Origin of the sequence: Rheinheimera hassiensis, assembly GCF_022436675.1 — a bacterium.
Lineage (GTDB): Bacteria > Pseudomonadota > Gammaproteobacteria > Enterobacterales > Alteromonadaceae > Alishewanella > Alishewanella hassiensis.
Genome location: NZ_JAKUJZ010000004.1, coordinates 115,343 through 524,885, shown reverse-complemented (window position 1 = coordinate 524,885; position 409,543 = coordinate 115,343). Strand labels below are relative to the sequence as shown.

375 protein-coding genes, 1 other RNA gene, 2 pseudogenes and 2 riboswitches (1 of these 380 only partly in view) are annotated in these 409,543 nt (G+C 50.2%); of the genes and pseudogenes, 171 read left to right on the top strand and 207 right to left on the bottom strand.

All coding sequences use genetic code 11. The annotated features are described in order from the left end of the window. From MJX74_RS11190 to MJX74_RS11155, 8 genes are all read right to left on the bottom strand, one after another. A partial coding sequence (locus MJX74_RS11190) for a transposase (RefSeq protein WP_240222923.1) occupies positions 1-623 on the bottom strand: 623 nt, incomplete at its 3' end. Positions 624-775: 152 nt separating this feature from the next. Further along, positions 776-1,324, bottom strand: coding sequence for a hypothetical protein (locus MJX74_RS11185; RefSeq protein WP_240222922.1), 549 nt, complete (start codon positions 1,322-1,324; stop codon positions 776-778). 546 nt (positions 1,325-1,870) lie between these two features. Next, on the bottom strand, positions 1,871-2,101 hold the full coding sequence (locus MJX74_RS11180; RefSeq protein WP_240221581.1) for a hypothetical protein: 231 nt from the start codon (positions 2,099-2,101) through the stop codon (positions 1,871-1,873). Positions 2,102-2,238: 137 nt separating this feature from the next. Then, entirely contained in the window at positions 2,239-2,565 is a 327-nt protein-coding gene (locus MJX74_RS11175; RefSeq protein ID WP_240222921.1) for a hypothetical protein, read from the bottom strand. A gap of 460 nt (positions 2,566-3,025) precedes the next feature. After that, positions 3,026-3,643, bottom strand: a complete 618-nt coding sequence (locus MJX74_RS11170) for a hypothetical protein (protein WP_240222920.1) — start codon at positions 3,641-3,643, stop codon at positions 3,026-3,028. 480 nt (positions 3,644-4,123) lie between these two features. Continuing rightward, positions 4,124-4,444 carry a HEAT repeat domain-containing protein gene (locus MJX74_RS11165; RefSeq protein WP_240222919.1) on the bottom strand — a complete coding sequence of 107 codons (321 nt, stop codon included), beginning with the start codon at positions 4,442-4,444 and terminating at the stop codon, positions 4,124-4,126. 122 nt (positions 4,445-4,566) lie between these two features. Beyond that, positions 4,567-4,809, bottom strand: a complete 243-nt coding sequence (locus MJX74_RS11160; protein WP_240222918.1) for a hypothetical protein — start codon at positions 4,807-4,809, stop codon at positions 4,567-4,569. A 72-nt stretch (positions 4,810-4,881) separates the two neighbouring features. Beyond that, positions 4,882-5,106 (bottom strand): hypothetical protein, encoded by a 225-nt coding sequence (locus MJX74_RS11155; protein ID WP_240222917.1) that lies wholly within the window; start codon positions 5,104-5,106, stop codon positions 4,882-4,884. Positions 5,107-5,412: 306 nt separating this feature from the next. Here MJX74_RS11155 and MJX74_RS11150 point away from each other — a divergent pair, with 306 nt between their 5' ends. From MJX74_RS11150 to MJX74_RS11135, 4 genes are all read left to right on the top strand, one after another. Continuing rightward, complete coding sequence (locus tag MJX74_RS11150) at positions 5,413-5,997, top strand: gamma-glutamylcyclotransferase (protein WP_240222916.1); 585 nt, start codon at positions 5,413-5,415, stop codon at positions 5,995-5,997. 272 nt (positions 5,998-6,269) lie between these two features. Then, positions 6,270-6,515: a type II toxin-antitoxin system CcdA family antitoxin gene (locus tag MJX74_RS11145; RefSeq protein ID WP_240222915.1), complete on the top strand. Its 246-nt coding sequence runs from the start codon at positions 6,270-6,272 to the stop codon at positions 6,513-6,515. After that, positions 6,515-6,832, top strand: a complete 318-nt coding sequence (locus tag MJX74_RS11140) for a CcdB family protein (protein WP_068228388.1) — start codon at positions 6,515-6,517, stop codon at positions 6,830-6,832. Before MJX74_RS11145 ends, MJX74_RS11140 begins: the two co-directional genes overlap by 1 nt. 130 nt (positions 6,833-6,962) lie before the next feature. Further along, positions 6,963-7,751 carry a ferredoxin--NADP reductase gene (locus MJX74_RS11135; protein ID WP_240222914.1) on the top strand — a complete coding sequence of 263 codons (789 nt, stop codon included), beginning with the start codon at positions 6,963-6,965 and terminating at the stop codon, positions 7,749-7,751. Between the two features lie 112 nt (positions 7,752-7,863). On the opposite strand, the gene MJX74_RS11130 is transcribed toward MJX74_RS11135, so the two are convergent. The 21 genes from MJX74_RS11130 to trmJ all read right to left on the bottom strand — a co-directional run bounded on the left by MJX74_RS11130 (position 7,864) and on the right by trmJ (position 29,076). Continuing rightward, positions 7,864-10,119 carry an arginine/lysine/ornithine decarboxylase gene (locus tag MJX74_RS11130; RefSeq protein ID WP_240222913.1) on the bottom strand — a complete coding sequence of 752 codons (2,256 nt, stop codon included), beginning with the start codon at positions 10,117-10,119 and terminating at the stop codon, positions 7,864-7,866. An 11-nt stretch (positions 10,120-10,130) separates the two neighbouring features. After that, the gene (gene der, locus MJX74_RS11125) at positions 10,131-11,609 is read right to left on the bottom strand and encodes a ribosome biogenesis GTPase Der (RefSeq protein WP_068228371.1); all 1,479 of its coding nucleotides are present in this window, start codon (positions 11,607-11,609) and stop codon (positions 10,131-10,133) included. A gap of 72 nt (positions 11,610-11,681) precedes the next feature. Then, a complete protein-coding gene (bamB, locus tag MJX74_RS11120) occupies positions 11,682-12,863 on the bottom strand; it encodes an outer membrane protein assembly factor BamB (RefSeq protein WP_240222912.1) in 1,182 nt (393 codons plus the stop codon). Positions 12,864-12,873: 10 nt separating this feature from the next. Further along, positions 12,874-13,506, bottom strand: coding sequence for a YfgM family protein (locus MJX74_RS11115; protein ID WP_068228368.1), 633 nt, complete (start codon positions 13,504-13,506; stop codon positions 12,874-12,876). 30 nt (positions 13,507-13,536) lie between these two features. After that, on the bottom strand, positions 13,537-14,811 hold the full coding sequence (gene hisS / locus MJX74_RS11110; RefSeq protein ID WP_240222911.1) for a histidine--tRNA ligase: 1,275 nt from the start codon (positions 14,809-14,811) through the stop codon (positions 13,537-13,539). A gap of 82 nt (positions 14,812-14,893) precedes the next feature. Then, on the bottom strand, positions 14,894-15,997 hold the full coding sequence (gene ispG / locus MJX74_RS11105; RefSeq protein WP_068228357.1) for a flavodoxin-dependent (E)-4-hydroxy-3-methylbut-2-enyl-diphosphate synthase: 1,104 nt from the start codon (positions 15,995-15,997) through the stop codon (positions 14,894-14,896). A 2-nt stretch (positions 15,998-15,999) separates the two neighbouring features. Next, positions 16,000-16,896, bottom strand: a complete 897-nt coding sequence (locus MJX74_RS11100) for a RodZ domain-containing protein (RefSeq protein WP_240222910.1) — start codon at positions 16,894-16,896, stop codon at positions 16,000-16,002. Next, positions 16,893-18,614 carry a type IV pilus biogenesis/stability protein PilW gene (gene pilW, locus MJX74_RS11095; protein ID WP_240222909.1) on the bottom strand — a complete coding sequence of 574 codons (1,722 nt, stop codon included), beginning with the start codon at positions 18,612-18,614 and terminating at the stop codon, positions 16,893-16,895. Before pilW ends, MJX74_RS11100 begins: the two co-directional genes overlap by 4 nt. A 15-nt stretch (positions 18,615-18,629) precedes the next feature. Beyond that, positions 18,630-19,757 carry a dual-specificity RNA methyltransferase RlmN gene (rlmN, locus tag MJX74_RS11090; RefSeq protein WP_240222908.1) on the bottom strand — a complete coding sequence of 376 codons (1,128 nt, stop codon included), beginning with the start codon at positions 19,755-19,757 and terminating at the stop codon, positions 18,630-18,632. 106 nt (positions 19,758-19,863) lie between these two features. After that, positions 19,864-20,295 carry a nucleoside-diphosphate kinase gene (gene ndk, locus MJX74_RS11085; RefSeq protein ID WP_240222907.1) on the bottom strand — a complete coding sequence of 144 codons (432 nt, stop codon included), beginning with the start codon at positions 20,293-20,295 and terminating at the stop codon, positions 19,864-19,866. A gap of 160 nt (positions 20,296-20,455) precedes the next feature. Continuing rightward, complete coding sequence (locus MJX74_RS11080) at positions 20,456-20,869, bottom strand: phosphate ABC transporter substrate-binding protein (RefSeq protein WP_240222906.1); 414 nt, start codon at positions 20,867-20,869, stop codon at positions 20,456-20,458. 9 nt (positions 20,870-20,878) lie between these two features. After that, on the bottom strand, positions 20,879-22,033 hold the full coding sequence (locus MJX74_RS11075) for a porin (protein WP_240222905.1): 1,155 nt from the start codon (positions 22,031-22,033) through the stop codon (positions 20,879-20,881). A gap of 146 nt (positions 22,034-22,179) precedes the next feature. Further along, a complete protein-coding gene (gene fdx / locus MJX74_RS11070) occupies positions 22,180-22,518 on the bottom strand; it encodes an ISC system 2Fe-2S type ferredoxin (RefSeq protein ID WP_240222904.1) in 339 nt (112 codons plus the stop codon). 3 nt (positions 22,519-22,521) lie between these two features. Continuing rightward, positions 22,522-24,375: a Fe-S protein assembly chaperone HscA gene (gene hscA, locus MJX74_RS11065; protein ID WP_240222903.1), complete on the bottom strand. Its 1,854-nt coding sequence runs from the start codon at positions 24,373-24,375 to the stop codon at positions 22,522-22,524. Positions 24,376-24,383: 8 nt separating this feature from the next. Continuing rightward, positions 24,384-24,908, bottom strand: coding sequence for a co-chaperone HscB (hscB, locus tag MJX74_RS11060; protein WP_068228337.1), 525 nt, complete (start codon positions 24,906-24,908; stop codon positions 24,384-24,386). Between the two features lie 41 nt (positions 24,909-24,949). Beyond that, positions 24,950-25,273: an iron-sulfur cluster assembly protein IscA gene (gene iscA / locus MJX74_RS11055; RefSeq protein ID WP_240222902.1), complete on the bottom strand. Its 324-nt coding sequence runs from the start codon at positions 25,271-25,273 to the stop codon at positions 24,950-24,952. Positions 25,274-25,278: 5 nt separating this feature from the next. After that, a complete protein-coding gene (gene iscU, locus MJX74_RS11050; protein ID WP_068228332.1) occupies positions 25,279-25,662 on the bottom strand; it encodes a Fe-S cluster assembly scaffold IscU in 384 nt (127 codons plus the stop codon). 30 nt (positions 25,663-25,692) lie between these two features. Then, a complete protein-coding gene (locus MJX74_RS11045; RefSeq protein WP_240222901.1) occupies positions 25,693-26,907 on the bottom strand; it encodes an IscS subfamily cysteine desulfurase in 1,215 nt (404 codons plus the stop codon). Between the two features lie 17 nt (positions 26,908-26,924). Beyond that, complete coding sequence (iscR, locus tag MJX74_RS11040; protein ID WP_240222900.1) at positions 26,925-27,407, bottom strand: Fe-S cluster assembly transcriptional regulator IscR; 483 nt, start codon at positions 27,405-27,407, stop codon at positions 26,925-26,927. Positions 27,408-27,510: 103 nt separating this feature from the next. Beyond that, a complete protein-coding gene (gene cysE, locus MJX74_RS11035) occupies positions 27,511-28,320 on the bottom strand; it encodes a serine O-acetyltransferase (RefSeq protein ID WP_240222899.1) in 810 nt (269 codons plus the stop codon). 3 nt (positions 28,321-28,323) lie between these two features. Beyond that, positions 28,324-29,076: a tRNA (cytosine(32)/uridine(32)-2'-O)-methyltransferase TrmJ gene (gene trmJ, locus MJX74_RS11030; RefSeq protein WP_240222898.1), complete on the bottom strand. Its 753-nt coding sequence runs from the start codon at positions 29,074-29,076 to the stop codon at positions 28,324-28,326. A 170-nt stretch (positions 29,077-29,246) separates the two neighbouring features. Here trmJ and MJX74_RS11025 point away from each other — a divergent pair, with 170 nt between their 5' ends. The 7 genes from MJX74_RS11025 (at position 29,247) to purH (ending at position 37,594) form a co-directional block, all read left to right on the top strand. Next, positions 29,247-30,083 carry a class I SAM-dependent methyltransferase gene (locus MJX74_RS11025; protein ID WP_240222897.1) on the top strand — a complete coding sequence of 279 codons (837 nt, stop codon included), beginning with the start codon at positions 29,247-29,249 and terminating at the stop codon, positions 30,081-30,083. Between the two features lie 57 nt (positions 30,084-30,140). Further along, a complete protein-coding gene (gene purD / locus MJX74_RS11020; RefSeq protein ID WP_240222896.1) occupies positions 30,141-31,427 on the top strand; it encodes a phosphoribosylamine--glycine ligase in 1,287 nt (428 codons plus the stop codon). Between the two features lie 2 nt (positions 31,428-31,429). Beyond that, complete coding sequence (locus MJX74_RS11015) at positions 31,430-33,229, top strand: ExeM/NucH family extracellular endonuclease (protein ID WP_240222933.1); 1,800 nt, start codon at positions 31,430-31,432, stop codon at positions 33,227-33,229. Between the two features lie 134 nt (positions 33,230-33,363). Then, positions 33,364-34,260: a phosphoribulokinase gene (locus MJX74_RS11010; protein ID WP_240222895.1), complete on the top strand. Its 897-nt coding sequence runs from the start codon at positions 33,364-33,366 to the stop codon at positions 34,258-34,260. Between the two features lie 364 nt (positions 34,261-34,624). Further along, a complete protein-coding gene (gene dusB / locus MJX74_RS11005) occupies positions 34,625-35,599 on the top strand; it encodes a tRNA dihydrouridine synthase DusB (protein ID WP_442965985.1) in 975 nt (324 codons plus the stop codon). Between the two features lie 17 nt (positions 35,600-35,616). After that, the gene (gene fis, locus MJX74_RS11000) at positions 35,617-35,907 is read left to right on the top strand and encodes a DNA-binding transcriptional regulator Fis (RefSeq protein ID WP_068228306.1); all 291 of its coding nucleotides are present in this window, start codon (positions 35,617-35,619) and stop codon (positions 35,905-35,907) included. A 100-nt stretch (positions 35,908-36,007) separates the two neighbouring features. Further along, complete coding sequence (purH, locus tag MJX74_RS10995; RefSeq protein ID WP_240222894.1) at positions 36,008-37,594, top strand: bifunctional phosphoribosylaminoimidazolecarboxamide formyltransferase/IMP cyclohydrolase; 1,587 nt, start codon at positions 36,008-36,010, stop codon at positions 37,592-37,594. A gap of 58 nt (positions 37,595-37,652) precedes the next feature. Here purH and MJX74_RS10990 read toward each other — a convergent pair whose 3' ends face one another. From MJX74_RS10990 to MJX74_RS10960, 7 genes are all read right to left on the bottom strand, one after another. Continuing rightward, positions 37,653-38,003, bottom strand: a complete 351-nt coding sequence (locus MJX74_RS10990) for a 2OG-Fe(II) oxygenase family protein (protein ID WP_240222893.1) — start codon at positions 38,001-38,003, stop codon at positions 37,653-37,655. A 22-nt stretch (positions 38,004-38,025) separates the two neighbouring features. After that, the gene (locus MJX74_RS10985; protein WP_068228293.1) at positions 38,026-38,325 is read right to left on the bottom strand and encodes a HigA family addiction module antitoxin; all 300 of its coding nucleotides are present in this window, start codon (positions 38,323-38,325) and stop codon (positions 38,026-38,028) included. 34 nt (positions 38,326-38,359) lie between these two features. Beyond that, positions 38,360-38,668 (bottom strand): type II toxin-antitoxin system RelE/ParE family toxin, encoded by a 309-nt coding sequence (locus MJX74_RS10980; RefSeq protein ID WP_240222892.1) that lies wholly within the window; start codon positions 38,666-38,668, stop codon positions 38,360-38,362. Between the two features lie 66 nt (positions 38,669-38,734). Beyond that, complete coding sequence (locus MJX74_RS10975; RefSeq protein ID WP_240222891.1) at positions 38,735-39,142, bottom strand: gamma-glutamylcyclotransferase family protein; 408 nt, start codon at positions 39,140-39,142, stop codon at positions 38,735-38,737. Between the two features lie 82 nt (positions 39,143-39,224). Continuing rightward, positions 39,225-39,707 (bottom strand): SixA phosphatase family protein, encoded by a 483-nt coding sequence (locus MJX74_RS10970; protein ID WP_240222890.1) that lies wholly within the window; start codon positions 39,705-39,707, stop codon positions 39,225-39,227. A 152-nt stretch (positions 39,708-39,859) separates the two neighbouring features. Next, positions 39,860-41,482 carry a methyl-accepting chemotaxis protein gene (locus MJX74_RS10965; protein WP_240222889.1) on the bottom strand — a complete coding sequence of 541 codons (1,623 nt, stop codon included), beginning with the start codon at positions 41,480-41,482 and terminating at the stop codon, positions 39,860-39,862. Between the two features lie 306 nt (positions 41,483-41,788). Continuing rightward, the gene (locus MJX74_RS10960) at positions 41,789-42,562 is read right to left on the bottom strand and encodes a S24 family peptidase (protein ID WP_240222888.1); all 774 of its coding nucleotides are present in this window, start codon (positions 42,560-42,562) and stop codon (positions 41,789-41,791) included. 130 nt (positions 42,563-42,692) lie between these two features. Between MJX74_RS10960 and MJX74_RS10955 the strand changes: the two genes are divergently transcribed. The 45 genes from MJX74_RS10955 to MJX74_RS10735 all read left to right on the top strand — a co-directional run bounded on the left by MJX74_RS10955 (position 42,693) and on the right by MJX74_RS10735 (position 72,880). Then, positions 42,693-42,950 (top strand): helix-turn-helix domain-containing protein, encoded by a 258-nt coding sequence (locus tag MJX74_RS10955; protein ID WP_092791095.1) that lies wholly within the window; start codon positions 42,693-42,695, stop codon positions 42,948-42,950. 12 nt (positions 42,951-42,962) lie between these two features. After that, complete coding sequence (locus MJX74_RS10950) at positions 42,963-44,978, top strand: transposase domain-containing protein (RefSeq protein WP_240222887.1); 2,016 nt, start codon at positions 42,963-42,965, stop codon at positions 44,976-44,978. Positions 44,979-45,012: 34 nt separating this feature from the next. Then, positions 45,013-45,957, top strand: coding sequence for an AAA family ATPase (locus MJX74_RS10945; protein ID WP_240222886.1), 945 nt, complete (start codon positions 45,013-45,015; stop codon positions 45,955-45,957). A gap of 11 nt (positions 45,958-45,968) precedes the next feature. After that, positions 45,969-46,205: a hypothetical protein gene (locus MJX74_RS10940; protein ID WP_240222885.1), complete on the top strand. Its 237-nt coding sequence runs from the start codon at positions 45,969-45,971 to the stop codon at positions 46,203-46,205. Between the two features lie 10 nt (positions 46,206-46,215). Then, positions 46,216-46,842, top strand: coding sequence for a DUF3164 family protein (locus MJX74_RS10935; protein ID WP_240222884.1), 627 nt, complete (start codon positions 46,216-46,218; stop codon positions 46,840-46,842). Continuing rightward, positions 46,839-47,333: a hypothetical protein gene (locus MJX74_RS10930; RefSeq protein WP_240222883.1), complete on the top strand. Its 495-nt coding sequence runs from the start codon at positions 46,839-46,841 to the stop codon at positions 47,331-47,333. The genes MJX74_RS10935 and MJX74_RS10930 overlap by 4 nt, the downstream gene beginning before the upstream one ends. A gap of 3 nt (positions 47,334-47,336) precedes the next feature. Next, entirely contained in the window at positions 47,337-47,813 is a 477-nt protein-coding gene (locus MJX74_RS10925) for a hypothetical protein (protein WP_240222882.1), read from the top strand. A 2-nt stretch (positions 47,814-47,815) separates the two neighbouring features. After that, positions 47,816-47,883: hammerhead ribozyme type II (locus MJX74_RS10920), an RNA gene on the top strand. Next, positions 47,883-48,041 (top strand): hypothetical protein, encoded by a 159-nt coding sequence (locus tag MJX74_RS10915; RefSeq protein WP_240222881.1) that lies wholly within the window; start codon positions 47,883-47,885, stop codon positions 48,039-48,041. The genes MJX74_RS10920 and MJX74_RS10915 overlap by 1 nt, the downstream gene beginning before the upstream one ends. An 11-nt stretch (positions 48,042-48,052) precedes the next feature. Next, entirely contained in the window at positions 48,053-48,217 is a 165-nt protein-coding gene (locus MJX74_RS10910) for a hypothetical protein (protein WP_240222880.1), read from the top strand. Beyond that, entirely contained in the window at positions 48,214-48,477 is a 264-nt protein-coding gene (locus tag MJX74_RS10905; protein ID WP_240222879.1) for a hypothetical protein, read from the top strand. The genes MJX74_RS10910 and MJX74_RS10905 overlap by 4 nt, the downstream gene beginning before the upstream one ends. Then, positions 48,477-48,674 (top strand): hypothetical protein, encoded by a 198-nt coding sequence (locus MJX74_RS10900; protein WP_240222878.1) that lies wholly within the window; start codon positions 48,477-48,479, stop codon positions 48,672-48,674. Before MJX74_RS10905 ends, MJX74_RS10900 begins: the two co-directional genes overlap by 1 nt. Continuing rightward, the gene (locus MJX74_RS10895) at positions 48,671-49,255 is read left to right on the top strand and encodes a gp16 family protein (RefSeq protein ID WP_240222877.1); all 585 of its coding nucleotides are present in this window, start codon (positions 48,671-48,673) and stop codon (positions 49,253-49,255) included. The genes MJX74_RS10900 and MJX74_RS10895 overlap by 4 nt, the downstream gene beginning before the upstream one ends. Continuing rightward, positions 49,252-49,740, top strand: coding sequence for a hypothetical protein (locus MJX74_RS10890; RefSeq protein WP_240222876.1), 489 nt, complete (start codon positions 49,252-49,254; stop codon positions 49,738-49,740). The genes MJX74_RS10895 and MJX74_RS10890 overlap by 4 nt, the downstream gene beginning before the upstream one ends. Beyond that, on the top strand, positions 49,733-50,146 hold the full coding sequence (locus MJX74_RS10885) for a Mor transcription activator family protein (RefSeq protein ID WP_240222875.1): 414 nt from the start codon (positions 49,733-49,735) through the stop codon (positions 50,144-50,146). The genes MJX74_RS10890 and MJX74_RS10885 overlap by 8 nt, the downstream gene beginning before the upstream one ends. 10 nt (positions 50,147-50,156) lie before the next feature. After that, positions 50,157-50,597: a hypothetical protein gene (locus tag MJX74_RS10880; protein WP_240222874.1), complete on the top strand. Its 441-nt coding sequence runs from the start codon at positions 50,157-50,159 to the stop codon at positions 50,595-50,597. Positions 50,598-50,669: 72 nt separating this feature from the next. Beyond that, the gene (locus tag MJX74_RS10875) at positions 50,670-51,263 is read left to right on the top strand and encodes a glycoside hydrolase family 108 protein (protein WP_240222873.1); all 594 of its coding nucleotides are present in this window, start codon (positions 50,670-50,672) and stop codon (positions 51,261-51,263) included. Next, positions 51,263-51,532, top strand: a complete 270-nt coding sequence (locus MJX74_RS10870; protein ID WP_240222872.1) for a hypothetical protein — start codon at positions 51,263-51,265, stop codon at positions 51,530-51,532. Before MJX74_RS10875 ends, MJX74_RS10870 begins: the two co-directional genes overlap by 1 nt. Next, positions 51,517-52,116, top strand: coding sequence for a hypothetical protein (locus tag MJX74_RS10865; protein WP_240222871.1), 600 nt, complete (start codon positions 51,517-51,519; stop codon positions 52,114-52,116). Before MJX74_RS10870 ends, MJX74_RS10865 begins: the two co-directional genes overlap by 16 nt. Continuing rightward, positions 52,113-52,331, top strand: coding sequence for a TraR/DksA family transcriptional regulator (locus tag MJX74_RS10860; protein ID WP_240222870.1), 219 nt, complete (start codon positions 52,113-52,115; stop codon positions 52,329-52,331). The genes MJX74_RS10865 and MJX74_RS10860 overlap by 4 nt, the downstream gene beginning before the upstream one ends. Next, positions 52,331-52,630, top strand: coding sequence for a DUF2730 family protein (locus MJX74_RS10855; RefSeq protein ID WP_092791058.1), 300 nt, complete (start codon positions 52,331-52,333; stop codon positions 52,628-52,630). Before MJX74_RS10860 ends, MJX74_RS10855 begins: the two co-directional genes overlap by 1 nt. An 8-nt stretch (positions 52,631-52,638) precedes the next feature. Beyond that, positions 52,639-52,929 (top strand): VpaChn25_0724 family phage protein, encoded by a 291-nt coding sequence (locus MJX74_RS10850; protein WP_092791056.1) that lies wholly within the window; start codon positions 52,639-52,641, stop codon positions 52,927-52,929. 11 nt (positions 52,930-52,940) lie between these two features. After that, positions 52,941-53,522, top strand: coding sequence for a DUF3486 family protein (locus tag MJX74_RS10845; protein WP_240222869.1), 582 nt, complete (start codon positions 52,941-52,943; stop codon positions 53,520-53,522). After that, a complete protein-coding gene (locus MJX74_RS10840; protein WP_240222868.1) occupies positions 53,522-55,201 on the top strand; it encodes a terminase large subunit domain-containing protein in 1,680 nt (559 codons plus the stop codon). The genes MJX74_RS10845 and MJX74_RS10840 overlap by 1 nt, the downstream gene beginning before the upstream one ends. Then, positions 55,198-56,754, top strand: a complete 1,557-nt coding sequence (locus MJX74_RS10835) for a DUF935 domain-containing protein (protein WP_240222867.1) — start codon at positions 55,198-55,200, stop codon at positions 56,752-56,754. The genes MJX74_RS10840 and MJX74_RS10835 overlap by 4 nt, the downstream gene beginning before the upstream one ends. Then, the gene (locus MJX74_RS10830) at positions 56,747-57,526 is read left to right on the top strand and encodes a phage head morphogenesis protein (protein ID WP_240222866.1); all 780 of its coding nucleotides are present in this window, start codon (positions 56,747-56,749) and stop codon (positions 57,524-57,526) included. The genes MJX74_RS10835 and MJX74_RS10830 overlap by 8 nt, the downstream gene beginning before the upstream one ends. Before the next feature lie 356 nt (positions 57,527-57,882). Further along, a complete protein-coding gene (locus MJX74_RS10825) occupies positions 57,883-58,857 on the top strand; it encodes a phage protease (protein ID WP_240222865.1) in 975 nt (324 codons plus the stop codon). Then, positions 58,857-59,756 carry a Mu-like prophage major head subunit gpT family protein gene (locus tag MJX74_RS10820; protein ID WP_240222864.1) on the top strand — a complete coding sequence of 300 codons (900 nt, stop codon included), beginning with the start codon at positions 58,857-58,859 and terminating at the stop codon, positions 59,754-59,756. The genes MJX74_RS10825 and MJX74_RS10820 overlap by 1 nt, the downstream gene beginning before the upstream one ends. A 68-nt stretch (positions 59,757-59,824) precedes the next feature. Further along, complete coding sequence (locus MJX74_RS10815) at positions 59,825-60,328, top strand: hypothetical protein (RefSeq protein ID WP_240222863.1); 504 nt, start codon at positions 59,825-59,827, stop codon at positions 60,326-60,328. Positions 60,329-60,341: 13 nt separating this feature from the next. Next, positions 60,342-60,773, top strand: a complete 432-nt coding sequence (locus MJX74_RS10810) for a gp436 family protein (protein WP_240222862.1) — start codon at positions 60,342-60,344, stop codon at positions 60,771-60,773. Then, on the top strand, positions 60,773-61,315 hold the full coding sequence (locus tag MJX74_RS10805; RefSeq protein WP_240222861.1) for a phage virion morphogenesis protein: 543 nt from the start codon (positions 60,773-60,775) through the stop codon (positions 61,313-61,315). The genes MJX74_RS10810 and MJX74_RS10805 overlap by 1 nt, the downstream gene beginning before the upstream one ends. Continuing rightward, the gene (locus MJX74_RS10800) at positions 61,312-61,902 is read left to right on the top strand and encodes a hypothetical protein (RefSeq protein ID WP_240222860.1); all 591 of its coding nucleotides are present in this window, start codon (positions 61,312-61,314) and stop codon (positions 61,900-61,902) included. Before MJX74_RS10805 ends, MJX74_RS10800 begins: the two co-directional genes overlap by 4 nt. A gap of 47 nt (positions 61,903-61,949) precedes the next feature. Beyond that, positions 61,950-62,135, top strand: a complete 186-nt coding sequence (locus MJX74_RS10795; RefSeq protein ID WP_240222859.1) for a DUF2635 domain-containing protein — start codon at positions 61,950-61,952, stop codon at positions 62,133-62,135. Positions 62,136-62,137: 2 nt separating this feature from the next. Then, positions 62,138-63,619: a phage tail sheath subtilisin-like domain-containing protein gene (locus MJX74_RS10790; protein ID WP_240222858.1), complete on the top strand. Its 1,482-nt coding sequence runs from the start codon at positions 62,138-62,140 to the stop codon at positions 63,617-63,619. A 16-nt stretch (positions 63,620-63,635) separates the two neighbouring features. Further along, the gene (locus tag MJX74_RS10785; RefSeq protein WP_092791029.1) at positions 63,636-63,989 is read left to right on the top strand and encodes a phage tail tube protein; all 354 of its coding nucleotides are present in this window, start codon (positions 63,636-63,638) and stop codon (positions 63,987-63,989) included. Then, on the top strand, positions 63,989-64,333 hold the full coding sequence (locus MJX74_RS10780) for a phage tail assembly protein (protein WP_240222857.1): 345 nt from the start codon (positions 63,989-63,991) through the stop codon (positions 64,331-64,333). The genes MJX74_RS10785 and MJX74_RS10780 overlap by 1 nt, the downstream gene beginning before the upstream one ends. Positions 64,334-64,458: 125 nt before the next feature. Then, positions 64,459-66,441 (top strand): hypothetical protein, encoded by a 1,983-nt coding sequence (locus MJX74_RS10775; protein WP_240222856.1) that lies wholly within the window; start codon positions 64,459-64,461, stop codon positions 66,439-66,441. A 23-nt stretch (positions 66,442-66,464) separates the two neighbouring features. Further along, positions 66,465-67,781: a DNA circularization protein gene (locus MJX74_RS10770; RefSeq protein WP_240222855.1), complete on the top strand. Its 1,317-nt coding sequence runs from the start codon at positions 66,465-66,467 to the stop codon at positions 67,779-67,781. Beyond that, the gene (locus tag MJX74_RS10765; RefSeq protein WP_240222854.1) at positions 67,781-68,860 is read left to right on the top strand and encodes a phage baseplate assembly protein; all 1,080 of its coding nucleotides are present in this window, start codon (positions 67,781-67,783) and stop codon (positions 68,858-68,860) included. Before MJX74_RS10770 ends, MJX74_RS10765 begins: the two co-directional genes overlap by 1 nt. Then, the gene (locus MJX74_RS10760) at positions 68,854-69,501 is read left to right on the top strand and encodes a phage baseplate assembly protein V (protein WP_240222853.1); all 648 of its coding nucleotides are present in this window, start codon (positions 68,854-68,856) and stop codon (positions 69,499-69,501) included. The genes MJX74_RS10765 and MJX74_RS10760 overlap by 7 nt, the downstream gene beginning before the upstream one ends. A 7-nt stretch (positions 69,502-69,508) precedes the next feature. After that, the gene (locus tag MJX74_RS10755; RefSeq protein ID WP_240222852.1) at positions 69,509-69,955 is read left to right on the top strand and encodes a phage GP46 family protein; all 447 of its coding nucleotides are present in this window, start codon (positions 69,509-69,511) and stop codon (positions 69,953-69,955) included. Continuing rightward, positions 69,945-71,012, top strand: coding sequence for a baseplate J/gp47 family protein (locus MJX74_RS10750; protein ID WP_240222851.1), 1,068 nt, complete (start codon positions 69,945-69,947; stop codon positions 71,010-71,012). The genes MJX74_RS10755 and MJX74_RS10750 overlap by 11 nt, the downstream gene beginning before the upstream one ends. Beyond that, positions 70,997-71,581, top strand: coding sequence for a YmfQ family protein (locus MJX74_RS10745; RefSeq protein ID WP_240222850.1), 585 nt, complete (start codon positions 70,997-70,999; stop codon positions 71,579-71,581). The genes MJX74_RS10750 and MJX74_RS10745 overlap by 16 nt, the downstream gene beginning before the upstream one ends. Before the next feature lie 61 nt (positions 71,582-71,642). Next, on the top strand, positions 71,643-72,659 hold the full coding sequence (locus MJX74_RS10740; protein ID WP_240222849.1) for a hypothetical protein: 1,017 nt from the start codon (positions 71,643-71,645) through the stop codon (positions 72,657-72,659). Between the two features lie 11 nt (positions 72,660-72,670). Continuing rightward, a complete protein-coding gene (locus MJX74_RS10735; protein ID WP_240222848.1) occupies positions 72,671-72,880 on the top strand; it encodes a hypothetical protein in 210 nt (69 codons plus the stop codon). A gap of 159 nt (positions 72,881-73,039) precedes the next feature. Here MJX74_RS10735 and MJX74_RS21960 read toward each other — a convergent pair. Continuing rightward, positions 73,040-73,207, bottom strand: a pseudogene (locus MJX74_RS21960) (EAL domain-containing protein); the annotation flags it as partial. Positions 73,208-73,285: 78 nt separating this feature from the next. After that, positions 73,286-73,432, bottom strand: a complete 147-nt coding sequence (locus tag MJX74_RS10730) for a hypothetical protein (protein WP_240222847.1) — start codon at positions 73,430-73,432, stop codon at positions 73,286-73,288. 241 nt (positions 73,433-73,673) lie between these two features. On the opposite strand from MJX74_RS10730, the gene MJX74_RS10725 reads away from it, so the two are divergent. Then, positions 73,674-74,477 carry a sulfite exporter TauE/SafE family protein gene (locus tag MJX74_RS10725; protein ID WP_240222846.1) on the top strand — a complete coding sequence of 268 codons (804 nt, stop codon included), beginning with the start codon at positions 73,674-73,676 and terminating at the stop codon, positions 74,475-74,477. A 36-nt stretch (positions 74,478-74,513) separates the two neighbouring features. After that, complete coding sequence (locus tag MJX74_RS10720; protein WP_240222845.1) at positions 74,514-75,308, top strand: acyl-CoA thioesterase; 795 nt, start codon at positions 74,514-74,516, stop codon at positions 75,306-75,308. Here MJX74_RS10720 and MJX74_RS10715 read toward each other — a convergent pair. From MJX74_RS10715 to MJX74_RS10670, 10 genes are all read right to left on the bottom strand, one after another. After that, a complete protein-coding gene (locus MJX74_RS10715; RefSeq protein ID WP_240222844.1) occupies positions 75,305-76,279 on the bottom strand; it encodes a sensor domain-containing diguanylate cyclase in 975 nt (324 codons plus the stop codon). The two genes, MJX74_RS10720 and MJX74_RS10715, sit on opposite strands and share 4 nt — an antisense overlap. 169 nt (positions 76,280-76,448) lie before the next feature. After that, positions 76,449-76,823, bottom strand: coding sequence for a DP-EP family protein (locus MJX74_RS10710; RefSeq protein ID WP_240222843.1), 375 nt, complete (start codon positions 76,821-76,823; stop codon positions 76,449-76,451). Between the two features lie 23 nt (positions 76,824-76,846). Further along, positions 76,847-80,095: an nSTAND1 domain-containing NTPase gene (locus tag MJX74_RS10705; protein ID WP_240222842.1), complete on the bottom strand. Its 3,249-nt coding sequence runs from the start codon at positions 80,093-80,095 to the stop codon at positions 76,847-76,849. A gap of 77 nt (positions 80,096-80,172) precedes the next feature. Next, entirely contained in the window at positions 80,173-81,447 is a 1,275-nt protein-coding gene (locus MJX74_RS10700; RefSeq protein ID WP_240222841.1) for a glycosyltransferase, read from the bottom strand. Further along, the gene (locus MJX74_RS10695) at positions 81,437-82,006 is read right to left on the bottom strand and encodes a hypothetical protein (RefSeq protein WP_240222840.1); all 570 of its coding nucleotides are present in this window, start codon (positions 82,004-82,006) and stop codon (positions 81,437-81,439) included. Before MJX74_RS10695 ends, MJX74_RS10700 begins: the two co-directional genes overlap by 11 nt. Continuing rightward, on the bottom strand, positions 82,003-83,148 hold the full coding sequence (locus MJX74_RS10690) for a glycosyltransferase family 2 protein (protein ID WP_240222839.1): 1,146 nt from the start codon (positions 83,146-83,148) through the stop codon (positions 82,003-82,005). Before MJX74_RS10690 ends, MJX74_RS10695 begins: the two co-directional genes overlap by 4 nt. Next, on the bottom strand, positions 83,141-84,094 hold the full coding sequence (locus tag MJX74_RS10685; RefSeq protein WP_240222838.1) for an NAD-dependent epimerase/dehydratase family protein: 954 nt from the start codon (positions 84,092-84,094) through the stop codon (positions 83,141-83,143). The genes MJX74_RS10690 and MJX74_RS10685 overlap by 8 nt, the downstream gene beginning before the upstream one ends. Beyond that, positions 84,087-85,424 carry a F390 synthetase-related protein gene (locus MJX74_RS10680; RefSeq protein ID WP_240222837.1) on the bottom strand — a complete coding sequence of 446 codons (1,338 nt, stop codon included), beginning with the start codon at positions 85,422-85,424 and terminating at the stop codon, positions 84,087-84,089. Before MJX74_RS10680 ends, MJX74_RS10685 begins: the two co-directional genes overlap by 8 nt. Next, entirely contained in the window at positions 85,396-86,229 is an 834-nt protein-coding gene (locus MJX74_RS10675) for an MBL fold metallo-hydrolase (protein ID WP_240222836.1), read from the bottom strand. The genes MJX74_RS10680 and MJX74_RS10675 overlap by 29 nt, the downstream gene beginning before the upstream one ends. Continuing rightward, positions 86,226-87,212, bottom strand: coding sequence for a 3-oxoacyl-[acyl-carrier-protein] synthase III C-terminal domain-containing protein (locus tag MJX74_RS10670; protein ID WP_240222835.1), 987 nt, complete (start codon positions 87,210-87,212; stop codon positions 86,226-86,228). The genes MJX74_RS10675 and MJX74_RS10670 overlap by 4 nt, the downstream gene beginning before the upstream one ends. A 278-nt stretch (positions 87,213-87,490) precedes the next feature. Between MJX74_RS10670 and MJX74_RS10665 the strand changes: the two genes are divergently transcribed. Then, on the top strand, positions 87,491-88,231 hold the full coding sequence (locus MJX74_RS10665) for a ferredoxin--NADP reductase (protein ID WP_240222834.1): 741 nt from the start codon (positions 87,491-87,493) through the stop codon (positions 88,229-88,231). On the opposite strand, the gene MJX74_RS10660 is transcribed toward MJX74_RS10665, so the two are convergent. Further along, a complete protein-coding gene (locus MJX74_RS10660; RefSeq protein ID WP_240222833.1) occupies positions 88,209-89,963 on the bottom strand; it encodes a potassium/proton antiporter in 1,755 nt (584 codons plus the stop codon). The two genes, MJX74_RS10665 and MJX74_RS10660, sit on opposite strands and share 23 nt — an antisense overlap. 55 nt (positions 89,964-90,018) lie before the next feature. After that, positions 90,019-91,086, bottom strand: coding sequence for an AI-2E family transporter (locus tag MJX74_RS10655; RefSeq protein ID WP_240222832.1), 1,068 nt, complete (start codon positions 91,084-91,086; stop codon positions 90,019-90,021). 260 nt (positions 91,087-91,346) lie between these two features. Between MJX74_RS10655 and MJX74_RS10650 the strand changes: the two genes are divergently transcribed. The 8 genes from MJX74_RS10650 (at position 91,347) to suhB (ending at position 99,615) form a co-directional block, all read left to right on the top strand. Continuing rightward, entirely contained in the window at positions 91,347-94,253 is a 2,907-nt protein-coding gene (locus MJX74_RS10650) for a monovalent cation/H+ antiporter subunit A (RefSeq protein ID WP_240222831.1), read from the top strand. Beyond that, positions 94,253-94,603 (top strand): Na+/H+ antiporter subunit C, encoded by a 351-nt coding sequence (locus MJX74_RS10645; protein WP_240222830.1) that lies wholly within the window; start codon positions 94,253-94,255, stop codon positions 94,601-94,603. The genes MJX74_RS10650 and MJX74_RS10645 overlap by 1 nt, the downstream gene beginning before the upstream one ends. Continuing rightward, positions 94,600-96,210, top strand: coding sequence for a monovalent cation/H+ antiporter subunit D (locus tag MJX74_RS10640; RefSeq protein ID WP_240222829.1), 1,611 nt, complete (start codon positions 94,600-94,602; stop codon positions 96,208-96,210). The genes MJX74_RS10645 and MJX74_RS10640 overlap by 4 nt, the downstream gene beginning before the upstream one ends. Next, the gene (locus MJX74_RS10635) at positions 96,207-96,722 is read left to right on the top strand and encodes a Na+/H+ antiporter subunit E (RefSeq protein ID WP_240222828.1); all 516 of its coding nucleotides are present in this window, start codon (positions 96,207-96,209) and stop codon (positions 96,720-96,722) included. Before MJX74_RS10640 ends, MJX74_RS10635 begins: the two co-directional genes overlap by 4 nt. Next, a complete protein-coding gene (locus MJX74_RS10630; RefSeq protein WP_240222827.1) occupies positions 96,719-96,997 on the top strand; it encodes a K+/H+ antiporter subunit F in 279 nt (92 codons plus the stop codon). Before MJX74_RS10635 ends, MJX74_RS10630 begins: the two co-directional genes overlap by 4 nt. Continuing rightward, complete coding sequence (gene mnhG / locus MJX74_RS10625) at positions 96,994-97,413, top strand: monovalent cation/H(+) antiporter subunit G (protein ID WP_240222826.1); 420 nt, start codon at positions 96,994-96,996, stop codon at positions 97,411-97,413. The genes MJX74_RS10630 and mnhG overlap by 4 nt, the downstream gene beginning before the upstream one ends. Then, the gene (locus MJX74_RS10620) at positions 97,410-98,681 is read left to right on the top strand and encodes a mechanosensitive ion channel family protein (RefSeq protein WP_240222825.1); all 1,272 of its coding nucleotides are present in this window, start codon (positions 97,410-97,412) and stop codon (positions 98,679-98,681) included. The genes mnhG and MJX74_RS10620 overlap by 4 nt, the downstream gene beginning before the upstream one ends. 130 nt (positions 98,682-98,811) lie before the next feature. Further along, the gene (gene suhB / locus MJX74_RS10615) at positions 98,812-99,615 is read left to right on the top strand and encodes an inositol-1-monophosphatase (protein WP_068231051.1); all 804 of its coding nucleotides are present in this window, start codon (positions 98,812-98,814) and stop codon (positions 99,613-99,615) included. A gap of 181 nt (positions 99,616-99,796) precedes the next feature. Here the strand turns inward: suhB and MJX74_RS10610 are convergent, their stop codons facing one another. The 8 genes from MJX74_RS10610 to MJX74_RS10575 all read right to left on the bottom strand — a co-directional run bounded on the left by MJX74_RS10610 (position 99,797) and on the right by MJX74_RS10575 (position 107,841). After that, a complete protein-coding gene (locus tag MJX74_RS10610) occupies positions 99,797-100,663 on the bottom strand; it encodes a TraB/GumN family protein (RefSeq protein WP_240222824.1) in 867 nt (288 codons plus the stop codon). A gap of 3 nt (positions 100,664-100,666) precedes the next feature. Further along, positions 100,667-101,050, bottom strand: coding sequence for a rhodanese-like domain-containing protein (locus MJX74_RS10605; protein WP_240222823.1), 384 nt, complete (start codon positions 101,048-101,050; stop codon positions 100,667-100,669). 107 nt (positions 101,051-101,157) lie between these two features. After that, complete coding sequence (gene secF, locus MJX74_RS10600) at positions 101,158-102,105, bottom strand: protein translocase subunit SecF (RefSeq protein WP_240222822.1); 948 nt, start codon at positions 102,103-102,105, stop codon at positions 101,158-101,160. Positions 102,106-102,115: 10 nt separating this feature from the next. Beyond that, positions 102,116-103,969 (bottom strand): protein translocase subunit SecD, encoded by a 1,854-nt coding sequence (secD, locus tag MJX74_RS10595; protein WP_240222821.1) that lies wholly within the window; start codon positions 103,967-103,969, stop codon positions 102,116-102,118. A gap of 21 nt (positions 103,970-103,990) precedes the next feature. Next, the gene (gene yajC, locus MJX74_RS10590) at positions 103,991-104,329 is read right to left on the bottom strand and encodes a preprotein translocase subunit YajC (RefSeq protein ID WP_068228223.1); all 339 of its coding nucleotides are present in this window, start codon (positions 104,327-104,329) and stop codon (positions 103,991-103,993) included. 19 nt (positions 104,330-104,348) lie between these two features. Continuing rightward, positions 104,349-105,491, bottom strand: coding sequence for a tRNA guanosine(34) transglycosylase Tgt (gene tgt / locus MJX74_RS10585; RefSeq protein WP_240222820.1), 1,143 nt, complete (start codon positions 105,489-105,491; stop codon positions 104,349-104,351). 310 nt (positions 105,492-105,801) lie between these two features. After that, positions 105,802-106,827, bottom strand: coding sequence for a tRNA preQ1(34) S-adenosylmethionine ribosyltransferase-isomerase QueA (gene queA, locus MJX74_RS10580; protein WP_240222932.1), 1,026 nt, complete (start codon positions 106,825-106,827; stop codon positions 105,802-105,804). A 105-nt stretch (positions 106,828-106,932) separates the two neighbouring features. Continuing rightward, positions 106,933-107,841 carry a hydrogen peroxide-inducible genes activator gene (locus tag MJX74_RS10575; protein WP_068228217.1) on the bottom strand — a complete coding sequence of 303 codons (909 nt, stop codon included), beginning with the start codon at positions 107,839-107,841 and terminating at the stop codon, positions 106,933-106,935. Between the two features lie 372 nt (positions 107,842-108,213). On the opposite strand from MJX74_RS10575, the gene MJX74_RS10570 reads away from it, so the two are divergent. Beyond that, positions 108,214-110,475: a S8 family serine peptidase gene (locus MJX74_RS10570; protein ID WP_240222819.1), complete on the top strand. Its 2,262-nt coding sequence runs from the start codon at positions 108,214-108,216 to the stop codon at positions 110,473-110,475. Positions 110,476-110,540: 65 nt separating this feature from the next. Here MJX74_RS10570 and MJX74_RS10565 read toward each other — a convergent pair whose 3' ends face one another. The 3 genes from MJX74_RS10565 to phoU (MJX74_RS10555) form a co-directional block, all read right to left on the bottom strand. Beyond that, the gene (locus tag MJX74_RS10565; protein ID WP_240222818.1) at positions 110,541-111,809 is read right to left on the bottom strand and encodes an inorganic phosphate transporter; all 1,269 of its coding nucleotides are present in this window, start codon (positions 111,807-111,809) and stop codon (positions 110,541-110,543) included. Between the two features lie 18 nt (positions 111,810-111,827). Further along, a complete protein-coding gene (locus tag MJX74_RS10560; RefSeq protein WP_240222817.1) occupies positions 111,828-112,505 on the bottom strand; it encodes a TIGR00153 family protein in 678 nt (225 codons plus the stop codon). A gap of 152 nt (positions 112,506-112,657) precedes the next feature. After that, a complete protein-coding gene (gene phoU / locus MJX74_RS10555; protein ID WP_068231045.1) occupies positions 112,658-113,368 on the bottom strand; it encodes a phosphate signaling complex protein PhoU in 711 nt (236 codons plus the stop codon). 258 nt (positions 113,369-113,626) lie between these two features. Here phoU (MJX74_RS10555) and MJX74_RS10550 point away from each other — a divergent pair, with 258 nt between their 5' ends. The 3 genes from MJX74_RS10550 (at position 113,627) to MJX74_RS10540 (ending at position 117,880) form a co-directional block, all read left to right on the top strand. Beyond that, on the top strand, positions 113,627-114,133 hold the full coding sequence (locus tag MJX74_RS10550) for a glycine cleavage system transcriptional repressor (RefSeq protein ID WP_068228208.1): 507 nt from the start codon (positions 113,627-113,629) through the stop codon (positions 114,131-114,133). A 91-nt stretch (positions 114,134-114,224) separates the two neighbouring features. Further along, on the top strand, positions 114,225-116,345 hold the full coding sequence (gene ppk1 / locus MJX74_RS10545; RefSeq protein WP_240222816.1) for a polyphosphate kinase 1: 2,121 nt from the start codon (positions 114,225-114,227) through the stop codon (positions 116,343-116,345). Beyond that, positions 116,342-117,880: a Ppx/GppA phosphatase family protein gene (locus MJX74_RS10540; RefSeq protein WP_240222815.1), complete on the top strand. Its 1,539-nt coding sequence runs from the start codon at positions 116,342-116,344 to the stop codon at positions 117,878-117,880. The genes ppk1 and MJX74_RS10540 overlap by 4 nt, the downstream gene beginning before the upstream one ends. A 10-nt stretch (positions 117,881-117,890) precedes the next feature. On the opposite strand, the gene MJX74_RS10535 is transcribed toward MJX74_RS10540, so the two are convergent. Next, positions 117,891-118,652, bottom strand: coding sequence for an MBL fold metallo-hydrolase (locus tag MJX74_RS10535; protein WP_240222814.1), 762 nt, complete (start codon positions 118,650-118,652; stop codon positions 117,891-117,893). Positions 118,653-118,781: 129 nt separating this feature from the next. On the opposite strand from MJX74_RS10535, the gene MJX74_RS10530 reads away from it, so the two are divergent. Then, positions 118,782-120,089, top strand: a complete 1,308-nt coding sequence (locus MJX74_RS10530; protein WP_240222813.1) for an amidohydrolase — start codon at positions 118,782-118,784, stop codon at positions 120,087-120,089. A gap of 10 nt (positions 120,090-120,099) precedes the next feature. Beyond that, positions 120,100-120,669, top strand: coding sequence for a DNA-3-methyladenine glycosylase I (locus MJX74_RS10525; RefSeq protein ID WP_240222812.1), 570 nt, complete (start codon positions 120,100-120,102; stop codon positions 120,667-120,669). Positions 120,670-120,698: 29 nt separating this feature from the next. Here MJX74_RS10525 and MJX74_RS10520 read toward each other — a convergent pair whose 3' ends face one another. The 3 genes from MJX74_RS10520 to MJX74_RS10510 form a co-directional block, all read right to left on the bottom strand. Further along, on the bottom strand, positions 120,699-122,675 hold the full coding sequence (locus tag MJX74_RS10520; protein WP_240222811.1) for a TonB-dependent receptor: 1,977 nt from the start codon (positions 122,673-122,675) through the stop codon (positions 120,699-120,701). A 164-nt stretch (positions 122,676-122,839) separates the two neighbouring features. Next, positions 122,840-123,610 carry a LytTR family DNA-binding domain-containing protein gene (locus tag MJX74_RS10515; protein ID WP_240222810.1) on the bottom strand — a complete coding sequence of 257 codons (771 nt, stop codon included), beginning with the start codon at positions 123,608-123,610 and terminating at the stop codon, positions 122,840-122,842. Between the two features lie 176 nt (positions 123,611-123,786). Continuing rightward, on the bottom strand, positions 123,787-124,302 hold the full coding sequence (locus MJX74_RS10510) for a M23 family metallopeptidase (RefSeq protein ID WP_240222809.1): 516 nt from the start codon (positions 124,300-124,302) through the stop codon (positions 123,787-123,789). Positions 124,303-124,578: 276 nt separating this feature from the next. Between MJX74_RS10510 and MJX74_RS10505 the strand changes: the two genes are divergently transcribed. Further along, positions 124,579-125,481, top strand: a complete 903-nt coding sequence (locus MJX74_RS10505) for an SDR family oxidoreductase (RefSeq protein ID WP_275692743.1) — start codon at positions 124,579-124,581, stop codon at positions 125,479-125,481. Between the two features lies 1 nt (position 125,482). Continuing rightward, the gene (locus tag MJX74_RS10500) at positions 125,483-126,364 is read left to right on the top strand and encodes a hypothetical protein (protein ID WP_240222808.1); all 882 of its coding nucleotides are present in this window, start codon (positions 125,483-125,485) and stop codon (positions 126,362-126,364) included. Positions 126,365-126,373: 9 nt separating this feature from the next. Here MJX74_RS10500 and phoR read toward each other — a convergent pair whose 3' ends face one another. Both phoR and phoB read right to left on the bottom strand, forming a co-directional pair. Continuing rightward, positions 126,374-127,708: a phosphate regulon sensor histidine kinase PhoR gene (gene phoR / locus MJX74_RS10495; RefSeq protein ID WP_240222807.1), complete on the bottom strand. Its 1,335-nt coding sequence runs from the start codon at positions 127,706-127,708 to the stop codon at positions 126,374-126,376. Between the two features lie 18 nt (positions 127,709-127,726). After that, positions 127,727-128,413, bottom strand: coding sequence for a phosphate regulon transcriptional regulator PhoB (gene phoB / locus MJX74_RS10490; RefSeq protein ID WP_068228186.1), 687 nt, complete (start codon positions 128,411-128,413; stop codon positions 127,727-127,729). Positions 128,414-128,778: 365 nt separating this feature from the next. Between phoB and MJX74_RS10485 the strand changes: the two genes are divergently transcribed. Both MJX74_RS10485 and MJX74_RS10480 read left to right on the top strand, forming a co-directional pair. Further along, a complete protein-coding gene (locus tag MJX74_RS10485) occupies positions 128,779-131,460 on the top strand; it encodes a hypothetical protein (protein ID WP_240222806.1) in 2,682 nt (893 codons plus the stop codon). 122 nt (positions 131,461-131,582) lie between these two features. Beyond that, positions 131,583-134,240 carry a TonB-dependent receptor domain-containing protein gene (locus MJX74_RS10480; protein WP_240222805.1) on the top strand — a complete coding sequence of 886 codons (2,658 nt, stop codon included), beginning with the start codon at positions 131,583-131,585 and terminating at the stop codon, positions 134,238-134,240. A 61-nt stretch (positions 134,241-134,301) separates the two neighbouring features. On the opposite strand, the gene MJX74_RS10475 is transcribed toward MJX74_RS10480, so the two are convergent. The 13 genes and pseudogenes from MJX74_RS10475 to MJX74_RS10410 all read right to left on the bottom strand — a co-directional run bounded on the left by MJX74_RS10475 (position 134,302) and on the right by MJX74_RS10410 (position 149,132). After that, on the bottom strand, positions 134,302-135,207 hold the full coding sequence (locus MJX74_RS10475; RefSeq protein ID WP_240222804.1) for a porin: 906 nt from the start codon (positions 135,205-135,207) through the stop codon (positions 134,302-134,304). A gap of 252 nt (positions 135,208-135,459) precedes the next feature. Beyond that, a complete protein-coding gene (phoU, locus tag MJX74_RS10470) occupies positions 135,460-136,182 on the bottom strand; it encodes a phosphate signaling complex protein PhoU (RefSeq protein WP_240222803.1) in 723 nt (240 codons plus the stop codon). A 29-nt stretch (positions 136,183-136,211) separates the two neighbouring features. After that, on the bottom strand, positions 136,212-136,982 hold the full coding sequence (gene pstB / locus MJX74_RS10465) for a phosphate ABC transporter ATP-binding protein PstB (protein ID WP_240222802.1): 771 nt from the start codon (positions 136,980-136,982) through the stop codon (positions 136,212-136,214). A 55-nt stretch (positions 136,983-137,037) separates the two neighbouring features. Beyond that, positions 137,038-138,408, bottom strand: a complete 1,371-nt coding sequence (pstA, locus tag MJX74_RS10460) for a phosphate ABC transporter permease PstA (protein ID WP_240222801.1) — start codon at positions 138,406-138,408, stop codon at positions 137,038-137,040. Between the two features lie 3 nt (positions 138,409-138,411). Then, positions 138,412-139,299 (bottom strand): phosphate ABC transporter permease subunit PstC, encoded by an 888-nt coding sequence (gene pstC / locus MJX74_RS21955; protein ID WP_420851402.1) that lies wholly within the window; start codon positions 139,297-139,299, stop codon positions 138,412-138,414. Positions 139,300-139,314: 15 nt separating this feature from the next. Continuing rightward, positions 139,315-139,790 (bottom strand): annotated as a pseudogene (locus tag MJX74_RS21950) (phosphate ABC transporter permease family protein); the annotation flags it as partial. A 124-nt stretch (positions 139,791-139,914) separates the two neighbouring features. Next, positions 139,915-140,943, bottom strand: a complete 1,029-nt coding sequence (locus MJX74_RS10450) for a substrate-binding domain-containing protein (RefSeq protein ID WP_240222800.1) — start codon at positions 140,941-140,943, stop codon at positions 139,915-139,917. A 90-nt stretch (positions 140,944-141,033) separates the two neighbouring features. Continuing rightward, positions 141,034-141,831, bottom strand: a complete 798-nt coding sequence (locus MJX74_RS10445) for a GGDEF domain-containing protein (RefSeq protein WP_240222799.1) — start codon at positions 141,829-141,831, stop codon at positions 141,034-141,036. A gap of 133 nt (positions 141,832-141,964) precedes the next feature. Then, positions 141,965-145,060 carry a S8 family serine peptidase gene (locus MJX74_RS21770; protein ID WP_275692741.1) on the bottom strand — a complete coding sequence of 1,032 codons (3,096 nt, stop codon included), beginning with the start codon at positions 145,058-145,060 and terminating at the stop codon, positions 141,965-141,967. Positions 145,061-145,400: 340 nt separating this feature from the next. Then, positions 145,401-145,895: a PEP-CTERM sorting domain-containing protein gene (locus MJX74_RS10425; RefSeq protein ID WP_240222798.1), complete on the bottom strand. Its 495-nt coding sequence runs from the start codon at positions 145,893-145,895 to the stop codon at positions 145,401-145,403. 215 nt (positions 145,896-146,110) lie between these two features. After that, on the bottom strand, positions 146,111-147,136 hold the full coding sequence (gene tdh / locus MJX74_RS10420) for an L-threonine 3-dehydrogenase (protein ID WP_240222797.1): 1,026 nt from the start codon (positions 147,134-147,136) through the stop codon (positions 146,111-146,113). A 15-nt stretch (positions 147,137-147,151) separates the two neighbouring features. Continuing rightward, complete coding sequence (locus MJX74_RS10415; protein WP_240222796.1) at positions 147,152-148,348, bottom strand: glycine C-acetyltransferase; 1,197 nt, start codon at positions 148,346-148,348, stop codon at positions 147,152-147,154. A 136-nt stretch (positions 148,349-148,484) separates the two neighbouring features. Then, on the bottom strand, positions 148,485-149,132 hold the full coding sequence (locus tag MJX74_RS10410) for a TetR/AcrR family transcriptional regulator (protein WP_240222795.1): 648 nt from the start codon (positions 149,130-149,132) through the stop codon (positions 148,485-148,487). Positions 149,133-149,250: 118 nt separating this feature from the next. Here MJX74_RS10410 and coaD point away from each other — a divergent pair, with 118 nt between their 5' ends. Both coaD and MJX74_RS10400 read left to right on the top strand, forming a co-directional pair. After that, positions 149,251-149,733 carry a pantetheine-phosphate adenylyltransferase gene (gene coaD, locus MJX74_RS10405; RefSeq protein WP_068228158.1) on the top strand — a complete coding sequence of 161 codons (483 nt, stop codon included), beginning with the start codon at positions 149,251-149,253 and terminating at the stop codon, positions 149,731-149,733. Then, a complete protein-coding gene (locus tag MJX74_RS10400) occupies positions 149,730-151,127 on the top strand; it encodes a capsule assembly Wzi family protein (protein ID WP_240222794.1) in 1,398 nt (465 codons plus the stop codon). The genes coaD and MJX74_RS10400 overlap by 4 nt, the downstream gene beginning before the upstream one ends. A 23-nt stretch (positions 151,128-151,150) precedes the next feature. Here MJX74_RS10400 and MJX74_RS10395 read toward each other — a convergent pair whose 3' ends face one another. The 4 genes from MJX74_RS10395 to nagK are packed head-to-tail and all read right to left on the bottom strand — an operon-like array spanning position 151,151 to position 155,607. Beyond that, the gene (locus MJX74_RS10395; protein WP_240222793.1) at positions 151,151-152,479 is read right to left on the bottom strand and encodes a sugar MFS transporter; all 1,329 of its coding nucleotides are present in this window, start codon (positions 152,477-152,479) and stop codon (positions 151,151-151,153) included. A gap of 60 nt (positions 152,480-152,539) precedes the next feature. Then, positions 152,540-153,658, bottom strand: a complete 1,119-nt coding sequence (gene nagA / locus MJX74_RS10390; RefSeq protein WP_240222792.1) for an N-acetylglucosamine-6-phosphate deacetylase — start codon at positions 153,656-153,658, stop codon at positions 152,540-152,542. 23 nt (positions 153,659-153,681) lie between these two features. Continuing rightward, positions 153,682-154,680, bottom strand: coding sequence for a glucosamine-6-phosphate deaminase NagB-II (nagB-II, locus tag MJX74_RS10385; protein ID WP_240222791.1), 999 nt, complete (start codon positions 154,678-154,680; stop codon positions 153,682-153,684). Positions 154,681-154,692: 12 nt separating this feature from the next. Next, complete coding sequence (gene nagK / locus MJX74_RS10380; protein WP_240222790.1) at positions 154,693-155,607, bottom strand: N-acetylglucosamine kinase; 915 nt, start codon at positions 155,605-155,607, stop codon at positions 154,693-154,695. A 317-nt stretch (positions 155,608-155,924) separates the two neighbouring features. On the opposite strand from nagK, the gene MJX74_RS10375 reads away from it, so the two are divergent. Next, entirely contained in the window at positions 155,925-158,480 is a 2,556-nt protein-coding gene (locus MJX74_RS10375; RefSeq protein WP_240222789.1) for a family 20 glycosylhydrolase, read from the top strand. Between the two features lie 87 nt (positions 158,481-158,567). On the opposite strand, the gene MJX74_RS10370 is transcribed toward MJX74_RS10375, so the two are convergent. The 3 genes from MJX74_RS10370 to MJX74_RS10360 form a co-directional block, all read right to left on the bottom strand. Beyond that, the gene (locus MJX74_RS10370) at positions 158,568-159,275 is read right to left on the bottom strand and encodes a SapC family protein (protein ID WP_240222788.1); all 708 of its coding nucleotides are present in this window, start codon (positions 159,273-159,275) and stop codon (positions 158,568-158,570) included. Positions 159,276-159,420: 145 nt separating this feature from the next. Next, on the bottom strand, positions 159,421-160,434 hold the full coding sequence (locus tag MJX74_RS10365; RefSeq protein WP_240222787.1) for a cupin-like domain-containing protein: 1,014 nt from the start codon (positions 160,432-160,434) through the stop codon (positions 159,421-159,423). Positions 160,435-160,523: 89 nt separating this feature from the next. Then, entirely contained in the window at positions 160,524-163,202 is a 2,679-nt protein-coding gene (locus MJX74_RS10360; protein ID WP_240222786.1) for a TonB-dependent receptor, read from the bottom strand. A 443-nt stretch (positions 163,203-163,645) separates the two neighbouring features. Here MJX74_RS10360 and MJX74_RS10355 point away from each other — a divergent pair, with 443 nt between their 5' ends. After that, positions 163,646-164,671 carry a LacI family DNA-binding transcriptional regulator gene (locus MJX74_RS10355; protein ID WP_240222785.1) on the top strand — a complete coding sequence of 342 codons (1,026 nt, stop codon included), beginning with the start codon at positions 163,646-163,648 and terminating at the stop codon, positions 164,669-164,671. Positions 164,672-164,873: 202 nt separating this feature from the next. Here MJX74_RS10355 and MJX74_RS10350 read toward each other — a convergent pair whose 3' ends face one another. Next, positions 164,874-166,469 carry an AbgT family transporter gene (locus MJX74_RS10350; RefSeq protein ID WP_240222784.1) on the bottom strand — a complete coding sequence of 532 codons (1,596 nt, stop codon included), beginning with the start codon at positions 166,467-166,469 and terminating at the stop codon, positions 164,874-164,876. A gap of 375 nt (positions 166,470-166,844) precedes the next feature. Between MJX74_RS10350 and MJX74_RS10345 the strand changes: the two genes are divergently transcribed. Together MJX74_RS10345 and MJX74_RS10340 are read left to right on the top strand one after the other, a co-directional pair. Next, positions 166,845-167,594: a 3-hydroxybutyrate dehydrogenase gene (locus tag MJX74_RS10345; protein WP_240222783.1), complete on the top strand. Its 750-nt coding sequence runs from the start codon at positions 166,845-166,847 to the stop codon at positions 167,592-167,594. A gap of 45 nt (positions 167,595-167,639) precedes the next feature. Beyond that, positions 167,640-171,095: a hybrid sensor histidine kinase/response regulator gene (locus MJX74_RS10340; RefSeq protein ID WP_240222782.1), complete on the top strand. Its 3,456-nt coding sequence runs from the start codon at positions 167,640-167,642 to the stop codon at positions 171,093-171,095. On the opposite strand, the gene MJX74_RS10335 is transcribed toward MJX74_RS10340, so the two are convergent. Together MJX74_RS10335 and MJX74_RS10330 are read right to left on the bottom strand one after the other, a co-directional pair. Continuing rightward, complete coding sequence (locus MJX74_RS10335; protein WP_240222781.1) at positions 171,092-171,739, bottom strand: response regulator transcription factor; 648 nt, start codon at positions 171,737-171,739, stop codon at positions 171,092-171,094. The two genes, MJX74_RS10340 and MJX74_RS10335, sit on opposite strands and share 4 nt — an antisense overlap. Before the next feature lie 105 nt (positions 171,740-171,844). Then, entirely contained in the window at positions 171,845-174,094 is a 2,250-nt protein-coding gene (locus MJX74_RS10330; protein ID WP_240222780.1) for a TonB-dependent receptor, read from the bottom strand. Positions 174,095-174,251: 157 nt separating this feature from the next. Between MJX74_RS10330 and MJX74_RS10325 the strand changes: the two genes are divergently transcribed. From MJX74_RS10325 to MJX74_RS10305, 5 genes are all read left to right on the top strand, one after another. Beyond that, positions 174,252-175,553 (top strand): GntP family permease, encoded by a 1,302-nt coding sequence (locus tag MJX74_RS10325; protein WP_240222779.1) that lies wholly within the window; start codon positions 174,252-174,254, stop codon positions 175,551-175,553. Positions 175,554-175,567: 14 nt separating this feature from the next. Next, positions 175,568-176,725 (top strand): E22 family MetX-like putative esterase, encoded by a 1,158-nt coding sequence (locus MJX74_RS10320; RefSeq protein ID WP_240222778.1) that lies wholly within the window; start codon positions 175,568-175,570, stop codon positions 176,723-176,725. Between the two features lie 214 nt (positions 176,726-176,939). Beyond that, positions 176,940-178,823: a hypothetical protein gene (locus MJX74_RS10315; RefSeq protein WP_240222777.1), complete on the top strand. Its 1,884-nt coding sequence runs from the start codon at positions 176,940-176,942 to the stop codon at positions 178,821-178,823. Between the two features lie 144 nt (positions 178,824-178,967). Then, complete coding sequence (locus MJX74_RS10310; RefSeq protein ID WP_240222776.1) at positions 178,968-181,082, top strand: TonB-dependent receptor; 2,115 nt, start codon at positions 178,968-178,970, stop codon at positions 181,080-181,082. Positions 181,083-181,106: 24 nt separating this feature from the next. Continuing rightward, entirely contained in the window at positions 181,107-182,519 is a 1,413-nt protein-coding gene (locus tag MJX74_RS10305) for a hypothetical protein (protein ID WP_240222775.1), read from the top strand. Between the two features lie 162 nt (positions 182,520-182,681). Here the strand turns inward: MJX74_RS10305 and MJX74_RS10300 are convergent, their stop codons facing one another. After that, the gene (locus MJX74_RS10300) at positions 182,682-183,185 is read right to left on the bottom strand and encodes a hypothetical protein (RefSeq protein WP_240222774.1); all 504 of its coding nucleotides are present in this window, start codon (positions 183,183-183,185) and stop codon (positions 182,682-182,684) included. Between the two features lie 321 nt (positions 183,186-183,506). On the opposite strand from MJX74_RS10300, the gene MJX74_RS10295 reads away from it, so the two are divergent. Beyond that, positions 183,507-184,817 carry a sensor histidine kinase gene (locus MJX74_RS10295; RefSeq protein ID WP_240222773.1) on the top strand — a complete coding sequence of 437 codons (1,311 nt, stop codon included), beginning with the start codon at positions 183,507-183,509 and terminating at the stop codon, positions 184,815-184,817. Further along, positions 184,817-185,332, top strand: coding sequence for a response regulator transcription factor (locus MJX74_RS10290; RefSeq protein ID WP_240222772.1), 516 nt, complete (start codon positions 184,817-184,819; stop codon positions 185,330-185,332). The genes MJX74_RS10295 and MJX74_RS10290 overlap by 1 nt, the downstream gene beginning before the upstream one ends. Positions 185,333-185,337: 5 nt before the next feature. Here the strand turns inward: MJX74_RS10290 and MJX74_RS10285 are convergent, their stop codons facing one another. The 7 genes from MJX74_RS10285 to MJX74_RS10250 form a co-directional block, all read right to left on the bottom strand. After that, a complete protein-coding gene (locus MJX74_RS10285) occupies positions 185,338-186,381 on the bottom strand; it encodes a hypothetical protein (protein WP_240222771.1) in 1,044 nt (347 codons plus the stop codon). 5 nt (positions 186,382-186,386) lie between these two features. Further along, positions 186,387-187,436, bottom strand: coding sequence for a hypothetical protein (locus MJX74_RS10280; RefSeq protein ID WP_240222770.1), 1,050 nt, complete (start codon positions 187,434-187,436; stop codon positions 186,387-186,389). A gap of 399 nt (positions 187,437-187,835) precedes the next feature. Beyond that, positions 187,836-188,327 carry a hypothetical protein gene (locus MJX74_RS10275; RefSeq protein ID WP_240222769.1) on the bottom strand — a complete coding sequence of 164 codons (492 nt, stop codon included), beginning with the start codon at positions 188,325-188,327 and terminating at the stop codon, positions 187,836-187,838. Positions 188,328-188,576: 249 nt separating this feature from the next. After that, on the bottom strand, positions 188,577-189,887 hold the full coding sequence (locus MJX74_RS21765; protein ID WP_275692740.1) for a methyl-accepting chemotaxis protein: 1,311 nt from the start codon (positions 189,885-189,887) through the stop codon (positions 188,577-188,579). Positions 189,888-190,175: 288 nt separating this feature from the next. Next, entirely contained in the window at positions 190,176-193,055 is a 2,880-nt protein-coding gene (locus MJX74_RS10260) for an insulinase family protein (RefSeq protein WP_240222768.1), read from the bottom strand. 130 nt (positions 193,056-193,185) lie between these two features. Beyond that, positions 193,186-194,076, bottom strand: a complete 891-nt coding sequence (locus MJX74_RS10255) for a ZIP family metal transporter (RefSeq protein ID WP_240222767.1) — start codon at positions 194,074-194,076, stop codon at positions 193,186-193,188. Beyond that, positions 194,073-194,681, bottom strand: a complete 609-nt coding sequence (locus MJX74_RS10250; protein WP_240222766.1) for a superoxide dismutase — start codon at positions 194,679-194,681, stop codon at positions 194,073-194,075. Before MJX74_RS10250 ends, MJX74_RS10255 begins: the two co-directional genes overlap by 4 nt. A 91-nt stretch (positions 194,682-194,772) precedes the next feature. Between MJX74_RS10250 and MJX74_RS10245 the strand changes: the two genes are divergently transcribed. Beyond that, positions 194,773-195,219 (top strand): hypothetical protein, encoded by a 447-nt coding sequence (locus MJX74_RS10245; RefSeq protein ID WP_240222765.1) that lies wholly within the window; start codon positions 194,773-194,775, stop codon positions 195,217-195,219. 10 nt (positions 195,220-195,229) lie between these two features. Further along, positions 195,230-195,598 (top strand): hypothetical protein, encoded by a 369-nt coding sequence (locus MJX74_RS10240; protein ID WP_240222764.1) that lies wholly within the window; start codon positions 195,230-195,232, stop codon positions 195,596-195,598. A gap of 59 nt (positions 195,599-195,657) precedes the next feature. On the opposite strand, the gene bfr (MJX74_RS10235) is transcribed toward MJX74_RS10240, so the two are convergent. Together bfr (MJX74_RS10235) and bfr (MJX74_RS10230) are read right to left on the bottom strand one after the other, a co-directional pair. Beyond that, entirely contained in the window at positions 195,658-196,125 is a 468-nt protein-coding gene (gene bfr / locus MJX74_RS10235; protein ID WP_240222763.1) for a bacterioferritin, read from the bottom strand. Next, positions 196,126-196,599, bottom strand: a complete 474-nt coding sequence (gene bfr, locus MJX74_RS10230) for a bacterioferritin (RefSeq protein WP_068228070.1) — start codon at positions 196,597-196,599, stop codon at positions 196,126-196,128. It abuts the gene before it with no gap. A 260-nt stretch (positions 196,600-196,859) separates the two neighbouring features. Between bfr (MJX74_RS10230) and MJX74_RS10225 the strand changes: the two genes are divergently transcribed. Then, positions 196,860-198,362, top strand: coding sequence for a S10 family peptidase (locus tag MJX74_RS10225; protein ID WP_240222762.1), 1,503 nt, complete (start codon positions 196,860-196,862; stop codon positions 198,360-198,362). 59 nt (positions 198,363-198,421) lie between these two features. On the opposite strand, the gene MJX74_RS10220 is transcribed toward MJX74_RS10225, so the two are convergent. The 9 genes from MJX74_RS10220 to MJX74_RS10180 form a co-directional block, all read right to left on the bottom strand. Then, a complete protein-coding gene (locus tag MJX74_RS10220) occupies positions 198,422-199,276 on the bottom strand; it encodes a DMT family transporter (RefSeq protein WP_240222761.1) in 855 nt (284 codons plus the stop codon). A gap of 169 nt (positions 199,277-199,445) precedes the next feature. Further along, entirely contained in the window at positions 199,446-201,290 is a 1,845-nt protein-coding gene (locus MJX74_RS10215; protein ID WP_240222760.1) for a hypothetical protein, read from the bottom strand. An 86-nt stretch (positions 201,291-201,376) separates the two neighbouring features. Then, positions 201,377-201,784: an ExbD/TolR family protein gene (locus MJX74_RS10210; RefSeq protein WP_240222759.1), complete on the bottom strand. Its 408-nt coding sequence runs from the start codon at positions 201,782-201,784 to the stop codon at positions 201,377-201,379. Further along, positions 201,785-202,525: a MotA/TolQ/ExbB proton channel family protein gene (locus tag MJX74_RS10205; RefSeq protein WP_240222758.1), complete on the bottom strand. Its 741-nt coding sequence runs from the start codon at positions 202,523-202,525 to the stop codon at positions 201,785-201,787. It abuts the gene before it with no gap. Beyond that, a complete protein-coding gene (locus MJX74_RS10200) occupies positions 202,525-203,196 on the bottom strand; it encodes an energy transducer TonB (RefSeq protein ID WP_240222757.1) in 672 nt (223 codons plus the stop codon). Before MJX74_RS10200 ends, MJX74_RS10205 begins: the two co-directional genes overlap by 1 nt. A gap of 68 nt (positions 203,197-203,264) precedes the next feature. Continuing rightward, positions 203,265-205,574, bottom strand: coding sequence for a TonB-dependent hemoglobin/transferrin/lactoferrin family receptor (locus MJX74_RS10195; protein WP_240222756.1), 2,310 nt, complete (start codon positions 205,572-205,574; stop codon positions 203,265-203,267). A gap of 23 nt (positions 205,575-205,597) precedes the next feature. Continuing rightward, entirely contained in the window at positions 205,598-206,197 is a 600-nt protein-coding gene (locus MJX74_RS10190) for an EF-hand domain-containing protein (RefSeq protein ID WP_240222755.1), read from the bottom strand. A 30-nt stretch (positions 206,198-206,227) separates the two neighbouring features. Then, on the bottom strand, positions 206,228-207,037 hold the full coding sequence (locus tag MJX74_RS10185) for a DUF4198 domain-containing protein (RefSeq protein WP_240222754.1): 810 nt from the start codon (positions 207,035-207,037) through the stop codon (positions 206,228-206,230). 200 nt (positions 207,038-207,237) lie between these two features. After that, on the bottom strand, positions 207,238-209,358 hold the full coding sequence (locus MJX74_RS10180; RefSeq protein WP_240222753.1) for a S9 family peptidase: 2,121 nt from the start codon (positions 209,356-209,358) through the stop codon (positions 207,238-207,240). Between the two features lie 189 nt (positions 209,359-209,547). Between MJX74_RS10180 and MJX74_RS10175 the strand changes: the two genes are divergently transcribed. Further along, positions 209,548-209,730 carry a helix-turn-helix domain-containing protein gene (locus MJX74_RS10175; protein ID WP_240222752.1) on the top strand — a complete coding sequence of 61 codons (183 nt, stop codon included), beginning with the start codon at positions 209,548-209,550 and terminating at the stop codon, positions 209,728-209,730. A 3-nt stretch (positions 209,731-209,733) separates the two neighbouring features. On the opposite strand, the gene MJX74_RS10170 is transcribed toward MJX74_RS10175, so the two are convergent. From MJX74_RS10170 to MJX74_RS10155, 4 genes are read right to left on the bottom strand one after another with little or no spacing between them, the layout of a single operon-like run. Next, positions 209,734-210,627: a phosphotransferase gene (locus MJX74_RS10170; protein WP_240222751.1), complete on the bottom strand. Its 894-nt coding sequence runs from the start codon at positions 210,625-210,627 to the stop codon at positions 209,734-209,736. Then, the gene (gene pnuC, locus MJX74_RS10165; protein ID WP_240222750.1) at positions 210,579-211,208 is read right to left on the bottom strand and encodes a nicotinamide riboside transporter PnuC; all 630 of its coding nucleotides are present in this window, start codon (positions 211,206-211,208) and stop codon (positions 210,579-210,581) included. Before pnuC ends, MJX74_RS10170 begins: the two co-directional genes overlap by 49 nt. Continuing rightward, positions 211,205-211,453, bottom strand: coding sequence for a YkoF family thiamine/hydroxymethylpyrimidine-binding protein (locus MJX74_RS10160; protein WP_240222749.1), 249 nt, complete (start codon positions 211,451-211,453; stop codon positions 211,205-211,207). Before MJX74_RS10160 ends, pnuC begins: the two co-directional genes overlap by 4 nt. A gap of 27 nt (positions 211,454-211,480) precedes the next feature. Next, complete coding sequence (locus MJX74_RS10155) at positions 211,481-213,538, bottom strand: TonB-dependent receptor (protein WP_240222748.1); 2,058 nt, start codon at positions 213,536-213,538, stop codon at positions 211,481-211,483. Positions 213,539-213,630: 92 nt separating this feature from the next. Further along, positions 213,631-213,728, bottom strand: a riboswitch (TPP riboswitch). A 150-nt stretch (positions 213,729-213,878) separates the two neighbouring features. Here MJX74_RS10155 and MJX74_RS10150 point away from each other — a divergent pair. Continuing rightward, positions 213,879-214,925, top strand: coding sequence for a hypothetical protein (locus MJX74_RS10150; RefSeq protein ID WP_240222747.1), 1,047 nt, complete (start codon positions 213,879-213,881; stop codon positions 214,923-214,925). On the opposite strand, the gene MJX74_RS10145 is transcribed toward MJX74_RS10150, so the two are convergent. Then, positions 214,922-216,553: a methyl-accepting chemotaxis protein gene (locus MJX74_RS10145; RefSeq protein WP_240222746.1), complete on the bottom strand. Its 1,632-nt coding sequence runs from the start codon at positions 216,551-216,553 to the stop codon at positions 214,922-214,924. The two genes, MJX74_RS10150 and MJX74_RS10145, sit on opposite strands and share 4 nt — an antisense overlap. Before the next feature lie 140 nt (positions 216,554-216,693). Here MJX74_RS10145 and MJX74_RS10140 point away from each other — a divergent pair, with 140 nt between their 5' ends. The 6 genes from MJX74_RS10140 (at position 216,694) to MJX74_RS10115 (ending at position 221,593) form a co-directional block, all read left to right on the top strand. After that, positions 216,694-217,023, top strand: coding sequence for a metalloregulator ArsR/SmtB family transcription factor (locus tag MJX74_RS10140; protein ID WP_240222745.1), 330 nt, complete (start codon positions 216,694-216,696; stop codon positions 217,021-217,023). Between the two features lie 10 nt (positions 217,024-217,033). Then, complete coding sequence (locus tag MJX74_RS10135) at positions 217,034-218,044, top strand: ArsJ-associated glyceraldehyde-3-phosphate dehydrogenase (protein ID WP_240222744.1); 1,011 nt, start codon at positions 217,034-217,036, stop codon at positions 218,042-218,044. A 23-nt stretch (positions 218,045-218,067) separates the two neighbouring features. Beyond that, positions 218,068-219,300, top strand: a complete 1,233-nt coding sequence (gene arsJ, locus MJX74_RS10130; protein WP_240222743.1) for an organoarsenical effux MFS transporter ArsJ — start codon at positions 218,068-218,070, stop codon at positions 219,298-219,300. 46 nt (positions 219,301-219,346) lie between these two features. Then, the gene (locus MJX74_RS10125) at positions 219,347-220,261 is read left to right on the top strand and encodes a cation diffusion facilitator family transporter (RefSeq protein WP_240222742.1); all 915 of its coding nucleotides are present in this window, start codon (positions 219,347-219,349) and stop codon (positions 220,259-220,261) included. Position 220,262: 1 nt separating this feature from the next. Further along, positions 220,263-220,673, top strand: coding sequence for a hypothetical protein (locus MJX74_RS10120; protein ID WP_240222741.1), 411 nt, complete (start codon positions 220,263-220,265; stop codon positions 220,671-220,673). Positions 220,674-220,825: 152 nt separating this feature from the next. Next, positions 220,826-221,593, top strand: coding sequence for a M15 family metallopeptidase (locus tag MJX74_RS10115; RefSeq protein ID WP_240222740.1), 768 nt, complete (start codon positions 220,826-220,828; stop codon positions 221,591-221,593). A gap of 56 nt (positions 221,594-221,649) precedes the next feature. Here MJX74_RS10115 and mgtE read toward each other — a convergent pair whose 3' ends face one another. Beyond that, the gene (gene mgtE, locus MJX74_RS10110) at positions 221,650-222,993 is read right to left on the bottom strand and encodes a magnesium transporter (RefSeq protein ID WP_240222739.1); all 1,344 of its coding nucleotides are present in this window, start codon (positions 222,991-222,993) and stop codon (positions 221,650-221,652) included. 293 nt (positions 222,994-223,286) lie between these two features. Between mgtE and MJX74_RS10105 the strand changes: the two genes are divergently transcribed. The 3 genes from MJX74_RS10105 (at position 223,287) to MJX74_RS10095 (ending at position 226,663) form a co-directional block, all read left to right on the top strand. Then, entirely contained in the window at positions 223,287-224,090 is an 804-nt protein-coding gene (locus tag MJX74_RS10105; protein ID WP_240222738.1) for a DUF432 domain-containing protein, read from the top strand. Between the two features lie 12 nt (positions 224,091-224,102). Next, positions 224,103-224,954 (top strand): mechanosensitive ion channel family protein, encoded by an 852-nt coding sequence (locus MJX74_RS10100; protein ID WP_240222737.1) that lies wholly within the window; start codon positions 224,103-224,105, stop codon positions 224,952-224,954. An 89-nt stretch (positions 224,955-225,043) separates the two neighbouring features. Further along, complete coding sequence (locus tag MJX74_RS10095; RefSeq protein ID WP_240222736.1) at positions 225,044-226,663, top strand: BamA/TamA family outer membrane protein; 1,620 nt, start codon at positions 225,044-225,046, stop codon at positions 226,661-226,663. 204 nt (positions 226,664-226,867) lie between these two features. Here the strand turns inward: MJX74_RS10095 and mutM are convergent, their stop codons facing one another. From mutM to radC, 5 genes are all read right to left on the bottom strand, one after another. Next, positions 226,868-227,677 (bottom strand): bifunctional DNA-formamidopyrimidine glycosylase/DNA-(apurinic or apyrimidinic site) lyase, encoded by an 810-nt coding sequence (mutM, locus tag MJX74_RS10090; RefSeq protein WP_240222735.1) that lies wholly within the window; start codon positions 227,675-227,677, stop codon positions 226,868-226,870. Positions 227,678-227,679: 2 nt separating this feature from the next. After that, on the bottom strand, positions 227,680-228,162 hold the full coding sequence (locus MJX74_RS10085) for a hypothetical protein (protein WP_240222734.1): 483 nt from the start codon (positions 228,160-228,162) through the stop codon (positions 227,680-227,682). 92 nt (positions 228,163-228,254) lie between these two features. After that, positions 228,255-228,410, bottom strand: a complete 156-nt coding sequence (gene rpmG, locus MJX74_RS10080; protein ID WP_008219722.1) for a 50S ribosomal protein L33 — start codon at positions 228,408-228,410, stop codon at positions 228,255-228,257. Between the two features lie 11 nt (positions 228,411-228,421). Next, positions 228,422-228,658 (bottom strand): 50S ribosomal protein L28, encoded by a 237-nt coding sequence (gene rpmB, locus MJX74_RS10075; RefSeq protein ID WP_027672232.1) that lies wholly within the window; start codon positions 228,656-228,658, stop codon positions 228,422-228,424. Positions 228,659-228,822: 164 nt separating this feature from the next. After that, positions 228,823-229,497, bottom strand: a complete 675-nt coding sequence (gene radC, locus MJX74_RS10070) for a RadC family protein (RefSeq protein ID WP_068227994.1) — start codon at positions 229,495-229,497, stop codon at positions 228,823-228,825. 82 nt (positions 229,498-229,579) lie between these two features. On the opposite strand from radC, the gene coaBC reads away from it, so the two are divergent. The 3 genes from coaBC to slmA are packed head-to-tail and all read left to right on the top strand — an operon-like array spanning position 229,580 to position 231,890. Next, on the top strand, positions 229,580-230,791 hold the full coding sequence (gene coaBC / locus MJX74_RS10065; RefSeq protein WP_240222733.1) for a bifunctional phosphopantothenoylcysteine decarboxylase/phosphopantothenate--cysteine ligase CoaBC: 1,212 nt from the start codon (positions 229,580-229,582) through the stop codon (positions 230,789-230,791). A gap of 48 nt (positions 230,792-230,839) precedes the next feature. Beyond that, complete coding sequence (dut, locus tag MJX74_RS10060) at positions 230,840-231,298, top strand: dUTP diphosphatase (protein ID WP_068227991.1); 459 nt, start codon at positions 230,840-230,842, stop codon at positions 231,296-231,298. 1 nt (position 231,299) lies between these two features. After that, a complete protein-coding gene (gene slmA / locus MJX74_RS10055) occupies positions 231,300-231,890 on the top strand; it encodes a nucleoid occlusion factor SlmA (RefSeq protein ID WP_240222732.1) in 591 nt (196 codons plus the stop codon). A gap of 188 nt (positions 231,891-232,078) precedes the next feature. Here the strand turns inward: slmA and MJX74_RS10050 are convergent, their stop codons facing one another. The 3 genes from MJX74_RS10050 to rph form a co-directional block, all read right to left on the bottom strand. Beyond that, positions 232,079-232,450, bottom strand: a complete 372-nt coding sequence (locus tag MJX74_RS10050; protein ID WP_240222731.1) for a diacylglycerol kinase — start codon at positions 232,448-232,450, stop codon at positions 232,079-232,081. A 197-nt stretch (positions 232,451-232,647) separates the two neighbouring features. After that, on the bottom strand, positions 232,648-233,295 hold the full coding sequence (gene pyrE, locus MJX74_RS10045; RefSeq protein WP_240222730.1) for an orotate phosphoribosyltransferase: 648 nt from the start codon (positions 233,293-233,295) through the stop codon (positions 232,648-232,650). A gap of 50 nt (positions 233,296-233,345) precedes the next feature. Further along, positions 233,346-234,059, bottom strand: coding sequence for a ribonuclease PH (gene rph / locus MJX74_RS10040; protein WP_092789284.1), 714 nt, complete (start codon positions 234,057-234,059; stop codon positions 233,346-233,348). Between the two features lie 125 nt (positions 234,060-234,184). On the opposite strand from rph, the gene MJX74_RS10035 reads away from it, so the two are divergent. Then, complete coding sequence (locus tag MJX74_RS10035; RefSeq protein ID WP_240222729.1) at positions 234,185-235,045, top strand: YicC/YloC family endoribonuclease; 861 nt, start codon at positions 234,185-234,187, stop codon at positions 235,043-235,045. A 50-nt stretch (positions 235,046-235,095) separates the two neighbouring features. On the opposite strand, the gene MJX74_RS10030 is transcribed toward MJX74_RS10035, so the two are convergent. From MJX74_RS10030 to recC, 4 genes are all read right to left on the bottom strand, one after another. Further along, positions 235,096-236,559 carry an NAD-dependent succinate-semialdehyde dehydrogenase gene (locus MJX74_RS10030; RefSeq protein WP_275692739.1) on the bottom strand — a complete coding sequence of 488 codons (1,464 nt, stop codon included), beginning with the start codon at positions 236,557-236,559 and terminating at the stop codon, positions 235,096-235,098. Positions 236,560-236,691: 132 nt separating this feature from the next. Further along, positions 236,692-238,605 (bottom strand): exodeoxyribonuclease V subunit alpha, encoded by a 1,914-nt coding sequence (gene recD / locus MJX74_RS10025; RefSeq protein WP_240222728.1) that lies wholly within the window; start codon positions 238,603-238,605, stop codon positions 236,692-236,694. Next, positions 238,595-242,308, bottom strand: coding sequence for an exodeoxyribonuclease V subunit beta (gene recB / locus MJX74_RS10020; protein ID WP_240222727.1), 3,714 nt, complete (start codon positions 242,306-242,308; stop codon positions 238,595-238,597). Before recB ends, recD begins: the two co-directional genes overlap by 11 nt. Further along, positions 242,305-245,718 (bottom strand): exodeoxyribonuclease V subunit gamma, encoded by a 3,414-nt coding sequence (gene recC / locus MJX74_RS10015; protein WP_240222726.1) that lies wholly within the window; start codon positions 245,716-245,718, stop codon positions 242,305-242,307. Before recC ends, recB begins: the two co-directional genes overlap by 4 nt. A 172-nt stretch (positions 245,719-245,890) precedes the next feature. Here recC and MJX74_RS10010 point away from each other — a divergent pair, with 172 nt between their 5' ends. Next, positions 245,891-248,284, top strand: a complete 2,394-nt coding sequence (locus MJX74_RS10010; RefSeq protein WP_240222725.1) for a fatty acid cis/trans isomerase — start codon at positions 245,891-245,893, stop codon at positions 248,282-248,284. Between the two features lie 24 nt (positions 248,285-248,308). Here the strand turns inward: MJX74_RS10010 and MJX74_RS10005 are convergent, their stop codons facing one another. Continuing rightward, positions 248,309-249,208, bottom strand: coding sequence for an NAD(P)/FAD-dependent oxidoreductase (locus MJX74_RS10005; protein ID WP_240222724.1), 900 nt, complete (start codon positions 249,206-249,208; stop codon positions 248,309-248,311). Between the two features lie 174 nt (positions 249,209-249,382). Here MJX74_RS10005 and MJX74_RS10000 point away from each other — a divergent pair, with 174 nt between their 5' ends. Then, positions 249,383-249,799 carry an RrF2 family transcriptional regulator gene (locus MJX74_RS10000; RefSeq protein WP_240222723.1) on the top strand — a complete coding sequence of 139 codons (417 nt, stop codon included), beginning with the start codon at positions 249,383-249,385 and terminating at the stop codon, positions 249,797-249,799. Between the two features lie 85 nt (positions 249,800-249,884). Further along, the gene (locus MJX74_RS09995; RefSeq protein WP_240222722.1) at positions 249,885-250,496 is read left to right on the top strand and encodes a DUF502 domain-containing protein; all 612 of its coding nucleotides are present in this window, start codon (positions 249,885-249,887) and stop codon (positions 250,494-250,496) included. Positions 250,497-250,513: 17 nt separating this feature from the next. Here MJX74_RS09995 and MJX74_RS09990 read toward each other — a convergent pair whose 3' ends face one another. Then, positions 250,514-251,137: a LysE family translocator gene (locus MJX74_RS09990; protein WP_240222721.1), complete on the bottom strand. Its 624-nt coding sequence runs from the start codon at positions 251,135-251,137 to the stop codon at positions 250,514-250,516. A 259-nt stretch (positions 251,138-251,396) separates the two neighbouring features. Here MJX74_RS09990 and MJX74_RS09985 point away from each other — a divergent pair, with 259 nt between their 5' ends. The 5 genes from MJX74_RS09985 (at position 251,397) to MJX74_RS09965 (ending at position 256,218) form a co-directional block, all read left to right on the top strand. Continuing rightward, positions 251,397-251,657, top strand: a complete 261-nt coding sequence (locus MJX74_RS09985; RefSeq protein ID WP_068227937.1) for a hypothetical protein — start codon at positions 251,397-251,399, stop codon at positions 251,655-251,657. 4 nt (positions 251,658-251,661) lie between these two features. Then, positions 251,662-252,207 carry a helix-turn-helix transcriptional regulator gene (locus MJX74_RS09980; protein WP_240222720.1) on the top strand — a complete coding sequence of 182 codons (546 nt, stop codon included), beginning with the start codon at positions 251,662-251,664 and terminating at the stop codon, positions 252,205-252,207. Between the two features lie 181 nt (positions 252,208-252,388). Continuing rightward, positions 252,389-254,263, top strand: a complete 1,875-nt coding sequence (locus tag MJX74_RS09975; protein WP_240222719.1) for a hypothetical protein — start codon at positions 252,389-252,391, stop codon at positions 254,261-254,263. A gap of 43 nt (positions 254,264-254,306) precedes the next feature. Next, positions 254,307-255,467, top strand: coding sequence for an AAA family ATPase (locus MJX74_RS09970; RefSeq protein ID WP_240222718.1), 1,161 nt, complete (start codon positions 254,307-254,309; stop codon positions 255,465-255,467). Continuing rightward, on the top strand, positions 255,460-256,218 hold the full coding sequence (locus tag MJX74_RS09965; RefSeq protein WP_240222717.1) for a DUF4435 domain-containing protein: 759 nt from the start codon (positions 255,460-255,462) through the stop codon (positions 256,216-256,218). The genes MJX74_RS09970 and MJX74_RS09965 overlap by 8 nt, the downstream gene beginning before the upstream one ends. A 78-nt stretch (positions 256,219-256,296) precedes the next feature. Here the strand turns inward: MJX74_RS09965 and MJX74_RS09960 are convergent, their stop codons facing one another. Next, positions 256,297-257,001, bottom strand: coding sequence for a tetratricopeptide repeat protein (locus tag MJX74_RS09960; protein WP_240222716.1), 705 nt, complete (start codon positions 256,999-257,001; stop codon positions 256,297-256,299). 171 nt (positions 257,002-257,172) lie between these two features. Here MJX74_RS09960 and MJX74_RS09955 point away from each other — a divergent pair, with 171 nt between their 5' ends. After that, the gene (locus MJX74_RS09955; RefSeq protein WP_240222715.1) at positions 257,173-257,631 is read left to right on the top strand and encodes an SRPBCC family protein; all 459 of its coding nucleotides are present in this window, start codon (positions 257,173-257,175) and stop codon (positions 257,629-257,631) included. 13 nt (positions 257,632-257,644) lie between these two features. Here MJX74_RS09955 and MJX74_RS09950 read toward each other — a convergent pair whose 3' ends face one another. Beyond that, positions 257,645-258,460 carry an AraC family transcriptional regulator gene (locus MJX74_RS09950; RefSeq protein WP_240222714.1) on the bottom strand — a complete coding sequence of 272 codons (816 nt, stop codon included), beginning with the start codon at positions 258,458-258,460 and terminating at the stop codon, positions 257,645-257,647. A 173-nt stretch (positions 258,461-258,633) separates the two neighbouring features. On the opposite strand from MJX74_RS09950, the gene MJX74_RS09945 reads away from it, so the two are divergent. Then, positions 258,634-259,425, top strand: coding sequence for an alpha/beta fold hydrolase (locus MJX74_RS09945; protein WP_240222713.1), 792 nt, complete (start codon positions 258,634-258,636; stop codon positions 259,423-259,425). 79 nt (positions 259,426-259,504) lie between these two features. Then, complete coding sequence (locus MJX74_RS09940) at positions 259,505-260,518, top strand: alpha/beta hydrolase (protein ID WP_240222712.1); 1,014 nt, start codon at positions 259,505-259,507, stop codon at positions 260,516-260,518. 66 nt (positions 260,519-260,584) lie between these two features. Here the strand turns inward: MJX74_RS09940 and MJX74_RS09935 are convergent, their stop codons facing one another. From MJX74_RS09935 to MJX74_RS09925, 3 genes are read right to left on the bottom strand one after another with little or no spacing between them, the layout of a single operon-like run. Next, the gene (locus MJX74_RS09935; protein WP_240222711.1) at positions 260,585-261,637 is read right to left on the bottom strand and encodes a DUF2955 domain-containing protein; all 1,053 of its coding nucleotides are present in this window, start codon (positions 261,635-261,637) and stop codon (positions 260,585-260,587) included. Positions 261,638-261,647: 10 nt separating this feature from the next. After that, complete coding sequence (locus tag MJX74_RS09930; protein ID WP_240222710.1) at positions 261,648-262,712, bottom strand: HlyD family secretion protein; 1,065 nt, start codon at positions 262,710-262,712, stop codon at positions 261,648-261,650. Then, positions 262,709-263,200 carry a MarR family winged helix-turn-helix transcriptional regulator gene (locus MJX74_RS09925; RefSeq protein WP_240222709.1) on the bottom strand — a complete coding sequence of 164 codons (492 nt, stop codon included), beginning with the start codon at positions 263,198-263,200 and terminating at the stop codon, positions 262,709-262,711. The genes MJX74_RS09930 and MJX74_RS09925 overlap by 4 nt, the downstream gene beginning before the upstream one ends. Positions 263,201-263,397: 197 nt before the next feature. Here MJX74_RS09925 and MJX74_RS09920 point away from each other — a divergent pair, with 197 nt between their 5' ends. Beyond that, positions 263,398-264,321 (top strand): M14 family metallopeptidase, encoded by a 924-nt coding sequence (locus MJX74_RS09920; protein WP_240222708.1) that lies wholly within the window; start codon positions 263,398-263,400, stop codon positions 264,319-264,321. Here MJX74_RS09920 and MJX74_RS09915 read toward each other — a convergent pair whose 3' ends face one another. After that, a complete protein-coding gene (locus MJX74_RS09915; protein ID WP_240222707.1) occupies positions 264,322-265,221 on the bottom strand; it encodes a LysR family transcriptional regulator in 900 nt (299 codons plus the stop codon). Between the two features lie 89 nt (positions 265,222-265,310). Between MJX74_RS09915 and MJX74_RS09910 the strand changes: the two genes are divergently transcribed. Next, positions 265,311-266,249 carry a DMT family transporter gene (locus MJX74_RS09910; protein ID WP_240222706.1) on the top strand — a complete coding sequence of 313 codons (939 nt, stop codon included), beginning with the start codon at positions 265,311-265,313 and terminating at the stop codon, positions 266,247-266,249. Here MJX74_RS09910 and MJX74_RS09905 read toward each other — a convergent pair. The 4 genes from MJX74_RS09905 to MJX74_RS09890 form a co-directional block, all read right to left on the bottom strand. After that, positions 266,243-266,506 carry a Txe/YoeB family addiction module toxin gene (locus tag MJX74_RS09905; protein ID WP_240222705.1) on the bottom strand — a complete coding sequence of 88 codons (264 nt, stop codon included), beginning with the start codon at positions 266,504-266,506 and terminating at the stop codon, positions 266,243-266,245. The two genes, MJX74_RS09910 and MJX74_RS09905, sit on opposite strands and share 7 nt — an antisense overlap. After that, the gene (locus MJX74_RS09900) at positions 266,499-266,753 is read right to left on the bottom strand and encodes a type II toxin-antitoxin system Phd/YefM family antitoxin (protein ID WP_240222704.1); all 255 of its coding nucleotides are present in this window, start codon (positions 266,751-266,753) and stop codon (positions 266,499-266,501) included. The genes MJX74_RS09905 and MJX74_RS09900 overlap by 8 nt, the downstream gene beginning before the upstream one ends. 123 nt (positions 266,754-266,876) lie before the next feature. Continuing rightward, positions 266,877-268,337, bottom strand: coding sequence for an aminoacyl-histidine dipeptidase (locus tag MJX74_RS09895; protein WP_240222703.1), 1,461 nt, complete (start codon positions 268,335-268,337; stop codon positions 266,877-266,879). A gap of 105 nt (positions 268,338-268,442) precedes the next feature. Continuing rightward, positions 268,443-271,352 carry a ligand-binding sensor domain-containing diguanylate cyclase gene (locus MJX74_RS09890; RefSeq protein WP_240222702.1) on the bottom strand — a complete coding sequence of 970 codons (2,910 nt, stop codon included), beginning with the start codon at positions 271,350-271,352 and terminating at the stop codon, positions 268,443-268,445. A gap of 230 nt (positions 271,353-271,582) precedes the next feature. Here MJX74_RS09890 and MJX74_RS09885 point away from each other — a divergent pair, with 230 nt between their 5' ends. From MJX74_RS09885 to MJX74_RS09850, 8 genes are all read left to right on the top strand, one after another. Beyond that, complete coding sequence (locus tag MJX74_RS09885) at positions 271,583-272,068, top strand: PaaI family thioesterase (RefSeq protein WP_240222701.1); 486 nt, start codon at positions 271,583-271,585, stop codon at positions 272,066-272,068. A gap of 203 nt (positions 272,069-272,271) precedes the next feature. Then, positions 272,272-272,904 (top strand): guanylate kinase, encoded by a 633-nt coding sequence (gene gmk / locus MJX74_RS09880; RefSeq protein ID WP_240222700.1) that lies wholly within the window; start codon positions 272,272-272,274, stop codon positions 272,902-272,904. 45 nt (positions 272,905-272,949) lie between these two features. After that, positions 272,950-273,225, top strand: a complete 276-nt coding sequence (rpoZ, locus tag MJX74_RS09875) for a DNA-directed RNA polymerase subunit omega (protein WP_027670380.1) — start codon at positions 272,950-272,952, stop codon at positions 273,223-273,225. Positions 273,226-273,349: 124 nt separating this feature from the next. Further along, the gene (spoT, locus tag MJX74_RS09870) at positions 273,350-275,473 is read left to right on the top strand and encodes a bifunctional GTP diphosphokinase/guanosine-3',5'-bis pyrophosphate 3'-pyrophosphohydrolase (RefSeq protein WP_240222699.1); all 2,124 of its coding nucleotides are present in this window, start codon (positions 273,350-273,352) and stop codon (positions 275,471-275,473) included. Positions 275,474-275,478: 5 nt separating this feature from the next. Further along, positions 275,479-275,871: a RidA family protein gene (locus tag MJX74_RS09865; protein WP_215396069.1), complete on the top strand. Its 393-nt coding sequence runs from the start codon at positions 275,479-275,481 to the stop codon at positions 275,869-275,871. 7 nt (positions 275,872-275,878) lie between these two features. Next, the gene (locus MJX74_RS09860) at positions 275,879-276,703 is read left to right on the top strand and encodes a substrate-binding periplasmic protein (protein ID WP_240222698.1); all 825 of its coding nucleotides are present in this window, start codon (positions 275,879-275,881) and stop codon (positions 276,701-276,703) included. Then, positions 276,703-278,787 carry an ATP-dependent DNA helicase RecG gene (recG, locus tag MJX74_RS09855; RefSeq protein ID WP_240222697.1) on the top strand — a complete coding sequence of 695 codons (2,085 nt, stop codon included), beginning with the start codon at positions 276,703-276,705 and terminating at the stop codon, positions 278,785-278,787. Before MJX74_RS09860 ends, recG begins: the two co-directional genes overlap by 1 nt. Before the next feature lie 104 nt (positions 278,788-278,891). Continuing rightward, entirely contained in the window at positions 278,892-279,677 is a 786-nt protein-coding gene (locus MJX74_RS09850; protein WP_240222696.1) for a putative hydro-lyase, read from the top strand. 10 nt (positions 279,678-279,687) lie between these two features. On the opposite strand, the gene MJX74_RS09845 is transcribed toward MJX74_RS09850, so the two are convergent. Genes MJX74_RS09845 through MJX74_RS09835 form a run of 3 tightly spaced genes read right to left on the bottom strand, consistent with a single transcriptional unit; the run spans position 279,688 to position 284,483 of the window. Then, the gene (locus MJX74_RS09845; protein WP_240222695.1) at positions 279,688-280,716 is read right to left on the bottom strand and encodes a zinc metalloprotease; all 1,029 of its coding nucleotides are present in this window, start codon (positions 280,714-280,716) and stop codon (positions 279,688-279,690) included. After that, a complete protein-coding gene (locus MJX74_RS09840) occupies positions 280,713-282,497 on the bottom strand; it encodes a HEAT repeat domain-containing protein (RefSeq protein ID WP_240222694.1) in 1,785 nt (594 codons plus the stop codon). The genes MJX74_RS09845 and MJX74_RS09840 overlap by 4 nt, the downstream gene beginning before the upstream one ends. A 36-nt stretch (positions 282,498-282,533) precedes the next feature. Continuing rightward, positions 282,534-284,483: a hypothetical protein gene (locus MJX74_RS09835; protein ID WP_240222693.1), complete on the bottom strand. Its 1,950-nt coding sequence runs from the start codon at positions 284,481-284,483 to the stop codon at positions 282,534-282,536. A 392-nt stretch (positions 284,484-284,875) separates the two neighbouring features. Between MJX74_RS09835 and MJX74_RS09830 the strand changes: the two genes are divergently transcribed. Beyond that, on the top strand, positions 284,876-286,273 hold the full coding sequence (locus MJX74_RS09830) for a bifunctional AfsR/SARP family transcriptional regulator/alpha/beta hydrolase (protein WP_240222692.1): 1,398 nt from the start codon (positions 284,876-284,878) through the stop codon (positions 286,271-286,273). 255 nt (positions 286,274-286,528) lie between these two features. Here the strand turns inward: MJX74_RS09830 and MJX74_RS09825 are convergent, their stop codons facing one another. The 8 genes from MJX74_RS09825 to MJX74_RS09790 form a co-directional block, all read right to left on the bottom strand. Beyond that, complete coding sequence (locus MJX74_RS09825) at positions 286,529-287,686, bottom strand: trans-sulfuration enzyme family protein (protein WP_240222691.1); 1,158 nt, start codon at positions 287,684-287,686, stop codon at positions 286,529-286,531. A gap of 12 nt (positions 287,687-287,698) precedes the next feature. After that, positions 287,699-288,757: an isopenicillin N synthase family dioxygenase gene (locus MJX74_RS09820; protein WP_240222690.1), complete on the bottom strand. Its 1,059-nt coding sequence runs from the start codon at positions 288,755-288,757 to the stop codon at positions 287,699-287,701. A 96-nt stretch (positions 288,758-288,853) separates the two neighbouring features. Continuing rightward, entirely contained in the window at positions 288,854-290,209 is a 1,356-nt protein-coding gene (gene chrA / locus MJX74_RS09815; protein WP_240222689.1) for a chromate efflux transporter, read from the bottom strand. Between the two features lie 164 nt (positions 290,210-290,373). Continuing rightward, on the bottom strand, positions 290,374-291,045 hold the full coding sequence (locus MJX74_RS09810; protein WP_240222688.1) for a penicillin-insensitive murein endopeptidase: 672 nt from the start codon (positions 291,043-291,045) through the stop codon (positions 290,374-290,376). Between the two features lie 40 nt (positions 291,046-291,085). Then, the gene (locus MJX74_RS09805; protein ID WP_240222687.1) at positions 291,086-291,292 is read right to left on the bottom strand and encodes a hypothetical protein; all 207 of its coding nucleotides are present in this window, start codon (positions 291,290-291,292) and stop codon (positions 291,086-291,088) included. Positions 291,293-291,320: 28 nt separating this feature from the next. Beyond that, positions 291,321-291,419 (bottom strand): SMR family transporter, encoded by a 99-nt coding sequence (locus tag MJX74_RS09800; RefSeq protein WP_240222686.1) that lies wholly within the window; start codon positions 291,417-291,419, stop codon positions 291,321-291,323. A 27-nt stretch (positions 291,420-291,446) separates the two neighbouring features. Then, a complete protein-coding gene (locus MJX74_RS09795; protein WP_240222685.1) occupies positions 291,447-291,809 on the bottom strand; it encodes a hypothetical protein in 363 nt (120 codons plus the stop codon). Between the two features lie 168 nt (positions 291,810-291,977). After that, entirely contained in the window at positions 291,978-293,564 is a 1,587-nt protein-coding gene (locus MJX74_RS09790) for a PGAP1-like alpha/beta domain-containing protein (RefSeq protein WP_240222684.1), read from the bottom strand. A 245-nt stretch (positions 293,565-293,809) separates the two neighbouring features. Here MJX74_RS09790 and MJX74_RS09785 point away from each other — a divergent pair, with 245 nt between their 5' ends. After that, complete coding sequence (locus MJX74_RS09785; RefSeq protein ID WP_240222683.1) at positions 293,810-294,715, top strand: LysR family transcriptional regulator; 906 nt, start codon at positions 293,810-293,812, stop codon at positions 294,713-294,715. 23 nt (positions 294,716-294,738) lie between these two features. Here the strand turns inward: MJX74_RS09785 and cysW are convergent, their stop codons facing one another. From cysW to MJX74_RS09765, 4 genes are read right to left on the bottom strand one after another with little or no spacing between them, the layout of a single operon-like run. Continuing rightward, entirely contained in the window at positions 294,739-295,566 is an 828-nt protein-coding gene (gene cysW / locus MJX74_RS09780) for a sulfate/thiosulfate ABC transporter permease CysW (protein ID WP_240222682.1), read from the bottom strand. Next, complete coding sequence (cysT, locus tag MJX74_RS09775) at positions 295,563-296,408, bottom strand: sulfate/thiosulfate ABC transporter permease CysT (protein ID WP_240222681.1); 846 nt, start codon at positions 296,406-296,408, stop codon at positions 295,563-295,565. The genes cysW and cysT overlap by 4 nt, the downstream gene beginning before the upstream one ends. 2 nt (positions 296,409-296,410) lie before the next feature. Continuing rightward, positions 296,411-297,415, bottom strand: a complete 1,005-nt coding sequence (gene cysP, locus MJX74_RS09770; RefSeq protein WP_275692737.1) for a thiosulfate ABC transporter substrate-binding protein CysP — start codon at positions 297,413-297,415, stop codon at positions 296,411-296,413. A 17-nt stretch (positions 297,416-297,432) separates the two neighbouring features. Then, positions 297,433-298,497 carry a sulfate/molybdate ABC transporter ATP-binding protein gene (locus MJX74_RS09765; protein ID WP_240222680.1) on the bottom strand — a complete coding sequence of 355 codons (1,065 nt, stop codon included), beginning with the start codon at positions 298,495-298,497 and terminating at the stop codon, positions 297,433-297,435. Between the two features lie 457 nt (positions 298,498-298,954). Here MJX74_RS09765 and MJX74_RS09760 point away from each other — a divergent pair, with 457 nt between their 5' ends. The 8 genes from MJX74_RS09760 (at position 298,955) to MJX74_RS09725 (ending at position 308,340) form a co-directional block, all read left to right on the top strand. Next, positions 298,955-302,035 carry a TonB-dependent receptor gene (locus MJX74_RS09760; protein WP_240222679.1) on the top strand — a complete coding sequence of 1,027 codons (3,081 nt, stop codon included), beginning with the start codon at positions 298,955-298,957 and terminating at the stop codon, positions 302,033-302,035. A 129-nt stretch (positions 302,036-302,164) separates the two neighbouring features. Beyond that, entirely contained in the window at positions 302,165-302,932 is a 768-nt protein-coding gene (locus tag MJX74_RS09755) for a SapC family protein (protein WP_240222678.1), read from the top strand. A 10-nt stretch (positions 302,933-302,942) separates the two neighbouring features. Continuing rightward, positions 302,943-303,977, top strand: a complete 1,035-nt coding sequence (locus MJX74_RS09750; protein WP_240222677.1) for a cupin-like domain-containing protein — start codon at positions 302,943-302,945, stop codon at positions 303,975-303,977. Positions 303,978-304,008: 31 nt separating this feature from the next. Continuing rightward, positions 304,009-305,493: a tryptophan halogenase family protein gene (locus MJX74_RS09745; RefSeq protein ID WP_240222676.1), complete on the top strand. Its 1,485-nt coding sequence runs from the start codon at positions 304,009-304,011 to the stop codon at positions 305,491-305,493. A 5-nt stretch (positions 305,494-305,498) separates the two neighbouring features. After that, positions 305,499-306,209 carry a DUF6445 family protein gene (locus tag MJX74_RS09740; RefSeq protein ID WP_240222675.1) on the top strand — a complete coding sequence of 237 codons (711 nt, stop codon included), beginning with the start codon at positions 305,499-305,501 and terminating at the stop codon, positions 306,207-306,209. Between the two features lie 191 nt (positions 306,210-306,400). Further along, complete coding sequence (locus tag MJX74_RS09735; RefSeq protein ID WP_240222674.1) at positions 306,401-307,390, top strand: HEAT repeat domain-containing protein; 990 nt, start codon at positions 306,401-306,403, stop codon at positions 307,388-307,390. A gap of 39 nt (positions 307,391-307,429) precedes the next feature. Continuing rightward, on the top strand, positions 307,430-307,909 hold the full coding sequence (locus tag MJX74_RS09730; RefSeq protein ID WP_240222673.1) for a hypothetical protein: 480 nt from the start codon (positions 307,430-307,432) through the stop codon (positions 307,907-307,909). A gap of 101 nt (positions 307,910-308,010) precedes the next feature. Then, the gene (locus tag MJX74_RS09725; protein WP_240222672.1) at positions 308,011-308,340 is read left to right on the top strand and encodes a hypothetical protein; all 330 of its coding nucleotides are present in this window, start codon (positions 308,011-308,013) and stop codon (positions 308,338-308,340) included. Between the two features lie 41 nt (positions 308,341-308,381). On the opposite strand, the gene MJX74_RS09720 is transcribed toward MJX74_RS09725, so the two are convergent. From MJX74_RS09720 to MJX74_RS09685, 8 genes are all read right to left on the bottom strand, one after another. Then, entirely contained in the window at positions 308,382-308,651 is a 270-nt protein-coding gene (locus MJX74_RS09720; protein WP_240222671.1) for a type II toxin-antitoxin system RelE/ParE family toxin, read from the bottom strand. Then, positions 308,638-308,958 carry a type II toxin-antitoxin system RelB/DinJ family antitoxin gene (locus tag MJX74_RS09715; protein WP_240222670.1) on the bottom strand — a complete coding sequence of 107 codons (321 nt, stop codon included), beginning with the start codon at positions 308,956-308,958 and terminating at the stop codon, positions 308,638-308,640. The genes MJX74_RS09720 and MJX74_RS09715 overlap by 14 nt, the downstream gene beginning before the upstream one ends. 118 nt (positions 308,959-309,076) lie before the next feature. Further along, positions 309,077-311,032 carry a sialate O-acetylesterase gene (locus MJX74_RS09710; protein ID WP_240222669.1) on the bottom strand — a complete coding sequence of 652 codons (1,956 nt, stop codon included), beginning with the start codon at positions 311,030-311,032 and terminating at the stop codon, positions 309,077-309,079. Beyond that, complete coding sequence (locus tag MJX74_RS09705) at positions 311,020-313,593, bottom strand: glycoside hydrolase family 3 protein (RefSeq protein ID WP_240222668.1); 2,574 nt, start codon at positions 313,591-313,593, stop codon at positions 311,020-311,022. Before MJX74_RS09705 ends, MJX74_RS09710 begins: the two co-directional genes overlap by 13 nt. 49 nt (positions 313,594-313,642) lie before the next feature. After that, positions 313,643-316,114 (bottom strand): glycoside hydrolase family 3 N-terminal domain-containing protein, encoded by a 2,472-nt coding sequence (locus MJX74_RS09700; protein ID WP_240222667.1) that lies wholly within the window; start codon positions 316,112-316,114, stop codon positions 313,643-313,645. A gap of 14 nt (positions 316,115-316,128) precedes the next feature. Next, positions 316,129-317,133: a glycoside hydrolase family 43 protein gene (locus MJX74_RS09695; protein WP_240222666.1), complete on the bottom strand. Its 1,005-nt coding sequence runs from the start codon at positions 317,131-317,133 to the stop codon at positions 316,129-316,131. A gap of 4 nt (positions 317,134-317,137) precedes the next feature. Then, complete coding sequence (locus MJX74_RS09690) at positions 317,138-318,655, bottom strand: MFS transporter (RefSeq protein ID WP_240222665.1); 1,518 nt, start codon at positions 318,653-318,655, stop codon at positions 317,138-317,140. A 29-nt stretch (positions 318,656-318,684) separates the two neighbouring features. Beyond that, the gene (locus MJX74_RS09685) at positions 318,685-320,034 is read right to left on the bottom strand and encodes a family 8 glycosyl hydrolase (RefSeq protein WP_240222664.1); all 1,350 of its coding nucleotides are present in this window, start codon (positions 320,032-320,034) and stop codon (positions 318,685-318,687) included. Between the two features lie 137 nt (positions 320,035-320,171). Between MJX74_RS09685 and MJX74_RS09680 the strand changes: the two genes are divergently transcribed. Further along, on the top strand, positions 320,172-321,632 hold the full coding sequence (locus MJX74_RS09680; RefSeq protein WP_275692736.1) for a sugar porter family MFS transporter: 1,461 nt from the start codon (positions 320,172-320,174) through the stop codon (positions 321,630-321,632). Between the two features lie 75 nt (positions 321,633-321,707). On the opposite strand, the gene MJX74_RS09675 is transcribed toward MJX74_RS09680, so the two are convergent. After that, positions 321,708-322,529: a helix-turn-helix domain-containing protein gene (locus MJX74_RS09675; RefSeq protein WP_240222662.1), complete on the bottom strand. Its 822-nt coding sequence runs from the start codon at positions 322,527-322,529 to the stop codon at positions 321,708-321,710. Between the two features lie 261 nt (positions 322,530-322,790). Between MJX74_RS09675 and ggt the strand changes: the two genes are divergently transcribed. Continuing rightward, positions 322,791-324,530 (top strand): gamma-glutamyltransferase, encoded by a 1,740-nt coding sequence (ggt, locus tag MJX74_RS09670; protein WP_240222661.1) that lies wholly within the window; start codon positions 322,791-322,793, stop codon positions 324,528-324,530. Positions 324,531-324,754: 224 nt separating this feature from the next. Here the strand turns inward: ggt and MJX74_RS09665 are convergent, their stop codons facing one another. Together MJX74_RS09665 and MJX74_RS09660 are read right to left on the bottom strand one after the other, a co-directional pair. Beyond that, complete coding sequence (locus tag MJX74_RS09665; RefSeq protein WP_240222660.1) at positions 324,755-325,123, bottom strand: VOC family protein; 369 nt, start codon at positions 325,121-325,123, stop codon at positions 324,755-324,757. A gap of 38 nt (positions 325,124-325,161) precedes the next feature. Further along, complete coding sequence (locus MJX74_RS09660; protein WP_240222659.1) at positions 325,162-325,746, bottom strand: RNA polymerase sigma factor; 585 nt, start codon at positions 325,744-325,746, stop codon at positions 325,162-325,164. A gap of 354 nt (positions 325,747-326,100) precedes the next feature. On the opposite strand from MJX74_RS09660, the gene MJX74_RS09655 reads away from it, so the two are divergent. The 4 genes from MJX74_RS09655 to MJX74_RS09640 all read left to right on the top strand — a co-directional run bounded on the left by MJX74_RS09655 (position 326,101) and on the right by MJX74_RS09640 (position 328,150). Further along, a complete protein-coding gene (locus MJX74_RS09655; RefSeq protein WP_240222658.1) occupies positions 326,101-326,484 on the top strand; it encodes a hypothetical protein in 384 nt (127 codons plus the stop codon). Between the two features lie 171 nt (positions 326,485-326,655). Further along, positions 326,656-326,919: a type II toxin-antitoxin system ParD family antitoxin gene (locus MJX74_RS09650; RefSeq protein WP_240222657.1), complete on the top strand. Its 264-nt coding sequence runs from the start codon at positions 326,656-326,658 to the stop codon at positions 326,917-326,919. Further along, on the top strand, positions 326,900-327,202 hold the full coding sequence (locus tag MJX74_RS09645; RefSeq protein WP_240222656.1) for a type II toxin-antitoxin system RelE/ParE family toxin: 303 nt from the start codon (positions 326,900-326,902) through the stop codon (positions 327,200-327,202). The genes MJX74_RS09650 and MJX74_RS09645 overlap by 20 nt, the downstream gene beginning before the upstream one ends. Before the next feature lie 174 nt (positions 327,203-327,376). Next, positions 327,377-328,150, top strand: a complete 774-nt coding sequence (locus tag MJX74_RS09640; protein ID WP_240222655.1) for a hypothetical protein — start codon at positions 327,377-327,379, stop codon at positions 328,148-328,150. Between the two features lie 96 nt (positions 328,151-328,246). Here MJX74_RS09640 and MJX74_RS09635 read toward each other — a convergent pair whose 3' ends face one another. The 5 genes from MJX74_RS09635 to xylB form a co-directional block, all read right to left on the bottom strand. After that, on the bottom strand, positions 328,247-329,497 hold the full coding sequence (locus tag MJX74_RS09635; protein ID WP_240222654.1) for a sensor histidine kinase: 1,251 nt from the start codon (positions 329,495-329,497) through the stop codon (positions 328,247-328,249). Next, complete coding sequence (locus MJX74_RS09630; protein ID WP_240222653.1) at positions 329,497-330,219, bottom strand: response regulator transcription factor; 723 nt, start codon at positions 330,217-330,219, stop codon at positions 329,497-329,499. The genes MJX74_RS09635 and MJX74_RS09630 overlap by 1 nt, the downstream gene beginning before the upstream one ends. Positions 330,220-330,266: 47 nt before the next feature. Beyond that, complete coding sequence (locus tag MJX74_RS09625) at positions 330,267-332,651, bottom strand: TonB-dependent receptor (protein ID WP_240222652.1); 2,385 nt, start codon at positions 332,649-332,651, stop codon at positions 330,267-330,269. A 295-nt stretch (positions 332,652-332,946) separates the two neighbouring features. Next, positions 332,947-334,266 carry a xylose isomerase gene (gene xylA, locus MJX74_RS09620; RefSeq protein WP_068230991.1) on the bottom strand — a complete coding sequence of 440 codons (1,320 nt, stop codon included), beginning with the start codon at positions 334,264-334,266 and terminating at the stop codon, positions 332,947-332,949. A 254-nt stretch (positions 334,267-334,520) separates the two neighbouring features. Further along, positions 334,521-335,975, bottom strand: coding sequence for a xylulokinase (gene xylB / locus MJX74_RS09615; RefSeq protein ID WP_240222926.1), 1,455 nt, complete (start codon positions 335,973-335,975; stop codon positions 334,521-334,523). Between the two features lie 212 nt (positions 335,976-336,187). On the opposite strand from xylB, the gene MJX74_RS09610 reads away from it, so the two are divergent. The 15 genes from MJX74_RS09610 (at position 336,188) to MJX74_RS09540 (ending at position 351,555) form a co-directional block, all read left to right on the top strand. Continuing rightward, entirely contained in the window at positions 336,188-337,384 is a 1,197-nt protein-coding gene (locus MJX74_RS09610; RefSeq protein WP_240222651.1) for a XylR family transcriptional regulator, read from the top strand. Between the two features lie 172 nt (positions 337,385-337,556). Next, positions 337,557-339,296, top strand: coding sequence for a glycoside hydrolase family 43 protein (locus MJX74_RS09605; protein WP_240222650.1), 1,740 nt, complete (start codon positions 337,557-337,559; stop codon positions 339,294-339,296). Continuing rightward, entirely contained in the window at positions 339,296-342,181 is a 2,886-nt protein-coding gene (locus MJX74_RS09600) for a glycosyl hydrolase 115 family protein (RefSeq protein ID WP_240222649.1), read from the top strand. Before MJX74_RS09605 ends, MJX74_RS09600 begins: the two co-directional genes overlap by 1 nt. Before the next feature lie 116 nt (positions 342,182-342,297). After that, positions 342,298-342,570, top strand: coding sequence for a type II toxin-antitoxin system TacA family antitoxin (locus MJX74_RS09595; RefSeq protein ID WP_240222648.1), 273 nt, complete (start codon positions 342,298-342,300; stop codon positions 342,568-342,570). A gap of 8 nt (positions 342,571-342,578) precedes the next feature. After that, positions 342,579-343,064 carry a GNAT family N-acetyltransferase gene (locus MJX74_RS09590; protein ID WP_476748534.1) on the top strand — a complete coding sequence of 162 codons (486 nt, stop codon included), beginning with the start codon at positions 342,579-342,581 and terminating at the stop codon, positions 343,062-343,064. A 23-nt stretch (positions 343,065-343,087) separates the two neighbouring features. Further along, positions 343,088-344,188: a cell division protein ZapE gene (zapE, locus tag MJX74_RS09585; RefSeq protein WP_240222646.1), complete on the top strand. Its 1,101-nt coding sequence runs from the start codon at positions 343,088-343,090 to the stop codon at positions 344,186-344,188. 148 nt (positions 344,189-344,336) lie between these two features. After that, a complete protein-coding gene (locus MJX74_RS09580; RefSeq protein WP_240222645.1) occupies positions 344,337-345,062 on the top strand; it encodes a 5-oxoprolinase subunit PxpA in 726 nt (241 codons plus the stop codon). 8 nt (positions 345,063-345,070) lie between these two features. Further along, positions 345,071-345,778 carry a 5-oxoprolinase subunit PxpB gene (pxpB, locus tag MJX74_RS09575; protein WP_240222644.1) on the top strand — a complete coding sequence of 236 codons (708 nt, stop codon included), beginning with the start codon at positions 345,071-345,073 and terminating at the stop codon, positions 345,776-345,778. Further along, the gene (locus MJX74_RS09570) at positions 345,775-346,716 is read left to right on the top strand and encodes a 5-oxoprolinase subunit C family protein (RefSeq protein ID WP_240222643.1); all 942 of its coding nucleotides are present in this window, start codon (positions 345,775-345,777) and stop codon (positions 346,714-346,716) included. Before pxpB ends, MJX74_RS09570 begins: the two co-directional genes overlap by 4 nt. Further along, complete coding sequence (locus tag MJX74_RS09565; RefSeq protein ID WP_240222642.1) at positions 346,716-347,570, top strand: DUF4392 domain-containing protein; 855 nt, start codon at positions 346,716-346,718, stop codon at positions 347,568-347,570. The genes MJX74_RS09570 and MJX74_RS09565 overlap by 1 nt, the downstream gene beginning before the upstream one ends. Positions 347,571-347,783: 213 nt before the next feature. Then, positions 347,784-348,650 (top strand): D-amino acid aminotransferase, encoded by an 867-nt coding sequence (locus MJX74_RS09560; RefSeq protein ID WP_240222641.1) that lies wholly within the window; start codon positions 347,784-347,786, stop codon positions 348,648-348,650. A 138-nt stretch (positions 348,651-348,788) separates the two neighbouring features. Beyond that, a complete protein-coding gene (locus MJX74_RS09555; protein ID WP_240222640.1) occupies positions 348,789-349,316 on the top strand; it encodes a DUF6795 domain-containing protein in 528 nt (175 codons plus the stop codon). A 22-nt stretch (positions 349,317-349,338) separates the two neighbouring features. Next, positions 349,339-350,511 carry a lipase family protein gene (locus tag MJX74_RS09550; protein ID WP_240222639.1) on the top strand — a complete coding sequence of 391 codons (1,173 nt, stop codon included), beginning with the start codon at positions 349,339-349,341 and terminating at the stop codon, positions 350,509-350,511. A gap of 51 nt (positions 350,512-350,562) precedes the next feature. After that, the gene (locus MJX74_RS09545; RefSeq protein ID WP_240222638.1) at positions 350,563-351,087 is read left to right on the top strand and encodes a DUF6795 domain-containing protein; all 525 of its coding nucleotides are present in this window, start codon (positions 350,563-350,565) and stop codon (positions 351,085-351,087) included. Positions 351,088-351,135: 48 nt separating this feature from the next. Further along, positions 351,136-351,555, top strand: a complete 420-nt coding sequence (locus MJX74_RS09540; RefSeq protein ID WP_240222637.1) for a hypothetical protein — start codon at positions 351,136-351,138, stop codon at positions 351,553-351,555. Positions 351,556-351,602: 47 nt separating this feature from the next. On the opposite strand, the gene MJX74_RS09535 is transcribed toward MJX74_RS09540, so the two are convergent. Both MJX74_RS09535 and MJX74_RS09530 read right to left on the bottom strand, forming a co-directional pair. Further along, entirely contained in the window at positions 351,603-352,184 is a 582-nt protein-coding gene (locus MJX74_RS09535) for an FMN-binding negative transcriptional regulator (protein WP_240222636.1), read from the bottom strand. 13 nt (positions 352,185-352,197) lie between these two features. After that, positions 352,198-352,596 carry a GNAT family N-acetyltransferase gene (locus tag MJX74_RS09530; protein ID WP_240222635.1) on the bottom strand — a complete coding sequence of 133 codons (399 nt, stop codon included), beginning with the start codon at positions 352,594-352,596 and terminating at the stop codon, positions 352,198-352,200. A gap of 87 nt (positions 352,597-352,683) precedes the next feature. Between MJX74_RS09530 and pdxR the strand changes: the two genes are divergently transcribed. Continuing rightward, complete coding sequence (gene pdxR / locus MJX74_RS09525) at positions 352,684-354,114, top strand: MocR-like pyridoxine biosynthesis transcription factor PdxR (protein WP_240222634.1); 1,431 nt, start codon at positions 352,684-352,686, stop codon at positions 354,112-354,114. Positions 354,115-354,118: 4 nt separating this feature from the next. Here pdxR and MJX74_RS09520 read toward each other — a convergent pair whose 3' ends face one another. From MJX74_RS09520 to nagZ, 15 genes are all read right to left on the bottom strand, one after another. Beyond that, the gene (locus MJX74_RS09520) at positions 354,119-356,686 is read right to left on the bottom strand and encodes an EAL domain-containing protein (RefSeq protein WP_240222633.1); all 2,568 of its coding nucleotides are present in this window, start codon (positions 356,684-356,686) and stop codon (positions 354,119-354,121) included. A 98-nt stretch (positions 356,687-356,784) separates the two neighbouring features. After that, positions 356,785-357,771, bottom strand: a complete 987-nt coding sequence (locus MJX74_RS09515; RefSeq protein ID WP_240222632.1) for an isoaspartyl peptidase/L-asparaginase family protein — start codon at positions 357,769-357,771, stop codon at positions 356,785-356,787. After that, positions 357,764-358,522, bottom strand: a complete 759-nt coding sequence (locus MJX74_RS09510) for a copper homeostasis protein CutC (protein ID WP_240222631.1) — start codon at positions 358,520-358,522, stop codon at positions 357,764-357,766. The genes MJX74_RS09515 and MJX74_RS09510 overlap by 8 nt, the downstream gene beginning before the upstream one ends. After that, on the bottom strand, positions 358,509-359,414 hold the full coding sequence (locus tag MJX74_RS09505) for a glucosamine kinase nucleotide-binding domain-containing protein (protein ID WP_240222630.1): 906 nt from the start codon (positions 359,412-359,414) through the stop codon (positions 358,509-358,511). Before MJX74_RS09505 ends, MJX74_RS09510 begins: the two co-directional genes overlap by 14 nt. A gap of 70 nt (positions 359,415-359,484) precedes the next feature. Beyond that, positions 359,485-362,214 (bottom strand): discoidin domain-containing protein, encoded by a 2,730-nt coding sequence (locus tag MJX74_RS09500; RefSeq protein WP_240222629.1) that lies wholly within the window; start codon positions 362,212-362,214, stop codon positions 359,485-359,487. A gap of 29 nt (positions 362,215-362,243) precedes the next feature. Further along, positions 362,244-365,210, bottom strand: a complete 2,967-nt coding sequence (locus MJX74_RS09495; RefSeq protein ID WP_240222628.1) for a TonB-dependent receptor — start codon at positions 365,208-365,210, stop codon at positions 362,244-362,246. A 137-nt stretch (positions 365,211-365,347) separates the two neighbouring features. Further along, a complete protein-coding gene (locus MJX74_RS09490) occupies positions 365,348-366,013 on the bottom strand; it encodes a gluconate 2-dehydrogenase subunit 3 family protein (RefSeq protein WP_240222627.1) in 666 nt (221 codons plus the stop codon). A gap of 1 nt (position 366,014) precedes the next feature. Further along, positions 366,015-367,811 carry a GMC oxidoreductase gene (locus MJX74_RS09485; RefSeq protein WP_240222626.1) on the bottom strand — a complete coding sequence of 599 codons (1,797 nt, stop codon included), beginning with the start codon at positions 367,809-367,811 and terminating at the stop codon, positions 366,015-366,017. A gap of 161 nt (positions 367,812-367,972) precedes the next feature. After that, positions 367,973-368,878 (bottom strand): sugar phosphate isomerase/epimerase family protein, encoded by a 906-nt coding sequence (locus MJX74_RS09480; RefSeq protein WP_240222625.1) that lies wholly within the window; start codon positions 368,876-368,878, stop codon positions 367,973-367,975. A 12-nt stretch (positions 368,879-368,890) separates the two neighbouring features. After that, complete coding sequence (locus MJX74_RS09475) at positions 368,891-369,628, bottom strand: 3-keto-disaccharide hydrolase (protein ID WP_240222624.1); 738 nt, start codon at positions 369,626-369,628, stop codon at positions 368,891-368,893. Between the two features lie 215 nt (positions 369,629-369,843). Further along, positions 369,844-370,905, bottom strand: a complete 1,062-nt coding sequence (locus MJX74_RS09470) for a sugar phosphate isomerase/epimerase family protein (protein ID WP_240222623.1) — start codon at positions 370,903-370,905, stop codon at positions 369,844-369,846. 7 nt (positions 370,906-370,912) lie between these two features. After that, on the bottom strand, positions 370,913-372,076 hold the full coding sequence (locus MJX74_RS09465) for a Gfo/Idh/MocA family protein (protein WP_240222622.1): 1,164 nt from the start codon (positions 372,074-372,076) through the stop codon (positions 370,913-370,915). Between the two features lie 69 nt (positions 372,077-372,145). Then, entirely contained in the window at positions 372,146-373,381 is a 1,236-nt protein-coding gene (locus MJX74_RS09460; RefSeq protein ID WP_240222621.1) for a nucleoside permease, read from the bottom strand. Positions 373,382-373,497: 116 nt separating this feature from the next. After that, positions 373,498-374,691: an acyltransferase family protein gene (locus MJX74_RS09455; protein WP_240222620.1), complete on the bottom strand. Its 1,194-nt coding sequence runs from the start codon at positions 374,689-374,691 to the stop codon at positions 373,498-373,500. 4 nt (positions 374,692-374,695) lie between these two features. Then, complete coding sequence (gene nagZ, locus MJX74_RS09450) at positions 374,696-376,570, bottom strand: beta-N-acetylhexosaminidase (RefSeq protein ID WP_240222619.1); 1,875 nt, start codon at positions 376,568-376,570, stop codon at positions 374,696-374,698. Positions 376,571-376,741: 171 nt separating this feature from the next. On the opposite strand from nagZ, the gene MJX74_RS09445 reads away from it, so the two are divergent. The 4 genes from MJX74_RS09445 to MJX74_RS09430 are packed head-to-tail and all read left to right on the top strand — an operon-like array spanning position 376,742 to position 381,309. Then, on the top strand, positions 376,742-378,313 hold the full coding sequence (locus tag MJX74_RS09445) for a sodium:solute symporter (RefSeq protein WP_240222618.1): 1,572 nt from the start codon (positions 376,742-376,744) through the stop codon (positions 378,311-378,313). Continuing rightward, positions 378,313-379,203, top strand: a complete 891-nt coding sequence (locus tag MJX74_RS09440; RefSeq protein WP_240222617.1) for a glucosamine kinase nucleotide-binding domain-containing protein — start codon at positions 378,313-378,315, stop codon at positions 379,201-379,203. The genes MJX74_RS09445 and MJX74_RS09440 overlap by 1 nt, the downstream gene beginning before the upstream one ends. Beyond that, a complete protein-coding gene (gene murQ / locus MJX74_RS09435; RefSeq protein ID WP_240222616.1) occupies positions 379,193-380,128 on the top strand; it encodes an N-acetylmuramic acid 6-phosphate etherase in 936 nt (311 codons plus the stop codon). The genes MJX74_RS09440 and murQ overlap by 11 nt, the downstream gene beginning before the upstream one ends. Continuing rightward, entirely contained in the window at positions 380,125-381,309 is a 1,185-nt protein-coding gene (locus MJX74_RS09430; RefSeq protein WP_240222615.1) for an exo-beta-N-acetylmuramidase NamZ family protein, read from the top strand. The genes murQ and MJX74_RS09430 overlap by 4 nt, the downstream gene beginning before the upstream one ends. A gap of 3 nt (positions 381,310-381,312) precedes the next feature. Here MJX74_RS09430 and MJX74_RS09425 read toward each other — a convergent pair whose 3' ends face one another. The 3 genes from MJX74_RS09425 to MJX74_RS09415 all read right to left on the bottom strand — a co-directional run bounded on the left by MJX74_RS09425 (position 381,313) and on the right by MJX74_RS09415 (position 383,459). Further along, positions 381,313-382,050 (bottom strand): substrate-binding periplasmic protein, encoded by a 738-nt coding sequence (locus MJX74_RS09425; RefSeq protein ID WP_240222614.1) that lies wholly within the window; start codon positions 382,048-382,050, stop codon positions 381,313-381,315. Between the two features lie 3 nt (positions 382,051-382,053). Next, positions 382,054-382,527 carry a copper resistance protein NlpE gene (locus MJX74_RS09420; protein WP_240222613.1) on the bottom strand — a complete coding sequence of 158 codons (474 nt, stop codon included), beginning with the start codon at positions 382,525-382,527 and terminating at the stop codon, positions 382,054-382,056. A 242-nt stretch (positions 382,528-382,769) separates the two neighbouring features. Then, the gene (locus MJX74_RS09415; protein WP_240222612.1) at positions 382,770-383,459 is read right to left on the bottom strand and encodes a pirin family protein; all 690 of its coding nucleotides are present in this window, start codon (positions 383,457-383,459) and stop codon (positions 382,770-382,772) included. A 178-nt stretch (positions 383,460-383,637) separates the two neighbouring features. Between MJX74_RS09415 and MJX74_RS09410 the strand changes: the two genes are divergently transcribed. Together MJX74_RS09410 and MJX74_RS09405 are read left to right on the top strand one after the other, a co-directional pair. Further along, positions 383,638-384,183 (top strand): NADPH-dependent FMN reductase, encoded by a 546-nt coding sequence (locus tag MJX74_RS09410; protein ID WP_240222611.1) that lies wholly within the window; start codon positions 383,638-383,640, stop codon positions 384,181-384,183. A 120-nt stretch (positions 384,184-384,303) separates the two neighbouring features. Beyond that, entirely contained in the window at positions 384,304-385,233 is a 930-nt protein-coding gene (locus tag MJX74_RS09405; RefSeq protein WP_240222610.1) for an alpha/beta hydrolase, read from the top strand. Between the two features lie 63 nt (positions 385,234-385,296). Here MJX74_RS09405 and MJX74_RS09400 read toward each other — a convergent pair whose 3' ends face one another. Together MJX74_RS09400 and MJX74_RS09395 are read right to left on the bottom strand one after the other, a co-directional pair. Next, positions 385,297-387,990, bottom strand: coding sequence for a TonB-dependent receptor (locus tag MJX74_RS09400; RefSeq protein WP_240222609.1), 2,694 nt, complete (start codon positions 387,988-387,990; stop codon positions 385,297-385,299). 234 nt (positions 387,991-388,224) lie between these two features. After that, the gene (locus MJX74_RS09395; RefSeq protein WP_240222608.1) at positions 388,225-388,617 is read right to left on the bottom strand and encodes a RidA family protein; all 393 of its coding nucleotides are present in this window, start codon (positions 388,615-388,617) and stop codon (positions 388,225-388,227) included. A gap of 189 nt (positions 388,618-388,806) precedes the next feature. Here MJX74_RS09395 and MJX74_RS09390 point away from each other — a divergent pair, with 189 nt between their 5' ends. Next, positions 388,807-389,394, top strand: coding sequence for a TetR/AcrR family transcriptional regulator (locus tag MJX74_RS09390; RefSeq protein WP_240222607.1), 588 nt, complete (start codon positions 388,807-388,809; stop codon positions 389,392-389,394). A gap of 72 nt (positions 389,395-389,466) precedes the next feature. Here MJX74_RS09390 and MJX74_RS09385 read toward each other — a convergent pair whose 3' ends face one another. Further along, positions 389,467-389,937, bottom strand: a complete 471-nt coding sequence (locus MJX74_RS09385) for a BamJ family beta-barrel-assembly machinery protein (RefSeq protein ID WP_240222606.1) — start codon at positions 389,935-389,937, stop codon at positions 389,467-389,469. A 182-nt stretch (positions 389,938-390,119) separates the two neighbouring features. Between MJX74_RS09385 and MJX74_RS09380 the strand changes: the two genes are divergently transcribed. Continuing rightward, a complete protein-coding gene (locus MJX74_RS09380) occupies positions 390,120-390,380 on the top strand; it encodes a DUF3297 family protein (protein ID WP_240222605.1) in 261 nt (86 codons plus the stop codon). Positions 390,381-390,488: 108 nt separating this feature from the next. On the opposite strand, the gene MJX74_RS09375 is transcribed toward MJX74_RS09380, so the two are convergent. The 4 genes from MJX74_RS09375 to MJX74_RS09360 form a co-directional block, all read right to left on the bottom strand. Continuing rightward, the gene (locus tag MJX74_RS09375; protein WP_240222604.1) at positions 390,489-393,551 is read right to left on the bottom strand and encodes a TonB-dependent receptor; all 3,063 of its coding nucleotides are present in this window, start codon (positions 393,549-393,551) and stop codon (positions 390,489-390,491) included. 1 nt (position 393,552) lies between these two features. Then, positions 393,553-394,569 (bottom strand): FecR family protein, encoded by a 1,017-nt coding sequence (locus tag MJX74_RS09370; RefSeq protein WP_240222603.1) that lies wholly within the window; start codon positions 394,567-394,569, stop codon positions 393,553-393,555. Positions 394,570-394,644: 75 nt separating this feature from the next. After that, on the bottom strand, positions 394,645-395,151 hold the full coding sequence (locus MJX74_RS09365) for an RNA polymerase sigma factor (RefSeq protein ID WP_240222602.1): 507 nt from the start codon (positions 395,149-395,151) through the stop codon (positions 394,645-394,647). Positions 395,152-395,282: 131 nt separating this feature from the next. Beyond that, entirely contained in the window at positions 395,283-396,632 is a 1,350-nt protein-coding gene (locus MJX74_RS09360; protein WP_240222601.1) for a M14 family zinc carboxypeptidase, read from the bottom strand. Positions 396,633-396,942: 310 nt separating this feature from the next. Between MJX74_RS09360 and MJX74_RS09355 the strand changes: the two genes are divergently transcribed. Together MJX74_RS09355 and MJX74_RS09350 are read left to right on the top strand one after the other, a co-directional pair. Next, positions 396,943-398,334 (top strand): Na+/H+ antiporter NhaC family protein, encoded by a 1,392-nt coding sequence (locus tag MJX74_RS09355; protein WP_240222600.1) that lies wholly within the window; start codon positions 396,943-396,945, stop codon positions 398,332-398,334. After that, positions 398,331-399,011 (top strand): M15 family metallopeptidase, encoded by a 681-nt coding sequence (locus tag MJX74_RS09350; protein ID WP_240222599.1) that lies wholly within the window; start codon positions 398,331-398,333, stop codon positions 399,009-399,011. Before MJX74_RS09355 ends, MJX74_RS09350 begins: the two co-directional genes overlap by 4 nt. A 5-nt stretch (positions 399,012-399,016) precedes the next feature. Here the strand turns inward: MJX74_RS09350 and MJX74_RS09345 are convergent, their stop codons facing one another. The 10 genes from MJX74_RS09345 to flhB form a co-directional block, all read right to left on the bottom strand. Continuing rightward, positions 399,017-399,436 carry a hypothetical protein gene (locus tag MJX74_RS09345; protein WP_240222598.1) on the bottom strand — a complete coding sequence of 140 codons (420 nt, stop codon included), beginning with the start codon at positions 399,434-399,436 and terminating at the stop codon, positions 399,017-399,019. After that, entirely contained in the window at positions 399,429-400,757 is a 1,329-nt protein-coding gene (locus MJX74_RS09340) for a FliI/YscN family ATPase (RefSeq protein WP_240222597.1), read from the bottom strand. The genes MJX74_RS09345 and MJX74_RS09340 overlap by 8 nt, the downstream gene beginning before the upstream one ends. Further along, positions 400,744-401,379: a FliH/SctL family protein gene (locus MJX74_RS09335; protein WP_240222596.1), complete on the bottom strand. Its 636-nt coding sequence runs from the start codon at positions 401,377-401,379 to the stop codon at positions 400,744-400,746. Before MJX74_RS09335 ends, MJX74_RS09340 begins: the two co-directional genes overlap by 14 nt. A gap of 2 nt (positions 401,380-401,381) precedes the next feature. Next, a complete protein-coding gene (locus tag MJX74_RS09330) occupies positions 401,382-402,401 on the bottom strand; it encodes a FliG C-terminal domain-containing protein (protein WP_240222595.1) in 1,020 nt (339 codons plus the stop codon). Next, a complete protein-coding gene (fliF, locus tag MJX74_RS09325; protein WP_240222594.1) occupies positions 402,382-404,109 on the bottom strand; it encodes a flagellar basal-body MS-ring/collar protein FliF in 1,728 nt (575 codons plus the stop codon). The genes MJX74_RS09330 and fliF overlap by 20 nt, the downstream gene beginning before the upstream one ends. 10 nt (positions 404,110-404,119) lie before the next feature. Further along, on the bottom strand, positions 404,120-404,437 hold the full coding sequence (fliE, locus tag MJX74_RS09320; protein ID WP_275692734.1) for a flagellar hook-basal body complex protein FliE: 318 nt from the start codon (positions 404,435-404,437) through the stop codon (positions 404,120-404,122). A 10-nt stretch (positions 404,438-404,447) separates the two neighbouring features. Continuing rightward, entirely contained in the window at positions 404,448-405,761 is a 1,314-nt protein-coding gene (locus MJX74_RS09315; protein WP_240222593.1) for a sigma-54-dependent transcriptional regulator, read from the bottom strand. Between the two features lie 17 nt (positions 405,762-405,778). Continuing rightward, on the bottom strand, positions 405,779-406,633 hold the full coding sequence (locus MJX74_RS09310) for an OmpA family protein (protein WP_240222592.1): 855 nt from the start codon (positions 406,631-406,633) through the stop codon (positions 405,779-405,781). Positions 406,634-406,780: 147 nt separating this feature from the next. Then, positions 406,781-406,870: riboswitch (cyclic di-GMP riboswitch) on the bottom strand. A gap of 305 nt (positions 406,871-407,175) precedes the next feature. Next, positions 407,176-409,248: a flagellar biosynthesis protein FlhA gene (gene flhA / locus MJX74_RS09305; RefSeq protein WP_240222591.1), complete on the bottom strand. Its 2,073-nt coding sequence runs from the start codon at positions 409,246-409,248 to the stop codon at positions 407,176-407,178. A 3-nt stretch (positions 409,249-409,251) separates the two neighbouring features. Continuing rightward, positions 409,252-409,543 carry the 3' end of a flagellar biosynthesis protein FlhB gene (gene flhB, locus MJX74_RS09300; protein WP_240222590.1) on the bottom strand. It continues 860 nt past the right edge of the window, so the window shows 292 of its 1,152 coding nt (coding positions 861-1,152); the start codon falls outside the window, past its right edge; the stop codon is at positions 409,252-409,254.

Genomic DNA, 409,543 nt, shown 5'->3' with positions numbered 1-409,543 from the left:
TCATGCGCTTTATTCAGCGTGTCGATACTTTGTTGATGTCGCGCTTTACGCACTTCATCAGCATTGGCTTGTTCATCGAGCTTCTTATGTTGCTCCAAGTGGTAGCAAATTTGCCGTTTTAATTTATCCCGCTTCGCCGCCAACTCTTTAAAGGTGCCAGACCATTCCTTAGCGGCGTTAGAGGACATTTTGCATCCATCAATGGCGAACAACTCATTGCCTAATAATCCTTGCTGATGGCAGACCAACAACACCTGCTCAAACAGCTGCGCTATTTGCAGTGACGAGCCGCTGACAAACGCCGCTATCGTCGTAAAGTGCGGCACTGTATCGCACGACAGTGCTTTAAAAATAATATTGGTTTCGCAGCACCACTGTATTTCACGGCTGGAGGTGATGCCTTTGGAGTAAGCAAACAGTATGATTTTTAGCAGAACCGCAGGGGCATAGGCCGGGCGGCCGTTATCTTCATTCTGGTATTTGGTGTGAAATATCGACAGGTCGAGTTTGTTATCAATCAAGTAATGGATGGCATGTTCAAAAGTGCCAGGCTGCAGTTGGTCGAGATAGTTAATCACCACCATGGAGCTTTGGTTGTAATCGTAAGGGATATATTTAGGCATTAGGCGCTGTCCATTTTTTAATCAGACAACACTATTTGATCACAAACTCGATCGCGTGAAAAGAGGTTTTTCTACAGCCTCAACGCCCGCCTAAACGGCGAGCAACTTGTTGCGAGTCCAGCGGCCTAAGGCCGCGTTGTTTAAGGTGCTTGTTAGCTATTCACTGCTACTAGATATTTGCCATCAGCATTTTTCTTTGGATCACCTGACAAGCTCATATATGGAAATAATTTAATTTTAAGAAACCATAAGCTACTGACTAAAAATAATGCCAAACCTAACTCAATGATGTTTGTTGTTAAATCACTTCCGAACCCATCAATATGAGTTGGAAGTTTCATTGTTGTCAGAATTGCATAAATAAAATATGCCTGATGGTGATTTTTTAAAATACCGTAAATTAAACTAGCAAAAAGAATCACAATAATAGAAACAAGAGTAGTAGCCGCAACTTCACCTGATCTTGATATTTCATAAAATGAAAATGTCATTGTTATAAAAAGAAGCATCATGATTCCAACTACTACATAGTTAAGAAATCTATATTTTCTTATCAGAGCAGCATCCTTTATAGACGATACAGCTGATGCTAGTTTTTTCTCAGTTAGTCCGTTTCCGGAATATTTCTCAAAGATGCTCGATCTAGACATACCATCGTCGAAGTCAGACTGACATTGTCTTTTTAATTTCCATATAATCAAAAAAACTCCAAATCTTGATTGAATTGCTAACGCCGCCAGCAGCGGCCGAAAAAGCCGCGTAGCGGGTTTGAGGTCCAGCCCACGCAGTGGGCGTTGCTGACTGCCTTGTTATATTTGCCATGAAAATTTAAAAGCTTCTGATACTGAAATAAAAATCAATATAGATATGGCACCGAAAGACCTCCACCGCATTATTGAAGTACGCATAGGTTTAAATATCTGGAAAACCAATACGACAAATAGTGGAATAGCTAATGCTCTGACCATCGAAAATGTCAAAGCGAATAACTCAGGTGATGATCCGAAAGCTCTATTCAATCCAAGTACATATCCCAGCCACAAATTAATAAGTAACAAAAATAAGCACAAATAGCTGATTGGTCGATACCAACAGGATTTATCCAAAGATGCATTTTCCATTGATTCACCAATACTCGTCAGATCACGCCGAAAATATAACGCAAAGCACACGGGCGGAAAAACGCGATAGCGTTTGACGTCCCAGCAGCCGCAGGCTGCGCGTGATGCGCCTTGTTATATAACATGCTAATTTTTACCACCGACAAACTTGCCAATGACAACCAATATTGCCCCAACAACTAAAGCTGGTAACCGAAATTGGGCCCAATCAAATGAGCTTTCATCAGTAGGCGCAATTTTTAAGTAAGAATCATTAGATGACGATTGAAACGCATCAACTGGCAAGAAGTCTACCGCGAAGCCTGCAACCGCATATAAAAGAACTAAACAGCCAACGATGATCAGGGCTTTACTCACTTGAATCTGCCTCTTGTTATATAACGCCTAGCGAACCGGCGGCGTAGCCGTCCGGTTGCGCGTTTTGTTAGGCTTGACTTTGTTTCACATCAACCTGCGAAATATGCCTGCCTTCGGTGTTCTTCTTATTGGCTGGCTCAACATTCAGGTTTCATCAACTCCAGACCGAATATCACAGCTGAACGGAACTGTTCATCCTCCTCTAAAGGTTCTTGAATAATCCCACCAACGCACGGTGCGCCATAAAGAAGCACCCAGTCTGATTGCTCGCCACTCGAGGGGCCATGCGTGATCTCCAGACGAACCATCCCGACCTCTTCTTTGACCATGAATCTTAACTCGGCCGCGTCTGAGCGAGCGAGTGATACACGGTCACCAGTCCCATCAATGCCGAAGGGTGTTGTCTGAAGCCCAGCCCTTTCTGCTGATTCTTCGAAATGCCGGATCGCTTGAAAGATGTTCATAGGTCGGTCTTCTCGAGCCTAACGCTCAAAGCAGCTGCGCGGTACGCGTCGGCTGGCTTTGCTTGTTAGCAGCCTGAACCGGACTTTCGCGGCTTGCCGCACTGGCAAACCCGAACAGCGGCACGGCTGCTTGTATTAAAAACGACACCGGCCAGCTGCGATACGGCGACCAACCGGAACCTGTAAACCTGTTTAAGCGAAGCCCGGAAGAACAACGCTACCGCCACCATCGTTTGCAGCAAACCCACAAACTGGCGAACTTTAACTTTTGGCGCTGCCGCTAAGAAAACCAAACGCGAGCAGAGCCGGAACAAAACTACTGACTAAAACCGTTAAAACCCGAACACCTGCTAACGCCCCACTTAGGGGCACAAATACGTTGGCTAAAATACCGAGCGAAGCGAAGGGAGCCAACGTGTTTGTGTCCCAACGAGCGCAAGCGAGTGACTACAGTGGTTTGTTAGCAGTACTTAGACCGCAACCGCCCAAATTCCTTTTTACACTGCTCCCATATTAACTCTATTGCTTTGTCATTTTCTTTCAGCAGTTCAAAGGAAATTGCAAAGTTATCTTTAGCATAAATTTTCCGCAAACCTTGAAATATTGGAACGACATCTCGGGAAATACTATAAGCGCTAATTACTGATTCACTGTCAAGTGGGCAATACCGACTCAATTTTTCATATGAATGAGCATAGATGTCTCGATACCTAAGATATTTATCCTGTTGATAATGATTTTTCTCTTGAAGCTGTTGATAGTTGTTATTTCTTGGGGGGCTTTCCTCACTTTTGATCATCATTATTTGAGAATGTCTGTATTCATGTATCGCTCGATACAATTCACTAAAACTATCTTCCAAATCGGAAATTAGAGTATCAACCTTCGAATATTTAAACTGAGAACGCCAAGAGTTAAGAGCGAAAAATGCAACTAGGACACCTAAAGTTGTAGCGCCATGAGAAATCATTTCAAGAGCTTTACCAAAGCCATCAGTTTGTTCAAACATTTGCCCAATAACAATCCCCACCAAGACCAGTAAAAGACAAATAAATATGTAAAAGAAATTAGATTTCAATACGCAAGAACTCCCATAGTACTGCTAACGTTTAGCACAACGGCAGTTTGTAAGTTGCGCATGTGCGAAAAACTTCGCGTAGCGATTCGCTAAATGCGCAACTTACAAACTGTCCAGCACACGAAGTGTGCGAGTTGATGCGCCTTGTTATACGAAACAAAAATTTCAGCATTGTTTTGTAAAACAAGGATTTCTTTTATTGGTTTGGCCTTGCTGATAAAGCCATATTCATTCTTGCTTATTTAGCTGGCACGCGGATAGCCGAGCGAAGGCGAGAGTGATAAACCAACAAAGTGCGATACTTTCTAAGCAAGCGATGATTCCAGTAAAAACCAATTTTGCCAAGTAATTCAAACGGAATTGGCACAATGTTTGGTTTTACCTAAACCGACGTATAACGCCGCCATAAAAGGCGAGCAACTTGTTGCGAGTCCAGCGCGTGCAACGCGCGATTTTTAATGGCCTTGTTAGGTGAATGGCTCATAAGTATTTTGGATCCTTTTGCCATTTCTCGCCTCTTTCTAGAGCTTCGATTGAGCCCTTTGCCCAGCTTCTGATGCTTTCATCTGGATTCTGCAATTCATTTACAAGAAAAGGAATTACCGATTTATCCTCACACTCACCAAGGAGCTCTATCAATTTGCCGCGTGTATACGGGTCTTCATACTTATCCAATAATCTAATTATCTCTGGCACCGCTTCGCTGGCGGAAGGTCTGGTACCCCAGTACGCGTCTTCAAATGTCATAGCATCGGTGTTGATAATAGCCTTTATCCATCGACTGAGATTTGATGATTTCATGCTCACCTAACGCCGGTAGCAATTGCCGGAGTAAGATGGATTGTGTTTTTGCGTCTTTATGCAAAAACCAAGACAGCTTACGGAGGTCAATTGGCTGCCTTTGTTAAGTGCTTTTTCTTGCATCACAAGCCCCTCTCTTTCGAACACTCCGGACATGAAAAGGATAGCTCTTCTAACATTTTCCATCCACGCTTCTGCGCCTCACTACTTATAATTACGCAGGCAGAACCAAAACCTTTATCTGGCTCACAATTTGGTACATCGTCAAAATACAATTCTGAATCGCAATATTGGCAGACAAACCCAAAAATCAAATCTGCATTGCAGTGCCATTCATTTTTATCATCGAATTCTTCGTTGTTCATATGGCCACTTAACGCAGCCAGCAGCGGCGTAGCTTTATTACGTCCGCTGGCTGGCCTTGTTAAATCAAAGTATCAGCCACATACAATAGAGCATTTTACTTTTGGTGGAAAACCACTCACTTTGCACTTTAGTTCGCACCCAGGCAGCAACCCTTTGGTTCCAGCTGTTGCTTTAGGTTTAAGCTCAATGCTTTCAATCTCATAGCTAGACAAACCATTATCCTCCAGCACAGCTTGTAAAGCATTGCCTAAATCAGATGAAAGTCCATCGAGTTGATCTTGTGTAATTTCTGACATCATTTTCTCCTTAGTGAATTGCCAATTGGCGGTTTCTCCATTTCCGATACAATCAGATTACCTCGGGGTAAGAGTCGAATTATGATTTAACGCTTATTCGGCGGAAAAATCCGTATTTAAACACGGACTTTTCCGCCTTTGTCAATTTTGTGTTTACGACATTACAGCGGTTTTAGATTATTTACAACGGCTTACAGGTACAGCTTAGTTTAGTCATATCGACAAATACGGAAATTTCCGTCTAATAAAGACTTTCGCTGGTCGCTGCATAAAAATACAATGTTGTTTTTGGTTAAGCAGAGCGTTATGTCACACAACACCATTTCCCTGAATAAACAGCGCCAGCCGCTGGATCATCTCGATTCTGTCTGGTTGTTTGGTTATGGCTCACTGATTTATAAAACCGACTTTGATTATCTGGATTGCAAGCCAGCCTGCATTTATGGCTGGGCGCGGCGGTTTTGGCAGGGCTCGCATGACCATCGTGGCACGCCGGAGGCGCCAGGCAGGGTATTAACCCTGGTTGCAGCAGCAGGCGCGCGTTGTGTTGGTATGGCTTACCAGGTTACACCCGATACCTTTGAGCATTTGGACCATCGCGAGAAAAACGGTTACCTGCGCTTATTTACGCCACTACATTGGCTGCACGAACCTGGCAACAGCGAGCACGGCAAAACAGAAGGCGTGGTGTATTTAGCCAGCCCCGATAACGAGGCTTATTTAGGCCCCGCCAGTGATATTGAAATTGCCGCCCATATTGCCAGAAGCCGTGGTCCAAGCGGACCGAATAGTGAATACCTGCTAAAGCTGGCGCAGGCACTGCGTGATATGAATGAGCATGACGAGCATGTGTTTGCCATAGAGCGGCAATTGTTAGCGCTGTCGCCGTAACAGCATTGGCGTCAGCGTTAAAAAAATGCCCCGGCAAAAATTCTGACACTTACATAACAATTCATAATTCTAACAATGCCTTGGCTGAGCAAGCTACAAACAAGTTTGGCTCCCCGTTGCTTAGCACCGTCTGATACTTGCGGTAAAAGCGCGTGATTAGCAAGCGTAACGACATTGCTAGCAAGGCCGTCTAGTTGCTTGACTTAGTAAGTTGGTGCAACTAGGATGATACGCATTAACAATGCGCACCATATATGTTCGGAGAATATCGGATGCAACCTTTAGTGAGTAATACAGCCGCAAAAAAAGCGACAAATCTCACCATAAGCAGAGAGTTATTGGCAGAGGCTCGTCGTCTGAACATAAACCTGTCGGCCACTCTGGAATCGGCGCTGACAGAAAAAATCCGCCAGGAAAAACGCATTCAGTGGCAGCAAGAAAACCGTGAATCCATTGCAGCCTGTAATGAACTTGCTGAACAAAATGGTCTTTTCTCTGACAATCATCGCGCATTCTGATGGCACAGTTCGACCTGTACGTTAATACTGATCAAAACACCAATAAGGTTTATCCCTACTTTATTGATATTCAAAACGATCTACTCGATAGCCTTAATAGCAGGGTAGTAATACCATTAACGCCCTTGCAGCAATCTGACAAAAGCTACCCCAAGAATCTTTGTCCTGTCGTTGAAATTGAGGGCAAAAAATTTGCTCTGTTAACTTACCAACTGACGACTGTCTCTGTTAGCTTTTTGCAAGAGAAGGAAACTTCACTAGCTGCCCACAGAGCACATATTATCGCCGCAATAGATTTTTTAGTTACCGGCATTTAACGCACGGTACAGCAGACTTTAACAGTCCCGGTTTTAATTACTGCCAGAAGCAACCCCATGCTAATGATAACTATTATCATCCATCACACTGTGGCATAATTGCAGCCAGGGCCACTAAGTAAGGACTGTTATGCGTAATACTATCAATGCCATTGTTACCGATGTTCACCACTGGAATGACACGCTGTTTAGCTTTAAAACTACGCGGGAGTCGTCTTTTCGCTTTGAAAACGGTCAGTTTGTTATGATTGGGCTGGAAGTTGGTGGTCGCCCGTTAATGCGCGCATACAGCATCGCCAGCCCTAATTATGATGAAGAGCTTGAGTTCTTCAGCATCAAGGTGCCAGACGGCGCGCTGACATCGAGGCTGCAGAATATCAAAGCTGGCGACCAAATTATGCTAACGGTAAGGCCTGCCGGAACCCTGGTACCCGGTTATCTTATCCCCGGTAAACATTTGTATTTATTAAGCACCGGCACCGGGCTTGCGCCTTTTATGAGTATTATTCGCGACCCGTTTATTTACGAAAGTTTTGAGAAAATTATTCTGGTGCATGGCACGCGCTGGCGCTCAGAACTGGCATACCAGCATGAAATTGAAAATGTGTTACCGGCTAACCCCTATTTTGGTGAAGAAGTTCGCGACAAGCTGATCTATTACCCCACAGTGACACGGGAAGACTATGTCAGAAACGGCGTGCCACACCAAGGCCGGATCACCGATCTGCTGGATAGCGGTAAATTACTGGCCGATATTGGTATGCCAGCCCTTAACCCTGAGCACGACAGATTTATGTTGTGCGGCAACGATGCCATGTTGCAGCAGCTAATGGGCATGCTGGATCAGCGCGGCTTTTTAAAAGCCAATTCACGTACTATGGGCCATTACGTGATTGAACAAGCCTTTATCGAAAAGTAATTAAGCATAAAAAAACCGGGAAGGTATAACACCATCCCGGTTTTTCAAACGCTAAACTGAGTCGTTAGCATTAAACACTCAACACTAAAAACTCATCACTAAGCTATGAGCACTACTCTTTAACAACGTCAATAAAGTACTTCAGCTCGCCGTTTACCATTTCGCGCACTAAACCGTGTACGTCGGTTTCAAAGCCCGGGAAGGCACCGTTAAAGGCGCGGGTAAATTGCAGGTAGCTGATAATAATTTTATTAAAGCGCTCGCCTGGTACCATCAGCGGTATGCCAGGCGGATACGGCGTTACCAGCATGGCGGTAACACGGCCTTTAATCTCGTCAATCGATACCCGCTCAATATCGCGGTGCGCCATTCTGGCCCAGGCATCGGCCGGCGTCATCGCAGTTTCAATATGAGACAAGTACATTTCGGTGGTGACTTTAGCGACGTCAAACTTGCGGTACATATTGTGAATTTGCTGACACAAATCGCGCAGGCCAACTTTTTCATAGCGCGGATGCTTTTTGGCAAACTCCGGCATAATGCGCCACATCGGCTGGTTTTGATCGTAGTCGTCTTTAAACTGCTGCAGCTCGGTAACCATAGAGTTCCAGCGGCCTTTGGTAATGCCGATGGTAAACATGATAAAGAACGAGTACAGGCCGGTTTTCTCGATAATAATACCGTGCTCGGCCAGATACTTGCTAACAATAGCCGCTGGTATACCCTGCTCATCAAACTGACCGTGCAGGTTTAAGCCTGGCGTAATAATGGTGGCTTTAATCGGGTCGAGGATATTAAAGCCCGACTCTATCGCACCAAAACCATGCCAGCTGTCTTTAGCATGCAAGGTCCAGTTATCGCGCGTGCCCAGGCCTTCTTCCGGTAATTCATCCGGGCCCCAGACGCGGAACCACCAATCGTCATCACCAAATTCGTCGTCCACCTTGCGCATCGCACGGCGAAAATCGATGGCTTCCGATAAGCTTTCTTCTACCAACGCTGTGCCGCCGGGCGCTTCCATCATGGCCGCAGCTACGTCGCAGCTGGCAATAATGGCATATTGCGGGCTGGTAGAGCTGTGCATCAGGTACGACTCGTTAAAGCGGTGCGTGTCCAGATTACGGTTTTGCGCGTTTTGCACCAGAATTTGCGAAGCCTGCGATAAACCGGCTAATAACTTATGCGTCGACTGGGTGGCAAACACTAAGGTGTCTTCTGAGCGCGGCCGGTCTTTACCTATCGCATGCATATTTTTGTAAAAATCGTGAAAGCTGGCATGTGGCAGCCAGGCTTCGTCAAAATGCAGGGTGTCGATGGTGGAACCCAGCTCTTGCTTAATCTCTTCCACGTTATACAAGATACCGTCGTAGGTACTTTGTGTAATGGTTAAAATGCGTGGCTTTTTGTTCTTGGCGTTACGGGCAAAGGGGTTGGCTTCAATTTTTTTCGCAATAGCTTCCGGTGAAAACTCGCTTTTCGGAATAGGCCCAATAATGCCGTAATGGTTACGTGTTGGCATTAAAAACACCGGTATAGCACCAGTCATAATAATCGAGTGCAGAATCGACTTATGGCAGTTACGGTCTACCACCACGATATCACCCGGTGCGACTACTGAGTGCCACACCATCTTATTCGACGTAGAAGTACCGTTAGTAACAAAGAACAGGTGATCACAGCTGAAAATTCGCGCTGCGTTGGCTTCGCTCTCGGCTACCGGGCCGGTGTGGTCCAGCAGCTGGCCTAATTCATCTACCGCGTTGCATACATCGGCACGCAGCATGTTTTCACCAAAGAACTGGTGAAACATCTGGCCAACCGGGCTTTTTAAAAATGCCACGCCACCGGAGTGACCAGGGCAGTGCCAGGAGTACGAACCATCAGAGGCGTAATCCATTAAGGCATTAAAAAACGGCGGTGCTAACGCATCCAGATACTTTTTCGCTTCGCGGATAATATGCTTGGCAACAAACTCCGGCGTATCTTCAAACATATGAATAAAGCCGTGCAGCTCGCGCAGTACGTCGTTCGGTACATGGCGTGTGGTGCGGGTTTCACCATAGAGGAAAATTGGAATATCGGCGTTACGCTTACGTACTTCTTTAATAAAGGTACGCAGCTCACTTAATGCTTTGGCTACTTCTTCGGCGCTGCCGGTGCCGAATTCTTCATCGTCTATCGATAAAATAAAGCACGAAGCACGGCTGGCTTGCTGGGCAAAGGCGCTTAAATCAACATAGCTGGTATAACCTACTACTTCAAAGCCGTGGCTGCTGATGGCCTGAGCTAAATCACGAATGCCAGAACCAGAGATATTCTCTGAGCGAAAGTCTTCATCGATAACAATAACCGGGAAACGAAAATTCATGCCGTTGGTCCTTATTGGTCCAGTTTTTTACGCGCTTTCATTAACCGCTCGCGTTTGTACTTTTGCAGCGGGGTTTCAGTGTTCTTTTTCGTTGGTGCAAACGGGTTTTCGCCTTCGCGGAACTCAATGCGAATCGGCGTGCCCATCATTTGCAGCGCTTTACGATAGTAATTCATCAGATACCGTTTGTAGGAATCAGGCAAGTCGTCTACCTGATTACCATGAATTACGATCAGCGGCGGGTTATAACCACCGGCGTGGGCGTATTTCAGTTTTACCCGACGGCCATGCACCAACGGCGGCTGGTGATCTTCCTGCGCCATTTTCATAATACGGGTTAACAACGCTGTGCTGTGGCGCTTAGTGGCTGAATCAAAGGCTTCTTCCACCGATTCAAACAGGTTACCGACACCCGAGCCGTGTAAGGCAGAAATAAAATGCAGCCGGGCAAAGTCGATAAAACCTAAGCGACGGTCCAGCTCACGCTTAATTTCCTCTTTGATGCTGTCATTTAAGCCATCCCATTTATTCACCGCAATAACCAGTGAGCGGCCGGCGTTAAGCACAAAACCTAAAATACTTAAATCCTGATCGGAAATACCTAAACGGGCATCCAGCACTAAAATCACCACGTTGGCGTCTTCAATGGCCTGCAGCGTTTTAACTACCGAGAACTTCTCTACCATGTCGTCAATTCTGCCGCGGCGGCGCACACCGGCAGTGTCGATTAAGGTATATTCGCGCTCGTTGCGCTGCATAGGAATATAAATAGAATCGCGCGTGGTGCCTGGCATATCGAACACTACTACCCGCTCTTCACCCAAAATACGGTTAGTTAAGGTGGATTTACCCACATTTGGCCGGCCAACTATCGCCAGTTTAATATGTTCACTGCGCAGCCGTGCCGCTTCAGCATCGGCTTCTTCTTCGGTCAGGGTTTCCAATACTAAGCCTTCTTCCGGCTCAACTTCACCGGCCAGCAGCTTTTGCTGCTCTTCGCTTAATAACGGGATCAAGGCCTGATTTAATAACACTGACACGCCACGACCATGGGCAGCAGCAATGGCGTATACCTCACCCAAACCTAAACTGTAAAAGTCGGCCACGGCGGTGTCGGCATCCAGGCCATCGGTTTTATTGGCTACTACAAATACCTTTTTTTCCACTTTGCGAATATGCGCAGCAATGGCTTCATCACCTACGGTAGCGCCAACACGGGCGTCTACCATAAACAATACTACGTCAGCTTCATCTATCGCTTTAAGCGACTGCTCTGCCATTTCTACTTCAATGCCTTGCTCGTTGCCATCAATACCACCGGTATCGACCACAATAAATTCCAGCCCTTCATACTTCACCGAGCCGTATTTACGGTCGCGGGTCAGGCCGGGAAAATCTGCTACCAGCGCATCACGGGTGCGGGTTAAGCGGTTAAAAAGCGTCGACTTACCGACATTGGCTCGCCCTACCAGGGCAACGACAGGCAACATTATGTGAACCTCAAAAATAACAAAACAGGCCCGGTACAGGCCTGTTTAAAAACTTCAACCGCTGTAAACGGTTTAAGGCGTTTGTAATAAGACTAGCTCACCGTTACGGCTTTGCACCAACAGATAGGTGCCGTTACTCACCGCTTCAGTGTAAAAACCAGAACCGTCCATACTTTGGCGCGCAACAAAATCACCGGTCTGACGATTTACCCAGTGCAAATTACCTTTGTTATCGCCAATAACCAGATAGTCTTTATATACCGCAGGGCCCGTCAGATAGTGCTTGTTAAGGCCAAACTGAGACCATTTTTCAGAGCCACTACGCGCATCAAGCGCATAAATGCGGCCAACAGAATCCACCAGATATAAAGTGTCGCCTGCCACAGCCATATTGCGGAAACTGGCGTAATCACGTTTCCATAGCTGACGGCCGGTGCGCAGTTCCAGCGCGACCAACTCACCGTTAAAAGCAATGCTGTATACCGTGCCACCAACCACTAATGGCTGGGCGTCGACATCAACCAGACGGGATAAGTCGGTGCTGCCTTTAGGCACGGCAACCGTTTCTTCCCATGCCTGATAGCCGCGCTCTGCAATCAGTACACCAATATGACCATTGCCAGAGCCGTATATTACACCGCCAGCTTCAATGATCGGATCGCTGACGCCGCGCAACGTTAGAGCAGGTTGTTCATTCTCAAACTGCCAACGCTCTTCACCGGTATCAGGGTGCAGCGCAACCAGAGTTCCGGCACCGGTAGCCACTACCACCAGCCCTTCGCCTACTGCAGGTCTGGCTAATACTTCGCCTTTTACCTCAGAGCGCCACACCAGCTCACCATCGGCAGATAAGGCAACAACATCGCCGTTTTCAGTGCCAAAATAAACTTTGTCGTAACCGTAACTTAAGCCACCGGCAATACGAGCGTTGTCACCAGACCATACATCGCTGATGCCCTGCCAAAATGAACTGCCGGCAGGTTTACGCAAATCAAACTGCCATTTACGCTTGCCTGTTTCCAGATTGTACGCGGCGACCAGCCCTTCACGGCTGGCAGCATATACGGTATCACCGACAATAATTGGGGTTAATGACGATTCATAGTGTGCTACACCTGAACCTATGCTGGTGCTCCATACTACATCAGGATCGATGCTGTTCTGTACCGGTGGCAATACCAGCTTTTCTTTGCTGGAACATCCGGCCAGTATTACTGCGCTAAGCAGCAAGACCTGTTTTAACTGTAATTTCACGCTTACCTCTTTACACTGCAGTGACGTGCGCCAGCTCGTCCAGCTTGATCTGAAGCAACTGCTGATTTTGTCCTGCAGTTGCCAGCGCTTGTTGATAGGCTGCTTTTGCTTCTGGCAGTTTTTCTGCCAGTACTAAAATGTCACCTTTGAGTTCAGCTTGCAAAGAAGCAAAGCTTTCTGGCATGGCTTTTTCCAGTGTTGCCAGCGCAGCATCATAGCTGCCCTGCTCCTGTTGTAATTTCGCCAGACGCAGTTGAGTTACCGCCAGCAGGGCCGGCTCTTTGGCGTTAGCCAGTACCCAGTTCAGTTGCTCTGTTGCCAGCTCGTAGTTTTTAGCTGTTACGGCTTCTTTTGCTGTTATCAGTGCAGCCAGCACAGCGTAGTTATCACCTTTAGAGGCGCTAACAAAGCTTTGCGCCTGGGTTAGCCATTCTTCACTGCTGCCAGCTTCACGTTGTTGCAGTAACTGGTTATATTCTGTTGACGCCTGCTCAGCAGTGTTGCGCTGCTCTGCCTGGTAGTAACGAAAACCATATAACGCCGCCAGGCCCAGTACCACACCGGCGAGGATCGCTTTGCCGTACTCGTGCCAAAAACGTTTAATTGCTTCTACCTGTTGTTCTTCACTGCTGTAAATTTCCACTGCATTGCTCCGTTTTACGTCTAAGGCCCGTTATGCTGCAAAGGCCAGCGTATTCGCCAGTTCTGTTAATAAAATTGTTTGTTGCGGTTTGTCTTCACGTAACCATTTTACCGTGATTTCACCGCGTGCCAGTTCATCTTCGCCGATGATTAATCCAATTGCCGCACCGGATTTATCAGCCCGCTTAATTTGTTTCTTCAGGTTGCCGCCGCCACAATGCACCATAATGCGTTTATCCGGCAAGCTGGCACGCAGCCTTTCGGCAACAGAAAGTACCGCAAGTTCAGCCTGTTCGCCAAGTGCCATCAGGTAAATATCGGCAACGGCGGGCAGCACCGGTAACAACTGCAGCGTTTGCAGTAATAACACCAGCCGCTCCAGTCCCAGCGCAAAGCCTACCGCTGGCGTGGCTTTGCCTCCCAACTGCTCAACTAAACCATCGTAACGGCCACCGGCACAAACCGTACCTTGTGCACCGAGCTCTGTGGTTACCCACTCAAACACGGTTTTGTTGTAGTAATCCAGCCCGCGCACTAAACGTGGGTTTACGCTAAATTCAATACCAGCCTGTGTCAGCAATTGCTTTAAACGGGCAAAATGTTCTGCTGAATCCTGGTCCAGATAATCTGCCAGCTTAGGCGCAGCCGCTAATATTTCAGCCAGTGCCGGATTTTTGCTATCCAGCACCCGCAAGGGGTTGCTGTACATACGGCGCAGGCTGTCTTCATCCAGCGCCGCTTTATGTTGTTCTAAATAGGCCACTAAAGCATCGCGGTAAGCGGCGCGGGCTTCACTTGAGCCCAGCGAATTCATCTCCAGCTTTACATAAGGTGTTAAGCCCAATTGCTGCCACAGCCGTGCGCTTAGCATAATCACTTCAGCATCAATATCAGCCGAGGCAATGCCGAAGGCTTCCAGGCCAAACTGATGAAATTGCCGATAGCGGCCTTTTTGCGGCCGTTCATGGCGAAACATCGGCCCGGTGTACCACAGCCGTTGTTCCTGATTGTACAGCAAACCATGCTCATTACCGGCGCGTACGCAACAGGCTGTACCTTCCGGGCGCAGGGTTAAGCTGTCACCATTGCGATCGGCAAAGGTGTACATCTCTTTTTCCACTATGTCGGTTACTTCGCCAATTGAGCGTTTAAACAGCTCGGTCATCTCAACAATAGGAAAACGAATTTCGCTGTAACCATAGCTGGCCACTGTCTGGCGCAGTGTCTGTTCAACATATTGCCAGGCTACAGTATCCTGCGGCAGGCAATCGTTCATACCGCGAATGGCCTGAATTTGCTTCGACAAAATTAAACTTCCATCGGTTTGAGTTAAAAAACAGCCGCGATTATAGGCGTAACAGGGCTAAACACCAAGCCTGTTGCCCGGCTTAATCCAGCTGACGCACCGCAATTTTTTGCTGCAGGTATTCACGTACCTGCTGTTCAAGCTGATCAGCCACCTGTTCATTGTCCAGCCGCAGCTTTTGCCGCTGACCGTTAATGTAAAAACCACTTTTTTTACTGGCGCCAGCCACACCTAAATCAGACACCAGAGCTTCGCCTGGGCCATTCACCACGCAACCTATCACCGACACCGTTAAAGGTTCGGTAATGTCTTCCAGCCGCTCTTCTAGCTGGTTCATGGTTTTAATGACATCAAATTCCTGCCGCGAGCAGCTGGGGCAGGCAATAAAATTAATGCCCCGTGAGCGAATGCGCAGCGATTTTAAAATATCAAAGGCAACTTTTACCTCTTCTACCGGATCGGCCGCCAGCGATATCCGCAGCGTGTCGCCAATACCTTCGGCCAGTAACATACCCAGGCCAATTGCCGATTTTACTGCACCGGCGCGGGCGCCACCTGCTTCGGTAATACCCAAATGTAGCGGCTGCTTAATTTGCTGCGCCAATATACGGTAGGCCCCTACCGCCAAAAATACGTCTGACGCTTTAACGCTGACTTTAAACTGATCAAAATTCAGCCGGTCGAGAATATCGACATGCCGCATTGCTGATTCCACTAAAGCCTGAGGCGTGGGTTCACCGTATTTTTCCTGAATGTCGGCTTCAAGCGAGCCACCATTTACGCCAATACGGATCGGGATATTGTAGTCCCGTGCGCAATCTACTACGGCACGAATGCGATCTTCCCGGCCAATATTACCCGGGTTAATGCGCAGGCAATCTACGCCATATTCAGCGACTTTTAGGGCAATGCGGTAATCAAAATGAATATCTGCCACCAGCGGTATTGGCGACTGCTGTTTAATCAGCTTAAAGGCTTCTGCTGCCTCCATGGTCGGCACCGATACCCGCACTAAGTCGGCACCGGCTTTGGCAATAGCCTGAATTTGCGCAACGGTAGCAGCAACATCGGTGGTACGGGTGTTAGTCATAGACTGCACTGCTATTGGCGCATCACCGCCAATTAATACGTTACCCACCCGGATTTGCGTACTTTGACGGCGTTTAATTGGATTTTCTGCAAACATGCTTATTCTGACTCAGGAATAGTAAATTTGGCCACTCTGCCACCAGGAAAGGCTGACATATCAAAGGCTTGCTGATTAAAGTTAATTGTTACTACGCTGGGGTTGCCCAAGGTAATAACAAAAGGTGCCTTGCCGGTAAGCTGCATAATATAACCTGCCTGCTTTGTACCATAAGCCACGCGGTTACCGTCAGCGTCAACGACATCGATCCAGCAATTTTCGCTAAAGCGCATTTCCAGCGTATCCAGCTGTGGCACTTCTGCTACCGGTGCCAGCTCTGCTGATTGTGGCACCAGTTGCTGCAACATTTCATTTAGCTGCTGCTCAGTAATAGCATTGTCTGCGGTACTGCCCATGCTAACGGCTTGTTCATCAGTGGCCGGTGCGGCGGGTAATTCAGTTTGGGGTTCAGCTGTCACGGGTGCTTGCTGTGACGGCACCTCAGAGGCCTGCTGGGTTGTGGTTGCGGCACTATCTACGGTATTTTCACGCGCGCTTTGCCACCACCAAACAAATAACAGCACCAGCAATAACGCGATAATGGCGTAGGTTAGCCACATAAAACGGTTTTCTGTTGCCTGATGAGCAGTGCGGTTAGAAAAGGTGCGCATTGGTTTGGTTGTAGATGCAACAGAGCCGGTCTGGCGGCTAAGCGCAGCCATCAGTTCAGTTTCTGGCAGTTTCAGCAGGCGACCATAAGCGCGGACATAACCACGGGCAAAAGTCTCCAGGGTACGGCCGTCTGGCTGATCTTGCTCCAACCGCTCTACCTGCTCAGCTTTCAGGTTTAGCTGTAACGCTACCTGCTGTACAGTTAGCTTGCGCTGCTCACGTGCCTGGCGCAGTAATTGGCCTACGCTGAGTTCTGCTACGGCTTCATTTTCGGGTTCTTTATTCATTGTTCAATACTGTCCGGGTCGACAATATACACCTGCTGTCCAACCTTAAGCCTGCTTTGCTCGGTCAGATTATTCCAGCTTAGAAACCGGTCCAGCCGGATATTATAGCGATAAGAAATAGCAAACATGGTTTCACCGGTTGCGACCTGATGATAAGGCGAACTGATATCCTGCTGTGCTATAGCTGGTCTGCTGGCGGGTTGTGCCGCCAGCAGTTGCTCATTGCTGACCTCGGCCAGCCATATTTTTTGCCCGGCTTTAATTACCGAAGCGGGTGTAAGCTGATTCCACTGCATCAGGCGCTGCAGCAGGATATTGTGCTGCACAGAGATGGCATATAACGACTCAGCTTCTTTTACAATATGAAACGGCGCACTGCTGCTTTGTGATATCTCTTGCGAAGCCGTTGCGGCAGTAGTAGCTGGTGCAGTTTCCGCCTGAGCTGTCAGCTCTGGCTGAGTCTCTTGCACTACTGTAGTTGCCTGCTCTGGCTGAGCAGCCTGACTTGGCTCAGCAACAGCTGAGGTTGCCGTGGCAGCAGGTTCTGCCGCTGTTTCAGTAGCAACGGCTTGCGCCGGCGCCGGCACTGTTTCCTGCGGTAAGCTGACTGGCAACGGTGCTGCTGTTGTTAGCGCAGCGCTATTTTGCGTCAAACTACCGGCAATAGCGCTGGTACTGTTATTCATTGTCTGGGCTGGTGCAGGTGCCGGCACTGCGGCAGAGGGCACTGGCGTGGCTTTTTTAACTGGTTTTTGCGCAGCCACAGCAACACTCTGAGTATCAGCTTCAGCCGTTTTGCGTTTGACTATTCTCAGCTTCGGGTTATCTACCGGCTGTGCCGGGACTTGTTGCCTGGCATTATCATCGGGCAACACAATATTGGCCATCAGGCTGTCTTTGTAGCGCTCACGCAGTTGCTCAAATTCGCTGTCAATCAAGCGGCCTTGCAACAATAACCGCGTTTCCGGCGTGTCAGTGTAAAGCGTTAGCAATAACTGCTCCGCGCTTTGCATGGTGTCTCGATCACCGTTTTTCTCAGCGATCAGGTAACTAAGCAATACTGTGCGGGCAGAAACCCGTCCAAGGCGCGAGATACGGTCAAGCTGGTTCTTGGCAGCACGGTTATCTCCCATAGCGTAGGACAGCCCGGCCTGCATCGTCAGCGAGGTAATACGGGTTGTATTGTGACTTACCGAGCTTTCCAGGTAGCTTTTGGCTTTGCTGAAGTTATTTTGCTGCAACTGACACAACGCCAGGTTTTCATAGCTCTCCGCAACCCGGATGTAGCCGGGGCGGCTAATGGCCTTTAACAATAATTGCTCGGCTTCATCATAGCGATGCAACTGGCACAAAAAAGCACCGTAGTTGTTGTAGGCATCAGCGTAGTTAGCGTCTTTCTGAATGGCAAGGCGAAAATACTCTTCCGCTTGTTTTTCTTCACCAACGCTCTGATAGTAATACGCCAGAGCACTGTGCACTTCAGCGGAATTAGGCGCAAAGCTACGGGCGCGCTCCAGATTATATTTAGCTTGCGAGGTGTCGCCACGGCGCAGGTAGTTAAGGCCAAGTGAAATGCGGGTACGGGCGGCTTCTATATTATCAAAGGAGCGATCTGACACTGGCTTATCGCTACCGACATAGCTTTGCTCTGACACACATCCGGTCAGAGCTAATACACTACTCAGTGCGACACCAATGAAAAACTTCTGCTTTAACACGCGCCCTTCCTTGTTTTATGGCAGCATTTTTACTGCTATAGGTTGGCCTTTTTGCTGCTTTTTGATCAATCGTTTTGTTCTGTCGATAACATCGCCAACCAGTTGGCCACAAGCGGCATCAATATCGTCGCCGCGGGTCTTACGTACAATAACAGTAAAGCCGTATTCTTGTAAGACTTTGTTAAATCTGTCAATCCGTGAGTTACTCGAACGTTTGTACGGCGACCCCGGATAAGGGTTAAACGGGATCAGGTTAATTTTCGACGGTGTATCTTTCAGTGCATGCGCCAATTCATGCGCCTGCTCCATACTGTCGTTCACGCCATCCAGCATCACATACTCTACTGTGACCTTATCATTGGCCTTAGAGTTCGCTACATAACGTCTTGAAGCAGCTAAAAATTCTTCCATCGGGTATTTACGGTTTACCGGTACCAGCTCATTACGCAGTTCATTGTTTGGGGCGTGTAACGAAATGGCCAGCGCTACGTCAATTTTATCACGCAGTAAGTCCAGCGCCGGCACTACGCCTGAGGTACTTAAGGTTACGCGGCGCTTGGATAAGCCAAAACCGAAGTCTTCCAGCATCAGCTCCATTGCCGGCACCACGTTGTTCAGGTTAAGCAGCGGCTCACCCATGCCCATCATTACTACGTTAGTGACCGGTTTGTCGCCGGTATCGCCGTAACTGCCGATGATTTGCGCCACCCGCCATACCTGGCCGATAATTTCTGCCACGCTGAGATTACGGTTAAAGCCTTGCTGTGCCGTTGAGCAAAACGAACAATCCAGCGCACAACCCACCTGAGATGACACACACAAAGTGCGGCGATCTTTCTCCGGGATCCATACGGTTTCTACTTCCTGGCCACCGCTTAAGCCCATAACAAACTTAATGGTACCATCTGTGCTGTCTTGTCGCGTCACCACTACCGGCGCTTCAATAACACAACGTGCTTTGAGTTTTTCCCGCAATACTTTATTGATATTGCTCATCTTATCGAAATCATCGATACAGAAGTGGTAAATCCATTTCATTACCTGATCGGCACGGAACGGCTTTTCGCCCATATCAACGAAAAACTGCTGCATTTGCGCGCGGGTTAAATCAAGTAAATTAATTTTGTTATGCTGCTCAGTCATTTGCAGAGCGCTCCTTACCACAATAAACAATAGCCATAAAACACTGTACCAACATGCACTAAGGGGGCTGCTGCCCCCTTAGTCCGTTACCGCAGGCGATTAACGCTTAACGGGTACGGGCACACAACTCGGCTTCAGTGAAGAAGTAAGCAATTTCACGCGCGGCAGAAGCTGCAGCGTCAGAACCGTGTACGGCGTTTTCATCGATGCTGGCGGCGTAATCTGCACGTAAAGTACCGGCAGTCGCATCTTTAGGGTTAGTTGCACCCATGATTTCGCGGTTTTTACGCACGGCGTCTTCGCCTTCCAGCACTTGCACCATTACCGGGCCAGACGTCATAAAAGACACTAAAGCACCAAAGAATGGACGCTCGCTGTGCTCGGCGTAGAAACCTTCAGCCTGTTCACGGCTTAAGTGTAGCATTTTAGCAGCAACGATACGTAAACCGGCAGACTCAAAACGGTTGTAAATAGCACCGATTACGTTCTTGGCAACAGCATCCGGCTTGATAATTGAAAAAGTGCGTTCTAACGCCATAACAGGCTCCTGATTAAGTGGGTAATTAAACTGAATGATTCAAATTTAAGGCGGCAAATTATACGCTAGTTGCAAAAAAAAACCTATTTTTGCTGACAAAAAAGCCGCGAACTTAGGTATTGAACCATCAGTATCGCGGCTGATTATGACAATCAGGTGTTTAGAAGCTGGCAACCACTTTCACGCTGCTATCAACACTGCCACTACTGATATAGCCAATAGCACTGCTGTCGGCAGCAACAGCGGCTTTAACCGCGGCATCATCAGCCAGTTCTTTCGGTGGTGTGCCCTTACCGGTAAATACCAACTTCGACCAATAGGCTTTTAGCTGGGCAGCCGAGCGATTCAACACTTTGCTGTCAAATTCATCACGTGCTGCCGTACCTTCCGCCATATTCAACGGTGTGGCTTTACTGCCATTAGCGAAGCTGCTGGCCCGGCCTAAAAACAGCCGGTTTAAATCATCTGCTGACACCGCATTGGCATTAGCCGGGTTAACCACTACAGCAATATCTGCAACGGCGGCGCCGGATAACAGGGCTGCCAGCAACAAGACTGTTTTAATTGTGCGCATAAGGCCCCCTTAAAATACCAAATCTACGCCAAACGCCAGTACATCCTGACGCAGATCAGCGATTTCATTATCTTCAGAGCTGTACTGCAGTTTAAACGCCGCTGAAGGATGGAAGTCGTAACGTAAACCCAGATTGTAAGTGGTTGCCTTACGGGCCTGGCTTTGCACTATGCCCGCTACCGGTAGTAACAACTGCGGTGGCAATGTTGCCAGATAAGGGGTGTAAATTTCCGTTTTGGCCTCATTATCTTCTTTTTCATAAGAAACATATGGCGTTATGCTATCAAAACGATGACCAACCGATAGGTAGAAGTTTTTCTGGTCGGCGATAAAGCTGTTGTCTACCGTTACCGTGGTGTATTCCGCTACTAACAGCCAGTCATTTTTGTCGGCAGTAAAACCCAGACCAAAAAAGGCACCGTCTTCTTCGTCAATATCAATCTCGTTTACCAGAGCACCAAAACCGGCACCGGACAAACCTGTAAAAAAATCTCCAAAAGTAACACCGGGCTGTAACTGAGCACTTTGGGCATCAATGGTTACTTTACCGGTTAAATAGGCAGCACGCAGGCTATACCAGTCGCGCCCTAACTCCCAAGCCACGCCCAAGACGTTTTTTATTTCAGCATCTACACTGTTGCCGCTTACTGTGGCATCACCATCATAGGCACCGGCAATTAACTGCAGGTTAGAATCAAAACTGCCTAGCTGCGTGGTGTGGTAAAAAGATATACCTTCAATATTGTCAAAGCCTAAACCATAAACGCTTTGCGGCACCCGTAACCAGTCATAGGCGTAACCCACATCACGAAAGTCAGAATATTTATAAAACGGTGTGCGTAAACGGCCAGCATTAATACGTATTTCGTCAGTAAGCTGATAACTGATAAAAGCCCATTCAAACTCAACGTCAAAGTCTTCTGCGCCACGGCCCATTAACTGCGCTGTAACAGACAGCTTTTCGCCTAAATCAGACATTAGCTGCACAGCAAACAAGCTCTCATTTTTAAAGTCCAGGCTGTCATCATAGCCATACAGTGTGTCATCACTGTCCAGCGTTACACCGGCTTTAATTGATGCAAAGCCATTGATGGTCAGATCAGCGTACGCCGGTGCGGCCAGTAAGCTTGATAACGTCGCCGCTATCAGAGATTTTTTTAACATAGTTACTCCGTCTGTTATCGTTGTCTTCCAGATCCTAGCCTAACCTTCATTAATCACCAGCAAAGCACCGGTTTTATTGAGTAACCGCAGATTATTGACATAAAAAAACGGCCCCGCAGGCCGTTTTTTTAACAAAGCAGGGAAATTTAGTGACCTTCGCTTACCATGTTGACGGTGTATTTCGGAATTTCTACCACCAGATCTTCATCAGCAATACGTGCCTGGCAGCCCAGGCGAGACTCGGGCTCCAGGCCCCAGGCTTTATCCAACATATCGTCTTCAAGCTCTTCGCTTTCGTTCAGGGAACGAAAGCCTTCGCGTACGATAACGTGACAGGTAGTACAGGCGCATGACTTTTCACAGGCGTGTTCTATCGAAATGCCACTGCGTAGCGCCACATCCAATACCGTTTCACCAGCTTTGGCTTCTACTGCGGCACCATCGGGGCACAGCTCGGCATGGGGTAAAAATACGATTTGTGGCATTTGTTATACCTCGTCCACGTTATGGCCTGTTAACGCACTGCGGATTGATTGATCCATGCGCCGGGCGGCAAAGTCATCAGTTAATGTGTTGGTGTGCTCAATCGCTGCTTTAATAGCAGCGGTATCGTCACCTTGTTTTACCTCTGCGAGGTTTGTCAGCGCCTGCTTAATCGTTGTCAGCTCTTGCGCGCTTAATAGGGCGGCATCAGTTTTAAGCGCCTGTGACACAGCTTCAAGCACACGCTCTGCTTCTACCTGCTGCTCACGCAATAAGCGCAACTGCATATCCTGCCGCGCATACTGCATTGAGCCTTTTAGCATGGTGGCAACCTGATCATCGCTTAAACCATAAGAGGGCTTAACCTGGATGTTAGCCTGCACACCGGTCGATTTTTCCTGTGCGGTAACACTGAGTAAACCGTCAGCATCTACCTGAAAGGTTACGCGGATATGAGCACCACCGGCTGGCATTGGCGGTATGCCGCGCAATTCAAACCGTGCCAGTGAGCGGCAGTCCTCTACCAGTTCACGCTCGCCCTGCACCACATGTAGCGCCATCGCGGTTTGGCCATCTTTAAAGGTGGTAAATTCCTGCGCCCGCGCTACCGGTATTACGGTGTTACGCGGGATAATTTTTTCGGTTAAACCGCCCATGGTTTCAAGGCCGAGGGATAACGGGATTACATCCAGCAACAGCGTATCGCCATCGGCTTTATTACCTACCAGCACGTTGGCCTGAATAGCCGCACCTATTGCGACCACTTTATCCGGGTCGATCGATGTAAGCGGCTCAGTGGCAAAAAATGTGGCCACTTCAGTGCGCACCAACGGCACGCGGGTAGAACCACCAACCATCACCACTTTAACAATTTCATCGCTGGTTAAACCGGCGTCGCGCAGCACTTGGCGGCAAGCGCGAATGGTTTTTTTAACCAGCGGTGCTACCAGCTGTTCAAATTCTGTTTTGCTTAACGCACCGCTGAATTGGCTGCCTGCCACAGGCAGAGAAAAATTGACCGTATCGCTGTCAGTTAATTGCTCTTTAATACTGCGCGCTGTGGTTAAATACTGCCGCATTGCCTGATGCGATAACTCAGCTTCACCGGTATGTTGTTGCAAATAGCTGACGATAGCATGGTCGAAATCATCACCACCAAGAGCAGAATCACCGCCGGTAGCCAGCACTTCAAATACACCGCGGCGCAGGCGCAGGATAGAGATATCAAAGGTGCCGCCGCCTAAATCATATACGGCAATCACACCTTCCTGGCCGGAATCAAGACCGTAGGCCAGTGCTGCTGCGGTGGGTTCATTTAGCAAGCGCATAACATTTAAACCGGCCAGTTTGGCGGCATCTTTAGTGGCCTGGCGCTGGGCATCATCAAAGTAGGCTGGTACGGTAATTACCACGCCGTTTAATTCACCGCCTAAGGTTTCACTGGCGGTGTTGGCCAGCGTAGCCAGAATTTCGGCCGATACTTCTACCGGGTTTTTTACGCCCTGTACGGTATTAATGGCAACTAAACCTTGTTGATCAATCAGCTGGTACGGCACTTTATCTTTTAATGCCAGGGTTTCGTTATAACCTTTACCCATCAGGCGCTTTACTGACACTATGGTGTTTTCAGCGTCATTTACCGCTGATGCCATGGCGGCATCACCTACCACCACGCTATCAGCCGTATAACGCACCACCGACGGCAGCATATCGCGCCCCTGGCTGTTAATCAGCGTTTTGGCTTCGCCGCTACGTACTGTTGCCACCAATGAATTGGTGGTGCCAAGGTCAATACCGGCCGCCAGCTTGTGCTGATGCGGCGCAGCACTTTGTCCGGGCTCTGCGATTTGTAATAGCATAGTGTTGTTTAGTCTTGTAGTTGCTGTTCTATCAGCTCCAGCTCTTGCTGCAGCTTAAAGAAGAATTTTAGTTTACGGATCAGGTCTGCTGCCTGTTGATCCTGCTCAGCGGTTTCACTGTCTAATGCCGTTGCCAACTGCTGTAACAGCTGTTTTTTCTGCTGCTGCAACTGGCGCTCTATAGTGTCAATAACCGCGTCGGGATCTGCGCTCTGGTCAATTTCAGCCAGTTGCTCGCGCAGTTCCATTTGCTGCATTAAAAACAGCGGATCAGTAAAGCTGCGCTGCTCATGGCTTATTTTTAAACCGCGCAGTGCCAGCAAATGTTCTGCCCGCATTAATGGCTGCTTTAAGCTGTGATAAGCATCGTTAATATTGGCAGTTTGTTGCACGGCCAATAGTTTGTCCCGCTCCGAACCGCTACTGTGCTGATCCGGGTGGAACTGCTTTTGCAGCTTAAGATAGCGCGATCCCAGCTCAGTTAAGTCGAGATCGAACTTCGCCGGCAGATTAAACAGCTGAAAGTAATTCATCCGGCCCTTAGATGGTTAAATTAATTACTTGGATTGAATACTTAAACAGTAAAGCTTTCGCCACAACCACATTCGCCGTTAACGTTCGGGTTGTTAAACTGGAAACCTTCATTCAGGCCTTCTTTAACAAAGTCCAGCTGGGTGCCGTCTATATATACCAGGCTTTTGCCGTCAACAATCAGCTTCAGGTCGTCTTGTTCAAACACCTGATCATCGTCGTTAAGCGTATCGACAAACTCCAGTACATAAGCCAGGCCAGAGCAACCGGTAGTTTTAACACCTACCCGCAAACCCACACCTTTACCACGGTTGTGCAAAAAGCTGCGTACCCGCTCGGCGGCTGCCGTTGTCATCGAAATAGCCATAATATTTAGCCTCCGTGTTTTTGCTTATAATCAGCAATCGCTGCTTTAATGGCATCTTCTGCCAGAATAGAGCAGTGAATTTTTACCGGTGGCAGCGCAAGCTCCTGAGCAATATCAGTATTTTTAATCTGCTGTGCTTCATCCAGGCTTTTGCCTTTTACCCACTCTGTTACCAGAGAGCTGGAAGCAATAGCACTGCCACAGCCGTAGGTTTTAAATTTTGCGTCTTCGATAATGCCAGCAGCATTAACTTTAATTTGCAGCTTCATTACGTCGCCACATGCTGGTGCGCCTACCATACCGGTGGCAACGGTGTCGTCATCTTTATCAAATGAACCAACATTGCGCGGGTTTTCGTAGTGATCGATTACTTTATTACTGTATGCCATGATAGTTACCTCTGTGTGCAGCCAGTACGCTTAGTGCGCAACCCAGGCCACAGTGTTTAAATCGACGCCGTCTTTGTACATGTCCCACAGTGGTGACATTGCACGCAGTTTTTCAATCGCCTGATGCACAATTTTAATCGTGTGATCAATCTGCTCTTCGGTAGTGTAACGGCCGATACTGAAACGGATAGAACTGTGTGCCAGTTCATCGCTCATGCCCAGAGCACGCAGTACATAAGATGGCTCCAGGCTGGCAGAAGTACAGGCAGAGCCCGACGATACGGCGATGTCTTTTAATGCCATAATCAGCGACTCACCTTCAACATAGTTAAAGCTGATATTGGTAATATGTGGTACGCGGTGTTGACGGTTACCGTTTAAAAACACCTGTTCAATATCCTTTACGCCGTTTAATAAGCGGTCACGCAACACGGTAATACGTTGAATTTCGTCGTGCATTTCCAGCTTAGCTAAACGGAAGGCTTCGCCCATGGCGACAATCTGGTGCGTTGGTAAAGTGCCTGAACGCATACCCCGTTCATGGCCGCCACCGTGCATCTGCGCTTCTAAGCGGATCCGCGGTTTACGCCGCACAAACAAAGCACCAATACCTTTAGGGCCATAAGCTTTGTGGCCGGAGAACGACATTAAATCAACTTTCAGTGCTTGTAAGTCAATATCCAGCTTGCCTGCAGCTTGTGCCGCATCAACATGGAAAATAATACCTTTACTGCGACACAGCTCGCCAATGGCAGCAATATCCTGTACCACGCCAATTTCGTTATTAACAAACATCACGCTAATTACTGATGTATCCGGGCGGATAGCCGCTTCCAGCATAGCAACGGTAACCATGCCATCGGTTTGCGGCTCAAGGTAAGTTACCTCATAGCCTTCGCGCTCTAACTGGCGCATGGTGTCCAGCGTGGCTTTATGTTCGGTTTTTACCGTAATCAGGTGCTTACCTTTTTTACGGTAAAAATCGGCAGCGCCTTTAATGGCCAGGTTATTTGATTCGGTTGCGCCTGAGGTGAATACAATTTCGCGTGGATCAGCATTTACCAGCTCTGCAATCTGGCTGCGGGCAATTTCTACCGCTTCTTCTGCCTGCCAGCCAAAACGATGCGAACGCGACGCCGGGTTGCCAAATTCGCCGTCCATTGTTAAAAACTGCATCATTTTCTCTGCTACCCGGGCGTCGACCGGGGTAGTTGCAGCGTAATCCAGATAAATAGGTAGCTTCATTATTTGCTCCGTGTTGCCTACAGCTGGCAGCTGACTTCGATATCAGTTGCCGGATTCTTTACAATACGGCCGTTTTGCCGTTTTGCCAGGTGTTGTACATCTTGCTTATTTACCAACTCGCCCAGCGTAATGCCGGTAAGAAAATCTTCAATGCGGTGACTTAAGTCACTCCACAAAGTATGGGTTAAACAGCGGGTGCCACTGTGGCAGTCAGATTTACCCTGACAGCGGGTAGCGTCTACTGACTCATCCACCGCGCTTATCACGTCTGATACCGAAATACTGCCAGCCTCACGGCCCAACTGATAACCGCCGCCCGGCCCGCGCACACTGCTAACCAAACCCTGTTTACGTAAGCGGGCGAACAATTGCTCAAGATATGACAACGAAATACCCTGACGCTCTGAAATATCAGCCAGTGGCACCGGCCCGGTTGCTGTGTGTAAGGCTACATCCAGCATAGCCGTTACCGCGTAGCGGCCTTTCGATGTTAATCTCATGCTTTGCTCCCTGAAAACAATGGCGCCATTGTACATTCCCGACTGTTTTAGTCAAGTATTAATAACCTACTGCATTAGTCAGGTATTCAGGATTAAGGTTCCATTAAATGGTTGGATCAAAGGCCTCTACGTCACGTTTTCGCTGTTGCGCAGCGCGCTGTTCCGCTAGCTTGAAGTCTTCTTCGTCAATATTCACTGTCGGCACTTCTTCGCAGACATTACCGCCCAGCTGATTGACACTGTGGCACAGCTCACCGACTTTGGTATCCAGCAGTTGAATATGGTCCAGCATACGGCCGATGGCATTGGCCACCGGATCGGGGTTATCTGCGGCCACCGCATAGGCGTCAAAACCAAACTTTTGTGCCAGTTGCTTACGCTGCACACTTACTTCAACATCGGCTTTTGCCACAATACGGCCAGGGATACCAATAACTGTCGCGCCGGCCGGTACATCTTTTACCACCACGGCATTAGAGCCAATGCGGGCATTCTCCCCCACGTACAACGGGCCCAGCACTTTAGCACCGGCGCCAATTACCACCCCGTTGCCTAAAGTGGGATGACGTTTACCCGGATTCCAGCTGGTACCGCCCAGTGTTACGCCATGATACAGGGTAACGTCATCGCCAATTTCCGCGGTTTCGCCAATCACCACACCCATACCATGATCGATAAAAAAACGCCGGCCGATTTTAGCACCCGGATGAATTTCCACACCGGTAAGCCAGCGGGCAATAGTGCTTAAAAAACGTGCCAGCCATTTCCAGTTGCTGCGCCACAATTTATGACAAACACGATGCCACCAAATGGCATGTAAACCAGGGTAAGTGGTTAATATCTCAAAGCTGCTGCGTGCAGCTGGGTCGCGTTCAAACACACTTTTGATATCTTCTTTGATACCAGCAAACATGCGTTACTCCTTCTCGCCCTGCGTCTTGCGGCCATAACGCTGCACTGAGGTTAAAATGCCACGCAATATATTGTATTCAGCATCTTCCGGCCGGGCCCGGGTAAATAAGCGTTTCAGTTTGGTCATCACCACACCGGGGTGCTGCTTAATAATAAAGCCGGTGTCATTCAGCGTTTGTTCCAAGTGCTGATAGAAATTGCTCATTTGCTCGCTGCTCGGGTAAGCCACCTCATCAACAGTTGGCACTGCCGCTTGCTGTTGCGACATTTGCTGTAACCAGGCCATGCGCACTTCGTAGGTCACAATTTGCACGGCCATCGCCAGGTTTAGCGAGCTGTATTCCGGGTTAGCCGGGATACAAACGTGGTAATTGCACAGCTGCAGCTCTTCATTAGTTAAACCACTGCTTTCGCGGCCAAACACCAGCGCTACCGGCTGTTTTTCTGCTTCCAGTACTGCTTTAACACCGCACTCACGCGGCTCCAGCATCGGCCAGCTTAAGGTACGAGAGCGCGCACTGCTTCCGATCACCAAAGCGCAGTCGCTGATGGCGTGTTGCAACGTATCGAACACTTTGGCGTGGGCCAAAATATCGCTGGCTCCGGCAGAGAGTGCATAGGCCTGGCCATCGGGCAGCTCTTTTGGCGCAACTAAATACAGTTCTGACAAGCCCATGGTTTTCATGGCGCGGGCCACCGAACCAATATTGCCGGTATGGGTTGTGCCCACAAGAATGATACGGATCTGGTTTAACATAAGGCTTCCCGCGTAAAAGGGCTGGCATTCTAGCATAGCCTTGCGCATTTGTTGACGACAAAATAGCAGTCTGGCCATCTGAATAATGCAGATTAATGCGCCGGTGTAACCTGCTTTTTGCCTATTGTTTTGCTACACTAGCGCCACTTTTACAACAGGGAACCACGAAGATGAAAACAATAAAACTTGCTCTTGCGCTGTCCGCTGTTCTGTTAAGCCCACTGGCTAATGCTGATAGCAGTAAAGGTGATCACACTGAAGCCTTACAGCTGGCGGTAGATCATCAAACACGTAGCCCGGCAAATGTCGCCCGCGATAAATACCGTAATCCGGTTGCTACCTTAGCGTTTTTTGAGGTTAAACCCGACAGCACCGTGGTAGAAATATCTCCTGGTGGCGGCTGGTACACTGAAATTCTGGCACCATTACTGGCTGCGCACGGCACTTACTATGCTGCGCATTTTCCTGCCGACAGTACCTCAGACTACGCGAAACGCAACCGCGCAGCCTTTGTCGAAAAGCTGGCTGCCAACCCCATATACAACCGCGTACAGTTGACCGACTTTGCTCCGGATAACACTGCAGCCATTGCGCCTGCAGACAGCGCCGATGTGGTATTAACCTTTCGTAACCTGCATAACTGGTATAGCAATGGCGGAGATGATGGCATGGTTGCCATTTTTAAAGACTTTTATAAAGCATTAAAACCCGGTGGCGTGCTGGGCGTGGTAGAACACCGCTTACCGGCAGATAAAATGACTGGCGAGTGGATGAAATCAGGCTATTTCCCGCAGCAGTTAACCATTACGCTGGCAGAAAAAGCTGGTTTTGTTTTTGACAGCAGCAGCGAAATAAATGCCAACCCGAAAGATACCGCAGATCATCCGGGCGGCGTCTGGACGTTGCCTCCTGTACTGCGCTTAAAAGAGCAGGATAAGGAAAAATATCTGGCCATCGGCGAAAGTGACCGCATGACACTGAAGTTTCGCAAACCTGTCGCTAAATAAGCGGGTATTGAATAACCTTTATTGCACACTTTTTTTGAACAACTAACGGAAAGCTAAATGAAAGTATTGGTAATTGGCGGCGGTGGCCGCGAGCATGCACTGGCCTGGAAAGCAGCGCAGTCACCTTTGGCAAGCAAGGTATTTGTTGCGCCTGGTAACGCCGGCACCGCCCGCGAAAGCAATCTTAGTAATGTTGCGATAGCGGCAGATGATGTGCCAGCCCTGCTGGCCTTTGCCCAACAAGAAAACATTGAGCTTACCATTGTTGGCCCGGAAGCACCGCTGGCGAAAGGTGTGGTTGACGCCTTTCGCGCTGCCGGGTTAGCTATTTTTGGCCCAACCAAAGCCGCCGCACAACTGGAAAGTTCTAAAGCTTTTGCCAAGGACTTTTTAGCCCGCCACAACATTCCCACTGCGGCTTACCAAAACTTTACCGAAACGGCGCCGGCTAAAGCCTTTGCGCAAAAGTTGGGCACGCCGGTAGTGATTAAAGCCGACGGTTTAGCCGCCGGTAAAGGCGTGATTATCGCGCAAACGCAGGATGAAGCCGCCGCAGCGATTGACGATATGTTATCCGGCAACAAATTTGGCGATGCCGGCAGCCGTGTTGTGGTAGAAGAGTTTTTAATCGGCGAAGAAGCCTCGTTTATTGTGATGGTTGATGGCACTACAGCACTGCCATTTGCTTCATCGCAAGACCATAAAGCGCGTGATAACGCCGACAAAGGCCCGAATACCGGCGGCATGGGCGCCTATTCGCCAGCTCCGGTGGTAACACCTGCCGTACACGACTGGGTAATGCAAAACGTGATTTACCCCACTGTAAACGGTATGGCGGCAGAAGGTACGGTATTTACCGGCTTTTTATATGCCGGTTTGATGATAGCTGAGGACGGCAGTGCCAAAGTGCTGGAATTTAATTGCCGCTTTGGCGATCCGGAAACCCAGCCGATTATGCTGCGGCTGGAATCCGACTTAGTTGAGCTGTGTTTAGCTGCTACCCGAACGGCATTAGCCGGTAAACACATTCAGTTTAGCCAGCAAGCCGCAGTAGGCGTAGTACTGGCAGCCGGCGGCTACCCCGATACTTATGCCAAAGGCAAAGTGATTAGTGGTTTAGATGGCGCAGACAGCAGCACCGCCAAGGTATTTCATGCCGGAACTGAGCTAAAAGATACTCACGTAGTAACCAACGGTGGCCGTGTACTGTGTGCCACAGCTTTAGGCGCCAATGTTACGGCGGCGCAACAGGCGGCATATCAGCTGGCAGATAAAATCAGCTGGGATGGCATGTTCTGCCGCACCGATATAGGTTACCGCGCCATTGCCCGTGAGCAAAAGTAGTGATGAAAGTTAAAGCGTTTTTTCTGTCAGGCGCGGTACTGCTAAATACCGCCCTGCCTATCAGTGCCGCCCTGCCAAACACCCCAGCTATTACAGCCTGTGCATCGCAGTTTACGTCAATTCACCATATTCAGGGCACTGCTGACAGCAGCCCCCTGGTTGGCCAGCAGTTAACTACCCGTGGCGTCGTTACTGCTGTGGTGTACCCCAATAGCAAAGCTGCCGGCATTGTGCTGCGGGCCGCTGAGCGGGGGGATACCGCCGCCTCTGGTAGCCTGTTTATTGCCGATAAAGCCGCCGCCGCAACCTATCGGCCAGGCCAGCCGCTACAAATAACCGGCACTGTGGCAGAAGTTAACCAGTTAACCAGCCTGGTCCAGATCACCGACATCAGGCTTTGTGGTGAGGCTACCAAAGTGCAGCCGGTAACGCTGCAGTTGCCACTAACATCGCAGCAAAGCTGGGAGCTACTGGAAGGTGAACTATTGCAATTTAACCAGCCGCTTACCGTTAACGACACCTACAGCCTGGGCCGCTACGGTGAAATAACACTGGCTGATAAACGCCTGATGACAGCAACTGAAGTAATGCTGCCAGGCAAAGACGCTATCGCCCTGACTACTGCTCAGCAAGAGCGGCATATGCTGGTACTGGACGATGGCCTGTATCAGCAAAACCCGGATCCGCTGTTATTCCCAGCAGGCGGTTTAACGGCAGACAATACCTTACGTATTGGCGATAGCCTGAGTGGTGTTGAGGGCGTGTTGCTGCAAGACGAGCGTGGCTACCGGCTGCTGCCAACAAAAATGCCGCAGTTTAAAGTACAAAACCCACGCCCGGCAAAACCCGAGCCTAAGCCAGCTAAAGCTCTGCGCATAGCCAGCTTTAATGTGCTTAATTACTTTAACGGCGCTACAGAGCAGCAGGCATTTCCGACCCGGCGCGGTGCCAGTACCGCAGCAGAGCTGGAGCGGCAACAGGCAAAACTGATAACCGCACTGGCAGCGCTGGACGCTGACATCATTGGCCTGCTGGAAGTAGAGAATAACGGTTACAACCAAAAAGGCGCTTTAGCCAGCCTGACAGCTGCACTTAATAAAGTGGCCAGTAAACCTTACCGCTTTATTATTACTAAACAGCAGCCTGGCTCTGATGCCATTAAAGTTGCTTTGCTGTACCGTCCCTCTGCCGTTAGTGTTGAAGGTAAAGCTGCCATGCTGCTGAATAAACCTTTCGACTGGGGCAGCCGGCCGCCACTGGCACAAAGTTTCCGCCATTTAACGTCAAATGAGCTGGTTACTGTCAGTATCAACCACTTTAAATCCAAAGGTAGTTGCCCGAAAGACGCCACCTCCAAAGATGCCGATCAGCATGATGGCCAGGCTTGCTGGAATGCGTTGCGCACAACATCTGCCCGTGCACTTAGCGACTGGCTAGCTACGCAACCTACCGGGGTAAAAACCAACCACCAGATTATTCTGGGCGATTTAAACGCATACCGGATGGAAGATCCGGTACGGATGCTGGAGCAGCAAGGCTGGGCATACCTCAAAGCTGCAACAGGCACGCAGTATTCTTATGTCTATCGCGGTCGCACCGGTTCACTTGATCATGCGTTGGCCAGCCCGGCACTGGCAAAAAAACTGGCCGTTATGCAGCACTGGGCCATTAACGCCGATGAGCCGGTATTGCTGGATTACAACGTGGAATTTAAAAGCGACAACCTGCAGCAGTTGCTTTATGCACCCACGCCATACCGCTCGTCTGATCATGATCCGCTAATCGCCACCTTTCAGTTCTGAGCGCCACCGACAACCACTGCTGAGTTAATTCAGTAACTTAGCAGTGGTTGTATACTTAACACAGTAATAAACAGTTGCACCAGCTTAACGGGATGCTTTAAGGTGACGTTCAGTTAACTTAGCGGGCCGCGCCTATGTCACATAAAAACCCCATTATTGCTATTACCGGTTCCTCCGGCGCCGGCACCAGCACTACCTCTACCGCCTTTCAGCATATTTTCCGTACGCTGGATATAGATGCAGCCTTTGTTGAGGGTGACAGCTTTCACCGTTTTAGCCGGCCGGAAATGGAAGTAGAGATCCGTAAAGCCAAAGAAGCAGGTAAGTACATTAGCTACTTTGGCCCTGAAGCCAACGATTTTGGCGCGCTGGAAAACTTTTTTTCCAGCTATGGCGAAACCGGCTGCGGTAAAATACGCCATTATTTGCATACTTTTGATGAGGCTGTACCTTATAACCAGTTACCCGGTACTTTCACCCCCTGGCAGGATTTACGCGCCAATACCGATTTATTATTTTACGAAGGCCTGCATGGCGGTGCCGTGACCGAGCAACATAATGTTGCCCAGCATGTTGATTTACTGATCGGCATGGTGCCGATAGTTAACTTAGAGTGGATCCAAAAAATTATCCGCGACACCTCAGAACGCGGGCATAGCCGTGAGGCAGTACAAGCCAGCATAGTGCGCAGCATGGATGATTACATTAACCATATCACGCCGCAATTTTCGCGCACCCATATTAACTTTCAGCGCGTACCTACCGTAGATACCTCTAACCCGTTTAGCGCTAAAGATATACCGTCACTGGATGAAAGCTTTGTGGTGATCCGCTTTCGCGGTATTAAGCACGTTGATTTCCCCTACTACCTGCAAATGATCAACGGCTCTTTTATGTCACGGGTAAATACACTGGTGGTACCGGGCGGTAAAATGGGTCTGGCAATGGAGCTGATTTTAACGCCGCTGATTGAAGAGCTGATGATTAAGCGGCGCCAGGCACGAGGCCAGGTAGACTGGCTGGGAACCTGATCTGCGTTACTTAATTTGGCCAAACCGTTTTACCCACACCAACACGCCGTGAATACATCCTTGTAGGCTCGACTCAGGCATCCATGCCTTCAACGGTTGGTTTAGGGTAAAGCGGTTCGTCCTGTCTCACTGTTGTTTCAGCTCTGCCCGGCTGGTGATAAAACCAACAGCGTTACAATTTTCATTTTCGCCACCCCGCATACTACTGTTGTCTCAGCTTTACAAAACACCAATTTTCAGCCGTTTAGCGAATGTCAAGACCGCAAAGGCCGGTAAATTTACACTTTTGTTTAAATAATAGCCTTTGCTTTGCCGGAAAAAATCCGTAAACTTAGCGCCCCTTACGGGTAGAGCCTTGGATTCAGTGGTGCGCATAGGTCCATATCAATTAGCGAACAAGGTAATTTGTGCTCCGATGGCCGGAGTAACCGATCACACTTTTCGTGAGCTCTGCCGGCGTTTTGGTGCAGCTTTAGCTGTGTCGGAAATGCTGTCGAGCAACCCGTTGGTATGGCAAAGCGAAAAATCACAAAATCGCATGGGCCACCGCCAGGAATCAGGTATCCGCTCGGTACAAATTGCCGGCGCGGATCCACAGCAAATGGCTGAGGCCGCGCAATACAATGTTGATATAGGTGCCGATATTATCGACATCAACATGGGTTGTCCGGCGAAAAAAGTGAACAAGAAACTGGCGGGTTCTGCACTACTGCAGTATCCGGAGTTAGTGGAACAAATTGTACGTGCTGTGGTCGATGCAGTTAAGGTGCCGGTTACCTTAAAAATACGCACCGGCTGGGATCCAGAGCACAGAAACGGTATCCAGATCGCCCGTATTGCGCAAGATAATGGCATACAGGCGTTGGCAGTACATGGCAGGACACGCGCCTGTATGTACAAAGGTGAAGCGGAATATGACACCATCCGCGCCATTAAACAAAGTGTATCTATCCCGGTAATTGCCAACGGCGATATTACCGGAGCGGAAAAAGCGCGCCATGTGCTGGACTACACCGGCGCCGACGCCATTATGATTGGCCGCGCGGCACAAGGAAGGCCATGGATTTTCCGCGAAGTGGTGCATTACCTGGCCACTGGCGACAAACTGGCGCCCCCCGGCATCGCCGAGGTACGTCAGATCATGCTGGAACATGTGCAGGGTTTACACCAACTTTATGGTGAGCTGGCCGGTTCCCGTATTGCCCGCAAACATGTGGGCTGGTATTTAGCCGAGCATGACACGCTCGGACAGTTTCGTAGTGAATTCAATGGTATTGAGTGTGCTAAGCAGCAGCTTGACACCTTAAATGACTATTTTCATCAACTAGCAGCAACCTAACGTAAAAGAGAAAAGCAATGTTTAATTCGAACGTTACTTCGCCATTTATTACTAACGCCCACGTACAAACGCAGGAAAAGCCACAAGCTTTAAGTAACGCCGCGCAAAAAGCCGTGGCTAACTACCTGCAGCAATTAAACGGTCAGGACGTTAACGACTTGTATGAACTGGTATTATCTGAATTAGAGCGTCCGTTACTGGAAGAAGTGATGAAATATACCCGCGGCAACCAAACCCGCGCAGCCAACCTGATGGGCATCAACCGCGGCACGCTGCGTAAGAAGCTGAAACAGTACGGCATGAGTTAATGCCACTGCGGGGCCAGCGCCCCGCCACTAAGCACCTTCGGGTGCTTTTTTATTGGTTAGGTTAAAATCTGATTTCTGCAAGCTACAAGAGAGTCTAAGCATGACGACATTAAGACCCATCCGCCGCGCACTGCTGAGTGTGTCAGACAAAACCGGTATTGTAGAGTTTGCCCGCGCGCTGGCCGCGCAACAGGTAGACATACTCTCTACCGGCGGTACTGCTAAACTTTTGGCCGAACAAGGCATTAAGGTTACAGAAGTATCTGACTATACCGGCCACCCGGAAATTATGGACGGCCGGGTAAAAACCCTGCATCCGAAAATTCACGGCGGTATTTTAGCCCGTCGCGGCGTGGATGAAAGCGTAATGGCGGCCAACAATATTGGCCCTATCGACTTAGTGGTAGTAAACCTGTATCCGTTTGCCAGCACCGTTGCCAAGCCCGGCTGTACGCTGGAAGATGCGGTTGAAAATATCGACATCGGCGGCCCGACTATGGTGCGCGCGGCAGCGAAAAACCACAAAGATGTGACTATTGTTGTTAATGCGAAAGACTACGACAGCGTACTGGCAGAAATGCAGGCCAACGGCGGCGCGACTACCCACGCCACCCGCTTTAGCCTGGCCATCAGTGCCTTTGAACACACCGCACAGTACGATGGCATGATAGCCAATTACTTTGGCGCCATGTTACCGGCCTATGATACCCCGGGCGAACCGGCTACTAAGTTCCCGCGCACTTTTAATAGCCAGTTCGTCAAAAAACAAGACTTACGCTACGGCGAAAACAGCCACCAAAGTGCCGCCTTTTATGTGCAGGACGGCGCCACCGAAGCTTCGGTGTCTACCGCCACACAGCTGCAGGGCAAGGCATTATCGTACAACAATATCGCCGATACCGATGCCGCACTGGAATGCGTAAAAGAATTCAGCGAACCGGCCTGTGTTATCGTTAAACACGCTAACCCTTGCGGTGTGGCTATTGGTGAGTCTATCCTGGCGGCCTATAACCGTGCCTACCAAACCGACCCAACCTCAGCTTTCGGCGGCATTATTGCCTTTAACCGCGAGTTGGATGAAACCACGGCAAAAGAAATTGTCAGCCGTCAGTTTGTTGAAGTGATTATTGCGCCTTCAGCTACCGATGCTGCTATCGCAGTGGTTGGCAGCAAGCCTAACGTACGCCTGCTGGTATGTGGCGAGTTTAGCGCTACCGCTACCGCGCTGGATGTTAAACAAGTAAACGGCGGCATGTTGCTGCAAGACCGCGACCAGGCCAAAGTTACTGCTGATGATTTAAAAGTAGTCACCAAGCGCCAACCCACCGAACAAGAGTTAAAAGACTTACTGTTCTGCTGGAAAGTGGCCAAGTTTGTTAAATCCAACGCCATTGTGTACGTAAAAGACAGCATGACTATTGGTGTCGGCGCAGGCCAAATGAGCCGCGTTTACAGCGCCAAAATCGCCGGTATCAAGGCTGCCGACGAGAAGCTGGAAGTAAAAGGTTCAGTAATGGCCTCCGACGCCTTCTTCCCGTTTCGCGATGGTATCGACGCTGCAGCCGCAGCCGGTATTACCGCCGTAATTCAGCCGGGCGGTTCAATGCGCGACGCTGAAGTAATCGCCGCAGCAGACGAGCACGGCATGGCCATGGTATTTACCGGCGTAAGACACTTCCGTCATTAAAAGCCGCCATTAAGCACCTGCTTTACTGATAAAAAGGCCGCTCTGCGGCCTTTTTAATTTAGCGTTTAACCCAACCAATACTGAGCAAATAGCGGCTGCCCTGCTCTACTTTGCTTACTGCATGCTCGCATAAGTCCGGGCGGAAAAATTTAATGTGGGAATTCTGATAAATCGGTGTGGCGCAGATAAAGTCGCCGCCCTTTTTTGCCTTTTTAAGGACGATGTTCAGCCGGTAATGCCTGCCGCTGCTTACGCTATCTTTATGCGGTGGCACTTCGCAACCTTGCGGAAAACGCAGCAGGTAACAATCGAATTTTAGCGGCCAGTAGGCGCCGGCCAGCAACATTTTATCGTAACCGCTTTGCTGGCGCCCTTTTTGCCAACGAAACAGCTGTTTTAGTATGCTCAAGACATCCGCCTAATCATAACGTTCAAGCAGCGCTGTTCAGTATCAATTTTTCAACTACCGGCTGCTCGCCATGCTCCGCCTGCCAGGCATCATAATTAGCCTGCAGATTAATCCATAACCCCACATTGCTGTCTGTCGCCAGCGCGATGCGCTGCGCTAAATCAGCTGAGCATGGTATGTGCCCATGGCAAAAATTACTCATGGTAGTACGGGACACGCCCAGTGCTTTAGCAGCTTTGGTCACTGAAATGCCATGTTCTTCCAGGATCTGAATACGAAAAATCAGCCCCGGATGCGTGGGACAACGCGTCATTTTTTCCATAGTATCCTCCAGATTGTTACCGGCATTAGATGCGCTATTTCTGAGCGCGGATTTGCTTACCATGATAATCGCGATAATCCAATAACACCGCACCATCGTCTTCCAGTTCAAACGTCACACGCCAATTGCCGTTAACTTCAATTGAGTACACACCGGTACCTGAGCCAACTTTTTCCGCAAATTTCGCCTGAAACAGTGCGGGCAAATCTCTTGGTTGATGTGATGCAGCGATGGCATCGAGAATTATCGTAAGCTTTACAGCGTGCTTTGGTTGCACACCGCTATGGTCGCCATGCAGAAAAAGCTTTTTCAGACCTTTGTGCTTAAAGTTCTTTATCGCCATGCTGCTCCCTCATCAACGACGAAAGTGTAAAGCATTGCTTTACACTTATCAAATTAAGCATGGAATTTACTGCGCGATTTTATCAGCCAGAAAATCGCCGCTTTGAATTAACGCCAGCCCGTCAGTGCTGAGGTTATACACATACACCCAGGCAATAACACTGTCGCCGTTATCCAGCGTGATGTTTTGTTGTTCACGCCGATACTCGTGTGGCTGTGCAAACTGAGGGCTGCATTCTTCGTAATTATCCAAGGCTGCTAACAGAGGTTCTGGCTGTTGCAGTTGATACAGCTCTCCCACTACCTGATCGGCTGAATTATTCGAAGGCATTGCACCAGGGTAATAATCTATCCGATACAAACGGGCTTGATAGCGGGCGCTGCCAATAAAGCGGCACTGTTTTGCCAGTAGCTGGTGCATAGGATGGTTGGCGTTTTGCCGCAGGGTACCGTAAACAAATAAATAGTGCTGCATAACCACAAGTAGAAGAAGTTTTACCTACTTTGCCGCACTGCGTTGCCAATGGCAATACAGCTTTGCTATTACACCTGTGTTATTACATAAAGCGCGCGGGTACTGACCATTGCAATTCAAAATGGCCACTTTCACTACAAAAGCCAACACAGGTTAACGACGATTTACGGATATTAAGCAATAGCTTGTCACTGCCCAGCAACCGGCTTATCAGGGCTGAGAAGTCTGGCTCGTGCCCGACCAGCAAGCTATGTGCCGGTAAAATAGTAAGTTGCTCTGTTAGCCGGGCATAAGCAACATCGGTTGGCGTTTCCAGCGCCAGCCAGGCTTGCTCGCTGGCGGCAGTAAACCCAGCTTCTTTACAGGCAATAGCTGCCGTTTGCACGGCCCGTGGGTAGGGGCTGCTTAGCACTGTTTCAGCAGTAATGCCGTGGCGCTGCATAAAAGCAGCCACGCGGCGTGCCTGTAAACGGCCTTTTTCTATCAGGCAGCGGTCTATATCCAGCTGATTGGGCCGGATCACCTCTGCGGTAGCATGACGTAAGAAATATAAGTATTTATCCATAACGGGCGCAGTTATAACACGGCTGTAAGGCAAATTTATGACAACTTGCTTATTATTGTTGGCCTGGAAACAAACCGCTCAAAATGAGCGGCTTGTTTAGCTTAAACTGAACCTAAGCCACCCAACCGTGTATCACAGTTGGACCGCGGTGATCAGATTTTAAAACGCAGCACCAGCTCATTTAACTGCTCGGCTAGTTTTGCCAGCTCTGCACTGGATGCATTGGTCTGGTTAGAGCCTGCGGCGGTTTGCAAAGATAAATCGCGGATATGCACCAGGTTTTTATCTACTTCGCGGGCAACCGTGGCCTGCTCTTCTGCAGCACTGGCAATAGTGACATTTTGATCGCTAATCTGACTGATCAAGCGGGTAATTTCACTAAATGCCACGCCGGCATCATTAGCGACTACCAGAGTAGACGCAGCACGCTGGTTGCTGCTGTTCATATTGTCTACGGCGTTATTGGTTTCAGCCTGCACTGCATTAATCATCTGCTCAATTTCTTTAGTAGATTCCTGTGTCCGGTAAGCCAGGGCACGTACCTCATCGGCAACGACGGCAAAGCCTCGGCCGCTGTCTCCGGCACGCGCAGCCTCAATAGCAGCGTTTAACGCCAGCAAGTTAGTTTGATCAGCAATAGCTCTGATAACATCAAGTACTGAACCTATATTTTTGATGTTGCCGGCCAGCTTTAATACACCATCGGCTGAACGCTGAATATCTGATGTCAGTGTTTCGATAGTACTGATTGTCTCATTAATTTTTGCCTGACCTAACTGGGTTTTCTCATCAGCAGTTTCCGCCGTATCGCTGGTAGAGTTAGCGTTACGGGCAACCTCTTCGATAGCAGTGGTCAGTTCAGTCACCGCTGTAGCGGCTTGCTCTAACTGATCGCTTTGCTCCGTCACAATTTGGGTAGATTGGTTAGTTACCACGCTTAACTCTTCAGATGTCGTGGCCAGTTGTTGTGAAGAGTCACTGATCAAGCTTAACGTATCGCGCAGCTGTGCTTGCATATCAGCTAAAGCACGTAGCATATCTGCTGCTTCGTCTTTATGATTGTCGTTTATTTGCTCGGTTAAATCACCACCCGCAACCCGCCGCGCCACTTTTACGGCATAGTGTAATGGCAGTATTAAACTGCGGCTATAAACAAAAGCCAGCAAGCTAAGCAAAACCAGTGTAATAATAATACCGGTAACCAGTGCGGTTTTTGAGTTGGTGTAAGTTTGCGTTGCCTGATTGTTCACATCATCAGCGCGGCGTAACTGAAACTGGCCGAGTTCATCTAATGTGGCAATAAGCTGCTGCGCCGCAGGAATCAGGGTATTACGCCGGTAGGCCAAGGCTTCAACAACGTTTTGTGCATCCGACAACCGGTATAACTCCGGTAAAGTAGCCATAAAAGCATCATGCAAACGCCTGACTTTATCCAGCAATTGTTTTGCTTCAGCACTGCGTGCCAAAGGCTCCATGCGTTTTTCTGCTTCGGTATATTCGCTCTCTACAACAACTAGCTGTTGTTTCAGGCTGTTTCGTTCCTGCTGATTTTGAGCATCAGACAGCTCGTTAATTAAAATCTGACTGCGTAGAGTATGTCGTCTAAGCTCGGCTGCGTTAGACAGCGCCGGGATCCGATGTAATGTTAGTATATCGGTGCTGTCATTAATCTTTGACAACTGCATGATGGAAAATACGCCTAATACCAGCGTAATCAACCCCAGAAGGCCGAAAAACAGCGCTGAACGAATGCCTATTTTAATATCTCTAATCATATGTTACCTGCACATTTATATTCCTGTTGATTTCAATACCAGTGTATAGGGTCTAGTTAAATGAACACTGAGTAATGTTAGGGATCAGATTGGATCTAAGTGGATTAAGTGGGATCGTAAAATTGGCCAACGCTAGTAATTGCAAGGGACTCAAGGGTTTTAAAACTTGGGTCCCTTTTTTATTTAAATCGTTTTTTAAAATCAGCAGGTTTGAGCAATGAATTTAAAAAGTGATGATTTGGCCTGGTAAATTGAGCACTGGATTGCAGCGTTGGAATGCACTTTAAACCCTGTTTAAACTTTAAATTAATCGCCCAAGTCTTTAGCTATATGGACCACTTGCCCGACGACTTGAAAGTTGGACTGCTCGTGTTTTGGAATGTCGTAGGCGCTGTAAAAACTATTGTCGCTTATCAAGCGCCAGGTGCCCAGCACGCTTTGGTAGCGCTTCACAAATAACTCGTCACCGTTTCTGAAAATGTAGATGTGGCCGTCTGCCGGAGTGTTGCGGCCCAAGTGAACGACAAGGGTGTCATTGCTATGAATGGTTGGCTCCATGCTGTCGCCTTTGGCCCACACTATCGCTAACTCATGTTCATTGAAGCCCCTGTACTTCAACCACTTGCGCCTAAATGCCAAATGCCTTACCGGGTTCAGCTGGTCTGGATTTAACGAACCATGCCCAGCTGAGACTTGAATTCTGTAACCAGGTATCAAAGCAAACTCGTCCAGAAAATCAGAAACAATAGGTATGGATGAATAAGGCTGAGGCGCTTCGTTTATCTGGTCTGCATTGTCACCCAGCAAGCTTCGCTGTGTGTCAGCCGGCAGCAAGCTTATGTGATATTCCATTGCCTTTGTGCCTCTGCGCTTCCTGCACAGGTGCTCTTTGCCAGCTGCCAAATCCTTTAAATGGTCTCTGGTCCACCTATCGGAAGTGGGGAAACTTCCGTGCCCTGCCAATTCGGATGCAATAAACCACATCGACCGTTTCACACTGCCATCAACGGATGCTTGATCCGTTTTTGTCGCGCCTGCGTCCGATTCTTTTAACTCTATGTTTTCACTGTCATTAGTCATTTTTAAATCCAAGGCTTTGAAAAATAGCAACGGATGCTATTGCAAATAAATCATCCGTTGCTATTGACCGATTCATCCATTTGATCAATTATGTGGTTACTAAGTAAAGCAACTTATAAGGGTTACTAAGTTGAGTAATGAATCAGTCTCTCAAAAAAGCGAACAATATGGAAGAGATTGGCATCGGGCCGACATCATAGCTGCGTTAAAAAAACGCGGTTTGTCCGTTCGTCAGCTATCAAGGGACGCAGGGTTAAGCGAAAACACACTGGCTAATGCACTGCGTTCGCCGTGGCCTAAAGGTGAAGAAATTATTGCAACGGCTATAGATATGAAACCCGAAGAGGTTTGGCCCAGCCGTTACAAAGCATTGCGCGCAGCGAGTTAAGGAGGAATTCGTATGTGGCTATTAGCGAGTGAATTAGCCGGCGTTGTTGGCTTGCCGGGATCTGACAGAAATGTGCGCGAGCAATTAAAAAAACTGGCCAGTGAAAATCCGGAACTGGCACGCAAAAGACAAGGGACGAAAGGGACTGAATACCACATCAGCTTATTACCCTCTGCAACTCAAACCGCGCTCTACAAAATTAAAGGCCAGATAAAAGTTGGCGAACAGCTGGTAACTATCCCGCAAAAGAAAGCGAGTGAAACCTATTGCAGCGAAGCGCTTTGGGCGCGTTGGAACAAGAACAACCACGCCGCTAAAGAGAAAGCACAACAAGCCTTGCTGGCTGTAAAAGCCGTGTTTGCATTAAAGCGTAATGGCGTCAGTTTGATGGATGCTTATGACTCTGTGTGTGCGCAATACAATGTAGCGCTTAGCACGCTGCGCCGTCACTGCGCCATGGTTAAAGGTTACGACGAAGCCGACTGGGCACCAGCGCTGCTGCCTAAGCACTTTGAGGCGTCGCAGTCTAAAAAGAAAAACCAGTTTGCGTTTATTACGCCGCAAGCGTGGGAGCTGTTTAAAGCCGACTACCTGAGCCTGGAACAACCAGCCATGACCGTAAGCTACGAGCGTTTACTGGACGCGGCCAAAGGTAAAGGCTGGGAGATACCCAGTTTAAAAAGCCTGGCACGGCGCATGGCCCACGAAGTACCGGCACAGCAACTGGTGCTGCTGCGTGAAGGCGAACACGCCTTACACCAGCTTTACCCGCCACAAGAACGCACAGTTGAAGGCATCCACGCCATGGAGTGGTTAAATGGCGATGGCTACCAACACAACGTATTTGTGAAGTGGTTTAACGGCGAAATCCTGCGCCCTAAAACATGGTTCTGGCAGGACATTCGTAGCCGCAAAATTGTAGGTTGGCGCTGTGATATCAGCGAGAACACCGACAGCATCCGTTTGTCGCTGATGGATGTATTTGCAAAGTACGGTGTGCCTAAAGAAATCACCATAGATAACACCCGCGCCGCCGCCAACAAATGGATGACCGGGGGTGTACCAAACCGGTACCGCTTCAAAGTTAAAGAAGATGATCCGTTAGGCATCATCCCGATGATGGGCATTAACCTGCATTGGTCCAGCGTGATCTTTGGCAAGGGCCACGGCCAGGCCAAACCGATAGAGCGTACCTTTGGCGTGGGTGGCCTTGAAGAATACATCGACAAACACCCGATCTGCCGTGGCGCTTACACCGGCCCTAACCCAATGGCAAAGCCAGACAACTACGGCAGCAAAGCCATAGCAGCAGAAGACTTCTTACAAGCCATTGCCAAGGGTGTTGAAATGTTCAACGCCAAGGCCAACCGCGATACCGAAATTTGCAAAGGCTTTATGAGCTTTGACCAGGCATTTAATGCCAGTTACGAAACCGCTGAAATACGCAAAGCCACCACAGCACAACTGCAACTGATGATGCTGCAAGCAGAAGCCGTAACCGTGTCGAAGCACGGCACCATAGTGCTTGATGCAGGCGGCAGCTTGAAGGGCCGTAAAAACCGCTACTTCAATGACACCATGATGAACTACGTTGGCCAGAAACTGGTGGCCCGTTTTGACCCGCTAAAGCTGCACGACGCAGTAGAAATTTACGCCCTCAACGGTGTGCACATCTGCACTGCTGAATGCCTAGAAAAAGTGGGCTTTGGTGACACCCAGGCAGCACGGGAAACCAAGCGTAAGCGCACTCAATTTACCAAGGCAAACAAGCTGGCTGCACAAGCCAAGGTCAGTATCGACTCGCTTGAGCTGGCCGCCATGATGCGCCCTGTTGAAGAGGAAGTTATCCCTGAAACCAAAGTGGTAATGATGATGCGCCCGGCTGTACGGGGCAACACCGCAACAGCCATTGCCTACGACCACGACCAACTGGCCAACCCCGAGAACGAACACAAAGCAGAGTGCGCCGCGAACTTCAGCGAAAGCGTGGCTTACCTGCGCGAGCTAAAACAGAAAAACCGTATTTAAACCCTATTTGAAACAGCAATAACAAGGACTAATGATGACCAATGTACACAGCCTAGCGAAGGCAGAAAGCCAACAAACTGAAGTGATTATGCGTGTAACCACATTGATTAGCGCTAAGCGCGTTACGTCAGGGCAAGTTGCACAAGAAATCAGTGTATCGCCTTCAACCCTAAGCCAGGTGTTGAACGGTTTATACAAAGCCGATCCGTCAAAAATTATTGAAAAGTTAGAAAGCTGGTTGCGCCTGCGTGAACAACGCGACGCCAACCCCAGCATAGACCCCGGCTTTGTAATGACACCAACAGCAAAGCTGATTATGGACGACCTTACCTATGCCCAAATCACTGAATCTATCGTGGTTATTTACGGCGCATCCGGCGTAGGCAAAAGCAAAACGCTGGACGAATACCAGCGCACTAACAACAACGTGTGGAAAGTAACCGCCAGCCCAAGCCGCAGCAGCCTTACAGAGTGCCTGTACGAAATTGCTATGGAGCTTGGCATGGAGCAAGCGCCCCGCACCAAAGGGCCACTGGCCCGTGTAATACGCCAGCGGCTGAAAGGCAGCGAAGGCTTAGTAATTGTGGATGAAGCCGACCACCTGGATTACCCAACGCTGGAAGAGCTGCGCATCCTGCAGGAAGAAACCGGCATAGGCATGGCGCTGGTGGGTAACAACAAAGTGTACACCCAGTTAACCGGTGGCCGCCGTAACGAAGACTTTGCCCGGCTGTTCAGCCGCATAGCCAAAAAGCGCGGCATTCATAAAACCAAAGTAACAGACGTGCGCGCCATTGCCGAAGCCTGGAACGTGGGCGGCGGTAGTGAAATGAACGTGATGATCCAAATTAGCGAGCGCCCCGGTGGCCTGCGCCTACTCACCAAAACAATCAAGCTGGCGGCCATGTTTGCCAAAGGCGCGTTGATCACAGAGCAATTGCTACGCACTGCACTTGCTGAACTAGAAACCAACGATTGAGGCAAGCAGCAATGAAAGCAGAAAACATCGTAGACAAACAAAACGTGCAGCTAATGCTGCGCCAGCAGGGCTGCCAGGTGCTGCGCGTTACCTCACGCAAAACACGGGCTGTTATCGAAATACAACAGCCCTCACCGCAGCTGCAGCAAATCGCGGCGGCATTTACTGAAAACGTTAACGGCCAGCAGCGCCAGGCGTTCTACGCCCAAGTGCGCAGCTGTGTAGTGCATTGGCACCAAGCAAATTAAGGAAATCACCATGAACCAACAAAACACCATCCCAGCCGGTTACTGGAAAGACGCCAAAGGCTCACTGACACCAGAGGACAGAGTACGGCCAATAGACAAAACCCGTGATGCTCTGGTTAAAGAACTGGTAGCTAAATCTGAGGAACTTAGCGCGCTGCTGGCAGCGTTTAAGAAAACGGCTTTTGCTGATATTGCGGCTTTTGTGCAACTTTCTGCCGAACAATACGACGCTACCGTTGGCGGCAAAAAAGGTAACGTTACGCTGTACAGCTATGACGGCCAGTACAAGATAGTGCGTGCCATTAATGAAAGCATCAGCTTTGACGAGCGCCTGCAGGCAGCCAAAGCGCTTATTGATGAATGTCTGAAAGACTGGACTGCCAGCGCCAGCTCAGAGCTTAAAGCGATCGTTAACGGCGCATTTGATGCCGACAAGCAAGGCAATATCAGCACCACCCGCGTGCTGGGCCTGCGCCGGTTAGACATCAAAGACCCACGCTGGTTAAAAGCCATGACCGCCATCGGCGAAGCCATTCAGGTTGTGGGCAGTAAAGCCTACGTGCGCGTGTACAAGCGCATTGGCGATACCGACCAGTATCAGCAAATCCCCCTAGATTTAGCGGCGGTGTCGTTATGAGCGCTATCACTGCCATGCCAACCGAAGAGCAAATCCGCGTTGAAATCGCGGTGGCTACCAGCCTTGAAGAAAAGTACGGCACTAACGAGCCAACCAAAACCTACGAGCAAGGCGTTGCCGACGCCCTGCTATGGGTGCTTGGTGGCCGGAAGCCATTCACAGTTTTGGACAATCAGAAGGATCTGAGCAAACAAGACGAGAACGTTTTACAGCTGTGTGAAGCCGGTAAGGTTGTAGCGCCAAAAGTAGTAGAGCCAGATGTAAGCGGCATCCCGCTACTGGATGCGCAATACGACAACGAGCGCTTAATCCGGTTAGCCGGCGAGTCACCATCATTGGCGCAAATGGTACGCAATGCTCTGGCAGAAATGGACGAGTCCGGCGATCAGCATTTTGCTATTTGGCTGGGCAGCTTTATGGAAGACCGGCCAAAAACGCAGGTGCAGCTTCTGATAACCCAGCACCCGCAATTCACCATAGACGAGGACTAAGCCATGAGCCAACAGAAGCCGGTGAGCTTAATCACTAAAGAGCAATGGGCTGCTATTGAAAAGGAAATGGCGGCTGTCTATGTGAGTATCAGATTCAGCTATCAAGGGCATGAGATTAGCGTTAGCCGTGAGCGTAAAAGCGAGTCCACAACAGTGCTGGTTGTTTATATAGATGGCGTTATTAAAGGCGGCTGGGCTTGCCGTACTGATAAGAAACCGGACGACATGCCAGAGTTTTTACCGCAGGTGTGGAGCAAAAAAACACTCAGTGTATATACACCTAAAAAAATTGCTGAAATTGAAAAGAACTTTGGTAAGCGTGACGCAAAAAAATACTTTCCGAACCTGCATGCAAAGACGGAAATATTTCTACCTTACTTCTCAAAAGCCTCAGTGCTGTGCCGCCAGTTTAAAAAGCTTGAAGGCTTAGAGCTGACCCACGCTTTTTTTCTGAAAACGCCGGAAACAGAACCCGGTTGACTAAGCGAAACGCCCTGCAGTTTGGGGCGTCTGCCGGTGGTGGTTCACCGGTACTGATGAGCAGCCACTATGCAAAAACCAACTGAGTTTGAAATGGCAACGGCTGAGCAATTAGCAACAGAGCGCGGCCACAGCAAGCCAACAGCTGCAGACGCAGAGGATGCTAAGGCATTAGTTGAATCTTGGAATACAAAGCGCCTGCAGCTTGGCCTGCAGCCTTGGGAATAAACGGAGTAATTATGTTAGAGACAGCAGAACGTTTAATTATCAGTGAGATTGGCGACTACACCGCAACATTACCTCACCCGGATTACATGCCATCTGCCCCCCAGATGCATGACGAACTGATCGCACGGGTACAGCGGGTGTTTGCAGACATCAGGCTGCAGGCAGGTGAACTATGATTCGGGCCAGATTTAAGGCAAACCCAGAAGATTACCGTCCAATTAAATGGCCGGTTAAACACCCATACTGGTGCAGTGGATATGCGGCTGATAACAGTCATTCCATCGTTGTGGCATACGCAGATGATGTTGATGAAATTCTTAGCAATTGGCCGGAAGCCAAGGATATAGAAGCCGAGCAAGTTGATGCTTACTTGTTTACATCCAGATTTCCTATCCCAACATGGTTTGCTGAACAGCAAGCTAAGGCAGGTGCGTGATGCCACTTAAAAAAGATGAAAGAAAACAGAAGTACAGCATCATTATGGGCCTAATGCTTAAAGGCGAAAACAAGAAAGCTTTTGACGAGTTAGCTTGCATGTGTGGCGAGGATACCGGGCTATTTGTTTTGGCAGATTACGATAAGGCTGTCAGTGAAAACCAACTTCGCCAGCAGGCCAAGGCAGGTGCCGAATGACCTATATCACAGAAAAAGCCCGGCGTTCCGGCGTTTCAACTGCCGCCGCCCAGCGGCGAACCCTGGTTAGCATGATCCACATCGCACGCACCCAGCTGGGTATGGATGAAGACAGCTACCGCGCCAACCTTGCCCACTACGCAAAGGGCAAAACCAGCTGCAGCCAGCTAACAGTGCCCGAGCTTTTTACAGTGCTTGAAGCGTTTAAAGACTTGGGTTTTAAACCAACAGCGAATAAGCGCTTTAGCCCCGGCACAGCAGATGGCCCTAAGGACGAGCGCAGTGCTATACGCGCCCTGTGGATTTTTATGCACCGCGCCGGCTTTATTGAAGACGGCAGCGAAACCGCCCTGAACGAATGGGTTAAGCGCATGACAGCCGCGGCTAACGATGGTACCGGCATTGCCGAGGTGCAGTGGTTACGCGGTGACGATGCGGACAAAACCCTTAACAGCTTAAAGCGCTGGGCGCGCCGTTGCTTGTTCGAGAACCTTAAAAAGCGCGGCTACCAGCCTGATCCGAAAGACAGCTACAAAGAGTTGCTGAAGCGCTGGGAACGCATTAACGGGGCTATGTTATGAAATTAAGCCGCTGCCCTGTTTGCCATACAAATATCCACCTGGATCAACTTGTGGCCGACGATGCTGGTCGCCAGTTGCTGGGCCAGTTTTCGCGTATGAATTACAAGCTGGGTGGCAATATGGTGGCGTATCTGGCGTTGTTCCGGCCAACCAAACAAGACTTAAGCAACAGCAAGGCACTTAGCCTGGTGCAGGAAACTCTGGCACTAACCGGCAACCACAATGCTTTGGCCGAAGCGCTGGAGCAAACCGTGGCCAGCCTGCAGCAAAACCGCATAAACGGTAACGGCAAACAGCTAACCAACCACAACTACCTGCGCAAGGTGCTTACCACCCGCCTTGGGCAGATAGCCGCTGAAACACCGGCGGGCAGTACTATTGAGTACAAAGCGCAAACCGTAACTAACCCCGAGGAAGACCGCCGCCTGTTTGAAGCGCACATGCTAAAACTGGGTGGCCGCATTATTGAGGTGAACCATGAGTGAGCATAATGCAGCAGACGATACCGCCGACTTCTTTGGTTATGACAATGTCAGCTTAGATGACGTTGAGCGCATAGCCGAAGATGAAGAGTCACAGCGCTGGCCCGAAGCAATGCGGCAGATTTACGCCATGTTTAAAAACGAGCTTGAAACGCATGGCGCCGACACTAAAATTGCTATCGCGTTGCTGAATCGCATTTGCCGCGAGTTCGGCGGCGTGCAGCTGTATCTGCCACGGGGCCGCCAGTTAGAAGCGGAGATTATGAACCTGTCTATCTGGCAGGAGTTTAAGGGCGACAACGTGGAAGAGCTGTCACGCAAGTACGACAAAAGCATGCAGCATATCTATCGGGTTGTTGCTAAGATGCGCAAGCGAGAAGTGAAAAACAGACAACCGGATTTGTTTTAAGGAAAGGTTTATGAAGAAATTACTGCCATTACTTTTAATATTAACAGCTTTGGTTTATGGCTGTAGCAAGCCAGATGAAGATTTTCATTTTGAAATCAATGAACGTGATATTAAACATTCAGAAAAAATTCAGGATGCTGGCTCAGTTCTCTCTCAATTGTGCCCAGCAGTCAAAAAAGCTGAGCATGTATATGCTACTTATCAGCTAGATGTGATAGATGATTCCCGTGATTTATTAGGATATCGTTCAAGAGAATATGGGTGGACTTATGATATTGAGTTCAGAATAAAAGATAACAAAAGCAGACACACCCATTGGATTTATGTTGGTGGTGACGCTAATGGAATCAATGGATTTCTTGTTGTCGGCAAGCAAGAAAGCCTTGATTTTTGCAAAATAAAAGCAACAATGCGTGATAACTATTTTTTACCAGTATCCGTATATAATTAATATCAGTTAATTTATCTGACCCCTAAATAAAAAGCACAATCCGATTAATATACTTAATCAGGTTGTGCTTTTATGCTTTCCGGCTCCCACGCTGCTTTACCACCGGCCAGTTACCCATTTGCTACGGCAGGATATACGCCTGAGTTCTGCCATGCTGTGCGCTTTGTGCTTATTGAAGAAGGCGCACTTAATGCAGCCGGCACACCTTACCCAAACTTAGGTTATGTTAACGACCCCAAAGACGCCGGGGGCGAAACCAAAGGCGGCATTAGTAAGCGCGCTTTTCCGGCGTTGGATATCTCGTCTTTATCGCTGGATAAAATAGTTTCTGTTTACCACACCTACTACTGGAAACCTGCCTACTGCCAGCAGTGGGCGGGGCCTGTTGCGCTGTATACCTTCGACGCCGCTGTGCAGCATGGCGTAACCAATGCGCTTTTAATGCTGCAGGAAATTGCCGGTACTAAAGCCGATGGCAAGATTGGCCCTTTATCCCGCGCGGCTATCCACGGTACTGATGTTGAATATCTGTGTGCACGCTATGGCCTGCGCCGTGCGCGTTTTTATGCCCGTATTCTGCTGAAGAACACCACGCAAGGCCGCTTCATTGAAGGCTGGCATAACCGCTTAGTAAGCCTCACCAATGCCGCGTGGGAGATTTACTAATGGGCAAAAACTGGGACTACTCGAAAGCTCAGGGGCGCGCAAAGCGCCTTAGTGCTGAATTGCATTTTCACGAAACCGGCCAGCCCGTTCCTTCGAACCCTCCGCTGTTTAGCCGCTGCGGCACCATGCAGGCATATTTTGCTGCCGGCTGGAACAACGTTACTGCGGGCGATATCCGTTTGCATATCTATGTTAATCAAACTGCGGTGCCAGGCGGCACCGACAACCTATCTAAATTCAGGAGTTTAAAACAATGTCTCTTTCAATAATTTTAGGGGCCGCAAAGCTCGCTATGGAGGTTGGCCCTGCGGCCATCCGTGGCATATCGGCCATGTTCGGTGGTAGTGAAACAGCGGAAAAAGTGGCCGGTATGGTCGAGCAAGTAGACAGCGTTTTGGGCATGAGCAGTGCGCAAAAGGAAATGGCGCTAACCCGCGAAATGCAGAAGCTGCCACCTGAAAGCCTGGTTGAGCTGGAGCGCATTAAAGCGGAAATGGAAAAGGAAATAACCCGCCGCCAGGAGCTGACCCTAAACGATAAGCAGGCTGAGCACCACGAAACGCAAGAAACGATCCGTGCAGGCGACAAAGCCGAAGACCCGTACATCAGAACTACCCGGCCATACATGGCGCGCAAGTCAATGTGGGCAACGTTTGCGTACTGCTTTTTGATAGAAGGCTTAAAAGCGTTTGGCTTTGGCTCTGGTTTTGAACCTTACATTGCTGTGTTCTTATCAGCCCCTGCCTGGGGTTACTTAGGCTTACGTACCCTGGACGGCTTTGCCCCTCACCCCAAAGGCAGCGGTGCCAAAGTAACAGGTGCGCTGGCTGGCCTTGTTAAGGGGCGTCAATGACAGACCTGTTTGATCGCGCCTCAGATGTAGAACAGGCGTTTAGAGACAATGCCCTTGCACGACAGTTGGATCAAGTTACAGAGCAACCGCTGACAGACAAGCAAGGTACCCGCTGTTGCGTTGAATGTAGTGAAGAAATCCCGTTACCACGTTTAGCTGCAGTACCTCGCGCCGTGCGTTGTATTAGCTGCCAGGCCATTAAGGAGGCGCGCTAATGGAGTGGCTTAAAGCTTACTGGCCCATGCTGTGGGCGGCAATGAGTACTGCAGGCATGGTGATATTGGCGCTGCTATCCAAGACCTACGCCAGGCGTGAAGACCTGGCGAAAGTTGAAAAGAAAGTAGACCAGCTGCAAGCCCATGTAGACAGCTTGCCAACCCAGACGCAAATCACTGAGTTGCTGGTTGCCCTGGAGCGCACCAAAGGAAGTGTAGAAACGCTGGAAGAGAAAATCCGGCCCGTTCAACACCTGGCACAACTGCTATTAGAACAGCGTTTGAAGGATGATAAATAGGGGTTTATATGTCATTTAAAACATTATTAACGGAAGACCAGCGGCTTGTGATCCTGCGCTCTTTGCGTGAAATGCAGGGCTTTGAGGCTAACGAGTCCATTTTGGATTCATGCCTGGAAGCATATGGACACAACGTTAGCCGCGACCAGGTGCGCACCCATTTAGCCTGGCTGGCAGAGCAGGATCTAATTACGTTACGCACGTTGTCTGACTACCAAATAGCCCGCCTGACTGGCCGTGGTGACGATGTAGCCACTGGCCAAGCCACAGTGCCGGGTGTTAAACGCCCACGGGCTTAAAAGGGGGCGTTATGCAATTATCAGGTAGTCGTAAGTCCAAAGTTAACCTGCTGCCGCAGGTTATCCGCGATCAGCTGCATGCGTTTATCCGCAGTGGCGATATGCATCAAACCGATATCCGTGAGGCTATCAATCAAATGATTGAAGAAGCCGGCTTGCCCGAAGACGCTAAGCTAAGCCGCACCGGATTAAACCGCTATGCCCAAAAGTTTGAAGGTGTGGGTGAGCGCATCAGGCAGTCACGAGAAGTGGCAGAGGTATGGATCAGCAAGCTAGGCCAGGCGCCAACGTCAGACGTGGGCAAGCTGCTGCAGGAGTTCGTGCGCACCATGGCGTTTGAAACCAGCATGAAGCTGATGGACGAAGCCGCCGAAGATGGCGCTGAACCTATATCACCTAAAGCGCTTGGGCAGCTGGCCTTGGTGGTGCAACGCATTGAAGCGGCGTCTATGTCCAGCCTTAAAGTAGAGAAAGAAATCCGTAGCGCCTTTGCTGTGGAAGCGGCCAACACTGCTGAGAAGGTGGCTAAAACTGCAGGCTTAACCAAAGAATCCGTAGAGCTGCTGAAGCGTGAAATATTAGGGATCGCATAATGACCAGGAAAAAGTTACTGGGTGCAGCCGTTGGTGCTGCACTTGCTCTTGGTGCGGCAGCAAGTGGCGGTTCTTTAGCGTCAGGCAGTAGCTTTGACCCGGCTTATGAGGCGTCCGTGCTCAGCCGCTTCGACCCTAAAGAAGTGTTGCTCGGGTATCAAAAAGACTGGATAGCCGACGAGTCGCCATTAAAGATTTGTGAGAAGTCACGCCGAACCGGCGTCACCTGGGCTGAGGCGTGTGATGCATCATTAACAGCCAGCGCTGCACGCGGCCACGGCGGTACCAACCATTTTTATGTTGGCTCTACTAAAGAAATGGCGCGGGAGTTTATTGATGCTGCGGCCATGTGGGCCAAGGTATTTAATAAAGCTGCCGGTGAAATTCAGGAAGAAATCTTTATTGATGATGGTCAGGACGGTAAAGAAATCCTGACCTTTGCCATTTACTTTGCATCCGGTTTTAAGATACAGGCGCTATCGTCAAACCCGTCAAACCTGCGCGGTATGCAGGGTAATGTCACGATAGATGAGGCAGCATTTCACGAACGCTTAGCAGAGGTATTAAAAGCTGCTACGGCACTCACCATGTGGGGTGCAAAGGTACGTTTGATCTCAACCCACAACGGGGTTGAAAATACCTTCAATAAGCTGATTGACGATTCGCGTGCCGGTAAAAAAGATTACTCGGTTCACCGCATTACTATTGATGATGCCTGCGCCCATGGCTTGTTTAAACGCATCTGCCAGGTGCGGGGTAAGGAGTGGAGCCAAGAGGCTGAGGATGCATGGAAAGCGGCCTTACTCAAAGCAACAGCAACCGAAGAAGATGCTCTGGAAGAATACTACTGCGTGCCGAAGAACGGCGGTGGTGCTTACATCAGCCGTGGCCTGCGTGAACGTGCCGCAATACTTAACGCCCCTATTCTCAGATTCACCGGTACCACTGCATTTAACGAAGCCAGTGAACATGCCCGCATTGGCGAGATGCAAGAGTGGCTGGAGCAGCATGTACTGCCAGAACTGAAGAAGCTGCCACTGGATTTACGCCACGCCCTGGGCGAAGACTTTGCGCGTAGCGGTGACTTAACCGTATTCGCCCCCATCACGGTTGAGAACGACACCAGGCGAACGGTACCGTTTTTAGTGGAGCTGAAGAACGTACCGTTTAAACAGCAAGAGCAGGCGCTTTACTTCATCTGTGACCGGCTGCCACGGCGTGATGGTATTTACCTGGACGCACGCGGAAACGGCCAGTACTTAGCCGAGCAAGCCCGTTACAAGTACGGTGCTGAAGTGGTTGAGGTAATGCTGTCGGTGGCGTTCTACCGCGAGAATATGCCGCGCTTTAAAGCCATGTTTGAAGACAACGAACTGCTGTTACCCAAGCATGAAGATGTGATCACCGACTTAGGCCAGATCCAAATATTCAGGGGCGTGCCTGGTATTGATGACAGCCGCACAGTTGGCAGCGATGGTAACAAACGACACGGCGACAGCGCTGTGGCTATCTTCCTCGCCGTGCTGGCATCTAAGGCAGATATAACCCGCTACGAACTGCACACCATTAAGGCGCATGGGGATGAATCTCACCGCCGCTTCCTTGGTACCGCCGCCGACAACAACCGATTTGATGATATGCCGCAGCATGACTTGCGCGGCAGAGGGATAAGACTATGAGTGCAATCTTAGATGCCAATGGCAAGCCATTTAAAATAGAGCCCGGCGTAATGGCAGAAGATATTGCCAGGGCCTACACCACGGGGGTGCGTAATCCGCGCCCGGCCAGTGTGGCGTCAACACTAACACCACAAAGGCTGGCAGGAATTCTGCGCAGTGTAATCGACGGCAACGATCCTGAAGCCTATATGACGCTGGCAGAAGAAATTGAAGAGCGTGACTTGCATTACTCCGCCCAGCTGCGCACCCGCAAGCTGGCGGTGGCTGCCATTGCGCCAACCGTTGAAGCGGCCAGTGATGACGCCAATGACCTGCTGATGGCAGAGCGTGCACGGGAGATCATGAACGATGACCAAATACCCGAGCTATTCTTTGATTTGCTGGATGGCCTGGGTAAGGGTTTAGCATTGGTGCAAATTCTGTGGGACACCAAATCCGTCCCATGGAAACCACAGGATTACAAATGGGTAGACCCGCGCTACCTGCGCCAGGATCAAGAAACCCTGCAGCAAATACTACTGATTAGTGAAGATGCGCCAACCGGTGCACCACTGCAACCCTACAAGTTTATCTTACATACACCGCGCTCTAAGTCGGGCAGCGTATGGCGCAATGGTTTGGCACGGCTTGTTGCTGTGATGTACATGCTTAAGTCATTTACTATCCGCGACTGGTGGGCCTTTGCCGAAGTATTTGGCATTCCGGTGCGGATTGGTAAGTATGGCGCAAATGCCAGCTCTGATGATATCAGCACCTTGATCAATGCCATTAGCAAGATAGCCTCAGATGCCGGGGCAGTAATCCCTGAGTCGATGAAGATTGAACTGATTGAAACAGCCAAGGGCAATGGCGGTAATACGCTGTTTGAGAACATGGCGCGCTGGTGTGATGAGCAAGTGTCAAAAGCGGTGCTTGGCCAAACGATGACAGCCGACAATGGCAGCTCACAGTCACAGGCCATCATACACAACGAAGTGCGTATTGACATTGCCAAGTGGGATGCACGACAGCTTGAATCGTCGGTCAATGAATATTTAATCAAGCCGTATATCATTTTAAACTGGGGTGTTCAGCAACGTTATCCGAAAGTGCGGATCAAGGTACCAGAGCCGGAAGATTTAAAGATGCTGGTAGAGAGCATCACGCCCCTGGTTGACCGGGGGCTGAAAGTGTCAGCATCTGAAATGGCAGACAAGTTCGGCTTAAGCCTGGTTAAAGCCGGCGAAGAAACATTGCTGCCCCTGCAGTCTGGTGGTATGCCGGGGTTACCTGTTGCCACCAATCGCCGGATAGCCATTAACCGTGTGATGAACACAGCTGATGCAGACGCCGAAATTGACGCACTAACCAACGAGGCCATGAGCGAATGGGAGCAAGTGGCTGAAGAATTTATGAACCCGATTATTGAGCTGGCGAATAAATCGGCCAGCTATGAAGAGTTCGCCGCTGGTTTACCGGCCTTGCAAGAGCAGCTCGGAGCTGAGCAGTTTATCGCGCAGATGGCGCAGTATATGTTTCAGCTGCGGGGTTTAGGAGACAACCAGGATGGCTGATGCACTGATCCCAAAAGAAGCGCTGGACTGGTTTAAGCGCAAAGGCATTAAGCCAGGGTTCGATTACCGCGATGTGTGGAAAGAAGAACAGGCCAATGCGTTTACCGTGGCAAAGATGCTTAACGCTGACTTGTTAGTAGACGTTAAGCAAATCGTGCAGGATGCGATTGAAAGTGGCCAAACGTTTGAGCAGTTTCGCAATACCCTTAAGCCCTTGCTGGTAAAGTCTGGCTGGTGGGGTGTACAGACAATGCAGGATCCGTTAACCGAAGAAACAAAGCTGGTGCAACTGGGCAGTGAAGGCCGCATAAAAACCATTTATAAAACCAATATGCGCACCGCCAGAAGTGCAGGCCAGTGGGAGCGCATTCAGAGAACCAAGCGCACAATGCCCTACTTGCTGTATCAGCTGGGGCCAAGTGAGCAGCATAGGGTGGACCATGCGAAGTGGAAGAACACCTTATTGCCCGCTGATGATCCATGGTGGGATGTGCACATGACACCGAACGGCTGGGGCTGCAAGTGCTGGATCCGGCAGGTGTCGCAATACGAAGCCGACAAGCTTATCGCATCCGGCAAGGTGTCAACCTCTGCACCCGCCGGCAAAAACCGGCAGTGGGTTAACAAGCGCACCGGTGAAGTGGAAGTACTGCCGCAAGGCATTGAGCCTGGTTGGAACTATAATCCGGGCAAAGGGCGTGAAAATATGCTGGCCGGGGATCTGGCGGCAAAAGAAGCCCGAATGCGCCAAACGCTCTCTGACGGGTTATAAGGATCTACCTGTCATAAAGTTACCGGCAAAAATGTTTAAACGAATACAGCAGGATTTAAACAGGGTTTAAACAAGGTTTGATATGATACTTTGGCCTGGTTTGCCGCCACGGGCTTGCCAGGCTGATTTTTTAAGGTAGTCTCTACTGCCTGCACCGGCGCTTTTGCCGCCGTTGCCAAACCGCACCACCTTCCTCATAAGCACTTATCGCCAACCCGCATATTGAGCAATTGACGTTATTTATCGTCAGTTGCTTTTTTTATGCATGCTGAACTCCGTGAACTGATTTTTACGATATTCCACATACCAACCCGACTACAGGAGGTTGCTATGTAACCCTTTACCGGAGTTCCTAAGTGACAATAAAACAGCAGGCAGTCAAAACCATTACTGCACTTTGCTTCAACATGATGCCGATGGAAGCCGATGCTACAGGCATTTGGCTGCCGATGGTGCCAGCCGGCAACTTTATGGGGCTTGATGGCCGTTCATGGATGAACAACAACCCTGAAGCTGTCGTGGCCCGCTTTGTTAAAAAGCGCCCATTCGACATGGAGCATTCAACGCATATCAAAGCGCCCAAGGGCGAACCGGCTCCGGCCTATGGTTGGATTACCAAAGTTGAAAACCGCGAGGGTGAAATCTGGGCTTTTGTGGAATGGAATGTTGAAGGCGCTGAAGTTCTTGAAAAGAAGAAGTATGCCTTTTACTCACCCTCGTTTTCTTATGACCCAACGGGTCAGGTGCTGGCATTAGTCAGTGCCGCTTTAACCAATGATCCAAATTTAAATGTACCCGCCCTTAACCGTAAAGAGGACAACCCAATGAAGCTGCCCCCGCTCATTGTTGCGGCACTCGGCATTGCCGCAGAAGCAACAGAAGAACAGGCCGTTGTGGCAATTAACGCGCTTAAGCAAGACAAAGACATTGCCCTTAACCGCGCCAACCAGCCCGACTTAAACAAGTTCGTACCGATTGAAACCCACACCGTGGCGCTTAATCGTGCGAACACAGCAGAGACTGCACTTAAAGCCATTGCTGATAAAGAAATTGATGCACTGGTGCAAACCGCCATTACCGAAGGCAAGGTTGCGCCGGCTAACAAAGATATGTTTGTCAGCATGTGCCGTGCTGAAGGTGGTATCGAGCAGTTTAAAAAGTTCGTCGGTACCGCGCCTGCTATTGCCACCAATAGCCAGACGAAACAGCCTGTCGATACCAACGGCAAGCCGGTGCTTGAAGAGCATGAAATTGCTATGTGCCGCAAAATGCACGTGACTCAGGAAGAGTACATTGCGGCTAAACAACAACTTAACCTGGGAGCTAAATAATGGCGACTGAAGCGCAGGTGCTTGAAGCACTACAGGCCACTATGTCAGCGGCTTATACCCGTGGCTTAACTGCTGCGAAACCACAATGGTCAATGATTGCCACCGAAGTGCCAAGCACAGGTGCAGCCAACTTTTACGGGTGGTTAAAAGACTTGCCCGGTATTGTGGAATGGACTGGTGCCCGCCAGCTGGCCGATATGGGCAAGCACGGCTATTCCATCGAAAACAAAACCTTTGAAAGCTCTATCTCGGTATCACGCGATAACGTTGATGATGACCAGATTGGTCACTACAGCGTAGTGGCACAGAACTATGGCGACCAGGTGGCTTACTTCCCTGACACCCTGTGTTATCCAATCCTGGCTGCAGGCTTTAGCACGCTGTGTTTTGACGGCCAGAACTACTTTGACACCGACCATCCGTTAGAAACCACCCCGGCCACTACATTCTCCAACGTGGTGGGTGATCCTTCTACCGATACCGGCGAGCCGTGGTTCCTGATTGATGACACCAAGGTGCTGAAGCCGGTTGTGTTCCAGAACCGTCGGCAATTCGTGTTTAAAAACATGAACCCTAACGAAGAATACACCTGGTTCAACAACAAGTATGCCGCTGGTGTAGATGGCCGTTGCAACGTGGGCTTCTCGTTCCCTCAGCTGGCCATTGGCTCTAAGGCCGCATTGACTGCAGAGAACTATGAAACGGCTAAGAAGCAACTGCAGAAGATGAAAAAGGTAGACGGCACACCTATTGGTGTTCGGGCAACTAAGTTGATTGTTGGCCCTGACAACGAAGCCGCCGCCAAGAAGTTAATAGCCCGCATGCTAATTGAAGGTGGCGACACCAACATCTATTACAACGATGTTGAAATTGTCGTTTCGCCTCTGATTACTGCGTAAGCCACTGCCATTCATTGTTATCAGGAATGGCGATGTTACGGCATCGCCATTTTTAAAAGGAGTTCAACGTGAGTGAAAGCCAACACAAAAACAGCCCTGCCCGCACACGGGCAAAGCCAGGTGCAGCAAAAGCAGTGGCAAAGGATCCTGCCGTCCAAACAGCGCAAGCCGAACAGGACGCGGCAGCACTGAAAGCAAAGGCTGAATCAGATGCCTTAGCTCAGGGCGAAGCGAAGCCGGCCAGTGATGCTGCTGTCCAAGCAGCGCAAGCCGAACAGGACGCTATTTACATTTTGGGCGCTTTTACGGCCCGTTCTAAAGCAGACGCTGGCTTTTGGCGCTCCGGCGTGCAGTTCCATCGTCTCAAAGAAACATTGGTGCTTGTGGTTGAGCAAGAGCCGGATGCGACTGCGGCAGTTTCTGCGCCGGATCATGAGGCAGAGCTTGTGGTGTATCTCACGGCTGAAAAGGCAGAGCGCGTGCACCGTGAACCTAACCTGGTCATAGAAGATATTGACCTTGAAGACCTGATTGATCCGGCTGGCGTTATCAACCCAGACAACAGCGAATAGTAAGGCGGCGGTGATGGCTATTTATGCAACAAAGCAGGACTTGATAGATCGTGATAACTCCATGCTCTGGAACGTTGCTATCGACAGAGAAAGCGGCGAGTTAAACGATACCTATATCAATAACGCATTGGAGCAGGCAGACGACGAAATTAATTCGTTTATGACCCGCTACGTGCTGCCCCTGCCAACTGTGCCGGGCATGCTGAATAAGCTGGCTGTCACCATCGCCTTTTACTGGTTAGCAGACCGTGATCAGCAGGCCACCAACTTGCTGGAAGAGCGCTACAAAATGGCGCTCACTACGTTAAGAGAAATCGGCACCGGCAAGCGTGACTTAGGTTTGCCTGTGGCCGATAAGCCTGCTGAAAGCAGTTTAGGCAAAGTGGAATTAGTCCAGGACAACGAGCGGTTGTTTACCCGTAACAGCTTGCGGGGCGTTCTGTAATGTCAATTAGTGTTCAGGTTAGCGGAGTACAGGAACTACAGCGCTATAACCAGCTGCTGGAAACGCTGGGCGACCCTAAGCACAAAGAAGAATTGTTAGACGCGCTTGGCGGCATTGTTGAAAGCCAGACGCGGCGGCGCATTGCCGATGAAAAAACATCACCCGACGGCAGCCCATGGGCGGAATGGAGCAGTGCCTATGCAAAGACCAGGCACGGTAATCAGTCTTTGCTGCAGGGGGATGGGGACCTGCTGGATTCGATTCAGTACAGAGTGGAAAGAAACCAAGTACGAACCGGCTCTCCGCTGGCCTACGCGCCAACGATTCAGGACGGCTATAGCGGTGTGGTGCAGGTAGATGCACACACTCGCTTAATTACACAAGCCTTTGGTAAGGCCTTGGCGTTTCCGGTGTATCAGTCGGTGGGTGCATTTAGCCGGCTGATGAATATGCCAGCGCGTGAGTTCTTAGGTTTAAGCACAGACAACCAGCAAGAGATTTATGCAGTGCTGGGTAACTTTTGGGGCGGGCTGATCCAATGATAAGACCAGATTTTGTTGTAACCGGATCAACCGTATGGGCCTGTGAACAAATTGTCGGCTACCTGAAACCAGAGCTTGAAGGCAGTGAGCAGCAGATTGACCGGGTACAAACTGTTGAGCGCCACATTGGTAAGTTTGACACCCCGGCAGACGTGAAGCGCTGGATAGCAAACCGTGATGGCGGCATTCGGATTGCTGCCCTGCGTGTACCTAAGTACGAAAGCATTGGCAATCGCATTGTCGGCACCGTGAACTTTGTGGCCTATGTATTTACAACCGACCAGTTTGGCTATCAGAAAGACTCTCGCGCCGAAGTGATCGCAGGCAAGTTAGCCGGTTTTTTATTGCGCCGTAACGCTTTGCCAACTGCCTATAGCCGGGCTGATGCAGTGCGCGGTGACAACCTGTACAGCGATAAGGTTGACGAGCTTGGCCTTGCTGTTTGGTCAGTGAGTTGGACACAGCAGTGGTACCTGGACGTTGAGCTGGACCCTGCAACGCTGGACGACTTCTTGCGCTTTGGCCTTAAAGCTCAGTTGGCCGAAGGTGCGCCAGAGCTGGAAGGTGTTGTGGATATGCCGCAGTAACCAGGTAAATAACAGTCTCAATAACGGGATGAAAACAGGAAATAACTATGTTGATCCACATCAAACCCACTAAAGCAGTGGTACCGGTTCGCAAGCCAAACGGTGAATACCTGGCAGAGGCTGGCGAAAAAGTAGAGCGTTCATCCTTTTGGGTGCGCCGCCTGAATGATGGCGATGTAATTGAATCAAAAACACCGGCTAAAGCGCAAGCTAAAGCCGATAAAGGAGCATAAATATGGCACTCGGTAGCATCCCTAACGATATTAAAGTCCCTCTCGTTTATATCGAGATTGACAACTCTAACGCGCTATCGGGTACGCCTGCTTTAGCGCAAAAGGTTTTGGTGATCGGCCAGCAGTTAACCACAGGTAGCGCAACAGCGTTAACGCTGAACCGTATTACCAACAGTGAAAGCCAAATGGACGCGTTGTATGGCTATGGCTCTATGATGTCGCGCATGCTGAAGGCCTTCCGCCAATCAAACGACTACACCGATGTGTATGCGCTTGGCGTTGCGGACCTTGATGCAGGTACGGCGGCTAAAGGTGAAATTACTGTGGCGGCAGCCAGTGCTAAAGCCGGTGTAATTGCATTGCTTATTGCCGGTGAGTCGGTGCAGGTGGGCGTTAATGATGCAGATACAGCGGCCACTATTGCCACAGCGGTGATTGCCAAAATTAATGCCAACAAAAACCTGCCGGTGACAGCAGAACTTAAAGCGGCCACCACTGAAACGGTTGAGTTAACCTGCAAGTGGAAGGGCTCTACAGGTAACGATATTGATGTGCGTTACAACTACTACGATGGCGAAGTGTTGCCAAAGGGTGTAACCCTGACCTTAGTAGATATGGCAGGCGGCGCTGGCACACCGGATATGGATGCGGTAATCGCAGCAGTGCCTAACGAATGGTACAACCATATTGTTATGCCTTATAACGACACCCAAAGCCTGAACACGCTACGGGATGAGCTGGTGACTCGCTGGGGTCCGCTCAAGATGATTGAAGGCATTGCTTACACAGCGTTCCGGGGCACCTTTGCTGAGACGGGTGCATTTGGTGTAGCACGTAACGATTACCTGTTTACCTGCATGGGTACCAACAAAGCGCCTCACTCGCCTTTTGAGTTTGCTGCTGCCTATGCCGGGCAGGCATCGTACTCGCTTGGTATTGATCCGGCCCGCCCATTACAAACTCTGGTAATGACCGGCCTGCTGCCGCCGGCCAAAGAACTGCAGTGGGATATGACAGAGCGCAACCTGCTGCTGGGCGACGGCATTGCTACCTATATGGTTACGCCGGGCGGCGAAGTGGCCATTGAGCGTGAAGTATCTATGTATCGGGAGAATGCCTTTGGTGACCCGGATCCAAGCTATCTGGATATCACCACGCCTGCAACTCTGGGCTACCTGCGGTATTCACTGCGCACTATGGTGACTAACCGCTTCCCGCGCCACAAGCTGGCTGGTGATGATGTGCTTAACCGGCTGGATCCTGGTCAGCCGGTAGTCACGCCGAAAATCATGCGTAATGCCATGTTAGAGCTGGCCAACAATGATTGGGTACCTAAGGGCCTGATGGAAGACTTTGACGGCTTTAAAACCACGCTGAATGTGTACCGGGATGCGAGCGATCAGAACCGGCTTAACTGCGTGTTCAACCCCAACATTGTTAATCAGTTCCGCATCTTTGCCGCGCTGATGCAGTTCAAACTTTAATTAGGAGCATAAGCCCATGGGACAAATCCTTGGTGAAGTGGTTATTCGTGCCAACAGCAAACAGCTGAAAACGAAAAAAGGATCCACCTTAAACCCCGGCGGTTACACGCGCACCCCGCACGTTGGGCCGGGTCGTGTTTGGGGCCAGTCTAATGAGTACACAGTGCCCACTATTGCGGTGGTAATTGCGGCTGATGAAGACGTGGACGTGCTGGAAATAAACAGCATCACCAATGCCACACTCACATGGGAAGGTGACAACGGTGTCGATTATATGATGACGGATTGCGCGCCACAGGCCCCGTTTACTATCTCAGACTCCGGCGATGTTACCGGCACTTTCCAGGGCAATAAGGTAGAGCGTATCTAATGGCCGTCATGACGTTTGAATTAACGCATGGCCTTAAGGTGGGTGAGCAAACCCACTTTGAGGTGGGCCTTAAGGAGCTTACATCCGGTGACTACATAGACGCCCAAATTGCAGCTGAAAAAGTAATAGTGCAGGACGGTACAGCAGTGGCTTATACCAGTGATGTGCTGTACGGGCTGGAGTTGCTGGTGCGCCAGGTGGAATACATTGGTGCCGTGCAGGGGCCGGTTAGCGTTAAAGAGCTGCGCAAGTTGCACCAGGAAGATTTTAAGTTGCTGCAACAAAAGGCGACGGAACTTGACCAGTTAATAGCGAAGGAGCTGGAGAACCGGGGGCGACCTTAAGGCGCTGGCGGTAATTTGCGAGGACCTGCAGTTAGCTATCGGGTCCCGCATTCCGTTCAGCGCATCCAGTGCCATGCCACTGCGCCGCCTTGTCCGCACCTATAGAAAGTTAAGAGAGTTAATCCATGGCCCAGCAACTTAAAACCGATATTATCTTAAACCTTGCTGGCAACCTTGCTGCTAAAGCCCGCCAGTACGGCGCCTCTATGAGTGACTTTGCCAAGAAAAACGAAACGGCAATGACCATGGTTAGACGCTCCGCAGCAGCTGCAGGGCGCGGCATTGACACCTTAGGCAATCGTTACGTGGGGGTTGCTGCGGCCTTTGCCACAGGTGCCACTGTGCGCAATATCGGCAACTTCTCTGAGCAAATGACCCGCATGGGCACAAATGCAAAGCTGACTGACGAACAGGTTGCCATGCTAAAAGGCAATATTCTTGAGCTGGCCAACCAAAAAGACATCCGCGTTGATACTACGCAATTTGCCGCCGCTGTTGATGAGCTATTGGGTAAGACCGGCGACTTTAAGTTTGTGCAGGATAACCTTGAGAATATGGGTTTATTCATGCAAGCGTTTGGTGTTGATGCTAAGTCTACTGGTGCCATATTTCAACAGTTCCGTGAAAAAGGCATTACAGACGCCAAAGAGGTAATGAATACCATTGATGATTTATACAGCCAGTTTGCTATAGGCAGTGTAAACGTCAAAGATTTAGCGTCTATCTCAGAGCAGCTATTTGCTACTTACCAGGGCAAAGGCCCTGCGGCCATTACTCAAATGGCCTCATTAGTGCAGTTGTTCGCAAAAACCAAAGGTAATGCCAACGAATCATTGACTTCAATTAAAGCTGTATTTGCCGCATTCAGTGATAAAACAAAAGTCGAGTTTTTGGACAAGCAAGGGATCGCAGTATTTAAAGCCGGTACTAAGGAGCTGCGCGAACCGGTTGAGCTGCTGCTAGAGATTTTGGACAAAGCAAAAAACGATCCGATGCTATTGGGTGATGTATTTGACCGCACAGCTATAGAAGGTTTGGCATCTTTATATTCAATAGATAATAAAGATTTAGTCAGGAGAATGAATAAATCGACAGGTGAATACGGAGAAACCCAAAAAGCTGCAGCGAAGAATGCAGCGGAATTTAATAATGCCGTGCAGTCTTTGTATACCTCGTTTAATACATTCGCCGAAAGCCGGTTGTCGCAACCTATCAAAGATATCGCTGATGCTATCAACAGTGTTGATGATGAAACCATAGAGAACTGGCTGAAATGGGGCGAAGCAGCCCTGTGGGTAGTAGGCGGTTTGGTAGCAGCTAAAAAGGCTGTCGATGCGGCGTCATGGGCTCGCGATAACTTTGGTAGCAAGAAGAAAGGCGGCATGGGTGGCCAGGGCGGCTTTGCTGATATGGGGGTAATGCCTGTTTATGTCGTTAACATGGGCGCTGGAGGTATGGGCGGCGCTGCGGGTATCGACATTACTGATGCCATGGATGGTAATAAGAAACCCAACAAAAGCAAATGGGGTAAAGTAGGATCCGCAGCGGTAGCTTTGGGAACCGTAGGTTATGCAGCAAGCGTGATTTATGAAAACCCTGACGACTATTTACCATTCAATGTTAGTCGTAAATCAGAAAGAGATCCCTCAATGGCCAACTTTCAAGCCCCCGGCTTGTTAGATGTCGTTGACGAGTTTCGGAGTTTTCGTAAGTGGGCTAAAGCCACCACGTTATCTGACGTGTTACCCAGTGTGTTTGGCGATAAAAAAACTCAGGCCAAAGCCCCCAGGTTAGCCGATGTGTTGCCCAGTGCGTTTGGCGACGAAAAAACTCAGGCCAGAGCTACCTTGTTCGGTGACAAAAAAACTAACGCCAAAACCCCCACGTTAGCCGATATGTTGCCCAGTTTGTTCGGTGACGAAAAAATTCAGGACGTGGCGGTTAAGCCTGCAGGTCAAGCCAGCATAAACACAGATATGTCTACCATGCTCAGTGGTGTGACCGGACAGCTTAACCTCAAACTGGATTTGTCAGACAGCAGACCCAAGCTCACCGCGACAAAAACCCCGCCCGGCATCCTTATCGACCCCGACACCGGTGCTAATTAACGTGATTATTAAAGGGCTTGCAAATGGCATTTGAAGACCGTTTAACCGCCTCGTTCAGGGGCGTTGAATTTTTACTTGAAGAGACCGATGGCGAAAGTGGCAGACGGGCTATTCCCCATGCTTACCCCAAAAAAGAAGTAGGCTATACCGAAGACAACGGCAAGGTACTTACCCAGGAGCGCATTAGTGGCCGTGTGGTAGGGGCAGATTATTTAGCTCAGCTAAAGGCCATTCTTGAAGCATTAAATAAACCCGGCCCCGGTGAATTGATTCATCCATGGTTTGGCATTCGCAAAGTACAGGTTGGCAAGGTCAGCCATAAGTTAATTAACCGGGTTGATGGCACGGCGACCATTAATTTTGAAGTGTATGAAGTGGGTGAAAATCTGTTTCCTAACTCCAAATCAGACACCGCCACCCAAGTTAAAAACGAAGCTGAAAAGACAAAAGATGCAGTCAATGCAGCCTTTGCTGATGAATTTGATATCAGCACCCCGGAAGGTATGGGCGACATGGTGGATGCCTTCTTAGATGATTTGGATGAACTGACACGCGGCCTGCCCTCGTTACCTGATGACCTGCGCCAGTGGACTGACCGCCTTATGCGCACTAAAGATTCTGTCGGCAAGCTATTAGCTTATCCCGGTGAACTGGCCCGTGAAGCCATGGGGCTGCTGGAAGACATTAAAGGCGTGGTGAAAGACCCTATTCGTGCGCTGGAAGTTTATCAGAACGTGCAAAACCGCTGGAGTGGTATGCGTGCTGAGCTGAGTGCAACAGGTGGTTTGTCGCGCAATATATCAAGCGCCGGTGGTATGGCAGGTTCGGTACCTACTCAGGCCAACCCTTCTAAAAACGCCGCTATCCGGGAGAATGCGGAAGCATTTAAAACCCTGACGTTAAATAGCGCCATAGTAGCCAGCTGCTCTGCGTTAGGTGCCGCCGAGATTGTGAAAAAACTGAATGATGAACCTGAAGTGGTAGAGAGCCTGTCCGGCGCAGAGCGCAACGCGATATTAACTGGGCAGCAATTGAAAAGCCTGAGCTACGGCATTGCGGATCAGTTGGCACTTTATGCTGAAGCTGCAGTTGAGTCTAACCGTTCTGCAGTGTGGAGACAGATGCGGGCCTTAAGGCAAGCCGTATTAGCTGACACTGGCGCACGGGCAGAACTGTTACCCCAGGTAAGTATTTATCGGCCCAAAGAAAGTGTGCCGGTTGCGTTGGTGGCATGGCAGCAAACGGGTAATACAGAGCGGCGCGACAGCATAGTGCTGCGCAACGGCTTTAAGAACCCGGCCTTTATTTTGCCAACAGATACGGTTGAGGTGATCGGCTAATGGAAGAAATTGTATTAAAAGCCGGCGGTCAGATTTATCAGGGCTGGACCAAGATTGGAGTAACCCGCTCACTGGATGCAATGTCCGGTAGCTTTGACCTTGAGCTGACATGGAAGTGGCAAGGCAGTGAGCAGCAGTATAAGAAGTTTGTGGAGCCTATCCGGCAAGGCCAGGCGTGCACTGTCGATATTGGCGGTGAACGTGTTATCACTGGTTATGTGGATGATTGGGTGCCAAGTTACGACGAAACGACAGTGACGATTAGCGTCAGTGGCCGAGACAAAACAGCCGACCTGGTGGATTGCTCTATCGACTACCCCAGTGGCCAGTTTAACAATCAGACACTGACGCAGATTGCTGATGTGGTGTGTAACCCCTTTGGTATTAAGGTGATCGTAAATGCTGACGTAGGCGAGCCATTCCAGCGCATCCAAATCGAACAAGGTGAAACCCCGCACGAACTGTTATCACGCCTGGCTAAACAGCGTGGCGTGCTGTTAACCAGCGATACATTTGGCAATTTGGTGATCACCCGTGCCGGCAAAGAAAAGGCCGGTGTTTCGTTGATATTGGGCGAAAACATAAAGGCAGCGCGCGGCCGTTTCAGTTGGCGCCAACGCTTTAGCAATTTCACTGTTAAAGCTGCAGGTGCTGCCCATGGTAAAGATTGGGATACCGCAGCCCTGTCAACTGTGGGTGGTATTAAAGCCGATGTAAAAGACAGTGAGATTGGCCGCTATCGCCCGATGATTATTGTCAACGAAGAGATCACTACCGCAGAGGGTGCAGCACGGCGTGGCCAGTGGGAACGCCAACGCAGCATAGGTAAATCCAACACGGCTGAATACACGGTAACAGGCTGGCGGATACCGCAGACGGGCAAGCTTTGGAACATCAATACCATTGTGCCGGTGATTGACGAAATTCTTGGGCTGGATGAAGAAATGCTGATCTTATCTATTATGTTCAGCGAGGACGACGCCGGACGTTTAGCGGTAATTAGTGTGGTGCGCCCTGACGCAATGGACATACCGGCGCAAATAGTAAAAGACACTAAACTAGGTGGTGGCCAATGGTAAGTGAACGCTACATTGACCGCCTGCTGGCACCCATTAAGCGGCGCATTACAGGCATGTTAACCCGGGCTGTTGTCAGCGGCATTGTTGAAGACCTGCAGCGCCAGAACCTGCAGGTGAAGATGCATGCTGATGAGTCAGCAGACAACATTGAGCGCTTTCAGAACTATGGCATTAGTTCGTTCCCGCCAGAAGGGTCTGAAGCCATTGTTGCGGCGCTGGGTGGCTCATTGTCGGGTTTGGTGGCCATTGCGGTAGAGGATAAAAAGTGCCGGCCACAGGGTGAAACTGGCGATGTTTTTCTATACCATCTTGAGGGGCATAAAATCCGCTTAACCAAAGACGGTAAGATTATCCTTACTGCCACAGACGTCATTTTTGAAATCACTAACACCTTCACTATTGCAGCAACTGACGTTATTTTCGATGCCAGCAACTCATTCACTATTATCTCGCCAGAGACATTAATCCAAGGCCCTCTGCACGTCACTGGTGACATATCAACAGACCTTAGTATTGCCGCCACTGGAACCATTACCTCAGCCGATGTTGTAACGGGTTCTGATTTAAGTGCTAACGGCATTTCATACTTAGGGCATGTTCACAAAGACGCGGAAAACCGGCCGACCACAACACCAGAGTAGGTTAGTTATGAGCGCCATCGTGTTTGGCATGATGAAAAATGCAGGTTTGATTATCGAGGGTGCTGATATCGGCGAGATATCCACCCTCGCTTTGATCTCGTTGTTTACCGATGCCCGCGCTGATGACTCCGACACCTTACCTGATGACTCCAATGACTTACGCGGTTGGCCTGGTGACTCGTTTTATTCAGAGCCATGGGGTTCTAAATTGTGGTTGCTCTACCGCGAAAAAATGACCACGGATGTACGCAATAAAGCTGTGAAATATGCAGAAGATGCACTGACCTGGATGCTGCGTGACAACGGCGAAGGTGTTGTTGCCAAGAGCGTGCAAGTGACTGGCTCTATTCCAAGGTTTCAAACTCTGGCGCTGAATGTTGTGATCACTAAACCTGATGATGAAGTGATTTCTTTTACTGTATCAAGACGATGGGAGACACAAAGTGCCGTTTAATGTACCCACGCTAAGAGCGCTGGTTGAAGCTGGTTTAATCGACATTGAAGCCTCGCTGGATACTATTTTACCAAAGTTTGGTATTGAGCAGGCCCTGAACGCAGCGGTAAGTGGCAGCCTGCGTGATTTGTATGATTATCAAAGCTGGATTGTTCGCCAGGTTATCCCATCTTCGGAGTCTGAAGACCAAACCATTATTGATACCGCGCGCTATGAAGGCGTGATCCGTAAATTGGCCAGTTCAGCCATAGGTCCGGTTACTTTTACCGGTAGTTCAGCAATTCCGGTGGACACAGTAATAACCCATGCTGATGGCCGCCTATATCGGGTCACGCTTTCTAATGCGCCATCAGGTGGCAGTGTAGTCGTACAGGTCAAGGCTGAAGTTCCGGGCGCAGCGGGTAACCTGTTAGCTGGTGAAAGCCTAACCTTAGTTTCTACTGTGCCAGGCATTCAACCCAATGGCCAAAGCGGCGGCATTTCTGGCGGTGCCGACTTAGAACCGGTGGCGCAAGTGCTTGAGCGCTTATTGTTTCGCAAACGTAACCCGCCAATGGGCGGCGCTGTGCATGACTATGTTGCCTGGTGTCGCGAAGTGCCGGGCATTGCCCGTGCCTGGGCAGTTGATAGCTATCAAGGGCCGGGCACTGTTGGTTATGCTTTTGTATTTGATTCACGCCCCGATATTTTACCCGGTTATGTAGATCAGGTCGCGATGGCTGATTATATCTATCGCCACAAGGATCCAGCCAGTGGCGCAGATGTGGGACGGCCGGGCGGCATTGAAGCTGTTTATATTCCACTGACACTAAAAACCACGGCCTTAAGCATCACCTTATTTCCTGACAGCCCTGAGCTACGCCAAAGCGTGCAAACGAGTATTAAAGGCTATTTCAATACGCTGGGCCCGGGCTCTACCTTGCTATTAAGTGCCGTACGCACAGCTATCGGCTCAACCCTTGGCGTTAGTGACTATGTGCTTAATTTGAGCGCTGATGTAACAGCAACAGACACAGAGTTACATGAATTAGGAGTGATTACATGGGTCATTCCGTAGCTCAGTGGACTAGCGCTATATTGGCTCAAATGCCACGTGGGTTTTTGTGGCAACGAGCGAAATCGTCAGACCTTTATAAATATGCCCAAGGCTATGCGCCCAGGTTAGAACGTGCAGAGGCCAGCGCTGATTTGTTGCAACTGGAGATGCGCCCAGAGTCAACGACACAACTGCTGCCTGACTGGGAAGAGTACTTAGGGTTGCCAGAGTGTTCTATCGGATCTTCCTCCAGCATCGAATATCGACGTTATGCAGTAGTTGAAAAGTACCACCGTAAGGGCGGTTTGCAGGCGTGGAATATCCAAAAGCTTGCAGCTGATTTGGGTTTCACAGTGGAGGTGGATGAAATATTTCCACATCACTGCTTGCGTTCATGCACTTACCCACTGTGGGAGCAGAAGTATCGTTACATAGTCAGAATTACTGTTTATGGCATACCAGGCGCTTATATGACGTGTCTGGATGATGTATTAACGCCTCTCTTAACATCTGATGCCGGATTTCTGGAGTGCACCTTACAGCGTTACAAATTGGCTGGTTTCTATTATGAGTTTGATTACGTCGGTTAGGTATTTTTCTTTAAAAAGCCGCTTTAAACGGCGTTTAAATTAGTTTCAATCAGGAGTTACTATGCATCCGTTAAAAAATGGTTCACAAGCCACAGTGCGTCCAGCGAACAAGCCATTAGTTGGGACTGCCGGCTGGTTCACTGAATCAGGTGAAAATAATGTCCCTAGTTATCCGGGGGCTGATTGGTTTAACCATAGTATTGCGGAGTTTCAGGCTGCTATAGCTGAAATGGATGTTGTGTTTGACCCGCAAAATGATGACCATTTGGCTAAAGCCTTCAGAGGTATAAATCAGCGGCTGGGTGCCAAAGTTATGGGCGTGATCAACGTCTCTGAAATCATCAACAACAGCCCCGAATTTACCCTGCCAATAACGCCAGAACTAGGCCCTTTCGTCACCTTAGCAGGCCACGGAGCAGCAAACTTTACCATTACAGGGTTCGGCGATGCGTGCCCTGTGGGATATACGTTTACTCTACTTATCCCCCGCACCATAGCCAACACAGGCGGACCTGCAAACAGCCTTGGAAACTATGTACAATTTATGCACGCTGCGACTGGAAATGGTTTGGATATGAAGATAAATTCCAGGCAATCAGGTGCCAGTACATTGTACACATATCAAGCATATCCGAATGCAAATGATAACTCTGGTAATCTGTGTGCGCTGTTTGAGCAGATGGATTTTCTTCACTTTGGCGATGGCAGATGGCTTTTAATTAAGCTGCCGGATAATTTTTACAGCGCAGTTAGCACTGTTGAAGGTATAGAGCGTCGCGCAAACGGAAAACAAGATCTTTTCGCTCAGAAAACATCATCAACTACTGTTGAGACACTTCTTGGAGCTACAATTTATGCTACATCATCAAACGAGTGGGTTTTTGCAGCTCAGTTTACTGATAGAGCCACCGTTACAGCGATAGAAATGACTGGCGTTGGCGGTTGTTGGGGGGCGAGAGCCAGCGGAGGATCACCAAGTAACTTGGCATATCAATGGCAGCTTATGCGATTTGGCTCATCATCAGCAGCACCAACAGCGTCACTAACAGCAACGGGCCGCTGGAAACCAAACGTTTAGGAGTTAAAGATATGCCAAAGTTTAAAGCATACGCAACATCAACCGGCGACAGAAACAGCTACATGCTGATGGAGTTAGGTGGCAAAATCCCGGCTGGTTACACCGAAAAAGAACCGCCAGAGCCGGTTGATGGCTACCAGGTAACTTGGAGCACTGAAAACAATGAATGGAATCAGGTAGAAATACCGGAGCAAAACGGTGATATTGATCTGCCTGCTTAGGGTGTTGCTGTAGAGATATAAAATGCTGGCTGTAATTTCAGGCCGTAACATGGAAAAAAGCCTAGTAAACTTAGCAGCGTTAACAGTGCTAATATTACCAGGCTTTCTTGCTCAATTTTCGCGGCGCGCTACAACCAGTTGAGTATCTGCAACAGCCACCTAAACCGATATGAGATCGGAGGCGCTTAACAGTTTTACCAGCTGCTCTTTTTTCAGTGGCCGCGACAATAAATATCCTTGTCCGGTGTCACAATCCAGTTGCTTCAGTAAGGTTAAATTGTCTGTTGTTTCTATGCCCTCAGCTATCGTTTGCAGCCCCAAGGTACTGACAAATCCTAATACCCTGCATCAGTTTATAGTTTGCTGAGCATGCTGCGGATACCAGCTTGCTAACAGAATCGGCAGTTACAAAACAGCAGCCACACCAAAAACAGCAGGTGATTTAGGGCCTGACAGCAAAATGCCAACAGTATTTGCCAACAGGCAAGCTAACAACACCTGCAAAAGTAGAGCTCCGCGTTTTCTCTCTGCAACAAGGGTAATTTTATCCATAGGGTACTCCCTGCCTGATAAACAGCCGTAAGTTAATAAGCGGTAGTGTAAAAACTGCAGAGGTGCATAAAGACATCTTTCAAGAACCTATATGTTAACAGGGATAAAATGATGAAAGCCATACTTTCCTGCAAATAAAACCCTACAGTTCATGGCAGAATAAGCTGCATGAATAAATAACTTTTCTTGCTCAACTGTTGGCAGTATCTTGTAGCTACATCAGTGATAATTAAAGGTTTATATGTCTATCGAATGGTTGTTTATCTTTTTGCTACTAGGCAGTTTTGCTGGCTTTATGGCTGGGTTACTGGGCATTGGTGGCGGTGGCATTATGGTACCGCTGCTTACCAGCATTTTTCTGGCACAGGGTATAGCGCCAGAGCATGTGGTACACCTGGCGCTGGGTACCTCAATGGCGGCTATTGTTATGACATCGGTCTCCAGCATGCGCGCGCACCATGCCAGAGGCGGCGTGCTATGGCCGGTGGTGAAAACGATGGCACCGGGTGTCATTATTGGCACCTTCTTAGCCACATTTCTGGCAGCACAGGTAAGCTCGTTGTATCTGGCTATTTTTTTCGCTCTGTTTATGGGCTATGTCGCTATTAACATGCTACGCAATAAAAAACCCTCCGGCGGTGAAAAGCACGCATCTAAGGCCGAGTTGGTTGCTGCTGGTGCCGGTATTGGTGCCGTTTCTGCCATAGTGTCTATTGGTGGGGGCTCTTTAACAGTGCCCTATCTTACCTCACGTAGCATTGATATTAAAAAAGCTATTGGCACTTCAGCTGCAGTGGGGTTACCTATTTCAATCGCCGGTACCGCAGGCTATATGCTTAACAGCCAGCCGGGGTTGGATCTGCCCTACGCTGTTGGCCTGGTGTATTTACCCGGCGTGCTGTTAATGTCGGCAGCCAGTTTTATCAGTGCCCCGCTTGGCGCCAAACTGGCGCATAAACTACCGGTAGCAACGTTAAAACGGGTATTTGGTGTATTGCTGATGTTGCTTAGCGTTAAAATGCTCTGGTCTGTGCTGTCACACTGACAGGGTTAATATTTATATCTTATGCGGAGTATTTAAATGCACTTTTCTCAGGTAATGCAGCAGTTTGGCGCGGATAAACCCGATAGCGTTATCATTGAGGTACCAACACAATGGGGCCAGGGCCGGGCAGTATTTGGCGGTATGGGCGCAGCACTGGCCATGGCGCACTTACTGCCGGTGATACCAGAGGCAATGCCGCTGCGTTCAGTGTCTGTGTCTTTTGTAGCACCGTTAAATGCCGGTAAAGCCAGGGTACAGCGGCGTATATTACGCCAGGGTAAGTCGGTTATTCAGGCTCAGGTTGAAATTGAACAGGATGGCCAGGTTGCACTGATGCTGCTGGCCAGCTTTGGCGCCGCGCGGCCATCGGCCCATCAGCTTGCGGCAGACACCGCGCCGCAGTGGCCAACACAGCCGGTACAGGTATTGCCAAAACAAGGTCCGGCACCGGAATTTACCCTGCACTTTGATTACCATATAGCGCAGGGGCAATTGCCGTTTAGTGCCAGCAAGGTACGTGAGCTGGGTGGCGATATTCGTATGGCCGGCAATGAGAGCAAACAGGCCGGCATTCTGGAACTGCTGGCACTGGTTGATGCCTGGCCACCGGTAAGCCTGACGCTGCTTAATCAGCCTGCGCCAGCCAGTTCACTGACCTGGACCATTGAATTTATTGCCCATGACTTGCCGTTTAACAATACCGACTGGTGGCGTTATCTGGCAGAAATTGAATACGGCGCAGATGGCTACCATCATATTGCGGCAAAATTATGGCAACCAGACGGTAAGCTGGCAGCCATCAGCCGCCAGACTGTTGCTGTGTTTGCTTAACAACTGGCATTAATACAATCACGGCCATCTGCCTTGGCGCGATACAAGGCAGTATCTGCGGCACATAGCAGTGCCATGCTGGTACGGTACTGGCCGTTAATTTCTGTAGCAATACCCTGGCTTACTGACACACTTAGCGTGGCAGGTAAGCCTGCATCAATAAACTGCAGCTGGCGCACCGCCTGCTGAACTTCACGGGCTACCTCCAGTGCCATAATTTCATTGTGAGCCGGTAATATCAGCGCAAATTCCTCGCCGCCATAACGGGCCGCCAGCTTGGCATCTACCGGCATCGCCTGCACTATGGCTCCGGCTACTTTACGCAGACAGGCATCGCCCTGAATATGGCCGTAGCGATCGTTAAACTGTTTAAAGAAGTCGATATCAATAATTACCACACTCAATGGCCGTCTGGCAGCGGTGCACTGTTGCCACTGCTGTTGTAACTGCTCATCAAAGGCACGGCGGTTAGCCAGGCCGGTTAACGCATCGGTTGAGGCTTGAAGGCGCAGTTTTTCATATTCAGCTTTGTAGCGCGTAAGGTCGCGCATTACCAGCACAAGGTGCGCCTCTGGTTCAGGCAAAAACGATACCGACAGCTCAATATCTTTTACCTCACCATCGGCACAGCGCAGCGCCATTTCAGTAGGGCCAGCCTGTAGCGACAATACCCGTTTGGCTACCATTTTTACCAGGCCCTGATACTGCTGCTGGCAGCGGCCCGTTAAAAATTCCGGCCATTGCTGGCCAATCAGCGGTTTATCTACGCAGTTAAGTAATAACGCGGCCTTGGCGTTGGCACACTCGATTACACCGTCCGGGCTAACCACCAACACAGCTTCCGCCAGGTACTGAATAAAACTGCCCACTTCCATTCCTGGCGACAAATCTTTGCAGCCATCATCAGACCATAAGCTGTCATCATTAAGCGCTAAAGGCAGAAGATCATTTTTGCGGTTGGAATTTGTCATCAGGGTATCTCGCTACAGTTGGCTTATCTGCAGCAAACTTTAACCTTTAGCTATATAAACAACCTTCTGACAACCTTCTGATTTAATCCATTGATTTTAAAAGACTAAAAATCCCCTTGCGGGGCTTGGCTTATTAAGAAATCAACTTTACTTATCTACAAATAACTCATTATTTGGGGCGATTAATGACTTCTGGGTCAGGACTTAATACCATCAAGGTGTTGGTGCTATTACTTAATACAAACTGAAACTTCGTGCTTCCAATGGTTTTATCCAAATCAATAATTTGCAGTAGCTCACCATCAGCACTTAGGGTTACAGCATCAACAATACCATCAAAAGGAGTTACAAAGGCTGCACCAACAAACTTTAAACCCTGCCCGGTGCGATCAATTAGTTGGTAGGTAATAGTACCTGCCTCAGTAATTTGCACATCTCCAGTGGCAGGATTACCATCAACATCGGTATAACTAAATACCGGTTCACCATTTTCCAGCATAACCGTCACGTTAAAAAATGTAGCGGTACCGTTTGTATCTAACATTATGTATTCCCTTATAGCTGTGGTTAAAATCTGATATCTAATATTTCGTTTTTCTGCAGTATATCAATAAGTGCAGGCTGTGTTTCAAGCTCACCGAGGCAATCCAGAGCTTTTACATAAGTAATGCTATATTGAGGATCTTTGTTATTTTTCACTATAGCCGATAAACGGGACTGTATCTGTCGACACAGTTCAATAGCCGCCTCGTTCTGATTGGAAGCAGCCAAAGCGTTAGCCCGCACTAGCTGACTGTCTGACAAAAACGCCATATAGTCTTGATTCTCAGAATATTGATCTACAAGCTCGCTGTAAACACCTTGAGCAAGTTCAGCGTATCGTTTGCTTTGAGTAAACTCCTCTAAGTCATTTAAAAGCGTAGCCGCAGCTAGCCACTGCTTACCTTTTATATCCTTAATACTATCCTCTGGCCAAGCAAACTTATCACTATTAAGCATCATATCCTGCTGTCTAATATTTTTTTCTATCTGTTCGGCATCCATCTCACTTGAAAATTTTAGAGACTGAAAATAATAATAGTATTTAATCCTCTGCCAAATACTATTCTCTGGATCTTGCTCTAACGCTTTAGATATTGCTACAAAGCCAAGTTCTGCATTTGCTTGAGCTTCCGCTATCTTTCCTTGATAACCTAATAAATTTGCTAGTATTTGATAGCTACTAGCCTGAATATCCAGTAAATAAGGTTCCAAAGTTCTTCCTGTATTCCTCAGGTCGCGTTGTAGTTGCTGATGAATTGACACAGCTGTTGAAATATCGCCTTGCGCCTGCGCAGCACTTGCTAACCAAGAGCGTGCATTGGCTATGTCTGCCAAAAACCGAAGATTCTCTGGCTGTTTAGATTTAGCTTGTAGTTTTTTAAGCAAAGATTCTTCAAAGTAGTTTCTGGCAATATCAAACTGCTGCAGCTCCATCGCCAGCGAGCCCAGTGAGTTGGTAGCATAAGACAGCTCCATAATGGCGTCTAAATCGTCTGGTGCTAATTCATACATCCGCTCGCTGTATTGGTAGTACAGCTCAAACTCTGGCTTCGCCGCCTGCCAGTTACTGGCATCATATTGAATTTGCGCCAGCCAGAAAGCATTGGCACCTAAGGTTTTTAATAACTCTAAATTATCGGGTTGCTCAGCTAACACCGAAAGCAGTTTAACTCTGGCTGCTTGCAATGCCGCCACGGCTTCATCTATTTTTCCACGCGAATAGGCTACTTCGCCCATCGCTTCCAGCGTTTGGCCATGTTTAAAGCGGGCTTCGGCAGTTAGATGATCGTTGGCGGAAGAGAAATCACTAAAATACTCCAATGCTTTATTGCTGATACCGTCGAGTAAGTCCATCCGGCCTATGCTGCGTAGTTTATCGGCGAACTCGCCTACCATAAAACCCAGCAGGTTTTCGGCAGCCAGCCGCTTTTGCTGGGCTTGCTGCTCTGCCTTAAAGCTTTTAACACTCATAAGAACGGCGGTAAATGTTAGTACGCATAATAAGGCTACTGTCATACGCCTGCCCCAACGCAGTACGCGGGCCTTTTTGGCTGATGCCTGAATAAGCTCGGTTTCTTCGGTATCAAGCTGAAACAAACTATTTCCAGTTAACAGCAAGGCTTCTTGCAGCGGTTTACCTTCGGCCAGCAGATAAGCGCTGTTTTTGTCTTCGACCTGCCAGCGGTTGGTTAAATGATGCAGGCGGCTTTTTACGCTTAAGCTGTCGTGATGCTCGGTTATCCAGGCGGTAGCCCTTGGCCAGCGCCGCAGCAGTGCCTCATGCGCTATGCTAAAACAGGGTTCACCATTTTGCAGATGCGACACAAACAGCCGGTGCTCTACCATGGTTTGCACCAGCACCCGCTCATCATCTGTTTGCAACTGCCCGGCCCGGCTACTGCGGCTGGTGATGGTTTGCTCATCTTCGCGCAGGGTTACCAGTAACGATAGCACCTTTGGCAAGCTGGCTTTTTGCGCACCGGTTAACCCCTTTATTGCTTGTTCAGCATTTTTACCAATAGCACCTTCAATGCCACCAAGCGCCTGATATACCGACACCAGCAAGCGGTTATCTTTGCTGCGCTGTAAATACAATTCCTGCAGTGTGTATTGCAGCATCGGCAGAGCATCGGGGTTACTGGCTGCTTCACTGCAGAGCATTTCGTCCAGCGGTAAAGCAGTAACGGGGTCAGTGTCCCAGCTTAAATTTGCTGCCAGCGCCGGTAAGCGGATCATCTGCAACAGCTCGGCACGCCCGGGAGGAGCTAAGTCAAAATGTGCGCCACGGCCTTTGCCCGCCATTAAACTGGGGTAAGCCACCAACGAAGGATAAAACTCATTACGACAGGCACTTAATACCAGCACCGCTGCCGAGTTAGCAAACAGTTCAAGTAAATCGACAAAAGCCTGACGTTCATCAGCGCTAAACAAGGGTGACGACAACAACACTTCAAGCCGGTCGACAAACAGCGCAAAGCGCTGGCGGATTTGTTTTTGCTGTGCCAGTACGGCCTGACACTGCTGCACTACCTGCTGCGGGCTTTGTTGCAGCCGCTGCGCCAGGCTATCGGCGCTGTCGCCGGCAAATACCGGCGTACCGGCATGCTCCCAATCCAGCAATGCGCTGGCCAGGCTGCTAAACAGCTGTTGCTGTGCTACGTCGGCTAAATCCAGGCTGGTGCAGTCCATTACCTGAATACCGTTATAACCGCCGCTTTGCATCAGGTTTGGCATAACACCGGCATTAATTAACGACGATTTGCCACTGCCGCTTGGCCCAAGTAGCAAACAAAATGCCCGGCCATATTGCACCTGCTGCGAGATACGCTGCAATAAGGTATCAATTTGTGCGCCACGGCCAAAAAACACTTTGGCATAGCGCGCGTCGTAAGCTTGTAACCCCGGAAATGGCGAACCGCCCTGCCAGCTTTGTTGCTGGGCACTTTGCTCCTGCCCCAGCGGAAAGCGCACTTCTGCCACTGTGCGGTAGCCGCGTTTACGGATAGTTTCTATGTATTGTGGTGCAGTAGCACTATCGCCCAGCGCTTTACGCAGCTGGGTAATGGTTTTATGCAATGGGTTATCGCCGGTTTCGGTACCGGGCCAGCACTGGCTGACAATATCGTCACTGCTAAGCACCTCACCGCTATGCTGACACAGCAAAAGCAGTACATCCATTGCTTTGGGCTCAAGCTGATTTAGCTGTTTACCGCGCCGTAAAGTATTGGCTGCAGGTTCAACCTGCCATTCGCCGAAGAAAAAGGTACCGCTCATTGTCACTACCAGAAGGTTACCGTTGTACTAAGATACAATATTAACAGCACTAAGGTAGCGTTCATTTTGTGCTTTGGCTATATTAGCTGGCAATTTTTCGCTTTATTATCCATTGGCTTATCCGATAACTGCCGGACAACGGATACCAAATCTACTGTGTCTGAAACCGCCTCCTGCATAAAATGGTCAATCTGATGCGGGGTATTGCTTTGCAACAACTGATGCAATGCTTCTGGCAACTGTGACAATTGCTGCAGCCAAATAGCCAGGCCGTGATAAGACAAACGGGCCGCATGATCAAACTGATCATAATCCAGCGGATAAACCAGCGCCGGGATACGCTGACGCAAACAATGGTACATAATACCGGCGCCGCCATGGTGGATCACAACCGCATAACGATGCAATTGCGCGGCATAGTTAATGTAGGAATAGCGCTGCACATTGGCATTTCCGGCAAAAGCAGAAACCTGCTCGACACCGTCAGTAAAATGGAACTGCAGCTGTGGAAATTGTACCGCGACCTGCTGAATACTTTGCCACATAGCGTCTTTGTGCCATTGCAAATGCGTGCCCAAGGTAACCAATACGTGTTGTTTACCCGGTACAAACTGTGGTGGCGTAACAGCCGTTGCTGGTGTGTACAGCATAGGCCCGACAAACTGCACAGCTGCCGGCCAACGTGTGGCAAACTCTAATGACTGATACCCCAGGCAAAGAATTTTTTCTGCCGAGTATATGGCTTCACTACCATCTCTGCGGTACAGCTGTGGCAACCCCATAGCCCGGATTGCATGGCGATACCAGTAAAACACGCTGCGCTTAAACAGCCGCATTAGCATCCAGCCTGCTTTATGCCAGACGTTATGCCAGTGTTTAGTGGCAGGCATTACACCGCCAAAGTACGCTGGCGGACCATTGGCTACCTCTAACGCACAAGGCGATGGGCAGCTGGTCCACCAACGCAGACCATGGCGCCGGGCCACAATGCCAGCTGGCGCTAACGTAAAATCGGCGATAAGCAAATCAACCTTATCAGCCTGATATAACGTATCCAGCTCAGCCGTTAGATGCTGAAAAAACGTTAGTACCTGATGAAACTGCGCTTTTAACCTGCGCGGAGAGTGCCCGACAGCATAAGGCGGGTTAACCACCCGCATAAGTTTTGTATCATCAACACTGCGTAAAATAACCGCAACCAGCCCTGCAGCGTGGATATCAGCCTGTGCCAGTGATGATGAAATAACCCGCACATGGTAACCGGCTTGCTGTAGCTGTCGCCCCATTGCAAGTATGGGGTGCAAATGGCCTTTGAATGGCGGCGCTAATAAATCTATGCGGTTAATCAGCATCAGGTGTGGCTTCCAGCAACTGCGTTATTAGCGACTGCGCAATGGCCAGCAGTTGCTTTGATTCCAGATAGGCCATGTGGCCACTGTCGATACGAATATCTACTGTGGGAAAAAACCAGCGCGACAGCCAATCCTGCCGCCCCTGCACCAGCGTACAGTTAAACACCGGGCGGGATCTGGCAACCGGGCCATAGGCTAAAATATGCAACCGCTTGCTAAAGCTGGTATCCAGTTGCACGTTATTTAGCAGCTCCAGGCCACAACTACCTGCCAGTACTAAAGTTTTACTATAGCGGGACAACTCGGTAGCTACCGCTTGATGATATTGCGATTTAAACTCACTGCGCCGCGAGTTCAGGTATAGCTGACCATTAGCCAGGCTGGCGTTAAACAGGTTTGCCTGCCGGTACGGCAAAAGTGTGCCGTCATACGGAAAGTTAAGTGGCATGGCCTGCACGCCGTTAACCAGCAATTGCTGCATAAACGCCTGTTGCAGCGGGCTTAACGCGCAACTATGTTTGTCACTTTGCCCCGTGAGAAACACCACTCCCAGCGTCATGGTTTTAGCGGCTCAAACTTGTCACTGGCATATACCCGGTAATATCTGCTGCGCCAACGGATACGCTTACTACACAGCGCATGAACCACATGCAATAACTGCAAGTATTCTGACAGCAACGCCAAAAGCACTGAGCCAGCCTGCTGCCCGGGCACGGCACCATTCAGCTGCCTGGTTAGCCATAGTTTTAACGTTAACGCACCTGCACAGGTTAACAATGCTGCCAGTGAAGGCTGCCATAGCAACGCCAGCAACATTAGCCAACACAATAAGGGCGGCAAGCCATATAGCAGTGCCATTATCGCCTGTATGTGCCGGGGTTTGCGGGCAAAAAGCAGCTTTGCAAACAGATACCAGCGATGCATTTGTTGCCAGTAAGCACGGGCAGTGGCCAGATGTGTTTGAATCTGTTGTTGTTGCGGCAACTGCGCAATACTGCCACCACCTGCCAGCACCAGCTCAGCTACCGCTAAGTCATCGGTAAGGTGGTGCAGCACCGGGGCAAAACCACCCAGAGCCAGCAAAGTATCCCGCTTTATGGCATAACACATACCATTAATGGTTACCGGCGCCATAAAGGGCAGCGTTGCCAGATAAGTGGTAGCGGCATTGTTATTGACAAAACTGGCTAATAACGCCGAGTAACCTGTATTGCCATGATGATAATAAGGCAGGCCGGTAGCAATAGTGTGCTGGTCCAACTCACCCAGCATAGCGCGCAAACTGTTGCTAGTAATAGAGGTGTCATCATCCAGTACCAGTAAATACGGTTGCTGACACAGCGGCAATACCGCCGCCAGTTTAAACATTTTAGGGTTAATACCTGCCGGAGCCTGCTCATACTGCAACAGATGAATATTCAGCACAGGGTGTTGTTGCTTTAACGCCACAGTAATGGTTTGAGCCTGAGCATCAGCAGTGTCTGTTAACCAGTAAAAATGGGCTTGAGGTAACAGCCTGAGGCTGGTGCGTAATGTTTGCTCCAGCAGGGGATCGCCACTTAATATCGGCTGTAGTACCGCCACGTCATGCAAACCGCCCTGATAAGACCGGGCGACAAAATGACGGATAAAACGCCTGGCAAAATAAGCTTTAGCTGCAGCCAGCATACCGTACAACACGGCAAAAACGATACTAACCATGTTGCAGCTGCCAGCGGATAAAGTGTTCTATACCTTCAGCAACAGATACTGACGGCGGCCCAAAATCTGCCAGCATCCGGCTGACATCAAAGGTTTTACTATGCGTAAGCACGCTTACACCATACCTGGTTAGTGGCGGCTCTTTTTTTATCCGCAACGTGTGATACAGCCATTCCAGCACGGCGGCCAAACGCATGGCAGTATTCACGTTAATTCGTCGCTTCGGCGCTGGCATACCTAACCTGTGCAGTACTGTTAGCAACAAAGACTGAAACTCTACCGGTTCGGCATTGGTCAGGTTGTATGCGCCGGTAATATCCGGCCGCAAGGCAGCACTGAGTATGTAATCGCACAGTGTATCGATATAGATCAAATCACCAATGGCTGCCGGGCCTGAACTGTCAAACAGCGGCAAGCGGCCTTTTTTCGCGGCAGCAAGGATACGCGGAAACAACACCGTGTCGCCGGGGCCAAAAATAGCGCGGGGCCGCAGAATAACACTGCTGCCTTCATAGCGCTTAATACAAAGTTCTGCGGCATATTTGCTGGCCGAGTAAGCATTGATAAACTCAGGCCCTATTGCACTGTCTTCCGTTAAGTTAAATTGCGGTTCGTCGCGGTAAAATACCGAGCTGGAAGACAAATATACCAATTTAGGTAAGCCATGTTGCTGACAAAACCGAATGACATTCTCTGTAGCGTTAATATTTTGCTGTTGATACTGCGCAGCAGTACCCCACGGCGACACATGCGCGGCGGCATGGATCACCACATCCGGGCGAAAATCCAGCCTAATGTCATGGCTTAAATCCAGTTGGGTATAGTTTGGCCAAGGCATATAACGCCTGGCAACACCATGCAGGCACAGATCGTCACGCTGGCCAAAGCGACGCATAAAGGCACCGCCGACAAAACCAGACGCGCCCGTTACCAGTATATTAGTCATACGTGCTTTCCCTATATTCAGACGGTTGTAACACCGGTTTATGCAAGCACGCTACCCGACGGCATTTTTCGCTTAACGATTCAGTAATCTGCAGCGTAAACTCTAACTGTGGCAGCGTTAACTGCTGAGACTGCGCTAAGTCTTGCAAAGCGCCCTCGACAGACCGCTGCGCGATATCTGCTTGCGTGGTTTGCAGAAATACCCGTAGCTTGCTGCCATGTTGTTGTATCCGGTAATCAGATACCACCTCACTACATAACATCATCGCCCGGCGCACGACATCCGGAAACACCGGTTGCCAATGCCCTGAGTGCGTTAAAAACCACAGGCTGTCATCACAACGGCCTTCAATTTTTTTCAGCGCAGTTAGCGCAGAACCACATGGGCAGGGGCTTGGGTCCAGTTGCAAAATATCATCCAGCTTAAACCGCACTAACGGCAAAGTACGGCGGCGTAAATCGGTGATAACGGGTGAAAACCGGCCACTGGCTTTATCGGTCCAGTGTTTTTCAATAATGACAATATCTTCATTCAAATGCAGGCGGCCAAAGCGGCATGTCGACGCCAGATAGCCTTCTGTGCATTGATAAATTTCATTTACCCTACAGCTAAATTGTTGCTCTATACGCTGACGGACATCTGGTTCTAACACTTCGGCTACCGAGATAATTTTCGTCGGCGTAATGTTAAGCGCTGCTGCAGCAATAACACCCAGTACCTGCGCCGGCGCAATAACAATGTCGGGCTGAAATGCGGCCAGTTGCGCCTGCCATTCAGCAACTGGCAATGTCAGATCAAAAAAGCGAAAGCTTAGCAATATGCCGTCTGATGCTTCATACAGCGCATTGTTAGACCGCAATAGCAGCGCAACACGTTGGCGCCGTAACGTTAGTGGCAGGTTTTTAGCGATAATATAACCGGCCCATTCAGCTTGCTCTTGTGGCCGGGTAAGAAACACGCCACGGCGCCCGCTTGTGCCAGATGACAAGCCAACCGCAACCCCATTGAGCAAAGGGGTAAAATCACGTTGCTGCTCTGCCTGCAATGCATGTGCCTGACACGCCGCTAAGCTAAGGCCACAGGTATTAATGTCATTAAAGTTAGCCAGAAAAGCCGCTTTATCCATTACCGGAAAAGCCTGCAGCGGCTGATCACCAAGTGCAGCATAAAACGGGCTGTGTCGTAACACCCGTAGCTTCAGCCGCCGAAAACGTTGTTGCTGCAACCTGGCCAGGGCAACATGACTGTAACGCGCGCTGCGCCAGCCATTGGCATAACCGTATAAAAAATAGCCCAGCTGCTTAACGCTGCGTACAAAGGAACTGATCATAGCTACTCTGGCAATGGGCAGGAATAATACGCAGTTGCTGGTTTACACCATACAGCTGAGCAAGTTTATCAATGGTGGTGTAATACTGCGTTTTATCGCTAAGAATAATGCTGGCCAGCGGATGCGGCTTAGTGGCTGCAATAAGTGCCTGCTGTGTCCAACAGGCATCACCGATCAGAAAAAACGTGCTTTGCAGCTGATTACACAATAAACCATAGTGACCATAGGCGTGGCCCGGCAGTTCAACGGCGATATAGGCGCCATCGCCAAATACGTCATATCCGGCGCCAAAGGGTGCCAGATCTGCTGCAAGCGGCCGCGCCAGACAATCTTCAATAAAACTGACACGCTCTGAGAAATCAGAGGGCAACAAGGCCGGTAAATAGCCTTTTAATAAGCCTCGTATGCCGCTGCGCTGCAAAATCGACTGCAAAGCCACTCTGGAGCAGATATAGCGCGCCCGCGGGAAATCCAGCAAACCGGCAATATGATCAGCATGGAAGTGTGAAATAAAAATATGCTTTATATCATCAGGCGCTATGCCACGCTGGGCCAATTGCTGTAACAAGTTTTCTTTGTCGCACAAATGCATTGGCGTAACCCAGCGATACAACCGCTGCGGAAAGGGGGCGGTAGCCTGTATAAAATGTTTGGCATAACCGGTATCAAACAGCATATAACCCTGCTGCGGGTGCTTTAACAGCGCCACTATGGCCGGAAACTGTTGCGCCCGCCAGCTGCCGCCACGGGTAACAATGGCCTCCGGGTGAAAACAATGGCCAACTTTTAATAATTCAATGCTCACAGCGTCATCACCATAGCCCCAAGGCTTAAGCCTGCTGACGTGCCAATCAGCAATACTTTATCACCGGGCTTTACCGGCTTGGTTGTTAGTAATTCATGCAAAGCCGCCGGCAGCGATACGGCAATCTGGTTGCCACGCTGCTGCAGCATATTAATCACTTTAGTGGGGCATAATCCCAGTTGGCGAACTAAATGCTGTAATGCTAACCCGCTGGCCTGGTGTGGCACCACCCAGTCGATGGCATCCATCGTTATTCTTGCTTTGGCTAACAACTCGGTGCAAAAAGGCATTATAACTTTTGCGGTCAACCGGTATAACTCCTTGCCGTTCATACGGAACATACCATAAGGCGCGTAATCACCGGCTATGTTAGAAGGATGATTCAGGCTGCCGCCACCTTGAATTTCACAGTGCGCAACACCCTGAGGATAGGTGCGGAACAAAGAGGCATCCACTCTGGCTTCAGAGTCATCAACACCGACTATCAGTGCGACAGCACCGTCACCAAACAGCCCGCCAATTGCCGGGTTTGTCCAATCCAGCCCAACAGACGCTACTTCGCTGGACACAATCAAAATACGTTTATACTGCCCACCCTGCAGCATGTTTGCGGCCAGATCCATCGCCATCAGGCCACTTAAACATGTCATGTTTATGTCAAAGGCAGGGAAGCTTAGTGACGGCGTAAATTGTGCCAAAACTTTCGCCGCGTTACACGGAATAGCCTGCTCCATCGTGCCGCTGGCGGCAATCAGGCAATCGATGTCCGCAAGGGCAACATCAGCCTGATGCAATGCGGCCAGAATAGCCTGTTTTGCCATTTCAGATGCGGTTTCGTGCCGGGCATAGTAACGTTGTTGCACTCCGGTACGGGCTTCTACTGTGCCGCTGGCAAGCCCATTTTTTTGATCAAGCGACAACGAGCTGACAACATGTTTGGGCAGATAAATACCATGCCCGAGCAACTTAAAATTCCGTATCACAGGTGACAACCTTCCCTCTGTAAAATGGCGGAACTGTAACATGTAAAAAAATCAGCTGAAAGTGTTAACATCAGTGCTGTAGGCCAAAACATACCTTTTTAACCAATGAGGCTCTTATCGGGTTGTATTAGCCAAACCGTTTATCAAGCTAACTTATCTAAGGCTGCTATACCACTGGCAATGTACGCTAACAACAGACAATACTGTTTTTATCACCGGCTTGAGTATCTGCCTTACTTTGTTAGGATAAGTTAGCGTAAATAAACTGGGAATTAACTATGGCGCAATGGCTTAGCGGCACGATAACAGCGAATCATCACTGGCACGCCAACCTGTTCAGTATAAAGGTGCAAACACCGGCATTTGATTTTACTGCCGGCCAGTTTGTCCGTCTGGCTATCGATACACCGGATGGCCGGGTACAACGCGCTTACTCGCTGGTAAACAGCCCGGGCAACCACGAGCTGGAGTTTTTAGTCAGCACGGTGGCCGACGGCTTGCTGTCGCCGCTATTACAGCAACTGAAGATGGGTGATAAACTGGATATCAGCCAGCCAGCCTCAGGCTTTTTTATTCTGGACGAAGTACCAGACGGCGATAACCTGTGGCTGATTTCCAGCGGCACCGGCATCGGGCCCTATTTATCTATGCTGGGCACTCATACGTTATGGCAGCGCTTTAAACATATTGTTCTGGTGCACAGTGTGCGCACAGTAGCCGACCTGGCTTACCGCGAGCTGATTCAACAGGCCCGGCAACAGTACCCTGGCCAATTACATTACCAACCAATAGTAACCCGCGAAGCCCATGCCGGGGCGCTGAATAAACGCCTGCCACAGCTGATCGAAACCGGTGAATTACAACAAGCCTGCGGCCAGACTCTGACCAACCGCTCCCAGGTAATGTTGTGCGGCAACCCCGAAATGATTAAAGACACCAAAGCGGTGCTACAAAGCATAGGCCTGACAAAAAACCTACGCCGTACCCCGGGCAATATTACCGTGGAGCAGTATTGGTAACAGGCCCCGCACCAACTGTTTTCTGCCGCGCTGGCAGCAGCCCTACGGTGGTAATGCGCTGTCCAACCATGTCGCGTACGGTTAGCGTAACGTCTGCTGATTCTGCCGTGGCATCCGGCTGCGGCTTTTCAGCCAGTGCCTGGCGCAGTACTTCATCCAGTGTTGCCTCAGGCGCAGCTGCCAGAGCAATACCGTAAGAATGCAATACGTCCTCTACCCGGGTTGTGCCTTTGAGCTTAAGTTCGGTTTGTGGCAGCTCATGGCGCCCGGCTTCTGCCGTCGCTGAAAATACACTGTCAACAAAACTGCGTGTTTCTGGTTTTAACACAATAAACAGATGATCTCCGGCATACAGCCAGGTTGAACCACGCGGCGGTATCACCTGATTATTACGGGTAATCATGGCAACCACAGTGCCATCTGGCAGCGCGGCCTGCGACAGGCGCCGCTCTACAGAACGGGAGTTTTCGCCCAGCGTATATTCGACAATATCGGCATCAACTTTACCCAGCGCAGTAATTTCCAGCGTTGCTGCCGGTGTGGCGGGTGGTGGCTCAGTTAACCCCAGCTTGCGTGCGACCAGCGGCAACGTAGAACCCTGCACCGTGGCAGATATCAATACGACGAAAAACACCACGTTAAAAATAAGCGCGGCGCCGGGCAGGCCAAAAATCAGCGGAAAAATAGCCAGAATAATCGGCACCGAACCACGTAACCCCACCCAGGATACCAGCGTAATTTCGCGCAGGTTAAAGCCAAACAGCTTTAGCAGCGGCACCACCGCCAGTGGCCGGGCAACCAGTGTCAGCACCAGTGCTATCAGCAAACCTTCAAACCAGACATCCAGTAACGACGAGGGGTTAATCAGTAACCCCAGCACCACGAACATGGTGATCTGGCTTAACCAGGCCAGCCCGTCGTGAAATAAGAAGGTACTGCGCTGAAACACAAAACGGCTGTTACCAATAACCACACCGGCAAGAAATATGGCCAAAAAGCCACTGCCACCCAGGTTAGCGGCAATACCAAACGACAATAAACCACAGGCCGCAACCATTACCGGATAAAGCCCGGTAGCCACCAGATGAATACGGTTAATCATGTTCACCGACACCCAGCCCACTGCCAGGCCGACAGCAGCACCAATGCCCATTTGTGACACAAACAGCATCAGCAGGCCGGTGCCGGGTTTCATGTCATTAACCAGTATTTCCAGCAAGCCTACGGTAAGGAAAATCGCCATAGGGTCGTTCGACGCACTTTCAATTTCCAGTGTCGATTTAAGCCGTTTATTAATATGAATACCGGCATTGCGCAGTAGCGAAAATACCGCGGCGGCATCGGTAGAGCCAACGATAGCGCCCAGTAGCATGCCTTGTAACAGTGGAATATTCAGAATATAGGCCGCTGCAACACCCGTCACCACAGCGGTAACAAGCACCCCCAGCGTAGCCAGCGCCGATGCGGGTTTCCAGACTAACTTTATTGACGAAAATGGTGTTTGCAAACCACCATCAAACAAAATAAGCGCCAGTGCCAGAGTACCCAAAGCATGAGCAGTTTCGGCGTTATTAAAGATAATACCGCCGGGGCCGTCTTCGCCCGCCAGCATGCCGACTAATAAAAATAGTACCAGTACCGGCAGCCCCAGCCGAGCTGACAGTTTGCTGGATATGATACCCAGCAGGATCAGCACCGCAGCCAATAAAATAAACTGGTCAATCACAAACATACTTCAATTCTCTTGTAAAGGCTAAACGGCTATCTTTTGTGTAACGTCAGTAAGGCTAGTCCTGATAATCGCTGCTGTCGTTATCAATCAGCCACTCGCGCCATATGGCCACCAACAAGGCCATGAGCACCGGGCCAACAAATAAACCTACCAGCCCCATGGTTTTTACGCCGCCGATCAGGCCAAAAAATGTGGGTAAAAACGGTAACTTAATCGGGCCGCCAACCAGAGTAGGCCGGATAGTTTTATCAACAATAAACAGCTCGATGCTGCCCCATAAAAACAGCCCCACACCCGCCGCCATATCGCCAGTGCCTACCAGATACAATGACAACAACGTAAACGCCAGTGGCGCACCGCCAGGGATCAGTGCCATAAAGGCTGTCAGTACACCAAAGGCAACCGGCGAAGGCACTCCGGCTATCCAGTATGCCACGCCCAACACCAGACCTTCGCCAATAGCTATCACTGTCATACCAATAACAGTAGAACTGATGGTAGCCGGCACCACACGGGAGAAACGCTGCCAGCGGCTGGGCAAAATACGCTCACCTACCCGATCCAGCTGCGACGATAAGCTGTCGCCATCTTTGTACAAAAAGAACAGGGTGATCAGCATAAACAGCAATGTCAGCACAAAGCCAACGGTATTCCAGCCAAACATCAGCACCCAGCGCGAAATACCACTGAGGTGCTGGCCACTTACTACACTGATAATGTGTCCCAGCTCATTGGGCTCGGACAAATATAACTGCCATTGTTCAGCCAGCCAACTGCCTGCAAAAGGCAGTTCGGCAATCCACAGCGGCACCGGCGCACCAAACTGGTTAGCGTGTAGCAGCCAGCCAATCCAGGTGCGTATCTCTTCCATGGCATAAGAAAAAACCAACGCCAGCGGGATCACCAGACCAAGAATAATGGCGCAAATGGCAATGCTGGCAGCCAGTGCCGATTTGTTGTTGCAAGAGTGCAGCAAACGGCTATATAACGGCCAGCTGGCAAAGCAAATAATCAACGCAGCCAGTACCGGCACCAGAAAACCGATAAAGAAAAACACCCCGGCGCAGAGGATCAGAATTAACAAGGTACGGCTAACTGCCACATTGCTGAATATTTGTGCCATTCAGGTGAACTCCGTCATTAAACCGACCAAAAAATACCAGCCATGCTAACATCCGCCGGGTTGACCCGCCAGATAGCAGTAAATATAATCGCGACGGCATGACTAATAAAAACAACAACTTTATGCACATTACCCTGACAAAACCCGGTTAAATAACAACACTTTCGCCTGCTATCTCCCGATCATAGGGCTGTTGTACCGGACACACTACTCAGCCCCATACGCCACCACACCCGGCGTATTATTGATTTCGGAGAACTATGACGCTACTTCTGCTGCTACTGTTGCCCTTTGCCGGTTGTGTTATTGCAGCGTGTATGCCGGCGTATGCGCGTAATCGCGAAGCCTGGTTTGCTGCGCTTATTGCGTTTTGCGGCCTGCTGTTAACACTTAGCCTGTATCCTGCTGTCAGTAGCGGCATTGTTATAAAACATGAACTGGCCTGGTTGCCCATGTTCAACCTTAACCTGATATTGCGCATGGACGGCCTGGCCTGGCTGTTCTCGGTACTTATTCAGGGTATTTGTCTGCTGGTGGTGCTGTATGCCCGCTACTATATGTCGCCCAAAGATCCGGTACCGCGTTTTTTCGCCTTTTTGCTCGCCTTTATGGGCGCGATGCAAGGCGTGGTTATTTCCGGCAATCTGATCCAGCTGGTAATGTTTTGGGAGCTTACCAGCCTGACGTCGTTTTTACTGATTGGTTACTGGCACCACCGTGCAGATGCCCGTCGCGGTGCGCGAATGGCCTTTACCGTTACCTCAATTGGTGGCCTGTGTTTACTGGCCGGTGTGTTGTTACTGGGCTATATTGCCGGCAGCTACGACTTAGATGCCGTGCTGGCATCGGCCGATATTATTCGCTCCCATCAGGCCTATTTACCCGCGCTGGTGCTGGTTGCACTGGGCGCTCTGACCAAAAGCGCACAATTTCCGTTTCATTTCTGGTTACCCCACGCCATGGCCGCACCGACACCGGTATCGGCTTATTTACATTCTGCAACGATGGTAAAAGCCGGTATTTTTCTGCTGATGCGGTTATGGCCGGTACTGGCCGGTACACCAGAATGGACCTGGATCATTGGCACCGCCGGTGTCTGCACTATGCTGATTGGCGCCTATCTGGCTATTTTTCAGCATGATTTAAAAGGTTTGCTGGCTTACTCTACTATCAGCCATTTGGGCCTGATTACCTGCCTGCTGGGCATGGGCACACCGTTGGCAATGGTTGCCGCTATTTTTCACACGCTTAACCACGCCATTTTTAAAGCGTCGCTATTTATGGCCGTGGGCATTATCGACCATGAATCCGGCACGCGCGACATGCGAAAATTATCCGGGTTATCGCGCTTAATGCCCTACACCGCCACGCTGGCGATTGTCGCCAGTGCAGCAATGGCGGGCGTACCGTTATTAAATGGCTTTTTATCAAAAGAAATGTTTTTTGCACAAGCGCTGCAGGTAGGCTCCAACTCTAACTGGTGGATGTCGGCCGCTGCGGTGGTAATGGGTATTTTTGGCGTCGCTTATTCTATGCGTTTTATCAGCGTGTTTTTTGGCGCCAAAGCGACGGCATTACCCAAGCTGCCACACGAGCCACCGCGCTGGATGCGGTTTCCGGTGGAGCTTTTAGTGTTGTGCTGCCTGATTGTCGGTGTAGCACCACAGCTAAGCATTGGTGTGCCGCTACAAACCGCGGCGGCTTCAGTGCTGGGCGAGCGCCTGCCCGATTACAACCTGGCTATATGGCATGGCATCAATGCGCCGCTGGTGATGAGCGTGCTGGCTTTTGCTTTGGGCATACTGTTATTTAAAGTGCTGAAATACCGTTTTAACTTGCTGCAAAGTGCGCATATTCCTGTGCTGTATCGTTTTAACGGCAAGCAAGCCTACGAAAGTAGTATGTTGATACTGGCGTCATCGGCAGCCAGGCTAGAGCGTCTGTTCAGCAGCCGGCGGTTACAGCCACAGTTGCTGCTGCTGGTGCTGGCCGGGCTATTTGCCTCAGCCTTAATGCTGCAGGCGATGCCTGATTTTAGCCCTGCCTGGTCAGTTGAGCATTTTAACCTGCCCTTTGCGCTGCTATGGCTGATAGGCTGCACCTGCGCGGTATGTGCCGCCTGGCAGGCTAAATACCACCGGCTGGCAGCCTTAATGCTGGTAGGCGGCACCGGCATTGTTACCAGCCTGACATTTTTATGGTTGTCGGCCCCCGATCTGGCCCTGACCCAATTAATGGTAGAAACCGTCACCACGGTGCTGCTGTTGCTGGGCCTGCGCTGGCTGCCATCGCGGATTTCAGCCCGTAAAATGAACCTGGTGGCCAGTAGCCGCGACAAATTACGCCGCAGCCGCGATCTGGTTATTGCCATTATTGCCGGTAGTGTCATGTTTGTGATCAGCTACTTTGTACTATTGCACCCGGCTAACTTTACCATCAGTAACTTTTTCCTCGACAACGCCGTACCCGGTGGTGGCGGCACTAATGTGGTGAATGTACTGCTGGTTGATTTTCGTAACTTCGACACCCTGGGTGAAATTACCGTGCTAAGCATAGTGGCGCTTACCGTGTATGCACTGCTGCGACGCTTTCGTCCGGCACCAGAGAGTATTGGCATACCGGCACAGCAGGCAAATCAGGTAGACCCCGCCAGCCGGCAAACACCGGCTCAGCAAGCCAATAGCGGCTATTTGCTGATCCCCGGTATTTACCTGCGGTTGTTACTGCCGGTAATTGGCATCAGCGCGGCTTATTTCTTTATGCGCGGCCATAACTTACCCGGCGGCGGTTTTATTGCCGGTTTGGTTTTCGCTGTTGGTATGATTATTCAGTATATGCTGGCCGGTACCGTGTGGATTGAATCACGCCTTAAGCTTAACCCGCACCGCTGGATAGCTGTGGGTATTGGTCTGGCCTGCTTTACCGGCCTGGGCTCGCTGGCTTTTGGTTATCCGTTTCTTACCACCCACACGGCTCACTTAACCTTGCCAGTACTGGGAGAGTTACATTTACCCAGCGCCTTTATTTTCGACCTGGGTGTTTTTGCCGTCGTCGTCGGCACCACTATGTTAATTCTGGTAGCGCTGGCTCACCAGTCTGTGCGCAGCCACCGGGTGCCGGGCGCACCGGTGGACAACAACGCCATAACCAGCAGGGAGATCCGGTAATGGAGTTAACCATAGCGTTATCCATCGGTGTGCTGTTTGGCTCTGGCATCTGGCTTATTCTGCGTCCGCGCAGCTTTCAGGTGATTACCGGCTTATTGCTGCTGTCTTATGCGGTTAACCTGTTTATCTTTATTACCGGCCGCTTGTCGGTAAATAAACCCCCGCTTATTGTACAAGGCGAAGCAGTAGACCCTTCGCTGTACGCCGACCCGTTACCACAGGCTTTGGTGCTTACCGCTATTGTTATCGGTTTTGCCACTACCGCACTTTATCTGGTGGTGTTGCTCGGTTCGCGCGGCTTAACCGGCACCGACCACGTTGACGGCAAAGAACGGGATTCAGCAGAATGATGTATCTGAACCCGCATTTAATCATGTTGCCGATACTGTTGCCGCTGATTGCCGGTGCGCTGATGGTGTTAATTAATGAACGCCACCACCGGCTGAAGTTTTTAATCAACCTGTTTAGTACCGCTGTGATGCTGTTAACAGCAATACAGTTGCTGATGCAGGCCGAGAGCGGCCTGTGGCTTGCCGATATGGCGGTATATCTGGCGGCAAACTGGTCTGCACCTTTTGGTATAGTGCTGGTGGCAGATCGTCTGGCAGCGATAATGCTGCTGCTCACTGCTGCGCTTGGTACTGCTACGCTGGTATTTTCCTACAGCCGCTGGTCGAAAACCGGGGTGCACTTTCACACCTTGTTCCAGCTACTGTTGATGGGTATTAACGGCGCCATTTTAACGGCTGATTTGTTTAACCTGTTTGTCTTTTTTGAAGTGATGCTGGCGGCATCTTACGGCTTACTGCTGCACGGTTATAACATCAGCCGCATTCGGGCCGGCATGCAATATATTGTGGTGAACCTGGTTGCTTCACTGTTTTTCCTGATTGGGATTGCGCTGGTCTATGCTGCCACCGGCACACTGAATTTTGCCGATCTGGCGTTAAAAATTGCCACGCTGGACAACACCGACCGTTTTATTCTGCAAACCGGTGCGGCTATTCTGGCGGTGGCATTTTTAACCAAAAGTGCCATGTGGCCGCTGGGCTTCTGGCTGCCGGTTACTTATTCAGCCGCCTGTGCGCCGGTTGCCGCTATGCTGGTGCTGCTTACCAAAATAGGCGTGTATGTTATTTTACGGCTGTGGTGGTTGCTGTTTTCACAGCATGCCGGTGCTTCAGCCGGTTTTGGCGGTTCGGTTTTGCTGTGTGGTGGATTGTTAACAATGGCATTTGGCGCAATCGGGTTGCTGGCCAGCCAGGAGCCCCGCCGCATCGCCAGCTTTAGCGCGGTAATTTCGTCCGGTACCTTGCTGGCACTGATTGGTTATGGTGACGCTGCGCTGCTTAGCTCAGCGCTGTTTTATCTGATTAGCTCTACACTGGCCGTTGCCGCTTTTATTATGTTAACTGAACTGACAGACCGCATTTATACCCCGGCGGCCAGCGTGTTGGCTCTGAGTATGGAAGCTTTTGCCGTAGAAGAAGATACACAGGAAAGCGCCGGTGTGGTGATACCTGCAGCGATGGCATTTCTTGGCCTGGCCTTTGCGGCCTGCGCGTTAATTATGGCTGGCTTACCGCCGTTATCGGGCTTTGTTGCCAAATTCAGTATTTTGCATGGCTTGCTAGGCAGCAGCAGCGCCCATGCTCCGCTTTGGGTGCGCTGGATTATTCTTACCTTGTTGCTGGTAGCGGGCCTTAGCGCCATTATTGCGCTGATGCGCTTTGGCGTACGCACATTCTGGACCTTATACAACAGCGCACCGCTGCGGCTGCACCCGACAGAAGCTCTGCCAATACTGGCAATACTGCTGCTGGGTGTCAGCATGGTATTTACTGCGGGCCCACTGTTTAACCTGTTAAGCCGCGCCAGCACCGATTTACAACAAACACCGGCTTATATTGAACGGGTGCTGCAACATCCGGTTGTTACAACCCAGGAGGGACTATGATCCGCAGGCTTATAAGCCGCTGGCTGCCTTCGCCATTATTATCACTGGCCTTACTGTTGTTATGGTTAATGCTGAACCAGACACTGCAGCCGGCGCACCTGTTACTTGGCAGCGCACTGGCTATTGCCGCGCCGTTACTGACGGCGCCACTGCGGCCATTTAAAGCCCGCATAGGCAAACCTGCTGCCATATTGCGCTTATTCAGCTGGGCCTTGCTGGAGGTTATCCGCTCTTGCTTTAATGTCAGCCGCATTATTTTGTTTCGCAAAGCCGATAACCTGAATTCGCAGTTTATTAAAGTGCCACTGGATTTAAGCGACCCAACCGGCCTTGCAGTGTTATCCTGCCTGATTAATTGCACACCCGGTACGGTGTGGGTAGAAATTATACAAGACAGCCATGAATTATCGTTGCATGTATTCGACTTACACGACGAAAACTGGTGGATAGATACCATTAAACAACGCTATGAAAGCCCGCTGATGGCTATTTTCACCCGGGAGGCATCATGAAGCTGCTACTGGAAATTGCGCTGTATTTTTCCCAGTTCTGCGTAGTGCTGGCTATGCTGCTGTGTATGTTGCGCCTGCTAAAAGGCCCCACCGCACAAGACCGGGTGCTGGCACTGGATACTTTGTGGATCTGTGCCATGTTGTTTGCGCTATTGCTGGGCATCAGCTTTGCCAGCCTGGTGTACTTTGAATGGGCGATGCTGATAGCACTGACCGGCTTTGTGTCGTCTGTAGCACTGGCGAAATTTCTGATGCGCGGCGAGATTATCGAATGATGCAAGTTCCTGTCGATATTTCGCCCTGGTTAGCTATACCGGTAGCCCTGCTGCTGATTTGCGGCAGCATTATTACGCTGGTCGGTACTTTAGGTTTACTGCGGCTGCCGCATTTTTATCAGCGCATTCACGGCCCTGCCATTACCATAACCTTTGGTGCAGGCAGTTTTTTGCTGGCTTCCATGTTGTATTTCACGGTACTGCAACAACGGCTTGTTATTCATGAATTACTTATTAGTGCCTTTATTATGTTAACAGCCCCGGTGACAGCAATGTTGCTGATGCGCACAGCAGTATACCGTGACTTACGCAACGGCCGGCAACGCCCCGATATCAAACCCGAAACACCCGCAGCTAGCGGGCAAGCAACAACTGCCGAGGTTAAACAACACCGGCCTGACGGAGAAAACAAGTGACAGAAACCCTGAATAATATCACGGTATGGTTTGAACAATACCCACAGTGGCAACTTGGCATTTCGCTTTGCATTATTCTGCTGTTGTCCTGGCTGGGTAATTTTATTGTTAAACGGATCCTGATTGGCGGCATTATCCGCGCGCTTAAAACCACCAGCTTTAACTCACACCATCTGGTTAAAGATTTCCGCTTTATTTCCCGGCTGGCCAATATAGTACCAGCGCTAATTATTTCTATTGGTGTCAAGCTAATACCCAACGTGCCCGAAGGGCTGGTAACAGTGGTAGTTAACGTATGCAACGCCTTTGTTATTCTGACTATAGCGCTGGCCATCGCCAGTATTCTTAACCTGGTTAATACCGTATACGAGCAACGGCCAGATGCCAGAACCAAGCCGATAAAAGGCTATATTCAGGTGGTGACTATTGCCGTGTATGCTGTGGCTTTGGTGCTGATTATTGCCGCGTTATTTGACCGCTCACCGTTACTGTTACTGTCGGGCCTGGGCGCTATGGCCGCAGTGCTGATGCTGGTATTTCAGGACACTATTTTGTCACTGGTGGCCAGCGTGCAAATTTCCTCTAACGATGTTTTGCGCGTAGGCGACTGGGTTGAAATGCCGCAGTTAAATGCCGATGGCGATGTTATCGACATTGCGCTGCACACGGTTAAAATTCAGAACTGGGATAAAACCATCACCACTATTCCAACACGCCGCTTTATGACCGATCCGTTTAAAAACTGGCGCGGTATGCAGGAATCTGGCGGCAGGCGTATTAAACGTAGCATTATGCTGGATCAGCAAAGCGTGCATTTTCTCGATAAAGACCAAATTAGCCGGTTGGGGCGGTTTCGCTTATTACAGGATTACTTACCGGCCAAACAGCAGGAAATCGACGACTGGAATCAGCAACTGGCAGAGCAAGGTAAAGAGCCGGTTAATACCCGCCGCATTACCAACCTTGGCTCGTTCCGGGCCTACGTTTTACATTACCTGAAAAACCATGCCGGTATTCATCAGCATATGACCACCATGGTGCGGCAGCTATCGCCGGGCGCTGACGGCCTGCCACTGGAACTGTATTGTTTTACCAACACCACATCCTGGCTTGACTACGAGGGTATTCAGTCAGATATCTTTGACCACTTATTGTCGATTATGCCGGAGTTTGGTTTACGGGTATATCAACACCCCAGTGGCATGGATGTACGGGCGCTGGTAAGAACATTTAACCCGGTAGAAAGCCCTGGCGAGAGCTCTGAGTAGCACTGAACACAGTGTAACAATGTTAACCGCAGCCGCGGTTTTACCTTTACTTTTTCCTGTTAGCCGTTACAATGTGCGCCGCTCTTTTGACCGAAATTTACACAGCTCTTTTCAAAATAAGGTAATTACTATGCATCCGATGTTAAACATCGCGGTTCGCGCTGCCCGTAGCGCGGGTAACGTGATCGCTCGTGCCTGTGGCCAGCTTGATATGGTTCAGAAAGTACAAAAAGGCACTAACGACTTTGTTACCAATGTCGACAGAGAAGCTGAACAAGCTATTGTTCAGGTGTTACAAAAATCGTTCCCGACCCACGGTATTGTCGGTGAAGAGCATGGTGATTACGGCAACAACGACAGTGAGTTTCAATGGATTATTGACCCACTGGACGGCACCACCAACTTTATTAAAGGCATTCCGCACTTCGCGGTGTCTATCGCACTAAAACATCAGGGTAAACTAGACCAGGCAGTGATCTTTGATCCACTGCGCGGCGAGTTATTTACTGCATCCCGTGGCCGTGGCGCCCAGTTAAACGGTACCCGTATTCGTGTTGCTAACCTGGCCGATATGCAGGGCACTATTCTGGCTACCGGTTTTCCATTTAAAAACAAAACGCATATGCCTGCGCATGGCGCCATGCTGGCATCATTGTTAACAGACGCTGCCGACATCCGCCGCACTGGCTCTGCCGCGCTGGATTTAGCCTATGTTGCTGCCGGCCGGTTTGATGGTTTCTTTGAAATTGGCTTAAAGCCGTGGGATATCGCTGCAGGTGAGTTAATTGTGCGCGAAGCCGGTGGTTTGGTGTGTGATTTTGTCGGTGGCAATAACCAGCTACGCAGTGGCAACGTGGTAGCGGCCAGCCCGAAAGTACTGGCAGCTATGTTAAAAGGTATTCGCCCACACCTGACAGAATCGCTGTCACGCTAAGCAAAATAGTTAAGGCTGGTAATAAACTGCGACAGCACAGGTTAGAACCCCGATGCACAGCCACAGAGTGTCTGAACAAGCCAGGGATGGCTTGTGAGTTGCTGTGGCGAGCACAGCGGGTGTTGTAACCTGACGGGTGGCCCCGCTGGCTGCACATCGGGGTTCCAGACTATAAGCTAGGCTACAACTGCGTAATGCTGTAGCCCTGTTCGCGCAGTAACTGCAACACATTAGCTTCACCTGCCAGATGCAAAGCCCCTACCAATACCAGCTCTACTTCCGGCGTGGCCAGCATTTGCTCCAGTTGCGGCAGCCAGTTTTTATTGCGCTGCACTAATAGCGCCTCATAAAACAGCTTACCTTCCGGCGTATCGGTAAAAGCCATTGCCAGTGCAGCCATAGTGTCGGTGTCGCCACTGCGCCAGGCTGCGATAATTTTCGTTAATTCGCTTTCCAGCTCAGACAATTGCTGCAGGTTTTGCGCAACAAACGCATCTTCGTTTTCTGCCGAGATATTCAGCAACATCGCCAACTGCTGCTCTACTGTTTCCAGAAACAGCATCGGCTTATTGTCGGTTACCGCCTGCTTAAGAAAATGCATATCTACCCCCTCGCCTGCCATACCGGCTTTTTGCAAGGCAACCTGCATTAACGTCAGTAACACAAAGTCGGGTTTAAAGTTGTTTAGCGGTGCTAAATCAACGCCCTGGGTTTTCGCGTATTGCTGTAACTGCCGATAGGTAGAAGCAGACAATACCTGCGACAAACTGCGGCCATCGCTGTACATAGCATGCTGCATCAGCAATTGCATACCCTTAGCGGTTTCAAGCTCGCGCACGTCGGTTTCAAAAACCAGCGTATCAGCCTGGCTGTACGCCTGGCTAAATTCCTGCGGCAACGGAAACTGCTCGGGCGGCAACAAATGCACCGTACCGGCAATATATAAATGCTGCTTGCCTTTGGTTACCTGCCATACCGACGTATCGGCCTGCACTGTCGAGACACACAGCAGCAGCGCTGCAGACAAAGCTGTAAATCGTTTTTTCATCTGTTAACCTTTATTGGCATTGGGCACTTCAAGCGGTAATTTACGCTCACACCAGTCACGAAAACCACCGGCTAAACTAAACACATTCTGGTAGCCCATTTGCTGTAACGTGTGCGCTGATAACGCCGAGCGAAAGCCGCCACCGCAATACAACACCAGCTTTTGCTTTTTGTCCGGCACGGTTTGCTCAATATCACGTTCAATAATGCCTTTACCCAGGTGCATTGCCTCAGGTAAATGACCTTGCGCCCATTCATGATCTTCGCGGATATCCAGCAGTACATAAGGCTGATTATGCTCAAGCAACTCGGTAATGCTAATTTCTTTAATCTGGGCTTTGGCCTGCTCTACCAGTGCCAGAAAAGCCGGCGCATGTTGTTTACTCATAATGCATCCTTAATGTGGCGGCGTTAAAAACAAAAATGCCGGTCAGTGACCGGCATTTTTAGCATGTTTAACGACACTATTACAGTGAAACAGTTGCAGTAAAGTGCCTACAGTAATGCGTCGGTATTTTCACCTTCTTTTTCTATCGGTGGTGGTGGCAGCATATCTTCACGACTGATGCCGAGAATTTCTGCAATGGCACTGGCCACATAGATAGAAGAATAAGTACCAATAGCAATACCAAACAGTAATGCTGTAGCAAAACCGTGTATTAGCGCGCCGCCCATATAAAACAGCACCACTAATACCAACACCGTGGTTAATGACGTAATTACTGTACGGTTTAACGTAGAGGTAATAGCATCATTAATAGTGTCGTCGACGCTGGTATCACGTAATTTACGGAAACTCTCACGGATACGGTCAAATACTACGATGGTATCGTTAATAGAGTAACCTATCAGCGCCAGTATCGCGGCCAGCACTGTCAGATCAAATTCCAGCTGCAGTACAGAAAACAGGCCCATGGTTAAAATTACGTCATGCGCCAGTGATACAACAGCACCCACCGACAAACGCCATTCAAAACGCATGGTGACATAGAGCAAAATACCAATCAGCGCCACCAGCATGGCCAGGCCGCCGTCTTCTTTTAGCTCGGCACCTACGCTTGGCCCGACAAACTCAACCCGGCGCATAGTAACCGGTTCGGCTTGCTGGGCATTAAGCGCTTTAATAACGCTGTCGCCCACTGCAGCCTGCTCAACGTCAGTACGCAGCGGAATACGGATCAGCACGTCCCGGCTGGTGCCGAATAACTGCACGACGGCATCGCCGTAACCGGCGTCGGTCAGGGTTTGCCTTACTGCCGTTAAATCAGCCGGGTTGGCAAAGCCAACCTCGATAACGGTACCACCGGTAAAATCCAGGCCCCAGTTAATGCCTTTAGTGGCGATAGAAAAAAACGAGCCCAGAATTAACAATGTAGACAGTATGATTGCCGGCCATTTTAACCGCATAAAATTAAGCGGCTGGCTAAAGGAAAATATTCTCATGCCGTACTCCTTATATTGGCAATGACTGCACGCGGCGGCCACCCCAGAATAAATTCACTAATAAGCGAGTACCTACTACCGCCGTAAAAATCGACGTCAGAATGCCTATCGCCAGCGTTACCGCAAAGCCTTTTACCGGCCCGGTACCAATACCGAACAGGATCAGTGCCACTAACAAAGTAGTAATGTTAGAGTCGGCAATGGTAGCAAAAGCACGGTCATAGCCATGATGAATAGCCTGCTGCACTGAGCGGCCATCTAACAGCTCTTCGCGGATGCGCTCAAATATAAGCACGTTAGCATCTACCGCCATACCTACTGTAAGCACGATACCGGCCATACCAGGTAAGGTTAGTGTCGCGCCCGGGATCATAGACATAATGCCGACAATCAGTACCAGGTTGGCTACCAGTGCACAGTTTGCCACCAAGCCAAAGGCTTTATAGTAAATCACCATAAAGATCAGCACGCATACCATGCCCCACTGAATAGCCGTGACACCCAGTTCAATGTTTTCTTTACCCAGGCTTGGGCCTATGGTGCGTTCTTCAATGATCTGGATTGGCGCAATTAAGGCACCAGCACGCAGTAAGGTAGACAGGTTTTGCGCTTCACCCGGTGAAGAAATACCGGTAATGCGGAAATCCCGGCCTAAACGGGCCTGAATGGTGGCGTCGTTAATCACTTCCTGCTGTTTAATCAGTACCGGGTTGCCATCTTCACCAATTTCGGTGCCGGGCTTGTACTCAATAAACACTGAAGCCATACGCCGGCCAATGGCATCGCGCGTGGCAGCAGATAACATATTGCCGCCTTTGGCATCCAGCTTAATGCTAACCTGCGGCCGGCTGTATTCGTCAAACGCAGAGCTGGCACCGGTAATGTGTTCACCGGTAAGCATGATGCGTTTTTCCAGCAACAACGGGCGGCCATCACGGGTGTAATACAGTTCTGAATTAGGCGGTACCCGGCCTTCCAGCGCGGCAGCTAAATCGCCCTGCTCGTCTACCAGACGAAACTCCAGCGACGCCGTAGCACCCAGAATTTCTTTCGCTGAAGCGGTGTCTTGCACCCCTGGTAACTGCACGACTATGCGATCAGAACCCTGGCGCTGCACTAACGGCTCGGCCACACCAATTTCATTTACCCGGTTACGGATAATGGTGATGTTTTGCTCCAGTGCATATTCGCGGATTTCTTTTAAGCGAATTTCACTGATGCTAACCAGTAAGGTCAGGTTGTCGCTGGCGGTGCTAAATACCAGTTCACGATCGCGATTTCTCAGCGCAGTTTCAGCGGCAACGACATCTTCTTCAGTGCGAAAACTTATCTGTACCTGGCCACGGTCGATATCAGCCTGCACATTACGGTAACGGATTTTATCTTCGCGTAAGTCAGTGCGGAAGGTTTGCACCATGTCGTTCAGGTTTTTATCCAGCGCGGCTTTCATGTCCACTGCCATCAGGAAGTGTACACCACCACGCAGGTCCAAACCTAAGTTCATTGGAGTCGCGCCAATGGCGGTTAACCAGTCGGGCGTCGCTGGTGCCAGGTTAAGTGCCGTAACAAAGTTGGCACCCAGTTGCTGGCTGGCAATTTCACGCGCCTGCAGCTGATCTTCAGTGCTGTTAAAGCGGGCCAGGATTTGGCCTTCTTCCAGTACTACCGATTTCGCCGCGATATTGGCTGAGCGGAAGCTTTGCTCCAATTGCAAGCGGGTTTCTTCAGCTACCGTACCGCCGCGGGTGGCACTGATATTCAGCGCCGGATCTTCCGGATATAAGTTTGGTAATGCATATACCAGCGCCAGCAGCAGCATGCCGATAACGACGATATAGCGCCAAAGTGGGTTTTGATTTAACACCTGGTTATCCTTTCTTCGCTCTTACAGTGATTTCAGTGTGCCTTTTGGCAGTACCGCACTGATCGCTGCTTTTTGTACCGTGACTTCCGTGGTGTCGTTCAGCGCAATAACCACAAAGTCTTTATCTTCAGCAATTTTACTGATGCGGCCAATCAGGCCACCCTGGGTTAATACTTCATCACCTTTGCCTAAGGCGGCCATCAGATTGCGGTGTTCTTTCACGCGTTTAGCCTGTGGGCGGTAGATCAGAAAATAAAAAATCAGACCAAACGCCACCAGCATAATAATAAGGTCCCAACCGCCGCCTTGAGCTGGCTGGCTGGCTACATCGGCGTATGCATTGCTGATAAATAAACTCATAAGTGTCCCCTAATTGTGATTAATGTTGTTCTGTATTGGTATCAATTGCTTGCAGTGCCGGAACCGGCAAACCGCGCTTCGTGTAAAACTGTTCAACAAACTGCTCCAAGTTACCAGCGGCTATAGCTGCGCGCAATCCTTGCATTAGCTTTTGGTAATGATGCAGGTTGTGCATGGTGTTAAGCCGGGCGCCCTGAATTTCGTTACAACGGTCCAGATGGTGTAAATAAGCACGGGAATAGTTTTTACAAGTGTAACAATCGCATTCAGCATCCAGCGGGCCAATGTCATCTTTGTATTTAGCATTGCGGATTTTTACCACACCTGTGCTGATAAAAAGATGACCATTACGCGCATTGCGGGTTGGCATGACGCAGTCAAACATATCGATTCCACGGCGTACCGCTTCAACGATGTCTTCCGGCTTGCCCACCCCCATTAAATAGCGCGGCTTGTGTGCCGGCATCTTGTCGGTGGTGTGGTTTAAAATGCGGATCATATCGGCTTTGGGCTCACCTACCGACAAACCACCAATGGCATAACCATCAAAGCCAATATCTTCCAGACCATTAAGCGATACATCACGCAAATTCGGGTACATACCGCCCTGAATAATACCAAATAACGCAGAGGGGTTATCGCCATGTGCCTCTTTGCTGCGCTTGGCCCAGCGCAATGACATTTCCATCGACTTTTTCGCTTCCTGCTCGGTGGCCGGATACGGCGTACATTCGTCGAAAATCATTACGATGTCTGAGCCTAAATCACGCTGTACTTCCATTGAGCGTTCCGGCGTTAACATAATACGCTCGCCATTTAGCGGTGAGCGGAATTTAACGCCTTCTTCAGTAATTTTACGCAGCTCGCCCAGGCTGAATACCTGAAAACCGCCGGAGTCGGTCAAAATAGGCTTATGCCAGTGCATAAAGTCGTGCAAGTCACCGTGTTTTTTGATGATCTCCGTGCCAGGGCGCAGCATTAAGTGAAAGGTGTTACCAAGGCAGATTTGCGCGCCGGTGGCGTCGAGCTCTTCCGGTGTCATGCCTTTTACCGTGCCATAGGTGCCTACCGGCATAAAGGCCGGGGTTTCTACTACACCACGCTCAAAGATCAGCCGGCCACGGCGGGCCTTGCCATCTGTGGTATCTAATTCAAATTTCATTACTATCCTCATACGCCGGAAAAACAGTCCGGCTTTTTTGCGCCGCCGATTATAGCAGCTAAATCCAGATAAACTAAGTGAGAACCTGCCAGACCGGTAGCAAGGTGTTCCTGTGCAGCAGCGGCAGGGTGTTGTTGTGTAAAGGCAGGTGCCGGGAAATTCTTAATTCGCCGCCTTCAACAGCACATCCCTGTGCTGTCTCAGCCTCCGCGGCATCCCTGCCGCTGCTACATAAGAACACCCGGCCCCTGCCCTGGCAGCAATGTGCTAAACGTACGTAGACCTCTGCATTCAACCAGCGTTTACAACGTTAGCGGATAAACATCGCATCGCCATAAGAGTAAAACCGGTATTGCTCGGCAATAGCCGTGTTATAGGCATTCATCACATAATCGCGGCTACTGAATGCAGATACCAGCATAATCAGCGTAGATTCCGGCAAGTGGAAGTTAGTGATCAGCGCGTCAATCACCTTAAATTCGTAGCCCGGATAGATAAAAATCTGCGTATCGCCGTTATAAGCCACCAAATTACCGCCGCCTTGCGCCGCTGCCGACTCTAACGAGCGCACCGACGTTGTACCCACTGCCACCACCCGGTTCCCTCGTGCTTTACAGGCCGCCACGGCGTCTACTACTTGCTGCGACACCTCAATATATTCGGCGTGCATCTTGTGCTCCAGCACATTGGCCACCCGCACCGGCTGAAAAGTACCGGCACCAACGTGCAAAGTCACATAAGCAAATTCAACGCCTTTAGCTTTAAGCTTATCCAGCAGCGGCTGGTCAAAATGCAGCCCGGCGGTGGGCGCCGCCACGGCGCCCGGTTTTTCGTTATACACCGTTTGATAGCGCGCTTTATCTTCGGCGTTATCGGGCCGGTCGATATAAGGCGGCAAAGGCATATGGCCTAAACGCTCCAGCATTTCAAGCACCGGCTCATCGCCCGTTACTTCCAGCTCAAACAGTTCATCGTGGCGCTGGTTCATCAGCACTTTGGCACTGTTTTCCAGTATCAGCTCGGTGCCGGGCTTGGGCGCTTTACTGGCGCGAACGTGGGCTAAAAAACGCTTATCGTCCAGCATGCGCTCTACCAATACCTCTACTTTGCCACCTGAGGCTTTCTGGCCGAATAAACGCGCCGGTATCACTTTGGTATTGTTAAATACCAGCAGGTCACCGGGCTGTAAAAAATCGGCCAGGTCTTTAAAAATGTGGTGTTGCAGCGCTCCGCTATGTTTGTCCATCGCCAGTAAGCGGCTGGATGAGCGTTCGGCTTTAGGAAAGCGGGCAATAAGCTGCTCGGGCAGCTCGAATGAAAAATCACTGACTTGCATACTTTCAGCTGGGATAGAAGTAACTGACATAGAAGGTTCCTTGGCTTTACCGACCAGAGGGCACGGCTGTAAAAAAACAGCCGGCATTTTAGCAGAACAACCGCCTTAACGGCACTTTTGTTGCAGCACTTCAGTAATCAAATCAGCCATTAGCCGGTAGCTGCGGGCCTTGGTTGACGTTGGCCGCCAGGCTACGCCGATATCACGATAAGCATTGCCGGTTGTCGGTGCTTGCGTAACCAGCTCGGTGCCGTCCAGCAGGCCGCTATTAATCGCCATTTGCGGCATAAACGTCACACCCAGCTTATTGTTTACCATCTGGGTTAAGGTGTGCAGGCTGGTGGCAAAAAACGGATTTACCTTACGGCTGTCTTCCAGCTCGCACGCTTTTACCGCATGGTTGGTCAGGCAATGCTCTCGCTCCAGCAGAAAAATACTTTCATCCGGCCACTGGCTAATATCCTGATTAAAGCCGCGGTTTAGCCAGTCTTTATGCAGCACCAGTTTAAAGGCGTCCTGCGACAACACTTCGGTGTGAAAAGCGCCGGTTTCATACGGCAGCGCCAGCAGCACCATATCCAGCCGCCCTTCAGCTAAAGCATGCAACGAATTTTCAGAGGTGTCTTCGCGTAGCAACAACTGTAAATCAGGGTAACGTTCACGGCATAACGCCATCACTTCACTAAGAACAAAAGGCGCTATGGTGGGAATGCAACCTAAACGGAACGGCCCTGTCATCGGCTTGCCCTGGCATTTGGCAAATTCCGTTAACTCACCGCACTGCTCAATAATATGCCGCGCCTGGCGCACTACATCTTCGCCCAGCGGGGTAAAAATAAAGGTTTTATGATCGCGCTCCAGCAATTGCGCATTCATCGTTTCTTCTAAATTGGCAATAGCAGCACTAAGCGTTGACTGGCCAATAAAACAAGCCTCGGCGGCACGGCCAAAGTGCTGATGCTCATGTAACGCCAGCAGATATTGCAATTGTTTAATACTGGGCAAACGTTTCATTATTTATTCCGATTAAAAACACACATACCATTCTACAAAATTGTTTAAACTTTACGCCTGATAGCAGCGCTATGCAAGCGGCGCCCGGCAATTTTAGCCGCGCACACAAAATTACAACTGATAAAAATTAGTAAACATAAATTCAACACCTTAAGTGATATCGCTCACCTTAATGTAAACATGAGTTTGAATAACCGTATTATTTGTTATAGCGTAAACAGCGAATTGTATTAGATCAGTCAAACTAGCAGGTAACAGCCCTGCAGCGACTACTGAGTTAAATGCAATAGTTCCCCGTTTGCGAGTGTTGCCGTCCGCGTTGTATCGGGTTCTGACAGTTTAAAAACTATAAAAATCACCTGGAGGGTGAACATGTCCAGATCACATCAAACCGTATTACTGATCGGCGTTAGCTTATTAGCCAGCGCAGTATCCAATGCTATGGCCGCATCAACAGATTCTTTGCGCCAGGCAGCAGAGCAAGCCAGCAGCGAGCGTTATATCGTTAAATATAAAGACAGTAACCTAAGCAAAGACCCGCTGCTTAACCGCAGCAAAGCTGCTAAAGACAATGCATTATCAACCTTAAACAGCAGCAGTGAACGCTTAAGCCGTCAGGGTGCACGTATTCACCATGTACTGGCCAAACGTAATGCTATTGCAGCCGAACTAAGCCCGGCCACGGTAAAAGCATTAAAAGCAGATCCTAATGTAGAATATGTCGAGCGCGATTTACCGCGTTTTCCTATGTCGCAGCAAGTGCCTTATGGTTACACCATGGTGCAGGCCGATCAGGTTAGTGACCAGTTTGCCTCTAACCAGACGGTATGTGTTATCGACTCTGGTCTGGGCTTACCGCATGAAGACTTTAACGATGCCAATATTACCGGTACCAATGATATTGGCACCGGTAACTGGTTTGATGCCGGCGGCCCGCACGGTACTCATGTAGCCGGCACTATAGCAGCACTGAATAACGACGTCGGTATTGTGGGTGTGCTGCCCGACGGCAACGTAAAACTGCATATTGTTAAAGTGTTTAATGATGATGGCTGGGGTTATTCCTCTACGCTGGCGCAGGCGGTAGATACCTGTGTGCAAAACGGTTCTACCGTAATTAATATGAGTTTAGGTGGGCCAGGCTCCAACATCACTGAAAGCAATGCTATGCAAGCTGCCTACAACGCCGGCGTACTGTTGATAGCAGCTGCCGGTAATGACGGCAACACCGCACTGTCTTACCCGGCATCTTACGACTCGGTGGTTTCTATTGCGGCGGTAGATGATACCAAAACCCATGCTGATTTCTCACAGCGCAATACGCAGGTAGAACTGGCAGGCCCGGGTGTCGCCGTAATGAGTACTTATCCAACCGGTACCGCACTGGAAACCAGCCTGACAGTAGACGGCACAAGTTACAGCACTAACCCGTTTGAAGGTTCAGCTATGGCCAGCTTTAATGCCGAGCTTGCCGGTTGCGGCCTGGCAACCACAACGTGTACTGATGTGGCTGATAAAATCTGTCTGATTGAACGTGGCGAAGTCGCTTTTTCACAAAAAGTGGAGTCTTGTCAGGCCGGTGGCGGCATTGGTGCCATCATTTATAACAATGAACCGGGCAATTTCAGCGGCACTTTAGGTGACGCCCCCACGACCAATATTGTGGCATTAAGCGTATCTCAGGAAGACGGCCAGCTACTGCTTGCTGAGCTGGGTAACGAAGCAAGTTTATTCGCAGGCCCATCTAACTATGGCCTGATGGACGGTACTTCTATGGCCTCGCCGCATGTGGCCGGTGTAGCGGCACTGGTGTGGAGCCATTACCCGGATTGTAGCAATGCGCAAATACGCAGTGCTTTAGCGGCAACAGCAGAAGATTTAGGTGCGCCGGGCCGTGATACGTCTTACGGCCATGGTTTGGTGCAAACCAAAGCGGCGGTAGATTATCTGGCAGAGTTTGGCTGTGACGGCGATGGCGATGATAACGAGCCACCACCACCTACCGGTACTGAACTAAGCAACGGTGTAACTGTAACAGAGCTAAGTGCTGCTGCCGGTGAAGAGCTGCTGTATACCCTGGCCGTACCTGCTGGCGCCAGCAATCTGTCGTTTTTGATAAACGGCGGCACCGGTGACGCCGATATGTACGTTAAGTTTGGCGGCCAGCCAACAGCATCTGACTGGGACTGCCGACCTTACCTGGTGGGCAACAACGAAAGTTGCGCTATTGATCCGGTACAAACCGGCACTTACTTCGTTAAACTGGTGGCGTACAGCGCCTTTACCGGCGTAAACCTCACCGGCAGCTTTACCGCACCGGATTTACCGGATGCCGGTGGCGAAACCATTACCGATATCAACATCGCCCGCCGTGCCTGGCAGCATTACACGCTGGAAGTACCAGAGGGCATGGCGCAGCTAACCGTTGAAATTAGTGGTGGCCGTGGTGATGCCGATCTGTACGTGAAGCATGGCAGCCAGCCTACCAGCGGCAGCTATGATTGCCGGCCAAATAAAAACGGCAACAGCGAAACCTGCGTTATTAACAACCCGCAAGCCGGCGTCTGGCACTTCTCTGTATATGCCTTCCGTGCGGTAAGCGGCTTAACACTGGTAAGTGAATACCAACCGTAAGCGCATAGCTTAGCCAATAAAAAAGCCCTCGCGATGAGGGCTTTTTTTTGACTATCAGCTGCGCATTACACGCTGAAAATAGCTTTAAGAATATAGAAAAATATAATCGCCAGGCCTGCACCTACCGGTAGTGTAATAACCCAGGAAATAAAGATATTACGCACCACACCTAAGTTAAGCGCGGCAATACCGCGGGCTAAACCTACACCTAATACTGCACCTACCAGCGTTTGCGTAGTAGAAATGGGTAAGCCAGCACCAGAGGCAATAACCACGGTAGAAGCCGCGGATAATTCGGCAGCAAAACCACGGCTTGGCGTTAAATGCGTAATAGCCGTACCAACAGTTTTAATAACGCGCGCGCCCAAAGTTGCCAGGCCGATAACGATACCGATACCGCCTAATGGCAATATCCACCACGCCAATGTTGCCTTGCTGGCTATTTCACCACCAGACGTTACAACACTCACTACCGCAGCTAGAGGCCCTATTGCATTGGCAACATCGTTTGAACCGTGGGCAAATGCCATACAACAGGCCGTGGTGATCATTAGCACACCAAAAATGCGCTCAACGTTATTAAACTGCATTTTTTTGTCGGCAGCAGCGTCAAACTTCAACTTACTGATCACCACTTTACCTACTAAACCCACCACGATGGCTATAGCCAATGAAATGTAATAGCCCTCAGCAGTGCTAATGTGCAAACCTACATGCTTTAAACCTTTTTGCACTGTTACCAGCGTCATCATAAAAGCGGCGAACATCATGTAAAAAGGCACGTACTTTTTGGCATTTGCCAGCGGCGCATCAGTATCAAAAATTAACTTTTGCGCGCTCATAAAGAACAAATACGCCAGCACCCCTGCCAGCATAGGTGTAACAACCCAACTACCGACAATACCGCCAACCTTGTCCCAGTGCACCGCATCCATACCCACACCTACGGCAGCAAAACCAATAATGGCGCCAACAATAGAGTGAGTGGTAGATACCGGCCAGCCAAAATATGACGCAACAATCAGCCAGGTAGCGGCTGCCAACAGCGCGGCGATCATGCCGTACACCATTAACTCGGGGGTATCAACAAAGAATGATGCGTCGGTGATACCACCGCGAATGGTAGAAGTAACAGAGCCACCGGCCAGATAGGCACCGGCAAACTCAAAAATAGCTGCAATAAAAATAGCTTGTTTAATTGTCAGCGCTTTAGAGCCAACCGAGGTACCCATGGCGTTAGCAACGTCGTTGGCACCAACACCATAAGCCATTAAAAAACCGAACACGGCGGCGATAATGATCAGGATCAAACCGTATGATTGAATAATATCCATCAGGAAAACCTTTTAAAATTAACGGGCGAGCATAATTTCAAGACGCGAACCAACTTTCAGCGCGACGTCGGCTAAATCACCTACCCACTCCAGCGTGCGATAAAGGAACATCACATCGATTGGGTTTAACTCTGTCTCGGCCAGGCGCAAAGCCTTGCGCAACTTGATCTGCATCTCGTCGGTATCACCTTCGATCATGTCCAGTTGCTCTACCATCTTAATAACCAGATCAACTTCACGGCCACGGAAACCGGTTTCAAGCAGCTCATCCAGCTCGTTAATCACTTCACTGGCCAGTGCGGTAGCGTCAATGCAGCGCTGTACATAAGCTTTAAAACCATCCTGCAGGCCAACCGGAATAAGCAACTCACGGCCCAGCACCCGGCCGGTAATATCTTTGGTTTTGTTAGCAATTTTGTCCTGTTGCGACACCAGTTCTAAAATGTCGGTGCGGTCTACCGGCAAAAACAGCCCGCGCGGCAGGTTAACGCGGATTTCGCGTTTTAATTTGTCGGCTTCCTTTTCCAACGCCACGATGTTTTTGCGTACATCCGCAGCTGTTTGCCAGTCCTGCAAATACACTGCATCAAAAAATGGCAACAACAATTCGCTGGCCTGATGCACCTTGCGAATATGTTCTTCTATTGGCTTAATCGGTGATTTGGCAAACACGGATAAAAAAGTACTAGCTGGCATAGCCTGGCCTCGTATGTTGGTTTGACGATAGTCGGCGCGCATTGTAACGGCATTCAAAGCGCATGAAAAACGAAAAATGAATACACAATGAAAACGCCCTGAGCAGAAGTCTAGTCAGGGCGTTGGCGATGTACAGTAAAAACAGTGCAAAATCAGCTGCGTGCATCTTGCTCCAGTTGTTCGGCGCTGCTGTGGCGTACAACCTTCCCTTTAACGAAAAAGATAATGTATTCAGCCAGGTTTTTACAGCGGTCGCCAATGCGCTCCAGTGAGCGGGCCGACCAGAGCACATTCATAATTTTTGGAATAGAGCGTGGATCTTCAATCATATAAGTCATTAGCTGACGGGTAATAGCCTCGTACTCGCGGTCAACTTTTTTATCTTCTTTGTGTACCAGCAAAGCAGTTTCTACGTCCATGCGGGCAAAAGCATCCAGCACGTCATGCAGCATCTGGCCAACATGGCGGCCTAAATTATCCAGGTTTACCAGCAGGCCTTGTTGCTCAGAATTAAACGACTCCAACGCTACCCGGGCAATACGCCGGGTTTCATCGCCAATGCGCTCTAAATCGGCGATGGTTTTCATAATGGCCATAATAAGGCGTAAATCGCTGGCGGCTGGCTGGCGGCGCACAATAATACGGGTGCACTCTTTATCAATCTGCAGTTCCCAGTCATTTACCTTTAAATCGGTGTCTATCACCTTTTGCGCCAGCTCGGCGTCGGCATTGGCAATGGCCATCAGTGCATTATTAAGCTGTTGTTCGATTAAGCCGCCCATTGCCATCACATGGTTGCGCACTTCGTCAATTTCTTCATTAAAAGAACTGGAAATATGTTTGGTTAAATTGAGTTTATCCACTGCGAACTCCGTGCATGTGTCTGATAAGGTGAAAGGCAACTGGTTTAACAATCGCGAAAACGGCTTAAGTATAGTCAGAAAGGCAACGGTAGTGCCAGCAAAGCTGCAAACCAGCAGGCTTAACTTACTAAATTTACAAATAATGTTATGGGTTACATTTAAAAAATCAGTGGCAAGCGCTACACTCAGGTCGTGTAAGCGGCAAACTACGGTGTTTATGGCCGACACGCTAATTTAAGTCTGACAGGAAAATAGCGCATGAAGCAGTTAGTACTGACATTAATTGGTAAAGATAAAGCAGGTTTGGTCGAGACTCTGGCAACAGTAGTCAGCACTCATAATGGCAATTGGATGGCCAGCAACCTCAGCCATCTGGCAGGTTATTTTGCCGGTATCTTGCAAGTAGAAGTTGCCGAGCAGGATTTAGCCGAGCTTACCGCGGCTCTGGAAAAAATCACTGATCTGGATATTAAAATTCAGCACGGCATTGCCAGCAGCCTGAACGAGCAGCAGCATCTGAAATTTGTGATTACCGGCAACGACCGCCCGGGCATAGTGCGCGAGCTGTCATCAGTTATTAAGCACAAAGGTACCAACATAGTGCACTTTGAAAGTAGTAAACAAAGTGCGCCAAACTGGGGAGTGCCGTTATTTAATGCCGTAGCAACAGTAGAGCTGCCCTCCAGTGTTAGCCGTGATGAAGTGGTGCGGGCACTGGAAGCTATTGCCACAGATATTGTTGTAGATATTGAAACTCAGATCTGACATTTATACCGCAGCCGCACCGCGGCTGCGTTCATCTTATTGTCATAAAACTGCCATAGAGTAATAGCCAGTTGTAGTCAGGAGCTGGATCATGGAACACACCGACGCTGCCAACAGCGAATTTCCGCTTTACCCCCGCGAGCTTAGCTGGTTATCTTTTAACGGCAGGGTGCTGCAGGAAGCCGCCGACGAGCGCAACCCACCGATAGAGCGCTTACGTTTTCTCGGCATTTATTCCAATAATATGGACGAATTTTTCCGCGTGCGGGTAGCCGACGTGAAACGCCGCATTCTGCTGAAAAAGTACCAGCAAAGCGAACAGGAAGATGCTGAAGAGCTAATGCAGGAAATTCAGCAACGGGTATTACAGCTGGGCCAGCGTTTTAACGCTATTTATCTGGATATTCAGCTGGAGCTTCGCAAGCATAATATTGAATTAATAGATAATTTCAAACTCACTGAGCTACAGTCCGGCTGGGTGCGCAGTTATTTTCGCGACGAAGTAATCAAACATATTTCGCCGATGATTCTGTCGGGTGACGAAGTTAGTTTACCCAAGGCGCTGGAGGACAACACGACTTATCTGATGGTAGAAATGACCGGCAATGGCAAACCGGAATATGCCATAGTGCAGGTGCCTACCAATGAATTATCGCGTTTTATTGAGTTGCCACTGCATTTAAATACCCGCAAGAAAAACGGCCACTACCGGCGGCAAATATTGCTGCTGGACGATGTTATCGTGCACTGCATTGCCGACTTATTTGCCGGCTTTTTTGAGTTTGACCATATTCAGGCCTACTCGTTAAAACTGACCCGCGACGCCGAATACAATATCAGTGACACCCTGGATCAAAGCCTGTTGGATAAAATGTCGAAGGGCATTCGCCAGCGCTTAAAATCTGAGCCGGTGCGGCTGGTGTATGATGCCGCCATGCCAGAGCAAATGCTTAAAGTACTGAGCAAACAGCTGGGCACCAGCTCAACTGACTCGTTAATTCCCGGCAGCCGCTACCGTAATTTTAAAGACTTTATCAGCTTTCCGAATATCGGCCATCAAAGCACTGAATTTCCGCCAATGCCGCCGCTGAAAAGCCCCGAATTTGAGCAGTACGCTACCAGTTTTGACGCCATCCGCGCCGGTGATATTCTGCTGCACTACCCTTACCATAACTTTGGCTATTTTACCGAATGGGTACGCCAGGCATCGTTCGACCCCAAAGTAACGCATATTAAAATGACCATGTACCGGGTGGCTAAGCATTCCCGCGTTATTCATTCCTTGCTGGATGCGGTGCGCAACGGTAAAAAAGTTACCGTAGTGGTTGAGCTAAAAGCCCGGTTTGATGAAGAAAATAATATAAACTGGGCGCGCAAAATGACCGAAGCCGGCATCCAGGTAGTATTTGGCTTAACCACCCTGAAAATTCACTCTAAGTTGTGTCTGATCAGCCGGATGGAAAAAGGCAAACTGATGCATTATGGCCATATAGGCACCGGTAACTTTAACGAGAAAACCGCACGTATTTACACCGATATGAGCTTATTTACCTGCCATCAGGAAATTACCGCAGAAGTTGGCCAGGTGTTTGAGTTTATTGAATACAGCTATCGGCCGTACCAATTTAATCACCTGATTGTCTCGCCCACCTGGAGCCGGCCGCGGCTGATGCAGCTTATTCAGCGCGAAATTGATTTTGCTGTCAGTGGCCGCAAAGCGGAAATTTTTCTTAAGGTGAACAACCTGGTTGACCAGCAAATTGTTGACCTGTTATACCGCGCCAGCCAGGCCGGGGTAAAAATTCGCATGATTATCCGCGGTATGTGCTCACTTATCCCCGGCTTGCCCGGCAAAAGCCAGAATATCCGGGTTATTTCGGTGCTGGACCGCTTCTTAGAGCATTCGCGTATTTATGTGTTTCATAACGGCGGTGAAACCGATGTTTACCTGTCGTCAGCCGACTGGATGACCCGCAATATCGACCAGCGGGTAGAAGTGGGTGTACCGATATATGATGTGCGTTTAAAGCAACAAGTATTAGACACTTTAGATATTCAGTGGCGGGACAACGTAAAGGCACGTATTATTGATGCCAAACAAAGTAATGCCTACGTTAAACGCGGCAATAAACGCAGTATCCGCTCACAGCAGCAGATCTACGAATATCTGGCCCGCCAGCAAGGGCAACTGATCAATACCGAGACGGAATGAACGACAACCAGCCAAGTAAAGACCGCCCGGACGACCACGCCTATATGGCAGCCGTCGATCTGGGCTCAAACTCTTTTCATATGGTAATAGCACGGGTAGTAGATGGAGATATCCAGCTGTTACACCGCGAAAAACAAAAAGTACAACTGGCCGAAGGCTTAAATGAACAACTGGTATTAAGCGAAGAAGCCATAGAGCGCGGCCTGACTGTGCTGGCTCAATTTGCTGATACCTTAATTCCCTTTGCGCCTCAGTCGGTGAGGGTTATTGCAACCTACACACTGCGGCGGGCCCGCAATTCCGCTACCTTTTTACGCCGCGCCAAAGCGGTGTTTCCGTTTCCGATAGAAGTTATTTCCGGCCAGGAAGAAGCCCGTTTTATTTATCAGGGCGTGGCGCATTTTGAGCATTTTTCCGGCCGGCGGCTGGTAATCGATATTGGCGGTGGTAGCACCGAGTTTGCTATTGGCGAGGGTGTACAACCACTTAGGCTAAGCAGCCGCAATATGGGTTGTGTCAGCTACGCGCTGCAGCATTTTGCCCAGGGCCGAATCAGCGACAAGCGCTTTAACCGCGCTATTTTACAGGCCGAGCAAGAGCTGGAACCGATTGTCAGCAGCTTTAAAGCCGCCGGCTGGCAGCAGGCGGTAGGCACGTCCGGCACGGTGAAAACCATCCGCGATATTATTGTCGGCATGGGGTTAAGCAGCAACGCACTGGAGCTGCCACACCTGCTGGCGCTAAAAGAGCATCTGGTGCAACAGGAAAACAGCTATCAGTTGGATTTACCCGGCCTGACAGATGATCGCAAGCTGCTTATTTGCTCTGGCCTGGCAATTCTTATCGCCGCCTTTAATTTACTGCAAATAGAACAGCTGGTTTATATTGACGCTGCCCTGCGCGAAGGTGTGTTATACGAAATGAGTGACCGGCTGCAGCATCTGGATATACGCGAACACAGCGTGGCCAGCCTGCAACGCCGTTACGATGTTGATATGGCGCAGGCAGAGCGTGTTAGCCAGACAGCTTTAACATTGTTCAGCCAGGTGCGTAGCCAGTGGCAGCTTACCGATGAAGACGCTATGCTGCTGGGCTGGGCCGCCACCTTGTACGAAGTGGGCCTGCACATTAACTCCTCCGGTGTGCAAAAACACTCGTCCTATATTCTGCAAAATGCCAACCTGCCCGGTTTTAACCAGGAACAACAGCAGCTTATCGCCACCCTGGTACGGTTTCACCGCCGTAAAATCCGCGCTGATGAAATACCAGCCTTTAGTTTGTATCAATTACCCCAGGTTGTATGCCTGCTGGTGCTGTTGCGCCTGGCAGTGCTGCTAAACCAAAAACGCCGCGACGACCTGCTGCCAGAACTACAAGCCGAAAGCGGCAGCCAGTATCTACAACTTAAACTCGGCGCAGATTGGCTGGCACAACAAAGCTTGCTGGCGGCCGATTTAATGCTGGAGCAAAAATCGCTGAAAAAAATCGCTTTTGTGCTCGATTGCCCGGGGTTAGTAGATGTGGTGCCGGGGTAACCCCACGTAGTTAGTGCGAGTTGGTTTGCCAGCCCAGCGTATGCAAAATGCGGTTACGCATTGAATACCAGTGGTTTTTCGGCAGGGTTGGGGCCTGCGCCAGAATATCGTTAAAATTGATACTGTCGCCAGTGCGGGGCGCTAAATGGGCGAAATACAGCTGACTGGGTTGCAACGCATTTACCCGCTTAAGTGATTGTTTATATTGGTTAGGATGGCAAACCGGATAAGGTGGCACCAGGCGTTTTTTAACCGACACAATTAAATCGGCAATATACAACTGCTTGCTGGGTTGGTGCATAAGCGATAAATCATGATCGGTATGGCCGGGGGTATAAATAACCTGCCAGTGCGGAAAATCAGGCAGGTGCTGCTCGTCGGCCAATACCATATCTGCTTTTAGTATCGGGTTATACCAGATATGGCGTTTGGGTTTACCCAGCCGGTTGGCCACCCACCAGGTTAAGCTAACATCAATAATATGCGCCGTGCGCCCCAACAGCCCTGCATACCACAATTGCGCCTTGGGATGACAAGCAATGCGGGCACCTGTTTTACGGCGCAGCAGATGGGCCCCTCCGGCATGATCCGGGTGCATATGTGTCACCACAATAAGCTTAAGCGCTGTTAGCGGCAAAGCTAACTTTTGTCTGATAAAGTCGCACACTGTGGATACATCGGCACGGCTGCAACCATCGAGCAACAGTAAGCCGGCTGCGTCCTGCACCAGATAAATGTTCTGAATATATCCCGGAATAATATGTAACTGCATTGGCCTGCGTCTGTTTATGAAGCAACTGGTCCGACATTACCTAAGCTAACAGCAATTTTCCAGCAACAATTGCCATTTTCATCAGTGGCGCTTAAGGTAGTAACACTATATAAAAATGATGGAGTTACTATGCGCTGGTCACTATTAAGCCTGGCTTTACTGCCGTTGTTACATACCCCGTTAGCTGCTGCCGAGCAGCGGCCGCAGTTAGCTAAGCAAATTGAACAGGTAATGCCTAAGGTTATAGAGTGGCGCCGTGATATTCACCAACACCCGGAGTTATCTAACCGTGAAGTACGCACTGCCGCCAAAGTAACGGCGCATTTAGAAAAGCTTGGCTTAGAAGTACGCACCGGCATAGCCCATACCGGCGTAGTAGGTATTTTAACAGGCGGCAAACCCGGCCCGGTAGTAGCACTGCGCGCGGATATGGACGCCTTGCCGGTGACCGAACAAACCGGCTTGGCCTTTGCATCCAAAGTCATCAGCGAGTTTAACGGCCAGCAAACCGGCGTAATGCATGCCTGCGGCCACGATGCCCATGTGGCTATACTGATGGGCGCCGCCGAAGTATTAAGCAAACAAAAAGCCGATATTGCCGGTACCATTATGTTTGTGTTTCAGCCCGCCGAAGAAGGCCCGCCAGCCGGTGAAGAAGGCGGCGCCAAGATGATGCTGGCCGAAGGCTTATTTGCTAACCCCAGCCCAAGCGCCATTTTTGGCCTGCATGTCTGGCCCGGCGAGCCCGGCCAACTGCAGGTAAAAACCGAAGGTATTATGGCCGCAGCCGACAGCTTTCAAATTACCGTTAAGGGCAAGCAAGTGCACGGCTCCAGCCCCTGGCGCGGTATCGACCCGATAAACGTTACCGGCCAGTTGATCAGCGCAATAAACCTGATACCGGCACGGCAAATTGATGTTACCAAAGCGCCGGCTGTGGTGTCGTTTGGTCAGGTACATGGCGGTATCCGCTGGAATATCATTCCCGATGACGTAAAGCTGGAAGGCACCATTCGCACCTTTGACAGTGAAATGCGCGAAGATTTAATCGCCCGCATGGCACACACCAGCGATCATATTGCCAAAGCCAGCGGCGCTGAAGCTGACTTTCACGTCCATAACTTTGCTGCTGTGACTTGGAATGACCCAGCATTAACTAACTGGGCCATGCCAAGCCTTAAATGGGCGGCAGGTGACAAAGGCGTAGCCTCAATTAAGCCAATTACCGGCGCCGAAGACTTCTCATTTTATCAGCAAAAAATTCCGGGGGTGTTTTTCTTTTTAGGCATCTCACCCGAAGGTAAACCGCTTAGCGAAGTGCCGCCAAACCACTCACCGATGTTTGATGTTAACGAAGACGCACTGGTAAACGGTGTGCGGGCACTAACCGGCCTGGCGCTGGATTATCTGGCCCAGCCACCCAAGCTGGAAAAATAAGGAACCTAAGATGAACACACCGTGCCGCTGCCACTGGGTAGATTTAACCAAGCCGGATTACGTTGCCTACCACGATACCGAATGGGGCGTACCGGTGTATGACGACAACAAGCTGTTTGAGTTTTTAACCTTAGAAGCAGCCCAGGCCGGGCTTAGCTGGTATACGGTACTGAAAAAGCGTGATAACTATCGTGCTGCCTTCGCCAATTTTGACCCGGTTAAAGTAGCCGCTTTTGATGAAGTTAAAGCCGCGGAGCTGCTGCAAAACCCCGGCATTATTCGCAACCGCTTAAAAGTGGCGGCTGCCATTAACAACGCCGCCCGGTTTTTAGAGGTACAAGCCGAGTTTGGTAGTTTTAGCAACTATCAGTGGCGTTTTGTAAATGGCGCACCGCAGCAAAACAGCATCGCCGGCCCGGCAGATTACCGCGCTACCAGCCCGGAATCGGATGCAATGAGCAAAGACTTAAAAAAACGCGGCTTTAAGTTTGTTGGCTCTACTATTATTTACGCCCATATGCAGGCCTGCGGCATGGTGAATGACCACCACAATGATTGCTTTCGTAAACACAGTAGCTAAAGCAGTGTCGTAAGGACGTAAAGTCACGGCTAAAAATTACCACTGATTGCGATCAGCAAGCTGGGATCACTGCGTTCAAGGCTGTGGTAACGATAAGCCATTGCACTGCTGCGATCCGGCATAAAAACATCTCGCTGATACTTATAGTCGGCGCCGAACAGGTTGTTTATTGCTATATCCAGTGTCAAACCATGGCGCAAACTGAACTCGGCGTAGATATCGGTAGTCGCCTTGCTTTTCTGGCGGTAAACCTCGTCAGGATAAAACGCCGTCTCAACATTGGCAAAATCTACCGACAAGCCCCAGGCATACCCGTTAGCATTCTTTCTCAGCTCAATGTCACCACTGTGTGGTGTTAGCCAGGAAATAGCGCGGTTACCGGTTAATGGATCGGCATAGCGAGCGTCGCGAAAGCTGTACTGCAGCGTTATTTCACTGCCCTGCACTAACCAGTGGCTGGCCAGGTTAAGCTTGATATCGGCTCCGCTGTAGCTTGCCTGGCCAGCATTGGCCAGCCCCCAGGAGTCGGTATCAAATTGTACAAACTCATGAATATCATCAATTTTGTGCCAGAAAATCTGCGTATTTAGCGCCCAATCAGCGCCAACGCCATAATTTAACTCGTAGCTCAGCTCCAGCCTCTGCTGCGGTTTTAGCTGAGCATTACCGGCTTGCTCGCGGCCGAAATCGTTATCCAGCCCCGGAATAAAGTCGGCAAAGTCCAGCTGTTCAACCTTACGCTGTAGCGTAAAAGTCGATTGCAGGCTGCTTTCACTCTGGTGGCTTAATTTAATTAACGGCTTTAAATAGCGGTTTTGCGTTTGATAATACTGCTGAGTTTCACTTTGTAGTGTCGCATATTCGCCGGTTAATTTAGCATACCATTGCCAATGGTCATTCAGCTGCACTTTGCTGGCTATGTAAGGCTCAACCCTGTTTTCTCGCACTGTGGTCGTTAACATGCCCTGCACCAGCGTGTTGGCATCGAGCCGGTTCTGGCTAAGTTCGAACCCCAGCTCAGGTTGCCACCACAGCGTGGCTTGCTGGCTACTGAACTTTATCACTTGTTCAGTGAGTGTTTTGTGCTGGCTAAACAGCTCAGTGCTGTTGTTATCTTGCTCTGCGGTATCTATCTGCGAGTGATAGTCTGAACGCTGCCGGCGATATAGCCCAGCAACTTGCCATAACCAGCCATCGTAGTCGTCATTTGCCTGTTGTTGCCAGTCCAGGCCCAACTCAAACTGCTGCTGTTTATTCTGGCTATCGATGATTTCTGTTGCTACTACAGTATCTTGCTGCCAATTGCGCCGGTAGCGCTCCTGATACCCTTGCTCCTGCCATTGGCTATTGAGCTGCAAGTAACTATTGCGCAGTTTCCGGGCAGAGGTTATCGCAAGATTGCTGTCTTTTGTGCTGTCGCTGTAATCTTCGTTACCGCTAAGATCCGGGCTATTGTCAGGGCCGGCCTGGAAAAAACGGCTGTGGCTTTGCAGCAAATCTTTTTCGCGCCTGACTTGCAGCTGATGATCCCAGCCATGCCAACCAGTGCTGCTTTGCAGCGACAAGGCTTGCGGCTGCTGAATACCCAAAGCAGAACCTGCTGCTATGCGCCAGCTGATTGGGCGCTGCGCAGTATGCCGAAGCAGATTGACCACCTGAGTATATTGACTGGCCGCTGCAAACGGGTGCCCCGCCAGATACACCTCCATGGCACCAAGTTGACTGACAGGCAGCCCGGCCAGCATATCTGCCAGAGATTGAGATTTGTTAAGCACAGGCAAGCCATTAATCAGCACATTACCGCTAGCATTACTCAGGCCGCGTTGGCTGTTTGAGTCAATAAACCGAAAGCCGGCGACCTGTTCAATAATATCCAGCACCGACTGACCAGACATTTGTACCAGCTCAGTCTGGCTATAGTGGGTAACGGTTTCGGCACTAACCTGCTGCAACGCAGCCATCAGGCAAACAACCATAACCGGGATTACTCGTTTACAACGCTGCATAAGCACTCTGTTGTTTTGCAATAGATAGCGCTATTAGAGTAATTCGCAGCTACCCACTCAAGGTCAAAGTGCTGACTGGTAAGGCTTAGGGATGAATGAACCTGCTGCTGTACAACCATCAGAAGGCTTTGGGATAAACGGACCAGGGCTAAAATAGCCGCTATTCAGGCAGCGTTTTGCAAACGAGCCCTGACCGCCTGTTTATGCGCTTTACTCAACGCAACTACCCGGCCACTTTTAAGCTCGACATAGCCACTGCCGGAAGATTTTAACCTTACACGGGCGATATGCTGAATATTGACCAGATGGGCGCGATGGGTACGAACAAACATATGTCGCGGTAACTGAGTTTCGATGTCTTTTAGCGTTGCACGTTTAAGCCAGCTACGCTCAGCTGTGCAAACCTCAACGTAATTACTGGCAGAGTTAATCTGGATAATATCGTCGTAACTCAGCTGCATAGCGCCCTCTGGCTGTTCGATAGTCAGCATTTGGCCAGCAGCGTCGTCTACCTGTGCCGGCTGTGCCTGAGGCAGAGCCAGATATCGCTGCCAGATAAACACATTGATAAAGATAACCACCGGATGCACAGGAGCGAAATACAACAAGCTGTAGGCAATACTGTCATCAAGCACTATCAAATCAAATAGTGCCTGATACAGCATGGCATTGATAAATATCAGTGCACAAATTTGCAGACAACAGCGGTTGGTTAACTGATGTCTAGCAGCAGACTGGTTTAACAGCCGGAACAACAGTGGCGTAAATAGAAACCACAGGCCCCACTCTTGTAACGCCCATAGTGGATGATTATTGAGTTTATCGCTATCAGCCACCCACAGATCATGCAGGGTATCTATCAAGCTTAAAAATAGGATCACCCCACTCCAACCGAGTAAGGATACCAACCACTCTTGACGAAGTTGCTTGTCCATTGCGCCCCTAAATCCCAAATACCTATCTGATCACATCCAAAAGCAAGCATTGGGCTAACTTTTAATCAGACTATATTACTTAATTGCAGGCCTTTATTAAAACTGAATCTTTTGATTTTAGTGTAGACTTGTTGGTCGTTCTACACACTCATCAATAACGCCAACACGGCTGGCTGCTATTCGCCAACCAGATAATTGCCAGGGTCAATGTAAAACATTTTTTTATAGCCCTGGCTGCTGCCGTCTGCTGCCCAGGGGGCAGGAACAAGCCTTACTATAGAATAATGCAGATGAGGCGGTTTACCTTTGGCATTGCCGCTACCCCCTACCGCACCAATAACCTTACCCGAGCTTAGCCATTCAAAGCCGCTGACATTAATCGCCTTAAGGTGAGAAAAGTAATGCAATCGCCACTTAGGCCCTAACACCAGCACTACCTTGCCGCCTTTAGGTAACTCGCCCTGATACAGCACTATGCCATCAGTTGTACTGGTAACTGTAGTACCGGCTTTAGCAAAAATATCAATGCCCTTGTGCACGCCAGAGCTGCCCCAGGGTTCATACCAGAAAGTGTCCGGGTGCCAGTCGCGCTGGGTAGCACCAGCCACCGGCATGTTGATCCGCTCTGGCAGAATAAAGCCCGCAACCAGCAAAACGAAGATCAATAACAGTAAGTAATTTTTTATTTTCATAGTGCCGAGATATAACTGAGCTAAAGTTAATCGTCAATTAACACCCGCTGCGCTTGCGAGATAAAGCTGCCCATGAAAGTTTTACGTTATGTGCCGGTAAGATATTCAGCTTCTGCCCACTGCCAACTCCCGCTTTACTGCATCGCACCTGCTATTTAATTACCTGTCTGCCTGATTAAACTGAATTATTTACTCACCTGCCCGTATAGGCACAAAACCTGCTTACCTTGCTAATACCCCTAGTATCGTTATGTGAAACTCAACCGGAGGTGCCTAATGAAGACGCAAAACCAGTGCAGTATGCAAGATCCCCGTAAGCAGTATCCGATAGACAACACCCACTACGACGAAGCCCAGCCAGACCCGGGGCTTGACGCGATACTATCACCCAAAGCTGATCACGGCGAAAACACTTACCAGGGCAGTGGCAGATTAACAGGCCGAAAAGCTCTGATTACCGGTGGCGATTCCGGCATTGGCCGTGCCGTGGCAATTGCCTTTGCCCGTGAAGGCGCCGATGTGATGATTAACTATCTACCTTCTGAAGAACAAGATGCTAATACCGTGCTAAAAGAATTGCAGACAGCTGATGTAAAAGCCTTTGCTGTAGCCGGCGATATTTCAGATGAGAAATTTTGCCAAAGTCTGGTGCAGCAAGCGGTACAAAAGCTTGGCGGTATCGATATCCTGGTGAATAACGCTGGCAAGCAGCAGTTTGTTGAAGAACTGGCCGATTTAAGCAGTGAGCAGTTTCAGCAAACCTATGCTACCAATGTGTTTGCCATGTTTTGGATCACCAAAGCCGCACTGCCACATATGCCTGCAGGTGCCAGTATTATTAATACTACGTCAATTCAGTCGTACCAGCCGTCGGCCGGTTTACTGGATTATGCTTCCAGTAAAAGCGCTATTACCGGCTTTACCAAAAGTTTAGCTAAGATGCTGATTAAAAAGGGTATCCGCGTAAATGCAGTAGCGCCAGGCCCTATCTGGACGCCATTGCAGCAAAGTGGCGGCCAACCGGCAGATAAACTGGAACAGTTTGGTCAGCATACCCCTATGGGCCGCCCTGGCCAGCCTGCTGAACTGGCACCGGCTTACGTCTATCTGGCATCACAAGAATCAAGCTATGTAACGGCCGAAGTGCTCGGTGTTACCGGCGGTGAGCATTTGCCTTAAGATGAAAACTGCATCAGGTACGTCGGTGAATATTACGCTGCAGGATACTAAAGCTGAACCGGCAGACTCAGCCCTGGGTGAAATAAATCAGCTGTTTCATAGTCAGTATGCGAAAAGAAAACAGTACTTTGCCAACAAAATCAGCCGGGGTCATGTGCTGCTTATTGTGCGCCTGGATAGCCGCCTGATTGCCTGCTGTGGTGACAGTATTAGCGAGTATACCGTTAACGGCCCAGGCTATCACCGGCTGAAAGCCCTGAGCCATAGCACCATGGCGGTTTACTACACACTGTTGCAAACGCCACAGCCGGATGCAGCAGCGTTACTGCACAACCTTCTGGCACAGCTTAAACATGAGGCCAACAACGCCGTTGGCCAGCAGCTGTTTACTGCCACACAGCAGTTGCTCGGTGCAGTAGCTTATGACGGCACCTTGGACCACCGCCTGATACTGGAATACAGTCATCAACTGGAACCCGTTTTTGCACAGCTGATGCTGCAAAGTGCCGTAGATGAAACAACACAGTTACTGCTGCATTTAGATAAAATAACTGAGCAGTTCGGTAAGGCTATCGCAGAGACATTTTTTGTTGTATTTGGCGGCCCCCAAGCCCGTTACCGGCAATTGGCGAAACTAGTGTTTGAGAAGTGGTGTCAGGAGTCTGCTGATTTAGTGGTGGATACCAGCCATCACATCAGATATTACGAGCATGGCACCACGCTGGATGATGCGATAAATCTGATAGCAACGGCGCTGGCAGACCGTGAACTGGCGCAGACATTTTTAGGCCATGCTGATGCACTGGAGCAAGATGTGTTGGGGCTGGTAGCAGAACAAGCCATTGATCGCTGTTGGCCACACCGGAAAAAAGCAGCGCAATAACTTATCTGTTTAGTGCGGCGGCGTTTCTTCGCGTTTTTTTGTTTTTGACCCCAGCACCAGTTCTGCCGGTATAGAGAAAGAAAAACTACTACCTTTTCCCGGCTCACTGAAAATCATTAACCGGCTGTTATGGCGTGACAATACGTGCTTTACAATAGCCAGTCCCAAGCCAGTGCCGCCGGTACTGCGGGCTCGGGCCTGGTCTACCCGGTAAAAACGCTCGGTAAGGCGCTTTACATGGTGTGCGGCTATACCTTCGCCATTATCATTAACAGCAAACAGCGCTTTTAAATGCTGGCGTTGCCAGCTAACGTTAATTTCGCCACCGGCCGGGGTGTATTTAATGGCGTTAGTTACCAGATTAGAAAAAGCACTGCGTAACTCTTCGGTAACGCCGGTAACCTTCAGGTTGTCATCAATATCAAAACGGATGCTATGCTGTTTATCGCGGTTCAGTGTTTGGGCTTCTTGTTCCAGTTGGTGCAGCATAGCAGGTACATCTACCACAGGCTCAAACTGCACCCGGGCTGACGCTTCAATACGCGATAGCGTTAACAATTGTTGTACCAGCGCATCCATACGTTTGGTTTGGTCCAGCATAACGTTATGGGCTTTTTTCCAGATCACTTTATCGGGCAGATGTTCATCGTCCATCACTTCCAGATAGCCCTGCAGTACGGTAAGCGGAGTGCGCAGTTCATGCGATACGTTGGCGACAAAGTCTTTACGGATTTGCTCCAACTGCTTAAGCTGGGTGATATCCCGCACTATTAGTAAGTATTGCTCTGCCCCATAAGACATAATATTAAATTCAAGCGTTAGCTCATCATTAACCGGTGAAGCCAGCTCAAGTGGCTGCTCGAATTTGGCTTGTTTTAAATAGTGCAGAAAATCCGGGTGACGGATCAGGTTATCCAGCCGTTGGCCTTCATCAGCCGGCCAGTGCAGACCCACCAGAATTTGCGCCAGCTTGTTGCTCCAGATAATGCTCCAATCATCGGTTAGTACTACTACTGCCTCTGGCAGGGCCTCGGCGCCGTCACGAAACCGCCGCACTACATTGCGCAGCTCACGCTTTTTGCGTCTGTCACGCCGCTGCAGGTAGTAAATACCTTCAAATAAATGGCCCCAGATCCCTTCGCTGATCGGCGGCGACAATTTGCGATCACGCCACAACCATTTGTCCATTATAAATAAATGGTGGTAATGCCACAGCAACAGCGCCACGGTAAAAATAAGCAGCGCCAGCAGCAGGCTGTTAGAAATAAGGCCAACCAGAGCAATAAAACAGTAAAAAAGGAAGAGTTTAGTGTAGACCTTCCTTTGTGATAACAGTTGGCGCATAGCGGTAGCAGTAAGCCTTTATTTAGCGGAGAAACGGTAGCCAGAGCCACGCACGGTTTGTACTAATCTATCATGCCCGGCTATAGAAATCGCCTTGCGTAAGCGGCGGATATGCACATCTACCGTGCGGTCTTCCACATACACATTGGTACCCCAGACATGGTCCAGCAGTTGTTCACGGCTGTACACGCGCTCGGGGTGGGTCATAAAAAAATGCAGCAGACGAAACTCAGTTGGCCCCATATCCAGCGCCTGATCCGAGGCCATTACACGGTGTGATACCGGGTCCAGCTTTAAGCCCTGCACTTCTATTACTTCATCCAGGCTGGTCGGCGCTACACGGCGGATCACTGCTTTAATACGTGCCATCAGCTCTTTGGGTGAAAACGGCTTGGTAACATAATCATCAGCACCCACTTCCAACCCGCGTACTTTATCTTCTTCTTCACCACGGGCGGTGATCATAATAATCGGAATATTGCGGGTAAGGTCGTGCTGCTTCATTTTCTTTGCGATCTGAATACCACTGCCACCGGGCAGCATCCAGTCTAGCAGGACTAAATCCGGGTAGGGCTCTACCAGCGCATTAATGGCTGAGTCGTAATCTTCTGCTGTTGCAGCCTGATAACCGTTTTGCTCCAGCACAAAACACAGCATATCGCGAATTGGTGCTTCATCTTCCACCACCAGGATTTTTCTTGCCATAGCATCCACCACGTTCTGTTAACCGGCACAGGGCCGGATTATTCTAACTGTTTATGCTGCATAGTATTGCCGCAGTTTATGACATTTTTATGAAAACACGAGGTTAATCTTTACTCAGTAGCCGCCCCGCCCCAATAAAAACAACTAAATAACAAATGCTACAAAATTTAAACCAAAATAAGCCACCTATATATGACATTAAAATGAATTTTTTCTGACAACCTACACCGTGTACCGCAACTGTTCAGCCGTTACTGGCACTGTCACATGACAGCAGCATAAGTGTAATAAAAGCGTAATTTCTCTGTTGTAGGGTGCTTGCAACTTATTGGCAAGACCTATAACAACTCAATGGAGAGATGGTAATGGCTTTACGCAAACTATTAAAACTAAGCGCAATAGCGTCAGCATTGATACTGGCAGGCTGTGGTGGCGACTTAGTTGTTAACGCCGGCAATGGCGATGACAACGGTAACGGTGGCGGTAATCCACCACCAACTGCAGACTGCCCAGCTTTTGCCACTGAAGGCTCCAGCCTCGCGGGTGTAGATAAAGCAGTGTGTGAAATCACCGGCACTATTACCAGCGACACCCGTTTAACTGCAGATATCGCCTGGGCTTTAAGCGGTAAAGTGACTGTTGGTGGTGATAATACTAACAGTGCCACCCTGACCATTGAACCGGGCACCACGATATTTGGTAAAAGCGGCGCTGACTACTTAGTCGTGGCCCGCGGTTCAAAAATTCAGGCGGTAGGTACTGCCGCCGCTCCAATTATTATGACATCGGTAAACGATATGCTGGGGCTGTCCGATGACGAGTCTACTGCAGAATGGGGTGGCCTGGTATTACTGGGTAATGCACCTACCACGAAATGTGATCAAGCCAACCTGGCTAACTGTCAGGTAGAAGCTGAAGGCGAAGCCGGCCCATACGGTGGTGCTGATGAAGATGACGACAGCGGTGCGCTGAAATATGTGCAGGTGCGCTATGCAGGTTTTGAAGTACTGCCAGATAACGAATTAAACGGTATTACCTTTGCCGGTGTCGGCCGTGGTACTGAAGTAGAATATATTCAGGTACACAATAACCTGGATGACGGCGTAGAATTTTTCGGCGGTACGGTAGATGCCAAGTATGTGGTATTAACCGGCAACCGCGACGATTCTTTAGATTGGGCTGATGGCTGGACTGGCCGTATGCAGCACGTATTAGTTCGCCATAACCCGAACGATACCAAAGCCAACCGCGGTATTGAAGCTGACAACCAGTCAGATAACTTTACGGCTGAACCGGTATCTAAGCCACGTATCGCCAACATGACCATTATCGGTAACAACTTTGACGGTGAAGATGACTCTGAGGGCATTTTACTGCGCGCTGGTACCGCTGGTGAGTTATACAATATGATTATTACCGGCCCGGCAGGTATGGGCGAGTGTTTTGAAATAAACAGCAATGAATCGGTAGCGAATGCGCAAAACGGCGAAATTATCTTCCGTAACTCTATTATCGACTGCGCTGAACCCTTTAAAAATTCCGTTGACGGTAACAACACCGAAATACTCAATGCTGAAACCTGGTTCCGTGCTCAGCCAGGCAATATCGTTGGTGACGCCTTATTAGGTGGCTATATACCAGCACCTAACTCACCGGCTTTAGGTAATGGCTATAACGTAGCTAATAACGTAGACCCGTGGTTTGATAATGTTGATTACATTGGTGCCTTTGATGGTGAAGAAGACTGGACAGTAGGCTGGACAGTAGGCTTACACCCGGAAGATGACTTAGCTGCCTGCCCTGCCGGCACCAGCGAAGTAAACAGCTTGTCTGGCCGCTTAAACTGTCAGTTAACCGGTGATATTACCTCTAACGTAACACTGGCTGCCGGTGCCGATTATGTGCTGAATGGCCGTGTGCGTATTGGTGTAGACAACACCACTGCAGCGACGTTAACAGTGCAACCGGGCGTACGTATTTTTGGTAAATCTGGTGCCGACTTCCTGGTAGTTACCCGCGGCTCAAAAATTGAAGCAAATGGTACTGCCGCTAACCCTATCGTAATGACGTCAGTGCAGGACATTATCGGTTCACCTACCACAGCAGGCCAATGGGGTGGCCTGGTATTACTGGGTAAAGCTCCTACAACCAAGTGTGCTGATCAAGCTAATTTAGACAGCTGTTTAGTACAAGCTGAAGGTAATGCAGGCCCATATGGTGGCGGCAACTGGGAAGATAGCAGCGGCACTTTAAACTACGTAGTGGTTAAACATGCCGGTTTTGAAGTTATCCCGGATAACGAGTTAAACGGTATTACTTTTGCTGGTGTGGGCTCTGGCACTCAGTGTTCAAATATTCAGGTACACCAAAACGTGGATGACGGCATTGAGATGTTCGGTGGTGCTGTTAGCTGTAAAAACGTAGTGCTGACCTCTAACGGCGATGACTCAGTAGACTGGGCTGATGGCTGGCGCGGTAAACTGCAATTTGTGCTGGTAAAACACGGTGCAGATGACTCTAAATCTAACCGTGGTATTGAAGCGGATAACCAGTCAAATAACCTTACTGCTACGCCGGTATCTAACCCGACTATCGCTAACATGACCATTATCGGTAATAACTTTGACGGTGATGATGACTCAGAAGGCGTACTGCTGCGTGCAGGAACCAATGCGCAACTGGCGAACTTTGTTGTTACCGGCCCTGCTGGGATGGGTGAGTGTCTGGAAATTGAATCCGACGAATCACGTGCTCTTGCGGCTTCAGGTGCCTTAACTATGACCAACTCTGTCATCGCCTGCCCAACCGAAGCGGTTAAAGGCACTGTCAGCGCCACAACAACTACTGAACAGTGGTTCCTGGCTCAAACCGGCAATAGCCTTGCAGCAAATCAGGCCGCAGTGTTAAACGGTATCTTCACTATCGATACTACTACGCCAAAAGATATGACTACCGTGGACACCTTCTTCGAAGCAGTAGACTTTATCGGTGCTGTTAAAGCAGGTAATGACTGGACTGCAGGCTGGGCCGTCGGTTTAGACGACTAACAGCAACAAACACTGCCGGGTTTTGCCTGGCAGTGTTTTTTTATTCCACTGCATTGAACCTGTAAACCAATAGTTCGGTGCAACGCAGACGTAACAGTACAAGCTGATAGGACAAAGTTCAGATGAGCAGCATGCAAAAGTTTAATTTCAGTCGTGTTGGCCGCAGTGTGTTGCTGGCCCTTAGCACGGCAACCGCGCTGGTTTCACTGAGCGCAATAGCGCAGGAACCGCAGCAACCGACACAGAATGAAGAAGATGTTGAACGTATTTCTGTATCCGGCCGTCTGATGAGCTCTGCCGCTTCTGCCGCTGCAGAGCGTCGTGAGCAACCTTATGTTGCTGAACTGCTCGGCATGGAGCAAATTTCCCGCGCCGGTGACAGCAATGCCGCCACAGCACTACGTCGGGTAACCGGCTTAACGCTGGTAAAAGACAAATTTATTTATGTCCGTGGTTTGGGCGAGCGCTATTCAAGTACCTTGCTTAACGGCGCTATGGTACCTAGCCCCGATCCAACACGTAATGTTATCCCGCTGGATATGTTTCCGGCCGGTATTATTGAAAGTTTAGTGGTACAAAAAGCTTACTCACCAGAACTACCTGCCGCATTCGGTGGTGGTAACGTTAATATCCGTACCGCTGCAATTCCGCTGCAAACCACGTTTAACGTATCAGTGGGCACAGGTTACAACAGCCTGAACAGCGACGATGGTTTCGACTACGCCGGGGGTGGCGATGACTGGCGCGGTAAAGATGATGGTTTGCGTGGTATTTCACCTCAGCTGGCTGCCGCTCAGGCGCAGTATGGTCTGTTAACACCGGTAAGCATTGCAGAAGACCTGGGCGGTATTACTGCAGGTAATCTGGAACAAGCTAATGAAATTTTGCGTGAGTTGGGCACAGCGTTCAACCGTGATATTGATATCAGTCGCAAAAGCGTCAAGCCCGATTTTGATGGCAGCGCCTCGTTCGGCAGCCGTTTTGAGCTGGCGCAAAATGTGGTGTTTGGTGTAATGACCGGCGTAAGCTATGACAGATCAACACAAAATATTGATGAGCAAGAACGTTATTACTCAGTATCAGGTGACAACCTGGTGCCGCTAAACCGTTATGACGACATCAAGGGTACCGAACATCAGGTTAAGCTGTCAGGTATGCTGAATTTTGGTTTAGAGCTGGGCGTAGATCACCGTATCGAAACCTCAACCATTTACCTGCGGGACACCAAAGACGAAATTAAAATTAAAAATGGCGACAGTATTGAGACGATAAACGAAAGCAACCGTTCAAATACCGACACCTCCATTTTATATGAAGAACGCAGCATGCTGAGTAATCAGCTGCGGGGTAAGCATAATTTTCCTTTCCTGATGGACCTGGCGGTTGACTGGCAATACACCGATGCTAAAGCACGCCGCTATGCACCGGGCGAAATTGAATATCGCTACCTGAATGAAACTCAGGCTGACGGTTCAGTAACCTCTTTCCTGCGTCGTAACCAGAATGCGGTAAATTACAGCTTCGGTGATATGAACGATAACACCGAAAACTTAAGCTGGAATGCCAAACTTCCGCTGACGCTGGGTAAAGCCGAAATGACGTTAAGCGGTGGCTATAGCTACTTTGAGCGAAGCCGTAATGCACAAACTGATCGCTTTAACTTTGATACTGTAGGCTATAGCCTGCAGCAGTTGTCTGGTAGTTTCTCGGAAATTTTCTCCAACGAGAATATTTTAAATGCTGCCAACGGCTTTAAAATCTCTAACGTGACCACTCAGGCAGATGATTATCTGGCAGCGCAGATGATTGATGCCGGCTATGCAGCTCTTGAGCTTAACTATGATTACAAGTTCCGCTTAAATCTGGGTGTACGTTATGAGGACTTTAAGCAAGTTTCTCTGCCGTTAGATGCCAATGGCGACATCAGTGGCGAAGTCACCGACTCAGTGCTGCTGGAAGACGGTTTCTACCCGGCGCTGTCATTAACCTGGTTTGTTAATGACGATTTACAAGCCCGTTTTGGTTACAGCCAAACCGTTGTGCGGCCAGACTTACGTGAAGTTACACCGGTACTGTACGTCGACCCGCTTACCGATTTTAAAATAACCGGTTTTGCCGCTCTGCAAAGCACTGATATTACTAGTGTAGACGCCCGCTTAGAGTGGTATTACGATAACAGTAACTACAGCGTTGGTGTATTCTACAAAGATTTGGATAACCCGATTGAAGCGATAGAGTTATCCGGTTCTGACGGTAACCTGTTGATGTCGTTCCGTAACGCCCAAAGTGGCAAGCTGTACGGTATTGAAGCAGAGTTTCTGCAACAGCTGAATATGTTTGGTGGTACTTTTGGCAAGATTGCTGACAACTTCTTCGTAGCCGGTAACCTTACGGTCAGCGAATCAGAAATTAAGATCCAGCCCTTTCCGGGTGCGGATTTAACTAATTCTGAGCGCGGCTTAAGCGGCCATTCAAAATATGTCGCCAACCTGCAACTGGGCTACGACTCAGACAACAACCAGCACAATGCTACGCTAACTTATAACGTGTTTGGTAAGCGTATCGCTTTTGCCGGGGTTAATGACAAAGACGATGCCTTTGAGCAACCGTTTAACTCACTGGACTTTACCTACAGCTACAATCCGCTGGAAAGTATGACAGTGAAACTGGGGCTGAAAAACCTGCTGGACGAAGATGTAGAAATTCTGCAGCAAGGTGAAATACTGCAAAAACGTGTTGAAGGCCAAAGCTACAGCTTAAGCTTGTCGTACAAATACTGAGCAGATTACTGTTAAAGCAAAACGCCGGCTGTCAGCCGGCGTTTTTTTATTGCGAAGCGGATTAAAACTTATGTTTAATGCCCACTGCCAGGTAATCACGATCCGGCGTTGGCGTATCTAAATTAAAGCTGCTGTACCAGGCAAATAATGTGGTGTTTTTACCGGCTTTGTAATCAACCCCTACACTGACGGAGTTATCGTCTTCCAGTGTCTGATATTGTGCTTTCAGCTCAGTTTTACCCATAGGATAAGCCGCACTTACCAGCCAGCCGTCTTGCTCTAACCCGGTTTCAATTTCTTCCTGGCGTTGCACTATAGCGCCCAGTTTAACGCCGCCGATTTTAGTTTGCGTGCTTAACCGCATGGCGTCATAGCCGTCAACTTCAGCATCCAGCGCCACAGAGGCATAAAAGTTGATACTTTTAAGCTCCTCGTCGCCGTAAAACAGCGCAGCAGAGTAAGCATCTTCAGCGTCGGCTGAATCTTCCAGAATGTAAGTCAGTTGGGCGCCAAAGCCGTTGATAACCGGTGTAAAGTAACTGATAGAATTATTGGCGCGCACTTCGGCTTCCCACAAAGCGCCTAAGTCACCTTCAAAGTCATTAAATTGATCAATTTTAGCCTGCGACATTTTTAGTGCGGTATCGTGCCGCCCCAACCGTACTTCACCAAAACCACCTGCCAGGCCAATATATTGGTTACGGGCGGTAACATTGCTACTGCTACTATCAGATACATTGACACCCCACTCCAGCTGGTATACCAGTGTAAGGCCATCATCCAACGCATAGTCGCCTTTTAAACCAAAGCGTGAGTTATTACTTTTAAGCTCAGAAAAACGCCCTTCACCTTCATCACCAGATTGTGCAGATACATTAATCAGGCCATAAAGGGTAATCGGTTCAGCGTTTACTGCTGCTGTTGCTGCTGTAATCATTATTGCCACTGCTATCGCTGTTTTATTCATCTTCGCATCCGGGTTAGTTTAGCTGCTGGCACGCGTGTGCCATATTCCGACGGCGACAATCATATGAATCTTTTATGACAAAAAAATGACAATGTGACATTTTTACTACTTTAAAATGATTCTTTTATGACTAAGGACTTCTACTCTATTGAAACCAAGTATTTATCAAAATCTGACAACACCAGCTAACTTAGCTTGCGACAACAAAAAAGGGCCAACAGGCCCTTTTTAAAATGGTTTAAAAATGATTTTTCAGGGCTTTTTCGTGACAATCTGTGTTAGTTCATCATCACTCAAATATGCAACATTGCGCCCTCTGGCCAGAAAAATAGCGTGCTGACAAATATTCCGGCTGTGATCACCAACTCTTTCCAATGCCTTAGCTACATTAGACACCTGCAAACTCACCCCGATCTGCTGGGCATCGTTCATCATGCTGTTAAGACTGTGCTGAATGATGCGGTCGTAATCTTCATCTATCGCTTTATCTTCATGCAGCACATGCAAAGCGGCTTCAGCATCCATATTTTTGAACGCATCTAAAGCGCGCTGCAGCATTAGCTGGGCTTTTGCTGCCATACTGGTTAATTCGTGCAGCTGTGTATCGTCTGGCCGCCCTTCAGTGGTATTTTTCAGCAGTGCTTTGGCAATACGCTTTGCCATATCGCCAATACGTTCTACATCATTAATGCTTTTGAGCACAGCCAGTACCAGGCGCAAATCTGTAGCTGCAGGCTGACGGCGGGCCAGAATATCCAGGCAGTGCTCATCAATATCAACTTCAAAGTCGTTTACTTTGCGATCAAAGTCTTTTACCTGCTGCGCCAGTGCTATATCACCACTGGCAAAAGCCGATAACGCATCACTCAGCTGCTGCTGAACCAGCGATGCCATCTGCATCAGACGGTCTACCGCTTGTTGTAACTCTGCATCATAGGCCTGCGAGTAATGGCCGCCCATTTTACTATTTGGCATAACAGCGTGCTCCTGAATATTGCCCTAACTTAGCCATAACGACCGGTTATATAGTCTTCGGTACGTTTTTGCTGTGGGTTGGTAAATACATCATTGGTATTACCAATTTCAATAAGATTACCCAAATGAAAAAATGCGGTGCGATCAGATACCCGGGCCGCTTGCTGCATATTGTGTGTAACGATAACGATGGTGAAGTTTTGCTTCAGCTCGTCTATCAGCTCTTCAATTATAGACGTTGCAATGGGATCAAGTGCCGAACAGGGTTCATCCATCAGGATAACTTCAGGGCTGACAGCTATGCTACGGGCGATACACAAACGCTGCTGCTGGCCACCTGACAACCCTGTACCGGGTTGATCCAGCCGGTCTTTCACTTCGTTCCATAAACCGGCACGGCGCAAGCTGGACTCAACAATGTCATCCAGATCGGCTTTACGCTCTGCCAGGCCATGTAATCTTGGGCCGTAAGCAATATTTTCATAAATTGACTTTGGAAACGGGTTTGGCTTTTGAAATACCATACCTACCTGTGCCCGCAGTTGCACCACATCCAGTGATGGCTCATAAACGTCGCGACCGTCCAGTGCAATACTGCCGGTTACACGGCAATTTTCAATGGTGTCGTTCATACGGTTCATACAGCGCAAAAACGTCGATTTGCCGCAGCCTGACGGGCCGATAAACGAAATCACTTCGTTCTGATATACGTCCATGCTGATACCATGCAGCGCTTCGTTATCGCCGTAAAATACCTTCACATCTTTGGCTCTGATTTTTACCGGGGCTGTGTTTGTCATGCGTTTATCCGTTAGCTAAAACTGAAACTGTTACAACAGGCTGGTGAAATTAATCTTACCAGCGTTTTTCGTATTTTTTTCTCAACCAGATAGCTATGCCATTGAGACTGATCATCATCATAAGCAACACGATAATCGCGGCAGATGTCCGGGCCTCGAAGAAGTTACGCAACTCGTTGCCTTGCCACAGATAAATTTGTACCGGCAAGGCTGTAGCCTGATCAAAAGGTGAGGCAGGCACCGATGCAACAAAAGACTTCATACCAATCAGCAACAGCGGTGCGGTTTCACCCAGCGCCTGCGCAACCCCAAGAATAGCACCGGTTAAAATACCCGGAATGGCCAGTGGTAATACATGGTGAAAAATAGCCTGCATTTTGGACGCGCCAAGCCCCAGTGCGGCCTGGCGGATAGACGGTGGTATCGCTTTTAAGGTAGAACGGGTGGCAATAATTACCGTAGGTAGCGTCATTAATGACAATACCAGGCCGCCGACAATAGGCGCCGACATCGGCAGATTAAACCAGCCAATCAGTACCGATGCCCCCAGCAAACCGAACACGATAGAAGGCACCGCGGCCAGGTTGTTGATATTCACTTCAACCAGATCTGTCAGTCTGTTGCGTGGTGCAAACTCTTCCAGATAAATAGCCGCCGCAACGCCCATCGGTACCGCCAGCACTATCACCACCAGCATCATATAAAATGAGCCCATAAAAGCACCGGCTAAGCCAGCTGAAGCCAGAGAACTGCGGGAGTCAGCATTCATAAACAAGGCTAAACTAAAGCGGTTTTGAATAATTCCCTGCTCTGATAACGACTGCACCCATTCGCGCATTTTAGGACTTAATTGCTGCTGGTTATCAGGCAGGCTGCGATCGATATTACCTTTTAACCAGACATCAATGTTAGCGTCGGTCAGTAAATGTAAAGTATGGGTTTGGCCGATCACCGAAGGATCAGCCACCACCATATCACGCAATGCAAAACGCTCACCGGAAGTAACAACACGGCCAAGATCACGCCGGTGCTGGGCAGCATCGGGCAACACTTTTTGCAGGCTGTCGGCGATCAGGCGATTAAAGTTAACAAAACCAACCTGATTTTGCCATGCAAGGTCGCGTTGGCGAAAATCATTGTCTGACTCATCAGCCTGCTGCAACGGCTTTTGTGGAATATTGATTATTTTCGGGTCAAAATAAATATCCAGCGTAATAGCAGACTGCCAGAAAGCAGGTATACCTTTAGCGAAAATATTAATAAACAGCAATGCCACCAGCGCCAGACTGATTAACACAGCGCCTAAACCGAGCGAGCGGAAGAGCTTCTCTTTACGATGACGTTTGCGCAAAGAAGCAATAACTTTTTGCTGTACCTGCGACGGTGCAGCTACTGATTTAATCGGGTTTTCTGCAATTATGGTCATAACTTACTCGTATTGCTCGCGGTACTTACGCACTATTACCAGAGCCATCACGTTTAATAACAGGGTAATGACAAACAGCGTCAATCCCAGAGCAAAGGCTACCAGCGACTGTGGGCTGGAGAAGTCATTATCGCCGGTTAACTGGTTAACAATGGTTACCGTTACCGTAGACACTGCCTCAAACGGATTGGCAGTAAGCGCCGGGCTGTTACCGGCTGCCAGTACCACTATCATGGTTTCACCTATTGCACGGCTGGCTGCCAACAAAACAGCACCAACAATACCGGGTAATGCCGCAGGCAAAACCACTTTGATAATGGTTTCAGATTTAGTAGCACCAAGCCCAAGCGAGCCATCGCGCATGGTTTTTGGCACCTGGGTAATAATGTCGTCAGATAAAGACGAGATAAAAGGAATAATCATTATGCCCATTACCACACCGGCGGTAAGAGCAGAGGTCGCACTAATAGTCAGGCCAAACGTATTACCCAGATCGCGTAAAAACGGCCCTACGGTAACCAGAGCAAAAAAGCCATACACTATAGTTGGAATACCTGCCAATATTTCAATCGCCGGCTTGGCAATATTACGTAGCCTGTAGGGTGCATATTCCGCCAGATAAACCGCCACCATCAGGCCAAGTGGAATGGCAACCAACATAGCAATAGCAGAAATCATCATAGTACCGGCCAGCAACGGTACTAAACCAAAGCTACCCTGTTCACCGACACCAACAGTAGAGAACCTTGGATTCCAGGTGGTACCAAAGAAAAACTCTGTTGGCGGGACATAACTGAAAAACTTCAGTGTTTCTCCAACCATCGACAGCACTATGCCGATAGTGGTCAAAATGGCAACCGCAGAACACAGTACCAACAAGCCTTTTACCACACGCTCTACCTGATGGCGTGCTTTTAAGGCCGGGGTAATTTTCAATAAGCCAAACAGCATACCAACAGCTGCAATAACAGCGATTAAAGCAGTCAGCACCAGAGCACTATTGGCTTTAAGCTGGCGAAAATGCTCAGCTGCCTGTAACTCCCAAGGAGCCGCATCTGCAACCACACCAAAATTATTCGCCAGATTATTAATACGCTGTGTCACTACCCGCAGTTGATCTGTGCTTTGTGCACTAATATCTGCCGGTAAGGCACTAATCATCATGGCATTAATTACAGCAGGAGACAGCCACAGCCATAGCAGAAGAATAAAAAAGCCGGTAGCACAGCCCACAAACCTACCATCATACCGTAATGATGTGGCCTTGAGTGCATGCGCAAATTGGGGTTAACTGTAGCAACACTTCGGCTGCGACGGGTACCAAACTGATAGCCCAGTGCCAACAGAACAAGCAGCACTACAATTAACGACAGGTTACTCATGATTACTCCGTAAACAGCTTGGCGCCAGTTCAGATGGCAGTGTAAGCGGTTTATATTTCAATTTTATGACAACCAAAAACAGATAAGAGAACCGCATAGGCTCTCTTATCTGGTAAACGCTGTATTACAGCGATTTTTTCTGTGTAATAGCCTGCATGATCTCAGCACGCTCATCATCTGCCAGCGGAATTAAACCAGCACTTTCCAGTACACTGCCAAAACCTGACATGCCGTCACTAATATGAAATTGGGCATACTCCTGCAGCCCTGGGATCACACCAATATGCGCGCCTTTAACATAGATATACAACGGGCGTGATACAGGGTATTCACCAGAAATAATCGTATCCTGATTTGGCTCTACGCCAGACATGGTTGCTACTTTAATGCGGTCACGGTTGGCTTCATAAAAGCTCAGACCAAATACACCCATGGCATCTTTTTGCGCCTGCAGGCGTGCCAACGTTTCAGTGTAATCACCGGCAATTTCAACTACCCGGCCGTCGGTACGCATAGCGGTACACACTGTATGCGCCGCATCCTTATCCATGGCTTTAATTTCAGCAAAAGTCTGGCAGCCCGGAATAACGGCTTTTTCTTCATATACTTCACGGGTACCGTGGTTAGAGCCCGGTATAGCGAGCAAAATTTCCTGATCTGGCAAGCTGGCGTCTATCTGTGACCAACGGCTGTATGGGTTAGCAACCATTTTCCCGTTTTGCGGCACCTGAGCAGCCTGAGCTAAAAACACATACTTAGGCTCTAAAGTAGCGAAGGTTGCAGCATCAACACGTGAAGCGAATACAATACCGTCATAGCCAATTTTAACTTCAATGATTTCTTTTACACCATTGGCTTTACAGGCTTCAACTTCATTGGGCCGCATTTTGCGTGAAGAGTTGGCAATATCTATAGTATTGGCACCCACACCCTGACAAAACTGGCGCAAACCGCCTGACGAACCGCCAGACCCTACAACAGGCGTACGAAACTGCGCAAAGTTATTACCAAACTCTTCAGCAACCACAGAAGAAAATGGTAACACCGTTGATGAGCCAGCAATTTGAATAGTGTCACGGCTGCTTTGAGCCTGTGCAGAACAGGTTACAACGCCAACAGCTAACAGCACGGCAGTAAGAGTATTCAGTTTCATGGTAATTCCTCGGTTGTCCGATGTTGAACTGGTGCTAGTTTGCTGCATTTTTATTTCAGTAATATGACAGTGGGCATTTTTATCTGGTTTCTAAACACCTGTTTGCACGGCACACCGATTACGGCCCTGATGCTTGGCCTGATACAACGCCTGATCAGCCCTTAATAGCAGCTTATCCAAATCGTCACGCTCTGGCAGGTACATGGCAATGCCAATACTGCAACTAAGCTGCAACACTGTACTGTCGGTAAGGGTAAAATTATGTTGTGCCACTGTCATGCGAAGCCGCTCGGCTGACATAATAGCGGTTTGCAAATCAATTTCTGGCAGTACCAGAATAAACTCCTCACCACCGTAACGGCCGAGTAAATCTGTGTCGCGGATGCTCTGTTGGCATAGCAAGGCAAAATCACGCAGCACTTTGTCACCGGCAGCATGACCATACTGGTCATTAATCTGTTTAAAGTGATCGATATCCAACATCAGTACAGCTAAATCTTTCTGGTATCGCTTAGCACGGCGCAGTTCACTTAGTGCTTGCTGCATAACCGCACGCCGGTTTAATAAGCCGGTAAGAAGATCGGTGCTGGCCAGTTGCAGCAACTCTTTATTACGTTCAATCAGTTGCTGTTCGGTTTGTGCATGGCGGGCTATTTCGGCTCGTAAGGCCAAAGCCATGCGGCGAGACCTGAAGGTAATAAAGCCTAATAACGCGATAACCAGTAACAGCAATAGCGACATAAAAATCAGCTTGTAATCAGCAGGCCCTGTCATCGTATTACGGGGCAAGGTGTCAGCACGTACACAAGCACTTACTAAGGCAGCCATTAGTAGCAGTAAGTTAAGCCACAATAGTTGCCGCGGTTGACTACGTCTAGCTGTCAGCACAACAAGCTCCCAGCCGCTCCCGGGCGTTATAAGTCGCTTATTCAGTATAGGCCAGCTTATTAAGCCTTACCGCGGCAGTTTTAGTTAAAAAAAAGCCCGGTTTTTCAACCGGGCCCTTTCAATTACCATACGATCAGTTTGCTGTTACTTCCAGCAAGGTTGTTGCCTGCTCAAGGCCATCAGCACCTTTGAACGATACCACGCCCAGATATGGGAGTGGACTGGCAGTCAGGTTAGATGTTTGCACAGTAACATTGTTAGAACGCCCTTCAATTGCCCTGGTGCTTGCGGCAACTCTGGTATTCCCCTGATTTGTGCCCACTACCCATAATGGCATAGTGTAGTTAACTGTCGCCTGACCTAACAGGTCGTAGGCATGCACGAATACCAGATAGAAGTCACCGGCAGCGCCATTAGCCGCAGGAGCTGGATCCAGTAGTGTTACCTGCTCATTGCCACCATTACTGGCTGAAGACCCTACAGCAGTACAAGAAGACGCAATACAACGATAAACATACATATCTAAATCAGCACCTGGCACATTAGCCAAAGCTTCATACAAGCTAAAACGCAAGACTCTGGTACCAGCCGGCACTTCGAAAGTATGTAAACCTAAGCCTGGCTCATTGAAGCTGAAAGTACTATCAGGATCCTGCGTGATGGTGCGGCTGGAGCCTGCTGGTGCATTCAGGCCGACAATGCTGGCACTGGTCGAACCGGTGTAATTCATTACCACAGGGAAGCTAATACGACCGGCTTTAGCCACTACTGACGCGGCGATATTGGCCGGCGCATCAATCAGTTTTGGTGGTACTACTCTGACCGCGATCGGGCTGCGCACGCTGTGCACACCGTCAGACCAGGTAATAGCACCAAATGCCCATTGCCCGATAACAGCGCTTTGGTTTGGTTTAAAGGTTAAACCATACGCCGCTTTACCATTGGCAGACACTGCCATGCTATTGCCACCCACAACAGTAACATCAACACCGGCCGGTGCTTCAATTGTTGCCGTATAAACAGAGGCAGAACCGCTAACATCCGTTACTTCACGGTATAAGGTTTCTGTACCAGACAACTCGCCAATAGCCAGTGATGGCAGGTTTAGCTGGCTTGGATCAGTGTCGTAATTAGCCGCTTCAAATGCATCACAGGAGAAACCACTTGCGCTTAGTACGAAGGCACGGTTGCCAATACCACACAGGAAGGCAAAGTAATCCAGATTGCTGATGTCGTAAGTTAAACCTGGGTTAGTCGCTTTGTTTGGTACCGCATGGCCTGCACCAAAATCAAACGGATCTGCTGGTGTAACACCGTTTTCTTTGGTTAAATCCTGACGTGCTGTAGTCATCAGCGCAGATTTAATCATCGCAGGTGTCCAGCTTGGGTTAGCTTCTTTTACCAGAGCAGCCATACCTGCAATATGCGGGCTGGACATAGAAGTCCCCTGCAGATAGGTAAAGCTATTACCGTGCGCAGCTAACATAGGCTCAGATGACGCGCCGGCCAGAATTTTAACGCCCGGTGCAGTAATATCAGGCTTGATAACATCAGACGTTGCCAAGTTAGGGCCACGTGACGAGAAACCCGCCATCAGGTTGCCTACTTCAACTACATCATTAACAAATACAGACGGGCTCATTGTTACACTAACAGTACCACCAGCGGTAACTTCAGCGTTAAACGCATTACCTGCAGTCAGCGTAGTCATTACCGCTGGAATAGCAAAACTACTTGAGCCACCCATAACAGATGGAGAAGCAGTAGTATTGTTATATACAATAACCCCTACAGCACCGGCAGCTTCTGCAGCGGCCAGTTTAATGTCAAAGCTACAGGTGCCGCGCTGAATAAGCGCAAACTTACCTGCCAGCTCAACCGCATTACTTAGTGGTGTACAAGCTTCAATCGGAGTAGCAACCGCAATGTCGGCAGTGATATTGCCGGTTTCGCTCAAAGGTTTAGAAGTACCGCCTTCAACGGCAATATAAGTACCCTGCAGCGGACCTGCAGTTACCTCAATACCATTGGCAATACTGGTACCATCATACGTCGATGCCGCAACAGTGGTCACCCATGGTGCCGGAGTACCAATAGTACCTGCACCCGGGCCATCGTTACCGGCTGATACAGCTACAAATACACCGGCTTGAGTAGCACGCAGCTTCGCCGCTACAGCTAAGGTGGTTAAATCGGTTAAACTACCACCAATAGAATAGTTAATAACATCAACACCATCAGCTACGGCTTGGTCAATAGCGGCCATGGTATCGCCATAGAAACAGCCACGCTCATTTACCCCCTCCGGGCTAACGTAACTGCTGTTCCAACAGGCTTTATACATAGCGATACGTGCGCGCGGCGCGATACCGGATACGGTTGCAACAGCAGTACCATTAAATACAGCCGTTACACCTTCGTTACCACCAGCGGTTGATGCAACGTGAGTACCATGGTTATCAGCATCACGTGGTGAGACAAACTCACCCGGTTGTAACTGATACACGCTTTCGAAAGAGTTTTTATAGTAGCGTGCGCCAATCAGCTTATTGCTACAGCTAAAATCAGCATCTTCACCGGTATCACACACTCCGGCCCAGCCAGCCAGTGGGCCGTATGAACCATCGTCAGCGAAACTTGGATGTTCTGGCCAAATACCGCTGTCAACAATACCAATAACAACATCTTCGCCTTTCACACCCAGAGTGTGTAAACCTTCAGGCGAGCCTGTCAGTTCAAGAAACGCCGGGGTATTTGATGTTGTCAATTGCTGAGCTTCATCACGCCATACGCCAACAACGTTCGGCAGGCTGCGCATTGCTTCAGCTTGTGCTGCCGTCATTTTGGCAGAGAAACCATTGAAGGTGTGTGTGTAGGAATAAATAACCTGTACTGCACCGGTTTGTGCCGCCAGTTCCTGGTGGAACGCTTTTAAGCTATTAGTATAGCTTTGCATTTTAGCTGAGCCGGCATTATAGCGGTTCAGCGCCCGGGCAACTGATTGCCTGGCGGGTAGCAGTTCACCAAGCTCTTCTGCTCTTTCTACGCCGCTTTTGCCTTTCACCTGAACGATATAAGGCACTGCGTCTGTGCTATCGTCGGCTACCTGACGTAGTTGGCTTGGGTCGACGGTCACTTCATATTGGTTTGCCAGTGCATTGGCGTGGACCGCGCCGACAGCTACTGCAACTGCTAGCGCAGTTCTGGACATAATTCTGTTAAATCGCATGTAATATCTCCGTTTATTTTTATTACCCATCAGAGCTGTGCAAACACACAGTCAGGTTTTGTTAAACCAAGGCTGTGAACTTCTCACGGCATCTGACGATATTTATTCGAGCACTCTTTTTTAACCTGGATTCCTTCAATCTGCTTTGCTTTTATCTCTGCCGACAACATGGCCAAATGTAAAAGCCGCCTGACAGACATGTATAAAAAGCAGACACTTAAATATGGGTTACCACCCCAACCATGGCAACCATGTTGCCCCTGACAGCAGGAACAACATGTGTAAACAAGCCGCCATAGTTGTTAATTACAAATAATTTCACTGATAAAAAAGCTGACACTTAACCTTGACGGCGGCGTAGTAATAAACCACCAATCGCACCCAACATCAGAAATACTGTTGCTGGTTCAGACACCAAAGTGGCATTGCTTAAAGAGAAGGCACCAGCATCAACGAACTCGCCATCCGTGCTGAAAATGTCAATGAAACCTTCACCAAAAGCGCCGTCCCAGAAGCCCTGGAAAGCAAATGAGTTGGAGATATCATTTACGTCGAAGTTTAAGAAGCTAAAACCTGCAGCCAGGTTGAACGGGTCATATTCAGCCAGAAACAGAAAGCTCTCACCGATGGTAAAACCGAACAGTTCAAACGCTTCCCACTCAAGTACATTACCGAACTCGTCAATGTTATCCAGATCAACAGACAGCACACCAAAACTGGTGCCATCATCAAACAGGAATTCTTGTGTCATGATAGGTGCGGCCTGCACGTTCTGCGGTAGCGCCAGACTGCTCAGTACCAAAGCTGATAGAGCAAACAATATAGACTTCAACATGGATATACCTCTGAATTTTGTTATTGGTTGTAGTAAATGCAATAGCTTGCATCAGTACAATGCATAAACCAATCCAACTAATTATTTATTTAAAAATCAATAATTTAATAAATTAAAATTCAAAGATACACCTGTAACCTTATGTTACTGACAAAAAAGCGGACATAAAAAAAGCGAACCTCAGTTCGCTTTTTCGTTGTGGCCATGGCGCTACATTAAGACCAGTTCAATACCACTTTGCCGGATTGGCCGGAGCACATAATATCAAAGCCTTGCTGAAACTGCTCCATCGGTAGCTCATGCGTTACCATGGGTGTTAAATCCAGCCCGGATTGAATCAGGCTGGCCATCTTGTACCAGGTTTCAAACATCTCACGACCATAAATGCCTTTAATCACCAGGCCTTTGAAAATCACTTTATTCCAGTCTACCGCCATATCAGAAGGCGGAATACCCAGCATGGCAATTTTACCACCGTGGTTCATGGTATCCAGCATGGCGCGAAACGCCGCCGGCACACCGGACATTTCCAGGCCAACGTCAAAGCCCTCTGTCATACCCAGCTCTTTCATCACATCTTTCAAATTTTGCTTACTAACATCCACCGCGCGGGTAGCGCCCATTTTCAGCGCCAGTTCCAGCCGGTACGGGTTAACATCGGTGATCACCACATGGCGGGCACCCACGTGGCGCGCCACAGCCGCAGCCATAATACCTATGGGGCCGGCACCGGTGATCAGCACGTCTTCACCGACTAAATCGAATGACAAGGCTGTATGCACCGCATTACCAAACGGGTCGAAAATAGCAGCGATATTATCCGGAATATTATCCGCCAGTTTAAAGGCATTGTAGGCCGGAATAACCAAATACTCGGCAAAAGAGCCGGCGCGGTTAACCCCCACGCCAATAGTGTTGCGGCATAAATGCACCCTACCGGCACGGCAATTACGGCAGTAGCCACAGGTAATATGGCCCTCACCGGAGACACGGTCACCAATGCTGAAACCGCGTACTTCCGAGCCCATGCCCTCTATTACGCCCACGTATTCATGGCCTACCACCATACCGTGCGGAATAGTGTTTTGCGCCCACTCATCCCATTTGTAAATATGCACGTCGGTGCCACAAATAGCGGTCTTTTTGATGCGGATTAATACATCATTCGGGCCCACTTCCGGCTTGTCGACTTCGGTTTGCCATATGCCCGGTTCTGCTTTTAACTTTGCTAATGCTTTCATTTTCACGCCCCGCCCTTATGCGATCACGCCCATGTCTTTACCAATACGGATAAAGGCATCAATTGCTTTATCCAGTTGCTCTGTTGTATGTGCTGCTGAAATTTGTGTGCGGATCCGCGCCTGGCCCTTTGGCACTACCGGGAAAGAGAAACCCACTACGTAAATGCCTTCGGCCAGCATGCGTTTGGCCATTTCTGCCGCTACTTTGGCATCGCCCAGCATTACCGGAATAATGGCATGATCTTTACCGGCTAGCGTAAAGCCGGCAGCAGACATTTTTTCGCGGAAATAATTGGCGTTATCCCAAAGCTTAGCCCGCAGCGCATCGCCCGATGCCAGCATCTCCAGCACCTTAATAGAGGCGATAACAATAGACGGTGCCAGCGAGTTAGAGAACAGATACGGCCGTGAGCGCTGACGCAGCCATTCGATTACTTCTTTTTTGCCGGAGGTATAGCCACCGGACGCACCGCCGAGGGCCTTACCCAGGGTGCCGGTAATAATATCGACGCGGTTCATCACATCGCAATATTCATGGGTACCACGGCCATTTTTGCCAACAAAACCCACCGCATGGCTGTCATCTACCATTACCATGGCGCCGTATTTATCAGCCAGATCGCACACGGATTTTAAGTCGGCTATTACGCCATCCATCGAGAATACGCCGTCGGTGGCAATCAGCTTAAAGCGTGCGCCATCGGCATCGGCTTGTTTTAACTGTGCTTCGAGTTCCTGCATATCGTTATTGGCATAACGGTAACGTTTGGCTTTACACAGACGTACACCGTCAATAATAGAGGCGTGGTTTAATACATCAGAAATTACTGCATCTTCGGCGCCTAAGATCGTTTCGAACAAGCCGCCATTGGCATCGAAGCAGGAAGAGTACAAAATAGTATCTTCCGTGCCTAAAAATGCGCTGATATTTTGCTCCAGCGTTTTATGAATATCCTGGGTACCGCAGATAAAACGTACCGACGCCACACCAAAACCATGGCTTTGCAAGCCCTGCTGTGCAGCGGTAATTAAATCCGGGTGATTGGCCAGGCCTAAATAGTTGTTAGCGCAAAAATTCAGTACCTGTTGGCCGCCAACGGTAACGCCGGCGCTTTGTTGTGACGTAATAATACGCTCTGCTTTGTACAAACCTTCTGCTTTAACATCGTCTATTTGTTGTTGTAGATGTTGCAGAAACGCGCCATTGCGCATAAAGCCTCCTGTTGCGGGGGTGAAATAACAGAAAAAACGGCGCCATTGTAAAGCTTATAGCGCTGTCCTGCAGCGCTTTTCACTTATCTGCAGTGCTGCTCAGACCTGCAGGTGTAAAGCTTAAGCTACAAAGGTATTATTGTGCCAACACTTCATAATGCTGCTGTAAACGGGCGATACGGGGCCGGGCCTGCTCGGTGGCATAAGGTTTAAATAGTAGTAATACCTTAAGCACTCCCTGATATACGCTGGCCTGATCAATAGCCTGATCCGGAGCCTGGGTTTTCAGATAGCTGACCCAGAATGTCACCAGTAGTTTTATGCTGTGCGCCAGATCGGTAATGTCGTCATCGTCAATCTGAATTACCGCGGATTGCTTCAGCGCTTTAAGCACGGCAATAACCCGAGCCAATACACCTTGCTGTACCTGCAGGTAATCTTGTTGCAAGGCGGGATCACGCGATAAAATATCCGGCAAATTGGCATAAAAGAAATGAAAGCGCCACATCAACTCAAACACCGCGTCCAGATAACACGCCAGTGCATCCAGAGCCTCGCCTTTATCCGATGGTGGCTTAATGCGGGTTTCCAGCAACTTGGCATATTCTTTAAAAATCTGCCGGACGATGTCTTCTTTATTACGGAAGTGGTAATACAGATTACCCGGGCTAATTCCCAGGTGGGCAGCAATATGATTGGTAGTGACCTGACGCTCACCGACCTGATTAAACAGCTCTATGCTGGCTTGCAGAATTTTATCTTTAGTTCTTAACTTCTTTTCCATCTGCGAAACAGGCTTATTGTTAGCTAAATTAATTTGCTATAGTAACGCCAAATTGACTAAAAACTCTAGTCGCAGGACAGCCACTGCTGTGCCCTTGCCAAGGAAAGCTTACAACCCAATGAAAATAAAAGCTATTTACCCAGGCACCTTTGACCCACTTACCAATGGGCATGCCGATTTAGTACTGCGGGCAGCCCGTATATTCGACCAGGTAATAGTGGCAGTAGCAGCCAACCCCAGCAAACAGCCACTGTTTAGTCTGGATGATCGGGTATCGCTGGCACAACAGGCCTTTACCGGTATCAGCAATGTCAGTGTTATTGGCTTTTCAGGTTTACTGGCTAAATTTGCTGAAGATCAATCAGCACAGGTATTGATCCGCGGTGTGCGTGCTGTCGCGGACTTTGAGTATGAATTTCAGCTGGCCAGTATGAACCGCCAGTTAAACCCGGCGCTGGACAGCATTTTTATGACACCGTCAGAAAAGAACACCTTTATCTCCTCTACGCTGGTAAAAGAAGTATGCCGCCATGGCGGTGATGTCTCCAGCTTTGTGCCCTGCCATGTTGAACAGGCGTTAAAAGCTAAATTTAAATTATGACCTTTAAACCCTCTTTATTAAGTTTACTGCTGTTTGCCGTGCCAGCTGCGGCTGCGCCCTGGGTGGATACTACCGACAACTATTTGCGTCAGTCACTGCAGACGCTGTCTCATGCCGGGGTTATTACCGGCCCGGTAAATACCTACCCGCTAATGTGGAAAAACATTGTTGCCGATTTAGCGGCTGCGCAGGAGCAACCCACAGAAGAGCTGCGCTTTGCGCTGGCCCATGTGCGCTCAGCCTTAAATGCGAACCAGCACAGCTATATGGCCGGTATTAAACTTAAAGCCAGCTCAGATCCCTCTTTGTACCAAAGCTTTGGTGAAACTTATTTTGATAAAGCCAGTGCCAGCGTATTTAAAGAATATCTTGGCGATAACTGGGCAGCCAAAACTCAGGTGAATTACCGCAAACTGGAAGATGGCAGTAACGAGCAAGAGCTGACGTATGACGGCAGCTATATGGCCGTTATTGCCGGAAACTGGGTGCTGGCACTGGACCAACAGCCGCTATGGTGGGGGCCGGGCCAGCAAACCTCGCTGCTGCTAACCAATAATGCCCGCCCCATTCCGTCATTGCGCTTAAGCCGCCATAGCTGGCAGAAAAGTGACACCTTGTTATTTAGTTGGTTAGGTCCGTGGAGTTTTACCACCTTTATTGGTCAGGGCGAGCACAGCAGCATGCCACAGCAGATTAAGCATTTTGGCGCCCGTTTCAGCGCCAGGCCCTTGCCGCAACTGGAACTTGGCTTATCGCGGGTAAGCCAGTGGGGCGGCGATACGCTGGATAACGGTCTGGATGCTTTCGGCGATATGTTGTTACTAAACGATGACAACAACGCCGATAACCTGGCTGCAGTGGATGTAACTTTTCATACCAATCTGTTTAACCGCCCCTTTAGCTTTTATACCGAGCTGGCAGACGATAACGGTGGCCGCAAGTTAGGCAAACCAATGCAACTGTATGGCGTGCGTACTTTTTTCGGCAGTGAAACTGCGGTGCATACCCTGAATCTGGAATGGTCCGACACCTATATTCGCTGTGAAGAACAGATGTTAGCTGGCGATTGTGCCTACGAAGGCGACATTTATCCGCAAGGCTACCGCCGCTATGGCCGGGTTATCGGCAGCGGTTATGGAGCTGATGCAAGAGTACTGTCTGCAGGTTACCGCTATCAGACATTTGACGGTTACAGCTGGGCGGTTAGTGTGCTGCGTGGTGAGTTTCTTGCTGCCAGTTCAGAGCTGAAAAACTGGCAGTTAAGGCTGGAGTATCGCCAACCGTTGTTTAACGGCTTGCTAAGTATAGAGGGCCGGGCATTTGATAAATCGCCAGAGCCAGAACTGCGCGTTAAACGCGGCAGCCTGGCAGTAACCTGGGAATACCGCTTTTAAGCTACCGCGCATTTGTTCAGGAGCTACCGCCAGCGCCGCATAGTATGGCCCTTAAAAGCATAAAAAAGGATAAAGCTATAGCAAGGCAGCATGATCCAATATGCCTGCTGGCTATTGCCGCTAATGTGGGCAATATAACCGTAAAGCAAAGGCAATAAAGCGCCACCTGCAATACCCATTATTAGTAGCGCAGATCCAGTGCTGGTAAGTTTACCCAGCCCTTCTAACGCCAGAGGCCATACCGCTGGCCACACCAACGCATTGGCAAAACCCAACAACGCTAAAAACATCACAGTATCTGGTACCAAAGGAATACCGCTCCATCCTAGCAACAGACTGGCGATTGTGTTGTTATCTGATGCACCAAACATGACGCCCAACGTAAACAATAAGCCAAAGATGGCCGATCCCTGAAGTGCGCGGGCTTGCGACAAGTACTTCGGAATACAGAACACGCCGACGATATAACCCAGCACCATAAAACTCATAGTATAAGACGTCAATGCACCAAAATTTTCTACTCCAAGGCCCTGCCCATAAAGACCTATAGTATCGCCAGCAATAACTTCGACGCCAACATAAGTAAATAACGCGACTACACCCAGAATCAGTTGCGGATGGGCAAATACGTCAGTCCAGCGTCCGCTGGTATCGTTGTTAGCTGTGTTATTACTGCTTAAATCCAGCTCAGGCAATGGCGAATATTTAACAAAAGCCGCCAGCGCTATCAAAGCCAGAGCCATGTAAATGTAAGGTGTTACCAGACGGTTAGATAATTCACTTAACCGCAAAGCACGCTCAGCATCGGTTAATGCAGCCAACACTGGTGCATCAAATTGATCCATTCCGGTTAAGATCAGCACAGTAAATAATGCTGGTACCACAATGCCAGCGCCTTTGTTTACCAACCCCATAATACTAATACGCATAGCTGCACTTTCACGCGGACCAATACACACAATGTAAGGGTTGGACGCGGTTTGTAATATCGTTAAGCCGGTGCCCAACACAAACAATGCCAACAGGAACAAGCCATACTGTGCGGTTTGCGCTGCGGGGATAAACAACGTGGCTCCGACGGCCATAATAACTAAGCCAACCACCATGCCGTTCTTAAAACCCACTCTATTCAACACAAACGACATGGGTAATGCCATCACCACGTAAGCAATGTAAAACGCCCCTGTAACAAACAATGCCTGAAACTCATTTAAATCACAGACAATTCGTAAGAATGGAATCAGTGAGCCATTTAGCCAGGTTACAAAACCAAAGATAAAAAATAAAATACCGATAATTGTCATTGGCAGTATGCTGCTGCGCCTTTTTGCCTGCTCAGCTGTCATGTCCATATTTATTCCCCGCTATTATTATTGTGCCATTATTATGTTATTAATATGTTTGTTAGTATGTTATTGGGCAGTAAATACCGGCTGACCGTTAATCCAGTTAGCCTGCACCTGCCAGTTATTATTCAGTAACACTAAATCTGCCTGCGCCCCGGCCACTATGCGGCCTTTATTAGGTTGCGCTAAAAACTGCGCAGGATACAACGACGCCATGCGTAAGGCTTCTGCGGCACTGACGTCAAGCTGTTCCACGGCATACTGCACGGCGGCGGCCATATCCAGCACCGAGCCAGCCAGCGCACCGTCTGCATTGGTCAGTTTATTGCCTTCTCGTATCACTTTGCCGTCAAAAAAAGCAAATTCGCTGTCTGAGGTGCCTACCGGCGACATGGCATCGGTTACGATCATCAGTTTACCTTGGCGTTTCGCCGCCAATGCCACTTTGGCAGCCACCGGGTGCATATGATGGCCGTCAAAAATCACGCCGCACCAGCTGTTGGCATCTGCCAGCGCTACCCCCACCATACCCGGCTCACGCGAGGTCAGCGGCGACATAGCATTATATAAGTGGGTAAAGCCGGTGGCACCGGCATCCAGCGCAGCCTGCACTGTGGCAGCATCTGCATTAGAGTGGCCAAGGCAAACAATCACATTCAGCGTTACCAGCTGCTGTATTTGCTGCGGGCTGAGGTTTTCCGGCGCTACCGTTACCAGCTTAATGCCAAGATCAGTACGGCTGTATATCGCCAGCTCTGCCTCACTTAACTGCCGGATATGCTGCTGCGGATGCACGCCTTTTTTCGGTACCGATAAATGCGGCCCTTCAAAATGCACACCAATAATACCGGGCTCGGCATCAGCAATAGCACTGGCAATAGCATCCGCTGCCTGCTGCATTACCTTTACGCTGTCGGTAATTACCGTGGGCAGCATAGCCGTGGTACCAAAACGGGCATGTGCCTGCAACATAGTGCGCAGTGTCTGCCGGCTGGGGGCGGTGTTAAATAAAGCTCCGCCGCCACCGTTAACCTGTACATCAATAAAACCAGGCACCAGCAACCCCTGCTGTACTGCACCGGCTGCCGGTGTTACTACCTGAATAACGCCGTCTTTAATAACGACACTGACATTATCAAACCACTTTTCGCCGTCAAACAGGCGGCTGACACTTAATTGCTGCATCTACTTATTACCGTTAGGTTGGGTTATACCGTTTTGGTCACTTTATTCAGGCCTGGCGGTGCATCGGGATTAATACCTCTGCTACGGGCCACCACTTCAACATCCAGATAAAAGCGCTGCAATACCAGTAAGGGCAACACCCGCGCATCGGCGTTTACACCACGGTGATGTAGCTGCACTATAGCCGCTCCACGGCTGCGCACATCTTCTATCTGGCTGCGGTGCGCACTTAAACTCTCATCTTCTATAGTGACATCGACAATAGCGAACTGATTCTTTACCAGCGTAACCGGACCATGTAAAAACTCAGCACTGGAAAATGCTTCAGCATGAATACCACATACTTCTTTTAGCTTTAACGCAATTTCGCGCGAAATGGCATAACCCAGGCCACGGCCTAATACCACCAGATGCGCCACATTCTCTAACGCCTGTGCCGTTAACTGCTGTGGTAATTCGATAGCTGCCTGCAAACTTTGCGGCAATTGCTGCACGGCTTGTTGCAATGCCTGATTACCCGACCATACCGACACCAGCTGTAAAATAGCACTTAAGGTAGCCAGATAACTTTTGGTGGCGGCCACAGCTTTTTCAGCACCGACATGCAGCGGCAGCGTGTAATGCGCCTGCTCAGCCAAAGGTGAGGTAGTATCGTTTACCAACGCGACAACCATAGCGCCGCTGCGTTTGGCCATCTCCACCTGCGCCAGAATATCCGGGCTACGGCCCGATTGTGAAATCACCAGTACCAGCGCATCGGCCAGCTGCAACGATTTATTGTACACGCTGGCAATCGATGGCGCGGCGGCCGCTACAGGCAGGCCGACTTCTATTTCAATTAAATATTTGGCAAATACCCCGGCATGATCAGAAGATCCCCGGCCCACCATATAAACAAACTTGGGTGAGCGCTGACGAATTTGTTCTACCACCTGTTGCACGGTAGCGGCATTAGCTGCCAGTTGTTCTGCAATACGTTGTGGCGCTTCTGTGGCTTCCAGAGCCATAATACTGTTGCTCATTTTACTTCTTACCTATAACGACATAACGGAAGATGGCAGTTGGCTGCGCTGACGGGCAAACCACACTGCACCGAGTTCCGGCGGTTGTAATGCCGGTGTAACCTTTTGCTGAGTATGTTCTGGCAGATACGGCAGCAGTTTATGCGCCAAGCCGCCAATAAAAGATAACCTGGGCGGCGCTATGCTCAGTAACCTGTCGGCAATAGCACTGATAAATTCTGCGCCCTGACGCACCAGCTGCATTGCCGTCGCATCGCCTGCTTCTGCCGCAATAAATACTAAAGGTGCATATTTGGCATAGGTAGTCGGCGTTGCCTGCATAAAATGCGACACCACTTCAATACTGTTGCTGGCTGCCAGCTCTTGTAGCAGCAAGGTTGTCATTTGCGTAGGCGGTGCCAGCTGATCCAGGCTGAGTAATACCTTGTGCAGCAGCTGCATACCAAACCAGGCACCACTGCCATTATCACCATATGGAAAGCCATGGCCGCCGACCTCTATCAGTTGGCCGTTTACTTCGGCCAGGCCACAAGAACCAGTGCCAACAATAATTACCGCACCATCAAGCCCCTGATGCGCGCCCATACAGGCGATATGCAAGTCACTGGTAAGATGCAGTGTTTTAAACGGATGCTGCCAGTCAGAAAAAAGCCGGAAATACTGCGGCATATTGACACCTGCCAAACCGGCACCGGCAATTAAGCGCGACATATCATTAAATGCGAGGCCCGCACTGGTAAGCGCTTGCTGGGTCGCCGTTAAAATAGAGTCTGTTGCCACTTTCATACCGCGCAACGGGTTAGCCGGGCCGGATAAGCCTTCGCCTAAAATGTGCTGATCTGACGATACAATAACAGCGCGGCATTTGCTGCCACCACCATCTATTCCTAAATATAAAGGCGTATCGGCCTTCAGCGCTGTTCTCATCCTATTAACCTCATTGCAAGTTGTATTAATACCGCTGGCTGTCATCACTGTTGCTGTCTGTTATTACTTGCGGTTTGCCTGTTGGCAAAGTAAATTGACAGCGTTGTCATTTTTAAAAATCAGCATATAATAAATCTGGCAAATAACAAGTGTCTTGTTTGAAAAACAGACTGGCATTTTACGGCGCTGACCGCATTAAATTTAAAATTAACAATATAATCATAAATTTACATAAGATACTTAAGTTGTTTGTTAACATACTAAAATAACAAGCTGGTGCAAATTGCATAGCACCCGCGACAACAGGGGAATTTTTTATGCGCGTTATTATGTTTTTACTGATGCTAAGTGCAGCTCCGGCATCGGCGGCATGGACCCAGCAGCAACTGGCAGAATTTGCCCAAAACAGCAGCTTGCAATTTAGTGTGCAGTCAAACAAGCTAGAGACACCTTCCCGTTTTAGCGCTGCTATAACACTGCAGAATAACTCTGCACAAGCCCTGCCTGCAGGCGAAGCAGACTGGCAAATTTACTTTCATTTGATCCGCCGCATAGAGCCTACCCGGCAACAGGGTTTACAAATTGAACACGTACAAGGCGACCTGCACCGTATCCGCCCGATAGCGGGCTTTGCCGGCCTTAAACCCTCGCAACAATTGACGCTGCCGTTTGAATCGGCCCCCTGGATGGTAAGCTACAGTGATTTTATGCCACGCGCTTTTATTGCCTTTGCTAAGCTGCAAGCCGAAGTTTTTCGCAACACTGATACTGAAGACTTTAGCCAGTTTGTGCGGCCTATTAGTGCACCAACGCAACAGCTACGCAATATGGGCGAGCCGGATCAGGTGCCGGTGGTCGACGCCGCCTTACGCTTTAACCACAACACGCAGCTAAACAGTGCCCGTATAAGCGATGATGTCAGCACCCGCATTATACCTACGCCACTTCATGCCGAATTTGCTAAGCGCCGTGTTACGCTGGATAACAGCTGGCACATTCATTTTAGTGGCCGCCTGACACAAGAAGCAAAATACCTGCAACAGCAGTTACAGCAAATGGGGTTATCGGTGCCCGGCAGCAGCGCCGTGGCAGATAAAAAAACCAGCGTGATTACACTACAGGTAGATAGCGGCTTAGCTGTTACTGCTGAGGGCTACCAGCTCGATATCAGCGATAAAACCATCAGCATTACCGGTAAAGACAACGCCGGTGCCTTTTATGCTGTGCAGACATTACTGGCGCTGCTACAACTACAAGACAATAAACTGCTGCTACCTGCAGGAAAAATAACCGATCAGCCACGCGCCACCTGGCGCGGTATGCACTACGATATGGCGCGCAACTTTCATGGTAAAGAGGTGACGTTGCGGCTAATTGATAATATGGCACGCTACAAACTGAACAAGCTGCATCTGCACCTGACAGAAGACGAAGGCTGGCGGCTGGAAATTCCCGGTCTGCCGGAGCTAACCGACATCGGCGCCAAGCGTTGCTTTGATTTAACCGAACAGCACTGCCTGCTTACTCAACTTGGTACCGGGCCGCACCCGGATGGCTCTGGTAATGGTTATTACAGCACAGCCGATTTCATTGAAATTTTGCAATACGCTGCCGAGCGTCATATTGAAGTCATACCGGAAATTGACCTGCCTGGGCACGCCCGTGCCGCTATTGTAGCCATGAAAGCCCGCCATAACCGTTTAATGGCCGCTGGGCAACCAGAAGCAGCCAGCCAATATCTGCTGTCTGATCCGAACGACAGTTCCAGTTATCTTAGCGTGCAAAACTATAACGACAATTCAGCAAATGTCTGTATGGACTCAACCTATGCTTTTGTCGATAAAGTGATGTATGAGCTACAGCAAATGTACCGCCAGGCCGGTATTAAACTGAATATTTTTCATATGGGTGGCGATGAGGTAGCAAACGGCTCCTGGACCGGTTCTGCTGCATGCCTGCAGTTGTTTAACGACGCGGGTAATGGCGTAACAGGAATTGCCGATTTAAAACCCTATTTTGTCAGCCGGCTGGCAAATATCACCCAACAGCGCGGCCTTTCACTGGCAGGCTGGGAAGACGGTTTGATGTACGACCGGCAAAATACCTTTAACCGTAGCCAATTTGCTAATGAACGGGTAATAGCCAATGCCTGGGACAATATCTGGGAATGGGGCGTGGGCGATCGCGCTTACCGGCTGGCTAATAACGGCTATCAGGTGATCCTGTCACCCGGCACCCATTTGTATTTTGATCACCCGCATGAAGCCAACCCGGCCGAGCGTGGTTATTACTGGGCCACCCGCTTTAGCGGTATCGATAAAGTGTTTGGCTTTATGCCAGATAATTTGTACGCCAATGCCGACACTACGCGCAGCGGCGCCCTGATTACCGATTTAGACGCTCTGGTGGGCCGCGAAATGCCGGCACTTAAGCAAGCAGAAAATATTCTGGGCATTCAGGGCCAGGTTTGGAGCGAAACCATACGTACAGCACAGCAGTTGGAACAAATGATCTACCCCCGCCTGCTGGCATTGGCCGAACGCGCCTGGCATAAAGCCGGCTGGGAGGCCAATAATAACAGCATCCAGCGTAGCCAGGACTGGCAGCGGTTTGCTTTGCGGTTAAGCCAGGTTGAGCTTGGCCGGTTGGCTGCGAATAACAGCAGTTTTTACCTGCCACCACCGGGCGTAAAACTCAGTGCTGAGCAACTGCAGGTCAATACGGCGCTGCCGTTTTTAACTACCGAGTGTAGTACCGATCAGGGCCAGAGCTGGCACCCCTGCCCAGCTGCCGCGCCAGCGCAACCGGCTACGCTTTGGCTGCGCAGCCGTCTGGGCAATACCGTAAGCCGTACAGTAATACCCGAACTTTGAAGATAAAAAGCCAGCTAACTTAAGTTAGCTGGCTTTCAGGCAACACTACAAATAAAGCTAATCGCATCAAGCTATTAGCTTTATTAATTAACCAGCGTCAGCGATTTTCTTTACCAGTTTCTGCGTATGCTGCAGTGACATCAGCTGAGCATAAATAGCGGTTAAATAACCGTTTTTACGCAGCTCAAGGAACATTTCATCGCTCAACTCGTTCAGTTTTGGCTCGTCAATCAGGTAAATACCGTTAATACGGCGCTCTTCACCTTTAATTGTCAGTGTTAATACCTGTTCTTTAATCAGCTCCAGGCTTTGTAATTTTTCCACAAAGTTGCGGGTAATCATGCCCATATCGACATATTCAGCCATTTGCTGTTTACGCTGGGTTAAAAACTCGCTTTCGCTGCCATCGTCGTTAAACAGGGCATTACCTTCAGCCTGACCAACACGGGCCGAGCTTTCATCCAGGCCCACCATCAGGCGATCGCCATCTGGCTTATCTTTAACCAGCACCAGCGGGTAATTACGCGCCGCACGTGGCACATACAGCGCCTGCCATTGATCATTTTGCATAAACAGGTTTTGCTGCGCAGCCAGACCCAGCATAGCTACCGGCTGAAAAGTGTCGTTGGCTTTTACAAATACAATCGGAAACTCAGCACCGGCTACAACAAATTCGTGTACCACTACCGGTAATAAATGCTCGCTGCTGATATGAGAAAAGGCGTTGTTATTATTGATTTTAGTTGCGGCGTGCTGTTCTTTATTTAACGGCACAATCTTAGGTGTTGAAGTCATAAACTGCTCTTTATTCTGTTCATGGATTTGAGAAGTACTGGTGGCAAAGATGTTGTTATAAGTCGCCTACCCCGAACGCCACCAGCAGTGCGGTGTTATCATGCGCTAAGTCAACAACGGGATCAATACCAAAACACTTCACTACTTACATAGTTTTTAACTGTGTAATCAGCCAATCTTTAATGTTGGCATCCCGCTTGTTCGGCAGCTCACCGGCAATACCTTGTTGTGTTTCAGTTAAATGTGCAACCGGGTTGCCATCAGCATGAAATGCAAAGTGATTAAAAAACGCCTGCCAGTGCTGCCTTTGCTCTGGCGGTAGCTGTCTTATCGTCATTAAGGTGTGCAACAGGCTGTCAAAAGGCGATGCCTGAATTGCGTCATCTCCCAGTGAACCGCCCCACCAGTAATTAATCAGAACATTAACTGCAGACAATGACTCGACGTGATGCCACCACAAGGTAGGTATATACAGCACATCACCGGGTTCAAGCTCAGCGAGCTGAGCGTGCTCAAGTGCCGATTTAAATTTAGGGTGTGCGGCAAAGTCTGGTTTTAGCATATCAACCATACTGATGGGGGCTCCGGCCGGAGTGTAATCCAGCGGGCCGATATATAAGTTGCTGACCTGCTCTGGTGGAAATAAGGTAAAACGCCGGGAACCGGCCACAACACAGGCCAAATTATCTGCGTTGTCAAAATGTGCCGGCACTATAATGCGGTTTCCCACCCAGATCCGCGGACATATATCAGCAGCCAGTAAAGGCATCGTATTTAAACGGCGAAAATCCGGTAAACAGGCATCAGTGCGGGCGCTTTGTACTGCTATATGCAAAGCATCTTTTTTACCGTTAATTTTGCGTAGCTCATTAATAACCGCAGTAACCGGCGCTTTTTGTCGCTCAAAGTTAAATCCTGTCAGCGTCTCGTTGTAACTTAAACGTCCGCCGCTATCGGGATGAGCCAGTATAGTATTTACCTCAGATCTGTTATCCAGTGCGGCAAAATAGTGTTGTAATTGCATATCTGATTGCAAAGCAGCCTGCACTGCTGGCCAGTGTTTTACTGCCTGACGCAATACTGCTGGCTGGTGCAACGGAACAATCTTCTGCCGGAACAAGGCTTCATCGACGTTATGCCACTGGGTAACATCTTTCATATAATTGTCTCCACTCAGTGGCTGAAAATATAAAGGTTGGTACTGCTTAGCAGTACCAACCTTTGGCTTTACGGTCAACATTTGGCGGGTCAGAAGTTCATACGCACACCAGCAACAAAGCGGCGACCATTTTCATAGATAGAAAACAACCGCGCTTTATCTGTATTATATTCAACAACTTCTTCGTTGGTCAGGTTAACCGCCTCCAGGGAAAAGGTAATATTGTCGGTCAGGTTGTAACTTAGGCTGGCATCCAGTTGGCCATAGCTGTCATTCCATAACTCATCACCGTTATAGTGCAGGCCTTTGTACCATTCGGTGCGGTAGTTATACATTAAACGGGCACCAATTTTATCCGTCTCATAGTACACGCTGGCGTTAGCCATATGTCTGGAGGTACCTTCAACCAGGCCTGATCCCGGTGAAGCCAGATCGCGCACTTCATCACGCTCGGCGTTGGTATAGGTGTAGTTAGCACTGACGCCAAAATCACCAAAGGCCTGCTGATAGCTGACTTCGAAGCCATCTGTTTTACCGCCAGGACCATTTTCAGGACGGGTAAAAGTAACATCGACCCACTCTTCGCCTTCTTCCCAGTAACGTTGATCAACAAAGGTGGAAAAACTGCGGTAACTTTTCACATCTTTATGGAAATAGGTTACAGCAAATAAGGCTGATGCATCAAAATACCACTCCCACGATATATCAAACTGGTCAGCAATTTGTGGCATTAACATCGGGTTGCTGGCACTACCCGTTGGCTGGGCTACATCAAGTGAACCATAGGTGATAGACGACGAAATATTATTCCAGTCTTGCCGCGCCATTACGCGCGCCGCACCAAAACGCAGGATCTGATCCTCTGATAAATCAAAAGCAATATTCAGACTAGGCAACACTTCACTGTAATCGTTGTCCGTTTCAACCCAGGCTAAATATTCTGGTGTCAGCCATTCACGGTCTATAGTCTGCAAGCCCCAGGAATCGCCGGAGAATTCATAACCACCTGAGGTTTGCTGCGTATCTACATAACGCATGCCAACATTACCGCGGAAACCTTCACCTTCAAAATCACCCTGTACATAAAGCGCCAAAATATTCTCTTCAACACTCCAAATCTCAGGCAAATTAAGTGATTTAGCATAATCTGCCGGTACACCGTCTAACCCTTCGAAAGCAATTTGCTCCATCACTGCACGGTTATGTGCCAATTGCTGAGTCATATTGCCATTTACCACGGCGTCGATATTAACGGTGCCACTAAACAAACCACATTGGGCTAAATCGTAACAACTGGCAAAAATATGGTCCAGATAGCTACCTGCGACATCCTCGTTACCCGTCATGGTTTCTGGCCCATGCCAGCTGTAAGCAATACGGTCTTGAGTCCGTTCTGCCGCACGATATTTAACACCGGTTTTTACTGCTGAAAATGCGCCCTTTTGCACCGGAATAGTAAAATCAAGCTGACCATAGGTTTCTTCATCTGTTGTAGGCTTTTCGCCACCCCAAATCCAACCCGGACGGAACTGCGTAGGATCAGACGCATCTACCGTAGTTGACGCCGATGGTTTACCACCACGCAAATCAAAGGTGTAACCGGTAATATCTGCCGGAGTACCATACTCCCAAGATGTTTCGCGATAAGTACCACCTTTAGCTTTGGTGTGACCGACCTGAGTGTGCAACTCAAACATTTCAGCACTGTAGGTTAGATCGAGGTCTATAGAGCGGGTTTCAGTTGAAGATACACGGTTAATAAAGTTATAAGCCGCTGTACCACCTGTTGTGACTTCGCCAGCCACAATACTGCCATTTTCGGTGACAGTATTTGTCAACGCGGCTGCATTGTTGTTGACAAAAATCAGCCAGTTCTGGTTCTGGTTGTTAGCATCTACTTTGGAATCAAGCACATTCAGCACCATATCCAGCTTGTCATTTGGTCTTGCTTGCAACGACAAAAATAAGGTTTCGCGTTCACGGTCTTGTTCAAACCGTGGCACACCAATATGGCTTGGTACTTTTGCGTCTAAATCCGGGTTAGTTGGCCAACCCAGAATTTCAATCCCTTCACGAACGACTTTACGATCCTGCTTGATCGCCGACACCAGAATACCGAAACTATCGTCATCATTTTTCCATGAATACAAGCCGGAGATCTGAGGGTCCCACTTCTCCGACGCCTCTGAATACTGCCCTTCCAGCGAAATATTGACTGAGTTTGCTTCCATCGACAGCGGTTTGCGCGTACGCAGAATAACCGTACCACCAATCGAGCCTTCGTCAATACTGGCAAGCGGCGATTTATACACTTCTAAATCAGACACCAATGCAGAGGGCAGCATAGTGTAGTTGAAACTACGGCCTGGATTATCCAGAATAAACCAGTCTGCTGTTGCTACTGTCTGGCCATTAAGCAAAGTACGGTTAGTAGATGAACTGGCACCGCGTACAGTAATTTTTTCACCTTCACCAAACTCACGACTTACACCAACACCGGTAATACGTGACAACGACTCGGCAACGTTTTTATCGGGGAATTTGCCAATATCTTCTGCCGTAACTACATCTACAACGGCATTTGAGTAACGCTTGGCGTTTAAGTTCGCCTCTTGTGAAGCGCGTATACCGCGGATTTCTATAACTTCAACCTGTTCTGTTGCTTCAACCTGATCGGCGGCAAATGCTGGCATTGTTAATGCGGCACTTCCTACCAACAAGCTGAGCTTCACTGCTAAGGCACATTTATTAATTTTATTGTGCTGCATATGCTTCTCCCGTTCCTGTTTTAATCTTACTGTTTTATTTTATCCCGGACACTCAATGACAACGCTGTCATTGCAAATGAACATACACAAAAAAATTTGCCTTTGCAAACCAAATACGACGAAAATTTAACCGCATTATCAAACTTAGTCTATTTGCTTATTTACCCGCCTCTTCCGTATTGCAAAAATCCAGTATCACAAAAAATATCGTGGTATGTGTAATTTTTAAAAATAATTCATAATGTTAAACCTATACAGCATTAGCTAAGGCAGTATCATTCTTAACGCAATAGCAATTAACATTTGCCGTTTCGCAAAAAAACAGGTATCCATTAGTTTAATTTGATCTAATGAATGACCAACGCTGTCATTTCTATACTAACTATTACTGTAAATGGCGATATAATAGGCAGCCTTAACGTAGTAAAACCGTGGGATAAACCATGAAAGTAACCATTAATGATGTTGCCAGCCATGCTGGGGTATCTATTAAAACCGTATCCCGGGTAATGAACAATGAACCGTCGGTGCGAAAAGACACTTATGACAAAGTGATGGCGGCTATTACTGCGCTGCAATATCAGCCTAATGCTGCCGCCCGTAATCTGGCCAGTAACCGCTCATTTAGCATTGGTTATATCTACGACAACCCTAATGCCTATTATGTAATTGATATGCAACGTGGTTTACTTGATGCATGCCGTAAGCACGGTTATGAGCTGCTTATTCACCCCACCAATGCCAAATCACCGGATATTGTGCAGGAAGTGATAGACTTAGTGCAGCAATCACGTTTAGCCGGCCTGGTGCTAACGCCGCCGTTTTCTGAAATGCCGCATATTGCCGAAGCGCTGGAAAAGATCGGCGTACATTTTGTCAGGATTATCTCTGGCTCTACGCCGTCACCTAAGTTAAGTAACTGTGTGCTGGTAGACGATTTTACCGCCGCCTTTAAAATTACTAACCATTTGCTGGAACTGGGCCACACTGATATCGCCTTTTTATGTGGTGACGAAGAACACAGTTCAAGCGGCGAGCGCTTAGCCGGTTATCAGGCAGCGCTGACTAAACGCGGCATTACCCCCAATTCTAAGTTTATTGTGCCGGGCAGTTACTCATTTGAGTCGGGTGTAAAAGGTGCAAAACAGCTGATGAGCCTGAGCAAAAAACCCAGCGCTATTTTTGCCTGTAATGATGAAATTGCCGCAGGTGCCTTATTTAGTGCCCGGCTGATGAATATTGCTATTCCGCAGCAACTGGCGATTGCTGGTTTTGAAAACAGCCCATTTTCGCGCCAAACCTGGCCGCCGCTAACCACAGCACACCAACCTAACGTGACCATAGCGCAGCAAGCGGCAGAGCTGTTATTCCGTCATACCAAGCCAAATGCCAGTAAGACGCTGTCAGACAAGCAGCCGGTATTTATCCCTGAGCTGCTGGTACGTGAATCTACTGCTGTTAGTGAATAAAGCCTATAGCAACCTTAATCCACCGGAACCGGAGCGCTCACATCAACACGCCTTCCCTGGGGGCTCGACTATAAACTTCATCCATGAAGTTTATCCTGCGGACCAGCGTAGCTGTTCAAATGCGCTCCCGGCGCATTTGTCAGCATCAATGCCTTCAACGGTTGATTTAGAGCACTCCGATTCCTCTATCTGATTGGTTTTCTTAACCGCCAAACTGATAGTAGGTTGGTGAACCCGGCCCTACCGGCAAGCCCAGCACAAACACCCAAACGTAAAACAGCAAGGTCCAACCCACGAAAAACACCATGGTATAAGGCAGCATGGTGGCGATCAACGTGCCAATGCCTAAATCTTTCTTATAGCGTGCTGCCACCGCCAGTATTAAGCCAAAGTAGCTCATCATTGGCGTGATCAGGTTAGTTACCGAGTCACCAATACGGTAGGCCGCCTGTATTACCTCCGGCGAGTAGCCAACAATCATCAGCATAGGCACAAAAATAGGCGCGAAAATAGCCCACTGCGCCGAAGCTGAACCCAGCGACAAGTTGACCAACGCACACATGCCAATAAAGAAGAAAAATAACCCCGGCCCGGTTAAGCCAATATCCTGCAGCAAAGTAGCGCCATTCACCGCCAAAATCGAGCCTAAGTTAGACCAACCGAAAAAGGCGACAAACTGGGCTGCAAAGAACACCAGTACAATATACAAGCCCATAGAGCTGATGCTTTTTGCCATCGCATTAATCACATCACGGTCGGTTTTCATTGTGCCGACAACGCGGCCATAGATATAACCCGGAATAGCAAAAGTGACGAAAATAAATACCACTATGCCTTTTAAGAACGGCGAACCGGCAACTAACCCGGTCTCAGGATGCCGCAATGGCCCCCACTGTGGCACCACACTTAATACCAGCAAAATACCCAGCGCCAGAAACGCCAGGCCGGCCGCTTTTAAGCCGCGCTTTTCCTTTGCGCTCAGTTTATCTAATTGTGGTTTGCCTAAATCAACCGCCGCTTCACTAACGTCGTATTTGCCCAATTTGGGCTCTACTATTTTCTCAGTAACAAAAGCCCCCAAACCGGCAATAAAAAATGTGCTGACAATCATAAAAAACCAGTTCGCTTCAGGCCCAACGGTGTAATCAGGGTCAATTAAATTGGCAGCCGACTGGGTAAAACCAGCCAGTAATGGATCAACAGTACCAATAAACAGATTAGCGCTATAGCCACCGGATACACCGGCGAAAGCGGCTGCCAAACCTGCCAGCGGATGGCGCCCGAGCGAGTGGAAGATCACCGCCGCCATCGGTATTAACACCACATAACCCAGCTCTGAAGCCGTATTAGAAATAATACCGGCGAATACAATCGTTACAGTAACCATGCGCTTAGAGGCGCCCATTACCAGGCCACGCATCGCGGCAGAAATCAGCCCGGAGTGCTCGGCAATACTCACGCCCAGCAAAGCTACCAGCACCACACCCAGAGGTGGAAAGCTGGTAAAGTTAGTAACCAGGTTAGACACAATGCGCTGCAGCCCCTCGACACTGACCAGGTTAACCACACGGATCACGCCGTCTGCCGCGCGCCCTGCAGTACCTTCCGGCCGCGGGTCTATCGCACTGACATCAAAGTATGCTGCTATACCGCTGCCCAGCACCACGGCTACAGCAAACATAGCAAATAAAGTAACAGGATGCGGCAGCAGGTTACCAAACCACTCTACCGTATCGAGAAAACGGGTAAACCAGCCGCGTTTGCCGTTATCGGCGGTGTTATTGTCAGAAGCTGACATAAAGTATCCTCAACGTAAGACTTTATCGGGTGCTGCAACCACCTGGGTTAGCACTCTGATTATGCCGCTTTATGCCATACAGAGCGTAATAAGCTATTAAAACGCTGAAAAATAACATTTATGACGGCCAAAACCACCCTGGAAGCGGATGTAGTTTTGTTATAAGCCGGCAAATTTAGCACAACTGACGGGCATCACAAAACCTCAATACCTTATTCTGCTAATTAGCTATCCAGATGACATTGTAATGCGCCGTTTTAGCGCAACATAACTTGCGACAGTGCTTATAGCACTAAAGTAGCGTTGCCCGACGTTAGCGCTGCTTCTAGCATGGAAGGTATCAGCTAAGTGCAATCTCACTACGGAGTAAACAGCATGCAGGTTCTTGTAACAGGGGGTACCGGCGGTATAGGTTTTGCCATTGCCAGCCATTTTGCCGCTCAGGGCCACAAGGTTATTCTTGCCGATCTGCAGCAAAGCAGTATCGACAACAAAGTGGCCGAGCTTAAACAGCTAGGTTTTGCCGCAGAGGGCATTGTGCTTGACGTTACCGACGCAGCATCTATCGCCAGCTGTGCGGCTAAGTACCCGGCGGATGTCCTTATTAACAATGCAGGCATTCAGCACGTTGCCAGGTTGGAAGACTTTCCGCCGGAAAAATGGCAGCTATTGCTTAATGTCATGCTTACCGGCCCGGCTATGCTAAGCCGCGCCATGCTGCCTGGCATGCGTGAGCGTAATTTTGGCCGCATTATTAATATCGGTTCTATCCATGCGCTGGTAGCATCGCCATTTAAATCGGCTTATGTTGCTGCCAAGCATGGTTTACTCGGCTTTAGTAAAGTAGTCGCGCTGGAAAACGCCGACATCAACTTTACCATTAATACTGTGTGCCCGGCTTATGTAAAAACCCCACTGGTAGAGCAGCAAATTGCGGCCCAGGCCAAAGAGCATAATCTGACAGAGCAGCAGGTAATAGAGCAGATCATGCTGGCGCCTATGCCACAAAAAGCTTTTATTGGTGTTGACGAAATTGCCGCCACTGCCGCTTTTTTATGTAGTGATGCCGCACGGCATATGACAGCACAAACCCTGGTGCTGGATGGCGGCTGGACAGCCCGCTAGCTCAATGCTGAAAACTCGGGCACAATCCGTACATTATGTTATCTAATGACAGCACCTGAACTTATGATGCTAAACGGCAGCAGCATTGGGCTTGGCACCATTGCTGCGCTTTCGTTGGTTTACCTGTTAATTTTGTTCAGCGTGGGCCGCTTTGGCAGGCGCATTAACAGTAAACACCCGCTGGCTCCCTGGGTGTTCAGCTTTGCGCTGTCTATTTACTGTACGTCCTGGGCATTTTATGGTGTTACCGCCCAAGCTGCCGTAAACGGCTGGTGGATGCCTCCTACCTATATCGGTTCTTTTATCCTGTTCTGGTTCGGCTTTAAGCTTATCGCCCGCATCGCTATTGCCTGTCGCCGTTACCGTATCACCTCAGTTGCCGACTTTATTGCCACCCGCTTTGGCCATTCGCGCAGCCTGGCGGTGATCACCACACTTATTCTGTTAATGTCTACCGTGCCTTATATAGCGCTGCAGCTGCATGCTGTATCTACCAGCATTAACACGCTGGTTGGCAGTAAGCCTGGCCTGGCCTGGTACAGCGATACCGGCCTTTATGTCAGCTTGTGGATGGCTGTCTTTGCCTTGTTGTTTGTCAGCAAAAGCGCCAAGGCCCACCAACCCAACCCCGGCCTGATGACCGCCATCGCCTTTGAATCACTGGTTAAATTGCTGGCCCTGCTGGCCATTGGCGCTTTTGTGTTTTGGGGCATGTACGACGGTATCGGCCAGATATTCCAACTGGCCGCGCTCAGCCCCGCAGTGCAACAGGTGCAGCAACAAGCCCTGCCTGCTCATACCTACTGGCTGCACGTATTGCTGGGGTTTGCCGCTACCTTATGTTTACCACGGCAATTCCACGTTACCTTTGTGGAAAACCAACATCTGGGGCATTTACGCAGCGCCCGCTGGATTTTTCCGCTTTATCTGCTGTTAATGGGTATGTTTACCCTGCCACTGGCGCTGGCCGGCGTAATGTTGCTGGGCAGCAATGCCAATATCGATCTGGTGGTACTGCAGCTGCCATTGGCTGCACAACGCACCGATATCGCCTTGCTGGCGTATCTGGGTGGCTTTTCAGCTGCAACCAGCATGGTGGTGGTGGCCACGGTGGTGCTGGGTATTATGATCACCAACGAACTGCTGGCACCACTGCTTTACCGCACACCGGCACGCCAGGCGGCGGCGTCCGGCCATATCAAAATTTCAACACTGCGCCGTATTGCCATGCTGGCGGTAATGGCGCTGGGTTATGTGTATTACCGCTGGATTGGCACCGAAACCGGCCTGGCTCAGCTGGGTTTAACCGCCTTTGCCCTGGTGGCACAACTGGCGCCGGCGCTAATTCTTGGCTTACTCAGCCGCAATATTAACCGTCAGGGCGCTATCGCCGGTTTGTGCGGCGGTGCACTGGTATGGGCTTATATTATTTTGCTGCCCGAACTTAGCCGCGCCGGTTTACTGGGCAATCAGTGGTTAACTCAGGGGCCTTTTGGTATCGGCCTGCTGGCACCACAAAAGCTGCTGGGGTTAAATATCGACATGATTAGCCTGGGCGTGCTGGTAAGCCTGACAGTAAACTGCCTGCTAGTGCTGTTAGTCAGCCGTGTTAGCACCACACGGGTGGGTGAATGGCTGGAAAGCGGCCGTTTTTTACGTACCCAGCTTACCCAACACAACGCCAGGCCACTAAACCTCAGCGTGCAGGATTGCTACCTGCTGGTAAAACGCTTTGCCGGAGAAAAAGAAGCCCGCCGCCTGCTGCAACGTAATTTAAAAGACCCACACGAGCTGCAGCAACTGGCCCCGGCTAATTTGCTACAAGCCGCCGAGCGCAGTTTAGCCGCCGTAGTAGGTGGTGCCTCTATGCGGCTGATTATGGACGCCAGCGGCCGCCATGCTGCCTTGCCGCTGGAGTCGGTTGCCCGTTTTGTTGACGAAGCCAGCCAGGTGTTTCAGTTTAATCAGGCACTGCTGCGATCCACCATCGATAATATCAGCCAGGGCATCAGCGTAGTAGATGCCGATCTGCGTCTGATTGCCTGGAACCAGCGCTACATTGATATGTTCAGCTACCCTCCGGCCCTGGTGGAAGTGGGTCGGCCGGTAGCCGATGTTATTCGCTTTAACCTGCAGCGCGGCCTGATCGACAGCCACGACATAGAAGCCGAAATTAATAAACGGCTTAGCTATTTAAAACAAGGCAGCGCCTATAAGTTTCAGCGCCGCCAGCAAGACGGCCGCGTACTGGAAATGCAGGGTAACCCGTTGCCCGGCGGGGGCTTTGTTACTACGTATACAGATGTCAGTGCTTTTATCGATACCCAGCAGCAATTAGAGCAACGCGTAACAGAGCGCACCCAAGCCCTGCAACAACTTAATCAGCAGTTGCAGCAGGCACAGCAAAAGATTGAAGCCGCTACGCAGGCGAAAACGCGCTTCTTTGCCGCCGCCAGCCATGACTTAATGCAGCCGTTTAACGCCTCAGCGCTGTTTGCCAGCTTACTGCGCGACAAGCAAACTGAGCCAGAGCTTAAACAACTTAGCCAGAACCTGATCAGTTCTTTAAATTCTGCCGAAGAGTTGCTTGGTGCCATTTTGGAGCTGACTAAACTTGATTCGGGCGTGATCAGCGCCCATCACCAGCCGGTAACTATACAGGCACTGCTGGATGACATCGCCAAAGACGCCAGCGTTCTGGCGCAGGAAAAAGGCCTGTCACTGCACTACCTGCCAGCAAAACTGGCGGTAAGCACCGACCGTAAACTGTTAAAACGGGTGGTGCAAAACCTGTTATCCAATGCCATTCGTTATACCCAAAGCGGCAAAGTATTGTTGGGCGTCAAGCGGCGAGGCAGCGCTGTGCAAATTTGCGTTATGGATACCGGTGTCGGCATTGCGATACAAGATCAGCAACGTATTTTTGAAGAGTTTCAGCAAGGTGAACAGCAGGATCAAAAAGGCCTCGGGCTGGGCCTGGCGATAGCACGGCGTATCAGCACTATTTTAGGCCATCCGTTAACACTGCAATCAGTGCCGGGCAAAGGCAGTTGTTTTAGCCTGACAGTGCCGGTTACTCAGGCGCCGGTTGCACTTATTGCCGCAAAAACCCAGCAAGAGATCAGCGCCAGCTTTGCCGGTAAAACAGTATTACTGCTGGATAACGAACCTCAGTTACGCTCAGCGGTAGCAGAGCTGCTGCGTAGCTGGAGTATTGCTGTTACCGCCATCGGCCAGCCAGCCGAAGCGCTGCAGGCGTTACAACAAGGCCTGAAACCCGATTTACTACTGTTTGATTATCATCTGGACAACAACGCCACCGGCGTTGAAGTTGCCGAACAACTGGCGGCACATTTCGCTGTTAATGTACCGGTGATTATTCATTCGGCGGATCATAATGAAAACATTCGCGAAACAGCATTAAACGCCGGTTATTACTTTTTGCTCAAACCACTTAAACCGGTGGCGCTGAAAAAACTGTTCCAGCGCTTATTGCGTTAAACACTCTCCGGCAGTTTCAGTTTTTCAAACATAATACCGGCCAGGGTGCGGTTATTAACGTTCAGTTTGCGCAAAATGGCTGATACATGCTGCTTAATGGTGGTTTCCTGCACGTTCATCTCGTAGGCAATTTGCTTATTCAGCAGGCCGTCGGCAATCATTTTTAGCACACGAAACTGCTGCGGGGTAAGTTGCTCCAGCCGGTGGGCGAAATCTTCATCAATAAGTGGTTTGGCGTTGCGTACATCCTGCTCAAGTTCGGCAGGCAGCCAGTTGTCGCCGTTTAATACCGCCGCGATGGCTTCAGATAACAGCTCCAGCGGCGCTGATTTAGGAATATAGGCCGCAGCACCTAATGTTAATGCCTGACGGATAATAACCGGGTTTTCTTCGGCCGATACCATAATAACCGGTACGTCCGGATATTCGGTGCGCAGTGCACTTAAGCCGGTAAAACCGTCTGAGCCGGGCATTTTTAAGTCGAGAAAAATAAAGTTGGTGTCGGGGTGCGCCCTTAGCAAGGGCCAGAGTTGTTGCATGTTTTGCGCCTGCAGCAGCAGGGCGTCGCTGCCAAGAATATTGGCGCAAGCCTGCGATAGCGCTACGCGAAACAACGGGTGGTCGTCAGCAATTAAAGCAATCATAAATCCGGTTCTGAGCCTTTTGGCCCATAATGTACCGGGGCTTTCGCCCCGGCAAGTGTTTTATACCCGTCCTACCTGAAGATGCAGCGGTGTTGGCTATATAATTTAGAAACGGTAACCAACGCTCAGGCTAACGGTACGCGGGTCAATATAAAAACCCAGTACTGAGTTATCCAGCACCGCACCGGCAAAATTATAACCGGCGATACGCGCTTGTTTGTCACCCAGGTTTTTACCCTGTAGCGACACATCCCAGTGGCCATCGTTTGAATACCAGTTTACACCGGCATTAAATACTGTGTAAGCGCCGTAATCCAGCATAGACGGCACTTCAAAGATCTGGGTTTCGCTGCGGTGCGCCATATTGGCTGTCAGCACAAATTCACCGATGTCAGTTGCAATGCTGTACTTACCGGCCAGTGTCGCTGTCAGCTCAGGCGTGTTAGCAAAAGCCCAAACATCGGACACATCCACCACCTGCTGCTGGTTCGGGTCGAAAAATTCCACTTTATTGAAGCTGGCATCAACGTAACCCACTATCATGCTTAAATCAAAATCACGGCTTACCGCAAATTGCGCTTCCAGTTCTACACCATTTAGATCAGCGCTGGCAGCGTTTAGTACCTGTGATGCTACCGTCACCACGCCGGGCGCCGTTTCAACCGAGCGCTGTACGGTAACCTGCATATCGTCGTAAGACGACATAAACACCGCGGCATTTAAGCGTAAACGCTGATTAAACCACTCGCTTTTCATACCCAGTTCATAGGTATCAACGGTTTCTTCCTGATACGGTTCGTCGGCATCGGGGTTAATGGCTTGATTGGCGCGCATGTCAAAACCGCCGGATTTAAAACCGTTGGTGTAGCTACCGTATAACATCAGATCGCGGCTGTACTGATATTCTGCGCCCACACGCGGCGAGAAGTGGCTGAAGCTTTCACTGCCGGTAAATTCGGTTTGGGTAGACAGGTAAACGCCGTCAGTGTCACGCGGGAATTTATAACCGGCATAAACATAGCGGTACACGCTGGCGTCTTTATCATCTTTGGTATAACGGCCACCAAAGGTTAATGACCATTTATCATCCAGCTGATAAGTGCCCTGGGCATAAGCGGCAATGCTGTCGGTTTGCACACAGCCGCCGTTTTCGGTGGTGCTTAAGCCATAAACTACCTGGCCAAAGGCACCGCAGGCTTCGCCGTCGTAGTAATACAGGCCTGATGCTACTTTGAGCTTATCGTCGCTGTATAACAGCTGCAGCTCTTGCGATACCTGAGTGTCTTCATAAAACGCCGGAATATCCAGCGTTGGAAAGCTGGTAGAGTCAAAGTCAATATTGGTATCGGTTACCCCTTCGCGCCGCGCAGTAACAGACTTAAGCGTCCAGTTATCAGACAAATCCAGCGTCATGGTAATTGACTGGCCTTCCGTTTCTACCTTATTGGTTACCGGCATACTGATATTGGCATCATACACGCTGGTTGGCACGGCATCTGTTGGCGCCAGTGCGCTGGGGAACAGCCTAAAACCTCCGCGCGGGTTTGAATCATCTACCGTTTTGTCAGCGTTTAGCAGCATGTTAAAACTATCCGTAACATTCCACTGCAGGCTTACCCGGCCGGTCATCAGCTCTTTGTTGTAGTTGTCATCGCCGGTATTTAAAAACTTACCAAAACCATCGCGGTTAAAGGTGGCAAAAGCACCGCTGATAAACACATTGTCACTCAGGCCGGTCTGGCCGGAAATTTTTAGGTCGCGCTGGTTTTTTGTGCCGACAGTGCCGCGCACCGCAAATTCGTTATCGCCGGTTAGCTGTTTGGTAACATATTTTACCGCACCACCAATGGTATTGCGGCCATACAGCGTGCCCTGCGGGCCGCGCAGTACTTCTATCCGTTCAACGTCGTATACATCCAGTGCTGCACCTTGTGGCCGCGCCATATATACGTCATCAATATAAATACCTACGCCGGGTTCAAAACCCCACAGCGGATCCTGCTGGCCAATACCACGGATATAAGCGGTAAGGGTGCTGTTGGTACCGCGCGATACCTGCAGTGTGGTGTTAGGTGAAAACTGCGCCACTGCAGTAATGTTGTCCATACCGCGCTGGGCCAGCTCTTCTTCACCCAAAGAGGTTACCGCAACCGGCACTGTCTGCAGGTTTTCTACTGTACGCCGGGCAGTTACTTCAATGCGTTCCAGTTTAACGTCAGCTTCTGTCCCGGTAGCCGTATCCTGCGCCAGGGCGCCAGTGGCAAAGCAGCTGCTGATCGCCAGTGCAACTAAGCTGGGTTTAAGTAGGGTACTGCTAAACTTGTGCTGTGCATCGCTATTATAGTTATTGGCCATCTTGGCTCTCCTGCTGTTTGATTTCACATCATCTTGTAATTATTTATGCAGCTTTACTGTAGGCCTAAACGCAGAATTTTTAACCTGTACCTTAGTACTATGGTGATGCCTGCCGTCCTGTATCAGACTAACTGAAACTGATAATAAGGATAACAAGATGTTGAGTCTTATCGGATTGCTGGCTGGGCTTGGCCTGCTGATAGTACTGACGATGCGCGGCTTTAACCTGTTTATTACCGCCCCCCTGTGCGCATTACTGGTGGCAATAACCAATGGTATTCCGTTCTGGCAACTGGCCGATAAAGCCGATTTTGTCCACGGTTATATGTCTGGTTTTGCCGGTTTTGTTGCCGCCTGGTTTCTGATGTTTTTATTGGGCTCTATCTTCGGCAAATTAATGGAGCACACCGGCGCTGCAGACGCTGTGGCACTTGCTATTGTTAAACGGCTGGGCCACACCCGCGCGGTGCTGGCTATAGTACTGGCGTGTGCGGTATTAACCTATGGTGGCGTCAGCTTATTTGTGGTGGCGTTTTCTGCTTACCCTATGGCAGTAAGCCTGTTTAAAGGCGCTAACCTGCCAAGGCGTTTTATTCCGGCAACACTGGCGCTGGGCTCGGTTACCTTTACCATGACATCGGCCGGCTCACCGGAAATACAAAACTGGATCCCCATTCCCTACCTTGGCACCACGCCTTATGCGGGCTGGCAGGTAAGTATTATTGTGGCGCTGTTTATGGCGGTTGGCGGTTACCTTACGCTAATGTGGATGATTAAATCAGCTATGCGCAAGGGCGAGCAGTTTACCGCCCGTAGCAGCGATCCGCTGTTAAGTGATAAACCCTTACCCCACTGGCTAACCGGTTTACTGCCGTTGCTGGTGGTGCTGGTAACTTCGTTTTTGCTGCACGACAGCCTGCAGCAAGCCGCGTTAATTATTGCTCTGGCCGGTGGCGTAATCACGTTGTATTTATTGAATTTCCGCTTTTTATCCAACCCGGCAGCGGCCACTAACGAAGGCGTACTCGGCGCCTTGCTGGCTATTGGTAATACTGCCGCCGTTGTGGGCTTTGGTGCAGTAGCCAAACTAACACCGGCATTTAGCAGCGTAGTAGATTATATGACCCACCTGCCCGGGCCAGAGCTGTTGGGTGCCGCCGTGGCTGTAAGTGCCATCGCCGGATTAACCGGCTCGGCGTCCGGCGGCCAGGTTATTGCCCTGCCGGAAATTGCGCCGCACTATCTGGACCGCGGCGTAGACCCCGAGCAACTGCACCGCGTGGTGGCTATTTCATCCGGCGCGCTCGATTCTCTGCCGCATAATGGCTATGTGGTTACCACCATCCGTGCTATCTGTGGTGAAACACATCAAAATGCCTACTGGCCGGTTGCCGTTGTCAGCGTACTGATGCCGGTGCTGGGCACTATGCTGGCCATAGCGCTGTTTCAGTGGTTTTAACCGGAGGCAACACCATGTTTATCAGGCTTATTTTACTCTGCTGCGTTATGCTATCGGCCTGCGCGCATGCCATGCTGGTGCAAAAACAGCGCTTTACGCTGGACAACTTCAGCACACAAAACGGCCACACTATTGCGCAGGTCAATATCGGCTGGGAAGCTTATGGCCAGCTTAATGCCGATAAATCTAACGTTATCTTAATTACCCATTTTTTCTCCGGCACCAGCCATGCTGCCGGTAAATACCATAAAGACGACAGCAATTCCGGTTACTGGGACGCCATTATCGGCCCCGGTAAAGCGATAGACACCAATAAGTTTTACGTGATCAGCAGCGATACACTGGTAAACGCCAATGTGTTTGATCCAAACGTGATTACTACAGGCCCGGCTACTATCAACCCAGCTACCGGTAAACCCTATGCCTTAAGCTTTCCGGTGGTCAGCATCGGTGATTTTGTTGAAGTACAAAAAGCCCTGCTCGACAGCCTGGGCATTGGCAAATTGCATGCGGTTATCGGCCCGTCGATGGGCTCGTTTCAGGCTATTGAATGGGCAGTGCGCTACCCCGACAGAGTTGAGCGCCTAATTCCGGTTATCGGCAGCGCTTATATCGATGCCTACGCCGCAGTAAAGCTGGAGCGCTGGGCTTACCCGATAAAAACCGATCCCAACTGGCATAACGGCAACTACTATGACAAAAGCCAGCCCATACAAGGGCTGAACACCGCTCTGGCGTACATTACCCAGGATGCGCTGCACCCTAGCGGCTTTAACCAGCGTTACCCGGCACCAGAGCTGGATAACGCCCCACGGCAGGATATTAACGCAACCTTTTCTGCCTGGGATCAACTGCTGCAACAGGCTAAAGCGCGGGCAGAATATCAGGACGCCAACCATATATTGTATCTCGTGCGCGCATCGCAATTATGGCGCGCCGGCATGGGCGATAACTGGCAAAAAGCCCTTAGCCGGGTAAAAGCCAAAACGCTGTTTTTGCCAGCCAGTGGCGATTTACTGCTGCCACCAGCCTTAAGCCAGCACAGCGCCTCCGCCATGACAGCCGGCGGCAATACACCACAGTATGCCGAAATTCCCGGCATTTGGGGCCATCTTGACGGCGTGGTGGGCGTTAGCGCGGTGGCAGAGCAAATAGCTGAGTTTTTAAACTAGTTTTTCCTGACGGGTGCTGCGGGTATCGGGCACCCTTTTTCATTTTTCACTCATGCCTTACTTCCACGCCGCATTACTTAACCGGCACCTGACATAATTAACTCGCACTCAAACGCATTTTAGGCTAAAACTACCCGGCTAAGCATTGCAAAAAAGCTGCCGTCAGGCAAGATAGTCTCTTTTTCAACAAACTGATTTATAAAAGGAAGTAACCATGGCTTATGATTATGGTAGTGAGTCGTTAGGGATCCGTAACCCGTTTAAAGCCGAAGGCCTGCTGCGGGCAGTACGGGGTTTAGTGGTCAGTTTGCTTGGAATTTACCCGCTACTGCAAGTGGTAAGCCTGGTACAACAGGATAAAGCTCTGGCCTGGTTTTATGCCGCCATTGGTTTTATGTTGCTGGCAGGTGGCTTACGCGCGCTGGGCGGTGGTATTTTTCAGATGCTGCGCTTCTTTGTTGGCCGCAGCGTACCTACTTCACTGGCACCGAATTACAGCAAATCCGAGCGTGAAACTGCCAAGTTGGAGCAACCGCATTATAAAAGCGTCGACTTAGAAGAAATGCTGATGGGCCGCAAAAACAAAACCTTCGTTGAACCGGTGGGGTTTATCTCCCGCCTGGTACACACGCTGGTACCAAAGCTTATTTTTCTGCCCTACCCGCTGCGTAATCTGGCGCAACGTTTTTCCGGCGCCTTAATTGCCACCGTTATTGCACTGGTAGCTTATGCGTTAACTGCCTTTGTTTGCTTAACCGGCCTGGCTGGCAACACCGGCGATATTCTGCTGCCGTTTTTCTCGTTTGTGCTGGTAGTGTATTTAATTATCAGCTGGCGCAGCGCCAGTACGGTGTACCGTAAAGCCGAAAAAACCATTGAAACCCAAGGCAACCTGCAACTGGCCAAAATTATGGCCTTTGCCATACTGGCGCCGGTGTTGCTGGGCTTGCTAATTAGCTACCTGCTGCAGCAGCGTGAAATTCAGCGCTTTGTTGCTGACTTACAACAATCCGAGCTGGAAAGCTTTGCCGTAGTACCACAGCTTTTGCTGGTGCTGTTATTTGCCGCCATCAGTGGCGCCTTTATCTTTCTGCTGTTAAAACAACGTACCGCCCAGGTCAAGGCACAAACCAAAGTGTCGGAATACCGCGCCAACTGGCAGGAAAACATTCACCCGCGCGAGCTGTTTGTTAATATCGACAATATTGTTATGGCTAACCGGCGCTACAAAGAAATACCTAACCGGATCTACCGCGAGCTAAACCCGCAGTTAAATGAGCAATCGGAAAGCAAAGGCGATTTTAGCGGCGAAGTAATTATAGAAACCCAGCCCGCTTATGCCCCGATGGAACACAACACGCTGTTTAAGCAATTGCGTTTACTGGCTACCATTAGCGGCCAGATATTGCTGTTAATCGGGCCTTTTATTCTGTTTTACTTATTGTTTGAAGCCGAAACCGTGCTGCAGCTGATCCGGGAATACAGCGCACTGGCCCGCCCGTCTGATGCCATAACACAAGGCTTTGCTGTTAACCTGTTTAATGAAAGCCAGTTTATTTTAAGCCTGATTTTCAGCTGGCTGATTTGCCACAGCTTTGGCCGCTTGCTCGAAACCTACAGCCACACCTTTTGGGCCGAGCTGAATTTTGATTCCTTACTGGTGTATTTAAAATGCGAAGGCACCTACACCCAAAGCAAGTTAACTACAGGTAAAGGCATTTACGATTCTACCGCGTCAGAAAACTACGTTATGCGCTCATCGTTAACACCGTGGATTATTACCTCACGCATTATGAGCAGCACCTTTGCCGACAGCGGTGCCAAAAATGTCGAACACCCGCGGCATATTCTGGAAATGCAGGACAACCCGCAGGAACTGCAGGCGATACTGGACGATATTCAGGGCTTCTTGTCTGATCGCGAAACCATTGCCAGCATTAAAAACCAGCAGGATTTATCCAATACTGAGCAAATTTACCAGATTAACCAGCAATCACGCGCCATGCCGGTTACCTCAGATCAGGCCACGCTGGCCAGCCCACAGCAAGACGCCGAAGCCAGCACCAGCCTGCCACCGGAGCAGCCACAAACCCCATAACTAACCCCGCAACAACCTTGCGCCAGCCGGCGCAAGGCCTTACTACAGCAATAGCTTTGCTGCGACAATTTGCCGCATCCCCTGAGCCATGCCTTTTTGTTACCTTATCTCATTAAAATCATATATATAAAATGAGTATAGGGCATGACACAACACAAAACCGTACTGGCACTTATCGGCCTGCCATTCCTGGTATTACTGCCACAGACATTGGCTGCAGAGCAAGATATTGAAGTGATGGTGGTCACCAGTAGTCGCCAGGCGCAGGCTCTGGTTAACCTGGCCGAAGCCGTAGCGGTAATAGACGAAGATACCATTAAAAATGTCAGCCCCGGCCATCCGTCTGAGTTGTTAAACCGCGTATCAGGCGTGCATGTTAATGATCTGGGCGGCGAAGGCCATATGACAGCCATCCGCCAGCCTATTTCTACAGGCGGCGTTTACCTGTTTTTAGAGGACGGTCTGCCCACCCGGCCCACCGGCTTTTTTAATCACAACGGCTTGTATGAAATAGACATTCCCAACTCCGGCCGGGTAGAAGTAACCAAAGGCCCCGGCTCAGCGCTGTACGGCAGCGATGCGATTGGCGGAATTTTTAATATTTTAACCCCTGAGCCAACAGCACAGTTCAGCGGCAAAGCCCAGGCCGAACTGGGCAGCGATGGCTGGCAACGCGGCTTGCTAAGCCTGAGCAGCCCGTTAAACGATGCCCACAGCTTTTACTGGCAGCTAAACAGCACGCAAAGCGACGGTTTTAGGGAAGAATCTGACTACCAGCGCTTGTCTAGCAACCTGCGGCTGGACAGCGAATTGGGTAGCCATACCCGGGTAAAATCGTTACTCAGCTTTGGCAAAGTAGACCAAAGCGGCACCTCGGGTTTATCGTTAACCGATTTTGAGCAAAACCCGGCACATAACTACTATCATGGCGACATAGGCGCACGCGATGTGCAGGCACTGCGTTTATCGGCCGAGCTGCGCCATCAGCTGTCTGATAACAGCGAGCTGATGCTGACACCGTTCTTCCGCGACAACCGCTCAGACTTAATGCCCAGCTGGATGCTCAGTTACGATCCGGTAGTGCAGCAAACCCGGTTTAAGTCATACGGCCTGTTGGCACAGTACAGCCAGCACACCCAGAACAGTGTTAACTGGAGCGCTGGTATTGATGTTGATTACACCCCGGCCAGTTTCGCCGAGCAGCAAATAAGCGTAACGCAGCAAGATGGCATTTACACCGATTACGCGCTAACCGGCCGCACTAATTATCACTACGATGCTGACCAGACCGTGCTGTCGCCCTATGCTCAGTTGCAGTGGTTTGCGACAGAGCAACTGATTATCAGCCTGGGCGCGCGATACGACTATTTTAGTGTCGATTACACCGATTTACTGGATGCCGATGTACCACAACAGGTAGGTCGCAGCAGTTGGTTACGGCCGCCATCGCAAAAATTAAGCTACAACCAGCTTAGCCCTAAAGCCGGAATTGTCTGGAAGTTCGCTGACAACCAACAGCTGTACGCCAACCGCCGCCATGCGTTTCGGGTGCCTTCGGTAGGCCAGGTCTTCCGCCCCGGCAGCAGCAACGACACCACAGCACTTGAGCCGGTAACCGCGGTTAACCACGAACTGGGCTGGCGCGGCCAGTTTGGCAACATTCAGCTGGATGCCAGCCTGTATGATTTAACCATTAAAGATGATGTGGTCACTTACATAGACGCCAACAGCCGCAAAGTTACCAACGCCGGTAAAACCAGCCACCGCGGTGTTGAACTGATGCTGCAATGGGCACTGACCGATGAGCTTAAGCTGCAAAGCAGCGGCACCCTTACCCGGCAAAAATATGAAGATTTTCAGTACCTGTTTAGCTGCTTCCCGCCGGTTTGTGTGCCGCCGGTGAACGAAACCCGCAACTTTGCCAGCTTTGACGTAGGTAAAGCACCAAAACAACTGTGGCAAAGCAGCCTGAGCTATCAGCCCCGGGCAGTGTCTGGCCTGTGGCTGGAACTGGAGTGGCAAAAAGTAGGCCGTTACTTTACCGACGAAACCAACACCAATACCTACAACGGCCACGACCTATGGCACCTGCGTGCCCGCTACCCGCTAACAGACAATATTACCCTGGCAGCCCGGCTGATGAATATTACCGACAAAACCTATTCTACCTACACCAGCAATCAGGTAGGTTCCAGTGCTGTTGAATACCGCCCCGGCATGCCGCGCAGTGTGTTTGTCAGTGCCACGGTGAATTTTTAACGCTTAACTCTAAAGGCAAAACGCATGCGAATTTCAACACTGATCAGGTGGCACCGTATTTTGTTGTGGCTGGGCGGCATTACCTTAATGATTTTTGCCTTAACCGGTATTTCGCACCCCATTATGAGCTGGACCGGGCCGCAGGCTGTTACCATGCGCACGCCCAGCCTGCAGCTTTCCGGCAATACATTACAACAGGCCATGCAACAGCTGGCCGCCCGGCCACTGCCGGCACAGGCCCTGGTAAAGCTGGTGCCCTACCGCGAACACACCGTGCTGCAACTTAGCCGCGATTTAACCTCGCCGCGCCAGTATCTGGCGCTGGATAACAGCCCGGCACCAACCGATGAAGCTATGGCTATTTGGCTAGCCAGCCATTACAGCGGCCAGGCTGAGCAGGATGTAAGCAGCGTAACCCTGCTTAGCGCTTTTAATAACGCCTACCCGACGGTTAACCGCCTGCTGCCGGTATATCAGGTGGATTACCACAACGGCCTCAGCCTGTATATTCACACCGAAAGCCTGAGCATGGCCGGTATAACCAACCCCTACAAAACCAGCATACAGGCAGTATTTCGTCAGTTTCACAGCTGGCAATGGCTGGACGCCACACCCAGGTTAAAAATGGTGATTATGGCCATACTGCTTGGCAGCGCGCTGTTACTTACCCTCAGCGGTGCCTGGTTACTGCTTAAACTGCCCTTTACTGCCAAACGGCGCGGCCTACGCCGCTGGCATTACGCGTTATCCTGGCTGTTGTTTATGCCGGTTACGCTGTATCTGCTTAGCGGTATTTACCACTTTAGCTATAAACAGGTCGCCGTTGAAACCGCCGGTTTAACGCTGCCTGCCATGCAGCAACTGCCGGTTGCGGTTGATACGGCTCAAAGCATTGATGCCACCGCTATGTATAACAGCGCCAGTTTAGTGCTGGCTAACGGCGCCAACTGGTACTGGCGTTTGTCAGAGTTTAACCCGCAGCAGCAGGCCGATCGCACCAGCCGCTTTAACGGCCAGCAAAGTGAAAAAGGCGCGCAGTTTATCGGCCTTAGCGCCGATGCCCCGCCACTGGATGACAAGCATTACGCCCAGCTACTGGCACAACAATTTACCGGCTTAAGTGCGGCAGAGCTAACCAAGCAAAGCCTGGTTACCCGCTTTGGCCCCGACTACGACTTTCGCAATAAACGCCTGCCAGTATGGCAATTTGATTATGCTAACGGCAGAGTATTTATCGACGCCGTAAGCGGCCAGTTAGTTGAGCAACAAAGCCGCGCCAGCCAGTGGGAGCGGTACAGTTTTTCTTTTGTGCATAAATGGGGCATGTTGCAGCCATTACTCGGCCGCGAAGGTCGCGATATGCTGGTAGTAGGCTTTATGGTATTGCTGCTTACAATGGCGGTAATGGGCTTTGCCATGCGGCTAAGGCGGCGCTAAAGCAGGATGTGTTGGCAACCGTGTTGCTGATAAATAACAAACTGGCCGCTAATGCGGCCAGAAGAGCAGCTTGGAATTATTAGGATCAGATAAAAATTAAACCTGATGCCTCACTATAATTTAATTTTTATCTGATCCGTCATTACGTTTATTGGGTTGCGCCTATACGGACTTTGTCGAGTCTAAGGCGCCAGCCACCACCCGATGATGCTCATGCATCTCAATCGCTGTCTTCAACAGCCCGACGTATCCAATCCCCAGCATCAGCACGCCAAAACTGACCTCCTTGAGGATGCCGCCCTTGGAAACGAAGAAGCCGAACATTCCCAGAGCTAGAAATAGCAGCGTCGTGCCTGAGATCACTACTAATGCGAGCCCCCCTTTGCGCGTGTCCTCCCATATCTTCTTGGAGAAACTGTTCTGCGTCTTGGTGGTGTCCTGCAACGTCGAGAAACTGATCGCCAACCCACTGAAGATCAGCGCGTTATTGACGGATGTCCAGAACGTGTCGAAACCTGCAAAGTACGGATAGACCATATAACCGAAAGCAACCAGCAGCAACGGGTACTGCAGATAGCTGATGGCCTGGAATAATCGTCTCACCTTACCCATGGGCGGCCCCCCTGAAAGCGGCTCTTGTGGTTGAGATAAATCGGACGTGGTCATATGTTTCCTAATAGTTTATTCAAAGGATCTAAACCCGCGAGTTGCGTATTCAAGATCCCGCAAGTTTCAAAATTTTATCCAGTCTAGGCTGCTAATTGAATGTAAATCAAGCATTTTGGTGGTGTAGGAATTTTGCTGCAACAAACTACCGCTTTTAAACCAATACACCGCTGCGACATTTTGCCACAGCGACGTAAACCGCTGGCGGGGTTACACTAAAAACTCAGACATGACATTACCGCTGCAATGGTTTAGTCTTTTCTGACATTTTGCAAACGGCTGCCTGGCAGCCGTCTTTTTATCTGAAGCCGATGTAAAGCTATGGCCCAAAAACTGATTATCTCCACCGAATTATCACCGCGCCACCAGCTGCAGCAATTTGCTAATTTTCGCTGGGGGCTTATTGGCTTTGAAGCAACCGCCGCTGTGGCCGGTTGGTTATTTGACTACCCTGTCAGCTCCTGGCCGCTTATTTGGCTGTTACTACTTACGCACATTTCTACCAATGTTATTCCCCGGCTGTTTGCCGGTGCACAAAGCCACCTGGCGCGTATTTATGCCATTAGCTGCTGCCTGGACGTATTGCTGCTGGGCTGCTTGCTGCTATTAAGCGGCGGTGTAAGTAACGGCCTGGTGGCGTTGTTATTGCTGCCGGTGGCGGTTGCAGCAGTCATGCTGCCGGGCCGGGTTTGTTATATTATCGCCATGCTGGCCATCATGGCCTACAGCCTGCTGTTGCTGATTGGCGATTTAACCATTCCCGATGTAGACCAACTGCTGCAACAGGCAGAGCACGCCCAGCACAGCCACATGCATAGCAGCGCTGCTGGCAGTGCTTTTAACCAGCATATGCTGCAAATGTGGTGGGCTTTTGCTTTGTCGGCCATTCTGATCAGCTGGTTTATTAATGCCCAGGCCAATTTAATACGGTTAAAGTCACGTAAAATCAGTGAGCTGCAACAGCAACAAGTGCGCCATGAACACATGCTGGCGCTGGCCACCTTTGCCGCCAATGCCGCCCATGATTTAGCCAGCCCCATTCAGACGATGAATTTGCTCTGCGACGAAATTGCTGTTGATAACAGTAGCCCGGCGTTAACCGATTTACGCCTGCAGTTAAACCGCTGCCAGCAAATTGTGCAGCAACTACGCCAGGACGCCGGCAGTTTACGCCGCGACGACGCGCCACAACCACTGCTTGTGCTAACAGAGCAGCATATAGACCGCTGGCTGAACAGCCGGCCCGACATTGGTTTAGCTATTGATAAAACCATTACCGCTGCTGACTTTACCCTGGCCGACAGCCAGGGTTTTGGTGCGGCGCTGATTAATATCCTCGATAACGCCGCCGATGCCAGTGTGGCTAATGGCTGCGCTGAGCTAAAGGTGGCGATTGCCCTGCAGGACAGTGGCTTTAGTATTAGTATTTATGATTTTGGTGAGGGCCTGTCAGACAACCGCCTGGCTGAGCTGGGCAAATTGCCACAACAAAGTGAGCAAGGCCTGGGTATTGGCCAGTTTCTGGCCAATGTGTCTATTGAGCGCCTGGGTGGCACGGTGCGCCGGCGCAACCTGGATAACGGTACGCTAACGCGGATCGATATTCCGCGGCCGAAAGTTGAGCACAGCTGATGCACCTGGTCATTGTAGATGATGACAGCGTATTGCTTGGCGCACTGGCCCGGCGCTTTGGCCAGCGCGGCTTTAGTGTAACCACTTACGCCGATGCCATCACCGCAGAGCTGTTAATTGCCCAACAAGCGCAGGCCTATTTGCTGGATTTACGCTTTGCCAGCCAGTCGGGCTTAAGCTTTATTGCCCCGCTTAGGGCTGCATTACCGCAAAGCCGCATTGTGCTGCTTACCGGTTATGCCAGCATTGCCAATGCGGTGCAGGCAGTGAAGCTGGGGGCCGATGACTACCTGACCAAGCCGGTCGATTTTTTACAACTGGAACAAGCCATAACCGGCAAGGCGCAAAGCAGCACAACCGCTGACATCGCCGTACTGTTATCGCCCGAGCAACTGGAGTGGGAGCATATTCACCGTGTACTGGCCGAGCACGGCGGCAATATCAGCCGTACCGCAGAATTACTGGGCATGCACCGGCGCACCCTGCAGCGTAAGCTAAACAAACACCGGCCTTAAACGCGTTATTGCTGCCCGGCCATTTGTTGTAAAAACTGCAGGCGTTGCAGCTCTTCAGCATCAGGTTGCCAGGGTTCGTCACTTAGCTGGCTTAACGCAAAATAATCCAGCTTATATTCTGCTTTTTCACTGTCACCATATTGGGTTAGCTCGCCGGGTACTGCCGGGCGCTTTTCCAGCACAAAGGTGCCTAAAATATAAGGCCCGCTTTGCTGTTGCAGCACCGCTTTAAACACCCGCAGGGTTATTTCACCCTGACCCTCGCTTAGCTTGGCGTTGCCGGTTAGCAAGGCTAACGGCTGGCGTTGTTCGGTAAATAAATTAGCACGTAAGCGGTAATAACCGGCTTGGTGTACCGCTATTTTTACCGGGATCAGCATATCGCTGCCAACGCCACGGCTATCTCCCACGCCGGTAATAGTGGCTACCGGGTGGCTGTATCCAATGCCGGTTTTTAGCACTTGCTGCTGGCCGTTAGCGCTAAAGCTCACGCTGATTTCAAAAGCACCGTTCCAGTCGGCCTCTGCATCAAAGGTGGCTGACCAGTTAGCCGGTGTACCGCGCATTTCTTCAGTGGCCACTAACGTTGCCGTGCCTTCCGCACTTAGTATCACACTGACATCTGATACCTGAATACCGCTTACCTGCAGCGTTACCGGAATGGCCTCGGGGTAGCTAAAACGGAATTTTGGCATCACTATCGTTGCGCTGGCACCGCCCTCAAGGGGCACCGTTTGCGGGATATAGCGGTTTGGCGCCAGCAGGTGTTCATCATCCGCGCTTAGCGGCCGCGAATACGGCGGTAGCTCAAGCTCAGCAGCATAAGCGCTGGCCAGTATTTTAAAACTTTCACTTACCGGCTGGGGTATTTTTTCTGTTACGTTAATTTGCTGCGGCTTAGCCACCGCCGTGTTAGCCGGCTTAACAGCCGCGGCGGGAGTTATAATTTTCGGTGTTGTTTTTGGCACTACCTCTGCCGGTTGCGGCCAGAAAAACCATATGCCTGCCAGCAATACTGGCAGGCTTATTATCAATACTGCCTTTTTCATTAGCGCTAGTTCGCCGTCTGATACACCAGTGCCGACATACTGGTGTTATCAGAGTTACGCACTATGCGATAACGCGAGCTAAATACCCACCAGCCACGGCTTTCGTCAAAAGTGTTAAATTGCAGCCGCTCACCGTTTAAGTAATTTATGCTATTGCTGGCGGCAGTAATTTCATCAGCCGCGCCATTGGCAATAACGTCGCTATGGCTGTAGCCTTCGCTCATTAACATAGGGTAATGGTACGGCATAAAGCTGGTTGGCCCGCTAACAGATGTCAACTTGCCATCAAAGGCCACGCTGCGTGAACAACTGTTAAAGCTGCCTGCGCTGGCCGCACCGCAGCTGGAATGGCTGGCCACTACGCCGTCATCCTCACCTGGCAAAAATGCACCGGTGGCCCCTAAAAAGTCAGATCCGGCGCCAACAAAACGTAAGCGCGGCACCCGACTGTCTGGGAAGGCCGCTAACTGGCGTGCGGTGTTTACCCGTAAGTCGTTTAACACACCAATGTTAGACGGTGACGGTATTTGCCCCAGCCACAAGGATATGGCCAGCCGCAGTGCGCCATCAATCAAGCCGGAGCCACCGGCGACATTGACTGCTAAATCGGCGAGTTCTACCCCGCCGCCAGCACCGGCAAAATCAAACGTAGCGACAATATTCAGCGGTTGTAAGCCCGCGTTTTGTAACCACAGCGCCTGGTTATCAATAATGTAGCGGGTAACTAGATCACCGGCAGAGTGCGACACAAAGATACAACCACTGGCGCAGGTGCCATTTTGTGACAGCTGTTGCAGCTTAGGCCAGACATAGTCACTGGCAATTTTACCGGCCACCCGTTCTTGCGATGGCCAGTCAATACGTACATCGGCTCGGTCGCGCCAGTACTGCGCCCAATACTCTGCGCCATTAGTGCTTACCTGGCTACCGGTAGGCTGGCTGGCTAAATTATCCGGCTGAAAACCGTGTACCAACACCACCGGGTAGCCGCTAACAGCGGCTTGCGCCACGCCGCTAAACAGGCCCGCCAGCAAAAGCAGGGTAGATTTTTTCATTTGGGTTGTCCTCGTCTTTTCTCTGCTGAAACAGGGTTCTTGCTAAGATTATCGTTATTATTTTTGCGCCCCTTCCGTGTGACTGTACCCAAGCTACCTTAAGGCATAGCCAACACCGGCGCAGCATCAGGTAGGACGGGTATACAACTCCACCAACAAGATAGACCAGTACAACCTGAATGCAATAAGCAGGATCTGCCGCCGGCAGACTGCCTGAGCAGGTAAACCGGTAACAGTGTTTGAATTTTCTTAAACAGAGAAAAATGTGAACGGCGCCACTGCCGCATTAAAACGGCAGTGTGCTTTTTAAGCAGATAACAGGCAGGTAAAACACTGTTTAAAGTGATTGCTCAAACTATTTTTCTTATTACCTGCCGTTTACCTGAAATAAGCTTTAGCTTAGCCAACAAGAACAAGCCCTTTATGCTGTAAGCACTGTTGCAATTGCGCCACTTTATCCGGGTCGGTAGTTATGCAGATAAAACGTGGGTTTTCCTGCAGGTAAGGCTGGTTATTTTGTATGGTACAAATTTCCAGCAGCTGCAAATTGGCGGCCTGAAGTTGCTGCTGCAAAACCGGCAGAAAGAAACCACCGTCATCGTAATAATTTAACTCGCCAAGCGGAGCTCCGTGTTTATCGTATAAGCTGTCTGTCACAAGCGTTACTCCAGCCTGGCGGATCGGTACCAACTTATTCAGATTAGCCAGAGCCCAGGGATCAAACTCTTTCCATTCAACATAACAATGAAAATCTTTCCCCAGCAGCGCATCCAGCCAAAACAATTCTTTATAGATACCCTGCCGTTCATCTACCTCAGGTGTTATTACATTGGCCGCGACAAAGCCTGGTACTGCATTTTCCAAAGCGATATAAAGCGCGCTGTTGTCCATATTGCTTCCTTTTTAAATCATAGAAATAACTTCTGCTACAGCAAACGGCCTGCCAATAGCGTGCGCCGATAAGGCCATTTACAGATGCTTATCCTAAGACATTTACCACAGCAGGCATACCCGAAATAGTTACAATTTATACAGAGTTGGGGGGAGCAGTTTATGAATACGCATAAGCCGCGCCCGATCGTAAGTTGATAGCAAAGATGCCGTTTCTCTCAGATGTGATACCGCGGCATTATTCGCATATTACCTGTTGGAGTTATTAACCAAATCGCCAACAACATGCGATACATAATCGGCGCCTTTAAGTATTTCATCAATAATACTGACAGCTTCTGTTATTAAATCTGCATTTTTATCTGCCTGCTCAGTAACCTGCAACATGCTGCCCCGGCCCTGTGTTACCAGTTGATTGTTTTTACTCACCATCTGGTTTATTTCTTCAGTCGACTTGGTAGTGCGGCTTGCCAACGTTCTTACTTCATCGGCTACTACCGCAAAGCCTCTGCCATGCTCACCCGCGCGGGCGGCTTCAATGGCGGCATTTAATGCCAGCAGGTTGGTTTGATCAGCAATCGATTTTATCGTAGTAACAATTTTGGAGATTTCGCCTGATTGAATATTTAACTCTTCCACCAGTCCGGCTAACTGTTTGATATCCTGCGATACTTTTTCTGAGTTGCGCAAGTTTTCTTTTAAAATACTGGCGCCGCGCTCTGACACCTGAGCAGTTTCAACCGAGGTGCTGTGTGCCAGCTCTGCCGCTTTTTGAATTGCCAGTTGCCGCTCCATCCGTTGGGTAATGTCGTTGGCTATCTTAACCACTTTAATGACCTTGCCGGCATGATCAAATACCGGGTTGTACGTTGCTTCAATCCACACCGAATTTCCCTGGCTGCTTATGCGGCGGAATAAACCGTTTTTTACGTGGCCGTTCTCCAAGTCCTGCCAAAATGTCGGGTTGTCGGTGTAAAACTCGGGGGCACAAAAAATTCTATGGTGTTTACCGCGGATATCACTAAGACTGCGATACCCCAAAGCATTGATAAAATTATCATTTGCCGTAATGATAGTGCCGTCCGGGGTAAATTCTATTACCGCGTTTGAACGCTCGACAGCATTGATAAAAGCCGAATTACTTACTGATTTTTCGTGTACTGCTGTCACATCATTGGCAATTTTCATTACCTGAATAACCTGGCCACTTTCAATGGTAGGAATATAAGTCGCTTCAAGCCAGATATCGTTGCCATTTTTATGCTTGCGCCTGAACAGGCCCCGTTTGGGCTGTCCTTTTGCCAGATCGGACCAAAACTGCCGGTACTCGGCGGATTCAACCAGCTCTTTTGGGCACAGTATTTTGTGATGCCGCCCCTGGATTTCATCCATGCTGTAACCAACACAATTGAGAAACAGCGGGCTGGCTTTGAGTATTTCGCCAGATGGCGAAAAATAAATAACAGCACACGAGTTTGAAATACTGTGGGCTTGTGCTTCTAAAGGTTTTACCGCAGAACCGATAACATCTTGCTTGTCTTTATTTTTATTAAAAAACATCTGAACGATCTCCACGGCAGTATTAGTTATACATAGCAACGCCTTTTCCTTTTGCAAGCATTACGAAGGCGCGCCATGCACGGTTTAGTTAACACAAATAAATAAGCAATGAGTTACCGTTTTGCTGTTGCTCATCAGGCTATCATTATTCAAGTAGATTAAACTAATTTGTCAGAAGAAGCATAGACAGGTTCTGCGCCAGATCAAAGTTTGAACGCGGGCTACTGGTAAAAGGCGCTATTAAAGCAAAACGCAGCCGAAGCTGCGTTTTTCAAAGCCGTATATCGCTTACTGCTTTTTCATTTGCTGATGAAAGGCGGCCACGTCGGTTACTTTAGTTTGGCCAGGTAGATCGGCAAACGTCTGGTCACGGAACTTAGTACCGCGCATTTGCACCGAAATGCGGGCTGCGTTGTCATTTAGCATGGTTTCACGGTAAAAGGCTTTTACCTGCTCCAGCGTTACCTGCTCTACGGCGGCAATTAACTGCTGTTTGCTGTCGAAGCTGAATTTCTCGCGGTACCAGTCGGTAATTAATGGCCCCACTTCGTCCTGCAGGTTTTTCGCCGGCTCTTTTAGTGTGATCAGTGTGCTGGCTTTAAGCTGGGCAAAGTTATCTTCGGTTAACTTATCCAGCTCGGCGGCATATTGTTGCTTAAAGCTGTCAAAGCGGGCCTGCATATCGGCTACGCCTTTTACCGGCGTTTGAATATACATGGCAAAACCGGTGTAGTTTTCTATTTGCATGGCGGTGCCACCCACGGCATAGGCCAGTTGCTCTTCGGTGCGCAGTTTATCAAAGGCCACATTACTAAAATGGCTTTTTAGCACTGTTGCCCGTGCCAACTGGGTGTATGAAGCTTCAGGGTGTATATGCACATCTACCAGGCCAACATCGGCTACATCGATATCTTTTTGCAGTACCAGTTTTTCACCGGCGGTCGGTTGCCAGTAGGCTGTGCGGCTGTATGGCTGCTCGTTACGCTGCGCTGGCAATGTCTGCTGCACGGTAGCAACCACTTGCGCTATGGCCGCTTTGTCGTAGTTGCCAAAAGCAAATACCCGCAGCTGATTATTCGCCAGCGTATCGGCGATAAAACTTTGCAGCTGTGCAATGGTTAAACCGTTAGCTGCAGCAATTAACTGCTCTGGCTCATAGTTACCATTGCGCACCAGAGTGTTGTAACCATTAAATGCCTGATAAAACGGGAACTGCTTACCCTGGTTTTGCAAGCCACGGATATAGCGATCTTTAGCCTGGGCAAAGCTTTGCTCGTCAGTGCTAACCGCCAAACCTGCCAGCGCCTGCTGTAATAACTCCTGTTGTTTGTCAGTAAACCCGGCTACCGTCAGCGCCATGCCACTACCGGCGGTTAAACGCAGTTGCATACCGGCAATATCAGCTTCAGTGGCCAGCACACTTTGCTGCAGGGTGAAAATGTCACGCCACAGCGCCAGGGCTACTCTGGCTTTAATATCCTGCTGGGGAGAATCTGTGTTGATAAAAATTTCCAGCACGCCACGCGGCTGGCTGGCAAACTGCTGGCTTGGGTACAACCAGGCGGTAATGCCGTTTTGCTGCAACACAATTTCTGGCTTGGCTTGCTGTACCGGTGCTACCAGCTCAAAGTTTTCCGGTAACAGCCGGTTTACTGCCGGTAAATTCAGTGCCAGCTGCGGGCTTTGTTGCCAGCTTTGCTGCTCTTCGCTACTGATATCAGTAATTTTATATTTGCCGTCGTAAAAATGCAGGCTGCTATCATGTGGCTCTTGCTTGCTGATATACCATACACGCAGGCGCTGAGGTGTTAACTGCGCCAGCACATCTTTAACGGCATTGGCGTCAAAACGCTGGTAATAAAACGGCGCATTTATGGCGTTGCGGGCCGGTACTTTTTGCATGGCGTCAGCAAGGTTAGATACATAGCCAAATTCATCGCCTTTTTCCAGGAAGCGGAATTGATTGTTCAGGCTGGTTTGAATTTCACTGAAGTATTTGCTGTCTACACCCTGCTGTTTTACCAGCTCAATGTACTGCATGATAGTGGCCACTATGCCTTCACGGTTTTGCATACCGGCGTCTGTTAGCTCTACGTCTATGCTTAGCGAGCCATAATTGCCGTATAAGTCGGGCGTGGCGCTGGCATTTAAGTTAGAAATAAGCCCCATGGCTTTTAGCTGCGCCGCCGGTGTGCCGGGCATTTCTGAGCCCAGCAGGTAGCTGATAAATTCATTTGGTTTAACGGCAAACTGTTTGCTGTTATTGCTGATGGTAAAATCCAGCCGTAACTGTTTTACATCGTTATTCGGCACATAGTGAATGCGTTTGCCGCCCAGCTGGTTAAAATCCAGCTCTGCAGTTACAGCAGGTTTTTCAATGTTCTTATTAACGATACTGCTAAAATGTTTGCTGGCCAGTTGTTCCATTTCGCTTAGCGGTAAATTACTTAGCAGGGCCACTTTCATAATATTGGCCGAGTAATACTGGTTATAAAACGCTACGGTTTCAGGATGCAGTTTACTGTCGTCTTTATCGCCGAGCGTTTCCAGGTTGCCAATTAAAAACCGGTTCGCCGGGTGGCTGCCCATCATGCCGCGTGACAAATTGTACTGGCCGAAGTAGTCCATTTCGCGGCGCATTGACCACTCTGCATTAACGGCATTTTTCTCTTTATCGGTATATTCAGGGTATAGCTTGGGTGCTTTAAAAAAATCGGAGAAACGGTCCAGCGCCTCGTCGTAAGCGTTGTTATTCACCTTAAACATATAGTTGGTAATATCAAGCCAGGTGTAGGCATTTTGCGCGCCGCCGTTGGCAGTCATAAATTCGCTGTAGCCTTTGGTATCAGGGTAACGCTCGGTGCCTAAAAACAGCATATGCTCTAAATAATGCGCCATACCCTGCTGGCTCATGGGATCTTGCAGTAAACCTACGCCCACACTTAACGCCGCAGCCGATTTTTCTGCTGCAGGGTCTGACACCAGCAGCACTTCCAGTTTATTCGGCAGTACCAGGGTTTTATAAGCGCGGTTGTCGTTCGGGCTTACCAGTACCTGGCCCTGCACCTGCTGCTGCGCGGCACGCGCATCGGCAGATAAACTACTCTCACCGGCACAACCGGTTAATACAGCCAGCGCTATTGCACTGATAACAAATATTTTTTTCATTGGACCACCACGATTAGACAACTTGTTACTTTTTGTGAAGGTCAATGTAATGAAAACAACTAGCCACTACCAGCGCCAACCACAATTGGATTGTAATAAATTGTGTCGGCATGCTTATTGGGTAAGGTTATCAGCCCAGAGCGGTATCCAATAACATCATCAATACAAAGCCCAGCATTAAGCCATTGGTAGCGGCCAGTTCGTGGCCCTGCCGATGTGATTCAGGGATCATTTCATGGCTGATAACAAACAACATAGCACCTGCCGCCACTGCCAGGCCCCAAGGCAGTAATAAACTGGATTCGCCCAGCACCGCCGCACCAACCACGGCCATAACCGGCTCGGTTAAGCCAGACAATATCGCAATGCCCACCGCCAGTGAACGGCTATAACCCACAGCCAGCAGAGCCATTGCCACTACCAGCCCTTCAGGAATGTCCTGCACCGAGATGCCGGTAGCCAATGCGGTGGCTGCTGCGGTGTCGCCACCGGCAAAAGACGCCCCGATAGCCAACCCTTCAGGGATATTATGCAGCGCTATAGCAAACACAAATAACCAGCTACGGCGCAGAGTTTGGCCGCGCAGCCTGTCTTCGTCTTTAATAAAATGCTCATGCGGCACCAACCGCTCCAGCAGCAGCATAAAAGCACCGCCAAGCAAAATGGCCAGCGCCACACTACCAGAACTGCGCCATGGTGAAGCACCGCTGTCAGTTAACAAAGCCAGCGCCGGTACGATCAACGAAAACATACAGGCTGCCAGCATCACCCCGGCACCAAAGCCCAGCATTACATCAAGCAGCTTTTGTGATAACCGGCGCATAAACAGCGCCGGTACTGCACCGGCAGCCGTTGCGGTAGCCGCCACCATACCGGCATAAAAGGCATAGCGCACATTAGGTTGCTGCTGCATTAATACCACCAGTTGCTGCAACCCATAGCCTGCACCGGCAAGTACTATCAGCAGGCCAGTCAGCTTACGCAGCCCCAGCGCAGGCCATTGCAACAACATCTGCTTCATTGTTTCTCCTGATATAACCCCGCCACATAGGGCCAGTTAATCACATTAAAAAATGCTGCCACATAATCTGGCCGCTTATTCTGGTACTGCAGGTAGTAAGCATGTTCCCATACGTCCAGCCCCAGTATCGGTGTTAGCCTTTCCATTAACGGGCTGTCCTGGTTCGCACTGCTGCTTACCTGCAATTTACCGTGCTGATCTTTTACCAGCCAGGCCCAGCCACTGCCAAACCGACTGAGCGCCGCCTGAATAAATTGCTGCTTAAATTGGGCAAAGCTACCAAAGTGCTGCGTTATGGCTTTGGCCAGTTCACCGGTAGGTTCGTCACCACCTTGCGGCGACATAACCTGCCAGAACAAACTGTGGTTCGCATGCCCACCACCATGGTTACGCACCGCCTTTTGTAATGGTTGTGGCAATGCTGCTATTTCCTTAAGTAAACGCTGCAGTGGCCAGTCAGTATAGGCGCTGCCTTCAAGTGCTGCATTTAAACCGTTAACATAAGTTTGATGGTGACGGCTGTGGTGTATTTCCATAGTCAGTGCATCCAAATGCGGTTCCAGCGCATTGTAGCTATAAGGTAGTTCCGGTAACGTAAAGTTCATATCAATCCCCAATTAATGATAACCATTATCATTTGCATTTAGTCGAAAAACAAGCCATATTTTCAGTCAGGTTCCCGACAAGGTGAGTGATATGGATACGATAGAACACTGGAAACACATTATCCGCCAGGCCAACAGTGCTTTTGCGCACGACCACTATGTGCTGGCGGCCGACTTATACCAGCAGGCCGCCGTGTTGCTAACACAGGCCTGGCCGGAATACGAAGCCAGATCAGCCGAAAACAACATGCCCGGCGCACCCGATGGCACTGCATTGTTAATTATCTGCCTGTCGATCAGCGTGCAGAATCTGGCCGAAACCTATGCCAGACAACAACGCTGGCGCCGCTGCCTGGCCACGTTAAACCGCGCCTTACAGCAAGTGCTGCAACTGCAGGCTCAGTTGCCTGATACCCACCCGGCTAATGTTGCACTGCTGCGTGAAAGCTGCAGCCTGCGCCGTGAACTGTGCCGCTTTTCACAGTTAGCACCCGTTACACAAACGCCAACACAGCCCGCCTCTGCCACACTGCATTAAGGAGCACATTATGCTGATACAAAGTTCTTTGTGGCAGGATTTCAGCCGCCTGAGCCGGCACCTAAAAGCAGGAACGATCATGCCGGATGATCATCACCGGCTGGTATCTGATTACAGCTGTCGCTGCTGCCAGTTAGCCACTATGCTGGAGCGGCAAAACAGCAGTTTGTTGCAGGAGTGGTGTTTGCGCTATGCGCTGTTTACGCTGGCCGAAGGTGCCGTTAACCCGCAACAAACTGCGGCGCAGCGCCAGGCGTGTATGGATATGTTGTATATGCCGCTAATTGCACTAACCCGGCTATACCAGCGCCAGCCACAAGGCCAGGCCGAGCTGGCGGCACTGCATGCAAAACTAAAACATTGTTTTGCATGCCATTAAGTACGCTAATTATATTCGCGATTACAGTTTGCTGTTACGTCGGCGATTGCAGCCAGCAGTTACATCTGCGACTGCAAATAGTTGGGCAGGCCCAGCAGTTTAATCAGGTTTAACTGCTGCTCCAGCCAGTGGGCGTGGTCTACCTCGGTGTCGTCGAGCAACTGCTGCAACATCGCCCGGGTAACGTAGTCTTGCTCTTTCTCGCACAACGCCATCGTTTGCTTTAACAGCTTTTGCACGGTGTATTCTACGTTTAAATCGTTCTGCAGCATGGCAGGAACATCTTTACCAACGTGAATGGCGTCACGCTTGCTCATATCCGGCACACCTTCTAAGAAGATAATGCGTTCAATCAGCTTGGAAGCATGGCCTTTTTCGTCGTCAAACTCGTGATCGATGCGCTCAAACAGCTTGTGTAAGCCCCAGTCATGGTACATACGCGAGTGAATAAAGTACTGATCCATCGCGGCCAGCTCGTTGGCCAGCAGTATGTTTAGCGCGTCGATAATTTTGCTATTGCCCTTCATTTACTCGCCTCCCAGCTGTGCCTGCAGGTAATTTGCCAGCCCCATAGTGCTGATTTGGTGCTGCTGCGTTTCCAGCCAGTCCAGATGTTCTTCTTCATATTCCAGAATTTCAGTCAGAATATCGCGGCTAACGTAGTCTTGCTCGGTTTCGCATAATGCTATGGTGTCGCGCAGCAGCGGCAGTTGTTCTACCTGAAACTCCATATCGCACTGCAGCATTTCTGGTGTGTCTTCACCAATGCGCAATTTACCCAGCGCCTGCAAATTGGGCAGGCCTTCCAGCATTAAAATGCGCTCGATCAGCTCATCGGCCTGCTTCATATCTTTAATCGACTTTTTGTAGCACACATCGTTAAGCGCTTTTAAGCCCCAGTTTTTATAAATGCGGGCATGCAGAAAGTACTGATTAATAGAGGTTAATTCAGCTGTCAGTATTTCATTTAGCTTAGACAGCACCTGCGGATTGCCTTTCATGTAATGTACCTTTTCTGTCGCGACAAGAATTGCTGCATAGTGTAGACCAAAATCGCCCTCATCGCAAAATTATGTTTATAATCAATAACATATTACTGATAACCATTCGTATTATTAACTCGTTTAGCTTAACGCTTAATTAGCGTATTAAAGCTTAAGCCGGATTTCATGGCGCTTGTCTCAAGCCTTTTGAATTGTCTGGCATTTTACGGTAAACAGAGAGTGGTATTACTTACCTATAATAATAATCCGGGGGTCCGATGAACATAGTTAAACCTTTTGCCCTGCTGCTACTGCTGTGCAGTACCATGGTGCTGGCAACTGAGCGCCAGATTGAAATTGACAGCTCAGTGATTACCGAGCATAAAACCGAAGTTAACGGTAAGCGCTTTAGCTATACCGCGACTACCGGTACCCAGCCGGTGTGGGATGAAGAAGGCAACCCAACCGCGACGCTGTTTTATACCTATTATCAGCGCAGCGACATTAAAGATCGCGCCAAGCGCCCGCTACTGATTTCGTTTAACGGTGGCCCCGGCTCTGCCTCGGTGTGGATGCATGTAGCTTACACCGGCCCTAAAGCACTGGTTATTGACAAAGAAGGTTACCCGGTACAACCGTATGGCGTAAAAACCAACCCGTATTCAGTGTTAGATGTAGCCGACATTGTATTCGTTAACCCGGTAAATACCGGTTATTCACGCGTATTGCCAGGCAAAGATGGCAAAATGCCATCAAAAGATCAGCAACAAAAAATGTTCTTTGGCGTAAATGCCGACGTAAAATACCTGGCAGAGTGGCTAAACACCTTTGTAACGCGCACTGAGCGCTGGCAGTCACCGAAGTTTTTAATTGGTGAAAGCTATGGCACTACCCGCGTATCTGGCCTGGCGCTGGCACTACAGAACCAGCAATGGATGTACTTAAACGGCGTAGTACTGGTATCGCCCACCGAACTGGGTATCAAACGCGAAGGCCCGGTAGAAGCCGCTAACCGCCTGCCGTATTTTGCCGCTACGGCCTGGTACCATAAAAAGCTGGCCACAGATCTGCAGCAAAAAGATTTATACGACATTCTGCCAGAAGTAGAAAACTTTACCCTGAACCAGTACCTGCCAGCGCTGGCCAAAGGTAATGCGATAAGCAGCGATGAAAAACAGCGTATAGCCCAGCAGGTCGCCAGCTATTCTGGTTTATCGCTGCAAGCGGTGCTGCAAAACAACCTGGATATTCCAACCAACTACTTCTGGAAAGAACTGCTACGTGATCGCAGCCAAACTATAGGTCGGCTGGATTCACGCTATTTAGGTATTGATAAACGCGATGCTGGCGACCGGCCAGATTACAACGCCGAGCTAACCTCTTGGTTGCACTCATTTACCCCAGCTATTAACCACTATCTGCGTAATGAGCTGAACTACAAAACTGACATTAAATACAATATGTTCGGCCCTGTGCACCCGTGGGACAGAAGTGGTGATGAAACGGGTGAAAACCTGCGCCAGGCTATGGCACAAAACCCGTATCTGAAAGTGATGACGCAATCAGGCTACTTTGATGGTGCCACTAACTATTTCGATGCCAAGTACAATATGTGGCAGTTAGATCCAAGCGGTAAAATGAAAGACCGTCTTAGTTTTAAAGGCTACCGCAGTGGCCATATGATGTACCTGCGCTATGAAGATTTGAAAAAATCGAACGACGATCTGCGCGAGTTTATCTTAGGTGCTTTACCAGCTGACGGTGTAGCTGCGAAGTATTGATACTGCTGCAAAACGCTATTAAATAAAATCCCTGCTTCGGCGGGGATTTTACTTTAAAGCTAACGTAATTGCTGTTTGCGGTTTGCAGCTAACACCACTAATGCGATGCCGCCCAAAATTGCCAGCGACGCCAGCAGCAAGCGCAGTGTTAATGGTTCTTGCAACAACAATACACCACCCATTGCTGCCAGCACCGGCACACTTAGTTGCACCGTAGCTGCTGTTGTAGCTTTGAGTAACGGTAAGGCGGTATACCAGATGGCATAACCGATACCAGAGGTTAAAACACCGGATAGCAGCGCATACCCTACCCCGGCACTGTCTAACGACACCTGCTTGACTAACAACACACTAAGCAACAGCGCCATCGGCACTGCCCGGATAAAGTTACCGCTGGTTACCGCAAGCGGATCGCCTGCGCCTTTGCCGCGCAACGAGTACATGCCCCAGGCTACACCGGCAGCTAACATCAGCAAAGCCCCTGACAGCGGCGGTGCCGACAACCCCGGCAGCAACAAACCACTAAGCCCCGAGCAAGCCAGCAGCAAACCCAACCACTGCAACAAACTAAAGCGTTCACCACGCCACAGGCCGTAAGCTATCATGCTGGTTTGCACCGCCCCGAACAGTATTAGCGCGCCAATACCGGTGTTCAGCTGAATATAAGCAAAGGAAAACCCGGCAGCATAAACAAACAGCGCCAGCGCAGATAGCCAGTTACCACGGCCGCTATATTCACCCCGGCGCAATACTACTAACGCCCATAATGCCACAGCGCCAGATACCAGCCGGATACTGGTAAAACTGGCGGCATCTATCTGGGTATACGCCAGTGCCGCACGGCATAGCAGCGAATTACCGGCAAAGGCGACAAGCGCCAGCAGGGTTAACAGCACAACGCGGGTATAGGGCATAGCAAGGCCTCAGAACAAAAATTGTCTGAGGCAGGCTAGCATTAATAAACGAAGTTTACATAGTGGCTTTGAGCGAAATACAGCAGCAGATAAGCCCTTAATCACTGGCTGTAAAAGAATCAAATAAAAATAACAAGAAAGCCAACTGCAGCAGGCTTTCTTGTTTCATTCATTGCGCAGGCACGTTAGTCCAGCGCTGAATACTCTGATACCGCTGTTTCATTGTCTGAGTAGTATAATTGTAACTAATCTGCACTATAGTATTTTCTTGGGTTTTAGCTACTACACGCAAATTACGATAATACAATAGTACTGGCTCGCCATTAGCCAAACGTTGTATTAAGTCATCTTCACAGCTTTCGTAATCCAGCTCCGCAGCACAAGCATTTGCGTATAACAACGTGATTGAACCGTTACCTTGCTCCTGCCATTTGTAGCTGGCGCCATAACTATGGGTACTTGTATCAGGATAAGAACTAGATAAAGAAGCAAGATGATTATTGTATATATTATGATAGACCGCTGAAAACCCCATTACATCTTCTAAGCGGAAGCTCCCTATAATGTCATTTACACTAAATACTTCCGTTCTTTTTACGAAAGGATAATAAACATCTCTCGAGGTAACCATGCTTAAACCGAATACTGGGTGCTCTATAAAACGATAGCTGTATTGCTGTGAGTCAAGTTGTATCTGCAACTCACTACCGGTAACTGCCCAATCAAACTGAATATCATCCAGTGGAGTTGCTCCAGGGATCTCAAACTTTGCTTTGCCCTGCTGGTTTGTTGTAAAAATAACTTCAGTACCGCCAAACAGAAAGTCTTCTATAATTGAAGATGGCTCAAATCGAAACGCGGAGTGATACGTGCTGTTAAGTGCTATTTCCGGGACTGCTACGGTCGGGCTCCTCAACATCTCAATATATCTGACAGGTTGCTGTGTAAGGAATTCTGTCAAACCGTAATAAGCTGAAGCTTCAATGTTGGTGTCTGTCAAACGTGCACCGAATTGATAAGCTAATACCAACATGCCATCTGAAGCTGTAAGAAGATTTGCTGATAACAAATCAATTTGAAGTTCCAGCTGTACCTCATTACCACTGTTTATATGAAGAAAGTCTATAGTAGTATTGCTGACATCCTGTAAAGGTATAACCTCTACACCGACATCCCCCTGAACCAAACGGGTGTTCATTTCAACCGTTGAGTATTCGCTATAGCCGTTATGTGAAAGTAATAAAGGCAAATAGAGCTTGATGTTGTCATTTACAATTTCACTAACAAAATCGACTGCAGTATAAGGCATCACATAGCTTCCACTGCTGGCGTCGGCACTGGTATATCTTTGTATGGTTACAGCCAACATGCTGTCATCAGACTCAAGCACCAGCCTTTTTCTGTCAGTGTCAGCAGCTATGACATAAGCCTCGAAGTATTCGCTACAATCTGAAATGCAGTTTATTTTTTGTGAAGAAATTTCAATGTAACCATTTAAGTAAAACCAGGTCAAATTAAAAACTTCGCCATTTTTAGCAAAATAACGTCCGGTTTCATTGGGATACAAATACAAGCTGTCGCCATTATCCAGTGCCCATTGGCCGATAAATTCGGCTTTAGACGTGGCAATTTCTGTCCATTTCGACGGGTCGTCGGCCACGTTCAGGGTGATAGTGTAATCAGAGTGTAATTTGCCATCTGACACCCTGACAACAAACTGATGCGTACCAACATGGAAGAAACCCGGTGTTGCACTTAGCAGCAACTGATTAGCGTTAAGAGTACCTTGAACCCAAGCAGGTTTATTGGTGTAGCTTACTGCCAATGTGTCATTCTCGGCATCAGCCAGTGCCAGATTGACAGATCCGGCAGACGCTGCTGATAATTGCATATTCAACTGGCCGGTAAGCACCGGAGCAGTGTTTACTTGTGTTGGTGGTGTATTATCTGAGCCGGATGAACCACCACAACCTGCTAATAGGCCTGCCAACAATAACAACATAAAATAGCGCATAATTTCCTCTGTTATTTTTATATCCTTTACAATAGCGAGGCATATTACACAGTATTTTATTAACCCTCCAGCAATACAATAATGTTTTACATGGGGTCAGTAACAAAACCTAATTGCGTAATGCCCAACTGCTGCGCCAGTGCCATTACGTTAAGCACATGCTGGTATTCCACCGCTTTATCGGCCATTAGCTGCACCGCCGGTTGCTGGGGCAAATGCGCTATTTGCGCCAGCTTGTGTTGCAGCTGCTCTGCCGTTACCATTTCGCTATTCCACTGCACACTGCCATCACGCAGTACGCTGATGGCGATGCTGTCGGGTTGTGCCGTAGTAGGCTCTGCACTGGCCTGAGGCAACTCTACCAGCACCGATTGGGTGAGCACCGGCATGGTGATCATAAAAATAATCAGCAACACCAGCATTACATCAACCAGCGGTGTCATGTTTATTTCGCTGATAATCTCATCATCCTGCGAATCTGTGGCGAAGGCCATTTATGCACTCTCCTCGTTACTGGCCTGCTTACTGGTTAACACACTGACACTGGCTTTGGGCGCAGCACCGGTGAGAAAATAGGCATGTAGTTGATGGGCAAAACGATTAAGACGGGTAATCACACCTTTATTGGCCCGTTGCAGTGCGTTGTAGCCCAGCACCGCAGGGATGGCCACCGCCAAACCAACGGCAGTCATAATTAATGCCTCACCTACCGGGCCAGCCACTTTATCAATACCTGCCTGGCCGGATACCCCTATGCTGATCAATGCATGGTAAATACCCCACACCGTGCCAAACAGGCCGATAAAAGGTGCGGTAGACCCCACTGACGCCAGCACCGGCAGGCCACGCTGCAGTTGTTGGACGTTATCATCAATTGCGTTACGCAAGCAGGCGCTTAGCCAGTCATTTAAACTTAGCTGGCCGTGTAAATCGGCTTTGTGCAGGCGGTGATGATCAATCGCCGCCTGGCCCTCTTCGGCCAGCATACGGTATGGGCTGGCACTGTTACCGGGCTGCAATAACTGCAGACCTTCTGCGAAACTTTGTGCGTGCCAGAAGTCACGCGAAGCGCTATTGGCCGGGCGCAGGCGCCACAACATCAGGCTGCGCCAGATGATCACACTCCAGCTGGCCACCGACATTAACAGCAGCAACAGCGCCACGCCTTTTATTACCCAATCGCCCTGCGCCCATAACGCGGCTAAGCCATAAGGGTTGTCTGTTAATTGCGTCATTAGTTAACTCCGTCAGTTAAGGAAAAGGCTACCCGCTGGCGGTAGCGATAATCTATTGCTGTGTCGCCACGGCGTGCCGCCTGATAACGCCAGTACTGCACGGCACTGAGCGCAGCCTGATCTAGCCTTGGATAGCCACTGCTTTGCAGCACGATAACATCGGCTACGGTGCCATTAATCAGCACAGTAAGCTCCAGCACTACCGTGCCCTGCTCGCGCAGTTTGCGCGATAACTGTGGGTATACCGGTGGCGCGTTATAGTGTGCGGTAGCATTTAACACCGGCGCCGAAACCGGCACTGCTATGGCGGCGTGGCTGTGTTTTACTGCCCGGTTACTTTGCTCAGTTACCGGCGGCGCAGTTGCTTTAGTAACAGGTTCAGGCTGAACAACTGTTTTAGCCTGGGTTTGCTTAAGCTCGCGCTTAACTTCTGGCTTAGCTACTGGTTTCACTGCAGGCTTAATTTCTTGTTTCACTTCTGGTTGCGCTTCTGGTGTAGCTACAGGCTTTTGCTCTGGTGGTGGTGCGGCAGTTTGCTGCGAAGCCGGTTGCGATACCAACACTCCGGTTAATACTGGCGGTTGTACTGTTACAGCAGCGCTTTGATCTGAGCTCAGATGCCAGGCCAGCGGCAATAAATGCACACTAAATACTGCAACCAGCGTAAACAAAAAGCCCCCTGCTTTAACAGCAGGGGGAAGGCTGTGCGCCAGCGGTTGCATAGCGGCGGGAGAAAACATCAGAAGCTATAACTTATGGCCAGTTTGGCGTAACGGCCAGGTTCGCTGTAGCGCTGCAGGCCGGTGCCGTCAGCCAGTACACCACCGCGCACACCACTGCCTACCCAGTTGGTAACAAAACGTACCCGCTGCCATTGGTAGTATTCTTCGTCGAACAGGTTATAAATACCGGCTCTTAGCTGCCAGTTTGGCGTAAGATCCAGTGTCCCCATCAGATCAACCACGGTGTAACTGTCTGTCAGATAAGGCTTTGCTTCAAAATCACTTTCTATTGAGTCATAGGCGTCTTTGGCTTTTTTAGCCGCACTGTGAGTAAGATTGGCGGTAATGTTCCAGTTTGCACCATCGTAGCGAAAGCCCAATACCGTTGATGCCGGATTAATACTACGCAGCGGGTCACCGTTTTCTTTTTCGCCTTCGTTATACGAATAAGCCAAACGCGAGCTAAAGGCACGGCTAATGCGCCAGGCGGCTTCCAGCTCCACGCCTTTTACGTCGGTTTCGCCAATATTATCAATGGTGTTGTACTGGTTACCCTGCGCTACAGTACAGACGCCACGGGTACAGGTTTCATACATCACATCAGGGTTTTGTATCCGGGTAACAGTATCAATCATATCGCTGTACTGATCTTTAAACAGCGATACGCCCAGCAGCAGATTATCGGTTTGGTAACGGTAACCCACTTCAAGGTTCAGGCTGCGCTCGGCTTTTAGATCAGGGTTAGCGATGCTGCTCCATAGATCATCTACTACAGTGCCAGTGGCCTGTTCGGTGCGGCTGATCAGCGAGGTAGGTGAATACATTTCTGCTACGGTCGGTGCCCGAAAACCGCGCCCGGCCTGCGCCCATACCTGATGCGCTTTGGCTATCTGGTAGGTCAGGTTAGTTTGCCAGGTAAAAGCGGTAAAATCGACGTCGGCTACAGTTTGGCTGTCATCACTAAATTGCTCGTTTAACTCAGGGCTGTATTTTAGTGAGTCAAAGCGGCCACCAAGGCGCAATGTCCAGCGCGGGTCAAACTTGATCACATCGCGGGCATACAGGCTAAATGCAGTAACATCGGTTTTGGGCACCTGATCCGGGTCAATTACCGCTGGGCTTGCCAGCTCATCTGTCTGGCCAATATAGCGGCTGTCGATAGCAGAATATTCCACGCTGCGCCGTTCAGCCGAACCGCCATACAACCATTGCTGGTGTAAGGTGCCGAACAGTTCTTTATCCAGCGCCACGGCCAGTTTTAGTTGCTGTTGCTTAAAATCACGGTCTTCACTGCGCAGGCAAGGTGACACTCCACCATTTACTGCACCACTGCAGCCGGTGGTTAGCATGGTGGTTAAACCATTAGTGTAATTTGACTGGTAATCTACCGTTGCATTTACGCTGTCAGCAAAGGCCTGAGCGGCAAGCCACTCGTATTGCAGACCAAGGCGTTTACGCTCAATTTCATCATCTCCAAAGCGGGATAAATAAGTGCTATCCAGCCTGGATTGGTTATCCAGCTCACTTTGTTGTTTAAAGTATTCGCCTGTCCAGCCCAGACGCTGGCTATCCGTTAGCTGATATTGCAGTTTGGCCAGAATATTATCACTGCTGTAATCCAGCGGATCGGCAATAGTGCGCCCGGCGCCGCTGATATTGTCGCCAGAACGGGCGGTTTCAGTTTCACTACCATCACGACGGGTATACACCAGTAAAGATTCCAGCTTGCCGCTGCGGTTAGCCACAGTGCCACTGAACGAGGTTTCATCATTTGACCCGCTAAAACCGGCAGACAAACCAATATGGCTGTCATCACCTTCTGCAGTTAAATAGTCGGCCGGATCTTTGGTAACAAACAACACAGCACCGCCTAAAGCACCGCTACCGGCGGCGATAGCATCCGCACCTTTTACAATTTCAATTTGCTTTAATGCATCGATATCAACTCCGCCTCTGGCGGAGCGGAAAAATTCATAGGCGACAAAAGTGGGTGGGTCCAGCGTTTCACCCAGTGACAAACCATCTACGGTAATGGCTACCCTATCACCATCTAAACCGCGAATATTAAAACCATTGCTGCCAAAGCGGCCCATATCGGTAGTGGTGACACCGGGCACAAAGCGCACTGCATCAGCAATATTTTGTGCTTGCTGCTGCTGTAGCTGCTGTGCGCTCAGCTGCTCAGTTTGTTTGCTGTTAGCCTGGGTTTGCACCGCCTGCGCGGTTACCGATACGGTATCCAGCTCTGGCGCAGTGTTATCTGCCAGTGCCGTTGTGGCAAAAGCACTCGTTATCGCCAGTGCCAATAAAGTGTACTGCATAGCCATGTTACTGTTCTCCTGAGTGCGGCTTAGTCGGCTTTTTTGCCGGTCTGGCTTATTTGCTGGTCCAGCCGGGCGGCAAACTCTAAAACGTATTCGTCGTAGCTCAGCTGGCCATCGCTATTGGCATCGGTAGCCGCAAACTGTGCAGCACGGCCTTTGGCATATTCTTCGCGGCTAATTACGCCATCTTTATTGCTGTCGTACATAGCCAGCATGCCGTCAACAGAATGGGTAGTTGGCATTTTTAACAGGCGTTCACGCCGGGGCTGCTGTGTGCGCTGTGCCTGTTGCTGGCGGGTTTGCTCTGAGCGCGTGTCCTGGCCCCGCGGTTCTGGTTTAGGATCGGCAGCAGATAACACGCCGTCTTTACTGGTATCCATCCGCTCAAAAGCTAAATCGCCGGAGCGGTTAAATTCAGCGCGGCTGATATAGCCGTTTTCGTCTTTATCCAGCGCATTAAAGCGCACATGAGTCTGGCGCAAGTGGCCGGCACGTTCGCTTGCCAGCTGCTTTTGCTGCGCCTCGTTTAAACGAGGCATGTCGGAGGCCGCCGTACTGCTGCAGGCACTCAGATAGGCACTGCTTAACGCCAGAAATAAGGTGGTGTATAAATGTTGTTTGTTCATGGGTAAAACTCCTGCGCTAACGGGTGAGCGCTATTGGGTAACTTCCAGCACAACGCTGTAGCTGTAACTGTATTGCGGCACTTTGGCGCTGGCCGGAGCATCAGCGCGATAGCGGCTTAGCAGCAAATAAGTACCGGCTTTTTCGGGTTTAAAGCTGATAATACCGGCGGCATCAGTCGTCAGTTGCTGCGTCACTTTTTCGTCATTGGCACCGGCTTCCACGAAATACGCATTTACTGCCTGTTGTACCAGCGGCTTGCCGTTAAACAGCACGCGGGCTCTTAAGGTGCTGTCGGTATAAAGATCATTCGGGTGGCTGAGAAACTCCAGCTCCAGTGCTTCGCCTCCGGGTTTTAAGGCGTTATGGTCTGGTGCGCCTTTGCTGACATAGGTTTCAGCCCGGGTGACCGCCTGGAAATGCGCAATAGATTTGGCCCCGGCCGGTAATTTGAAGTTTTCATCGCGACTGTTTTTGCGCTCGCCGTCTTGCTCATAGGTATGAAATACCGCGCCATAACGCAGGCCGGTACTAAAGCGGTAAGTGCCGTCGTCAGTTAATTGGTGCTCTGCCGTGGTGCGGGTGTGGCTGTACTGCACTAATGTTGGTTTAACTGCAGCGCCAGCCGGTGTTAGTACACTAAACTGGCTGTTATCAAAGGCCACTTCCGGAATAAAAAAGCGATCGGCAAAGGCGGCATCCAGGCTTACCCAGCCACCGCGGATCGGTTCAAAACTGGCGGGCTGTAAATAAGGCACATGGGCTTGCGCGGCAAAAGGGATGGCAAAGCTGCCTGCCAGTACAGCGGCAGCAAAAATAGCCCGGTTAAGTGGCAACGACATAACGGTTCCTTAATGATAATAATTCTTATTAACTTGCGAGCCGAACTTTAATCTAACTGAGAATTATTTGCAAATGATAATTAATCTTATTTGCACAACTTGACGAGGGAAGAAAAACAGCAGACACAGTAATAAAAGTGAAATTGCAGGCAGAAAAAAGCCGGGCTATTTAACCCGGCTTAGTATGGTGTTGCAGCGGCTTACTCGGTTTGCCCCAGCAGGTTAAGAATAAAGGCATATTCCTGCGCGTACTCGGCTAAGCGTGAAAAACGGCCAGATTTACCACCGTGGCCAGCCTCCATATTGGTTTTAAACAATAATGGCTGGTTGTCGGTTTTTAGCGTACGTAATTTAGCTACCCATTTGGCCGGTTCAAAATACTGCACCTGGGAATCATGTAAGCCGGTGGTTACCAGCAATGCCGGGTAAGCCTGCTTGCTCAGCTGATCATACGGCGAATACGACAGCATATAATCGTAATAGGCTTTTTGCTTCGGGTTGCCCCACTCGTCAAACTCGTTGGTGGTAAGCGGAATACTTTCATCCAGCATGGTGGTAACCACATCAACAAAAGGTACGTGCGCTACCAGTGCGCGGTATTTTTCCGGTGCCATGTTTGCCACTGCGCCCATCAGCAAGCCGCCAGCACTGCCACCCATGCCAAACACTTTATCTTTGGCGGCGTATTTATTGGCTACCAGATAATCGGTTACGGCGATGTAATCGGTAAAGGTATTAATTTTTTTCAGCAGTTTGCCATCTTCATACCAGTGGCGGCCCATTTCCTGCCCGCCGCGAATATGGGCAATCGCATAAACAAAACCCCGGTCAACCAACGAGAACACGGTAGAGCGAAATGCCGGATCAGACGAGCTACCATAAGAGCCATAAGCATACTGATACAAAGGTGCAGTACCGTCGGCTTTAACGCCTTTTTTATACAATAAAGACACCGGTATTTTTACGCCATCGGCGGCGGTGGCCCATACGCGATCAGTAGCGTAATTATTTTTATCGAAACCGCCCAATACTTCGGTTTCTTTAAGCAGCTGTTTTTCACCGGTTTTCATATTCAACTGATACACACTTTGCGGTGTGGTCAGTGATGTATAGGTGTAGCGTAACCAGTCGGTATTTTGCTCCGGGTTTGTTTCAAAAGTGGTTACATAGGCAGCTTCGTCTGATGCCACATAAAAGGCTTTGTCCGGCGCATTCCATGGCATTACTTTAATACGGCGCAGGCCATTACTGCGCTCGCTAATGGCCAGATAATTATCAAAGGCTTCAAAACCATCAATAAATACCTTTTCATCGTGCGCTACCAGCGGCTGCCAGTTGTTACGATCGCCCAGCTTAGCGGTTTCTACTGTCATCAAGCGAAAATTAGGTGCATCCCAGTCGGTATTGATAATCCAGCGGCCATTAAGATGCTCGGCCGTATACTGAAAATCACGCTGGCGTGGTGCGATAACGCTAAACTCACTTTGTGGCTTGCTGGCATCCTGCACCCGTATTTCGCCAGACACTGTGCTGCTGGAATAAATCATTACATACTTATCGTCCAGCGTGTTACCAACGCCCATGTAAAAGCTATTGTCTTTTTCTTCATATACCTGACGGGCACTGGCAGGATCATTGCCCAGCGTATGCTGCAATACCTTAGTGCTAAGCAGGGTTACCGGGTCATTTTTAATCACGTACAGCGTTTTATTGTCCTGTGCCCAGGCCAGACTGCCGGATAAGCCGATAAGTTGATCGGGTAAATCCTGGCCGGTGCGTAAATCACGTACTTTAAGCGTATATTGACGCCGGCCATTACTGTCTTCCATGTAAGCCAGCAGGTTTTGGTCCGGGCTTACCTGCCAGTTGGCCACCTGATAAAAGTCTTTACCCTGCGCCAGCTGGTTAACATCCAGCATAATTTGCTCGGTGCCATCTTTTAATGACTTACGCGCATAAACCGGATATTCCTGGCCGGTTTCAAAACGACGGTAGTAGCTATAATCGCCTTTGTTGTAAGGTACAGAGCTGTCGTCCTGTTTAATTCGGCCAATAATTTCATCTGTTAGTTTGGCAGTAAGTGGCTGATATTTGCTGGCGTATCCGGCAAAGTATTCATTTTCCTGTTGCAGGTAATCCAGCACGGTTGCCGAGGTGCGGCTGTCGTCGCGCAGCCAGTAAAAAGGGTCTTGCCGGTCGCCATTAGGAGATTTAACAGTATAAGGCTGCTGCACTGCCACCGGTGCTGCTGGCTGGGCAGCATGGGCCAGACCACTGCTAATCAGGGCAGTAAATAATAATGAATAGAATGTTGTTTTCATGGTTAGGCTCTCTATAACGGTAACAGATGAAATTAGCACGCTGTTCCGGGCAACACTATTAGCCGCTGTTTAAAAAGTGTAACGGAGTGTGACATTGCTTTGAGCTAAGCAGGCTTTATCAGTTAGCTATTCACAAACGCCTGATTTTAGGCTATTACTTGTAAGTTTTTTACTCAATAGGATCAGGTTATGGCATTAATGACAGTTGAGCAGGTTGCAAATTTGCTTGGCGTACAAACAGTAAGAGTAGAGCGACTGGCACGGGAAAATTTGCTGATAGCCGCCGATAAAGACAGCGAAGGTAAACCGTTGTTTAACGAAGACGATGTAAAGCGCTACAAAACTCTGGCTGAGCGCTTGGGGGGGCTGTAACTGCTACATCGTTAAATCTTGTACCTGCTGCTGCCAATAGTTTGCCTGCGTCTGGCAATCTGGCAGCGCCAGATACCACAACCAGCAAAAACCACTATACAACAACTTTGCTGCAGGCAGCTTTTCGGCCAGTAGTTTTTCAGCTGGTAATTTTTTGGCTGACAGTGCATCAAGTTCGTTGCACTGCCGAGAGCGGGCATAGCCTGCTATCATTTGCGCCTCTGCTGTTTTATCTAAGTTAAAATGTAAACTTATGGCGGCTAAATCCAGGCTGCTGTCGGCCTGCTGGCTGTATTCAAAATCAAGTAACCACAGTGCATCAGCGGCCCAGAGCAAATTACCCTGATGTAAATCCATATGACACAACACTACATCAGGCTCCATACTGCTAAGCTGTTGCGCAGCCTGTCGCAATGCTGCCAGCAGGGTTTTATCGGCGCGGTTATTGGCGGGCAGCGCTGCCAGTAATTGCGGTAAATAGGTGGCATAATCCAGCGTAGCGGTTTGCACTTGTAACTGATGAAACTGCGCCAGTACAGATATTAAGGCACTACCGCCATGGCGCTCATAATCGAACGGTTCAGCACCGCTGATATATTCGCTTAACATCACCTGATAATGATTGTTTAAACACAAAGGCGTAGCGGCAAGCCCTTTAGCGGCGGCGGCATGTTGGCAGCGCAGTTCCTGCTGGCGGCATACGGTAGACTCCGCCGGATAACAGCGCAGTACATATTCGCCCTGTGCTGTTTTTACATAGTAACTTTGGTTACTGGCACCATGAGACAGCGCCCGCACTTGTACAGGCGGCTGATCGACAAAAAACTCCAACCGCTGGCATAAGCGGGTTACATGCTCAATCTCACTGCCGGTTGTTGCTGATAATGACTGCGCCAAATAAAGTACCCTGCAATAGCGATAACCGTATACAGCATAAACAAGCCGGTAAGGAAATACAGGTGTTTTTGTGCATAAACGAAAATTGATACGGCGTCTATCACCACCCAGTATAACCAGTTTGACACCAGTTTACGGGCTACAAGCCAGGTTGCCATCACACTGAACACCGTGGTTTGGGCATCAAGATAGGCAAAATCGGCCTGAGTATAATTTGCCATAAAAACCCCCAGTGCCACACCGGCTATAGCAGTAACGCCAATTAATAGCGCATGGCGCTGCCAGGCCCACTCGTATACCGGGCCACGTTGATCCGGGGCGCTTTGGCGAAGTTGCTGCCAGCGCCACCAGCCATACAACGCCATAGCAGCGTAATACAGCTGTAGCAATGCATCAGACAACAATGCCGACTGCCACATAACGTGGGTAAACAACACCGTACTTAACAACGCAGCCGGCCAGCACCACAGGCTTTGTTTTAATGCCAGAATCACATAAGCCAGCGCCAGCAGCGTTGCCGCCAGCTCAAGGCTGTGCATCAGCTGCCACTGCGCCATAGCCTGTGTGATCAGCTCATTCATGGCCGCAAATCACCGTGAATAAACTTACAGACAAATACCACTTTGCCATAACGTTCGAATGACCATTTAATACAGGCCTGCAGGGCCTGCATCACTGCATCGTAATCACCAAATAACTGGGTGCTCATGGTGTTGGTCAGCACGGTTACGTCCGGGTATTTATTTAGCTCGGCAATAAAGCCTTTTATCGGCGTAATATAATCGTCGGCTAACGGATACTTACTGATTTCAACGGATAACTGCATAACTTGCTCCTTAAATAATCACGGGCTTCAGAACTGATAGCTGGCCGTTACGCCAAAACGGCGTGGCTCAGCAAATTGCTCATACACATGTGGCTCGTAGCCGTCGCGCGGATCGTTACCAAAATAGAAGCCGCGCACACCGACGTCCTGATCCAGCGCGTTGCGGGTCCATACTGCCAGCTCCCAGTTTGTGAGCTGGTAGCTTAAGCGCGCGCCCAACAGCTCGTAGCGTGACGATCTGGCATTGTGGCCGTCAGAGTAAAAGAAGGCGTCTTTGCCCTGCAGGCTGACATTAAATGTAAGGGCTTCGGTGATATACCAGTCAGTGGCTACACTGTACTGAAAGCGTGCCGCCTGGGCCTGCTCACGGCCGCTGAAATTTTCTTCGTCCAGCGTGACATAATTACCCAGCTTGGTTTTGAGCCAGCTGGCAGATAAAAATACTGCAAACTGCGGATGCAGTTGCAGGCGGTTTTCCATTTCAATACCGTAGTTACGGCCGCTACCGGCATTATCAATAAAACCGGCAAATTGCGGGCCGCTATCGGGGTTAAGCCAGCCTTTAACCTGCATATCGTCACGCCACATATAAAACGCTGCAACCCTGGCGGTAATGCTTTGATCCAACGCACTGCCCTTTACACCAAATTCGGCGTTGTACAGTGTTTCAGGTTGAAAGCTGGCTTTGCTGTTTAGCTCGCTTAAGCTGTCATCGGCAGCTTTGGCCAGCGCATCGCCATTTACACCACCGGTTTTATAACCACGCGACGCCAGCAGGTATACCAACGCCTGGCTATTTACCTGATAATTCAGGCTTAAATTGGCGCCCCACATAGTGTCGTGGTTTTTAATATTGTTACCGCTGATATCGCTGTAGTCATCGTCATACCGCTCCAGGCGCAGGCCCGACACCAGGCTCCAGCCACTGCTCAACGGCGTGCTTAGCTCACCATACACAGCGGCATTGCTGCGGCTGAGCTCGCTGACAAATTCATCGTCCTGTGACAAATCCCAGTTCCAAAACTGCCGCGTTAAATCAAAGTTTTTACTGGTGGCATAGAGGCCAAATACCCAGTCGCTGTTGCCCAGCTTACCCTCGGGTGTAGAGACAAACCGGTAATCCAGCGTAAGTTGATCGCGGCTGCGTAAGTACCGGTCGGTAGTGGCATATTCATCCGGGTGAATACCGACATAGCTCCAGTCTTCGTCAAAACCATAGTCGCTGTCGGCCGTTAAATAACTCAGTTGCGCCAGCACTGTCGCAAACGGCAAACCATGGTAATCAGCCTGCAGCGCCAGCGCTTTGCTGCGGATCTTATCCTGCCCGGGTTCGTCTGACAGCGTGGTGCGGTTGCGATCCAGCGAAAACGCATCATAGCCGTTATCCTGATCGGTAAAGTGCGTAACCAGTTGCAGTGTCAGGGCATCTGATGGCTGATAACGCAGCTTAAAACGGCCGGTAAATTCGTCGATATTATTGGTATCGTCGCGGTTTAAATAAGCATTATCAATAAAGCCGTCTGAGTTTTGCTGTTCCAGCGAAAAACTATAACCCAGTTGCTGATTAATGCTATTGCTAAACTGGCCTGAGAGTTGGCGGCTGTTGTAGTTAGCCAGCGTAGCGCTGAACTTGCCTTCCGGCGTCGCCGTTGGGCCTTTGGTAGTCAGGTTTAGCATACCGGCCAGTGCATTAGCACCAAAGCGGGTAGCCTCAGGGCCACGAAATACTTCCAGCTGGGCTAAATCACTGATGCCACTTATGCCCATACCGGAATAATCGATACCATCAATTAATATGCCCACTGATGGGTTTATCGTATCAACAAACTCACTACGCTCGCCGATGCCGCGCATCTGTATATAGCGGCCGCGTGATGCGCCGGAGGTAAAGTTAACATTGGCAAATTGGTTAAGTAAGTCATCCAGATGCTGCGCAGAGGTGCGCTTAACATCCTGCTCACTAACCAGCGCAATACTACCGGCAACCTGCTGTACTGCCTGCTGGCGAAAATCGCCCTGCACGCGGATCCGCTCTATAGCGGTATCGACCGGCTCTGGCACAGTTTCAGCTGCTTGAATTTGCATAGAAAAACTGCTGCATACCGCAACAGCGATTAACGATGGGAAAAAACGCATTTTTGTATGAATCTCCATAAAAACACAGAGATCACACCAGCTTGAGGAGTTAGCACCATCCCTCCGCCGGTATAATCCGGATCAGGTTCTAAGGGTTCGCCTTTTGGGCATCTCAGCTATTGCACCCCTTGGTTGCGCGGCAAGTGTAAAGCTTTTTACAGGCGGCTGCAATGCAGCTTTGGTATATCACCGTATACCAAAATCATGTGATCGGGTTGTTTTTCCGATAGTGACTTGTACATCTAATTACATTTTTGCTAACATCATGTTTTATTTTAGGGAAATCAATATGAAAGCAATACGGAAGCTCACTCTACCAGCTCTCTTTATAAGTAGCCTTGGATTAACAGCCTGTGGTGGCGGCTCAGACAGTAATGCCGGAGACACTGGTGCAGAAGCAATTCCAGCGCCCTTAAATGCAAGCTACTATGGTTTATGGCAGCTAAGTGGCGATGCTTATGTTGGGATTTCTGAGCATTCAATTACAACTTATGTAAACGATCCTACAAGTGGCTGCACTGAGGCGTCCCTTTTTAAAATAGTATCAAGCACAGCGAATTCTGCAGCAGCCCAAGACATTAAAACGGGCGAGATGAGTAATTCCACTTTCAAATTGAATGGCGCTAATTTGCAAATCAGTCAGGACGGCGAAACGTTAGAATTTGTCGCCGGCAATCTCATCGATATTACCAACGGATGCGGCAATGACTCTGGCATTGATCAGATGGAACTGACTATCGATTTAACTTATTTACCGCCCTATGTAGGTATAAACCGCGATGCCCAACCAACGGGACGTGTTGAGTATCAATATGGCGTACATTTTGATATCAACCAAAACGACCAGGTTGACGCCGGTGACGTTGCCATTCAGATACTACACTTTAAAGACACGCAATCTTCAAGTGCGGATACAGCACTGGCAGAGCTGGGAGCTAACATTAGTGCATTTATTCCGCGTCAACAAGCAGCAGGGTACTTAACCCAAACCAGTAGTCGCGGAGTACCAATGGTACAGGTTAGCCAAACAGAAAACAGGCTTAAGTTCACAGTTGATATGAGCCAACATCCCCTATTAGCTTATATTGACGATAATACGCCACTATTTATTTATACTTACATCGACTATCCACAACCTGAAACAACGGTAATAGCTGACTGGCAAGATGGCCCCTGGAACTGGTCATCACAGTTTCATGAAGACCGCTATCCTGATGTTAACTTTACCCGCCTGAATTTACACGCCAACGGCAATATGCTTGACGCTACAAATGACTTAAAGCGCGGTGAAGCGAAATGGGTCGATATCCAGGCTGTTCATTTAAGTTTCAATTAAGTCGCAAACACCTGCCAGTCATTATTTAGCTGGGCGGCCAGTTGGGTTAATTGCTCACTGGCGCTGGCTGAACGGCTGGCCTCATTACTTAACTGACTTACCTCGTCGTTTAACTGATGTGTAGTTGCGGCGATATTCTGTGAAACCACCTGTTGCTGCGCTGTCGCTGTGTGTATTTGTGCATTTGCGCTGCTGATATGCTCAACTGCACTGGCCAGTTGATTAAAACGGCTGCCGGTATCCTGCGCTAACTGCACATTGGTATTGGCCTGCGTATGCGCCTGCTGCATTACCTCTACGGCATTAGCAGCTTGCTGCTGCAACTGTGAAATCATGCCGTTGATTGACTCTGTAGCCTGCTTGGTATTAGCAGACAAGGTGCGCACTTCGTCGGCGACTACAGAAAAGCCGCGCCCGGCTTCACCTGCCCTGGCCGCTTCAATAGCGGCATTTAACGCCAGTAAATTGGTTTGCTCAGAGATTTTACGTATCACCTCCAGCACACTGGAAATCTGGCCGGAGCCCTGCTGTAAACCACTAACAACCTCTACACTGTGCTGCAACTGTACCGTCAGCGCCGTAATACCTGCTGCACTTTTATCTGCTGCCGTATGGCCACTTTGGCACAACTGCTCTGCGTGCACTGCTGCTTGCGCAGCCACTCCGGCGTTTTGCGCGACTTGCTGCACACTGCTGCTCATTTGCTCAGCAGCTGCGGCAAGTTGCTGTGCCTGGTTCGCCTGTACGGCAGCGCTTTGGTTTACCTCGGTACTGATATCGTACACTTGCCCTGCCTGCTGGTTTAACGCCGCGGCACTGTGGCCCAGCTTGGCAACCAGTTGCTCAAAATGCTGCATCATCTGGTTTAGTGCGCTGGCAGCTTGTGCCAGCTCATCATTACCGTTGTCGTTTGCCCGCAGGCTAAGATCAGAGCGGGTAACAACCTGTATCAGCAAATCACGCAACGCCAGCAAGGGTCGGCACACTGAGCGCTGTATTGCCCAAATCAGCCCACTAACCAGCAATACCAGTGCCAGACCTCCCAATAAATAGGCCTGCACCAGTTGCCCGGTAAAATGCTGAGCTCTGTCACGTACTGTTACTGCCGCACTAAGTTGCTGCTGAATAAAAGCCTCAGTCAGCTGGGTAAAGCCGGTGATCCTAAGCTCGATTTCGCTGTTAACGGTAGACTCATTCAAAATGCGCACCAGCAGTGCGTCACTACCGGCATAGCTAATCCACTCGCCATAATGCTTAACCGCTTTGGCAAAAGCCTGATCCAGTTCGGTATAAAATTCGCTGTCGTCCTGCAGTGGCCTGCTTTGTACAAAACCCTGCCAGTGCTGCTGTGCCTGCGCCATATGCTGTTTAACCACTTGCTCGGTAGCTTCTGCAGAAGCCCAGTCTGTGCGGTATTTGCGGATGTCCTGCAATGCGGTCTGCTGCAAAATCTGCTGCACCGCCATAACGTCAGACAAAATCGCCAGATGATCATCGTATAACTGATTAAACAGCTTATCTTTTTGCTGTGCCGACCAAAAAGCCCCGGCCAACACCAGTAACAACATTAATAGAGGCAGTACACCCAATATCAGTACCCTGCTGGAAATTTTTAGCTTCGACAACATCACCGCTCCAGACATCCCGCTTAAACTGGGCGCAGTGTAGACGCACAATAAGGCAATTTTATGAAGCCCACATGGCTGTCATTGAACTGTCACAATACATATGCATAATCATATATATGAATAAACACATATAATAATTTATGCTGCCAATCGTCTTTTACAAAGCTATGGCCGACGACACCCGGCTTAATATCCTGTTACTGCTGGCTGGTGGCAACGAGCTGTGTGTTTGCGACTTGATGACAGCGCTTAACGACAGCCAGCCCAAAATTTCACGCCATTTAGCGCTGCTGCGCCAAACCGGTATTTTGCAGGACAGACGGCAAGGTCAGTGGGTGTACTACCAGTTACATCATGCTTTGCCCAACTGGACTCGTCAGGTGCTGCAGCAAACATTAAACGCTGCCCCGGCAAATGTGCTGGCAGTTTTAGAAAATCAGGCCAATAAAGCTGCTAACTGTTGCAGTTAAAGAGAGTCATATGACAATTAAAGTGGGTATTAATGGCCTTGGCCGTATTGGCCGTTTGGCACTGCGCGCGGCGTTTGACTGGCCCGAGCTGGAATTTGTACAAATTAACGACCCGGCTGCCGATGCGGCTACCTTTGCTCACTTGCTGAACTTTGACTCAGTACACGGTATCTGGCGCCATAATGCTGTGGCCGAGGGCGATAACATCGTGATCAATGGTAAAACCCTTGCCGTTAGCAGTAATAAAGCCATTGCTGATACCGACTGGTCTCAGTGTGATGTGGTCATTGAAGCGTCTGGCAAGATGAAAAGCTCTGCCGTATTGCAGGCTTATTTAGATCAGGGCGTAAAACGGGTAGTAGTAAGCGCGCCGGTAAAAGAGCCGGGTGTATTAAACGTGGTAATGGGCGTAAACCAACAGCTGTACAATAAAGACATTCACCGTATCGTTACCGCCGCCAGTTGCACTACTAACTGCCTTGCACCGGTGGTAAAAGTAATACACGAACAGTTGGGTATAAAGCATGGCAGCATTACCACTATTCATGATTTAACCAATACCCAGAGCATTTTAGACACACCGCATACAGACTTACGTCGTGCCCGCGCCTGTGGCAGCAGTTTAATTCCTACCACCACCGGCTCGGCTACCGCCATTACCGAAATTTTCCCTGAGCTTAAAGGCCGCTTAAACGGCCATGCCGTGCGCGTGCCACTAGCTAATGCCTCATTAACTGACTGCGTATTTGAAGTAGAGCGTGCCACCACAAGCGATGAAGTTAACGCTCTGCTAAAAGCCGCAGCAGAGGGTGAATTAAAAGATATTCTCGGTTATGAAACCCGGCCACTGGTGTCGGTAGATTATAAAACCGATCCGCGCTCCAGCATTATTGATGCCCTATCCACTATGGTGGTTAACGCCACTCAGGTGAAAATTTATGCCTGGTACGATAATGAATGGGGCTACGCCAACCGCACGGTTGAACTGGTCAAACTGGTTGGCCTGCAGGATAAAGCCTAAGCGATGCTAACCGGAATAAGCCTATGCTAAGCGCACTAAGCCCGCCGCTACGCCAGTATATGCTGGTAACAGCGAATTACTGTGCCTTTACCCTGACTGATGGCGCGCTGCGCATGCTGGTGGTGCTGCATTTTTATAGCCTGGGTTACAGCGGCCTGGCCATTGCCATGCTGTTTTTGTTTTATGAAATCTTTGGCGTTATTACCAACCTGATTGGTGGCTGGCTGGGTGCCCGCATCGGCCTGAATAAAACCATGAACATCGGCCTGTTGCTGCAAATACTGGCACTGGGTATGTTGCTGCTGCCGGCACAGTATTTAATTGTGCCATGGGTCATGACAGCGCAGGCGCTGTCAGGCATTGCCAAAGACTTAAATAAAATGAGCGCCAAAAGCAGCATTAAACTGCTGGTGGCAGACAACGCCCAAAACACCTTGTTTAAATGGGTGGCTATTCTTACCGGTTCAAAAAACGCCCTAAAAGGTGTGGGCTTTTTTATCGGTGGTTTACTGCTGAGCCTGTATGGTTTTAGCACGGCGATACTGCTTATGTTGCTGATGCTAAGCGTAGTCTGGTTGCTAAGCTTATGGCGCTTAAAAGCCGATTTAGGTAAAAGCAAAACCAAGCCCAAATTTACTGAGCTATTGTCAAAAAGCCGGCCAATTAATTTACTATCGGCCGCGCGTATGCTGTTGTTTGCCGCCCGCGATGTCTGGTTTGTTATTGCGCTACCACTAACGCTGGCCAGCCAGTTTGGCTGGAGCCACTGGGCCGTGGGCAGCTTTCTGGCCTTATGGGTTATTGGCTATGGCGCGGTGCAAAGTATGGCCCCCTTGCTTACCAGTAAAAACCGCCTGCCTGATGGCCGCACTTTAACATCATGGGCGCTGCTATTGTGTGCCATTCCAGCCGCTATTGCGATAGCACTTGAGCAACAGTGGCAGGCAGAAACCGCTTTACTTGGTGGTCTGCTGCTGTTTGGTGCCGTATTTGCCATTAATTCCTCCTTACACAGCTATATGATTGTCAGCATGGCGAAAAGCGATGGCGTGTCACTGGATGTCGGTTTTTACTATATGGCCAATGCCATGGGCCGCCTGATTGGCACGGTGTTATCCGGCTGGGTATATCAGTTGGCAGGCTTAACGGCATGTTTGTGGATCTCGTCCGGTATGCTGGTGGCTACCGTGCTGGTATCGTTGTTGTTACCCAAACGCAGCGCGAGACATCACATGGCTCCACATGACAGAGCATGACATTAAACAGCGGCTACTCTACACTGCAATAAACCGCTGATAAATTATGAAATACACCATGTTAAAACTACGCCCGCGCCAGTTACTGCTGCTGTCTTTAGTGGGAGCCTTCGCCACTATGGCGCTTAAGTCACTGGCCTGGCAGCTTACCGGCTCGGTCGGCTTTTTATCAGACGCGGTAGAATCACTGGTTAACGTTGCAGGGGCAGGTTTTGCGCTGGCCATGGTTAGCATTGCCCGCCGCCCGGCTGATAACAGCCACCCTTATGGCCATAGCAAAGCGGAATACTTATCTGCGGCTTTTGAAGGCGGCATGATTTTTCTCGCCGCACTGGTGATCCTTGCCACAGCTATTGAACGGCTGTTTAACCCGCAGCCTATTTCTACGCTGGGTATAGGCACCTTGCTTACGGTGCTGGCCAGCCTGATTAACCTGGCTATTGCCATGTTATTGCTAAAAGGCGGTAAGCAGTATAATTCTCCGGCCCTGGAAGGCGATGGCAAGCACCTGATGACCGATGTCTGGACCACGGCCGGTGTGGTTATTGGCGTTGGCCTTGCCGTGCTCAGCGGCCAAAACTGGCTGGATGCCGCGGTGGCGATTGCTGTGGCGCTGCATATTCTGCATGAAGGTGGCGGTATCCTTTATCGTGCAGTAAATGGCCTGATGGACAAAGCCTTGCCTGACAGCCGTATCAGTGAAATAGCGCAGGCGCTGGAGCATTTTGCCAGTGGCAAAGTGCAGTTTATTAACCTGCGCACCCGCTCTGCCGCCACCCTGCAGTTTGCTCAGGTAGATATGCAGGTGCCCGGCCACTGGACAGTAGAGCAGGCGCACCAATTAGCTGATGACGCCGAACTGGCCATGCAGCAACTGGGCGTTGAACTTAGTGTACATATAGAGCCACAGCACGCGCATGGCGCACCAACCAATCCTGTAACGGAATATAAAGGAACTTAGCATGACCGCACGTACCCAATCTGAATGGCTCTGCCTGCAACAGAGTTACGACAAAATGGATATGCAGGCGCTGTGGTTAAAACTGCTTTGCCTTGTCGTCTGGTTTTGGTTGCTGCATAACGGCGACAGTTTACGTATTCAGTTCACAGCAATAGCCTTGTTCTGGCTGCATGAAGCTTTGCTGCGCACAGTACAGCAGCGCACCGGTGAGCGGCTGTTACAGTTAGAGCAGGCGCTGGCACAAAACCAGGACATTGGTATGCAATGGCACAGCGCCTGGCAGCAACAACGCGGCGGTGTCACCACTCTGGCCATGTCATACCTGCGTCAGGCGTTAAAACCAACTGTAGCCATCACCTACATTGCCCTTATCGTGCTAAGCGTAATCCGGGTGAGTGTTATGTTTAATTAGTGACATAAACCGGGGGGCAGTGTTTTGCCGCCCCGGCAGATAAGTAAAACAGCCACCTCTCCCTGCCGCCCGTTTATTGCCCGGCTATACTTCATACCAGCCGCAGGCTGCGGCTAACCCGGTAACACCGGGGTAACGGAGGAGCTTTTACTATGGCCAGAGATATGGTGATGGAACACCTGCATCCGACTTTCCGGCAAAAAGTCGAGTTGCTGTTGCAGGAACTTGCCCACGCAAACCTACCTTTCAGATTATTTGAGGGCTTTCGCTCACCACAGCGACAACGCGAGCTGTATAGCCAGGGCCGCACGCGCCCCGGCGCCAAAGTAACCAATGCAGATGCCTGGAGTTCATTGCACCAGTACGGTGTTGCTGCCGATTTCGTACTCTATATTGACGGCAAATGGAGCTGGGATGACAGCGGCGAGCGCAAAGATGGGTGGAAGCAGCTGCACAAGCTGGCGCAGTTACAGGGGTTGGAACCGTTAAGCTGGGAGTTACCGCACTTACAAATGCAGGGCATGCAACTGGCGCAGCTGCGCAGTGGCAGTTACCCGCCTGATGGCGATAGCGATTGGGCAGAAAACCTGCAACAGGCCATTACCAGCTGGCATGGCACACCTGCGGCACCGCCGTTACCGGCTGCGCAATTTGGCCGGCCACCATTACCGGCTAATGCGCCAGAACCTGAGGCAAGCAATACGCTGGCGCAGACCGCTTTAAAACGCGCTACAGTAATAGCGCGCGATGGTTTACGCCTGCGGGCTGGCCCCGGCACAAGCTTTGATGTTAAAACCACCCTGCGCAGCGGCCAACTTATTATGGTAATGCAAAGCAGTGGTGACTGGAGCCAGATAGATATTCAGGGTGATGGTTTTGCCGATGGCTACTGCCATAGCGGTTATCTGGCATTTGCGTAACGCCTCTAACAACATCCTCTTTAGCAGCACTGCGCCAGATACGCAGTGCTGTTTTGTTAAAGCCCCAGGTACCAGGTAGCAATAGAAAAGTACAGCACCACGCCGGCGACGTCGGCAATAGAGGTAATTAACGGGCCGCTGGCGGTGGCAGGGTCAAGCTTAAAACGGCTGAGTAAAAACGGCAGTGACAAACCAATTAAACTGCCCGCCAGTACTACCAGCATCATCGTTAGCGACACCACTACAGCAATATCATAGCCACCACGCCACCAGCCCAGCCCTACTACAGCTGTCGCCATCGTCAGGCCTAATAAACCGGCCACCAGGCATTCTTTGCCAAGCAAGTAGCCCCAGTCACGCAGTTTAATTTCACCGGTAGCCAGCGCACGCACCATTAATGTACCCGATTGCGCCCCGGCATTACCGCTGCTGCCAATTAATAACGGTAAAAAGAATAGCAGCGCAATGTGGCTGGCAATAATACCTTCAAAATGGGCAATACCGGCGCCGGAGAAGATATTGCCAAACACTAAAATAACCAACCAGAACACCCGCTTGCGATACAGTAAACCAATACCTGCCTGTTTAACGCTGGTTTCCAGCTTACCGATGGTGGCAGTTTTGTGAAAGTCTTCTGTCGCTTCGGCTGCGGCAACGTCCATGGCGTCATCGTAGGTTACAATACCGACCATCTGGTGTTCGCTGTTAACAATAGGCAGGGCCAGTAAGTCGTACTTGGCAATCAGTGACGCCACTTCTTCCTGCGGCATATCCACACTGGCATAGATAGGATCGTGGTTAATCAGTTCCTCTATCGGCATATGTAGCGGCGCCAGAATAAGATCACGCAACGACACTACGCCAATCAGCATGCGGGCAGCATCTACCACATAAGCAGAATAAATGGTTTCTTTGTCCGGCGCTTCACGGCGCAGTGAATCCAGCGCTTGTGCCACAGTAAGCTCGGCCGCCAGAATGGCGTAGTCAGACGTCATAATGGCGCCGGCGGTACCTTCTTCATGCGATGTCAGGCGCAGTAAGTCTTCACGCTCTGCTTGCGCCAGTGCTGGCAGCAGAGTTTCGCGTTGTTCGTCACTTAAGCGGTTAAATAAATCGGCGCGCTCGTCAGAAGACATCTGGCGGATAATAGGTGCCAGCTTGCGACGGCTGATATTAATGGATAAATTTACCTGCTCTTCTGCCGGTAAATAGCCAAATACTTCCGCTTGCTCTGAACGCGGCAATACGGTTAGCAGGGTCCAGAGATCCTGGGCGGCAAACTCGACCAGCGCGCTGGCCAGGTCGGCGGGGTGCACATCGTCCAGCCGTTCACGCAGCAAATGTACAGTATCTGATTCCAGCGCGGTGCGCAGTGTGCTGATCAGCGCAGGTAATTCCATAGCAACCTCTTACTAAACAAGCTTAGTAAGGGCTGAAAACTACCTTACTAAGCGGCACAATTGGCGAAACAATTGCAGAAAATGGGTGTTTGCAGGCTGGGCCTGCTACTGGGCACGTCCATAAGGGTGATAAATCTCCGGCTAAGTTAATTAACCTGTTGCTGGATAAGCAAAATATGTCGCTATTTTATAAAGCATAGCAGTGAATCTCAACTGAATATTGCCAAAACGCCAATAGGACTTATACGGCCTTCTTGCTAAGATTGCTGCAGCATCGTGATTGAGCAAACTATATGACACAAAAACACTCAGCAGATAACGCCTGGTGGCTACCGGTGGAACTGGAAGAAGACAGTTGCTGGAGCTTCAACATAGGCCCGTTAAGTATTTATGCTAAACGCCAGGCGCAACAGTGGCTGCTGGCGTATGAACGCACCAGCGCCATTGACGGGCGCGAGTTACTCAGCAACTCAGCGGCAATTTGTATGCCGCCACAACTAAAAGCCGAACGTTATATGTTTCGTCAAAGCCCGGCGGCATTGTGCCTGAAACCGGTGCTGATGGACAGACCGGTCGTAGTAAAAACACTGCAACCTGTGCATATTCCGCCAGCTGAACAAACCACCTTGTATATCAGCTCGCCGGTAAGTGTGCGGGTGTGTTTGCAACAGCCGGAATACCTGTTGCAGGAAATTGCCATTGCGCGTTTATCCGACACCTGGTTTGGCCCCTCTACTCAGGTAGGCGAATTATGCTACGCCGACAAAACCCATGCCCGCTACAATAAAAACGAGCTGCCACTGCGGCCGCATCGTGCCATTACGCCGGTGGTGATTCAAAACACTTCAAAGCAAATGCTGTCATTGAGTAAAATCAGTATTCCTGTACCCTATCTGGCTGTTTACAGCTCGGCCGATGGCAACTTATGGACCGACCCGATAACCTTGCAACATGAAGGCGCAAACAGCCTGGCCCGCTTTAAAACCGGCACCTTGTCGGCTGCTGATACTAACGGCGCAACGCTGATCAGCCCGGCGCGGGCCGTGCCGGAAAAACACAGCCTGATCCGCGCCTTTACGCATATTTTTACTGAATAACCCAGAGGCAATATGACTGAACAACTCCTGCACTGGCTGCAATCAGAACAAGCCAGCCATATATTAAAAGCCAGCATTTTACTGCTGGCCGGTTTTGTTGTATCAGGCCTTGCGTCGCGGGCTATCGGCCGTATTCTGATAAACAACTTCTCGCAGCATCATGTAGTGCTGTTTAAACGTTTGGTGTACTGGCTACTGCTGGCGTTGTTTATTGCCTCTGCGCTAAAACAACTCGGGTTTTCACTCAGTGTATTGCTGGGTGCTGCCGGTGTGTTATCGGTTGCACTGGGGTTTGCTTCACAAACCTCGGCATCTAACCTGATCAGCGGCTTATTTTTAATTGGTGAGCAACCCTTTCAGTTGGGCGACACCATTAAAGTAGGTAATACCACCGGTGAGGTGTTATCGATAGATTTATTGTCAGTAAAGCTGCGTACCTTTGATAATCTTTATGTACGCATTCCAAATGAAAGCCTGATTAAAAGCGAAATGACTAACCTGACTCGCTTTCCGATCCGGCGCTTTGATTTATTAATCGGGGTGGCTTACAAAGAAAATATCTCGCAAGTTCGCCAGGTGATGCTGAACGTCGCTGACAATAACCCGCTGTGCCTGGATGAACCAGACCCGATGTTTTTATTCCTCGGCTTTGGCGATTCATCACTGAATATTCAATTTTCAGTATGGAGTAAACGGGAAAACTTCCGTGACTTACGCAACAGCCTGCAGGAAGAAATTAAACTGGCGTTTGATAAAGCTGGCATTGAAATTCCGTTTCCGCAGCGCACGGTTTATCTGGCGCAACAAGCTACACCCACACCAACAGAAGCAGCAGATGCAACAACACAAAACCACAGCGTATAGGCTTTACTTGCTAAGTACGCCGAAATAACGTTAACTGGTAACACTATTGCTACAGACACCCCTTTATCGTCAGCCAGGAGGGCAGGCTTATGTTTCGCAGTCTAAGCTGCTTATTTACCGCTGTTTTTTGCTGTGCAAGCTGGGCTGACTGCACTGAAGTCAACCCACAAAGCAATACCGTGTTACCCAAAGGCGTTAAAGTGGGTAATATCGAGTATCAGCGTAATAATGTATTCGACCTGAGCGAGAAAGGCACATTCTGGCTGCACCGTTTTGCTAACTACAGCCACATTATCACCAAAGAACCCACCGTACAGGACGACCTGCTGTTTCTTCCCGGTGAGCCACTTAGCCTGCAGGATCTGGAAGAAACCGAACGTTTACTGCGCAGCCGCGCCTATATCCGTGAAGCTTCCGTCAATGTGGTTCGCTATTGCGAAGACACACAAAGTGCCGATGTGCTGGTAGAAACCTGGGATAACTGGTCTTTGCTGCCCAAAATAGATTTTAGCAGCGAAGGGGGCGAAACCGACTATTCTATCGGCATTGCCGACGACAACCTGCTGGGTACAGGTAATCAACTGCAGCTGGACTACGCCAAAGACAGTGAACGTAGCGGCTATCTGGTTAGTTTCGCTTCACCGAATATCTTCGGTACACACTGGAATACCCTCACCCGCTATGCTGATAACTCTGACGGTGAAAGCTATCATTTTGCGCTAACCCGGCCTTTTTACCGGCTGTCATCCAACTGGGCATTCAGTTTAGATATAGAGCAGAACAAAGAAGAAATTAAAGACTACCTGCTCGGCGATGAAGTTAACCTGTACGACCGTAAGCAAAAATGGTTTGAAACCTACGCCGGTTTTAAAATTGCCGAGCGTGGAAACCGTATTCACCGGCTTAATGTGGGTATAACGCTGGACGACACCAAGTTTCAGCATATTGATGAAACCCAGTTCTCCGCGCCGGAAGATCGCAATTTATCTTCCATCTGGTTGGAATACCAGATGCTGCAAACTGACTACAAAAAGCTGTTTAACATTAACCAGTTTAACCGGGTAGAAGATATTAACCTTGGCTGGCAGGCGCGGTTACGCATTGGCCGTTTACAGTCGTGGCTTAGTGCAGACAACCCAGGCTGGCAACTGGATTCTGAACTGGCTAAGGTATGGCAGCTAAGCAGTGATACCTTTTTACTCGGTAACAGCCGCTATCAGGCGTTATGGTTAAAAGAGATTAACCAGCATTTGTTCAGCAATCAGCTGCAACTGGTGCATCAGTTAAACAATAGCAGTAGTGCTGTTGGTATTATTAACGCAGAATTTGGCCGCCAGCTGTTTCAGGATAACGCCCTGTATTTAGGCGGCGACACCGGCCTGCGCGCCTTTCCACTGTATTATCAACGTGGTGACAGCCGTGTAGTCGCCACTGCTGAGTACCGCTACTTTACCGACTGGTCAATATTGCAATTGCTGGATGTAGGCTTTGCCAGCTTTGTTGATGCCGGCCGTAGCTGGGGCGCCGAGCAGGATTTTGACAGCAATATTGATGATGGTGTGTTGTTTGGCGTGGGTGGTGGTATACGCTTGCTGTCGTCGCATTCCAGCCGCGGAACCATGATCCATATTGATCTAACCCATCCGTTTAGCGACAACCCTGAGCTGGATACCTGGCAATGGCGGGTTACTGCGAAAAAACGGTTTTAACCAGACTGCACAAGTGAAGCTTCAGCAGAAACCGGTTCGCTCACATCAACACGCCGTGAACCCATCCATGGGGGCTCGATTATAAACTTCATCCATGAAGTTTATCCTGCGGACCAGCAGAGCTGTTCAAATTCGCTCCCAGCGAATTTGTCAGCATCCTGGCCTGCAACGGTTGATTTAGAGCAAGCCGATTCCTGCGTTATGTTAATTTTGACACTTCGAACAAAACACAGTGCTGCGCTGGCCAAGGCGAATTTCACTTAATACCGTACCACAGGTTAAACAAGGCAGGCCGCCGCGGCCATATACCAGTAATTGCTGGGCAAAATAGCCCGGCTTACCGTCGGCCTGGCTAAAGTCTTTTAGTGTGGTGCCACCTTGTTTAATCGCCGCAGCAAGGGTGTCTTTTATTACCGGCAACAGTTTTGCTAACTGCTGCGGGGTTACCGCTTTGGCGGGCGTTGACGGCAAGATGCCGGCTTTAAATAAGGCTTCGTTGGCGTAAATGTTACCCACGCCTACCACCACGTGGTTGTCCATCAGCACCAGTTTTACCGCGCTGCCGCGCTTGGCAAAAGCCGCCGTTAAATGCGCCAGATTAAAATTATCACTCAGTGGCTCCGGCCCCAGGCTGGCCAGTAATGGGTGGGTTTCCCCCTTATGCTGCCACAGCACCGCACCAAAACGGCGAGTATCGTTTAGCCGCAGCGCCATGCCGCTGGCTAATACCAAATCGATATGATCATGCTTGGTAACCGGCGTATCAGCCGGTATAACCTTTAAATGGCCCGACATCCCCAGGTGCAAAATAATATCGCCCTGAGGCAGTTGGATAAGCAAATACTTAGCCCGGCGTGCTACCGATAAAACAGGCTGGTTCACCTGCGCCAGCACCTCATCAGGTACCCACCAGCGTAGCTGACGTTGGCGTGCGACTACTTTGACTAGCTGCTGGTTTTCCAGATAAGGGCTGATGCCCTGGCGCGATACTTCTACTTCAGGTAATTCCGGCACTGTTACTCCGCCATATCGATTAAAAACAACTGCGCCGCCTGTGCAGTAGTCAACTGGTAAAACTGACTCTGCCCGGCTTGCTGTAATAAGAACTGGCCGCCATCGGTATCAGCAGCCGGATACAGTAACCAAATTAGCGGCGCAGTTTTCCCAACCAGCTGCACACTGGCTTGTGCTACCGGCACACGGCTTTTATCTGCAATCACCTCAACCGGCGTAAGTAAACTATGCTGCCAGGCCACTGCCAGCTGTGCTGCATCTACCGGTTTCTGGCGCTGGGGTTGCAACTGCCACTGTGGGCCGGCTTTAATAAGCCGCGTATTAGCAAAAGCTACCATCAGTAATTCACTATCAGTGGGGATCAAGCGGTGTTCAGCAGCATTAAGCTGCGATAAACGCTGCGGAATGCCATATAGCGCAAACATCAGCACCAGCACGGCAAAAATCAGTACGTTATTCCAGTTACGGCGGGACAGTTTTAACATAACCATACCTGTGGGCAAAAGCATTGCGGCATAGTAACTTAGGCGGGCTTTAAAAAGCAAAAACCCGGCGTTGGCCGGGTTTCTGTGTTCGATTACTTGATTTTCGCTTCTTTGAAAATCACATGCTTGCGCACTTTAGGATCAAACTTTTTGATTTCCATCTTTTCTGGCATGGTGCGCTTGTTCTTCGTAGTTGTATAGAAGAAACCAGTGCCTGCAGAAGAGACTAAACGGATTTTATCGCGCATTTTTTATTTCCTTACACCTTGTGACCGTTAGCACGCACATCGGCTAATACCGCATCGATACCTTTCTTATCGATGATGCGCATACCACGGGTAGAAGTACGTAATGTAACAAAACGGTTTTCACTTTCAACCCAGAAACGGTGAGTTTGCAGGTTAGGCAGGAAACGGCGCTTAGTAGCATTGTTGGCGTGTGAACGACGGTTACCCACCATCGGACCTTTACCAGTTACTTGGCACACTCTAGACATGTCAATAGTTCTCCAAAATTACATCAGCTCGAGCTGTCATCACCCTTCTGGCCAAGAAGGTTGCCCCAAAACAAGAGGGCGCAATTTATACACGAATAAGCCGCCTTATTCAAGCGAAATCTTTCGCCCGCGCGCAGGGATCCGGCAAGGATCTCTGCAGATCTTCACAGCCAGCCACGCTCTGCAAAGGAGATTACATCGGCATCGCCCACAATAAAGTGATCCAATACCTTGATATCTACCAACATTAACGCCTGAATTAATCGTTCAGTAATCGCTCTGTCCGCCCGGCTGGGTTCAGCCACGCCAGAGGGATGATTGTGCGCCAGAATAACAGCGGCGGCATTATGCGCTAAAGCCTGCTGAACTACAATACGCGGATACACCGGGGAGGCATCTATAGTACCAGCGAATAACGGCTCGGCTTTAATTAGCCGGTGCTGGCTATCTAAATACAGTAAAAGGAAGACTTCGCGCTGCTCGCCACTGATAGCATGTTGCAGATAACGCTTCACGGTGGCCGGTTCAGTAAACACGGTATCGCGCTGCATTTGCTGCTGTAAATAGCGTTTGCTCAGCTCCAGTACAGCCTGAAGCTGCACAAACTTGGCCTCGCCCAACCCTTTGGCCGAGCAAAAGTCAGCCTGGCTGGCGCCAAGTAAACGCCTTAGCGAACCAAACTGACTTAACAACTGCCGCGCCAGCGTTACGGCGTCAGTACCGGCAATACCGGTGCGTAAAAATATAGCCAGTAATTCGGCGTCTGACAGTGCTGTCGCGCCTCTGTCGAGCAGTTTTTCCCGTGGCCGCTCGGTGGCGGGCCAGTGACGAATACTCATGCTATCCCTCCCTGAATTGATGCTGAATTTGTGTTTCCATGCTATCTTATCGCCAGTTTTTTCCGGTTCTGGTGTCTCTGTTATGTTGCAAACCCTTGCCCAAAAACACATTTTGCTTGGTATCAGCGGCGGTATTGCTGCCTATAAAAGTGCAGACTTAGTCCGCCGCTTAAAAGAGCGCGGCGCAGATGTACGGGTTATTTTAACCGACGCCGCCCAGCACTTTATTACCCCGCTGACACTGCAGGCTGTATCCGGTAACCCGGTAAGTACCAGCTTGCTTGACCCTGCTGCAGAAGCCGCCATGGGCCATATCGAGCTGGCAAAATGGGCAGACATCATCTTAATTGCCCCGGCCAGTGCCGATATCATCGCCCGCATGGCGCATGGCTTAGCCAACGATTTGCTGACTACCTGCGTGCTAGCCACCGCTGCATCTGTTGCTGTCGCCCCTGCAATGAACCAGCAGATGTATAAAAACATAGCTACCCAGAATAATTTAGCCACTTTAAAAGCACATAATTTTTACATTTATGGCCCAGGCGTGGGCGAACAAGCCTGCGGTGACGTTGGCTCAGGCCGCATGCTGGAACCTTTAGAGCTGGTTAGCGCATTAGAAAAACATTTTTCAGCTGAACAGCAACTTAATAACATTAAAATCACAATTACTGCGGGGCCAACGCGCGAAGCTATTGATCCGGTGCGTTATATCTCTAACCACAGCTCCGGCAAAATGGGCTTTGCCTTAGCGCAAGCTGCCGCAGCTATGGGCGCACAGGTAACCCTGATTAGCGGCCCGGTTCAGTTAGCCACGCCGACAGGCGTAACGCGCATTGACGTTACCACCGCGCAGCAAATGCATGACGCTGCACTATCTCAGGCGAGACAAAACGATATTTTTATCGGCTGCGCAGCAGTAGCAGATTATCGTGTAGCTCAGGTTGCCAGTGAAAAGATGAAGAAAACCGCCAGCGACAGCATTGAGCTAAAGCTGGTAAAAAACCCGGATATTATTGCCGCCGTTGCAGCACTAACCGCACAGCGCCCCTTTACCGTAGGTTTTGCAGCGGAAACACAAAACGTAGTGCAATACGCTAAAGATAAACTGGCACGCAAAAAGCTGGATTTAATTTGCGCCAATGATGTGTCGGGCACTGAACTGGGTTTTAACAGCGATCATAATGCTGTCACTCTGGTATGGCAGCATGGCGAGCAGGCATTACCGGCCCAGCCTAAAGCTGAGTTAGCCAAAGCCATACTGCAGCATATCTATGCTCAATTTTCTGCCAACTAATTACCTTTAAAATACTAATTGTCATTAAAATAAAGAGTTAAGCCGTAAATGAAAAAAGCCATTGATTTAAAAATCCTTGACCCGCGTATTGGTACAGAATTTCCGTTACCGGCCTACGCCACACCGGGCTCTGCCGGGTTAGATTTACGTGCCTGCCTGGACAGCACACTGACACTGGCACCGGGTGAAACCACGTTAATTCCTACCGGTTTATCTATTTTTATTGGTGACGCCAACCTGTGCGCTACCATCCTGCCCCGCTCTGGCCTGGGCCATAAGCATGGCATTGTATTGGGTAATCTGGTGGGCTTAATTGACTCGGATTATCAGGGCCCGTTAATGGTGTCTATGTGGAACCGCGGTAAAGACAGCTTCAACATTGAGCCGGGTGATCGCATTGCCCAACTGGTATTTATGCCGGTAGTGCAGGCTGAATTTAATATCGTCGACAGCTTTGAACAAACAGCGCGCGGTGAAGGTGGCTTTGGCCATTCAGGTAAAGCTTAAGATGCCGGCACCTCGTCGCAGTAATCGTAAAGAAGACATTTTGCAGGCTCTGGCAGCTATGCTGCAAAGCAATAACGGCCAGCGTATTACCACAGCCGCACTGGCAGAAAAAGTTGGCGTGTCTGAAGCGGCGCTATACCGGCATTTTCCGAGTAAAGCGCGGATGTTTGAAGGCTTAATTGAGTTTATTGAAGATACGCTGCTATCACGCATAAACGGCATTCTGGACGAGCACAAAGACACCGCCAGCCGCACAGAGCTTATTTTACAGCTGATATTGGTATTCGCCGAACGTAACCCTGGTATTTGCCGTATTCTCACCGGCGATGCGCTACAAGGCGAGCAGGAACGTCTGCAAGAACGCGTTGCCCAGTTATTTGAAAAACTGGAAACCCAGTTAAAGCAATGCCTGCGTGAGCGTAAGCTGCGTGAAGGTAAAGGCTTTAGTATCGACGAAGGCGAGCTGGCTAACCTGTTGCTGGCCACGGTAGAGGGTAAACTTAGCCAGTTTGTCCGCTCCGGTTTTACCCGCTTACCAACCCAGCATTGGGCTAATCAGTGGGCACAACTACAAACTGCTCTGTTTAGCTAAATCATAACGTGAGAGCAGCGAGGCTGGTGTGCTTTCGTAGCAGCGGCAACTAAGGTAGTAACGTCAGGGATTAGGAAATGCTTTCTTCGCCGGCTTCAAGGATCACATCCATGTGCCCTCTCAGCCTGCGCGGCATCCTTGCCGCTGCTACGAAAGCACACCTAATCCATTCCTAATTCAACTCCGGTTCAAACAAAGCGCTCGTACAGCGCTGCGCCCCATACCAGCGCCACTATTACTAAGCTGACAAACACCGCCGCTGAGCCCATATCTTTAGCACGGCCCGACAGTTCATGCCGCTCTAAACTTACGCGATCAGTCAGTGATTCAATCGCAGAATTCAGTAACTCCACCACCAGCACTAAACACCAAACACTCACCAACAAGGCAAACTGGCTGACTGACGTGGCCAGCCAGGCGGCCAGAGGAATCGAAATAGCAGCTAAGATGGTTTCCTGACGAAAGGCAGATTCAAACTTCCAGCTGGCAGCAAAGCCCTGCATCGAACATTTTGCAGCCCTGATAATTCGACCTAAACCAACGCCGTTTGGCTTTAACATCTGTTTGTCCTTAAAGCGCGCTATGTATACTGAGCCTGCCATCTGAAGCATCAACTCCAAAGTACAGCCAAGTGTCAGGAAATGCTTTCTGCACCGGCTTCAAGGATCACATCCCTGTGCCCTCTCAGCCTGCGCGGCATCCATGCCGCTGTTCCGAAAGCACACCTGACACTTGACTCACAAGCCTTCGTGGTACTTTAGGCATTAACACCATACTGTGCGCGGTAAGCTTTTACCGCATCCAGATGCTGTGCCATTTCCGGCTTATCGGCCAAATAGCTGATTAAATCCGGCAGGCTAATAATTGAGATGACTTTAGTATTAAAATCACGCTCCACTTCCTGGATCGCCGACAACTCACCCTGGCCGCGCTCTTGCCGGTCCAGTGCAATCAACACACCGGTAAGTTCAGCGCCCTGCGCCTGTATCAGCGTCATCGACTCACGGATCGCGGTACCGGCAGTGATAACATCGTCCACCAGCATAATGCGCCCCTTAAGCGGCGAGCCGACTAAGTTACCGCCCTCGCCGTGGGTTTTCGCTTCTTTACGATTAAAACAGTACGGCACATCACGGTTATAATGGTCGGCCAATGCTACAGCTGTAGTGGTGGCAATAGGGATGCCCTTATACGCCGGGCCAAACAACACATCAAACTGCAGGCCGCTATCCTGCAAAGCAGCAGCATAAAAGCGGCCTAGTTTGGCTAAATCACCACCGGTATTAAACAGCCCGGCATTAAAAAAGTACGGGCTGGTACGACCGGATTTCAGCGTGAAACTGCCAAACTTCAGTACCTGACGCGACAGCGCAAATTCAATAAAATCAATTTGAAATTGTTTCATAGCCTGATCTTTACCTTCAAAGATTATTACCTCAGCACCTTAAAACAGTCTTAAGCCAGCACGCGCTTTTGCTCGTCGATAATTTCACGGATAGCGTGTTTGCCTAAATCCATCATTTGCTGCATTTCTTCAAAGCTAAACGGCGCTTCTTCAGCCGTGCCCTGAATTTCAATCACTTTGCCGGTTTCGGTCATCACGATATTCATATCGGTTTCAGCGTTTGAATCTTCGGCGTAATCTAAATCGGCCACCGCAGTGCCTTTATAAATACCAACTGATACCGCAGCTACCATAAAATTCAACGGGTTGGTTTTAATAATACCTTTAGCACGCATATGGTTCAGTGCATCTACCAGGGCCACACAAGCACCGGTAATAGACGCAGTACGGGTGCCGCCATCGGCCTGAATGACATCACAGTCGATAGTAATAGTGTTTTCACCCAGCAGCTTTAAATCTACTGCGGTACGCAGTGCGCGGCCAATAAGGCGCTGAATTTCCATGGTGCGGCCACCTTGCTTACCACGTGCCGCTTCGCGGTCATTACGGGTATGGGTGGCGCGTGGCAGCATGCCGTATTCAGCGGTGATCCAGCCCTTGCCCTGGCCCTTCATAAAGCGTGGCACACCTTCAATTACGCTGGCGGTACAAATTACCTTGGTATTACCAAATTCAACCAATACTGAGCCTTCAGCATGAGCGGTAAATTGACGGGTAAAAGTAAGGGGACGGATCTGACTGGCGGTTCTGCCACTTGGACGCATAGCTGCACTCCTGAAATTAACAATGGCCGCCATTATAAGTGTTAAAGCCGGCAAGGGCTATCTATTCGCCAAATTCGCCGAACCTGCGGTATACTCGGTGTTTATTTGTCGCCAGAGAATTCATTATGATCCACAGCATGACCGCCTTCGCCCGTCACGAAACCAAAGCCAGCTGGGGCACCGCCCACTGGGAGATCCGCTCGGTAAACCAGCGTTACCTGGAGTCCTACTTTCGCCTGCCAGAGCAGTTTCGCGGCTTAGAAAGCCTGCTGCGCGACAAATTACGTAACAGCCTGCAACGCGGCAAAATAGAAGTTAACCTGCGCTACCATGCAAACCAGGCCGCTGGCGAACTCACGTTAAACGAAGTATTCGCCGAACAATTGCTGCAAAAAGCTCAGCAACTGCTGCAAAAAGCCCCACAGGCGCAATTAAACATTGCCGACATTCTGCGCTGGCCGGGCGTAATGGAAACCCCAACGGAAGATTTAGACGCGCTGCAAGGCGAACTGCTGGCCGGTTTTGATACTGCACTGGAAGACTTTCTGGCCGGCCGCGGCCGTGAAGGGGTGGCGATAGAAGACATGATCCAACAGCGTTTAACCGCCATTGGCGAGCAGGTAGCTTTTGTGCGCACGCATTTGCCGCAAGCGATGCAGTGGCAGCGCGATCGTATTGTAAACCGCTTAAACGAGATTAAAGCCGATATTGAACAAGGCCGTTTAGAGCAGGAAATGGCGTTTTTAGCCTCAAAATCTGACGTCGCCGAAGAGCTCGACCGCCTCGATGCCCACATCAAAGAAACCCGCCACACGCTGAAAAAAGGCGGCGCCTGCGGCCGACGGTTAGATTTTATGATGCAGGAATTTAACCGCGAAGCGAATACGCTGTCATCCAAAGCCATCAGCACCGAGATCACTAATGCCGCGGTGGAGCTTAAAGTGTTAATTGAGCAGATGCGCGAGCAGATCCAGAATATTGAATAACACAGGTTTCTCACCAACCAGCATACTGCGCTGGTTGGCTGAGGTAATATCTAATTAAGCCCACCCAAACACAGGTATTTTATATCGGTGTAATCGTCCAAACCGTATTTAGAGCCTTCGCGGCCGTAGCCGGATTGCTTAATACCGCCAAAAGGCGCAGCAGCGTTAGACACTATGCCTTCGTTAATACCCACCATACCAAATTGCAAAGCTTGCGCCACACGAAACACCCGGCCGATATCGCGGCTGTAAAAATACGCTGCCAAACCATATTCGGTGCTGTTGGCCAACTCTATTGCTTCGGCTTCGGTGTCAAACGCCATTAGCGGCGCCACCGGGCCGAAAATTTCCTCGTGGCTGATGGCCATATCCGCGCTGACATCGCTCAGCAAAGTGGGCTGAAAAAACTGTTTACCTGCGCTGTGTGTTTTACCGCCCAGCAGCACTTTGGCGCCGTCATCCAGCGCGCTTTGCAGCAGTTTTTCTACTTTCTCTACGGCTTTGCCATCAATTAACGGACCAATTTGGCTATCTGCAGCCAGGCCATCAGCAACGTGAAGCTGAGTAACGGCTATGGCTAACTTGTCGGCAAAGGCCTGATAAACGTTACGCTGCACTAAAATGCGGTTGGCACAGACACAAGTCTGGCCGGCATTACGAAACTTGGCCGCCATCAGGCCCTGTACGGCGGCGTCTAAGTCGGCGTCGTCAAATACGATAAAGGGCGCATTACCGCCCAGCTCCATTGTTACACGCTTTACGCTGTCGGCGCATTGCTTTGCCAACTGCTTACCCACAGCTGTAGAGCCGGTAAAGCTGAACTTGGCGACCTTGGCGTGCCCGGTAAATACCTCACCAATCGCTTTAGCATCGGTGCCCACTACCACATTAAATACACCGGCCGGAATACCGGCCTGGTGGGCTAATTCAGCCAGCGCCAGCGCCGATAAAGGCGTTTGCTGCGCGGGTTTCACCACAAAAGTACAGCCAGCCCCCAGTGCTGCGGCAGCTTTACGCGCCAGCATGGCATTGGGGAAATTCCAGGGCGTAATTGCTGCTACAACCCCGACCGGCTGACGCTGCACAATAATGCGTTTGTCAGCCGATGGTGCCGGTATGGTATCGCCGTATAAGCGTTTAGCTTCTTCGGCAAACCATTGCAAATATGAGGCGCCGTAAGCAATTTCGCCTTTAGCCTCGCTAAACGGCTTGCCTTGCTCCAGCGTAAGTAGCCGGGCCAGGTCGTCCTGATGCTGCATTACCAACTGATACCAGCTTTGCAGCAACTGTGCGCGCTCTGCCGCCGGTTTAGCAGCCCAGCCGGCAAAGGCTTTGTCTGCCGCCACTACCGCTTGCTGCGCTTCGTTGGCTCCGGCGATGGCAACTGTAGTAAGTAATTGCTGGTTGGCCGGGTTCACCACATCAAAGGTTTCAGTGTGCTGTAACCAGTTGCCGTTGATGTAGGAGCCCTGTTTAATCAGGCTTTTATTGAGCTGTTGCATGATCTGCTGCATACGTTCCTCCGCTAAGCTGAGACTGTAACTGCATGTTAGCATACTCAAGTGAACCGCAAATTAAACCAACTCCGGGTACGGGCGCGAAAAAGCAGCGTCAGTGCAGTTAGACGCCACTTCGCAACCATAGAGTTAAAGGCCACTGCTGCGTGCTACACGCCTGGCTATGGCTTGCTGTAATAACGCCGGGTTGGTGCATAACAATGTAAACTGCTGCTTAGCCCGCGTAATGCCGGTGTAAAGCAACTCGCGACTTAGCAGCGGGCTGTTATCCGCTGGCAGCACTAAACAGCAATGAGTAAACTCAGAGCCCTGCGATTTATGCACCGTGATGGCAAAGGCGGTTTCTACCTCAGTTAAACGGCTGGGCAGCACCCACTTTAAGCTGCCGTCAGCAAGCTGAAATACCACCCGTAACTGGCCGCTTTGCGGGTCGAACAGCGTAATACCGATATCGCCGTTCATTAAACCTAAGCTGTAATTATTGCGCTGCATCATTACCGGCCGCCCGGCGTACCAGTGCTGGCGCGCATCAATTAAGCCAGCGCTGCTCAGCCACTGGCTGATTTGCTGGTTTAAACCCTCCACACCCCAATCACCGCTGCGCAGCGCGCACAGCAACTGAAAGCGGCTGTAACAGCCAAGCACCGCGCCGGCCCATTGCTCGCGCTCCGTTGCCGGCTGTTGCATCAGTTGCAGATACTGGCGGTAACCTGCCACTACTGTGGCTTTTAATGCCTGCGGCGAATTACCTTCTAACAGCGTAATGTCGTTAAACCGGGCAAATAATGCCGGCGCACAGGTATCTCCCCCATTGACCGCTGCAGCCAACTGGCCAATGCCAGAGCTGGCATCGAAACGATGGCTGTGGCGCAGCATAACGGTGGCCTGGTTAAGCACAGTGCCGTCGCCATGCCATTTTGCCAGCGGTAACGCACTAAAAGGCGTAAGCAGCGCCAGCGTATCGCGGCTGTAACCACCAAGATCCGCGCCACGGCATAAATCGCCTAATACTGAGCCGGCCTCCACCGACGACAGCTGATCTTTATCACCCAGCAGCACCAATTGTGCCCGCTCAGGCAGAGCAGCCAAAAGCGCTGCCATCATTTCTAAATCAACCATTGAGGCTTCATCAACCACCAGCACATCCAGTTGCAGCGGGTTATCGCTGTTGTGCTTAAAGCTGCGCCGGTTTGGCACCGCGCCCAGCAAGCGGTGCAAGGTGGTGACTTCGGTAGGAATACGCTCCAGCAGCTCCGGCAATAGCTGCGTAGAAAGTTTAGCCCGCGCGCCACTGATGGATTCGGTTAAGCGTACAGCGGCCTTACCGGTTGGTGCCGCCAATTTGATCGTCAGGCTGGCAGTAGTGCTTTGCAGCAGCGCAAGCAGTTTTACCACCGTAGTGGTTTTACCGGTGCCCGGGCCGCCGGTAATAATGGCAAAGCGCCGCTGCAGCGCCATAGCGCAGGCCAGTTTTTGCCAGTCAGGTTCAGTTTTTGCGGTTGGCGGGAATAGCGCCTCAAGCTGCTCAGCAATATTAACGGGCAGCGGTAGCACTGTGCTGACCTGGCGGTTGATCTGCTGCTTTACCTGCTGCTCGGCCTGATACAGCCGGTGCAAATACAGGCGCTCGTCGGCCAATACCAAGGGCGCGCCGCTCTCACCTTGCAGCCAGCAGCTTTGTGCCAGCGCGGTGCGATAATCCTGCAATGTTAAACCCTGCAAAATGGCCGAGGGTCTATCGCTGAAGCGTTGTAAAAACTGGTTTTGCGGCGGCAAACTGAGTAAGCCGTCCGGATCGTTCAGTAAATCCTGCAGCAAAATACAGCTGTGGCCGCGGCCATACTGATGACATAACAAGGCGGTAAGCAGCCAAACCAGTGGGTTGGGCTCGGCGGCAAGCTGATGCAGGGTTTGCGGTAACTGTGCATCTAAGGCGCGTAGCCAGCGTCGCTCTGTCCAGCGCTGCAACAGCGCCTGCATCTGGCCCGGTTCAGTCAGGGCATTGTTTGTGCTGCCTGGTGCGGTGAATAAATCAAACTGCATTGTCAGCCTCCAAAATTACTGGCTCACCGGCAAATAAGCCATCTAATTGCAGCAGCAGCTTAATATCAGCATTGAGTAGCAGCTGGCCTGGCTCTGGCGCACGGATAAACCAGTACAGCGCGCCGCCAATATATTGCTCTGGCGCTTTTAGGTAGCCGGGCTGGCGCAGTTTTAACAGCCGGTGCAACGCCAGCATATACAGAGCCGCCTGCACATCGTAGCGTTTATCCAGCACGGTATGCTGCATGGTTTGCGGGCTGTAGTCGGCGTCTGCCGGGCCTAACCAGTTTGATTTATAATCCAGCACCCAGTAGCGGCCATCTGCGCCTTGTAAAGTTAAGTCGATAAAACCTTTAAGCATGCCGTTCAGTGTGTCGGGCAACAGCGGCGGGCGCGGCATACCCGGCAACACGGCGACTGTGATCAGCGTGTCCAGTTTAAGCACATTAACCGCACAGCTTTGCAGCCAGAACTCCAACTCGGCACGCACCTTGTGCAGCTGTGTCAGGTTAAGCCCAACCTGCTGTAACGGCGCGTGCAGCATTTGTGTAAGCCAGCTTTGCAACACGTTTTGCCACTGCAACCAATGGTGTTGCGTTAAACTTTGCTCAAGCAACTGGCTGATAAAAACGCTGTCGCACTGAGCAAAGCCCTGCTGCTGCGCATCTTCAAGCAATTGGTGTAAAAAGGTGCCGGGCACTGCGCCGCGCGGAAAATCGTGTATCGATAACTGCTGCTCGCTGTGCGCTACCGGCTCGGTTGCTTCTTCCTGCAGCAGCGCATCCAGCGCGGTATCAGCGGCCAGTGCGGCTGTACTCGCCGCAGTATTCGTCTCAGGTGCCGGTTTATTACCGGTGCGCAGCGCCGAGTAGCTGGCTATCCACCAATGTTCGCGCTTTAACGGTGCGCTAAGTTTAAGTGTCTGTGTTAGCTGGGTTAGTTGCGCATCCGGCGTAAACTTACAAAACGGCGGCAACGGCTGTTGCTGCCACGGCAGTGTTGCCAAAGCGGCTTGCAAATCGCTAAGGGCGGGCTCCTCCGGCACGCCAAGCAAATACCCTATGGCACTTTGCGACAGTTTGCTTTTTTTCGCTGCGCCTTCACTAAATAGCGCTAAGCCGAGCCAGCAAGCATATACCGGCCGCGTTAATGCCACATACAGCAGGCGGATATCTTCGAGTAAGCGTTCGTGTTCGGCCTGTGCCAGCGCGGTATCGTCCGGGGTTAAATCCAGCACCATTTGGCTGCCATCAAAATAGCGCTGCGGCTGGCCCTTTTTCACATTTTTAAAGCCACAGATAAAAGGCAAAAATACCAGGTTATATTGCAGGCCCTTACTTTTATGGATCGTCACCACCTGCACCAGTTGCTGATCGCTCTCCAGCCTTAACTGCTGCTCATCGGCGCTTTTCGGGTTATCCAGCTGTTCAGCCAGCCAGCGCAGCAAACCGCTTTCGCCATCCCGCTGCTGGCTTTCACTTTGTAAAAGCTCTGCCAAATGCAGCACATTGGTTAAACGCCGTTCGCCCTGCTCCAGCGCCAGCCATTTTGCCGGTAACGCAAAATAATGTAACCAGGCGCTTAACATCGCCAGCACGCCTTTAAAGCGCCAAATGTGGCGAAACTCGCGTACCTGCTCGGTAAGTTGCTCCCAGGCCAGCTCGTCATTCAGCCAGTAGTGCAGCTGTGCATCGCTGTTATTGGCCAGCGGCAAGGCCAGTGCAGCGCGCAGCAGGCTTTCATCTTCCGGTTGCTGGCAAGCCCGCAGCCAGCCAAGCACGGCTATGGCTTCCTGGCTTTGGAAAATAGATTCGTTATCCGATAAATACACCGAGCGCACATTGCGTGCGCTAAGCTCACGCCGAACTAACGCTGCTTCGTTTCTGTCGCGCACCAAAATAGCAATATCAGCCGGTTGCACCGGCTTAAGCGTTTCGCCGCTGGCAGCAAAACCAGCATTGCCAAGCTGAGCCTGCAGCAATAGCCCGGCCACTTCATCGGCGCAGGCTTTTGCCATTAAGCTTTGGTAGCCGCCTTTTTTCAGCCCGGCAGGCTCCATATCACTTAGCCAGTAATTCAGTGCTGCTACGGCTTTGCCGTCGCACTGTAGCTGCTCAGCTTTACCTTTGGCTTTAACCGGTAAAAACGGCAGTGCTGTAGTATCAGCGGTGCCGAAACCAAAAGCACCGTGCTGCTGCTCTGCACGGGCAAACAGCTGATTAACACTGTCTACCAGCGCGCCGGTAGAGCGAAAGTTGGTGCCCAGACTGTAATGGCGCCCGGCTGTTAAACTGCGGGCATTTAAATAAGTGTGTAAGTCAGCGCCGCGAAAGCTGTAAATCGCTTGCTTGGGGTCGCCCACCATAATCAGGGCGTTGGCGCTGCTGTTAACGTCGGGGTAAATGGCGCGGAAAATAGCAAACTGCAGCGGATCGGTATCCTGAAACTCATCTACCATGGCAAACGGATACTGGGCGCGGATACGGGCAGCGAGTACTTCGGCACCGTCGCCCTGTAACGCCTGGTACAGTTGCAGCAGTAAGTCGTTAAAATCCAGCTCGGCCTGCTGCTTTTTGTGCCGGGCAAACTCAGCCGCCAACCACAGCGCAGCATGATGGCGCACAATTAACGCCAGTGCCGGTTTGTTATCCAGCAAGGCTGTGGTGTGTTCAAATAAGTCAAATAGCGGGTGGCTAAGCAGCGGCTGGCCTTTTTTTTGTGCGTCGGCCAGCCTGGCAGCGCTGAATTTTTGTACCATTTTGGCAAAATCGGCTTCACGGTTATTTACCAGCGCCGGCTCAGCCAGCATAGCCTGCCACCACTGCCGTTCCGCCGGCCAGCTGGCTGCGCGGTATTTGTTGCCGTTTAACCAGCCGTTGGCGTAGGCGTCATCCAGTAACTGCAAAGCGTCTGGGCTTAGCGCCTGCTGCAATTGTTTACAATGGCTGTCCAGCTGTTCCTGCCACTGCAGCAACGGCATTGCCGCCTGCTGCGGGCTTAATGGTTGCGGCAGCGGTGCACCGGCCGCATTAAAGCACAGGTTTATGGCATCGGCCTGGAGCCAGGGCCTTACATCATCCAGTAAAGCTTGCGGTGTTTTGGCCACATTACCCAGTTCGTGCAATATGGCGGCGTCGGTTAACGGATATAAAAAACGGCGCCAATAATCACAGGCCAGCGTATGCAACAGTTGCTGATTGTCATCGCTAAGTGCTTCGCCAAAACTCATGCCGGAATCAAAGGCATGCTCTGCCAGCATGCGCTGACACCAGCCGTGAATAGTAAAAATAGCCGCTTCGTCCATCCATTCGGCTGCGCTGCTTAAACGCGACGCACAGGCGGCAAACTGCTGTGGCTGATACTCTGCCAGTAAGCCGGCGAGAAACTGATCTTCAGCACTGCCCTGACGAAACGCTGTAGCCGCCTCGACCAGACGGCTGCGGATCCTGTCACGCAGCTCGGCTGTGGCGGCGCGGGTAAAGGTAACCACCAGAATTTCCGGCGGTAACAGCGGCCGGTTAAAACCGCTGGTGGCCTGCTGTGTATTGGCGCTGCCGTCTGCTACGCTAGCGCCATGGCCCAGCACTAAGCGTAAATACAGCGCAGCCAGCGTATAGGTTTTGCCGGTACCGGCGCTGGCTTCAATTAAGCGGCTGCCATGCAGTGGAAAGGTTAACGCATCCAGGTTGATTACCGTACTCATGCGTTGCTCCGCTGGTTTTCGCCGCTGTCGTCACCGGCTATTTTGGTTTGCAGCAGCGGGCCATACAGCTTTTGCGCCCAGTCGGCAAAACCGGCCTGCAGTAAACTGGCAAAATCGGGATAATATCGCTGCAGCTCGGGGGCTGTTTCTACCTCGCCGTTAAAATTATAGCCGCCTTCAAATAGCTCACGGCATTTGGCTTCGTCCTGCGTTTGCACATAGCACAGCGCAGTTTTGGGCATTACCGGCAAGGGTTGCGCAAGGCCCTGCTGCCAGTATTGCACCAGTGCAGTTAATTGCGCAGCCGCCTGCTGCTGATTATGTGGCAACAGCTGCACGGCGTCGTCCAGGCCGAACTGCCAGGTGCTTAGTGCCTCACCCTGGGCATTGGCGGCCAGTTGCTGCAACCAGGCGCTGCGCAGTGTATGCCAACGCAGCTCGCCTTTATTGCGAATAGCCGTTGGCCGCAGCAGCAACAGCGCCGGCTGACCCGCCGGGCTTTGGTAGACATTAGTCAGGTTGTCATTCAGCGCTATGCTGCCGCTATGCAGATCCAGCTTCAGTGCCAGTTTCAGCGGCGTGCTTTTACGTTGCCAGTCAATACCGGCGGCACGATAGCGGGCAAATACCACTTTGGCTTCGCGGCCAATATCAGCGCCGCTAAGGGTGCCAAATAGCGCCAGTGGCAGCTTTGCCTCGCGCGCCAGCTGGGCAATAGCCGCGTCGACATCCAGCTGCGGATCGGCCAGCAACTGCTGCAGCAACTGCTGTTTTAGCTGATATAACTCAAGCGCATTGAGCACAAAAGGTTCGGCATCATCGCTGGCCAGCTCGCTGGAATAAAAGCGGGTTTTAAAGCGCTGCGCCAGGTAATGCCGGCAGGGGTTGGCTAAAAAGTCGTCCAGCAGGCGGATACTCAGCAGCGGCAGCTCGTCGCTCTGGTTACTGGTTGCCGTAATAGCCGGCGCCGCATGATGTGCCGTTTGCCACTCATAAGCATAGGTGGCGTAGTTGCCGTTAAAATATTGCCGCGAAAAGGGCTGTAACGGGTAGCTATGCAGCAATGCCTGCGACATTTTGTGCCCCGACGGATGCTGCCAACCGCTATCAAGCAAGTCCATCAGCTGGCTTAGCAACACACTGGGCGGCAGCTCGCTGTTATTGCGGATATCGCGGCCAACCCAACTTAAATACAGCGCTTCACGGGCACTTAGCAGCGCTTCTAAAAACAGGTAGCGGTCATCGTCGCGGCGCGAACGATCGCCCGGGCGATAGTCACTGGCCATTAAGTCAAAATCGTCACGCATGCGTGAGCGCGGGTAATCGCCGTCGTTCAGGCCAAGCAGGTAAATACGCTTAAACGGAATAGCCCGCATCGGCATTAAGGTAGAAAATGTCAGGCTGCCAGCAAAAAAACGCTGGCTTAAGCCGCTGCTGCTAGCTTGTTCCAGCCAGGCTTCGCGCAGCACGGTCAATTGGACCTCACCGTTAAAATCACCACTTTGCGCTGCACTGACTAACTGCGCCAGGCCCTGGCTTAAGCGGGCGTAAATAAGCTGGTCCTGCTCGTCGGTAAAATCAAACAGGCTGTTTAGCAAACCATCATCACTTAACAGCAGTTGCTGCCAACCTGTCAGGCTGCGTGTAGCATTACCGCTCAGCACTAAGTGCCAGCGCTTTAACTGCTGAATAAACTGCAGCAGCGGGCCAAGTTCAGCAGCCGCTAAACCGGCCACTTCGGCATAGGGCGAGCGGCCTTGCCACAAAGGCACATCACCAATGGCAAAACCGAGCAACATACGCTCAATGGCAAACATCCAACTGTAACTATTGCCGGGCGTAGCTAAATCAAGGCTGGCGCGCTGTTCCCTATCCAAACCCCAGCGCACACCGGCTTCACTAAGCCACAGTCGTAACTGCGGCAGAGCGTCACTGCTGATAGCAAAGCGCCGTTGAATAGCGGGTACGTCCAGCAGATCGCAGACTTCGGTCAGGGTAAAACGCTGGCTGGGTAAGTCCAGCAGATATTCCAGCGCCACCATTAAGGGCTGGCTGCCGCGCAGGCTCTGGTCTGCTAAGGTGTAAGGCAAAAAGCGCGCATCGTCCTGTGTCAGGCGGCCAAACACCGCATGCACATGGCTTTGGTACAGGCTGATATCCGGCGTCATGATGATCACATCACGCGGTTTAAGTGTCGGGTCGGCAGCAAAGGCTGCTATCAGGTTGTCCTGCAAAATTTCTACTTCGCGCTGGCGGCTGTGGGCAATATGAAAGCTGATACTGCTGTCATTCGCTACCAGCACACGCTTGGGCACCGGGGTGGGCTCCAGCTCCAGCATATCTTGCTGCAACTGTGCCAGTACCGGCAATGCGCTGATGTCGGCTACCGGTTCTGAAAATAAATCGATACGGCCATTAAACCAGTGCTGATAGTGCTCGCTCTGATCAAACGCATCCAGCAGGCTGATATAATCGCGCCCTTGTTTACCTAAGCTTGCCAGCAGCACAGGTGCATGTAAATACAGGGCATCGGTATCCAGCACCGGCGGTAAACCCGGTTTGCGGCCGTGGCGTTTTTGCGCGGCGCGCATTTCATCTTTAGCGTGGGTAATATCGCCCCAAAAATGGCGGCACGGGTTTAGCACCGTTAGCAGTACCTGACGCTGTGCTCCCAGCGCCGCCAGTAGCTCTACCGTTTGTTGTGGTAACGACGACACACCAAATACGACAATGCGGTCAGGTAGTAAATCCGGCCTGGCCAGCTTACCCTGCTGCAGTGCGGACAATGCCATGCTGTGTACATCGGCCCGGCTGGAAAAAGCAGAATCTCCCACTACACCGGCTAACTGGCTTTGCAGCAGACGCCACAGTGCAGGTTGCCATAGCTGATCATCCGGCACCTGCTGTTTTTTGCTGTTGGGTAACAGGTTGGTACCGCTGCGCCAGCTTTGCAGCCAATCAGCACGGTATACCTGATACTGATCGAATAAATCGGCCAGCCGCAGCGCCAACTGGTAGCTTTTACGGCCGTCGCTGTCGTCCTGTAAATAGCGTTTTAGCGGCGCATACACTTCATCCGTTAACTGCGGTAATAAGCCAAGTAACCGCCAACTGAGGTTAATTTTGTCATACGGCAGGCTTTTCGGAATGGTATCGCCCAGCACCGCACGGTACAGCTGCCAGACAAACTGATTGGGCAGCTCTACCTGCAAACCGGCGGCAATACCGGGGTGGCCGTTGCTGGTTTCGGCCAGCGCCATTTTCAGCCACTGCGCTATACCATTGCTTTGTACCAGAATTTCTTCTGTGCCCAGCACCGGCACAGGGTGTGCACTTAACCATTGCACCAGTAGCTCGCGCAGCGTTTCCAGCTGATTGGCGTGGATCACAACAAAACCGGGCTCTGGCATGCGAATTCTCTGGTAAAACACTATGGCGGCAGGTTAGCACAGCGGCCCGCTTTTGAGAATGCGGGGCTGTAACGGCAACACGTCCGGTGCCTGCAATTTTTGCATCCGCCGGCATCTGGCATTAATATTGGCCGATTACGCCGGCAAAACAGCACGGCCACACGGAGAAAAAATGGCGCTTAGAACCACATCATGGAAAACGCTGGTTGTTATTGTGATATTAGTCTGTGCCGGCTGTGCCGCACTGGCCAGCTTAGATTTAAATAAACGCTACGGCACCGCCACTCCCGATAACAGAGCCGCGCTGGCAAACACGGCAAAACCAGACTCAGTATTAGACGATTTATACCACAACCAGGTAAAACCGGTAATCGAATCCCGTTGTGTGGTGTGCCATGCCTGCTACGACTCGCCCTGCCAACTAAATATGACGTCGATTGCAGGTATTGAGCGTGGTGCCAGCAAAGAAAAAGTATACGAAGGCTCGCGTTTACTGGCAGCACAACCTAACCGCTTGTTTATTGATGCGGTTACGCCACAACAATGGCGCGAGCGTGGTTTTTACCCAGTATTAAATGAGCGCCAACAAAGCCCTGAGGCCAATACGCAGGCATCGGTATTGGCGCAGTTACTGCTGCTTAAACAACAACACCCACTACCCGACAGCAAAATTTTGCCGCAACAGTTTGATTTTAGCCTTAACGGCGAGCAGCATTGCCCAACCACCGAAGAGTTTGAGCATTACGCTGCCAGCCAGCCACTTGCCGGCATGCCCTACGGCCTGCCGGGGCTAAGTACAGAAGAACACCAACTGCTGCTTAACTGGCTGGCACAAGGCGCCGCTATGCCTGATGCCGCCGCCCTGCCCGATGACCAACTGGCTGAAGTCAGTAAGCTTGAGCAGTGGTTAAATGCCGACAACCTGAACATGCAACTTAGCGCACGGTATATCTACGAGCATTTATTTACCTCGCATCTGTATTTCAGTGCGCTGCACACTGAAAAACAAACACCACAGTTTTATAATTTGGTGCGCTCAAAAACACCACCCGGTAAGCCGGTTGAAATTATTGCCGCCCGGCGTCCGTTTGACGCTCCGGGTGTAAAGCGGGTGTATTACCGTTTACAGCCGGTATTCTCTACCATCGTCAATAAAACCCATCAGCCTTACGACATTAACGCTGATTTGCTGGCCAAATGGCAGCAATGGTTTGTTGAAGCCGACTACCAGGTTAGTGCATTACCGGGCTATGAGCCTGAAGTTGCAGCCAACCCGCTTACGGCTTTTGTGCAACTGCCGGTTAATGCGCGCTACCGTTTTATGCTGGAACGGGCCGAAAACACCATTATGGGTTATATCAAAGGCCCGGTGTGCCGCGGCCAGGTAGCGCTGAACGTGATAAACGATCACTTTTGGGTGTACTTTGTTGATCCGGAACTGGCCACCGCAAGCGACGTAGAAGCATTTTACCTGTCGCAGCAGGACAATTTACGCCTGCCGGCAGAAGATAACAGCAGTGCCATGGCAACAAACTGGTTGGCCTACGCCAAGCGCCAGGGCAATTACTTAAGAGCCCGCAGCAATTTTATGAATAACGCTCTAAAAGATGGCCAACACCTTACACCAGCCGGAATTTGGCATGGCGATGGCGACAACCCTAATGCCAGCCTGACGGTATTCCGCCATTTTGATAACGCTACCGTGGTAAAAGGCCTGATCGGCGAGCCCCCCAAAACCGCCTGGGTTATAGACTATGTGCTGCTGGAGCGTATTCACTACTTACTGGTGGCCGGTTTTGACGTATACGGCAATTATGGCCACCAATTGATGACACGGCTATATATGGACTTTTTACGCATGGAGGGTGAGTCGAACTTTCTGGCCTTTTTACCGCCAGACACCCGCCGCAGCGAATTTAAAGACTGGTATCAAAAATCCGGCCCTGAGCTGACTAAATTTATTGAAGGCGATATAAACCCCTTTAACCAGCCAAGCGGTATCCGCTTTAAAACGGATACACCTAAAGCTGAGCTGTATCAGTTGTTGCAACAGCACTTAGCTGACGTACAACCACAGCGCTACCAGTTGCAAAACAGCCGGTTGGGCAATAACAGCAAAGCATTATTACAACGCTTAAGCCAGATTAAAGGCCAAAGCGCCGCCATACTGCCGGAACTGACCATGATTATGCTGCAGCCGGAAAATGGCAAAGACGCCGAACTGTTTACCCTTGTACGCAATAGTGCCCATTTTAATGTAAACAGCCTGTTTGCCGAAGAAAACAACCGCAACCCGGCACAGGACAATATGACCTTAGTGCACGGCCTGTTGGGCAGTTACCCCAATGCATTCTGGCGGGTAAAAGAAACTGATTTAGCCAAGCTGGTAACGCAGGCAGAGCAGATAAACAGCGAGCAGGATTACGCCAAACTGCTGGATAACTTTGGTGTAAGGCGCAGCGCCGCCGATTTTTGGGCCTTTAGTGACAAACTTAACCAACTGTTTATGCGCCGGCACCCGGTAGACAGCGGCTGGCTGGACTACAACCGGCTGGAAAACAGGTAGCCGGTTGAGCAAACAGAGCTGATTTTAACCTAACATCAGATAACGATGTGCCGCCGCACCGGCTTTAACCCCGGCGGCTGCGGCCAGCATACCGTTATGCATCGGGCTGGCCATATCACCGGCAGCAAATAAACCGGCTACCGAACTTAGCTGCATAGCATCGGTTTTAATGTAAGCGCCAGCCGGCCCTTGCTCCAGCTCACAGCCCAGTTGCTGCGCCAACGTATGGCCAAAGGCCGTTTTCGGTGCCACATACACTACCTTTGCCGGCACACGGCGGCCATCTGCCAACAGCATATAGCTGATATCAAAGCCTTCACCTTCTACCGCCGTTACGGCAGTGTGTTCCAGCGTTACGCCACGGCGCTTTAGCAACGCCAGCTGCTCGGCGTCTGGCATAAACTTACCCTGGCTAAAATAGGTTACCGGGCCCCAGTCCGGCAAAATAGCCGCCTGATGTATCGATCCCTCGCCGGCGGCAATAACAGCTATAGGTTGCTGGCGAAACTCATAACCATGACAGTACGGACAATGAATAACCGACTTACCCCAGCGCGGCGCCAAACCCGGTATATCCGGCAAGGTATCGGTAAGCCCGGTAGCCAGGATCAACGCCTTGCCCTGATATTGCTGCTCAGTTTCATCCTTGATACAAAAGTTACCGTCGGCCAGCTTTTGCGCACTGCTAACCCGGCTTTGCCGGAATTGCACTGTGGGGTATACCAGCAGTTGTTGCCAGGCGCGGCCGCGTAACTCACCGGGCTCAGCACCATCGGCAGCAAAAAAACCATGCGCCTGTGCCGCAAAGCGGTTACGCGGCTCACCGGCGTCAATCAGTAACACCTGGCGCTGGCCACGCGCCAGTTGCATAGCCGCCGAAAGCCCGGCAAAACTGCCTCCTATCACTATTGCATCCCATATCATCTGTGTACCTCACTTTTGTATTAAACAGCGCCCTTATTAAGCGACCAGTGTATTAAGGCGCCAATTTAAGAAACATCATAAGTTACATAAAATATAAAAACAACTTTTGTAACACTAAAAGTATCTTAAAACTGCGGTAGAATAGCCGCCACTACAGCGCTTAAAGAGTAACTAATGAGAAAAGACAGCCGCTTATCGCGCATGCTGCATGTGCTGGTGCATTTGCATCAGCTGCAACAGGCCGTTACATCTGACCAACTGGCGCTAATGCTGCACACCAACCCGGTGGTGGTGCGCCGCACCATGTCGTTGCTGCGCGAACAAGGTTATGTCAGTGCCGTAAAAGGCCATGGCGGAGGCTGGACATTAGCCAAACCGCTACACGAGATCACACTGCTGGATATTCACCGTTCACTAAGTGAAAGCTCTTTATTTACCATAGGCTTAACTGACGAGCACAATCACTGCCCGATAGAAAAAGCGGTAAATCTGGCGATTGATGATGTATTACAAGAAGCTGAAGCTCTTGTTCTGCAACGCTTTGGCGAGGTAACACTGGATAAATTGGCCACAGGTTATACGCCCAGGTAATACGCGCGCTGGCGCAGCGCTTTGCATAACTGTTATGCTGCAACCACGTTGTTTAGCTGCACTACTAAAACCTGATAAGAACCTGATGAAAATCATTGTTAAAAGTTTATTTAAAGGCCTGGCCATTGTTTTGCCACTGGTTATCACTATCGAGCTGCTACGCTGGCTGCTGTTAACGGTTGAAACAGTATTAAACCCGGTGTTGCAAGTGGTATTGCCGGGTGAATGGTATCTGCCGGGCATGGCAATACTGGGGTTTTTACTGGTATGCACTGCCATTGGCTACAGTTCACGCTGGCCAAGCTTTAACTGGTTATGGCAGGTGCCCGGCAAAATTTTAATGAAGCTGCCCGGCACCAAGCAGGTGTATGGCATGCTGCAGGACATTATTGATGTGATGTCAGGCAAAAACTTTACCGACGGCTCGGTGGTAATGGTGAAGTTGCCTTCGTCTGAAATTGAGTTAATTGGCATTGTTACCAAACAAGGCGGCCAGCCGCATGATCGAATGTCTTCGCTGATGCAGGACGAGCAACTGGCGGTATTTATTCCAATGGCATACAACGTTGGTGGCTATACCATTGTCATACCCCGCAGCTGCACGCGGAACATTGACATGAAACCCGCCGAAGCCTTGCAACTTGTGCTCAGTGGCGGTTTAGGTAGCGCTAAAGCGCCGGGCTCATCAACACGTTAAAAAAGCTTGCTGCCAGGTTAGCCCAACAACATCCACAGCGCCACGCCAAACATCAGGCTGGCGCCAATGCGGTTTAAATACTGCACGCGGTTGGGTTTGCCAAAAAACAGCGCCAGCGCTTTACCGCCACTGGCGTATAGCAGCATAGATAAAAACTCCAGCAGCACAATAATGGCCACCAGTACGAACAACTGTGGCCAAAAGGCGTACTTGATGTCAATAAAGGGCGGCAACAGCGCCATATGAAATGCCCAGCCTTTAGGGTTAGACACCGCCGTAATAAAGCCCTGGCTAAATAAGGTGCGCCGCGCCATTAACTGCCGCACTTCACCCTGCTGCGGCAGCGTCAGCTTGCCTTTAGCCATCCACATTTGCAGGCCTATATAGCCCAGATAGCAAGCACCGGCAATTTTAAACCCTTGAAACAACGCCGGAAACTGCAGCATTACCGCCGCCACGCCGCCCACAGCCAGCACGGCTACCAGTGCCACGCCAAGCATTTCGCCCCACATCATCCAAAAGGTACGCCGCACGCCCTGGCTCATGCCCAATGTCATCGCCAGTGTCATACACATACCCGGTGTTACCGAGACAAATAAAAACGTCGGAATAAAAGCACCCAGCAGGGCCAGATTAACCATAACCACCTCAACAGCAAAGTAGCGCTATTCTGGCTGGTTGTATCAGCGCCAGCAATAGGGTTAGGCAGGGTTTTTAGTCAACTTAGCGCAGTTGATCGGGTAGTTCATTGCACATGCTCACAGCGCTGCTAATCTACATAAAGCAAAAACCAATACAATTTAATAAATTTAAATTAACAAAAACACATGACAACAGCGCCTCGCCAGGTTGTCACTTGACAACCAAAGTCTGCGCAACTAGAATCAACGAGGATTACACGTGCCACGGAAAAAGCATCCTAAAAAAGACATTGAAGACGCTTTGCAATATGCAGAACAGCACGGCTGGGTTATTGATGTAGGGGGCAGCCATGCCTGGGGGCGAATGTATTGCCCTTATAACGACACAAACTGCCGCTGTGGTGAATTTTGTATTGCCAGCATCTGGAGTACACCCAAAAATCCAGCTAACCATGCCAGGCAAGTTAAACGGGTGGTAGATAACTGCACCGCACAACGAACCCAAAACTTTGAAGATTAAGCAGATGACATTATATGAGTTTACCTTAAAGTTTGCATTGCCCGATGCTAATAAGGATCCAGCAAATTACATCGAGCAGTTGGCACAGGCGTGCTGTGACGACGCCCTCATTGGTATCGGCCAGCAAGGCCGTATCGCGCTGCAATTTAGCCGCGAAGCCAACAGTGCTTTTGCGGCGATAACCTCTGCGATTAAAGACGTTAAAACTGCCATTCCAAACGCAGCCATAATTGAAGCCACACCTGATTTAGTTGGCTTAAGCGACATCGCCGATCTACTCGGCTTTAGCCGGCAAAATATGCGTAAACTTATGCTAAATCATACTCAAAGCTTTCCTGCTCCACTGCACAGCGGCAGCAGCAGTATCTGGCATTTGGCCAAGGTGCTTAACTGGTTTGCCAAGCAGCAAAATAAAACAGTACCAACAGAAATTGCAGAAGTCGCGCAAGTAACCATGCAGGTGAATATCGCAAGATCACTAAGCGAGCTGCAACCCAACACCCACAAAGAGTTTATGCAAATTCAGCAAGAGCTTGCGCAATATCGTTGAACACAAAAATTGCAGCCCCGCATATAAATGCTGTTTACCAGTTGCTCATAATGCGTAAAGTTGCGCATCTACAGGTTATGTTCTAGATTGGGTACTCGATACATCCAAATAAACAATAAGAACTTCAATTACTTTTGAAAGAAGCTCTTCATTTGGCAAAACAACAAGAAAAGGAAGTCTTATGAAGCTTAACCATATCCTGTCTGTACTAAACCAAATAGAAAAATCCAAGTTTATTACGTGCCTGGATAAACTATGCTCATCTGCCGCGACCAATGATGAAGTCATTTCAAAAGCACTGAACAAAGTAAATCGCCAAATTAAAGATGCGTCCGGCAGTGAAATTACGCAGCTATTTAATGCCGTTTCGGCACAGTACCAATATTCTATTCGTGAGAAGCTGGCGCTATGTGATGCTTCGATGGCTTTACTGGTAAATATCCTTACCCGTGATGGCAATGGTATTGCGCGTATTTCGTGGATTGAACAACTTTACGCCCGCGAGTGGGAAACATTAGATACGCTGGCACGGCAAATTCAGGTGGATATCGAAAGTAATCTGGCCGAGGACTATGGTCATGCCCATCGATTAAATATTTTCCGCGATTGCCTGAATATCGCCTATAAAAACGATGAGAAAATTAATCGCCAAGCCAATATCACTGATGATGAGCGCAGTATTCTGAATACCTTGGCGCACCACCTGAAAATTTCCCACGATGAACTGGTTGCAATTGAACACCTGTCAGAGCCAATTAAAGCTGGCAAGCAGACCGTGGACAACTGCTTACAGGAGCTACGTGATATGGGTGTCATATTCATTAATCGCAAAAGCTCGGAAGTCCTTATCCCCGACGAAGTGGTTGCCGTGTTGAATCAAATCCAGGGCAAAGAGCTGGCCAATAAGCACTTGTTGCGGATCTTACGGGTGCTGTCTGATGCGGAACTATCTAACATTTTAAAAAGCTACGGTAAGCGCATTCGCGGTGTTAGCCGGAGCGAAAAAATCAGCACTATTCTGCATTCCGGCATCGCTGTGAGGGATATGCTATCGCGTGATCTATATGACGACGCCGACAACCAGAATAAACGTAAAGAGCGTTTGAAGCAGTTAATAGCGGATTTAGATATCGACGCAGAAAGAATCGGCTTCACGGTGGATGAGCGTATTGACGTGATTCTGGAAAGCCTGAACACTGCAGCCGACCGTGAGTTTGATGCCATTAGCGCAACCGGTTATAAAGAGATGTTCGACTCTCTGGTGCAGAACTTCCAAGGGCTGGATGCAGCAGGCAACCCGGAAACACTGACCCAGCGCATCAGGCAAGAGTATGAGCTGGAGGAAAACGAGGAGATCAATGTCGAGCGGCTAAGGGCTCTTAGTATCACACCACACGATGTGCTGTACCTGCTGACTAATGACGAAGTAAAGGAGTTACGAGACAATCTGAAATTGCCTAAAAAAGGCAATCCTAGGTCCAATATTCTGGAAGCCTTTGCCAACGCCAACGATAAACTGATCGAAAATTATGCCGCGCTGGCTAAGCGCGACCTGCTTACGCTTAAAGCTGTTGGCATTGAAATTAATGAAACTGACGTTGGTGTAAAATTTGAAGAAGCAACGAAAACGATTCTGGAGCAGCTTGATCTGGTCGTTGATGAAGAGCTGCGAAAATCAATTAACACATCGAAAGATAAAGCCGACATTATTATTTCTATTAGCGACGATGACATTATTATCGGCGAAGCCAAGACCTGTAAAAATGGTGACTTTGCCAAATACTCCACGACATCCAGACAAATAAAAGCTTATGTAAATCGCTGTGAAAATCAGGGAAAGCGTGTGGCACAAGTGCTGATCATCGCGCCCAGCTTCTCGCAGGATTTTATCGAGTCTGCAGAGATGGATACCGAAGTGAATATTTCACTGTTAACAGCTGAAGGCTTAAAGCAAATTTACGATGCTTACAAAGCCAAACGCCGCCCCAACTTCTCAGCCAAGCTGCTAACCAAAGGCGGATTGCTCAAAGCCGAGTTGATAGCAAAAAGTATTTGAAAGATTTGCAAGATAACAATGAAGAAGTAAATTAAGGGAAATCATGATAATAAAAGAAATAGAAGTGATAGGATTAAATAACTCCAGCACTCCAATAAACATAAAGTTCAACGAAGATATAAACATTATAACAGGGCGAAACGGCTCAGGAAAAACAACAATTCTGAAATTAATGTGGTACTGCATTAGCGCCAACATTGAAAGAGCAATTCGAGAGATAATCTTTCAAAAAGTAACAATAACAACATCTGAATTCAAACTAACTATTGAGAGAAGTGAATCTAAAAGCAGAGAAATTGTTCATTACATTATCCAAAAAGTAAATGGCGAAATATTGCTCGACAAGAAAGAGCCAATTATGAGAGCGGATGTTGTAGAGGCAGCCAACCAAATAGCTGTGGAACTTTTTGACACATCTGTATTCTTCCCAACCTTCCGAAGAATTGAGGGTGGTTTTTCAATGACTGACTCCCACAGAGGTGGAAGTAGGAGAGTAATCAAAGATGGTGAAGAATACTTTGTCAGAGATAGCAGTGGGTTTGGAAGCGAGATACAAAATGCTTTGGAAGCTCACGCTAACAGATTATCTGTGTTAAAACATAAATTCGTTTCATCTATATCAACAGCCGACATTAAACAACTAGTAATTAGAAAGCATAATGATGCCACCACCAAAGTGGATAACTACTCCAAATCACTATCAGAAAAAATATTTTCTGAAATAAAAGGGTACAGAGAAACCGATTCTTCAGAAAGTAATGCCTTAAGAGATGCGGTATCTACACTTGATAAAATCAATCAGGATGTAATCGAATTTGAACAGATAAGAGAAAGCACATTCAATTCCCTAACAGTTTTATCCAACATAATAGTAACAATTTTCAAGCACAAAGGAATCAGACTGAACCCAAGAGTAGCGTTAGGTGATATTGACCAAAGTATAAACTCTGATGCGCTATCTGCAGGAGAAAAGCAGATGCTAAGTTTTTTATGCTACAACGCTCTTTATAGCGACTGTCCATTTTTTATAGATGAGCCCGAGCTTAGCTTGCACGTAGATTGGCAACGAATTTTGCTTGATGTACTCATTGAACAAAAGACAAATAATCAGCTATTTATAGCCACTCACTCCCCGTTTATTTATACACAGTATGAAGACAAGGAAATAATGATAGGAAACGACAGGGGGTATAGCTTTGAATAATAAATCTCTACCTACAGTTGATGAAATAGTAAACAGCTTAAAGCGGTCATTTATACCGACAATACTGATTGAGGGATCAGATGATCTATTTGTTTACAGATGGCTAAAGTCAAGCTTGAATAATACATTGGTATCTCTCCAACCATGCGGAGGAAGGACGAATCTTTTTTCTATTTACGATAGAAGAAGCGAGTTTGAAGGAAAAAACGTCGTATTTGTTGCTGATCGTGATGCATTTAGGTTCATTGAAATACCAAAAAACAAATCTGGGATAATATTCACTACAGGATACTGTATTGAAAATGATATATATGGTGGTTCTGACATCCATAACTTCGTTGACCATGACGATAAAATAAAACTAGAATTACTTAGGGGTATAATAGGAAAATGGGTTGCGTTTGAAGTATCTAAGACTATTAAAGAAAGAGAGCACGCATTAAGTGTAAGAGTTTCTACCCATATAAATGTGGTATCACCACCAGGGCTAAACGAAATTTGTCCGCAATTTTCTAAGGAAATTGGTTACACAGAACCAGAAAAAGAAGTATTAGAAATTGTATATCGCGATTACAATTTAAATGTTAGAGGAAAGCAGTTATTCCAAATGCTATCACGATTTCTAGCAAAAAAAGGTAGATTTTCAAATTTCAGTGATAAAAATTTAATTGAAATCGCACTTAAACAAGGTAATAACATCTTACTTAATAGGATTGTAAATGACATAAAGAAGGAATTACAAGTAGCTTAATATTTGATGAATAACAGCCGTATAATTTCGGCTGTTCTCTATCAATAAAGCAGATCAAAAAGCAGTATTTAAAACATATCACTTGTCACAGTCTGTTGAATATCCGCTGGTTTCCAGCCAAACATTGGCTTTTTCAGGGCTACGCGGAACAGTAATTCCGCGGCAATAAAAATAACTGACCAGCTGTGCGGCTTTGGTATGCCCGTCTGTTGCCGCACTGAGGTACCAATTGAAAGCTTGTGGTAAATCAGCTTTAACAACCACCCCGGCATCATAAATTTTGGCCAGCGCAAATTTAGCATCGGTAAGTCCGCTTTGTGCTTGCTGAGTCAGGTGTTGAATATATTGCGATACTGAAACTTCGTTCAGTTCACCATTGTTGCCGGTAACGTAAAAGCTGTCCGGCGCTTCAACAGCTGACGCAAACTCAGATTTTCGAAACCAGTCCAGTGCAGTAAACTGGTTTTGGTTTACACCCTCACCGTTTTCATACAACACACCCAGCTCCCACATAGCCTGAGCATGATTAAGCCGGGCAGCGTTGGTGAAATGAGACAATGCCACCTGATAGTCTGCGTTTTTGGGATTATTTTTGGCAATTAAGCCAAGATAGTACTCAGCCTCACCAGAACCCTTCTCTGCTGCCAGCAAAAAGCCTGTTTTCGCTTTTACATAGTCACCGCTATAAAAAGCATGCTGCGCAGTGCTCAAAGCTTCACTGCTCTCAGCTGCGGCCAAACCACCGGCGAATAAACTGAAGATAAGAAAGACAGGTTTAATCATTGTTCTGTGTCCAACAGGCATTTCAATTAGAATTAATTTAACCAACAATAAACAATATGTTCATTTATCGCCATGATAAAAACAAATTCTCCCCACCTGTCGAATTCATCACTGCTGCTTCGACTAAGCTGTGATACGTCAAACTAATGCGTTTAACACAGGGGGTTAATTATGTCAGGCAATACCGTAATACTGCACAGGGTTATAAAAACCACACCAGAGCGGTTGTACCGTGCTTTTTTAGATGCCGATGCGCTGGCGAAATGGATACCGCCGCATGGTTTTACCGGCAAGGTGCATAGCATGGATGCACGGGTGGGCGGCGGCTACAAAATGAGTTTTACCAATTTTAATACCGGCCAGAGCCACAGCTTTGGTGGCACTTATCTTGAGCTGAAACCAAACGAGCTGATCCGCTATAACGACCAATTTGATGATCCAAGCCTGCCGGGCCAGATGCTGGTTACCATCCGGTTAAAGCCGGTATTGTGTGGCACTGAATTGCATATTGAGCAAAGCGGCATACCCGAGGCAATACCGCTGGAGTTTTGCTATGCCGGCTGGCAGGAATCGCTGCAGTTGCTGGCGCTTTTAACCGAACCTGAAATACCGGATCAAGACTTTAACTAACTGCCAGGCAGCACTATTGCTGTTGCAGCCACTCTCTGGGGCTGGCGCCGGTTTTACGCCGGAACGCCCGCGCCAGTGCTGACGGGCTTTCGTAGCCCACTTCATCGGCAATCAGCGCAATAGGCCGGCCTTCGCGCAGACGCTTTTGCGTCAGGCTAACGCGCCAGCTAAGCAGATAGTCGGCCGGGGTTTTACCCACCACTTTATGAAACTGCGCCGCAAAGCTGGCACGCGACATACTGGCCGCGCTGGCCAGTTCGGCCACCGACCAGGGCTTGGCTGGCTGGTCGTGCATCAGTGTAACGGCGCGGGCTAAGCGTAAATCAGCTAAGCCAGCCATCATACCGGATGACATGCTGCTATTGGCCATAACATGGCGTAGCAACTGGATCATCACCAGCTCAAACAGCCGGTTTAACACCGCATTTTTACCGCAGTTTTGCTCAGCGGCTTCGCTAAATAACCACACTACGCTGTCGCTGAGAATGGGTAACTCACTGACAGGCAGCAACATATAATCGGGTAAAGCCGTGGTTAACGGGTTATCCAGGCCACCATCGAAACTCACCGCCGCACTAACAAGCTGAGTATTGTCTGTTGCCACTGCACTTAACTGGTGTTTACAGGGCCGGGGAATAAACAGCAGGCTCGGCTGGCTGATCACAATCTCCTGCTTGGCTATATGCAAGCGGGCCTTGCCGGTATTAACCAGATGCAACTTGCCACTACGCTCCTGTGCGTCATAGGCCAGCTCACCGCTAAAAGTGCCAGCATAAAAAGTTGTGGCGTGCATACCAAATTGCGCCAATAACGTTGAAAGCCTGTCCATATTCAGCCCCATTTAGACTATCTGCAGCATAATTTAGACAATATGACGCCAAAAAACAAGATTAACCGCCTAATATACTCCCAACGCTTGCAACTGAATTGAAGCTAAGCAGTACGCCACTTTAGGCATGACGTTAACCAACGAAAACATTATTAACTGAACAGGAATACATTATGACTAAGTTCAAATTTCGCCACATCGCCGCCGCTGTTGCTACTGCAGCTTTAACATTAAGCAGTGCCCCCTTTGCCGCAGAAAAACCTACCGTGGTGTTAGTGCATGGCGCCTTTGCTGAATCGTCCAGCTGGAACGGCGTAGCCGCGAACCTGCTGCAACAGGGCTACCCGGTGGTTGCTGTTGCTAACCCGCTACGCAGTTTAAGTGGCGATGCCGATTATGTTGCCAGCCTGGTAAAACAAACCAGCGGCCCGGTTGTGTTGGTTGGCCACTCTTACGGTGGCGCGGTGATCAGCAACGCTGTGCAGGGCAACACCAATGTTACCGCCCTGGTATATGTTGCCGCTTTTGCACCGGAGCAAGGCGAAACGGTACTGGAATTGTCTGGCCGTTACCCTGGCAGCACTTTAGGCCCGACACTGGCAGCGCCGGTGATACTAAAAGACGGCAATAAAGACTTATACATCCAGCAAGATAAGTTCGGCGAGCAATTTGCGGCCGATGTGCCGGCGAATGACGCCGCACTGATGGCAGCCACCCAGCGCCCGGTTACTGAACTGGCGTTAACTGAAGCTGCTGGCGAGCCCGCGTGGCACACAGTACCATCTTGGGCCATTTATGGTACCGCCGACAAGAATATTCCGTCTGCTGCGATGAAGTTTATGGCTCAGCGCGCTAAAGCGAAAAAAGTCGTTGAAGTACCGGGCGCTTCGCATGTGGTGATGACATCTCACCCGGACAAAGTTGCTGCGCTGATTGTTGAAGCAGCAACCGCCACTACGAAATAACCGCCGCTAACTACGGCACACTGAACCGATATTGATACTAAACGAACATAAACTAACTGAATAAATTGAGGGCACTACCATGAAAGCATTAAACACTGTTATTACTGCCAGCCTGTTAGCTTTAAGTATCGGCAATGCGTTTGCCGCTGGCTCACCGGGTGTTGAAACCCAGACTCAGGGCTTTTTAAATGCCTTAGCCCAGGGCGGCGGTAAGCCACTGGAGCAGTTATCAGTCGCCGATGCCCGTGCTGTGCTGGTGGGCGCTCAGCAAGGTGCTACTTTGCCAGCGGCAGATGTCAGCGAAAAAACCATTAAAGTCGATGGCCAGAGCATTAAACTGGTTATTGTAAAACCAAAAGGCACTAAAGGTACGTTACCGGCCTTTATGTACTTTCACGGTGGCGGCTGGGTATTGGGCGACTTCCCAACGCACGAGCGTTTAATCCGTGATTTAGTACAGCGCTCTGGTGCCGTAGCAGTGTATGTCGATTACACCCCGTCACCGGAAGCCAAATACCCAACGGCGATTAACCAGGCCTATGCGGCAACGCAATGGGTAGCGATAAATGGCAAAGAGATTGGTGTTGATGGCAGCCGTTTAGCGGTCGCCGGTAACAGCGTCGGCGGTAATATGGCGGCGGTGGTGGCCTTAAAAGCCAAAGCAGAAGGTACACCGGCGCTGAAGTTCCAGCTGTTGTTATGGCCGGTAACCGACGCCGGCTTTAACAATACCTCGTACCATACTTACGCCGACGGCCACTTTTTAACCCGTAATATGATGCAGTGGTTCTGGGATAACTACACCACGTCTCAGGAGCAGCGTAACGAAATTTATGCCTCGCCACTACGCGCTACCACTGAGCAATTAAAGGGCTTACCACCGGCGTTAATTCAAACCGCCGAAATGGATGTGCTGCGTGATGAAGGCGAAGCCTATGGCCGCCATCTGAACGATGCCGGTGTTGCAGTAACTACAGTGCGCTACAACGGTATGATCCACGACTTTGGCCTGCTGAATGTACTGAGTGATGTACCGGCAGTGCAGGATGCGCTGGACCAGGCTGGCCGTGAGTTAAAAGACCATCTTAAATAAGTAAACAGCCCGCAGAAAAGACCCCGCCCGGGGTCTTTTTGCTTTATACCGTCAGCCAATAAACCGCTAGGTTTGCAGCCGCGTAGCGCTAAAGCGGTTTAGTAAATGGTGCATAAGATACACAGCAATTAAGGTACAGATCACCGAAATAGCCACCGAGCTAAAGCGATACAACGCGCTGTATACCAGATCTTTTTCTGGCGTAAGGTACTGGCCAAATAAAATGCCCATGGTGGTCATAGCGCCAAAACCGGCACCGGCCTGGCCGCCTTCAAACATATGATGCCGGGCAAACAGCATAATGCTTAGCCACATTGCCAGCGCGACAAACAGCAGCACACCAGCATGGTTATACAGCAGCAGTTGGATCAACAACCCAACATTACAGCCCACTAAAGTACCGATTGCCCGGTTCCAGCCAGCTTTACCGGCACCGTGCCAGTTCAGCGGAAACAATACCAGCACCGATGCCACCTGCGCTGACAGCGAATCTACCAGATCAAAGCTTTGAAACACCAAAAACGATAAGGTCGCCACAGTGGTAGCCAGAATCACCTCATGGCGCTGGTTACTTAACGGTTTAACCGGCATTTGCCGCCCCTGCCGTGGTGTGGTATCCGGAAACAGGGTATACATTAAAAAGGTAATAAACAGGGTAGCAGCACCGGCCACCAGGTTAGACATGACAATATCGCTGACTTGGGTAACAGGCGCCGGATAACTGGCGAAGTGCAGCTGCATTGATAAGCCCACCATAGTCATGGCGCCAAACAGGAAATTGACGCCACGTGTCATGCAGCGAAATAAAAAGCCAAACTGCAAAATAACCAGCAGTGTCATCGCCAGTGGTTTGTCACCAAACAGGCCCTGCAATACCAAAATGCTGATACTGACAAACAGCGTACTGGCAATAAACTGGCGCAGTATATGGGCATTAAGCACCGGCACCAGCCCCAGCAATAACATGGGGTTAACCACAAAAAAGGTACCGTAACTCCAGCCCATTAGCTTGCACAGCACAAAACCCAAAGTACCGGCAAACGCAATACGCAAACACTGGCGCAGATCGTTACTGCTTAGCTGCAATTTTTTTGGCGTAATGTGAAAGGGCGAAGACATAGCCGCCACCTTAATAGATATAATGCAGCAGGCTGATAAACCGTGCCTGCACCTGCCCCAACCAACGCGCCGGGCCGTCAGCCGGATACAACTGCACCGTGGCACGCGCACCGCTGGGTAAAGCTGCCAGCACCTGATCATTATCATTTAACTCAAGGTGCAAACGCAGGTACTGTGCATCGCGCACCCAGCGATCAGAATTTTCCGGGTTAGCCAGGCTGCCATCAGCCGGTAACTGACCGTCTTTTACCCCGGCATCAACCGACACTACCGTTGCTGCAAACACCTGGCCCGGCAGGCTGTCAAACATGATACTGGCAGCAGTACCTACGCTAACCTTCATCAGCGATTTTTCACGAAAATCGGCAATAATATCGGCTTTTGTTGCCACCAGCGCAGTCAGCGTTTTACCAGCAGTAGCATAGTTGCCGGGCACCAGTTGCAGGTTGCTTATAACGCCGTCTACTTTGGCCTGCACAGCAGTGTACTGCAGGTTTAGCCTGGCATTGGCTAAGTTATTGCTGGCCTGGCGCAGTAACAGGTTGTCATCACCGCTGGCCCCGCGGCGCACCACCAGCTCATTCAGCTGTGCTTTAGCAGCCTCTAGCTGTGCCTGTGCACCGGTATATTTGGCCCGGGTTTGATCAACTAATTGCTGCGATACGCTTTTGCTGCCAATAAGCTGCCCCAGCCGCTTTACTTCCAATTCCAGCTCATCGGCACTGGCCTGATACGCCGCTACACTGGCACGGGCAGCGGCAATAGTGGCCTCCAGTTGGGCGTTTTCCTGCTTTGCCGCCTCCAGCGCCAGTTCGGCTTTGTCTACCGCCAGCACGTAAGCGCGCGGGTCCAGCGTAAACAACGTATCACCGGCTTTTACCGGCTGGTTGTTTTGCACCAGCACTTGCGTTACCTGGCCGCTTACATCGGGGGCTATAGCCACCACAGGGTGCATTACCCGCGCCTGGGTACTTAGCGGCATCCAGATATCTGCACAAATAAAATAGGCAAAGGCGATAACAAATACCGCTAATGCCCCCTGTACCCAGCGTTTAAAAATCTGATCCGGTGTCATGCTTTATTCTCTGTAGCGGTGGCAAGCAGCAAAGTACGGGCGTTACGCTCCATAATGTCTAACGACTGCATCAACTGCTGTACCGCAGCCGGGGTTAAATCCTGGTACAGCGCCTGGCGGATTTGCATCGTGCGCTCAATCAATTTCGCCAGCATCTGCTGTCCGGTTACGGTGAAATACAAACACTGCGCTCTTTTATCGCTAGGGTGCGGCTGGCGCTGCAGCATCTCCTGCTCTACCAACTGGCTAAGGGTGCGGCTTAGCGACGGCATTTCTATACCCAGCTCCTGCGCCAATGCTTGTTGGGTAGCGCCTTCGCCCAACATTTTCAGATGCAGCATCGCTGTCCAGCGTGATTCGGTCATATCCAGCGATTGCACCGATGCAGTAATAGCGCTGCGCCATAAGCGATGCACCCGCCCAATCTGGTTACCCAGCGGCACTTTGAGCATAGCTTTCATCTCGGTCAGGTTGGTTATTTCAGTCATTACACGCCCATAAATTAGTTAGCTTGCTAAGTATTATATGGCCATCAATATACTTAGCAAGCTAACTATTTTATTCTTGCGTTGAACCGTTCAGGAATTGCGTTAAACGCAGCAGCATGGCTGTCGCTCTGGGTTCAATGCTATAGTGACGCCATGTTTTACGCCTGCCGCTGGCAGCTTTTATTACAGGAATACGCATGAACACTATTTACCATATTGGCACTGTCGGCCAGGCTTGGGGCGCAGCAGAAACGGCGCAGTGGCTGAGTGAACAGCAGATAAAACGCAGTTTCTTCGACGAGGTATTACCGGCGATCACAGCACTGCAAAACGAGTTTGATATTGAGCAATACGGCGAGCTGAATTATCAGCACGTTAGCGGTAAAACCTACCCACTGTTTGCGGTAAAAAGCCGTAACTGGCAAAGCGATAAACCCACCATTTTAGTTACTGGTGGTGTGCATGGCTACGAAACCAGTGGTGTGCATGGCGCACTGCGCTTTTTACAAACCAAAGCCAAAGTTTACAGCAACAAAGTAAACGTACTGGTGCTGCCCTGTATCAGCCCCTGGGGTTATGAAACCATCAACCGCTGGAACCCGCAGGCAATAGACCCGAACCGCAGCTTTGGCGCCGATGACAAAGCATCTGAAGCACAACAGGTAAAGCAGTATCTGGCAGGCCTGAACACCCGATTTGCGCTGCATATTGATTTACATGAAACTACTGATTCAGATAACAGCGAGTTTCGCCCGGCCAAAGCGGCACGCGATGGCACGGTGAACAAAAACTGGAATATCCCCGATGGCTATTACACGGTAGATGACGCCGAACACCCCTGCCCGGCGCTGCAAAAAGCTATTATCGACAGCGTAGCCAAGGTGACTCATATCGCCGAAGCTGATGAAAACGGCGAGTTAATCGGCGAGAAAATTGCGCAGTTTGGCGTAATTAACTACGCCAAAGCCAGCTTAGGTTTATGCGGCAGCGTAACCGATGCGCCGCTGGTTAGCACCACTGAAGTATACCCGGACAGCCCAAGCGCCACGCCAGAACAATGTATTCAGGCTCAGGTAGCGGCCGTGGTAGGTGCCTTGGATTATTTACTGCAACAAAGTTAATTAATACTCTGCCGGTGCAGCTTGCAGCAGATATTCAATCAGCAAACGCAGGCGCAGAGGTTGGTTATCGCGGTCGCGGTATAACAGATAGGTTTTACGCAACGGCCCCAGCCAGTCTGTGGCCAGCCTAACCAGCCTGCCCTGCTGCATATGCTCCTGCACCACCCGGCGCGGCAAATAACCAATACCTACGCCGGCTTCAACCGCTTGCATGGCAATATTCATATCGTCAACAAACAGCCGGACATTGCCCTGCGGGCGAAAGTCAAAGGACTCGCGGCGTTGCTGATGCTCGAAACGCCAGACATTAATCGGGCTACTGACAACCAGCGGATAGTTTATCAGCTCAGACGGGTGCTGAATGTGATGCCATTGCGTGGCCTGGCTGCCGGCACACAGTAACGATTGCACATTGGTTAGTGGCCTGGCGATCCAGCCTTGCAGTGCCGGCTCACCTACGCGGATCGCCAAATCAATAGCATGTTCGCCAACATCAATAACCCAGTTTGACATGCGAATATCTAAATCAATCTTGGGATAGCGTAACTGAAACTGATTCAATGCGCCCGCCAGCCAGCGGTAAGTGGTATTTACCGGTACTGCAATACGCAGCAAACCGGCAGGCTCATGTTTCTCCGCCTGCAAGTCACCGGAAATATCATTCAGCTCGCTGAACAAGGGGCCGCAGCGCTGTAAATATTGCTGGCCGGTGCCGGTCAGGTTAATACGATGCGCGTCGCGGTGCAGCAAGCGTAATCCCAGCGCTTGTTCCAGCGCATTAATACGCCGGCTTAGCGTCGACGGCGGAATTCCTACCTGCTCTGCCGCCTGGCGAAAACTTCCGGCTTGTGCCACCAGCCAAAATAGCCGCATATCATCCAGAGAGTAGTTAGGTTTCATTTTTGGTATTTAACCTGCTATTAGTTGATATATATTTTATTTATGAAACAAATAAACTATACGGCAAGTTAAACTGCCAGAGCAATACCATGAGCCGCCAATCGCCATTCGTTACCATTTTATTATTGTTAATCAGTATCTTTTGCTGGGGCAGCGTGTTTCCTGTGTCAAAGCTGGTGTTGGATCAGATGTCACAAAACTCCCTGGTAGTGTGGCGCTTCAGCATCGCTGCTCTGTGTTTGCTGGGCTACATACTGCTTAAGGGTGAACGTTGGCCAACCCTGGCCTGGTGGCAGTATGCCTGGTTGATCGCCATCAGCCTGGTAGGGGTCGGCGGCTTTAATTTATTACTGTTTACCGGTGTGAAGCATACTGCCGCCACTAATGGCGCACTGGTGATGGCATTAAGCCCGTTAGTTACCTCATTATTGGTCGCGGCCCTGTCACGCAAGTGGCTTAGCCGCTCGCAAAGTGTCAGCCTGGTAATAGGCTTAGCCGGCGTATTGCTGGTTATTACCAAAGGCAGTTGGCAAGCGCTGCTGCAGTTTGAGTTTAACCGCGGCGACATCACCATTATCGCCGCTATGCTGTTATGGTCGGCCTACACCACGGCGTCACAAAAAATGACTACCTGGTTGCCACTGCTGCCTTTTACGTTAATCAGCATGTTAGCAGGCGATGCCTTTATTCTGGGCTTTAACAGCATACAGGGCGATATTCATCCGATTGCGGAACTGTTGCAACTGCCGCTGCAGGGAGTATTGGCTGTGGTTTATATCGGCGTGTTTGGCACTGTTATAGGGTATTTATTTTTCTTAAATGCGGTGCAGCAGCTGGGGTCGGCGCCTGCGGCTTTATTTTTCAACTTAATTCCGGTGTGCGCTGCGTTAACAGCGCTGCTGATGGGGCAAAAGGTCACATCTATTCAGGTTACCGGTATGGCGGTTGTGTTGCTGGGTCTGATGCTGCCGCAGCTGCTAAAAGTACTGCGTCAGCGTAAAACTGTGCAAATAGCTGTAGATCAGTAATGATAACGGCAGGAAATAATGGTTAGCGCACTATCATCCACCGCATACACCAGCCTGTTGGTGTCATCAATGCGGCGTGACCAGAAACCGGATAAATTCTCTTTTAGCGGCTCGGGTTTACCGATGCCGTCAAAGGGGCTGCGCTTAGTTTCAGTAATCAGTTTATTAATGCGTTTCAGCGTCTTTTTATCCTGGCTTTGCCAGTATAAGTAATCTTGCCAGGCTTCATCTGTCCATGACAATAGCCTACTACTCATCCACCAGCTCTTTGTTTGTCACCTTGCCCGCTTTGAACTGCGCAATAGAGCGTTGCAAGTGCGCAGCGTTAGCTGGTGAGCGCAGCAAATGCACCGTTTCCATCAGACTGTTGTAGTAATCCAGCGACATTACCACGGCATCTTCAGAGTCACGCCGCGTAATTACTGTCGCATCAGCGTCATTAACTACAGCATCCAGCACGGCTTTTAAGCTATTTCTGGCTTCGGTAAAAGATACAACTTTCATAAGGCCTCAACCTGTACGTTTAACCGCACAAGTATAGGTCTAAGTGCTAAAGTTGTACAGCATACGGAACATATAACAGAACAGGTGAAAGCATCTTGTTCCGATGCCTTCACTTGCCAACTTTTAGCTACGTTCCGGAATACGCTCCAGTACAGCTAATAACAATTCCCAGTATTGGCCGACGGTTTTGATATTAACCATTTCATCCGGGCCGTGCGGGAAGCGGATGGTGGGACCAATGGACACCATATCCATATCCGGATACGGCTTTTTAAACAGGCCGCATTCTAAGCCTGCGTGAATAACCATTATGACCGGATCTTTATGGTAAATGTCTTTGTAGGTTTGGTTTACTATCGCCATTACCGGCGAGTCCGGGTTCGGTTTCCAGCCAGGGTAAGCACCGCTGAATTTCACTTCTGCGCCAGCTAATTGCGCCAGTGAGCCAAGCATGCTTTGCACCTGTTCACGGCCGGAATCAATTAACGAGCGGATTAAACACAGTACCTGCACGCTGTTATCTTTAGTGGTGATTACGCCCATATTAAGTGAGGTTTCGGTAACACCGGCCACTTCATCGCTCATGCGCATTACGCCGTTAGGGCACACATTTAACAGGCTGATAAGCGTGCTTTGCGCTGCTGGCGTTAATACCTGCGCCGGTGTAGCCACTTCGGCCAGACTTAGTTTTAATGCCGGCTCTACCGCGGCCAGTTCAAACTGCAATAGCGCTGCAAACTCTGCTACTGCCTGTTGCAACAACGCCAGCTTTGCCGCCGGTACTGTTAAAGTAACACTGGCTTCGCGCGGAATAGCATTGCGTAATGAGCCACCGTTAAACGCCGCTACCGCCAATTGCAGCGCTGTGGCCTTGTCGGCTAAAAAGCGCGCCAGCAATTTATTGGCATTACCACGGCCCAGATGAATATTCACGCCGGAATGGCCGCCTTTTAAGCCGGTCAGGCTTAACGTAAACGCCGTTACGCCGTCAGCCGGTGTCTGCCACTGTGCCGGTACGGTAAATTCCGCGTCTACGCCACCGGCGCAGCCCATGTAAATTTCGCCTTCCTGCTCTGAATCGGTATTAATTAAAATTTCGGCTTGCAGCATGCCTGGTTCTACACCAAAGGCACCGGTCATACCGGCCTCTTCATCTATTGTCAGCAGCACTTCCAGCGGGCCATGTTTAATATCACTGCGGCCTAAAATAGCCAGCGCTGATGCCATGCCAATACCGTTGTCGGCACCTAAGGTAGTGCCATTGGCTGTTACCCAATCGCCGTCAACATAAGCTTCAATTGGGTCTTTGGTAAAATCATGCATTTTGTCGGCGTTTTTCTGCGGCACCATATCCAGGTGCGCCTGAATAACCACAGTTTTGCGGTTTTCAAAGCCGGCAGTGGCCGGTTTTTTAATGATCAAGTTACCTACTTTGTCTTCCAGCACGCTTAAACCTTTATCACGTGCCCAGGCCTGGATATGCTGGCTTAAGGCCTGCTCGTGCTTGGACGGGTGTGGGATGGCGCATATTTGGGCGAACCATTGCCATAATGGCTGCGGATATAAACTTGATAATGCTGACACTGCAGGCTCCTGTATTACTGGCGCGGTAAAAGCTTACCGGCGAAAGGCGGCTATTTTAGCACAGCGGGCTGTTGGCTTTACAGTGTCGCCGCTAACACGAAAATATCAGCCTGGCTGCGTAGTAAAGTCTTTGTTACTGATGGCATGCAGTTTACCTTCTGCCAGTAAACTGGTTATTGAGGTGGTATCTGCCAGCGTGTCAGCCGGCAGCGGAGCAACAGCCAGCAGCAACATATAACCGTCACGACCATGCTCTTTTACCCAGTACAACGCCTGATCAGCCAGGCGTAGGCTGTGCTGCCAGTCCCAGTTGGTTAACTGCGCCACCGCGCCAATTGAGCAGGTTAGCGGTTGTTGCAGGGCCATATTTTTTTGCCAGGGATATTGGCGTATAGCATCCTGAATACGCTGTAACACTAACTCGGCGTCTTCACTGTGTTCGAGGATCAACAAGAACTCTTCCCCGCCCCAGCGAATTGCGTGATCAGAACCCCGGCTGTTCTGGCGCAGAATATCGGCCACCACCATTAATATATTGTCACCGGTTTGATGGCCAAGGCTGTCATTAATGCGTTTAAAGTAATCCAGATCGAGTAAAACCCAGATCAGCGGATCGGCGTGGCGGTTGGCCCGCGCCAATATCTGCTGGATATTACTGTCCAGATAATGCCTGTTGTGCAAGCCTGTCAGGGCATCCTGCATACTCATGAGTTTTAGTTTTTCATTAGCCAGGTGTAACTCCTGGGTGCGAGCGGCCACCAATTTGGCTAGCCGGCGCTGCGAACGGGCCAACGCCAGCAAGCGCCAGCGGTACAGGCCCCATAATAGCAATATAAACAATATGGTTAATACGCCGCGTGCCCAGGTAGTTTCATGCCAGTAAGGCGTTAAGCGTATGTCCATGGTTACTGCATCACTCCAGCGGTAATCGGCCGCCACCCGTACCTGTACGTTAAAGCTGTAATGGCCGGGCGGCAGGTTGGTATAAAAGGCCTCCCGCCGGTTGCCTGCATCAATCCAATGGGCGTCGTACCCTTGCAACTGGTAACGAAACTGCACTGATGACGCCTGCACATAGTAAGGTGCGGTAAAACGAAAATGCCAGTCGCGCTGCTCTGGCGGTAATCTGGCTTCACTGTTGCGGTAGTGTTGATCATCAGCGGATAAACTTTCCAGTACGGGTAGAGGCAAAGGGCCATGCTGGATTAACTGCTGCAGCGGCAGAGATACCACGCCGTCCAGTGTCGGATACCATACCCGCCCCTGATGCACAGCGCCTTTGCTGCTGCCTGCGCCATTGCAGCAACGATGTGAATCGGTGGCAGCTTCCGGCCTGCGGTCGTCCACCAACATATATAACTGCTCTACACGGCCCTCCAGCAAACTACGGTAATTTACGCGGTAAAATCCCTGAAAATTGCTGATCAACAACTGATTGTCGACCAATTCAGCATGCAGGGCTCCGCTGCCAGGTAAGCCATTTTGCTGATTAAACCATTGCCACTGCCCCGGCTGCCCCAGTACAAAACCCTGATCAAGGCCGCCAACCAATATAGTGCCATCAGCGAATTCTTTAAGGGTACTAACAAAACTGCCCGACAACGGCATATCGTCAACCCGGTTAAAGCCGTTGGCATCACGTAAATACAAGCCATTTTCGGTGCCTACCCATAACCGCTGCCGGCTGTCCGGAAACACTATCCGCACTTTGGCCTGGCGCAGTACTTCTGGTACTTCGTGCTGCTGCAGTTCATCCTGCTGCAAATAAAACAAACCACCGTTGGTACCAACCCAAATGCGCTCATCTTCCTGCGCCAGCGTGGTTACCAGCAAATGGGCGATAGCCGCATAGTTACGCTGCCAGGCCAGTGTTGTGCCATCAAGCTGGCTTAAACCGGCGCGAGTGCCTACCCATAGCCGCTGCTGCGTGTCCAGCAACATGCTATAGACAAAGTTGTTTGGCAGGTACTGATTGGCGGTTAATGGCTGAAACTGGCCATATTGCAGCAAAGCCAAACCATTACTGGTACCAACCAGCACATGTTGCTGCCAGGGCATCAGAGCCCAGACATAAGGGTCGGGTATCCCCTGTGCCCGGCTAAACCGTTGCGTGGATGCGCGGCGTAACCGCTTCAGGCCATGAGAATGACTGCCCAGCCACAAATTGCCGTGCTTGTCCTGCAACATACTTTCAACCCAGACAAAGTCGCCCTGCTTATTACTGACAAAATCAGTTTCGGCTAATACACCGTTTTGCATGTTGTAAAGCTTGTCGTAGGTGGTTACCCATAATTGCTGCTGTGGATCACGATACAATAACTCTATACGGGTATCTGTTGGCAACCCCGGTAAAGCTAACTGTTGCCACTGTTTGTTTTGCCAGCTAAACAACCCGAGGTTTGATCCCAGATATACATCAGTACCCTGTACGGCTATCTCAGAAATTTGCAGGGCCGACACCTGCCCCGGTGCCGGATACCACTGATAACCATCGGCATTAAGTGTGGCAAAGCCGTTTAGAGCGCCAATCCACACCGTGTCATGCTGCTGATGCAGCTGAAATACCTGGCCATCATGTTCCGCTACCGGCTGCAATTGTTCTAATTGCTCATGCCAACGGAATAACCGGGTGGCGCCAATCAACATAGTGCCGTCTGCCAGCTCTGCAAAACTGCTCACCGATCCGACAGCATCTTGTTGTTGATCCAAGCGGCTAAATTCATGGTTTTGCAGCCTTACCAAACCATTAACAGTGCCAACCCATAGCCGCTGCCGGGCATCTATGTGTAGTGCTGAGATCAGGTTAGAGGGTAACGCCGGCGTATTGGCGGTGTTGTATACCTTAAAATTGAGGCCATCAAAACGGGCCAGGCCATTTTGCGTACCCAGCCAGATAAAGCCCTGGGCATCCTGTGCTATTGCCGTAACTGAAATTTGTGGCAGCCCGGCTTCTACCGACCAGATACGGTATAAGTAATCATCCTGTGTCAGCACCAAAGCTGTTGCCTGTGGCACATTCAGACAGCTTAGTAAGAGGGAAAGAAGTAACACCAGATGACAACAACGCACGTTATTAATATCCGCTACCTGCAAAAAGTTAATTTCAATTCGACTTTACTATAGCTTGCTTTACCCGAGGCAGTATAAACCTGACGAGTGGTATTTTTTGCAGCATCAACGGTCAGGTTGCAGCAATGGTCATACCAGTGTAAGCTCAAGCCAAATTTCAATACAGGAGCCATGCTATGGCTATTTCCCTGCGCAAAGCCAACTGGGGCTTAAAATTATTCGCCTGGCGTTATATTCCGCTGATTGGCTTTTGTTCACCCAAAATTGTCCGTATGAGCAGCAAAACGCTGGAAGTCACCATGCCGCACAGCTGGCGCACGAAAAACCATTTAGGCAGTATTTATTTTGGTGCTTTGGCTATAGGTGCTGACTTAGCCGGCGCGTTTTTAGTATTTAGCAAAGCCAAAGCACGTGGTGTAAATGCCAATTTTGCCTTTAAAGATGTGCAGGGCCAGTTTTTAAAACGGCCAGAAGCAACAGTACACTTTACCAGCCATGATGGCGATGTTATTGACGCCATGATTGACGAATCGTTAGCCACAGGCGAGCGCATTAATAAGCCGGTGTCGGTGGTAATAACCTGCCCGACACTGCATGGCGACGAACCGATGGCAACCTTTACCCTGACATTATCGGTTAAAGCTAAACAGCAGAAGAGTTAAGCCATCCGGCTCTGGTGCACACGGAGCCGGTATACCCACATCAACACGCCGTAAACCCATCCCTGGGGGCTCGATTCGGCCATCCTGGCCTGCAACGGTTGATTTAGGGTACACCGACTCCTTGCTAAACAATCTCATCTTATTTGCAGCAACGACCAACAGCGTCTAAAATCCGCATTCTTTTATTTTCAGGCGTCAACCCCATGCAGGAACTTGCCGGTAATCTGTTTATTATTTCGGCGCCAAGCGGCGCCGGTAAATCCAGCCTGATCCAGGCACTGTTAAAAAACCACAGCGATATGCAGGTCAGCGTATCGCATACCACCCGCTTGCCACGTCCGGGCGAGCAAGATGGCGTGCACTATCATTTTATCAGCGTTGAGCAGTTTAAAGCGCTGATTGCCAGGGATGAATTCTTAGAATGGGCCGAAGTGTTCGGTAATTACTATGGCACTTCAAAAAGCACTATTCGCGCTAGCTTAAGCCAGGGCATAGACGTTTTTCTCGATATCGACTGGCAAGGCGCGCGGCAAATCCGCCAACAGGCACCGTCGGCTAAAGGCATTTTTATTCTGCCCCCCAGCCTTGCTGAGCTGGAACAACGGTTAAACCAGCGCGGTCAGGACTCAAACGAGGTTATTGCTAAACGTATGGCGCAGGCACACAACGAAATGAGCCATGCAGACGAATACGAATACTTAATTATTAACGATAACTTTGACACCGCCTTAGCCGAGTTTGAACGCATTGTACTGGCACAGCGCAACGGCTATGGCAGCCAGGCCAGTAAGCATAACCGGTTGCTTAAGCAACTGTTGGCGAAAACAGCAAATTAGCGTAAACTAGTCGGTCTTGTGATGGCCCGAACACTGGAGTGGTAAATGGCACGCGTAACTGTTCAAGATGCAGTAGATAAAATTGGTAACCGTTTTGACTTAATTCTGGTGGCCGCACGCCGTGCCCGTCAGTTAGCGGTAGAAGGCAAAGAGCCGATGGTAGATGTTGAAAACGACAAGCCTACCGTAGTTGCACTGCGCGAAATTGAAAAAGGTTTTATTACGAATTCCGTACTGGATGAGCAGGAGCGTCGCGACCAAATCCAGCAGGAAGCGTCAGAAATGGCTGCTGTAGCTGCCATTATTGGTTCAGACCACTAAAAACCCCGCCATCTGCAGGCCAGCGGCGTTTAGCCGTTGGCAACTGTGATAAATAGACGTATATTCATAATAAATCCCGCGCTTAACGGCGTGTTTTATTTGCTGTCGCAGTTTGGGAGCACCGGTGTATTTATTTGAAGGTCTGAAAAACCAGATTAGTGCCTATTTGCCGCCAGAGCAGGTTGTCTTAGTGCAACAAGCCTATGTAGTGGCAAGGGATGCGCACGCGCCACAAACCCGATCCAGTGGCGAGCCCTACATAACCCACCCTGTTGCCGTAAGCAGTATTCTGGCCGATATGCACATGGACCATGAAACCTTAATGGCTGCCCTGCTGCATGATGTGATTGAAGATACCCCGGTAAGCAAAGAAGATTTAACCCGGCTGTTTGGTAACACCGTAGCAGAGCTGGTGCAGGGTGTAAGCAAGCTTGATAAGGTAAAGTTCAAAGACTATCAGGAATTTGAAGTTACCAACCTGCAAAAAATGTTTATGGCCATGACGCAGGACATCCGCGTTATTTTAATTAAATTGGCCGATCGCACCCACAATATGCGCACTTTAGGTGCCCTGCGGCCAGAAAAACGCCGCCGCATTGCCAAAGAAACCCTCGAACTGTACGCCCCAATCGCTAACCGCCTGGGTATTCACAATATTAAAAACGAGCTGGAAGACTGGGGTTTTCAGGCACTGTACCCTATGCGTTACCGTGCGTTATCTACAGCGGTAAAGCAAGCCCGCGGCAACCGGCGTGAGCTGCTGGAAAAAATTCAGCATGAAATTTTAGGCCGCTTAGAGCAAGCCGGTATTAATGCCGATGTTAGCGGCCGGGAAAAACACCTGTACAGTATTTACCGAAAAATGAAAAACAAAGAGTTGATGTTCAACGATGTGATGGACATTTATGCCTTTCGCGTAGTGGTAGATAGCGTTGATCACTGCTACCGCACTTTGGGTGTAGTGCATAACCTGTACAAGCCGATTGAAATCCGCTTTAAAGACTATATCGCCATCCCTAAACAAAACGGTTATCAGTCGCTGCATACCTCGTTAATTGGCCCGCATGGTATACCGGTAGAAATACAAATGCGTACCCGCGAAATGGACGAAATGGCCGACAAGGGTATTGCCGCCCACTGGATGTATAAAGCTAACGGCCAGCACCAGGACACTACCGCGCAAATTCGTGCCAGAAGGTGGATTCAAAGCCTGCTGGAATTACAGCAAAATGCCGGTAACAGCGCTGAGTTTGTCGAAAATGTAAAATCAGAACTGTACCCAGACGAGCTGTATGTGTTCTCCCCCAAAGGTAAAATTGTTGAGCTACCGATTGGCGCCACAGCAGTAGATTTTGCCTACGCCGTACATACCGACATTGGTAACCGCTGCGTAGGAGCCAAAGTAGACAGGCGCCCTTACCCGCTGAACAAACCACTGGAAACCGGTCAGACAGTAGAAATTGTCACCAGCCCGGGCGGTAAACCCAATGCCAACTGGCTAAACTACGTAGTTACCAGCCGGGCTATTTTGGGCATTCGTAACTACTTGAAAAAACAGCAACAAAATGAATCTATTAGCTTGGGGCGGCGCTTATTAAGCTCGGCGCTGGGTGAAGTAAAACTGGAAGATATCGCCCCGGAGCGAATAGAACAGGTACTGCAAAACACCAAACAAAAATCGCTAGACGAGCTTTGCAGTGAAATTGGCCTGGGCAATCAGCTGGCCATCGCCGTAGCGCGACGTTTGCTGGGTGAATTTGACTCTGATGAATCCAGCAGTAAAGACAACAATGGCCCGATGCCGAAAAGCAAAGCCTTTATTATTGGCTCTGAAGGCATGTTACTGACATTCGGCAAATGCTGCCGGCCGATACCGGGCGACGACATTGTCGCTAACGCCACGCCAGGCAAAGGCCTGAACGTACACCGGGCCGACTGCCGTAATATTAAAGGCTGGGACAAAGAGCCAGGTAAGTTTTTCCCGGTACGCTGGGACAAAACCGGCGATAAACAGTTCCTGTGCGATATCCGCGTGTTTATTGTTAACCGTCAGGGCGTGTTGGCTAAACTTACCACCCTGATTGCCTCGCAAGGCTCCAATATTCAGGATTTAGCCACCGACGATCGCGACACCGGTGAATACGTAATTAAAATTACGCTGTCCGTACATGACAGGGTGCATCTGGCTAATGTAATGCGCAAAATCCGCGTGATGCCAGACGTACAAAAAGTTTACAGAAGGAAATAAACAGCATGTCTAAAGTGATTATCCGTACCAGCGATGCCCCCGCCGCCATTGGCACTTACAGCCAGGCGGTAAAAATTGGAACTACAGTATATTTATCCGGCCAGATCCCTTTAGTACCGGCCACTATGCAGTTGGTATCAGAGAACTTTGCCGAGCAAACCCATCAGGTATTTAAAAATCTGGCAGCGGTATGTGACGCCGCCGGCGGCAGCCTGAACGACATGGTAAAGGTAAACATATTCCTTACTGATCTTGGCCAGTTTGCCACGGTAAATGAAATTATGAGCCAGTACTTTGCTGAACCTTACCCGGCCCGCGCCGCCGTACAGGTATCGGCCCTGCCACGCGCCAGCCAAATTGAAATAGATGGCGTGATGGAAGTACCCTCTACGCATTAGGCCGACAATGACTAAAGCCCGTCTGCTGTGCCTTACTGCTACCGTTATGCTGGCCAGTTGGCTGGCAACTGCAACAGTGCAGGCAGAGGAGCCACTACCGGGCGAAAGCGAACCGCAGCTGCTTTGGTGTCTGGATCACTTTTCCCGCTTTCATCATTATGAAGATGTCACCACACCTTACGGCCCGTCGGTTGATTTAATGCAGGAGCTAGCCCGCCGTGCAGGCTTTAAACTGGTTTTTACACCACAGACACCGGTAGCCCGCTGCCTGCGGCTGATGGCAGAAGGCAAAGTAGATTTAATGTCTAACCTGAAATTCAGTGCCGAGCGTGACGGCATCATGCACCTCTTACCCTACAATAAAACAGTGCCGGAAAGCCTGTTTGTCCGCCAGGATGACAGGCGTCAGGTAGAAACCGAAGCACAGTTACAGCAACTAACACTGGTGAGTATCCGCGGCTATATTTATTCTCCGGCGCTAATGGCATTACTAAAGCAAAAACAACGTCAGATTGTTGAAGTAGACTCAATTGAAGCCGGGCTGGAAATGGTCATACGGGGCCGGGTAGATGGCTTAGTCGCACCTACCGTCAGTACATCTGAAGCTATTAACGGTGTCAGCAGTTACCATAATAAATTCCGTAATGCGGGTATCGACTTCAGCCGCGGCCAGTCTGGCTTTATTCATGTTGGCTTGTCACGGCTAAGCCCTTATGCAGCAATGGAACCTATACTGCGCCAACATCTGGCCACAATGTTAAACGACGGCACGGTAGAGCGTTTATATGCTGCGCCAACCAGACCTGCCCCCCAGTTGAATACACAGCCCTGATGACGTCAGCCGATTCTGTTGCCAGCCAACCTGTTTCTGCCATCAAAGGTGTAGGTGCCAAAGTAGCCGAGCGGTTGAAAAAACTCGGTATACAAAGCGTGCAGGATATTTTATTTCATCTGCCGCTACGCTATGAAGACCGCACCCGTATTTATGCCATCGCCGATTTAATGCCGTTAATGCACGGCACGGTGCTGGGCGAGGTTACCAGCAGTGAAATACAAATGGGTAAAAGGCGCAGCTGGCTGATAAAAATTAAAGACGGCAGCGGCTTTCTTACCCTGCGCTTTTTTCACTTTAGTGCCGCCCAGAAAAATGCCATTACCCCAGGCGTGTTAATACGCTGTTTTGGTGAAGCCAAACGCGGCCCGCGCGGGCTGGAAATGCTGCACCCGGAATACCGTGTTCACAACGACGAATTACTAACCGAAGTAAGCGAAACCCTAACCCCCATTTATCCCACTACTGAAGGCTTACGCCAGGCAACCTGGCGCAGCCTTACCGATGCCGCGCTGCAGTATTTACAGCGCAGCCAGCCAGATGAATATCTGCCGGCCGCCATGCTGCGCCAGCCGTGGTCACTGACTGAAGCTTTGACTTATCTGCACCGGCCACCACCAGACGCCAGCCTGCAATTGCTGGAACTGGCTAAACACCCCGCGCAGCAACGGCTGATTATTGAAGAGTTAGTGGCGCAGCAACTGAGCATGCACAAGCTGCGTAGCCAAAGCCAGCAACAACAGGCCATAGCGCTGCATATTGACAACAGCCTGCAGCAGCGTTTTTTAGCCGCACTGCCGTTTTCACCTACTAAAGCCCAGCAGCGGGTAACCGATGAAATACGTCATGATTTAAGCCAAACCCTGCCAATGCTGCGGCTGGTACAGGGCGATGTTGGTTCAGGTAAAACGCTGGTGGCAGCATTAGCTGCCCTGACAGCGATAGGTAATGGTTATCAGGTGGCGTTAATGGCGCCAACCGAATTGCTGGCCGAGCAACACGCGGTTAACTTTGCCCGCTGGTTTGAACCTTTGGGTATCAGCGTGGCCTGGCTCGGCGGTAAAACCAAGGGTAAAGCACGGCAAACCACACTGGCGGCAATAGCTGACGGCAGCGCACAAATGGTGGTGGGTACCCATGCGCTGTTTCAGCAACAGGTAGAATTTAATGTCTTAACGCTGATTATTATCGATGAGCAACACCGCTTTGGTGTGCACCAGCGTTTGGCGCTGCGTGAAAAAGGCGGGATCGAAGGTAAGTATCCGCATCAGTTGGTCATGACCGCCACACCCATACCGCGCACGCTGGCGATGACGGCTTATGCCGATTTAGACACCTCTATAATTGATGAGCTGCCGCCCGGCCGCACACCGGTAACAACAGTGGCGATACCAGATACGCGACGCGACGATATTATCGAACGGGTGCGAAGTGCCGTGCAAAGCGAGCAACGTCAGGCGTACTGGGTATGCACCCTAATTGAAGAATCTGAAACCCTGCAGTGCCAGGCGGCTGAAGACACCATGCTGAACTTGCAGCAAGCCTTACCGCAACTGAAAATCGGCCTGATACATGGCCGGCTAAAAGCTGCCGAAAAACAAGCCGTAATGCAGCAATTCAGCAGTGGCGAATTAGACCTGTTGGTGGCCACCACGGTAATTGAAGTAGGCGTAGATGTACCCAACGCCAGTTTAATGATTATTGAAAACCCCGAGCGGCTGGGGTTAGCTCAGCTGCATCAATTACGCGGTCGCGTAGGCCGTGGCAGCACCGCCTCGCACTGTGTGTTGCTGTACCATGCGCCGCTGTCACGCACCGCGCAATCGCGGCTTGGCGTACTGCGCGATTCTAACGACGGCTTTGTTATTGCCCAGCGTGATCTGGAAATTCGCGGCCCCGGCGAACTGCTCGGCACCCGCCAAACGGGTATTTTACAGTTTAAAATTGCCGATCTAAGCCGCGACGCCGACTTACTGCCACAGGCACAACAACTGGCCACGCAGTTATGGCAACACAACCGCCCCGCCAGCCTGGCGCTAATCAAACGCTGGCTGGCCAATAAAGAAATTTATGGTAATGCCTGAGATAACAAAACTGGCTATAAATTACTGCACCCTGCCGTATTGCGCTGGACGGTACATGCTGTGCTGAGCAATATAACAGCGGTATTTCGCCAAAGGACATTCGAATGACAGCTCTAACCCCTTACCAGTTACGCCAGCAGTGTCGCAGTGGTGCCTTTAGCGGCAATACTTCGGGTTTTGCACCGGGTTTTGTCCAGGCCAATATGGCGATATTACCCAAACAGTACGCCGCCGATTTTCTGCAGTTTTGCCACTTTAACCCCAAGCCCTGCCCGCTTTTAGGCATGGCGGCAACAGCTGGCGCGATTGATATGCCCTCTTTGGCTAAAGATCTGGATATACGCAGCGATTTACCCCGTTACCGCATTTTCCGCAACGGCCAGCTAATAGATGAAGTAACCGATGTGCGTGATGTGTGGCGTGATGATTTAGTCACCTTTTTAATTGGTTGCTCGTTCTCGTTTGAAGAGTCGTTATTGGCTGATGGCCTGGAAATCCGTAATATCACGGAGAAAGTAAACGTGCCGATGTACCGTACCAACATCGCCTGCACGCCAGCCGGGGTATTTCACGGCGGTATGGTGGTAAGTATGCGGCCGATGAAACCGGCCGATGCAATACGCGCGATCCAGATTTGCTCGCGTTTTCCGCAGGTACACGGCGCACCGGTGCATTTTGGCGACCCTGCCGCCATTGGCATTGCTGATATCAATAAACCGGATTTTGGCGATGCGGTAACAATAAAGCCCGGCGAAGTACCGGTATTCTGGGCCTGCGGCGTCACGCCGCAAGTTGCCATAGTCAATGCTAAAGTGGATTTTTGTATTACCCACAGCCCCGGCCATATGCTGGTAACCGATTTAGCTAACAGTAAATTGTCGGTGTTTTAACTAAAGCAAACTACAGCTCTGAAACGAAAGGGTGTGCCAGTATCCGCGAGCGCTGCTCGGAGGTAAGCCCGGTAGCAGTGGCGGCTAACGGAACGCGATGCATTAGATTTTGAGTAGTTGTGCTGGCTAAGTCATCTTTACTGCCATCAAGTTCTTCCGGGTGCGCCAACCCGAGATAATGGCCGATTTCATGTGCCGCTAAGCGCGCTATTTCGTTAACAGTGTCGGGTAATGACCCGGCAAAGCCACAATTAGTGCGGGCCACAAAAACGCCGTCGGCGGGTCCTGCGCCACCGGGAATTCGCGGTGTAAAGCCAGCTAACTGTTGTCGGCCAAACGGCGTTTGCTGTAGCAGACAGGGCCCTATAACCAGATCAAGACTGTCTTCCGCTTTTGCCGGTAGTGATGCCAATATAGCGGCTAACGTTGAGAAATCAGCCTGACTTTGCATAATCAGATCGGTATCAGCAATAACCTCTACGCCTGTGATGGCGATGTCCAGCTGCAATTCAAAACCGATCAACTGTGCCAATAATTCCGCATCTAACTCAGCGCTTATCGCTTGGCTCAACACAAGCCGTAGTTTCAGCCCCGGATTAGTGGGCAGTTCGGATAAGCGTGATTCAACCCTAACGCTGGTTGGCAGCATACCGGTAGCAGCAGTATCGCACGGCACAGCTGCAAAGCTAATATGGGTTAGCTCTGCGGCTACGCCTTCTAACACCAATAAACCAGCTTGATGCAATTTAGTGGTGCGCCAGCTGTTACCAACAGCCGCTGCCGGGTTGGCAATCAGCTCCTCACCGGTAACACTAGTAGCAGAAGATACCCGCAAGCAGCCTTGCGGCTGAGCGCTGACCCGAAGAGCGCGGCGCAAGTTATCCAACGGTACTGCTACGGCAGACGTGTTACCCGACCCGCTATCTACCGAGACCGACGCCAGCGGTGTCCACAGCACTGGCTCACTGGCGTGTTCGCTATTGCAGCCGGCAACAACGGCTGCGATAGCTGCGCACAAGAACGCTGATGACGGTTTCATCTTAGCGCCCTGGCTGGCACATAGCGGCCAATCTGCATTTTAAGCTGGGCATCGGTTTCGCGTTTATATTGCGCAATTAGCAGTTGCTGTGCCCTTTCAGTTTGTTGGCTGCCCAGTAATTCGATGGTAGCGGCACGTTGATTGGCATCTGACGAGTTGATGCGTTTTTCCAGCACATCCACCAGCTCCGGCGAGGTAGCACCGGCATGTTTTAATGCATCGATTAATGCCGTGCTCACCTGCGGATCGCTTTCCAGCACCAGCGCATCCAACAACGCAGGTCGGGCCTGCTCCGCCGGTAAGCGTGATATGGCATCAGCAGCCCGGCGACGGGTTGCAGTCGACTGCGCGCTAAGCTCCTGGCTTAATACATCGACAAAGGCGGCATCACCGGTATTACCCATGCTGTCAATTAAGATTAGCCGTTCACTTTGGTCAGCGGTGCTGACAAGCTGCTGTTGCAGCGATTGCATAATGTACTGGCGTAAAGCAGGGTCATCTGAGCGGTCAACCATGCTGCCTGCGCCCAACAGGCTGGCATTACCGGCAATATCTTTGACCGCCGCGCGCGCAAGCAGCAGCTCGGCGACATCCTGCCGGGGCGTGCCAAGATCAGCCAGGGCGGAAGCGGCTCTGGATTGGTCTCCCTGGCTCATCGTAGCGTCAAACACCATGTCTGACAGCGCTTCGCGGGCGTTATTCAGGCCAGATAACTGCAGAGCTAAAAACGCTGTCGGCCGGGCATCATCAGCCATCTGCCCGCGCAGCTCTGCCACTAACAAGTCGACATCTTCCGGGTGTTTTTTTAACCAGGCCGCCATTTCAAGGGCCGCATCAAAATAACGTGGCGGCGAGTCTGTGATAGCACTGACAAAGTCAGTATAAGCTTCAGTATAACTTTGCTGCTGCGTTATAAACTCGTCAAATTCCGGTGCTAAATCATAAGGGACGGATTTTTCCGCCAACGCCCAATCGGTTTGTGGAATGGCAGCAAACAGTTGATCATCGCGTTGCAATGAAAAGCGTTGTTGCATAATCACTTCCGGCTGACCAGCAACCTGCAAGCTAACAATTTCTTCACCGCTGATAGCTTGCCACCATAGTGGTTGTGCCGGGTTAAACATGGCAGTGGCTTGCGATTTCTGCAGCGAAATTTTAATACCAAAACTGTCGGCGGCACCGCGTATCAGATGATCTGTTTTTTGCCGCTGAATTTGCAGCGGTGCCTGGCTAAGCAAACTAAAGTGCGCGGTGTAATCGCCCAGCCCGTCTAACGCAGCACTCTGCCATTGCGTTGCACCTGCTTGCGGCAGCAAAAAGGTGAAATTATCCAGTTGGGTGGCCACCAACAAGCGGCTTTTCGGCTGCCATTGTGGTGCAAAGGCTGTACCGCTAATGGCGCAGTTGCTGTCCACTTGCAGAAAGAACGGCAAGCCTTGCGGTGATGCCGCACGCTCTGCCGCTAACGTCATATCCTGGCTGAGGCTCACCTTGCTGAAACTTGCCCGCACCCGCGCAACACCGGCGTTAAGCGCTTCAACCTGCCAGCTCATCACACCCTCAAACGTATCGCTTTGCCCCTCTGCCGTAACCGTTGAGCTAAAGCGGAACGCCGCAGTTTGGCCCACGCTCAGGTGGCAACTTGCCGCCTGCGGCGCGCTTGCGGCCAAGTCAGCCTGCGCCGGGCCAGAGTTCTCCCATGAGTTGAAAGCTATAATCCCCACCACAGCGGCAGCCGCAGTGGCTAACACCAATATTTTTCTAATCTTCAAACCAGTCATGTTCTAATCTCTTCTGTTTAACACCGCGGCCTTGCCCTACAGTAATTCCAGCGTGCCTCCGGTACTGCGTGTTAACAGGTTTTGCGTAACAGGTTTAGACGAGAAACTGACCAGCGTAACGGATTTGCTGCGACGAAAACGAAGTACTTTAATGGTCCCAACCAGCTTAACTTTGCCGCTGATCGTTTGCAGAGTATGGTCTAGCGTAACATCACCGCGCACTAAAATACGGTTGTCGTCGGTCAGGCCAAAACTTAATACCCCGGTTAATGGAAATTTATTTTCCAAAAAGCGCAGATTGGCATCCACTCCGGCTTTAACAATGCGTAAATCCAGGCCACCAAAGATACGGCCGGTAAAGCTGAAGTTTGGCGCCACGGTACGGGTTAGGTAACCGCAAGTGTTAACCGCTTCTGTAGATACCAGCAATAGTTGGCACTCTGGCAGATCGGTCAGCAGGTCCATGTCATCGTCAACATCAATACCCACCCGGCCGCCTGCGCTGATTTTAAAACCCAGCCGCACAGGGCCAAAACCAAAACCTAAACCGGCCACTTCCTGCGCTTTGTCCTGCTTGAATTCATTCTTCAGTTTCAGGTGTTCTTTGCCTTCTTTGGTATCACCGGCCACCACTTTGTTGAAGGCTTTAATTTGATGAAAATAGGACGACTTATCTTTCGTTACTATGGCTTCAGCGATGGCTTCAGCAATTGTAAAATCAAAGCTTTTGCCAATATTGCCGCGTAGTGCAACTTCGCCGGTGGCACGGCTTAAAATACCGTTGCGGCTTAGGGTGTTGTCGACATCCATTTCAGATTCAATGGCAATGCGGGAGTTACCGGCGTTGCGCTTTTGGTTCTTTTTAAAGGCCGTATTACTTGCCGCAGTAACGGCGGTCGCACTTTCACGCTCTAAGTTAATGTCCACATCTTTACAGTCGTTAGCAAGATCGCCGTCGTTACCATTCTGAGAGAAACTGGTTACCACACAGCCACGCAAAATATAGTGCGTTTCGTTTGCCAGGTCTCCGTCTTGTACTGCAGCAAGATCCGCGCTTTCCAGATACAGGTCGTGGGTAACCTCATCAGCAATGCCCGGTTGAATTTCATTAAAACTGTATGATGCTACCGTGCTGCCATCTTCCTGGCCAATCATTAACGGCAAGATGATACCCGGCGCACTTTCAGGAATTAATACATAAGTCAGCGTAACCGACGCCGGCAATTTGCCTAATTGATTTAATTGCTCTTCGGTCATGCCGTAGGTTAGCTCTTGTTGGATGCTAAGGCCTGTTTCAGCGTCAACCACCTCTAAATCTGCCGGAATTTCAGCGGCATCAATTTTAGAAAAATAAGGGTCGGCACCATTGAACACAAAACCGGACTGTACCGACAACACCGGCGTTGGCGATTCCCCTTCTTCGGTGATAGTCAGCAAGGCTACTGACGATTCAGTAGTTAATTCGTACTCTACATCTGTGCCGCCTTCGCGCAATGTCAGGGTAGGTAAGTTAGCCGTTACGTTACCTTTAAGCTCTTCTTCATCGCGGAAAAAACCAACTTGCAGTTCTACTTCGCGTCCGGCTTCGGCCAGGATTTGGCATTCGCTGACAGGCCAGATAAACTCGTTTGCCACCACTACCGGCGCACCACCAGCCGGTAACTCTACATCAATAGCATTAGAGCTACATACGATCGGCGCCGCCGGGTTGGCCGGGTTTTTCTCGACAAAACTAAAACTAACCGGAATATTGGTCACTTCCGTTATGCTGGCGTCAGTGCCGCGAATGGTAAATGAAACCGGGATCCGGTGATTAAGCGCAAAGGCCTGGCTTGTATCAAAATCCATTGAAAAATCAGACATTTCGATATCAAAATCAACGGCAACCGGCTCTTCGGTTACAGGGGCACTGCTGCCACCGCCACCACAAGCGGTTAAGGTTGTCAGTAGCACTAACGCCAATAGAGGTGTTCTTATGGTTAACATAACAAAATCTTCCCTAACAAAAAAATCAAACCAACCGGTAGTCTAGCCAGCTACCGTGGTAGCCAGCGTGGTATTAAGCGTGGTTTTTCCAGTATTAAGGCGTGTTATTTCTGAGTTGTTAATGCAGATTCAACTTGAGTTGTTGATTTTAGAGCATTCCCGTTGCACAATTTGCACATTAAAACTGAAATAAAATACTTATGCCGTATAAATGCATAAGTATTTTAAAAGAACCTAATATAACAAACTGCCTGAAATAGCAGCATGTCACAACACCCTGCGGCACATGGGCTGGTTTACTTAGCAATATAGTCTTGCAATGGCTATGTTCTAAAAGAATAGACAGCATAAGATTATGCAATATTAAATTAATAACTGTCAGGTAACGTGTTGTGCAAATTTCGATAAGAATGCTGGGTGAGCTGCAGGTTTTCCACAATAACCTGCTTGTTCGGCTGCCAGCTTCGAAACGTAGCCGCGCCCTGTTGGCGTATCTGGCATTTACTGCCCGGCCACACCGCCGCGACAGGTTATGTGAAGTGTTCTGGGAAATCCCGAATGACCCTAAAGGCGCATTACGCTGGTCACTAAGTAAGATCCGCCCGCTGGTGAATGACGCTGACACAGAAAGGCTGCAAGCAGATCGCGAACGGGTATCGCTGGTCAGTAGCGACATCAGTATTGACCTGCACCAGCTAAAAGCCGACAGCCAGCGTAACGATTTATCCATTGCGGAACTGGAAAGCCTGCTGCAACAAAGCCAGCAGCCTTTTTTACAGGGGCTGGATTTACCCGATCAGAGCCTGTTTCAAGATTGGTTAACGGCAGAGCGTAATGAGCTACAGCAACTCACCGGCAAGTTGCAAGCCCGTTTAGCCTCGCATACCACGCTGAGCAGCCCGGATAACTTGCATACCATAGAGCCACCCGCCAGCCGGGAGTTACTCGCGCGACAAAAAGTACAGTTTTGTACCGCGCATGATGGTGTCCGTATTGCTTATGCCTCGGTAGGCAAAGGCCCTACCATTGTCAAAGCCGCTAATTGGCTCAGCCATTTGGAGCATGATTGGGGGGCGCCAATCTGGAGCCCACTGTTTCGGGATTTGGCGGCAGATCATCATTTTGTCCGCTACGATGAGCGCGGCAATGGTTTATCGGACTGGGACGTAGCGGATATTTCATTTGACGCCTTTGTAACCGATCTGGAAACAGTGGTACGCGCTAACAAGCTGGATAAATTTGCTCTGCTGGGTATATCACAAGGCGCGGCGGTATCTATCGAGTATGCTATTCGTTATCCGGAAAAAGTGTCACATCTTATTCTGTTTGGTGGCTACGCCGCCGGCTGGCGTATTGGTGCTACAGAGGCTTTAACCAAAGAGCGCGAAGCGGTGATGACACTAACAGCTGTCGGCTGGGGTACAGATAACCCGGCATATCGGCAGATATTTTCTTCAACCTTTATGCCCGATGCCAACGAAGCTGAATTCAACTGGTTTAATGACTTTCAGCGCTTAACCACCTCAGCCGAAAACGCAGTACGGTTTTTATCGGTGTTTGCCGACATCGACGTGCGCCACCGTCTGGCGCAAGTGAAAGTGCCTACTTTAGTAATTCATGCCATGGGCGACCAGCGCATCCCCATCAGCGTAGGCCGCGATATCGCCGCAGCTATTCCGAATGCCGAGTTTGTTGGCCTTGAAAGCAACGGCCATTTGCTATTGGGCCGCGAGCCGGCATCAAAAGCCTTCGTTGATGCCATCCGCGACTTTATGGCCCGGCATCAGTAAATAACACAGGGCATCTATCATGAAATACGTGATTCCAAGTGGTACTGCTGCCGTTATATAAGTTTCAATTAGGTATTACTGCTGATTTGGGCGGTTTCAAGGTGCTAAATCGCAACGGTCGGTTGCAACCTGCGTTATTTACGCAGGGTAGTAATTTACGCGGTGAGTTATGGGAAAGCACCGCTGTAACTGAGCTGAGGAGCCAGGCACAAAAACTGGCAACCCAGATCATTAAACAACAGAATGTCGCTAAATCTATGTCAGTGCCTGCTGCAAATCAGCGATCAGATCGTCCGGATCTTCGACACCAATACTCAGGCGGATTAAGTCATCGGTAACCCCTGCAGCTAAGCGGCTTGAAGCATCCATAGCAGCATGGGTGGTGCTGGCAGGATGACAGGCCAGGCTTTCTAAATCGCCCAGGCTTACCGCCTGGGTAAACAACTGTAATTGGTCTAAAAACCTGGCCGCGCGGGCAAAACCACCCGTCAGCTCAATACTAACCATACCGCCAAAGGCGCCCACTGTTTCAGCCAGTACCGCATAACCGGCGTCGCTGGTTAAACCGGGATAAATCACCTTAGCCACCAACGGGTGCTGCGCTAAAAACTCTGCTACTTTTGCCGCACCGGCTAAGTGCGCATCCATCCGCAATGCCAGCGTGCGCAGGCCGCGCTGCAGTAAATAAGCTTCCTGCGGGCCTATCGGTGCGCCAATGTGTTTTAGCGCTATCGTGCGCACCTGTTGCATCAGCTCTGAGCGGCCAGCTACCACGCCGGCAATAATATCGCCGTGGCCACTTAAGTATTTGGTACCACTGTGCATTACTAAATCAATGCCATGCGCAAGCGGTTTAAATAAGTACGGCGTTAAAAAGGTATTGTCGCACACGGTAATGGCACCGGTTTTAGCAGCAGCAGCTTTAACTTTGCGATAATCACTGACTTTCAGGTTAGGGTTGGTTATTGGCTCAAACAACACCAGCTTGGTGCCGGGGCTAATATTGGCCACTAAGTCGTCAGCACTGAGGTAACGGCTTACTTTAATACCGGCCCGGCTGAGGGTATTAATTAAAAATGCTGCGGTGCCACCGTATACCGGGTCAATAAAGGCGACTTCATCACCGGCACTTACCAGCGCATAAAAAATACTGCTTACTGCTGCCATACCACTGGCCACTACAAGAGCTTCGCCGGCACCTTCCAGCGCTGCCAGTTGTTGCTCTAACGCCTGCACTGTCGGGTTACCCATGCGGCTGTAAATAAAGCCGCTTTGCTCCCCGGCAAAACGGGCTTTGCCGTCTGCCGCAGTGCCATAAGTAAAAGTACTGCTTTGGTAAATTGGCGTGGTTAAAGCGCCAGTTTGTGTGTCGGCACCGGCACCACTGTGTAGCAATTGAGTTTTAAATTTCATTAATAATGTCCGTTAAACAGCGGTCTTTTTATCTAAACCGGTAATAGTCGAATAATGCGCTTGCGCCACATCAGGGTGTGAACGCAAACGGCCTTTTAATACATTTTGCCCCACCTGATAAAATAGCGGGTTAAGCGGATCGCTGGCCGGGCCTTTGGCTTGCAATGCCAACTCTTGCGGCAATGGCAGCAACGGCACTGTGGCATCCAACTGCGCGGCCATAAAAAAGGCGCATGACAGACGCTCAACACCGGCAGGTGGGCTAACCACGCGATGATAGGTTGCACGCAGGTAACCATTTGACGCCAGTTCCAGCAGTTCCCCTATATTCACCACAAAGGCGCCAGGCAGCGGTACTGCGCTTAACCAGCCTTTTTCAGTTAACACTTCAAGGCCGCTCTGGCCATCCTGCAATACCAGGGTTAAATAACCCGGGTCTTTATGCGCGCCTACCCCTTGCTCCTGCTCAGGGGCATTGCGCCCCGGATAACGGATCAATTTCATATGGCGGTAAGGGCCATCTTTAATAGTGCTGTCAAAGGCGTCCTCGCTTTGCTGCAGTACCAGCGCAAAGGCACGCAGCAGGGTTACGGTAAGATCGGTTAACTGATCCTGCCATTGTAGTAACGCCGGTTGCATAGCCGGTAACGCCGCAGGCCACTGGTTCGGGCCATATAAACGCCACCAGGCCGGTTCATCTTTTTGCAGTAACGGCGCGCTATGCTCGGCCATAATGTCAAACTGCTCGCGCTGATCAGCCTTACCCAGCGTTAACTCGCCACCTAAGCGGGTATAACCACGAAAATGCGGCGAATTTACCATCTGCACGGCATCTTTGTCTGCTTGTGGCAAAGCAAAAAATTCTGCAGCCAGTTGTAAAATTGCCTGCTGCTGCGTTTGTACGATACCGTGGCCGGTCAGATAAAAAAAGCCGACATCGCGTGCAGCCTCGCCCAGCTGCGTCAGAAACTGGCGGCGTAGCTCACCGCCAGCCCGCCACAAAGCTAAATCCAGCACCGGAAGTTGTAACGTCATATTGCGCTCACATTGCGGGTTGTTCAATGTGCGCATTCTATGCCTGTAATGACAGGCGCCGAAGGATTTGATAACTATTAGTTATATAAAACAGAAATAACCGGCCACTTGGATATATAGCTAGCCAGAAGCTCAGATGGCTATTAGTTGAAACGCAACCACACCCAACACAGCCGAACATGCCAGCACCCGCATTATGCTCTGGTTGTAGTGAAATAACGCCACACCAGCGGTGGTACCCAGCAGTAAGGCAAACCAGTCGATACTGCCGCTTAGCCCTTGCGGCAATAGCACATGGTAGCCAAAAAACAGCGCCAGATTAACAATCACCCCTACCACTGCCGCCGTAATGGCGGTAAGTGGAGCGGTAAAGGCAGCTTGTTTACGGCTGCTCTCTACCAGCGGTGCGCCGACTAAAATAAACAGGAATGACGGCAAAAACGTAAAGAAGGTGACAATGGCAGCTGCCAGCATACCGGCCAGTGGCAGCATATTTGGCCCGCACAGTTGCTCTGTCCAGCCAGCGATAAAGCCGACAAAGGCCACCACCATAATCAGAGGGCCGGGGGTGCTTTCACCCAGCGCCAGCGCGTCTATCATTTGTAGGGCCGTCAGCCAGCTGTAATGCTCTACCGCGCCTTGATACACATAGGGTAATACCGCATAAGCACCACCAAAGGTTAGCAGCGCTGCCTTGGTAAAAAACCAGCCCAACTGCACTTGCGGGCTATGCCAGCCATACAACACCACCAGTACGCAAAGTGATACAGCCCAGATCCCCAGCCCCAAAGCAACACCCAACACAAACTTGCGCCAGCTAAATAGCTGCCACTTTGGTAATACGGTATTGTCGTTTATTATCGCAGCATCTGCCGCAGCACCGGCTATAGCACCGCCATGCGCTGCCGGTAATACGTTAAGCTGCGCAGGCCACCAGCGCATCAGCAGCAGGCCAATAAGCGCCGCAGCAACCACGATATACGGGAACGGCAGCTTAAACAGCGCAATAGCAATAAGCGCTGCCAGCGCCAGTAGTTTAAGGGCAGTAGTATGTAAGGTTTTTTTACCGATACGCCAGGCGGCAAACAGTACTATGGCGGTAACCGCCGGTTTTACGCCATACAATATGCCTTGCACTAAGGGTACATCGCCATGCGCCAGATACAGCCAGGCCAGCAGGCTTAAGATAAAAAACGACGGCAAAATAAACAGCAGGCCAGCGATTAAAGCGCCTTTAGCACCGTGTAATAACCAGCCAATATAGGTGGCCAACTGCTGTGCCTCCGGCCCCGGCAGCAACATGCAGTAGTTTAGTGCATGTAAAAAGCGCGCTTGGGAGATCCAGCGGCGTTTTTCTACCAGCTCCTGTTGCATCATACCCAACTGCCCAGCCGGGCCACCAAAGCTGATAAAGCCCAGCTTCAGCCAGTAGCTAAATGCTTCGCGCAGGCTAACGGCTGTGGCCGCAGAAGATAAGGGCTGTGGCATAATTAAGTTATCCTGCTTTGGTGAATATGACTGTCAATCTGACCGGCAAAGTATGCCCAAATAATATGACAGCAGCATAGCCAGCACGCAAAGCAGTTCTGTGTTCATCGGCGATGGGCTTCGCCTAACGTTAAAGGCGTGATAGTAAGATAAAAACATGCCCACTATTTAGCGCATGTCACAATAAAATCAACATGATAGTGTTCATCATGCCTTACCCAAGAGCGCTTTTTCGACAACTCAAGGTTAGCTTTTATATAAGCGCCATACTGAGTCTCAAACAGGCCGGGTTGTAATTGCGGGTCAAATATTACCCGCCATATTGTATGGCCTCGTGCTTTAGCAGCTTTATCAAGTGCCACGATATGCGCCGCCAGCGCGTCGTAGTCAATGCTAAAGTCGCCATACTGGCCATTGTTATCAAATTCTATATCGTAACCAAATCTGTTCCATGGGTAGGTTGGTAAATGAACCGACTCGCTCCGCTTATTTTTTACCGGTGTCATAAAATCGACCGACAGGCCATTACGATGGGTTTTATGCGGCTTAAACTGGCCGCCGTCTTTAAAGCCGGTTTCCGCATATTTATACACAGTGTCCGGCCGCTCTTTCGCCAAAGTGTGGTAAGCAGCCGTTACAATTTCTTTTACCTCTGAATGCACAAAGGTACGCCCCGCCAACATTGCGATTTCACTATAAGCGACAAAATTAGCGCCGCTGGCAGGCAGTGCCACGCCATGTTCCAGACGCCCATCTGCTGTTGTGCCATAGCAAATACTGTCAGTCGCCCAGGCTGACCCAGATAACGTTACGCTAAAAAGAAAAACGTATCTCATACTAAAAAGCCTGCGCCGCGGGTACAGTGGGTTACGCGCACTATTTTGACGACTTATCAACGATTTCAAACCATTCAGCGAAAGAATCGGCAAACCAACTGTTGCCGGGCTTCAGCCCCTTAACATTGTAGGGGGTGGATTTTCCACCAAAGTAATTGAACCAGCCCTTGCTAGGGATATAGGCCAAGGGCACGTCAAATTCTTTAATGTAAAACTCGGTTTCTTTGGGGAAATCTGACTTTTTCATAAATTCGATTAGCTTCTCAGATAAATATTTATGGCCAAAAATTGGTAAAACCCGCGCGGGCTTTTAAACTTACAGTCACGACCACTTCAGCAAGAATGGCTATAGCCAGAAACAGCCAGTGCTTCATTTATACACCTCACAGTAAAATAATTTACTAAAGCGACTGCCAATCCATGTAGGCGACAATAGCGCCTTGTTGCTTCGGCAGCCTTGATGCAGCTTGGTTCCAATGGCGAATTAGCGAAATATCGTAAGCTGACTTTGCAATTGCAATAGCATAATTTGAGCAAAACTCTGAGAATTCTGGCGAATGCGCCTGCAATAATTCACGTGCTTCTGCATCCCGGTGCAGATCTAACAGCACGGCCGCATAATTATTTACAACCAGAGAATCGACTGCACCAGACTCATAGGCCTGCTGCAGTAACCTGGCCGCTTTTTCCAGGCACTCAGTAAATTGGCTGTGGTCGCGCCATGCCTGGCTATGTAGTTTCAATGTCTCTTCAATTATGTTCATGAGGTTTGGTTCATATGCTTGGTAGGCCGCAGGAGATCGGCATAAATGCTACTCACATGATACCCAGGGTTTATGCACCAGGCCTAGCTTTTTCAATTTAAAGCGGCCAACTCTGGTGCTATAGGCATTTTTCAAATGGACAAACATTAGAACAACCTGCTTTACCTTTTATGACCAGGGCCTGGCTTCTATGCGTAATGCGCCCCGCAAGCCAGGACGGGTTTTCTGCTCAATTGGAATATTGAACACAAAACCCTGGCTCGCATCGCCACTGGCCAACAAACGCACGTCTGCGTCTACGCCGGGTTTACCGGGGTTGATATCCTGATAACCATATTTAACCCGCCAGCCCCCCAGCGCTTTTTCATCAGGGAAAGCTTCAACCAGAATTAACTGACGGAAGATAAAACCGCCCTCATAATGCCGTTTCATAAACAGCACACCGTCTACTTCGTAATCGGGTACCAGCACTTTTAAATCGAAGGCAAAGCTAACAGATTTCGATGCTTTCACACTCTTTTTCGGGTCGAGAAATACGGAAAACAGGTGTGGGCTCATGCTGCGGTCCGGTGTGCGTTCAGTACCGTCCCTGCCGGGAAAAAGCTGACCATAGCTGCGAAAGATAGCAGAGTTTTCACGCACCTCGCGCCGGGTCATCTGCCACTGACAACCGCGCACACTGGCGGCAATTTCAAACTGGTATGAGGCCCGCACCGTTTTGCCATCTTTTAAGGCTTTTTGCACTTCCATCGGTAAAGTGATGTCGTCAACATCCAGAATGCCATCGACACGCAGGGTGCCAAACAGAAAACGGGTGAGGTTCTGATACCCTTCTTCAGAGTTTACAATGCCATAGTGCCCGGAGTGGCTGCGGTGCACAAAAGCGCGTGGTGAGGCGGCATCCTTACCATCAAAGTCCGGCCCATGGGTAGTGGCATTTTCAATGCGCACCAGCCCATCACTGGCGTCACCTGCCGCCCAGGCCGAAATACCACCCGCTACGTTGTAGTCACGCGGGTTGGTGCCAACAAGGTTGAAGATCCGCTCAGGGGGAAAGTTTTTTACCAGGCTTACGTCATCGCCCTTGGGTACATCAAGGTATGCCGCCATCTTCTCGCGGTTAAAGTTGTTAACATCACCGAATGAAAGCCAGCCAGGTATGTTGCGTACAATACGCATATCAATACCATTATGGGGCGTGGCATAGGTAAAAACCTTATCTACCGCCGCGCGCGCGGCTGCCGAACCCAGCTTGGTATTTTGCAGGAAAGCACGACACACCAATCCGCCCATAGAATGCGCCACCAGATGCACGCGAAAGTCTGCCGGTGTCATATTGTTTGCTTTATTGGCACACACTTTATCGCGCAAGCGCAGAATAAGCTGATCCAGCCCTTTGGCAAAGTGCTCAATCGGTGGCGTTTCACCCGTGCCGAAATCTTTAGACGCCTCGTCGTAGTAGCGGTAAATAATGATACTGCGATACGGCACCGGGTGATTATTGCGCTCAGCCGCTACCAGATCGTCGCCGTCGACAAATACATCTTCATACTTGTGATCACTCATCAGGCGCACCAGTGGCGACTCGAAGTAGAAGCGTTTGACGTCACCGGTCCAGGCTACGCGCGACTTAGTTGAACCAATATTAAAGCCCATATAAGGGTCGGCAACGGTTTCCTCAATCTCGCCCTGAGTGGCGGCAAAGCCGCGGACATAGATGATCGGATGATAAGGATGCTGTGAATTTGTGGCCATAGCAGACGCTCCGTGCTGAGATTAACTGAGTCAGGGTTTGTAATCACAATCAATGACACCCGAGCTAACACTGCTGAGCTGTTAAAGTGCGCTGATGTTGAGCATTTTTTAATCAAGCAACTTTTTTAACTAAACAACTTTAGTCTAAAAACTAATAAAACGTGAGGTATTAGACACATGATTAAAAATGTTATATTTCTACTTATAAATGAATATTAATCATACATAGTAGCCAAGGTAGCAGCATGATTGAAAAAATTCACCTGAGTATTTTGCGCGAAATCGCCCGCCAGGGCTCGCTAACAGCAGCAGCCAGCAGCCTGAATCTGACCCAGTCAGCACTAAGCCATACCATGAAAAAGCTGGAGCGGCAGGGCAATATCAATTTGTGGCTGAAGGATGGCCGTAATATCCGTTTAACCGAAGCTGGTAACTACCTGTTAGAACAAGCCAACCGCTTGTTGCCCCAGTTTCAACGCATAGACGATACGCTGCGCCAGTTTGCCGATAACGAAAAAGGCAGCCTGGGAGTAGGTATGGAATGCCACCCTTGCTACCAGTGGCTGTTAAAGGTGGTGCAACCGTTTTTGGCGCAATCGCCGGGGGTAGATATCGACGTAAAACAGCGCTTTCAGTTTGGCGGTATGGCGGCGTTGTTTAACTACGATATAGATTTACTGATAACACCCGACCCAATCAACAAAGAAAGCATAGTGTTTGAACCGGTGTTTCCGTACGAGCTGGTGCTGGTGGTAAGCCAGCACAGCAAACTGAGTGGTTTAAGCCAGCTGGCCCCGGCACAGCTAAGTGATCAGGTATTGCTAACCTACCCGGTAGAAACGGCACGGCTGGATATTTTTCAGCAGTTTTTACTGCCAGCACAGTGCATGCCCAAATTACATAAAACACTGGAAGCCACTGACATTATTCTACAAATGGTGGCGGCTAACCGCGGTGTGGCTGCTATGCCCAAATGGCTGGCGCTGGAATACGCCCAAAACCTGCCGGTTAAGGTTATTCGTTTAGGCAGCAGCGGTATTCATAAACATATTTATGTTGGTTACCGTAAACAGGAGAAACTGAATAAGCATATTCAAACTTTTATTACCCTGGCCAAAAGCAGCGGTGCGGCCTTATCTGCACCGGTTTAAACAGCGCTCAGATAAATGGCAGCTTAGTGCTGCCGTGCCAGTTTCCACTGTAAAAACGCTTTTACCACTAAAGTGGCAATAGCAATAAGGGTTAGCAGGGCCGCAGCAATAAAGGCACCGGCGGTGTTGTAGTCTTGCTGCAACAGTTCAATATGCAGTGGCAATGTATTGGTTTGACTACGAATAGTGCCCGACACCACAGACACCGCGCCAAATTCGCCCACCGCACGGGCGTTGGTTAAAATCACGCCATATAACAGTGCCCAGCGGATATTGGGCAAGGTAATATGCCAAAACACCTGCCAGCCACTGGCGCCCAGCAATACGGCCGCTTCTTCCTGCTCGGTGCCCAGTGTCGACATCAGCGGCACCAGTTCGCGTACCACAAAGGGGCAAGACAAAAATACCGTTACCATTACCAGGCCTGGCCAGGCAAACATCAGCTGTATATCGTGCTGATCCAACAGGTTGGCAAAAGGGCCGTTGCTGCCATACAACAGTAAATACAGCAAACCAGCCACCACCGGAGATACAGCAAACGGAATATCAATCAGCGTTAGCAATAAGCGCCGGCCGGGAAAACTAAAGCGGGTAACACACCAGGCGATCAGGGTGCCGAAAATCAAATTGATCGGCACCGTTAAGCCCGCCACCAGCAAGGTTAAACCAATGGCATGCAGCATGTCGGGATCGGTCAGGTTTTGCCATACACCGCCGACACCGGCAGAAAACGCCGCGACAAAAATAAACACCAGCGGCACCACTAACAACAACAGCGTTAACACCACACCAAGGCTGATTAATAGCGGCCGGACCCAGCGCCGTGAGCTGTTAAGCGCGGTTTGGCTCATTTGACGCCTCCGGTAATGTGCTGATAACGCTGCTGAATGCCATTAATAATAAACAGCAGTATTAACGACGCCAGTAGTACCACGCTGGCAATAGCACTGGCACCGGCGTAATCGAATTCCTGCAGCCGGACAAAAATCATCAGCGAGGTCACTTCGGTTTGCCATGGCAAATTACCGGCAATAAAAATAACCGCGCCAAATTCACCCAGGCTGCGGGTAAACGACAGTGCCGTGCCGGTAAGCAGTGCCGGTTTTATTTCCGGCAAAATAATGCGGAAAAACGTTTGCCACGGGCTGGCGCCCAGGGTAGCAGAGGCTTCTTCGTATTCCGGGCCAAATTCTTCCAGCACCGGCTGCACCGAGCGCACCACAAAAGGCACACTGGTAAAAATCATCGCCAGCACTATACCCAGCCAGGTGTAAGACACTTTTATATCCCACAATGCCAGATACTGGCCAAACCAACCCTGGGTAGAAAACACCGCCGCCAGCGTTAAGCCAGCTACTGCTGTTGGCAAGGCAAAGGGTAAATCCATCAGGCCGTCCAGCAAAATGCGGCCGGGAAAACGGTAACGGGTTAAGATCCAGGCCATTAATAAGCCAAAAAACAAATTAAAAGCACTGGCTACCAAGGCTGCAGACAGTGTTACTTTGTAGGTAGCCACTACCCGCGGATCAGAAATAATAGCCCAGTACTGCGCCCAGCTGAGTTCTGCCGTTTGCACTATTAGCCCGGTAATGGGCAGTAAAATAACCAGGCTGATAAAAAACAAGCTGCTGCCAAGGCTGATACCAAAGCCCGGCAGCACACGTTTACTGCTAAAACTACGATACCAGTTCATGCTTAGCGTTTACCCTCGGCCAGCAATTGGTCCAGCACACCGCCGCTGGCAAAATGTTTACTTTGCACGGCATCCCAGCTGCTGAACAGATCTTCTACTTTAAACAGTTTAGTTACCGGAAACTGCGCGGCAGTAGCTGCAACCACTTCAACATCGTGCACCCGGTAAAAGTGGCGCGCCAGTACCTGCTGCGCCGCGTTGCTGTATAAAAACTCCAGGTAAGCTTTAGCTTGTTTTTCGCTGCCGTTGCGTTGGATGTTGCGGTCAATCCAGGCTACCGGAAACTCGGCCAGCACATTGGTTGGTGGCACTACCCGTTCAAACTGGTGCTCTGGGTACTGTTTAATAATGCCGTTTACTTCCGACTCAAAGGTGATCAACACATCGCCCAGCTCGCGGTCAACAAACGAAGTAGTAGCGCCGCGGCCACCGGTGTCAAATACCACTACGTTGGCTAAAAACGTTTTTACCCAGTTGCGTGCTTTGGCATCGTCATTGTCAAAACGCTGCAGAGCATCACCGTAAGCACCTAAATAAGTGTAACGCGCGTTGCCCGACGTTTTTGGGTTAGGAAATACCAGGCCAACACCGGGTTTAGCCAAATCTTGCCAGCTGTTAATTTGCTTTGGGTTACCCTTACGTACCAGAAATGCCATGGTAGAGTAATAAGGTGAGGCGTTATTGGCTAAGCGTTCACGCCAGTTTGCTGGCAGCAAATTACCGCGCTGGTGCAGCACATCAATGTCGGTGCTTTGGTTAAAGGTTACCACGTCGGCACGCAGCCCCTGCAAAATAGCCTGCGCCTGGCGCGACGAGCCACCGTGCGACTGGTTAATCGTTAAGGTTTCACCGGTTTGCTGCTGCCAGTGGGCAACAAACAACGGGTTAATTTCAGCAAATAATTCACGGGCAATATCATAGCTGCTGTTTAATAACTCTTTTGCTGCCAGCGGTGTGCTCAGCAAGGCAGCAAATAACAGCAACGCCAGTTTTTTTGAAGTGTGCATAGGTATAGTCCTGTAAATTAAATGCCTTCGCCAAGGAAGACTTTGCTGTAACGGGGCTGGATCCAGGCAATATCGCCCTGCGCCAGCGCCAGCTGTTTAAATTGCTCTTTCGGTAATTCAATATGAATAAGCTGCTGCTCAGTATCGGTTAGTACTTCCAGCCGCGCCACCGGCCCAACAATGGTCACCAGATCCAATTTTACTTTTAGCCCGTCGCTTACCGGCGCTTTAAATACCTCTATTTCGTGCGGCCGCACATAAGCAAAGCCGTCTTGCTCGTCACCATTGATATGCTCCGGCGAGGCCAGCTGCACATTGCCAATGGTGGTTTGGCCCTGCTTCACCCTGGCATGAAATAAATTTACATTGCCAAGAAACTCATACACGAAAGGGTTGGCCGGGTGGTCGTAAACCTGCTCTGGCGTGCCGTCTTGCTCAATGGCGCCTTTGTTCATGACTACTATGCGGTCGGCTACTTCCAGTGCTTCTTCCTGATCGTGGGTAACAAACACGCTGGTTACATGAATTTCATCGTGCAAGCGGCGTAACCAGCGGCGCAGTTCGGCCCGCACTTTGGCATCGAGCGCACCGAAGGGTTCGTCCAGCAGCAGCACTTTGGGCTCTACCGCAAGCGCCCTTGCCAGTGCGATACGCTGGCGCTGACCACCGGATAACTGTGCCGGGTAACGACCGGCCGTCCAGTCCAGTTGTACCAGCTGCAGTAATTTATTCACTTTTTTCGCAATTTCGGCCTTAGAAGGGCGAAACTTTTTCGGTTTTACCGTTAAGCCATAGGCGACATTTTCAAATACGGTCATATGCTTAAACAGCGCATAATGCTGAAACACAAAGCCCACGCCGCGTTCAGACACATGCTGGCCGGTAATGTCTTCATTATTAAACTGAATACGGCCGCTGTCGGCTTGCTCCAGCCCGGCAATAATGCGCAGCAAGGTAGTTTTACCCGAACCAGACGGTCCCAGCAGTGCCGTTAATTCGCCGGTGTTGATACTCAGGTTAACGTTGTCTACTGCGACAAAGTCGCCAAAGCGTTTATTTACCTGCTCAATACTGATACTCATAACCTGTTCACCCTGTTCTATTGCTGCAATGTTTGGCCGCTCAGACTGTGTTGTATTGCGCTCGCAGCAGTCGACAGCGCTATCTTACGCCGGGCAATTGATAACTTTAAAATAGCAAATAAGAATCTTCTATATCTTTTTGAAATATAAGCAGTAAAAAATCACCCGCCAAAGCAGTAAAACACAGCCCAGCCACAGCGTTTTTACTTTGCATTTGCAGCACATAATAAAAAAAGCAAGAAGGTAACGCATTTTGACAACTTCCCCGAAGTGACAAGATTACTACAATGATTGTCGGGGGTTGGCTATTCGGCATGGATGTGCAGGAAGCCGCTAGGTCAGCGCCTGCACAAATGAACATGCTGGCAGTTGCTGACACCTGAAGTAAATCACAGCGTCACTGCCCTATTGTTTGATTTGAATGACTTATAACAAATCACGAGGGGATGTAGATAAAATGGAAAACAGGAAAAAATTTAGTCGGACAGCATTGGCAAAAGCTATGTCATTGCTGCTTGGCAGTACCGCGGGCATGCCGTTATACGCACAACAAGCCCCACAGACCGATACGGTAACACCGGCAGACGTTGAAATAATTCAAGTACGGGGTGTGCGGTCAAGCATGCAGGAAGCCGCTGATATTAAACGTACTTCAATGGGTGTGGTAGATGCCATTTCTGCTGAAGATATCGGTAAGTTTCCCGACACCAACCTGGCAGAATCACTGCAGCGTATTACCGGTGTATCGATAAGCCGTACCAATGGTGAAGGCGCTGAAGTCACAGTACGCGGCTTTGGCGGCGACAATAACATGGTTACCCTAAATGGCCGCACCATGCCCTCGGCCACCACTTATGGTGCAGGCTCAGGTGCTGACGGCACCACCCGAGGCGGTAGCGCCCGGGCTTTTGATTTCTCTAACCTGGCATCAGAAAGTATCCGCGCAGTAGAAGTGTATAAAACCGGTAAAGCCAATATTGCTACCGGCGGCATTGGTGCCACACTTAATGTTAAAACCGCCCGGCCGCTGGATACCAGCGAAACCGTGGCCAGTGTGGGTGTTAAAGCAGCGCACGACACTACTAACCGCACCGGTGACGATATAACACCGGAAGTGTCCGGTATTTTCAGCCATGTGCTGGATAACGGCAAATTCGGTGTCAGCATTTCGGCCAGCCACCAGCAGCGTGATTCCGGTTATACCGGTGCCACCGTTAACGACTGGCAGGTAGATTACTGGGATGATACCGTCGATGCCGATCGTACCTGGAATAACGAGCTCACCAACGTAGTCAATGCACCAGAACAAGGTCAGCTATATGCCCGGCCGAATGATATCCGCTATGCGTTTTCCAATACTCAGCGCAAGCGCGACAATGCCCAGCTGACTCTGCAATTCAGGCCTGTCGACAACTTTACCGCGACGGCCGATTATACCTTTGCCGAGAACAACCTGGTTGAGCACCGTGGCGAAGTGGGTAACTGGATGCAAACCGGTAGCAATACTAAGGTGGTAGAGTTCGACAATAATTTAGTGAAAACACCGTCTTATATTCAGGAAACCTATGCCAGCGCCGTAGATGAAGGTTATGAGCAACAATGGCGCGAGCAAACCAATACGCTGAAATCTGCCGGTTTAAACCTGGAATATCAGGTTAATGATGCACTAACCCTGATGCTGGATGCCCACAGTTCTGAAATGTTCAGCCGCGGCACGGGGCCACGCAACTCCGGCGAACTGGCCGTGGGTTTAGGCGCGCCTATTGTTACCTCGCGTGAATGGTTCTTCGGTGCCGATTTACCCACTTATCAAAACGTGTATGACGACACCTTGCCGGACAAAGGCGCCAACGCCAATGGCGTGGTCGATGCCGGTGATGTCGGCTCATCTATTGCCCGTATTCGTAACGCCAGCCAGGAAAGCAAAATTAAACAGCTTAAACTAGATGGTATGTACGAGCTGGACGATGGCCGTTTTGATTTTGGCGTAGAAATACGCAACATGGAGTCACGCTCTATCCAGACAGCCGGTAACAATATCGCGCTGGGCAACTGGAACGTAGGCAACCCCGGCGAGTTTGGCGATTTAATTCAACCGTTCGACTTATCCGGCGAGTTTGACGACTACAGCCCGCGCTCTGGTGGTTATGGCTTTATTGGCGACCCGCGTGCACTATACACTGCTGCTTTAGACTTATATCCCAACAAGCCTACCACTGTTGAAAGTGCGCTGTCGTATGACAATATCGTTAAAGAAGACACCACAGCCGTGTACTTTCAGGTAGCGTTAGGCGGTGAACTGGGTGGTATGCCGTTTGATATATTAACCGGTTTGCGTTATGAGAAAACCGAATCGGAATCCACTTCACTGATTAGCGAGGTGTATTTTAGCTGGGAAGATAATAACGACATCGTTGCCTATGTCGACTCTACCGTACCGCCAGAGCCGGTTTCAGCAGAAAATGAATACGACTTCCTGCTACCCAGCCTGGACGTTACCCTGAACCTGACAGATGACCTTGTTAGCCGCTTCTCGTACAGCAAAACCATAGCCCGTGCCGGTTTGGGCAGCCTGGGGGTATCGGCGTCTAACTTTGGCGGCGGTGGTGGCTCTACGCTGTTGGGTGCCCAGCCTACTGCCAATGGAGCTAACCCGGCCCTGTTGCCGCTGGAATCCAGTAACTTTGACTTATCACTGGAGTGGTACTACAACCCGTTCAGTTATATGTCGGCCGGTGTATTCCAGAAAAACGTGATTAACTTTATCGGCAGCCGTCAGATAGATCAGCCACTGGAGGGTATTCGTGATGTTACCGGTGGCCCGCGTGCTTTAGCGGCAGCGCAGGCGGTGCGCGATGCTGGCTTCCCGCTGGACGATACTTATTTGTTCGCCATGATGGCATTTACTGAGTTCCGAAACCATCCGGATATGATTGCCAGATATGGCGCTAACCCGCAATTTACCGGTGCGCAAGAGCAAATCGACTTTTTGGCCAGTAACCCAGGCTTTGACTTACGCGCTACCGATGAAGATCCTGAAGTAATCTTCCGTACCAGTACGCCGGATAACAACCGCGCAGCAAAAATATACGGTGCTGAATTTGCTATCCAGCATTTCTTTGGTGAAAGCGGTTTTGGTGTGCAAGCTAACTACACCATAGTGCGCGGTGACGTTGGCTTTAACAACAACGCTGACCCGAACGAGTCGCAGTTTGCGCTGGTAGGCCTTAGTGATACCGCCAACCTGATTGGTATTTATGAAAAAGACAGCTGGCAAGCACGTATTGCCTGGAACTGGCGTGATAAATATCTGGCTGAAGTAAACAAAGGTGGCTCAAATAACCCCAGGTATGAAGAAGCCTACTGGCAAATCGATGTTAATGTCAGCTACGACATTAACGAGCAACTGACTGTATTTGCCGAAGCACTAAACCTGACCGGCGAAAACAGCCGCTCTCATGCCAGGAATGAAGCCATGTTGTGGTATCTGACTGATCTGGGGCCACGCTATCAGATTGGTGTACGTTACGACTTCTAGCCACTGATCCCGCCAGCGGTGCTGGCGGGAATCCGGTATCGGTTGTACATTAATAACCAGGCCGCTATTGCAGCGGCTTTTCCTGACCGACGGGAGTTATTTGCTACACAGCAGACACAGGATGTAAAAATGCCCCGACATACACTGTTAAACAATATTAACCACCAGCACACCCGCGTACTGCACCGCTTTAGCGCAGAATACGGCGACAATATTGCCAGCACGCTGGTGTTTCCTACCGAATTTACCGAACTGCAAAAAGAGTACCCCATTTTGCTGCGCCGTGACGCTGCTGATAATCAGTATCAGGCCATCGCTTTGTTAGGCTTTGCTGCAGATGAAAATTTATACCTGAATAGCCAGCAGCCGTCGGGCTGGGACGCGCGTTATATTCCGGCCAGTATTGAAAAAGGCCCGTTTTTGATTGGTTTTCAGCGCCAGAGTGACGACCCGGACGACGCACCGAACCCGGTAGTGCATATTGATATGGATCACCCGAAAATCAGTGAGCAATACGGCCAACAACTGTTTTTACCGCAAGGCGGCAACAGCCCTTATCTGGAGCATATTTCAGCCCGGCTGCAGGCGATTCATCAGGGCTTGGCTACAGCACCGGCGATGTTCGCTGCTTTCACCGAACTGGAGCTGATAGAGCCGGTCAATATTGAGTTTAGCCTTAACAATGGCGAAAAATACCGCCTGACCGGCAATTACTGTATTAACACTGCCCGTCTGGCCGCGCTACGGGGTGCACAGTTAGAGCAACTGCATCAGGCTGGTTTTTTACAACTGGCGTATGCCATCGTTAACTCGATGAGTAATATCCGCAGCTTAATTGAGCGCAAAAATCATCTGAGCCAGGCGCCAACTGCCACGGTAAGCGATAAACCGCTATGAGCACGGCGCTATGCTGAATATTAGCCGCCGTTGCCCTATTGTTGACACCTGCCAAAGCGGTGTTTTACCGGCAGAAATCGTCAATGCCAAACAACCGGTGGTGCTAAAAGGTCTGGTAAAACACTGGCCTATGGTGCAACTGGGGCAGCAAAACCCGGCCTTAGTGGCCGATTACCTTAACAGCCACTACAACGGCAAACCCACGCAGGTGTATTACGGCGAGCCCGGCCTGAATGGCCGCTATTTTTATGATGACAGCGACAGCAAACTAAATTATCAAACCCGGATGGGGCGGGTAGATGAGGTATTGCAGCATATCCTGGCCTGGCAGGAGCAAGCGCAACCACCGTCTGTTTACATTGCATCTAACCTGTTGCAAAGCCATTTCCCTACCCTGCCCGATCAACACGATATGCAGTTACCCAAAGCAGAGCCGGGCTATGCCACAGAGCCAGACCGCGTCAGTATCTGGCTGGGCAACCGCTCGTTGGCGGCCTGCCACTATGATGTCTCAGAAAATCTGGCGTGCTGCGTGTTGGGTAAACGCCGTTTTACGTTATTTCCGCCAGAGCAAGTCAGCAATTTGTATCCGGGGCCACTGGAACCGACGCCGGGCGGCCAGGCCATCAGTATGGTCGACTTTAGCAAGCCGGATTTACAGCGTTTTCCTAAGTTCCCCGCTGCCGTAGCTGCCGGCCAGATAGCCGAGTTAGAACCCGGCGATGCCTTATATTTACCCAGCATGTGGTGGCATCAGGTAGAAGCGCCGGGCAGTTTTAATATCCTGATCAACTACTGGTGGAGCACCGCGCCGCGCTACACCGGCTCGGGTATGAACCTGCTGTATCACGCCCTTTTGTGCCTGCGCGATAAGCCCGAGCATGAACGCCGCGCCTGGCAGGCGCTGTTAAATCACTATGTTTTTGATGACCCCAAACAAGCAGGGCAACATTTGCCTGAAGCTGCCCGCGGTGTACTGGGCGAGCTGGATGAAATGCAGGCGCGCCAACTCAGAGCCATGCTGCTAAACCGGTTAAATCGCTAAAAAATATTATAAAAATCACAGGGAGCAGACCATGCAACACAATACCGTTAAAAAAGTGGTGATAGCCGGTGGTGGCACCGCCGGTTGGGTAGCTGCAGCCGCCCTGTCAAAACGGCTAAAAGGCTTAATTGATGTAGTGCTGATAGAGTCAGAAGAAATAGGTACTGTCGGCGTGGGCGAATCTACCGTGCCACCGGTACAGCTGTTTCATAATTTGCTCGGTATAAACGAGCAGGAGTTTATGCAGGCTACCGATGCCACCTTTAAACTGGCTATCTCGTTTGAAAACTGGGGCCAACAGGGCGACCATTATTTCCATCCCTTTGGTGTCACCGGCAAAGGCAGCTTTCTGACCGATTTTCAGCACTATTATTTACACGGTTTAAACCAGGGCATAGCCGCACCTTTTGGCGACTATTGTTACGAGTTACAGGCAGCCAAACAGCATAAGTTTGCTAAAACTGAGCAATCCAGTATTAACTATGCCTACCATCTGGATGCGGGTCGTTATGCCCGCTTTTTACGCCGCTTTAGCGAAGAGTTAGGCGCAGTGCGCATTGAAGGCAAAATTGCCCAGGTGCAGCAGCATGTTAACGGCGATATCCGCGCTTTGGTGCTGGAGTCTGGCCAGGAAGTTAGCGGCGATTTGTTTATCGACTGTACCGGCTTTCGCGCCTTGCTAATTGAACAAACATTAAAAACCGGTTACGAGCGCTGGGATCACTGGTTACCGTGCAACAAAGCGGTAGTAGTACAAACTAAGCCGGGCGCCACTATCCCACCTTATACCCGCGCCATGGCGCATGATAGCGGCTGGCAATGGCGTATTCCATTGCAACACCGGGTTGGTAATGGCCTGGTGTATGCCAGCGATTATTTATCCGACGAGCAAGCCAGGCAACGTTTGCTGAATAACCTGGAAAGCCCGGCAACCATGGAACCGCGGATACTAAGCTATCAAACCGGCCGGCGTAAAAAGCTGTGGCATAAAAACTGTGTTGCGATTGGTTTATCCAGCGGTTTTATTGAACCACTGGAATCGACCAGTATTTTCCTGTTTATGAGCGGCATTATCCGCTTACTGCGGCTGTTTCCTTTTAACGGCGTTACACCGGCGTTAACCGATGAATATAACCAGCAATCTATTACTGAAGTGGAGAAAATCCGCGATTTTATTATTCTGCATTATCACCAGACCGAACGTAACGACAGCCCGTTCTGGAACTATTGCCGCACTATGACGATCCCGGACTCGCTGGCGCACCGTATAGAGCTGTTCCGCGAAAGTGCTCATGCCTTTCAAACCGGCGATGAGATGTTCCGGCTAGAATCCTGGAGCCATGTCATGCTGGGGCAGCGGTTACAACCGCAAAGTTATCATCAGTTGGTGGCAGGCCTGCCACCAAAGGATTTACAGGGGCATCTGCAGCAAATTCGTGACACGATAACCCGCGCGGTTGACAAACTGCCGCAACACAGCGACTTTATACGTCATTACTGCCCAGCAGAGGATTAAACACCATGCTAAGCCAGCATCCTGCTATGCAGCTTACTGTGCAGCACCCGGGTAACGAGCAGTCACCACTGCTGATTGTCGATAACTTTATCGCCGAACCAGAGCGGTTACTGGCCGATGCCTGCCAGCAGCACTTTGTCGCCAACTCGCCCTACTACCCCGGCGTACGCGCGCCTGTGCCGCAAGCGTATCAGCAAGTGTTGCTGCAAAGCCTGACACCGGTATTGCAAGACGTTTTTGCCCTGCCTGCCGGCAGTTTGCACTTTTCAATTTGCCATTATTCGCTGGTAACCACGCCACCGGCACAGTTAAAGCTACTGCAACGTATTCCGCATTTTGACACCACCGAAAAACACGCCCTGGCGGCAGTGCACTATTTATTTCACGGCGATCAGGGCGGCACTGCGTTTTACCGCCACCGTAAAACCGGCTTCGAGACTATTGATAACGGCCGTACCACAACCTATTTCCGCTCAATGGAGGCAGAAAACGGCGGCCCGAATATTCCCGCTGCCGATGCTGGCTATATCAATGGCGACACCGCGCTGTTTGAGCAAATTGGCGCGCAGCAAGGTGTATTTAACCGGCTGATTATTTACCGCCGCCATGCGTTGCACAGCGGCTCTATTCCAGCCGATGCCAACCTGTCTGCTGATCCTGCAAAAGGCCGGTTAACCATTAGCAGCTTTATCGACCTGCAGCCAGAGCCTGGCTAAACACTACCTATGCCTTGTCAGACGGCTTAACTCGTATTCGGCGGCAGCACAAATATCAGCTGTACCTGCAAGTTGTTGTAAGTTTTAAATAAGCGGTGTAGTGTTCTGTACATTAAATGAACACAGATAAACCCGTGTTTAACTGCGGGTCGACCCGCCGAATAAGCGTTAAGTGCACAGGGAGAATATATTTGAAATCGACTTTAGCTTTAATTTTTTTGATGATTAGTTTCAAAATATTTTCTCATACTTGGGATGAGCCTTGGCATAAAGAAGTTGTAGCCGGTTCCGATACTTTTGGCCTGTATGAGATTGTAGGTAATTCAGGATTCTCTGTTAATCTAAATCTTATCAAGCATTTAGCAGGTGAAAATGCCGATAAAGAGATTGAAGTATCACAATATTATTTGTTTGATCGGACGTCCAATCCTTCAGATCTCGATGACCACCCTTTTGAATATTCAAAGGGACAAAGGGTATATGCATTTCTTAAAAAAGAAGGAGATCGCTACGCAGTGGCAACTCCTATGTCTGGTATTGCGACAATTCTCGAAGATGGTAGCGTGCATGCTACCTATAGGCATAGTGTGCATGGTGCAAAATCTGATCCTCAAGAATATGAAATACTCCAGACATGCATATTTAATTACCTACATGGTTTGGAATGCCAAGCCCACGCTGTGGCGTTGGTCAAAAAGACTCTAAAGATCCCAGTGGGGGTTTTATCAGAAAGTGCTTCTGATGAAGATGTGGACCGTTTTTTTAGTCAGCACGCAGCCCTTGAAACATCTTATTTAGCAAAAATACCAAATTCAATTGATGTACTCAGACCGTTTTTGGATTCAGATTTTTTTCATGTTCAAGCTGGTGCGGTGAGAGCCCTTGCTGCTAGCAATTACTCGAATAAGGAAGGTGAACTTTTATCGTTTGTCGCATCTGACGATAAAGACGGGATGGCGAGGGTTATGGCTGTTTTACTTTTAAATGAGTTCCCCTCAGAAAATGCCGTTATTTTTCTAAACGAATACTTAACTAGAGCGCCTGAAGAAGAAGTGTCTTTGGGAGCAAACAGTATTATGGATCCAAGAATTGGTACATGGTACCCGGAGAGCGTAAAAGCTGCAGTTGAGTGGTACTTGGCTGAAAACAAAGCACTTAAAATCAATGCAGCCGGCCGCTAACACGGCGGCTGATTGAAGCGTTATAGCCACGGAAAAGTTATGAGTAAAAATCAGTCTCCTTACATGCTTGAATCAGCATCAGAATATCTACGCGCAGCTGCTGTGCTGTGGGGGCAACCAAATCTTTGCGGGGTAGCGATGGTTAACGCAGCCATCGCAATAGAGATTATCCTTAAAAGCTTTACTGCAGAGCCAGCCGATAACCTGCGAAAAGGAACTGTAGGTGAACAATACAATGGTAAGAGACAACATCTGCTCACCAAGATTGCAAAGGAAATTGACCCTGAAATCTATCGCGAGTTAGGCTTTCACAATCATGATTATTGGTTTAAACAATATGATGATTTGTTTGTAAAGGCTCGTTACCCTTATGAGCCGGATGCACGCGGTGGCCTTACCGAGATCCCCATTAAGGTCGGTATCGAAATGTTTAGGGCTACGATCGAGTGGTATAAAAAGACAGGCAACCCCGATCAATGGGTAAAGCATTATCCTGAGGTCGCAGGTGGTGGCTTATAGTAATCGCTATCAAAAACGCACCCTTTGGGCGTTTGACTCGCAACAAGTTGCTCGCGTTTGTGGCCGGGCGTTAAGTGTAATTATTGATGGGGAAATCAACTGTGAGCGATGATTACGAAGGTATTATGGCCTCAGCTCGGGAATCACTGTTTATCGCAGAAAACTTTGGTAAAGAGAGTGTTCGTCAAGAGCGCGAAAGTCAATTAGCATCAGTTAGGACAGCAGAGATAGCGGCGAAGCAAGAAGCACTTTTACATGAGGCTAATGAAATAGCCAAAGAAGCAAGAGCTGATGCGGATATTGCAAAGAGAGAGACTCTTAAAGCAACACGCAGAGCATTTTGGTCAAACGTTATAGCAACGCTATCGCTTATAGTGGCAATCGTATCACTTGCTGTTACTGCTTTTCAGTACTTCTCTACTGCCACGTAACAATTCAAGGCAGTGGGGCCATTATGTGATCTTTGGTGTAACTAGAAAATTTCGCTGTGAGAACCAATTCGGGCAAGTTGCAGGGTGTTATTAGCAATTCTGTAAATTAGAATGAGGTCTGGCTTGATATGGCAATCTCTAAAACCAAGCCAGTTTCCACTAAGGGGATGATCAACATTCTTTGCGGCGAGTGCTTCGCCGCGCTGCAGCTGAGAGATGATATTCCCAACTTCCAGAATGTCGGGAATAGGCATCTTAGCAATTTTTTTGAAATCTTTTTTAAACTGAGTTGAATACTCAAGGGTAAGCACTTTGTACTTTGCCTTCGGTTAACTCATCTAACATTGCATCAACAGATTTACTTTGCTGACCTTTACCTGCTGCCAGTTCTTGAATTGCAGCTGCAGTGGTTTCATTTGGTTGGCGTGCTTTAATCTCAAAAGGTATACCGCCATGATTGATAACAGCACGCGCAAATAGCTTAAGTGCCTGAGATGGGCTTAGCCCGACATCATCACAAATGCTGGTAAATGCGACTTTTGTGTCATGATCTATGCGTGTGCTAAGCATTTCGCTTTTCATGATAACTACTCCAAAGTGTGTTGCAATGTCAGACATTGTAGCACATGGTCAGACTATCAGATAACAAACGACCATTCGCGCTTCCTCACCCCATTCACATAGGCGGGCTATGCTCCTGGGGTTTCGCTCACTTGTCGCCTTGCTACAGCTGCAATCACTTTGGCTGGTAAACAAAGGGCGATGCCGGTAAGCCTGCCTGGTTATACAGCACCGCATCCGGGTTATCGGCCCAGGCGTAACGCACGGTTAGCGGCGCTTTAATATCAGCATGCGACAGCACTACTTGTTTACCCTGTAGCTTTACCTGCGCCCAGCGATACTTGCCGTCGCTGCCAGCGATAGCAAAGCTCTGGCCGGGTTTTAGTACCAGTTGCTGATCAAAGCTGAGCAATAATTTATTGCCCTGCGCCTGTACCGACAACAACTGCGGCCCCTGATACGGCACATCTTCGCCCAGCGCCACCGCTCGTGCTGCTAAAGCCAGCCGCTCTGCTAAGGTTTTTTTATCTACCGGATGAATATCGTTCCATTCGCCAACATCAATTGCCACCACCATAGCGGTATTGGCTTCTGTTAAACTCTGGCGCTGCGCTTCGCGTAAACCGGCCCAGTGGCTGTCGGTCGGCTCTGGTGTTTTTTCCAGATAATTGGCCAGCTGGACAAATAAAAACGGCAACGGCTGTTGCTGGCCGCTGTTTTGCGCCCATTTTGCCCGCCAATCGCGGATCATCGCGGTAAAACGCGGCTGATACTGCGCATACTGGCCAACATTAGATTCACCCTGATACCAGATCACGCCTTTAACCGGCAGATAGGTTAATGGCGCGGTTAAGCCGTTAAATAAGCCCAGCGGTTTCCAGCGGATAAAGGTATCACCGGGTAACTGCTCTGCTTTGGCTGAGCTTTGCATTTTCCACGGCCCGGCTAAATCCAGCTGGCTGTTATCTGTGCCGAGCCAATAAGGCTTATCTGGCATTAAGCCGGTTTTGCCATTGGTGGCGGTAATACGCACTGCCAGCAGGTTGTTACCGGCTTTAAGCAGGTTTTCAGGTATGGCATAACGGCGCGGCGGGTACTGATAGGTGGTGTTGCCCACCAAGGTGCCATTGATATACACCTCATCGGCATCGACGATAGAACCAAGCCGCAAGGTATTGGCCTCGGCCGCCTGTTTGGCAGTTAGCTGCACCGTTTTACGCAACCACCAGACACCGGTAAAGGGTTCAGGCCGAAAACCCGGCACGCTAAAACTGGCCCAGTTGCTGTCGTCCAACGCGGTGCTATACCAGGGTGTTTTGCTGGTTAAGCCCGCATCTCGCTGCTGTAAATCGCCATACCACTTGGCATTTTTTGCCTTGTCGGCCTCAGTAACCGCCTGGATCAGCTTATCATCGCGAAAGCGGATAGCTTCAGCCAGCGCATCAGGAAATGGCTGCAGCGCCTGCTCGCTCATCCAGGCTTCAACCGGCGAGCCACCCAGCGCATTATTTAAAATGCCGATGGCGACGCCGTCATCTGCTGCAACAGAATGCTCAAACAACTCGCGGGCAAAATAAAATGCCAGCGCAGAAAACTCGGCAATAGTGTCCGGGCTGGCGGCAACCCACTGGCCGCTACTAAAATCCTGCTGCGGCGTTTTAAAGTTGTAATGTTGCGGTACTTTAAACTGGCGGATTAACGGATAGCTGGCGCCGGTTAAATCCTGCGGATAGGCTTCGGCCAGGCGCGCCATCTCCATTTCCATATTAGACTGGCCCGACGCCACCCAGACATCACCAAAATAAATGTCCTGCAGCGTGATCTGGTTATGGCCATGAAAGCTCAGCTGATAGGGCCCACCGGCAGCTTGCGCTGGCAGCTTAAGCTGCCAGCGGCCGTTGGCAGGCTTTGCCTGCCCCACGGCTTTGCCATTAAAGCGCACTTCAACAGTTTCATCCGCGCCGGCCCAGCCCCACAGTGTAATAGCCGTATCGCGTTGCAGCACCATACCATCGCTAATCAGTTTTGGCAGGCTGACATCGGCAGTTGCCAGCGGGCTAAGCAGCAGTGCAATACACAAACTGGCTTGCCTGAGCACTGCAACACTGCTGCCGGGCTTTAGTTGCCGCATGTGGCGTTGCCTTCGTTTTGCGCCAGCCGCACATTGGCCAGTTGCAATACCAGGCCAGCGCCACCTTGCAGCACCATCGGCCGGGTAACTTTGCTGATATCAAAAGTGCTGTCGGCTTCGCTAAAGCAGCGCAGCGCAATTTTCATACTCTGCCAGCCCTTACCCTGCATTTGCGCCAGCTGGCCGCTGATATCAATATTGGCACTGCAGTTGTCGCCGCATTGCATGCCAAGCGTGGCGTTGCTGTTGCCCAGTGCCAGCACCTGATATTCCAGCTCCAGCGCCATATCGCCGTTAGACTGACGGGCTAAATCCAGCACCACACCGTCGGCATGGGTTAGCAGCACTGTGCCAGGTTGCACAAAGCTGAGCGTAACCGAGTCTTCCTGCTGTAACCGGTCTGTGGCTGTGGCCGTTAATGCGCCACGGGCTGAGGTATGCAGTGCGTCTGTTACCCGCGTGATCTGGCCCTGATCGAGTAACTGCAACTGCCAGGGTGTTACGGCTTTGCCGGCGTGCAAATAACGGCTGGCATTGAGCATTTGATCAGCGCTGATACCGGCATTCTCATGTAGTTGGCCAACTGTTGTGTTGTCGCTGTACTGCAAACCGTAACCATAGGCAAACAGCGGGTTGTAGCCCGCATCGCCCACGTTAAGCGGCTCGCCTTTGGCGTTATCCGGCCAGGAGAATGACAATTTGCCCTGAAAATCATGCCGTACCGTACCGCCCGGCGAGCGGAACAGCACATCGGCCACCGCCCCGCCTTCGCTGCCGGGTAAAAACGCTGCGACAAAAGCATCAGACTGATTCAGCTCAGGGTTTACCCACAATGGCCGGCCGGATAAAAACACCGCCACGGTGGGAATACCCTGGCTTTTTAGTTGGGTCAAAATTTGCAGCCCGCGGTTGTCATCAAACGCCAGATGGCTGCGATCGCCAATAAACTCGGCATAAGGCTCTTCACCAAATACCACTATGGCGACGTCAGGGCGCTGGCTGTAACGGCCGTTTTCGCTTAGCTCAACACTACCGCCCCCGGCGGTAACCGTTTGCAGGATACCGGCATAAACAGACTCGCCATGAGGAAAATCGCTGTTGGCATTACCCGAGCCCTGCCAGCTTAATGTCCAGCCGCCGCTTTGCTTACCAATATTATCGGCACCATCGCCCGCTACCAGTACCCGGCCTGTGATGCTTAACGGTAACAGCTGTTGATTATTTTTAAGCAATACCAGTGATTTACGCGCAGCCTCACGTGCCAGCGCCCGGTGCTGTGTATTGCCCAGCAGTTCATAACGCCCGGCCAGTGGCCGCTCAGAGGGTTTTACCTGCTCAAATAAGCCCATTTCTGCCTTAATGCGCAGTATGCGCAGTACAGCCTCGTCCAGCCGTGCCATCGGCAGACGGCCGTCTTTTACCTGCGCAAGCGTATTGGCATACAGTGCCTGCCAGCTGTCCGGCGCCATATACATATCCAGCCCGGCAATAACCGAAGCTGCACAATCTGTTGGTGTACAACCGCTTATCTGGCCATGGCCGTTCCAGTCGCCTACTACAAAACCATCAAAGCCCATGCGGTTTACCAGTACGTCGGTCAGCATAGGGGCAAAGCCATGCATTTTATCGCCATGCCAGCTGTTGTAAGACGCCATCACCACACGCGCACCAGCCTTAACGGCGCTGTAGTAAGGGGGGGCATGTATATCGCGCAGGCCGGCTTCAGTATCAATATTGTCGCCTTGATCTTTGCCGCCTACGGTACCGCCATCGCCGAGAAAATGTTTAACCGTAGCCAGCATATGCTCACCACGCAAAAAGTCTGCAGCGCCCGGCATACCCTGAATACCCTGCAGAATATGCGGCGCATAGCTGGCGACCAACGCCGGGTCTTCGCTGTACGATTCATAAGTGCGGCCCCAGCGGTCGTCACGCGCTACCGCGATGGTTGGCGCAAAGGTCCAGTCCAGCCCGGTTACCTGCATTTCAACAGCGGTAGCACGGCCGATAGCATGCAGTAGCTGGGGTTCGCGCATTGCGCCTAGGCCAATATTATGCGGAAAAATGGTCGCGCCTTTTACATTGCTGTGGCCGTGTACGGCATCGGTACCCCAAATCAGCGGAATATAAGGCCTGCCATCGCTGGTATCGGTACTGGCCTGCCAGAAGGCATCGGCCAGTTGCAACCAGGCCGCCGCACCAACACGGTTATCGCGCCCCGGTGCCGAGTTGCCACCATTTAGCACCGAGCCCAGATAATAATCCCGCACCTGCTGTGGTGTAACCGAGGCAATATCAGCCTGAATAATCTGGCCGACTTTCTGCTCTGGCGTCATCTGGCTGAGCAAAGCGTTAATTTTGCCTTCTATCTGCTGTTTGCGTGCAATCGGCGCGCTTTGCAGTGGCCAGTTTTGTGGCTGGATCAGCGGTTTTTCTGCACCCTGGCTGCTGCCATCTGGCGCCTGTCCCGCACAACCAATCAGCGCCAAACTGCAGGCTAATGCCAGTGTCAGCATGGCCGATAGCTGGCCGCTGCCGTGATATTGCTTGCTTTGTTGCATAATTCCTCCCGCCAGTGCGGTTAGTAATGTTGTGATATGCCCACCGCGGTTATTTATTGCTGATCACGGCCTGGCTCAGATACGCCTTATTGTTAGCTACTTCTGTCACTTCACCTTTGATAACAAAACTGCCTTTTAAGCGGATGTCTGCCGATGAGCTGCCCAACATCAGACGGATTTCGCCCGGTTCCACTACCCAGCGCATGTCCTGGTCAAAAAATGCCAGCAAGTTAACCGGTACGGTAAAGCTCAGTGTGGCCTGCTCGCCGGGTTGCAGCGGCACCCGCTTAAAGCCGGTTAACTGCTGTACCGGCCGGGTGACACTGGCCAGCGGGTCATTAATATACAACTGCACCACTTCAGTACCCTGGCGCTGGCCGCTGTTTTGCACGGTCAGGCTGATCTGCACTTCACCGTTGGCGCGGGCGCCGCTGGCGTCAATTTGCAAATCGCTGTAGGTAAAACTGGTATAGCTTAAGCCATGGCCAAAGGGGTATAGCGGGCTCATGTCGTCAAATAAATAGCCGCGCTTGGCAGAGGCTTTATGGTTGTAATAGCTGGGAATATGGCCGGCACTGCGCGGGAATGTCAGCGGCAACTTACCAGATGGGTTAACATCGCCAAACAGCACATTGGCGATAGCCGTGCCGGTTTCCTGCCCCAGATACCAGGCTTCAATAATTGCCGGTGCTGTTTCTGCCAACTCGCCAAGTGCCAGCGGCCGGCCATTAGTCAGCAGCAGCACCACCGGTTTGCCGGTAGCCAGAACTGCCTGCGCCAATTGCAGCTGGTTACCTACCAGTTCTAAACTGGTGCGGTCGCCCAAATGGCTTTCGGCCCAGGCTTCGCGCGATAAGCCTTCGTTTTCACCTAACACCAGCACCACCGCATCGGCGGTTTTGGCCAGTGCTATGGCTTCGTCCAGCAAGCCTTTGCGGTCGTTATCGGTTGCCAGCGCTATAGGATCGTAGTTCCAGCGTTGCATAGAAAACGTGCCGGCTGTCTGGCTACGCTGGCGGATATCTGAGATAATAAAAGCCTGATTCTCTTCCTGCGCTGCCTCTGTTAATGACTTACTCAGCTGTTTTGTAAGAACCGTACCGCGGGCAAACTGCACTTGCGCTTTGCCCTGCAGTTTTTGTTTTAAGCCCTGATATATACTTACCGTCTGGCGCGGAATACTGCTGTAACCGCCCAGCAATACTTCATCGGCATGCGGGCCAATAACAGCCAGCTTACTAATTTTTGCTGCGTTTAGCGGCAAGATGCCGTTATTTTTTAGCAACACCATCGATTTTTCGGCCACCTGCAGGGCAAAGTCGCGATCGGTAGCGGCCCCTACAATGGCATTGGCCTGGCTGGCATCAACATAGGGGTTATCGAACAAGCCAAGGCGGAATTTCAGCGCCAGCACGCGGCGCACTGCGGTGTCTATCGCGCTTTCGTCTAACTGACCACTTTGCACCAGCGCCGTTAAATGCGGGAAGGTTTTCGGATCCGGAGTTTCCATATCCACCCCGGCCAGCAAAGCGGCCTTGGCTGCTGCGGCCTCGGTGTCGTACAAATTATGGCGGCTGCCAAGCTCTTCAATGGCAAAATAATCGCTGACAATAACGCCGTTAAAACCCCATTCTTTGCGCACTATGTCTTGCAATAAGGCGCGGTTAACATGCGACGGAATACCATCAATTTCATTGTACGACGCCATGATACTGGCGGCATGTGCCAGCTTTACTGCTGCTTCAAACGGCGGTAAAAACACCTCATGCAGCTCACGCGGGGCTATATGTGCCGGGGCAATATTTAACCCGGCCTGCGGCTGCCCATGGCCGGTAAGATGCTTTAATGTGGCGACAACTTTATCTGGCGCAAACTGGCCGGTTTTACCGCTTTTGCCCTGAAAGCCTTGTACCGCTGCAACCCCCATGGCCGACATCAGGTACGGATCTTCGCCCATGGTTTCTTCAATCCGGCCCCAGCGCGGGTCGCGGGCAATATCCAGAATGGGCGTTAAGGCCCAGTGTGCCCCGGTAGCGCGCATCTCGCGGGCAGCCAGTGCATATACATCATGCATATCGTCTGGCGACCAGCTGCTGGCCAGTGCTATTGCCTGCGGAAAGCTGGTGGCATCAAAGGCGGCATAGCCGTGCAGTGCTTCTTCGTGCATCAGCGCCGGAATACCCAGCCGGGTATTTTCCTTTAGCCAGCGCTGCAGTGCGTTGTTAAATTCTGCCGTTTGCTGTGGTGTTTTAAATTCGCTCGGCCGGCCAATATGGCCAATACCAAGCGGGATAATTTGGGCCGCTTTGTCGGCTAAAAACTGCTGTTGCTGGTTTTCCATACCCCGGCGCTGTTGCCACACCGTTTGCAGCTGGGCGACTTTTTCTTCCAGCGTCATCCGCGCCAGTAAATCGTCTAACCGTTGCTCGGTGCTCAGGCTGGCGTTTTGATAAGGCTGTTGCGCTAACACAGCAAATACTGCGCTAACCCCTAATAATGCTACAAGCAGTTGCCTGGCCATGCGGTGCCTCCTGTTTAGTCGCGGTACGGTGTTAAGGTACGGATCCGGCCCTGGGCGTCATGCTGCAGTTCAGCCATTTTTACCGAGCGCAAATGGGTTACCCCTTCAGACAGCACCGAGTCGTGGTAAAACAGATACCATTTACCGTTAAATTCGCAGATAGAATGATGGGTAGTCCAGCCGATTACCGGTTCCAGAATGCGGCCCTGATAAGTAAAGGGGCCGTAGGGATTGTCGCCGGTGGCGTAGCAAAGAAAGTGCGTATCGCCGGTAGAATAAGAAAAGTAGTATTTACCGTTATATTTATGCAGCCAGGACGCTTCAAAAAAACGCCGCTCAGTATCACCGGCCAGTAAGGGCTGGCCGTGTTCGTCCAGGATTAAAATTTCGCGCGGCGCTTCGGCAAATTCAAGCATATCCTCTGTTAGCCTGGCCACTTTGGGCCCCAGTGCCGGTTGATCGGCAGCCGGCTCGGCATATTGCGCATCATAATGGTTATTGCGGTAATGCTGTAACTGGCCGCCCCAGATGCCGCCAAAGTACAGATAATAGCTGCCGTCATCATCGGCAAACACGGCCGGGTCTATCGAGTAACTGCCCTGTATTGGTTGCGGTTGTGCCGTAAAAGGCCCGGCTGGGCTCTCACCGGTAGCAACACCCAGCTGAAAGCGGCCATCGGCTTTTTTCGCCGGAAAATAAAAATAATATTTATCGCCTTTTTTTGCCGCATCCGGCGCCCACATTTGCCTTTGTGCCCAGGGTACGTCGTTAATATGCAGCGCTACGCCGTGATCCACAGCAAGGGCATCCGGGCCGTCCAGCGACAGCACGTGGTAATCCTGCATAGCAAAATGATCGCCGTTATCGTTAAACGGGATGCCGGCATCAATGTCATGCGACGGGTAAATATAAATACGGCCATCAAACACATGCGCAGACGGGTCGGCAGTGTAAATATGCTCTACCAGTGGCTGCGAAATTGCTTTGGCTTTTAATGCTTTATAATCGGTGTCTGACATTGCGTTATTCCCCCTGCAGCAAACCGGCCGCAGCGCGCCGCTGGTTTAGCTCTTGTTCAATCTGAATTTCTTTATGTTTATTAATTTCATAAACAAACATGCAGGCCACGCCGAGTAAAAACGGCAGCGCAGCATATAAACTGACCGACAATTTAATGCCGTTGATGGTGTCTTCTGCCTGGGTGGCTAACAGGGCGTCATAGCCATAGTGCGCCAGAATACCGGCCACCAGAGCGCCGCCAATGCTTAGCCCCAGTTTGAGGCCAAAAATCATCGCTGAAAAAATAATGGCCGTGGCGCGGCGGTGGTTTTTCCACTCGGAATAATCGGCCACGTCGGCAATCATGGCCCACAGCAGCGGAATAGTAATGCCGTAAAAAAAGCCGTGCAGCAGCTGCGATAAAAACACCAGGCCAATGGCGTCGGGCGGCAGCAGGTAAAACAGCAAAATAAACAGCGTAGAAATAAACAGCGCCACAGCAAACACATCGCGCTTGCCAAACCTGTCGGCCAGTGGCTTGGCAAAGCTAATGCCAATGATCATGCAAATAATGCCACCGGCATTAAACAGGCTAAAACCGGAGGTAGGTGCATCTTTAGGCCAGAGAAACTCGTTTAAACCCATGTCGGTAAGCATGGCATTAAGCCCGGCAATAAAGCGGTTAAAGCCGATGTCATCGAGAAAACCGGCGATATGGGCTTCGCTAAGATAGTGCTCAAAGTAAAAAATATACATGCCGCCTTTTAGCGCCAGCGTAATAAACACCAGCACTGTTAACAACAGCAGAATAAACCAGGGCTTGTTGTGTACCAGATCGCCTAAGTCATCACGAATACTGGAGGCACCGCTACTAAGGGTAAGCACCCGCTCTTTGGTGGTAATAAAGGTGATCAGAAAAAAAGCGATACCCACACAGGCAAACAGTGTCATGGTGTTTTCAAAGCCCACCGCTTTATCGCCATCACCGAGGATCAGCACCAGCGGCAGCAACAACGCCTGAATAATAAACTGCGCCACCATTACCGCCACAAAGCGGTAGGCCGACAGGCTGTTACGTTCGGCCATATTGCCGGTAAGTACGCCGCTTAATGCCGAATACGGCAGGTTATTGGCCGAATACACCAGCACCAGCAACACATAAGTAGTAAAAGCATAAATAATTTTACCCTGCGGGCTAAAATCGGGCGTGCTGAACGCCAGCAACGCAATAACGCCAAAGGGCACGGCTGTCCATAAGATCCAGGGCCTGAACTTACCCCAGCGGGTTTGCGTGCGGTCGGCAATCAGGCCCATCACCGGGTTAAAGCAGGCGCCAATGACACCGCCGAAAAAGATAATCGCCGCCGCCGAGCCAGCCGGGATCTGATAAACGTCGGTATAGAAAAAAGCCAGAAAGGTCATCAGTGTCTGAAAGATCAGATTAGCCGCCAGATCGCCGAGGCTATAGCCAATTTTTTCCGTCACACTGAGTTTTTCTGTCGTGCTGAGTTTTGCCGTAGCACCTGGGCTAGCTGTTTGCATCTTTGTCTGCCTGTTGATTATCGTTGTTTTTATTCTGTTATATCTGTTTGTTGTGCCGGCAACCAGGCCTGAAACTGCCCGCTTACATGCAACAATGCCAGCATATACAACATGCCATCATAGTAACGGTAATGACCTTCTGGCACCGGCAGCTGCCACAGGGCCTGCACAAATTTACCGGCATCCGGCCCTGTAGCCGCCAGGCTGGCCACGGCGTTCATTGCCACCAAGCCACTTTGCTGAGCGTTATCCAGCTTTTTGCCGTCCAGGCTGTACTGGCTGCTGTAACTGCTTAAGCCTTCACTGACAAAAAACGCCTGCAGCCGGTTGCTTAGCTCTATCGCTCTGGCGTCCTTGCGCCACCAGCTCCAGTCAAAGGACCAGTTCATCGCTGTGCGCCAGGCATCAAAGCGAAAATCGGCCGACTCGGGCCGCCACGATGCAGCCCAGGGGCTGCCATCAAAATTGCCATAGTCCGGTGTCAGGCCGGTGGTTGAATGAGCCGCCTTGCTGAAATAGTCACGGCTAACCTGCGCGGCCTTTTGCCAGAATGCCCGGTCGGCTTCTGGCCCCATTCTGGCCCACACTTCATAAAAGGCCGGTAAATGGTATGAGGAATCGGTATGGTCGGCATTGGCTAAATCGGGTGTAAAGCGCACCATGGCGTGCTCGGGATGAAACAGGTTAGTGGCGGTCTGGTTGCCGCGCTGGGTCTGGCCGGTAATAATGTTGCGATGGCGCATATGCTGCAGCAATTCATCGGCCTTGGCCTTGTACTGGTAAATACCGGTACCGTCGCCCCAGCGCACTGAGGCAAAATATAACGCCGTGGCAAAATATTCTTCACCATCGGGCGCAGGCATCTCATCCAGCGCCACTCCGTCGGTACCTACAGACCAGGCAAAGTAGCCGTAGGCCGGATGCGCCGGGTCGCTATGGTACATATGGCTGACAGCCCAGTTCCACAGCGCATTAAATTCGGCCTGCTTATTCAGCTGTACCGCTATCATCATGCCGTACGACATGCCCTCAGAGCGCACATCATTGTTATTAATATCTGCAATATACGCCTTGGCACCCTGAGCGTTACTGCCATCAGCAAAGTACAGCGCCTGGCTATCTGGTGCGCCATAAAACAGCTGGTTAAAAGCCTGGTTAATTTTGTCATTAATGGCCTGTTGGCTATGACCCTGCTGAGCAAATAAGTTAGCGTAACGGCCACTAACAGCACTGCCCTGCTCTGGCTGCTTTGCCTCACCATTCACTGCCTGCCGGTTAGCCGTACAGCCCGGCAATACCGATAGCACCGATAACAAAAAAAGGCTGCAGGCCAGCATCAGCGGCTTAGTTAACGGCAGTATTTTTGCTGCAGGCATCATGGATATTGCTACTTCTATAATGACAATCTGACCTTACCATACAATGCAAGGCCGCTTAGCGGATTAACGAAATGTACTGAAAGAATTATGTTTTTTAACAAGCACACTGCTTAAGTGCAGATTAAACTTTATGCTGCTTGCAGATAACTACAATAACAGGAGTCACTATTTTGCAGCCTAACTCAGTCACCGCAGCGCTCACTGCGACAGAAGCCGACAACCGCGGCTTTATTTTATTTATTACTATAGTCGCCACCTTAGGTGGCTTTTTGTTTGGCTACGACAGCGGCGTAATTAACGGTACCGTCGATGGCCTGCAGCAGGCGTTTAACTCGCAAAGTGCTGGCACCGGCTTTAATGTTGCCAGCATGCTACTGGGCTGCGCCGTTGGGGCCTTTTTTGCCGGGCGCCTCGCCGATGTCAGCGGCCGGCGCACCTTACTGCAGGTAGCGGCGGTGTTTTTTGTTATCAGTGCCTGGGGTTCTGGCGTGGCAGACAGCTCACTGGAGTTTGTGTTTTACCGTATTCTTGGCGGTTTGGCCGTGGGTGCAGCGTCGGTGATGGCACCGGCTTATATATCCGAAGTGGCGCCGGCACGTTATCGCGGCATGCTCACCACAGTGCAGCAAATTGCCATTATCTTTGGCCTGTTTATGGCCTTTATCAGCAACTATCTGCTGGCAAAATTCGCCGGCGCGTCCACCGCTGTGCTGTGGCTCGACTTTGCCGCCTGGCGCTGGATGTTCTGGATGGAGCTTATTCCGGCAGTGCTGTTTTTACTGATGTTGCTGTTTATACCGGAAAGCCCGCGTTTTCTGGTACTAAAGGGCAAAACGGCGCTGGCGAAAACGGTGTTAACCCGGCTGTATGGCGACACGGCAGCAACGCGCAAATTAACCGAGATCCAACAGTCGCTGGAGGGTAATCATCAACCACAGCTACGCGATTTATTGGATAAGCAAAGCGGCAAATTACGCCGTATTGTCTGGGTTGGCATCGGCCTGGCAACCTTCCAGCAGTTAGTTGGTATTAATGTGGTGTTTTATTACGGCGCTGTATTGTGGCAGGCGGTGGGTTTTTCCGAATCAGACGCGCTGTTAATTAACGTGATCAGCGGCGCGCTAAGCATTGCCGCCTGCGTTATTACGCTGTTGGTTATTGATAAAATTGGCCGCAAGCCGCTGCTGAAATGGGGTTCTGTTGGTATGGCCATTACGCTGGCGCTGATGGTGCTGGCGTTTGCCAATGCCGATCAGGACGCCAACGGCCGGCTGTTACTTGGCGATTGGGGTATGGTGGCGCTGATTAGTGCCAATGCTTATGTGTTTTTCTTTAATATGTCCTGGGGGCCGGTAATGTGGGTGATGCTGGGCGAGATGTTCCCCAACCAGATCCGCGGCTCTGGCCTGGCGGTAAGTGGCCTGGCGCAGTGGAGCAGTAACTTCCTTATTACAATGACCTTTCCGCTGCTGCTAAGCGGCATAGGTTTAGCCGGTGCTTACGGTTTATATACGCTGGGCGCATTTTGTTCGATATTCTTTGTCGCGAAAATGGTGCATGAAACCAAAGGCACCGAGCTGGAAGATATGCAGGGTTAAAGCGGTGTTCACCAGATGCAATGGCAACTGTTGTTACAGCAGCACTTGTGGCTGCTGCTTTAGCGATGTCGAATTTCATTGATTTAGTTTTGCCCACACTTTCGGCGTTGTACCAAAGCACTTTTTAAAATGTCGTGTCAGATGGCTTTGATCAGCAAAGCCACTGTTAAAGGCGACTTGCACCAGTGGCAAGCCATGCTCAATTAAGGCTTTTGCTTTTTGTAATCGCTTTAGTATTACGTAACGGTAAGGCGTTGTGCCATAGAGGGATCTAAAATCGCGAGCTACTTGCCACTTACTATATTGTGAAATAGCAGCCAGTTCATCCAGAGTGATGTCGATTGGCATAGAGGAAGCGACGGTTATTACATCGTCAATGTATTCACGTACTTGTTTCATAGCAAAGTAGTTTGCCTGAGTATGTTTAATACTGTTAGATGTGGCCCGCTGTAAACAGCTGGCAAAAGCATAAATGAGGTCCTCCTGCTCCAATGTCTCCAACGGGCGATTAAATTCTGCTAACAGCCGCGTGGCGATTCGGATAAAGTGGGGATCTCTCGTCACGCCACCTTGCAAAAAAGGCAAACTCGCGCCTTGCAAAACATTTTGCACGTCGACAGGGTTAATGGTTATCGCCCGATAAGCAAATGGGCTGTCGGTTCCAGCCTGGCCATCGTGGGTCTCGTCAGGGTGCAATATCACCACCTCACCGGGAAGGGAGTGGCGTAGTTCACCACGATAATTAAAGCTTTGCACACCAAGAGTTGTTAAAGCTAAGGTGTAAGTGTCATGGCTATGTGGCGCATAAGCCAGCCCGCTAAAACACGCTTCGATTCGTTCCGTCTCGCCAACAGCTCTTTTTACCCAACTCTTCACCAAACTGTGGTTTTTACCCATCCTTGCGATACTCCTGAATTTACCCACTTCAAGCCAGGCCCAAGCTTTTTCAATACTTTATCTGACTTTGTGCATGCAATCGCAATATCGTTCAATAATGCACTGGCTGGCCGGGCTACTATAGCCCGGAACATTCATTGGGTTGGATATCGTGACTAAAAATAATATTAATTTCACGAAATCGTCTTCGGCTTATTGCGCCGACAAGCAATAAACATTAGAAATTTGACTGTGGTTAAACGTAGAGGCAGATAAAATAATATGCACGGGATCAAACGGTTTTTACTGTGGACGCTGGCGATAATCATGCTGGTGGCGATATCTGCCATAGTGGCTGGTCTTTCATTTCGGGCGGGGCTTGGCTCGCCAGTCGAGCAGTTCCGGGAAAAGGCCGTGTATGCGCCCAATGGCGTAGTAGCAACAAGTCAACCCTTAGCCAGTCAGGCTGGTTTAACGGTGCTAAAAAATGGCGGCAATGCGATTGATGCAGCAATCACTGCAGCGGCGGTACTTAGTGTGGTCGAACCCTATATGACCGGCATTGGCGGTGATATGTTTGCTATGGTGTGGCTGGAGCAAGAGCAGCGGCTGGTTGGCATCAATGGTAGCGGTCATGCAGGCGCTTTGATGACGTTCGATAAAATGAAAGATCGCCGGCGGGTGCCGGATGGTGGCCCGCAATCTATTACACTGCCAGGCGCACTATCAGGCTGGGCGAAACTGTTAGAGGCGCATGGCACACTTACTTTGGCGCAAGCACTGGCCCCGGCTATTGAATTGGCGGAACAAGGTTTTCCGGTATCGGAAGCCACAGCGATTGAATGGGGGCTATTTGAAAGCAATATCAATTGGGACCCGGGTTCCCGTGCTACCTTTTTAATTGACCAGACCCGAACACCAAAGGCAGGTGAATGGTTTTATAACCCGGATTATGCCAACACGCTAAAGCTTATAGCAAAGCACGGCCCACAGGTGCTGTACGGCGGTGAACTGGGAGAAAAAATTGCAGCAAGAGTGCAGGATTTGGGTGGGTTTTTAACGCAAAGCGATTTTGCGAACTATAGTGCGACGTGGGCAGAGCCGATGTCGGTTTCGTTCAAAGAGTATCGCTTGTGGGAATTACCACCCAATGGCCAAGGTATTGCGGCTTTAGAAATGCTAAAGATATTAGAGCCTTATGATTTAGCCGCCATGCAGCACAATTCGGCTGATTATCTGCATCATTTAATTGAAGCGAAAAAATTAGCCTATGCTGACCTGGAGCACTTTGTCGGCGATCCTGCTTTTATGCAGATAAAACCAGAGCAATTATTGTCAGATCAGGTGATAAGCAAGCGGCGCACACTCATCAATGCCAGCAAAGCGATGGCGCACGCGGATCCTGAACCTTCGCTAACAACCAGCGATACCACCTATTTAAGCGTAGCGGATAAAGATGGCAACATGGTGTCTTTTATTAACAGCTTAGCGGGACCTTTCGGCTCAGGCATTGTAGTGCCAGGCACCGGGTTTGCACTGCAAAACCGCGGGGTAGGACTATCAACACAACCAAACAGAGCAAATACAGTGGCACCTGGCAGACGCCCATTTCATACCATCATTCCGGGTTTTGTCACCAAGGCAGATGCCCTAGGTAAGCAACAACCCTGGTTAAGTTACGGCATTGTCGGCGGTCCGCAACAGCCGCAAGCACATGTCCAAGTGCTGCTTAACATGGTGCTGTTTGATATGAATGTACAACAAGCCATTGATGCGCCGCGGTTTCGGCACTGGGAAGACAATAACGTCAGTTTTGAACAAGCAATCCCGCAAAGCACCGTCGATAAGCTGTATTTGATGGGGCATGCACCACAAAATCCCATTATGGCAACAGCACAAGGTTTTTTTCATGGCAATAACACAGGCTTAGTATTCGGTGGTGGTCAGGCTGTGATGAAATTAGACAAAGGCTATGTTGCGGGCTCTGATTCCAGACGAGACGGCGTAGCAGCAGCTCATTAAGCAATGATTACGTTTAACACTGAATTAAAACGATGGCGTGGGGCGTTTCGACATTACAAGCGTGAGTTGCACATTAATTGTTTAGACATCAAAACAAATCGGGGCAGATAAAAATTAAATGGCCGGAAAATATCAGGTTTAATTTTATCTGACCTGAATAATTACAATACAATGTGCACAACAACTTAAGTGGCAGCCGTGTTAGGCACGGCTGCCACCAGCATTTATTCAGCGCTTTCCTGATAAACCGATAAAATATAACAGTCTGGATCAAGGAAATCGGCTGACAGCCCACCCGGTGCATGGCTAACAGGCGTGACGATAGTTACCCCGGCTTCGGCCAGATTACTGACCACCTGCTCAATGTCTTCAGCCAGCTCAAACACAATAATCGGTGAAGATCCGATTTTCACTTCACCTTTAAAAAAGACTAAATCAACGTTTCCGGGAATAGAAGCATGCAACCAAGGCTCGCCCTTGTCGTCGGCGTCCATCCGCTGAACCTCAAACCCCATAGTGTCGCGGTAAAAAGCTTCTGTACGCTCAATGTCAGACACATAATAAACGATGGCACCTATGCGCAATGTTTTCATTTGTTTTTTTCCTATGTATAAAGGCGAACTGCCAGACACTAAGTTGCCGCCAGATTGCTTTTTGTGAGGTGTGAAATAATAAATAAATGCCCATCCGGGTCATGGCTGCCCAGTTTCCCTTTCTGCACCAGCAGAGGCAACAGTCGCTGGCGGATCTGCCCATACGCCAAAGGTAACTTCAGCATACAAAACTCGTGCGGATTATGCTGCCGGTACTGCAGTTGCTTTCGTATCGCGCTAAGCCGTTGCCTTAACGCCACATCAGATAATCCAAGAAGGTAACAGATCTCCTGCCGGTTATGCCCGGCCATAATTAAACGCGCTACCAACCGCTGCCCTGCGGGAAGAAGCTGTAACCAAAGGGTATCTGGCGGGATCGGTTGTGCCGCTTGCTGTGGCATCAACTGATAATAGCCGGTATCGCGCTGGCGGCTACGTACAGCACTGCGGGCCCGCTCCAGTGCCAAGTGGCGAATAACCCCCCGCAGCCAGCGCAAGTTAGCCGCTAAACTCAGATTTATTCGTCCTTGCCTGACAGCTTCAAGCAGCGCATCCTGCAGTAAGTCTTCAGCTTCATGCTGCGCCCGACTGCAATAAATTGCATAACGCTGTAGTTTTTTCATCAACTGCAACGGGCCGACCTGTGTATTTCTTGCTCTCGTATTTAGCGTCAAAACTCAATCAACCCGCAGAAAATAATACAGAAGTATCAGTATTTATTAGCCATCACACCATGATTACGGCTTTTCCAGGCAGTTATGGTGCTTGCTTATTAAGCTATATGGAGCCCTGACTTCCCGCAAGCAAAAAGTACGGCAAGCAGGACCACTCTCTGTGCGTCTTGCCTGTAAATTAATTGTTCCCTAAAAAAACAAATTCCATTAGCATCAGTTGTACCAAAATGTGAAGGTCGATGTCTTTACCCTTTTAACCTGTTAACAAGTTCAGTCATTGCCGCTGCGTTTTAGGAGTTTTAGTTGAACCTTGGTGAATGGGATAGTGCCGTACTAAAAAGCGCAATGTATGTTGGTTTAGGTATAGCCTTTTCAGCATTGTTTACAGACTACTTCCATGCTGCAGTTAATGATTTTTTTGATTTAATCGTTTTTTTATTTTTATATATTAGTTTTTATCTACTCCTATCTGTCATCGGCTGGTTGGTTATCGGGTTTCCTGTACATTGGTTAGCTAGCAAGTATACAAATGGCTCATACCTTTACTATATGGTTTTGCCGCTTATATTTGTCATATTTTGCTTACTAAAAAGCTACTCACTATTTTTCGGTCTGGCTGCATTATTACAGGCAATAGTGTTCAGATTTTACGTCTACCCAAAACATAAAAAACCAAAGCAGCAGTGAGGTCGTCATTTTCCCTAACATATATCGGGAATCTCCCCTTTCAATGTACCGTACATCTGGCAAAGCGACGATGACCTATCGATCAATTATCAGGTGAAAAGGCTTAAGCAGCTGGTTACAGCATACGCTATACTGCACCAGTAGTATGATTATTGGTGAGGAATATGAATTATGGCTGTTGTCCGAAAAACGATTACCTTAACTGAGCAGCAAGGCGACTGGGTAAAAACGCGCATTGCGACAGGCGATTTCACCAACGATAGTGAATATTTCCGTGATTTAATCCGCCGTGATCAAGCCCGAGCTGCTCAACTTGAAGCAGTACGCGCAGCGTTGATTGAAGGTGAACAAAGCGGCATAAGCCCCCGTTCTGCTGATGATATTTTGCAGGCCGCAAGAGCAAGGCTTAAAGCTGATGGCACAATACCGGCTTAGTCATAGCGCAGATCAGGATTTTTTCGACATCTATATCTATGGAGCGCAGACTTTCGGGGTTAAGCAAGCTGAAGCCTATACTGCGGGTATGCAACTACGTTTTCAGGAAATTGCTGATACGCCCCATTTATATCAGGCTGTCGATAGCATCAGACCGGGGTATCGCCGCAGCGTGTTCGGCGTCCATGCAATTTATTACCGCCAAGACAGTGAAGATGTATTGATCGTTCGTATTTTACGAGCGCAGAATCTACCCACAGCGCTTGCGGAAGATATTAGCTAGCGCAACCTTGTCCCCAACCGCAAAGTCTTGCCTGTAAATTAATTGTTCCCTAAAAAAACAAATTCCATTAGCATCAGTTGTACCAAAATGTGACGGTCGATGTCTTTACTCTTTTAACCTGTTAACAAGTTCAGTCATTGCCGCTGCGTTTTAGGAATATAAGGTTTATATAAAATGAAAAAGATATGTGTATTACTTTTTTTATTCATCGGGGGGGTCGCTCAAGCGGAAGACATTAGTCAATATAAGTTTTATACAACAGACGCAGCCAGGGATGATCAGCAAGCGAAATATGCCGCCTATATCAGAAATGGCGATGCTTGTATCCAGATTAAAAATCTAACAACTAACAAAGATGTGCGCTTTTGTCAGATGACCAAAAACATTAATTTGGCTGACGATCCTGAGGTCTACCCTTATGGAATGTATTTTGCGGATCACCAATTAAACTTCTTTGTTGAAGCTTATTGGACTCCTCAAGTTTGTGTTATTGGACTGACATTAATGAACCTTAGCTGTGACTTAAAAAACGGACCTGAAGACTTAGAAGAATCTAAAGCTGAAGTTCAAAAGATTTTGAAAGAATTTGAAGTGGTGAGACCACCATCGGTTGAGCATGTAGAATTTCGAAGCATCAAAGGAATACGAGGTCAATTCCGTCTTATTCTTAATAATTCAACCATAAATCCATGTTTTACCATAGAGCATTACACTGACTCCTATTTATATGTTGACGCTTCTCCTGCAACAATAAAACATATTTGTAGCGTTAGATTAAAAGCCGGCAAGGAAGACTACATCCTACCTCTTTTAGGACAAGAAGTTGAAAACTTTACCTGGCAAAATAACAGCTTAGCATTTGAAAAGCCTTCACTGGGAGGCAAAAAGGCTCAATGTCAGTTTCCATTACCATTTACCGAGCAGTCAGAAGCGGTATGTGTAAGGTAAAGGTTATGATTTATGATCAGTGTCATTGATTTCTAATAGCGGCATGTTAATAGCAGAATTATCAATGACACTGAACCTATCGTTCGAAAAGCATCTTCACCACGAAAGACGGGCGACTACGCGCTTTTCATCAGCGCACAACGAAAACGACCAGCCATTGCGCTCACACAGCCTTTGCACTATGCCCAGCCCCAAACCATAGCCGTGAGACGACGCCTCGGTTGGTGAGTGCCGCTCATCAGTGTTACTGCTCAGCTGATTGGTGACTAACAGTTCGTGTTCTTCAATACGAATTGTGACCGGCCCCTGCCCTGCGAGCGTGTGCTCGAACGCATTTCGTACCAGATTATTGACCGCAATAGCAAAAGCCTGTGGATGGCCGCAGACGCTGGGGTTGGCGAGTTGGGCGATTTCAACCTCGACCAACTTGCGGCTTAGCAGGTGGCGCTGCAGTTCTATCGCGTTGCTTACCAGCGGCATAACTAAAAACTGCTCGCCATACAAGCCGTCGTCGGTTTCGCGGGCGAGGCACAAGAACATTTCAATGGTGGTTTTCATATCAAGCGTGGCACGCCGCACCCGATCCAGCGCCTTTACATCGGTCGCTGAAAGCTCGCTTTGTTCCAACAGCTCAAGCGCGCCTGTGATTACCGTGATTGGCGTGCGCAGCTCATGGCTGGCTGAACTGGTAAAGTAGCGCTCTCTGGCAACAAAGGCGCTGATACGCTCAAGCGTCTTTTCAATGGTGCCGGCAAGTACACCGACCTCATCATCACCAAACCGGCTGGATGCTATGCGTTTATAATCATCTGTCGACAGGTGTTCTATGTCGATGTCGGCCACCGCTTTGGCCAGTTGCGCCACAGGGGCGACAGCTCTGCGCATCACCAGCACACCCAGCCCGAAACCCAGCACACCGAGCGTACCGACAACACCGGTGATAACCAGCAGCAACCACCAATCCTCTGACGATGCAGCCTCAATCCCGGCAACATCGAATACTACAAAAGCATGTTGCCTTTCATTGCCGGTAGCTGGCTTTTGTTTTTCAGTAGATAGCACCGCGACATGTAACTCTTCGGCTTCGAATTCGTACAATCCCTCAGCGGGATTGGTCTGCGCCCACTGCCGCAGTGATTCCGGCAAGCTGGCAACCGTATCGTAGCTGCGCAGGTTCTCCGGCATAACAGGATAGCTTTTGGCAGCAACCTGCAGCTGTTGCGTCAGCACACGATCTTCGCTGAGCCTGATCGCACCGAAGAAGGCAAACCCCCAGGCGATGCTGAGTACGGCAACGCAGATCGCAAATGCAATGGCGACACGCTTGCGTAAACTGTGGCGGTACATCACTCTGCACCCTCTGCGTCCTTTGCATCCTCTGCAATGCGGTAGCCGATGCGATGCACCGTATGAATCAGCGGGCTATCAAACGGCCTGTCGATAGCCTGGCGCAATTTGTACATATGCGAGCGAAGCGCATCACCATCGGGGCGCTCGTCAGCCCACAACAAGGTTTCAAGATCATCGCGCGCCACAACAGACGGCGCCTGCTCCATCAAGCGTTGCAATAGTTTCATGCAAGCCGGGTTGAGATCGACGCGCCTTCCTGCGCGATGCACCTGCAACGTGGACCGGTTCATCGTCAAATCAGCTACAGTTAACAGGTTGTCGGTTTTGCCGTGACTACGTTTGTACAGTGCCTGCAACCTTGCATGCAGCTCCTGTAATGCGAATGGCTTGACAAGATAGTCGTCGGCTCCCGCCGCAAACCCCTTCAGTTTATCGTCAAGCGTGTCTCTCGCCGTTAGCATAAGCACCGGCGTTTCTAATTTGGCATCAATGCGCAGCTTTTGGCAGAAACTCAGGCCATCCATGCCCGGCAGTTTCAGGTCCAGTACAATAACGTCGAACGGATTCGTCAACGCCAGGTACATCGCGCTGATACCGTCATAGGCAAAATCCATCACATAGCTATGCTTCTCAAGATAGGCAGCGATGTTCTCGCAGATGTCGTGGTTGTCTTCGACAATCAGCACCCTAACCGGCGCCGCACCAAGCGCGTGAACCATATGCTGCTCCCTCTTACCAGTTTTTACCAGGCCTGTTGCCAAGCCCCTTACCAAGCGTAGTCCAGTCGTAGGCCAATCAGCGGCTCTGCTTCGCTATCGTCTTGCACCAGAACGCCGCGGCGGTAGTCAAACTCGGTGTCATCGCTCGACGACGCAGCCGTTACGTTGATGACATCAAGAAAAGCCGTTACATCTATCGGGCCAAATGCGCGCCGATAGTCAACCCGAACATTCAACAAGCCGGAACTGTCTTTGCGACCGACATTACGCTCAGTGATCTGTTTTGAGTAGCGTAGCGGTTGTCCTGGCCCCAATACGTCTGAGTGAATAATAAAGTTGTCTTCTGGCCGGCCGGAAAGATATTTGTAACGCGCCGCGACCTTCCAGCGGTTGCTGATTTCCCAGGTCAGGCCCAGCGTTGCGACATGCTTGCGATTGAATTCAGCGGCTACATCACCACGGCCGTCTTTGCGGTCGACCACGGCATCGTTGTAAGAATAGGTTGCGCTGGCGTAAAGGCCTTCGAAGAGTGTACCGTTAACCACAATATCGACGCCATACGAGCTGCCATCACCAATATTAGCAAAGGTACCGCTTACCCGATCAAGGTCTACCACCAGATCGTCGAGGCTTTGATAATACGCCTCGGTTAACACCGACCAATTGCTGTGGGGGAAATATTTTAAACCGACGCTGGTATGGGTTATTTTTTCGGTTTTAAGCTTGTTCGACTCGTTAGCGGCAAGTTCTAAATACCGTGGTGACTGATGAAACAGCCCAGCGCTGGCAAAATATCTCACTTTTTTACCCGGCTGCCAGTTGACGCTGAACCTGGGCGCCGCGACGCTTTCGTCGGCAAAACCATCGCGTTCAAGCCGTAAGCCAGTGCCAAAATCCCAATCACCGAATTGAAAAACCTGTTCTGCGTAGCCAGCATAGCTGGTTTCTTTCTGACGTATTGACGAATTAACGTTCTGCGGAGTCAGCACAATAAAACGCCGCTGTGGGTCTGGTCTGAAATCATCGTCGTCGTAAACAAAGCGGATCCAATCGCCGTCTAACACAGTGTTGTAGTCCAGTTCAATTTGCGTTACCCGAACACCGGCACTGAACAGACCCCATTGATTCACTGCCTCAAAATCGCTGCGCCAGCCGATCTCCGTTTCAGCTTCACCGATGGTAATAATGTTCTCCCGCAGCGGAAAATCAGACGCGGGCGAGCCCTCTGGTGCCAAATCAGGAAAGGCTTCGCCCTCAGAGCTTAACTTGTCGCTGTTGCGGTAGTAAAGCTTGTTGGTCCAGACCGCTGTTTCACCAATTAATGAGCGCAATGTCATACCGTACAAATCACTATCCTGTTCAGAATATTGCAGCGCAGCATCTTCGAAATTGGGCGATTCGAAAACGTGCGTCACATCGCGGCTATAGTCCTCGTGTGTATCCATCAGTAAAATTTCAAAGGTGTGGTTCTGGTTGATAGGTATAACCGACTTTACGATGATATCTCTTAACACCGGCTCGCCAATGTCCAGCTCTTCAATAGTTTCAAACAAAGCGCCGAAATCCAGGCGCCGGGCAGAAACCAGCATAGTGGCGTCATCGGTGATACCAGCTGGGCCGTCGTAACCCACTTCATAACCGGCAAGGTCGAGGCGCAAACTTGCGGAAGGGCTTGGATTGCCATCGGCAACGTCCAGTTTGAGTAGCGAGGCAGCACGGCCACCATAAGCCGCCCCCCACCCGCCCGGTGAGAACTCTGCTGCGCTGATAACGTTCGGGGCGAAAATCGAGAAACGCCCACCACCACCGACATCTTCCTCTTCACCCAGGGTCGCATCAAAGTGCACCGATTTATCAAACGGAAAGTCATCAACGAATATCAAATTATCTCTCGGGCCACGGCCGCGTACGCTAAAACTGGCGAATTCACTGGCCGATGCCAGGCCAGGCAGTCCGTCCAGAGACAGCAGCGGATCGGCACCACCACCGACAGCGCTTCGAAGCGCTTCTCTGTCAAGATAGGTGCTGGAACCTGATGCAAATGTATCAGCTTGCTGCGCTCTAACCTCCACTACCTCAATGGGTTGCTGTTTAAGTTCAAATGCTATCCTGATATTTTTGCGCGTAACCACGCGTACGCTTGGCTCATACACTGAAGTGAACCCGCTTTTAGCCAGGTTCACCGAGTAAAGACCGGGGTCGAGCTGCGAAGCATTGACACGACCTTGTGCGTCGGTTGCTAAAGTTTGCGTGATATTGGTTTCCCGTGCCGTAATCGTGATCTGCACGCCTGAGACTGGCCGCGCAGTAATTTGATCGTTAACAATAAAGGTCAGCGCACCGGGCGCCTCTGCTGCGTGGCTAAAAAGTGGCAAGCCAAACAGCAGCGCCCACAGCGTCAACCATGATACTTGTCTCAAATGCCGGCTCATATTGCTATCCCTCCAGCAGTTAACCACGACACCTGTCTTAATTGCTTGCTCATATGCTTTCCTCCAACAGTCCGCTGTATTTTTTGATGGAACGCTGCAAAGTTAGCAAAGCCATTGTGACTAAAATGTCGCTGAGACGTGAAAGCTTCATCAGAGAGCGGATGCCTGCAGCCGCGTCAATTGGTGGGAAATACCGGCACCTCGACATCTAACCCGGCGAGAACATATTTCGGTAGTAATGTATAAGCAAAAAAAAGCCCGGCAAGCCGGGCAATAACAACGGGGTAGCACAAATCTAGCGGTACAGCACCAAATTAACCTGATTCTCTAACCTTTCCTGTTGGCCGCTTACGGCTTGCGGGTCTAACTGTTCACGCGCGACCATGTCGGCCAATGATTGCAAGCTGTGCTCACCGCCCTGAATAGCTTTACCCAGCGTATTACTCCAGCCGGCGTAACGTTTGGCTACAGCGGCGCTGAGGAAGTCTTTTTCCAGCAAGGTTGCGGCGCGTTTTAATGCCATGGCCAGATGGTCCATGCCGCCGATATGGCCATAAAACAGATCGTAACGATCCAGGCTTTGGCGGCGCAGCTTGGCGTCAAAATTAAAGCCACCAGTAGACAAACCGCCCGATTTTAAAATTTCGTACATCACCAGGCTGAGTTCTTCCACGTTGATCGGAAACTGATCGGTATCCCAGCCGTTTTGCGCATCACCGCGGTTGGCATCGATACTGCCAAAAATGCCCAGCGAAATAGCGGTAGCCACTTCATGGTGGAAAGAATGGCCGGCCAGGGTGGCATGGTTGGCTTCGATATTGACTCTGAACTCTTTTTCCAGGCCATACTGCTTTAAAAAGCCGTACACTGTTGCGGAATCATAATCGTACTGGTGTTTAGTTGGCTCTTGCGGTTTAGGCTCGATCAGTAAGGTGCCTTTAAAACCAATTTTATGCTTATGCTCTACCACCATTTGCATAAAACGGCCCAGCTGGGCGCGCTCCTGGCGCAGATCTGTGTTAAGCAGGGTTTCGTAGCCTTCACGGCCGCCCCACAGTACATAGTTATCACCGCCCAAACGTTTGGTGGCGTTCATGGCGTGAAATACCTGCGTCGCGCCGTAACTGAATACTTCAGGATCGGGGTTAGACGCAGCACCGGCGGCATAGCGCGGGTTGCTGAATAAATTTGCGGTACCCCACAATAGCTTAACGCCGGTTTCGGCTTGCTTTTGCTCCAGCACATCTACCATGGCGGCAAAATTATTAACGTACTCTTTAATACTGTTGCCTTCGGGCGCTACGTCAATGTCGTGAAAACAATAATACGGAATGCCTAACTTTTGGAAAAACTCAAAGGCGACGTCGGCTTTGTGTTTTGCTTGTTGCATAGCATCACCGGCTGCCAGCCAGGGACGGTTGAATGTGGGCTGGCCAAACACATCCTGGCCGTTCCAGCAGAAGTTATGCCAGTAACAGGCCGCCATACGCAGGTGTTCTGCCATGGTTTTACCGAGGATTTTTTCACTGGCGTTGTAATGTTTAAATGCGAGGGGATTGGTGCTATCTGCACCTTCATAGGCGATTTTATCTACTTGATCGAAATACTGAGCCACGCTGCTCTCCTTGGTTTTGCATATTTATTGCCTGGCTAATGTTGGGCAATGATGCGGCTTATCACAATTATGTTTTTTCAAAGCCATCTTGTGCTTTTCAACATAATTGCCGTCGTCATTGCAGCCGTAGCGTTGTTGGCTGCGTGTCTTCGCCCCAATCACATAGTTTACTATGCTCATGGGGCTCATCCACTTGCCGCCTGGCTACAACAGCAATGACTTAGGCAATATTGCTTTGGCCCAGAGGCTGTAGCTTAAAAATGTCCGGCCAGGCTCTGGTATAGTGCTTTGAATTTGTTGTAGCGCGGCAATAGCGCTGCATGGCGCTGGCTGTCGGGCAGATGCCGGCTTACCAGTTCAGGTTGCGGGCAAATATCAGCCACTGCGGTGTCCGGCTCCATTGCCAGCCGTGCCAACCTGGCTGCGCCCAGGGCAGGCCCCACTTCACCGCTTTGGCGAAAGCTAAGTGGCAGGTTTAATATGTCAGCCAGTAGCTGGCGCCAATAGACACTGCGGGCGCCACCGCCAATAAGGTTAATATCTGTCGGCTGCAGGCCGCTGGCATGCACGGCATCGGCGCCCTGCGCCAATGCAAAGCTCACGCCCTCTAATACCGAGTAGGTGAGCGCTTTGCGGTCTGTACTGTGGCTTAAACCAAACCAGACGCCTTTAGCATTGGGGTTATTATGCGGGGTACGCTCACCAGACAGATAAGGTAAAAACAGTGGTAGTTCAGTAATATCACTGCTGCCCTGCTCCAGCTCAGCTAACAACTCTGCCACAGGGGCATGCGCCACCTGCTCGGCATACCACTGCAAACAACTGGCCGCACTTAAGGTTACCGACATTAAATGCCAGCTATTGGGCAATGCATGGCAAAAACTGTGTACCGCCGACTGCGGATTCGCCATAAAACCATCGCTGACCGCGAAATACACACCGGAGGTGCCAAGCGATAACATTGCCTGGCCGGCACTGACAATACCGGCACCAACAGCACCGGCGGCGTTATCACCACCACCGGCAACCAGTGGCACCTCGGCCATGCCCCAGCGCTGCGCCAGTTCAGGCCGTAAAGTACCAGTGATCTGGTTGCCTTCATACAATTGCGGCATTTGGCCCTGCTGCAAACCACAGGCTTGCAGCAGGGCGTCGCTCCAGTCGCGCTTGGCCATATCCAGCCATAAAGTACCGGCCGAATCTGACATATCAGAGGCAAAATCACCGCTTAAGCAAAAGCGCAGGTAATCTTTTGGCAATAACACTTTTGCGACACGGGCGAAGTGCTCTGGCTCATTTTGATGCAGCCATAACAATTTTGGTGCAGTAAAACCGGGCATGGCCAGATTACCGGTAAGCTGTTGCAATTGCGGCACCTGTTGCTCCAGCTGCTGGCACTGGGCAAAAGCGCGGCCATCGTTCCACAGTATCGCCGGGCGGATCACTTGGTTGCTGCTATCCAGCATGGTGGCACCATGCATTTGCCCCGCCAGCCCGATGGCTTTTACCCCGGCTAACGACTGGCGCTGGCTTAGTTGTGCCATGCATTGCTGCAGGCCTGCCCACCAGTGTTGTGGATCTTGCTCTGACCATAACGGATAAGGCCGGCTTACTGAAAGCTCGCTACTACTGCTATCAATAACGCTGCCGGTGCTGCTAAGTAAAATAACCTTTATCCCGGATGTGCCTAAGTCTATGCCTATATACATTTGCAATAATTATCCGAATGTTAGCACTGATAGATGCATCTTTGATGAGCCTGCTACCAGCAGCAATTACGAAAATTCATAATTAATGGCTGAATTATGTTTTCTCGTTTGCCAGCCGCGCTGGTTGGTCTAATATTGAACACGCTTGCACTATTTTAGTTAAAAATAAAAAAACAAAAATAATAATCAGATAAACCAGACGGGGCGGGGATATGTTTAAGGCCAAACACAGCATTACGTTGTTGTTTAATGCGAACAAAGTTTACGATCGACAGGTTATTGAGGGTATAGGGCACTATTTACAGTCATCTAAAGTGGATTGGGATCTGTATCTGGAAGAGGATTTTCTCTGCCGGCTGGAGCATATTCACGAATGGAGCGGCGACGGCATTATTGCCGATTTTGATGATATGAATATTCAGCGCGCCCTGGCAGGCTCAGTTAAACCGCTGGTCGGCGTGGGTGGCTCATACAGCAATGCCGCCGATTATCCGGCAGTACCCTATGTGGCTACTGATAACTACGCTTTAGTACAAAGCGCCTATGAGCATTTAAAACGCAAAGGGCTGGACCGGTTTGCGTTTTACAGTGTACCTGTCGATGAACAGCATCGCTGGGCCAAAGAGCGCGAAAATGCGGTGCGCACGCTAACGGCACAGGATGGCTACGACTGCCAGGTGTATCAGGGCCACTGTACACGGCCAGAAACCTGGCAATATGCCATGAACCGCCTGACCGACTGGATCCAGGGCCTGCCCAAACCCATTGGCATTATTGCCGTAACCGACTCGCGCGCCCGCCATTTACTGCAGGCCTGCGAGCATGTTGGCATTATAGTACCGGACAATATTGCCATTATCGGTATCGACGATGATGATATTGCCCGTTACCTCAGCCGCATCAGTTTAAGCTCGGTAACCCAGGGCTGTTTCGAAATGGGTTACAAAGCCGCCAAGCTGCTGCATATGCAGCTGAACAATATTGACGTGGGAAATAAGCGTATTCTGGTGCCACCGGTAGGTGTGGCTTCACGCCAGTCCACCGACTTTAAAGCACTGCGCGATCCTTATGTTATTCAGGCTATGCATTACATTCGCCGCCACGCCACCCGTGGCGCCAAGGTTGAGCAGGTGACTGACTTTGTAGGTATTTCGCGCTCAAACTTAGAACAACGCTTCCGCTCAGAGCGTGGCCACTCTATCCACACAGAATTGCATAATCAAAAACTGACCAAAGCCTGCAAAATGCTGAAAGAAACCCAGGTAAACCCCACTGAAATTGCCAAAATGTGCGGCTACCCGTCATTACAATATATGTATGCCGTTTTTCAGCGCCATTTCAGCCAGACACCAAAAGAGTATCGCACTGAGCGCACTGATACCTTTAATGGCATGGCAGTAAATGATTAACCTGCACCGCCGCTGCCATTAGCGGCTATGCGTAAAAAACGCACAGCACAGACGTATTTTCATAACACTAAGGCCATTGATGAATATGGCCTTTTTTCTTTTAATGACACTACCTTTTATGTAATGGTCCAGCGCACAAGCTGGCCCGGCATTGACAGCGGGAGTGTTACAAATGACAAACAACTATCGGGCGGTGTTACAACAATCGGTGCTGGGGCTGATATTTTGCTTAAGCGCCTGCCAACCCGCTGTTGATACAGCGGCAAACAACACCACTGTAACTGTATCTACACCAGCAGCCGCACAATTTAACTGGTTTGAATATCAGGGGCTTGACCCGCTGTTTGCTGAACCATTGCCGCAGGGCACCTATCAGAACCCGGTGCTGGCGGGTTTTTTTCCTGATCCCAGTATTACCCGCAATGGCGATGACTATTATATGACGGTGTCGTCTTTTACCTACACGCCGGGGCTGCCCATTTTGCACAGCCGCGATCTGGTAAACTGGCAGCTGATTGGTTATGCACTAACACGCCAGTCGCAGATGGAAATGGCCGGTTTACAGGTGTCGCGCGGTATTTTCGCCCCTACGCTGCGCTATCATGACGGCACTTACTATATTATCACCACCGTAGTAGACAGAGGCGGCAACTTTATTCTTACTGCCACCGATCCGGCTGGCCCCTGGTCTGATCCAATCTGGTTACCTGAAGTGGAAGGTATTGACCCGGATATTTTCTTTGATGACGATGGCAAGGTGTATATTGCCCATAATAGCGACCCTGTCGAATCACTGTACGAAGGCCATAAAGCCATCTGGCTGTGGCAGTACGACCCACAAAACCAAAAAATTGTAGCGGATTCACAACGGCTGTTGGTTAATGGCGGTGTTGACTTAAGCACTAAGCCCATCTGGATTGAAGCACCGCACCTGTACAAACATGATGGCTGGTATTATCTATTGTGCGCTGAAGGCGGCACGGCAGATCAGCATTCGGCGGTCATTTTTCGCAGCCGCAGCCTGGCAGAACCCTTTGTACCTTATAGCGGCAACCCTATTCTGACCCAGCGCGATCTGGCACCTGAGCGGCCAGATCCTATTACTACCGCCGGCCATGCCGACTTTGTGCAACTGCCCGATGGCAGCTGGTGGGCAGTATTCCTGGCCAGCCGCGCCTATCAACAGCGCTATTTTAATACCGGCCGTGAAACCTTTTTATTGCCGGTTAGCTGGCAGGATGGCTGGCCGCATATTTTACCGGCTGGTGAAGCTATACCTTACCGCCCTACCGCCCCGGCCAGCCTGGCTACGACAACTACCCAACAGCCTCTGACCGGCAATTTTACATGGCGTGACGACTTTAGCGCTAACACACTGGATTTAAACTGGAATACCTTACGTAAATATGACCAGAGCTGGCTTAGCCTGAACAAGCAGCAACTTACGCTGCAAGCTGGTGCCATCGGGCTGGATTCGTCAGAACAACCGGCGTTTATCGGCCGGCGCCAGCAACACACCCATTTTGATGCCAGCACCAGCTTAGCACTGCCCGGCGGCCAGGCTTCTGCTGGCCCATTCTCTGCCGGAATAGTCGCGTTTCAAAACGAGCAATATCACTACTATCTGGGTGTTAAAACCCAGGGTGAACAGGTGATCATTTTTCTGGAACAGGCCAACGGCGGCGCACCACAGCAAATAGCCAGCCAGCCGCTAACCAAGGCCACTGACCAAATCCGCCTGAAAATAAGCGGCCGTGCCGGCAGCATCAGCTTTTACTACGCACCGGGCAACGATGACTGGCAACCGCTGGCGGGCACGCAGGACGCCACAATGCTAAGCACACAGGTGGCCGGTGGCTTTGTTGGTACCATGCTGGGTTTACATAGCCGGCAGGAAACCGGGGGCAACTGATGAAACCCTATGTATTACTGCACTGTTTATTACTGCATTGTTTACTGCTGTGCTGTGTGTTGTTTAGCCTGCAAACTTATGCATTACCGGGTAATTATCTGGCACAAACACCCGGTAAAGCTGACTTTGCGCTGGTAGGCAAAAACAGCCAGGCCACTATTGTGGTAGCAGAGCAGGACCATAAAGGCTTATTGCGGGCTGTTAACAGCCTGCAACAAGATATTGCTAATGTTAGTGGTAAACAGCTGAACATCAGCCACAACGTGGGTGCTGAGCCAACCGGGCAAGTGCTGATTATTGGCACACTGGGTAATAACCCGCTGCTGGACCAGCTGGCAGCAGCAGGTAAGCTGGATACCAGCACTATTGCCGGCAAGTGGGAAGCCTATCTTATTCAAGTGGTAGAGCAACCGATGCCAGGTATAGCGCAAGCTCTGGTAATCGCCGGCAGTGACAAACGCGGCGCTATTTACGGCGTGTTTGATCTGGCCGAAACCCTTGGTGTTTCACCATGGCACTGGTGGGCCGATGTACCGGTAATCAAGCGCGAACAGCTGTATATTAAAGCAGGCACCACCATTAATGACGCACCAAAGGTCAAATATCGCGGCATTTTTCTGAACGACGAACACCCGGCATTAACAAACTGGGTAACAGAGAAATTCGGCGGCTATAACAGCCAGTTTTATATCCATGTATTTGAGCTGTTACAAAGGCTTAAAGCCAACTTTTTATGGCCGGCGATGTGGAATAACGCCTTTGCCGATGATGATCCGCAAAATGCTATTCTGGCCGATGAAATGGGCATAGTGATGAGCAACAGCCACCACGAGCCGATGATGCGCGCCGACAAAGAGTGGAACCGCTACGGCGAAGGGCCGTGGGAATACTCTACCAACCGCGACAATATCTATAAGTTCTGGCAGCACGGCGCACAGCGGCATAAAAACCTGGAAAGTATTTTTACGCTGGGTATGCGCGGCCAGGAAGATGAACCGATGAGCGAAGGTGACAATATTGAGTTACTGCAACAGATAGTGGCCGATCAGCGCACTATTTTGCGGGAAACCTTTACCGACCGTCCGGTTGAAACAGTGCCGCAGGTATGGGCGCTGTATAAAGAAGTACAGGGCTTTTACGAGCGCGGCATGCGGGTACCCGACGATGTTACCCTGCTGTGGGCCGATGATAACTTTGGCAATATCCGCCGTTTGCCTACCGCCAGTGAGCGTAACCGTGCGGGTGGCGCTGGTGTGTATTATCATTTTGATTATGTAGGCCACCCCCGCTCCTATCGCTGGATTAATACCGTGCCGATGGCAAAAATATGGGAGCAAATGCAGCTGGCCTGGCATTATCAGGCTGACCGCATCTGGATAGTCAATGTCGGCGATCTAAAACCGATGGAATTTCCTATCGACTTTTTCTTACGCATGGCCTGGAACCCGGACGCCTTTAACGCTAACAATTTGCAGCAATTTGCCACTGACTGGGCAACACAACAATTTGGCACAAGGCATGCTGCAACTATCGCTGAATTAATTCAGGGCTATACCCGGCATAATGGCCGGCGTAAGCCTGAAGCTGTAGAGCCGGCAACTTACAGCATTTTTCACTACAGTGAGGCGCGGCGTATCAGCGACGAACTGGCGCAACTGGTTTTAACATCAGATCAGGTGCAACAGCAATTAGCCCCCGCCATGCAGGACGCTTACATTCAGTTGGTTGCCCACCCGCTAAAAGCCAGCCAGGCGGTGTTTGAGCTAAACCGCGCTGTGGCGATAAACCAACTGCATGGCGCGCAAGGCCGGGTAAGTACCAACTACTGGGCGCAGCAAGTACGGTTTTGGTTTAACCGCGATGCCGAACTAACAGCGCAATACCATAGCTTGGGCAATGGCCGCTGGAACCATATGATGTCGCAACCGCATATCGGTTTTACTTACTGGCGTAACCCACCGGCTAATCTGATGCCTGTTGTCGCGGTAGCTGAACCTATGGCGGTGGCAGATATGGGCGTAGCCGCCGAAGGTTCGCCGCTGTCGTGGCCGATAAGCGAGTATCAGGGCCAGCAACTGGCACTGGATAGCTTTTACCCGCATGGCCAGCAACAACGTGTGATTGAAGTGTTTAATAAAGGCACAGTGCCGTTTGAGTTTAGCGCCAAAGCTTCAGCAGACTGGGTGAAACTGAGCCACAGCAGCGGCCAAATCGGCGTTGAGCAACAAATTGCCGTATCCGTTGACTGGAGCAAAGTAAAAGCCGGGCTGAATAACGCCGAAGTGCATATTCAGGGTACTGGCTGGGGCGGGGCAAAAATACAGCTGGCCGCAGTAAAACCCGCCACAACAGCCACACAGGGTTTTGTTGAAGCCGATGGTTATATTGCTATTGAAGCTGCCAGTGGCAAAGTGTTTGCCAATAACAAGCAAGCCTGGTGGCAGGAAATTCCGGGCCATGGCCGCACGCACTCTTCAATGTCGGCGATGACAGTGCCGGATTATCAAACAAGCGCGGTAACACAGGCGCCTTATCTGGAGTATCCGCTGTTTTTTCACAGCACAGGCAGTTTTACCCTGCACAGCATAGTAGCGCCGACGCTGGACTTAGTGCCGGATCGTGGGCTGCGTTTTGCCGTGGCACTGAATAATAACCCGCCGCAACTGGTTGATACACTGGCCGATAACAGCCAGCAGGTGTGGGAGAAGTCGGTACTGGATGGTGTGCGTATTATCAACAGCACGCTGCAGGTAACTAAACCCGGAGCCCATACACTGCGTATTTATTTGGTAGACCCGGCACTGGTGCTGCAAAAACTGCTGATAGACACCGGCGGCCTTAAACCCAGTTATCTTGGCCCACAAGAAAGTAAACGGCTGCGCTAGCAGCTACTTCCACTAGGAACTTATCGCAATGTGCCAAATTGGCACATTGCTTGACCTTTTTAGCTTTAACTCCCACAATACTCCAAAGCGCCACTTTGGCACATGGGAGTAAACTAATGAGCACCACAGCCCCCAGAATTACCGCACGGGTTGATCTTGATACTCAAGAAATGCTGTCGCAGGCAGCCGCTATTGCTGGTATGCCCAGTATTAACGCCTTTGTATTAAGTGCTGCGGTAGAAAAAGCCCAGCAGATTATTGAACGCGAACAATCTCTTCAGCTGTCAGAGCGTGATGCCATGTTGCTGATGCAGGCGCTGGATAGCCCCGCAACGGCTAATGCTAACTTAAAAGCTGCTGCAACACGTTATGAAACCAAAGCACATTGAGGCAAACGGTGCTGCTGGATAAAGTTAAACATGACCGCAACCGCTTTGATTGCGGCATTGTGCCATTAAACAACTACCTGAAAGTAATGGCTGGCCAGCAAGCACGTAAAGACAACAGCCGTACCTTTGTACTGGAAGATAATAACAACCCTCAGCATATAGCCGGTTTTTACACTCTGACCATGACCCCGGTTGACTTAACCGCACTGCCAACTCCTTTACAGAAAAAGCATCAGCCAAGAACCTCTGCCGGCCTCATCGCCCGGTTGGCCGTTGATCAGCGTTATAAGAACCTGCGGCTGGGCGAATGGTTGCTGATAGATGCCCTGCGAAAATTGCTGCATGCCAGCGATACCGTGGGTTTTCCACTGGTGATAGTCGATGCTAAAGACGGTGTCAGCCAATTTTATCAACACTACGGCTTTACCGCCTTTGCCGATAGTGAAAATAAACTGTTTATTACCATCGCCGATATCCGCGCCAGTTTTGCTTAAGAGAGGCTGTTATTCCAGTTACAATGTACCAACAACAGGTTGCCACAGCAGCGCTAAGCTACGACGAAAACCAGTATCAGCTGCTGCAACGCTTATCGCTGCTGGCACAAAAGCTAAGCAGTGGCCGTAGCACCGCTGATCAGCTGCCGCTGCGCGGTTTGTATATTCAGGGGCCGGTTGGCCGTGGCAAAACCCTGCTGATGGATCTGTTTTACCAACAGCTGCAAACACCGCAAAAAATCCGGCTGCATTTTCATCATTTTATGGCACGTATCCACCACGAGCTAAACCAGCTAAGCGGCCGGTCAGATCCGCTGCAGCATATCGCTGCACAATGGGCAGCACATTACCGGGTATTATGTTTCGATGAGTTTTTCGTCAACGATATCGGCGATGCCATGTTACTCGGTACGCTGTGGCGCCATTTGTTTAACGCTGGCGTAGTATTGGTTACCACCTCAAATGCCTTGCCAGAGCAGCTATACGCCAACGGCCTGCAACGGCAGCGTTTTTTACCCACTATCGCTTTGCTGCAGCAACACTGCGAAGTGGTTACTCTGGACAGTGGCGAAGATTACCGCCTGCGCCAGCAGCAAAGCTGGCCGTATTATCTGCAGGGCGCCAGCCTGGCAACACTGCTGCAACAGGCAGAACAGCTCAGTGGCCCCCTGACAGCATTACCGGCTATTAACTTGCTAAACCGCACTGTACCGGCACTGTGGCATAACCAACAGCTTATTGGTTTTAACTTTAACGCCCTGTGCGCCGGGCCGCGCAGCCAGCTGGATTATATGGCGCTGTGTGACCAATACGCCGCCATTGCCGTGCACGGCGTACCGCAATTTAGCTATCTGGCAGATAAACCGATATTGCACGGCGTTGAAGACAGTTATCAGCGTGAGCATAAAGAATATTACGTCAGCAAACTGGATAACGAAGCACGCCGCTTTATCGCCCTGGTAGATGAATGCTACGACAGAGGCAGCTTATTACTGCTTAGCGCCGACGTGCCGGTTAACGAATTGTACCAGGCAAAACAATTGGCGTTCGCCTTCGCCCGTTGCAGCTCGCGGCTGCATGAAATGCAAAACCGGGTGTTAAAACACAACACCGCCATCACATAAAGCAGTTTTTGCCAACAACAGGGCATAATTGCTACCCTGCTTATAAACTTATGCGACCAGCAGATAGCGGTAACTGGTCGCATACGACTAGACTATTACTAAAATTGAACGCAATATGAATAAATTATTTTTCCATTGCGGAGGGAAGATGAAACTTAACTGTGATCTGGGTGAAAGCTTTGGCAGCTGGCAAATGGGGCTAGACAGCGATGTTATGCCACATATTGATATGGCCAATATTGCCTGTGGTTTTCATGCCGGTGATGCCGATGTAATGGCAAAAACCTTACAACTGGCGAAACAGCACAGTGTTGTTATCGGCGCACACCCATCTTACCCCGATTTGCAAGGCTTTGGCCGGCGCAGTATGGCCTTGTCGCACAGCGAAATAGTGAACTGCCTGCATTACCAGATTGCCGCCCTTGATGGTATGGCACAAAGCGCTGGCTTAACCCTTAGCTATGTCAAACCGCATGGTGCTTTATACAACGATATGATGGGTAAACCCGCTGTATTTGATGCGGTACTGGACGCCGTTGCCCGCTATTATAAGCCACTTAAACTGATGATTTTGGCCACAGCACAGCAACAACAATACCGCGATTTAGCTGCCGCCAAAGGTGTTAACCTGTTATTTGAAGCCTTTGCCGACCGGCGTTACACCGACGATGGCAAACTGACACCACGCAACCAGCCAGGCGCAGTATTACATGCTGATGAGATGCTGACACAGGTTGCTCAACTGGTTAAACATGGCACTGTGACCACCACAACCGGCAAACAACTAGCCCTGGCTGCCGATACGTTGTGTGTGCATGGCGATAACCAGGCCGCTATTGCCCAGGTACAGCAAATAAGGGCCCTGTTAAAATGAGTATGGGCATGAGCAAGCCGCAGTATCAGCTGACTGTCGCCGGTGAGAATGCACTAATGCTGTATTTTGACCAGCGCATTGACCCTGGTATATCTGCTCTGGTACATCAGGCTTGCGCGCTGATCCGGGCTGAACTTGCAGCCGAGCTTATCGATGTATTACCCTCTTATGCTTCAGTGCTGGTGATGTTTAACCCGCTACGTACCGATCACTTTCGCGTACAGGCGCAGTTACAGCACTGCCTGGCACAGCTGCAAAACAACGATAGCCAAAGCGGCAAACAGGTAGAGCTGCCGGTGTATTACAGCGAAGAAAGCGGGCCTGATTTAGCTCTTATCGCCCAGACAAAAAATATCAGTATTGATGAGGTTATTCAGCGTCATCAGGCTATCAGTTACCGCGTTTACGCCATTGGCTTTGCGCCCGGTTTCGCTTATTTAGGTGAAGTAGACCCACTATTACAAATGCCACGTTTAGCCACACCTCGCGCCAAAGTGCCACGGGGTGCCGTCGCCATTGCTGACCGGCAAACAGCAGTCTATCCGGCGCAATCGCCCGGTGGCTGGAATTTAATTGGCCTGTGTCCAACGCGGATGTTTAACCCACAGCAAACACCGGCTATGCCTGTATCGGTAGGCGATGAAGTGCGCTTTGTCGCGGTAGATAAAGCGGAATTTTTACGCCTGGGCGGTGAACTACAAGGTGCTGAGCTATGAGCAGCTTTGAAGTAATAGCTGCCGGTGTATTAAGCCTGTTGCAGGATAACGGCCGTTTTGGCCAGAGCGTGCTGGGCCTGACGACCGGCGGCGCTATGGATGCCCCTTCTGCCCGTTGGGCTAACCGGCTACTGGGCAACGACAATAACGCCACCCTGATAGAGTGCAGTGTTGGTGGCCTGCAACTGCGTGCCAACAGTTACAGCTATATTGCCGTAACTGGCGCAGAACTACCACTTAGCATTAACGGCAAAGCGGCTGAGCTTTGGGCAGTACAAAAAGTTCAGCCAGGCGATGTTATAGAGCTGGGTATGGTAAGCCAGGGCCTGCGGGCTTATCTGGCCGTCGCCGGAGGTTTTGCTGTAACGCCACAGTTTGGCAGCGTGTCTACCGTGCTGCGCGAAGGTATTGGCGGCTTAAATGGCAATAAACTGCAAACCGGCGATTTGTTGGCAGTACAAGAGGTTAAGCAGCTACCACGGCTAAGCCTGCCGCCGGCCTACCGGCCACAGTTTAACCGTATCCTGACCTTACGCTTGGTTGAAGGTTATCAGGCAGAAAGCTTTTCTGTTACCGAGCGCCAGCGTTTTTACCTTAACAGCTATAAAGTGACACCCCAGGCAGATCGCATGGGCTACAAGCTGGCCGGTACCGCTATTCAGAGTAAGCAAAGCCAGTTGCTATCTGAAGGCATCTGCTACGGCGCAGTGCAAATACCGCCTGATGGCCAGCCGATAGTATTACTGAATGACCGCCAGACGCTAGGCGGGTATCCGAAAATAGGTTCAGTGCTGTCTTTGGACTGTGCGCTGCTAGCGCAGGCTGTGGCAGGTACAGAACTGTACTTTACCGCCATCAGCCCTGAACAGGCGCATAATGCACTCTGTTTAGCCAAAGTACGTACTGATGCAATAACAAGCCAACTGGTGAGCCTGTAATGACAGCACTGCCCCCCGATTATCTGGCGTTAAGCCAACAGATAGAACAGCTGTTAGTGCGGCAAAACCTGCGCGGTATGGCGGCACTAAAACCGCATTTACGCCCTGGCTATGTTCTGCGTTCGGCGCGGTTGATTAACCAATGCCGTGGTACTGTGCTGATCGGCACTGGTTTTCCGGTACTGGATACCTTTGAAACCGACGGCCCGGTAGGCGCTATTGCTTTATATCAGTTGCTCACACAGTTAGGGGCAAAGCCGGTTATCGTCTGTGGCGACCCTCTATACAGCGCATTAAAAGCCGATTACCAGTGCTACCAAATTACCGTAAATCAGTATGAAGCACTACCTGCCATCGCCAGTAAAGCGCTGGCAGAATTACAGCCGCAGCTGGTGATATCCATCGAACGGCCCGGTTTTAATGCACAGCAGCGTTACGCCAATATGCGCGGTGAAGATATCAGCGCCCGCTGTGCCAGCTTTGATTATTTTTTAACCCAGGCGCCCTGCCCGACTATCGGCATTGGCGATGGCGGCAATGAAATTGGTATGGGGAATCTGCTGCATGCGGTTAGCGCACTGAATATTACGCCTTGTGTTACCCAGTGCGATGAGCTGATTGTCGCCGATGTATCAAACTGGGCAGCCTGGGGTCTGGCGGCTATGGTGTCCTTGCTGCGCAATGAAAACCTGCTTGCCGGTGCCAACCCGCTGTCAATTTTGCAGTATTTATCGGCCAAAGGCAGTGTGGATGGCGTTACCCGGTTAAATACCCTGACCGAAGACGGCCTGGCGCATACTGAAGGCGAACAACTGATTAAAGATTTGTGCACTGTGTTGCAAGGTGCTGACTAACCGCAGAACCGATATGCCCACACCAACACGCCGTAAATACGTCCCTGTAGGCTCGGTTATGAACTTCATCCATGAAGTTCACCCTGACGGGCCAGCGGAGCTGTTCAAATTCGTTCCTGACGAATTTGTCGGCATCCATGCCGTCAACGGTTGGTTTAGAGCATATCGATTCCGCTCAACATACATCTGAGTAGCTTTGATGAGAGAAATGCTATGACAACAGTATATTTAAACGGCGCCTTTATACCGGCCAGCGAAGCGAAAATATCGCCGATGGACCGTGGTTTTTTATTTGGCGACGGCATTTATGAAGTGATCCCAAGTTATGGCGGCCGCTTTGTTGGTTTTGGCCCGCATATTGACCGCATGCACAGCGGCCTGGCACAACTGTCGATTGACCCCAAGCTAAGCCTGGCTGACTGGCAACATATAGCTGATAAACTGCTGGCAGATAACCATACAGAACTGGGCGATAACCTCGGCGTGTATTTTCAGGTTAGCCGCGGCACCGATACCAAGCGCGGCCATGCCTTTCCGGCCAATATAGCGCCAACGGTGTTTGGCTTTGCCTTTGCCATCCCGCCGGAGCCGGTGGCCGATAAAACCAAAGCCACCACCTATGCCGTGGTGACCGGCCAGGATTTACGCTGGCAGCGCTGCCATATTAAATCGACATCACTATTGGGTAATGTGCTGCATTACCAGCAAAGCTACAGTCAGGGCGCACAGGAAATATTACTGTTTGATAAAGACGGTAATTTAACCGAAGGCGCAGCAGTAAACGTGTTTATCGTGAAAGACGGCGTTATTGCCACACCACCGTTAAGCAATAAATTACTGCCTGGTATTACCCGGCAACTATTGCTGGCCATTTTAGCCGCACATAGCAGCATAAAAGTGGAAGAGCGCGATATCAGTGAAGCCGAAGTGCTGGCTGCCGATGAGATCTGGCTTACCAGCTCCAGCAAAGAAATTGCGCCAGTGCTATATGTTAACGACAAGCCGGTAGCTGACGGCAAAGTCGGCGATGTCTGGCTTACAGTACAACAGCTTTTCAGCGCACATAAATTCGATTATTAACCTCACGCTAGTCAGCGCGCTGCCAATCCCGGCAGCGCCATCTTTTATCTTCTTTTTACCCCACTTTCACAAATAATTAATTTACAAAATTGCATTATTTATATATCTTTTAGCAACGTCATTTCAGCCGGAGCCCGGATGCGTATTTCTAACGTCTGGCAAAAGCGGTTGCCACTGTTGGCAGCAGCATTGAGCTTTTTAGTATTTATTGTTTTCTCACAACAGGTTAACGCAGATATGTTTAGCTGGTTTAAAAAATACGATGTGCATTTATCACCTGCCGTGCACGGTAAAATCACTTTCAATGGCACCCCGGTGGCCAACGTTAAAGTATTCCGTGAACTTACGTACGACAAAGAGTATCTGGACCACGCTGTAACTGATAGCAGTGGCCATTTCGATTTTGATGAAAAAAACATTCGCTCAAGCCGCCCCGGTGGAGCTTTTGATACTGCTAAGCGACAAGTGCTTTATGTTGATTACAACGAACAACGCTATCTGTTGTGGTACTACAGCACGCTGAATGCTTCTGAAGCGAAAACGCTGACAGAAAAAATGCAGCAATTACATTGCGAATTAACGCATCCGGAAAAAACCTACGAATTACCCAACCATGAGTTCCCTGACCACCCACACGGTGTGACAGGTGTCTGCAGTCTGGACTAATTACCATCGAAAGGATCATCTAATGGCAACTTTAACACCTAAACTGGCAGTACAACTGGCGTCAGCAGCTTATGACATACAGAAACCAAGCTCTTCAGGCCTATACCGTTTTGGTAAATCCGCCCCGGAGGTTGATAAAGCATTTCAGTTTGATTTATCAAATGGCCCTATTCAGGGTATTTCCGGCAGCATGCTAGCCCGGATGCTAAAGCGATCCACTGGCTTTGCTGCTGTTGGCAAGGGAAAAGCACAGTACGATGGTGATCATGTTATTGCTATTCGCGGCACCGCAAGTTTAAGCGACGGTATTACCGACGCACATATTGGCTTAACCGGTGGTGAGAATAATTCGTTAATCCATGCCGGTTTTAATAAAACCTTTCAAAGTATGAAGCCAGCATTAGAAAGCACATTAACGCCTTTACTAGCTCGTAGCTCAAGCGGAACCGTACATTGTGTCGGTCATAGTCTGGGGGGCGCACTGGCACATATCACGGCAGATTGGGTTAAACGTCGTTATAAAAATAAGGTATTTTTATATACCTTCGGCGCTCCCCGGGTTGGGCTGGATGGTTTCGCCATCAAAACATCTAATAACATAGACCGTATTTTCCGCTGTACCCATGCTGCCGATCCGGTGCCAATGGTACCGCTGTGGCCTTTTGTACATGCCCCTTATCAAGGTGAAGAAGTATTGTTAGCACCAGGACAAGGAATCAGCTTTGCTGCACATAAAATGGCTACAGAAGCAACGCCTGGCTACCTTAATACTGCCAACAATGACAGTTGGCGTAGTCTGCAAACCCAATCGTCTGTCAACCATATTGGGGTCCGGCTTAAATATGAAAATCGTCACCAGGCTTCATTTACCAGTTATTGGGCAGAAAAAATAAGCTCAGGTTTGATCACGTTACTCAAAGACGCAGGTTATTACACTGCTGTTATGGCTCAAGCCGCCATTGGTACCGGCCTGACTTTTTACGATATGTTGGCCAGAACACTGGAGGCCGTTGCCAAAGCATCTACGGTTCTTGCTGAGCAAACTAAAGGGCTACTTGGCCACATGCTGACATTCGCCCGCCAGGCAGTGACTACTGTGACAGAGCTGTCCTTTAAGTTTATCCGCTGGGTATTTGATAGAACCGTTGGCGCACTTTATCGCAGCGCCCGCGAAGCTATCAGTAGTGTTATGTAAAACTTATCGGCCAGATAGTGAATCACTATCTGGCCGACTTTATCATTCGTAATGAAAGTTCCTATCCATATAAAGCTGCTGTTTATATTGCATCTGATGACAACAGCCTTTTTTGTCTACCCACAACAAGCTAAGGCAGTTATGTTTAGCTGGTTTAAAAAATATGGCGTGCATTTATCGCCTGCCGTTTACGGTAAAATCACCTTGGATGGTAAACCTTTGCATAGCATAAAAGTGTTTCGGGAGTTGGATTATGACAAGCCTTACACTGACGAAGCTGTCACCAATGCGCTAGGAGAATTCCATTTTCCCGAGAAGAATATCAAGTCACGCCAACCTGGCAATAAATTAGATCAGTCAACTATTCGGCAGGTCATTTCACTTGATTATCATGGGCAAACGTTTGTCCTTTGGTATACCTCAACTCCCAGTATTAAGCCTCACGCCACATTCCAACGCCTGCTATCGGCATTGCATTGTGACCTCAAAGCTCCTGAAAAAAAATATAGTTTACCGAATATAGAGTACCCCAACTTTCCTCACGCCGTAGTAAGCATTTGCCGTTGGCCTGATTAAAACCCATTACAACGCCAATTTATGGCGAGCGCTTATAAGGATTAAACTATGGGCATTCTTCTTTTACCTGCTTTTTTAGCATATGCCGCAGCCGTTATTTATGGTGCAATTAGAAGCTATAAAGTTATTGAATTGCATGGCGTAAGCCTTTGGCTTGGACTATTGCTGGCTGCTGCATTTATTTGTGCCATAGTGCCAACGCTCAACGTATATTTGCGCTTTAAAGATGCCACCAGTTTATGGGCTTTTGATGTACCTATCAGCTTGCTATTTAACCCCATAGCCGCGGTATTACTTGTTGCCAGTTTTGCCGTGTTAAAAAGTCACTGGGTAATAAGTCAACCATTGCCATTGCCGCTTAGTGTTGCGGCAACCGGCGTGCTGCTTGGCATTTCTGTTGGTACGGTGCTTGGTTTGTTTTTTGCCGAACAGCTGGCGGGGTTAGACCAGCTGCCGCGCACGCATTAGCCCCCGGCTGCGGCTGAAACTCTGGTAACTGTATACAAGTAAATATGCTAACGCTGCGATAGCATCATTTGCCATACCGTGGCGGGCTGTTCAGTTTGCTGCAAATAATCGATAACCGCCTGCTGCTCTGCAGGCGTTTTGTTTTGCGATAACTTAAAACGGCCCGTTATACTGCTCAGGTTAATTTCAACGCTGGCTATGGCGTTAACTAATTTTTGTTGGTACTCAGCAGCTTGTGCCATATCAGGTGCACTGTGCGCTTCCTGTTTTCTGACCAACGCCAGCGTTTGCTCTGTATCTAACAACCGTGCTGTGCCTTTTAGTTCAGCCATGGCGTAGTTCCAGGTAGATACCGCCGGTTGCAACTGATAACAACTGGCAGCAACAAAAGCATGTGGCCCCTGAATAATAATAGTAACCGGCGCTCCATCCAACTGGCTAAGCTGCGGGTTATTGCGCGCCAAATGACAATATGCTTTATCACCCGTGCTTTGCCAGTCAAATAAAAACGGAAGTGGGGTGTAGTTCAAACTGCCGTTACTACTAAGCAGTAAACCAAAATAATGTTGCTGCAAAAACGTCTGCAGATGTATGCGGTCATCGCTGTAATAAAAAGCTGGTGGATACACGGCTGGCTCCCGGTCAGTACTGGCGCTGAATATGAAAGGCATTATCTATCGCGGTAAAACCCACCTGAGGATAATACTGCATTGCAGAGGGCGCACTGCGCAGTAATTGCTGTACCTGTGGCCCGGTGGCCTGTTGTATCGCAGCCAGCAGCGCTTTACCTATCCCCTGTTGCTGGTAAGCTTTATCTACCAGCAGATCACAGATATACACCACATAAGCTTTATCGGTTAAACAGCGCGCCAGCCCGAGTAGCTGGCCATTTTGCCTGGCGGTGATCAGTAAATTGCTACTTGCCAGCATAATGGCCATTCTTGCACTATCGTCTGTTGGCCGGTTAATACCTGATGCGCGGTATAGCGCCAGCATTTCGTCCAGATTAAAACTGCTTTCCTGTTGGTATACGATGGTCATTAGCTCTCTCCTTCTTGTGTTGCCGTTAGCATAGCGACTAAACTGGTATTGTAAAAAGTACCGGTTTTAACAAAATGAGAGATCCAGTTGCGCCTACTAACCGATAACCTGCAGCTTAGCGGCCAGGGTAGCCTGCAACTGCAGCTATACCAGTTGTTACAACACCAAATGCTGCAAGGGCTCTGGCCCAATGGCGCCTTGCTGCCATCCAGCCGTCAATTGGCCGCGGACTTAAAGCTAAGCCGCAACACGGTGAATCAGGTGCTGCAGCAATTGGTAGCAGAGGGCTATATCGAAGGCCAGCCAGGCCGCGGCTATCAGATCATTGCAGTACCAGAGCAGTACTTTCAACCCGAGCCTGCCCGGGTTTTACCACTTAACCAGTTAACACTAAACCACTATGATTTACCGCAAAAACAGGGAATGGTAACTGGCTTGCTGCAGCCGGGTGTGCCGGCTTTGCAGCAGTTTCCTTATGCGCTATGGCAGCGTCTGCTGTCGCGCCATAGCAGCCGGGAGCAGTTAAGCGGCTTTGCTGAGCCTTTGGGTTACCTGCCGCTGCGTCAGGCACTGGCTGTTTATCTGCGTCAGTCGCGTCAGGTGGTGTGTGACGAGCACAGCATACTGATCACCGCCGGAGCACAGCAGGCATTGTTTATTGCGGCCAAACTGGTGGCAAAGGCAGGCCAGCAGGTATTGATGGAAACACCCGGCTACCCGCGCCTGAAACAAGCATTACAGCTGTGCGAGTTGCAGGTGCAGCATCTGGACGCCAGCTCTGCTAATGGTCTTGATATCAAAACGCTGCCGGATAAAACTGAGGCAAAAGCACTGTTTTTAACGCCTGGGCATCAGTATCCACTGGGAGGCATTATGCCAATGGCAAACCGGCTGGCCGTGTTGCAATGGGCGCGCCAACATAACTGCTGGCTGGTAGAAGATGATTACGACAGCGAGTTTCAATATCAGCACCGCCCTGTCGCCAGCTTACAGGGGCTGGCAGGGGGTGAAGGTGTGTTGTTTGCAGGTTCGTGCAGCAAAACCTTGTTTCCGGCGCTGCGCCTCGGTTATCTGGTTGCGCCCAAAGCAGTTATCGCTCAGGCCGCAAGCATTTTACAGGCGCTGCATGGCGATGTACCACTACTGCCACAAGCCGCATTGGCCGATTTTATCAGTGAAGGCCATTTTGGCCGTCACCTGCGCAAAATGCGCCGCTATTACCAACAGCAAAAGCAGTTTGCGGCACAACTGCTGCAACAAAATTTGCCGCAGTGCCGCTTATATGCGCTGGACGCCGGCTTACATTTAGTGCTGGAATTTCCTGAACGGCTTGATGATGTCAGCTTACAGCAACAACTTGCGGCGCAAGGTATTAAGGCACAACCGCTTAGCCGCTACCTGTTTAATGCTGAGCCGCGCAGTGGCCTGGTGCTGGGCATTGGCCATAGCACAGTGGCGCAGTTAACCAGCGCTCTGGCTGTGTTAATAGCCATCTGCCGTAATGCATTGCAACGTTAGCAGGTTAGTTTTGCATTTCATGACGCTGGCGATAGCGGGTAATAAAACTGGTTTGCGGCATCGGCTCACCAAAAAAGTACCCCTGGAACTGCTGGCAGCCCAGGTGCAGCAATTTACTGTATTGTGCTTCGGTTTCTACCCCTTCTGCAATAACAGCCAGTTCCAGGCTCTGCCCCAGCGCTAATATGGTTTTAATAATGGCTTTGTCGTTAGGATCGGTGAGTAAATCGCGCACGAAGGAGCGGTCAATTTTCAGCTGCTTTAATGGCAGTAGTTTCAGATAACTGAGTGACGAGTAACCGGTGCCAAAATCATCCAGTGAAAAGCGTACGCCCAGGGTATTAAGTTGCTGCATCTTATCAATAATGGTATCGATATCCTGCAGTAACTGGCTTTCTGTCAGCTCCAGTACCAGTTTTTCCGGCGCCGCTCCGCTTTGCTCCAGAGCGCTGATCACCTCCTGCACAAACGCCGAAGAATGTAACTGGCGGGCACTGATATTCACCGCCAGATACCAGTGGGCAGTATCCTTATGTCTTGCCCATTCAGCCAACTGCAGGCAACTTTTTTCCAGCACCCAGCGGCCTATTTGCAGGATCTGGCCACTGCTTTCGGCCACCGGTATAAAACTGGCTGGTACTATCATGCCTTGTTGCGGATGCTGCCAGCGTAGCAATACTTCCGCACCTACCACGCCAAGGTTTCGCTCCAGCTGCGGCTGAAAATACAAGACAAATTCATCCTGTAACAGTGCCTGGCGTAAACCGGTGGCAATATCCGAGCGGGCGCTGACATCTGCCTGCATCTGCTGGTTAAAAAACCGTACGCTATTACGGCCGCGCTCTTTGGCATCGTACATTGCCAGATCAGCATGCTGCAGTAACTCGTCGCTGTTGCAGCCATCAGAAAACATCGCCACCCCCACACTGGCAGAAATAGAATATGGCCGTTGCTGCAACAAAAATGGCTCAGATAACAGCTGCACCACTTTTTCAGCAATCAGCCCGGCTTTCTGGCTCGACAGTTCTGGATCCGGATGCAAATCGGTCAGCAGCACCACAAACTCATCGCCTCCCAGGCGCGCCAGTGTATCGACCTTTCTCAGGCTAGCCTGCAACCGCTGGGCAACTTGTTGCAGTAGCTGATCGCCCATGGCGTGGCCTAAGGTGTCGTTCAGATCTTTAAAGTGATCAAGGTCGATAAACAGCAATGCACCTTGTGCAGTATTGTTGTGGCGCAAGCCTAATTGCACAGCCTGTTGCAGCCGGTCAAGCAGCATACGGCGGTTGGGTAAACCGGTTAGCGCATCATAAAATGCCAGTTGATGAATTTCCTGCTGATGCTGTTTATGTTCGGTAATATCAGTGGAGATACCACATAACGCATAAATATTGTTATTGCTATCGCGTAACGGTAATTTCACTGACAGGTAAGTACGTGTTTGCAGGCCGTCCAGTGAGCTGTTGGTTTCTTCCTCTACCAGCCGTACACCTTGTTGCAGCACTTTTAAATCATTCTGTTGTAAATTAGCGCTGCTTGACTGGTCAAAAAAGGCGTCATCACGCCGCCCTATTGCCTGGCAAGGTTCACAGCCAAACAGCTCAGCAGTTTTACGGTTAATATACTGATAACGCAGTTTATTATCTTTAATATAAATATGCGCATCTACGCTGTTTAATATTGTACTCAGCCGCTCTTCACTCGCCCGCAGGTGCCGGGTTTTATCGGCGACTTGCCGTTTTAACCACCAGGCACCGCATAGCGCCAGTAACAGCAAGCTGCTAAGCATTGCCAGCAATAGCCAGACTTTTTCCGGTAGTGTTGGCTCGGGTACCTCAGTACCCCAACGCTGCAGAATCTGGTAGTAAGGTGAGCTGATATTAGTTTGCCATTGCGCCAGATGGGTTTCGATAACCGTAAGCAAATCCTGATTGTGTTGCTTTTTGGTGGCATAAAAAAACTGTAACGGCTGAAAGATGACATTACTTTGCTCCAACTGGTACTTTGCCAGCTGGAAATGGCCGGAATAATGATTCGCTGCTACCGCATCAGCCTGACCAGCCGACGCCATCGCAAAAGCCTCTGGCATTGAACGGGCCCGCAGTAGCACCACGTCCATACCCGACTGCGAAATCATATTTTGCAGATATTGCTGTTGCACAGATTCCTGCAATACTATGATCCGCTTACCATCCAGTTCAGCCAGTGACTGCAACTGCACTCCTTGCGCGGTATACAACTGCGACCAGCTGTAAAGCGCCGGAGTCTGGTGAAAATCCAGTTGTAAACTACGCAGTTCGGTATAGGCAACATCGGGCAACAGATCTATTTCGCCGGACTGCAGCATTTGCAGGCAATAAGCCCAATCACACTGCACCGCTTTAATCCGCCAGTTTTGCTCTGCTGCTATTACTTGCAGTAAATCGCCGAAAATACCTGATGGGCTGCCATCTGCGGCAGCCACAATTTTCGGAGTATTCTGATACACACCCACAACAACTTCACGGCCTTGTGCTGCAGCAAGCTCGCCGCATATCAAAGCAGCAAGTAGCGCTGCGTAACATCTAATCATCTAATCTCCGGCAAATTTTGCCTTAGCATTCTCTCATCAGCTTAAGCCAGCGTCTGTTAAATGCCAAGGTTGATGCCGAATTAGATAAAGCCAGGTGTTTATCCGCTTAACAATGCCGTTGCGGCGTACAGCTTACTTTCGCTTTGGTGTTGCACGGCAAAGTTAAAGCCCGGCTGCAGGCAATAGCTGCCATACTCACCATTTTTGTTCAGCGCAATAAAGCCAATTTGGGTGTCGGCTATATTGCCTTTGCGCAGTTGTAGCTTGTGATAAATACGCTGTACCGCCTGCTCACACGCCTGCTGTGGGCTATAGCCCTGACGCATCAGCTCTACCACCAGAAAAGATCCCGTTACGCGGATCACTTCTTCGCCATGACCGGTGGCGGTGGCCGCGCCCACTTCGTTATCGACATAAAGCCCCGCGCCGATAATCGGCGAATCACCCACCCGGCCGTGCATTTTAAATGCCATGCCACTGGTAGTGCAGGCACCGGCCAAATTGCCATGGCTGTCCAGCGCCAGCATGCCTATGGTGTCATGATTTTCAATGTTAACGATTGGCCGGTAGTTGGCATCTTTTAACCATTGCCGCCATTCCTGCTCTGACTCCGCCGTGAGTAAATTCTCGGCAACAAAGCCCTGCGCCAGCGCAAAATCAAGCGCGCCCTGGCCTACCAGCATCACATGCGGTGTCTGCTCCATTACCGCCCGCGCTACGGCTACCGGGTGTTTAATTTGCTGCAGTGCCGCCACAGCACCGATATTGGCAAATTCATCCATAATGCAGGCGTCCAGCGTAACCTTGCCGTCCCGATCCGGCCGGCCGCCATAGCCCACACTGCGCTCGGTTGGATCGGCCTCAGTCACCATTACGCCTTGTTGCACCGCATCGACGGCGCGCTTGCCCTGCTGCAATAAATTAAACGCCACCTTGTTCGCCCGCATGCCAAAATCCCAGGTGCTGATAACCACAGGTTTACGCACCGGCGCAACCACAGCCGCACAACCCGGTAACAAGGCTGAAGCTGTTGCTCCGGCGCCAAGCATAGCGCTGAGTTTTAAAAAATAACGCCGTTTAAGCATGTGGCTCTCCTTGTTGCTGGTGTGACCCAGCCCGTTCAGTCAGGCAATGTTGTAGTCGCTCCAGCTTAGCACTATCGACTTTACCGTCGGTAAGCACCGCCGAATGCAAATGCCAGCACAGCTGTGTATTGTCGTGAAGTGTTTGCTGCAGCTGCGGCAAGTTGGCCAACGTAACACCGCCACCTGCCACCAGCATCAGCCGCCCGGCAATATACTGCTGCAAGGTTGCCAACTGGCGTACGCCCTGCGTTATGCTTTGCTGTTGCTGCCAGGGTGTGCCGTTGCTTAATAGCCGCTGTACGCCTAATGCCAGCAGTTGCTCTACCGTTTCTGCCGGGCTGGTGCAGGCGTCAAAAGCACGGTGAAAAGTGCAAGCCAGGCCCAGTTGCCGGCTCTGTTGCAACAAACCGGTTAAAAACGGCAGATCGGGCTGCGCATCTGTTGTTAATGCACCTACCACTATGCCATCAGCACCCAGTTTTGCTGCTTGCAGTAACTGCGCCTGGATTTGCTGCTGTTCTGGCTGCGAATAGACAAAATTACCGGCTCTGGGCCTGAGCATAACCCGCAGCTGCGTATGCGAATTACAGGCCGCACGAGCCTGACGCAAAGCGTCCGCACTGACAGATAAGCCCTGCTGCGCCATCTGGCTGCAAAGCTCAATGCTGTCAATACCGGCAGCGCAAACGGTGCGGATATTCTGCGTAAGGTAGCAGCTGTCGCTATCAAGACAAATTTCAATTTGCGCCATACAGCTTAGCCTCCTGCGCAGCAACGGCCAGTTGGCGGCGGGCATAATAAATAGCCCCTACCGTTGCCGGGGCCAGCGGCGCACTAAAGCGGCTATGTTGTGCTGGCGGCAGGTAAGTTAGTAAGCGCTGCCCCACGCCCCCCAGCAGGCAACAACGGCCTTGCGGCAGTTGCTGGTTAAGCCTGGTGATAAAATCGAATGCCTGTTGCAGCATAGCCAACGCAACCGCATCACCGCTGTCTGCCGCCTGAAACACCAGCGGCGCCAGCTCAGCATATTGTTGCGGTGTAGCCTGCAGAAGTTGCTCTGCCATTAGCACTGCACCGCCGTTAAAATGGTGCTGCAATAAGGCTGTCAGCTTTGTTTCCGGTGCCAGAGCATCCAGTGCCAGCAATACGGCCTGCACGGCCTGTAACCCCAAACCGGAACCACTGCAGACAGCGTTGATTGGAAAGCCGTAGCCACCAAGCAGGGTTTCGCCATGTTCAGTTAGCCCGATCGCACTAAAGCCGGTGCCAAGAACAATCACACTGCCGGGCTCGCCGCCGTGAGCGCCGTAACAGGCTGCGTGTAAATCGGTGGTAACGTGCCAGCTGGCAAAAGGGTGCTGCCACTTTAACGCTGTGGCTTTTAACCCGGCCAGATGGGCACCGGCAAAACCGGCCCCCACATGCAAACGCGCATAAGCAGTGCTGTCCAGCCCGGCCTGCAACAAAGCGCTATTTAGCGCTTGCCTAACATTGGCTTCAACCTGTGCCCAGCCCAGCCCGAGGTTCGCCGCGCCGGAATGGCCTTCGCCAAGCAGGTTGCCAGTTTCATCTTCCAGCCGCACCCGGCAATGGCTGCCGCCAGCATCGATACCGGCAAACAGTGCAGAGCTTACAGTTAACATCGATCAGATTACCTTTATAATAAAAGGCGCAGACTTAGCTGCGCCTTTTGTATGACAACAATGTTTTAGCTTATAGCACCGGTCCAATCAGCTCAAATTCTGCCACCTGCATTAAATTGGTATCACCTTTGTTTTTTGTGATCTCAATGCGGTAGTGGCTGAAGCTGCGGCCATTTAACAGGCTGAAGCTGCGCCGCTCGGCACGGGCTGCGAAACTTTCACCTGCCCAGTCACCCAGTACCTGCCAGCTTTCACCATCGTTTGAGCCAAGCAGACGGAAGTTCTCCGGATCGCGGTCCGGCGCATCGTTTGCACTGGTCAGAGCAAAGGTATTAACAATCACCGCTTCTGGCAAGCTAATTTCCAGCCAGGATGGCGCTTCAACCGACGGTACACCGCCGTTATCCAGCCATTTGGTTGCCGGGTTATTATCAAACGCCATAGAGCCCGCTTCGCCATCACTGATAGCAGCACGCTCAGTAACCTGTGCTGCGGCATTATCACTGTGATCCTGCGCCTGCACCTGCGGGCCTATCAGCTCAATTTCTGCTACCTGCATTAAGGCGCTATCACCTTTGTTTTTAGTGATATTCAGCCGGTAATGGCTGTAGCCCAATGCATTGGCGATGGCAAACGTTTGCCGCTCGGCGCGCCCGTTAAAACTGATCCCAGCCCATTGGCCCAGGTTTACCCAGGATTCGCCATCATTAGAGGCTAACAGGCTGAAGTTTTCCGGATCGCGATCCGGCGCGTCATTAGCACTAACCAGCGCCAGCATATTCACCGCTTGCGGCTCTGCCAGAACAACACTGGCCCAGGCCGGTGCATCGACAGTTGGCACTGCAGTGTTATCCAGCCACTTAGTCTGGCTGTCACCATCAAAGGCATAGTCGGCCGCTTCGGCTTCACTAATAGCACCACTGGAGGTTACCGCTGTAGCGGTTAAAGCATGATTCAGCGCTGGCATTGCAGGCCCGATAAGCTCAATTTCAGCAATTTGCATTAAACTGTTGTCACCTTTGTTTTTGCTGATATTAAGCCGGTAGTAGTTATACGCCAGGCTATTACTGGTACTGAATAAACGACGCTGACCACGGCTATCGAAACTCTCACCGGCCCATTCGCCTAATGTCAGCCAGCTGACACCATCATTAGAGGCCTGCAGGTTAAAGTTTTCCGGGTCGCGCTCAGGCGCATCATTGGCGCTGCTAATGGCGATGCTACTAACAGCTTTTGCTTCGCTATACTGCACCTGTACCCAAGCTGGTTGCTCTGCCGTTGGTACCGCAGTGTTGTCCAGCCACTTTGTGCTCAGCAAACCGTCAAACGCCATATCGGCGCTTTCTGCATCGCCAATGGCACCGCTGGCGCTGATGCTGCCGCCTTGCTGAATTTGGTCGGCATACACCGGGCCAAATAACTGCACTTCAGCCAGTTGCATTAAGTTAGTGTCGCCTTTATTTTTCGTGATGTTCAGCCGGTAATAGCTGTACGGCAGGCTGTTATTAAAGGCAAAATCCTGCGCGGTTAAGCGCTGCTCAAAGCTGATACCGGCCCACTGCCCCAACGTAAACCAGCTTTCACCATCGTTAGAGGCTTGCAGGTTAAAGTTTTCCGGGTCGCGGTCTGGCGCATCGTTGGCGCTGGTAATAGACAACACACTGATAGCTTGCGGCTGCGCAAACTGCAGCGTTAACCAGGCTGGTGCTTCTGCGCTGGGCACGCCGGTATTATCCAGCCATTTAGTGTCGACACTGCCGTCAAAGGCCTGGTCACCACTTTCGCCATCGCTGATAGCGCCGCGGAAGCTTATTTGCGCGCCGGCTAAATAGGCCGCAGTGGTATATTCACGAATAGGCCCGCTGCTGTTATTAGCCAGTACTAATGGCAGTTCAATATCAATAATGCTGTCTGGGGTTAAACCCAGCTCTGCCAGCACCGGATGGCCCTGCAATGCATCGAGTAACTGTTGGCGCAGTGCTGTGGCTGCCGCCTCATCACCCTCTGCCGCCAGCGCTACCTGTGCTGCTGCGGCAGCGAACGTATCGGCCAGGGTTGCTTCAGCACCAATGTGGGCAAAGGCCGCATTAACAAAGGACAACCGAATCAACTGGTTGTTGCTTTGGGCAAAGTTTTCTGTGCTATCAGCGCTGAGTAGCGGTTGCTGCATCAGGTTTATTGCCGGCATGTCAACGCCGAGAATGCGTAGCAACTGCGCGGAATACTCCAGCTGCGCTGGCTCCAGCGTCGCCAGTGCCGACACATTACGCCCACCGGTAATAGCGGCCTCCAGCAACTGGCTGGCAAAAGTGGTTAGGGCATTAACCTGCACCGTAGCATCAGCGGTGCCGTCGGCAGCAGCACCAAGCGGCGCTTTTAACCAGAACAGGTTAGTTAATGTTACCTCTCCCAGCGCGTCTGCGCCGACCGCAGCACCTAAGGCTGTTTCGCCGCACAGGCTAAGGTCACACAGCATGCTGCTGTCGGCGGTAGTGGTAACCGCCAGCTTGTGTACTGCGCTAAAAGCATAACCCGGTGCTGATGTAAGGGTGGTAGCGGCCATACCGCTGCTGTCAGTTTGCGCGGCAGTGCTGTTTACCGTTGTGCCATTTAACGCACTGACACTGACAGCGGCGCCGGTTAAAATACCTTTTACTGCGCTGGCGCTGATCTCGGCTGAGGTTGATACCGGTGTTGGTGCATTATTGACATCCGGTGTTTCACCACTGTCGCAGCCGGTTAGCACCGCTAATGCCGCTGCCATGGCGCACAGTAGCTGACGTTGTTGTATTGTTTTCATTATATATTCTGCCTCTTTGTGTGCCTGGTTCAGAAATTAAACGTAATACCTGCGTAATAACGCCGGCCAGAGTAGCTATTGCTTAAAAAACGCGCATCGGTGTCGTTACCTAATCTGGATGTTGATTCAGATTTAGTCAGGTTGATAACCGATGCGCTTAGCAGCCAACGCTCTGTCAGGGCATAGGAGGCATTTACATCTATTTGATCGTATGGGTCCTGATACACGTTTAAGCCACTGTTAATACCCAATACCGTTTCACCGCGTTTGTTATAAGACGCACGGATACTGTAATCATCTGTTTCGTAAAACGCCGACAGGTTGTATTGGTACTTGGCACTGCCTACCAATGGCGATTCACCGAACTTTTCGCCATCGACATTAACATCAGCCTGGTTAGTTTTGTTGTAGGTATAGTTGGCATTAAGGCCAAAGCCATTGTCAAAAGCATGCTGGATAAATAGCTCCACACCCTGCGACTTGGCATTAGAGCCATTCCCCACAGTGCTGTATGGGCTGACGGTGATCTGACCCGGCTCAACCACACCCGGCTCGCCGGCAAAATCGCGCACCGAATCAATGATTAGTGGCACGACAAAGTTATCAACGTCTTTATAAAACAACGCCATGCCCACTGCTGAGCCGGTGCCGTAGTAGTACTCGATTGACAGATCGGCCTGCATAGATTCAAACGGTTTCAGGTTTTTATTACCACCACTACCGCTAAAACCCGGTTGGGTATTAAAGGCGGCGCGATCATCTGCCCATTCATCTGAAACAAAGCTGATACGCTCCTGGCTGCCCAAATCACCGTAGCCTGGCGGTGACATCACTTTTGCCAGGGCGCCACGCACGACCAGGTTATCACCAGCGTCCCATACCAGGTTCAGGCTGGGTAGCACATAGGTTTCTTCGGTGGTTTGCGATATTAACTGCCAGTTTTCGACAAAGCGGGCATCGCCGGTAACAGGTAAACCGGTTACATCGTCGGTATGATCAAGAAAGTAGGTATATAAATCGGTCGATTCGCCGGTGGTTTTGGTTTTTACTACCCGCACACCGGTGTTACCACGGAAATCACCAAAGCTGAAATCGCCCTGCAGGTAAAATGCCTGGCCTTGCTCGCGGATGTTATAGACAAAATTATCTTCAATCCGGGTATAGGGTTTGTAGTTGCTTAAAATAATGTCGCGGTACTTATCCCAGTCTACTACCGGCATCAGGTTAATATCAAAGCCACCGGCAATATTACCTTCGCCATTCGCTTTTAGTACGTCTTTTGCCAGTGGCATACCACCGTTCCACTGATAGCTGTCAAACTGGTCTATACCGCGGCCACTGGCCAGCGCACCTTCAACGTCAAAATCCGGCGCCAGGAAAAAGTTATTGCCGGTTTCGCGATGCAGTTTGGCATCTCGGAATTTTAAGCCAGTGCGAACCAGGGTAAAAATTCCCCAGTCTACATCAAAATCAAGATCAAGCTGATAGTAGCGCTCTTCTAACGTGCTGCGCACAAAGCTGGAGTTAGACGAGCCCGGGTCACGGCCTCCGCCGACACCACTTAACAAGTTGGTGAGCGTGTTTGGGTCCATATACATCGACATACGATCGCCCAGCGCCCAGCCGGCATATTGAGCAGCATTCTCAATAAAGGGTTGGTTTTCGCCCCAGTTTGAACTTTTATACGCCACATCCCAGCTTTCTTTGGGCCCGCCTTTAGCCTCAGTGTTACCGGCGACCAGTTTCAAGCGGTAAGTGTCACCCTCGTAGCTGAGGTTAAAATCGAAAGTATCAGAGGTAGATTCTTCCCTGACATAGCTGCCATTCATCCACGGAAACTGCAAGTCGTTTTCTGCGCCACCGGCGCCGACGGTATAGTCCATGCCGGTAATAATGGTACCGGATTCATCCAGCGTTACGCCGCTAAGAAAATTAGGGTTTAATGACCACTCCGGCATCGACACCCCTGAGCGGGTTCTGTCCTGGCCCAGGGTAAAACCAAAGTAGTTAAACCCCAGCTCCAGCCGGTCAGTTGGCCGCCATTGTCCGGTTAGCTGCAAGCCCTCGCGCTCGCGCTCTTCTTTGGTAACGCCAACCCGGGCCACCTGCGGAAACCAGACCCCGTTATAAACATTACCCTGTGCATCCGTCAGAGCTGCCCAGTTGTTATTGTTATCTACCGGGTTGCCATTAACATCTACAGCTGTATCTGCTACGCCACTCCAGCGCCAGATATTGGAATCGGTACCACCAGACAGCACACGGCTGGTGCGGTTTTGCCGGGTATAACCCACCAGCAGGCCCATGCTTTCAGCTTCGTTTTTCCATGAATACACGCCGGTAAACTGCGGTTCATGCTTGTCGGTGACATCGGCATAGGTCGACTCAATATTTAACACGCCGGAATTGGCGTCCATATCAAATGGTTTACGCGTATGCAGCAGTACGGTACCGCCAACACCACCAGCATCCAGCCGGGCTTCGGGCGATTTAAATACTTCGACTGTCTGGATCATCGCCGATGGCAGCAGGGTATAGTCAAAGGAGCGCGATGGCTCGCCAGGGGACGATGCAATAAAGTTGCCGTTTAGCTGGGTAAAGGTCAGATCAGACGATAAACCACGGATACTCACGGTTGAGCCTTCGCCACCGTCACGCTGGATCACTACGCCTGGCACGCGTTGCAAGGAATCGGCAACGTTTTTATCCGGGAATTTACCGATATCCTCGGCGGTAATGGCATCCACCACTGCACTGGATAAGCGTTTGATCGCCATATTCTCGGCCATACTGGCACGGATACCCCGCACCTGTACTACTTCAATTTCAGCTTCGGCTTTGGCTTCTGTCGCTGGCTCAGCTTCCTGTGCCAGAGCAGTATTACAGCCGGCCGTTAATAGCAGGCTCAGGCTTACTGCCTGTGCCAGCCGGTGTTTGCGCAACCTTGCAGGCTGCGTGGTATTCCCCGTTTTATTGTACCTGTTTTTACTGTACATAGTGTGTTGCTCTCATTTTTTTAGTTTTAACTATTGTTCTGAGCAATGAGTTTCTCTTACCGCCTAAACGCAGTCAGAACCCTGTTTTTTTTACTTGTGTCATTCTCGAGCGGCCCCACTTAACAAAGGGCTCTGGTTTAACTTTTTAGTTTCAGTTTGCGCAGCACCTCATCAGACGGGCCATCAAAATTGGCCATAGGTTTATTACCGATATAGCCGATGTCGGCCATACCGGGTTCAGTGGTGTAAAAGGCTGTGGCAGTTAAATCGCGCACTTTGGCAAAGAAGCGGGCACCGTGCTTTAAATTGGCTGTTGCTTTGGGTTCAAAACAGATATCGTCACAAATTTGCCGTTGCTCAGTAGCACTGAGTTTGGCGAAGGCTTTACCAAAGCGTTTTTTGGCTTCGCCGTTTAACCAGACCAAGCCGCCACGTATCAACACCAGATCGGCTTTTTGTTGCGGATAAGGCGCACTCACCCATTCATTAATAAAGTGCTGCGCGCCCAGGCTGGCCGCCGAAGGTGACTGTGCATCAGCCGGAATAATAATGTCTGCCAGCACCGCCAGATCATCCAGCTCGGCCTGAGTAAGTGTCATTGACCAGGGTATTACCGGCTTTAGCATATCCGGATCGGTGGGCCGGTAAATCAGCTCGGCGCCCTTGGTTTTCGCGGTTACCGCCGCGGCATGGCCAGCCATACCCAGTACCGGCATAGCTACGGCGGCTGTTGCCAGCAGCTTTAAGGCATCCCGGCGTTTTAAGTTGGTATTGCTACTGTCGTTATAGTTATGATCTGCCATGTTAAATATTCCTTTGCTTGAACTGTTCAACAATGTAATCACTGGTGCGCCAGGCCAGCGCCAGAATAGTCAGAGTGGGGTTTTTATCGGCGTTAGACGCAAAAGGTGCGCCGTCGGTGACAAACAGGTTGGGTACATCCCAGGCCTGACAATGCTGATTTAACACCGACTTTTTGCGATCAGCGCCCATAATGGTGCCACCTACTTCGTGAATAATGGCGCCGCCGTTCATGATGGCTTTGCGGCCGTCAGTTTCTATGTTGCTGGTTACCTTTCCGCCCATACCGGTAATAATGTCGGCGAAGGTTTTCTGCATATGCGCCGCCTGATTTATCTCATGCTCGGACCATTGCCAGTGAAACTTCAGCACCGGTATACCCCACTGGTCCACTACTGTCGGGTCCAGTTCGGCATAGCTGTTTTCGTTCGGGATCATCTCGCCACGGCCATCAAAGTGCACAAAGGTACCGTAATAGCGCCGGCATGCCTGTTTAAAATCGGCACCGTATGCGCCTTCAGTAAAACTTTGCAGGCCACCAAAAGCACCGGCCCCCGGCATGCCACGGCCACCGCTCATTTCAATGTGATAACCACGGGCAAAATTCAGCTTGCCGGCCTTTTGTTGCTTGTACAGCCACCATGGTTGATACAGATGCATACCAGAGGAACCGTCTTCATTCATCGGCGGCAGATTTTCCAGTGCAGGAATTTGCCCGCCGACGCCGGCACCGACAGTATCCATCAGGTATTTACCCACCAGACCGGAACTGTTGGCAATGCCGTCCGGAAATAATGGGCTGCGCGAGTTAAGGAAAATCCGCGCCGTTTCTGCTGCACTGGCAGCTACCACAACTGCGCGGCCTTTTACTTTCACTTCTTCGCGGCTGTTTTTATCAATGTAAATCACACCGTCTGCTTTACCGGCCTTATTCAGCGTCACTTCGCGCACCATAGCATCGGTAATAATGGTCAGATTGCCAGTGGCCAGTGCAGGTGGAATTAACACCGTAGTTGACTGGAAATTGGCTTTAATAGAGCAGCCACGGCCACACGGTGTGGCCCAGAAGCAGGCAGCGCGGGATTGCATAGAATCGGCCACCACTTTTTGCCCTAGTTCACTGTTAGGAAACAGCTTCGCCGGTAGCCGGGTGTGGTCCTGACGCTGGCTTAAAATAGCCAGATGCGCCGGGATCACCGGAATATTCAGTTCATCACAGGACTTTTTTGCCAGCAGCTCATAAGCGCGCGGCTTGGGGGCTGGTTGTAAAATGCCTTCGGGCGAATCCGGCGTGTTTTCCAGGCCGTGGCCAGTTTCACCGTACACGCCAATTAACATTTCGGTTTTATCGTAGTAGGGCGCTAAATCGGCATAGTTTATTGGCCAGTCAAAGCCCAGGCCATCGCGGCTGTAGGGTTTAAAGTCATATTCGCCGTTACGCAGTGAAATACGGCCCCAGTGGTTGGTACGCCCGCCGAGCATGCGGGCCCGCCACCAGTCAAAACGTTGCTGTGGCTCACGGCTGGCCTGGGTATAAGGTTCACCCGGCACCTGCCAGCCCCCGTCGATGGTGGCATCATAAAAACCAAAGGGTTTGTCCGGTGTGCTGGCTCCGCGTAGCGGCGCCTCTTTGGGTAGATTAAACATCGGCGTTTCGGTTACCGGGTCATAATGCCGCCCTGCTTCAAGCATTAATACCTTTAACCCGGCAATGCTCAATATTAATGCTGACATACCGCCGCCGGCCCCAGAGCCAACTACGATTACATCATATTCCTGTTGTCCGGATGCTCCTGACATCTTGCACTCTCCTCGTCTGCACACTTTGTAACGGTGCGCTTTGTTATAATAATTATGCCGGCCCGACTGCTAACGGTCTGCTGGCTAGGAACCACTCACTCAAACGCCACCCTGTAACCGGTTACACTGACAGACAAAAAAACCGGGCATTGCATTTAACCTCAACGCCCGGCGTGATTGGCCACTGCCAGCAGTAAATCGCGCGTTGCACGGATACCAGCATCTTCGTCGGCATTTTCGCCTTCATATTCAATACCGATATAGCCCTGATAACCCGCGTTTTGGATCAATTGCCACATGCGCTGATAATCAATACTGCTCTCAGCGCCTTTGTCATCAAAGGCATAAGTTTTAGCACTGATACCTTTGGCAAACGGCAGCAGTAATTGCGTGCCCTGATATTTGTCACCGCTAAAGTTACCAAAATCCGGCAGGCTGCCAATATTACCGGCCTGTTGTAATACCGTGGCCAGCCAGTTGGCGTCCATAGAGTGGCCCATATGATTTTCGACAATAATGCTGATACCAAAGGGCGCGGCAAAAGCAGCCAATTGTTGCAGGCCCAATACTGCCGCCTGTTGCATCTTTAATGCATCGGTTTTGGCGTTATCAGCAATGCTGACACGGATAGCATGGCAGCCTAAAAACGCTGCAGCTTCAACCCACTTATAATGATTTTCTACTGCCTGCTGGCGCTGCTTTGCATCCACTGCTGCCAGGTCGCCTTCAGCGTCGACCATAATCAGTAAGCTGCTGACACCGCTGTCATCGGCGCGCTGTTTTAACTGACGCAAGAAAGCTTGATCCTGCGCCTTGTCAGCAAAGAACTGATTTACGTATTCGACAGCGCCGAGTTGGAAATCGCGCCGGGTTTTTACAGCAAAATCCAACACCTTAAGCTGGCCGGAGCGCAGCTGACGGTGCAATGACCACTGTGCCAGTGAAATTTTTGGCTGCGCCGGGCTGGCAGCAAACAACGGCCAGCTTAGCGGCAGCTGGCTGGCTAAACCGGCAACAGCAGCCCCGGCAAAGGTACGACATAAAAAATGGCGACGGTTAATAGCCATAACATGCTCCTGTTATAAGGCACGGATCCGGATCTGACGAAAAGCTATTTTGTCATTATGGTCTTGCAGCATAATATGCCCGGGCTCAGCAGTAGCAATATCATGCTTAGGGGCAAATTTGCTGCTGGCAGCGCGCTGCTGCCAGTCAGCGGAGCCTAACTCAAACTGCAGTACCAGCTTGCCATTAAGCCAGTGCTCAACCTGCGGGTGGCGCACAACAATGCGGGTATGATTCCAGCTACCGGCAGGTAAATGAGCATCAACTTGCGGTGCGTAAATATCAAATAATGAAGCAGTAAAATGAATAGGGTTGTCATGGCCGGGATAATTATCGTCATCCAGCAACTGATATTCTAAACCACCGGACCAACCCTCCCGGTTAACCTTGTAGAAGATACCACTGTTGCCGGATGCGGCAATTTGCCACTCCAGCTCCAGCTCAAAATCGGTAAAGCTTTGCTTGCTGACAATATCACCGCCACCAGCTGCTGTAAGCACCAGCGCCTTGTCGATAATTTGCCATTGCTCGCCAATCGGTTTGCCGCTTTTGTCAGTCCATGCATCGGCAGATTCACCATTAAACAGCCATTGCCAGTCAGCAGATACTTCTGTAGTGGTTTTATCAGGTGTAGCAGCATCAGAGATGCCTTCGGAAGTAGTTGGTGCAGGTTTACAGCCGGTAACAGCTGCAAGCAACAGCAGGCTGATCGCTGCTGTACGACAAAACGCACCCGAGTTAACTCTGATCACGTTGACGCTCCCCTTGTTGTAGCCAGCGCTGTTGCTGGCCGGTACCGCTCGTTATAATTATTTTGTTGGCGTGATTCTTTGAACACTGCCAATGAAACCGGTTACATCACTTAACTTAAATCCGGCTCAGAATTTTGTCAAGCCAGATTGGTTATTTTTTGTCTATTTTTGCAGCGGCGCTGTTGTGCAGCGCCTGCATGAGTATAAATTGAACCTTAGTCAGTTAAACCAAGAATACGCCGGTTGCGGCCAGCATCAGTCGCCCCACCGGCAAAATCATCAAACGGCCGCTCAGCCACACAGATAAGCTGTTTGGCGATAAAAGGTGCGCCTTCTGCAGCACCTTGTTGCGGGTGCTTTAAACAGCATTCCCACTCCAGCACTGCCCAGCCGGTGTAGCCGTATTGTGTCAGTTTGCTGAAAATAGCATTGAAATCTATCTGGCCATCACCAAGCGAACGGAACCGACCCGGCCGTTCCAACCAGCTGCTGTAGCCGCCATAAACACCGGCTTTACCGGAGGGGCGAAACTCGGCATCTTTAACATGAAACGCACGGATTCGCTGATGATAAAAGTCGATAAATTGCAGGTAATCCATCTGCTGCAGCAGAAAGTGGCTTGGATCATACAAAATACAGGCGCGCGGGTGCTGCCCGGTGGCATTAAGAAAACGTTCAAATGATAAGCCATCGTGTAAATCTTCGCCCGGATGCAGCTCAAAGCATACATCTATGCCTGCTGCATCGAAGGCATCCAGCACCGGCAACCAGCGTCGCGCCAGTTCGGCAAAGCCCTGCTCTACCAGGCCGGCCGGGCGCTGTGGCCATGGATAAACGGTATGCCACAGCAGAGCACCGGAGAAAGTGACATGACAGCTGAGGCCTAGGCGTTTTGACGCCTGCGCAGCCAGCAACAATTGCTCAGTGGCCCACTGTTGTTTCTGCACTTCGGTTTGCACCTGCGCCGGGGCAAAGCCCTGATACAGCTCATTGTATGCCGGATGCACAGCCATTAACTGGCCCTGCAAATGGGTCGACAGTTCGGTAATGTGTAACTGATAACGCTGACACAATGCCAATAGCTCATCGCAATATTGCTGGCTATGCGCGGCTTGCTCTAAATCAAAAATGCGTTTGTCCCAGGTTGGCAATTGCACGCCTTTGTATCCCAGCTCTGCCGCCCAGCGTAATAATGACTCTAATGTACAGGCCTCACCGGCCGGTGGCAGATACTGTGCCAGAAATATCGCTGGCCCTTTAATTTTGCTTGTCAGCATACATTGATTATCCTGTAAAAGTGTATTGCCCGGCGATGCTCACCCAGGCTGTATTTTGCCTGCTGCTTACCACCGCGGCCTGCACAAAGGCCATGCCGCGCACCGCCTGCTCAATACCTGCTGCGAGGTTGCTGGTTGTCGGTTGGCGTAACGCCAGCGCAAAGTCACGATAAATATTGGCAAAAGCCTCCAGATAGCCCTCGGGGTGCCCTGCTGGCGTGCGGCACCAGGCCCGTACCTGCTCAGCCAGATAGGCTTTATCCGTGCCCGCCTGCCAGGTTTGCTGCGGCTGCCCGCGCAGTTGCACTATCAGTTGATCCGGCTGCTCCTGCTGCCAACTGAGCGAACCCAGCTCGCCATACACACTAATTTGCAAACCATTACCCATGCCGGCACAGACCTGGCTGGCCAGCAAGGTGCCGCGGGCACCATTATTAAAGCGCAGTAAGGCGCTGCCATCATCGTCCAACTGCCGGCCGTCTATTACGGTGACCAGATCGGCGCACAGCTCTGTCACTTCAAGCCCGCTGACAAACTCTGCCAGTTGAAACGCATGGGTGCCAATATCAGCAAAGCAGCCACTGATACCGGAGCGGGCCGGATCTAAGCGCCACTGCGCCTGAGCACTGCCATCGCTGTCGGCTTTATTTGCCAGCCAGCCTTGCGGGTAGCTAACGGCAACACGACGCACTGCACCTAGATTGCCCTGCTGCACTAATAATTTGGCCTGTAATGCCATTGGGTAAGCCGCATAAGTGTGGGTTAAGCCATAACGCAAGCCCGTTTGCTGCACCAGCGCCTGTAATTGCAGTGCTTCGTCTAATGACAAGGTTGCAGGTTTGTCAGACAACACATGAAAACCGGCCAGCAACGCGGCCTTAGCCACCGGAAAATGCAAATGATTCGGCGTCACTATAGTAACAAACTCTATCCGTTGCTCTGGCGGCAGTTGGGCTTCTGCAGCAAACAACTGCTGATAAGAATCATAGCAACGCGCTGTGCTGATACCCAACTGTGCTGCCATAGCAGCACTACGCTCAGCCTTACTGCTAAAGCAACCCGCTACCAGCTCGATCTGATTATCCAGCCGCGCAGCGATGCGGTGTATCGCACCGATAAAAGCGCCTTCCCCGCCACCTACCATCGCCATTCTGACTTTTGTTTGTGCCATTACCACCCCTTGAAACCGGTTACAACACCGAAAAGATTTTACGCTGCTTACTAAGCAGCACCGCTGCGGTTACACCGGTAACCGCCGCTGTTTTGGAAAGCTTAATACAAATAACACTAATACCAGCGCCGCTATACCGGCCGGAATTAACCAGATTTGCCACCACTGGTAACCGCTGTCCAGGTGATTTAAATCGGTGATATAACCGGCCAGACGGAAGCCCAGCAACATACCTACGCCATAGGTTGCCAGTGTGATCAGGCCCTGTGCCGCGGCTTTTATCTCACGACCGGCTTTTTGCTCGGTGTAAATCTGGCCGCTGACAAAGAAAAAGTCATAACAAATACCGTGCAGTAAAATACCAAAAAACAACATCCACAACTGCTCGCCGCTGTTGCCGTAAGCGAACAGCACATAACGTAGCACCCAGGCCAGCATACCTACCAGCAAGGTGGCTTTAATGCCGTAACGGCGTAAAAATAACGGTAGCAATAACATAAAGGCCAATTCAGACATCTGCCCCAGTGACATTTTTGCCGCTGCGCCGCTGATGCCCAAATCGTTCAGATACAGGTTGGCATTCTGATAATAAAACGCCAGCGGAATACAGATCAGTACCGAGGCCAGAAAAAACACCAGATAAGCGCGGTCTTTTAGTAAGGCCAGTGCATCCAGCCCCAACAGTTGCCGTATAGTAGGCCTTTGCTGCGTGGCCTGCGGCGGTGTGTCGGGCAGAGTCAGACTAAATACACCAAGTGCTAACGACGCACCGGCCGCCAGCATAAAGGTGAACTGTAAATTCTGGTTACCTTCCCAGCCAAACCAGCCAATTAACAAACCGGCGGTGATCCAGCCAACCGTGCCTAACACACGGATATGGGCAAACTGCGCGGTTTTTTCTGCCAACTGGCGAAAGCTAATTGCATTAACCAGCGCCAGCGTTGGCATATACACCACCATATACAACAACACATAGGGATAAAAGCTGCTAAAACTGCCACTGTAGGCCGCACTAAACAACAATGCCGCCCCTACCAGATGCAACAGCGCCAGAATTTTCTGGGCGGCAAAGTAGCGGTCGGCAATCAGGCCAATAATAAAAGGCGCGATAATGGCGCCGATAGACTGCGTTTCATACGCCATGCCCATTTGTGCACCGGAGGCAGAGAAACGCTGTGACAGATAGGTGCCCATGGTAACAAACCAGGCGCCCCAGATAAAAAACTGCAGAAACATCATTAGCGACAATTTAAGTCGGATGCTGATAGGCATGGCGGTGTTTTTCCCTGTTGATTTTATTGTCATTGGTGGCGGCTAGCTCTGCTGGCTAGCATACTTTTTATCCACAACAAAAATAACTGTAACCGGTTACACCAAAAATTACAAGCTGCCACCCGGCAGAAAAAATCACCGCTACCTACTTAAACTTTAAAGATATAACCGCGTTTATAACACCAGTGCATTAACAGGTAGGAAAGCAACAAAAAGCTAAGCGCAAACGCCAGTGAGCCATTGTAGTCGCCAAACAGTGGCTGATACACAGTGCTGAATAACCAGCCGTGTAAAGAGGTATCGCCGACAGATATCATCATCAGAATGCGTGCCGCCACACCGGCAAACATAAAAAACAAAATGGCATTGGCACCAAACACTACAAAAGGTGCGCTCCAGCGCCGCCAGCGTTTAACATCACACAACCACAGGCAGGCCGCCAGTGCGATAGCGCAGTAACCGCTGCTTAACAGCACAAAACTGGGGGTCCACAGGCTTTTATTAATCGGTAAGCCCATATGCCACAGCTCTGCCAGCCATACTGCCACTACGCCAAATAACAATAAACCACGAATTTTTTGCACCAGAGTGCGCTCGCTTTGCAGATACTGCGCCATTAATACTCCGGCCAGGCAACTGCTGATCGCCGGTAAGGTAGACCAAAGTCCCTCCGGATCAAAAGCAAACGGCGTGGCGCTGCGGTAATACACATGGCTGGCGCCCAGCACAGCATGATCCAGCCAGGCGGCAAAGCTGTTGCCAAATTCCAGCAAACCACGGAACTGATTGCCCTGCGCATCCTGATACGGCAGATACAACATGCCCACCAGATATAAAGCACAAAGCCCTACCAGCCAGCCGATACGGCCACGGGTGTTGCAGTACAGCACAATAAGCACGGTAAAAAAGTACACTAAGCCAATGCGTTGCAATACTCCCAGCCAGCGCAGCGTAAGCAGCTTCTGCTCAATATAGCTGTACGCCGGGTCGCGGAAATTGTAATAAAACAGCGCTAAAAACAACCCCAGAACAAATAGCTTTACGCTGCGCACTGCAGCATGTTTTATCACAGCAATATTGCCACTGCTGTTTTGCCGCTGCAGGCTCAGCTGCAGCGACATACCGACAATAACAATAAAAAACGGGAAGATCAGATCAGTTACCGTCCAGCCATGCCACTGCGCATGCAACAACGGGCTGTAAACATGGCTCCAGCTGCCGGGGTTGTTAACCAGTATCATAGCGGTAATCGTTAGCCCGCGTAGCGCATCCAGCGCCAGCAGGCGCTTGGCCGGTAACACAGAAAGTATTGCTTCGGCGTAACGCTGATACCAGTTAAACATAGTGTTAATACCCGCTAACAGTCACGGGCAGTTTACCGGTTAAACGGTATTGCCCCAGTAAAGCCTGCGCCAGCGCTTCATATACCGCATTACCGGCACCCATGGCGGTTGGCTGCTCTGAAGTGTTATAGGCATAGCTTGCCAGCACTACGTCGGCATACTGGCCATAACGGCTGATATCATAAGGCGCACGCAGGCTTAAAAACACGTGTGGTTTTTTCTTCGCTTTAATCTGCGGCAATAAAGTTTCAAATTGCAGGCTCTGACGCTCATAAGCGGCAGCTATATTGGCAATACCGGTTAAATCGTCCATGCCGCCAATATCGGCCAGGCTTTGCATAGGGGCAATAAAGCCACTGATCACCAGATCAGCGGCGCCAATTTGTGCACTGGCTTTAGCTAAATCGGTTTGTTGCAGGCTAATGCTGTCGATCACGAAATGATCGTTGCTGTAATGCTGCAGCGCGGCAGCTAAGGCCTGAGCTTTGGTTTGATCCGGCATAATCAGCAACAGTTTTTTTGTATCGCTGAGTTTAAATGGCCAGTAAGCCGTAGCCGGTTTCACCTGGGTTATCGCCGCTTTGGCTAATGCCAGCTCGCTTTGCCGGTGCGCAGCACTGCCAAGCAGTTTGCCGGCAAGTTTGGTTTGTTCAGCAGCCGATTTAACCGCCGGCAATAAAGGGTACTGCTGCTTCAATGCCACTATGCGCTGATAAGATTCGGCCAGTTCAGCTTTGGCAATATCGCCGTTGTTTACCGCCGTTTCCAGTTCATTCAGCAGTGCTGCCAGCGCTTTTAGCTCGCCGGGATGTTGCAGCTTTACCGGCATCAGGGCGATATCGGCACCGGCGGCAAAGGTTTGTACTACCGCTTCGGTATGGGTAAAAAACTTGCTGATACCGGCCATATCCAGCGCATCAGTCACTATCACGCCTTTGTAGCCCATTTCCTGGCGCAGTACGTCATGCAAAATGGTGCGCGACAGCGTGGCCGGTTTAAGCATTTCTTCGCCATTTTTGGAAACAAAGGTGCTGCTGTCCAGCGCCGGAAACTGGATATGCGCCGTCATAATCATACCGGGAGTTTGCTGCTTAATAATGTGGGCAAACGGATATAAATCTACCTGACGGATTTGCTCGCTGCTGTGCTCTACCCGCGGCAAGCCTAAATGGCTGTCTACTTCAGTATCGCCATGGCCGGGGAAATGCTTCAGTGCTGCTATCATACCGCGCTGTTGCATGGCGCTGGTCATGGCGTTACCCAGTTCCGCCACTTGCTGCGGGTTTTCGCCGAAAGCCCGTACGTTAATCACCGGGTTTTGCGGATTAACGTTAACATCTATCGTCGGGGCAAAGTTAACATTAATACCCAGTGCCAGTAATTCATCTGCCAGCACCTTACCTACTTCAGTAGCAAACATAGTACCGTGTTCAGCATAAGTTGCACCTATGGCCATATTACCGGCAAAGGACGTAGCTAAGCTGCGTGGCAGGCGCGCTACCCGGCCGCCTTCCTGATCGATACTGATAAACAACGGTAATTTAAGCTTTGATGCGGCAGCAGCACTTTGTAAATCACGGTTAAGCTGCACGGTTTGGGCGACATCGGCCAGGTTTTCGGCAAACAGGATCACGCCGCCAATATCATAATCGCGCACCAGCGTGGCAAGCTCAGGTGGCAGTTTTGTCATCGCTGTACGGCACTGACCATTTATCGGCGCTTGTTCGCAATAGTAGCGCAGGTCCAGCATCAGTTTTTGCCCGAGCATTTGTTTTACACTGGCAGCAGGCGTAGCAGATTTAACCGGCATAGCAGCAGCCGACAGAGTAAAGCTGCAGGCGCTGAGCAGCAGTAACGAAGCGCGGGTCAAGCATGACATAGAGTTCCCAAGAGATAAAACAACCACGGCGGTATCCTGTTATTTTGGCAAAAGCTGCAGGCAGTACAACAAAAATAAATTATTCATTCAAGTAAAATTTAAATGAATACTTTACCCACCTACTATACATTATGGTATGGTTAAGTACTTTTTCACTGTTAAGAGCCGCGCATGCAACTGACATTACTGGACTGGACGGTATTTTTTGGCTACTTCGCCATACTGGCACTGACGGGCTGGTATGTAAACCGGCGTAAGGCCGGCAACAGTAATGACTACTTTTTAGCAGCTAACAGTATGCCAGTATGGGTGGTGGCGGTGTCGGTGCTGGCCACTTCGCAATCAGCAGCCACCTTTCTTGGCGGCCCTGACATGGGCTTTCGTGGTAACTTGAGCTATATCGCCACTAATATTGGTGCCCTTATTGCCACCTTTATCGTGATTAAATTTTTACTGCCGCGCTATTACCAGCTTAAGGTCACCACGGTATATGAACTGCTGGAACAACGCTTTGGTGCCAGTGCCAAAGATCATGCTGGTAAAATGTATTTATTTGGCCGGGTATTCGCCAGCGGTGCGCGGCTCTACATGGCGGCTATAGCGGTAGCCATGTTGCTGTTTAATGATATTCAGGCCAGCAGTGTGCTGGCGGCTGTAGTGTTGCTGGCCATAATCGGCCTGGCCTGTACCGTTGCCGGTGGTATCCGCTCGGTTATTTATACCGATGCGCTACAATGCGGCGTTTATGTGCTGGCAGCGTTGCTGGTGCTGGGCTACCTGTATCACAGCCTGGGGTTGGATTTACCCACGCTGATACAGGCACTGAGCTCACCGGCAGAGGGCGGCCCCTCTAAATTATTACTGTTCGACTGGCGGTTTGATGTCAGCTCTGACGGGGTATTTAATATGTGGTCGGCATTAACCGGTTTTATTTTGCTGAATATTGCCGCTTTTGGCTTAGATCAGGATATGACGCAACGCGTGCTTACCTGCAAAGACAGTAAAGCCGGTGCCAGAGCATTGCTAAGCTCAGCACTGATGGTGATCCCCACTATGCTGGTGTTTATCCTGATTGGCTTTTTGTTGTATATCTTTTATCAACGGCCAGATTTATACCAGCCGGCACAGGGCTTTGCCGACAGTTTCGGCGGTGAAAAAGTCACGGTATTTATGTACTACGTATTAAATGAAATGCCATCGGGCCTGCGCGGCCTGGTAGTGGTTGGCGTAATAGCAGCAGCGTTATCCACTATTACCTCGGGTTTAAATTCTATGTCCTCTGTGCTGGTAGCCGATATGTATAAACCCTGGCGGTTAAAGCGCCAGCCGGCAACAGAGGATCGGCACTTTGTCCGCGCTGGCCAGTTGGGTATGTTGTTTACCGCTATTACGCTGTCGGCCATGGCTATTCTGTGTTTTTACTGGCAGCAGTATTCGGATATGCCTTTGCTGGCGTTTGCACTTAGCGTAATGGTGTTTTCTTACAGCGGTTTGCTGGGGGTGTTTTTTACTGCATTATTCAGCAAACGCGGCAACCGCTACTCTGTTACCGCGGCACTGTTAAGCGGATTTTGCGTGACCCTGCTACTGCAACCTTATATTCTGCACCAACTTAGCCCGCAACTGGCGGCACTCGACTTAGGTTTTACCTGGCAGCTGTGTATCGGCACTCTGGTGGCAACACTGGTGTGCCTGGCCGGCAAACCGGTTAGGCAGCACACTGCCATGGAAGGAGTTAATTAATGTGGATTTTGGCAGTTGATGGTGGCGGCAGTAAAACGCTGGCCCGCCTGACCAATACCAGCACCGGCCAGCACTGGCAACAGCAGGCCGGCCCGGCCTCACTGACAAATGATTTTTCGCTGGCGCTAAGTAATATTAATTTACTCAGTGCCAGCCTGTGCCTGCAAGCCGGTGTAAGCAGCCAGCAAGTAGTGGCAGTAATGGGGCTTGCTGGTGCCGGCAACCCGCAGCAACATCAGCAAGCTTGCCAACAGCTGGCCCGGCATTATGCGCGTTTTTTGCTCACCACCGATGCTAAAACCTCATTGTATGGCGCTAATCTGGGCCGGCCGGTGCTGGTAGTTGCGCTCGGCACCGGCTCAGTTGCTATGCGCCTGCTGGCAGACGGCGCTGAGCAACAGGTCGGCGGCTGGGGCTTTAATATTGGCGATGAAGGTGGTGGCGCCTGGTTAGGTAAGCAGGCGGTACGCGAACTGCTATGGCAGGTAGACAGCCTCGCCGGTATTAACAGCCCGTTATTACAGGCCGTGGCACAACAAATTGGCGGCGATGCCACGGTGTTACTGCCCTGGCTGAAAACCGCCAGCCCGAATGATTATGCGGCTTTGGCGCCACTGGTGTTTAATTATGCGGGGCGCTGTGACATTGCCGACACGCTATTACAACGCCACAGTGCAGCGGTGCACCAACTGCTGTGGAGCGCCCGCGAGCAATTTGAACTGCCGGTAGTACTGTTAGGCGGCCTGGCTGATATTACTGCCCCGCTGCTAAGTACCGAGTGCCGCGCTTTGCTACAAGCGGCACAGGGTAGCGCACTGGATGGTGCCTATATTCTTGCAACACAACTGACAAACTCTTTACCCCTTTCAGGAAACGGCGATGACAAATAACCAACAGGACTCTTTACTACAACAGCTGGATGCCATGAGCTCAGAAGCACGCAATCCCGACAGTTGGGATATCGATTTGTTGTCGAGCCTGGAAATCGTAAAACGTATTAACGCTGAAGATCAAACTGTAGCGCAAAGTATTGCCAGCTGCCTCGAACAGGTTGCAGCAGTGGCCGATCGCATTGTAGAGGCCTTTGATGCCGGTGGCCGTCTGGTGTATCTGGGTGCAGGCACCAGTGGCCGGTTGGGCATTCTTGATGCCGTAGAATGCCCGCCAACCTACAGCGTACCTTCAACTCAGGTAATCGCGTTAATTGCCGGAGGTAATGGCGCCGTATACAAAGCGGTAGAAGGTGCGGAAGATAACCCGCAGCTGGCCGTAGAAGATTTACAAGGTATAAAGCTGCAGCCCAACGATATTCTGGTCGGTATTGCGGCCAGCGGCCGCACGCCTTATGTGCTGGGCGGCCTGGCCTATGCCCGTAGTATCGGCTGTTTTACCGCCGCCATCAGCTGCAACGCCAATGCACCGGTGCTAAGCGCGGCAGATATCGGCATTGGTGCTGTGGTCGGGCCGGAAGTGGTAACCGGCTCTACCCGGATGAAAGCCGGCACGGCACAAAAGCTGATTTTAAATATGCTCACCACCACAGCGATGATCCGCAGCGGCAAGGTGTATCAAAACCTGATGGTAGATTTACACGCCAGCAATGAAAAGCTGGTGGCGCGCGCAGTACGTATAGTTATGCAGGCCACCGACTGCGCACCAGAAATTGCACGCGAAGCGTTAAAAGCCGCCGACATGAGCGCCAAACTGGCTATTCTGCATATTCTCAGCGGCCAGAACATTGAACACTGCCGCCAGCAATTGCAGCAACAACATGGCTTTATCCGTAAAGTACTGCAGCAAGGTACAGCACAATGAAACCGCTACTGTTACTGCTGCTAAGCTGCTGTCTGCTGGCCTGCCAGCCAGATACAGAACGCTCTGGCACCCAGCCGCAGGCTGAAGCTGAGCTACAAACCGGCGCCGAGCAGTTGCAACAGTACTTGCCGCTGCTGCAGGGCAAACGCGTTGGCGTGCTGGTAAACCAAACATCGCTGGTTGGCGGGCAACATCTGGTTGATGTACTGCTGGCAAACAAGGTGAATATTGTCAGTATTTTTGCGCCTGAGCATGGCTTTCGCGGTGATTATGACGCCGGTGCCAGTGTAAAAAACAGTACCGACAGCAAAACCGGTTTACCGCTGCTGTCGTTGTACGGCGCCAGCAAGCAGCCGTCAGCCCAGCAGATGCAGGAGCTGGATATCATTATTTTTGATATTCAGGATGTCGGTGTGCGCTACTACACCTATATCAGTTCTATGCACTATATGATGGAGGCCGCAGCTGAATACAACGTCGCCATGCTGGTGCTGGACCGGCCAAACCCGAACGGCGCTTATGTAGACGGCCCGGTGCTGGACAGCGCCTTTCAGTCTTTTGTTGGTATGCACGCTATTCCGCTACTGCACGGTATGACAGTGGCCGAGCTGGCACAAATGATTAAAGGCGAGCGCTGGATTGCTAACGCCGACAAACTGCAACTGCATGTGGTGCCACTAAGCGGTTATCAGCGCAGCCAACCTTATTCGTTACCGGTAAAACCCAGCCCGAACCTGCCCAATGATCAGGCCATAGCGCTGTATCCATCACTGGGCTTTTTTGAAGCCACGCCACTGAGCATCGGCCGGGGTACTGAATTTCCATTTCAGGTAATTGGTTATGACAAATTTGGCCCGTCCGGCTTTCAGTTTATGCCGGTATCCACGCCCGGTGCCGCGTTAACACCACCGTTGATGGATAAAGTTCTGCTAGGCGAAGATTTACGTCAGGCCAAAGCACAAGGCCTGAACTTACAGTATCTGCTGCAATGGTATGCGCTATTTAAACAGCACGATGAGGTGTTTTTTACCTCGGCCAGCTTTATGGACAAACTGGCCGGCACTGATCAGTTGCGTCTGCAAATTGAACAGGGGCAAACCGAACAGCAAATTCGCGCCAGCTGGCAAAGCGCATTGCAGCAGTTTAAACAGCAACGCCAGCCTTATTTACTGTATCCATAAGCCTTAATTAAGATGATGCAATACCGCTTGTTGCACCGCGCCGCTTTGCTGTTGCTGCAAAATAAACTGATTCAGCGCCGGTAATAACGCCCGCCATTTAGGGTGCAGGCACAAACTTATACTGGCTTTGGCAACGGCCTGCTCTAACGGGTATAGCGTGGTTTGCTGCAACTGTTGCTGCATTAGCCAGCGCGCAATAATGTCGTTCATATAGGCTAAGTCACAACGTTCATTCAGCAACATCTTTAGCTGCGCTTCCTGGCTGGAAGCATCTACCCTGATAAAGCCCTGCTGACTGAAATACGGCTCAAGCTCAGGGTATATATAATGCTCACGGGTACAAATCCGCAGTTGGCGTGCCGTAGTTAAATCCATTACCGCATCTTCAGGGTTTAAACTAAACAGGTAATCGTCGTAACTAAGTACCGCAGCTGAAAATATCAATGCATCTGGCTGGCTTAGCCAGGCAGGGTTAACAAACATCGCGTCAATATCGCCCTGATACAGCGCCTGCTCGGCGCGCAGTGGGTTATTAAAAACATAGCGGCTGGTTATTTTCTGCTGGCGGAAGAAAGGCTCGAACAACTCAGGCAAAATACCGCTTACCTGCTCTGAGCGCCCGTTAAGATAAATAAAAGGTGGAAACTGAGGGTGATGAATAATCAGTTTTCCTGTCTTTGGCTGTGCTATTGCCACTTCAATACTTAATACTGCAAACAGTAATAACAGCCCAAACTTCATTCTTTACTCCGTTAATTTCTGCAGGCGATAGCGTGCCGCTAAATCACCCTCAATGCGCTTTCCTTGCTTATCAAGCATAAACAGCTGATTTTCCTCAACAAAAAACTGTACTGGCTGCTCAGCTTCCAACAAAATGGTGCTACCGATATCACTCCAGTTAAATATTCCCTGTTCGGTAAATACCTGTGCAGATTTGCCTACATACACCCGTTCCAGCTGATAGCTGCCATCGGCATTTAACGTTACCGTGGTATTAATGGCTTCGCAGTCAGCGCAGGGCAACATGCCCTGATAAGTACCCGCCCAATCCAGGCTGGTACGCGCATTGTGTGTAGTATCGGCCTGTTGTATTACACTTTGCGAGGGTTCGTTGTTTACTGCTTTGTTAGCTACGTTGTCACAACCGGCAACCAGCATTATTGCGGCCATTACCGCCAAACCTTTAGTTAAACTTTTAGTCAAACTCTGCTTTAACATTATGTGTTCCTAATGTGTTATGCAATGTTGACCGCCAGCATATAACTTAGCTAATCAACAGCGCTTTACCAGTACAAAAACCTGATATTGCACTGCTCAGGCTTTATAGCGGCTGAATAATCAACACAAAAGGGATATGCATCATCATGTTATTGTTAGAGGCTAACAATAACATTAAATGGCTTGCTCACTGCAGAATAAAACAATGAGCAAGCCTGGCGGGTGGTTAAAACACTAACGGATTAAGGCAGGTCAAAAATCAATGCTTTGGCAGCGGTGCTGGCAGTAAGTTGCAGCGCAGTTTGCTCACTGATCTTTATACCGTCACCGCGTTGCAGTTTATGCCCGGCAATATCCAGCTCACCGGTTATCAGGTGAATATACACTTTGCGCCCAGACGCAATATCCAGCTGTTGCTGTGCCGCTGTTGGCAACATCAGCTGATACAACAATGCGTCCTGCAGCACGGTTAAACTGCCCTCACGGCCATCCGGCGATAATATCAGCGTTAAACCCGGCTTCTGGCCAAAGTCTTTTTGCTGATAACCCGGCTCGCCGCCAAACTGGTTTGGCTGCAGCCATATTTGCAAAAAGGTCAGCTCGTCGTGCTTACTGGCATTAAACTCGCTATGGTAAATACCTTTACCGGCGCTCATCAGCTGAAACTCGCCTGCGGGCAATACTTCGGTATTACCGGCCGAATCTTTATGCGCAATCTGGCCTGTCAGCACCAGGCTGAGAATTTCCATATCTTTATGGCCATGGGTGTCAAACCCGGCACCGGGCGCCACCCGGTCGTCGTTAATTACCCGTAGCGCCGAAAAACCCATCTGCGCCGGATCATAGTAACTGCCAAACGAAAACGTATGTTGGCTTTGTAACCAGCCAAAATCGGCTTTACCGCGATCTGCTGCGTAACGTATATCAAACATTGTCTTGTCTCCCGCTTAGGTCTTTAGTTGGGTCTAGCTTAGCGCCGGCACCCTGGCGACAAAAGCGGAATAATTTGGACTCACTATTCAGTTTTTTTGAACTAAAGCCCGGCAATGCCACCATAAGCTACACTAACGTTGAGCTACATTACGAAAACACCTACTTACGGAGCTGATTATGAGTATTAATGTGCTGGCCATTTGCGGCAGTTTACGGGCGAAATCCACTAACCGCGGGCTGTTGCGTTATGCCCAGGCGCACGCGCCTGACGGCATGAAAATTCATCTGGCCGACTTACTGGAAGTGCCCTTTTATAATAGCGATCTGGCAGAAAAACCCGCCGCAGTAAAACAGCTGTTAAAACAAATCGGCGAAGCTGATGCCCTGCTGTTTGGCTGCCCGGAATACAACTACTCGCTGGCTCCGGCGCTGAAAAATGCCATTGACTGGGCCTCGCGCGAGCCAGACAACCAGCTGTTAAGTGGCAAACCAGTGGCTATTATGGGCTCCGGCGGCGGTATGGGCACCAGTCGGGCGCAATACCACCTGCGTCAGGTATGTGTGTTTGTCAATTTACATCCGTTAAACCAACCCGAAGTTTTCGCTAATGCCTTTACCGGCAGCTTTGACGACAGCGGCAACCTGACCGATGAAAAAATACAGGGCATGGTGCGTAAGCAACTGGACGCCCTAGCCAAATGGCAGCAACAACTGGCGTGTTAATCTGCCCGGGCCCGGCAAGGCGCCGGGCCATATTTCTTTATTGCCTTATGTTCAGCTGTAGGTTGTTTTGTAGCTTTGGGCTAAAATAATTCACCTTCAGCCGCTGAGCGCTTTGCCGTCGTGAAACTTCTTGTCCTGTTATTATTTATTTTAAGTTGCTCTGCTTTTGCCAAACTACCCAAAGTCAGTTCGGGCAGTATTGAGCGGCTGGAAAATTTTCATTCTGAGTTTGTACCGCCACGCCATATTGATATCTGGCTGCCAGAAGGCTACAACGGCAAGAAAAAGTACGCCGTAGTATATATGCATGACGGCCAGATGCTGTTTGACGGCAGCAATAGCTGGAACCAGCAGGAATGGCGGGTAGATGAAGCCGCCGCCAGGTTGATGGCAGAGGGTAAAACCCGGCCTTTTATTGTGGTCGGTATATTTAACGCCGGCCCGCACCGCCACAGTGAATATTTTCCGCAGCAACCGTTTATGGCTTTAAGTGCTGAGCAACAGCAGGCGTTGTATCACAATAACCCGGCGCAGCAAGCCCCGTTGTTTAGCCAGCCGGTGTACTCAGACAACTATCTTAAGTTTTTGGTGCAGGAGCTAAAACCCTATATCGACAGCCGTTATGCCGTGCATACCGATGCCGCCAATACGTTTGTTATGGGCTCCAGCATGGGCGGGTTAATTTCGCTGTATGCCATTAGCGAATACCCACAGGTATTTGGCGGTGCAGCCTGTTTATCTACCCATTGGCCCGGCAGTTTTGAGCAGCAGGACAACCCGGTACCGGCAGAGTTTTTTGCCTATATGCGCAACACATTACCCGAGGCCGGTAAGCACAAACTGTATTTTGACTACGGCACCGCTACGCTGGATGCCTGGTACCCGCCGCTGCAGGCTCAGGCCGATGCCATTATTGCCAGCAAAGGTTACAACAATACCAACTGGCAGACACTGCGCTTTGACGGCGCCGAACACAGCGAAAACGCCTGGGCAGAGCGTTTGCACCTGCCACTGATATTTTTGCTGGGTAGCACCGCTGCGCGCCCATAGCATTAAGTTTTTATATACTTGCTGCAAAATTAGCCCCGGCACAGCTGAGCCGGGGCGATACACTTAGAACTGTACTGTTATGCCAGCCATATAGGTACGGCCACTGTAAGTGGTGTTGTAGGCTCTGTTACTGGAATCGCTGTACAACTCATCGCGTACATTGGTCAGGTTTATCGCTTCCAGGTTTAACTTTATGTTGTCAGTTAAGCGATAAAAGGCGGAGAAATCGACGTTGGTCGTGGCATGGTAACCACGCTCATCATCGTCAATAGAGCCACTTTCCACGCCAGTGATGTAATCACTGCGATAAGCCGCAGCAATGCGGGCTCCCCACTGCTCGGTTTCATAATATACCGTCAGGTTATAGCTTTGCTTTGATAGCCCAGGGAAGGCTTTAAACTGATCTTCGCCTGAGTTTTCTACGTTGCGATATAAGGTATTAGCGTCGGCCCAGGTGTAGTTTGCTATAACACCGAGGTTATTAAACGGCGCTGGCAAAAAGTCGAGATCGCGCTGTACCGCCAGCTCAAAGCCCTTGATGGTTGAGGAGTCTGAGTTTTGCGGTGAAGACACATTAAAAATATCGTCTACCGTTTTGCCCACCGGCAATAACGCGGCCGGTAAGCCCAACTCGCTATAGACAATTTGCTGGGTTTCAGTAACGATAAAGTTGTCGATATCTTTATAAAACAGCGCTATCGACGCCAAACCAACATCTTCAAAATACCATTCCAGCGCAGTATCAAAGTTGGCTGATTCAAAAGGTTGCAGGTTTGGGTTACCGACAGAAATCTGGCCGATATCGTTTTCGCCCAGCGATGTCTGGCTAACATTGGCCGAAAACGCCATTGCGCCTAGCGACGGCCGGGTCATGTTTTTGCTAATACCGGTACGCCAGATCACATCGTCGATAAACTCATAGGCAATGTTCAGGCTGGGCAGATAATCAGAGTAATCCCGCACCAGTTGCGTGGGTACGCCTTTCGATAAGCCTGCTGAGGTAATCTCAGTGTTAAAATAGCGCACGCCCAGGTTCAACCGCAGTGGCGCACCAGCTACATCATACTCAGTGTCATACACCAAATAAGCCGCGCGGGTTTCTTCGGTTAAATCATAGGCCGAGCTTTCTACCGTGTACTCGTCGGTTAAAGCAAAATCCGTCAGGCCGTAAAATGCCTGCAACGCCGCCATATCACCCTGCAACCAGCTTCTATCCGGGTGGCCGCTAAACAGCTGCGCTTGCTCGGCTGTCAGTGTTAACACACCCTGATTTTGTGGTGTGTCGGGGTTAGTAGGAAAGTTTTGCGCTACCCGCTCAAAGCCGGTGTTGCTGAACTTTTTATAGTTAGCGCCAAATTTTAAGCTGGAGCTGTCTGTCAGATAGTAGTCAAAATCCAGCCTGGCGTTGTCAAAGTCGGAGTAGATAAAATTCGACTGAAAGTACAAATCTTTTACCGTGTAACCTTCCAGCGTGCTGACATCAAAATCCGGTGAATAACTGTGGCCGTAGAACGCATCCTGGGTAAAGTCGGTAATAATATTGACCTTTTTCTTCGCCTCAATATTCAGCTTATTTACCCGTGGCTGCTCATAATCTGATGAGCTGTGGCCCAGCATGGCGCGCATTTTCAGCGCATCGCTTAGCGTCCAGTCGGCTGTCAGGCTAATTTGGTTAAACACCGATTCGTTATAGTCCTGACGGTTTTCATTGCGCCAGGTGGCGTTTTTATAATCGGCGTAAATCACTTCTTTATCACCGTTATTCTCACGCCACACTAATTCATTCACCACGCTGTTATCTTTTACCGCATGATGATGCTCAGACAGGGTGTTTTCCAGCTTGCCATGCATCAGATCCAGCACCAGGCTGAAATCCTGGCTCGGCTTATATTGCAACGCCGCCGTAACACCAAGCCGCTTTTGCTCATTTTCCCACATCGAATAGCGATGGCCGCGCGGGAACCATAATTCCCCGGAATCCAGCTCAGCTTGTAATTCGGTATTGCTGGCATCAGCGGCAGTTTTGCCACCTTCACGCCGCCAGCGCGTAGTGTTGGTGCCATATTCCATCGTTTCTCTGTCGCTGTAAGCAACCGATACCAGAGCACCAAAGTCAGACCAGGTGTTTGACAATAACGCCGCAATCCGCGGATCAGTGCTGTCGGTGTTACTGTTGGTACCCAATTGGCCAGATACAGCAGCCTGAGCGCCGTCATAGTCAAAAGGTTTGGCTGTACGTAAGTTTACAGTACCGGCAATGCCGCCTTCTTCCTGATCGGCCGAGTAAGATTTTTTCACATCAATCTGGTTAAACAGCTCAGAGGCAAAAATATTAAAATCAAAGGCCCGGCTGCGTGACACCCCGCCGCGCGCATCCATTGGCGATGACGACGTACCCAGCGCTTCCATGCCGTTTACCTGCACCCGGGTAAAATCCGGGCCCAGGCCGCGCAAAGAAATCTGCCGGCCTTCGCCACCCTCACGGGTAATGGTTACGCCAGGCACGCGCTGCAGTGAGTCGGCCAGATTTAAATCCGGAAAGTCGGCAATGTCTTCAGCCACTATCGAATCCTGCGCTATCATCGCTTCGCGTTTTAAGTCTTTTGCTTTGATAATGGCGCTGCGAAAGCCCTTTACTTCAATCACTTCGGTTTCTGCTGCCGCTACAGATTGAGCCTGCAGAGGATTGCTGCATAAAGCCGGAATTGCAGCCAGTACAGCCAGGGCCAGATGGCTCTTGCAAAGATTCGTCTTCATAATGTGTCCGTTAATCCTGATTAGTTAAGCTAATTGGTGGAGTAAAGCTGCCGGCGCAATTGCGCAGCAGTCTCCCTAAAGAGCAACAACCAGTGATTTTTGGACAGAAAAAAATATTAAGCTTTTTTGACAGCGGGTTTTTAGCGCGCTAATGGGCATTGAGGCAAATACAAAACCAGCGGGCACTAAGAAAACAGCCAACTAGTTGCTGGCTGTTTGAGCGTATAAGCTTTATCAGCCCGGAATTCGGGCTATCACCTTAATCTCAAAATCAAAGCCGGATAACCAGGTGACTCCCACTGCTGTCCAGTTTGGATAAGGTGGGGTGCCAAAAATCTTTTGTTTTACTTTCATAATGGTGCCGAATTGATGTTGTGGATCGGTATGAAAGGTGGTGACATCGACAATATCGTCAAAGCCGCAACCTGCAGCAGCCAAAGTGGCTTTTAGGTTCTCAAAGGCTAACTCAACCTGAAGCTCGAAATCTGCTTCAGGGCTGCCGTCTGCCCGACTGCCGACCTGGCCGGAAACAAACAGCAAATCGCCTGAGCGGATTGCTGCTGAATAACCATGCTCTTCATACAGTGCATGTCTGTTGGCTGGGAAAATAGCTTCTCTTTTCGTCATGGTATGGCTCTCTTATTGAGGGTTTGATTGGCTGCGAAGCTGCTGATATCGGCAGTAGCGCTGCACAATTTGGATAGTTTTAATAGTCCTGCATGTCGAATTGGTTTAACATACGAGGCGTATGTACAATATATAGCATACGGCTCGTATGTCAAGTGGCATACATATCGTATGTGACAGGAGTATCGAATGAGTACCCGATTAACCAAGATGGCAGAAAACCGTGAGAAACTGATCGCCTCTGCAAGGCGCGCCTTTGCTCAACAGGGTTATGCTGCAGCCTCTATGGACAGTTTAACTGCTGAAGCCGGGCTAACCCGGGGCGCGCTGTATCATAACTTTGGCGACAAACGAGGTTTGTTAGCTGCTGTTGTCGATCAGATAGATTCTGAAATGGCTGGATATGCCAAGTCTGTCGGAGCCAGAGCCGGCGATGCCTGGCTAGGTTTACTGGCTGAAGGTGCTGCCTATATAGAAAAGGCACTAGACCCGGAAGTGCGGCGCATTGTGTTGCTGGATGGTCCATCTGTACTGGGTGACCCGTCGCAATGGCCAAGCCAGAATAAATGCCTGCAATCAACCAGAAACACTATTGAACAGTTGATTAAAGATGGCACTTTAAAGCCGGTAGATCCTGAAGCCGCCGCAATGCTGTTAAATGGCGCAGCGTTAAATGCCGCACTCTGGATAGCGTCCAGTGCTAATCCTCAGGCTATGCTGCCAAAAACACTGGAGGCATTTAATTTGCTCGCTTCAGGGTTTCTTGTGAAGGGCTGATGTGAAGGCTTGATGAGTGAGAACTGCGCATTGGGGGCCATGCATTGGGCCCGCCCCCGAGGCTTGCTTTCTTTATTGGATCTCAAATAATTCCACATCAAAAATCAGTACCGAACCTGCCGGAATTTTGCCGGTTCTGCGGTCGCCGTAGCCCAGGCCTGACGGAATATAAAAGCGAAATTTATCGCCAACTTTCATCAGTTGTAAACCTTCGGTCCAGCCAGAAATAACGCGGTTTAGCGGGAAAGAAATAGTTTCGTCGCGCTCAACTGAAGAATCGAATACTGTGCCGTCAATCAGAGTACCGTGGTAATGCACCCGCACTGCGCTGCTGGCCGTTGGATGACTTTCACCGTTGCCACTTTGTAACACTTCATATTGCAGGCCTGAAGCGGTAGTTTTTACACCTTCTTTTTTACTGTTTTCAGCTAAAAATGCACTGCCTTTTCCATGGTTCAGCGCGGCGGCTTTCTGGTTGTTGGCGTTGTTGTAGAAATAATAAGCGATGCAAGCAAGAACGATGATAATCAAAGCAATTTTCATGGTGAACTCTGTCAGTTGAGTTAGGTAGCGGCTATCTTATGGCGCATAGTGAATTTGGTCAAAGGTTGGCGACAGACACAAGGCTCCCAAACCCATTTTTCTTTGTTTCTTCCTATCGCCCTTGAGCAGCCTGCCTGCTTTGCCTACAATGGCGCATATTTTATTTACCATAGGCCCAAGCCATGAACGACACTGTAAAAAACGACACTGCACGCCCGGAGTTACCGGATCGCCTTTCTGTTAACCCGCGCAGCAAGCATTATGTGGCAGAAATTTTCGAGCACGATATTGGTATTAAGCTAAACGGCAAAGAACGTTTTGATGTGGAAGAATATTGCATCAGCGAAGGTTGGGTAAAAGTGGCTGCAGCTAAAGCACTGGACCGCCGTGGCCAGCCGTTGTTAATGACATTAAAAGGCACTGTTGAAGCGTTTTATCGTTAAGTTACACCGGTAAACCCGTCTTAACAGCCAACTTGCCGCTTTGCATAACAACCTGCGAAGCGGCTTTCTCTGCTAACACTGGCTTAGCCAGCCACAAAACCTCCGCCGCTAAAACTCTGCTGTAACCCCCAACATATAAGTGCGGCCGCTATAGGTGCTGTTATAGGCTCTGTCGCTGGAATCGCTATACAACTCTTCGCGCAAATTAGTCAGGTTAAGTGCTTCAATATTCAGTTTTATATAGTCGTTTACACGGTAAAACGCTGAGAAATCGACATTAGTGCTGGCGTGATAACCACGCTCGTCGTCATCAATAGAGCCGCTTTCTACCGCTGCGATATAACGGCTACGATAAGCAGTGGTTAGCCGTGCCCCCCAGCGCGGGGTGTCGTAGTACAGCGCCAGGTTGTAGCTGTGTCTGGATAAACCGGGAAAGGCTTTAACCTGGTCTTCACCGGAGTTTTGCACATTGCGATACAGCGTATTGCCGTCGGCCCAGGTGTAGTTTGCTACTATGCCAAACTGGTTAAACGGCGCTGGCAGAAAATCCAGCTTACGCTGCAGTGCCAGTTCAACGCCTTTAATTGACGAGGGGCCGCCGTTTTGTGGCGAGGATAAATTAAACACATCATCTACCGTTTTGCCCTCTGGCAATAAGGCTGCGGGCAAACCCAGTTCGCGGTAGATAACCGGCCGGGTTTCGATGGCAATAAAGTGCTCAATATCTTTATAAAACAGCGCAGCAGAAAACAGCCCACCCTCGGCAAAATACCATTCCAGCGCGGTATCCAGATTATTAGCGCTAAACGGCTTTAGCTGCGGGTTGCCGGTGTTGATTTGGCCAATATCAGTTTCGCCAAGCGAAGTTTGGGTGACATTGGTAAACAGCGCTAAATCACTTAACGATGGCCGGGTGATATTTTTACTCAGGCCTAAGCGCCATAGCATGTCGTCGGCAAATTCATAGGATATATCCAGCCCAGGCAGATAACCGGAGTAATGGCGCACTACGTTGGCTGGCTCGGCGCTGGCCGGGGCGCTGTTAGCCAAACCCTGCGGCGGCGTTTGGCTGGCAAGCTGGGTATTAAAGTAGCGCAGGCCCAGGCTGGTCCGCAGCGGCGCACCGGCCACAGCAAATTCTTGCTGATATTGCAGGTAGCCGGCATTGGTTTGCTCGGTTAACCGGTACACCGAACTGGCAATAGTATCGGCGTCGGTTAAAGCAAAACCACTCAGGCCATAAAACGCCTGTAACGCTACAATATTACCCTGTAACCAGCTTTGGTCCGGGTGACCGCTATACAGCTGTACTTGTTCAGCATTCAGACTAATCATGCCCTGATTTAACGGCGTAGCACTACTGTACGGAAAGCCGCTGGCCTCTTGCTGAAAACCGGAATTGTTAAAGGTTTTATGGTGCAAACCAAAGGTTAGTTCGCGGCTGTCGCTAAGCTGCCAGGTAAAGTCCAGCCTGGCGTTGTCAAAGTCGGAATAGGTAAAATTAGACTGAAAAAACAGATCCCTTACGCTGAAGCCAGGCAACGCCGTAACATCAAAGTTGCCGGAATAGCTGCGGCCATAAAAGGCATCTTGGGTAAAATCGGTAACGATATCGGCTTGTTGCTTTGCTTCAATATTTAACTTGCTTAACAGTGGCTGGCGATAATCGGATGAACTGTGGCCCAACATAGCGCGCAGCTGCAGATTGTGGCTAAGCGCCCAATCTGCGCTCAGGCTGATTTGGCTAAACACCGACTCGTTATAGTCTTGCCGGTTTTCATTGCGCCAGCTGGCATTTTTATAGCGGGCATACAGCACTTCTTTATCGCCGCTGCCATAACCGTTGCTGTCGCGCCAGATTAGATCCTGCACCAGATTATTATCTTTTACCGCATGGTGATGCTCAGACAGCTGGTTTTCCAGCTTGCCGTGCATCAGGTCCAACAGCAGATTTAACTGTGGCCCCGGCTGATATTGCAACGCTGCCGTTATGCCAAAGCGCTGTTGCTGATTTTCCCACACCGACAAGCGCTGACCGCGTGGAAACCATAAGTCGCCGGAATCTAACAGGCTTTGTAAGGCATTATTGTTCGGGTCTGCAGCCTGTTTGCCGCTTTCACGGCGCCAGCGTGTGGTGTTGCTGCCGTATTCGTTAGTGGCACGGCTACTGTAAGTGAGCGAAATCAATGCGCCAAGATCAGACCAGCGCTTTGACAATAGCGCAGAAAAACGCGGATCAGCACTGCTTAAATTGCTATTGGCATTGCTGTTGCTGCCAAGCTGGGCAGAAATACTGGCTTTGTCGGCGGCGTAGTCAAAAGGTTTGGCGGTGCGCAAATTTACCGTACCGGCAATGCCGCCTTCTTCCTGCTCAGCAGAGTAGGATTTTTTTACATCAATCTGGTTAAACAGCTCGGCAGCAAAAATGTTGAAGTCAAAGGCGCGGCTACGCGACAGAGCGCCGCGCGCATCCATCGGTGACGATGAGGTGCCCAGTGTTTCCATACCGTTTACCTGCACCCGGGTAAAATCAGGGCCTAAACCGCGTAGCGAAATCTGCCGCCCTTCGCCCCATTCACGGGTAATACTAATGCCTGGCACCCGCGATATAGCATTGGCGACATTCAGTGCCGTGAAATCGGTAATGTCTTCTGCCACCAAAGAGTCTTGCGCAATCATCGCCTGGCGCTTTAGGGTTTCAGCTGTAGGCAACAGTGTGGTGGCGCTGTTATGCCGGTGTACGCCGCCATTAGCCCGCACGGCTATAACTTCCATCGCCGGTGCGCTAGCTGTGGGTTTAGCGGCCGGTTTGGCCTCAGGGGCAGCAGGCTTTGCATCTGGCACTTTAGCTTCAGCTTTAATTAACCAGCCTGAACCACGGGGTATGGCCTCCAGCGGCTGCTGTGCCAGTATTAGCTGTATTACTTCGTCAGCGGTAAAGTCCCCCACCACGGCGGGCGCCTGTAGGCCGGCAAGTTGGGCCGGGTTGTACAATAAGGGTTTATTTACCTGGCGGGCAAATTGCAATAATGCTGCTGCCAAGGGCTGCGCCGGTAAAGCATAATGCCGACGCTCTGCAGCGTTATGCTGCGCTGCGGGCCATACAGCGGAGCTAAATAACAGTAACAACACCAGATAAAACACAGGCTGCACTGGCACAAGCCCGGCCATACTATTGCTGTAGCGGTTGCGGTTGCGGCGACCGGCTAAGCCGTACACCGCTGCTATGTTGCTGCAACGTCAGGCCATAGGCTTCTGTTAATGCCTGTAACGTCTGCTGCGTATTGGCCAGCTCAAAGCGGCCGGCCACTCGTAAACCCGCGACTTCAGTACTGGCGCTAACCGGCACCCGCGCTGAGCGGTTTAACCGGTGCAGCAAATAGGCTAAGGGTTCGTTTTCAATTTCTATCCAACCTGAGCGCCAGTCAACCAATTGCTGCAGGTCGACTTTTTCTACCTTTGATAACTTATTCTGCCTGATGCGCACCCGCTCACCGGCTTTAAGCAGCTGCCGTGGGCCGGTGGCGGTGGCCTGCACCTGCACTGCCCCTTCGTACACCGTGATATCTATCAGTTCCGGGTCGCGGTCGATATTAAATTCTGTGCCTACTGCAACCACAGTAGCTTGGTCCAGCCGCACTTCAAACGGCCGTTGTTTATCTTTGGCTACGGCAAAATAGGCTGCGCCCAGCCCCTGCACTACCTGGCGTTTATCTGCGCTAAACAATACTGTTAGCTGGCTGGCTGCGGCCATATCCACCACCGAGCCATCGCCCAGCGTCTGGTGCATGGTGCTGGCCTGCGCTGTTTTTAATTCATAAGGCGCAGCACTATGAAACAAGCTGCCATGGCCCAGATACAGCGCCACTGCCAGCACAGCGCTGCATGCGACAGCCGTTAACGATACCGTTCGGGGAAATATAGCTGCGCCGGTTAAATGAGAGCGTAATAACGAAAGCCGCCAGCGTTTTAGCGGATGTGGTTGATAGGCAGCCAATGCTTTGGTTAACGCCGGGTCTTGCCAGGTTTGCAGCATCGACAATAACAGCTCGCGGTGGCGCGGATCGGCATCCAGCCAATGGCTAAACCGCCTTTTGCTCAGGCTGTCCAGCTCACCGGCGGCGAGCTTTTCTACCCAGGCTGCGGCCTGTAAATACAGATCCTGCTCTGTTTGTTCTGCTGTACTCAAGGTGCTGTACTCAAAATCCTGTAATAAAAAGATGGCATTCACTTAACGGGTTTTAATTACCCAGCGCTGAGGTTGTTACACCGTATGCTGCCGATCGATTTGACGCTGAATATCTGCCAGGGCGCGGCTGACATGCTTAGATACCGCTTCTTCACTGATTTGCAGTAAAGCAGCAATGCAGCTGCGGCTTTTGCCCTCCATGCGGTACAACACAAATACCTGACGCCGTAACGCAGGCATAGCTTCCAGCGCCTGACTAAACAGAGCAACCGTTTGCTGCATACTGGCCATTTCTTCCGGGTTGGCGCTTTGACAGGCCAGCTCGTCTGGTTGTTCTGCCGGTAGCGGTTTTAGCCGCATCAGCATATGGCGGGCCACGGTAAAGGCATAAGCCAGCGGATTAAGCACAGGCTTTTGCCTGGCCTGCTCCAGCACTCTGGCGATAGACTCCTGAAAAATATCGGCCGCATCAGCGCTACTGGCATTTTTTTCCAGATAACGTGCCAGTGGCGCGGTATTTTTCAGCGCCTGGTGTAGCCCTGGCTCTGACTGATTTACGCCAGACACTGATCTACTAAACATAATGCCCTGCCCTGTTATTGCATCGCTGCACCATAGCGCACAATACCGCACAGATATGACACTATGTTGACAACGATGTCAGCACGGCGATGCCGCAGCTTGCCGGCCAGTTTGCGCCAGCCGGCTTAGCACTATTTGTTAAGATCCAGCAGTGTAGCGTTGTTAAGATCCAGCAACTGGCCGTTTAACAGCGCCAGCTGCACGCCTTTGTCATTGCGCAGTAAAAAAGTGGCCAAACGCTGGCGCTGTGGCGTTGTTGTGGCCAAACCTTTGGGGTTTATCACCACCGGAAAATCTGAGTTATTGCTTAGCAATGCAGCATCACCGCTAAAGTGGCTGTACCCCTGGCGCAGCAGTGCAATATAACCGGCGTTATCCAGCGTTAAGGCTTGGCTAAGCGCATAGGCTTTGGGCGCCTGATACTGCAGGCCGCTGGCGTCAAACTGCTGGTAACCACCATAAATAGACAGATCGCCAATATCGCGCACCCGGCCCTGGCCGCCGCTGGTATCCAGCTCTAGCGCCAGATCGACCTGAGCCTTGTTGCCATTTACACTGATACCCAGGCTACTAATCAGCAAATCTTTAATGCCGCCATCGCGGTTAAACGGAATAGCCTGATACGCACTTAGCGGCTGTTGCTGATAAGCGCCGCTGCCGATACTTTCAATGCTCATTACCAGCAACTGGGTATTAAGTTTGCGTGCTACCTGGCGGTTGTCGTCGCGCGGGTGGCCGCCGGACTCAATCAGCACAGTGCTGATGCCCATACCGGCAAAGGTGTCACCAAAGGAGCGCCATGAAAAAGTGTCGTTGTATTTCGCCAGATAGCCCGGCAGCTCACTCTCCAGCAAATCACGCATATCGCCAATCAGTTGCATGGCTTTTTTACGGGCGGCGTCGATGTCTTTTGCTTCATTAAATGCCGGCGCCAGTAATGAGATAGTCGCTTGTTTATTGCTGTCGCCTACAGCATAAAAGCGGTTCTGGTCATGCAGGTTAAGGCCAAAATCCGGTTTAAACTCTTTGGCGGCCTGGATTAGCAAACGGCCTTCCGGGCTTTGTAACGCTTTGGCGTCGCGGTTAATATCGATGCCCATGCTGTTAAAGCGTGAACCGGCAGCGGCACCGTCGGGGTTTACCATGGGTATTAAGCGGATACTGACTTTACTCAGCCAGTTGTCACGCCAGTTTTTTTGCGGCTCTGCAGCAATAAAATTCAGTAAATCCATTAGCGCCGCGGTAGCGGTAGACTCATTGCCGTGCATTTGTGACCAGGCCAGAATTTTTACCGGCCCGCTGCCAATGTCAATTTGCCAGATTGGCGTACCCAGTGCCGATTGCCCCAACTGCGTAAAGCGAAATAACGGGTTTTGCTGATGCTGCACGAGCAGCGGCGCGATGTCGTCATAGTCCAGTTGCGGCTTATCCAGAGCGCTTTGCTTAATCTCGTTATACTGCGTTGGGGATAAACTATTCATCGTCATTGCCTGTACCGCCATGGTTAAACTGAATACGCCGGCCAGAAGCCCGCTAGCCAAAAGTTTACGAAGAGCACCTTGCATGTTACACCTCTGCTTAACTGCCTGAGCCTGCTAGCATGGCGTAGTTCTGTTAACAAATGCAAGTTAATCACAAACCAGCAAACCGCTGAATAGCACCTACTGTCGCAATCGGCTGCCATGGCCGCTTTATCGCAAAAGCCACGGCAAAGCTTGCGACACTGTGGCACAACCGGTATAAATTATTCAGCAGCAAAGCAAAACACAATAATAATAACAGGAGGCCATTTTGGCTGATTGGTTAACCTTAGTTCCGGCGCTGGTCGCCATTGTCATTGTACTGTGGCGTAAAGAAGTGATACTGGCCCTGCTGCTATCATTATGCAGCGCTGAGTTACTGATTTTTTTGCAGGCCGGCCAGGGCGCCGGGCCGGGCCTGTTGCTCGATGGCAGCATTCAAACGCTGGAGCGCATTGTTGCGGTAACCAAAGACAGTGATAACGCCCGTATTTTGATGTTTTCGTTGCTGGTAGGCGGCTTGCTGGCCTATATGCGAGACTCTGGCGGGGTGTCGGCCACGGTAAAAATGCTGGTCGAAAAAGGCGTGGCAAAAACCCCTCGGCAGGCAGGCTTGCTGACCTTTTTTATCAGCTCGGTTACCTTTATCGAGTCTAACCTTAGCTCACTTACCGCCGGTATCAGTTCACGCGGCTTATTCGACAAGTTTAACATGAGCCGTGCCCGGCTGGCCTATATTATCGACGGTACCAGCGCCCCCATTTGCATTATTATTCTGCTTAACGGCTGGGGCGCTTATATTCTGGGCCTGCTTAGCAACTATTCACTGGGCGATAACGCTGTAAGTGTGCTAATTGGCACTATACCGCTGAATTTTTATGCACTATTTACGCTAACAGTAGTGCTGTACACCATTATTACCGGCAAGGTTTATGGCCAGATGCGTAAGTCAGAGCAACAATTACATACACTGTCGGCCCATACCGAAATTGATATTAAACCCAGCCACCCGTCTTTTATGCTGGTGCCATTATTCACGCTGGTCGCCTCAATGCTGGGCTTTATGCTGATGACCGGCAATGGCAGATTGGTGGGCGGCTCTGGCTCGCAATCCGTGTTATATGCCACCACACTGGCGTGTTTAGTAGCGTATTGCATGATGTTATTCAGTAAACGCTTTAAGCATCAGCAACTGGTTGATATCGGCTTTAAAGGCATGAGTGAACTGTTGCCACTGGTAACGATAGTGCTGCTCTCGCTGGCGCTGGGCAGTAGTTTAAAACTGCTGGGCACCGGTACTTTTATTGCCTCTATCGTTAATGACAGCCTGCCGCTGGTGCTGATCCCATGCCTGCTATTTCTGGCCGGCGGGTTAATTTCGTTTACCACCGGCACCAGTTGGGGCACCTTTGCTATTTTGATCCCCATCGGCATGCCGATGGTAGAACTGCTCGGTTTGCCGCCGTCTTTGGTGCTGGCGGCAATACTCAGCGGTGGTGTGTTTGGCGATCACTGCTCGCCGATATCCGACAGCACCGCAGTAAGTTCAGTCGCCTCGGGTTGTGATTTACTCGAACACGTAAAAACCCAGCTGCCTTATGCATTGTTTTGCGGTGTGCTGGCGCTGCTGGCCTTTTTAACCGCTGGGGTATTAATGATATGAAAACCCTGACACTGATCGCTATGCTCCTCGGAAACGGCAGCGGGACGCTGCCTATATCAGAGGTCCCCGAAGACTTTACTGATATCAGTACTTTAAGCGCTGACATTCAGGTGCATATGGCGTATCTGGGTACTAATAACTTTGTTGGCAGCCGGGTTGATGGTTATCAGGCCAATAAATGTTACTTGCAGCGTGATGCAGCCGCAGCCTTGGTCAAAGTGCAGGAGGCTGCTGCGGCGCAGGGGCTTTCACTTTGGGTCTATGACTGCTACCGGCCACAACGGGCGGTAAACCACTTTATGCGCTGGGCCAGCGATTTAAGCGATACCCGCACCAAAGCGCAGTACTATCCGAATCTGGGCAAAGATAAACTGGTGGGCGAATATATTGCCGAAAAGTCCGGCCACAGCCGCGGCAGCACGATAGATTTAACGCTGGCGGCAAAAGATAACAGCGGCAACTGGCGGCCAATTGATATGGGCTCAGCGTTTGATATGTTTGATCCGGTATCCAATGTTGGTGCACCCGGCATTACAGCCGCACAACAAGCCAACCGGCAGCTGCTGGAAAACCTGATGCACAACGCCGGTTTTAAGGTATACAGCATGGAATGGTGGCACTTTACCCACCAGCCACCGGTTTATACCGAACAGTATTTTGATTTTGTGGTGAAATAGCCTGCTCAGCCGGTTACGCGCTGGCGCAGATACATTTGCATTGCCAGTTCGTCCTGCTGTTTTTGCTCGCGCCGTTGTTGTTGCAGTAACTGGCGCTGGCGGCGTTTTTCCAGTACTTGCTCTATGGCCAGGTTGTAAGCTGCCTGTTTGCTGCAGGCTTGTTGCTGCATGGCCACTTCCTGCTGCGCCAAATCGCTGCGGTGCTGCTGTTGCTGTGCCATGTCCTGCATAATGACTTTTAAGCCCGACAAGTTTTGCAGGCTAAGGCTGCATGCCATCTGGCGGCTGGTTTCCATACTGTCGATATGTTGTGCCAGCAGGCTGCTACGCTGTTGTTCGTGCTCGGCCTGACGCTGCAGCTGGCTATGCCGGCTGCGCATGATATCGAAGTTATCCTGCTGTGTTTGCAGATATTTTTTAAGCATGCTGCGCCACCAAAGTTGCCAGTTGTTGTTCAGTTTGGCCGAAATCAACCTGTTCATTTAAACCCTGACAGAGGAACTGCTCTATCTTCGGATACAGTGCCACGGCGCGATCCAGCTCGCTGTCTTTACCGGCCTGATAAGCCCCCAGCGGGATCAGCTCCTGTACCTGCTGATAACGGCTGTATAAACGTTTTAAGCTGTAACAGCTTTTCAGCTGTTGCTCAGAGACAATATTCGGCATAACCCGGCTGATGGAAGCGCCTATATCTATCGCCGGATAATGGCCGCGCTCGGCCAGCTCGCGGCTTAATACCACATGACCATCCAGAATAGCGCGGGCAGCATCGGCTATCGGATCCTGCTGGTCGTCACCTTCCGCCAGCACGGTGTAAATGGCTGTCATGCTGCCACTGCTGTCGCTGCTGTTACCTGCGCGCTCTACCAACTGGGTAAGCTTGCTAAATACCGACGGCGGATAGCCGCGGGTGGCTGGCGGCTCACCAACTGACAGCGCAATTTCGCGCTGTGCCTGGGCATAGCGGGTTAACGAATCAACCAGCAGTAACACATGCAGGCCTTGATCGCGAAACCAGGCTGCCAAACGGTGCGCCAGCTCGGCACTGCGCATCCGCAGCAACGGCGACTGATCGGCCGGTGCGGCTACGACAATGGCTTTTTTCATGCCATCCGGGCCGAGGCTATGTTCAATAAAGTCTTTTACTTCCCAGCCGCGCTCGCCCACTAAACCGACAATCACCACATCGGCACTGGTAAAGCGTGTCATCATGCCAAGCAATTTACTTTTACCCACGCCAGAGCCGGCAAATAAGCCCAGCCGCTGGCCCTGGCCAACAGTAAATAAGCCATTAATGGCTTTTATGCCGACATCCAGCGGCGTACTGACGCCCTTTTTCTGCATTGGGTTTACCGCCGCCAGCTGGCTGCTGATATGCTCACCTTTGGTTAAGGCCGGACCGCCGTCCAGCGGTTGCATCAGGCCGTCAACTATCCGCCCCAGCAGTGCCCGGCTTACGGTAAGCGCACCGGCACTTAGCAGCGGCTTTACTCTGGCGCCGGTTGTCAGCGCACTGGCATTGGTAAGTGGCATTAAAAACGCCTGCTCGCGGTCAAAACCTACCACTTCAGCTTCAACCCACTGGCCGTCCTGCATTTCTACCTGATAACGTTGCCCTAATGTGTACTGGCCACCGGCTACGGTAAGCACCATGCCATTTACCCTTACCAGAGTACCAAAGCTCTGATATAAGGCACCGGCATCTAACTGGCTGCCTGCCTGTTGCAAGCGGTCAAGCAGGTTCATTGTTGCTCTCCAGTTGTTGTTTTAACTGCGGCAGCATTTGCGCCAGGCGCTGGCGAAAATCGAGTAGATGTAACTGAGATAAGCCGACAAATTCAGCACTGCCAGCCACCAGCCGGGCATCGGGTTGCAGCTTTATATTGCCAAGGGTGACGATGTCCAGCTGCTGCCACAGCGTAAAGTCTGTCGGGGCCAGCCGGATAGTGTCAATCTGTTCGTTTACCTGCAATAAAGCTAATACGCTGGCGATAGCCTGCTGCAAATGTGCCGGCTGCAGGCTAAGTTCAGCCTCCAGCGTTAATGTCGTCAGTTGGCTAACCAGTTCAAATATGGCCTGTGCCAGTTGTTTTTCCTGATGCTGCTGTTGTTGCTGCAATTGCTGTTGTAACTTCTGCAATTGTTGCTCAAACTGCTGCCGCAGTTGCTGTATCGCTTGTTGCTGGCGGGCATCAGCCTGTTGCAGCGCCTGTTGCTCGGCTTGCTGTTGTGCCTGCAGCCGCCCTTGCTCTGCGCCCTGTAGCCGGCCTTCCTGCACGCCGCGCTCATAAGCTTGTTGCAGTTGCTGCTCCGGGCTTTGCCTGCTCAGGTCGCGCTGCACACCGGGAAAACGATACAGATCTGCCATAATTATCCCAGTGTTGCTTCTTCGTACAAACGGTAATCCACTTCGCCTTTGGCCATCATCTGGCGGATCATGCGCATTATTTCGGCCCGGGCTGCTTCAACTTTGGTAACAGTTTGTGCTTTGGTACCTTCAATTTGCTGGCGGTAAACCTGCGCCAGCCGTTTTGGCAGGGCCGACATAATGCTGTCCAGCATCGCCGGTTCACAGCCTTTTAGCGCCACTACCCATAGCTCATCCGGTATTTCGTTCAGCAGATGAGCCAGCACATCTTCGCTTTGGCGCGCCAGTGAGCCAAAGTCATACATTTTGTCCTGTACCGCTTCGGCCGTTTCGGCGTTATGTTGTTTTAGCAGCTCCATTACCTCGGCTTTATTGCCATTGTAGCGGTTCATAATTTCAGCCACTTTTTCCACGCCGTTAACGCGGGCACCAACCTGTTCGCCGACAAATTCAATGCAGGCTTCCAGTGTATGGCGCAAGTCGTCCATTACGTGTTCGCTGACTTCACGCAGGCTGGCAATACGGAACAGAATGTCGTCATGCTTTTGTTTTGGGAATAATGCGATGACGGCTGAGGCTTGCTCGGGCGGTAAAAAAGCCAGCAACAGTGCCTGCATTTGCGCATGCTCCTGCTCTAAAAAGCGTGCCAGCAACTCAGGGGGGACCCACTCCAACCGGCGTAAATCATCCGCCAGTGCGCCGCCGTAGATATCATCCAGCATACCGCGCGCCAGCTTGCGACCTACGGCTTTGTCCAGCGCCCGCTCCAGGTACAACCTTGAGGCACCGCTGACACCACTTTCGCTGCGGTAGCAGTCAAAAAAGTCGTTTAAAATTAATGCCACATCGTCTTGCGTTACGTTGGTGATCTTTGCCATACGTTCTGACAAAGCTTTAACCTCATGCCGGCTAAGCTTTTTTATAATGCCGGCTGCATTTTCTTCGCCCATGCTGAGCAGCAGAATGGCCGCCCGATCTAAATCGGTAATAGCGCGGCTATGTTCAGACCTTAGTTGATTCAATGCTGACTCCTCGCTCTACCCAATATTTAATCACTGCGGTTACCCTGTCAGATTCTTTACTGGCCAAGAGCTGCATATGGCTGATTTGCTCAGCAAATTCAGAACCAATCTTGGGCAGGTTCATGGCGTTAAAACCCGCTTGCGGCATATCACCCTGAGCTGCATCTGTGCTGTTATCTGGGGCATTTTTCACACTAGGCTGCGAATCTAGTGCTGAGAGTGGTTGATCCGACAATGCCGTATAGGCGCTGTCTGTTTCCGGCTCGCGCTGTTTTTTGCCACTGATCAGATGGTTAACCAAAGGCCTTACACCAAACAGGATCAGCGCCAGCGCAATTAAGCTACCAAATACATAGCGGGCATATTCTTTCACCTCAGGCAGTTGCCACCACGGCAAACCAGCCTGTGGCGCGCTTGACAGCTCGGCAGCGACAAAACCAAAACTGGTAATATTAAACTGATCGCCACGTTCAGCCTGAAAACCGGTCGCCGTTTTTACCATTTCGCCCAATTGCTGCAGCTGAGGCTGAGTCCAGCCGGCATCACCTGCGGCAGCTTCATTTACCAGCACTGACACACTCATCGACTTTAACCGGCCCACTTCAAAGCGGGTGTGGGTAACGGCGCGGCCATTATCAAACTGACGGCTGCTTTCATTGCGCTCGGAGGTACGCTGGTTATTGTCATCAGCTTGTTGGTCTGCCGGCAAAGGAGGTTGGTTTGCCAACGCACCAGGAATGCCCATCGCCAGTTGATCGAGGGTAGTATCGGTTTTTATGGATTCAGACCGCATTACCGAGGCAGGGTCCACTGCTTCGCGGGTTTCTTCTACCACACTGAAATCCACGTCAGATGAAATCTGAATGCGGAAATTGCCATCGCCCAGCACAGGCAGCAGCATAATGGCGGCACGCTGCTCAATATTACGCTCCAGTTTCTGGATAAAGGCCAGCTTTTTGTCGGTTTCTTTGCCAATCGGGGCGTCGTCGTACAACTCGCCGGTAAGTAATTTACCCCGCTGATCAACCACCGACACTTTGCGGGGGTCCAGCCCCGGCACACTGCCGGTGATCAGGCTAACGATTGCTTCAACCTGTGTCGGTTTAAGCTCATAGCCCGGTGCTAAATCTACCATCACAGAAGCGGCAGATTTCTCTTCCTGGCGGCCAACAAATAAATTACGTTTTGGCACGGCCAGATGCACCCGGCTGTTACGTACGCCGTCCATAGTGATGATAGTGCGCGCCAGTTCACCTTCCAACGCATGCTGGTATTGCATGGACTCCATAAACTGGCTGGTGCCCATGGTTATTTTTTCACCAATGGTAGACAGCCCTTCTGGCATCGCGGCTTTAATACCGCGGGCAGCCAGTGTAATACGGGCATCGGCCAGGCGGTCTTGCGCCACCATAATATTGCCGGTGTCGGTATCAATACGAAAGGCGACTTTTTCTTTATCCAGAATTTCCAGAATACTGGCTTTGTCGTAATGCTCCTGATTGCCATACAAGGGCACATAGTTTTTTGCTGAAGTCCACAAAATCAGTACTATCGTTGCCGCCACCAGCGTAGCCAGCAGCGCGATTGACGCTATGCTGCGATCACCACCCGGCAGCCGGTTAAACCGGCTGGACAAATTAATGACTTTCTCGCGAAAGTTACCCTCGATATGTGCCGGGGGCATTTGTTTTACCACTTCGCCTTTCATTGCATTGTCCTTACAGTGACATCCGCATTACATCATCAATGCCGCTCAGAACTTTATTACGCGCCTGCAGCAACATAGAGAAACTTAAACTGGCTTTCTGGCTGGCAACCATAGCACCTACCACATCGTCAGACTGGCCGGTGTCTACTGCCGTCATCATGTCGGCAGCGATATTCTGCTGCTGATTGATTGACCGGATCACCTGGGAAAAATCGCTGCCGATGCCGCTGTCATTGTTAGCCGGTGCAACGCGCTCATTGCTGGCAACCTGTTGCAGTGCAGTCATCATATCCAGCATCTGGCTTTGGCTGTTTATTGGTGAAATCATCATAAATTCCTTAAGAAGCTAATGCGTCTATGTCGACACCATGCTCACGCATGGCGGCTAATTTGTAGCGCAGGGCACGGGTACTCACCCCCAGAGCCTGTGCGGTGCGGGTGCGATGGCCATTACATTTGTTCAGTACATCGAGAATGTAATCAAACTCGGCATTTTTCTTACTTTGCTTAAGCAGGCTGGCACAAATAGCGGCGGCCTGCGGGTGGCATTGCGGTAAATTCAGATCGGCAACCTGTAGTTCAATGCCGCGCGCCATAACCAGGGCCCGCTGCATTACGTTTTCCAGCTCACGCACATTGCCCGGCCAGTTATACTGCAGCATCACATCGGCTGCGCCGCGGCTTAAACGGTATTTGCCGTTGCCGTACTTGTTAATAAAGAACTCTGCCAGTGGCAAAATATCATCACGCCGCTCGCGCAGCGCTGGCCAGCTTAGTGGCAAAACATCCAGCCGGTAGAATAAGTCTTCGCGAAATAGCCCCTGCTCTACCTGAGTGCGCAGGTTTTTATTACTGGCGGCAATAACGCGAATATTCAGCTTAATACGGTTGTTACTGCCAAGGCGCTCCAGTTCACGCTCTTGCAGCACCCGCAATAATTTAGCCTGCAAGGCCAGTGGTAACTCAGAAATTTCATCCAGCAAAATACTGCCGCCGTTGGCCGCTTCAAATTTACCAATTTGCTGGCTGACAGCGCCGGTAAAAGCGCCTTTGTTGTAACCAAACAACATGGCTTCAAGCATATGTTCCGGTATAGCCGCGCAATTAATGGCAATAAAAGGTTTATCAGCACGATCTGAAGCCTGATGAATAAACTGCGCCAATCGTTCTTTACCGGTACCGGACTCGCCCAGTATTAATACGCTGGCTTCAGTTTGCGCGGCCCGGTTAGCCAGTTGCAGGATCTGACGGCTGGCATGCGACACTGCCACTAAGTCTTTCAGCCCTTTGCTCATGGCTGTAGCGTTACGGATTGAGGTTTTTAACTGCGAGGCAAAAAAAGGTTTAAGTAAATAATCAATAGCGCCGCTTTGTAAGGTATCGGATGCCAATTCGCTTTGGTCATTATTGACCATACTGATAATTTGCGCGGCAGGTAGCTTGCGGTACACCAGCGTGACCAAATCCGGTAACGTCATTTGCGGCATACCACTGTCAATAAATACCAGTGCTGGCTGGTAGTCATGGCACAGGCTGATAATCTCAGTCACGCTATGGGTGTGTAATAAGCGGTAACCTTCAGCGCTGATACATTGCTGCGCCTCGGCACCAGGTTTTTGTTGGTCTATCCATAACACGTAGGGTGAATTCATGGTTAGTCAGATCCTGCTCAGGAAGTGGTTCGGATTAACCGGATAGACACCCGGCGATTAGATTGCTCAGCCTTGCCCTGGCTGTGTAATAACGGATAACGATTACCATGGGCACGTACTTCCAGCATGCTGGCTTTTACCCCCAGCTCAATCAGTTGCGCGGCCACTTCATCTGCTCTTTCTTTTGATAGCTGCCGGTTAGCCAATACCGTGCCAACGTCGTCGGTATGACCGTCAATAAGAATTTTGTTCACTGCAGGGTCAAGTTGGAGATAGCGCGCCAGTTTTTGCAATACCGGCAATTGCGTGCGGTCAACCAGGCGCTGGCCTGAGGCAAAAACAATATCGGTATCACGCGCCTGCTGCCATGACAGTGGCGACATTTTCGCCACACAGCCGCGAAACTGCTCTACTGCCTCGTGGCCACGCACGCTGGTAAGTAACAGCTGTTGCTGCTGGCGGCCGTTGCTCAGATCAAACTGTAACCAGGCCCCCGCCTGCACTTGCTGAAATAACGGTAACGCCGCCTGCAAGAAACTTATCTGGCTATCATGATATAACTCGGCAATATAGGGTGGGCTTTGTGGTTGGATAACATCAGGCTGCCAATCGGCACTGCGCGCAGCAACTGTGGCTTGCTCTAAAGCGGGATAAGGCTGTGCCAGTTCTAGCTCCAGTTGCAGCGGCTGGCCGGGTTGCTGGGAAAAACTCACCTGGCCCAACCCGCTAACCCGCTGTTGCAAACGGCAATGAAAGGCGCTGCTGTCAAGCTGCCACTGCGCCTGCTCGGCTGGCTGGATCAGCACTGAGCCCGCAATGGCAGTGCCAATTGCAGAGGTGCTAAACCACAAGCTAAGAGAAAACAAAGACACATTGATACCCTTTTATTTAACCGCAACCGGTATCGCAACGCGATACGCCACTGGCTAAGAAAATAAAAGGAAAACTGCATAGAAAGCGCTCAGCACTGACACGGGCAGCCGTGCAGGCAGAGACACATCACGAGGATGTCGCCAAGCTAATGCAACCCCGCTATCGTAACGTTTTTAAACGCCGTAGACCGGAGGCTTTGCGTCCTGCCCTTTCGGTGCAGTTTGCCTTTTAATTGTCTTAACTGGCTCATAAACCTTAAAATGATTTATGAACCTAAACTGAATAACTTTAAAGATATCTAAATTACTATTATCTGGCAAGCCAAACTTTAAAAAGATCTTTCATGATCTTAAAGATCATGTAGTTAAAACTACATATTGTTACATATTCGGTCGCATTTCAGCGCTAACTGCTCAGACCAGCCCTGAACTAAAACTGACTAACTATTTACAAAGCTTGCACAACTATCTAAATACACCGTTTAGCTTAGCGCAGTGCTGTGACAGCGCGATGACAGCTCAGGCCAGCGAAACACCTCACCTTAGCCCAAAGCACCAATTACATTTACCCGCAATGTTTCCGGGATTTCGTTATAAGAAAGCACTGCCAGCGAATTTTGTGTAAAAGTGCGGGCATAACGCGCCAGCAGAGGGCGCAACTGCGGCACGACTACCAATGCCGGTGTATGGCCCTGTTGCTGCATCTGGCTGCAAATTAATGGCATATTGCGCTGAAACTGGCTTAGCAGATTAGGTGCTACCGGAAAGCTGTCTAACGCGACTTTGCCTGCCTGCATTGCTTGGTTGAGCGCACTTTGTAAGGTTTGCTCCAGCTTTTCATCCAGTGTAAAGGCTGCCAGCTCGTCTTTGTCGCCACTGATTTGCCGCACCAGTGCCCGCTGCAGTGCACAACGTACATCAGAGGTGAGCAAAATGGGATCTTTGGTCACTTCGCTGCTGTCGAGCAAGGTGCTGGCGATAGTCAGAATATCACCCAGGCTTACCTGCTCACGTAGCATCAGCCGGTATACTTTTAGTTGCACTGTTGCGCTGAGCGCTTTATCCAGCGCTTCAGCCAGTACCGGGGCGACTGCAGCCAACCGCTTATTCAGCTGCTTGACATCTTCATAGACAAACAGCTCAGATAAGTTTTCTTTAATGATTTTGCCAGCATGGGTGGCAACAATGGTCGCCAGATCAACCACCGAATACCCCAGGTTCAACGCTTTGGCACGGGTATTATTGTCAACCCATACTGCTTCGAGGCCATAAGCCGGGTCACGGGTAATTTCACCGTCCAACTGGCCATAAATTTCGCCGGTGTTAAGCGCCAGCAATTGCTGCGGGTTTAACCGCCCGCTGGCTAAAGGCACCCCGGCCAGTTTAATCCGGTATTCCTGCGGGTTGAGCTGCAAATTGTCGCGTACCCGCACTTCAGGTAATAAAAAGCCGCTTTGCTCTGACAGCGTTTTACGAATACCGCGTAAGGTTTGCACCAGCTCTTCGCCTTTATCTTTGTCGGCCAGATACACCAGACGAAACCCCAACTCTATTGATAAGCGGTCAACATGGGGGATATCGTCCCACGCCAGTGCTTTTGGTGTTTGCGCTATGCTCTCGGTTAACAGTTCAGCCTGCACCAGCTCGCCTTTGTCTACCCGCTGTTGCAGGCGCCAGGCAACATACACCAGTGGCAAACCAAAGCTGACAAAGGCCAGTGCCGGCATACCCGGCACCAGCCCCAGGATCAGCATAATACCGCCGGTGGTCAGCAGCACCCTGGGTGATGCCAGCAACTGCTTGCCGACTTCATCAGACATCTCGCCTTCATCATTCATCCGGGTAACAATGATCGCCGCAGCAACAGCCAGCAATAAGGACGGGATTTGGGCAACCAGGCCATCACCTATGGTAAGCAGTGCAAAGCGCTGAAAGGCTTCGCCCATACTCAAGCCATGCTGGAATACCCCGATGCTGATGCCACCAAGCAGGTTAATCACCAGAATAATTAAACCGGCAATAGCATCGCCACGAACAAACTTAGACGCACCGTCCATTGAACCATAGAAGTCTGCTTCGCGAGCCACTTCATTGCGCCGCTCTTTGGCTTGTTCCGGGCCAATAAGGCCGGCGTTCATATCAGCATCTATGGCCATTTGCTTGCCGGGCAAAGCATCCAGCGTAAAGCGGGCAGCCACTTCGGAAATACGCTCGCCGCCTTTGGTGATAACCACAAAGTTAATCACCATCAGAATGATAAACACCACCATACCGACAACATAGTTGCCGCCAATCACCACTTCACCAAAAGCCTGGATCACCCGGCCAGCAACATCTGAACCCTCATGACCATGCAACAATACTACGCGGGTAGAAGCGATATTCAGCGTTAACCGCATTAAGGTGGCCACCAGCAGCACCGTGGGGAATACCGAGAAATCCAGTGGCTTTTTGCTTGATACCGCAACTAACAGTACGATCACCGACAGCACTATGTTGAAGGTAAACAGTGCGTCAAGCATCCAGGCTGGTAGCGGTAATACCACCATCGCCAGAATAGCCAGCAGCAATACGGGAATAGCAGTATAAGGTTGGGTAAGAGTACGCCAGTTCACTGTTTAACTACCTCGGACATTAGCTTTGTCTAACAACGATTTCGGAATATCCAGTGCCGGCAATGGTGCCGGTTGCTGGCCACGGCCCTGCTTGTAGGCTTTTAACTGCATAACATAGGTCAGTACATAGGCGACTGCCGTATACAAACCTTTGGGTACTTCCTGATCAACACGGGTGGAGTAATAGATGGCCCGTGCCAGTACGGGCACTTCTAACACTTCTATCTGATGGCGTTGGCCTACAGCCCTGATACGCAGTGCCATTTCATCTATGCCTTTGGCCACTATATAGGGC

Excerpts from the sequence above, each read along its gene's own strand:
- MJX74_RS09605 (WP_240222650.1), top strand. The coding sequence starts at position 337,557 with ATGACAAACAACTATCGGGCGGTGTTACAACAATCGGTGCTGGGGCTG.
- MJX74_RS10730 (WP_240222847.1), bottom strand. The coding sequence starts at position 73,432 with ATGGATAAAATTACCCTTGTTGCAGAGAGAAAACGCGGAGCTCTACTT.
- MJX74_RS09515 (WP_240222632.1), bottom strand. The coding sequence starts at position 357,771 with ATGCTTAAACGGCGTTATTTTTTAAAACTCAGCGCTATGCTTGGCGCC.
- phoB (WP_068228186.1), bottom strand. The coding sequence starts at position 128,413 with ATGGCAAGAAAAATCCTGGTGGTGGAAGATGAAGCACCAATTCGCGAT.
- MJX74_RS10155 (WP_240222748.1), bottom strand. The coding sequence starts at position 213,538 with ATGCAAATTCAAGCAGCTGAAACTGTGCCAGAGCCGGTCGATACCGCT.
- MJX74_RS10645 (WP_240222830.1), top strand. The coding sequence starts at position 94,253 with ATGGAGTTAACCATAGCGTTATCCATCGGTGTGCTGTTTGGCTCTGGC.
- MJX74_RS10680 (WP_240222837.1), bottom strand. The coding sequence starts at position 85,424 with ATGATCAGTTCCTTTGTACGCAGCGTTAAGCAGCTGGGCTATTTTTTA.
- MJX74_RS09640 (WP_240222655.1), top strand. The coding sequence starts at position 327,377 with ATGAAAAAGATATGTGTATTACTTTTTTTATTCATCGGGGGGGTCGCT.
- nagA (WP_240222792.1), bottom strand. The coding sequence starts at position 153,658 with ATGCAGCAATTAAGTGTCAGCCGCCTGTTTGACGGCGAAAAGTGGTTT.
- MJX74_RS09410 (WP_240222611.1), top strand. The coding sequence starts at position 383,638 with ATGAGTATTAATGTGCTGGCCATTTGCGGCAGTTTACGGGCGAAATCC.
- MJX74_RS09710 (WP_240222669.1), bottom strand. The coding sequence starts at position 311,032 with ATGCGGCAACTAAAGCCCGGCAGCAGTGTTGCAGTGCTCAGGCAAGCC.
- MJX74_RS10135 (WP_240222744.1), top strand. The coding sequence starts at position 217,034 with ATGACAATTAAAGTGGGTATTAATGGCCTTGGCCGTATTGGCCGTTTG.
- slmA (WP_240222732.1), top strand. The coding sequence starts at position 231,300 with ATGCCGGCACCTCGTCGCAGTAATCGTAAAGAAGACATTTTGCAGGCT.
- MJX74_RS09835 (WP_240222693.1), bottom strand. The coding sequence starts at position 284,483 with ATGTTAACCATAAGAACACCTCTATTGGCGTTAGTGCTACTGACAACC.
- MJX74_RS09400 (WP_240222609.1), bottom strand. The coding sequence starts at position 387,990 with ATGAAGACGAATCTTTGCAAGAGCCATCTGGCCCTGGCTGTACTGGCT.
- MJX74_RS10010 (WP_240222725.1), top strand. The coding sequence starts at position 245,891 with ATGGCGCTTAGAACCACATCATGGAAAACGCTGGTTGTTATTGTGATA.
- MJX74_RS10745 (WP_240222850.1), top strand. The coding sequence starts at position 70,997 with ATGGGTCATTCCGTAGCTCAGTGGACTAGCGCTATATTGGCTCAAATG.
- MJX74_RS10150 (WP_240222747.1), top strand. The coding sequence starts at position 213,879 with ATGAAAGCAATACGGAAGCTCACTCTACCAGCTCTCTTTATAAGTAGC.
- MJX74_RS10005 (WP_240222724.1), bottom strand. The coding sequence starts at position 249,208 with ATGATATGGGATGCAATAGTGATAGGAGGCAGTTTTGCCGGGCTTTCG.
- MJX74_RS09790 (WP_240222684.1), bottom strand. The coding sequence starts at position 293,564 with ATGGCCACAAATTCACAGCATCCTTATCATCCGATCATCTATGTCCGC.
- MJX74_RS10575 (WP_068228217.1), bottom strand. The coding sequence starts at position 107,841 with ATGAAACGTTTGCCCAGTATTAAACAATTGCAATATCTGCTGGCGTTA.
- MJX74_RS09415 (WP_240222612.1), bottom strand. The coding sequence starts at position 383,459 with ATGTTTGATATACGTTACGCAGCAGATCGCGGTAAAGCCGATTTTGGC.
- MJX74_RS10785 (WP_092791029.1), top strand. The coding sequence starts at position 63,636 with ATGGGACAAATCCTTGGTGAAGTGGTTATTCGTGCCAACAGCAAACAG.
- MJX74_RS10240 (WP_240222764.1), top strand. The coding sequence starts at position 195,230 with ATGCTGATACAAAGTTCTTTGTGGCAGGATTTCAGCCGCCTGAGCCGG.
- MJX74_RS09465 (WP_240222622.1), bottom strand. The coding sequence starts at position 372,076 with ATGGCACAAACAAAAGTCAGAATGGCGATGGTAGGTGGCGGGGAAGGC.
- MJX74_RS10500 (WP_240222808.1), top strand. The coding sequence starts at position 125,483 with ATGAAAACTGCATCAGGTACGTCGGTGAATATTACGCTGCAGGATACT.
- MJX74_RS09910 (WP_240222706.1), top strand. The coding sequence starts at position 265,311 with ATGAGCCGCCAATCGCCATTCGTTACCATTTTATTATTGTTAATCAGT.
- MJX74_RS10605 (WP_240222823.1), bottom strand. The coding sequence starts at position 101,050 with ATGAGTAAACAACATGCGCCGGCTTTTCTGGCACTGGTAGAGCAGGCC.
- MJX74_RS10485 (WP_240222806.1), top strand. The coding sequence starts at position 128,779 with ATGGCTTTACGCAAACTATTAAAACTAAGCGCAATAGCGTCAGCATTG.
- MJX74_RS09375 (WP_240222604.1), bottom strand. The coding sequence starts at position 393,551 with ATGGCCGGGCTTGTGCCAGTGCAGCCTGTGTTTTATCTGGTGTTGTTA.
- MJX74_RS10335 (WP_240222781.1), bottom strand. The coding sequence starts at position 171,739 with ATGATTGCTTTAATTGCTGACGACCACCCGTTGTTTCGCGTAGCGCTA.
- MJX74_RS10205 (WP_240222758.1), bottom strand. The coding sequence starts at position 202,525 with ATGACGCAATTAACAGACAACCCTTATGGCTTAGCCGCGTTATGGGCG.
- MJX74_RS11045 (WP_240222901.1), bottom strand. The coding sequence starts at position 26,907 with ATGAAGCTACCTATTTATCTGGATTACGCTGCAACTACCCCGGTCGAC.
- MJX74_RS10975 (WP_240222891.1), bottom strand. The coding sequence starts at position 39,142 with ATGCAGCACTATTTATTTGTTTACGGTACCCTGCGGCAAAACGCCAAC.
- MJX74_RS10915 (WP_240222881.1), top strand. The coding sequence starts at position 47,883 with ATGCAAAAACCAACTGAGTTTGAAATGGCAACGGCTGAGCAATTAGCA.
- MJX74_RS09900 (WP_240222704.1), bottom strand. The coding sequence starts at position 266,753 with ATGAAAGTTGTATCTTTTACCGAAGCCAGAAATAGCTTAAAAGCCGTG.
- MJX74_RS11155 (WP_240222917.1), bottom strand. The coding sequence starts at position 5,106 with ATGTCAGAAATTACACAAGATCAACTCGATGGACTTTCATCTGATTTA.
- MJX74_RS10845 (WP_240222869.1), top strand. The coding sequence starts at position 52,941 with ATGCAATTATCAGGTAGTCGTAAGTCCAAAGTTAACCTGCTGCCGCAG.
- MJX74_RS09540 (WP_240222637.1), top strand. The coding sequence starts at position 351,136 with ATGGGCATTCTTCTTTTACCTGCTTTTTTAGCATATGCCGCAGCCGTT.
- MJX74_RS10640 (WP_240222829.1), top strand. The coding sequence starts at position 94,600 with ATGATGTATCTGAACCCGCATTTAATCATGTTGCCGATACTGTTGCCG.
- recB (WP_240222727.1), bottom strand. The coding sequence starts at position 242,308 with ATGAGTACGGTAATCAACCTGGATGCGTTAACCTTTCCACTGCATGGC.
- MJX74_RS10210 (WP_240222759.1), bottom strand. The coding sequence starts at position 201,784 with ATGGCCTTCGCCACAGATTCGCAGGATGATGAGATTATCAGCGAAATA.
- cysE (WP_240222899.1), bottom strand. The coding sequence starts at position 28,320 with ATGTTTGCTGGTATCAAAGAAGATATCAAAAGTGTGTTTGAACGCGAC.
- MJX74_RS09430 (WP_240222615.1), top strand. The coding sequence starts at position 380,125 with ATGAAACCGCTACTGTTACTGCTGCTAAGCTGCTGTCTGCTGGCCTGC.
- MJX74_RS09755 (WP_240222678.1), top strand. The coding sequence starts at position 302,165 with ATGCCCCGACATACACTGTTAAACAATATTAACCACCAGCACACCCGC.
- MJX74_RS09345 (WP_240222598.1), bottom strand. The coding sequence starts at position 399,436 with ATGCTTAAAAAATATCTGCAAACACAGCAGGATAACTTCGATATCATG.
- MJX74_RS10115 (WP_240222740.1), top strand. The coding sequence starts at position 220,826 with ATGGCCAGAGATATGGTGATGGAACACCTGCATCCGACTTTCCGGCAA.
- MJX74_RS09765 (WP_240222680.1), bottom strand. The coding sequence starts at position 298,497 with ATGAGTATCAGTATTGAGCAGGTAAATAAACGCTTTGGCGACTTTGTC.
- MJX74_RS09935 (WP_240222711.1), bottom strand. The coding sequence starts at position 261,637 with ATGTCTTCGCCCTTTCACATTACGCCAAAAAAATTGCAGCTAAGCAGT.
- MJX74_RS10275 (WP_240222769.1), bottom strand. The coding sequence starts at position 188,327 with ATGGACAACAGCGCGCTTTATATCGCTTTGGAAAATGCAGTACCAGGC.
- MJX74_RS10840 (WP_240222868.1), top strand. The coding sequence starts at position 53,522 with ATGACCAGGAAAAAGTTACTGGGTGCAGCCGTTGGTGCTGCACTTGCT.
- MJX74_RS09810 (WP_240222688.1), bottom strand. The coding sequence starts at position 291,045 with ATGAGATACGTTTTTCTTTTTAGCGTAACGTTATCTGGGTCAGCCTGG.
- MJX74_RS09315 (WP_240222593.1), bottom strand. The coding sequence starts at position 405,761 with ATGAATTCACCCTACGTGTTATGGATAGACCAACAAAAACCTGGTGCC.
- MJX74_RS09340 (WP_240222597.1), bottom strand. The coding sequence starts at position 400,757 with ATGAACCTGCTTGACCGCTTGCAACAGGCAGGCAGCCAGTTAGATGCC.
- ispG (WP_068228357.1), bottom strand. The coding sequence starts at position 15,997 with ATGTTTGCAGAAAATCCAATTAAACGCCGTCAAAGTACGCAAATCCGG.
- MJX74_RS10310 (WP_240222776.1), top strand. The coding sequence starts at position 178,968 with ATGACACAACACAAAACCGTACTGGCACTTATCGGCCTGCCATTCCTG.
- MJX74_RS10290 (WP_240222772.1), top strand. The coding sequence starts at position 184,817 with ATGCACCTGGTCATTGTAGATGATGACAGCGTATTGCTTGGCGCACTG.
- MJX74_RS10695 (WP_240222840.1), bottom strand. The coding sequence starts at position 82,006 with ATGACGCTGGGAGTGGTGTTTCTCACGGGGCAAAGTGACAAACATAGT.
- bfr (WP_240222763.1), bottom strand. The coding sequence starts at position 196,125 with ATGAAGGGCAATAGCAAAATTATCGACGCGCTAAACATACTGCTGGCC.
- MJX74_RS10030 (WP_275692739.1), bottom strand. The coding sequence starts at position 236,559 with ATGCAGCAGATCATGCAACAGCTCAATAAAAGCCTGATTAAACAGGGC.
- MJX74_RS10895 (WP_240222877.1), top strand. The coding sequence starts at position 48,671 with ATGACCTATATCACAGAAAAAGCCCGGCGTTCCGGCGTTTCAACTGCC.
- MJX74_RS10770 (WP_240222855.1), top strand. The coding sequence starts at position 66,465 with ATGGCATTTGAAGACCGTTTAACCGCCTCGTTCAGGGGCGTTGAATTT.
- MJX74_RS10870 (WP_240222872.1), top strand. The coding sequence starts at position 51,263 with ATGGGCAAAAACTGGGACTACTCGAAAGCTCAGGGGCGCGCAAAGCGC.
- MJX74_RS09595 (WP_240222648.1), top strand. The coding sequence starts at position 342,298 with ATGAGCACCACAGCCCCCAGAATTACCGCACGGGTTGATCTTGATACT.
- MJX74_RS09690 (WP_240222665.1), bottom strand. The coding sequence starts at position 318,655 with ATGCAAACAGCTAGCCCAGGTGCTACGGCAAAACTCAGCACGACAGAA.
- MJX74_RS09745 (WP_240222676.1), top strand. The coding sequence starts at position 304,009 with ATGCAACACAATACCGTTAAAAAAGTGGTGATAGCCGGTGGTGGCACC.
- pyrE (WP_240222730.1), bottom strand. The coding sequence starts at position 233,295 with ATGAAACAATTTCAAATTGATTTTATTGAATTTGCGCTGTCGCGTCAG.
- MJX74_RS09940 (WP_240222712.1), top strand. The coding sequence starts at position 259,505 with ATGAAAGCATTAAACACTGTTATTACTGCCAGCCTGTTAGCTTTAAGT.
- der (WP_068228371.1), bottom strand. The coding sequence starts at position 11,609 with ATGTTGCCTGTCGTTGCCCTGGTAGGGCGAGCCAATGTCGGTAAGTCG.
- MJX74_RS09850 (WP_240222696.1), top strand. The coding sequence starts at position 278,892 with ATGACAGCTCTAACCCCTTACCAGTTACGCCAGCAGTGTCGCAGTGGT.
- MJX74_RS09600 (WP_240222649.1), top strand. The coding sequence starts at position 339,296 with ATGAAACCCTATGTATTACTGCACTGTTTATTACTGCATTGTTTACTG.
- phoU (WP_240222803.1), bottom strand. The coding sequence starts at position 136,182 with ATGCCAAATAGTAAAATGGGCGGCCATTACTCGCAGGCCTATGATGCA.
- MJX74_RS09950 (WP_240222714.1), bottom strand. The coding sequence starts at position 258,460 with ATGGACAGGCTTTCAACGTTATTGGCGCAATTTGGTATGCACGCCACA.
- MJX74_RS09635 (WP_240222654.1), bottom strand. The coding sequence starts at position 329,497 with ATGTACCGCCACAGTTTACGCAAGCGTGTCGCCATTGCATTTGCGATC.
- hscB (WP_068228337.1), bottom strand. The coding sequence starts at position 24,908 with ATGAATTACTTTCAGCTGTTTAATCTGCCGGCGAAGTTCGATCTCGAC.
- MJX74_RS10910 (WP_240222880.1), top strand. The coding sequence starts at position 48,053 with ATGTTAGAGACAGCAGAACGTTTAATTATCAGTGAGATTGGCGACTAC.
- MJX74_RS09480 (WP_240222625.1), bottom strand. The coding sequence starts at position 368,878 with ATGGCTATTAACCGTCGCCATTTTTTATGTCGTACCTTTGCCGGGGCT.
- MJX74_RS10125 (WP_240222742.1), top strand. The coding sequence starts at position 219,347 with ATGAAATACACCATGTTAAAACTACGCCCGCGCCAGTTACTGCTGCTG.
- bfr (WP_068228070.1), bottom strand. The coding sequence starts at position 196,599 with ATGAAAGGCAATCCGCAGGTGCTGTCTAAGCTAAATGAAATACTGACA.
- MJX74_RS10800 (WP_240222860.1), top strand. The coding sequence starts at position 61,312 with ATGATAAGACCAGATTTTGTTGTAACCGGATCAACCGTATGGGCCTGT.
- MJX74_RS09470 (WP_240222623.1), bottom strand. The coding sequence starts at position 370,905 with ATGCTGACAAGCAAAATTAAAGGGCCAGCGATATTTCTGGCACAGTAT.
- MJX74_RS09920 (WP_240222708.1), top strand. The coding sequence starts at position 263,398 with ATGAACACTATTTACCATATTGGCACTGTCGGCCAGGCTTGGGGCGCA.
- MJX74_RS09490 (WP_240222627.1), bottom strand. The coding sequence starts at position 366,013 with ATGGCAGATCATAACTATAACGACAGTAGCAATACCAACTTAAAACGC.
- MJX74_RS10780 (WP_240222857.1), top strand. The coding sequence starts at position 63,989 with ATGGCCGTCATGACGTTTGAATTAACGCATGGCCTTAAGGTGGGTGAG.
- iscU (WP_068228332.1), bottom strand. The coding sequence starts at position 25,662 with ATGGCATACAGTAATAAAGTAATCGATCACTACGAAAACCCGCGCAAT.
- MJX74_RS10935 (WP_240222884.1), top strand. The coding sequence starts at position 46,216 with ATGAACCAACAAAACACCATCCCAGCCGGTTACTGGAAAGACGCCAAA.
- MJX74_RS10505 (WP_275692743.1), top strand. The coding sequence starts at position 124,579 with ATGAAGACGCAAAACCAGTGCAGTATGCAAGATCCCCGTAAGCAGTAT.
- MJX74_RS09365 (WP_240222602.1), bottom strand. The coding sequence starts at position 395,151 with ATGTTTAGTAGATCAGTGTCTGGCGTAAATCAGTCAGAGCCAGGGCTA.
- MJX74_RS10775 (WP_240222856.1), top strand. The coding sequence starts at position 64,459 with ATGGCCCAGCAACTTAAAACCGATATTATCTTAAACCTTGCTGGCAAC.
- yajC (WP_068228223.1), bottom strand. The coding sequence starts at position 104,329 with ATGAGTTTATTTATCAGCAATGCATACGCCGATGTAGCCAGCCAGCCA.
- MJX74_RS10760 (WP_240222853.1), top strand. The coding sequence starts at position 68,854 with ATGGTAAGTGAACGCTACATTGACCGCCTGCTGGCACCCATTAAGCGG.
- hscA (WP_240222903.1), bottom strand. The coding sequence starts at position 24,375 with ATGCTATTACAAATCGCAGAGCCCGGACAAAGTGCTGCGCCGCATCAG.
- MJX74_RS09715 (WP_240222670.1), bottom strand. The coding sequence starts at position 308,958 with ATGTCTGACATTGCAACACACTTTGGAGTAGTTATCATGAAAAGCGAA.
- MJX74_RS10705 (WP_240222842.1), bottom strand. The coding sequence starts at position 80,095 with ATGAGCGGTACCTTTTTCTTCGGCGAATGGCAGGTTGAACCTGCAGCC.
- MJX74_RS21765 (WP_275692740.1), bottom strand. The coding sequence starts at position 189,887 with ATGTTTTTTAATAAAAATAAAGACAAGCAAGATGTTATCGGTTCTGCG.
- MJX74_RS09485 (WP_240222626.1), bottom strand. The coding sequence starts at position 367,811 with ATGTCAGGAGCATCCGGACAACAGGAATATGATGTAATCGTAGTTGGC.
- nagZ (WP_240222619.1), bottom strand. The coding sequence starts at position 376,570 with ATGTCATGCTTGACCCGCGCTTCGTTACTGCTGCTCAGCGCCTGCAGC.
- MJX74_RS10685 (WP_240222838.1), bottom strand. The coding sequence starts at position 84,094 with ATGACTAATATACTGGTAACGGGCGCGTCTGGTTTTGTCGGCGGTGCC.
- MJX74_RS09610 (WP_240222651.1), top strand. The coding sequence starts at position 336,188 with ATGTTTAAGGCCAAACACAGCATTACGTTGTTGTTTAATGCGAACAAA.
- secF (WP_240222822.1), bottom strand. The coding sequence starts at position 102,105 with ATGAGAATATTTTCCTTTAGCCAGCCGCTTAATTTTATGCGGTTAAAA.
- cysW (WP_240222682.1), bottom strand. The coding sequence starts at position 295,566 with ATGAGCCAAACCGCGCTTAACAGCTCACGGCGCTGGGTCCGGCCGCTA.
- MJX74_RS10280 (WP_240222770.1), bottom strand. The coding sequence starts at position 187,436 with ATGAAAAAATCTACCCTGCTTTTGCTGGCGGGCCTGTTTAGCGGCGTG.
- MJX74_RS09740 (WP_240222675.1), top strand. The coding sequence starts at position 305,499 with ATGCTAAGCCAGCATCCTGCTATGCAGCTTACTGTGCAGCACCCGGGT.
- coaBC (WP_240222733.1), top strand. The coding sequence starts at position 229,580 with ATGTTGCAAACCCTTGCCCAAAAACACATTTTGCTTGGTATCAGCGGC.
- MJX74_RS11175 (WP_240222921.1), bottom strand. The coding sequence starts at position 2,565 with ATGAACATCTTTCAAGCGATCCGGCATTTCGAAGAATCAGCAGAAAGG.
- MJX74_RS10755 (WP_240222852.1), top strand. The coding sequence starts at position 69,509 with ATGAGCGCCATCGTGTTTGGCATGATGAAAAATGCAGGTTTGATTATC.
- MJX74_RS10570 (WP_240222819.1), top strand. The coding sequence starts at position 108,214 with ATGTCCAGATCACATCAAACCGTATTACTGATCGGCGTTAGCTTATTA.
- queA (WP_240222932.1), bottom strand. The coding sequence starts at position 106,827 with ATGCAAGTCAGTGATTTTTCATTCGAGCTGCCCGAGCAGCTTATTGCC.
- trmJ (WP_240222898.1), bottom strand. The coding sequence starts at position 29,076 with ATGTTAAACCAGATCCGTATCATTCTTGTGGGCACAACCCATACCGGC.
- MJX74_RS11100 (WP_240222910.1), bottom strand. The coding sequence starts at position 16,896 with ATGAATAAAGAACCCGAAAATGAAGCCGTAGCAGAACTCAGCGTAGGC.
- MJX74_RS10400 (WP_240222794.1), top strand. The coding sequence starts at position 149,730 with ATGACCTTTAAACCCTCTTTATTAAGTTTACTGCTGTTTGCCGTGCCA.
- MJX74_RS10100 (WP_240222737.1), top strand. The coding sequence starts at position 224,103 with ATGACTGAACAACTCCTGCACTGGCTGCAATCAGAACAAGCCAGCCAT.
- MJX74_RS09650 (WP_240222657.1), top strand. The coding sequence starts at position 326,656 with ATGGCTGTTGTCCGAAAAACGATTACCTTAACTGAGCAGCAAGGCGAC.
- MJX74_RS10945 (WP_240222886.1), top strand. The coding sequence starts at position 45,013 with ATGACCAATGTACACAGCCTAGCGAAGGCAGAAAGCCAACAAACTGAA.
- MJX74_RS10085 (WP_240222734.1), bottom strand. The coding sequence starts at position 228,162 with ATGTTAAAACTGTCCCGCCGTAACTGGAATAACGTACTGATTTTTGCC.
- mnhG (WP_240222826.1), top strand. The coding sequence starts at position 96,994 with ATGATGCAAGTTCCTGTCGATATTTCGCCCTGGTTAGCTATACCGGTA.
- MJX74_RS10790 (WP_240222858.1), top strand. The coding sequence starts at position 62,138 with ATGGCACTCGGTAGCATCCCTAACGATATTAAAGTCCCTCTCGTTTAT.
- fliF (WP_240222594.1), bottom strand. The coding sequence starts at position 404,109 with ATGAAAGGCGAAGTGGTAAAACAAATGCCCCCGGCACATATCGAGGGT.
- pstA (WP_240222801.1), bottom strand. The coding sequence starts at position 138,408 with ATGACCATAATTGCAGAAAACCCGATTAAATCAGTAGCTGCACCGTCG.
- MJX74_RS10550 (WP_068228208.1), top strand. The coding sequence starts at position 113,627 with ATGAAGCAGTTAGTACTGACATTAATTGGTAAAGATAAAGCAGGTTTG.
- MJX74_RS09520 (WP_240222633.1), bottom strand. The coding sequence starts at position 356,686 with ATGATTAGATGTTACGCAGCGCTACTTGCTGCTTTGATATGCGGCGAG.
- MJX74_RS10410 (WP_240222795.1), bottom strand. The coding sequence starts at position 149,132 with ATGGAAAAGAAGTTAAGAACTAAAGATAAAATTCTGCAAGCCAGCATA.
- MJX74_RS10655 (WP_240222832.1), bottom strand. The coding sequence starts at position 91,086 with ATGGCACAAATATTCAGCAATGTGGCAGTTAGCCGTACCTTGTTAATT.
- MJX74_RS11010 (WP_240222895.1), top strand. The coding sequence starts at position 33,364 with ATGTCACATAAAAACCCCATTATTGCTATTACCGGTTCCTCCGGCGCC.
- MJX74_RS10765 (WP_240222854.1), top strand. The coding sequence starts at position 67,781 with ATGGAAGAAATTGTATTAAAAGCCGGCGGTCAGATTTATCAGGGCTGG.
- ggt (WP_240222661.1), top strand. The coding sequence starts at position 322,791 with ATGCACGGGATCAAACGGTTTTTACTGTGGACGCTGGCGATAATCATG.
- MJX74_RS09925 (WP_240222709.1), bottom strand. The coding sequence starts at position 263,200 with ATGACTGAAATAACCAACCTGACCGAGATGAAAGCTATGCTCAAAGTG.
- MJX74_RS09440 (WP_240222617.1), top strand. The coding sequence starts at position 378,313 with ATGTGGATTTTGGCAGTTGATGGTGGCGGCAGTAAAACGCTGGCCCGC.
- MJX74_RS09530 (WP_240222635.1), bottom strand. The coding sequence starts at position 352,596 with ATGACCATCGTATACCAACAGGAAAGCAGTTTTAATCTGGACGAAATG.
- coaD (WP_068228158.1), top strand. The coding sequence starts at position 149,251 with ATGAAAATAAAAGCTATTTACCCAGGCACCTTTGACCCACTTACCAAT.
- MJX74_RS10810 (WP_240222862.1), top strand. The coding sequence starts at position 60,342 with ATGGCTATTTATGCAACAAAGCAGGACTTGATAGATCGTGATAACTCC.
- MJX74_RS10140 (WP_240222745.1), top strand. The coding sequence starts at position 216,694 with ATGCTGCCAATCGTCTTTTACAAAGCTATGGCCGACGACACCCGGCTT.
- MJX74_RS10795 (WP_240222859.1), top strand. The coding sequence starts at position 61,950 with ATGTTGATCCACATCAAACCCACTAAAGCAGTGGTACCGGTTCGCAAG.
- MJX74_RS10220 (WP_240222761.1), bottom strand. The coding sequence starts at position 199,276 with ATGCCCTATACCCGCGTTGTGCTGTTAACCCTGCTGGCGCTTGTCGCC.
- MJX74_RS09550 (WP_240222639.1), top strand. The coding sequence starts at position 349,339 with ATGGCAACTTTAACACCTAAACTGGCAGTACAACTGGCGTCAGCAGCT.
- MJX74_RS11080 (WP_240222906.1), bottom strand. The coding sequence starts at position 20,869 with ATGCGCACAATTAAAACAGTCTTGTTGCTGGCAGCCCTGTTATCCGGC.
- MJX74_RS10940 (WP_240222885.1), top strand. The coding sequence starts at position 45,969 with ATGAAAGCAGAAAACATCGTAGACAAACAAAACGTGCAGCTAATGCTG.
- MJX74_RS09800 (WP_240222686.1), bottom strand. The coding sequence starts at position 291,419 with ATGAAGCACTGGCTGTTTCTGGCTATAGCCATTCTTGCTGAAGTGGTC.
- cysP (WP_275692737.1), bottom strand. The coding sequence starts at position 297,415 with ATGCACACTTCAAAAAAACTGGCGTTGCTGTTATTTGCTGCCTTGCTG.
- iscR (WP_240222900.1), bottom strand. The coding sequence starts at position 27,407 with ATGAGATTAACATCGAAAGGCCGCTACGCGGTAACGGCTATGCTGGAT.
- MJX74_RS21770 (WP_275692741.1), bottom strand. The coding sequence starts at position 145,060 with ATGCGATTTAACAGAATTATGTCCAGAACTGCGCTAGCAGTTGCAGTA.
- MJX74_RS11135 (WP_240222914.1), top strand. The coding sequence starts at position 6,963 with ATGCGTAATACTATCAATGCCATTGTTACCGATGTTCACCACTGGAAT.
- MJX74_RS10365 (WP_240222787.1), bottom strand. The coding sequence starts at position 160,434 with ATGAAAGATGTTACCCAGTGGCATAACGTCGATGAAGCCTTGTTCCGG.
- MJX74_RS10185 (WP_240222754.1), bottom strand. The coding sequence starts at position 207,037 with ATGTCGTTGCCACTTAACCGGGCTATTTTTGCTGCCGCTGTACTGGCA.
- MJX74_RS09905 (WP_240222705.1), bottom strand. The coding sequence starts at position 266,506 with ATGAGTAGTAGGCTATTGTCATGGACAGATGAAGCCTGGCAAGATTAC.
- MJX74_RS11140 (WP_068228388.1), top strand. The coding sequence starts at position 6,515 with ATGGCACAGTTCGACCTGTACGTTAATACTGATCAAAACACCAATAAG.
- fliE (WP_275692734.1), bottom strand. The coding sequence starts at position 404,437 with ATGATTTCACCAATAAACAGCCAAAGCCAGATGCTGGATATGATGACT.
- MJX74_RS09785 (WP_240222683.1), top strand. The coding sequence starts at position 293,810 with ATGATTGAAAAAATTCACCTGAGTATTTTGCGCGAAATCGCCCGCCAG.
- MJX74_RS10285 (WP_240222771.1), bottom strand. The coding sequence starts at position 186,381 with ATGAAAAAGGCAGTATTGATAATAAGCCTGCCAGTATTGCTGGCAGGC.
- MJX74_RS10700 (WP_240222841.1), bottom strand. The coding sequence starts at position 81,447 with ATGCTGATTAACCGCATAGATTTATTAGCGCCGCCATTCAAAGGCCAT.
- MJX74_RS10960 (WP_240222888.1), bottom strand. The coding sequence starts at position 42,562 with ATGACTAATGACAGTGAAAACATAGAGTTAAAAGAATCGGACGCAGGC.
- MJX74_RS09865 (WP_215396069.1), top strand. The coding sequence starts at position 275,479 with ATGTCTAAAGTGATTATCCGTACCAGCGATGCCCCCGCCGCCATTGGC.
- pxpB (WP_240222644.1), top strand. The coding sequence starts at position 345,071 with ATGAGCAAGCCGCAGTATCAGCTGACTGTCGCCGGTGAGAATGCACTA.
- MJX74_RS10340 (WP_240222782.1), top strand. The coding sequence starts at position 167,640 with ATGACAGCACCTGAACTTATGATGCTAAACGGCAGCAGCATTGGGCTT.
- recD (WP_240222728.1), bottom strand. The coding sequence starts at position 238,605 with ATGCAGTTTGATTTATTCACCGCACCAGGCAGCACAAACAATGCCCTG.
- MJX74_RS10540 (WP_240222815.1), top strand. The coding sequence starts at position 116,342 with ATGAACGACAACCAGCCAAGTAAAGACCGCCCGGACGACCACGCCTAT.
- MJX74_RS10735 (WP_240222848.1), top strand. The coding sequence starts at position 72,671 with ATGCCAAAGTTTAAAGCATACGCAACATCAACCGGCGACAGAAACAGC.
- MJX74_RS10120 (WP_240222741.1), top strand. The coding sequence starts at position 220,263 with ATGACCGCACGTACCCAATCTGAATGGCTCTGCCTGCAACAGAGTTAC.
- MJX74_RS10000 (WP_240222723.1), top strand. The coding sequence starts at position 249,383 with ATGAGAAAAGACAGCCGCTTATCGCGCATGCTGCATGTGCTGGTGCAT.
- MJX74_RS10250 (WP_240222766.1), bottom strand. The coding sequence starts at position 194,681 with ATGAACTTTACGTTACCGGAACTACCTTATAGCTACAATGCGCTGGAA.
- MJX74_RS09360 (WP_240222601.1), bottom strand. The coding sequence starts at position 396,632 with ATGAATAGTTTATCCCCAACGCAGTATAACGAGATTAAGCAAAGCGCT.
- MJX74_RS10320 (WP_240222778.1), top strand. The coding sequence starts at position 175,568 with ATGTTTATCAGGCTTATTTTACTCTGCTGCGTTATGCTATCGGCCTGC.
- MJX74_RS11160 (WP_240222918.1), bottom strand. The coding sequence starts at position 4,809 with ATGAACAACGAAGAATTCGATGATAAAAATGAATGGCACTGCAATGCA.
- arsJ (WP_240222743.1), top strand. The coding sequence starts at position 218,068 with ATGCTAAGCGCACTAAGCCCGCCGCTACGCCAGTATATGCTGGTAACA.
- MJX74_RS10660 (WP_240222833.1), bottom strand. The coding sequence starts at position 89,963 with ATGTTTGTGATTGACCAGTTTATTTTATTGGCTGCGGTGCTGATCCTG.
- suhB (WP_068231051.1), top strand. The coding sequence starts at position 98,812 with ATGCATCCGATGTTAAACATCGCGGTTCGCGCTGCCCGTAGCGCGGGT.
- MJX74_RS09730 (WP_240222673.1), top strand. The coding sequence starts at position 307,430 with ATGAGTAAAAATCAGTCTCCTTACATGCTTGAATCAGCATCAGAATAT.
- xylB (WP_240222926.1), bottom strand. The coding sequence starts at position 335,975 with ATGTATATAGGCATAGACTTAGGCACATCCGGGATAAAGGTTATTTTA.
- MJX74_RS09350 (WP_240222599.1), top strand. The coding sequence starts at position 398,331 with ATGAAAACCCTGACACTGATCGCTATGCTCCTCGGAAACGGCAGCGGG.
- chrA (WP_240222689.1), bottom strand. The coding sequence starts at position 290,209 with ATGCCACAGCCCTTATCTTCTGCGGCCACAGCCGTTAGCCTGCGCGAA.
- MJX74_RS10880 (WP_240222874.1), top strand. The coding sequence starts at position 50,157 with ATGAAGAAATTACTGCCATTACTTTTAATATTAACAGCTTTGGTTTAT.
- MJX74_RS09445 (WP_240222618.1), top strand. The coding sequence starts at position 376,742 with ATGCAACTGACATTACTGGACTGGACGGTATTTTTTGGCTACTTCGCC.
- MJX74_RS10225 (WP_240222762.1), top strand. The coding sequence starts at position 196,860 with ATGAACATAGTTAAACCTTTTGCCCTGCTGCTACTGCTGTGCAGTACC.
- rph (WP_092789284.1), bottom strand. The coding sequence starts at position 234,059 with ATGCGTCCAAGTGGCAGAACCGCCAGTCAGATCCGTCCCCTTACTTTT.
- MJX74_RS09425 (WP_240222614.1), bottom strand. The coding sequence starts at position 382,050 with ATGAAGTTTGGGCTGTTATTACTGTTTGCAGTATTAAGTATTGAAGTG.
- nagB-II (WP_240222791.1), bottom strand. The coding sequence starts at position 154,680 with ATGAGCAACAGTATTATGGCTCTGGAAGCCACAGAAGCGCCACAACGT.
- MJX74_RS09930 (WP_240222710.1), bottom strand. The coding sequence starts at position 262,712 with ATGACACCGGATCAGATTTTTAAACGCTGGGTACAGGGGGCATTAGCG.
- MJX74_RS10350 (WP_240222784.1), bottom strand. The coding sequence starts at position 166,469 with ATGTCAGCTTCTGACAATAACACCGCCGATAACGGCAAACGCGGCTGG.
- MJX74_RS09545 (WP_240222638.1), top strand. The coding sequence starts at position 350,563 with ATGAAAGTTCCTATCCATATAAAGCTGCTGTTTATATTGCATCTGATG.
- MJX74_RS09580 (WP_240222645.1), top strand. The coding sequence starts at position 344,337 with ATGAAACTTAACTGTGATCTGGGTGAAAGCTTTGGCAGCTGGCAAATG.
- MJX74_RS09500 (WP_240222629.1), bottom strand. The coding sequence starts at position 362,214 with ATGAAAACAATACAACAACGTCAGCTACTGTGCGCCATGGCAGCGGCA.
- purD (WP_240222896.1), top strand. The coding sequence starts at position 30,141 with ATGAAAGTATTGGTAATTGGCGGCGGTGGCCGCGAGCATGCACTGGCC.
- MJX74_RS10980 (WP_240222892.1), bottom strand. The coding sequence starts at position 38,668 with ATGGCGATAAAGAACTTTAAGCACAAAGGTCTGAAAAAGCTTTTTCTG.
- MJX74_RS10215 (WP_240222760.1), bottom strand. The coding sequence starts at position 201,290 with ATGCGCTATTTTATGTTGTTATTGTTGGCAGGCCTATTAGCAGGTTGT.
- MJX74_RS11150 (WP_240222916.1), top strand. The coding sequence starts at position 5,413 with ATGTCACACAACACCATTTCCCTGAATAAACAGCGCCAGCCGCTGGAT.
- MJX74_RS09860 (WP_240222698.1), top strand. The coding sequence starts at position 275,879 with ATGACTAAAGCCCGTCTGCTGTGCCTTACTGCTACCGTTATGCTGGCC.
- MJX74_RS10965 (WP_240222889.1), bottom strand. The coding sequence starts at position 41,482 with ATGATTAGAGATATTAAAATAGGCATTCGTTCAGCGCTGTTTTTCGGC.
- recG (WP_240222697.1), top strand. The coding sequence starts at position 276,703 with ATGACGTCAGCCGATTCTGTTGCCAGCCAACCTGTTTCTGCCATCAAA.
- tgt (WP_240222820.1), bottom strand. The coding sequence starts at position 105,491 with ATGAAATTTGAATTAGATACCACAGATGGCAAGGCCCGCCGTGGCCGG.
- MJX74_RS09750 (WP_240222677.1), top strand. The coding sequence starts at position 302,943 with ATGCTGAATATTAGCCGCCGTTGCCCTATTGTTGACACCTGCCAAAGC.
- MJX74_RS09845 (WP_240222695.1), bottom strand. The coding sequence starts at position 280,716 with ATGAAACCGTCATCAGCGTTCTTGTGCGCAGCTATCGCAGCCGTTGTT.
- MJX74_RS09665 (WP_240222660.1), bottom strand. The coding sequence starts at position 325,123 with ATGAAAACATTGCGCATAGGTGCCATCGTTTATTATGTGTCTGACATT.
- MJX74_RS09885 (WP_240222701.1), top strand. The coding sequence starts at position 271,583 with ATGGCTATTTCCCTGCGCAAAGCCAACTGGGGCTTAAAATTATTCGCC.
- MJX74_RS10510 (WP_240222809.1), bottom strand. The coding sequence starts at position 124,302 with ATGAAAATAAAAAATTACTTACTGTTATTGATCTTCGTTTTGCTGGTT.
- MJX74_RS10315 (WP_240222777.1), top strand. The coding sequence starts at position 176,940 with ATGGCTTATGATTATGGTAGTGAGTCGTTAGGGATCCGTAACCCGTTT.
- dut (WP_068227991.1), top strand. The coding sequence starts at position 230,840 with ATGAAAAAAGCCATTGATTTAAAAATCCTTGACCCGCGTATTGGTACA.
- MJX74_RS10650 (WP_240222831.1), top strand. The coding sequence starts at position 91,347 with ATGACGCTACTTCTGCTGCTACTGTTGCCCTTTGCCGGTTGTGTTATT.
- MJX74_RS10715 (WP_240222844.1), bottom strand. The coding sequence starts at position 76,279 with ATGACAAATTCCAACCGCAAAAATGATCTTCTGCCTTTAGCGCTTAAT.
- MJX74_RS10905 (WP_240222879.1), top strand. The coding sequence starts at position 48,214 with ATGATTCGGGCCAGATTTAAGGCAAACCCAGAAGATTACCGTCCAATT.
- MJX74_RS10925 (WP_240222882.1), top strand. The coding sequence starts at position 47,337 with ATGAGCCAACAGAAGCCGGTGAGCTTAATCACTAAAGAGCAATGGGCT.
- MJX74_RS09705 (WP_240222668.1), bottom strand. The coding sequence starts at position 313,593 with ATGCAACAAAGCAAGCAATATCACGGCAGCGGCCAGCTATCGGCCATG.
- MJX74_RS09560 (WP_240222641.1), top strand. The coding sequence starts at position 347,784 with ATGACAACAGTATATTTAAACGGCGCCTTTATACCGGCCAGCGAAGCG.
- phoR (WP_240222807.1), bottom strand. The coding sequence starts at position 127,708 with ATGCGCCAACTGTTATCACAAAGGAAGGTCTACACTAAACTCTTCCTT.
- MJX74_RS10970 (WP_240222890.1), bottom strand. The coding sequence starts at position 39,707 with ATGGATAAATACTTATATTTCTTACGTCATGCTACCGCAGAGGTGATC.
- ndk (WP_240222907.1), bottom strand. The coding sequence starts at position 20,295 with ATGGCGTTAGAACGCACTTTTTCAATTATCAAGCCGGATGCTGTTGCC.
- MJX74_RS10890 (WP_240222876.1), top strand. The coding sequence starts at position 49,252 with ATGAAATTAAGCCGCTGCCCTGTTTGCCATACAAATATCCACCTGGAT.
- MJX74_RS10325 (WP_240222779.1), top strand. The coding sequence starts at position 174,252 with ATGTTGAGTCTTATCGGATTGCTGGCTGGGCTTGGCCTGCTGATAGTA.
- MJX74_RS10480 (WP_240222805.1), top strand. The coding sequence starts at position 131,583 with ATGAGCAGCATGCAAAAGTTTAATTTCAGTCGTGTTGGCCGCAGTGTG.
- MJX74_RS10520 (WP_240222811.1), bottom strand. The coding sequence starts at position 122,675 with ATGCAGCGTTGTAAACGAGTAATCCCGGTTATGGTTGTTTGCCTGATG.
- purH (WP_240222894.1), top strand. The coding sequence starts at position 36,008 with ATGACGACATTAAGACCCATCCGCCGCGCACTGCTGAGTGTGTCAGAC.
- MJX74_RS10630 (WP_240222827.1), top strand. The coding sequence starts at position 96,719 with ATGAAGCTGCTACTGGAAATTGCGCTGTATTTTTCCCAGTTCTGCGTA.
- murQ (WP_240222616.1), top strand. The coding sequence starts at position 379,193 with ATGACAAATAACCAACAGGACTCTTTACTACAACAGCTGGATGCCATG.
- MJX74_RS10395 (WP_240222793.1), bottom strand. The coding sequence starts at position 152,479 with ATGGACATGACAGCTGAGCAGGCAAAAAGGCGCAGCAGCATACTGCCA.
- MJX74_RS10105 (WP_240222738.1), top strand. The coding sequence starts at position 223,287 with ATGACACAAAAACACTCAGCAGATAACGCCTGGTGGCTACCGGTGGAA.
- MJX74_RS10560 (WP_240222817.1), bottom strand. The coding sequence starts at position 112,505 with ATGCCAGCTAGTACTTTTTTATCCGTGTTTGCCAAATCACCGATTAAG.
- MJX74_RS10875 (WP_240222873.1), top strand. The coding sequence starts at position 50,670 with ATGCTTTCCGGCTCCCACGCTGCTTTACCACCGGCCAGTTACCCATTT.
- MJX74_RS11015 (WP_240222933.1), top strand. The coding sequence starts at position 31,430 with ATGAAAGTTAAAGCGTTTTTTCTGTCAGGCGCGGTACTGCTAAATACC.
- MJX74_RS11130 (WP_240222913.1), bottom strand. The coding sequence starts at position 10,119 with ATGAATTTTCGTTTCCCGGTTATTGTTATCGATGAAGACTTTCGCTCA.
- MJX74_RS10690 (WP_240222839.1), bottom strand. The coding sequence starts at position 83,148 with ATGGTTAGTATCGTTTTTGCCGTGTTGTACGGTATGCTGGCTGCAGCT.
- MJX74_RS10475 (WP_240222804.1), bottom strand. The coding sequence starts at position 135,207 with ATGAATAAAACAGCGATAGCAGTGGCAATAATGATTACAGCAGCAACA.
- MJX74_RS10565 (WP_240222818.1), bottom strand. The coding sequence starts at position 111,809 with ATGGATATTATTCAATCATACGGTTTGATCCTGATCATTATCGCCGCC.
- MJX74_RS10260 (WP_240222768.1), bottom strand. The coding sequence starts at position 193,055 with ATGAAAAAAATATTTGTTATCAGTGCAATAGCGCTGGCTGTATTAACC.
- MJX74_RS10665 (WP_240222834.1), top strand. The coding sequence starts at position 87,491 with ATGGCGCAATGGCTTAGCGGCACGATAACAGCGAATCATCACTGGCAC.
- MJX74_RS09975 (WP_240222719.1), top strand. The coding sequence starts at position 252,389 with ATGAAGCTTAACCATATCCTGTCTGTACTAAACCAAATAGAAAAATCC.
- MJX74_RS10180 (WP_240222753.1), bottom strand. The coding sequence starts at position 209,358 with ATGAAAACAACATTCTATTCATTATTATTTACTGCCCTGATTAGCAGT.
- MJX74_RS09570 (WP_240222643.1), top strand. The coding sequence starts at position 345,775 with ATGAGCAGCTTTGAAGTAATAGCTGCCGGTGTATTAAGCCTGTTGCAG.
- MJX74_RS10985 (WP_068228293.1), bottom strand. The coding sequence starts at position 38,325 with ATGGAAAAAATGACGCGTTGTCCCACGCATCCGGGGCTGATTTTTCGT.
- MJX74_RS10190 (WP_240222755.1), bottom strand. The coding sequence starts at position 206,197 with ATGAACAAACAACATTTATACACCACCTTATTTCTGGCGTTAAGCAGT.
- MJX74_RS10415 (WP_240222796.1), bottom strand. The coding sequence starts at position 148,348 with ATGCGCAATGGCGCGTTTCTGCAACATCTACAACAACAAATAGACGAT.
- MJX74_RS09980 (WP_240222720.1), top strand. The coding sequence starts at position 251,662 with ATGACATTATATGAGTTTACCTTAAAGTTTGCATTGCCCGATGCTAAT.
- rpoZ (WP_027670380.1), top strand. The coding sequence starts at position 272,950 with ATGGCACGCGTAACTGTTCAAGATGCAGTAGATAAAATTGGTAACCGT.
- MJX74_RS10525 (WP_240222812.1), top strand. The coding sequence starts at position 120,100 with ATGAACACACCGTGCCGCTGCCACTGGGTAGATTTAACCAAGCCGGAT.
- MJX74_RS10375 (WP_240222789.1), top strand. The coding sequence starts at position 155,925 with ATGCGCGTTATTATGTTTTTACTGATGCTAAGTGCAGCTCCGGCATCG.
- MJX74_RS09820 (WP_240222690.1), bottom strand. The coding sequence starts at position 288,757 with ATGCGCACATTGAACAACCCGCAATGTGAGCGCAATATGACGTTACAA.
- radC (WP_068227994.1), bottom strand. The coding sequence starts at position 229,497 with ATGAGTATTCGTCACTGGCCCGCCACCGAGCGGCCACGGGAAAAACTG.
- ppk1 (WP_240222816.1), top strand. The coding sequence starts at position 114,225 with ATGGAACACACCGACGCTGCCAACAGCGAATTTCCGCTTTACCCCCGC.
- MJX74_RS10095 (WP_240222736.1), top strand. The coding sequence starts at position 225,044 with ATGTTTCGCAGTCTAAGCTGCTTATTTACCGCTGTTTTTTGCTGTGCA.
- MJX74_RS10860 (WP_240222870.1), top strand. The coding sequence starts at position 52,113 with ATGACAGACCTGTTTGATCGCGCCTCAGATGTAGAACAGGCGTTTAGA.
- MJX74_RS11075 (WP_240222905.1), bottom strand. The coding sequence starts at position 22,033 with ATGTTAAAAAAATCTCTGATAGCGGCGACGTTATCAAGCTTACTGGCC.
- tdh (WP_240222797.1), bottom strand. The coding sequence starts at position 147,136 with ATGAAAGCATTAGCAAAGTTAAAAGCAGAACCGGGCATATGGCAAACC.
- zapE (WP_240222646.1), top strand. The coding sequence starts at position 343,088 with ATGTACCAACAACAGGTTGCCACAGCAGCGCTAAGCTACGACGAAAAC.
- fdx (WP_240222904.1), bottom strand. The coding sequence starts at position 22,518 with ATGCCACAAATCGTATTTTTACCCCATGCCGAGCTGTGCCCCGATGGT.
- MJX74_RS09805 (WP_240222687.1), bottom strand. The coding sequence starts at position 291,292 with ATGAAAAAGTCAGATTTCCCCAAAGAAACCGAGTTTTACATTAAAGAA.
- MJX74_RS10720 (WP_240222845.1), top strand. The coding sequence starts at position 74,514 with ATGCACTTTTCTCAGGTAATGCAGCAGTTTGGCGCGGATAAACCCGAT.
- MJX74_RS09380 (WP_240222605.1), top strand. The coding sequence starts at position 390,120 with ATGAACGACACTGTAAAAAACGACACTGCACGCCCGGAGTTACCGGAT.
- MJX74_RS09385 (WP_240222606.1), bottom strand. The coding sequence starts at position 389,937 with ATGAAAATTGCTTTGATTATCATCGTTCTTGCTTGCATCGCTTATTAT.
- MJX74_RS10635 (WP_240222828.1), top strand. The coding sequence starts at position 96,207 with ATGATCCGCAGGCTTATAAGCCGCTGGCTGCCTTCGCCATTATTATCA.
- MJX74_RS09915 (WP_240222707.1), bottom strand. The coding sequence starts at position 265,221 with ATGAAACCTAACTACTCTCTGGATGATATGCGGCTATTTTGGCTGGTG.
- MJX74_RS10740 (WP_240222849.1), top strand. The coding sequence starts at position 71,643 with ATGCATCCGTTAAAAAATGGTTCACAAGCCACAGTGCGTCCAGCGAAC.
- MJX74_RS10360 (WP_240222786.1), bottom strand. The coding sequence starts at position 163,202 with ATGCAGCACAATAAAATTAATAAATGTGCCTTAGCAGTGAAGCTCAGC.
- MJX74_RS09990 (WP_240222721.1), bottom strand. The coding sequence starts at position 251,137 with ATGGTTAATCTGGCCCTGCTGGGTGCTTTTATTCCGACGTTTTTATTT.
- MJX74_RS10930 (WP_240222883.1), top strand. The coding sequence starts at position 46,839 with ATGAGCGCTATCACTGCCATGCCAACCGAAGAGCAAATCCGCGTTGAA.
- MJX74_RS10195 (WP_240222756.1), bottom strand. The coding sequence starts at position 205,574 with ATGGCTATGCAGTACACTTTATTGGCACTGGCGATAACGAGTGCTTTT.
- MJX74_RS11025 (WP_240222897.1), top strand. The coding sequence starts at position 29,247 with ATGAAAACAATAAAACTTGCTCTTGCGCTGTCCGCTGTTCTGTTAAGC.
- MJX74_RS10900 (WP_240222878.1), top strand. The coding sequence starts at position 48,477 with ATGCCACTTAAAAAAGATGAAAGAAAACAGAAGTACAGCATCATTATG.
- MJX74_RS10830 (WP_240222866.1), top strand. The coding sequence starts at position 56,747 with ATGGCTGATGCACTGATCCCAAAAGAAGCGCTGGACTGGTTTAAGCGC.
- MJX74_RS10820 (WP_240222864.1), top strand. The coding sequence starts at position 58,857 with ATGGCGACTGAAGCGCAGGTGCTTGAAGCACTACAGGCCACTATGTCA.
- MJX74_RS10035 (WP_240222729.1), top strand. The coding sequence starts at position 234,185 with ATGATCCACAGCATGACCGCCTTCGCCCGTCACGAAACCAAAGCCAGC.
- MJX74_RS09565 (WP_240222642.1), top strand. The coding sequence starts at position 346,716 with ATGACAGCACTGCCCCCCGATTATCTGGCGTTAAGCCAACAGATAGAA.
- MJX74_RS10160 (WP_240222749.1), bottom strand. The coding sequence starts at position 211,453 with ATGCAGTTATCCGTTGAAATCAGTAAGTATCCGTTAGCCGACGATTAT.
- MJX74_RS11145 (WP_240222915.1), top strand. The coding sequence starts at position 6,270 with ATGCAACCTTTAGTGAGTAATACAGCCGCAAAAAAAGCGACAAATCTC.
- MJX74_RS09825 (WP_240222691.1), bottom strand. The coding sequence starts at position 287,686 with ATGAAATTTAAAACTCAATTGCTACACAGTGGTGCCGGTGCCGACACA.
- MJX74_RS10255 (WP_240222767.1), bottom strand. The coding sequence starts at position 194,076 with ATGAAGCAGATGTTGTTGCAATGGCCTGCGCTGGGGCTGCGTAAGCTG.
- MJX74_RS09390 (WP_240222607.1), top strand. The coding sequence starts at position 388,807 with ATGAGTACCCGATTAACCAAGATGGCAGAAAACCGTGAGAAACTGATC.
- MJX74_RS09840 (WP_240222694.1), bottom strand. The coding sequence starts at position 282,497 with ATGACTGGTTTGAAGATTAGAAAAATATTGGTGTTAGCCACTGCGGCT.
- MJX74_RS11165 (WP_240222919.1), bottom strand. The coding sequence starts at position 4,444 with ATGAAATCATCAAATCTCAGTCGATGGATAAAGGCTATTATCAACACC.
- MJX74_RS10145 (WP_240222746.1), bottom strand. The coding sequence starts at position 216,553 with ATGTTGTCGAAGCTAAAAATTTCCAGCAGGGTACTGATATTGGGTGTA.
- MJX74_RS10725 (WP_240222846.1), top strand. The coding sequence starts at position 73,674 with ATGTCTATCGAATGGTTGTTTATCTTTTTGCTACTAGGCAGTTTTGCT.
- MJX74_RS09960 (WP_240222716.1), bottom strand. The coding sequence starts at position 257,001 with ATGATTAAACCTGTCTTTCTTATCTTCAGTTTATTCGCCGGTGGTTTG.
- MJX74_RS10345 (WP_240222783.1), top strand. The coding sequence starts at position 166,845 with ATGCAGGTTCTTGTAACAGGGGGTACCGGCGGTATAGGTTTTGCCATT.
- MJX74_RS10805 (WP_240222861.1), top strand. The coding sequence starts at position 60,773 with ATGTCAATTAGTGTTCAGGTTAGCGGAGTACAGGAACTACAGCGCTAT.
- pstB (WP_240222802.1), bottom strand. The coding sequence starts at position 136,982 with ATGACAAACACAGCCCCGGTAAAAATCAGAGCCAAAGATGTGAAGGTA.
- MJX74_RS09955 (WP_240222715.1), top strand. The coding sequence starts at position 257,173 with ATGTCAGGCAATACCGTAATACTGCACAGGGTTATAAAAACCACACCA.
- MJX74_RS10175 (WP_240222752.1), top strand. The coding sequence starts at position 209,548 with ATGGCATTAATGACAGTTGAGCAGGTTGCAAATTTGCTTGGCGTACAA.
- MJX74_RS10050 (WP_240222731.1), bottom strand. The coding sequence starts at position 232,450 with ATGTTAAAGCCAAACGGCGTTGGTTTAGGTCGAATTATCAGGGCTGCA.
- MJX74_RS09395 (WP_240222608.1), bottom strand. The coding sequence starts at position 388,617 with ATGACGAAAAGAGAAGCTATTTTCCCAGCCAACAGACATGCACTGTAT.
- MJX74_RS09555 (WP_240222640.1), top strand. The coding sequence starts at position 348,789 with ATGCGTATTTCTAACGTCTGGCAAAAGCGGTTGCCACTGTTGGCAGCA.
- MJX74_RS09460 (WP_240222621.1), bottom strand. The coding sequence starts at position 373,381 with ATGACAATAAAATCAACAGGGAAAAACACCGCCATGCCTATCAGCATC.
- MJX74_RS09495 (WP_240222628.1), bottom strand. The coding sequence starts at position 365,210 with ATGTACAGTAAAAACAGGTACAATAAAACGGGGAATACCACGCAGCCT.
- MJX74_RS10850 (WP_092791056.1), top strand. The coding sequence starts at position 52,639 with ATGTCATTTAAAACATTATTAACGGAAGACCAGCGGCTTGTGATCCTG.
- MJX74_RS10305 (WP_240222775.1), top strand. The coding sequence starts at position 181,107 with ATGCGAATTTCAACACTGATCAGGTGGCACCGTATTTTGTTGTGGCTG.
- MJX74_RS09995 (WP_240222722.1), top strand. The coding sequence starts at position 249,885 with ATGAAAATCATTGTTAAAAGTTTATTTAAAGGCCTGGCCATTGTTTTG.
- MJX74_RS09645 (WP_240222656.1), top strand. The coding sequence starts at position 326,900 with ATGGCACAATACCGGCTTAGTCATAGCGCAGATCAGGATTTTTTCGAC.
- MJX74_RS10515 (WP_240222810.1), bottom strand. The coding sequence starts at position 123,610 with ATGGACAAGCAACTTCGTCAAGAGTGGTTGGTATCCTTACTCGGTTGG.
- MJX74_RS09795 (WP_240222685.1), bottom strand. The coding sequence starts at position 291,809 with ATGAACATAATTGAAGAGACATTGAAACTACATAGCCAGGCATGGCGC.
- gmk (WP_240222700.1), top strand. The coding sequence starts at position 272,272 with ATGCAGGAACTTGCCGGTAATCTGTTTATTATTTCGGCGCCAAGCGGC.
- MJX74_RS10885 (WP_240222875.1), top strand. The coding sequence starts at position 49,733 with ATGAGTGAGCATAATGCAGCAGACGATACCGCCGACTTCTTTGGTTAT.
- cysT (WP_240222681.1), bottom strand. The coding sequence starts at position 296,408 with ATGAACTGGTATCGTAGTTTTAGCAGTAAACGTGTGCTGCCGGGCTTT.
- MJX74_RS09625 (WP_240222652.1), bottom strand. The coding sequence starts at position 332,651 with ATGAGCCGGCATTTGAGACAAGTATCATGGTTGACGCTGTGGGCGCTG.
- MJX74_RS09335 (WP_240222596.1), bottom strand. The coding sequence starts at position 401,379 with ATGGCAGATCTGTATCGTTTTCCCGGTGTGCAGCGCGACCTGAGCAGG.
- MJX74_RS10450 (WP_240222800.1), bottom strand. The coding sequence starts at position 140,943 with ATGAAACTGAATACTCTTACTGCCGTGCTGTTAGCTGTTGGCGTTGTA.
- MJX74_RS10710 (WP_240222843.1), bottom strand. The coding sequence starts at position 76,823 with ATGTTAGATACAAACGGTACCGCTACATTTTTTAACGTGACGGTTATG.
- MJX74_RS10295 (WP_240222773.1), top strand. The coding sequence starts at position 183,507 with ATGGCCCAAAAACTGATTATCTCCACCGAATTATCACCGCGCCACCAG.
- MJX74_RS10245 (WP_240222765.1), top strand. The coding sequence starts at position 194,773 with ATGGATACGATAGAACACTGGAAACACATTATCCGCCAGGCCAACAGT.
- MJX74_RS09510 (WP_240222631.1), bottom strand. The coding sequence starts at position 358,522 with ATGGCGCAAATTGAAATTTGTCTTGATAGCGACAGCTGCTACCTTACG.
- rpmB (WP_027672232.1), bottom strand. The coding sequence starts at position 228,658 with ATGTCTAGAGTGTGCCAAGTAACTGGTAAAGGTCCGATGGTGGGTAAC.
- MJX74_RS09420 (WP_240222613.1), bottom strand. The coding sequence starts at position 382,527 with ATGTTAAAGCAGAGTTTGACTAAAAGTTTAACTAAAGGTTTGGCGGTA.
- MJX74_RS09630 (WP_240222653.1), bottom strand. The coding sequence starts at position 330,219 with ATGGTTCACGCGCTTGGTGCGGCGCCGGTTAGGGTGCTGATTGTCGAA.
- nagK (WP_240222790.1), bottom strand. The coding sequence starts at position 155,607 with ATGAGAACAGCGCTGAAGGCCGATACGCCTTTATATTTAGGAATAGAT.
- rlmN (WP_240222908.1), bottom strand. The coding sequence starts at position 19,757 with ATGACTGAGCAGCATAACAAAATTAATTTACTTGATTTAACCCGCGCG.
- MJX74_RS09505 (WP_240222630.1), bottom strand. The coding sequence starts at position 359,414 with ATGTTAACTGTAAGCTCTGCACTGTTTGCCGGTATCGATGCTGGCGGC.
- MJX74_RS09700 (WP_240222667.1), bottom strand. The coding sequence starts at position 316,114 with ATGGCCAGGCAACTGCTTGTAGCATTATTAGGGGTTAGCGCAGTATTT.
- MJX74_RS10610 (WP_240222824.1), bottom strand. The coding sequence starts at position 100,663 with ATGAAAAAACGATTTACAGCTTTGTCTGCAGCGCTGCTGCTGTGTGTC.
- MJX74_RS09760 (WP_240222679.1), top strand. The coding sequence starts at position 298,955 with ATGGAAAACAGGAAAAAATTTAGTCGGACAGCATTGGCAAAAGCTATG.
- MJX74_RS10855 (WP_092791058.1), top strand. The coding sequence starts at position 52,331 with ATGGAGTGGCTTAAAGCTTACTGGCCCATGCTGTGGGCGGCAATGAGT.
- MJX74_RS09685 (WP_240222664.1), bottom strand. The coding sequence starts at position 320,034 with ATGATGCCTGCAGCAAAAATACTGCCGTTAACTAAGCCGCTGATGCTG.
- mgtE (WP_240222739.1), bottom strand. The coding sequence starts at position 222,993 with ATGGAATTACCTGCGCTGATCAGCACACTGCGCACCGCGCTGGAATCA.
- MJX74_RS09695 (WP_240222666.1), bottom strand. The coding sequence starts at position 317,133 with ATGTCAGACACCGATTATAAAGCATTAAAAGCCAAAGCAATTTCGCAG.
- recC (WP_240222726.1), bottom strand. The coding sequence starts at position 245,718 with ATGCCAGAGCCCGGTTTTGTTGTGATCCACGCCAATCAGCTGGAAACG.
- MJX74_RS10535 (WP_240222814.1), bottom strand. The coding sequence starts at position 118,652 with ATGCAGTTACATATTATTCCGGGATATATTCAGAACATTTATCTGGTG.
- MJX74_RS10425 (WP_240222798.1), bottom strand. The coding sequence starts at position 145,895 with ATGTTGAAGTCTATATTGTTTGCTCTATCAGCTTTGGTACTGAGCAGT.
- iscA (WP_240222902.1), bottom strand. The coding sequence starts at position 25,273 with ATGGCTATTTCGATGACAACGGCAGCCGCCGAGCGGGTACGCAGCTTT.
- pnuC (WP_240222750.1), bottom strand. The coding sequence starts at position 211,208 with ATGAATGAGCTGATCACACAGGCTATGGCGCAGTGGCAGCTGATGCAC.
- MJX74_RS10300 (WP_240222774.1), bottom strand. The coding sequence starts at position 183,185 with ATGACCACGTCCGATTTATCTCAACCACAAGAGCCGCTTTCAGGGGGG.
- MJX74_RS10950 (WP_240222887.1), top strand. The coding sequence starts at position 42,963 with ATGTGGCTATTAGCGAGTGAATTAGCCGGCGTTGTTGGCTTGCCGGGA.
- MJX74_RS10530 (WP_240222813.1), top strand. The coding sequence starts at position 118,782 with ATGCGCTGGTCACTATTAAGCCTGGCTTTACTGCCGTTGTTACATACC.
- MJX74_RS10865 (WP_240222871.1), top strand. The coding sequence starts at position 51,517 with ATGTCTCTTTCAATAATTTTAGGGGCCGCAAAGCTCGCTATGGAGGTT.
- MJX74_RS10355 (WP_240222785.1), top strand. The coding sequence starts at position 163,646 with ATGAAAGTAACCATTAATGATGTTGCCAGCCATGCTGGGGTATCTATT.
- MJX74_RS09675 (WP_240222662.1), bottom strand. The coding sequence starts at position 322,529 with ATGGGTAAAAACCACAGTTTGGTGAAGAGTTGGGTAAAAAGAGCTGTT.
- MJX74_RS09970 (WP_240222718.1), top strand. The coding sequence starts at position 254,307 with ATGATAATAAAAGAAATAGAAGTGATAGGATTAAATAACTCCAGCACT.
- MJX74_RS09945 (WP_240222713.1), top strand. The coding sequence starts at position 258,634 with ATGACTAAGTTCAAATTTCGCCACATCGCCGCCGCTGTTGCTACTGCA.
- MJX74_RS09660 (WP_240222659.1), bottom strand. The coding sequence starts at position 325,746 with ATGAAAAAACTACAGCGTTATGCAATTTATTGCAGTCGGGCGCAGCAT.
- MJX74_RS10835 (WP_240222867.1), top strand. The coding sequence starts at position 55,198 with ATGAGTGCAATCTTAGATGCCAATGGCAAGCCATTTAAAATAGAGCCC.
- MJX74_RS10330 (WP_240222780.1), bottom strand. The coding sequence starts at position 174,094 with ATGGCCAATAACTATAATAGCGATGCACAGCACAAGTTTAGCAGTACC.
- MJX74_RS09455 (WP_240222620.1), bottom strand. The coding sequence starts at position 374,691 with ATGTTTAACTGGTATCAGCGTTACGCCGAAGCAATACTTTCTGTGTTA.
- fis (WP_068228306.1), top strand. The coding sequence starts at position 35,617 with ATGTTTAATTCGAACGTTACTTCGCCATTTATTACTAACGCCCACGTA.
- MJX74_RS10370 (WP_240222788.1), bottom strand. The coding sequence starts at position 159,275 with ATGACTTCAACACCTAAGATTGTGCCGTTAAATAAAGAACAGCACGCC.
- rpmG (WP_008219722.1), bottom strand. The coding sequence starts at position 228,410 with ATGCGCGATAAAATCCGTTTAGTCTCTTCTGCAGGCACTGGTTTCTTC.